The organism is Streptomyces mashuensis (assembly GCF_014654785.1).
In the GTDB taxonomy this organism is placed as follows: domain Bacteria; phylum Actinomycetota; class Actinomycetes; order Streptomycetales; family Streptomycetaceae; genus Streptomyces; species Streptomyces mashuensis.
The window spans coordinates 230687-682422 of the sequence record NZ_BNBD01000002.1 but is presented as its reverse complement, the minus strand read 5'-3'; the positions used below and the strand labels follow the sequence as shown (position 1 = coordinate 682422).

The window sequence follows — 451736 nt, the reverse complement described above, 5'->3', positions numbered from 1 at the left end:
CGACGACTACTTGGTGCCCCGCCTGTGCGCTCCCGAAGCGCCGCTGCTCGCGGTCGTCGGGGGGTCCACGGGGGCGGGCAAGTCCACCCTCGTCAACTCGCTCGTGGGCCGGAGGGTCACTGAGGCGGGGGTGCTGCGGCCGACAACTCGCACACCAGTCCTCGTCTGCCATCCGGATGATCATCACTGGTTCGCCGGGCCCCGGGTGCTGCCCCGTCTGCGCCGTGTGTGGGTGCCGACGCAGGAAGGGGCCGCCGGGGCGTACGAGGCGGAGGCCCTGGAGACGCGGGATGCGCGGGATGTACGGGAGGGGGACGAGGAGGGCGGGACGGAGGAGGAGCCCCTCGCCCTCCGGATCGAGACCGACCGGGCCCTGCCGCAGGGCCTCGCCCTGCTCGACGCCCCCGACATCGACTCGCTCGTCGCGCGCAACCGCGACCTCGCCGCCGCCCTGATCTGCGCGGCCGACATCTGGGTGCTGGTGACCACCGCCACCCGCTACGCCGACGCCGTGCCCTGGCACCTGCTGCGCACCGCCAAGGAGTACGACGTCACGCTGGTGACCGTGCTCGACCGGGTGCCCCACCAGGTGGCCGTCGAGGTGTCGCGGCAGTACGACGCGCTGCTCGCGGACGCCGGCCTGGGCGACGTGCCCCGGTTCACCATCCCCGAACTCCCCGAGTCCGCGGACGGCAACGGCCTGTTGCCCGCCACCGCCGTCGCCGGGCTGCGCGCCTGGCTGACACAGCGCGCCGAGGACCCCGCCGCCAGGACGGTTGCCACGGCGCGCACGGCGCGCGGCGTGCTCTCCTCGCTGGGCGCACGCCTCCCCGGCCTGGCGGGCGCGTCGGCACTGCAGCACGCCGCGGCCGTACGCACCTTGCAGCGCGTGGAGGACGCGTACGGGCGCGCGGCGGAGCGCGTACGGCGTGAAGTCGCCGCCGGCGAGGCGCTGGCCGGCGACGCGCTCACCCACTGGCGCGGCTACCCCCACGACAGCACCCCCGACGAGCTGCTCACCGCGCTCACCGGCTCCGTGATCGCCCTGCTGACCTGCGCCGCCGACGCCGCCGACGAGGAGATCGCGGCCGCCTGCGCCGGCGACCCGGCGGCCGGTGCGGCCCTCGCTCCGCGCGACCCCGACGGCGCCGGAGGGCGCATCGGGGTGGCCGTACGCCGGTGGCGGCGCTGCCTGGAGGAGATCGCCCAGGAGGAGGTACGCGCCGCCGAGCGCGACCGCGGCCCCGAGGCCGAGCGCACCGCCGCCCTGCTGGCCACCGCCCTGCTCGGCGGCGGCAAGGCGCCGCGGGCCGGCGAGGCCCTCGTCGAGGTCCTCGGCGCGCAGGGCGCGCTGCGGCTCCGCGACCGGGGCGGTGACCTGCTCGCCGACTGCCTGGAGCAGGTGCTCGACACCGAACGGGACCGTCGCACGGCACCCCTGGAGGCCCTGGAGATGACCCCCGGCCACCAGGTGGAGCTGATCGCGGCGCTGTCCGTACTGCAGAAGGAGAGGTGACAGCCATGCCGTCGGCACGAGACGTGGACCGCAGCTGGGGCGACGGGCTGATCGCCCGCCGGGTGCGCCCGGAGCGCGGCCCCGGCGCCATGACGCAGGAGGGGTTGCTCATGCCACCCATCGCCCGCCCCGCGACCACCCCCGCGCCCCGCGCCGCCACCGTGTCACCCGTAGGGCAGGAACTCCGCCCCCGTCTCGACGCGTTGCGCGAACTGGTGGGCCTCTCCCGGGCCCGCCTCGACCGCCGTACGCTCGCCGAGGCCGGCCGGGTCCTGGAGGAGGCCGCCGCCCGCCAGCGGTACTCGCTCGACCTGACCGTGGTGGCCATCGCCGGGGCCACCGGCAGCGGCAAGTCCACGCTGTTCAACGCCCTCGCGCGGGCGCAGCTGTCGGAGGCGGGCGTGCGCCGCCCCACCACCGCCATGCCGCTGTCCTGCGCCTGGACCGACCGCGCCGACGGCCTGCTGGACCGCCTGGGCATCCCCCCGCGCGCCCGCCGCCAGCCCGTACGCCCCTACGACCCGGCCCTGAACGGCCTGGTCCTCCTCGACCTGCCCGACCACGACTCGGCGGCGGCCGGCCACCGCGAGCAGGTCGACCGGCTGCTCGGCCTGGTCGACGCCGTGATCTGGGTCGTGGACCCGGAGAAGTACGCCGACGCGGTGCTGCACGAGCGCTACCTGCGCCCGCTCGCCGGCTACGCCGAGGTGACCTTCGTCGTGCTCAACCAGGTGGACCGGCTGTCCGTCGACGCCGCCGACCAGGTCCTGGACGACCTCCGGCGGCTGCTGGACGAGGACGGCCTCGCCCTCGGCGAGCACGGCGAACCGGGCGCCGCCGTGCTCGCCCTGTCCGGGCTGACCGGCGAGGGCGTGGACGAACTGCGCGAGGCGCTCGGCATGTTCGTCGCCCGGCGCAGCGCCGCCGAGCTGCGCCTGATGGCCGACGTCGACGGCGTCTCGTCGCGGCTGCGCCCGGCGTACGTGGCCGACGGCCGGCCGGGGCTCACGCAGCGGGCCCGGCAGGAGTTCGAGGACCGGCTGGCCGAGGCGGTGGGCGCGCAGGCCGCGGGCCTCGCGGCGGAACGGGCGTGGCGGCGCGAGGCCGAGCGGGCCTGCGGCACCGCCATGACGCGGATCCGGTGCTGGCGCGAGCAGCGGGCCGAGGACGGGGCCGAGGGCGACGGCGGCGACGACTACGAGGGGCTGCCCGCCGTGCCGCGGCGCACGGCGTCGCGGCCGCTGGTGGAACGGGCCGTGCGGGCGCTGGCGTACGAGGCGTCCGCCGGGCTGCCGGGCCCCTGGGCGCAGGCCGTCCGCGAGGCGGCGGCGCGGGGCGCGGAGGGGCTGGCGGAGTCGCTGGACGAGGTCGCGGCGGGGAGCAGGCGCACGGGCGCCGCGATCCGCGCGGTACGGCCGCGGTGGTGGGCGATGGTGGCGGCGGCGCAGGGCGTGCTGCTGGCAGTGCAACTGCTGGGGCTGGCGTGGCTGGTGGGGCTCTGTACGCGGGAGTTCGGCGGCCCGTGGTGGCTGCCGGGCGCGCTGCTGGCCGGCGGCGGTGCGGGCGGCCCGGTGCTGGCGTGGTGCGCGGGGCTGGCGGCACGGGCGCCGGCGCGGGGGTACGGGCTGGTGACCGAGCACCGGCTGCGCGGTGCGGCCGCGGGGTGCGGCCGGGCCCGGGTGCTGGAACCGGTGGCTGCGGAGCTGCTGCGGTACCGGGAGGTCCGGGCGCAGTACGTGATCGCGGCGGGTGAGGTGTAGGTGTAGGGGGCGAGGCGTGGGGGGCCTGGGAACCCGTGCGTGACATGTGTGACGCCTGCGGGTGACGCGGTTTTCCACCATCGCGGGGTTGTCCACAGGTCCCGGCGGCGGGTGGCGGACGCGGGCACGATGGGCGCACGGAGCCGGCCGGAGAAGGGGCCGGCGCGTGCGAGGGGGAGGTGTGCGACATGCACGAGACGCTGGTGACGGTCGTGGGGAACGTGGCCACGCGCCCGGAGTTCCGCGAGGCGGCGAACGGGACGGTGAGCTGCCGCTTCCGGCTCGCGGCGACGGTGCGCCGCTGGGACCGGCGGCGCGAGGAGTGGGCGGACGCCTACACGAGCTTCTACACGGTGTGGGCCTGGCGCGTGCTGGCCGCCAACGTGGTCGCGTCGGTGTCGGTGGGGGAACCGGTCGTCGTGCAGGGAAAGTTGCGGATTCAGGAGCAGGAGCGCGACGGCAGACGGTGGTTGTCGGCGGACATCGACGCGGTGTCGGTCGGCCACGACCTGGCCCGGGGGACGTCGGCGTTCCGGCGGGTGGTGCAGGCCCGGCCCCTGCGCGGGACCGGCGCGACGGGGCAGCCCGGGGATCCCGGGGACCTGGGGGAGAAGCATGCGGAATCCGCCGGTGCGGAACCGCAGGCGGAGGCCGCCGCACCCCTGTGACGGGTGGGGTCCGGGTTGGTGATTTATCGACAAACGCGGGCTGGGCGGGGCCATCTGATAACGATTCCGATTCGGATCGCGCTCTCGAACGGATGAGTGGATTCCGGGTCCTGGCCGCTCCTTAAGATCCCGTCCATGACAACGGGGGCTCCTGAGCTTTGAGTTGCCCGGCGGGGCGCGCCCTCCCGCGGTCCGGGGCGGACCGTGCGCCGGTGCACGCGCGTCCCCGCGTGAAAGGAAAACCATGAACGCTCTCATGAGGCGGGGCGCGGCCCGCCTTGCCGCGGCCTTCCTGGCCTCCGGCCTGGCCGCCGTCGGCCCGCTCGCCGCCGCGGCGCCGGCCGCCGCGGACGACGCGCCCCGGACCACCGGCGGGGTGACCGCCACGCTCGGCAGGATCACCCAGGGGGCACGCGCCGTCGTCAAGGACTCCGGCCGGGCCACGGACGTCCTGGCCGGCCTGTACGAGATGAAGGTCGACGACGGCGGCAACCTCCAGACGTACAGCGTCGACATCCGCACCAACGCCGTCGACGGCACGAAGTACAAGGAGGCCGACTGGGCCGAGTCCTCCCTGCACGCCAACCAGAACGCCGGGAAGATCCGCTGGATCCTGGAGAACTCCTACCCCCAGGTCAACGACCTCGCCAAGCTCGCGAAGGCGGCCGGCGCCGACAAGCTCGGCCCCAACACCGCCGCGGCCGGCACCCAGGTCGCCATCTGGCGCTACGCCGACGGCGTCACCGTCGACGCGGCCGACCCCGATGCCCAGAAGCTTGCCGACCACCTCTACAAGAACGCCGAGAACCTCGACGAGCCCAAGGCGTCCCTGCGGCTCGGCCCCCCGGCCGTCTCCGGCCGGCCCGGCCAGCGCATCGGCCCGGTCACCGTGCGCACCACCGCCGGCAGCGTCACCGTCACCCCCTCCGGGGACGCCGTGGGCAAGGGCATAAAGATCGTCGACAAGGACGGCAAGCCGGTCACCTCGACCACCGACGGCGGTCAGGTCTACTTCGACGTGCCGGCCGGCGCCGCCGACGGCACCGCCTCGCTCAAGGCCGGGGCCGCCACCAAGGTCCCGGTCGGCCGCGCCTTCATCGGCGTGGGCACGAAGACCCAGACACAGGTCCTCGCGGGCTCCAGCGAGGCCACCACCGGCGCGACGGCCACGGCCACCTGGGCGCAGAAGGGCGCGATACCGGCGGTCTCCGGGCGCAAGGACTGTGCCCGGGGCGGCATGGAGGTGACCACGGAGAACAAGGGCGACCAGCCCTTCGCCTTCGAGCTCGACGGCCGCAAGGACACCGTCGGGCCCGGCGCCTCCAAGGCGGTGCTGGTGACCGTCGCCGAGGACCACGCGTACAGGATCACCGTCACCGGGCCGCACGGCTTCGCCAAGACGTTCTCCGGCATCCTCGACTGCCGGACCGCCGGGATCGGCACCACCAGCGCCACCTCCGGCCCCCTGCCCTCCGCGAGCCCCTCGGGTGCTGCGGCCAGCCGCACGGCCGGCACCGCCGGGTCCGCGGGCCGGGCCGGCGCGTCCGCCGGCGGCGACCTGGCCGGCACGGGCAGCAGCAGCGCGACGCCGCTGATGGCGGGCGTCGCGGTGGTCCTGATGATCGCCGGCGGTACCGCGGTGTACCTCCTGCGCCGCAGGGAGGCGTGAATGCCCGGCGGCGCGGCACGGCGGAACGCGTTTCCGCCCAGGGCTTCCCGTACGGCAAGATGGGGTGTATCTGCCCTCACACGGCGGAGCCGCACATTGGCCCACCTCGATTGCCGGACGGTTTCTCTTGGCTGAGTACATCTACACCATGCGCAAGACGCGCAAGGCGCACGGCGACAAGGTCATCCTCGATGACGTGACGCTGAGCTTCCTGCCCGGTGCCAAGATCGGTGTGGTCGGCCCCAATGGTGCCGGTAAGTCCACCGTGCTCAAGATCATGGCCGGTCTGGAGCAGCCGTCCAACGGCGACGCCTTCCTCTCCCCGGGCTACAGCGTCGGCATCCTCATGCAGGAGCCGGAGCTCGACGAGACCAAGACGGTGCTGGAGAACGTCCAGGACGGCGTCGCGGAGATCAAGGGCAAGCTCGACCGGTTCAACGAGATCGCCGAGCTCATGGCCACCGACTACTCCGACGCGCTGCTGGAGGAGATGGGCAAGCTCCAGGAGGAGCTGGACCACGCCAACGCCTGGGACCTCGACGCCCAGCTGGAGCAGGCCATGGACGCGCTGGGCTGCCCGCCCGCCGACTGGCCGGTCGTCAACCTCTCCGGTGGTGAGAAGCGCCGCGTGGCCCTCTGCAAGCTGCTGCTGGAGGCCCCCGACCTGCTGCTCCTCGACGAGCCCACCAACCACCTCGACGCCGAGTCGGTCAACTGGCTGGAGCAGCACCTGGCCAAGTACGCCGGCACCGTCGTGGCGATCACCCACGACCGCTACTTCCTCGACAACGTCGCCGAGTGGATCCTCGAGCTCGACCGCGGCCGCGCCCACCCCTACGAGGGCAACTACTCCACCTACCTGGAGAACAAGGCCGCCCGTCTGAAGGTCGAGGGCCAGAAGGACGCGAAGCGCCAGAAGCGCCTCAAGGAAGAGCTGGAGTGGGTCCGCTCCAACGCCAAGGGCCGCCAGGCCAAGTCCAAGGCGCGTCTCGCCCGCTACGAGGAGATGGCGGCCGAGGCCGACAAGATGCGGAAGCTGGACTTCGAGGAGATCCAGATCCCGCCGGGCCCGCGTCTGGGCAACGTCGTCGTCGAGGTCAACAACCTCTCCAAGGCGTTCGGCGACAAGGTCCTCATCGACGACCTGTCCTTCACCCTGCCGCGCAACGGCATCGTCGGCGTGATCGGCCCGAACGGCGCCGGCAAGACCACGCTGTTCAAGATGATCCAGGGCCTGGAGAAGCCGGACTCGGGCGACATCAAGATCGGCGAGACGGTCAAGATCTCGTACGTCGACCAGAACCGCGCCAACATCGACCCCAAGAAGACGCTGTGGGCCGTCGTCTCCGACGAGCTGGACTACATCAACGTCGGCCAGGTCGAGATGCCCTCCCGCGCCTACGTGTCGGCGTTCGGCTTCAAGGGCCCGGACCAGCAGAAGCCGGCCGGCGTGCTCTCCGGCGGTGAGCGCAACCGCCTCAACCTGGCGCTCACCCTGAAGCAGGGCGGCAACCTGCTGCTCCTCGACGAGCCGACCAACGACCTCGACGTCGAGACCCTCTCCTCCCTGGAGAACGCGCTGCTGGACTTCCCCGGCTGCGCCGTGGTCGTCTCCCACGACCGCTGGTTCCTCGACCGCGTCGCCACGCACATCCTGGCGTACGAGGGCGACTCGAAGTGGTTCTGGTTCGAGGGCAACTTCGAGTCCTACGAGAAGAACAAGATCGAGCGCCTCGGCCCGGACGCGGCTCGTCCGCACCGCGCCTCGTACAAGAAGCTCACCCGGGGCTGAGCATGGCCCGGCACACTTACACCTGCCCCCTGCGCTGGTCGGACATGGACGCCTACGGCCATGTCAACAACGTGGTCTACCTGCGCTACCTCGAAGAGGCGCGGATCGACTTCGTCACCCGGCTGGCGCGGGAGGGCGGCGGCCACGGCCCGTTCTCGGCCGGCTCGGTCGTCGCCCGGCACGAGATCGACTACCTGCGCCCGCTGGTGCACCGGCCCGAGCCGGTGACCGTCGAGACCTGGGTCACCAGGATCGGCGGCGGCTCGGTGACCGTCTCGTGCGAGGTGAAGGACGAGGAGCACGTCTACGCCCGCGCCCGCACCGTCGTCGTCCCCTTCGACGTCACCGCGGGCCGCTCCCGGCGGATCACCGACGAGGAGCGCGAGATCCTCACCGGCTGGACCGACGAGGACACGCAGGACGAGAAGAAGCAGGCGGACGAGGGGGCCGTCGCCGCATGACCGTGCGGCTGCGCTTCGCCGACGCCGGGGAGGCGGCCGACCTGGCCGCCTTCCTGGCCCGGCTGATCCACTACGACCGGGCCGCCGTCGTCCGCGTACAGGCGGGCGGCGAGGTGCTCGGCGTGTTCGGGCGGCCGCCCTCCTTCGAGGTGCTGGCGGTCCGCACCGCCCGGCTGGCCGCCCCGGCCCGCCTGGACGCCACCGTCTCGGCCGGACAGCTGGCGGACGCGCTCGACGCCGCCGTCCGGGGCGCCGAGGAGCCGGAGGCCGTCCTCCCGCCGACCGTCACCGGCCCGCCGTGGGCCGGGGTGCTGCCGCCGCGCGGCGGCTGGGAGCGCGTCGAGGGGCTGCCGGACGTGGACGCGATGCGCGGGGCGCTGGCCGCCGCCGTCGCCGAGTTCCGTACGCGGGACGAGGCGCTGCCCGCGCAGCGCCGTACCCGCGCCGAGCGCGACCACATCGGCCGTGAGATCTGGTCCCGCACCCTGGGCGCCACCGGCCTGCCGCTGCGTGCCGTGCACGCCGCCCAGGCCCTGGGATTCCTGCCGGCCACCGGCGCGCGCAGCGAACTGCCCGCCCCCCGCAGGACCGGCACCACCGCCCTCGCGCCCGAGCCGCCGGTCCTCTTCCGGGCCGCCGGCTGGCTGCGGCTGCGCACCACTCACGGTTCGGTCGCCGTCCGCACCGGCGGCGGCCTGCGCGACCTGACCGTCACACCGACCCGCTGACCAGCGGGGCCGGCAACGCCACCCGGGGGTCAGACCTCCGGCGTATTGATCATGAATGCGGCGGCGTGCGTGAGGTACGCCCACATCTGCCGCTCGTGCTCGGGCGCCAGCCCCAGCTCGTCCACCGCGTCCCGCATGTGCCGCAGCCAGGCGTCGTGCGCCGCGCGGTCCACGGTGAACGGCGCGTGGCGCATGCGCAGCCGCGGGTGGCCGCGGGTCTCGCTGTAGGTGCGGGGGCCGCCCCAGTACTGGATCAGGAAGAGCACCAGGCGCTCCTCCGCCGGGCCGAGGTCCTCCTCCGGGTACATCGGCCGCAGCAGCGGGTCCTGGGCCACGCCCTCGTAGAAGCGGTGGACCAGGCGCCGGAACGTCTCCTCGCCGCCGACCTGCTCGTAGAAGGTCTGGTCCTGAAGCGTGCCGCGCGGAATCTCCATCACGTCTCCATGGTCTCAGACGCCACGGCGGAGGACCGCGGTCCTAGGACCCGGCCCCCGGCTCCGCGCACCCCGCTCTACGCCCGCCGCACCGTGATCGTCGTCCACGCCCCCACGTGCACCCGGTCCCCGTCCTGGAGGGGGACGGGTACGTACGGCTGGATCGGGTCCTCGGAGCCGTTGACCGTGGTGCCGTTCGTGGAGTCCTGGTCGACGACAGCCCAGCCGCCGTCCGGCTGCTGCACCAGCATCGCGTGCTGGTGCGAGACGCCGGGGTCCTCCGGCGGGCGGGACAGGTCGATGTCGGGCGACTCGCCCGTGCTGTGCCGACGCCGGCCGATGGTGACCTGCCGGCCGGCGAGCGGGAAGCGCAGCTCCGGCGAGTAGGCGGGCAGGTTGAGGCCGGCCGCCTCCGGGCCGCTGCGGTTCATCATCGACAGGAAGTACTCGCGGTCCGGCCCCACGACGGCCACCCAGCCGCCGGCGGCGGAGCCGGCCGGCGGCTGCCCGCCCTCGCCGGCCGTCCGGGCGCCCTGGTGTTCCCCGGTGCCCTGGTGCTCGTAGCCGGACCGCTCGTACGGGCCCTGGTGCTCGTACGGCTCGTACCCGTAGGGGCCGCCCGGCGCGGGCACCGGACCCGGAGGAGCCGGGGGAGCCGGCGGCGCGGGCGGGGGCGGGGTGAGCACCCAGTCGTCGTCGCCGAATCCCTGGGTCTCCGGCTCCAGCGGCTCGGCCGGGCGGTTGACCCGGGAGGGCCGCGAGCCCTGGTAGTCGAGGCCCGGCGGCGGGGTGTGCGTGGGCGGCGGGGGCGGCGGCGCGGACTGGAAGCCCTGGCCGCCGGGCGGCGGCGCGTAGGGGTTGGCCGTACGGGTCAGGAAGTTGTAGCGGCACTCCTCGCAGAACGGGGCCTGGGCCTCGCGGGGCGTGCGGCACTGCGGGCACAGCTCCGCCTGGACGGTCGCGTCACCGGTGGGCCAGCCGTAGCCGCCGGTGGTGCCCGGCGGGGCGGGGGGCGGCGGGGGAACGGCCGGCCCGGACGGCGCCACGGTTCCCGCCATCCGGTGGCCGCACACCTCGCACCAGTCCTCCGCCCCCGAAGGGTGGCCGTTAGGGCAGGTCGGCATGTCGGTCGATTCCCCCTCAGCTGTCACTTACCGGGCCGCTCCCCGGCACACGGGTCGCGCTTCCCGGCGCCCGCCTCACTTGCGGACGCGCACCGTCTTGGTCGAGCGGGTCTCGAGCGTCATCTCCGCCTCCTCCGAGACCTTCGCCTTGAGCCGCACAGTACCCTTCGCGGCGTCCACCACGTCCACCACCTTCGCCAGGAGTTTCGCGGTGTCCTCGTGGCCCGAGCGGCTGGCCAGCTGGACGGCCCGGCCGAGCTTGGCGGTGGCGCCGTCGACGTCCCCGGCCTTGCGCAGGTCCAGGCCCTGCTGGATGGCGTGGGCCAGCTCGGCCTGCCCGGTGTAGTGGGCCACCTGCGGGTTGAGGGCGGTGGACGCGGTGAGGTCGTCGGTCCACACCGCGCGGACCAGGCCCTGGGCGAGGACCTGCGGCGGGGCGCCGGCGGGCGCGGGCACCACCAGCGAGGCGCGGGCGGCCAGCATCTCCCGGCCCACCGGCGCGGCGGGCACCCGGACGCACACGTGGTAGTCGCGCGACTCGTCGCCCCACGCGCCGGTCGGGTAGTCGCCGGCGCGCGGCCCGGCCTCCTCGCGGCGGTCCGTCAGGTCCTCGACCGTGGGGGCGACCTGTTTGACGAAGGCGACCTCGGCGTCCTGCGGCGTCCACAGCCGCAGCGCGACGTCACCGACCTCCTTGCCCATGACGGTCTCCATGATCCGCGTGAAGTCCGCGGCCAGCCCCGCCGGGTCGGCGACGATGTCGGCCGTGCCCAGCAGGGCGGAGGCTATGCCCTTGACCTCCTTGACCTCCCAGTCGATGCCCACCCCGCGCGCGTCACAGGTGAAGCGGCCGGAGCAGGCGTCGAGGGTGGCGCGCAGGGCGTCCGGCTCCTCGTGCTCGTTGCGCCCGTCGGTGAGCAGGATGCCGTGGCGTATCGCGGCGCCGGAGCCGTCCAGCAGCCGGTCGGCCAGCCGCAGCCAGGTGCCGATGGCCGTGCCGCCGCCGGGGCTCAGCTTGCGCAGCGCCTCCTTGGCCTGACCGCGCGTCACGGCGTCGGCGACCGCGAGCCGTCCGCCGCCGGGGTACACCTCGCGGGCCTGGTGGGTGCCGGCCACCACGGCGAAGGACACGCCGTCGCGCAGCGCGTCGACGGCGGCGGCCGTGGCGTCGCGGGCGTTGCGCATCTTGGCCGGCGGGTAGTCCATCGAACCGGAGCAGTCCACCATGACGACGACCGCGGCCCGCCCGTCGGGCGCGGCCGCCGGCACGGCCGTGGCGTCGGGGGCCGCGGTCACCGTGACGATGGCGTTGACCTCCCGGCCCCCCTCCGGGAGATGAGGGTTCTGGTACACCTCGACCGAGAACCGGGGCAGCCCCGGTGCGGCGGCGTTGGCCATTGATCCGCTCCTTCGTCCGTGGCTCCGTGGCGCCGTGGCTCCCCGGCCACGGGCTCGCGTGCGCGTGCGGTGGTCGGACGGCCGCGCGCGGCGCCGGGCCACGGCACCCGCGGACGAACCCCCCGTCGGCACCGGTCCCGGTTCCCCCCGCCGGTGCCCTTCCGTCAGGCCGATCCTGCCCCTTCCGGCCGGGTGGGGAACGGCAGTACGGCCACTGTTACGTTGTCGTGGCCCCCGCCGTCCAGGGCGTGCGCCAGCAGACGGCGTGCGCACTCCAGCGGCCGGGACCGGGCGTCGGGCGGCACCACGGCGGCCATCTGCTCGGCCGACTCGGCGTAGTTCCACAGCCCGTCGGTGCACACGACGACCACGCCGGGCCGGTCCGGGTGGTACGACGCGGTGTGCGGCTCCACCTCGTAGGCGTCCGCGCCGAGCCAGCCGGTGATGGCGTGCGCGCGCTCGTCCGCGTACGCCTCGGCCTCCGACATCAGCCCCGCGGCGACCATCTGGGCGGCCCACGAGTCGTCCTCGGTCAGCCGCGCCGGCTGCGTGCCGCGGTCGTCGGGCACCCAGTACGCGCGGCTGTCGCCGACCCAGCCCACGGTCAGCAGGTCACCGGTGACCACGGCGCTGACGATGGTGCAGGCGGGCGCGTTCTCCTGCCGGTAGGGCGTGTGCTCCCGCGCCTCCGCGGCGGGCCCGGCCAGCGCGGCCACGGCCTCCGCGGCGCTGACGACGGCCCGGCGCGTGGCCTCGCGCGGGTCCGTGCCCCCGGCCAGGCCGGTGACGAGGGTGTCGCGCGCGGCCGCGCAGGCCGCCGCGGACGCCTCGTCGGGGCGCGCCGCGGACGACACGCCGTCGCTGACGACGGCGACGACGGCCGGGCTGCCGTCCGGCAGCGCGGCGGTGGACGTGGCGAAGGCGTCCTCGTTGCGGTGGTGGCGCAGGCCGCGGTCGCTGACCGCGGCGACGCCTGCCGACTCGTGCTCCATGTGATCCCGTTCGCGCGGTTGTGCGTGCCCGCAGTTCTCGCAGTACCCGTCGTTGTCGATCATGCCGGACCGGCACGCCGCGCACGGGGTGCCCGGGCCCGTGCCGTGCGCCGGCTGGCCGGGCACGGCGCCGCTCCGCGGCGCGGCGCGGTGGTCGTCCGCGCCCCGTGCCGGGGGCGTGCCCGCCCGGCGCGGGCCGCCGGCGGGCCGCGCGGCGCCGGGCGCGGACGGCACGGCCGACAGGTCCGTGCCGCACCCTCCGCAGAAGTTGTCGGCCGGTTCCAGCGGCTCGTGGCAGGCCGGGCACACCGTCAGCTGTGGGGGCAGTTGCGACATCGATCACACCCATGTCCTGGGGCGGTAACGGTTGGCCCGCTCCACCAGTTCGATCCGTTCCTCACCGCGCTGGGCCAGGCGGGCCAGCACGCGGTACGAGCGCTCCAGCCCGAACCGCAGGCCCCGCTCGTCCAGGCTGCTGCCGAGCAGCTCGGCGGGGCCGCCCCCCGCGGCCCCGCCCCCCGACAGCACCCAGTCCAGCGCGGAGCCGAGCACTTCCGTCGACAGGCGTTCGTACCGGACGTCGTCCAGGCCGAGCTCCGCCAGCCGTTCGACCTGCGCGGCGGCCGCCGCCAGGTCCGCGGGCAGCGCCGGGTCCGCCGGGCGGTCCCGCAACCGGGCCCGCACCGCCGCGACCCGGGCCGCCGTGCAGTGGACGGACGCCTCCGGCACCGACTCCAGCGCGGCCACCGCGCCCGCGCGGTCGCCGCCGGCCAGCCGCACCCGCGCCAGCGCGAAGGCCGCGCCGACGAAGCCGGGGTCGGTGGCCCACACGAGGTGGTAGTAGTCGGCGGCGTTGTCCAGCTGCCCGAGCACCTCGGCGCACATGCCCAGCGCCAGCTTGGGCGCGGGCTCGCCGGGGAACGCGTCGTAGACCGCGTCGAACGACAGCGCCGCCGTCCCGTGGTCGCCGCCGATCAGCGCGTGCACGCCGCGGTGCCACACCGTCCGCCAGTCCTCGGGCTGCACGGCCTCCAGCGCGGCGAGGACCTTGTCCGCCTCCTCGTCCTCGCCCAGGTGCAGCAGCGCCCGGACGCGGGCCAGCCGCAGCTCCGGCGAGTCGCCGGGCGCCGCCTGGAGCGCCGCGTACAGCTCGGCCGGCCGGGAGGCCAGCAGGCCGGCGAGGAAACCCGCGTTGGGGTCGCCCGGGTCGACCAGCGGCAACGGCAGGGCCAGCGCACAGGCCCGGACGTCCAGCGGCACCGTCGGTACGGCGACGGACGGGGTGACGGATGCGGACGGGGTGACGGGCGCGGATGTGGGGTCGGGGGCGGTGACCGCCGGGGCGTTGCGCCGCCGCCACCAGGGCTCCGGCAGCTGCCGTGCCCCCAGCCGCGAGACCTCGCCGCCCGCGCCCGTCGCGAACAGCGTGGTGTCCACCACCCGCGGCTCCGGCCCGAACAGCGTCGACAGCGCGGGCCGCGGCCGGCCCGTCTGCAGCGCCACGACCTCCCGCAGCACGCCCGTCAGCTGGTCCGCCATCTCGTGCGCGGAGGCGAACCGGCGCGAGGGCTCCGGGTCGGTGGCCCGTACGAGCAGCCGGTAGAACGACTCGTAGCGGCGGAAGACCTCGACGTGCTCCGGGTCGGGCAGGCTGTGCGCGAAGACGTTGGTGTAGCCCTGGAAGTCGAACGTGAGCACGGCCAGCGTGCGCGCCACCGTATAGAGGTCGGAGGCCACCGACGCGCCGCGCTCGGCCACTTCGGGCGCCTGGTAGCCCACCGTGCCGTAGATGGGGCTGTCCTGGTCGTCCATCCGCCGGACCGCGCCCATGTCGATGAGCTTCAGCTGGTCCTGCTGCTGGATGGCGTTGTCCACCTTGAAGTCGCAGTACAGCAGGTTGCGGCTGTGCAGGTGGGCCAGCGCCTCCAGGGCCTCGATGCCGTACGCGCACGCCTGTTCCACCGGCACCGGGTCGCGCCGCCCGTCGGGCCGCCGCCGCTCGTTGGCGATCTCCTTGAGCGACTTGCCGCCCACGTACTCCATGACGATGTAGCCGTCGAGGCTGCCCGTGCGCTGGTCCAGGTGCTCGACGAAGTTGTAGATGCGCACGATGTTGGCGTGCTCGATCTCGGCCAGGAAGCGCCGCTCGGCCACGGCGGCGGCCAGCGCGTCCTGGTCGCCCGTGTCGAGCAGGCCCTTGAGCACCACCCAGCGGTCGGAGACCGCCCGGTCGACGGCCAGGTAGATCCAGCCCAGCCCGCCGTGCGCCAGGCAGCCGGCCACCTCGTACTGGCCGTGCACCACGTCGCCCCGGCGCAGCTTGGGCACGAACGAGTACGGGTGGCCGCACTTGGTGCAGAAGCCCTCCGTGCGCCCCGGCCGGTCGCCGCGCGCCCGGCCCACCGGCGCGCCGCACTCGCCCCGGCTGCAGAACCGCTTGCGCTCGGGCACCTCCGGGTTCTCCAGCACCCGCTCCAGCGGCACGGGGCGCGGCACGCCCGGTACGGCCACCAGTCCCGCACCCAGCCGGCTGCGACCCGACGCACCGGGGCCCGAGCCCGTACGGCGGCTCTGCACCGACACCGACCGCGTGGGCACCCCTTCGGAGGCGCCCGACAGCGACCGCGACAGCCGGCCGGAAACGGACCGCCGGGACGACGACGACCGCGACGACGACCGCGACGACCGCTCCGAACCACCCGAACCGCCCGAACGCCCCGAGCCCGCCGACGCCGGCCCGGACCCGCCCGACCCACCTGCACGGCCCGAGCCCGCCGATCCCGACGAGCCCGCCGCGCCCCGCCCCGGGTGCGTCACGCCGGTGGGCGGCGAGCCCAGCACGCCGCCGGGCGCCACGACCGGCGCCAGGCCGCACGTGTCGCAGTACAGCTCGCCGCCGCCCACGTCCTCGTACGTGCCCGCGCAGTCCGGCCGCTGACAGCTGCTCCCCGTCATGCCTCCCCCTCGTGGTCCACGGGCACCGCCGCGCTCTGGCCCAGGCCCAGCCCCTGCGCCCGCTCCGGGCCGGCCTGCGCCGGCACCCGGCCGCCGGCCAGCGCCTCGGCCACCGCCTGCTGGTGGCGCAGCACCGCCTGTTCGGCGGCGACCAGGTCGCACGGTGCACTCCACAGCATGCGCCGCGCCAGGTCGTACCGCTCGACGACGCACGCGTCCTCGGCCACGCCGTGCCGCGCGGCCTTGGCCTTGTACGCGTCGAGACGGCCGCGCAGTTCGGCCCGGACGGCCAGCGGCGCGGTCACCGCCGTCAGCGACTCCCGGGCCCGCAGCAGCTCCTCCTCCGCGCGCTGCTCCAGCCCCTCCAGCAGGGGCGAGAGGCGGTGCCAGCGGGCGTTCCGGCGGTGGTCGGAGGCCACCGCCAGCTGCTCGTACAGGACCGTGGGCGGCCCCGACACGGCGGGCACCTCCGACGCGGCGATCTTCGACAGGACCTCCACGCGGGCCCGGCGGGCCTCGCCCAGGGTGCGGTCGGCGCGTGACAGCACGTCGCGGACGCGCATCAGCCGCTGTTCGGCGTCCTGCCGGACGTCGAGCACGGCCTCGACCTCGCGGCGCACCTCCTCCAGCGCGAGGGCCGCGCGGTCGTAGCGCACCGTGTCGGGGCGCCCGGTGCCGGGCGGCGCACCCGGCGGCGCCTCCGACCAGAACGCCAGGGGGTCGGCCACCACCTCGGCGCGCAGCGCCGCCAGTTCCGCCGTGATGCGGTCCAGGTCGTCACCGGCCGGGTGCTCGCCCGGGCGGACGCCCACCGAATGGGCCAGGGCGCGCACCCGGCGCAGCTCGGCCGCCAGCAGGTCGATGCGCGCGGGCAGCGCCGACCACACGGCGTCGGCGCTGACGACGACGGCCAGCGCCTGCGCGTACCACTCGTTCATGCGGTCGAGCAGCTCCTGGAGGCTCAGCCGCTCGCTGAGCCGCGGTGGGCCGCCCAGTACCGTGACGGCCGCGTGCGGCGGGCCGCCGGGCAGCGTGACGGCGCTGCCGCGCAGCAGGTCGGTCAGCTCGGACAGCTCGGCCGAGGTGGGCCAGCGCCGGCGGCCGCGCAGCTCACGCGCCGCCTGGAGGGCGTCGGTGTAGGCGTCGAAGCAGATCCACAGCTGGGTGACGAGCTGTTCGGTGACCGCCCACCGGCTCTTGGTGACACCGGTCAGCTCCGCGCCCTCCAGCAGGCGACGGCCGGCATGGTCCTGGAGGGCGAGCAGCGAGGACTCCACCGCCTCGTGCTCGGCGCCGAGCCTCGCCAGCGCACGGTCCACCTCCTCGCGGCTCAAGGCCGGCCCGGTGGGCCCCGCGACCGCCATGGATCCCCTCTCCCGCGCGCCGTTCCTGCCGCGCGCGCACGTCGGTGTCCTCGTCTGCCCCGTCAGTCCCGGTACTTCGGCTCCGGCGGTGCGGTGATGCCCTTCAGGTCGGCCGCCAGCCACTTGCGGTAGGCCAGCATCCATGGGCTCTCGCCGCCGCCCCGGCGGTAGTCCTCCAGGACCGCGTTGACCCGGCGTACCAGGTCTTCGTCCCGGAGGTTCATCGCCACGCCGTAGGACTCGGTGGTGAACGGTTTGCCGACCAGTCGCACGGACGGGTCCTGGGCCGCCTGCCCGGCGGCCAGGGCGCTGTCGGTGACCACCGCGTCGACCTGCCCCAGCTGGAGCCGCACCAGGCAGTCCAGCTGGTTGGGCACGGTGAGCACGGAGGCGCCGTGCGCCTCGCGCCGCAGCTCGCTCTCGCCCGTCGATCCCTTGGCCGTACAGACCTTCTTCCCCCTCAGGCTGTCGTCGAAAGCCGTCACCGGCGACCCCTTGGGCGCCAGCACCTGCTGCCCGGCCTCGAAGTAGGCCGTGGAGAAGGCGACTTGCCGGACGCGGTCGCAGTTGACGGTCATGGTGCGCACGACGATGTCCACCTTGCCCTTCTGGAGGGCGGGTATGCGCTGGTTGGTGGGGATCGCGAGAAAGGTCACCTTGTCGGGGTCGCCCAGGATGGCCTTGGCCACGGCCCGGACGAGGTCGATGTCGAAGCCGCTGAGCTCGCCCGTGGCCGGGTCGCGGTAGCCCCAGCGGTAGCTGTTCTGGTCGACGCCGGCGATGAGCCGGCCCCGCTCCTTCACGCGCCGCACGGCGGGCCCGTCGGCCGTCGACGGCCGCAGGCTCGCCTCCGGGTCGGTGCACGTCGCCGGCGCCCGTACGGCCGTGTCGCGCGCCCCCGGCGCGGTACGGGACGCGGCCACCGGCGCCGTGCGCCCGCCGCCCCCGCCGCCGTACGGCAGCAGGACGGCCACCGTCGCGGCGGCCACCGCGCAGCCCGTCACGACGGCCGCCCGGCGCCGCAGGCCCGTACGCCGCCCCGCAGCGCGCCCGGCACCCCGTTCCGTTCGTCCCACGGCTCGTCTCCCCCCGTCCCCGCCGCCCGGTCTCACCGGTACTCCGACAGCCGGCGGCCCACGCCCAGGACCGCCGCCGTGGCCCCCAGCAGGGCCAGCACGGCCGCACCGGCCGCCAGGCCCGTCAGCGCGCCGCGGCCGTCGTCCGCCGCCGTGCGGAACCGCTTCTGTTCCAGGACCAGCGCCTGCCGCAGCCCCGCGTCCACCCGGTCGAACATCTCGCCCGTGCTGTTCTTCTCCCCGATCACCTCGGGCAGCGCGCGGTCGTAGTAGCCGCTCTCGTCGGCCGCGCGGGCCGAGCGGTGCCGCCGCTGCCACTCGGTGACGTCCCGCAGCACCGCCTCGGTCCTCTCCCGGCCCGGCCCGCCCGTCAGCGACCGCGCCCGGCCCAGCAGCCCCTCGGTGTCCGTCTCGCCGTGCCGTTCGCCCACCACGACGCGGCCCGTGAGCCGCTGCATCTCGTCCTGGTAGCCCGCCTCGTAGGCGTCCTCGCCCTCGGCCGTCAGCACCGCGCCGCGCGCCACCAGCGTCAGGCTCTCGTCGCCGCGCGCCTGGAGCGAGGCGATCCGGGCCTCGTTGAGCACCTGGAGCGCCCGCGCGCCGTGGTCGCGCGAGGACGACAGGCCGGCGCTCGCCACACCGTGCCCGGCGGTCAGCCAGAGCAGCGTCACAGTGGCCGCGGCCGTGGCACCCACCAGGCCGTGGTTGAACACCCGGTGCGTCCGCAGGTACGTACGGCGCTGGGCCCAGCCGAGGGCGCCCAGCGCGGCGACGCCCGTGGCGAGGGCGGCCCACGGCCACGCCGTGGCGTCGTCGTAGTCGGACTCCAGCCGCAGGGTCTCCGCCACGTAGAGCGACTGCGCGGCGGGCAGCAGCTGCTCGCGCATCCGGTCGCTGGCGTAGCGCAGGTAGGCGCCGCCCAGCGGCAGGCCCTGCCGGCCGGCCGCGCGCGCCTGCTCGACCAGGCCGGTGTAGACGGGCAGTTGCTCGGTGAGCGTGGCGATCTGCCGGCCCGCGGGCGCGTCGGCGTCCGTACCGGCGGCCGCCTCGGCCAGCAGCCGGGCGGCCACGGATATGTCGTTCTCGTAGCGCTGCCGCACGGCGCGCGGCTCCCGGCCGCCCGCCAGGAAGCCGGTCGCGGCGGCGGTGTCCGCGTCGGCCAGCGAACGGTAGATGTCGGCGGCGTCGGCGCTCAGCGGCTGGCTGTGCGTCACGACGGCGTCGGCGGCGGCCGCCCGCGACGTGACCTGCCAGGCGGTGACCCCGCCGAAGGCGACCAGCAGCGCGGCCAGCGCCGCGCCGATCACCCGGAGCCTGCCCGGCTCGGTGGTGGCCGCGGCTCTCAGCCGGTCCAGCCCCTCCCGCCAGGCGGCGCGCCGCTCGCCCGGATCCGGCTGCGCTCGTGACACGTGACCTCCCCCATGGTCGCCGGCGGCACCCGCACCCCGCCGGCCCCGGCGGGCACACGGGCCCCGGCCAGCAGTATGGCCGCCGGGACCGGTGAGCACACCGGTCGTGCGCCGGTCCTGATGCTCGTGCCGCTCGTGCCGCTCGTGTCGTGACCAGGGCAGGCGCACGGTCGCGACGGGGTCGTCGTGCCGGGCTCCTGCTCCTGTTCACGCGCGGGACGGCTGTTCGGTTCCCGAGCATGCCACGGGGGCGGCGAGCCCGCCCGGCCCGCCGCCCCGGCTGTGGAGAAACGATTCCTCAGCGGTCGTACGTGTAGAACTTCGTGTGGTCGAGCAGGTCGGCCGGGGTGACGTCGTTCCACGGCCGCATCGTGTCGCGCAGGTCCACGACGTTCGCGGTGCCGCCGGTGGGCAGGTAGCCCGAGGACGGGTGCATGCGCTGCCAGTCGGCCCACAGCTTGTCGATGAAGCAGTGGTGCAGCCAGAAGACGGGGTCGTTGGGGGAGACGCCGGAGGACATCTGGCCGCCGATCCAGACGTGGACGCGGTTGTGCAGGTTGGCCCCGCGCCAGCCCTCCAGGTAGTTGCGGAAGCTGCCCTCGGAGGCGCTGTTCCAGGGCGCCGTGTCGTACGTCGTCATGGCCAGCACCGCGTCCACCTCGGCCCGCGTGGGCAGCTGGCGCACGGCGGCGCCCAGCTCGCGCTGGAGGTAGGGACGGTCGTCGACGGAGACGTTGATGTTCCACTTGCCCGTCGCGTAGGCGAACGGCCCGGTGGTGACCTGGGCGTCGCGGCTGCGGCCGGTGCCGCCGAGGAAGTCGGCGCCCCAGATCGAGGAGGTGGTGGTGCGGTCGGCGGTCCAGTCCCAGTAGGGGAGCGTCACCGAGGCGTCGATCTTCTGCAGTTCCTGTTCAAACTGTATGAGGAACCGGCGGTGCCAGGGGAGGAAGGAGGGCGAGCGGTGGCCGACGCGGTCGCTGTTGTCCCGGTCGCTCATGATGAACTCGTTGTGGGTGCGGACGAATTCGTCGTAGCGGCCGGAGCGCTTCAGCTCCAGCACGGCGTTGACGAAGTTGCGCTTCTCGGTGGCGGTCAGGGTCGCCTGGTTCTTGCGCACGGCCATGGTGGTGTCCTCTCGGGTCTCGGGGGTGTGGGCGGCCGGAATCAGGCGGTGGCGATCGGGACGAGCACGGCGCCCCGGAGCTTGTCGACGGCGGCGCGGGTGACCGCGAGCGGGTCCCCGTAGGTCTGGTAGTGGTTGACGACGCTGATCCAGGTGCCGTCGGCGTTCTGCATCAGGTGCAGGTCCTTGCCGTCGATCGTGACGGCGTACCCCCCGTGGTGGGCGGCGTGGCCGCCCTCGACGGGCCGGCCCGTGATGCGCCGGCCCTGGTAGACCTCGTCGAACGGCTGGAGGCCGGGGTCGCCGTGGCCGGTGTGGTCGCCGTGACCGGTGTGGTCCATGGCGGTGGCGGACTGCCCGCTCGCGGCGACGGCCGCGCCGGCCACCGCGAGGCCGGCGGCGGCCGCGGCGGAGCCTCTGAGCAGGGCACGGCGGGTCATGGTCCGGGACATACGGATCCCCCCTCGGGATGTGATCGGTCGGGAGCACGGCCGTCACCGGGGCACGCCAGCCCGCCGCCCCACGCCCCTTTTGGGGACGGTTACAGCGGTTGTTGGTCGTATTTCGTGATCAATCCGTGCGAGGCCGGATGCTTGCACGGGCCCGAGGGAGGGGAGAAATGGTTGGCCTGTATACGGACATTGGGTATATGAATGGTCAACCAGCGTGGATCCAGGAGTTACGGCAACATCCTGTTGTTGACACGGATGTCAGGAACCTGGCACGCCCACGGCCCGGCCCGGCGAAGGATTTACGGGTTGTGCGCCGCGCGCGTGACGATCCTCACGGGCGGAAGATGACCGGAACCCTCCGCACCGGGGGCGGATTCGGGCCACGCCGCGGCGACGTCCCCGGCCAAGATCGCGCCGCCGGAAAACCACGCGACACCGCCCCAAACCGGCTGTTAGTTTCACTGGCCATGGAACCACTGGGCGAAAACGCCATACGCGCCTCCTTCGTCAACTGCTCGAAGGGAGAGGCACGCAGGATCAGCATCCCCCGCGGGCTGGCCGACCTGCCGTGGGAGGACCTGGACTTCCTGGGCTGGCGCGACCCGGGCGCCCCCGACCGGGGCTACATCGTCGCGGAGCGGGCCGGCGAGCTGGTCGGCATCACGCTGCGCGTGCCGCAGGGCGGCCCGCGCAGCTTCACCAAGACGACGATGTGCTCGCTCTGCATGACCGGCCACCCGGGCTCGGGCGTGTCCCTGCTGGCCGCCCGCCGCGTCGGCGAGTCCGGCCGCGAGGGCAACACGGTGGGCGCCTACATCTGCGCCGATCTGGCCTGTCCGCTGTACGTGCGGGGGAAGAAGGTGCCGCTGATGTCGATGCGGTACAAGGAGTCGCTGTCGGTGGAGGAGCGCCTGGCCCGCATGACGGCCAACCTCGACGAGTTCCTCGACAAGGTGTTCCGCGCGGCCTGACCGGGCGCCTCCGTCACCGGCGCCCCCGTCACCGGCAGCTCCGTCACTTGCCCAGCGTGGCGCCCTGCGGCACCGGCGCCGCCGGCGGTATCGGCTGCGTGGCCTGGGCCTGCGGCGACGTGGGGTTGCTCAGCGCCGAGGGCGGGGCCACGGCCGCCGCCGGGTCGGCCGCCGCCGGTGCCCCGTCCTCCACGACGGCCGTCGGGGCGGCCACCCGGATGCCGGCCGCGTCCAGCGCCAGCTTGATCCGCCAGCGCAGCTCGCGCGCGACGGCCGCCGCCTCGCCCGGCATGGTCTTGGCCTGCACCCGCACCACGACCGAGTCCAGCGTCACCGCGTCCAGGCCCATGACCTCGACCGGCTCCCAGATCTTCTCCTTCCACCGGGCGTTCTCGGCCATGGCCGCACCCGCCGCGGAGATCACCGTGCGGGCCCGGTCGAGGTCCTCGTCGTAGCGGAGCGTGACGTCGACCTCGGCCATGGCCCAGCCCTGGCTGAGGTTGCCGATGCGCTTGACCTCGCCGTTCCGCACGTACCAGATGGCGCCGTTGGCCCCGCGCAGCTTCGTCACCCGCAGGCCGACCTCGATCACCGTGCCCTGGGCCACCCCGGCGTCGATCTCGTCGCCGACGCCGTACTGGTCCTCCAGGATCATGAAGACGCCGGAGAGGAAGTCGGTGACCAGGTTCCGCGCGCCGAAACCGATCGCCACGCCCGCCACACCGGCGCTGGCCAGCAGCGGGGCCAGGTTGATCTGGAGCACGGAGAGCACGGTCAGCGCCGCCGTGCCCATGATCAGGAACGAGGCGACGCTGCGCAGCACCGAGCCGATGGCCTCCGAGCGCTGCCGGCGCCGCTCGGCGTTGACGAGCAGGCTGCCCAGCGCGGTGCCGTCGACGGCCTGCGCGGTGCGGTTCATGCGCGCTATGAGCTTGGTGATGCCGCGGCGGATCAAGGAACGCATCGCCACCGCGATCACGATGATCAGAATGATGCGCAGCCCGTTCCCGAGCCAGACGGACCAGTTCTGCTCGACCCAGCCGGCGGCGTCGTTCGCCGTCCGCTGGGCCTCGTCCAGCGAGGCGGGGGTGTGGGGACGGGGCGTCGAGTCTGCGGCCAGGGCAGCGGACCAGAACACAGGCGGGAACCCTCCGGTGTGGGACATGCCGGGCACCCGGTGAGCGGCGCCGGCCGACTCACCACACTAACGGGGCACAGCGGGTCCCTAGCCGATGTGTTCGAGATGGGACAGGTCTTGCGCGTGCGGCGCCGGGATGTGCTCCAAAACACCTGGGGCCCGTTACCCGCTGATGGTGGCGCCGGTGCGGGTGGCCGGGCGACACTTGAGGAGATCGTCCCGGCGCGAGCCACGCGCCGCCGGCGTACAAGGAGGCACCCGTGCCGCACGTCCTGGTCCTCAACGCGTCGTACGAGCCGCTCGGCGTCGTACCGCTCCGCCGCGCGCTCATACTCGTCCTCAATGAGAAGGCCGTCAGCCTCGAGGACTCCGGCGCCTATCTGCACAGCGCGACCTGCACCATCCCCGCTCCCAGCGTCGTCCGGCTGAAGCGCTTCGTGCGGGTCCCCTTTCGGGGCCCCGTCCCGCTCACCCGCCGAGCGCTCTTCGCCCGCGACGGCGGGCGCTGCGCGTACTGCGGTGGCGTCGCAACCAGCGTCGACCACGTCGTCCCGCGCAGCCGCGGCGGCCAGCACTCCTGGGAGAACGTGGTGGCGGCCTGCCGCCGGTGCAACCACGTCAAGGCCGACCGGCACGTCTCGGAGCTGGGCTGGCGGCTGCGCCACCAGCCCGCGCCGCCCACGGGCCTGGCCTGGCGCATCATCGGCACGGGCCACCGGGACCCCCGGTGGTTGCCGTACCTCAAGGCGTACGGCGCCGAGGACGCGATGGCCCGGATCGACGGCGTTTCCGCCTGACGGTCCGGGCCCGGTGCTTTCCGGGGGCCCCGGCGACGGCGCGGGGCCCCCGGACCGCCCGTTCCCGGCTCACTTCACGGCGTACGCCTCCACCCCCCACAGGGAGTAGCCGAAGCGTGTGGCGCGCTTCTCGCCCTGGACGCGGACGAAGCGCGCGTCGGGAGCGTCCATGCGCAGGGTCTCCGTGCCGCCCCGCCCCGAGGTGACGGCGGTCGCGTCCCGCCAGGTGCGGCCGTCCGGCGAGGTCTGCACGCGGTAGCGGGCCGCGTGGGCGTCCTGCCAGTGCAGCACCACGCACCCCAGCCGCACGGGACGGCCCAGGTCGGCCTGCCACCAGGCGTCGTCGGCCGGCGGTGAGGACCAGCGGGTGCGGGGGTCGCCGTCCACCGCCGCCGAGGCGGGGAAGCGGCCCGACTCCTGGCCGGAGGCCGTGGCGCGGGCCCCGCGGGCGAGGTCGGGCCCGGCGGTCGGCGGGTACGTCCGCAGGGTGACCGTCCGCTCCTGCCCGGCCAGCCGCACCGGCACGCTGAACGTCCGCGCCCCGGCGCCCGCCGGCACGGACAGCTCGATCCGGGCCGTGGCCACTCCGCCACGGGCCACGGACACCTCGGAGGGCGCCTTGACGGTGACCCCCTGCGGGGCCTTGACCTCCAGTTTCTCCTTCACCGTGGCCGGCCGCCGGTTGATCATGCGGACCTCGACGACGGCGGGGGAGCCGCCGTCCTCGGCGTCCACGTCGCCGTGCGTGAGCTCGACGTCGGCCTCGGGCGTGTCCGCGAACCACGGGCTGAACTCGTGCACCGCCGGGGGAGGGGTGCCCTCGCCCCAGACCACGCGCAGTGCGTCGGCCTTCATGCCGTTGCCGGGCACCTGTGTCCAGCCGCTGTCCGAGAGCGGGCCGAGCGCCTGCCAGCCCCCCGCCGGGTCGTGCGCCTCCACCGTGCCGCGTGCGCCGGGCGCGGGCGCCGTGAGCAGCGTCACCACCGTCAGGGGGCGCGGCGCGGGCAGCCGCACGCCCAGCGGCTCGCCCGCCTGCGGGGTGACGGCGGTGGCCGGGTCGCCGTCGGTGGCGTTGCCCGCGGTGCGCACCGGCCGGTCGATGCCCGTCCAGCCGTTGGCCCGCGCCAGGGCCTGGTCGAGGAAGGGCGACAGCACGCCCTTGCCCACGGTGGCCCGGCCGGCCGTGATCTGCTCGCGCAGCTGCTGCACGCGCAGCTGGGCGCGCCAGGCCGCCGCGCCGTCGCCGCGCGCCTGGGCGGTGAGCATGTCCACCGCCAGCCCGCCCGCCTCGCCGTACCGGCCCAGCTGCTCCAGCCAGGGCCCGGCCTCGCCGCCCAGCAGCGGCGTCAGCCGCTGCGGCGCGTCGGCCATCGTGCGGAAGGCGGCCCGCAGCTTGCCCGCGGCCTCGTTCGCGCGGCCGGCGTCGGTGCCGGACAGCGCGTCCCAGAAGTCGTCCAGCAGCGGCCGGAGGTACGCCGCCTCCTCGCCGCCGAGCACCGAGGAGGCGTCGTTGCCGGCCAGCGCCCGCAGCGCCTCGCGGACGCCCGTGTCACCGTCCGCCAGGTCCTCCACGGCCGCCCGCCACGACTCCTCGGGCCGGTAGCCGCGCGGGTTCCACGCGTAGTCCGCCGCCGTGAACAGGGGGATGCGGGAGGCGGTGGGCTGCGCCGCGGCGTTGGCCAGCAGCGCCGCGGAGCCGATGGCCACGGCCGGTTCGCGCCCGGTGTACGGGCCGAGGAAGATACGGTCCTGCGCGAAGTCGTTGACGGGGTAGTTGTCCATGGTCACCAGCGGGTGGGCGAAGGCCGCCCGGGCGTCGGCCAGTTCGCCGCCCGTGATGGTCCGCGGCACCACGCCCACGCCCGTCCACGCCACCTCCACCCGCGGGTCCAGCGCGTCGGCCAGCGCGCGCCGGAAGGCCGTGCGCCCGTCCTGGAAGTACTCGGTGGGCAGCAGCGACAGCGGCGCCGCCTCCGGCCCCTTGCGGGCCAGGTGCTCGGCGAGCGCCCCCGCCACCTTGGCCTGGGCCTTCGCGGCGGCCTTCGGCCCGGAGCCGAACTTCTCCGCGTCCGCGTCGCAGTGCCACTCGCTGTAGCTGACGTCCTGGAACTGGAGCTGGAACGCCCGCACGCCCAGCGCCCACATGGCGTCGACCTTGCGCTGGAGGGCCTTGACGTCCGAGGCGGACGAGAAGCACATCGCCTGACCCGGCGCGACGGCCCAGCCCAGCGTGACGTGGTTGCGGCGGGCCCGCTCGGCCAGCTCGCGGAAGGCGGCCCGCTGCCCGGCGGGGTAGGGGTCGCGCCAGCGCGCCTGCCGGTACGGGTCGTCGCCCGGCGCGTACAGGTAGCGGTTCTGCTTGGTGCGGCCCAGGAAGTCCAGCTGGTCCAGGCGCTGCCGCAGCGACCAGGGCTGCCCGTAGAAGCCCTCGGTCAGCCCGCGCACGGACGTCGCCGGCCAGTCCCGGACCACCGCCCCGGCGAACGCCCGGCCGCCGTCGCGGTCCACCACCAGCTGGCGCAGCGTCTGCGCGGCGTGGAACAGCCCGTCGTCGCCGACGCCCGCCAGCGCCACCACCGGCCGGCCGTCGCGCTGCCCGGTGGCCAGCCGGTAGCCGCCGGCCGGCAGGTCGTCGCGGGCGGGTGCGCCCAGGGCGCGCAGGGCGTCCTCGGCCGCCTGCCCGCCCGCGTAGACGATGAGCCCACCGGGCGGCGGGGTGCCGCCGGGCTGGGCGTCGATCACCCGGCGGGCGCCCGCGCCGCGCAGGACGTCGCGGAGGGCCGCGAGGGCGTACGGGTCGGTGCCGGGGTCGGCCATCAGGGTGACCTCGTCGCCCACACGGGCGTACGCGCCCAGCGCGCGCGCCGTCTGCGGGCGCGGCCACACCGGCGGCAGGGCGTCGGCGCTGTCCCGGTCCGGGGAACCGGCGGGGCCCGCGGACGGTGTCGTGTCGCCCGGGCGGGGGTCGGCCAGCGCGTCCGTGGACCCGCCCAGCAGCCCGCCGAGCAGCGCGGCGGCCAGCACGGTGACTCCGGCGCGGCGGTGCCGGCCGGTGAAGGTGAAGGGGAAAGGCGAGCCGAACCGGCCGGTGCCCACGGCGCGCGCGGGCCGCCGCGCGCCCTCTGCCGGCTCCGGGGCGCCCGCCTCCCGTCCGCCGGGTCCGCCGGCGTGGCCGGGGCCGGAGCCCCCGCACCGCACGGAGTGCTCGCTTCCGTAGGAGTGGTCGCTGCCCGGGAACCGCACGGCCTTCTCCTCGTTCTCAATGTCACGTAAGTGTCACGCCCGCTGGGCGACGACCCCATCACCAGGTGCGGAGCGTGTCAACGCAGCTGACCGAACTGCCGGTAATGCCCGCCGTGGACGGCTGCGGAGCCGCACATCCTGCCGTGTGCGACGAGTCCCTGACGGAGCGTGAGGTGTCGCCGCCCCGTCCGCGTGGGTAGGGCTCCGGTGCCCCTCGCGGCGGTCTCCGGAGGTCCCGAATGGACAGAGCGCGCCTGGCCTCGCTGCACGGCGTCGACACCTCCTACGAGCCGGCGCCCGGCCACCGCGTGCCCGTGCCGGAGGACACCGTGGTGGCCGTCCTCGCCGCGCTCGGCGTCGACGCGTCCACGCCCCGCGCCGTACGGGCCGCCCTCGACGCCCACGAGCAGGCCGCCCGCGACCGGCTGCTGCCGCCCACCGTCGTCCTCCAGGAGGGCAGCGGCCGGGAGCTGACCGGCCTGCCCGCCGGCAGCACGGTCCTCGTCGACACCGAGGACGGCCGCACCCTGCCCTGGGCGGAGGCGCCCGCCCTGCCGCCGGGCGGCCACACCCTGCGCGCCCGCACGCCCGACGGCCGGACCGCCGCCGCGGCGCTGCTCGTCGCCCCCGCCCGGCTGCCCCGGCCGCCCGCGCGCGGCCACGGCTTCCTCGTCCAGCTCTACTCCCTGCTGTCCGCCCGCTCCTGGGGCATGGGCGACCTGGGGGACCTCGCCGAGCTCGCCGCCTGGTCCGGCCGCGCCTTCGGCACCGACTTCCTCCAGGTCAACCCCCTGCACGCGGCCGTGCCCGGCCCGCCCACGGACCCCTCGCCCTACCGCCCGTCGTCCCGCCGCTTCCCCGACCCGGTGCACCTGCGCGTCGAGGCCGTACCGGAGTACGCCCTCCTGACCGGCGCCGCCCGCGAGGAGGCCGCGTCCCTCGTGGCCCGTGCCGCGGCCCTGCGGGAGGGCGTACTGCGCGAGGGGGCGCTCATCGACCGGGACGCGGTGTGGGAGCTCAAGCGCCGCGCCCTGGAGCTGGTGCACGCCGTGCCGCCGGGCCCCGGCCGCGGTGCCGCCTTCGACGCCTTCGTCGCCGCCGGCGGCCGGGCCCTGGAGGACCACTGCACGTGGAACGCCCTCGCCGAGGTGCACGGCCCCGACTGGCGCAGCTGGCCCGCCGCGCTGAGGGACCCGCGGTCGGCGGCCACCGCGCGCGCCCGCGACGAGCTGGCGGACCGCGTCGGCTTCCACCGCCGGCTGGCCTGGCTCACCGACGAGCAGCTGGCCGCCGCCCAGCGCGCGGCCCGCGAGGCCGGGATGCGCGTGGGCCTCGTGCACGACCTGGCCGTCGGCGTGCACCCCTCCGGCGCCGACGCCTGGGCCGGGCAGGACGCGTTCGCCGCCGGCATGTCCGTCGGCGCGCCCCCCGACGCGTTCAGCCCGCACGGCCAGGACTGGGGCCTGCCGCCCTGGCGCCCCGACGCCCTGGCCGCCACCGGCTACGGCCCGTACCGCGAGCTGCTGCGCGGCGCGCTGCGGCACGCGGGCGCGCTGCGCGTGGACCACGTGATGGGTCTTTTCCGGCTGTGGTGGGTGCCACAGGGCGGCGAGCCCCGCGACGGCACGTACGTCCGCTACGACGCCGGGGCGATGCTGGCCGCGCTCGCCCTGGAGGCCCACCGCGCGGGCGCGGCCGTCATCGGCGAGGACCTGGGCACGGTCGGGCCGGGCGTGCGCGAGGCCCTGGCCGGGCGCGGGGTGCTGGGGACGTCGGTGCTGTGGTTCGAGCGCGACTACGAGAAGGACGGCGCGCCGCTGGAGCCTGCGCGCTGGCGCACGGACTGCCTGGCCACCGCCACCACCCACGACCTGCCCAGCACGGCGGCCCGCCTGACCGGCGACCACGTCGGGCTGCGGCACCGGCTGGGCCTGCTCACCCGCCCCCTGGAGGAGGAGCAGCAGGAGGACGCGGCGGACCGGGCGCAGTGGCTGGCGCTCTTCGGGCGGCTGGGGCTGCTGCCGGAGGGCCCGGACGACGAGGAGGCCGCGGTGAAGGCGGTGCACCGCTTCCTGCTGCGCACCCCCGCCCGCCTGGTCGGCGTGTGGCTGCCCGACACGGTGGGGGACCGCCGCCCGCAGAACGTGCCGGGCACCTGGGACCAGTACCCGAACTGGCGGCTGCCCGTCGCCGACGCCGCCGGGCGTCCGGTGTCCCTGGAGGAGCTGGCCGCCTCGCCGCGGCTGCACGCCCTGATGGAGGAGCTGCGCGGCCCGCTCGGCCGCCGGTAGAGCAGCCGGCGGAGCAGCCCGTGGAGCCGCAGGTGGCGGCGGGTGCGGGGGCGGGGGGACGCCCATAGGGCACCCCGGCCGCGCGGGCCCGGGAGGTGTCCGCTACGTTGAGGACGTGAGCAATAAGGTCAACAAGAACGCCGTGCGCGCCGGTGCCATCTCGGCCGGCACGATGCTGATGCTGCTGATGTCGTCCCCCGCGTTCGCGCTCACCCGCGACGACGGCGACGACCCGGGCCCCGGTCTGAGCGTCATCAACACGCTCGGCCTCTACGTGGCCGCCCCGATCGTCCTCTTCCTCGTCATCGCCGGCCTGGTCATGGTGATGGCCCGGCGCTCCGACAACCCGGCGACCCACGCCGAGAACACCCACTTCGCGCGCAGCGCACGCTGACGCGCAGGCGCCCCCGCCGCCGGGGGCGCGTGCCGAACGCCGAGGGCGCCCCGGACCGTGCCGGTCCGGGGCGCCCTCTTCGTATGCCGGGGCCCGTCAGGAGGTGGCGGCCGCGTCCGCCGCCTGCGCCTTGAGCGCGCGCTCCACGCCGGCGCGCGACTCCGTCACGAGCCGGCGCAGCGCCGCGTTCGGGCCGGCCGAGGCCAGCCAGGCGTCGGTGGCGTCCAGGGTGGCCTGCGAGACCTGGAGCGCCGGGTAGAGGCCGATGGCGATCTGCTGGGCGATCTCGTGGCTGCGCTTGCCCCACACGTCCTCGACGACCGCGAAGTACTTCTCGGCGTAGGGGGCGATCAGTTCGCGCTGGTCGGCCTGCTGGAAGCCGCCGATCACCGACTCCTGCACCGCGTTGGGCAGGTCGCCGGAGTCGATCACCGAGGCCCAGGCGCGGGCCTTGGCCTCGGCGGTGGGCAGGGCGGCGCGGGCGTACGCGGCGTGCTGCTCGCCGGCCGAGGTGCGGTCGCGCTCCAGCTCGGCGGCGATGGCCTGCTCGTCGGCCCGGCCGGTCGCGGCGAGCCGGATCAGCAGGTCCCAGCGCAGCTCGGTGTCGACGACCAGGCCCTCGACCGTGCTGCTGCCGTCGAGGAGGCCCGCGAGGAGGTCCAGCTGCTCGTCGGTGCGGGCGGCGGCGGCGAAGGCGCGGGCCCAGGCCAGCTGGTGGTCGCTGCCGGGCTCGGCCTTCCGCAGGTGGTCCAGGGCCGCCTCGGTCCAGCGGGCCAGGCCGGTCTCGCGCCAGGTGGGGGCGGCGTACAGCTCCAGCGCGGTCTTCACCTGCCGCTGGAGCGACTGCACGACGCCGATGTCCGACTCCTTGCCGATGCCCGAGAGCACCAGCTCCAGGTAGTCGCGGGTGGCCATCTCGCCGTCGCGGGTCATGTCCCAGGCGGAGGCCCAGCACAGGGCGCGCGGCAGGGACTCGGCGAAGTCGCCGAGGTGCTCGGTGACGGTGGCCAGCGACTCGGCGTCGAGGCGGACCTTGGCGTACGACAGGTCGTCGTCGTTGAGCAGCACGACGGCCGGGCGGGCGCGGCCGGTGAGCTGCGGCACCTCGGTCAGCTCGCCGTCGACGTCCAGCTCGATGCGGTCCGTGCGGACGAGCCTGCCGTCCTCCAGCTCGTACAGGCCGATGGCGATGCGGTGCGGGCGGAGCACCGGCTCGCCCTTGGCGCCGGCGGGCAGCGCGGGGGCCTCCTGCCGGACGGCGAAGGAGGTGATGACGCCCTCGGAGTCGGTGGTGATCCGCGGCCGCAGGACGTTGATGCCCGCCGTCTCCAGCCACTTGCGCGACCAGGTCTTCAGGTCGCGGCCGGAGGTCTCCTCCAGCGCCGACAGCAGGTCGGACAGGCGGGTGTTGCCGTAGGCGTGGCGCTTGAAGTACGCCTGCACGCCGCGGAAGAACTCGTCCATGCCGACGTAGGCGACGAGCTGCTTGAGGACGGAGGCGCCCTTGGCGTACGTGATGCCGTCGAAGTTGACGAGCACGTCGTCCAGGTCGCGGATCTCCGCCATGATCGGGTGGGTGGAGGGCAGCTGGTCCTGCCGGTAGGCCCAGGTCTTCATGGAGTTCGCGAACGTGGTCCACGCGTGCGGCCAGCGGCTGCCGGGGGCGTACGCCTGGCAGGCGATGGAGGTGTAGGTGGCGAACGACTCGTTCAGCCACAGGTCGTTCCACCACTCCATGGTGACCAGGTCGCCGAACCACATGTGGGCCAGCTCGTGCAGGATCGTCTCGGCGCGCACCTCGTAGGCGGCGTCGGTCACCTTGGAGCGGAACACGTACTGGTCGCGGATGGTGACCGCGCCCGCGTTCTCCATGGCGCCGGCGTTGAACTCCGGCACGAAGAGCTGGTCGTACTTGGCGAACGGGTAGGCCAGGTCGAACTTCTCCTGGAACCAGTCGAAGCCCTGCCGCGTGACCTCGAAGATCGCGTCCGCGTCGAGGAACTCGGCCAGCGAGGGACGGCAGTAGATGCCCAGCGGCACGACCTGCCCGTCCTTCTCGTAGCTGCTGTGCACGGCGTGGTACGGGCCGGCGATCAGCGCGGTGATGTAGGTGGAGATGCGCGGCGTCGGCTCGAAGCGCCAGACGTTGTCGGCGGGGCGCTCGGGGGTGGGCGAGTTGGAGATCACGGTCCAGCCCTCGGGGGCCTTCACGGTGAACCGGAAGGTGGCCTTCAGGTCCGGCTGCTCGAAGGAGGCGAAGACGCGGCGGGCGTCCGGCACCTCGAACTGCGTGTAGAGGTACGCCTGGCCGTCGACCGGGTCGACGAAGCGGTGCAGGCCCTCACCCGTGTTGGTGTACGCGCAGTCGGCGACGACCCGCAGCTCGTTCGCCCCGGCGGCCAGGCCCGGCAGCGCGATGCGGCTGTCCCGGAAGACCTCGGCCGGGTCCAGCGGCTTCCCGTTGAGGACGACCTCGTGCACCGCGGGGGCCACCAGGTCGATGAACGACTCCGCGCCCGCCTCGGTGGCCTCGAAGCGCACGGTGGTCTCCGACCGGTAGGTGCCCCCCTCCTGGGCGCCCGAGAGATCGAGGGCGATCTCGTAGGAGTCCACGCGGAGCAGCTTCGCGCGCTGCTGCGCCTCTTCGCGGGTCAGGTTCGTTCCGGGCACCAGGACATCTCCTCATGTGTGCGTTGCGGCGTTCCGGCCATCCTTCCACGCGGGGACCTACGCCGCCCGGACGGCGGCTCGGACTTTGGTCGGATCCCCGGGGGCGCAACGGCCCATGGACAGCAAGTGCTGATAGCGTCTACCTGCAAGTGGATTGCAATAAGCAGCGGAGGGCTCGGCATGGCCATCTACACACTTCCTGAACTCCCGTACGACTACTCGGCGCTGGCCCCGGTCATCAGCCCCGAAATCATCGAGCTGCACCACGACAAGCACCACGCCGCCTACGTCAAGGGCGCCAACGACACGCTCGAGCAGCTCGCCGAGGCCCGCGACAAGGACCAGTGGGGCGCCGTCAACGGCCTGGAGAAGAACCTCGCCTTCCACCTCTCCGGCCACATCCTGCACAGCATCTACTGGACGAACATGAGCGGCGAGGGCGGCGGCGAGCCGCTGGACAAGGACGGCGTGGGCGAGCTCGCCGACGCCATCGCCGAGTCCTTCGGCTCGTTCGCCAAGTTCAAGGCCCAGCTCACCAAGGCCGCGGCCACCACCCAGGGCTCCGGCTGGGGTGTCCTCGCCTACGAGCCGCTCAGCGGCCGCCTGATCGTCGAGCAGGTCTACGACCACCAGGGCAACGTCGGCCAGGGCTCGGTGCCCATCCTGGTCTTCGACGCCTGGGAGCACGCCTTCTACCTGCAGTACAAGAATCAGAAGGTCGACTTCATCGACGCCATGTGGGCGGTCGTCAACTGGCAGGACGTCGCCAAGCGCTACGCCGCCGCCAAGGACAAGGGCAACACCCTCCTGCTGGCCCCCTGAGCCGCAGCCGCCTCCCGCCGACGGCGGGACGGTGCGGGCGGGGCAACCGCAGACCGCCTGCTCGTGATCGTCTTCTCACCCTTCACGTGGCAGGCCCCCGAGAGGCCCTCGTGCGCCACTCCTGGCGCGGGGGGCCTCTCAGGCGTGCCCGAACGCCTCACCGGTGACGGCGAACTCCCGCGCCAGCCCCGTCTCGTGCAGCCGGGCGAACGGGGTGAACGGCACCCCCAGCTCCGAGCCGCCGCGGTCGAAGTTCCACGCCTTGTGCACCGCGAACCGGTAGTCCACGGCCGTACGCCCCCCGGCGTCCACCCGCACCGTCCCGGTCAGCCGGAACTCCGCGCCGCGCAGCGCCAGCCACCAGTCGGTGCTGACCGTGCGGTCGAGCAGCACGTCCCGCCAGCCGCTGTCGGCGGGGTACGCCGCCGGAACCGGCGGGCCGGCGCGCCAGCGGCGCAGCGCCTCGGCGCGCCACCGCTCCAGCTGGGCCTCGGCCGCCGCCCGTACGGCGGGCAGCGCCAGCAGCTCCCCGGCGTCCACCCGGACGGGCGCACCGCTGCCGGCCAGGTAGTGCCGCAGCATGCGGGGCGCCTGGCGCAGGCCCAGCAGGGACCACAGGGGCGGCAGAGCCCGGCAGACGGCGAACGTCAGCAGGTCGTAGGGGCGGACGGGCAGTTCCGCGTAGGAGGCGTTGACGCACGGCGGCTCCGCCTGCGCCCAGCCGCCGTCGCGGCCGATCGGCCGGGTGAGGTCCGTCTGGCCCATACCGGGACACTAAGGGACCTTCCTCGCGCCCGCCCAGCGCAACGGGGCCGAACGCGTCAGCGTCCGGCCCCGCCGCCCGTCCCGCACCCGCCGCCGTGGCTCAGTCGAAGACCGGGCCCTGCGTCCGGGTGCGCTTGATCTCGTAGAAGCCCGGCGTGGCGGCCACCAGCAGGGTGCCGTCCCACAGCCGCGCCGCGGCCTCGCCCTTGGGCGCCGGGGTCACGACGGGGCCGAAGAAGGCCACCTCCGAGCCGTCCGGGCCGGGCACGGCGATCACCGGGGTGCCGACGTCCTCGCCGACCTTCCCGATGCCCTCGGCGTGGGACTTGCGGAGCGCGGCGTCGTACGCGTCGGTGTCCGCGGCGTCGGCGAGGCGGGCGGGCAGGCCGGCCTCCTCCAGCGCGGCGACGAGCGTCTCCCGCTCCCGGGGCAGACCCTGGTTGTGGTACCGGGTGCCCAGCGCGGTGTAGAGGCGGCCCAGCGCCTCCTGGCCGAACTCCTCCTCGGCCGCGATGCACACCCGCACCGGGCCCCACGCCGTCTTCAGGAACTCCCGGTACTCCTCGGGAAGCTCGGGCCTGTTCTCGTTGAGCACGGCCAGGCTCATCACGTGCCACTGCACGTCGACCGGGCGCACCGTGCTCACCTCCTGCATCCAGCGGGAGGTCATCCACGCCCAGGGGCAGGCGGGGTCGAACCAGAAGTGGGCGGTCACTCTCTCGGCGGCCTCGGCCGCGGGCGGGGTGCTCACGGAAAAACTCCTCACTCGAACGTGGACAGTCAGCGATTCAACATCCACAGCCCCTGTCGTCATTCCTGCCGTTCGAAATACGGTGAGGCAGGAAAAGACCAGCAGATCCCCGCAGACCCCACGAAGATTCCCGCAGACCCCGCAGACCCCCGAGGACGAGGAGCCGCCGCCGTGCCCGCTGAGAACCTGACCCGCGAGGAGGCCCGTGAGCGGGCCCGCCTGCTGACCGTGGACGGCTACGAGGTGGCGCTCGACCTCCGGTCCGCGGTCGGTCCGGGCGACGGGACGCGCACCTTCCGCTCGCTCACCACGATCCGCTTCCGGTGCGCGGAGCCCGGCGCGGCCACCTTCGCCGACCTGGTCGCGTCGTCGGTCACCGCCGTCACGCTCAACGGCCGCGCCCTCGACCCGGCGGCCGTCTTCGACGGCGCCCGCATCGCCCTGGCGGATCTCGCCGCGGAGAACGAGCTGGTGGTGGACGCCCAGTGCGCCTACAGCCGGACCGGCGAGGGCCTGCACCGCTTCGCCGACCCCGAGGACGGCGAGATCTACCTCTACACCCAGTACGAGCCCGCGGACGCCCGCCGCGTCTTCGCCAACTTCGAGCAGCCCGACCTCAAGGCACCCTTCACCTTCGCCGTGACCGCCCCGGCCGGCTGGACGGTGCTCAGCAACGGCGAGCAGGACGGCGAGCCCGAGCCCGTCGACGCCACGGCCGCCACCTGGCGCTTCGTGCCCACCCGGCCCATCTCCACGTACATCACGGCCGTCGTCGCCGGCCCGTACCACGTGGTCCGCGACCACTACACCCGTGCGCTGCCCGACGGCGGCACGCTGGAGATCCCGCTCGGCGCCCTGTGCCGCAAGGGCCTCGCCCCGTACTTCGACGCGGACGACATCTTCGAGGTCACCAAGCAGGGCCTGGACTTCTTCCACGACCACTTCGACTACCCGTACCCCTTCGGCAAGTACGACCAGGCGTTCGTGCCGGAGTACAACATCGGGGCCATGGAGAACCCGGGCTGCGTGACCTTCCGCGAGGAGTTCGTCTTCCGCGGCAAGGTGACGCGCTCGTCCTACGAGCGCCGGGCCAACGTCATCCTGCACGAGATGGCGCACATGTGGTTCGGCGACCTGGTCACCATGGAGTGGTGGGACGACCTGTGGCTGAAGGAGTCGTTCGCCGACTTCATGGGCTCCTTCTCACAGGTCGAGGCGACCCGCTTCACCGACGCCTGGACCACCTTCGCCAACCAGCGGAAGGCCTGGGCCTACCGCGCCGACCAGCTGCCCTCCACCCACCCGGTCACCGCCGACATCCACGACCTGGAGGACGCCAAGCTCAACTTCGACGGCATCACCTACGCCAAGGGCGCCTCGGTCCTCAAGCAGCTCGTCGCCTACGCCGGCCGGGACGCGTTCCTCGAAGGCGCCCGGCGCTACTTCAAGCGCCACGCCTACGGCAACACCCGCCTCACCGACCTGCTGTCCGTGCTGGAGGAGACCTCCGGCCGCGACATGACCGCCTGGTCCCGGGCCTGGCTCCAGACGGCCGGCGTCAACGTGCTCACCCCGGTGGTCACCTGTGACGCGTCCGGCCGCGTCACCGAGCTCGCCGTCGTCCAGGAGGCCCCCGAGGAGCACAACCGGCTCCGCCCGCACCGCGTCGCCGTGGGCCTGTACCGGCGGCGCACCCCCGGCGCGCCGCTGGAGCGCTACGCCCGCGCCGAGGCCGACGTCACCGGGGTCCGCACGGTGGTGCGGGAGCTCGCCGGGGCGGAGCGGCCCGAGCTGGTCCTGGTCAACGACGAGGACCTCACCTACTGCAAGGTCCGCTTCGACGAGACCTCCCTGGACACCCTGCGGCAGCACCTGGGCGACATCACCGACCCCCTCGCCCGCGCCCTGTGCTGGTCGGCCCTGTGGAACCTCACCCGCGACGGCCTGCTGCCCGCCCGCGACTACCTGGAGCTGGTGCAGCGCTTCGCCGGCGCCGAGACCGACATCGGCGTCGTCCAGATGGTGCAGTCCTGCGCGAGCGGCGCCCTCGTCCACTACACGGCGCCCGGCCACCGCGAGGACGCCGAGCGGGACCTGGCCCGGGCCGCGCTGCGCGAGCTGCGGCAGGCCGAGCCGGGCAGCGACCACCAGCTCGCCTGGACCCGCTTCTTCGCCGGCCTGGCCGCCACGCAGCCCGACCTCCAGCTGCTGCACTCCCTGCTGGACGGCTCCGCCAAGATCGACGGACTGGACGTCGACCAGGAGCTGCGCTGGACCCTGCTGGGCGCGCTCGCCGCCCGCGGTGCGGCCGGTGAGCCCGAGCTCGCCGCCGAGCTGGCCCGGGACAACACCGCCTCCGGCCGGCGGCACCACGTGCGCTGCCTGGCGGCCCGGCCCGCCGCGCAGGTCAAGGAGGAGGCGTGGGCGTCGGTCGTGGAGTCCGACGCGCTGTCCAACGCCCTGGTGGAGGCCACCATCGCCGGCTTCGACCAGCCCTCGCAGCGCGAGCTGCTCGCGCCCTTCGCGCCGCGCTACTTCGCGGCGCTGGAGCGGATCTGGCAGGAGCGGTCCATCGAGATCGCCATGGCCGTCGTGCGCGGCATGTTCCCCATGCTCCAGGGCGACCGGCGCACGCTGGAGGCCACCGACGCCTGGCTGGCCGGCCATGCCGACGCGGCGCCCGCCCTCCGACGGCTGGTGCTGGAGGCGCGGGACGACCTGGCGCGTGCGCTGCGGGCCCAGGCGCGCGACGCCGGCGCGAGCCGGTAGCCCGCATCCGTACGCCCCTGCCTCCGGCCGGACCCCTCCGGGGAGCTTCGGCCGGAGGAGAGCGCAGGGTAACGGGCCGCGAGGAAGGCGGTACAGGACCGTGACGACCCAACGGGGTTGTCATCGAGCGTCGTCAGATCGCCGTCAAGGGGGTAACCCCGGTTAGGGGGCGGGGCCGGAGCGGGAATGGCCGGGTCATGAACCCCAACACCCCCCTCTCACCACGCCCCCTGTACCACCTCTCCGACGTGCGGCACCGGGTCATGACCATGCGTCAGCTGCGTGAGCACGGCGTCGCGGGGACCACCGTCGGCGAGCGCTGCCGCCCCGGCGGCCCCTGGCAGCGCCTGCTGCCCGGCGTCTACCTGCTGCACACCGGCCCGGCCACCAGCGAGGAACGGCTGCACGCGGCCCTGATGTACACCGTCCCCCGGGACCGGGTGCCCCGGCAGCCCGGCCCCGCCGACCCGCGCGGCACCGGGCCCGCCCCCTACGGGCAGGCCCTGGTCACCGGTGCCGCCGCGCTCGCGCTGTACCGCTTCACGTCCGTGCCCACCCTGCTGTCCCTCGACCACATCGACGTCCTGGTGCCCCGCACCCGCAGACTCCGCTCCACCGGCTTCGTCCGCCTGGTGCGCACCCACACCGTGCCCGCCGGCCGGCTGGTGACCGGCGTGCCGGTCGCCCCCGTCGCCCGTGCCGTCGCCGACACGGTCGAGCGGCTCACCGACCCCGTGGCCGTGCGGCGGGTGCTGGAGGAGGCCGTGCGCGGCGGCCACTGCGAGGCCGGCGCCCTCGTCAAGGAGCTGTCCCGCGCCGGGCTGCTGACCCGGCAGCCCGTGGTGGAGGCCGTCGAGGCCCTGGAGGCCGAGAGCCGCGCCGCCGCCGAGGACCGGCTCTACGCCATGGTTCGTGCGCACGCGCTGCCCGTACCGCTGTGGAACGTCGACCTGCGGCTGCCCGGCGGCCCGTACCTGGGCGGCGTCGACGCCTACTGGCCCGACCACGCCGTGGCCCTGGAGCTGGACACCCGGCCGCACCAGGACGACGACGCGATCTGGTCCGGGCCGTCGCGCAAGCGCGAGCACCTGGAGCGGCTGGGCATCACCGTCGTCCGCGTCACCCCGCGGAAGCTCCGCGACGAGGAGGCGCTGGAGCTCCAGGCCGCGGTCGTCCGCACCGCCCTCGTGGCGTCCGCCGACCGCGAACCCCCCGCCTACGTGGTGGTGCTGCCGCGCTGAGCGCCGGCGGGGCGGCCACCCGCCCCGCCACCGCCCGGCGCCACCGGCCGGTCGTTCAGCGCCGGTTGAGCAGCAGCTCGGTGTTCCGGTCCGTGGGCGTGCCGGAGAGCGTGGTGTCGTTGCCCGGCGCGTTGAAGGCCAGCTCGCGGTAGAGGGAGGCCAGCCCGGTCTGGGAGAGGTCGTGGAAGTCGGTCCGGTACGGCGCCGCCGACTCGATGAGCGTGGTGAACAGGGAGATCGTCCCGTCGTGGTTGTCGGTGATCTCGATGATGCGCGCCAGCTGCGGGTAGTCGATGTGCGAGGCGGTGGCGATCTCCCAGAAGGAGCCGCGCGGCCGGATCCGGTTGCGGTGGCTGTGCCCGTTGATCCAGGCCAGCACGTTGTTGTGGCGCTGGAGCAGCGCGAGGATCTCGTCGCCGCCGTGCCGCGCCTCTTGCGGTCGCGCCGGGTCGGGGGTGGTGTTGTTCATGCTCCAGCTGGGGTGGTGGCTGAAGACGAGGGCGTACTCGTCCTTGTGCTGCGCCAGCGTCCGGTCCAGCCAGTTCAGCTGGGCGGTGCCCAGGGAGCCCTGGTAGTGGCCGCCCGGGTCGGTGGAGTCGATGCTGATGCCGATGACCTTCTCCGCGACCCGGAAGGTGTAGTAGAGGTTGCCCGAGTCGAGGTTCTCGCGCGTGTAGCCGTGCCCGACGGGGCCGCGGCCGGTGAACCGCGGTTCCAGGTGCAGCGCGGCGTACTGACGCGGCGTCAGCGGCACCCGGCGCGGGTCCGGGGTGACCGTGCGCATCTCCCTGCGGTGCTTGTTCAGCATGTCCCTTATCCGGGCGCCCTTGGGGTCGGCGCCCGCCGTCTCGCCCTCCATCAGCCACTTGGCCTCGGCGGGCGGGATGTACTGGAGCTTGCGGCCGCCCACGCACACCTCGGCGATGAACGAGCCGGCCGCCGGGTAGCAGCCGCCGGAGAGCAGGTCGTGGTTGCCGAAGGTGGAGTACCAGGGGATGTTCAGGCCCGGGCTGGTCACCGTGCGGCAGGCGGCGGCCAGGTAGCCGTCGATGCGCGGGTAGCCCAGCTGTTTGTCCTGGTCGCGCAGGGCGCTGTCGGGGTGCCAGTAGAGCTTGAGGTTGCTGTTCTGGACACCCTCGTAGTGCTTGGGGTCGCCGGTCTGCGGGTTCATCCGGCCGCCGCTGAGGGCGGTGAGGAACCACTCGGCCTCGATCTTCGCGTTCTCGTCGCCGTTGTCGCCGGTGGTGACGACGAAACGGAACGGCGCGCCGGTCACCGGGCCGCGGCGCACCTTGTTGACCCGCTCGACCAGGGAGACCACGCCGGGCAGCGTCAGGGCCTCGTGCGGCCGCCAGGCGCCGGCCTCGCCGGAGCGGAAGAACTCGTAGCGCAGCGGGTGCTGGACGTCCGTCAGGTGCAGGTCGGTGAACTGGACGAAGGAGGCGAGCACGGTGCGGCGGTCCTCGCGGCCGGAGCGCCCCTCGGCCAGCTCGGACCGGACGACGCGGGGCCAGCCGGGCCCCGCGCCGAGCCGCCGGTAGCCGCCGGTGCCGCGGGGTGCGGCCACCGAGGCGAGGGTGGTGCCGGCGCCGGTGGGGGCCGCGGCCTCCGCGGCGCCCTCGGCCGTGGCGACGGCCTGCGGTGTGGGGTCGGCCGGGTTCGCGGCGGCCCGTCCGCCGCCCGGCCCGACCGCCAGGCCCAGCCCGGCGGCCGTGGTCACGGCGCCTGCGGCGGCCAGGAAGGAGCGGCGGTCGAGCTGCGGGTCTGCGGTTCTGCGGGATCTGCGGTGCATGGCGGTCTCCCCGAGTGCGGACGCGAAGGCAGGCGGTCGAGCGGGCGTGCGGGCTGTGGGCCCCGTCAGTGAGGATCGTTGGCAGCGACGGTGACCTGGGCGTGAACATGACCGCAACGGTCGCCGCCGATCACCTCACATCGATCTTGGCTACTGCGAACTGGCATACACCACTCGTCCCCTGGAGTGCTGACGCTCACTCAGTGTTCACCCGCGAGGGAACACTGCTGCCGACCATGGGCCGGCGCGTTGATCCGTTTGTCGTACATACATCTGAGCTGCGGGAATGCCCTGACCGGTTGATGACCGGTCGTCCCGCTTCCTCCCGCGCGCCGTATGGCGGGTTTACGCCACCCTTATCCTTCCGCCCCTCGCAACTCTCCCCGAACCGGGGTCACTTCCCGCAAAGTTCCTTGCACGCACGTTCACATCCCAGCAAGGAAGCACATGACCTCCATACCCGAGGCCGGCATACCCTCGGCCGGCTCCGGCGCGCCGCCGGCCCGTCCCGGCCGGGTGGCCCGTACGGTCCTCGCCGCCTCCCTCGTCACCGCGCTCACGGCCGCGGGCGCCGCGCCCGCCCTCGCCGACGGCCCCCGCCCCGCGCCCTCGCCCGGCACACCGGCCAACGGGCCGAAGGACAAGCTCGGTTCCCAGGACGCGGACCTGCTCGCCAAGGCCAAGGCCGAGGGCGACCGGACCGTCACGATGATGATCGCCACCGAGCCGGGCCGCACCGGCCAGGTCGCCGGCCGGCTCGGCGCCGTCGGCGGCGCCTCCGTGGGCCAGGCGTACGACCGGCTCGGCTACGTCCGCGTGACGGTGCCGACGGGCCGGGCCGACGCCGCCATCGACGCGGCGAAGAAGCTCGACGCGGTGCACGCCATCGACCTCAAGCAGGAGATCCCCCTCCCCGACCCCACGCCGCGCGCGGACCTCGGGCAGGGCCACCCCTCCCTCGCCCGCGGCCCCAAAGCCGGCGCCTGGCCGGCGCCGGACGCCCGGACGCCCGCGAAGAACCCGTACCAGCCGGCCTTCGAGACCGGCGCCGTCGGCTTCGTCGAGGACCACCCCAAGGCCGACGGCCGCGGCGTGACCATCGGCATCCTCGACTCCGGCGTCGACCTCGCCCACCCCGCGCTCCAGCGCACCACCACCGGCGAGCGGAAGATCACCGACTGGGTGACGGCCACCGACCCCGTCACCGACGGGGACGACACCTGGCTGCCGATGACCACCGACGTCACCGGCCCGGCCTTCACCTTCAACGGCCGCACCTACACCGCGCCCGGCGCCGGCGGCTCCTACCAGGTGGCCCTCTTCCGCGAGAGCGCCACCACCGGCGGCGACATGAAGGGCGACCTCAACCGGGACGGCGACACCACCGACTCCTGGGCCGTCCTCTACGACAAGGCCCGCGGCACCGTGCGCGTCGACCTCGACGACGACGGGAACTTCGGCAACGACGAGGAGATGAAGCCGTACAAGGACGGCTTCCAGGTCGGGTACTTCGGCAAGGACGACCCCAGCACGCCCATCGCCGAGCGCATCCCCTTCGTCGTGCAGATCCGCAAGGACGTGCCGATGGACGCCAAGGGCGCCGACTGGGCGGGCAAGAAGGCCGACTTCGTCAACATCGGCCTCATCGAGTCCGAGCACGGCACCCACGTCGCCGGCATCACCGCCGCCAACGGCCTCTTCGGCGGCCGGATGAACGGCGCCGCCCCCGGCGCCAAGCTCGTCTCCTCGCGCGCCTGCACCTGGTCCGGCGGCTGCACCAACGTGGCGCTCACCGAGGGCATGATCGACCTGGTGGTCAACCGCGGCGTCGACATCGTCAACATGTCGATCGGCGGCCTCCCGGCCCTCAACGACGGCAACAACGCCCGCGCCGAGCTCTACACCCGCCTGATCGACACCTACGGCGTCCAGCTCGTCATCTCCGCCGGCAACAGCGGCCCGGGCACCAACACGATCGGCGACCCGGCCCTGGCCGACAAGGTCATCAGCGTGGCCGCCTCCGTCTCCAAGGACACCTGGGCCGCCAACTACGGCTCCGAGGTGAAGACGCCGTACGCGATGATGCCCTTCTCCTCCCGCGGCCCGCGCGAGGACGGCGGCCTCACCCCGACGCTCACCGCCCCCGGCGCCTCGGTGAACACCATCCCCACCTGGGAGCCGGGCGCCCCGGTCGCCGAGGCCGGCTACCAGCTCCCGCCGGGCTACGGCATGCTCCAGGGCACCTCGATGGCCTCGCCGCAGGCCGCCGGCGCCTCCGCGCTGCTGATCTCGGCCGCCAAGCAGAAGCACATGAAGCTCACCCCGGCCGACCTGCGCACCGCGCTGACCAGCACCGCCCGCACCATCAAGGGCGCACAGGCGCACGAGCAGGGCGCGGGCCTCATCGACATCGACGAGGCGTGGGAGGCCCTGCGCGAGGGCGCCACCGCCCACGACTACACGGTCAAGGCGCCCGTCTCCACCGCGCTGTCCGGCCGCCTCAAGACCCCCGGCTTCGGCACCGGCCTGTACGACCGCGAGGGCGGCCTCAAGACCGGCGAGACCCAGACGTACGACGTCACGATCACCCGCACCTCCGGCCCCGACAGGCCCGTGTGGCACGAGCTGGGCTGGCGCACCAACGACGGCACGTTCGCGCTCGTCGGCGACGACGAGGTGAAGCTGCCGCTGAACAAGCCGGTCACCGTGAAGGTCAAGGCCAAGGCGAAGAGCGCCGGGGTGCACAGCGCGATCCTCACGGTCGACGACGAGCACACCGAGGGCATCGACAAGCAGATCATGACCACGGTCGTGGCCGCCGAGCCGCTCGCCGCGCCCTCCTACCGGCTGGAGAAGACCGCCAAGGCCACCCGTAACGCCACGACCTCGTACTTCGTGACCGTGCCCAAGGGCGCGACCTCGCTGGACGTGGCCATGAGCGGCCTGGCGGCGGGCAGCCAGACGCGGTTCGTCGCGATCAACCCGTACGGCGTCCCGGTCGACCCGACGTCCACGCCGAACTGCTACCCGAACTACCCCAACCCGGCCAACACCTGCCGCCCGGACCAGCGCTCGTACGCCAAGCCGCTGCCCGGCGTCTGGGAGATCGAGGTCGAGTCCCGCCGCACGTCACCGCTGCTGGACAACCCCTACACCCTGACGGTCACGGCCCAGGGCGTCACCGGCTGACACCTCCGCCGCAGCGCCCCGCCACAGCTCCGACCGAGGACCGGACGCACCGCGTCCGGTCCTCGGACAATGGATTGGACTTTTGGGGCGGGTGGCACCGCATGATGGGAACCGGACGGCCGGGTGGGTCGTCCCTGGCAGCAGTGACGTCACAGGAGTAGGGAGCCCCCCGTGCGGATCGGAATCGTCGGAGCCACCGGCCAGGTCGGCGGAGTCATGCGGAACATCCTCGCCGAGCGCGCCTTCCCGGTGAGCGAGCTCCGGCTGTTCGCCTCCGCTCGCTCCGCCGGCTCCACGCTGCCGTGGCAGGACACGGAGATCACCGTCGAGGACGCGGCCACCGCCGACTACTCCGGTCTGGACATCGTCCTCTTCTCGGCCGGCGGCGCCACCTCCCGGGCCCTCGCCGAGAAGGTCGCCGCGCAGGGCGCCGTGGTGATCGACAACTCCTCGGCCTGGCGCCGCGACCCCGAGGTGCCGCTGGTGGTCTCCGAGGTCAACCCGCACGCGATCAAGCAGCGGCCCAAGGGCATCATCGCCAACCCGAACTGCACCACCATGGCCGCCATGCCGGTGCTCATGCCGCTGCACCGGGAGGCCGGGCTCACCGCCCTGGTCGCCACCACCTACCAGGCCGTCTCCGGCTCCGGCCTGGCCGGCGTCGCCGAGCTGGACGGCCAGGTCCGCAAGGTGGCCGACCGCGCCGCGGGCCTCACCCACGACGGCGAGGCCGTGGAGTTCCCCGAGCCGGCCGTCTACAAGCGCCCCATCGCCTTCAACGTGCTGCCGCTGGCCGGCGCCGTCGTCGACGACGGCAGCTTCGAGACGGACGAGGAGCAGAAGCTCCGCCACGAGTCCCGCAAGATCCTCGGCATCCCCGGCCTCAAGGTCTCCGGCACCTGCGTCCGCGTCCCGGTCTTCTCCGGCCACTCCCTCCAGGTCAACGCCCGCTTCGAGCGCCCCCTCGGCGTCGAGCGCGCCTACGAGCTGCTGAAGGACGCCCCGGGCGTGGAGCTCTCGGAGATCCCCACCCCGCTGCAGGCCGCCGGCAAGGACGCCTCCTACGTGGGCCGCATCCGCGTGGACGAGACCGTGGAGAACGGCCTCGCGCTCTTCGTCTCCAACGACAACCTCCGCAAGGGCGCCGCCCTCAACGCCGTCCAGATCGCCGAGCTGGTCGCCGCGGAGCTGCGCGGCTGACGCGCCCCTTCGGGCAGGAACGGAAGGGCCCGGCGGTCACCGCCGGGCCCTTCGCCGTACCACCGTCGCTCAGCGGCGCGCGGCCGCCCGCTGGCGGACGTAGCCGATGACGGCCAGCCCGATCGTCAGGCCGGCGGTCGACCACAGCTGGATGCGGGTGTCCTCCTCGCGGAGCATCAGCGACAGGACGCCCACGATGCCCGCCAGGCCCGCCCACGTCAGGCCCGGGTACAGCCACATCCGCACCACGAGCTTCTCCGGCGTCTCGCGCTCCAGGCGGCGGCGCATCAGCAGCTGGGTGACGGCGATGAAGCCCCACACGACGAGGACCGCGGCGCCCGTCATGTACAGCAGCCACTTGAAGACCGAGTTCGGCCACCAGTAGCTGAGCAGCACCGCGAAGAAGCCGAAGGCCGAGGAGGCCACCACGGTCAGGCGGGGCACGCCGCCGTGCGTCTTCGCCAGGAAGCGGGGGCCCTCGCCGCGTTGCACGAGCGAGTACGCCATGCGGGAGGCGCCGTAGATGTTGGCGTTCATCGCCGACAGCAGGGCGACCAGGACGATCACGTTCATGATCTGGCCGGCGGCGGGGATGTCGAGGTGGTTCAGCACCGCCACGTAGGGGCCGTGGTCGAGGATCGACGTGTCGTTCCACGGGATGACGGTGACGACGACGAGCATCGAGCCGACGTAGAAGAGGGCGATGCGCCACATCGCGGTGCGGACGGCCTTGGCCACGCCCGTGACCGGGTGCTCGGACTCGGCGGCGGCGATGGTGACGGTCTCCAGGCCGCCGAAGGCGAAGACGGACGCCAGCAGTCCGACGACGAGGCCGTCGGTGCCGTGGGGCAGGAAGCCGCCGTGGCCGGTGAGGTTGTCGGCGCCGGGGGAGGCGGTGCCCGGCAGCAGGCCGAGGACGGCCGCGACGCCCAGCAGCAGGAAGACGACGATGGCGCCCACCTTCAGGGTGGCGAACCAGAACTCGAACTCGCCGAAGTTGCCCACCGCCGCCAGGTTCGTGCCGCAGAAGAGCGCCATGAACAGCAGCACCCACATCCACGACGGGGTGGAGGGGAACCAGGACACCATGATGTTGGCCGCGCCGATCGCCTCCACGGCGATGCCGACGCAGAGCTCGACCCAGAACATCCAGCCGACCGTGAAGCCGGCCCACGGGCCTATCGCCCGCTCGGCGTGCACGGAGAACGTGCCCGAGGCCGGGTTGGCCGCGGCCATCTCGCCCAGCATGCGCATCACGAGCATGACCAGCAGGCCGGAGAGGGCATAGGCGAGCACGATGCCCGGGCCGGCGGCGGCGATGCCGGCGCCGGAGCCCACGAAGAGGCCGGCGCCGATGACGCCGCCGAGGGCGATCATCGACAGATGGCGCTGTTTCAGGCCGTGCGAGAGGTCGCCCGGGCCGTGCGGCGTGGAGTCGCCCCCGGCCTCGCGCTGCGATGCCGAGGTCGCAGGTGTACCAGTCATGGTCGTCTGTCCCCGTGGGTGAGTGCGGTGAAGCCGAAAAGAACGCGCTGTGGAACCCTGTGCCGGAAAACGGCGCAGAAAGTTGCCTCAGTGTGGGGGTGATGTTCGCTCAGGACAACAGTTGTGACAGAGCTGTCCGATATTCAGACGCCACTGTCACGTTGAGTACCTGAAATATCGCCAGATACGAGGCTTTTTACGGGTTGATCAATGGCGAATCAATGGCGAATCAATCAGGACGTCGTGCCGCGCCGCTGCTTCAGCTCGCGCAGCAGGGCCACCACGATCACCGCACCGGTCGCCCCGGCGGACCACAGCAGCTGCGGCCGCGCCTCGGCGTCGGTGAGCATCAGCACCAGCACCCCGCCCATGGCGGCCAGCGCCGCCCAGGTCAGATAGGGGAAGCACCACATGCGCAGCGTCAGCCGCTCCGGCATCTCGCGCTCGATCCGGCGCCGCAGCCGCAGCTGCGAGGCGGCGATCAGGCCCCAGACGAACAGCAGCACCGACCCCACCGCGTTGAGCAGATAACGGAAGATCGAATCCGGCCATTCCAGGTTGAGGATCACCGAGGCGAAGCCGAATGCCACCGAGGCGAGCACGGCCCGGCGCGGCACCCCGCCGCCGGACACCTTCAGCAGGGCCCGCGGCGCCTCGCCGCGCTCGGCCAGCGAGAACACCATGCGCGAGGAGCCGTACAGGTTGGCGTTGAGCGCGGACAGCAGCGCCACGAACACGACCGCGTTCATGATCTGCCCGGCCGCCGGGACGCCGATGTGGTCCAGCACCGCCACGTACGGGCTCTGCCCCGGCTTCATCGCCGTCCACGGCAGCACGGTCACGATGACCAGCATCGAGCCCACGTAGAAGAAGAGGATGCGCCACACCGCGCTGCGCACGGCCCGGCCCACGGCGCGTGCCGGGTCGTCGGACTCGGCGGCCGCGATGGTGACGACCTCCAGGCCGCCGAAGGCGAAGACCACGGCCAGCACGCCGGAGATCACGCCGCTCCAGCCGTGCGGCAGGAAGCCGCCCTGGCCGGTCAGGTTGGACATGCCCACCGCGTCGGTGTCCGGCAGCAGCCCGAAGACCGCCAGCAGGCCGAGACCGAGGAAGAGGACGATCGCGCCCACCTTCAGGGCCGCGAACCAGAACTCGAACTCACCGAAGTTCTTCACCGCCGCGAGGTTCGCGGTCGTGAAGACCAGCATGAAAATCAGCACCCAGCCCCACTGCGGCACGCCGGGCACCCAGCCGTGCGCGATCTGGGCGGCGCCCGTCGCCTCCACGGCCAGCACGACCACCAGCAGGAACCAGTAGAGCCAGCCCACAGAGAACCCGGCCCAGCGGCCCAGCGCGCGCTCGGCGTGGACCGAGAACGCGCCCGAGGCCGGCATGGCCGCCGACAACTCGCCCAGCATCCGCATGACCAGCATGGCGAGCGCGCCCGCGATCAGGTACGAGACGATGATGCCCGGCCCGGCGACCGCGATCCCGGCGCCGGAGCCCACGAACAGGCCCGCACCGATCACGCCGCCCAGGCCCAGCATGGTCAGGTGACGCTGCTTGAGCCCCGTGGCCAGCGGTTCTTTCTCGCCGTCGGCAAGGGGCGCGGCGGCGGGCGATGCGTCGTGCATGGGGCTCGTTCCCTTGTGCTGGTGCGCCTGCCCCGGGGGAGCGGACGCGGGGGTGAGGACCAGATTCCCCCGGGCGGGCGGCAATGGCCAAGCCACATCGCCCCTGTCGTGACGAGCATCACGTTTCCGGTCGCAATTTCCGCAACGGTGTGCGTACGGCACACCACGGCTCCGCCCGCCGGGCGTGAATTCCGCCAAACCGGGGCCGTCCGGCTTGTCACAGCACTCCGGTGCCCCGTGGATCACCCTCGGCTAACGTCGGGCTGTCCCGTCCGTCCACACCTCGCGGAGTACCGATGGCCACCGCCACCGCCCACGTCACCCGTACAGGCACCGGTACGGTCCTTGCCGACCTGCTGCCCGCCTCGTCCGCCGGCCGCGCCCGGGCCCGCGACGCGGCCCTGGTCCTCGGCGGCGCCGCCCTGACCGGCCTGACCGCGCAGATCGCCGTGCCCGTGCCCGGCTCGCCCGTGCCCGTCAGCGGCCAGACCTTCGCCGCGCTTCTCGTCGGCACCGCCCTCGGCGCCCGCCGCGGCTTCCTCTCCCTGGCCCTGTACGCCGTCGCGGGCGTCGCCGGCATGCCGTGGTTCGCCGAGGCCCGCGCCGGCGCCGCCTTCCCCTCCTTCGGCTACGTCCTGGGCATGCTGCTGGCCGCCACGGTCGTCGGCGCCCTCGCCCGCCGCGGCGCGGACCGCTCGGCCCTGCGCACCGCCGGCAGCATGGCGCTGGGCACGGCCATCATCTACGCCGTCGGCGTCCCGTACCTCGCCCTGGCCGCGCACCTGTCGCTGAGCGAGGCGGTCTCGGCCGGCCTGGTGCCGTTCCTCATCGGTGACGCCCTCAAGGCCGCGCTGGCCATGGGCGCCCTGCCGGCGGCCTGGAAGCTCCTGGGCCGCCGCGGCTGAGCCGTACGAGCCGTAGGCGCACACGAACGAACGGGCCGGGCCCGCACCCCAGGAGATGGGGTGCGGGCCCGGCCCGTTGCCGTACGGCCGCTTACTGCTCGACGGGGGCGGCAGCGGCGGCGCCGGCGGCCTTCGCCTTGCGGCGCTTGTCCAGCACCAGGCCGATGGCCAGGACCACCGCTCCGACCAGCGTCGACAGCAGCACCTGCTCGCGGTTGTCGCCGCCGTCCACGACCATGTAGCCGAGCACGAAGAGGATCATGGCGATGGTGGCGAGCGTCAGGTAGGGGAAGAGCCACATGCGCACGCGCAGCTTCTCCGGCGCCTCGCGCAGGATGATCCCGCGCATCTTCAGCTGCGTGACGCAGATGGCCAGCCAGACGAAGAGGGCGACCGCGCCCGAGGAGTTCAGCAGGAACTTGAAGACCGTGTCGGGCCACATGTAGTTGAAGAACACCGACACGAAGCCGAAGATCACCGAACCGATGATGGCGGCCCGCGGCACACCGCTGGAGCTGACCTTCGCGAACGCCTTCGGCGCGTCACCGCGCTGGCCCAGCGAGAACGCCATGCGGGAGGCCGTGTAGAGGCCGGAGTTCAGGCAGGACAGCACCGCGGTCAGCACGATCACGTTCATGATCTGGCCGGCGTGCGGAATGCCGATCGAGTCGAGCGCCGCGACGTAGCTGCCCTTCTCCGCGATCTCCTTGGAGTCCCACGGCAGCAGGCTGACCACGACCAGGATCGAGCCCAGGTAGAAGACGCCGATGCGCCAGATGACGCTGTTGGTGGCCTGGGACACCGCGCGCTGCGGGTCCTCCGACTCACCGGCGGCCAGCGTGACGATCTCGCTGCCCATGAAGGAGAAGACCACCATCAGCACACCGGTGAGGATCGCGCCGGGGCCGTGCGGCAGGAAGCCGCCGTGCGAGGTGAGGAAGTCGAAGCCCGCACCCGGGTTGTCCGAGCCCGGCAGCACGCCGAACACGGCCAGGGCGCCCACGACGATGAACGCCGCGATGGCGACGACCTTGATGCCCGCGAACCAGAACTCGAACTCGCCGTACGAGCTGACCGAGGCCAGGTTGGTCGCCGTCAGCACGACCATGACGAGGAGCGCCCAGCCCCACTGCGGGATGGCCGGGACCCAGCCCTCCAGGATCTTGGCGCCGGCGGTCGCCTCGACCGCGAGCACCACGACCCAGAAGAACCAGTAGAGCCAGCCGATGGTGAAACCGGCCCAGCGGCCCAGCGCCCGGTCCGCGTAGGCCGAGAACGAGCCCGAGGTCGGGTTGGCGGCGGCCATCTCGCCCAGCATCCGCATCACGAAGACGACCATCGCGCCGACGAGTGCGTACGAGATGAGAATGCCCGGGCCGGCCGCGGCGATACCCGACGCGGAACCCACGAAGAGGCCGGCGCCGATGACACCACCGATGGCAATCATGGACAGGTGGCGGTTCTTGAGGCCGGCCTTGAGGCCGTCCCCGCCCACGCCGTGGGCGTGGCCGGGATCGCCGGACGTCGACGCCTTCGTCATGGTCGGCGGTGTCGCGCTCATGTGCACGTTCCTTCGGGTTGTTCCTTCGGTCCTCGGTTACCGGAGGTTTCTCGGGTCACGAGTCCAGGCATTAGAACTTTTCCGGACCGGCTTCCGGAAGAGCCGAATCCAATTCGTTGCATTCGCCCGGGACGCGTACCCACCCGGTGACGGAACGCACCCGCCGGTCGTGCCACACTCGGACGCATGCGCGTGTACCTCGGCTCCGACCATGCCGGCTACGAACTCAAGAACCACCTCGTCGAGTGGCTCAAGGCCCACGGCCACGAGCCCGTCGACTGCGGCCCCCACATCTACGACGCCCAGGACGACTACCCGCCGTTCTGCCTCCGCGCCGCGGAGCGGACCGCCGCGGACGAGGGCAGCCTCGGCATCGTCATCGGCGGCTCGGGCAACGGCGAGCAGATCGCCGCGAACAAGGTGAAGGGCGTCCGCTGCGCCCTCGCCTGGAGCGAGCAGACCGCGGCCCTCGGCCGTGAGCACAACAACGCCAACGTCGTCAGCGTCGGCGCCCGCATGCACACGCAGGACGAGGCGACGAAGTTCGTCGAGATCTTCCTCACCACGCCGTACTCGGGTGACGAGCGCCACACGCGCCGTATCGACATGCTGAGCGCGTACGAGGAGACGGGCGAGCTCCCGGCGATCCCGGCCCACCACCCGCAGCAGGACTGACGGGACCAGCCCCGTGCCCGCCCCGGCGACGCCCGGGGCGGGCTCTCGTCGTACGGAGGACGTCACCCCATGCCCGAAGGGCATACGATCCACCGCCTCGCCGCGGACCACCGCGCCCTCTTCGCGGGCGCCCCGGTGCGGGCCACCAGCCCCCAGGGCAAGTTCGCCGACGGCGCCGCCCTCGTGGACGGCCAGGTCCTGGAGGGCGCCGAAGCCCACGGCAAGCACCTCTTCCTCGGCTTCGCCGCGACCGGCTGGATCCACGTCCACCTCGGCCTCTTCGGCAAGTACACCCTCGGCGACGGCGCCGCCCCGCCGCCCACCGCGACCGTACGGCTGCGCCTGGCGACCCCGTCCGCGTACGCGGACCTGCGCGGCCCCACCGCCTGCGCCCTGATCACCGACGGCGAGAAGCAGGCGATACACGAGCGGCTCGGCCCCGACCCGCTGCGCGACGGCGACGACCCGGACCGCGCCTGGCGGCGCATCGCGCGCAGCCGCACCACGATCGCCGCGCTGCTGATGGACCAGAAGATCGTCGCGGGCGTCGGCAACGTCTACCGCGCCGAGGTCCTCTTCCGGCACGGCATCGACCCGTACCGCCCCGGCCGCGACCTGACGCAGCGTCAGTGGAACGCGATCTGGACCGACCTGGCGGCGCTCATGCGCGAGGGTGTGCGGAACAACCGGATCGACACCGTCCGGCCCGAGCACACGCCCGAGGCCATGGGCCGCCCGCCGCGCGTCGACGACCACGGCGGTGAGGTGTACGTCTACCGGCGCGCCGGGCAGCCCTGCCACATCTGCGGCGACGAGATCCGCACCGCCGGTCTCGCCGCCCGCAACCTCTTCTGGTGCCCCGGCTGTCAGAAGCCGTGAGGCAGCCACGGCGCCACCGCGCTGCCGAACGCCACCGACGCCTCCTCCAGCGCGCCCTCGCGCAGCTCGCGCACCCGGCCGGCGGCGGCGAGCCCGGCCAGTGACGTGCCGCCCAGGTAGGCGGCGGCCAGCTCCCGCACCGACAGGGCGAGGTCCGGCGCGTCCCGCGTGGGCGCGCAGACCGCCCCCTTGGCGTCACCGGTGAGCCGCCACCGGCCCGCGTTCCACGGGCAGAAGGCGTCCGTCACCTCCAGCACGACGTCGACCGGCGCCCGGTACCGCCGCGCCGCCAGCGCCGCGCCCACGTCGACCAGCCGCACGTGCAGATGGTCGGCCACGGCCGCGTGGCAGCGCCGGACGTCGGTGACCAGGTGCAGCAGCGGGTCGTCGACCGGCAGGTTCTCGGCCTCCACCCACGCCGTGAGGTCGAGGGCGAAGAGGTACCGCCACAGCTCGGCCCGCGCGGCCGGCGTCAGCGCCTCCAGGTCGCGCAGCACCACCGTGCCCCCGGGCCCGCCGGCCTCCCAGGCGGGCCGCACCGCGTACCGGGCATAGCCCACCACCGCACCGTCCGCCTCGGCGAGCACGCACTGCAACGGCGAGCCGCCCGCACGCTTCGCCGGCGGGTCGAGCAGCGGCACCGCGTCCCAGCCCGGCTGCCGGGCGAGCATGCCCGGCCGGGTGGTGACCCGGCGCGCGTACACCTCCTCGCACACGGCACGCGCCGCCCCGGGCTCCGACAAGCGCAGCCGCACCTCCTGTGAGGCGGAAGGGTCGTCCGTGGCCGGTGGTACGGCGATACGGGTCCGGGTCGTATCGATCCGCACCGACATCCGGTACGTTGCCACGGCGTACCCGAACCGCCCGTAGATGTCCGGTTCCGAGGCGGTCAGCACCGCCAGCGGCTCACCACCGGCCCGCAGGTCGTCGAGCTGGCGGCGCATCATCGACCGCAACACCCCGCGCCGCCGGTGCGTGGGGCGTACGCTGACCATGGTCACGCCCGCCGCGGGCACCAGCTCGCCGCCCGGCACGCACAGGCGGAACGAGAACGCTCCCGTCGTGCCCACCGCCTCGGCGCCGTCCCAGACGCCGACCGAACGGCCCGGCTCGGTGAGCTCGCGCCACAGCCCCCGCTCCTCCGGGGCCTCCGGCACCCCGCCGAAGGCCAGCTCGAGATTGTCGTACCAGCGGTCCCACTCGGCCTCGTGCAGTACGCGTAACTCCGTTGTCATAACTCATGACTAGCAACACATTCCCGTTCAAGCGAACGAATTTCACATATGGTTGCTCTCCGGGTGCCCGCACGGCGCCCTGACGGCAGCCGTGTCGGCGCGGCGAGAATCGACGCACCGCCGAATGGGTGGATAAGGTCCCGATGCAATGACTGGCGGTGCGGAGACCCCGACGGCCCGGATGCGCAAAGCACTGCACCGGGCCCGCACGAGCCTGCGCAAGTCCGGCGTCGACTACTTCCGCGGCGACGGCTCCGACTGGGTCGCCCTCACCGCCCTCCTGCTCTCCGTCCCGGCCCTCGCCCTCGGCACCGTCGCCCAGCCCGAATGGTGCGCCCCCGCCGCGCTCGTCCTGCCCATCGTCGCCGGCGGCCTCCTGCTGCGCCCCGCCAGCCTCCTCGGCCTCTACGCCGCCGCGGCCACCGCCCTCGTCGTGGAGTCCGCGATCCTCGGCCCCACCCGGTACGGCGCCGAACGCGTCACGCCCGGCACCATCCTCGTCGTCGCCGCCGTCGGCTTCTTCGGGCTGCTCATCGCCCAGTTCCGCAGCCGCGTCGGCGTGCCCTGGAGACGCGGCGGCACCATGCTCTTCGACCTCCGCGAACGCATCCGCGTCCAGAGCAAGCTGCCCAAACTGCCCCGCGGCTGGCACCGCGAGATGGCGCTCCGCCCTGCCGGCGGCCAGTCCTTCTCCGGCGACTTCGTCGTCGCCGCCCGCACCGGCGGCGGCCGCACCCTGGAGGTCGTCCTCACCGACGTCTCCGGCAAGGGCATGGACGCCGCCTCCCGTGCCCTGCTGCTCTCCGGCGCCTTCGGCGGCCTCCTCGGCTCGCTCCCGCCGCACGACTTCCTGCCCGCCGCCAACGGCTACCTGCTGCGCCAGGACTGGGACGAGGGCTTCGCCACCTCCGTCCACCTCGTCCTCGACCTGGACACCGGCGACTACGAACTGCTCTCCGCCGGCCACCTCCCCGCGCTCCAGCTCAGCGCCGGCACCGGCCGCTGGGAGGAGAAGGCCGCCGAGGGCCCGCTCCTCGGCGTCTACGACGGCGCCGCGTTCGACCCCGTCAAGGGCACGCTGCGCCCCGGCGACGTCCTCATGCTCTTCACCGACGGCCTGGTGGAGACCAGCGACCGCGACCTCACCGAGGGCATGGACCGCCTCACCGGCGAGGCCGACCGCTACGTCGCCTCCGGCTTCCACGGCGCCGCCTGGCACCTGATCGAGGCCGTCGCCAAGGATGTGAACGACGACCGGGCCCTGCTGCTGATCTGCCGGGACCAGTGCCCGTAGACGCCGTGGGCACAGAAGTGGGCACAGAAGGAGAGATGCCGATGAAGCCGTCGCTGGACGAGGTCGAGGCGCTGGCCCGCCGGGCCCACGCCGGGCAGACGGACAAGGCCGGCCGGCCCTACGCCGAGCACCTGGCGGCGGTCGCCGCCGGCGTGCGCGAGCGCGGCGGCAGCGACGAGCAGATCGCGGCGGCCTGGCTGCACGACGCCGTGGAGGACGGCGCCGTCACCGAGGAGTGGCTCGCCGCCGCCGAACTCCCGCAGCCCGTCAAGGACATGATGCTCGCGCTCACCAAGCGGCCGGGCGAGGTGCCGGAGGCGTACGCGGCCCGCATCCGGGCCACGCCCGGCGCCCTGACGGTCAAGGCCGCGGACCTCGCGCACAACGCCGACCCCGCCCGGCTGGCCCGGCTGGACGACGCCACCCGCGACCGGCTCACCCACAAGTACGCCCGCATGCGGGCGCTGCTGGGGCTGACGGGGCCGGCGCCGGCTCCTTGATCGATTGGCCTGACGGCAAGCAGGGCAGTCAGAATGATCAACCCGCCGCCGGGGTCCCCCGGCCGCGGGTTCGTTTTTGTTGCCTTTGCTCACCTATGTCGGGGGATCTCATGAGCACGTCCACGCCGCCTCCCCATGCCCAGTCGCCCTACGGCCAGCCCTCGCCGTACGGGCAGCCGCAGCCGCCGGCCTACGGGCAGCCGCAGCCGCCGCAGCAGCCGTACGGCCACCCGCAGCAGCCCTACGGGCAGGCCCCCCAGCCGGGTTACGGCCAGCCGGCCCCGGCCCCCGCGCCGGCCCCGGCCCCGTACGGGATGCCCCAGCAGGCCCCCCAGACCCCTCAGGCCCCGCAGCCGTACCCGGCCGCGCAGCAGCCCCCGTCCCCCTACGGGCAGCAGGCCCCGGGCCCGTACGCCCAGCAGGGGCAGGGCACCGGCTGCCGGTTCTGCGGCGCCTTCCCGGCGGCGAACGTGACGGTGCGCGGCCACCAGGGCATCCTGATCCTGATGCGGTTCCTGCACATGAAGGGCCCCTTCTGCCGGAACTGCGGCCTGTCGGTCTGGCGCGACATGACCGGCAAGACCCTGTGGCAGGGCTGGTGGAGCCCGCTCTCCCTGTTCCTCTTCACGCCCTTCACGCTGATCTGGAACCTGTTCATCCGGTTCAAGCTCGACAAGCTCCCCGCTGGCCCGGGGCAGCCCGGGCAGCAGCTCGACCCGGGCGTGCCGCTGCGCCGCCGGCCGGCCGCGCTGGCGGTGCTGATACCGATCGCGTACTTCTCCGTGCTCGTCTACCAGATCGCCACGCACTGACGCATGCACTGACGCACGCACTGACGCACGCGCTACCGCCGGAACAGCCAGTCGGCCCGTGGCTCGACCACGGGCCGGAACACCCGCCGGACCGGCGGGCTGCACAGCACGGTGATCATCGCGACCGCCAGCAGCGTGACCACGGCCCAGCCCACCGGCTCCTTGATCCACGCCGCCGCCTCGTACCAGTCCCACCAGCGCGACAGCTTGATCAGGAAGCCGTGCAGCAGGAACCCGTAGAGGGTGCCGCCGCCCAGCGCCGTGAACCACGTCCTCCGGCGCGGCACCCAGGCGAGGAAGCAGACGATCAGCACCGCCGCGCAGCCGGTCAGCGCGGCGGTGGCCACGGGCGCCGTCCACAGGGGCTGGTGCAGCGCCTGCACGCTGTAGTTGCGGAACAGCCACGCCTCGTCCAGGTGCGGCGCCAGCCCGTACGCCAGCGCCACCGCCCCGGCGAGGACGGGCACCGCCGCGATCCGCACCCACCGGCGGCGCACCAGCTCGAAGTGGTGCCGCTCCAGGTTCAGCCCGGCCACGAAGAACGGCAGGAACTGGAACACCCGCATCAGGTCGAAGTCGTCCCCGATGCTGGGGCACGTCATGGCCAGCGTCGCGAGGACGAGGGAGAGCGGCACCGGCCACCGCAGCGCCTGCCACACCGGCGTGGTCAGTCGCCAGACGAACAGCGCCGCCAGGAACCAGTTGAGGTACCAGGGGTTCAGCAGCGTCAGGGGCTCCGGCGGCTCGCCCTTCTCCGCCCAGTGCTGGAACCAGGTGTACGCCACCTCGAAGACCAGGTACGGCACCACGACGCCGCTGACCAGCCGCCGCACCTTCGCCGGGCTCAGGTCGAAGCCGCGGGAGAAGTAGCCGGAGACGAGGATGAACGCCGGCATGTGGAAGGCGTAGACGGTCATGTAGAGGGCCGTCATCACGCGACTGGTGTAGGTGAGCGGCTGCCAGGCGTGGCCCAGCGCGACCAGGACGAGCGCCAGGTACTTGGCGTTGTCGAAGAAGGGGTCGCGCGCCGCGGGCGCGGAGGGTGGAGCGGTGGCCTCCGCGGCCTTCCGCCGGGCGGCGGACGCGCCGGGGGCCGGTGTGGCGGTGGGGGACATTCGAGGCACCCTAGCGGCGGACGGATGGCCCGTAAATCCCGGTGCCCATGGTCACCTGGCCGCAAGACCTGCGACGAATCGTCACTGCACCCCCACAGAACGGAAGTTGATGGCACGATGGTGCAACGGTGGGGGGCGTGCGGACGCATGGCTCCCGGTTACGCGGCCAGGTGTTTCCGACCGAAGGTGTGATCAGCTGTGGCCATTTCACTGTCCGTGGTGCTGCTCCTCGCGATCATCCTCGTGGTGCTGATCCGCAACGGGAGCATCAAGGGAGGGCCCGCGATCGTCGCCATCCTCTTCGGCTTCTTCCTGGCCTCGACGGGCATGGCGCCCTCGATCCACCGGTTTCTCAACTCGCTCGCCGAGACCATAAACCACATCAAGGTCTGAGGGTCCGGGGCCGGGCCGCAAGGGGCCGGGAACGACGGAAGCCCCCGGCTCGGGGGCCGGGGGCTCGTCGTACGGAGCGGGCGACGGGAATCGAACCCGCGTAGCCAGTTTGGAAGACTGGGGCTCTACCATTGAGCTACGCCCGCGCGCGCCGCCGGACGCGCTGTCGCGTGGCGGCACGGAGTGCATCGTAGCGGGTCGGGGCCGCGACCCGCACGCCACCCGCCCCCTCCTTCTCCTTCACCCGTACGGACCTGCCGCGCCCGCCGCGAGAACGGCCAGCCGAAGGGTCCGCGGGCATGTACCCTACGTGTCGCACCGACGGGGTGTGGCGCAGCTTGGTAGCGCGTCCGCTTTGGGAGCGGAAGGTCGTCGGTTCGAATCCGGCCACCCCGACCAGCAAGATCACATTGTGGGGCTCATCCTGCTTGCGGTTACTATGCAAGCTGCGCGTCTGTGTCTCTCTACCTCGCGCGAATCCGCTGACGGCAGCCAGTGCTGATCAGCAGAAACCCAGAAGTCAGCCCCAAGGAGACCGAACCGTGAAGAGCGCCGTGGAGACCCTGAACCCGACTCGGGTTCGGCTCACTGTCGAGGTGCCCTTCGAGGAGCTCAAGGCCAGCCTCGACGCGGCGTACAAGAAGATCAACAGCCAGGTCACGGTGCCCGGCTTCCGCAAGGGCAAGATCCCGGCCCGAGTGATCGACCAGCGTTTCGGCCGCGGTGCGGTGCTGGAGGAGGCCGTCAACGACGCGCTCCCGAAGTTCTACACCGAGGCCGTCAACGAGGGCGAGCTCAACCCGCTGGGCCAGCCCGACGTGGACATCACGGAGCTGAAGGACGGCGAGCTGCTGGCCTTCACCGCCGAGGTCGACGTGCGCCCCGCGCTGGAGATCCCGGACTACGCCGGCATCGAGGTCACCGTCGACCCCGTCGTGGTGACCGACGAGGACGTCGAGAAGTCCGTCGAGCAGCTGCGTGAGCGCTTCGCCACCACCGCCCCCGTCGAGCGCGCCGCCGCCGAGGGCGACATCGTGACCGTCGACCTGGAGGCCAAGGTCGAGGGCGAGGTGCTGGAGGACGGCGTCGCCAACGACGTCGACTACACCATCGGCTCCGGCCAGCTGCTGGACGGCATCGACGAGGCCGTCACCGGCCTCGAGGCCGGTGCCTCCGCCACCTTCACCTCGCAGCTGAAGGGCGGCTCGGCCGAGGGCAAGGACGCCGAGATCTCGGTCACCGTCAAGGCCGTCAAGGCCCGTGAGCTGCCCGCCCTGGACGACGAGTTCGCCCAGCTGGCCAGCGAGTTCGACACCCTCGAGGAGCTCAAGGCCGACAGCCGTCAGCGCCTCGAGCGGATGAAGAAGTTCGACCAGGCCACCCAGGCCCAGGAGAAGGTCCTCGAGGAGCTCATCAAGCTCGTCGAGGTCCCGATGCCCGAGAAGCTGCTGCAGGACGAGGTCAACACCCGCAAGCACAACCTCGAGCACCACCAGCTGGGCCAGATCGGCCTGACCCTGGACAAGTACCTCGAGATGCAGGGCAAGACCGCCGAGGAGTTCGAGGCCGAGCTCAAGGAGCAGGCCGAGAAGGGCATCAAGACCCAGTTCATCCTCGACGAGATCGTCAACAAGGAGAAGGTCTCCGTCGGCCAGGACGAGCTGACCGAGCACCTGATGCGCCGCGCCCAGTCCTCGGGCATGGCCCCCGACCAGTTCGCGCAGGCCGTCGTCGAGCAGGGCCAGGTCCCGATGCTCGTCGGTGAGGTCGCCCGCGGCAAGGCCCTCGCCACGGTCGTCGAGGCCGCCACCGTCAAGGACACCGACGGCAACGTCGTGGACCTGGACGAGGAGGACGAGACCGAGGCCGCCGGCGAGACGGTCGAGGCCGCCGAGGCCGCCGCCGAGGAGAAGTAAGGTCCGGGGGCCGGTCCCCGGTCCCGGGAACGCGCAGGGCCCGGCCGCCCCGCTCCCGCCCCCGTGGCGGAGGCGGTGGCGGCCGGGCCTTCGGCATGTCCGGGGGCCCGGTGAACCTGCGCTCAGAGCGAACAGTTCCTGATGCGGGATGGCGGCTGCCGACCAGCGCGTTAGGGTCCGTAGATACGAGGGCAGGGGAAGACGTGGCAGCCCGCCGGCCGCAGCCGGACGGGCCCGCCCCAGGCCCTCTGGAGAAGACGCGGAGACGGCCCGTCGCCGTCAGAGACGAGCAGGTGGATACGTGACGAATCTGAGCCCTTCCGCCGCCGGTGAGATCGCCATCGGTGGTGGCCTCGGCGACCAGGTCTACAACCGGCTGCTCGGGGAGCGGATCATCTTCCTGGGTCAGCAGGTCGACGACGAGATCGCCAACAAGATCACCGCGCAGATGCTCCTTCTGGCCGCCGATCCGAACAAGGACATCTACCTCTACATCAACAGCCCCGGTGGCTCGGTCACGGCCGGCATGGCCGTCTACGACACCATGCAGTACATCCCCAACGACGTGGTCACCATCGGTATGGGCCTGGCCGCTTCCATGGGCCAGTTCCTGCTGACCGGCGGCACCCCCGGCAAGCGCTTCGCGCTGCCGAACACCGACATCCTCATGCACCAGGGCTCGGCGGGCCTGGGCGGCACCGCCTCCGACATCAAGATCCAGGCCGAGCAGCTGCTGCGCACGAAGAAGCGCATGGCCGAGATCACCGCGGAGCACACCGGCCAGACCGTGGAGACGATCATCCGCGACGGCGACCGTGACCGCTGGTTCACCGCGGAGGAGGCCAAGGAGTACGGGATCATCGACGAGATCATCACCCACGCCTCCGGCGTTCCGGGCGGTGGCGGCACCGGGGCCTGACGCCCCCGCGCCGGGTCCCGGGCGGCTCTCCGCCCGGACCGGCGCCGTACCGCCGACCAGCCGCATTACAGCCCACAGACCGCCATCAGGATGGTGAACACCCGCATGAACATCTCGTCCCCCCGAGGCCTCCACGCCGGCCCGCAGGCGCAGTACACCGGCATGCCGGCCGAGTCGCGCTACATCGTCCCGCGCTTCGTGGAGCGCACGTCGCAGGGCGTGCGCGAGTACGACCCGTACGCGAAGCTCTTCGAGGAGCGCGTGATCTTCCTCGGCGTGCAGATCGACGACGCGTCGGCCAACGACGTCATGGCGCAGCTGCTGTGCCTGGAGTCGATGGACCCCGACCGCGACATCTCGATCTACATCAACTCGCCGGGCGGCTCGTTCACCGCGCTGACGGCGATCTACGACACGATGCAGTTCGTGAAGCCGGACATCCAGACCGTCTGCATGGGCCAGGCCGCCTCGGCCGCCGCGGTGCTGCTGGCCGCCGGTACGCCCGGCAAGCGCATGGCGCTGCCGAACGCCCGCGTGCTGATCCACCAGCCGTCCACCCAGACGGGCCGCGAGCAGCTCTCCGACCTGGAGATCGCCGCGCAGGAGATCCTGCGGATGCGGACGCAGCTGGAGGAGATGCTGGCCAAGCACTCCACCCAGTCGATCGACAAGATCCGCGACGACATCGAGCGCGACAAGATCCTCACGGCCGAGGACGCGCTCGCGTACGGCCTCGTGGACCAGATCGTCTCGACGCGGAAGTCGTCCGTCGCCGTCTGAGCGGCCCTGGTGCCACCGGGCGCCACCGCCGCCGGGTCTCCCTTGGCCGAGTAGGGCCAAGGGGGGCCCGCACGGAGGGCCCGGCAAGGTACCGTCGATAGGCAAGCACCCGGGTCCGCAGAACAGGGCGGATCCCAGGCGAAGGGGAAGCACCTCGTGGCACGCATCGGTGACGGCGGCGACCTGCTCAAGTGCTCGTTCTGCGGCAAGAGCCAGAAGCAGGTGAAGAAGCTCATCGCGGGTCCTGGTGTGTACATCTGCGACGAGTGCATCGACCTCTGCAACGAGATCATCGAGGAGGAGCTCGCCGAGACCTCGGAGGTGCGCTGGGAGGAGCTTCCCAAGCCCCGCGAGATCTACGAGTTCCTCGAGGGCTACGTGGTCGGCCAGGAGGCCGCCAAGAAGGCGCTCTCGGTGGCGGTCTACAACCACTACAAGCGCGTCCAGGCCGGTGAGAACGGCGGCCACAACCGCGACGACGGCATCGAGCTGGCCAAGTCCAACATCCTGCTGCTGGGCCCCACGGGCTCGGGCAAGACGCTCCTCGCCCAGACCCTCGCCCGCATGCTGAACGTCCCGTTCGCGATCGCCGACGCCACGGCGCTGACCGAGGCCGGCTACGTCGGCGAGGACGTCGAGAACATCCTGCTGAAGCTGATCCAGGCCGCCGATTACGACGTGAAGAAGGCCGAGACCGGGATCATCTACATCGACGAGATCGACAAGGTCGCCCGAAAGAGCGAAAATCCGTCGATCACACGGGACGTCTCCGGCGAGGGCGTGCAGCAGGCCCTGCTGAAGATCCTGGAGGGCACCACGGCCTCCGTCCCGCCGCAGGGCGGCCGCAAGCACCCGCACCAGGAGTTCATCCAGATCGACACGACGAACGTCCTGTTCATCGTGGGCGGCGCCTTCTCCGGCCTGGAGAAGATCATCGAGTCGCGGGCGGGAGCGAAGGGCATCGGCTTCGGCGCCACGATCCGCTCGAAGCGCGAGATCGAGGCCAGCGACCAGTTCCAGGAGGTCATGCCCGAGGACCTGGTGAAGTTCGGCATGATCCCGGAGTTCATCGGCCGCCTCCCGGTCATCACGAGCGTCCACAACCTCGACCGCGAGGCCCTCCTCAAGATCCTCGTCGAGCCGCGCAACGCCCTGGTCAAGCAGTACCAGCGCCTCTTCGAACTCGACGGCGTGGAGCTGGACTTCGACCGCCCGGCGCTGGAGGCCATCGCCGACCAGGCGATCCTGCGCGGCACGGGTGCGCGTGGTCTGCGCGCCATCATGGAAGAGGTCCTGATGTCCGTGATGTACGAGGTCCCGTCCCGCAAGGACGTGGCCCGCGTCGTCATCACGGCGGACGTCGTCCAGTCCAACGTCAACCCGACCCTGGTCCCCCGGACCCGCGGCACGGGCCCGGGCGAACGCCACGAGAAGAGCGCGTAGCCCGCACCGCACGAACGAAAGGGGCGCCCTGCCGGAAGCCGGCGGGGCGCCCCTTCTGTATGACGTCGCGGCTCCTTCTCCTACTTCGGCAGCTCCACCCGTACCGCCGAGCGCACCTTGGCCGTGAGCGTGCCGGCCTCGTCCAGGGGGATGTCCTGGCCGATGACGGCCCGCGTCGTGTCGGTGACGATGACCGCGCCGACCGTGCTGCGGTCGGCCCAGAAGCAGATGGGCATCGTGACGCTGCGGCCGTGGAACTGCGTGGCGCCGCTGTACTTGGCCTGCTGGCACTTCATCACGCCGTGGTCGAAGCCCTGCGGGGTGACCTTCTGCGGGGTGCCGGTCATTTCGACCTTGCCGCCGCCCTCGGCGGTCTGCTTGCGCTTGTTCGCCGCGAAGAAGCCGTCCACGACGCGCTCGGGGTCCTTCACCTTGCCCCACGCGCCGCTGAACTGGAGGTACTTGCCCGTGGCGCCCTCGCCCGACTGGTAGTCGGCCCCGGTCGTCTGCGCGTTGCTCACGCCGAGCAGCCGCAGTTGCCGCATGTCGTCGCTGTCGAAGCCGCTGCCCGGGTCCTCGGTGTCCTTGGTGTAGCCGGGGGCGACGCTGTCGGGCGTGGTGAGTTTGTAGCGCTTGCCGTCGTCCGGGACGGAGCTGCCGCCGCCGGTGTTGAAGAGGATCAGCAGCCCGCCGGCGATCGCCCCCACGACCACCAGCGCACCGATCGCCAGCGCCACGGTCTTCCCCGCGCCGCCGCGCTGCGGCGGCACCGGCGGCGGGTACTGCCCGTACTGCTGCCCGTACGGGTAGGGCTGCGGCTGCGGTTGCGGCTGTCCCCAGGCCGCCTGCGGCGGCTGGGGGTAGCCGTAGCCCGCCTGGCCCGGGGCGCCCCCGTAGGGGCTCGGCTGCTGCGGCGGCACCGGCGGCCCGCCGTACGGCCCGGGCTGGGAGTGGCTCATGCGGTGGGTTCCCCCTGTTTCCTGATCGGTCGGCGTTGCTGTCACAACCCGGGCATGGTTGCATGCCACACCGACACGACCGGCGCCGGGCCGCGGGTCCCGGCTACTGCTCCTTGCGGACCTCGTTGCGGATCTTGACCGTGGCCTCGGAGAGCTCCTTGGCGGACATGACGTTGCCGGTCGGGCCGCCGGCGCCGCCGGTGAAGCCGCCGGAGGTCTTGCTCACGACGTGCTGGATGACGCCGATGGCGCTCTTGTCGCCCCAGATGCAGGACGAGACCTCGGCGGTGGACGACATGGTGCCGATGGAGTAGGTCGACTTCTGCGTCCGGCACTTCATCACCGCGCCGTCGAAGCCGCTCGGCGAGAAGTCGGTCCAGGGTGTGACGACCTCGACCTTCGCCTTCGTGTTGAGGGACTGCCGCTGCTTCTCGTCCTTCGCGATGACCGCGTCGACGGTCTTCTTGGGGTCGGCGACGGTGCCGTAGGCGCCGCCGACGCCCAGGGTCTGCTTCTCGGCGTTCGTGTAGCCGCCCGAGATGGAGGTGCCGTTCTCGATGCCCATCTCCTTCGCCTCCTGGGCGTCGGCGATGCTCTTGGGCTGGTTCTGCTGCCCGGCCGGGGTGGGCGCCTTGGTGAACTTGCCCTCCAGGAGCGTGTCCGGCAGCACGATCGTGTAGGGCTTCACCTCGCCCGACCCGCCCGTCGTGACCGAGTCGCTGCCGCCGTTCAGGAAGAACACCGCGCCGGCCACCACCGCGCCCACCGCCACGACCGCGGCCACCGTGATGCCGATCGCCTTGCCCTTGCCGCCGCCCTGCGGCGGGGGCGGCGGGTAGCCGCCCGGCATGCCCGGCTGCTGGGGGATGTTCGGGTTCCCGTACGGGCCCGGGGGCTGGGGGGCGCTCCAGCCGCCCTGCTGCGGGGGCGCCCCGTACGGGGCCTGGGGGGCCTGCGGCGGCTGGGGGGCACCGTAGGGGGCCTGCGGCTGCTGCGGGTAGCCGTATCCGGGCTGGCCGGGCGCCCCGCCCTGGCCGTAGGGGTTGGGCTGCTGGGGGTAGGACATCGGGTCTCTCTTCGGTGGACGCACGCGACGACAGGTATGCGCCATCTTTTCCGATGCCTTATTCCGTCATTACCTCGGGTCCGCAACGGTTCTGGAACAGAACCGTCCCACGGGCAACCCGCAACCCCCTTGTGTTCAGCTGGACCTGACGTCCGACCTGCCGTCGTTCACCACACGGACGTCCTTGCGCAGCAGCATCGTGCGGCGGGCGGCCTCGTCGAGGCCCAGGTCCTGGCCCTGCGAGATCAGCGAGGCGTCGAGGGCGAAGACGGTGCCCATGGTGGACTTGTCCGCCCAGATGCACAGCGGCATCCGGATCTTCGCGATCGCCGCGTTCGTCTTCCACGCCGTCATCTGGCACTTCATGACCGCCCCGGCCTCCAGCCCCTCCGGGGTCATGGTCTGCGGGGTGCCCTCCAGTTCGGGCTTGTCCTCGGGGTTCGTCTCCTTGGCGACGGCCGTTTCCATGCTCTTGAACATGCCGTCGACGAGGACCTCGGGGCTCTTGACGCTGTCGCCGTACGCGCCGCTGAAGCGCAGCAGCTTCTGGGTGCGCTTGTCCTCGGCGCCCGAGACGTAGCTGCCGGTGACGCTGACGGGGTTGCTCATGCCGAGCATCCGCAGTTCGAGCAGGCTCTTGGAGCCGAAGCCGCCGCCGTTGGCGCTGGTGTCCTTCTTGTACGTGCCGGCGACCGTGTCGGGCGCGGTGAGCTTGTACGTCTGGCCGCCGTCCGCCGAGGCGCTCGGGGAGGGCGAGCCGGAGGCGGAGGAGGCGCTGGGGGAGCCGGAGCCCTTGGCCCGGGGCTCGTCCTTGCCGCCGCCCTTCACCAGCACGAAGGCGCCGCCGACGATCGCGGCCACCAGCACCACGGCCCCGGCCGCCAGGGCGACGGCCTTGCCCTTGCCGCCGCCCCGCGGGGGTATCGGCGGCTGCGGGGGCCCGAACGGCTGCTGCTGCCCGTACCCGTACCCGTAAGGGCCCTGCGGGGGCTGCTGCGGGGGCAGGCCGGGGCCGGCCGCGTACGGGTTGGGCTGTGCCGGCCCGGACCCGTAGGGGGCGGCGGGCGGCTGCTGCGGGGGCTGCGGGGGCTGGGGCGGTACCCCGTAGGGGCCCGGCTGCTGCTGGCTCATGGTGGGCCATCCTTGCCGATCACCCTTGGGGGTGATGCGGCGGGGCGGCGTCAGGGGCGTCCCACGATCGGGGCACGCCCGGGGCACGGCGGGGCAAAACGGGTTCGTGAGCTGTCACCCCCGCCCCGTAGAATTCCGTCCGTGACCGAGAACACTCAGCAGACGCCAGACAGCACCCCAGAACTGCCGACCCAGTACGCGCCGGCCGAGGTAGAGGGGCCGCTGTACGAGCGCTGGGTAGAGCGGGGTTACTTCGAGGCCGACGCCAAGAGCGAGAAGCCCGCGTACACGATCGTCATCCCCCCGCCCAACGTCACCGGTTCCCTCCACCTCGGACACGCGTTCGAGCACACGCTGATCGACGCCCTCACCCGCCGCAAGCGCATGCAGGGCTACGAGACGCTGTGGCAGCCCGGCATGGACCATGCCGGCATCGCCACGCAGAACGTCGTCGAGCGCGAGCTGGCCAAGGAGGGCAAGTCCCGCCACGACCTCGGCCGCGAGGCGTTCGTCGAGCGCGTGTGGCAGTGGAAGGCCGAGTCCGGCGGCCAGATCTCCGGCCAGATGAAGCGCCTCGGCGACGGCGTCGCCTGGTCGCGCGAGCGCTTCACCATGGACGAGGGCCTCTCCCAGGCCGTCCAGACCATCTTCAAGAAGCTCTACGACGACGAGCTGATCTACCGCGCCGAGCGCATCATCAACTGGTGCCCGCGCTGCCTCACCGCCATCTCCGACATCGAGGTGGAGTACCAGGACGACGACGGCGAGCTCGTCTCCATCCGGTACGGCGAGGGCGACGCCTCCATCGTCGTGGCCACCACCCGCGCCGAGACGATGCTCGGCGACACCGCCGTGGCCGTCCACCCGGAGGACGAGCGCTACCAGCATCTCGTCGGCACCGAGATCGAGCTGCCGCTGACCGGCCGCCGCATCCCCGTCGTCGCCGACGAGCACGTCGACCCCGAGTTCGGCACCGGCGCCGTCAAGGTCACCCCGGCCCACGACCCGAACGACTTCGAGATCGGCCGCCGCCACGACCTGCCGTCGCTGACCGTCCTCGACGAGCACGGCGTCATCACCGTCCACGGCCCCTTCCTGGGCCTGGACCGCTTCGAGGCCCGGTCCGCGATCGTCGGCGCGCTGCGCGCCGAGGGCCGCATCGTCGCCGAGAAGCGCCCGTACACCCACTCCGTGGGTCACTGCTCGCGCTGCAAGACGACGCTGGAGCCGCGCCAGTCCATGCAGTGGTGGGTCAGGACCGGCCCGCTGGCGAAGGCCGCCGCCGACGCCGTCCGCGACGGCAAGGTCAAGATCCACCCGCAGGAGATGGAGAAGCGCTACTTCGACTGGGTGGACAACCTGCACGACTGGTGCATCTCGCGCCAGCTGTGGTGGGGCCACCGCATCCCCGTCTGGTACGGCCCGGACGGCGAGATGGTCTGCGTCGGCCCGGACGAGCAGCCGCCGTCCGGCGAGGGCTGGCACCAGGAGACCGACGTCCTCGACACCTGGTTCTCCTCCGGCCTGTGGCCGTTCTCCACGCTCGGCTGGCCCGAGCGGACCGAGAGCCTCGAGAAGTTCTACCCGAACTCCGTCCTCGTCACCGGCTACGACATCCTCTTCTTCTGGGTCGTCCGGATGATGATGTTCGGTCTGTACGCGATGGACGGCACCCCGCCGTTCCACACCATCGCCCTGCACGGCATGGTCCGCGACCAGTTCGGCAAGAAGATGTCGAAGTCCTTCGGCAATGCGGTCAACCCGCTGGACTGGATGGACACGTACGGCTCCGACGCCGTCCGCTTCACCCTGGCCCGCGGCGCCAACCCCGGCGTCGACGTGCCGATCGGCGAGGACTGGGTGCAGGGCTCCCGCAACTTCGCCAACAAGATCTGGAACGCGACCCGGTTCGCGCTGATGAACGGCGCCACGGTCGAGGGCGAGCTGCCGCCCGCCGAGAAGCTCTCGGCGACGGACCGCTGGATCCTCTCCCGCCTGAACTCGGTGGTCGCCGAGGTCGACGCGTACTACGACGACTACCAGTTCGCCAAGCTCAGCGACGCCCTCTTCCACTTCGCGTGGGACGAGGTCTTCGACTGGTACGTGGAGCTGTCCAAGACCACGTTCCAGGGCGGCGGCGAGCCGGCCGAGGTGTCGGCGCGCGTCCTCGGCGAGGTCCTGGACGTCACGCTCAAGCTGCTGCACCCGGTGGTCCCCTTCGTCACCGAGACGCTGTGGACCGCGCTCACGGGCAAGGAGTCGGTCGTCGTCGCCGACTGGCCGAAGGACAGTGGCTTCCGCGACGCCGAGGCCGAGCGGGAGATCGAGAACCTCCAGCAGGTCATCACCGAGGTCCGCCGGTTCCGCTCCGACCAGGGCCTCCAGCCCGGCCAGCGGGTCCCGGCCCGGCTCGACCTGTCCGGCACCCCGCTCGCGGCGCACGAGGGCGCGATCCGTCAGCTGCTGCGCCTCCAGCCGGCCGAGGAGGGCTTCCAGGCCACCGCGACCCTGCCGGTCGGCGGTGCCACGGTCGCCCTCGACCTCTCCGGCACGATCGACATCGAGGCCGAGCGCAAGCGTCTGACGAAGGCCCTGACGGCGGCCGAGAAGGACAAGGCGCAGTGCACGGCCAAGCTGGGGAACGAGGCGTTCCTGGCCAAGGCCGCCGAGGTCGCCGTGGAGAAGATCCGCACGCGGCTGGCGACGGCCGAGGCCGACATCGAGCGGCTCACCGCCCAGCTGGCCGCCCTGCCCGGCGGCAACTGACGCCGGCCGCCTCTCAGCGGAAAGCCCGTGGGCCCCGTCCTCCTCGGAGGACGGGGCCCACGGGCTTTCCCACAGGTGTGTCCGGGTGGTCATCCGCCGCCGACCGGCCGGCGCGCCTCCCAGGGCCGGGTCCGGCCCGGGTCCCACATCGGGCCCCACGGGCCCTCCACCGGCTCCTCCTCCACCCGGGCCGGCGGCTTGTGCCGGCCGCGCTCCCGCCGGTCGCGCACCGGCGCGAACAGCACGTACACCGCCGACACGACCACGAACCCCAGCCGGATCAGCCCGCGCGCCGACTCGTCCGGCACCAGGAAGACGCCGCCGTACAGCACGAGCAGCGCGATCCAGCTCCACCACGGCACCAGCCGCCGCTGCCCGCACACGTCCCACAGCAACGTGCCGAGCAGCACGGACGCCGTGTAGTACGTGTACACGCTCGGGTCGAGGACGATACGGGCGTCGGCGCCCAGCAGCACCACCGCCGCCCAGCGGCCGCGCCACACGGCGACCGTGCCCAGCGCCAGGCCCAGCGCGGCCTGCGCGGGCCGCGCCCAGTCCGGCGTCTGCGGGTCGTTGGCGCCCAGCCAGCGCAGCGCGGACGCCGGGTTGTTGGGGATGGTGAACTTCGCCGCCGCGAAGGAGTCCGGCGCCACGACGAAGAACGGCAGCCACGCCACCGCCACCAGCCCCACGCACCACAGCCCGGCGCGCAGCCAGCGCTCCTTCGGCAGCGCCAGCAGCAGCGGCAGGAAGGCGAGCGCGGTGGGCTTGGAGTTCAGGGCCATCGCCATGCAGATGCCGGTGGCCGCCGCGTTGCACCGCGTCAGGTAGTACACGGCGAGCGCGGTGAAGAACAGCGCGAGGACGTCGTCGAGGTGCGCGAAGCGCACCGACACCTCGATCCACATGGGGGTGAACGCCAGGCCGGCGACGAGGACGCGCTGCCGCAGCCGCTGGTGGTTGGTGCCGGTGCCCAGGAAGTGCCGCGCGGCGCTGCGCCCGGCCAGTACCAGGACCACCAGGCCCAGCAGCGACATCAGGGCCTCGGCGAGCACCTGCCCGACCTCGGCCGGGAAGGGGTTGAACAGGCCGGCCACCAGGAAGCTGACGGGGCCCATCTGCAGCTCGGGGTGGTGGGCGTAGAGGTTGAGCCCGCCCCCGGCGGACGACCCGTCGTAGATCAGCTCGCCGCCGGTGCGCAGGTAGTGCCAGGAGAACCCGCCGCTGGGCGCGACGACGACGAACCAGAGCACTGCCCACGCGGTGAGCAGCAGCAAATGCGTCCGATTGCTGAGTTGTGGTACGCGCACAACGCTCCCGTTCCGCCACCCGGAACCGCTCCGGGCAGAAATGTCACCGTCGGTCAGATGGCGGAAGCGGTGCGGAGGTTGTGCCTCCGGTCGTGTGTGTGACGGGGTTCACGCCTCGATGGCAACCGGGCCCGAGTCCACGCTCTCGGCGTTGCGCCGGGTCTTGGCCCAGCCGTTGCGGCCGCGCAGCATCCGGACGAAGCCGCGCGCGGACGCCGGGAAGAGGTGGTACGCGTACAGCCACAGCGCCACGCCCCACAGCAGGGCCGTGAGCAGCGAGCGGTCGGCGGCGAAGTCGCGGCGGTAGACCGGGCCCCACAGTATGAACGGGCCGATGGACAGCACCGCCAGGCCGAGCACCAGGGGCCACAGGGCCAGCATGCCACCGAACGCGGCGCCGAAGCCGTCCTCGGCGGCCGTCAGGCCGAGCAGCACGAACATCACGGCGCACAGCGCCAGCGTGACGAGGTGGGCGACCGGCTGGAGGAAGGTGTAGAGGGTCTCCAGCACGCCCTTGCCGCCGTAGTGGCGGGACGAGACGATGCGCGGCGCGTAGCGCACGCACTGCAGGTTGCCCTGCGCCCAGCGGGTGCGCTGGGTGAGGAAGCGGCGGCCGTGCGGCAGGCCCTCCTGGGAGACCCAGGTGTCGGCTATGTGGGATATCCGGTCGCCGGACAGGATCATGTGCAGGCCCAGCTCGTAGTCCTCCAGCAGCGCGCCGCGCTGCCAGGGGCGCCGCTCGGCGGCGGCGATGCGGTCGAGCGAGGCGAGCCGGGTGAACTGGCCGTTGCCGCCGAGGCCGACGGAGCCGGTGCGGCCGCGCAGCAGCTGCATGCCGGCGTTGGACACGGAGAACTCCATGTCCTGCATGCGCACCAGGAGCCGGGCGAAGGCGTTGCGCAGCCGGCCGGTGTCCTCGCCGAGGGGCCGCGGGTCGCCGGTGTTGCGCATGCGGACGCTGACCTGCACGCCACCGGTCTCGGGGTCGCCGAAGCCCTGCGGGCCGCTGACGCGGGCCAGGGCGTCGGGGGCGAGCTGGCCGTCCGCGTCGATGACGCACACGACGACGCGCTCCCGGTCGGTGTCCTTGGACAGGAACTGGTTCAGCTCGTCGTACGCGGCGTTGAGCGCGGCGCCCTTGCCCTGGCGGGCGTGCGGGCGGTGCCGGCGCACGAGGTGGACGCGCCGGTCCTCGTCGGCGAGGGCGGCGACGATGGCGCCGGTGCGGTCCTCGCTGTCGTCGTCGACGACCCACACGTGGGCGGCGGGGTGGTCGGCGCGCAGCCGGGCGACGGTGGTGCCGACGACGGCCTCCTCGTCACGGCAGGGGACGAAGAAGTGCCACTCGAAGGCGTCGGGGTTGCCGTTCTCCGCGACGGGACGGCGCGTGTAGGCGTGCCGGGCGCCGGCCCAGTAGAGCAGGAAGCAGAGGAGGAGGAAGAAGGGGAAGAGGAGGAGGAAGGGGTTCGAGAACACCAGAAATCAAGCCCGTGGTCGTTTGGGGGGAGAGAGAGGAAGGGCGGGGCCGGGGGAAGCCCGCTACGCCGCGGCGGCCAGTTCGGCGGGGGCGGCGACGGCCGTCAGGAGGGCGACGATCCGCTCCGACGCGCGCCCGTCCCCGAAGGGACTCGGCAGCGCCGCGAGACGGGCGAGGCCCGCCGGGCCCTCGGCGAGGCGCCGGCGCGCCGCAGCACCGATGGCGGGGCCGGGGACGACCAGCTCCGCGAAGTCCGCCATGGCCTCCGGCCGCTCCGTGGAGCGCCGCACCACGACCAGCGGCCGCCCCAGCACCGTGCACTCCTCCTGGATGCCGCCGGAGTCGGACACGAGCAGCGCCGCGTGCCGGGCCAGGCCCAGGAACTCGGCGTAGCCGAGCGGTGCGGTCACGGTCAGCGGCGCGAGCAGCGCCTCCAGGCCGGCCGCCTCGACGCGGGCCCGGGTGCGGGGGTGCAGCGGCAGCAGCACGGGGCGGTCCGGCGCGGCGAGGGCGCCGAGCTCGGTGAGGACGGCGCGGAGCGCGTCCGCGTCGTCGGTGTTCTCGGGGCGGTGCACGGTGGCCAGGACGTAGCCGTCGGCCACGAGCCCGTACCGCTCCAGCAGCGCGGCGCGCTCCGCGGCGCCCGGCAGCTGGCCGTGCACGGCCTCCACGACGGTGTTGCCGGTGACGGCGATGCGGGCGTCGGCGACGCCCTCGGCGAGGAGGCTGGCCCGGTTGTCCCCGGTGGCCGCGCACAGGACGTCGGCGATGCTGTCGATGAGGACGCGGTTGTGCTCCTCGGGCATGTTCCGGTCGTGGCTGCGCAGCCCGGCCTCGACGTGCAGCAGCGGGATGCCGCGCGCGTTGGCGGCGAGCGCGCCGGCCAGGGCGGCGTTGGTGTCGCCCTGCACGACGACGGCGCGCGGCGGCTCGGCGGCGAACAGCGCGTCGAGCTGGGCGAGGGCGGCGGAGACCTGGACGGCGCGGGGCCGGCCGCCGACGCCGGTGAGGAAGGTCGGCTCGGGCAGGCCCAGCTCGGTCAGGAAGCGCCCCGACAGCTCCTCGTCGTAGTGCTGCCCGGTGTGGATCAGGTGGGCGGCGGGGCCGAGCAGGCGCACCAGGTCGGTGAGCTTGACGAGCTCCGGGCGGGTGCCGAGGACGATCGCGACGCTGCGCGCGGGCAGGGACTGCACTGCGGGACTCCTGAGCTGGGACTGACGGCGGGGACGGCTCAGGAGCCTGGTCGGTGGTGGTTGCGGGCCCGGAGGGCGTTCGGTTGCCGGACGGTTGCGAACGGCCGGCCGGGGACGTTGGTCCTGCGGGGGTCAGGGACCTTGGTCCCCCGCGTCCGGGCCGTGCGGCCCGCCGCGGGCGTCCTCCGGGAGGCCCTCGGGGGGTTCCGCCCCTTCGGGCCGGTAGCGGTAGCCGAGGCCGCGGACGGCCTCCAGCGGGTCGGCGGCCTCGTCGCCGGCGGCCTGGCGCAGCTTGCGGCGCAGCCGCAGCACGGCGAACTTCACGCGTTCGCGGCCGGTGCCCTCGGGGTCGTCCCAGACGCGGTCCAGGAGCTGGTCGGTGGTGATCACGCGGCCGCGGTTGCGGACGAGGAGCTGGAGGAGGCGGTACTCGATGTCGCTGAGGCGCGCCTCGTGGCCCTGCCAGACGGCCGAGCGCCGCTCGGGGACCAGGCGCAGCCCGTCGCCGCCGTACGTCTCGCCGGCCCAGTGGGTGGGCGCGGTGCGGCGCAGCAGCGCCTCGACGCGGGCGAGGAGCTCGTCGTTGCCGAAGGGCTTGGGCAGGTAGTCGTCCGCGCCGGCGCGCAGGCCGCGTACGCGGTCGCTCTCGGCGCCGCGCGCGGTGAGCAGGAGGACGGGCAGGTCGCTGAGGTCCCGGGTGCGTTCGAGGACCTCCCAGCCGTCGAGGCCGGGCAGGCCGATGTCGAGGATCATCAGGGCGGGGCGTTCGGCGAACAGCAGCCGCAGGGCCTCGCGGCCGTCGGGGGCGTGCAGGGGCTCGTAGCCGGAGCGCGTGAGCAGGACCCGGAGGGCGAGGGTGAGGTCGGGGTCGTCCTCGGCCAGCAGGATGCGGAAACGGGTCATGGCCCGGCCCCTCCCTCCTGTGGTCCCTCCTGCAGTCCCTCCTGTGCTCCCTCCGGTCCCGCGACGGGCAGGCGGACCCGGAAGACCGCGCCCTCGCCCTCGCGGCCGCCGGCGGTCACGGTGCCGCCGTGCAGCTGGACGACGGTGCGGACGATGGCGAGGCCGAGCCCGGTGCCGGGGTGGGCGCCGGTGGCGTTGGGGGCGCGGACGAAGCCGGAGAAGATCTCGGTGCGGTACTGCTCGGGGATGCCGATGCCCGTGTCGGCGACCTCGATGTCCCAGTGGACGCCCACCGGCGCGGCCCGGACGGTGATGCGGCCGCCGGCCGGCGTGAACTTGGCGGCGTTCTCCAGCAGGTTGCCGAGGACGTGCTGGAGCCGGTGGCGGTCGCCGCGCAGGGGCGGGCCGGCGGGCGGGCAGTCGAGGACGGCGAACAGCCCGGCCCGCCCGATCTCGCCCATGTGGTCCATGAGCGCGTCCATGAGCATGCGCGGTACGTCCACGGGGCCGAACTCCAGCTCCGGGCCGACGGCCCGCATGCGGGTGGTGAGCAGCAGGTCGGAGATCACGCGCTGCATACGGGCGGCGTTGCGCCGGATGGCGTCGAGGAAGGAGCGCTGCTCGTCGGTGAGGGGGCCGAAGGCGGGGTCGGCGAGGAGCTCGCCGAAGCTGCTGATGGAGGTGAGGGGCGTGCGCAGCTCGTGCGAGGCGGCGGCGGTGAAGGCGTTGCGCTGCCGGGCGAGCTCGGTGAGGGCGACGTTGTCGCGCTCCAGGTCGTGCTCGCGCCGTTTGCGGTCGGTGATGTCGGCGAACAGCCACAGGGCGCCCAGGTAGGCGCCGGCGTGCCGCAGCGGCTCGACCTCGCGGCGCAGTACGCGGCCGTCGGTGAGGGGGATCTCGGCCACGCGGTGGACGTGCCGGCCGGCGGGCAGCTCGCCGGGGCCGGGGTGCGGGGGCGCACCGGTGGCGAAGGCGGCGCGGACGAGGGGGACGACGGGGCGCAGGGGGGCGCCGGGGGAGAGGTCGGCCCGGCCGTCGAGGGCGAACATGTCGACGAAGCGGCGGTTGACGGCGAGCACCCGGTCCTGCGGGCTCTGCACGAGCGCAGCGGACGGCAGCGCCTCCAGCACCGCCTGGAGCCGGTCGCGGTCCTCGGACGCCATGGCTCTCACCGCCGTCCCTTCCGGCCCGCGCGGGGAGGTCCGGCCCGCTGGGGGTTCCGGCCCGCTCGGGGGATCTTCCGGGATCTTCCGGTAAAACCGTATGCCAAAGCGGGGGAGCCCGCTCAGGGGCCGGGACCGCCCCGTACGGGTACGCTCCGGGTCGCCTCCGGGGACGCACTGCCTTCGGCCGCACCCCCGGTCCGTAGACTGGGGCCCGTGAGCGAGCGCCCCCTGAACGACGACAACAACGGCACCGAACCCGGCGAAGCCGGTGAAAACGACCTGTTCGAGGAGATCGTCGAAGCCGAGACCACCCGGGACCCCGACCTCGCCGTGATCGAGGCCGGCAGCCGCACCCTGCGCGCCCAGGCCGGGCCGCCGCAGGGCGACGGCGTCCCCGCGCGTCCGGAGGACCCGGAGGTGGATCGGGCGCTGCGCGAGGTCGAGGCCGAGCTGGCGAGCCGCTGGGGCGAGACCAAGCTGGACCCGTCGCTGGTGCGCATCGAGGCCCTGATGGACATCCTGGGCCAGCCGCAGCGCGCCTACCCGGCGATCCACATCACCGGCACCAACGGCAAGACCAGCACCGCCCGCATGATCGAGGCCCTGCTGGCCGCGTTCGACCTGCGCACCGGCCGCTACACCAGCCCGCACGTGCAGTCGGTGACCGAGCGCATCAGCCTGGACGGCGCCCCCATCGCCGCCGAGCGCTTCGTCGAGACGTACCGCGACATCGAGCCGTACGTCCGGATGGTCGACGAGCGCGAGGACTTCCGGCTGTCCTTCTTCGAGGTGCTCACCGGCATGGCCTTCGCGGCCTTCGCCGACGCGCCCGTGGACGTGGCGGTCGTCGAGGTCGGCATGGGCGGCACCTGGGACGCCACCAACGTCGTCGACGGCACCGTCGCCGTGGTCACCCCCATCTCGCTCGACCACACCGACCGGCTCGGCGGCACGCCCGGCGACATCGCCGGCGAGAAGTCCGGGATCATCAAGCCCGACGCCACGGTGGTCCTCGCCCAGCAGCCGGTCGACGCCGCGCAGGTGCTGCTCAAGCACGCCGTGGAGGTGGACGCCACCGTGGCCCGCGAGGGCATGGAGTTCGGCGTCGTCGGCCGCGAGGTCGCCGTCGGCGGCCAGCTGGTGACGCTGCGCGGCCTGGGCGGCGAGTACCCCGAGGTCTTCCTGCCGCTGTACGGCGCCCACCAGGCGCACAACGCGGCGGTGGCGCTCGCCGCGGTCGAGGCGTTCTTCGGCATCGGCGCGCAGCACGCCCGCCCGCTGGACATCGACACCGTGCGCCGGGCCTTCGCCTCCGTCACCTCCCCGGGCCGCCTGGAGGTCGTGCGCCGCAGCCCCACCGTGGTGCTGGACGCCGCGCACAACCCCGCCGGGGCGCAGGCCGCGGCCGAGGGCGTCACCGAGGCGTTCGGCTTCAGCCGCCTCATCGGTGTGGTGAGCGCGAGCGCCGACAAGGACGTGCGCGGCCTGCTGGAGGCGTTCGAGCCGATCTTCGCCGAGGTCGTGATCACCCAGAACTCCACCGGGCGCGCCATGGACGCCGACGAGCTGGCCGCGCTGGCCGTCGAGGTCTTCGGCGCCGAGCGGGTGCAGGTCGAGCCGCGCCTGGACGACGCCCTGGAGGCGGCGATCACCCTCGCCGAGGAGGAGGGCGAATTCGCCGGCGCCGGTGTCCTGGTGACGGGCTCGGTGTTCACGGTCGGCGAGGCCCGGCTGCTGCTCGGAAAGCGCCGCAACGGCTGAAAGGGCTGGTCCACGGATGAGAACGCTCTGCGCGAGCACCCTGATCGGTGAATTCTTCGTCATCGGGTTCGCCGGGCTGGTCGCCATGCAGACCTCCGGTCTGTCCACCGGCACGGTGTGGGCCGTCAGCGGCACCGCCATGGTGGTCAGCGTCCTGCTGTGCGGGATGCTGACCCGGCGCGGCGGCGTCCAGCTGGGCTGGGCGCTCCAGCTGGGCCTGATCGCCAGCGGCCTGGTGGTGCCGATGATGTTCATCCTCGGGGTGGTCTTCGCCGCCCTGTGGTGGGCCTCGGTGCACTTCGGCCGCAAGGTCGACGAGGCGAAGGCACGCTTCGCGGCCGAGGCCGGGCAGGGCGCGGCCTGACCCGCCCGGCCCCCGGGGCCCGGCCGGGGCCAGGTGTCCGGGCCGCCCGGGGTCCCTGTACCCTTCGGGCCACCGCATTCACCTGCCAGCCGCAAGGAGCCGCCGTATGAGCCAGCGCACCCTCGTCCTCCTCAAGCCGGACGCCGTTCAGCGCCATCTGATCGGCGAGATCATCGGCCGCATCGAGCGGAAGGCCGGCTGGACGATCAGCGCGCTGGAGCTGCGCACCCTGGACCGCGCGACGCTGGAGCAGCACTACGCCGAGCACGTCGGCCGCGACTTCTACGAGCCGCTGATGGGCTTCATGTCCTCCGGCCCCGTCGTCGCCCTGGTCGTCGAGGGCGAGCGCGTCATCGAGGGCGTCCGTGCGCTGGCCGGCCCCACCGACCCCATCGCCGCCGCCCCGGGCTCCATCCGGGGCGACTTCGGCACCATCACGCGCGAGAACCTCATCCATGCCTCGGACTCCCCGGAGTCCGCGGAGCGGGAAATCAAGATTTTCTTTCCCGGCCTCGCCTGAATCGCCATCAGGCGATCAGCCGAACATGCATTCTGCCGGGGCGGCCGATTTCCTTTCGGTCGCCCTTGGCATATGCGTGCCGAACGAGGGAACCTCTCACTCCGACACGACGTCACCATTACTGAGGGCAGCTCGTGTTCCGCCGACAATGGCGGGAGCAACACGGCGGAACCCTCGCACCGCGTTCGAGCGGGCGAGACTACGATGAAGCGTCCGCGCCCGCAGCGCACCACACCTGCCGACCTCGAGTAAGCGATCGCTCAAACTGGGAAGGCCAGACGTATCCTCATGGGGAACAACATGTCGTTCATCGGCCGTGACATGGCTGTCGACCTCGGGACTGCCAACACGCTGGTGTACGTCAGAGGCCGCGGGATCGTCCTCAACGAGCCGTCCGTCGTCGCGATCAATACGAACACGGGCGGGATCCTCGCCGTCGGTGCCGAGGCGAAGAAGATGATCGGCCGGACCCCGGGCAACATCGTCGCGGTGCGCCCGCTCAAGGACGGCGTGATCGCCGACTTCGAGATCACCGAGCGGATGCTCCGCTACTTCATCCTCAAAATCCACAAGCGGCGCTGGATGGCCCGTCCGCGCGTGGTCGTCTGCGTGCCCTCCGGCATCACCGGCGTCGAGCGCCGCGCCGTCATCGAGGCGTCCACCCAGGCCGGCGCCCGTCAGGTGCACATCATCGAGGAGCCCATGGCCGCGGCCATCGGCTCCGGCCTGCCCGTGCACGAGGCCACCGGCAACATGGTCGTCGACATCGGCGGCGGCACCACCGAGGTCGCCGTGATCTCGCTGGGCGGCATCGTCACGGCCCAGTCGATCCGCGTCGCCGGCGACGAGCTCGACAACGCGATCATCCAGCACATCAAGAAGGAGTACAGCCTCCTGCTGGGCGAGCGCACCGCCGAGCAAATCAAGATCACCATCGGGTCGGCGTACGACCTGGAGCAGGACGAGCACACCGAGATCCGCGGCCGCGACCTGGTCAGCGGCCTGCCCAAGACCGTGGTCATCTCGGCCGCCGAGGTCCGCAAGGCCATCGAGGAACCCGTCAACTCCATCGTCGACGCCGTCAAGACGACCCTGGACAAGTGCCCGCCCGAGCTCTCGGGTGACGTGATGGACCGCGGCATCGTTCTCACGGGCGGCGGTGCCTTGCTGCGCGGCCTCGACGAGCGGCTGCGCCGCGAGACGGGCATGCCGATCCACATCGCCGAGGACCCGCTGGACTCGGTGGCCCTCGGATCGGGCAAGTGCGTGGAGGAGTTCGAGGCCCTGCAGCAGGTCCTCGACGCCCAGCCACGCCGCTGAGTCCGGCCGCCACCGGGCGGTCACGGGGGGCCCGCACAAGCTGATATACAGGCAGAACGCTCCCGATGACCGTCCGGGCCCGCGGCCGGGTCGGTCCGACGAGAAGGGCACGCCGCCGCACGTGAGGGACACACGAGAGAGCCGGCTGCTGCTGGTGCTGCTGATCGCGATCGCGTTCGCGCTGATCACGGTCGACATCCGCGGCGGCGAGCAGTCCCCCCTCGACGGCGCGCGGCACGCCGCCGCCTCCGCGTTCGGCCCGGTGGAGAAGGGCGTGGCCGCCGCCGTCGACCCGGTCGCCGACGCCGTGGCCGCCGTCCGCGAGTCCGGCGAGCGCAGCACCCGCATCGCCGAGCTGGAGCGCGAGAACACCGCGCTGAAGCAGCGCCTCGGCAGCGACGACCGCAACCGCGGCCGGCTCAAGGAGCTGGACGCCATGCTCAAGACCGCCGGCCGCGGCCAGTACGGCATCAAGGGCGCGCAGGTCATCGCCATAGGAGCGGCCCAGGGCTTCTCCTGGACCGTCACCATCGACATCGGCAGCAACGACGGCGTCCGGCGCGACATGACCGTCCTCAACGGCGACGGCCTCGTCGGCCGCGTCACCACCGTCGCCCCGTCCACCTCCACCGTGCTGCTCGCCAGCGACCCCAAGTTCACCGTGGGCACGCGCATGGAGAAGACCGGCGAGCTCGGCTTCGCCAACGGCCAGGGCGACCGCTCGCTGCGCGTGGAGCTCCTCAACGGCAAGGCCGCCGTGCACGAGGGCGACCGCCTGGTCACCTTCGGCTCCAGCAAGGACAAGCCGTTCGTGCCCGGCGTCCCCGTCGGCGAGGTCACCCGGGTGGAGCCCGCCGGCGGCGGCCTCACCCGTACCCTCCAGGTCCGCCCGTTCGTCGGCTTCAGCAAGCTCGACATCGTCGGCGTCGTCGTGCAGGCCCCCCGTGAGGACCCGCGCGACACCGTGCTGCCGCCCAAACCCGAGGCCCCCAAGCCCGCCCCCACCGTGACCGTCACCGTCACCCCCGGCCCGAGTGTCAAGCCCGAGGACTGACCCATGCGCCTCAACCGGATCCTGCTGTCCACGGCGCTCGTGGTGGTGGCCCTGGTCCTCCAGGTCAGCGTGTTCGCCCGCCTCCACCTGCCCGGCGCCGTCCCCGACCTGCTGCTGCTCGTCGTCGTCGGCCTCTCCCTCGTCTACGGGCACACCGCCGGAGCCCTCATCGGCTTCGGCGCCGGCCTGCTCGCCGACCTGGCCCCGCCCGCCGACCACGCCACCGGGCGCTACGCGCTCGTGCTGTGCGTCGTCGGCTACCTCGTGGGCCTCGCCCGGCCCGAGACGGGCCGGGTCCGCTCGGCGACGCTGCCCATGCTCGCCGTCGTCGCCGCCGCGGTCGTCTCCACGCTGCTCTACGCGGGCGTGGGCTCCCTCGTGGGCGACACGGCCGCCCGGCACGTCGGCCTGACCGGCCTCGTCCTCACCGCGGCCCTGTACGACCTGCTGCTGGCGCCCTTCACCGTGCCGCTGATCATGGCCGTGGCGCGGCGCACGCTCGGGGAGACGATCACCGGCGACGGCACGCCCGTCGCCGCCGCGCCCGAGGGCCCGTACGCCCGCATGACGTCGGGCAGCTTCCGCGTCGGCCGCATGGGCCGGTCCCTGCGCATGGGCGGCAGCCCGTACGGCGGGTACGGCGGCGGGAAGGGGCGCAGGCAGCGGATCAAGGGGGGCAAGCGTCTGTGAGCGTCGCACGCGCGGCCGCCGGGCCGCAGACGGGCACGATGCCGGTACTGCTGCGCCGCGCGGGCGGAGAAGCGAACCAGGAGGAGCGGTGAGTGGTCTGCCCGGCGGGAGCCGGACCTCGCGGGTGACGATCCGGCTGATCGCCATTCAGATCCTGGTGTTCTCCCTGCTGCTGACGCTCTTCGGCCGTCTGTGGTACCTCCAGATCCGCAACGGCGACCAGTACACCGCCGAGGCCGCCAGCAACCACATCCAGCAGGTCGTCGCGCCCGCCACCCGCGGCTCCATCCTCGACGCCCGCGGCGTGCCGCTGGCCGACAACGAGACCCGCCTCGTCGTCTCCGCCAACCGCACCGACCTGATGCGGATGAAGGACAAGGGCCGGTCCGTCCTCAACCGCCTCGCCGGCGTCCTCAACCTCAAGCCCGAGGACGTCGCCGCCAAGGTCCGGCTGTGCGACGCCAAGACCCCCAAGCCCTGCTGGGCCGGTTCGCCGTACCAGCCCATCCCCATCACCGACGAGGCCACCACCCAGCAGGCGCTCCAGATCCGCGAGCGCGCCGAGGAGTTCCCCGGCATCACCGCCGAGCCCACCGCCGTGCGCCGCTACGCCCAGCCCGGCGGCGCCAACGCCGCCCAGGTCCTCGGCTACCTCTCGCCCGTCACCGACGACGAGATCACCAAGGCCAAGGACTCCGCGTCCCCGCTGATGCGCTCCGACCAGGTGGGCCGCTCCGGCCTGGAGCGGCAGTACGACGCCGAGCTGCGCGGCAAGGCCGGCGTCACCCGCTACGAGGTGGACAACCTCGGCCGCGTCATCGGCAAGGCCGACAGCGACAAGGCCGTCCCCGGCGCCAACATCGTCACCAGCATCGACGCCCGTGTGCAGGCCATAGCGGAACGGGAGCTGGACCAGGCGATGAAGGACGCCCGCAAGGAGATGGACCGCAACACCGGCACCAACTACAAGGCGGACTCCGGTGCCGTCGTGGTCATGGAGTCGAAGACCGGCCGCGTCGTGGCGATGGCCTCCAACCCCAGCTACGACCCCAACGTCTGGGTGGGCGGCATCTCCGCCAAGGACTACAAGGACCTCACCGGCAAGGACTCCGACTACCCGCTGCTCAACCGGGCCATCCAGGGCCAGGCCGCGCCCGGCTCCATCTTCAAGGTCATCTCCACCACGGCCGCCGTCCGCGCCGGCTACTCCTTCACCGACCACTACAACTGCGGCGCCTCGTACAGCATCGGCAACCAGGTCTTCAAGAACTTCGAGTCCAAGGGCTACGGCCCCATCGACCTCGGAAAGGCCCTGGAGGTCTCCTGCGACACCGTCTTCTACGACCTGGCCTACCGCCAGTGGCAGAAGGACGGCGGCAACAACCCCAAGCACCCCGCCGACTGGTTCTACAAGACCGCCCACGACTTCGGCCTCGGCAGGACCACCGGCATCGACCTGCCCAACGAGGTCCGCGGCCGCGTCCCCGACCGCGAGTGGAAGAAGCGCTACTGGGAGGCCAACAAGGACGCGTGGTGCAAGCAGGGCAACGACGACGACAGCTACGCCGGGAAGATCGCCAAGGAGAACTGCGAGTCCGGCATGCGGATGCGCGCCGGTGACTCGGTGAACTACTCCATCGGCCAGGGCGACACCCTCGTCACCCCCATCCAGATGGCCACCATCTACGCCGCCATCAGCAACGGCGGCACCCTCTACAACCCCACCGTCGGCAAGGCCGTCGTCAGCCCCGACGGCAAGCGCGTCCGCGAGATCAAGCCCACCTCCCACGGCCGGCTGCCGTTCGACCAGCGCACCCGCGACCAGATCGACGCGGCCCTCGCCGGCGTCGCCACCCAGGGCACCGCCGCCTGGCGGTTCGGCGGCTGGCCGCAGGACAAGGTGCCCATGCACGCCAAGACCGGTACCGCCGAGGTCTACGGCAAGCAGACCACCTCCTGGTTCGCCACCTACACCTCGGACTACACGATCGTGATGACGATCTCCCAGGGCGGCACCGGCTCCGGCGCCTCCGGCCCCGCCGTGCGCAAGATCTACGACGCGCTCTACGGCGTGGACGACAAGGGCGGCATCGACGAGAAGAAGGCGCTGCTCCCGCACCCCGAGACCGGCCTCCCGAAGATCGCCAAGGACGGCACCATCGAGGCGTCCCCCATCGCCTCGCCCAGCCCCTCCGGCTCGCCTTCGGGGTCCGCCTCGCCGTCCGGGTCGCCCGACGCCACCGAGCCCGCCCCGCCCCCGCCGGCCACCCGCAGGGAGGACGACACCCGGTGACCGCCACCGACGGCTACCCCGTCCGCCGCTTCAGCCCCGAACGCGGCGCCTGGGCCCGGCTGACCGCCCGCGACTCCGTCCTGCGCCGCCTGGACTGGGTGATGCTGCTCGCCGCGCTCGCCCTGTCCGCCATCGGCACGCTGCTCGTCTACTCCGCCACCCGCAACCGCACCGAGCTCAACCAGGGCGACCCCTACTACTTCCTGCTGCGCAACCTCCTCAACACCGGCATCGGCCTCGCCCTCGCCCTGGGCGCGGTCTGGGTGGGCCACCGGACGCTGCGCGGCGCCGTGCCCATCCTCTACGCGATCTCGGTGCTGTTCACCCTCGCCGTGCTCACCCCGCTCGGCGCCACCATCAACGGCGCCCGCTCGTGGATCCAGCTGGGCGGCGGCTTCTCCATCCAGCCCTCCGAATTCACCAAGATCACCATCACGCTGGGCATGGCCATACTGCTCGCCGGCAAGGTCGACGCCGGCGACCGGCACCACCCCGACCACCGCACCGTCGTCCAGGCGCTGGGCCTGGCCGCCCTGCCCATCGGCGTCATCCTGCTCATGCCCGACCTGGGCTCCGTGATGGTGCTGCTGGTCATCGTGCTGGCCGTCCTGCTGGCCTCGGGGGCCTCCAACCGGTGGGTCGCCGGGCTGGTCGGCGCCGGCGTCATGGGCTGCATCCTCGTCTGGCAGCTGGGCGTGCTCGACGCGTACCAGATCAACCGCTTCGCCGCGTTCGCCAACCCCGCCCTCGACCCGTCCGGCGTCGGCTACAACACCAACCAGGCCCGCATCGCCATCGGCTCCGGCGGCCTCCTCGGCTCCGGCCTCTTCCACGGCTCCCAGACCACCGGCCAGTTCGTGCCCGAACAGCAGACCGACTTCATCTTCACCGTGGCCGGCGAGGAACTGGGCTTCGTCGGCGCCGGCACCATCATCTTCCTGCTCGGCGTCGTCCTGTGGCGCGCCTGCCGCATCGCCCGCGAGAGCACCGAGCTCTACGGCACCGTCGTCGCCGCCGGCATCATCGCCTGGTTCGCCTTCCAGAGCTTCGAGAACATCGGCATGACGCTGGGCATCATGCCCGTCACCGGCCTGCCGCTGCCCTTCGTCTCCTACGGCGGGTCGTCGATGTTCGCGGCGTGGATGGCCGTCGGGCTGCTCCAGTCCATCAAGGCACAGCGCCCGGTCTCGGCCTAGCCGCCGCTTTTATCACCTGCCCCCGGGCGTGCCCGCGCACTAGGGTCGGCAGCATGGCGGACACCGTGCGCGAGATCGAGCGGAAGTACGAATACGCGGGGGACGCGGGCGCCGGTGGCGGCGCCGCCCGGCTCCCCGACCTCACCGGAGCCGCGGGCATCGCCTCCGTCACCGACGAGGGCATCGTCGAGCTCGACGCGGTCTACTACGACACCGCCGACCACCGCCTGGCCGCCGCCGGCATCACCCTGCGCCGCCGCACCGGCGGCTCCGACGCCGGCTGGCACCTCAAGCTCCCCGTCGCCCCCGGCGTACGCGACGAAATACGCGCCCCCCTCGGCGCCCGCGTGCCCCGCGCCCTCGCCTCCCTCGTCCGCGTCCACACCCGCGACGCCGCCCTCGTCCCCCTCATGCGGCTCCTCTCCCGCCGCGACGTCCGCCACCTCCTCGCAGCCGACGGCACCCTCCTGGCCGAAGCCAGCACCGACACCGTCACCGCCACCCGCCTCGACGTGCACGACCGCACCGCCGCCTGGACCGAGGCCGAGGTCGAGCTCGCCCCCGGCGCCGACCCCGCCTTCCTCGACGCCCTGGAACCCGCCCTCCTCGCCGCCGGGCTGCGCCCCTCCGACGCACCCAGCAAGCTCGCCCGCGCCCTGCGCACCACCGGCCTCGACACCGGCACCCCCGCCGGCCCCGCCCCCGCCCCGGCCCCCGGCGCCACCGCCGGCGAGCACGTCCTCGCCCACCTCCGCCGCCAGGCCGAGGCCCTCGCCGCCCACGACCCCGGCGCCCGCCGCGGCACCGAGGACGCCGTCCACCAGATGCGCGTCGCCACCCGCCGGCTGCGCAGCGCCTTCCGCACGTACGCCAAGGTTCTCGACCGCGCCGCCACCGACCCCCTCGCCCGCGAACTCCAGTGGCTCGCCACCGAACTGGGCGTCGAACGCGACCGCGAAGTCCTCACCGCACGCCTGCGCGAAGCCGTCGCCGCCCTGCCCCGCCCCCTCGTCCACGGCCCCGTACGCGCCCGGCTCCGCACCTCCGCCGGAACCGACCGGTCCAGGGCCCGCCGCCACGTCACCACCGTCCTCGACGGCAAGCGCTACCTCGCCCTCCTCGAATCCCTCGACGCCCTCCTCGCCGACCCGCCGCTGCGCCGCGCGGCCGGCCGCCCCGCCGGGGAGGTGCTGGGCAGGGCGGTGCTGCGCGACTGCGCCCGGCTGGCCGTACGCGTCGAACACGCCCTGGCCACGCCCCCCGGCCCGGCCCGGGACACCGCCCTGCACGACGCCCGCAAGGCGGCCAAGCGCGCCCGCTACGGCGCCGAGGCGGCCGTACCGGCCCTCGGCAAGCCCGCGAAACGCCTCGCCGCCCGGTTGAAGGAGGTCCAGACCGTGCTCGGCGACCACCAGGACGGAGTCCTGGCCCGCGACGCCCTCCGCCGCCTCGCGGCCCTGGCGGCCGCGGCGGGCGAGCCCACCTTCACGTACGGCGTCCTCTACGGCCGCGAGGAACAGCGCGCCGCGGAGGCCGAGCGGGCCCTGCCGGAGGCCTGGGCGAAGGTGTCCGCGGCGGCTCTGTGATCACCGTGCGGGGAGCCGTCCGAGTCGCGTTACCCTTGAGGGTCACCCCTGTCCGCTCATGAGAGACATCCGCCGTATGCCTGTCGAGTCGGTCTTCCCGCGCCTCGAAGCTCTCCTCCCGCACGTGCAGAAGCCCATCCAGTACGTCGGCGGCGAGCTGAACTCCACCGTCAAGGACTGGGACGCGTGCGACGTCCGCTGGGCCCTGATGTACCCGGACGCGTACGAGGTGGGCCTGCCCAACCAGGGCGTCATGATCCTCTACGAGGTCCTCAACGAGCAGGAGGGCGTCCTCGCCGAGCGCACGTACAGCGTGTGGCCGGACCTCGAGGAGCTGATGCGCAAGCACGGCGTGCCGCAGTTCACGGTCGACTCGCACCGCCCCGTCGGCGCCTTCGACCTGTTCGGCATGTCCTTCTCCACCGAGCTGGGCTACACCAACATGCTCGCGGCGCTGGAGCTGGGTGACATCCCCCTGGAGTCCAAGGACCGCACCGTCGACCACCCGATCGTGGTCGCCGGCGGGCACGCCGCGTTCAACCCCGAGCCGATCGCGGACTTCATCGACTGCGCCGTCGTCGGCGACGGCGAGCAGGCCGTCCTGGAGATGACCCGCATCGTCCGCGAGTGGAAGGCCGAGGGCCGCCCCGGCGGCCGTGACGAGGTGCTGCTGCGCCTCGCCCGCACCGGCGGCGTGTACGTGCCGCGCTTCTACGACGTGGAGTACCTGGCCGACGGCCGCATCGCCCGCGTCGTGCCGAACCGCTCCGGCGTGCCGTGGCGCGTGTCCAAGCACACCGTCATGGACCTCGACGAGTGGCCGTACCCCAAGCAGCCGCTGGTCCCGCTCGCCGAGACGGTGCACGAGCGCATGTCCGTGGAGATCTTCCGCGGCTGCACGCGCGGCTGCCGCTTCTGCCAGGCCGGCATGATCACCCGCCCGGTGCGCGAGCGCAGCATCACCGGCATCGGCGAGATGGTCGAGAAGGGCCTGAAGGCGACCGGCTTCGAGGAGGTCGGCCTGCTGTCGCTGTCCTCCGCCGACCACACCGAGATCGGTGACATCGCCAAGGGCCTGGCCGACCGGTACGAGGAGGACAAGATCGGTCTGTCCCTGCCCTCGACCCGTGTCGACGCGTTCAACATCGACCTGGCCAACGAGCTCACCCGCAACGGCCGCCGGTCCGGCCTGACGTTCGCCCCCGAGGGCGGCTCCGAGCGCATCCGCAAGGTCATCAACAAGATGGTCTCGGAGGAGGACCTCATCCGGACCGTCGCCACCGCCTACGGCAACGGCTGGCGCCAGGTGAAGCTGTACTTCATGTGCGGCCTGCCGACCGAGACCGACGACGACGTCCTCCAGATCGCCGACATGGCCACCAAGGTGATCCAGAAGGGCCGCGAGGTGTCGAAGTCCAACGACATCCGCTGCACCGTCTCCATCGGCGGCTTCGTGCCGAAGCCGCACACCCCCTTCCAGTGGGCGCCGCAGCTCTCCGCCGAGGAGACCGACGCCCGCCTGGAGAAGCTGCGCGACAAGATCCGCGGCGACAAGAAGTACGGCCGCTCCATCGGCTTCCGCTACCACGACGGCAAGCCCGGCATCGTCGAGGGCCTCCTCTCCCGCGGCGACCGCCGCATCGGCGCCGTCATCCGCGCCGTCTACGAGGACGGCGGCCGCTTCGACGGCTGGCGCGAGCACTTCAGCTACGACCGCTGGATGAAGTGCGCCGAGGAGACGCTCCCGCAGTTCGGCGTCGACGTCGCCTGGTACACCACGCGCGAGCGCACGTACGAGGAGGTCCTGCCCTGGGACCACCTGGACTCGGGCCTGGACAAGGACTGGCTCTGGGAGGACTGGCAGGACGCCCTCGACGAGACCGAGGTCGACGACTGCCGCTGGACGCCGTGCTTCGACTGCGGCGTGTGCCCGCAAATGGACACCAGCATCCAGATCGGCCCCACGGGCAAGAAGCTCCTGCCGCTGAGCGTCAAGAAGTAACTGCGGTGAGGCCCCGGCCGTCGTCCGCGACGGCCGGGGCCTCAGAGCTTCGCCCGGGGCGCGGGGCGAGTGGGAAAATTGTTCGAGCGGGCGTCCCGCCGGGTCGGCGGGGCCCTCGTGGCACGTACTCTAGGTAGCAGTACGACCGCATACTCACGAAGGAACCAGAACACTGGGCAAGCGACAGCCCGAAGGCCCGCCGCCCGCACCTGTGGTGCAGCGCATTCGACTGCGCTACACCAAGCGCGGCCGCCTCCGGTTCACCAGCCACCGCGACTTCCAGCGCGCCTTCGAGCGGGCGCTGCGCCGCGCCGAGGTGCCCATGGCGTACTCGGCGGGCTTCACCCCGCACCCGAAGGTGTCGTACGCCAATGCCGCGCCCACGGGCACGGGCAGTGAGGCCGAGTACCTGGAGATCCAGCTCGCCGAGCGGCGGGACGTGGACCGGCTGAGGGAGCTGCTCGACGAGTCGCTGCCCGCCGGGCTCGACGTCGTCGACGCGGTGGAGGCGTGCACCTCGTCGTTCGCCGACCGGCTGGAGGCTTCCGTGTGGGAGCTGCGGCTGGAGGGCGTCGACGTCGCGGAGGCGGAGAAGGCCGTGGCGGCCTTCCTGGCCGCCGAGACCGTCGAGGTGCAGCGGCTGACGAAGAACGGGATGCGCACCTTCGACGCGCGGGGTGCCGTGCGCCGACTCGAGGCGCTCCCGGCTCCGGCCGATAGGCCGGGCGACGGTGCCTGTGCGATACTGCGGCTGGTTGTTCGGCACGTGACACCTGCCGTGCGACCCGACGACGTCCTGTCCGGTCTCCGCGCCACGGCCGACCTGGCGCCGCCGGTCCCCGCTGCGGTGACCAGGCTGGCGCAGGGGCTGCTCGATGAGGAGACCGGCACGGTGACCGATCCGCTCGCGCCCGACCGCGACGGCGCCCCGGCCGCTTCAACCGCTGCCGCCGGGCCGACTGCCGCGCAGCAGGTGCCGGAAGGTTCCGGTTAAGGACGGCCGCCGACGCGCCGCCGTGCCACCTGGGAGCCACCCGGTCCGGCCGGCGCACTGACCAGGAGACTTTCGCCGGTGCCGAGCAGAGCATCGGACCCGGCGAGCGAGACGACAGCTCCCGTGCGGCGACCGCGCCCCGGACGGCGGTACCGCGCTACACGCGGACCGGCGGGCCGGACCACGGCGCGGCGCCCGGGAGCGTGACGGGAGAACCGCCCGCATGCTCGAACCCACTGAGCCCATCGAGGCCGGGGCCGCACAGGCCACCGCCAACGGGAACAACGCGGAGAACAGCCCCAGCGACACGCTGCCGCCGCGACGCCGCCGCCGTGCGGCGTCCCGCCCGGCGGGTCCGCCCGCCGCGGAGGCGGGCACCGCTGGTGCCGGCACCGAGGCCGCACCCGCGGCCTCCGACGCGCCCGAGACGCCGGAGCGTCCGCGCCGCCGCACCACCCGCAAGGCCACGGCCCCCGCCGCCACCGAATCCGGCGAGGCCGCCGAGGCCGCCGAGACCCCCGCGCGTCCGCGCCGCCGCGCCACGCGCAAGACGGCCGCCGCCCCGGAGACCGCCCCGGTCGCCGAGACCGCTGCCGAGTCCGTTGCCGAGGAGGCCCCGGCCGAGAAGCCGGCCCGGGCCCGCCGGACCACCCGTAAGGCCGTGGCCGAGGCCCCGGCTGAGGCCCCTGCCGAGGAGGCGGCCGAGGCCAAGCCCGCCGCCCGTACGCGTCGCCGTGCCGTTCGCGCCGTGACGTCCCCCGAGGCGGAGACGGCCGTCGAGGCCGCTGCCGAGTCCGTTGCCGAGGAGGCCCCGGCCGAGAAGCCGGCCCGCGCTCGCCGGACCACCCGTAAGGCCGTGGCCGAGGCCCCGGCTGAGGCCCCTGCCGAGGAGGCGGCCGAGGCCAAGCCCGCCGCCCGTACGCGTCGCCGTGCCGTTCGCGCCGTGACGTCCCCCGAGGCGGAGACCGCCGAGACGGCCGCCGAGACTGCTGCCGAGGAGACCCCGGCGGAGCCCGCCGCGGCTCCCGCCCGGGGCCGTCGCCGTGCCGTCCGTGGCGTGACGTCCCCGGAGGCCGCCGAGCCGGCCGAGGTCGTCGTGCCCGCCGTCGAGGCCGACGAGGAAGCCGGCGAGGAAGAGGCCGAGGAGGCCGCCGCCGAGGTCGTGGAGACCCCGGCGGAGCCCGCCGGCCCCGCGCGCCGCCGCCGTCGCGTCGTGCGCGAGGTGACGTCGCCCGGCGCCGAGCACCGGCCCGCCGAGATCGTCGTACCGGCCGCCGCCGAGCCCGCCCCCGCCGCCCCCGCTGCGGAGGCCGCCGAGGAGGCCCCGGCCGCCGCCCCCGCCCGTGCCCGCCGCCGCGCGGTGCGCGGTGTGACGTCGCCCGAGGCCCCGGCCGCCGCGCAGGAGGCCGCTGCCGAGTCCGCCGAGAAGCCGGCCGGCCGCCGTCGTCGCGTCGTCCGCGAGGTGGCCGCCCCGGTCGCCGAGCCCGCCGCCGAGGCCGTTGCCGAGCCGGTCGCCGCGGAGGAGACGGGTCGCCGTCGCCGTCGCGTCGTCCGCGAGGTCGCCGCCCCGGCCGCCCCCGTCGCCGAGGAAGCCGCCGCGCCCGTCGCCGAGGAGCCCGCCGAGAAGCCGGCCGGCCGTCGCCGTCGCCGTGCCGAGCGCGAGGTGACCGCCCCCACCGCCCCCGTGGCCGAGGCCGCCGCCGAGGAGCCCGCCGCCGAGGAGCCGGCTCGCCGCCGTCGCCGTCGCGAGGAGGAGCGTCCGCGCCGCCGCGTGGCCGAGCCCTCCGGTGAGGCGCAGGCCCAGCGCCGCGCGCCTGCCGCGCCGGCCGCCGTGTTCCAGGCGCCGGTGTTCACCGAGCCGATGTTCCAGACGCCGGAGACCGCTGCCGCGGCCGCCGCGGCTGCTGCCGCCGCCGTCGAGGAGGTCCGCGAGGAGCGCGAGGAGGAGCGTGCCGAGGCCGCCGAGCGGCCGGGCCGTCGTCGTCGCCGTCGCCGTGGCGAGCCCGCCGAGCCGGTGGTGACCGAGGCCGCCGCACCGGTGGAGGAGCCGGAGACCGCCGAGGCCGAGGAAGAGGCCGAGGAAGGCGCCGGCGAGGGCTACGCCGCCGAGGACGAGGAGCAGGGTGAGCGCCCGTCGCGCCGCCGTCGTCGTGGTGGCCGCCGTCGCCGCCGTGGCGAGACCGCCGAGGAGGCCGCCGAGGCCGAGGCGGAGGCCGAGGCCGAGTACGCCGAGGAGGCCGAGGAGGCCGCCGAAGAGGCGGAGGAGGGTGCCGAGGAGCGCGCCGAGGAGGCCGGCGGCACGTCCACCAGCCGTCGTCGCCGTCGCCGGCGCCGCCGCAGCGGTGAGGCCGCCGAGACCGAGCCGGGCGCGGACGAGCCGGAGCGCACGGTCGTGAAGGTCCGCGAGCCGCGCGCGTCCCGCCTGGAGGGCGGCACGGGCTTCGACGAGGTGCAGTCCATCAAGGGCTCCACCCGCATGGAGGCCAAGAAGCAGCGCCGCCGCGAGGGCCGCGAGCAGGGCCGCCGCCGGGTGCCGATCATCACCGAGGCGGAGTTCCTGGCGCGCCGCGAGGCCGTCGAGCGCGTGATGGTCGTCCGCCAGAACGGCGACCGCACCCAGATCGGCGTGCTGGAGGACAACGTCCTCGTCGAGCACTTCGTCAACAAGGAGCAGGCCACCAGCTACGTCGGCAACGTCTACCTGGGCAAGGTCCAGAACGTGCTGCCGTCGATGGAGGCCGCGTTCGTCGACATCGGCAAGGGCCGCAACGCCGTCCTGTACGCGGGCGAGGTCAACTTCGAGGCGCTCGGCATGGGCAACGGCCCGCGCCGCATCGAGACCGCGCTGAAGTCCGGCCAGTCCGTGCTCGTGCAGGTCACCAAGGACCCGATCGGCCACAAGGGCGCCCGCCTGACCAGCCAGGTCTCGCTGCCCGGCCGCTACCTGGTGTACGTGCCCGAGGGCTCGATGACCGGCATCAGCCGCAAGCTGCCCGACACCGAGCGCGCGCGCCTGAAGCAGATCCTCAAGCGGATCGTCCCCGAGGACGCGGGCGTCATCGTCCGTACCGCCGCGGAGGGCGCCAGCGAGGACGAGCTGCGCCGTGACGTGGAGCGCCTCCAGGCGCAGTGGGAGGAGATTCAGAAGAAGGCGAAGAGCGCCAACGCGCCGAGCCTGCTGTACGGCGAGCCGGACATGACCGTCCGGGTCGTGCGCGACATCTTCAACGAGGACTTCTCGAAGGTCATCGTCAGTGGTGACACGGCCTGGGAGACCGTCCACGGCTACGTGTCGCACGTCGCCCCGGACCTGGTGGACCGGCTCCAGCGGTGGACGTCGGACGTCGACGTGTTCGCCACGTACCGGATCGACGAGCAGCTGATGAAGGCGCTGGACCGCAAGGTCTGGCTGCCGAGCGGCGGCTCGCTGGTGATCGACCGGACCGAGGCGATGGTCGTCATCGACGTCAACACCGGCAAGTTCACCGGCCAGGGCGGCAACCTGGAGGAGACGGTCACCAGGAACAACCTGGAGGCGGCCGAGGAGATCGTGCGCCAGCTGCGGCTGCGCGACCTCGGCGGCATCATCGTGATCGACTTCATCGACATGGTGCTGGAGTCCAACCGGGACCTGGTGCTGCGGCGCCTGCTGGAGTGCCTGGGCCGGGACCGTACGAAGCACCAGGTCGCCGAGGTGACGTCGCTGGGCCTGGTCCAGATGACCCGCAAGCGGGTCGGCCAAGGCCTGCTGGAGTCGTTCTCCGAGCAGTGCGTGCACTGCAACGGCCGCGGCCTGATCGTCCACATGGACCAGCCGTCCGCCACGGGCGGCGGCGGTGGCGGCGGCAAGCGCGCCCGGAAGCGGGGCAAGGCGGCGGCCGAGGCCGCGCCGGAGCAGTCCGTGGTCGAGCCGGCCGTGGAGCCGTCCGTCGTCGTGGAGGCCGTCACCGAGGCGCCGGCGGAGGCCGAGCCCGTGACGGAGCCCGCCGAGGAGGAGTGGTTCGGCAGCCCGGCGGAGGCCGAGGCGGCCGCCAGGCGCGGCCGTACGCGGCGCCGGGCGACCCGTAAGGCCACGGCCCCGGCGGGTGCGCCGAAGGCCGCGGAGCCGGAGACGGCCCCCGAGCCGGAGCCGGTGGCCGTGCCGGAGCCCGTGGTGGAGGCCGCGCCGGAGCCGGAGGCCGCTCCCGAGCCGGTCGCCGAGCCCGAGGTGACGCCCGAGGCCGCCCCCGAGCCGGCTGCGCCGGCCCGTGCGCGCCGCCGTGTCACCCGCCGGGTGTCCGCCCCCGCGGGCTCGCCCGCGGACGCCGAGGCGGCCGTGGTGGTCGTCAGCGCCCCGGCCAGGGCCGAGGCGCCGGCGGAGGAGCCCGTGGTGGTGGCCGAGGCCGACGTCGAGGTCATGACGCCGGCGGAGGAGCCCGTCGTGGAGCCCGCCGTCGAGGGCGAGGCCGCCGAGGAGGCGGCCCCGGCCAAGAAGACGGCGCGCAAGACCGCCAAGAAGGCCGCCACCAAGACGGCGGCCAAGAAGGCCACCACGAAGAAGGCGGCGGCCAAGAAGACCGCGGCGAAGACGACCGCCAAGAAGGCCGCCACGGCTGGCACCGCAAAGAAGGCCGCCACGAAGAAGACGGCGGCCAAGAAGGCGGCGAAGAAGGCGGCCCCGGCCGCCGAGTCCTCCTCCGAGGACTGAGCGGCACCGCCCGCGACACGTAGCGCCGGGGCGGCCGTACGGATCGGGAACGACCCGTACGGCCGTCCCGGCGCCCCGGTGAAGGGCCCGGTTTGACCCCCTGGTCAAGGGCCCGTAACCTTGACGGTCGGCGTCTGTACGACGTCAACCGTCTGAGCAAACACCCCCCGGTTACGCCGGGGGAGGCCGCTCGTCCGTCCGGACAGTCATGGCCCTTCTGGGCCGTGCGAGCGGCTGGCGTCAGAGGTCCCGTTACTAGCGAGAGAGTGAGATCCGCGTGTACGCAGTTGTGCGTAGCGGCGGTCGTCAGCACAAGGTGGCTGTCGGCGACATCGTCGAGGTTGACAAGATTTCCGACGGCAAGGTGGGCGACCAGGTCGAGCTCTCGACGCTGCTCGTCGTCGACGGTGACGCGGTCACCAGCGACCCGTGGGTCCTGGCGGGCATCAAGGTCCAGGCCGAGATCGTGGACCACCACAAGGGTGCCAAGATCGACATCCTGAAGTACAAGAACAAGACCGGCTACCGCAAGCGGATCGGTCACCGCCAGCAGTACACGGCGCTGAAGATCACCGCCATCCCGTCGGCTGCCAAGTAACTTAGAGGGGACTGAGACTCCATGGCACACAAGAAGGGCGCATCGTCCACCCGGAACGGTCGCGACTCCAACGCTCAGCGGCTCGGCGTGAAGCGCTTCGGCGGTCAGGTCGTCAACGCCGGTGAGATCCTGGTCCGTCAGCGCGGCACCCACTTCCACCCGGGTGCCGGTGTCGGTCGCGGTGGCGACGACACCCTGTTCGCGCTGCAGGCCGGTGCGGTGCAGTTCGGCACCCACCGTGGCCGCAAGGTCGTCAACATCGTTCCGGTTGCCTGATCTGCGTTCCTGCTGATCATGGCGCTGTAGAGCGACAGCGACACACGAGGGCGGACCTCCCTTCCCTGCGGGGAAGCGGGGCCGCCCTCGCCGCGTTACACCACTGACAATTCCCCTCACCTCTGGAGGCACACCGCTATGACCACCTTCGTGGACCGCGTCGAGCTGCATGTCGCCGCGGGTAACGGAGGCCACGGCTGTGCCTCCGTCCACCGTGAGAAGTTCAAGCCGCTCGGCGGCCCGGACGGCGGCAACGGCGGCCGTGGCGGTGACGTGACCCTGGTCGTCGACCAGTCCGTCACCACCCTGCTCGAGTACCACCACAGCCCCCACCGCAAGGCCACCAACGGCAAGCCCGGCGAGGGCGGCCACCGCTCCGGCAAGGACGGCACGGACCTGGTGCTGCCCGTGCCGGACGGCACCGTGGTGCTGGACAAGCGGGGCAACGTCCTGGCCGACCTGGTCGGCGAGGGCACCACGTACGTCGCCGCGCAGGGCGGCCGCGGCGGTCTCGGCAACGCCGCGCTGGCCTCCGCGCGCCGCAAGGCGCCGGGCTTCGCGCTGCTGGGCGAGCCGGGGCAGACCCAGGACATCGTCCTGGAGCTCAAGACCGTCGCCGACGTGGCCCTGGTGGGCTACCCGTCGGCCGGCAAGTCCTCGCTGATCTCGGTGCTCTCCGCGGCCAAGCCGAAGATCGCCGACTACCCCTTCACCACCCTCGTGCCCAACCTGGGCGTGGTGACCGCCGGCGCGACCGTCTACACCATCGCCGACGTCCCCGGCCTCATCCCCGGCGCCAGCCAGGGCAAGGGCCTGGGCCTGGAGTTCCTGCGGCACGTCGAGCGCTGCTCGGTGCTGGTGCACGTGCTGGACACCGCCACGCTGGAGTCCGACCGCGACCCGGTGACCGACCTCGACGTCATCGAGGCCGAGCTGACGGAGTACGGCGGCCTGGAGAACCGGCCCCGCGTGGTCGTCCTCAACAAGGTCGACATCCCCGACGGCCAGGACCTGGCCGACATGATCCGTCCCGACCTGGAGGCGCGCGGCTACCGCGTCTTCGAGGTGTCGGCCGTCTCCCGGCACGGCCTGAAGGAGCTGTCCTTCGCGCTGGCCGAGATCGTCGCCGCGGCGCGCGCCGCGCGGCCGAAGGAGGAGGCCACCCGCATCGTCATCCGGCCCAAGGCCGTGGACGACGCCGGCTTCACCGTCACCCGCGAGGACGAGGGCTTCTACCGCGTCCGCGGTGAGAAGCCGGAGCGCTGGGTGCGCCAGACGGACTTCAACAACGACGAGGCCGTCGGCTACCTGGCGGACCGCCTCAACCGCCTCGGCGTCGAGGACGAGCTGATGAAGGCCGGTGCCCGGGCGGGCGACGGCGTGGCCATCGGCCCCGAGGACAACGCCGTGGTCTTCGACTGGGAGCCGTCGATGGCGGCCGGTGCGGAGATGCTGGGCCGCCGCGGTGAGGACCACCGCCTGGAGGCCCCGCGTCCGGCGGCCCAGCGCCGCCGCGACCGCGAGGCGGAGCGCGACGAGGCGTCGCGCGAGTACGAGGACTTCGACCCGTTCGCGTAAGCGGGCGGGGATGCCAAAGGGGCGGGGCCCGGGACGTACGTCCCGGGCCCCGCCCCTTTCCGTATCCGTACGGGTGATCCGTACCGGTGTCAGCCGCCCTGCGAGGCCGTCAGCGGTGCGTCGTCCGGCCCGGAGGCCGCGCTCGGCACCGCGGGGGTGTCCGCGGGGGTGTCCGTCGCCGCGGAGCCCAGGCGCGGGGCCGGGATCTCGGAGGCGCGGGCCTCCATCCGGGCGCGGCGCTCGTCCGCCTTGGCCGCCAGCGCCAGCGCGGCCGCGTTGAAGCGCACCAGCGACGGCGGGTCGGCCGGGCCCAGCAGCTGGACCTTCAGCTCGGCCCGTGCCTCCGCCAGCGCGTCCTGGCGCGGGTCGCGGACGGCGGCCAGCAGCTCCGTCACGCCCGCCGCCTCCGGCGTCAGGATGGTGGCCGCGGAGACGGTCGGGAAGTTCGCCCGGAACTCCTCCTCGCCCATGCCGCTGGTGTTGGCCACGGCGTACGGCTTCTCACTGGTCAGCCAGTCGGAGACCACGCTGGACACGTCGGAGATCAGCAGGTCGGACCGGTTGAAGCAGCTGAACAGCGCGGGCCGCGCGTCCGTGATGATCTGGTGCTCCCACTCGGGCAGCGACGCCCAGTAGGCGTCCTCCCAGGCCGTCGTCGCGGCCTCCACGGCCTCCGCGTTGCCCTTGTCCGGGGTGGACTGGAGCAGCATGCGCTCGATCTCGTCGGCGCTGTCGCGGAAGGTGCTGGTGGTGAGCCGGTCGAGCTCCACCGTGCGGCGGGCCAGCTCGGCGGCGGCCTCGGGGCCGGGGCGGGGGCCGGAGCGGCCCGTGTTGGCCTCGCGGATCATGGCCTGGATGCGCTCGTTGGCGCGGCCGGCGCGCGGGTCGACGGAGCCCGTCATGGGGTGCGGCTTGTAGAGCAGCCGGACGCCCGGGTCGGCGAGGAGGGCGCGGACGATGTTCTCGCCGGCGAGGATCACCGAGGTGTTGCCGGGGTTGCCGTCCCAGCCCTCCCACGTGGGGGCGTACAGCACCGTGGTGAAGGCGCCCGCGGGGGCGCCGGCGGACGGCCGGATCGGCGCCAGCTGGGGCCGGCCGACCTCGACGACGTCCTTGTCCTCGACGCCGATGTCGGCGAGCTGGTAGCGCTCGCGGGCGGCGGGGCCGGCGACCCAGATCTCGTCGTACGCCTTGGAGTACGGGTTGCAGCTGGAGAGCTTGTCGCTCTCGCCGTGGTTGATGAAGGCGTGCTTGATCGACGGCATGCGCAGCACCTGCGAGGTCTTGCCCGAGTTCGCGGGGTGCAGCATCAGCTTCAGCGAGGACTTCTCCAGGGCCATCAGGTGGTGGACCTTGGGGATGCAGATGACCGGCACGTCCGTGGCCTCGATCTTCTGCATCATGAACCGCTCGCGCAGCACGATCAGCGGGTTGCCGTCGAGCGCGGCCAGCGTGGAGAGCCACATGTTGGCCTGGTAGGCGGAGGTGGTGCCGCCGGAGAAGTACATGCCGACGGTGGGCCGGTAGTCGGCCAGCCAGGCGTCGAGCCAGGCCAGGGCCTGCTGCTCGGTGGCGACGCGCTTCTTCGGCAGCAGCCACGTGGCGAGGTGGACGGTGCCGGCGGCGGCCAGCAGCAGCGCGACGCCCGCGCCCGCGAGGGCCCAGACGGTCCGGTGCGTGCCCGCCGTCACCAGCAGGCCCGCCGTCGCGGGGACGGCGAAGCGCAGCAGCCGGCGGCCGTGCTGGCGGGCCAGCAGGCGCGGCGGGGCGGCGGTCAGGTGCAGCCCGGACGCGTCGATGTTCCGGGTGAGGAACGGCAGCGTACGGCTGCGGCGGACCAGGATCGCGACGGCCTGGCAGGCGAGGTGGGCGCCGTAGAACAGCACGAGGGCGGCGACGACCGGCGCGTAGCCGGTCAGGGAGCCGTCGCCGTTCAGCCGGACCAGCCCGATCACGACGAGCATGTCGCGCAGCAGCTGCCGCACCATGACGTCGAAGCGGATCTTGTTCAGGACGGCGACCAGGCCCGGGTCGCGGTGCTGCAGATAGAGGTCGAGCGCGAGGCCCGCCGCCGTGGCGGTGATGAGGGTCGGCACGTCGGGCAGGAGTGCGCCGACGAGCTGGGCGGCGAAGAACGCCAGCATGGCGAGCAGCGCCGCGAGCTGTACGGCTCGGCGGGGTGCTGTTCCGGCAGATGGCACTGGACGGGCTCCTGGCAGCAGGGCTGGGGGTCGGGGGACCGCCGTGTCGCACATCACGCCGGCCTTCGGGGGGACGTGGTGGACAACGGTCGACCACCGACCGTATGACGGCCGCTGGTCCGGGAGCAATCTTCCCTGACACCAACCGCCACAAAATAGGGACCAACGGCCACAATCGCCAGAGGGCGGAGGGGGTAGATTTGCGGACTCCGCTCCAGGTCCCCCGTGGCGGGGGTCCGGGAGCCCGTCGGTGATCGTACTGATCGTAGGGGTGTACGCAGGGTGACAGGGGCAGGGGAGCAGCGGGACGTCCGGTCCGAGGTGACGCAGGCGCGCCGGATCGTGGTCAAGGTGGGGTCGTCCTCCCTCACCACCACGGGCGGCGGTCTGGACGCCGACCGGGTTGACGCGCTGGTCGACACGCTGGCGAAGGTGGCGGGCGACAAGGAGGTCGTGCTCGTGTCGTCGGGCGCGATCGCCGCCGGCCTGGCGCCACTGGGCCTGCCCAGCCGTCCGCGCGACCTGGCCCGGCAGCAGGCGGCCGCCAGCGTCGGCCAGGGCCTGCTGGTGGCCCGCTACACGGCTTCGTTCGCCCGCTACGGCCGCCGGGTGGGCCAGGTGCTGCTGACGACGGACGACACGAGCCGGCGCGCGCACTACCGCAACGCCCGCCGGACGCTGGACCAGCTGCTGGCCATGGGCGCGGTGCCGGTGGTCAACGAGAACGACACGGTGGCCACGGACGAGATCCGCTTCGGCGACAACGACCGGCTGGCGGCCCTGGTCGCCCACCTGGTGCGGGCGGACCTGCTGGTGCTGCTCTCCGACGTGGACGGCCTCTACGACGGCGACCCCAGCATGCCGGGGACGTCCCGGATCGCCGAGGTCAGGGGCCCGGCGGACCTGGAGGGCGTGGCGATCGGCAGCGCCGGCAAGGCGGGCGTGGGCACGGGCGGCATGGTCACGAAGGTGGAGGCCGCGCGGATCGCGGCCGCCGCGGGCATCCCGGTGGTGCTGACGTCGGCGAGCGAGGCCGCGGACGCCCTGCGCGGCGGCGCGACGGGCACGTTCTTCCACCGCACCGGCCGCCGCTCGGCCGACCGGCTGCTGTGGCTGGCGCACGCCTCGACGCCGCGGGGCGCCCTGACCCTGGACGAGGGCGCGGTGCGGGCCGTGGTCGAGGGCACGGGTTCGCTGCTGCCGGCGGGCATCGCGGCGGTCGAGGGCGAGTTCAGCGCGGGCGACCCGGTGGAGCTGCGGGACCCGGAGGGCCGCGCCGTGGCGCGCGGGCTCGTCACGTACGACGCCGCGGAGATCCCGCCGCTGCTGGGCCGCTCGACCCGCGACCTGGCCCGTGACCTGGGCCCGCGGTACGAGCGCGAGGTGGTGCACCGGGACGATCTGGTGGTGCTCGCCCCGTAGCGCCCGTCCGGCGGTCCCGGCAGGCGCCGCGGTGCGGCCGGCCGTACCGGAGGCGGTGCCGGCCGCCCGGAGGCGGTAAGGACAGCCTTTCCAAGCGCCCTTTCCGTAAAACGGCCCCGCGGCCGCCCGCGGGCTGGTCAACTTTGATGCGTGGGCCGCCGCGACGCCACCGCGCGGACGTCCCGCAGCGGACCCAGCACGCACCACGGCTCCGCCGTCGCACGCGCGCGGAGCAGCGACCGACAGGAGGCCGCCGGTGAGACGAGGGCGCCCCGGGGCGCAGCCCCGGCCGGGGGGCACGTCCCCCGTCGTGCGGGCGGTGCCGGAGGAGCGGGCACTGGCCGGCCTCGGCCCGGCCGCCGCCGAGCGGGCCGGGCAGCCGGCCGGGGCGCGCGCACCGGAACCGGAGCCGCAGGGCGGCGAGGCGGCCCGGATGTGGCACGTCACACTCAGCGTCTCGGGCGCGGAGGCCCCGCTGGGCGAGGTCCGGCGGGCCCTGGAGCAACTGGCGCACGACCATCCCTTCCTCCTGACCAGCCGGTACGCGGGCGACCACGCGGAGATCCGGTACTGGGAGGAGGCCCGCGACCTGCACGACGCAGCCGCGGTCGCGCTGCGGCTGTGGGGCGAGCACCGCTCGTCGGCGCAGCTGCCGCCGTGGGAGATCGTCGGCCTGGAGGTCATCGACCGGGAGACGTACCAGCAGCGGGTCTCGCGGGGCCATGGCCCCGCACCGGCGTCGCCGGTGGGGGTGCACCCGTTCCAGTAGAGGGACCAGTAGAGGGATGGGGGCTGGGGGCTGGGGGCGGCGGTCCGGACCGGTCCGTCTTGGAGTGTGGAACGGCCGCGGTCCGGGCCCGGCACGGGGTTAGGCTGCGGCCATGAGCAGCAGCGAGTTCCCCTCCCCCCTGGCCGACCCCATGCCGCAGTCCCCGGTGCTGCGGGCCGCCTACCGGTCCCGTGCCGCGGCCGCCGACCTCGCTCCGCTGCCACGCTCGGTGAAGGACGAGGCGCTGCTGGCCGTCGCCGACGCGCTGGAGGTCCGTACCCGCGAGATCGTCGAGGCGAACGCGGAGGACGTGCGCGCGGCGCGCGAGGCCGGCACGAGCGAGAGTGTCGTGGACCGGCTCACCCTCACGCCCGAGCGCGTCCGGGCGATCGCCCGGGACGTGCGGGACGTGGCCGCCCTGCCCGACCCGGTGGGCGAGGTGGTGCGCGGCTCGACCCTGCCCAACGGCCTCGACCTGCGCCAGGTCCGCGTGCCCCTGGGTGTTGTCGGCATCGTCTACGAGGCCCGGCCCAACGTCACCGTGGACGCCGCCGCGCTGTGCCTGAAGTCGGGCAACGCCGTTCTGCTGCGCGGTTCCTCCTCCGCGTACGCCTCCAACACCGCGCTGGTGCGCGTGATCCGGGACGCGGTGGGCGGCGCCGGGCTGCCGGCGGACGCCGTGCAGCTGGTGCCGGGCGAAGGCCGGGAGTCGGTGCGCGAACTCATGCGCGCCCGCGGCCTGGTGGACGTGCTGATCCCGCGCGGCGGCGCCTCGCTGATCCGCACGGTGGTGCAGGAGTCGACCGTGCCGGTGATCGAGACGGGCACCGGCAACTGCCACGTGTACGTCGACGCGGACGCCGACCTCGACATGGCGGTGGAGATCCTCGTCAACTCCAAGGCGAGCCGGGTCAGCGTCTGCAACGCCGCCGAGACCCTGCTGGTGCACCAGGACATCGCCGAGGCGTTCCTGCCGCGCGCCCTGGCCGCGCTGGCTGAGGCCGGCGTGACGGTGCACGGCGACGAGCGCGTGGTCGAGCTCGGGAAGGGCTCCCCGGCGACGGTGGTGCCCGCGACGACGGAGGACTGGGAGACCGAGTACCTGTCGTACGACATCGCCGCGGCGGTGGTGGACGACCTGGACGCCGCGGTCCGGCACATCCGGCTGTGGACCTCGGGGCACACCGAGGCGATCGTCACCCGTTCGCAGTCCGCCGCGCGCCGCTTCACCCAGCTGGTGGACTCCACGACGGTCGCGGTGAACGCGTCCACGCGGTTCACCGACGGCGGCCAGTTCGGCTTCGGCGCCGAGATCGGCATCTCCACGCAGAAGCTGCACGCGCGCGGCCCGATGGGCCTGCCCGAGCTGACCTCGACGAAGTACATCCTCACCGGCGACGGGCACGTGCGCTAGCGGGCGGCCGTCCGTCCCGCCACCGGCGGCCCGGCGGCGGGACGGACGGCACCCGGGGCGGCGGACGCCTGCGCTGCCGGGTACCCCTAATTCCCGTACCGCCCGCGCGGATTGACCGGTTCGGGTCTACGCTGGACGGGTGCCGGACGACGTGGGGGGCCAGCCGTTCCCGGACGGCCAGGAGCCCGACAGCCACCGCCACGGAGACGCGGACGACGCGTTCGCCTCCGTGGTCTTCGACGAGGACTTCGTGCGGTCGGCCACGATCCACGAACCCTCCGCGGCGGAGCGGATGCTCGCCGCCGACCGGGCGCGGGCCGAGGCCGACGCCGCGCGGGCCCTCCCGGGCGGGGGCGCGGCCGACGACGACCCGTACGGGGACGGCTTCGGCGCCTCCCATCCGGTGCCGCCGCTGGACCTGCGGGCCCTGGCGCGGGACCTCGACCCGGACGACGCCTACGGCCCCTACGGGCGCTACGGGTCGGCGCGCGGCCCGTACCGCGGCCACGCCCGCTGGCACCGCCCGGTGGCCTGGGTGCTCGCCGTGGTCATGGGCATAGGCGTGGTGGCCCTGGCCTTCACCGCCGTCTACCGCGGCGCCTCCTCCGGCAAGAGCCAGAGCCCCGCGCCGCTGCCGGCGTCCACGGGCCTGGACGCCCCGGCGGGGGAGCGGCAGGGCCGGCCGTTGCCGTCCGTGTCCGCGGATTCCGAGCCTCCGGTGGCGTCCGCCGCGCCTCCCCACAGCTGAGGGGCGGGCACGCTTCGTGCCCTGATCATTCGAACGCCTGATTTCGATCGTTCGGCGTATTGTCCGGTGCGGTATTCCGACCGGGAATGACCGATCCCTCCGTTCCTGGCCACGCCCGCGGCAACCCGCCCGCCACCCGGGGATTTCCCCGGAACTTGTCGTGTACCAGGGCGTTTACCTGGCGCTCCGCAGACCTACTCTTGAGATATGAAGGGGCCTGGAGACCCGCCCGAGGGCACGCCCGAGGGTGCCCCGGGAGGTGGCGAGGAGGAGTACCGGTCCGTCGTCTTCGACGAATCGTTCGTCCGTGCTGCCCGCCTCCAGGAGTTCTCCGCCCGGGAACGCATGGACGACCACGCCCCCGCCGTCCGCACCCGCCACGCCTGGGCCCGCGTCAGCGCCTCCCGGCAGGTCCTCCTCCTGGTGATCCTCATCGCGCTGGCCTTCGGCACCGCCGTCTACATGGGCCTGCGCCACCCCTACAAGGACGCCCGCCCGCCCGCCGCCGAAGCGCTGCGCACCATGCTGGTGCCCCTGGCCCCGCACGACGCCGTGCCCGGCGCCGGAACGGCCCGCGACCTGTTCGACCACAGCCCCGCCGCCCAGTTCCGCGACGGCGTCGAGGGCATCAACCTGCCCGCCGCCCGCCGCACCCAGAACTTCTCCGAGAGCCTGGTGATGGCCGCCCTCGCCACCGCCAAGGAGTACACCGTCAAGTCCGCGCTCGACCCGCACGCCCTCACCGGCGGCGCCCAGCGCAACGTCCGCCTGCTCCTCGCGCCCTCGCAGCTCGACCAGTTCGACCGCAGCTTCGCCCACCCGGCCGACGACGGGCGGGACGCCGCCACCGGCTGGATCATCCGCTTCGACCCCGCCCAGGTGACCCTCGCCGACCGGCTGATCCGCACCCAGGGCACCTTCACCGTCACCGAGGCGTCCCCGGCCGCCCTGGAGGTCGTGGCCGACCACACCTTCGTCTACGCCCTGCGCGCCGCCAAGGGCCAGCCGCAGGACGTCTCCCTGTTCACCGTGCGGCGCACCGTGCACTTCCGGTTCGACCGCGACGACCTGCAGGAACACCACGTGCAGCTGCTGCAGAGCTCCGTGCAGGCCGGGCCCGCCTCCTGCTCGGCCGACGACGCCCTCTACCTGCGGCCACTGCTCGCGGGCCAGCGCGCGTCCGCCGACGGGCCCGCCGACACCGACCCGTACGCCTCCGGCACCGGCACCGGCGCCGAAGGGCCCTCGGCCGGCCTGTGCGGCACGCTCGCGCCCGGCGCCCAGCCGAGCCCGCCGGCGAAGCACTGACGGCCAGGGGGCCAGGGCCAGGGCCAGGGCCAGGGCCAGGGTCAGGGTCAGGGCAAGGGCCAGGGCCGGGGCCGCGTCAGGGCGCCTCCGGGCCGCCCTTCTCCTGCCCGCCGTCCCGGCCGCTGCTGCTGCCGCCGCTGCCGCCCTGCCCGCGCCCGGTGAACGTGTCGCGCAGCTTGCCGCCCAGGTCGCCGGCGCCGCCCGCAATGTCCCGCACCAGGCCCATCAGCGGGTCCTTGCCGGTCCGCACCGCGTCCGCGTAGTGCTGCGCCGACTCGCGGAAGGAGTCGGAGACGGAGGCGTCCTTGTCCTCCGACCGGTGGGGGTAGTGGCCGTCCATCAGCCGCTGGAAATCACGGCTCTCCGCCCACCGCTTCAGCTCCGCCGCCCGCACCGTGGCGAACGGGTGGCTGCGCGGCAGCATGTTCATGATCTTCAGTACGGAGTCGCGCAGGTCGCCGCCGCGCTCGTACTCCTCGGCCTGCTCCAGGAACGCGTCCACGTTCATCTCGTGCAGGTGGTTGCCGCCCGCCAGCTTCATCAGGCCGCGCAGCGACGCCTTGAGGTCCTGTTCCACGAGCAGCCCGGCCCGGTCCGCCGACAGCTCCGACTTGCGGAACCACTCGCGGAGCGCCGTCACGATCGCCGTCACCGCCAGGTTCCCCAGCGGAATCCAGGCGATCTTCACCGCGACGTTGGTGAGGAACAGCAGTATCGTGCGGTAGACGGCGTGCCCCGACAGGGCGTGGCCCACCTCGTGGCCCACGACCGCCCGCATCTCCTCCTCGTCGAGGAGCTCCACCAGGCCCGTGGTCACCACGATCACCGGCTCGTCCAGGCCCACGCACATCGCGTTCGGCTGCGGGTCCTGCGTCACGTACATCGCCGGCACCCGCGGCATGTCCAGCACATAACAGGCGTCGAGCAGCATCGCGTGCAGATGGGGGAACTGCCGCTCGCCCACCCGCACCGAGTCCGACAGGTACAGCAGGCGCAGGCTGCGCTCGGGCAGCAGCCCGCTCAGCGTCTTGAAGACCGTGTCGAAGCCGCTCAGCCGGCGCAGCGCCACCAGCGCCGAACGGTCCGCGGGGTGCTCGTAGGCCCGTGAGGAGATGCCGGGGAAACGCCGCCGGGCCCGGCCCGGCACCTGCTCCCCGCCGCCGCCCGCCCCGCCGTCGTACGTGCCGTCGCTCATCGAGACCCCCTCGTGGGCTCCGCCGGGCCGACCGGGCCCGCCCCCGTGCTGTCGGACCCCAGCGTAGGCCGTGGCACCGACACGGCTACCGTGGGGACATGGCCGTCATCGAGGGTTTTGATCGTTTCGCCGCCGCCCACGGCGTGCTCGCGCAGGCCGGCGAGGTGCTCGCCGTGTCCAAGGGCGACCAGGGCCCGGGCGCGCTGCTGCGCACCGTCCTGATCGTGGGCGTCGTGGGCGTCCCGCTCGTCGCCTGGTTCCTGCTGCGCGGCTACCGCAAGCAGTAGCCCCGGAGGCATCCGTGGCCCCGGAGGCACCCGTGGGCGCACGACCCGCGGAGTCGGCGTGAGCTCAGGCACCGCCCCCGCATACGATGTGGCAGAAGTCTCCAACCGATCTTTCCTCCGGCCGCCGCCGGGGGAATCCACTCCCGGATAGGTCCTGCCGACGTGATCTACGAAGCCCACAGCGCCCTCGTCCGCCTCGCCTCCGAGGGCGAGCACCACGTGGACGGCCACCCCAGCATCAGCCCCTACATGACCGGCGGCGCCGCGCTCGTCATCCTGCTGCTCCTGCTGTGGGTCACCACCCGCTTCAACCGGGACCGCTGACCCCACCGAGCCCCCCGGGCCCGGTGCACCACCGAGCCCAGTAGGGTCTGCACGCATGGAAGAGCAGACAGGGCCCGTGAAGCGGCGGCTCGGCGTGATGGGCGGGACCTTCGACCCCATCCACCACGGCCACCTGGTCGCCGCGAGCGAGGTGGCCTCGCAGTTCCACTTGGACGAGGTCGTCTTCGTACCCACCGGGCAGCCGTGGCAGAAGAGCCACAAGAAGGTCTCCCCGGCCGAGGACCGCTACCTGATGACGGTGATCGCCACCGCGTCCAACCCCCAGTTCTCCGTCAGCCGGATCGACATCGACCGCGGTGGCCCCACCTACACCACGGACACCCTCCGCGACCTGCGGGCCCTCAACGAGAACGCCGACCTGTTCTTCATCACCGGCGCCGACGCCCTCGCCCAGATCCTCACCTGGCGCGACACGGACGAGCTGTTCTCCCTCGCCCACTTCATCGGCGTGACCCGCCCCGGCCACATACTGGCCAACCCCGGACTGCCCGAGGACCGCGTCTCCTTCGTCGAGGTCCCGGCCCTCGCCATCTCCTCCTCCGACTGCCGCGCCCGGGTGGCGCAGGGCGAGCCCGTCTGGTACTTGGTGCCCGACGGTGTGGTGCGCTACATCGACAAGCGCAAGCTGTACCGTCACGACGGCTGACACCGACGGGCGGCCCGCCGCCCGACGCGCACCGAGGGGCATGGGTGAACGACCGAACGGACCCGTACGCGCACGACGTGCCCACGTCCACCGGGCAACCGCTCCCGGGGCCCCGCACCGCCCCTGATGCTGCCCCCGACGCCGCTCCCGGTGCCGCGTCTCCTCCGGACGCCGGCGGCACCGACGACGTCGGGGACGTCATCGACTGGCTGAAGTTCAGCGCCAGCCGCAGCGAGCGCCGCGGCGAACGCCGGCGCCGCGGCCGCCACCGCCTGATCGCCGCGGCCGCCGTCCTCGCCGTCGCCCTGGGGGGCGGCATCACCTGGTACGCCCTGTCGGGCGACGACGGCCCCGCCCCCGCCACGTCCCACGGCACGGGGCAGCGCGACGCCATCGTCGTCCACCTCCGGCCCACCCGGGGCACCGACAGCTCCACCGTCCTCCTCGTCGACGACGGCACCACACGGCGCGCCACCGCCGTGCTGCTCCCGGAGAACCTGGCGGTGGCCGGGGACGGCGGGACGCGGACGACGCTGGGCCGCTCCGTCGTGCAGGCCGGCACGGGGGCCACGCGGGACGCGCTGAACACCCTCCTCGGCGGCGGCATCACGGGCAGCTGGCGGCTGGACACCCCGTACCTGGAGAACCTGGTGGAGCTGGTCGGCGGCATCACCGTGGACGCCGACGCCACCGTCCCCGGCGAGGGGCCCGGCGACCCTGCGGCCGTCGTACGGGGGCCCGGCCGGTCGCTGGACGGGCGGGCGGCGGTCGCCTACGCCACGTACCGCGCGGCCGGGGAGGACGAGGACCGGCGGCTGGCCCGCTTCGGGCAGGTGCTGCACGCGGTCCTGTGCAAGGTCCCCGAGGACCCGGGTGCGGCGACGGGCACGGTGGAGGCCCTCGCCCAGATCCCCGACCCCTCGCTGCCGGAGGAGCGGCTGGGCGCCGCCCTGGCCCACCTGGCGGCCCGGGCCCGGCACGGCGCGTACGCCACCGTCGCCCTGCCCGTGCGCGCCGACGGCGGCCTGGGGGCGGGGGCCGCGGGGCGGGTGCACGAGGTGCTGGGCGGCACGGTGCACGAGGGCGGCGATACGGGGCGGTGAGAGGCGCCGGCGGTGCGATGGTCGTACCGGCCCGGGGGTGCGGTGGATAACCCGGGGAAGCCGGGCGGCGCGTCGTGAGACCCTTGAGGTGTACTGCCCCTCTTGACCGAAAGCATGGCTTGTGACCGCCACGGACCGCTCCATCGAGCTCATCCAGGCTGCCGCCCAGGCTGCCGCCGACAAGCTCGCCCACGATGTCATCGCGTACGACGTCAGCGACGTACTGTCGATCACGGACGCCTTCCTGCTGGCCTCCGCCCCCAACGACCGCCAGGTCAAGTCGATCGTCGACGAGATCGAGGAGCGGCTGCTGAAGGAGCTCGGCGCCAAGCCGGTCCGCCGCGAGGGCGACCGCGACGCCCGCTGGGTCCTGCTCGACTACGTCGACATCGTGGTGCACGTCCAGCACAGCGAGGAGCGCGTCTTCTACGCGCTGGAGCGGCTGTGGAAGGACTGCCCGGAGATCGCCCTGCCCGAGGACGCCGTGGCCACGCGCGGCAAGGGCGAGGAGTACGCCCGCAGCCAGGCCGGCGACGACCTGGACGGGGGCCTGAGCTGAACGGCGGCACCACGGGCCGCGGCCGCCGGATCGTCCTGTGGCGGCACGGCCAGACCTCCTGGAACGTCGAGCGGCGCTTCCAGGGCACCACGGACATCGACCTGACGGAGACCGGCGTGGCGCAGGCCCGCCGGGCCGCCCGTCTGCTGGCCGCCCTCAAGCCGCACGCCATCGTCGCCTCCGACCTGCGACGGGCCCGGGACACCGCCGCCGAGCTGGCGACCGTCACGGGCCTGAAGGTCACCACGCACCCCGCGCTGCGCGAGACGTACGCGGGTGAGTGGCAGGGCCTGACGCACGAGGAGATCGCCGGGCGCTTCGGCGAGCAGTACGCGGCGTGGAAGCGTGGCGAGCCGGTGCGGCGTGGCGGCGGCGAGCTGGAGACCGAGGTCGCCGACCGGGCCGCCCCGGTGGTGCTCGACCACGCCGGCAGGCTGCCGGACGGCGGCACGCTCGTGGTCGTCAGCCACGGCGGCACGATCCGTACGACGATCGGCCGGCTGCTGGGCCTGGAGTCCCGCTCGTGGGAGGCGCTGGGCGGCCTGACCAACTGCTGCTGGTCGGTGCTGGGCGAGGGCGCGCGCGGCTGGCGCCTGCTGGAGCACAACGCCGGGTCGCTGCCCGAGCCGGTGCTCGGCGACGACGACTGACGCCGGTGCCACCGGCCGATTTCACATCGGGGCAGGTCACAGGCTAAAGTTCATCTTGTTCGCGGCAAGCGCGGGGGAAACCCCGGAAGCCGGGAACAGCGGGGCTATAGCTCAGTTGGTAGAGCGCCTGCATGGCATGCAGGAGGTCAGGAGTTCAATTCTCCTTAGCTCCACCCCGAGATGATCCCGCCTCCCTCCTGGGAGGCGGGATCATTGCTGTTCAGGCACCCTCCCGTGGCAGAATCGGACGGCCGGGAGCGAAGGGCCGAAGAAGAGCCGAAGGGGAGGGGGTCGGGGCTGACCCATGGGTGCTCACAGCCGGAAGTGCGACTGGTGCGGCAGCGGCACGCCGATCGTCCGTGACATGGAGCCGCTCAACTCGGACTACCAGTACTGGTGCGTCGAATGCGCACGGGCGCTGATCATAAAAGGCGACCCCATCGAGACCTACCGGGAACTCGAGGGCGAACCGATCTACGGCCGGCTGCTCGACGAGCACTGCACGCTGAAGCGGTTCTACTCGTTCGTCGCCGCCTAGCCGCGCCGGCCACCGCCGCTTCGATCATCGATTTGGCGGAACGGGGGTGGGGCCGTGTAATGTACTCCGTGTCGCCCGGCGAACGGGCGGAACAACAGAACACGGGGCTATAGCTCAGTTGGTAGAGCGCCTGCATGGCATGCAGGAGGTCAGGAGTTCAATTCTCCTTAGCTCCACAGCGAGTGAGCGGGCCGTCCTCCGGGACGGCCCGCTCACTGCGTGTGCGGCGCCGTGACCGTATCCGTTCGTTCGGTGGCGGGGCGCTGCGGTAACCTGACCCCATGCGTGCCGTACGCCTCCTGCTTAGCGAGCCGCGCTGATCAGCACCGGCCGGTGACTCCGGCCGGAATCGGCGCGGCGTCCCCTCCTGTGCGAGGGGTTTTTTCATTTCCGGCCCCGGCCCCGGGACCCCGGGCGGGCCGGCATCGCGACCGCAGGCAGAGACGACGATCGATGGAGCTTGGAAGACGATGAGCGAGATCCCCACCGCCGCCGAGGTGGCTGCCCCGCACCGCTACACGGCCGCGCTGGCCGCGGACATCGAGGCGCGCTGGCAGGACTTCTGGGACGCGAACGGCACGTACGAGGCGCCCAACCCGAGCGGGGACCTGGCGGGCGACCCGGAGGCCGTGGCCCGCCCCAAGAAGTTCATCATGGACATGTTCCCGTACCCCTCGGGCGCGGGCCTGCACGTCGGTCACCCGCTGGGCTACATCGCCACCGACGTCTACGCCCGCTTCCACCGCATGACGGGCCACAACGTCCTGCACACCCTGGGCTTCGACGCCTTCGGCCTGCCCGCCGAGCAGTACGCCGTGCAGACCGGCACCCACCCCCGGGTGTCCACCGAGGCCAACATCGAGAACATGAAGGCGCAGCTGCGCCGCCTGGGCCTGGGCCACGACAAGCGCCGGTCGTTCGCCACGATCGACCCGGACTACTACAAGTGGACCCAGTGGATCTTCCTGCAGATCTTCAACTCCTGGTACGACGAGGAGGCCCGGAAGGCCCGCCCGATCGCCGAGCTGGTCGCCCAGTTCGAGAGCGGGGAGCGCGCGACGCCCGACGGCCGCCCCTGGGGTGAGCTGAGCGCCGTCGAGCGCGCCGACGTCCTGGGCGAGTACCGCCTGGCGTACGCGTCGGACGCGCCCGTCAACTGGTGCCCCGGCCTGGGCACGGTGCTGGCCAACGAGGAGGTCACCTCCGAGGGCCGCTCCGAGCGCGGCAACTTCCCCGTCTTCAAGTCCAAGCTGCGCCAGTGGAACATGCGCATCACCGCGTACGCGGACCGCCTGCTGGAGGACCTGGACGCGCTGGACTGGCCGGAGGCCATCAAGCTGCAGCAGCGCAACTGGATCGGCCGCAGCGAGGGCGCCCGCGTCGACTTCGTCATCGACGGCCGCCCCGACGCCCGGGCCACCGTCTTCACCACCCGGCACGACACGCTGTTCGGCGCCACCTACATGGTCCTGGCGCCCGAGCACCCCCTGGTGACCGCCGACGCCGCCGACGGCGGCATCGTCCCGGCCGCCTGGCCCGAGGGCACGCACGCCGACTGGACCGGCGGCCACACCACCCCGGCCGAGGCCGTCGCCGCGTACCGCAAGGAGGCCGCCGCCAAGTCCGACGTGGAGCGGCAGGCCGACGCCAAGGAGAAGACCGGCGTCTTCACCGGCGCGTACGCCGTCAACCCGGTCAGCGGCGAGAAGATCCCCGTCTTCGTCGCCGACTACGTCCTGATGGGCTACGGCACCGGCGCCATCATGGCCGTCCCCGCCCACGACGACCGCGACTTCGCCTTCGCGCGCGCCTTCGACCTGCCCATGCGCTGCGTCGTGCGCCCCTCGGACGACCGCGGCACCGACCCGTCCACCTGGGCCGACTCCTTCGACTCGTACGACGCGGAGATCATCAACTCGTCCGGCCCGGGCGTCTCCCTGGACGGCCTGCGCGTCCCCGAGGCCAAGACCCGCATGGCGCAGTGGCTGACGGAGCAGGGCATCGGCGAGGCCACCGTCAACTTCCGCCTCCGCGACTGGCTGTTCAGCCGGCAGCGCTACTGGGGCGAGCCCTTCCCGATCGTCTACGACGAGGACGGCGTCGCCCACGCGCTGCCCGAGTCGATGCTGCCGCTGGAGCTGCCGGACGTCGAGGACTACGCGCCGCGCACCTTCGACCCGGACGACGCCGACACCCAGCCGGAGACGCCGCTCTCGCGCAACGAGGAGTGGGTCGACGTCGAGCTGGACCTGGGCGACGGCCCGAAGCGGTACCGCCGCGAGACCAACACGATGCCCAACTGGGCCGGTTCGTGCTGGTACGAGCTGCGCTACCTGGACCCGCACAACACCGAGCAGCTCGTCGCGCCGGACGCCGAGCGCTACTGGATGGGCCCGCGCGAGGGCATGCCGCACGGCGGCGTCGACCTGTACGTCGGCGGCGCCGAGCACGCCGTACTGCACCTGCTGTACGCGCGCTTCTGGTCGAAGGTGCTGTTCGACCTGGGCCACATCTCGTCGGCCGAGCCGTTCCACAAGCTCTACAACCAGGGCATGATCCAGGCGTACGTCTACCGCGACAGCCGCGGCATCGCCGTGCCGGCCGCCGAGACCGAGGAGAGCGGCGGCACGTACACGTACCGCGGCGAGAAGGTCAGCCGGACGCTCGGCAAGATGGGCAAGTCCCTGAAGAACGCCGTCACGCCGGACGAGATCTGCGCCGAGTACGGCGCGGACACGCTGCGCCTGTACGAGATGGCGATGGGCCCGCTGGACGTCTCCCGCCCCTGGGACACGCGCGCCGTCGTCGGCCAGTACCGCCTGCTGCAGCGCCTGTGGCGCAACGTGGTGGACGAGAACACCGGCGAGACGACGGTCGTGGACACCGAGGCGGACGACGCGACGCTGCGGGTCCTGCACAAGGCGATCGACGGCATCGGGCAGGACCTGGCGAACCTGCGCTTCAACACCGCCATCGCCAAGGTGACGGAGCTCAACAACCACGTCACCAAGCTGCGCGAGGTGCCGCGGTCCGTCGCCGAGACGACGGTCCTGCTGATCGCGCCGCTGGCCCCGCACATCGCCGAGGAGCTGTGGCGCCGCCTGGGCCACACCGACTCGGTGGTGCACCACGCCTTCCCGGTGGCCGACCCGACGTACCTGGTGGACGAGGCCGTCACCTGCGTCGTCCAGATCAAGGGCAAGGTCAGGGCGCGCCTGGAGGTGCCGCCGTCGATCACGGACGCGGAGCTGGAGCGGACGGCGCTGGCCGACCCCGCGGTGGTGGCCGCGCTGGGCGGCGCGGAGGTCCGCAAGGTGATCGTGCGGGCGCCGAAGCTGGTGAACATCGTTCCGGCGTGATGGCGGCCCGGGCATGAGGGCTCTCTCGTATGAGCGCTCGTGTCTGAGGGCTCTCGCATAAGGGTTCTCCCTTACGGGGAGGTTGGGGGTTCCGATGGAACCCGCGGCCTCCCCGTTGCGTTTACGGTGGAGAGGTGGGACCGCCGGGAACGGCTGGGACGCCGGGCCGAGGACGCCGGGCTGGACGCTGAGGAGCGCGTACATGGAAATCGCGGCCGTGATCGTCGCCCTGGTCTTCGCGCTGGTCGTGGCACTGGCGGTGTTCGCGACGGTGAAGGCGGTGCGCGCGGTGCAGCGCGGCGTGGACCGCACGGTCACGCAGGCGCGCCGCACCGTGGAGGACACGCGGCTGAAGGCGAAGAAGTACACGCAGGGCGGTGCGGCGGGGGAGATCGCCGACCTGCGGCTGTCGCTGCGGACATCGATGCGGGCCACCCAGGAGGTGCTGCGGTCGGGCGTCGCCGAGGACGGGTCGCTGTCGGAGTCCCTGGCCCTCTTCGAGCGGCTGAGCGCGCACGGCCGCGAGCTCGACGAGGAGCTGCGGAAGCTGGAGACCGAGCCGGACCGGGAGCGGGTGGCGGCACGGTTGCCCGAGGTGCGGGAGCGCACGGAGCGTGTGACGCACTCGGCGAACGCGCTGCGCTGGGCGGCCCAGGACCGGGCCCGCCGGTTCGCCCACGACGACCTGACGGAGCTGAGCGAGCAGATCCGCATGGAGGCGGGCGCGCTGCGGCACTGGGAGCAGGAGGGGGAGCCGTCGGCGGAGGGACGGCCGGCTGCCGGTACCGGCACGGGCGGTACGGGCGCCCAGGACTCCGTGGCGGAGGAGGCGGGTGCGCGGCCGGCGCTGGACAAGGGCCCGGACCCGCGGTGGCAGACGCGGCACTCCTGGCAGCAGGCCAAGCGGCCGGAGAGCACGGCCTGAGCTGCCCCGGCGAGGGCGGTGACGCTGGGTGCGGGCTCGGGGCCGTACTGCCGCTCGGGCGGCCGGAGGGGTAACCTCCGGGGCATGTCCCGCCATGTCGCGATCATCACCGATTCCACGGCCTACCTGCCCCGGCAGGCGATGGAGCGGCACAGCATCACCGCCGTTCCGCTGACGGTCGTCCTGGGCGACGAGGCGCTGGAGGAGGGCACCGAGATCTCGGCCCGGTCGGTGGCCCAGGCGCTGCAGAAGCGCAAGCCGGTCACCACGTCACGCCCGGCACCCGAGGTCTTCGCCGCCGCCTACCGGCGCGCCGCCGAGGCAGGGGCGGAGGGGATCGTCTCGCTGCACCTGTCGGCCGAGTTCTCCGGCACGTACGACGCCGCGGTGCTCGCGGCGCGCGAAGCGCCGGTGCCGGTCAGAACGGTGGACACGGGCATGGTGGCGATGGCCCTCGGTTTCTGCGCCCTGGCCGCCGCCGAGACGGCACAGGCGGGCGGCACGCCGGACGAGGTGGTGGCCGCGGCCGAGAAGCGTGCTCAGGGCACGGCGGCCTACTTCTACGTCGACACCCTCGACTACCTGCGGCGCGGCGGCCGTATTGGTGCGGCGCAGGCGTTGCTCGGCTCGGCGCTGATGGTGAAGCCGCTGTTGCAGCTGGAGGGTGGCCGCATCGAGTTGCGGGAGAAGGTCCGCACGACGTCGCGGGCCATCGCCCGGCTGGAGGAGACGGCGGTGGAGCGGGCGGGCGCGGGCCCGGTGGACATCGCCGTGCACCACCTGGCGGCGCCCGAGCGCGCGGGGCTGCTCGCCGAGCGGTTGCGGGAAAGGGTGCCGCAGCTGGGGGAGTTGCACGTGAGCGAGGTGGGCGCGGTCATCGGCGCGCACACGGGACCGGGGCTGCTGGGCGTGGTGGTGTCGGCACGCTGACCCCTCTTCCGGGTGACGGAATGATCCGCAACGGCGGGGTTTTCCACAGGAATTGAGCCATCCGGACGGAACGCTTGCAAGCAGCGTACGGTCACGGACATGGCTTCTTCGTCACCCACCGTCACCACGGCTTCGCGGCCGGCGCCCGACATCGGCGCGCTGCGGGAGCGTACGGCGACTCCTCCCACCGCGCAGCGGCCGGCGGGGAGTTGGCGTGATGCGCTGACCGAGCGCCTGCCGGTGTGGGTGCGGGTGCGGTGCGGCATCGAGCTGCGGACGCTGGCGGCGCTGGCGGTGCTGCTCGTGGGGGTGCTCGCTCTGGCGGTGCACCACTTCTGGGCCGGCCGTCCGGAGGCGGTACGGCCGCCGCGGCGGGAGGTTCCGGAGGCCACGGCCGCGGCTGCTGTCCCCGCCCCGGCGCCGGTGCAGAGGAGCGCTTCGCCGAGTGCCGCCGTGGTCGTGGTGGACGTGGCGGGGAAGGTCCGCGATCCGGGGGTGCGGCGGCTGCCGGCGGGCTCGCGGGTGGCCGACGCCCTGGCGGCGGCGGGCGGCGCCCGCGAGGGCGCGGACATCAGCGGCCTCAACCGGGCCCGGGTCCTCGTGGACGGGGAACAGATCGTGGTGGGCGCGGCCGGGAGCCCACCGCCGGCACCGTCGGGGAGCAGTACGACGGCCGGGCCGGCAGGCCGGGGACAGGGGCCGCTGAGCCTCAACTCGGCCACGCTGGAGCAGTTGGACGCGCTGCCGGGTGTGGGGCCGGTCCTGGCCCAGCACATCCTGGACTACCGCACCCAGCACGGCGGTTTCCGCTCGGTCACCGACCTCCGCAAGGTGAACGGCATCGGTGCCCGCCGCTTCACGGACCTGAAGCCGCTGGTGCAGCCATGACCCCGACGACCACACGCCCTGGCACGGCACCAGAAGAAGCGGAGAGCGACCGGGAGCGCCCGGCCGACCTGCGGCTGCTGGGCCCGGCCCTCGCGGCGTGGGCGGCGACGGCGGCGGCCCTGGCGCTGCCGCCCGCGGTGGCGGGCTGGACGGCGGCGGGCCTGGCGCTGGGAGCGCTGGTCGCGGCGGTGAGGCTGTGGAAGGCGAGCAGGCGGGGCGGCGCCGGGGGACGCTGGGGGCGGCCGGGCGTGGCCGGGGCGGTGGCCGCGACGCTGCTGTGCGCTGCTGCCGGTGCGACGGGCGGGGCTCTGGCGGGCGCGGATTTACGGCGCGGGCCGGTGCCGGAGCTGGCCCGGCGGTCCGCGCATGCGACGGTCGAGCTGAGCCTCACCGGCGACCCACGCGCCACCCGGCCGCGGGTGCGGGGCTCGGTCCGCACCACACCGGCGGTGGTGGCGGACGCCGAGGTGACCCGTGTCCTCACGGACGGCGTCCGGACGGACGTCAGAACCCCCGTCCTGCTCGTCGCGCCGGCCTCCTGGCAGGGGCTCCTGCCCTCGACCCGGCTCCGCACGGAGGTGCGGCTCGCGCCGCCGCTCCACCGCGGCGACCGCATCGCCGCGGTGCTACGGACCAGGGACGCGCGGCCGCACGTCATCGAGGGCCCCACCGTCCTGCAGCGGGCCGCCGGCCGTCTGCGGGCGGGACTGCGGGAAGCCACGGACGGGCTGGCGCCCGACGCACGGGCGCTGCTGCCGGGCCTGGTGGTCGGCGACACCTCACGTGTCCCCCCGGACCTCGACGAGGCGTTCAAGGCCACGGACCTCACCCACCTCCTCGCCGTGTCGGGAGGAAATCTCACGATCATGATCGCGCTGCTCCTCGGGCCGGCGCACCTGGCGTCCCGGGCGGAACGGCGCGGCGTGGCGGCGCAGCTGGGGATTCCCCTGCGGCTGACCGCGCTGCTCGGGGGTGCGCTGACGGTGGGCTTCGTGGTGGTCTGCCGGCCCGACCCGAGTGTGCTGCGGGCCGCGGCGTGCGGCCTGATCACGTTGCTGGCGCTGGCCACGGGGCGCCGCCGGAGCCTGCTGCCGGCGCTCGCCGCGGCCGTTCTGCTGCTGGTGCTCCTCGATCCGTGGCTGACGCGGAGCTACGGCTTCGTGCTGTCCGTCCTGGCGACCGGGGCGCTGCTCACCCTGGCGCCGCGCTGGAGCGAGGCCCTGCGCCGGCGGGGGGTGCCGCCGAGGATCGCCGAGGCGCTGGCGGCAGCGGGGGCGGCGCAGGCGGTGTGCGCACCGGTGATCGCCGTGCTGGCGGCCCGCGTGAGCCTGGTGGGGGTGCCCTGCAATCTGCTGGCGGAGCCGGCGGTCGCGCCCGCCACAGTGCTGGGGTTCGCGGCGCTGGCCGCGGCGCCGGTGGCCATGCCGCTCGCGCGGGCCCTGGCGTGGCTCGCCGGGTGGCCGGCGCTGTGGACGGCGAAGGTCGCCCGGACGGGGGCGGGCCTGCCCGGAGCGGAACTCGACTGGCCGGGTGGTGTGCGGGGCGGCCTGCTGCTGGCGGTGTTCACGGCGACCGTGATCCTCGTCTGGCGCCGGCTGCCGGGACGGCGGTGGGCGTGCGCGGGCTGCGTGCTGCTCCTGGTCGTGGCCGTGGTGCGCCCGGCTCCACTGACCCGGGTGGTCACGGGCTGGCCGCCGCCGGACTGGAGGGTGGCTGCGTGCGATGTCGGGCAGGGCGACGCGTTGGTGCTGGCCGCCGGGCCGGGTACGGCTGTGGTCGTCGATGCGGGGCCGGAACCCCGGGCCGTGGACCGCTGTCTGCGGGAGCTGGGGGTGGAGCGGGTGCCGTTGGTGCTCCTGAGCCATTTCCACGCCGATCACGTGGACGGTCTGCCGGGTGTGCTGCGGGGCCGTGCGGTGGGAGCGGTGGAGACGTCGCCGTATCACGAGCCGCCGGGGCAGGCGGCGTTCGTCCGGCGCGTGGCGGGCCGCGCCGGGGTGCCGGTGGGTGATGCGGTGGCGGGGGAGCGGCGCCAGCTGGGCGATGTGTCCTGGGAGGTGCTGTGGCCGCCGCCGGTGGGGACGTCGGCGGCGGCGGAGGACGGCCCGAACGACGCCAGCGTCGCTCTGCTGGTCCGGGCCGGCGGGCTGAGCGTGCTGTTGCTGGGTGACCTGGAGCCGCCGGCGCAGCGGGAGTTGCGGGAGGCGCGACCGGACCTGACGCGGGTGGACGTCCTCAAGGTGGCGCACCACGGTTCGGCGTACCAGGACGCGGAGCTGCTGCGGGGTGCGGCGCCCCGGCTGGCGTTGATCTCGGTGGGTGCCGGTAACCCCTATGGGCATCCGGCGGCGCGGACGGTCGGGGCGCTGCGGGCGGGGGGTGCGGCGGTGCTGCGTACCGACACGGACGGACCGGTCGCGGTGACCGGTGCCGTCGTGGCGTTCACTCGGTCTCGAGCCAGCCGTCGTACTCCTCGGCCAGTTCGCGGAGCTCGCGGAGGTTCAGTTCGCCGTCCGGGTCCTCCACGACGACCAGCCACTGGGCGTCCTCGGCGTCGTCCTCGCCGGCCAGGGCCTCGCGGACCACCTGCGGGTCGTCGTCGAGGCCGAAGCGGCGGCCCGCTTCGTCGGCCACCTCGTCGGCGGTCTCCCGGTCGGGGAGGACGAGCAGGTGGCGTACGGAATCGGAGGAGTCACTGAACGCGGAAGAGTATGAAGAAGCGCTGATCACCCGCCCATTGTGCGGCATGGTTCCGCGGGCGTGCGGGCGGGTGTGTCCGGGGTGCGTGGGATGCTGGAGGCGATGCCCAAGAAGACTGCAACCGACGACCCGCTCGCCCCCGTCACGCTCGCGGTGGGCCAGGAGGACCTCCTGCTGGACCGTGCCGTGCAGGAGGTGGTGGCCGCGGCCCGCGCGGCGGACGCGGACACCGACGTACGGGATCTGACGCCCGACGCGCTCCAGCCCGGCACGCTGGCGGAGCTGACCAGCCCGTCGCTGTTCGCCGAGCGGAAGGTGGTGATCGTCCGCAATGCGCAGGACCTGTCCGCCGACACGATCAAGGACGTCAAGGGTTATCTGGGGGCGCCGGCCGAGGAGATCACGCTGGTTCTGCTGCATGCGGGCGGGGCCAAGGGCAAGGGTCTGCTGGATGCGGCGCGCAAGGCGGGGGCCCGGGAGGTGGCCTGCCCGAAGATGACGAAGCCGGCCGACCGGCTGACGTTCGTGCGGTCGGAGTTCCGGGCGGCGGGCCGGCAGGCGACGCCGGAGGCGTGCCAGGCCCTGGTGGATGCGATCGGCAGTGATCTGCGGGAGCTGGCGAGTGCGTGTGCGCAGCTGGTGGCCGATGTCGAGGGCATGGTCGACGAGGCGGTGGTCGCCCGGTACTACACGGGGCGTGCGGAGGCGTCCAGCTTCACGGTCGCGGACCGGGCGGTGGAGGGCCGGGCGGCGGAGGCGCTGGAGGCTCTGCGGTGGGCGATCGCCACGGGTGTGGCACCTGTGTTGATCACGAGTGCTCTGGCCCAGGGTGTGCGGTCGATCGGCAAGCTGGCGTCGGCGCCGCGGGGTGCGCGTCCGGCGGATCTGGCGCGGGAGCTGGGCATGCCGCCGTGGAAGATCGACCGGGTGCGGCAGCAGATGCGTGGCTGGACGCCGGACGGTGTGGCGGCTGCGCTGCGTGCGGTCGCGGAGGCGGACGCGGGCGTGAAGGGTGGCGGTGACGACCCGGAGTACGCCTTGGAGAAGGCCGTCGTCGCGGTGGCCCGCGCGGCCCGGGCCCGGTCCTGACCGGGGCCGCGGAAAGACTTGGCAGGCAGGGAGCGGGGGAGGGGCTCTCAGCCACAGGGCGGAAAACCGCCCGGCCGGGAGGAGGGAGGGCCCACGCCGCGGCCACGAACCCCCGCCCCACCCCCTCCCCACCCCCACAAAGCCCGAAGGCCCTGTGCCCGTCCTGGGGAGGGACGGGCGCAGGGCCTTCGGCGTTGTTCCTGTGGGCCTCGGAGAGGCCCGGTGCGCCGCACCCGCGTGGCGAACGCAGGCCGCGTGCGGCGCGTGGTGCGCGGGCGGAGCCGCGCCAGGGGTGCCGGGGCGGAGCGGTTGAGAGGGTCCGCTGGACCCGCTCCGGCGGGGTGGGGCATGAGGATCAGGCCCCGGGGTGGCCCCATACGAGGTACGGGGCCGAGGTCGAGACTCAGGCAGCCTTGAGGGAGGCGGCCTGCTTGGCCAGCGCCGACTTCTTGTTGGCGGCGGCGTTCTTGTGGATGACGCCCTTGCTGGCGGCCTTGTCCAGCTTCTTGCCGGCCAGGGCGACGGCGGCGGTGGCCTTCTCCACGTCGCCGGCGGCAATCGCCTCACGGGCCGAGCGGATGTAGGTCTTGACCTCGGACTTGACGGCCTTGTTGCGCAGGCGCGCCTTCTCGTTGGTCTTGATCCGCTTCATCTGGGACTTGATGTTCGCCACGAAAAAGCCTTTTCAGGTGCGTTGGATGTGAAACGGTGCCTGTGCGCGCAAGAGGGCACGCCAGGCACAGTGCACCAGGCTACCAGCACGCCCATCGGCCGCCCAAACCGGACCGTACCCGCTGCTCATGGGAGCATGGAGGGGCCGTATATCCCGACTCCCGTCGAGACTGGCCGGCAGCGGCCAGTGTCACCGAATGGATCCTGCGTGCCCGCGACCCCTACCAACGTGCCCGAGCCGAGCCGTACCGACCCGGCTCTGATCCGTAATTTCTGCATCATCGCGCACATCGACCACGGCAAGTCGACGCTCGCCGACCGGATGCTTCAGCTGACCGGCGTGGTCGACCAGCGGCAGATGCGCGCGCAGTACCTCGACCGGATGGACATCGAGCGCGAGCGCGGCATCACGATCAAGTCCCAGGCCGTCCGGCTGCCCTGGGCGCCGACCCAGGGCGAGGGTGCGGGCGCCACCCACATCCTCAACATGATCGACACGCCGGGCCACGTGGACTTCACCTACGAGGTGTCCCGCTCCCTCGCGGCGTGCGAGGGCTGCATCCTCCTGGTGGACGCCGCGCAGGGCATCGAGGCCCAGACCCTCGCCAACCTCTACCTGGCGATGGAGAACGACCTCACGATCATCCCGGTGCTCAACAAGATCGACCTGCCGGCCGCGCAGCCCGAGAAGTTCGCCGCGGAGCTGGCCAACCTGGTCGGCTGCGAGCCGGAGGACGTGCTGCGGGTCTCGGCGAAGACCGGTGTGGGCGTGGAGGAGCTGCTCGACCGCGTGGTCGCGACCGTCCCGGCCCCGGTCGGTGTCAAGGACGCCCCCGCCCGCGCGATGATCTTCGACTCGGTGTACGACGCCTACCGGGGCGTGGTCACGTACGTGAAGGTCGTCGACGGCACCCTCCGCAAGCGCGAGCGCATCAGGATGATGTCGACCGGCGCCGCCCACGAGCTGCTGGAGATCGGCACCAACTCGCCGGAGATGACCCCGGCCGACGGCCTGTCCGTCGGCGAGGTGGGCTACCTGATCACGGGTGTGAAGGACGTCCGCCAGTCGAAGGTGGGTGACACGATCACCCAGCTGCACGGCGGTGCCACCGAGGCCCTGGGCGGGTACAAGGACCCGAAGCCCATGGTGTTCTCCGGCCTCTACCCCCTCGACGGCTCGGACTACCCGGAGCTGCGCGAGGCCCTGGACAAGCTCCAGCTCAACGACGCCGCGCTGGTGTACGAGCCGGAGACGTCCGCCGCCCTCGGCTTCGGTTTCCGTGTCGGCTTCCTCGGCCTGCTGCACCTGGAGGTCATCCGGGAGCGCCTGGAGCGCGAGTTCGGCCTCGACCTGATCGCCACCGCCCCCAACGTGGTCTACCGCGTGATCATGGAGGACGGCACCGAGCACACGGTGACCAACCCCTCCGAGTTCCCCGTCGGCAAGATCGACGAGGTGTACGAGCCGGTGGTGCGGGCCACGATCCTGGCGCCCAGCGAGTTCATCGGCGCGATCATGGAGCTGTGCCAGACCCGCCGCGGTGTGCTGCTCGGCATGGACTACCTCTCCGAGGACCGCGTCGAGATCCGCTACACCCTGCCGCTCGCCGAGGTCGTCTTCGACTTCTTCGACCAGCTGAAGTCCAAGACCCGCGGCTACGCCTCGCTGGACTACGAGCCCACCGGCGAGCAGAACAGCGAGCTGGTCAAGGTCGACATCCTGCTGCACGGCGACAAGGTCGACGCGTTCTCCGCGATCACCCACAAGGACAAGGCCTACGCGTACGGTGTGCGCCTGGTCTCGCGCCTGAAGGAGCTCATCCCGCGGCAGAACTTCGAGGTGCCGGTGCAGGCCGCCATCGGCTCCCGTGTCATCGCCCGCGAGACGATCCGCGCCATCCGCAAGGACGTCCTCGCGAAGTGCTACGGCGGTGACATCTCCCGTAAGCGGAAGCTGCTGGAGAAGCAGAAGGAAGGCAAGAAGCGGATGAAGATGGTCGGCAACGTGGAGGTGCCGCAGGACGCCTTCATCGCCGTGCTGTCCAGCGAGTCCGACGGCGGGGACAAGGCCAAGAAGTAGTCCCGGCCCCCCTATGCGGAACGTGCCCGCCCTCTCCCGGGGGCGGGCACGTCGCTTGTCCACACCCGGACGGGTGGCCGCCGGAACCGGTGCCGGCGGCTGTTTGTCCACAGGCTCTTACGCAATGAGCCGGACGGCTCTACCCTGATCACTGCTTGAAGGTTACTGGCGAGTCACCAGCAGCGAAGCGCCCCCGGAGGATGCCGTGACGGACACGCAGGCTTTGATCGAGAACCGCCCGCCCTCCGTGGCGCACCTCTTCCTGGAGCGCATCGAGGCCACCCCCGACGCCGAGGCGTACCGCCGCCCCGTCCCGTCCGCCTCCGGGCAGGGCCCCGACGACTGGGAGTCGCTCACCTGGCGGCAGGCCGCCGACCGGGTCTTCGGCATCGCCGCCGGCCTCATCGACCTGGGCATACTTCCCGAGGAGCGGGTCGCCCTCGCCTCCAACACCCGGCTCGACTGGATCCTCTCCGACCTCGGCATCATGTGCGCCGGCGCGGCCAACACCCCCGTCTACCCGAGCACGAACGCCGAGGAGACGGCGTACATGCTCTCCGACGCCGGCTGCCGGGTGCTGATCGCCGAGGACGCCGCCCAGGTCGCCAAGGCCCGCCAGTGCCGCGCCGACCTGCCCGGCCTCGCGCACGTCGTGGTGATCGACCCGGCCGGTGCCGAGCCCGCCGAGGGCGACCCCGAGGGCTGGCTGCTCACCCTCGCCGAGCTGGAGAAGCGCGGCGCCGCCCACCTGGAGCAGCACCCGGAGGCCGTGCGCGAGCGCATCGCCGCCCTGCGCCCCGAGCAGCTGGCCACCCTCATCTACACCTCCGGCACCACCGGCCGTCCCAAGGGCGTCCGCCTGCGGCACGACGCCTGGGCGTACATGGGCCGCGCCATCCACGCCACCGGCCTGGTCGAGCCGCAGGACGTGCAGTACCTGTGGCTGCCCCTCGCGCACGTCTTCGGCAAGGTGCTCACGGCCGGCCAGATCAGCGTCGGGCACATCACCGCCGTCGACGGCCGCGTCGACAAGATCATAGAGAATCTGCCGGTGGTCCGGCCCACCTACATGGCCGCGGTGCCCCGCATCTTCGAGAAGGTCTACAACGGCGTCGCCACGAAGGCCCGCGAGGGCGGCCCCGCCAAGTACCGGATCTTCCGCTGGGCCGCCGAGGTGGCCCGTGCCTACGCCAAGACGTCCCAGGAGAACTTCCGCCGCACCGGCACCCGCTCCGTGCCGTTCGCCCTCGCCGCCCAGCACCGCATCGCCGACGTCCTCGTCTACGCCAAGATCCGCCAGGCGTTCGGCGGCCGGCTGCGCGCCTGCGTCTCCGGCGCCTCCGCCCTCGCCCCCGAGATCGGCTACTTCTTCTCCGGCGCCGGCATCCACATCCTGGAGGGTTACGGCCTCACGGAGACCAGCGCCGCCAACCTCGTCAACCCCGGCGAGGCCTACCGCACCGGCACCGTCGGCAAGCCCCTGCCCGGCACCGAGGTGCGCATCGCCGACGACGGCGAGATCCTGCTGCGCAGCCCCGGCGTCATGGAGGGCTACCACGGCCAGCCGGAGCGCACCGCCGAGGTTCTGGAGTCCGACGGCTGGTTCCACACCGGCGACATCGGCGAGCTCTCGCCCGACGGCTATCTGCGCATCACCGACCGGAAGAAGGACCTCATCAAGACGTCGGGCGGCAAGTACGTCGCCCCCGCCGAGATCGAGGGCCGCTTCAAGGCCCTGTGCCCCTACGTCTCCAACATCCTGGTGCACGGCGCCGACCGGAACTTCTGCTCCGCCCTCATCGCCCTCGACGGCCCGTCGCTCCTCGACTGGGCCAAGGAGCAGGGCATGGCCGGCAAGTCGTACGCCGAGGTGGTCGACGACCCGCGCACGGTCGAGATGGTCGAGGGCTATGTCCGCGACCTCAATGCCGGGCTGCAGCGCTGGCAGACCGTCAAGAAGTTCCGGCTGCTGCCCCGCGACCTCGATGTGGAGCACGGCGAGTTGACGCCCAGCCTCAAGCTCAAGCGGCCGGTCGTCGAGCGCCAGTACAAGGACCTCATCGAGGAGATGTACGAGGGCGCGCGCGAAGCGTGAGGTCCGGGCGGGCGGCCCGGCCCGTCCGCCCTCCTCCGGCCGCCCCGGCCGCACCCCCTCCCGGTGGTCCCCCGCCCCCGGCCGAACGGCAGTGCCCCCACCCTTAGAGGCTCACTTACGGGACTCCGCGCCCCTGAGCGCGAACCGTCTGTCACTCTGTCGGTGGTGAATGCCGCACCATGCCGTGAGCGGTCAGGAGCGTCACCGTGAGGACATCACCGTGAGGACACCACCGACGGACAGGGAGCACGGCGACGCCGCCGGCTCCCCGGGCCGGGGCTCCGCCGCGCCCGTACCCGTACCCGTACCCACCCCCGCACCCGACCCCACGCCCACGGCCCGCACCAGCCTGCCCGGCAACGCCCTGGCGCCCTCCGCCGCCCGCCGCTTCGTGCGGTCGGTCCTCACCGGCTGGAACACCCACGCCGTCACCACCGACGACGCCACCCTCCTCGTCAGCGAACTCGTCACCAACGCCGTGGTGCACGCCGGCACCTCCGTCGACCTGGAGTGCCGCCTCGACCCGGCCCGCGGCGGCAACCTCGTCGTGGAGGTCACCGACCACCACCCGGCCCGCCAGTTCCGGGCCCGCCCCCGCTGCCCGTCCGACGACCGTCCCGGCCCCCGCCCCACCGACCTCCGCGGCGACGCACCACCCGACGGCGCCCCCGACGGCACCCCCCACGGCGCCCACAGCGGGCAGGGCCTCCGTCTCGTCGCCGAGCTCGCCGAGACCTGGGGCACCGCCTACCGGCGCACCGACAAGACCGTCTGGTTCCACCTCCCCGCGCAGCCCGGCCCCCGCGACGCCGACACCCTCTGCGAGCACGCCCTGCTGCGCGACCTCGACGCCGCCGAGGCCCTCGCCCCCGGCGTCCCGCCCGTCCCCCTCCTCGCCACCGCCCGCCGCTCCGCCGAGCGCGGTCACCACCGCGCCCTGTCCTTCCTCGCCGAGGCGTCCGAGCTGCTCGCCGGCCAGTTCGACGAGGACACCGTCGCCGCCCTCGCCACCCAGCTCGCCGTCCCCCGCCTCGCCGACTGGTGCGCCGTCTGGCTCGACGACACCACCACCCCCGGCGCACCCCGCCCCGTGCCGCGCCTCTCCCACGTCTGGCACGCCCACGAAACCCTCGTCGAGCCCCTGCGCCACGCCCTCCTGCGCACCCCGCCCGCCCTGCCCGCCGCCGGCCGTGCCGTCCCGTGGCCGTACCCACCGGACACACCGGGCCCCGCCGCCCCACCGGGCCCCAGCAACAACGGCAACAAGGGCAGCAACGGCAAGCACGGCACCGCCCTCGCCTGCCGCCTCGTCGCCGGCGGCCGCGGCATCGGCACCCTCCTCCTCGGCCGCAGCGGCCCCGCCGCCCCCGTCATGGGCGGCGACGTCACCGCCCTCACCGAGGACTTCTCCCGCCGCGTCGCCCAGGCCCTCGCCTCCGCCCGCCAGTACACCCGGCAGGCCACCATCAGCCGCATCCTCCAGCGCGGCCTGCTGCCCCGCGGCGTCGCCCGCATCCCCGGCGTCGACCGCGCCGTCGTCTACGAACCCCGGGGCGACGCCTCCGCCGGCGGCGACTTCTACGACATCTTCGGCGCCGGCTCCGGCTCCGGCCGCTGGTGCTTCGCCCTCGGCGACGTCTGCGGCAGCGGCCCCGAGGCCGCCGTCACCACCGGCCACGTCCGCCCCTGGCTGCGCCTCCTCGCCAAGGAGGGCTACGGCGTCGCCGCCGTCCTCGACCGGCTCAACCGCATGCTCGCCGACGAGGCCGCCGAGGCCGAGCCCGGCACCGGCGGCCCCGGCTTCCTCTCCCTCCTCTACGGCGAGCTCGTCCCCGGCGACGACGGCGTCCGCTGCACCCTCGCCAGCGCCGGCCACCCCCTGCCGCTGCTCCTCCGGCCCGACGGCTCCGTACGGCCCGTCGCCGCGCCCCAGATGCTGCTCGGCGTCGTCGACCACGTCGGCTACGGCAGCGAGACCTTCACCCTCGCGCCCGGCGACACCCTGCTGTGCGTCACCGACGGCGTCACCGAGCGCAAGCACGGCAACCGGCTCTTCGACGACGGCGACGGCCTGGCCACCGCCCTCGCCGGCTGCGTCGGCCTCGGCGCCGAGGACGTCGCCCACCGCATCCGGCACGCCGTCCACGGCTTCGCGCCCGCCCCGCCCGACGACGACCTCGCCCTGCTGGTGCTGCACGCCACGTAGTCCGCCCCCGGATCCGTGCCGTCCGGCAGCGGCGCCGGGCAACGCCGCCGATGCCGGACAATGGACCCCATGCCTTCCGTACTGCCCGACGGCGAGCCCATGCCCGAGGACGGGTCCCTGCCCCGCCACGCCCTCGACGGCTCCGGGCAGCGGCCCCTCGCCTTCTACCTGCACGTCCCCTACTGCGCCACCCGCTGCGGGTACTGCGACTTCAACACCTACACCGCGAGCGAGCTGCGCGGTTCCGGCGGCGCCCTCGCCTCCCGCGACACCTACGCCGGCACCCTCACCGACGAGATCCGCCTCGCCCGCAAGGTGCTCGGCGACGACCCGCGGCAGGTGCAGACCGTGTTCGTCGGCGGCGGCACGCCCACGCTCCTGCCGGCCGCCGACCTGGGGCGGATGCTCGCCGCCGTCCGCGACGAGTTCGGCCTGGCCGACGACGCCGAGGTCACCACCGAGGCCAACCCCGACTCCGTGGACCCCCGCTACCTGGCGGAGCTGCGCGAGGCCGGCTTCAACCGCGTCTCCTTCGGCATGCAGAGCGCCCGGCAGCACGTCCTGAAGGTCCTCGACCGCACCCACACCCCCGGCCGCCCCGAGGCGTGCGTGGCCGAGGCCCGCGCCGCCGGCTTCGACCACGTCAACCTCGACCTGATCTACGGCACCCCGGGCGAGAGCGACGACGACTGGCGCGCCTCCCTCGACGCCGTCATCGGCGCCGGCCCGGACCACGTCTCCGCGTACGCGCTGATCGTCGAGGAGGGCACCCGGCTGGCCGGCCGCATCCGGCGCGGCGAGGTGCCCATGACCGACGACGACGTGCACGCCGACCGCTACCTGATCGCCGAGGAGAAGCTCGCCGCGGCCGGCTACACCTGGTACGAGGTGTCGAACTGGGCCACGGACGCCGCCGCCCGCTGCCGCCACAACGAGCTCTACTGGCGCGGCGCCGACTGGTGGGGCGCCGGCCCGGGGGCGCACAGCCACGTGGGGGGCGTGCGGTGGTGGAACGTGAAGCACCCGGCCGCCTACGCGCAGGCCCTGGCGGAGGGCCGGTCGCCGGGCGCGGGCCGCGAGGTCCTCTCGGCGGAGGACCGCCGCGTCGAGCGCATCCTGCTGGAACTGCGGCTGTCCGACGGCTGCCCGCTGGACCTCCTCCGCCCGGCCGGCGCCGAGGCGGCGGCCCGCGCCCTCGCGGACGGTCTGCTGCAGCCCGCCCCGTACGAGGAGGGGCGCGCGGTCCTCACCCTGCGCGGGCGCCTGCTGGCGGACGCGGTGGTGCGCGACCTGGTGGACTGACGCGACCTGGCGGACCGAGCGGCCCCGGCGGCTCGTGGGGACGGGGTCAGTCCTCCGGCGCCGTCACGAAGTCGATGAGCCGCTCCACCGAGCCCAGCAGCTCCGGCTCCAGGTCCTTGTACGACGACACGGCGCCCAGGATGCGCCGCCAGGCCGCCGCCGTGTCGTCCGGCCAGCCCAGCCCCCGGCACACGCCGCGCTTCCAGTCCTCGTCGCGCGGCACCCGCGGCCACCCCGCGATGCCCAGCGCCGCCGGCTTCACGGCCTCCCACACATCCACGTACGGGTGACCCACGACCAGCACGTGCCCGGACGACTCCCGGGCCACCTCCGCCGCGATCCGCGACTCCTTCGAACCCGGCACCAGATGGTCGACGAGCACCCCCAGACGGGCGTCCGGGCCCGGCCCGAAGGACCGCACGATCGAGGGAAGGTCGTCGACGCCCTCCAGGTACTCCACGACCACCCCCTCGATGCGCAGGTCGTCGCCCCAGACCCGTTCCACCAGCTCTGCGTCGTGGCGCCCCTCGACGTAGATGCGCCCCGCGCGCGCGATGCGCGCCCGGGCGCCCGGGACGGCGATCGAGCCGGAGGCGGTGAGGCGCAGCCCCGGGGGCGGCGCCCCGCCGGGGCGCGGGCGCACGAGCGTGACCACGCGCCCCTCCAGCAGGAAGCCACGCGGTTCCATGGGAAAGACCCGCTGCTTGCCGAAGCGGTCCTCCAGAGTCACCGTCGCGCCCTGGGCCGTCTTCTCGCAGCGGACGACCGCCCCGCAGAAGCCGGTCGCGACCTCCTCGACGACGAGGTCGGGCTCCGCCGGGACCTCGGGGGCGGGCGCGTTCCGCTTCCACGGAGGGGTGAGATCGGGGTCGTACTGCCGACTGCGCATGCGCGCCATTGTGGTCCATGATCGACACGGCCCGTGAGCGGCAGCCGCCGGCGCCCCCGGGCCGTCGCGCGCCCCCCGCAGCCGTCAGCCCCCCGCAGCCGTCAGCCCCCCGCGCCCCCGAACCGCGCCGCCAGCTGCTCCCGCTGCCCCCGTACGAACGCCGCGTCCACCACCGCCCCGTGCCCCGGCACGTACAGCGCGTCCTCGCCGCCCAGCTCCAGCAGCCGGTCCAGCGCCGCCGGCCAGGCATGCGGCAGGGCGTCCGGGCCGGCCTGCGGCTCGCCCGACTCCTCGACCAGGTCGCCGCAGAAGACCACGTCCGGCGCCCCCTCCGGGCCGCCGCCCGGCACCAGCACCGCCAGGTCGTGCGCGGTGTGGCCGGGGCCCACGTTGACCAGCAGCGCCCGCCGTCCGCCGCCCAGGTCGACCGCCACCTGCCCGGAGACGGCGTGCGACGGCAGCACGAGGCGCGCCAAGGCCTCGTCGGCCTCCGTGGCGTCCATGCCGTTGGCCACCGCGTCCCGGCGCAGCTCGTCGCGGTCGTGCTGCAGCAGGGCGGCGGCGCCCACGGCGGCGTACACGCGTGCGCCGGGGAACGCGGGGGTGCCCAGGACGTGGTCGAAGTGGGGGTGGGTGAGTGCGACATACGTCACGGGCAGCCCGAACATCCGCTCCACCGCCGTACGGATCGTCCCGCCCTCGTGGGGTGACGAACCGGTGTCCACGACGAGGACGCCGGTGGTGCCCGCGACCACGCCCACCGTCGCGTCCCAGCCCGGCAGCCTGCGGCGCGCCACCCCTGGTGCCGGGCGTTCCCAGCCGTCCGTGGTGTCCTCCTGACGGTCGTCCCGGCTGCCGTCGTGCGCATGCGTCTCCATGGGGCGACGCTAGTCGCCCGGCGGTACCGTTGCCTGCCCGTGACGGCCCGCCGCGGGGACGGCCCTTGCCCTGGCCGTGGTGCACGGCCGTACACTGGCTTGAGGGATCTGGCACTCGTGACCATTGAGTGCCAAGGGCGGGGCGCCTCCCCGGGCGCCCGGCGCGGTGATCCCCGTACGGAAGCCGACGGACGCCGTACGACGGTTGACGGTTGGACCACGGAACTGGAGGTGCGCGCAATGCTGAGCGAACGCAGGCTCGAGGTGTTGCGCGCCATCGTCCAGGACTATGTGGGCACCGAGGAGCCGGTGGGCTCCAAGGCCCTCACCGAGCGGCACAAGCTGGGGGTCTCCCCGGCCACCGTGCGCAACGACATGGCCGCGCTGGAGGACGAGGGCTTCATCGCCCAGCCGCACACCAGCGCGGGCCGTATCCCGACGGACAAGGGCTACCGCCTCTTCGTCGACCGGCTGGCCGAGGTCAAGCCCCTCTCGACGCCGGAGCGCCGCGCCATCCAGAACTTCCTGGACGGCGCCGTCGACCTGGACGACGTGGTGGCCCGCACGGTGCGGCTGCTGGCGCAGCTGACGCGGCAGGTCGCGGTGGTGCAGTACCCCTCGCTGCGGCGTTCGACGGTGCGTCATGTGGAGCTGCTCGCGCTGGCGCCCGCCCGCATCATGCTCGTGCTGATCACCAACACCGGGCGGGTGGAGCAGCGGGTGATCGACTGCCCGGCCCCGGTGGGCGAGCACAACCTCGCGGACCTGCGGGCCCGGCTGAACAGCCGGGTCGCCGGCCGGCGCTTCAAGGACGTGCCGGAGCTGGTGCAGGACCTGCCGGAGGCGTTCGAGCAGGAGGAGCGCGGAACCGTTTCCACGGTGCTGGCCACCCTGCTGGAGACGCTGGTGGAGGAGACCGAGGAGCGGCTGCTGATCGGCGGCACCGCCAATCTCACCCGTTTCGGTCATGACTTCCCGCTGACCATCCGGCCCGTGCTGGAGGCGCTGGAGGAGCAGGTGGTGCTGCTCAAGCTGCTGGGCGAGACCAAGGACTCGGAGATGACCGTCCGCATCGGTCACGAGAACGCCCACGAGGGACTGAACTCCACATCCGTCGTCGCCGTCGGCTACGGTTCGGGCGACGAGGCCGTCGCCAAACTCGGCGTGGTCGGACCGACCCGCATGGACTACCCCGGAACGATGGGAGCGGTACGCGCAGTGGCACGTTACGTCGGACAGATCCTGGCGGAGTCGTAAGTGGCCACGGACTACTACGCGGTCCTGGGCGTACGGCGCGATGCCTCGCAGGACGAGATCAAGAAGGCCTTCCGCCGACTCGCGCGCGAGCTGCACCCGGATGTGAACCCGGACCCGAAGACGCAGGAGCGGTTCAAGGAGATCAACGCCGCCTACGAGGTGCTCTCCGACCCGCAGAAGAAGCAGGTCTACGACCTCGGTGGCGACCCGCTGTCCTCGTCGGGCGGCGCGGGCGCGGGGGCCGGCGGCTTCGGTGCCGGCTTCGGCAACTTCTCCGACATCATGGACGCGTTCTTCGGCCAGGCCGCGCAGCGCGGCCCGCGGTCGCGCACGCGGCGCGGCCAGGACGCCATGATCCGGCTGGAGGTCAGCCTCACCGAGGCGGCGTTCGGCACGACCAAGGAGATCCAGGTCGACACGGCCGTCGTCTGCACCACGTGCAGCGGCGAGGGCGCGGCCCCCGGCACGTCCGCCCAGACGTGTGACATGTGCCGCGGCCGCGGCGAGGTGTCGCAGGTCACCCGGTCGTTCCTGGGCCAGGTCATGACGTCGCGCCCGTGCCCGCAGTGCCAGGGCTTCGGCACGGTCGTGCCGACCCCGTGCCCGGAGTGCGCCGGCGACGGCCGCGTGCGGGCCCGCCGCAACCTGACGGTGAAGATCCCGGCCGGTGTCGACAACGGCACGCGCATCCAGCTGGCGGGCGAGGGCGAGGTCGGCCCGGGCGGTGGCCCGGCGGGCGACCTGTACGTGGAGATCCACGAGACGAAGCACCCGATGTTCCAGCGCCGCGGTGACGACCTGCACTGCACGGTCACCATCCCGATGACCGCGGCCGCGCTCGGCACGAAGGTGCCGCTGGAGACGCTGGACGGCGTCGAGGAGATCGACATCCGGCCCGGCACCCAGTCCGGCCAGTCGATCCCGCTGCACCAGCGCGGTGTGACGCATCTGCGCGGCGGCGGCCGGGGCGACCTGGTCGTGCACGTGGAGGTGCAGACGCCCACGAAGCTGGACGCACAGCAGGAGGAGCTGCTGCGCCAGCTGGCGAAGATCCGGAACGAGGAGCGCCCGACGGGCGAGTTCAAGCCGGGTCAGCAGGGCCTGTTCTCGCGGCTGAAGGACGCGTTCAACGGCCGGTAGGCCCGCCCGCCGTTCTTCCGCGGAGCGGTGGCGGAGCGGGCGGCCGGCCGGTGGCCGGGTGGCCGGCCACCGGGGCCTTCCCGGTGCCGGTCCCTGTGACACGATGTGGTCATGAAGGTCCCGGCGGTGCCCGCAGCGCGAGCCATACCCTCCCTGATCCGTGCGCTCCGTCACCCGTTCGTGCAGGCGCCCATGGCCGGCGGCCCGTCCACGCCGGCGCTGGCCGCCGCCGTGAGCGAGGCGGGCGGCCTGGGGTTCCTGGCCGCCGGTTACCGTACGGCGGCGGCGCTGCGCGAGGACGTCGCGCAGCTGCGGGCGCTCACCGCGCGCCCCTTCGGCGTCAACCTGTTCCTGCCGCAGCCCGCTTCGTACGACCGTGCGGCGGTCGAGGCGTACGCGCGCCGGCTCGCGCCCGAGGCCGAGCGCCACGGCGTGCCGCTGGGCGACCCCGACGGCGCCGTCGACGACGCGTACGACGAGAAGCTGGCGGACCTGCTCGCCCACCCGGTGCCGGTCGTGTCGTTCACGTTCGGCTGCCCGTCGGCGGAGACGCTGGCGGCGCTGGCCGCGGCCGGCAGCCTGACCGTCGTCACCGTCACCTCCGCCGAGGAGGCGCGGGCGGCGCGCGCGGCGGGCGCGCACGCGGTGTGCGCGCAGGGCGTGGAGGCCGGCGGCCACCAGAGCACGCACCGGGACGGCGACACGTCGCACCTCGTGCCCCTGCTGACGCTGCTCGCCGAGGTGCGGCAGGCCGTGGACCTGCCGGTGATCGCGGCGGGCGGCCTGATGCGCGGCGAGCAGATCGCGGCGGTGCTGGCGGCGGGCGCGTGCGCGGCCCAGCTGGGCACGGCGTTCCTGGCCTGCCCCGAGTCCGGCGCCCACCCCTTCCACAAGCGGGCCCTGACCGACCCGCGGTACGAGGGCACGGAGCTGACCCGCGCCTTCTCCGGCCGCCCGGCCCGCGGCCTGGTCAACCGTTTCCTGCGCGAGCACGGCCCGGCCGCGCCGTCCGCGTACCCCCAGGTCCACCACCTGACGTCGGCGCTGCGCAAGGCGGCCGCGGCGGCGGGCGACGCGGGGGCGGTCAACCTGTGGGCCGGGCAGGGCCACCGGCTGGCGCGCGACCTGCCCGCGGGGGAGCTGGTCGGGGTGCTGGCGGCCGAACTGGACGCGGCACGGCCGTGGTTGCGAGTGCGAGAGAGCGAGCGAGAGTCATGACAGCGCCGGTCTTCCTGGTCGAGGAGGACGCCCTCACCGGCGTCTTCCCCGGCACCGTCTTCCCCCTGGACGGCCCGGAGGGCCGCCATGCGGTCTCCGTGCGCCGGCTGCGCGTCGGCGAGGAGATCGTCCTGACGGACGGTCACGGCAACGGCGCGCACGGCACGGTCGCCGCCGTGTCCGGCAAGGACCACCTGGAGGTGTCCGTCGACTCGGTCCGCTCGGAGCCCGAGCCGCAGCCGCACATCACGGTCGTCCAGGCCCTGCCCAAGGGCGACCGCGGCGAACTGGCCGTCGAGACGATGACGGAGACGGGCGTCGACGCGATCGTGCCGTGGGCGGCGTCGCGGTGCGTGACGCAGTGGAAGGGCGACCGCGGCCAGAAGTCGCTGGCGAAGTGGCGGGCGACGGCCCGCGAGGCGGGCAAGCAGTCGCGCCGCCTGCGCTTCCCGGAGGTCACGGACGCGATGACGACGAAGCAGGTGGCGGCGGTGCTGGCCGACGCGGAGTTCGCGGCGGTCCTGCACGAGGAGGGCAGCACGCCCCTGGCCACGGCCGGCCTGCCGGCGACGGGCCGCATCGTCCTGGTCGTGGGCCCCGAGGGCGGCGTCTCCCCGGAGGAGCTCGCCGCGTTCGCCGAGGCCGGCGCCCACCCGTACCGCCTGGGCCCCTCGGTCCTGCGCACCTCCACCGCCGGTACGGCCGCCACCGCGCTGCTGCTGGGGCGCACGGGGCGGTGGGGCTGAGGGAGGCCGGGCGCGCATGGCGGGGCTGCGGACGCGGGACTACGAGCAGCTGCTCGACTTCGTCGTGGCGGTGCTGGAGAACCCCGACCCGGAGGGCGGCTGGCAGCTGGTCACGGAGCAACTGCTGACGACGCTGGGCTGCGACTCGGCCACCTACTCCGACCTGGACCCCGCGGAGGGCACGGGCCGGGTGGAGGGCTGGGCGCCCGACCGCCTCAGCCCGTACGTCAACGGCCTCGTCCAGCGCCGCGTCCGCCAGCACCACCCGCTGATCGGCTACGTGGCGGCGGGCCGGAGTGCGCCGGTGGCCGTGGCCGACCTCTGCCCCGACCTCGACCGGGCCCCGTGGTACCGGGAGGCGTGCCGGGACTTCGGGATCACCCGGCAGCTGGGGGTGCCGGTGGGCGGCCGGCCGGGCCGGGTGCGCATGGTGCTGCTGGGCCGCGACGGCGAGTTCCGCGACGGCGACGTCACGCTGGCCGTACGCCTCCAGCCGCTGCTGACGGCGTTCGCCGGCCACGTCCACGAACTCCGCCGCCTCCGCGGCCCCGCCGCCCCCGCGGAGCACGGGCTGACGCCTCGTGAACTGACCGTCCTCGGCCTGATGGCGGAGGGCCTGACGGCGGAGGGCATCGCCCGCCGCCTGGCGATCTCCCGGCACACGGTCAACCGCCACGCGGAGAAGATCTACCGCAAGCTCGGCACGAACAACCGGGTCTCCACGGTGCTGCTGGCACGGCAGGCGGGGCTGGTGCGCTGAGCGCCGGGAGCGGAGTGGGAGCGGAGTGGGAAGTTCTTCCCATGGCGCGGTGTTGTCGGTACCGGGGATGATCGGCCCATCGGGCCGGAGCCCGGTGCCGGTCACGGGGGTGCGGGCACCGGGCTCCGCCGGGGGACCGTCTTTGACCCGTCTTTGACCCGTGTTTGGCCTTTTCCGACTGTCATCTGGCTGCCATAGGATCACTTCTTGCTCATGAGCGAGCAGGTGAGGGCACGTTGGCGCTGGGGAGGGGCCGATGGCGGACGGTCAGGGGCAGCAAGGCGGCGGAGCCGACAAGGTCCTGGACATCAAGACCGCGGACATCAAGGCCGCCGCGCCGGTCTTCCAGGAGCAGGGCAAGAAGCTGAGCGACGCCCTCACCAAACTCATCACCACTCTGGACGACCTCGGCAAGCCGTGGGGCAAGGACGACGCGGGCAAGGACTTCGAGGCCCTCTACAGCCCCAAACAGAAGCACATCGAGCAGAAGGCGGGCATCCTCGTGCTCGGCCTGGTCAGCATCCACGAGGCCCTGAACGACCTGTCGGACGGCCACGTCGACAACGAGCAGCTGATCAAGGGCATGTTCACCAAGCTGAAACCGGGTGAGGACCCCGGCCACGGCGGACACGGTGGCAACGGCGGCAAGGGCGGCAAGTGAGCGCCGCAGCAGAAGCCAAGAAGATCCTCCGCCACCTCGGCCTCCAGTGGCCGGACGGCGACCCGAAGAAGCTCCGCAAGGCGGCCAAGGCGTGGCGCACCTTCGCCACCAGCGTGGAAGAGGTCCGCGGCCCGGTCGACAAGGCCGCGCAGACCCTCATCCATCACAACAAGGGCGAAGCGATCGACGCGTTCGACGTCTTCTGGAGCCGCTACGTCGGCCGCGGGGACAAGGGCTGGCTCGTCGACCTGCCCAAGGCGGCCAAGGCGATGGCCGACGCACTGGACAACCTGGCCCACGCCATCGAGGACGCCGTCCACAAGCTCGAAGCCAGGATCGCCATCGACGCCGTCGTCATCGTGGCCGGAATCGGTCTCGCCGCGGCCACCTTCGGCGCCTCCACGCTGGCGTCCGCGGCCGCCGCCACCGCCATCATCGAGCTGGGCGCGAGCCTGGGCATCGGCATCTCCGCGCTCGTCGCCGAGACCATCGCGGCCACCTTCGTCATGGCCGCGTTCGGTGGCGTCGAGGCCGTCACGATCGACGCCGCCCTCGCCCAGCCGATGAAGATCGCCGCGGGGCTTCAGGACGGCTTCAGCCTCGACGAGATCAACGAGTCGGCGAAGAGCGGAATGATCGTCGGCGGGGCCTTCGGCGGCTACGGCCCGCTGCTCAACCGCGCCGGCGGCGCCCGCGGCGTCCCCGACGTCCTGCGGGGCATCCGCCCCAACCTCGTCGAACTGCCCTCCTCCGCCCGCCCCACCTCCTCCCTCAAGTGCGCCAAGGACCCCATCGACGTCGCCACCGGCGTCATGGTGCTGCCACAGACCGACCTGACGCTGCCCGGCGACCTGCCCCTGGTCCTGGAGCGCACGCACCTGTCCTCGTACCGGGCGGGCGGCTGGTTCGGGCCGAGCTGGGCCTCCACCCTCGACGAGCGCATCCAGCTCGACACCGAGGGCGTCGTCTTCGCCGCGGCCGACGGCATGCGGCTGGTGTACCCGGTGCCGAAACCGGGCGAACCGGTCCACCCCGTCAAGGGCCCGCGCTGGCCCCTGCAGTGGGACGGCCGGCCCGACGGCGCCATGACCGTCACCGATCCGGCCCGCGGCACCGTACGCACCTTCTCCGGACCGCTCCCCACCGACACGCCCGGCGCCGTCCAGCTCCCGCTCCAAACGGTGCACGACCGCAACGGCGCGCAGTTCGCCATCGAGCGCACGGCGCTCGGCGTCCCCACGGCCGTCACCCACTCGGGCGGCTACCACGTCGCGATCGACACCGAGGGCCCGCGCATCACCGCGCTGCGCCTGCTCGACGAGCCCCCGTCGCCGTACGAGCGGCAGGAGGCGCCCCTGGCCGGCACCACGCTCGTGCGCTACGGCTACGACGACGCCGGCCACCTCGCCGAGGTCGTCAACTCCAGTGGCAGGCCGCTCCGCTTCACCTACGACGCCGAAGGCCGCATCACCTCCTGGACCGACCGCAACGGCACGTCGTACGGCTACGTCTACGACGAGCACGGCCGCGTCGTCCGCACCGAGGGCAGCGAGGGCTTCCTCTCCGGCACGCTTGTGTACGACGACCACGACGACGCGTCGCGTACGACCACGGAGACGGACTCCCTCGGCCACCTCCGCACGTACCGCTCCAACGCCGGCGGCCGTGTCGTCGCGGAGACCGACCAGCTCGGCCACACCACGCTCACCGAGTGGGACGACCGGGGCGAGAACCCGCTCGCCGTGACCGACCCCCTCGGCCGCACCACGCGCTACACGTACGACGACGCCGGCCGGCTCGTCCGCGTCACGCTGCCGGACGGTACGACGGGAGAAGCGGCGTACGGCACGCACGGCCGCCCGCTCCGCGTCACCGAGCCGGGCGGCACCGTCTGGCAGCACACGTACGACGACCGAGGCAACCTGCTGACCACGACCGACCCGGCGGGCGCGGTCACGCGGTACGCGTACGACGAGCGCGGCCGTCTGATGGCGGTGACCGACGCCCTGGGCCACGTCACGGGCGTCCGGTGCGACGAGGCGGGCCTTCCGGTGCGGGTGACCGACCCGCTCGGCCACGCCACGACGGCCCGCCGGGACGCCTTCGGCCGCATCGTGGAGGTCACCGACCCGCTGGGGCACGTCACCCGCACGGAGTGGACCCCGGAGGGCCGGCCGAGCCGCCGCACGTACCCGGACGGCACGGCCGAGACCTGGACGTGGGACGGCGAGGGCAACCTGACCGCCCACACCGACCGGGCCGGCCACACCACCGCGTACACCCACACCCACTTCGACCTGCTCGCCTCCCGCACCGAACCGGACGGCGCGCGCTACACCTTCGCCTACGACACCGAGCTGCGCCTGACGGGCGTCACGAACCCGCAGGGCCTGACGTGGTCGTACGTCTACGACGAAGCGGGCCGCCTCACTGCCGAGACGGACTTCGACGGCCGCACGCTGACGTACGCGCACAACGCGGCGGGCGAGCTGGTGGAGCGGACGAACGGCGCGGGAGAAACGCTTCGCTTCGAGCGGGACGTGCTGGGCCGGGTGGTGGCACAGCGTGTCCCGGGCGACGAGGCCGCCACGACGACATACGCGTACGACGCGGCGGGCAGCCTGGCGCGCACCGCGAACGCGGCCGCGGAGGTGCTGTACGAACGAGACGCCCTGGGCCGCCCCCTGACGGAGACGGTCGCCGGCCGGACGACGTCGTACGCGTACGACGCCCTGGGCCGCGTCGTGCGCCGCCGTACGCCGTCGGGCCTGACGTCGGAGTGGACGTACGACGCGGCGGGCCGCGCGACGGAGCTGCGCAGCGAGGCGGGGACGCTGGCCTTCGCGTACGACGCGGCGGGGAGGGAGACGACACGGCGGCTGGGCGAGGGCGTGACGCTGACCCAGGCGTGGGACGCGTCGGACCGCCTGAAAACCCAGGTCGTCGCAGCTGCCGAAACGATCCTGCAGCACCGTGCGTACGCCTACCGCGAGGACGGCCACCTCACCGAGATCCGCGAACTGACGTCGGGAACGCGCCGCTTCACGCTGGACCCGGCGGGCCGCGCGACGGCGGTGAGCGCCCACGGCTGGACGGAGACGTACGCGTACGACACGACCGGCAACCTCACCCAGGTCACCGCACCGGCCCACGGCTCACCGGGCAGCCGCACGTTCGAGGGCACGCTGCTGCGCCGGGCGGGCCGCACGACGTACGAACACGACGCGCAGGGCCGCCTGGTCCGCAAGGTGCGGAAGCTGCTCAACGGCCAGAAGCGTGAGTGGACGTACGTGTGGGACGCGGAGGACCGTCTGAGGGAGGCGGTGACACCGGACGGCGAACGCTGGCAGTACGCGTACGACCCGTTGGGCCGCCGCGTGTCGAAACGCCGCGCATCGGACGGCGCGACGGTCTTCTTCACCTGGGACGGCACACGCCTGGCGGAACAATCGACCCCGGACGGCACGGCAACGACCTGGGACTACGCCCCGGGCACGCACCGCCCCCTGACCCAGACGGACCACCGCCCCCTGATCCGCGAGGCGGGCAAGTCCCTCATCGACCAACTGACGAAGGACGCGGCCCCGCGCTTCCACGCCATCGTCACCGACCTGGTCGGCACCCCCACGGAACTGATCACCCCGGACGGCACCCTCTCCTGGCAACACCGCACCACCCTCTGGGGCACCGACCTCCCATCCCCACCAGCCGGCGCCGTGGACTGCCCCCTCCGCTTCCCGGGCCAATACGCCGACCCGGAAACGGGCCTGCACTACAACTACTTCAGGTACTACGACCCGGAAACGGCGCGGTATCTGTCGCCAGACCCATTGGGGCTGGATCCGGCGCCGAACCCGGTTGGGTTTGTACGCAACCCGTATGACTGTTCGGATCCTCTGGGGCTCAGCCCTTGCGAGCCGGGTGAGATCCTCGGAGATACTTCCAGGCTGAACGGATGGATTCCGACGGAAGTTCCAGAGGAGTCTCAAGCGGTCCTCAGGGACATCCGAGAATTCGGTGTTGAAGCACAAGGAGCTGGGCCTCAACGGCAAGGACCGTCTCTTCCGCAGCCCTTTAGCAACACCGGCAAGAATGGTGCTTACCAGCTGCCGACACACGATAGCACTGGAAAGCCAATCACCTACCTCGAATGGGGTACGGTTCAGTCCGCAGGGAACCCGAAGTGGGGTGGTGAAAGAATCGTCACCGGGTCGGACGGTTCGGCGTATTATACGCCCACGCATTATCAGACCTATATAGTCATGGAGGCTCCTAAGAAGTGATCCATAATCAAGTGGATCTTTGGGGCTTGAATGGCCCGTTCTTCCACGTCCTTTCAAGCGCTGTCTCCCATCCCTTGGTCGAAGCGGTGCCACCGTCAGGAGTCAGTGTCGTGGCACGAATGGATGGCGAAAAGATGCTTACTTCCGATGGAGTGTTCGAGGAGTTCTGGGAAGGGTTTCGCTTCCCAGATTATTTCGGCTGGAACTGGAATGCTCTGCTTGACTGTTTGCGGGATCTGCACTGGAGGCCGGCCGATCGTTATCTGACCGTCATCTCCAACTCCGGTAGGTTGCTTTCGGGCGCCCCGGACGAAAGGGAGATCTTCTTCAAGACGTTGCATCGGGTCGCTATGGAATGGGCGAATCCTCATGGCAAGCCGGGTGGGAAGGGTGTGCCTTTCAATCTCCTTCTCTTCTGCGACTCCGAGGAGGTCGAGGGACTGCGTGGGGATGTCGAGCGGTGTATCACCGTCTGAGGGGTGATTTGCGTGTGGGCGAGGGCGGTGTCGAGTGAAGTTGGCGGAGCGTCGAGGCGGTCGTTCGCCATCAAGCTCTGCGTCTTGTGGTTGACGATGAGCGCATGATTCAACTGTTGGTGGCGGCGGAGCTGCCGGAGGGTTTCACCTATCCTCCTCAGTTCATTCGGGTGGTCGAGCTGGGACTGACCAATCTCGAGCCTTGGTGGATTTTGGATGGCGAGCAGCTGCGGGGGAGGGTGCGCGGCCTTCGTGAGCGCTACCCGAAGCGCAAGCTGGTTCCTTTTGCGCGGCGAGAGGACAATGACGACGTCGCCTGTTGGGACCTGGAACATGGGGATGTCGTGATCATCCATGATTTCGCCTCCGCCGGGTGGGAGCAGTCGCGGCGGTTCGCTCATTTCAACGACTGGCTTCGACGGGCGGTCGAAGATCTGATCGAGTTCGGTGATATGGAGGAGCGCGTCCAATGAGTGGTCAGGAGTTTGACGCTTTCAGCGTGACTTCTCGTGAGGAGCTGGCGCAGTACTTGCTCGACCGGGCGCGGAGCGTGGAGTCGGGAGAGCACCCCATGGAAAACGGGACGTCCGTCGACTATGTGAGAGCTGCAGGCTACTGGGTGCACGACATGAGTGGTTTTTTCGCCAACCAGGGTGAGGAGACGCCCAAGAATCCGGACTGGAAGACGATTGCCATGATCTTTGCTGCTGCGTTCGTCTACGAGTAGGTCGCTGTCCTTCCGGGGAGAGGGAGAGGCGATGTCGAGCAGCGAACTGCGGCGCAGGCTGACGTTGAAGGCGGAAGAAGCCAGAGTCGCGGATTTGACCGAAAAGCTGACGGGATTGTCCATTATTGGTTTCATCCCGAACGAAGTGCTTCCTGAGTGGGTGCCTCGGGTGTGGCAGTCGCTTCTGCAGATTGGGTCGGTGCCTGAAGCGAGACTTGCCGGGGGTGTGAAAGGTGAGCAGGTCGACGCCTGGTACTTGCGCTTCTTGGGGGATGCGGGTGTAAGGGATCAGTTTTATGTCCGCACCGGGATGGAGAACTTCCCTTGGGTATCCGTGCGGATCACTGGATCGCACTGGGTGACCTCCTTGAGAGAAGGCGTGGGAAATGACCTCTGCTTGGTCTCGGGTGACAGGCGGGTGATGGTCGTCTTCTTCGAGGAGGAGTGGGAGTATGTCGCGTTTCGTTCCGAATGTGGGTTGAATTCGAAAAGGGAGGATTGAAGTGCTGGCCGGCTGGGCGTGCTCATGGTTTGTGGCCGGGGTCCGGAAATGAAGCATTCCGAGCCAGAAGTTCTGGAAGCTCTGGACCTGGCATGGGATCCCGAGGCCGGGGTTCTCGGAAAGATGCGGGCCGGTGACTATGACGCGGCCTTGGCGGACGGCTACCTGGAACTGCTCGACAGGATCGAGATCGGTGAAGGGGAGCCGCTGCACCCCGATTTCGTGAAGCTCTTGTGGTTCGCTCCGCTCTTCTGCGAGTGGCAGATCGAGAGGTGCGCCGAAAGCGGAGGGGGCTTGGATCGGGAAGTGTCGAGCTTCTCGAACAGGGTGTGTGACCGCGTGATGGAGCTTTTGGGTGTTCCGTAGTCGGGGGAGTTGAATGAGTGACCGCTCATGAGTGATCATGACAGTGGCTGGCAGGGCAAGGTCGCCGCGAGTGGGCTGTCCCTGATGGGCGTGGGCGTGGACCTTCCGGTGGCGACGTTGGATGCGTGGCGGGTCGTCGCGGGTTTCGAGACGGAGCCTGCGGCAACGGTCGGACAGGATGTTGACGGGGCGCTCGGGCTGGTCGGTCAGGAATGGCTTCGGATTTCACGTGAGTTCCGCTTGTTCGGCGAAGACGGGAAGTTTTTTCTGAGCCTGGCCGGGCCGGGGGCTGGTGAGCTCGGCTGGCTGTTGATCGGATGGTCGGACGACGCCGATCTTGCATCGCATCTCGTCCATCAAGGCGGTCCCGAATTCGTTGCCATGTCGCTCGACTGCCGGCGCATCTGTGCGGTCACGACGGAGGAGTACGACTACTGGGCCGTCGCCGAGGAACTCCCAGCCGGAGGTCGGCGTGAGTGAGTTCCTCATGGTTGCCGTGCCCGGTGTGCTCGCGTATCTGCGGGAGGTCGTCGACGAGATGGTGCGGCTCTTCGGGATTTCGCGGGCCGAGGCCGTTGCTCGGGTCAATGACGTGTGGGGGCATCTGTCGTTCACCGAGTCGCCCGATCTCATCGAGCACGAGATGCCCGAGTACTGGGCCGAGCGGATCTATTACGCCGACTATCCGCCGACCACCGTTCAGCCCGCGCCGTCCCTCGATTCGGGTTGCTGGACGGTGGGTGGGACCTCCAGCTGAGCCGGGGTCGGGGTGGGGAGGGGGAAGCGGTTGCCGGTGCTGCGGTAGAGGAGGGGGAGGGACTGGAGGATGCCCGGGTAGAGGCAGTTCTTGCCGTCGATGATCAGGCGGGGGGCCTCCAGGCGGGGGGTGAGGGAGGCCCAGTCCGCCTCGATGATCTCCGGCCACTCCGTGAGGATCACCACCGCGTGTGCCCCGTCCGTCGCCGACGGCAGGTCGGGGGACGGTACGGCGCCCGGGAAGAGGCGGGTGACCGTTTCTGCGTCCACCTCCGGGTCCCACACGCGTACCTCCGCCACCTCCGTCATCAGGCCGGGGATCACCGTGCGGCTCGGCGCCGCCCGCAGGTCGTCGCTCCACGGTTCGTAGCGGACGCCGAGCACCGCGATGCGCGCCCGGCTCAGGGCCGTGCCCAGTTCGCGGCGCAGGGTTTCCGCCACCATCCCCGGCTGCCCCTCGTTCACCTCGCGCACCGCGTGCAGCAGCGGCAGGCGAATGCCCCGTGCCGCCGCCCAGTTCGCGAGCGCCGCCGTGTCCTTCGGCAGGCACGAGTCGCCGAAGCCCAGCCCCGGCTGCAGGAACGCGTGCCCGATCCGCGGATCGCTGCCCACCCCCTGCATGATCTGGTCCACGTGGAACTCCGGGCCCGCGCACAGCCGCGCGATCTCGTTCGCGAAACTGATCTTCGTGGCGAGGAAGGCGTTGCTCGCGTACTTCACCATCTCCGCGCTCGTCGGCGTCGTCACCACCCACGGGCAGCCCGTGTGGCCGTGGATCTGCCGCAGCAACGGCAGGTTGCGGCGGTCCGCGACCCCCACGACCACCCGCGACGGCGCCAGCCAGTCCTCCAGCGCGCTGCCCTGGTTGAGGAACTCCGGGTTGTACGCGTACCGGTCCCGCAGCCCCGGCGAACCGCGCAGCAGCATCTCGCTCGTGCCCGGCGGCACCGTCGACTTCAGGACGAGGAGCGGCGCCGGCACCAGCGCCGTGACCTGCTGCACCGCCGCCGTCACCTGCGACAGGTCCGCCGAACCGTCCGGGCCCGGCGGGGTGCCCACCGCCACCATCACCACGTCGAACGGTTCCTCCGCGTGCACCGGCGACACCGACCGCGCGAAGCGCAGCCGGCCCGTCGCCAGCGCGAGCGACAGCTCCTCCTGGAGCCCCGGTTCGAACACCGGCGCCCGGCCCTCCCGCAGCGCCGCCAGACGCTGCGCGTCCTGCTCCACGCCGGTGACCTGGTGACCGCCCTGCGCCAGTGCAACAGCGCCGGTCACGCCCACGTAGCCCTGCCCGATGACGGCTATTCGCATGGCAGTCATGGAAGCCCGGTACCTGGCGGTATGCCCTCCCGTGAGGACCGTCGCTGGGCCGGACGGGTGAGGTTAGCGCCCGTACGGCCCGGCCGGGTTGCGGGCGCTCCCCCGCAACCCCTCCATGCCCTGCATCCCCTACATCCCCTTCGCGCCGTCCGTCAGCTCGCGGATGATGTCCAGGTGGCCGTTGTGCCGCGCCGTCTCCTCGATCAGGTGCAGCACGATCCAGCGCAGCGCCGGCTGACGGCCGTCCTTCAGCACCTTCACCGTGCTCCGCGCCGTCTCGTCCAGGCCGTGCGCCGCCAGGATCTCGCGCGACCGCGCGCCCTGCGCCTCGTACTCCGCCACCAGCTTCTCCAGCGGCACGTCCTGCGCCAGCCGCATCTCGCGGTCCGGGTCCTCCGGCGACCAGGGCATCCGGTCCTCGCCGCCGAGGAACACCACCTCCAGCCAGAACGCCTCGACCCAGCGCAGGTGACCGATCAGTCCGCACGGCGTCATCAGCGGCGAGTCCGGCAGCAGCGGGCGGCGCGCGTCCTCCGCCGACAGGCCCTCGCACTTGGCGATCGCCGTCGCCCGCACGTAGTCGAGCATCGTCGCCAGCGAGGTCGGCTCGTCCCACGTGGGCGGCTTACTGGTACGCGTTGTCGTCGTCATGCCGTTCATGTTTCGTGGCAACTGCGTCTGCGTCCAGGGTTTTTCCGTCACGCAGGCGACCAGGGGCAGGTGTCAGATGCGGTCCGCCGCGATCAGCAGGTAGTGGAAGCTGCCCTCCTTGTACGCGGTGAGGAACGGCTCCTCGACCCCCGTCGCCACCGACGACTTCGCGCGCAGCTCCCAGTACGGGATGGTGGCGGCCGTCAGGTCCACCACGTTGATGGGCACGAGGCCGTTCGCCGCCATCGCCTTGAAGTACGCGCTGCGCGGGTGGATGTTGCACGTGTAGTGCTCGTCGATACGGCTGACCGCCTTCGACCGGCCGCCCGTCACGTCGTTGTAGCAGCCGGTGATGCACACGTACCGCCCGCCGTACGCGAGCTGGCGCGCGTGCTCGCCGAACAGCTCGAAGAGGTCGACGTACATCGTGGACTCGTTGTTCCAGATGCCCTGGAACGCCCCCGTCGGGAAGCCCGTGTCCAGCATGTTGCGGAAGTGGTAGCGGACCTTGTCGTCGACGCCCCGCTTCCGCGCCTGCCCGTTGGCGAACTCCACCTGCGCCTCCGAGATCGACACACCGTCGACCTCGCAGCCGAACCGCAGGTTGGCCATGATGCTCGTGCCGCCGCGGCCGCAGCCGGCGTCGAGGAGGCGGTGGCCCGGGGCGATCGGCCCGAGGTGGTCGAGGAGCACCTCGGCCTGCGCCGACTCCAGCCGGTGCATCTCCTCGATGATGCGCGCGTCCCGCGTGTCGGCGGGGCCCTCCAGGACGGCAGGGTCGTAGTCGCCGAGCCCGTAGTGGTGGTGGTAGAGGCCGTCGACGTCGCCGAGGCGCAGGTTCACCGGGTCCTTCTCGTCGTTCCAGTAGTCGGCCACGGCCTTCTGGTACGCGGTACGGAGGACGGGGGTGGGCCCGACGGGGGTGGAAGAGGGGGCGGAGGCCGTGGTCATGCGGGTGGTGCTCCTTGCAGTGGGGATACGGGTACGGGCGGTACGGGTACGGATGCGGCGGTGCAGATGCGGCTACGGCGGTACGGGTACGGGTGTGGGGCCGGGCGTCAGGAGCCCGGCGCCGCGTAGCGGGCGCTGCCGCGGTGCCATTCGCGGTTGCCGCCGAGCCACGCCCAGACCCCCGCGAGGAACCGGCGCAGCTCCGGCGAACCGGTCGCCGCCAGCGCCGCGGCCTCGCGCTCGAAGGTGTGCACCAGCTCGTCGTGGACGGCGGCGCTGCGCTCGACGGCCTCGCCGAGCGAACACCCCTCCTCCGCCGCGATCACGGTGGGGAGACTGAACTCGACGCCGCCGGAGTCCTGTTCTTTCGCCAGCGAGTACAGGTCGTTGACGAGCGTGGAGGCGGTCGCGGCCATGGTGACGGCGCGGCGTACGCGCGGGTCGTCGTACTCGGCGGGGCCGAGCCGGTAGCCGTCGACCACGTCGACCAGCGCGATGCAGGGCATGAAGCTGTTGATCTGCCGGTGGGCGAGGTACTCCCACACGGCCGGCATCCGCCCGGAGGTGCGCCACGACCCTTCCTGCCCGTAGCCGACGAACAGCACCGCGATCTCGTGGCGCAGCCGTGCCGTCTGCGTCGGGTCGGCGTACCGCGCCAGGTGCTCGAACGACGACCGCAGGGCGACCCGTACGGGATCGGCGCGCAGCCCCTGGGCGACCTCGGGGGCGTGGCGGGCCGGGGGGTGGGACGGGTCCGTCGCCGTATAGGCGAGGCCCAGGTGGGCACCGAGGAGGGCGGGGCCGGCGCCGGTGGTCTCGTCGTCGCAGTAGTAGTCGTCGGTGGCCCACTCCGCGAGCGCGCACCGGGCGGCGGCGAGGAGCCGTTCGGGGTCGTCGGTGCCGGGGTGGGCGAGCATCATCAGCCGCCCGAAGTCGGTCGCGCGGACCCGGTCGAGCCGGCCGGGGTAGATGCCGGTCTCGGCGGCCCAGTCCACCAGCCGGTCGTTGACCTCATGGGCGAGGGCCGGGTCGTCCCGTAGGTGGGGCGGGCAGTAGAGGTCGGGGACGGAATCGGGGGCGCCCTCGGGTACGGAGCCGGGCACGGACCCGGGTCCGGAACCGGGTACGGCATCGGGCTCCGCCCGGCGCGCGGTGATCCGTAGCGCGCTCGTACCGAGCCCCGTCGGGCCGGTGGGCAGCACGGAACGGGAGGAGAGCCGGGCGGACGGCGGTACGTACGCCGCCGCCGGGACCGGCGCCGTCCCCGGAGCACCCGGAAAGCCTGGAACACCCGGTACGCCCGGCACCCCCGGGCGGCCCGCCAGCACCGCCGCCGCCAGCCTCGCCACCTCGTGGCCGGCTGCGGGCGCGGACATGCGGGAAAGCAGTGACACCGGATCTCTCCGTTTCTCGCCGGTCTCGCGGTTCTCGGTGTTCTCGCCGTTCTCGCCGTTCTCGGTCGGCTTCAGCCGGCGTCGCCGGACGGCCGGAACACCTCGACGTCCTCCAGGACGCCCAGCGCGTCCGGCACCAGCACCGCCGCCGAGTAGTACGTGCTGACCAGGTAGGAGATGATCGCCTGGTCGTTGATGCCCATGAACCGCACGTTCAGGCCCGGCTCGTACTCGTCCGGGATGCCGGTCTGGCGCAGGCCGACGACACCCTGCTCCGCCTCGCCCGTCCGCATCGCGAGGATGGACGACGTGCCCTGCTCCGTGACCGGGATCTTTCCGCACGGGTAGATCGGGACGCCGCGCCAGGCCGGCACGCGGTGACCGTTGACGTCGGCCTCGCCGAAGGCGAGCCCGCGCTTGTTGCACTCGCGGCCGAACGCGGCGATCGCGCGCGGGTGCGCCAGGAACGCGCTGGTGCCGCGCCGCATGCTGAGCAGCTCGTCCATGTCGTCCGGCGTGGGCGGCCCGGAGTGGGTCGGGATGCGCTGCCCGTGGTCGGCGTTGTGCAGCAGCCCGAACTCGGGGTTGTTGACGAGCTCGTGCTCCTGGCGCTCGCGCAGCGCCTCGATGGTGAGCCGCAGCTGCTGTTCGAGCTGGTCCATCGGGTCGTTGTAGAGGTCGGCGACCCGGCTGTGCACCCGCAGGACCGTCTGTGCCACGCTCAGTTCGTACTCGCGCGGCCGCAGCTCGTAGTCCACGAACGTGCCCGGCAGCACGGGCTCCCCGGTGTGCCCGGAGGCGAGGGCGATGTCGGCCTCGCCGCGCTTGTTGCGCGGCCGCGACGCCTCTGCCCGGCGCCGGGCGACGTGCGCGCGGAGGCGCTCGCTGTGGGCGACGACCTCGTCGAACGCCGTGCGGGGAAGGACGAGGACGGTGCACGGGGTCAGTGCGCGCGCGGTGAAGCCCCAGGGACGGGGGCCACGGGCCTCCCTTTCCCGTACTCCTGCTTGTACGTCTTCTTCTTGTACGTCTTCTATGACGTCGCTGCCGATGATGCCGCCGTCGGTCACGACGCCCGTCCGGTGCGGCTCGCCGTACGTCCCCGGGCGGGTCTTCTCCACCTTGCCGCGGGCGACCAGGTACACGTGGTCGGCGGGCCGGCCCGCCTCCGCCACCACCTCGCCCGCCCGCAGCTCCCGCTGCTCGAAGCGGTCGGCGAGGGCGCGCAGCACGTCGTGGTCGTCGAAGCCGCGCAGCAGCGGCAGTTCGCCGAGCTCGGCCGGGACGACGCGTACGGTGGCGCCCTCCTGCACGAACGTCACCCGCCCGTCGCCGACGGTGTACACCAGGCGCCGGTTGACCCGGTACGCACCGCCCTTGACCTCCACCCAGGGCAGCAGGCGCAGCAGCCAGCGCGAGCTGATGCCCTGCATCTGCGGCACGGACTTGGTGGTGGTCGCCAGATTGCGCGCCGCCGCGATGCCCAGGCTGAGCTGTGCCCGCCCCGCGGACCGCTGATCGGACCGCTGATCGGGCTGATGCCACGAGGGCTGCGTCGACATCCGGGGCCTTTCTGGGGAGGGGAGGGGGAGGGAGAAGGAGAGGCTTCTCCGGCCGCGCCAGTGAAGCAGCGAAGATGATGTTGGTCGAGTACGGCCCGGTGGGCGTTGAGCGCATTCACGTCAATGTTTTCGGCCCGTTCGCCGCCTGGTGCGGCAACGGCGAGGCAGTCGCCCGTAGCACTGGTGCGCCGTTTCGTCCGGGGTTACGGATGGCGGGGAGATGGCGTGAAATCGCCGTAACGGCAGCTAGGCGGAGTGCAGTATGTACGTCTTCGTCTTCGCGTGCGACGTCTTGGCGTGCGGCGCCTTCGCGTACGGGTCCGCGGCCGTGGCCGTTGCCACCGACGTCGACGCTTCGTACGCGGCTGAGTCCGTCCACTCCGTGAAGACGATCGCGCGCTCGCCGTCCGTTGTCACGTGCAGGTGCTCGGCGAGCAGGCCGGGAGCTTGCGGAACCGGTTCTTCGTGCGCGTCGGGCCGGCCCATGGTGACGACGAGGACGCCCGCCGGGCTCTCCTCGTCGTGCACCAGGCTCCGCCGCAGCCGGGTCCGGTTGAGCCCCGGGCGTTCGATGCCCGGTACGCGGGTGTCGACCCGGCTGATCACCGACCCGCGGTACTCGCGCGCCCAGGCGAGGTGGTCCTCGTCGCTCGTCCACTGGGCGTAATGCAGTAGCCCGCTGCCCGCCGTGTCGACGAACATGTGCTGCGAGAGGCGTGCCGGCGGCGCCTCTCCCGCCGCCCATTCCTCCGCCACCGCGTCCGCGGCCGCCCGTGCCCGTTCGGTGGTGCCGGTGAGCCATTCGCTGATGAGGATGGTGCCCGCGGAGGGGTGGAGGAGCTCGTGAAGTCGCGTCATGGGCCCGATCCTTGAACGTCAAGCGGGGTCGAGGTCAAACGCCCGGCGGTCCGGCCACCCTGCCCGCACTCGCCGGCTGTCTCACGGAACGGATTCCTTACCCGCCATGCCTCATACCCGCCCCCGATGGACCACCCGACCCGAGACCGGCAGCGACGTGGCCGGCGTTCGGGCGGTCCACCTCGCCGCGTTCCCCACCCCGCTCGAAGCGGACCTGGTGGACGCGTTGCGGGCCGACCGTGCCTGGATCGACGGTCTCTCCGTCGTCGTCACCGATGCGGACGACGTGCCCGTCGGCCATGCGCTCCTCACCCGCTGCCACATCGACGCCACGCCGGCGCTGTGCCTCGCCCCCGTCGCCGTACGACCCGAACTGCAACGGAGCGGCGCCGGCTCGGCCGCCGTACGGGCGGTGCTGCGCGCGGCGCGGGACAAGGGCGAGCGGTACGTCGTCGTGCTCGGTCACCCCGCGTACTACCCGCGCTTCGGCTTCACCCGCGCCTCCGTCCACGGCATCGGCGTGACCTTCGACGTCCCGGACGAGGCCCTCATGGCCCTCGCCCTGGACGACGCGCACGCGCTGCCGAGCGGCACGATCCGTTACGCGGAGCCCTTCGGTGTCTGAGGCGTGACGTGAGTGGTGACCTGAGTGGTGACCTGAGTCGTCCGTTTATCCGTTGGCGAGTCATTCCGGGCATGAGGGACAATGCTCGTCGCTTCATTCGGATTCAGGAGATTCATGTCCAAGCGTCTTGCCCTGCTCGCTCTCTCCCTCACGGCTGCTGTCGTGGCCGGCGTCGCGGGGTGTGACTCGCCGGGCGGCGACGACCGCGCAGCTTCCGGTGCGGCCTCGGCGGCGCCATCGCCTTCCGCTTCCGTCGCTGCGCCCTCTCCCTCCGCTTCCGCTTCCGCGGAGGCGCAGCCGCTCAATGGTGTGCTGGGCGTCGTCTATCTCCGGACCGTGCGGAAGCAGTACCCCGAGCTGGACCACATCAGCGACGAGAAGCTCCTCGCGCACGGCAACGCCTTCTGCACGATTCGCGGTGCGGCGCTCGGCGACCAGTTCAAGAAGTCGATGGGGGAGCTCGGTACGACGCCGAAGCAGACCTCGGGCCTGCTCGGCGCGGCCCACGGCCTCTGCCGGAGCTGATGCGCAGGCCGGTGCGCAGGGTGATGCGTACGCCGGCGCGCACACCGATGCGTACGCCGATTCGCACCCGTGATCGATCGGTCCGCGCCGTTGTCGACTTGGCCGCATCTCGCTCTGGGCGGCGGTCGGGCGGGCCGTGATGGTGGGACGTGCGCCGGCAACCGACCGCCGGCGTACGTGGATCGTGCGAGAGAAGGGGAGTCCCCGCGCATGCCTCCGATTCCGGTCAAGCCCGGCATCTACAAGGTCCACGCCCACATCATCGGTCCGTCCGCCCTGATCACGGCCACGGAGCACGCCATCAAGTTCGGCGCCCCCGTGATCACCGACCGACTCAACCCGCTCCCGATCGAGCAGGAGTGGGTCATCGAGCCCGCCGAACCCGTGCCCGGCGCGCCGTACGTCATCCGGCTCGCCGCCCACGAGGAAGCGGGCCTCGTGATCCACGAGGACAAGCTGTACGTGAACAGCGTCCCGCGCGGTGAGTGGGCGAAGTTCACGTTCGAGCGCGTCATCGGCGGGGTCAAGATCCTGTCCGACAAGGGCCTCGCGCTGCGCGCCGGCCACCGCGGTGCGCAACTGGAGGTCGTACCGCCCAAGCCGGAGTTCCAGGAGACCTGGACGCTGGAGTACGTGCGCCCGTACGACGAGGAGTAGGCGCGGAGCGCAACAGCCGGAGGGACGGCCGGACCCGTGCGACGGGCCCGGCCGTCTCCCTTTCCCCACGTTACGGTTGCGGTATGACGTCGGCGCGCTCCCCGTTCCCCTCCCGCCCCCTGCGCGGGGTGCACGTGCTGCACCGGCGCATCAACTGCGCGCCGCACTTCGCGGAGATCACGGTGGATTTCGAGCCGGCGGAGGCGGGATTCGCCTTCGAGGTGGCCGGGGGAGTGGCGGAGGCAGCGGGGGCGGCGTACGAGCCCGCCGAGGACCTGCCCCGCTTCTTCGCCGCGGTCGCGTCGGGCATGGAGGAACGGCTGCGATCCACAGCGCAGGACCATATTCGGGTGGGCGCAGTCGCCACGCGGGCGGTGCTGCGGCACGTCAGGGCGGACGCGTTCGGCTCCCACGAGTTGGCGTTCAGGATCGCGGGCTACCTGGCTGCCACCAAGGCGCTGGAGCTCGAGCCGGACCTGGAGCCGTGACGGCTGTGAGCCATCTGCTTGGATTCGGCCATGACGGATTGGTCCGGTCTCAGTGACGCGTACGGCTCCGCGGAGGGTGTCCCCGCTCTCCTCGACCGGTTCGAGGCCGACCCCGGTGGTGCGTGGTCCGAGCTGATGGACCGGCTGTGCCCGGTGCTCGACACTGCCTTCTCGGCGAGCTTCGCGGCACTTCCCCGCCTTGCCCGCATGGCAGCCGGCCTGAGGCCGGTGGATCGGCGCTGGGCCCTGCTCGCGGCGGGCCCGATTGTCGCCTGCGCGCGTCGGACGGCCGAGGGCGTTGCCGCGTGCGAGGCTCAGGCGCCGCACATCGCCGAGCTTTCGCGGCTGACCGCAGAATGCCTCCGTCTGCCTCTGGAGACGGAGGACTACGTCAACCTGCTCCAGGCAGCCTGAGCCTTCGAGGGCGGGGAGGCCGCAGAGGCCGTGGACGTCTGGGGCGAGCACCTGGACGGCCTGGCGCAAGGCGAATGCGAGGTCGACTGTCCTTGCTGCGGGGTGGACCTGTTCCTCGTGTTGGGTTCGATGGGTGACGACGGCTTCTTCTCGTGCAGCGACGACTACGCGCTGGAGAAGCTGGAGAACGCCGAGGAGGCCGGCAAGGCGCCGCTGCGCCCCGCCGATCCCCTGCAGCTGGACGGCCACGGCAGGCGCCTCCACGACCGGGCCCTCGCCGACGGGCAGCCGGTGCTCGCCCACAGGCTGCTGCATCTCTTCGGCCAGGCGGTGTGCACGGATTGCGGAACGGGGTTCTCCGTCGTCGACCGCCTGGTCGCGAGTGCGTAGCCGGGGTGAGCGAGCACCGGTTCGTCACTCGCCGGGTGCCGCGACCAGTTTGCGGATCGTCATCGGCTCGGCGAGGACCTGTTCCAGCACCTCCTTCACGTGCCGGAAGTGTGCGGTGGCGAAGTGGTCGGTGAGGGCCTGCTCGTCCGTCCACTCCTCCACGACGGCCATGCGCGCGGGGTCGTTGGGGTCGGCGTACGGGCGGTAGGCGAGGCAGCCGGGCTCGTCCAGGGACGGCTCGATCATCGCTTCCAGGGCGGTGCGGAGCCTGTCCTCCTGGCCGGGTGCGGCCAGGCATTCAGCGACGACGGTGAGGGTCATGGCGACGTGCTCTCCTTGTGAGAGGGGACGGGGAGGGGGACGGGTCAGGGGCGGGCGGGGCCGGTGCCTGCGCCGGACTCCGTGATCGCCGTGGCGATATCGTCCAGGTCGGCGGGGGTCAGTTCCACCGAACCCGCACCGATCCAGCCGTCGACCTGCCCGGGCTTGCGGGCGCCGACGATGGCGCCGGTGATGCCGGGCCAGGCCAGCACCCAGGCGATGGCCACCTCGGCGACGGTGGCACCGTGCCGGTCGGCGACGGGACGCAGCGCGTCCGCCACGTGGAGGTTGGCGGTCAGGCCGGTGGTGAAGTCCCGGTGGGCGGTCCGCCAGTCGCCCGCCGGCAGGTTGGCGACGCGCTCGGCGGAGAAGGTGCCGGTGAGCAGCCCCGACTGGAGCGGCGAGTACGTGATCACACCCGTGCCGTGGGCGTGTGCCCAGGCGATCTCGTCCGCGGCGGAACGGTGGAGCGCCGAGAACGGCGGCTGGACGACGTCGACGTGGGCGATGCGTTCGGCGGCGGCCAGCTGCTCGGGGGAGTGGTTGGACAGGCCGATCGCCCGGACCTTGCCCTCGGCCTTCAGGTCGGCCATGACCTGCCAGTACTCCTCCAGCGGCGTGGCGTTCGGGGAGACGGCGCCGTTGCCGTCGCCGCCCACGTACTCCAGGGACTCGCCGGTGTCCGGCCAGTGCACCTGGTAGAGGTCGATGCGTTCGACGCCCAGGCGGCGGAGCGAGTCCTCGAGCTCGCGGCGCACGCTGGCCGGCTTCATGATCCGGCGGGGTGCGGCCTGCGGGTTCTCCGGGTCCCAGACCAGGCCGACCTTGGTGAAGAGGTACGGGCGGTCGGCCTCGGACAGGGGGGCGACGGCCTTGCCGATCAACTCCTCGGAGTGGCCGAGGCCGTAGACGGCGGCGGTGTCGATCCAGTTGACGCCCGAGTCGACCGCGTGGCGGATCGCGGCGACCGACTCGGCGTCGTCGTTGTCGCCCCAGCCGAAGAACCAGCCGCCTCCGGACACGGCCCAGGAGCCGAGGCCGACGCGGGTGATGTCCATGCCGGTGCTGCCGAGGGGGCGGGTGGGCAGGTGCGTGGTGGCCATGAGGATGCGTCTCTCCAGATCTTGCAGATCGCCCGGTCGGATTGTCCGACTGGACAAGGGGGGTTGTGGACGAGCGCCGGTCCGTTCCGGCGCTGCATGTCACTCTGGTCGCCGGGCGGTGGAACACCCAGTGGCAGCCGGTGCCTGGGCATGGCGTGACCAGGCTGGACAACCGACGGAGAGGAGCGCGATGCGGATACTTGGCCCATGACTTTGGACAGACGTGCAGAACTGGGCGAGTTCCTCCGGTCCCGCCGGGCCCGGTTACGGCCGGAGGAGCTGGGGCTGCCGGACTACGGCGGACGGCGGCGCGTCCCCGGGCTGCGGAGGGAGGAGCTGGCCCGGCTGGCCGGGGTGAGCGTGGACCACTACGTACGGCTGGAGCAGGGACGTACGCTGCACTTCTCCGAGGCGGTGCTGGACGCGGTCGCGCGCGCCCTGCGCCTGGACGCGGTGGAGCGCGAGCACCTGTACCGGCTGGCACGGCCGTGGCCGGAGGCGGACCGCGGCCGGGACGAGCAGCCGTCTTCACCGCCTTTGCAGCAGGTACGGCCGGGGCTGCGCCGGCTGCTGGACTCGGCGGCCGACGTACCGGCGTACATCGTCGGCCGGAACACCGACGTCCTGGCCTGGAACCGGCTCGCGGCGGCACTGATCACGGATTTCGGCGCGCTGCCGCCGTGCCGGCGGAACCTGGCCCGCCTGGTGTTCCTGGACGAGGGGATGCGCAGCCTGTACGCCGACTGGCGCGGCAAGGCGAGCGATGTGGCCGCGTATCTCCGGCTCGCTGCGGGTCGTCACCCGGACGACCCGCAGACGGCGGCCTTGATCGAAGAACTCACGCGGGAGAGTGCGGAATTCAGGGAGGTGTGGGCAGAGCACCAGCTCAAGGACAAGACGCACGGCCGGTACCTCTACCGGCACCCGGTGGTCGGCGAACTCGACCTCGGCTACGAGACGTTGCGGCTCCCCGACGACCCGGACCAGGCGCTGATCGCGCACACGGTGGAGGAGGGATCTTCGTCGCAGACCGCCCTGCGGCTCCTGGCGTCGTGGGCCCAGGAGAGCGCGCTGGGGGTTCCCCTAGGGGATGGGGCTCGGCGAATCCGCCTTGATCATGATCCGCAGTAGTGGGCTGGGGCCATAGCGTGACGGCACATCAGTTCATCAGTTCGTGCCGAGAGAAAAGGCCTGGGTGCCCCATGGGACTGTCCGGCAAGACCACCGTTGCCGCCGCGCTGCTCGCCACCACCGCCGTTCTGGCCCCGGCGGCGGTGGTGGTGCCGGCCGAGGCGGCCACGCCGAGTGCGAGTGCGGGCCTGGACGGCAGTGGCGGGCATGCCGCCGTGCAGCGGGCGCTGGACGCCGCGGTGGCGGCGGGCGTGCCCGGTGCCACCGTCGAGGTGCGGGAGGGGCGCAACGTGTGGCGCGGGACCAGTGGTGTCGCGGACCTGGGCAGCGGGCGGCAGGTGAAGGCCGGTGACCGTTTCCGCGCGGGCAGCGTGACGAAGAGCTTCGTCGCCACGGTGGTCCTCCAGCTGGTCGCGGAGGGGAAGGCCGGGCTCGACGACCCCATCGAGCGCCACCTGCCGGGCCTGATACCGGCCGGGAAGCACGGGGAGCGCGTCACGGTGCGGCAGCTGCTGCACCACACCAGCGGGCTGCCGGACTACCTGACCGAGGTACTGATCAAGGAGGATCGCGATGCGCTGAGGACTCTGCGGACCGCCCGGTACACACCGCGTGAGCTGGTGGCGAAGGCCGTCGATAAGGCCGTGAAGACGGGCTGGAACTTCGACCCCGACGAGCCGGGGAAGTGGGGGTACTCCAACACGAACTACGTCGTCCTGGGCCTGCTGGTGGAACGCCTCACCGGTCATGACCTCGGCGGGGAGATCACTCGGCGCATCATCCGCCCCCTGCACCTCAAGGACACGTCCTTCCCCACCTCGCCGCAGCTGCCCGGCGCGCACATGAACGGCTACGAATGGCTGGACGGCCCCACCGCCGCCCCGACGGACCTCACGGAGTACAGCCCCGCGGCCATCTGGGCCACCGGCACGCTGATCTCGACCACCCACGACCTGAACACGTTCTACCGCGGGCTGGCGGACGGCAAGCTGCTGCCGCCGCAGATGCTGCGGGAGATGCGCACGATGCGGGCGATGGACGGCGACCGGCCGGGCCGCTCCTACGGGCTGGGCCTGGAGAGCAACGCCAACTACTGCCCCCAGCAGGAGCCCGTGTGGGGGCACAGTGGCAGTGTCGCCGGGTACAACACGTACAGCTTCATGACGGCGGACGGCCGCCGGCAGGTCACCCTCGCGCTCAACCGCAACCTCACGAAGTCGACGGAGGCCGACACGGCGACCCGCGGGATCGTGAGCGCGGCGCTCTGCGGCTGAGGGTGCACATTCATGACTGCCATCGCTGAACGCCGTCTGGCTCTCCTCGGAGGTGGCTTCTCCACCGACGAGGACGACCTGTTGGACGGCTGGGTGCTCGGCCAGGTCGGCACCCCTCGGCCCAGGGTGTGCTTCGTCCCGACGGCCAGTGGTGACGCCCCTGCCTACATCGAGCAGTTTCTCGCGGCGTACGCGTCACGCTCCTGCGAGCCGAGCGTGTTGCAGCTGTTCCGGCGGAACCTGGATGACGACGCGCTGCGCACGTTCCTCCTTTCCCAGGACGTCATCTATGTGGGGGGAGGCAACACCGCGAACCTGCTGGCGGTGTGGCGCGCGCACGGCGTGGACCAGGTGCTGCGCGAAGCCTTCGACCGCGGGGTTCTGCTGTGCGGCATCAGCGCCGGGGCCAACTGCTGGGCGGAGGGTTCGCACACCGACTCGTTCGGCCCGCTCACTCACCTCGCCGACGGGCTGGGCCTGTTGCCGGGTTCGGTCTGCCCCCACTACGACGGTGAGCCGGGCCGTCGCGCGTCCTACCGGGCGGCGGTGGCTGCGGGCGCTCTCCCGGCCGGCTGGGCCGTGGAGGACGGCGTCGGTGCCCTCTTCACGGACGGCGTGCTGACGGAAGCGGTGACGCGTACGCCGGGGGCTGTTCTGTACCGGGTGGAGCCGGGAGGGGGCGGGAGCGGGGGTGGGGGAGTGGAGGAACGCGCGGTGCCGTGCCGTTTGCTCACCGGCTCCTCACGGCGGCCGGCTCCACAGGCGTAGGGCCTCGGCGGACGAGCGGAAGTCGGCGGCCAGGAGGAGTTTCCCTCTATTCTGCGCGTCGTGATCAACTCCTATGCGAATGCCGACGATGCCGAGGTCGCGATAGCCGCGGCGCGTGCCGGTGCGGATGTCGTGCGCGGTATGTACGGGCAGCGGCTCGGCCGTATCGACAAGGGTGCCGGTGACTTCGCCACCGACGCCGACGTGGAGGCCGAGAAGGCCATATTGGGCGTCATCCGTGCTGCCCGGCCCGATGACGCGGTCCTCGGCGAGGAAGGCGGGCAGCAGGGCGCGGCCGGTGCGGCGCGCCAGTGGTTGGTGGACCCCTTGTGCGGCACGCTGAACTACGCGGTGGGCAACATGCTGGTGGCCGTCAACGTGGCGTTGCGCAACGGTGCGGCGGCGGTGGCCGACCCGTTCAGCGGCGAGGTCTTCTTCACGGACGGCGAGTCCTCCTGGGTACGGCACGCCGGTGCCGACGCACGGCTGGTTCCCACGGCCGCCACCCGGTTGGTGGACGTCAACCTGGACCCGCCGTTCCCGAACGCACCCGGCTTCCGCGCCGTGGACCTGCTCGCCCACCCCGGGTTCGTCGAACGGTTCCGCCCGCGGGTGGTGTCCACGACGCTCGCGCTGGCCTGGGTCGCGGCCGGCAAGCGCGCCGCCTACGTCACCGATGGCGGCGACTTGTCGGGGAGCGTGCATTTTGCTGCCGGTGTGGCGCTGTGCCGGGCCGCCGGTTGCGTCGTCACGGGGATCGACGGTGGCCCGGTCGGCGAGTCGGGCCGTGGGCTGGTGGTGGCCGCCGACGCCGAGACCCACGGGCTGCTGATGTCGGCGATCACCCGGCCGGGCAGCGGCAGGTAGCAGGACGACCTCGGCGCCCACCAGCAGGGGCCGCGGCAGCGAGCCCTCCCTACTCGCTTCCGGCTCCTTGCAGGGTGGTGGTGGGCGAACCCGGGCGGGAGGCGGGGACAACGGCCGTCGGGGGGACGGAGCGGCGGGTGAGGTCGGGCAGGAGGGTGGCCAGGCCGGTCAGGGCCATGGTCGCGCCGAGCCACAGCGGGGCGCGCAGGCCCCACCTGTCGATCACGACGGCGCCGATGGAGGAGCCGAGGATGACGCCGAGGGTGATGAAGGACGAGTGAACCGTGTTGACCAGCGGGCCGGCGTTTCCGGTGCGCTGGACGCGGGTCACCATCGCCGGGTTCATGGTGACGCCCACCAGGCCGATGCCCATCATGCAGACGACGGCCGCCACGGGCACGTCGGCGAGGAGGGCGAAGCCCGCCAGGAAGACTGCGTTGAGGGCCAGACCGAGGGTGAGAACGGGGACCGTGTGGCGGTCGGCGAAGCGGCCGACGACGGTGTTGCCGACGACGGTGGCGGCGCCGTAGGCGATCAGCAGGACCGGGACGGTGCCGGCCGCGAAACCCGTGAGGCCGGTGAGGATCGGGTTGAAGTAGCTGAAGGCCGAGAACGTGGCACCAATGATCAGCGTGCTGGTGGACAGCACCAGCCACAGCCGGGGCTTCTTGAAGGCGCCGGCCTCCTGCCGGAACCCGCCGCCGCCCTCCGCGCGCTCGATGCGGGGCACGCCGAACAAGGTCGTCACGGCAGCGATCACGGTGATGGCGGTGATGGTCCAGAACGCCGCCCGCCAGCCGAACCGTTCGCCGACCAGGGTGGAGATCGGCAGTCCCAGCAGCGTGCCGAGCATGAGGCCGTTCATTGCGACCGCAATCGCGCGGCCCCGGACCTCCGGCCGGGTGATCTGTGCGCACAGCGAGATGCCCACGCCGAAGAACGCCTGGGAGGCGATGCCGGTGGTGATCCGCGCCACCATCATCGTGGCGTAGCCGGTCGCGGTGGCAGCCAGGACGTTGCCCGCCAGGAAGACGGCGAACAGCACCATGAGCGCCGTCCTCGGCGGAAGTTTCATGAGCGCCACGGTGAGGAACGGCCCGCCGGCCGACATGGCCACCGCGAACGCGGTGATGAGGTACCCGATCTGCGGCACGGTGGCATGCAGGCCGTCGGCCATCTGCGGCATCAGTCCGGCGACCACGAATTCGCTGGTCACCATGGCAAAGATGCCGAGTGCCAGGACGTATACGGCGCGGGGCACGGTTCTGTCTCCTCGGGGTTCACGCAAGCATTATGGATAGGTCAGTACAAAACTTGGGCATGGGTGAGCGCTGTCCGGGGCGGAGTGCGGATCAGTGGGTCAAGGCGTCGAGGGCGACTTCCGCGATCGACTCCAGCGCGGCCCGGTCGGCGCCGCCCTGGCTCGAGATGCGCATACCGCCGATGGCCGCGTTGATGAAGCGGGCCAGCGCATCGGCGTCCCGCCGGGACGTGACACTGCCGTCCCGGCGGCCCTCCTCGATCACCGCGCGCATCATCGCGAGTCTGCGGGCCAGGTCACGCTCCAGCATGGCCGCCGTCGCGCTGTCGCGGCCGGCCAGTTCGACCGTGGTGTTCACGGTCAGGCAGCCCAGGCTGCGGCCGCCCGCCCGGTGCTCGGTCTCCCCGTCGATGATGATCTCGAACAGGGTGCGGATGCGGTCGGCGGCACGGTGACGCGTGTCCTCCAGGACGGCCAGCTGGGTGGCGGTCGTGGTGTCGATGTAGTGCGCCAGCGCACGCTCGAACAGGTCGCGCTTGCTCTTGAACGTGTTGTAGATGCTGCTGCGCCCCAGCCCCGTCGCTGCGCACAGGTCCTGGGTGGACGTGGCCTCGTAGCCCTTCTCCCAGAACGTGCGCATCGCCGCGTCCAGGGCCCGTTCCTCGTCGAACATCCGCGGTCGGGCCATGGCGCGACCCTAGCCGTTTTGGATCGCGCGTTGCAATACCGGCAACTGCCTGGTGGAGCTGCGCTTCGGGCAGTGCGGGCCCCTGCCGGGTGGGCAGGGGCCCGCAGCCCCCGGTCCTACTTCAGGTGCCGGGCGAAGAACCGGGCCCCGGCGTCGAGTTCGAACTGCGGGACGCCGGTGTGGCCGCCCATGTTGGCGTGCAGCGTCTTCTCCTTCGAGCCGAAGGCGTCGAACAGGTTCAGCGACGCCTGCCGGTCGTTGCCTTCGTCGTCCCACTGCAGCAGGACCTGCAGCGGAACGGTGACCTGGCGGGCCTCCTCGAACATGGCCGCGGGCACGAGACTCCCCGCGAACAACACCGCGGCCACGATGCGGGGTTCGACCGCCGCCAGCCGGACGCCGATGGAGATCAGACCCCCCTCGTACCCGACCGGACCACCGATTCCGGGCAGCGACAGGAGGGCATCCAGAGCCGTCTGCCACTCCGGCACGGCCCTGTCCACCAGCGGGAGGACGAGGGCGTCGATGATCTCGGCGCCGACCGGCTCGCCGGCCTCCATCGCCCGGCGCAGCGCCGCGCGGGCCTCCTCGGCGGCGGCCCAACGGGGCCGTTCGCCGCTCCCCGGCAGCTCGATGGTGGCCGCGGCGAAGCCGTACTCCGCCGCGTAGTACCGGGCCCGGCCGGCCAGCCGGGGGTACGTTGTGCGCAGCCCGAGCGGAGGCGGGCTCATCAGGATCAGCGGCGCCGCCGCGGACGCGGAGTCCGGCGCGGACGCGGGCGTCCACAGGATGCCGGGGATCTCACCGAGGGTGAATTCACGCTCGACGACACCGTCGTCCAGACGCCGTTCAGAAGTGAAGTGCATGGTCGTTCCCTTTCGGAGCGCTTGTGAACCGGCGCTCCCGGACGACCTATCGCCCGACCGTGACCCCGGAGGGGAGCACCCACGTCGATACTGCGTTCACGGGTACCACCTCCTCGTTCTCTCGCACGGCCTGGCGGAAACCTAGCAGCACCCGCGCCGGTCCGCCAAACGGTTTTTGCGCGGGCTGCCCCCTGCGCGAGGGCCCCACGCACACCGGGAGCCGTGCTCCGGCGCACCGTTCACGGCGGCGCGCGCAACGGAATTGCCGCACAGGAATAGTGGAATGCGAACCTCACGCCGCGCGTTCAGGCCAAACTCCCGGCAGCCGCTTGCGTGGTGATGATGCCGGGCCGACAGTGGACACTTCACTCTTGGGCGGGGCATCGAAGGAGTGGTCCAGAATGCCGGGCGCCGGCGAACCCGTGGAATATCCTCTTCTCAAGGGCACCGATTTTCCGCCTGTTCCGCAGTACGTCACCCTAGGGCAGGACGGATACCTCTGGGTGACGACCGACAACAGCCGACTCGTCCAAGTGAACCGGGCAAGCCCTGCCAGTCAACTCCCGACCGGCAACGATGTCCCCATCCCCTCCGCCGGGATCGTTCCGGACCCCCGCGCGCTGCGAACCGACGGGAGGAAGTCCGTATGGATCGCCTCTCCCTCGTATGCGGAGTACCCGATCATCCAGTACGACATCGTGAATCAGAAGGTGCTCACGCAGTTCACTCTCGATTCCGAGCCGCTGCCGCAGACCCTCACGCGGCTCATGACCTATACGGAAACGCGTGATCCACGACCCGTGTGTATTCCTACCGGGTCATATTCGCCGAACCCGTGCACACCATGATCGGATACTGCGACTCGGAGGATGAATCCGGAATTCCCGGCAAATATCTCTTTCCCGACCCCGGGAGAACCCCATCTACGACACCTGGCTCTGGTCCGTGGCCGTCACCGCTCCCCCTGGGGCTGGAACGCCCGCCGACTGCACCTATTGGGCGACGGGCCAGGCCAGTTCAGGAGACTACCCGCGGAAAACGAACAGCCTGTACAGGTACACCCCGGCCATGGACGAGCAGCCTCAACCCATACCGCTCCCCTGGGGAAGCAGCCAGAAGCCGGTTCACGTCGTCGCCGGCCCCAATGGGGACGCGATATGGGTGGGCACCGAGAATCCCCCACAGATCTGCCGGTACGACACGGCCCTCCGCAGCTGGACGCAGCGGTACATCTCCAGCTGGGGCGCGCCTCGGCAAATGATGCTGGGCGCCGACGGAAATCTCTGGGTGGCGACCAGCAAGGGGATCTCACGCTTCCGCACGGACAAGAGCATCACCGAGCTGCCGGGCCCGTCCCTGCCGAACGGCGGTGACGCCCTGGGGCTGTGGGTGGACCAGCACGGCAAATGCGTCTGGTACACCAACCCGGCCAACGCGTCGATCGGGCAGTACCCGATTCCCGACGACCCCGAAAGTGCGCTGGGGGAAACCCGGTTCGTGTCCCAACTCGTGACCGAGACAGCGCCAGGTCAACTCACCGGGGTTTCGGGCGTGGTCCAGTACGTCAGCAAGGGCCTGCCCATCCCCGGCGTACCGCTCACGTGCCGTGTGCGCTCCGACGGTGGCACGACGTTCAGCGACGGCACGACCGAAACTCTCGTCACCACGGACGCCCGCGGCCAGGCCGCGCTTCCCGCGCTGCGGGGTGGCCGGGAGGAGGACAAGGTGGTGCTGGCCGTCGGCCTCGGGGACTCCGAGTCCCCCACCACGGTCTCCCTCCGCGTACGGAGTGAGTCCTAGCCGTCCCTCCGATCCGTCTCTTCGGCCGGCGTCCGGTCACTGCGCTCGGTGTGTGCGCGGGGAGGGGCCGGGTTCGGATGGCTACGCTGGATCGGCGCTGGAGGAGGTTGCGATCTGCATGGGTGACGGGCACGGGTCCGCGGGGTCCGAGCAGGAGGACCCGCTCGGAGCCGGATGGGAGAGTCACCGGCCCGCGGTCTTCGGTGTGGCGTACCGGCTGCTGGGGAGCGTGGCCGATGCCGAGGACGTGACCCAGGACGTGTGGTTGCGGGCGGCCGGAGCGGACCTGCAGGACATCGGTGACCTGCGGGCCTGGCTGGTGACGGTGGCGGCGCGGCGGTCGTACGACATCCTCAGGAGTGCCCGTGTCCGTCGGGAGAGCTATGTCGGACCGTGGCTGCCGGAGCCACTGCTGACGGGTCCCGACGCGTCGCAGCCCGTACTCGTCGACGAGTCCGTCAGCTCGGCGATGCTGCTGATCATGGAGGAGCTGAGCCCCCCGGAGCGGGTGGCTTTCGTCCTGCACGATGTCTTCGGGTTGGAGTTCGGCAGGATCGCCGAAGTGCTGGACGTCTCCGTACCGGGCGCCCGGCAGCTCGCTTCGAGGGCGCGACGGCGGGTGGCCAAGGCGAAGCAGTCCGTGCCGCAGGCGTCGAAAGCGGAGCGCGAACGCGTCCTCGAGGTCTTCCGCGCCGCGTACGAGGCCGGGGACCTGGCCGGCCTGGTCAGGCTCCTGCACCCGGACGCCGTCTTCGTCACCGACGGCGGCGGCAACGTCTCCGCGGCGCGCAAGCTCGTCCACGGCGGGGAGCGCATCGCCGAGATCATGGTGCGCGTGGGGCGCCAGTGGCATCCGGACCGTATCGACCTCGCCGAGGTCGGTGGCGAGCTCGCCCTGGTCTTCCACTGCGAAGGCCGGGTCCACTCCGTGGACACCGTCCAGATCGCCGACGGTCTGATCACCGCGTACCGCCGGGTCCTCAATCCCGACAAACTCACGCGCGTCTGAGCCGTCACACCTGCGGGGGCTGTCTCGTCTCCCTGATGACACAGCGCACGAGCGACGAATCGAAGGAACAATGAACGCCCCCCAGCGAGTCAACATCGGCAAGCAGCACCCGGCCGCGTACAAGGCCCTCATCGCCCTCTGGTCCGAGGTCGAAGGGGCCGCTGCCGCGGCGGGCCTCGACCCGCTCCTGGTCGAGCTGCTGAAGATCCGCGTCTCCCAGATCAACGGCTGCGCGTTCTGCTTGCGCATGCACACCCGCGACGCCCTGAAGAAGGGCGAGAACCCCGACCGCATCGCCGTCCTGCCCGGATGGCAGGAGACCGGCTACTTCTCCGAGCCCGAGCGCGCCGCCCTTCGTCTGACCGAGGCGGTGACACGCGTGTCCGACGGACACGTCAGCGACGCGGACTACGACGCCGCCGCGGCCGTACTCACCGCGGACCAGGTCTCCGCCATCGCCTGGATCGCCACCCTGATGAACGCGTTCAACCGTGTCGCGATCACCAGTCGGTACGCCGTGGAGGGCTGACCTCGACGTGACGCGGCGCCGGGTGCGCCCGTTGAGCCGCGGAGCGGCGGGTTTCGCTTCGGCGGTCGCCCCTGTGGCGTTCACTGTCGCGATGCCGGGTGGCGCCTACGGACGCGCAGCGGACGGCCCCCGGCGCCCGCCGCCGCCCTCCCCGCCCGGAGCCGCGAAGCGGCGTAGTTGCGCTGCGGGTGGTGTGCGTCTGCGGTGCCGGGTGCGCCCTGTTGAGCCGCGGAGCGGCGGGTTCTCTTCGGGTTCCCCCGTGGGGCGTTCGCCTGCGTGATGCGGGGTGGCGCCTACGGACGCGCAGCGGACGGCCCCCGGCGCCCGCCGCCGCCCTCCCCGCCCCGGAGCCGCGAAGCGGCGTAGTTGCGCTTCGGGGCCGGTACGACCGCGTTGCCGGCCGTCAGGGTGTGTCCGGCGGATCTTCGTCACGCGCTACCACGGCGCCCGTAGGGGCGCGGGGAACTGCGCGACAAGCCACGACGCGCCCGCAGCCGGTTCCGGGGTGGCGTGGCAGCTGCGGGCCGTCGGTGGCCGATCGCGCAGTTCCCCGCGCCCCTACGGGGCGCTGCATGATCCGCCGGACACGCCTAGCGCAGGCGGTTCGCCTTGATAGCGGTGAGGAGGGCGTGCAGGTGCTGCGGGGTGGTGGTAAGGACGACCCCGGGGTCGTCGCTCTCGCGGAGCTGGATTGCGCGGTGCGGGGCCTTGCGGAGATACATGCATGCGTCCCCATGGGCGCTGAACGACGATTTCTGCCAGCCAGTTGCGGCCAGATATATGCACGACGAGTCGTCCCCGCTGTACGACGACTTCTGCCAAGTGGTGGAGGTCACGGTGCTCCTCTAAGCTCTTGGGCGAGGCCGTGGATCAGCTTGCGTGACTCGCGTGGCCCCAGTGCGATTTCCTCTAGCCGGTCGAGAACGACGCGGTAGTTTTCCAGCCGCGCTTCCGCGTCCAGCAAGGCCGACCCGTGCTCTGTGTCGAGATGGATCGTGTCCAACTGCCTCACGGGCCCAGCAGCGTAGAGGATCGATTGGCCCGACCCGGGGAAGGAGCCGGCGTCGAAGGTGATCACTCGCACGGTGATGTGCTCGCGCTCCGACATTTCGAGGATGTGCCGGAGCTGATGGAGAGCGGTGCAGGGCCCTCCGAAGCGCATCCGTAGAGCTGCCTCGTGGATGATGGCTGTGAAAGGCGTCGGCCTGTCCCTGAAAAGGACTTCCTGCCGTTTGACCCTGTGCGATACGCGATGTTCGATTTCAGGCGGGGCGAGGCGCGGTACGGCCTGCCGGAACACCTCGCGTGCGTGCTCGGCTGTCTGCAACAAGCCGGGCAGGTGGGCAACGTAGGCGCCTCGCAGAACGACCGCATGGTGTTCAAGCTCTGCAAGATCGAGCAGATCGGGCGGCAAGATACCTCGGTACTCTTCCCACCAGCCCTTCTTGCGTTCACCCGCCATCCTGACGAGCGCGTTGATCAGCGTCTCGTCGCCACACGAGTAGTTGCGCGCCAAGGCCCGGATGCGGTCTTCGCTCACCCCGAAGCGGCTCGCTTCGATGTTGCTGATCTGTGCCTGGTTCGTGCCGAGGAGACGGCCCGCTTCCGTTGACGTCAGCCCCGCCCGTTCACGCATCTTCCGCAGCTCGGCCCCGAGCCTGAGCTGTCGGGCAGTCGGGCTGCTCCTGAGTGGCATCCTCGGGTCTCTCTCTGTTCGTGCGCTGTGCGAAGGGTCGTAACCCACACGAGTGGTGTGCGATATGAATTCATCCCGTACCGCTGAATAATTTCAGCGCGCGGCGCTACCGGATCGCCAACTCACCCACCTCCCACCGGACTTCCGGAGACTTCATGGCCACCGTATCGCCGTCCGAGCCCTGGTCCTACGTCCTCGAACTGCCGCGCGACCCCCGTGCCGTCGCCACCGCCCGCACCACCGTCCGCTCCGTCCTCCACGCCCACCACCTCGCCCCCCTCGCCGACACCGCCACCCTCCTCGCCTCCGAACTCCTCACCAACGCCTACCTGCACACCGCCGGCCCCTTCTCCCTCCACCTCCGCGGCCTCGACCGCGAGCGCGTGCGCGTCACCGTCCGCGACACCAGCCGCTTCGTCCCCGCCCCCTTCCGCGCCCGCGCCGCGGCCGGGCATCTCGCCGAGGCCGGCCGCGGCCTCGCCCTCGTCCGCGCCTACGCCCGCGACTGGGGTGCCGAGCCCGCCCCCCGTGGCACCCGCGGCAAGGCCCTCTGGTTCGAGCTCGTCACCGGCCACACCATCCCGCGCTCCCGCTACATCACCCCCGTCGGCTGCGCCGACTGCGTCAGTCTGGAGAACGCCCGGCGGGCTGCCGCCGCCGCGCCCGTCCCCGACCCGCAACGGCTCACCCTCGCCACCGTCGCCATCCGCAGCCACTTCCGGAACACCCACATCCTTCCGCAGCGGGTGCCCACCCCGTGACCCCGAAACGACCAGCACCGGCGGCATGCTCACCTCTCGCATGCCGCCGGTGCGGGGTCCCACAACATATGGGCCTCAGCCGCAGGCCACCCCGTTCCCGTCCAGGTCCAGCCCCAGCGGGTCCGCCCGCCCGTTCAGCCGCAGCCTTCCGTAACCGTGCTCCTTCAGCCACGTGCAGCGTGCCTCCGTCGTCGCCGCCACCGCCTTCGGGAACACCGTCGGCACGCACACATTCGCCTCGCCGTAGTGCCGGTCGCAGCCCGCGATCTGCGGGGACACCGGCTCATGACTGCGCTGCTGCCCCGGACCCTTCACCTCGCCCGTCATGTGCCGCGCGAAGCCATGCACCGCCGGTGCCGCCGCGGCCGCCAGCGCCTCCGGGCCGCCGAGGTGCACCCACGACGCCACCGACGGGACACCGTTCGCGTCCACCGCGAACAGCATGTACCAGCCCGGCGGCGCCAGGTTCGGGTTGCTCGTGACGTTCAGGTCGATCGTCGTGCCGTCCGTGCCCACCGTCATCGGCAGGTCGACGAACCGCTGGTTCGGGTCCGACGAGTGCGTCACCGCCGCCGGGCGGATCAGTTCCGCCTTCACCACCGGGCGGTCCACCGTGATCCGCTGCGTGCTCGCGTACTGCCAGCGGTTGTTCGCGACCGCCGTGATCTGCGGGCGCGCGCCCTTGTACAGATAAGGGGGCGTGTAGATCGAGACGTGGTCGTCGAACGTCCCGTTGCCCGGGTTGTCGCCCACCGCCATCACCCTCCCGTCCGGCAGCAGGAACGCCGACGAGTGGTACGTCCGCGGGACCGGGTCCGTCGCCAGACCGGCCTGGAACCCGTTCGTCGCCGGGTCGAAGAACGACGCCTCGAACACCGGGTCCGCCCGGTCGTGCAGCCCGCCGCCCGTCTCCAGCACCTTGCCGTCCGGCATCAGCACCGCCGACACGTACATCTTCCCCTGTGCGCCCGTCTCCGGCTTCGGTCCCTGGCCCTGGTCCACCGTGCCCTGCGGCAGCGGCGGGCCCGGCACGTACGCCGGGTTCGGCTGCTTCAGGTCGATCAGGTCCGTCAGGCGGCTCGCCTCCGGGTTGCTGTTGACGTTGCCGCCGCCCATCGTCAGAACCCGCTGGTCCTGCGCCGGCGGCAGCAGCACGCTCATCGACTGGTCGCGGTGGTCCTTGTCCTGGAGCCCCGGCACGTCGGTGATCCGGTTGGCGCCGTAGTCGTACACCGCCGCGCCGCCGCCCGGCGTGCCGTTGCCGAAGACGTGGCTGCCCGAGTAGAACAGCCGGCCGTCCTGCATCAGGATCATCGACGGGTACAGGCCCCAGTACGACCAGGTCTGGTTGACCTCCGTGCGCGGCAGCCACTTCTGCTGCGCCTGCGAGAACTTCTCGGCCGTGACGCTGCCCGTCGAGTCCTCCTTCAGGCCGCCGAAGCTGATCACGTCACCGTTGCCGAGGATCGTCGCCGACGGGTACCAGTGCCCCTCGTTCATGTCGTTCGTCTTCACGTACGACTCGGTCGCCGGGTCGAAGACGTAGCTGTCCTTGAAGCCCTCGTAGCCGTGGCTGCCGTCCGCCGCCGGGTACGCCTTGTTGCCACTCATGATGAGGACCCGGCCGTCCGACAGCTGGACGTGGCCCGCGCAGAACATGTCCACCGGCGTCGGGACCGTCTTCATCCCGCCGGTCCTCGGGTCGTACAGCGCCGACGTGAACGTCCCCGCCTTGAACAGCTCCGGGTCGTTGCCCGAGCCCGCCACCAGCAGCACCTTGCCGTTGTGCAGCACCACCGAGTGCATGCTGCGCACCGGGTTCCTGAACGGCATCACGGCCCACGTGCCCTTCGTGCACGCGTCCCCCGCCGTGCAGACCGCGCCGCCGCCCGGCTGTGTGGCGTCCTCCATGTCGTAGTCGTCCGTGACGACCGTGCCGACGCCGTACACCGACACACCCCAGGTGATCTGGTCGGTGCCGGGCGGCACCACGGGCGTACGGACCTCGGCGCGCGCGTACGCCGCGCTCACCGGCAGCGACTTCAGGTCGGTCCAGTACTGCCAGCCCGCCTTCACGTCGTGCCGGAAGACGGTGACGGACGCGTCCGGGGTCGTGCTCCGGTACCAGAGCGACAGGTCGTACTGGTGGGCCGGCGTGACGGCGGGGGCGCAGGAGGAGTCCTCCTTCATCAGCACCTTGCGGTCGCCGTCCACCCGGCGCGTCACCGAGACCGCCAGCGCGCGGCCGCCGCTGTGCGCCTGCGCCGCGTCGGTGGTGGAGACGGTGAAGTCGTTGTTGCCCCAACCCGACTTCTCCCAGCAGGTGGGGAGCGCATCGGCGGACCGTGCGGACTCGAAGCCCGGATTGACGACGAGGTTCGCGCCGGCCCGGGCAGGCCCGGGCGCCGCCAGCAGCAGCCCGGCGGATGCGCCGAAGGCCGCGAGCAGCGCGGCGGCGGCGCGGGTGCGTCTCGCGCGTCCGGCGCGTCCCGTGCGGCGGCGCGCGCCGGCCCGTCCGGGCCGGGGGGTGACGAGGGGTGTCACGGGGTGTCCCTGTCCCTTCTGTCGATGCGGCGGATCTCCACGCGGTCCTCGCCCTCCCCGAACGACACGACCGCCCGCGAGTGCTCCAGCGCCGCCCGGACCAGCGGCAGCGTCGCCGCGTCACGGCGCACCGTGGGGGAGGCGACGACGTAGTCGACGTCGCGCCAGCCGCGCGGCAGGGTCCTGGCCACCGCCGGGTCGAGGTCGGCCTTGTAGAACCAGATCGCGCCCGTGCCGGGGCGGTAGCCCGCGTGCACGAGGTCCAGCCACAGCGCGTCGTCGGTCAGCACCCGGGTGCGGGCGGGATCGGGGACGTGCGTACGGTCGCTCATCCAGGCGTGGGCCGCGCGGTACGGGGCGTTGGCGTCGGTGGTGAGGGCGGTGCGGTTCGCGTCGTACCAGTGGGGGACGACCAGCACCCCGGCCAGGGCGACGGCGGCGGTCACGCCGGACCCGACGACGACGCGTCTGCGACGGGTACGGCCCCCGCTCCCTTCCTCGCCCCGCACCACATGGCTGAGCGCATGCACCGATCCCGCCAGCGCCAGCGCCAGGAACGGCAGCGCCTGGATCACGTACATCGCCGGCAGGTAGCCCGACGGGCGCAGCGCCATCGCCGTCAGCAGGAGGACCGCCAGGGCCGGGCCCGCCGGCGGGCGGGCCGCGGCCGACCAGCGCCAAGCCGCCACCAGCAGCACCGCCGCGGCGAGGCCGCCGAGGGGCAGCACGCGGTCGTAGTACAGCCAGGAGCGCAGGGCCGCGTGCGCGCCCGAACCCTCGTCGAGGAGGAAGCCGGAGCCGGGGCGGCTCATCTGGTACGTGATGCCGTCCCACAGGGAGACGTGGCCGGGGCCCGGCACCAGCTCGTGGTTGAGGAGGGCGAACAGCGGATACGTCAGGCCCGTCAGGCCGCACGCCGTGACCGCGCCCGTGACGGCGAACTTCCGCGTCGCGCGGTGGCTGTGCTGCCACATCGTGACCAGCAGGGCCGGCAGCACGACGAGCATCGTCTCCTTCGTCAGCACCGCCACGGCCGCCGCGAGGCCCGCCCCGAAGTGGTGCCACAGGTGCCGGCGCGGCGAGGCGGCCAGGCAGAAGGCGAGCAGCACCCACATCACGGCGATGTTGTCGAGGAAGATCTCCCGCTGGAGGACCACCGAGAGGGGCGAGAGGCCGAACAGCCCCATGGCCAGGCCCGCCGCCCACGGCCGCAGCCCCAGCCGCCGCGCCAGGACGTAGAGCAGGACCGCGCTCGCCGCCGAGACCAGCAGCATCGCGCAGCGCATCGGGGCGACCGCCATCAGGCCGGGCGAGACCGCGGCCGGGAGCCATGTCACCAGCGCCATCTGGAGCCAGCCCAGCGGCGGGTGGTCGTACCAGTACGTGTAGTGGGCCAGGCCCCGGCCCTCCTGCACCGACCACGCCTGCGCCAGGTACGTGCCCTCGTCGTCGCTCAGCGCCGGGAACCCGGTGATGTTCCAGCCCTGCACCAGCAGGATCGCCGTCAGCAGCCCGCCGCACAGCAGCAGGTCGGGGCGGGAGTGGCGCAGTCGTGACGGGCCGGCGGAGGGGGCCGGGGAGGCGGGCGGTGCCGCCTCCGGAAGCGGCTGGGCGGTGGGGATGGTCGAGGTCACCGTGCCACCCCCTCACGGACGGGCTCCTGGGCCAGGTGGGCGCCGACGTGCCGGGTGAGCTCCCAGTCGCCCTGGCCGCGCTGTTCCCGCCACACGGCCCGGACGGCGGCGCCGGCGAGGAGCAGCTGGTAGAAGGGCCCGCCGGCGACGAGCTTGAGGTAGTGGACGAGGCGGACGCGCAGCCCGTACTGCGCGCCGAAGTCGTGCAGCCCGACGATCTCGAAGACGAACGTGACGAGCATCGTCACGGCGGGCAGGAAGGTGACGACGGCGATGCCGGCGGGCACGTCGAGGAAGAGCGCGACCGCGATGTTGAGGGGCACGATGATGCCGGTGAACGCCTGGAAGAAGGGCGTCATCAGGGTGTAGCGGGCCAGCATCCGCTGGGCGAGCGTGGGCAGTTGGCGCCAGTCGCGCTTGCGGTAGACCTGGAGGAAGCCCTGGTTCCAGCGGGTGCGCTGCTTGAGCAGGCACATCAGGGAGCCGGGGGTCTCCTCGCGGGTGACCATCTCGGAGTCGTAGGCGACGACGACGCGCTTGCCGCGGCTGGACAGCCGTACGCCCAGGTCGCAGTCCTCGGCGAGGCAGTGCGGGTCCCAGCCGCCGGCCTCGCGCAGCACGCCGGTGCGGACGAAGACGGTGTTGCCGCCGAGCGGGATGAAACCCTTGGCGGCGTGCAGGTGGAGGCGGCTGCGGAACCAGAAGAAGTACTCCAGGCAGTTGCGCAGGCTGTACCAGCTGGAGTGGAAGTTGATGAGCTGCACGCCGCCCTGCACCACGTCCGCGCCGGTCTCGCGGAAGGCGTGGTCGACGTGGCTGAGCAGCTCGGGGTGGACCTGGTCCTCGGCGTCGAAGACGCCGACGACGTCGCCCCGGCAGTGCGGGAGGGCGGTGTTGAGCGCCTTGGGCTTGTTCTTCTTCTCGTGCGTGTCCACGATCACACGGACCCGGCCGGGTGCCCGGGCGGCCACCCGCTCGGCGACCTCGGTGGTCCCGGGGTCGTCGTGCCCGACGACGACGAGGACCTCGTAGTCCGCGTGCGTGGACTCCAGTAATCGGGTGACGGTGTGTTCCAGGACGGCCTGTTCGTGCCGGGCGGGCACGAGCAGGGAGAACGAGAGGCTGCCCTTGTCGCGGGGCGGCGCGAAGCGCGTGGCGGCCAGTGTCTCCGGCGTGCGCCAGGCGTGCATCTGCCACCACAGTGTGAAGGCGGCCATCCAGAAGAGGGCGAGCGACACCACGCAGACGAACGCAGCTGTGAGCACGAGGTCCCCCCAAGTCCCGCTGATCCCCCCGGAGACGGGCGCGCGGCCACCCGGCCCCCCCGGTCTGTTCCGGCGCGCGCGTCTCCTCGACGGGGAGAGAGTAAGGGGAGAAGGTGAAACTTGGGTGCGGAACCGATAAAGCCTGTGTTTCCGCACGAACTCGGAGGCAGCGGAGCAGACTTGGCGCAGTCCAATCCCGGGGTGGTCAGGCGTCCGGATGCGTCGTCATGCGTCCTTATGCGTCCTTCCGTGCGCCCCCGGGCCGGTGGGACACTCCGGCCCATGGGTGCGTCGATGCGCGTACGTGGACTCCTGCCGGCGGGGGCGGCCGTGGTGGCCGTGGCGGCCCTGGCGGGGTGCGACACCGGCGGGCTGGACGCGGTGGCCGTGGCCGTGACCACCCAGCGGCAGGCGGCGAGGTCGCTGGGCGACCAGGGCGTGCGGGTGGCGTGGCTGAACTGCCGGGGAAAGGCCGAGAACGGCGGCCCGGACGGCACGGGCTCCGAGCGGCCGGTCACCGTGGTGGGCGTGGACTGCGAGGGCCGCACGGAGAGCGGCAAGAACATCATCGTCTTCGGCCGGGTCACGGGCATCACGGGCCGCGCCTGCGTGCGCGGGCTGCTGACGGCCAAGGTGGACGGCCGCACGGTGTTCAGCGTCAGCGTGCTGGGCGACTGCTCGGCGACGGGCGGCAGCACCGCAGGCGGCAGCACTGGAGGCGGCGGTACGCAGTCCCGGCCGCCGGCCCCGACCCCGCCGCCGACCGCCCGGCCCAGCGGCCACGCCCCGCACCCCGGCCCGTCGGCGAGCTGCCCGCCCGGCAAGGACCAGCACAAGGAAGACCCCCACCCCGTGGGCAAGTAGCCGGGCGCGTCGCCCGCGCCGCACGGACGGGCCGGTAACATCCCGACCGTACGAGCCGACGACCCGGGAGGAGCCCACCGGTGGCGGGAGAACCGCAGGCGGACTGCCTGTTCTGCAAGATCGTCTCGGGGGAGGTCCCCGCGACGGTCGTCAAGGAGACCGAGACGACCGTCGCGTTCCGTGACATCAACCCCCAGGCGCCCGTGCACTGCCTGGTCATCCCCAAGGTGCACCACCCCGACGCCGCCTCCCTCGCGGCCGCCGCGCCGGACATCGCGGCCGACGTGCTGCGCGAGGCCGGCGAGGTCGCCCTCCAGGAGAACGGCGACAAGGGCTACCGCATCGTGTTCAACACGGGCGCGGGCGCCGGCCAGACCGTGTTCCACGCGCACGCCCACGTCCTGGGCGGCCGCGGCTTCAACTGGCCTCCGGGTTAAGCCTTGTCCGCACGCGAACTGGTCGTCCTGGGCACCGCCAGCCAGGTGCCCACCCGGCACCGCAACCACAACGGCTACGTGCTGCTGTGGGACGGCGAGGGCCTGATGTTCGACCCCGGTGAGGGCACGCAGCGGCAGATGCTGCGTGCCGGGGTGGCGGCGCACGACCTGAACCGTATCTGTGTGACGCACTTCCACGGCGACCACTCCCTCGGCGTGGCCGGCGTGGTGCAGCGCATCAACCTCGACCGGGTGCCGCACCCCGTCACCGCGCACTACCCGGCGAGCGGCCGGCGCTTCTTCCAGCGGCTGCGGTACGCCACCGCGTACCGGGAGACGGTGCAGCTGACCGAGGAGCCGGTGGCCGGTACGGGCGCGGTGCTGGCGGACACGCCGTCGTACCGGCTGGAGGCGCGCCGGCTCTCGCACCCCGTCGAGTCGTACGGCTACCGGATCACCGAGCCCGACGGGCGGCGGATGCTGCCGGAGCTGCTGGCCGCGCACGGCATCACCGGGCCGGACGTGGGCCGGCTCCAGCGCGAGGGCGCGGTGCGGGGCGTACGGCTGGAGGACGTGAGCGAGGTGCGGCGCGGGCAGCGGTTCGCGTTCGTGATGGACACCCGGCTGTGCGAGGGCGTGCACGCCCTGGCCGAGGGGTGCGACATGCTCGTCATCGAGTCGACGTTCACCGACGAGGACGAGGACCTGGCCACCGAGCACGGCCACCTGACGGCCGGGCAGGCCGCGCGGGTGGCGGCCGCGGGCGGGGTGCGGCACCTGGTGCTCACGCACTTCTCGCAGCGCTACGCCGACCCGTCGGTCTTCGAGCAGCAGGCCCGGGCGGCGGGCTTCGACGGCGAGCTGACCGTCGCCCGGGACCTGATGCGCGTACCGCTGCCGAAGCGGCGCTGAGGGGCGCCGCGGAGCCGGTTCGCCGGGGTGCGGCCCGGGGGTGGGACGTCAGCCGGTCCAGTAGACCTGGCCGCACTTCTGCGGGCCGAGGTTGTTGTTCCAGTCACAGACCTGGATGTACACGTCCCACACGTTGTTCAGGCGCGCCGTGTACGTGCCGTTGGTCTTGACGCCCTTCATCTCCACGTGGCTCTCCACGGCGCCCCTGGCCGCCTGGTAGGTCAGGTAGAGGCGGGCCGCGTTGTGCAGCCTGTCGCCCGGGCACCTGTCCTTGACCGTGATGTGGAACCTCGTGTCGTAGAGCGGCTTGTGGGTGGTCGGCGAGTATTTGCCGTTCTGCTCGGCGAAATAGGTTCCGGAGGCGGTCGAGCACCCGGTGCCCGACCGGCCCTTCACGTCGCCGGGGCTGAGGGCCGTGGCGCTCGCCTGGCCCGCCGCCGTCACGAGGGCGGTGACGGCGACGGCCGTCGTGACGGCGGCGCGGCGGAATCCGTTCTTCATGGGTCCTCCCGTCGGAGTGGCTTCAGGCCGACGACGATGGCAGCGCGTTTCCGGCCGGTCCACGCCGTGTGCCGTCCGGGACGGTCCGGATGCGTCCGGCCTGGTCGGGGCGGGTGTCCGGGGTGGCCCGGACGCCCCGGCCGGTGGCGCAAAACCGGGATTGCGGGCTGATGCGCACCTGCCAGGATGAGCGCCATGGGCCGAGAGGGGGGACCGGACCCGGCGCGGGTGCGCGACGCGGCCGGGCTGGTGGCGCAGATGCGGGAGCTCCGTGACCGTTCCGGGCTCACCTACCGTCAGCTCCAGCGGCGCGCCGCCGAGCAGGGCATGGTGCTGCCCCGCAGCACGCTCTCGGACGCACTCGCCCGGGACGCGGTACCGCGTCCCGAGCTCGTCGAGGCCTTCGTGGTGGCGTGCGGTGACGGGGCGCGGCTGGGGGAGTGGCTGGAGGCCAGGCGGCGGGTCGCCGAGGAGGAGGCGCCGGCCGTGCCGGCGGTGGAGCCCCGGCGCCGCGCGTGGGTGCGGCGCCGGTACGTGTGGCCGGCGGTGGCCGTGGCCGTGCTGGGGCTCGCGTACGGGGTGTTCGTCGTGCTCCCCGACCGGCCGGACGGCGACGGCGAGCGGCATCCCCGGGTGGCCGCCACGATGCCGGCGGCGGGTCGCGGCGGGGCGTTCAGCCTCTTCGAGGCGAGGAGCGCGAAGGGCGCGACGGTCGCGAGCGTCGGCTACCGGTACTGGGACACCGGGGACGGGTGGTACGGCATCGAGTACGTGCTGCCGTACTCGCGGGACGACCGCGAGGCGTACGACGACGGGTGGGGCGGGCGGCTGCTCATGCACTACGAGGACCGGACCGGCCGGCACACGGCCGTCCTGGCCGGCAACCCCGACGGCGGGCAGCGGGCGGGCGCGGACGGCGTCCGGCACGGCATGCGGAACGTGTGGTTCGAGGTGTGCGACTTCGACGGCCGGCAGGCGCGCGGCTGCCAGCGCCTGCGCAAGGCCAGGAGCTGAGCAGCCGCCGCCCGCGGGGCCGGTTACGGCAGGTAGTACATGGGGTTCGGCAGCTTGTACGTGTGGTCGGCGTAGCCGCCCTGCAGGTCGCTGTACTGGTCGCCGAAGTTGGCGACGATGTCGTAGCCCTTGGACTCGATGTGCTTCCGGGTGCCCGACTTGTACTCGACGGTGGTGCAGGTCGCGCCGCAGGGGAGGTAGGCCGGCGGGTTCTTCTTGTTCTTGAGGAAGAAGTGCTCGGTGTCGGCGGCGGGCTTGTAGCCGGCGTTCTTCAGGTTGCGGACGCTCCAGTCGCGCTGGTGCTCGTCGCGGCCGGTGACGAAGAAGACCGTGATGCCCTTGGACTGGGCCCAGTTGACCAGCTGCGGCATGCCGAAGACGGGGGCCATGTCGGTGGACTTCAGGTAGGCGTCCTGCGACTCGGGCGTGAAGTGGAAGCCCTGCTGGAGCTCGTAGTTGTAGGTGAGCAGGGTGGTGTCGTCGACGTCGAGGACGATCGCCGGCTTCGCCTTGCCCTTGTGGTTCCTGACGGCCTTCTCGAGCTGGGCCTTGGCCTTCTTCTCGATGTCGGCGACCTGCTTGGCGTAGCTGCTGCGCGGCGAGGCGTAGTGCTGGCCCTTGGCGTCGACCGTGTCGCCGTAGTAGGCCTTGATCTTCTCCTCGACCTGGGTGAGGTTCGGGATCTCCTTGTCCGAGCGCGGCACCGAGTGGTCGGCGCTGGCGGCGCCCGCCGTGTAGAGGCCGGCCCCGACGGCGAGGGCGGCGGTGGCGGCGGCGATGCGCACGCGCGGGGACTTGAGGGAGAGGGACGACACGTTTTACTCCTCAGTAACAAGGGAACTGTCGCGAAACTAAGTGTTTGACCGGTCCTGGTCAAGGGGCAGGTCATGCGCCCTCTACGCGCGAAGAAGATCGTCCGGGGGCGTACCGTGGGAACGACAACCGGCGACACGAAGGGTGGGGCTTTCAGACATGGCGCAGGAAGTACGGGGAGTCGTCGCACCGGGGAAGAACCAGCCGGTGCGCGTGGAGACGATCGTCGTACCCGACCCGGGGCCGGGCGAGGCACTGGTGAAGGTCCAGGCGTGCGGCGTGTGCCACACGGACCTGCACTACAAGCAGGGCGGCATCAACGACGACTTCCCCTTCCTGCTCGGCCACGAGGCGGCCGGCGTGGTGGAGGCCGTGGGCGAGGGCGTCACCGAGATCGCGCCCGGCGACTTCGTGATCCTCAACTGGCGCGCGGTCTGCGGGCAGTGCCGGGCGTGCCTGCGGGGCCGTCCGCAGTACTGCTTCGCCACCCACAACGCGCGGCAGAAGATGACGCTGGCCGACGGCGGCCGGGAGCTCACGCCCGCCCTGGGCATCGGCGCCTTCGCGGAGAAGACGCTGGTCGCGGCCGGGCAGTGCACCAAGGTCGACCCGGCCGTGTCGCCGGCGGTGGCCGGGCTGCTGGGCTGCGGCGTGATGGCCGGCATCGGCGCGGCGATCAACACGGGCGGCGTCGGCCGCGGCGACTCGGTCGCGGTCATCGGCTGCGGCGGCGTCGGTGACGCGGCGATCGTGGGTGCCCGGCTGGCCGGTGCGGCGCGGATCATCGCCGTCGACATCGACGGCCGCAAGCTGGAGAAGGCCCGCGAGATGGGCGCCACGCACACGGTGAACTCCCGCGAGACCGACCCGGTGGCGGCCGTCCGCGAACTGACCGGCGGCTTCGGCGCGGACGTGGTCATCGAGGCGGTCGGCCGCCCCGAGACGTACGAGCAGGCGTTCTACGCCCGTGACCTGGCCGGCACCGTGGTGCTGGTGGGCGTGCCGACGCCGGAGATGAAGCTGGAGCTGCCGCTGCTGGACGTCTTCGGGCGGGGCGGCGCGCTGAAGTCCTCGTGGTACGGCGACTGCCTGCCGTCGCGGGACTTCCCGATGCTCGTGGACCTGCACCTTCAGGGGCGGATCGACCTGGGGGCGTTCGTCACCGAGACGATCGGTCTGGACGACGTCGAGAAGGCGTTCGCGCGCATGCACGAGGGCGACGTGCTGCGGTCGGTGGTGCTGCTGTAGCGGGAACCGCCGGCGGGCCGCAGGGGCGGCCCGCCGGCGTTCGCCGTCACCCTTCCGCCCGCTCCAGGATGCGTTCCGCCACCGCCGGGGAGTCCACCAGCGGGTGCAGGGCCAGCGCGCGCAGCGCCGCGTCCGCGTTGTTGCTCCGCGCCGCCTCGATCGTCGCCCTTTCCACCGCCTTGAGCTGGAGCATCAGCCCCAGCTGGTCCTCCCGGAGGGGGGCGCACGGCAGGGGGTGCGCGCCCTTGGAGTCGACCTGGCAGACCGTCTCCACCACCGCGTCCGGCTCCAGCGCCGGCACCGTCGTGCCGTTGCGCACGTTGAGGATGAGCCGGGCGCCCTCGTCGCCCGCGATGGCCCGCATCAGCGCCAGCGCCACGCGGTCGTAGCCGCCGCCCTCCAGGTCGCACGAGTCGCGTTCCCAGCCGCCGCTGGCCGCCCGGCTCTCGGCCATGTACGTCTCCTCGCGCCGCAGCCGCGTCCGCTGCCACAGCTCGTACGCCTCGCGCGGCGACGCCGTGCGCGCGGCCTCCGCGAAGAACGCGCCCTGCTGCCCGTCCAGGAACTCGCCGCGCGTCTGCCCGGCCTCGCGCACCGACCGCAGCGTCTCCCGGCGGAAGTAGTAGTAGTGCAGGTATTCGTTGGGCAGCGCCCCCAGCGCGCGCAGCCAGCGGGCGCCGAAGAGCTTGCCCTCCTCGAAGGAATTCAGCCGTTCGTCATCCGCCAGCAGCCCGGGCAACAGGTCGCGTTCGCCGTTCGTCAAGGACCGGAGCCAGCCGAGGTGGTTGAGCCCCACGTAGTCGTAGCCGACCTGGTCGGGGTCCACGCCGAGGGCGCGCGTGGCGCGCCGCACCAGCCCCACGGGTGAGTCGCAGATACCGATCACGTGGTCACCCAGGACGGCGGACATCGCCTCCGTCACCATGCCCGCCGGATTGGTGAAGTTGATGACCCACGCCTGCGGCGCCACCGCCGCCACCCGCCGGGCGATGTGCAGCGCCACGGGGATCGTCCGCAGCCCGTACAGCACCCCGCCGGCGCCCGTCGTCTCCTGCCCCAACACCCCCTCCGACAAGGGGATCCGCTCGTCGCGCACCCGGCCCGCGGTGCCGCCGACCCGGATCGCGGAGAACACGAAGTCCGCGCCGCGCAGGGCCTCGTCGAGGTCCGTCGTGGTCCACACGGCGGGCCCGCCGGGCACCGCCGCGGCCTGGGCCGCCAGCACGGATTCGATCACTCTGAGACGTCCGGGATCGGTGTCGTGCAGCACCAGTTCGTCGCACCGCCCCGCGGCCTGCCGCCGGGCGTCGTCCAGGAGGGCCCGGTGCACCAACGGCACCCGGAAACCGCCACCGCCGAGAATCGTCAGCCTCATGGCCGGAACGTACCGCAGCATCGGGCACACTGTCCGGACCCGCACCCGTGCATCCCCCCGAGAGGAGCGACGAGCGAGCATGGAGGTCCCCACGCCCCCGGCAGGAACAGGTGGCCCGGCCGATCCCGCCGGGGCCACCGCACCGGTCCTCGACCCGCTCGCGCACGTGCGTTCGGAGGCGGACCCGGCCACGGACGTCTACCTCACCGGCACCGTCTTCCTCGACATCATCTTCACCGGCCTCGACTCCGCCCCCGTGCGCGGCACCGAGTCCTGGGCGCGCGGCATGGGCTCCAGCCCCGGCGGCATCGCCAACATGGCCACCGCCCTCGCCCGGCTGGGCCTGCGCACCTCGCTCGCGGCGGCCTTCGGCGACGACAAGTACGGCGAGTACTGCTGGGAGGCCCTGGAACAGGGCGAGGGCATCGACCTGACGCCGTCGCGCGTCGTGCCCGGCTGGCACTCGCCGGTGACCGTCTCCATGGCGTACGAGGGCGAACGCACGATGGTCTCGCACGGCCACGAGGCCCCGCCGCCCGAGGAACCCGCCCCCGAGTGCCCGCCACCCGCGCGGGCCTGCGTGGCGCTGCTGGAGCCGGGCCGGCCGCAGGAGTGGATCGAACGGGCCGCGCGCCGCGGCAGCCGCGTCTTCGCCGACGTCGGCTGGGACGAGAGCGGCCGCTGGGACCCGGCGGACCTGGCCGTCCTGGAGCGGTGCGAGGCGTTCCTGCCCAACGCCGAGGAGGCCATGCGCTACACCCGCACCGACTGCCCGCGCGCCGCCGCCCGCGCCCTCGCGGACAAGGTGCCGCTGGCCGTGGTGACCATGGGGGAGCGGGGCGCGTACGCGGTGGACGGCCGCACCGGCGAGACCGCCGAGGTGCCCGCGATCACGGTGGAGGCCCTGGACCCCACCGGCGCCGGGGACGTCTTCGTGGCCGGCTTCGTCACCGGCGCCCTCGCCGGGTGGCCGCTGGCCGACCGGCTGGCCTTCGCCGGGCTGACCGCCGCCCTCTCCGTCCAGGAGTTCGGCGGGTCGCTGTCGGCGCCCGGCTGGGTGGAGATCGCCGCCTGGTGGCAGCACGTGCGCTCGTTCGACGACCAGTCCCCGGCCACGCTGCGCCGCTACGCCTTCCTCGACGGCGTGCTGCCCGCCGCCGCCCGGCCCTGGCCGCTGCGCCGGGCGCTGCCGACGCTGGGCTTCCGCCGGGCCTGACGGCGGGGGCGGGGGCGGCCGGTGGGCGTCCTGCGGGCGTCCGGAGGGGGGAAATACCTTTCCTGCCCGGCCGGGCGCCGTCGTACCCTGGAATTCCGAGGAACCCCGAGGCTACGGACACAGAAAGAGGGATGAGCAGGCCCGAGAGCCGGCCCATGACTCAGACACCCACACGACCGCAGGCGAGCACGAGCATCACCGTCCCGGCCAAGCACCCCATGGTGACGGTCCTGGGTTCCGGGGACTCGCTCCTGCGCGTGATCGAGAAGGCCTTTCCGCTCACGGACATCTTTGTCCGGGGCAACGAGATCAGCGCCACCGGGGACGAACGGGAAGTCGCCCTGCTGCAGCGTCTCTTCGCCGAGATGATGCTGGTGCTGCGGACGGGCGCACCGCTGACGGAGGACGCGGTCGAGCGCTCGATCGCGATGCTGAGGGACGAGGAGAGCGGCGTCGAGGCGCCGTCCGACGTCCTCACGCAGAACATCCTCTCCAGCCGCGGCCGCACCATCCGCCCCAAGACGCTCAACCAGAAGCGCTACGTCGACGCGATCGACAAGCACACGGTCGTCTTCGGTATCGGCCCCGCGGGCACCGGCAAGACCTACCTGGCCATGGCCAAGGCCGTCCAGGCCCTCCAGTCCAAGCAGGTCAACCGGATCATTCTGACCCGCCCCGCGGTCGAGGCCGGCGAGCGCCTGGGCTTCCTGCCCGGCACGCTCTACGAGAAGATCGACCCGTATCTGCGCCCGCTGTACGACGCCCTGCACGACATGCTCGACCCCGACTCCATCCCGCGCCTGATGGCCGCCGGGACGATCGAGGTCGCACCGCTGGCCTATATGCGGGGAAGAACGCTCAATGACGCGTTCATCATCCTCGACGAGGCGCAGAACACGAACCCCGAGCAGATGAAGATGTTCCTCACGCGGCTCGGCTTCGACTCCAAGATCGTGATCACGGGTGACATCACCCAGGTCGACCTGCCGGGCGGCACGAAGAGCGGCCTGCGCCAGGTGCGGGAGATCCTCGACGGCGTGCCGGACGTGCACTTCTCCATGCTCACCAGCCAGGACGTCGTCCGGCACAAGCTGGTCGGCCGTATTGTCGACGCGTACGAGAAGTACGACGCGAAGTACGACAGCCGCAACGGAAAGTAAAGCCCGGTACACGATGGCAATCGACGTCAACAACGAATCCGGTACGGACATCGACGAGCAGGCGATTCTCGACGTCGCCCGCTACGCCCTGGCCCGGATGCGCATCCACCCGCTCTCCGAACTCTCGGTCATCGTTGTCGACGCCGACGCCATGGAGCAGCTGCACATCCAGTGGATGGACCTGCCCGGTCCCACGGACGTGATGTCCTTCCCCATGGACGAGCTGCGCCCGCCGGCCAAGGACGACGACGAGCCGCCGCAGGGCCTCCTCGGCGACATCGTCCTCTGCCCCGAGGTGGCGAAGAAGCAGGGCGAGGAGGCGCCGACCCGGCACTCCATGGACGAGGAGCTCCAGCTGCTCACCGTCCACGGCGTGCTGCACCTCCTCGGCTACGACCACGAGGAGCCCGACGAGAAGGCCGAGATGTTCGGCCTCCAGGCGGCGATCGTCGACGGCTGGCGGGCCGAGCGCGGCCTCACAGGTCCCTCCCCGGCGCCCACGCTGACGTGACCGGCCGGCTGATCGCCGCCGCGGTCCTGCTGCTCGTCGTCGCGTGGCTGGCCGCCTGTGCCGAGGCCGGCCTCGCCCGGACCACCCGGTTCCGGGCCGAGGAGGCCGCCCGGCTCGGGCGGCGCGGCAGCGCGAAGCTGCTGGCCGTGGCCACCGACCCCACGCGGTACCTGAACGTGGCGCTGCTGGTCCGGGTCGCCTGCGAGATGGCGGCCGGCGTCTTCGTCACGTACGTCTGCCTGGAGGAGTTCGCGCGGACGTGGCAGGCGCTGACGGTGGCCGTCGCCGTGATGGTCCTCGTCTCGTACGTGGCCGTGGGCGTCTCGCCGCGCACCATCGGCCGCCAGCACCCGCTGGGCACGGCCACGGCCGCCGCGTACGTGCTGCTGCCGCTGGCCCGGATCATGGGCCCGGTGCCGCGGCTGCTGATCCTCCTGGGCAACGCCCTCACGCCCGGCAAGGGCTTCCGCATGGGGCCCTTCGCCTCGGAGGCGGAGCTGCGGGCCATGGTCGACCTCGCCGAGAAGGAGTCGCTGATCGAGGACGAGGAGCGCCGCATGGTGCACTCGGTCTTCGAGCTGGGCGACACCCTCGTGCGCGAGGTGATGGTGCCGCGCACGGACCTCGTGGTCATCGAGCGCGGCAAGACGATCCGGCAGGCACTGACGCTCGCCCTGCGCTCCGGCTTCTCGCGCATCCCCGTGACGGGGGAGAGCGAGGACGACATCGTGGGCGTGGTCTACCTGAAGGACCTGGTGCGCCGGACGCACATCAGCCGGGACGCGGAGTCGGAGCTGGTCTCCACGGCGATGCGGCCGGCGGTGTTCGTGCCCGACACGAAGAACGCGGGCGACCTGCTGCGCGAGATGCAGCAGCAGCGCAACCACTGCGCGGTCGTGATCGACGAGTACGGCGGCACGGCCGGCATCGTCACGATCGAGGACATCCTGGAGGAGATCGTCGGGGAGATCACCGACGAGTACGACCGGGAGCTGCCGCCCGTGGAGGAGCTGGGTGAGGGCCGCTTCCGGGTGACCGCCCGGCTGGACCTGGGCGACCTCGGCCAGCTGTACGGCCTGGAGGACCTGGACGACGAGGACGTCGAGACGGTCGGCGGCATGCTGGCGAAGTCCCTGGGCCGGGTGCCGATCGCCGGGGCGACGGCGGTGGTGCCGCTCGCCGAGCGCGGCACGGACCCGGCCCTGACGGCGCTGCGCCTGACGGCGGAGGCGGCGGCGGGCCGCCGGAACAAGATCGTCACGGTGCTGGTGGAGCCGGTGCGCGAAGCGGCCACCCCCGGCTGAGCCCTCCCGGGGGAATGCGGGTGCGGGACGGATTCCCCGTCCCCTTCCGGGGGAAATCCTGCGGAATGGCAGCTTTCGCAAACGTGGTGCGGGCGATGGCGCGGCCCCTGCTGGCCGCGCCGTTCGTCACCAGCGGCGTCCAGACCGTCGCCCGCCCCGAGACCGTCGCGCCGACGGCCGCGCCCGTGGCGCTGGCCATCGCCGAGTGGGTACCGGTCCTGCCGCGCGACGCGGCGGCCCTCGTACGGCTCAACGGCGCCCTGCACCTGGGGGCGGGCACGCTCCTGGGCGCGGGCGTCCTGCCCCGCGCCTCCGCCCTGGCGCTGGCGGCGAGCCTGGTCCCCACCACACTGGCCGGGCACGCGTTCTGGAAGGAGACCGACCCCGCCCGCCGCGCCCAGCACCGGGTGGCCTTCTACGGCAACCTCGCGGTGCTGGGCGGCCTCCTGGTCACCGCGACGGCGCCCCGCCGGCACGGCTGCTGCCCGTGGCGGCTGCGGCGGCTCCGGCGGGGCTGACGGCGGGGCCGAGGGCGGCCAGGCCGGCGCTTATGGTGGTGGCCGCACCATCAGCGACGAGGGGGAAGCCGTTGACCGCCGCGACGAAGTCACACCGGCGCCAGGAGCTGCGCGAGTTCCTGATGAGCCGCAGGGCGCGGGTCAGCCCGGCCGAGGCCGGGCTGCCCGACGGAGGGCCGCGCCGCCGCACGCCGGGGCTGCGCCGCGAGGAGGTCGCCGTTCTCGCGGGCGTCGGCGCCAGCTGGTACCAGTGGCTGGAGCAGGGCCGCGACATCACCGTCTCGCCGCAGGTCCTCGACGCGGTCGCCCGCGTGCTGCGGCTCAGCGGCGAGGAACGCCGCCACCTGTACGTGCTGGCCGGGCTCAACCCGCCGCTGCCGCGCCCGGTGGACGAGCCGGGGGAGCTGAGCGACGGCCTGCACCGGCTCATCGACGCATGGATGCCGCACCCGGCGCACATCATGGACGCCTACTGGAACAACATCGCCTACAACGACGCGGCGCGCCTGGTGCTGGCGTTCCGCCCGAGCCTGCGGCAGAACTGCCTCATCGACTTCTTCACCGACCCCGTCTACCGTGCCCGCGCCGGCAACTGGGAGGCGAACGCCCGCCGGGTCGTGGCGCAGTACCGGGCCGCCTGCACGGACCACTGCGAGGACGAGGGCTTCCAGCAGATCGTCGGCGAACTCTCCGAAAAGAGCCCGGAGTTCGCCGAGATGTGGGCGCGCGGCGACGTGCAGGCCGGCGGGCAGCTGGTGAAGGAGATCGACCATCCCGTCGCCGGCCGGCTGTACCTGGAGAGCACACCGCTGCGCGTCCCGTCCCGGCCGGACCTGACGATCGTGCTGCACAACCCCGTCGCCGGCACGGGCACGGCCGAGAAGGTGGCGTGGCTGACCTCCCCGGAGGGCCGCCGGGCGGCGATGGGGACGGTCTCCTCGGCGGTCTCCTCGGCCGCGAGCTGATCGTTATGCTCCTCGCATGACGGAGACGGACGTGACGGACCCCGAGGACCGCAAGCTCATCACCCTGGCCCGCACCACCCGGGCCCGCAACGGCGTCGCCGAGGGCGCGGCCGTACGGGACGAGACGGGCCGTACGTACGTTGCCGGGACCGTGGAGCTGGAGTCGCTGCGGCTGAGCGCGCTGCGCGCCGCCGTGGCGATGGCGGCGTCCAGCGGCGCGCGGTCGCTGGAGGCCGCGGCGGTGGTCTCCGAGGCCGGCGCCGTGCCGGACGAGGACCGCGCCGCCGTACGCGACCTGGGCGGCCCCGGCACGCCGGTGCTGCTCGCCGGGCCGGACGGCACCGTACGCGGGGCCCTCACCGCCGGCTGATCAAGGGCTGCGGAGCCGCTGGTCCGCCGCGCGCGGCGGATCGGGGACAATGTGGGGCATGGACAGTGCCTCCTCCGCCTCCCAGGCCCCTCACCGCGCGGGCTTCGCGTGCTTCGTCGGCCGCCCCAACGCGGGCAAGTCGACCCTGACCAACGCACTGGTGGGGACGAAGGTCGCCATCACCTCCAACCGGCCGCAGACCACCCGCCACACCGTGCGCGGCATCGTGCACCGCCCCGACGCCCAGCTCGTCCTGGTCGACACCCCGGGTCTGCACAAGCCGCGCACCCTGCTGGGCGAGCGGCTCAACGACGTGGTCCGCACCACGTGGGCCGAGGTCGACGTGATCGGCTTCTGCCTGCCCGCCGACCAGAAGATCGGCCCCGGCGACCGGTTCATCGCCGGTGAGCTGGCGGGCATCAAGAAGACCCCCAAGATCGCCATCGTCACCAAGACCGACCTGGTCGACTCCAAGACCCTCGCCGAGCAGCTGATCGCCATCCAGCAGCTGGGCGAGGAGCTGGGCATCCAGTGGGCGGAGATCGTCCCGGTCTCGGCCGTCGGCGACAAGCAGGTCGCCCTGCTGGCGGACCTGATCGCGCCGATGCTGCCGGAGAGCCCGCCGCTGTACCCCGAGGGCGACCTCACGGACGAGCCCGAGCAGGTCATGGTCGCCGAGCTGATCCGCGAGGCGGCGCTGGAGGGCGTGCGGGACGAACTGCCGCACTCCATCGCCGTCGTGGTGGAGGAGATGCTCCCCCGCGAGGACCGCCCCGCGGACAAGCCGCTGCTGGACATCCACGCCAACGTCTACATCGAGCGCCCCAGCCAGAAGGGCATCATCATCGGCCCCAAGGGCGCGCGCCTGAAGGAGGTCGGCATGAAGTCCCGCAAGCACATCGAGGCGCTGCTGGGCACGCCGGTCTACCTGGACCTGCATGTGAAGGTCGCGAAGGACTGGCAGCGGGACCCGAAGCAGCTGCGCAAGCTGGGCTTCTAGGCCGGCCGGAACCGCCGGCCGGAGGCCGGCGCAGCCGCCCGAAGCCAGCGAAGCGCCCGCGAGGGTGGCAGACAGAGTGGTCCCGAAGCAGCTGCGGAAGCTGGGCTTCTAGGGCAGATCGCCCTACGCCCCCTCCTTCAGTACCGTCCGGATCAGCTCCCGCTGTTCCGGTGTGAGGTGCGGGTCGGCGAGGTGCACCGAGCGGCCGTCCACCGTGATCTCGTAGTGGAAGCCGTCGGGCACCCCGCGTGGGTGCAGGGGCTCGCGGCCCGGCGCGAGGGCCTTGTGGGCCAGCGCCTCTAGGTGCGTGGCGTCGGGCCGGCCGCAGGTGTCCAGCTCGGCCCGGCGCTCGATCCCGGCGAAACCGCCCGTACGGATGATGACGATACGCATGTCGTCATGCCTACCCCGTACGGGCCGTTCCAGCGGTTCACGCCGCTCCGGTCACCCCCACCTGGCCCCACGCCTTGAGCACGGCCCGCACCTCGTCGCCCTCGCCGTACAGCGTGCGGGCGGTGGCGGCGGTCAGCCGGGCGAAGTCCGCGAACGACGCGTCGGAGGCCAGCTGCCCGCCGGTGAGCGTGGCGTACCAGATCTTGCCGGCCCGTTCCCACGCGTGCCCGCCCAGGGCCGTGGCCACGAGGTAGAAGGCGTGGTTGGGGATGCCGGAGTTGATGTGCACGCCGCCGTTGTCGCGGCTGGTGCGCACGTAGTCGTCCATGCTCGCCGGCTGCGGGTCCTTGCCGAGCACGTCGTCGTCGTACGCGGTGCCCGGGGCCTTCATGGAGCGCAGCGCCGTGCCGGTGACGTGCGGGCCGAGCAGTTCGTCGCCGATCAGCCAGTCGGCCTCGGCGGCGGTCTGCCCCAGCGCGTACTGCTTGATCAGCGAGCCGAAGACGTCGGCGAGCGACTCGTTGAGCGCGCCGGGCTGCCCGTAGTACTCCAGGTTGGCGGTGTACTGGACGACGCCGTGGGTGAGCTCGTGCCCGATGACGTCGACGGGCAGCGTGAAGTCGAGGAACAGGTCGTTGTCGCCGTCGCCGAAGACCATCCGCTCGCCGTCCCAGAAGGCGTTGCAGTAGCCCTGGCCGTAGTGGACGGTGGCGTTCAGCGGCAGCCCGGAGTCGTCGATCGAGCGCCGGCCGTACACCTTGAAGTAGAGGTCGAACGTGGCGCCCAGCCCGGCGTGGGCGCGGTTCACGGTGGCGTCCTGCGAGGGCGCGTCGCCCTCGCTGTGCACCTTGGTACCGGGCACGTGCTCGACGTGCCGGGCGTCGTAGACGGTGCGGTTCGGCGTGTCCGCGGGCGTGCCGCGGCCCGTGGCCATGGCGGCCGGGCGCAGCGTGGTGACGCGGCGGCGGGTGCGCAGCGCCCCGTCGTGCTCCAGGGTGCGGCGGGCCGGCTCGTGGAAGCGGGGCTCCTCGTGCTGGGCCAGCCGGTCGAGCAGGTGCGGCGGGACGATCGTGCAGAGGACGTGGGGGTCCGGGACGTGCGGGGTGCCGGTGGTGCTCTCCTCGGTGGGGTTCATGGCGGAAATGTGGCACCGGCCGTGCGGCTTGTCACCGGTCGTCGCGACGATTGACGAAATCGAGTGGTCGTCCTCCGAATCCTTGCGCGTCCCGCATGCTGAAACGCCCCGCCGTTTTCCGCACGCCTCGGTTAGTGTGCTGTACACCATGCGTGACGTGCTGCTTCTTCTTAGCTGCCGCGGCGAGGGTCTGTAGCCACGGGCCGACCCCCTCCCCGCGGAGTGCGGTGTTTGCCGGCAGCAGTCCCGGCAGCCCTGTCGGCCGTCCCCGCGGATCCCCTCAGGAGCCTTCGCCCGATGTCCGTGAATCCCGTGTCCGTAGGCCGCCCCACGCCCCTGACCAACGCGACCGTCACCCAGCGCCCCTCGGGGATGCCGGTCCACCGCTACCGCCCGTACGACGCCGTCGACCTGCCCGGCCGCACGTGGCCGGAGCAGCGCATCACCAAGGCCCCGCGCTGGCTGTCCACCGATCTGCGCGACGGCAACCAGGCGCTGATCGACCCCATGTCGCCGGCCCGCAAGCGGGAGATGTTCGACCTGCTGGTGCGCATGGGCTACAAGGAGATCGAGGTCGGTTTCCCCTCCTCCGGCGCCACCGACTTCCAGTTCGTGCGGTCGATCATCGAGGAGGGCGCGATCCCGGAGGACGTGACGATCTCCGTCCTCACCCAGGCCCGCGAGGAGCTGATCGAGCGCACGGTGGAGTCGCTGCGCGGCGCCCACCGGGCCACCGTGCACCTCTACAACGCCACCGCCCCGGTGTTCCGGCGCGTGGTCTTCCGCGGCTCGCGGGAGCAGGTGAAGCAGATCGCCGTGGACGGCACGCGGCTGGTGATGGAGTACGCCGAGAAGACCCTGGGCGACGAGACGGTCTTCGGCTACCAGTACAGCCCGGAGATCTTCACCGACACCGAACTGGACTTCGCGCTGGAGGTCTGCGAGGGCGTGATGGACGTCTGGCAGCCCGAGGCGGGCCGCGAGATCATCCTCAACCTGCCGGCCACGGTCGAGCGCTCCACGCCCTCCACACACGCCGACCGCTTCGAATGGATGTCGCGGAACCTCTCGCGCCGTGAGTTCGTGTGCCTGTCGGCGCACCCGCACAACGACCGCGGCACGGCCGTCGCCGCCGCCGAGCTGGCCGTGATGGCCGGTGCCGACCGGGTCGAGGGCTGCCTGTTCGGGCAGGGCGAGCGCACCGGCAACGTCGACCTGGTCACCCTGGGCATGAACCTCTTCTCCCAGGGCGTCGACCCGCAGATCGACTTCTCCGACATCGACGAGGTGCGGCGCACCGTCGAGTACTGCACGCAGATGGAGGTCCACCCGCGCCACCCCTACGCGGGCGACCTGGTCTACACCGCCTTCTCCGGCTCCCACCAGGACGCCATCAAGAAGGGCTTCGAGGCGCTGGAGCAGACGGCCGCGGACGCCGGCACGGGCGTGGCGGACGTCGTGTGGGAGGTTCCCTACCTGCCCATCGACCCGAAGGACGTGGGCCGCTCCTACGAGGCCGTGATCCGCGTCAACTCGCAGTCGGGCAAGGGCGGCGTCGCGTACGTGCTGAAGCACGAGCACAAGCTGGACCTGCCGCGCCGGATGCAGATCGAGTTCTCGAAGATCATCCAGGCGAAGACCGACGCCGAGGGCGGCGAGGTCACCCCGCAGGAGATCTGGTCGGTGTTCCAGGACGAGTACCTGCCCACCGCCGCCAACCCCTGGGGCCGCATCGCCCTGCGCGGCACGCACACCTCCACCACGCGCGAGGGCCGCGACGCGCTGACGGTCGAGGCCGTCCTGGACGGGCAGGACACGGTGCTGACGGGTGTCGGCAACGGCCCCATCTCGGCCTTCTTCGACGCCCTGGCCTCGGTGGGCGTGGACGCGCGGCTGCTGGACTACACCGAGCACACCATGAGCGAGGGCGCCTCCGCGCAGGCCGCCTCGTACATCGAGTGCGTGATCGACGGCAAGGTGCTGTGGGGCATCGGCATCGACGCCAATACAACGCGCGCGTCCATCAAGGCCGTCGTGTCGGCGGTGAACCGCGCGTACCGCGACTGACGAGGAGCCGCCGGGCCCGTGGCCCGGCGGCCCGCCCGTCAACCCGGCGCCCGGGAAAGCACCGCTTCCGGTGGACCCGGCCACGCGGCGTGACCCCGGGCGCACCGGGTGCGCACGGGGTACTGACGCCACATCAACGATGTGGCTAACATCACGTCAACGCGGCGACCGGGCCGTGGCGTTATGGAGGTGCCGCCGTGATGCACGCGCAAGGCCGACACAGCTCCGACCGGTGTGTGGTGGGCGTACGCACCGTGTGGCGCACCGTCGGGGACGGGGAGTTCTTCTGCCCCGGCTGCGGTGGTGACCGCAACTACCACCGCCGCACGGGCCGCCGTCGCCTCGTCGTGCTGGGCGTGCCGCTGCTGCCGCGCGGCCCGGTCGGGCCGGTGGTGGAGTGCACGGCCTGCCGGTCGCACTACGGCGTGGACGTGCTGGACCACCCCACGACCACCCGCTTCTCCGCGATGCTGCGCGACGCGGTGCACACCGTCGCCCTGGCGGTGCTCGCCGCGGGCGGCACCCAGGCCCGTACGGTGCGCCGGGCCGCGGTCGGCGCGGTGCGGGCCGCGGGCTTCGCCGACTGCAGCGAGGAACAGCTGGTCACGCTGATCGAGGCACTGGCCGCCGACACCGGCCGGTACGCCGCCCCGCCCCGCGAGGGCTTCGACCCCTGCGGCACGGCGCTGGCCATCGAACTGCACGAGGCGCTGGAGCCGCTGGCCCCGCACCTCGCCCCGGCGGGCCGGGAGCAGATCCTGCTCCAGGGCGCGCGGATCGCACTGGCGGACGGGCCGTACCGGCCGGCGGAGCGGGAGGTGCTGGCGACGGTGGGCCGCGCCCTGCTGCTGTGCCCGGAGGACACGGACCGGCTGCTGTCCGAGGCCCGCACCCCCTCGTAGCACCCCGGCCCGGTGCAGCCGGGGCACCCGTGGGCGTGCGGGACAATGGGTGCCATGACCCTCTTCCGCGACGACGGCATCGTGCTGCGCACCCAGAAGCTGGGCGAAGCGGACCGGATCATCACCCTGCTGACCCGTGGCCACGGCCGGGTGCGGGCCGTCGCCCGCGGAGTGCGGCGCACCAAGTCGAAGTTCGGCGCCCGCCTGGAGCCGTTCTCCCACGTCGACGTGCAGTTCTTCGCCCGCGGCAGCGAGCTCGTGGGGCGCAGCCTGCCGCTGTGCACCCAGAGCGAGACCATCGCCCCGTACGGCGGCGCCATCGTCACCGACTACGGCCGGTACACCGCCGGCACGGCGATGCTGGAGACCGCCGAGCGGTTCGCCGACCACGAGGGCGAGCCGGCCGTGCAGCAGTACCTGCTGCTCGTCGGCGGACTGCGCACCCTCGCCTCCGGCCAGTACCCCCCGCACCTGGTCCTGGACGCCTTCCTGCTGCGCTCCCTCGCCGTCAACGGCTACGCCCCCAGCTTCGGGGACTGCGCCCGCTGCGGAATGCCCGGTCCGAACCGGTTCTTCTCGGTGGCGGCCGGCGGCGTGGTGTGCGGGGAGTGCCGGGTGCCGGGCAGCGTCGTACCCTCCTCGGAGGCCATCGCGCTGCTGAGCGCGCTGCTGACCGGGGACTGGGCGACGGCGACCGCCTGCGAGGCGCGGTACGTGCGCGAGGGCAGCGGGCTCGTGGCGGCCTATCTGCAGTGGCACCTGGAGCGGGGCCTCCGTTCGCTCCGGTACGTCGAGAACTGAAACGGGGATCAAGGAGAAGTGGCACCCATGGCACGACGCGGGATTCTGGGCCGTTCCCGACGCGAGTACCGCACCCCCGAGCCGCACCCGTCGGGTGCGCGGCCGCCGAAGATCCCCGGTGAGCTGGTGCCCGGGCACGTGGCGATCGTCATGGACGGCAACGGCCGCTGGGCCAAGGAGCGCGGCCTGCCGCGCACCGAGGGCCACAAGGTGGGCGCCGAGCGGGTGCTCGACGTGCTCCAGGGCGCCATCGAGATGGGCGTCGAGGCCATCTCCCTGTACGCGTTCTCCACCGAGAACTGGCGGCGCTCCCCGGACGAGGTGCGCTTCCTGATGAACTTCAACCGGGACTTCATCCGCAAGACCCGCGACCAGCTGGACGCGCTGGGCATCCGGGTGCGCTGGGTGGGCCGCATGCCGAAGCTGTGGAAGTCGGTGGCCAAGGAGCTCCAGGTGGCCCAGGAGCAGACCAAGGACAACGACCGGCTGACGCTGTACTTCTGCATGAACTACGGCGGCCGGGCCGAGATCGCCGACGCCGCGCAGGCGCTGGCCGCCGACGTGCGCGCCGGGCGGCTGGACCCGTCGAAGGTCAACGAGAAGACCTTCGCCAAGTACCTGTACTACCCGGACATGCCCGACGTGGACCTGTTCCTGCGCCCGTCCGGCGAGCAGCGCACGTCCAACTACCTCATCTGGCAGAGCGCGTACGCCGAGATGGTCTTCCAGGACGTGCTGTGGCCCGACTTCGACCGCCGTGACCTGTGGCGGGCCTGCCTGGAGTACGCGCGGCGCGACCGCCGCTTCGGCGGGGCCACCCCGAACGAGGAACTGCTCGCGGAGGGCGGGGCGTGACGCCCTCCGCATGAAGGAAGGGCCCGGCAGCCACTGCCGGGCCCTTCCCGCACGTCCGGGTCAGCGCTTGGCGGCGCACTCCCCGCACGTGCCGAAGATCTCCACGGTGTGGGCGACGTCCACGAAGCCGTGCTCGGCGGCGATCGCGTCGGCCCACTTCTCCACGGCCGGGCCCTCGACCTCCACGGCCTTGCCGCAGACCCGGCAGACCAGGTGGTGGTGGTGCCCGCTGGAGCAGCGGCGGTAGACGGCCTCGCCCTCGCTGGTGCGCAGCACGTCCACCTCGCCGGCGTCGGCGAGCGACTGGAGGGTGCGGTAGACGGTCGTCAGACCGACCGACGCACCGCGGTGCTTGAGCAGATCGTGGAGCTCCTGAGCGCTGCGGAACTCGTCCACCTCGTCGAGCGCCGCCGCCACGGCGGCGCGCTGCTTGGTGGCCCGGCCGCGTACCGGGGGACCGGCGGTCGCCACAGTTGCCTCCTCAAGCTCGCCTGAACACCTGTCTCACGTGTACCGGCGTCAATTGTGCCAGGCGCGCGCCTCAGACCCGTACGTCGTCGGTCGCGGTTGAACGCCCCTTGCCGTCGAGGGTGCACTGTTCCTGTGCGGCGGCCCGGCCCGCGCGGCGCCGGGCCAGGGGCGTGGCCAGCGCGGTGAGGACGACGAACAGGCCGATGGCCATGAGCACGATCGTGGCGCCGGAGGGCACGTCGACGTAGTACGAGGCGGTGGTGCCGGAGACGGTGACGAGCACCCCGATGCCCACCGAGGCGGCGAACGTCGTGGCGAAGCTGCGGGTGATCTGCTGCGAGGCGGCGACGGGGATCACCATGAGGGCACTGACCAGCAGCAGGCCCACCACGCGCATGGCGACGGTGACGGTCACCGCGGCGGTGACGGCGATCAGCAGGTTCAGCAGCCGCACGGGCAGCCCGGTGACGCGGGCGAACTCCTCGTCCTGGCAGATGGCGAACAGCTGCCGGCGCAGGCCGACCGTGGTGACGATCACGAACGCGGCCAGCACGCAGATCGCCAGGATGTCCTCGCGCGAGACCGTGGTGATCGACCCGAAGAGGTAGGTGGACAGGGAGGCCGAGGAGCCTCGGTCGGACAGGCTCGTCAGCATCACGCCGCCGGCCATGCCGCCGTAGAACAGCAGCGCGAGCGCGATGTCGCCGCGGGTGCGCCCGTAGGAGCGGATCAGCTCCATCACGACCGCGCCGAGCACGCACACGACGGTGGCCACCCAGATCGGGCTGGCGTTGAGCAGGAAGCCGAGGCCGACGCCGGTCAGCGCGACGTGGCCGATGCCGTCGCCCATCAGCGCCTGGCGGCGCTGGACGAGGTAGATGCCGATGGCGGGCGCGGTGATGCCGACCAGGAGGGCGGCCAGCAGCGCCCGCTGCATGAAGGCGAGTTCGAGGATCTCCATCAGCTCAGCAGTCCCGTCCGGATCGGTTCCGCCGCCGGGTCGGCGTGCGGGTGTACGTGGTCGTGGCCGGGCAGCGCGTGCTGGCCCACGGCGCGCGGCGGGGCGCCGTCGTGGACCACACAGCCGTCGCGCAGCACCACGGCCCGGTCGATGAGCGGCTCCAGCGGGCCCAGCTCGTGCAGCACCAGCAGCACGCTGGCGCCGCGCTCCACCTGGTCGCGCAGCGCCTCCGCCAGCACTTCCTGGCTGGCCAGGTCGACGCCCGCCATGGGCTCGTCCATGATCAGCAACTCCGGTTCGCCGGCCAGCGCGCGGGCGATCAGCACCCGCTGGTGCTGGCCGCCGGAGAGGGCGGCCACCGGGTCGCCCGCGCGGTCGGCCATGCCCACCAGCTCCAGGGCGCGCACCACGGCCTCGCGGTCGGCCCGGCGGGCCGGGCCCAGCTTCGTCCGGGCCAGCCGGCCGGAGAGCACGACCTCGCGCACGGTGGCGGGCACGCCGCCGGCGGCCGTGGTGCGCTGCGGCACGTAGCCGACGCGCTTCCAGTCGCGGAAGCGGCGCCGCGGCGTGCCGAACAGCTCCAGCTCGCCGCCGGTGAGCGGCACCTGGCCGACGATGGCGCGGACGGCGGTGGACTTGCCCGAGCCGTTGGCGCCGAGCAGGGCCACGACCTCGCCGCGGCCCACGGTCAGGTCGATGCCGCGCAGGACGGGGCGCGACCCCAGCGAGGCCGTGGCCCCGCGCACCGCTATGACGGGCTGCTCCATGACTGCCTCCTGGTGCTCGTGGGGGTTGGCTCGGCGGTTCACTTGGTTCCCAGCGCCTTCTGGAGGGCGGTGAGGTTGGACTCCATGACCTCGAAGTAGTCGTGGCCGCGGGACTGCTCGCCGATGCCCTCCAGCGGGTCCAGCACGTCCGTCCTCAGGTGGAGGTCCTCGGCCAGGGTCCGGGCCGTGCGGGGGCTGGCGATGGTCTCGTAGAAGACCGTGCCGACGTGGTGCTCGCGGGCGATCTTCTGGAGGTCCTTCATCCGGGCCGCGGTGGGCTCGGCCTCGGGGTCGAGGCCGGCGATGGCCTCCTGCTCGAGGCCGTAGCGCTCGGCGAGGTAGCCGAAGGCGGCGTGCGTGGTGACGAAGGTGTCGGAGGCCCGGTTCTTCAGGCCCGCGGCGAACTTTGCGTTCAGCGCGTCGAGCTTCTTCACCAGCGCGGCGGTGTTCTTCTCGTAGTCGGCGCGGTGCTCCGGGTCGGCGCCGGCGAGGACCTTGGAGACGCCCTTGGCGGCCTGCGCGTACCGGACGGGGTCGAGCCAGATGTGGGGGTCGCGGCCGTTGCCGTGCTCGTCGCTGCTCTCCGCGCCGTGGTCGTGGCCGTGTTCGTCGTGGCCGTCGACCTCGGTGCCGTGCCGCTCCAGGTGCGTGAAGGACGCGGCGTCGGCGACGTGCTTGTTTCCGGACTGCTCGACGGCCTCGTCGACGGCGGGCTGGAGGCCCTTGAGGTAGACGATCGCGCCCGCGTCCGCGAGGGAGCCGGTCTGCTTCGGGGTGAGCTCCAGGTCGTGCGGCTCGGTGCCGGGCTTGGTCAGCCCCGTCACGGCGACGTGCTCGCCGCCGATCTGCTGCGCCAGGAACTCCATCGGGTAGAACGACGCGATGACCTGCAGCTTTCCGTCCTTCGTCCGGCCGTCGGAGCCGACGGCCGAGCAGGCGGAGAGCGTGGCCGCGCCGAGCGCCGTCACAAGGAGGACGGCGACGGTGGGTATTCGGCGGCGGGTGCGGTTCGCTCGTACGTTCATGACACTCATTTTCAACAAAAGTGGAAACGATTGTCAACAACAGGCCGTGCCGCCCCTCGCGCGAGGGCCGGGTCAAGCCAAGGCCAGAGCCGATTTGATGAGAGGGGGTGGAGCGCCGGTAACCTGAATCATTCGCTGTTCGTCGTCGCAATGAAGAGAGCACCGTGGCCGCCGACAAGATCGACACCATCGTCAGCCTGAGCAAGCGCCGTGGCTTCGTCTATCCGTGCAGTGAGATCTACGGCGGCCAGCGCGCCGCCTGGGATTACGGGCCGCTCGGCGTCGAGCTCAAGGAGAACATCAAGCGCCAGTGGTGGCGCTACATGGTCACCTCCCGCGAGGACGTCGTCGGCATCGACTCGTCGGTGATCCTGGCCTCCGAGGTGTGGGTCGCGTCCGGTCACGTGGCCACCTTCACCGACCCGCTGACCGAGTGCACCTCCTGCCACAAGCGCTTCCGCGCCGACCACCTGGAAGAGGCGTACGAGGCCAAGCACGGCCGCCTCCCCGAGAACGGCCTGGCCGACGTCAACTGCCCCAACTGCGGCAACAAGGGCCAGTTCACCGAGCCCAAGCAGTTCTCCGGCCTGCTCTCCACGCACCTCGGCCCCACCCAGGACACCGGCTCGGTCGCCTACCTGCGCCCCGAGACCGCCCAGGGCATCTTCACCAACTTCGCCCAGGTCCAGCAGACCTCCCGGAAGAAGCCGCCGTTCGGCATCGCCCAGATGGGCAAGTCCTTCCGCAACGAGATCACGCCCGGCAACTTCATCTTCCGCACCCGCGAGTTCGAGCAGATGGAGATGGAGTTCTTCGTCAAGCCGGGCGAGGACGAGCAGTGGCAGGAATACTGGATGGAGCAGCGCTGGAACTGGTACACCGGCCTGGGCCTCCGCGAGGAGAACATGCGGTGGTACGAGCACCCCAAGGAGAAGCTCTCCCACTACTCCAAGCGCACCGCTGACATCGAGTACCGCTTCCAGTTCGGCGGCAACGAGTGGGGCGAGCTCGAGGGCGTCGCCAACCGCACCGACTACGACCTCGGCGCCCACTCCAAGGCCTCCGGCCAGGACCTGTCGTACTTCGACCAGGAGGCCGGCGAGCGCTGGACCCCCTACGTCATCGAGCCCGCGGCCGGCGTCGGCCGCACGATGCTCGCCTTCCTCCTCGACGCCTACGTCGAGGACGAGGCCCCGAACGCCAAGGGCAAGCTGGAGAAGCGCACGGTGCTGCGCCTCGACCACCGCCTGGCCCCGGTGAAGGTCGCGGTCCTCCCGCTCTCCCGCAACCCGGAGCTGTCCCCGAAGGCGAAGGGCCTGGCCCAGGCGCTGCGGCAGAACTGGAACATCGAGTTCGACGACGCCGGTGCGATCGGCCGCCGCTACCGCCGCCAGGACGAGATCGGCACGCCGTTCTGCGTCACGGTGGACTTCGACACGCTCGAGGACAACGCGGTGACGGTGCGCGAGCGCGACACGATGAAGCAGGAGCGCGTCTCCCTCGACCAGATCGAGGGCTACCTGGCGTCCCGCCTGGTGGGCTGCTGACGCCTGTCCGTACCCGAGGCCCCCGGCCCCCGCTCAGCGGGAGCCGGGGGCCTCGGCGTTTCAGGTGCGTGGTGGCCCACCGGCAGTGCCTCGTCGGCCTGTTCCGGGTCACAAGCCGTGGCCCTAGGGCCTCAACCCGCGCAGTACCAGCTCGCACACCGCCTCGAACGCCGCGTCGATGCCCGGCGTCGACCACTCCGCCGCGTACCCCGGGTCGTGGAAGCGGCCCGTCGCGTCCCAGATCGCGCGTGCCGTCGACGGCGCGTCGCACGGGGCGAACTCGCCGCGGTCGACGCCCTCCGTCACGATGCCGGACAGCTGGCCGATCATCGTTTCCACGTGGCGGTCCACCGTCGTGCTGTTCTCGCCGGCCAGGACCATGTACGTGGCGAACAGCTCGGGGTCGTCGCCCGCCTTGCGGCGCTTCGACGCGAAGAGGGCCGCGAGCCAGGCGTGGAGGCGGGGGCCCGCCGGGCCCTCCGTGGCGGCGACCGCGGAGAGCTCCGCGTGCGACTGGTCGAGCCAGCGGTCCGTCACCGCTTCGCGCAGTGCGGCCTTGCTGCCGAAGTGGCGGTAGACGCTGCCGTGGCTGACGCCGAGCGCGCGGGCCACGTCGACGACCGTCGCCTTCGCGGGGCCGTAGCGGCGCAGCACCTCCTCGGTCGCTTCGAGGATGCGCTCGGGGGTCAGGGTCTCGGCGGGCATCGGCGGGGCGGGCCTTTCGGGTCGGGGGCGCCGTGTGGGTGACGCCCAGTACGGACCGTACCCGGTCGGCTCAGTGCTCGCTGTCGAGGTGTGCCATCTGCTCGGCCGGGTAGCGGTCGCCGGCCGCGGCGCCCGCCGGCACCGCCTCCTCGATCGCGGCGAGGTCGGCCGCGCCGAGGGTGACGTCCAGCGCGCCGAGCGCCTCGGCCAGCCGGTCGCGGCGGCGCGCGCCGACCAGCGGCACGATGTCCTCGCCGCGCGAGAGGACCCAGGCGATGGCGGTCTGCGCGACCGTCGCGCCGCGCTCGTCGGCGACCTTGCGCAGGGCGTCGACCAGGTCCAGGTTGCGCTGGAGGTTCTCGCCCTGGAAGCGGGGGCTGTGGCCGCGGAAGTCGTTCGCGGCCAGCTGCCGGTCCCGCGTGAAGTGGCCGCTGATCAGGCCGCGGGACAGCACGCCGTACGCGGTGACGCCGATGCCCAGCTCCCGGCAGGCCGGGAGGATGCGGTCCTCGATGCCGCGGGAGATCAGCGAGTACTCGATCTGCACGTCCGTGACGGGGGCGACGGCCGCCGCCCGCCGGATCGTGTCGGCGCCCACCTCGGACAGGCCGATGTGGCGGACGTGGCCGGCCTCGACGAGCTCGGCGATCGCGCCGACGGTCTCCTCGATGGGCACGTCCGGGTCGACGCGGGCGATCCGGTAGACGTCGATGTGGTCGACGCCCAGCCGCTGGAGCGAGTACGCGGCGAAGTTCTTCACGGCGGCGGGCCGGCCGTCGTAGCCGGACCAGTTGCCGTCCGGGTCGCGCAGGGCGCCGAACTTCACGCTGGTCAGGGCCTTCTCGCGGTGGGCGGCCGGCGCGGTGCGCAGGGCCTCGCCGATGAGCATCTCGTTGTGGCCCATGCCGTAGAAGTCGCCGGTGTCGAGCAAGGTGACGCCCGCGTCGAGGGCGGCGTGGATCGTGGCGACCGACTCCGCGCGGTCGGCGTCGCCGTAGAGGGCGGACATGCCCATGCAGCCGAGGCCGAGGGCGGAGACCTGGGGGCCGGTGGTGCCGAGGATGCGGTGCAGCACGGGGAACTCCTGGAGGGGACGGGTCCGGGCACGGTTGTGCCCGCCCCAGAAGAGTCGCACATGGAATGACAGATTTCAATATCTGTCATTCCATGGTCAGAGTCGCCGCGTCAGCGCCACCGTCACCACCGACGCCACCAGCTGCACCCCGAGCGTCACCGCCAGCGCCTCCCGCATCCCCGCCGCCGGCGCCAGCGACAGGAACAGCGAGCCGAGCGTGGCCACGCCCAGCGCCATGCACGCCTGCTGCGTCGTCACCATCACGCCCGTCCCCACACCCGCCTGGGCCACCGGCACGTCCGCCAGCACCAGCCGGATCGTCTGCGGCATCAGCAGGCCGTTGCCCAGGCCCTGCACGGCCAGGCCCGGCGCCAGGCCCAGCGGGCCCAGCCCCTTCCAGCCGGCCCAGAACATCGTCAGCACCCCGGCCAGCCCCACGCCCTGCACCACCGCGCCCGCGACCACCACGCGCCGGTGCCCGAACCGGGACACCAGCCGCGGACCGGCCAGCGACCCCGCGAAGAACGTCGCGCACATCGGCACCAGCGCCAGGCCCGCCGCCATCGGCCCCAGCCGCAGCCCCTCCTGGAGCGCCACCGCCAGGACGAACATGAAGCCGCCCCAGCCCAGCGAGAACGGCACCAGCACCGCCAGGCCCCGGCGCACCCCGCGCAGCCGCAGCAGCGACGGCGGCACCAGCGGCGTCCGGCCCGCCCGCTCCCCGGCGCGTTCCACCCGTACGAACGCCACCGTGGCCACCGGGAACACGGCCAGCAGCAGCCACGCCCACACCGGCCAGCCCGCCGCCCGGCCCTCGGTCAGCGGCACCAGCAGGGAGATCAGCGACAGCGACAGCAGCACCGTGCCCGGCCCGTCCACCCGCGTCGGCCGGTCCGACCGCGTCTCCGGCAGACAGCGCACCGCCAGCACCAGCGCCGCCACCGCCACCGGCGCGTTGATCAGGAAGATCGACCGCCAGCCCGTGCCCGCCACGTCCACGGACACCAGGACGCCGCCGAGCACCTGCCCCACCGCGCTCGACACCCCGGCCGTACCGCTGTACAGGCTGAGTGCCCGAGCGCGCTGCGGGCCCTCGGTCGTCGCCTGGATCGTCGCCAGCACCTGCGGCAGCATCAGCGCCGACGCCGCGCCCTGGGCCACGCGCGCCAGCACCAGCGTCCAGGCGTCCGGGGCCAGCCCGCACGCCACCGACGTCACACCGAACGCCGCCGTCCCCCACAGGAACAGCCGCCGCCGGCCCACCATGTCGCCCAGTCGCCCGCCGAGCACCAGCAGCACCGCGTACGCCACGCCGTACCCGCCGACCACCATCTCCAGCAGGGCCGGGCCGGCGTCGAGGTCACGGCCGATGGTCGGCAGCGCGACGTTGACGACGAAGAAGTCGAGGAACGGCAGGGCCGCCCCGGTCAGCAGGGTCGTCAGGCCCAGCGCACTCAGCACGGGGCCCGCGGCCGGGGCAGCAGAGGTGGGGGAGGGGAGGGAGGACGGGGCCGGCGCCCGGCCGGATATGGAGGGTGTCTCAGTCACGGTCCGACGATGGCGGACCCCGCAGCCTGGTACCAGATGCCTCTTATCCTGGTACCAGCGCTACCTGGCACCAGGCTGCGACGTCCCGCACCCTGGGGGTCACGACCGCGATGGCAATCGAGACCGCCGCAGTAGCGGCCGGTACGGCGGATGCGGTACGCCGCCGTGAACTGGCCGTCTTCCTCCGCTCCCGCCGCGAGCGCATCACCCCCGAGCAGGCCGGCCTGCCCCGGGGCCCCCGGCGCCGTACCCCCGGGCTGCGCCGCGAGGAGGTCGCCCAGCTCGCCGCGGTCGGGGTCACCTGGTACACGTGGCTGGAGCAGGCCCGCGACATCCAGGTGTCGGCGCAGGTCCTCGACGCCGTCGCGCGGGCGCTCCTGCTGGACCGCGGCGAACGCGCCCACCTCTTCGCCCTCGCGGGCACGGCCGACCCCCGCCCCGGCTCGGACAGCTCCTGCGTCACGGCGGGGCTGCGCGAGATGCTGGCGCAGCTGGAGCCCCTGCCCGCCTGTGTGCACAACGCCCGGTACGACATCCTCGCCCACAACCGCACCTACGGGCGCCTGATGGTCGACCTCGACGCGCTCCCGCCCGAGGACCGCAACTGCCTCTGGCTCCACTTCACCAACGCCGAGTGGCGGGCCGGCCACCTCAACGGCGCCGAGGCCCGGCGCGCCCTGGTCGCCAAGTTCCGGGCCTCGATGGCCGAGCACATCGCCGAGCCGGCCTGGAAGTGCCTGCTCAAGCGGCTGCTGGACGCGTCGCCGGAGTTCGCCGAGATCTGGGCGCGGCACGAGGTGGTCCCCGTCGACGACCGGAAGGACGCGATCCTCCAGCACCCCGTGGCCGGCCGGCTGAACCTCACGCACAACAGCCTGTGGACCGGCCCCGCCCCCGGCGCCCGCCTGGTCACCTTCACCCCCGCCGACCAGGACACCCGCGAGCGCCTGCACCGCCTGCACGCCTGGGCCCTGGCACAGGGGGCGCCCCAGGAGGCCGCGGCCGCCCCTGCCGTATGAGGAGACCTCCGCCGTATGAGGGACAATGGAGGGTCCGCCCCCGCGGCGGCCCCCACCCCCGACCGCCCCACTCCCCGACGCGAGGCAGCTCCTCCATGACGCTCCAGATCGGTCCCCACTCCGTGCAGCCGCCGGTGGTCCTGGCCCCGATGGCGGGCATCACCAACGCGCCCTTCCGCACGCTCTGCCGTGAGTTCTCCGGCGGCAAGGGACTGTTCGTCAGCGAGATGATCACCACCCGTGCGCTGGTCGAGCGGGACGCCAAGACCATGCGGCTGATCCACTTCGACGGCTCCGAGAAGCCGCGCTCGATCCAGCTGTACGGCGTCGACCCGGTGACCGTGGGCAAGGCCGTGCGGATGATCGTCGACGAGGATCTCGCCGACCACATCGACCTCAACTTCGGCTGCCCCGTCCCCAAGGTGACCCGCAAGGGCGGCGGCTCCGCCCTGCCCTACAAGCGGAACCTGCTGCGCTCGATCCTGCGCCAGGCCGTGGGGAACGCCGGTGCCCTGCCGGTGACCATGAAGATGCGCAAGGGCATCGACGACGACCACCTCACCTACCTGGACGCCGGGCGCATCGCCGTCGAGGAGGGCGTCACCGCGATCGCCCTGCACGGCCGCACCGCCGCCCAGCACTACGGCGGCACCGCCGACTGGGAGGCCATCGCCCGGCTGAAGGAGGCCGTGCCGGAGATCCCGGTGCTGGGCAACGGCGACATCTGGTCCGCGGCGGACGCGGTGCGGATGATGCGCGAGACCGGCTGCGACGGCGTGGTCGTCGGCCGCGGCTGCCTGGGCCGGCCCTGGCTCTTCGGCGACCTGGTCGCCGCCTTCGAGGAGGGCGGCGACGGTACGTACGCGCAGCCCACCCTCCGCGAGGTGGCCCGCGTGATGCTGCGCCACGCACAGCTGCTGGGGGAGTGGCTGGAGGACGAGGCGCGCGGCGTCATCGACTTCCGCAAGCACGTGGCCTGGTACACCAAGGGCTTCTCGGTCGGCTCCGAGCTCCGGAAGAAGCTCGCGGTGGCCTCGTCCCTGGAGGAGCTGGGCGCTCTTCTGAGCGAACTGGACTTGGACCAGCCCTGGCCCGCGCACGCCGACGGGCCCCGCGGCCGGACCTCCGGGCGCAACAAGGTGGTGCTCCCGGACGGCTGGCTGAACGACCCGTACGACTGCGCAATCGTGGGCGAAGAGGCTGAATTGGACACCTCGGGCGGGTGAGCCGGAGGCTTTCCGCAGGCTCCACGGCACCCGAACGGCGGCTGAACGGCGAGTGATTCTCGCCACGCCTGATAGGGGGTGTGCTCAGATGAGCGGCCGTCGAGGGCTTGCACCTCTCCAAGGGGTGGCACTGCGTGCCACCCCTTCTGCGTTCATCCTCCGATGGCGGACGGACGATTCTTTCGGCAGCGTGTAAGGGTGCGACGACCTTCGGTCATCTTGTATTCAAGAAGTGAAGGAGGTGGGTGAGGGGCTCATATGAGCGCTCAACTTTCGATCTGCTGGTGGAACGGCGTTCGCGCCCCCAGGTTGGCGGAGTAGAGCTCCTCAGAAGCCTTCGATCTGGGTACGCTCCCCGCCGTCAGGGCAGCCCTCCCCCCTCAGCGTCCCGGGAGGCCCCAGTGAGGAGTCGATTCCCGTGCCGGTATCCGAAGATCGCCAGAAGTTCGTCTACGACTTCACCGAGGGCAACAAGGACCTCAAGGACCTCCTCGGCGGAAAGGGTGCCAACCTCGCCGAGATGACCAACCTCGGTCTGCCCGTCCCTCCGGGCTTCACCATCACCACCGAGGCGTGCAAGGTCTACCTGGAGCGCGGCACGGAGCCCGAGTCACTGCGGGCGGAGGTCAGCGAGCACCTGGCGGCGCTCGAGGAGCGCATGGGCAAGCGGCTCGGCCAGGCGGACGACCCGCTGCTGGTCTCGGTCCGCTCGGGCGCGAAGTTCTCCATGCCCGGCATGATGGACACCGTCCTCAACATCGGCCTCTCGGACGCCTCCGTGGCCGGCCTCGCGGCCCAGGCCGGGGACGAGCGGTTCGCCTGGGACTCGTACCGCCGCCTCATCCAGATGTTCGGCAAGACGGTGCTGGGCGTGGACGGCGAGCTCTTCGAGGAGGCGCTGGAGGCGGCCAAGCACGCCAAGGGCGTGACCACGGACGTCGAGCTCGACGCCGCCGACCTGCGCGGCCTCGTAGAGGAGTTCAAGGGCATCGTCGCCAAGGAGACCGGCCGCGACTTCCCGCAGGAGCCCCGCGAGCAGATGGACCTCGCCGTCCGCGCGGTCTTCGACTCCTGGAACGGCGACCGCGCCAAGCTCTACCGCCGCCAGGAGCGCATCCCCGGCGACCTGGGCACGGCCGTCAACGTCTGCTCGATGGTCTTCGGCAACCTCGGCCCCGACTCGGGCACCGGCGTCGCGTTCACCCGCGACCCCGCCAGCGGCCACCAGGGCGTCTACGGCGACTACCTGCAGAACGCGCAGGGCGAGGACGTCGTGGCCGGCATCCGCAACACCGTGCCGCTCGCCGAGCTGGAGCGGCTGGACAAGGCCAGCTACGACCAGCTGATGCAGATCATGGAGACGCTCGAGACGCACTACAAGGACCTGTGCGACATCGAGTTCACCATCGAGCGCGGCAAGCTGTGGATGCTCCAGACCCGCGTCGGCAAGCGCACCGCCGGTGCCGCCTTCCGCATCGCCACCCAGCTGGTCGACCAGGGCCTGATCGACGAGGCCGAGGCGCTCCAGCGGGTCACCGGCGGCCAGCTGGCCCAGCTGATGTTCCCCCGCTTCGACGAGAAGGCCGAGGCCGAGCTGCTGGGCCGCGGCATTGCCGCCTCGCCGGGCGCCGCCGTCGGCCGGGCGGTCTTCGACTCGTACACCGCCGTCAAGTGGTCCCGCTCCGGCGAGAAGGTCATCCTGATCCGCCGCGAGACCAACCCCGACGACCTCGACGGGATGATCGCCGCGGAGGGCATCCTCACCTCGCGCGGCGGCAAGACCTCGCACGCCGCCGTGGTGGCCCGCGGCATGGGCAAGACCTGCGTCTGCGGCGCCGAGGAGCTGGAGGTCGACACCAAGCAGCGCCGGATGACCGTGCCGGGCGGCGTGGTGGTCCAGGAGGGCGACGTCGTCTCCATCGACGGCTCGTCCGGCAAGGTCTACCTGGGCGAGGTCCCGGTCGTGCCGTCCCCGGTGGTCGAGTACTTCGAGGGCCGGGTGGACCCGGCCGCGGAGGACGCGGACGACCTGGTCAAGGCCGTGCACCGGATGATGTCGTACGCCGACGGCACCCGCCGGCTCGAGGTGCGGGCCAACGCCGACAACGCCGAGGACGCCGCCCGCGCCCGCCGGTTCGGCGCCCGGGGCATCGGCCTGTGCCGCACGGAGCACATGTTCCTCGGCGAGCGGCGGGAACTGGTCGAGCGGCTGATTCTGGCCGACACCGACGCCGAGCGGGACGAGGCACTGGGTGCCCTGATGCCGCTCCAGAAGGCCGACTTCGTGGAGCTGTTCGAGGCGATGGACGGCCTGCCCGTCACCGTCCGGCTGCTCGACCCGCCGCTGCACGAGTTCCTGCCCGACATCACCGACCTGTCGGTGCGCGTCGCGCTGGCCGAGGCCCGGCAGGAGCCGCACGAGAACGAGCTGCGCCTGCTCCAGGCCGTGCACAAGCTGCACGAGCAGAACCCGATGCTGGGCCTGCGCGGCGTGCGCCTGGGCCTGGTCATCCCCGGCCTGTTCGCCATGCAGGTGCGGGCCATCGCCGAGGCCGCGGCCGAGCGCCGGACCGCCGGTGGCGACCCGCGCGCGGAGGTCATGATCCCGCTGGTGGGCACCGTCCAGGAGCTGGAGATAGTCCGCGAGGAGGCCGAGAAGGTCATCGCCGAGGTCGAGCGGGCCACCGGCACCGAGCTGCGGCTGGCGCTGGGCACGATGATCGAGCTGCCGCGGGCCGCGCTGACGGCCGGCCAGATCGCGGAGGCCGCCGAGTTCTTCTCCTTCGGCACCAACGACCTCACCCAGACCGTGTGGGGCTTCTCCCGCGACGACGTCGAGGCCAGCTTCTTCACCGCCTACCTGGAGAAGGGCATCTTCGGCGTCAGCCCGTTCGAGACGATCGACAAGGACGGCGTGGGCTCGCTGGTGCGCGCCGCGGCCGAGGCCGGCCGGGCCACCCGGCCCGACCTCAAGCTGGGCGTCTGCGGCGAGCACGGCGGCGACCCCGAGTCGGTGCACTTCTTCCACCACGTGGGCCTCGACTACGTGTCCTGCTCGCCCTTCCGCGTCCCGGTCGCCCGCCTGGAGGCGGGCCGTGCGGCGGCGCTGAACGGCACGTCGAGCGACAGCCGGTGACCACCGGCTGAACACCAGGCTCCGGACCCGCTGTTGGGATGACCTCGACCCTCACCCCCAAGGGCGGTCCGGCCCGGCAGGAGGGGTGGCTCCCGTAGGGGGCTGCCCCTCCTGTGCTTGCCCGCGGCCCGTAAGGGAGCGGTAACCGTGCCGTAACGGGCGGGCCGTGACCTTGCGGGCACGGCGAAGGGGCGGCGCCCGTGCGGGAGCGCCGCCCCTCTTTACTCCCCCACCGGGAGTTGTTGCCGCCCGCATCGGCTCGGGCGGCAACTCGCGTACTCAGCGGCCGCTTTTCCGCTCGCCACCCCCCACGGGAACGAGCGGCGGGCCCTGAGTGCGTGAATAGCATTTCGCTTCTGCGATGTTCGCCGCGAGTCCTTTCAACTGTGGCCAAAAGGACGTGGTAACACCTCGTATCGGTGTGCATACTCAGTGAGCGGGGGGAGGTTGCCGATGTCTGTTGTGGGGGTTTGGTGCTGCGTGTCCATTTCACTGGACTCGATCTGGCCCGGTTGCGCCTGGCCGGAGACCCGGACGTACTCTGGGAAACCGTATTGAGCCTGCACCGGCTCCGGGACAAACAAGGCGAGTCGATCTTCGGCGATTGGCGGTCGGAAACCCGTACTCGGTTGAATGGTGAAACGCGGCTGCTGGCACCTCTGGTTCCACCGCGTGGTTATTTCCCGGACTTCCTCACGCCGGCCGAAGGCTTACACGGACTGGCTCCCGGTATGGAGGCCCTGCGGGCCACGCCGGCCGAGCGGATCCACGAGGAACTGGGCCGGCTGCCCACCGTCCGCACGCTGCCCGCCTGGATACGATCGCTGGGCGACGGCGACGCCCGCGCCTTCACCAAGCTGATCGGGGCGCTGCACGCCTACCACGACGCCGCCATCGCCCCGTACTGGTCGCACATCCAGGCCCAGATCGAGGCGGACCGCGCGGTGCGCGGCCGGGCGCTGCTGGACGGCGGCGCGGACGCCCTGCTGTCGTCGCTGCCGCCCACCATGCGCTGGAACGCCCCGGTGCTGGAGGTCGACTACCCGGTCGACCGGGACCTGCACCTGGGGGGCCGCGGGCTGCTGCTCCAGCCGTCGTTCTTCTGCCGCCGCACCCCGGTGTCGCTGCAGAACGCGGACCTGACGCCGGTGCTCGTCTATCCGGCGCGCACGATGTCGGAGTCGGCGCCCGTGGTGCCGCAGGCGCCGCGGTCGCTGGGCAAGCTGGTGGGGCACACCCGCTCGGTGGTGCTCGGCTCGATAGGCGGCGGCTGCACCACGAGCGAACTGGCCCGCCGCGTCGGCGTGTCGGCGGCCTCGGCCAGCCAGCACGCCGGCGTGCTGCGCGAGGCCGGGCTCGTCCTGACGCTGCGCAACGGCAGCGCCGTGATGCACACGCTCACGCCGCTGGGCGCGGCGCTGCTGCGCGGCGGCCACCGGACGCCGCAGCCGCGCTCCAAGGCCCGCTCGGCGGTGCCGGAGCGGGCGCAGGGCGGTCACGTGCCGGGGCGGTCGACGCCGGCCGCCATGTGACGGCCGTGACGTATGGATGAGGGGGCCCGCCCGGGCCCCCTCATCCGTCCTCTCGTCCGTACGTGCTCAGCGGCCCGTCGGCGCCTCGATGCGGAACCGCAGCCGGCAGATCACCGCGTCGGTGTCGCGGCGCACCGCGTGGGCGACGACGGCGCCGCGCTGGTTCTGCAGCAGCCGCTGCCACAGGTGCGCCGGCTCCACCTCGGGGATGAGCACGGTGACGCGGTTGTCGGGGTGCCGGCCGGTGAGGTCGCGTACGCAGTCGACGAGGGGCCGGCCCAGGGAGCGGGAGGGCGTGGGCAGCTCCACGAGCTCCACGCCCGGGTTCCACAGCTCCCAGTCGCGGCGCAGCGACTCGGCCGCGCGCCGGCCCTCGGGGTCGGGGTGCGTGACGGTGACCGCCACCACCTCGTCGCCCAGGGACACGGCGGCTGTCAGGGCCTCGCTGGTGAGCCGGGACAGGGAGGAGACGGGAACGACGACCACGGAGTGGCAGCGGCGCGGCGGCTCGGGCACCCGGCCCAGTTCCAGCCGCTCGCCGATGCGGGCGTAGGCGCGGTGCACGGCCTCGAAGAGCAGGACCAGCAGGGGCAGGGCCACCACGACGAGCCAGGCGCCCTCGGTGAACTTGGTGGTGGTGACGACGATCGCGGAGACGCCGGTGAGGAGCGCGCCGAAGCCGTTGAGCGCGGCCTTGCCGCGCCAGCCGGCGGAACGTTCCTCCCGCCAGTGCCGGACCATACCGGCCTGGCAGACGGTGAAGCCCACGAACACCCCGATGGCGAAGAGCGGCACCAGGGTGTTGACGTCGCCGCCGGACAGGACGAGCAGCAGCGCGGAGACGGCGGCGAGCGCCAGCACGCCGTGCCGGTGGACCTGCCGGTCGGCCTTGAGGCCGAAGACGTGCGGGAGGTGGTTGTCGCGGGCCAGCAGGCCCATGAGCACCGGCAGCCCGCCGAACGAGGTGTTCGCGGCCAGCGCCAGCAGCACGACGGTGGCGAACTGCACGACGTAGAAGGCCCAGTTGTGGCCGAGCGAGGCGTCGGCGAGCTGGGCGAGGACCGTCACGCCCTCCACGGGCTGGAGGTGGAACCGGCCGATCAGCACCGACAGGCCCACGAGCATCACGCCCAGCAGCGCGCCCAGCGCCACCTCGGTGCGCTGGGCGCGGCGGGCGGCGGGGGCGCGGAAGGACGGGACGGCGTTGGCGACGGCCTCCACGCCGGTCAGCGCGGAGCAGCCGGCGGCGAACGCCTTGAGCAGCAGCAGGGCGCCGACGGTGGTGGCGCCGCCGGCGAGCGCGGAGGCGTGCCCGGCGGCGGCCTCGGTGCTCGCGGGCGCGTCGCGGAGGAGACCGACGACGATCAGGACGAGGACCGAGCCGACGAACACGGCGGTGGGCACGAGGAACGCCTTCGCCGAGTCGGCGATGCCGCGCAGGTTGACGCCCGTGACAAGGGCCAGCACGCCCAGGCAGATCCCCAGGCGGTGGTCGTAGAGGGACGGCACCGCGGAGGTGAGGGCCGCGACGCCGGCCGTGACGGAGACGGCGACGTTGAGGACGTAGTCGAGGACGAGGGAGGCCGCGGTGAACAGACTCGTCCGCCGGCCCAGGTGGCGCTTGGCGACGGCGTACGAGCCGCCGCCGTCCGGGAAGGCCGCGATGACCTGGCGGTACGAGGCCACGAGCACCGCGAGCAGCGCGGCGATGGCCAGCGTGACGGGGAGCGTGCAGCCCAGGCCGTGCGCCCCCGCCGCGGCCAGCACGAGCACGATCGACTCGGGGCCGTACGCCACCGACGCCATGGCGTCGAGGGACAGGGCCGCGAGCCCCTGGGTGGCGGTGAGCCGGTGCCGGTCGCCGGGGTGCGCGGCCCCGGTATCCGGCGGTTCTTCCCGGGTGCCGGTGGCGTGCTCCGTCGTGGCCGGGATGGACATCTTTTGTGGTACCTCCGTTGCGTCGGAGCGCTCAGCCTGCGCCCGCGCGGAGCGCGCGGCGCCGGGCCTTGGCGCCGTCTTGGCGGATGCGGGGGGAATCCGTACGCGTTCTTGACGCCGCGGCTCCTCCGGTCCGGGCCGGGCGTCAGCGGGGCGCAAGGATTCACCAAGGCGGCGTCAGCACGTCGTCAACAGCGGGGGCGGACCCGGCGGACCGGGCCTAGCTTCGGCCTCATGGGACGGCGACCGACACCGCGTCCGCGGGCACGCGGGCGGGTGGAACACGGCAGACCGCCCGGGAGGCGTTCTCCGGGCCGGGGCGTGCCGGCCTGGGACCGCACCTGGCGCCGGGAGGCCCGCGTGGCGTGGTGGTGCGGGCTGGCGCTCACCGGGGCCCTGGTCGCGGCCGACGTGGCCCGCGGCGGCCTCGACGGGCTGCGCGGCTGCTGCTGGGTGGTGCTCGGCGGCACCCTGGTCGCCGTCCTGCGTCCGGTGCGGATCACGGCGGGCGACAACTGGCTCGCGGCGCGCGGGCTGTTCCGCGAGCACCGGGTCCGCACCGACCTGCTCACCCAGGTCCGCCGCGCGGACGGCGTCGCACCGCGCCTCGTCCTGCGCGACGCCGGCGGCAACCGCGTGGAACTCGACCCCCGCGTCCTGGCCGCCAACCCCCTGCTGTGGCACTACGTGGAGACGGCCGCCCGCACCGCCCACCGCCGCGGCCTTTTACGCGAGGGTGCAGCCCCCCTGGCGGCCCTGACCGACCGCATCGACGGCGAGATCACCCGCCGGCTGCTGGAGTCGGCGGGCCTGGAGTGACGTCCTTGTTGTTCGCGGGGGGCTCAGGCGTAGGTCACGCCCGTGAGGCGCTCCGAGAGCGTCCACAGGCCCGCGCTCGCGCGGTCGTCGAGGGTCCAGGGCGCGCGGACGGAGCGTGTGGGGGAGCCGCGCCACAGCTGGACGCGGGGGCCGACGAAGTCGTCCGGGCGGACGCCGGCCGCGGTGGCCGCGTACAGCGAGGGCAGGGCACCGTCCTCGGGGCTCTGCGCCACCAGGCGGTTCAGCAGGCGGACGGCCTGCTCGGCCCACGCCCGGTCCTCCATGCGGGCCGCGGCGGTCTGGAGGTTGGTCGAGGCGTACCCCGGGTGGGCCGCCGCCGCGACGACCGGCGAGCCCTCGGCGGCCAGCCGGCGCGCCAGCTCGTGCGTGAAGAGCAGGTTGGCGCTCTTGGACCGCCCGTACGCGGCCCAGCGGCGGTAGCGGTGGTCCATCTGCGGGTCGCGCGGGTCCACGGTGCCCAGGAAGTGCAGCCCGCTGGACACGGTCACCACCCGCGCCCCGGGCCCCGCCGCCCGCAGCCGCGGCAGCAGCAGCCCGGTCAGCGCGAAGTGCCCCAGGTGGTTGGTGCCGAACTGCATCTCGAACCCGTCGACGGTGCGCCGGTGCGGCAGCGCCATGACGCCGGCGTTGTTGACGAGGAGGTCCACCCGCTCCTCGCGCAGCTCCGTGGCGAACGTCCGCACCGACGTCAGGTCCGCCAGGTCCAGCTCGGCCAACCGCACGTCACAACCGGGCGCCTGAGCGCGCATCAGCTCCTCGGCGGCCTTGCCGCGCGTGGTGTCCCGGCACGCGAGCACCACCCGCGCCCCGCGCCGCGCCAGCTCGCGCGCGGTCACGTACCCGATGCCGCTGTTCGCCCCGGTCACCACGGCGGTGCGCCCGCTCTGGTCCGGGATGTCACGCGTGGTCCAGCCCGTCATCTCCGTCGCCTCCGTGGCCTTCCGCGACTCGGCACGTCCTGCGGTCAGCGTATACGCGTGGGGCGGCGGGTGCCGGTGGTTGGTGGCGGAGGCCGGGCGGGCGGTCCGCGACGGCCGGGCGCCCAGGCCCTACGATCCCCCCGGTGAGCACCGACATATCGCTGACGACCCTGCTCCTGCTGTGCCTTGCCGCCGCGGGGGCGGGGTGGGTGGACGCCGTGGTGGGCGGCGGCGGGCTGGTGCAGTTGCCCGCGTTGCTCGTGGGGCTGCCGGGGGCGCCGCCCGTGCAGGTGCTGGGCACCAACAAGGCCGTGGCCATCTGCGGGACGGCCGCGGCGGCCGTCGCGTACGCCCGGCGGGCGCCCCTGGACCTGCGCACCGCGTTCCGGGTCGGGCTCGCCGCGCTCGGCGGTTCGCTGGCCGGGGCCTCGCTCGCGGCCGGGATCGACAGCGCCGTGCTGCGGCCGCTCATCATGGCCGTGCTGCTCGCCGTGCTCGCGTTCCTGCTGCTGCGGCCCTCCTTCGGGGTGACCGCGCGGGCCGGCGAGGTGCCGACCCGGCGGCGCGTGGCCGTCGCCGTACTCGTCGCGGGCCTGGGCATCGGCTTCTACGACGGCCTGATCGGGCCCGGCACCGGCACCTTCCTGGTGCTCGCGCTCGCCGGCATCCTGCACATGGACCTGGTGTCCGCCTCCGGCACCGCGAAGATCGTCAACGTCTGCACCAATGTGGGCGCCCTGGTCACCTTCACGCTCCAGGGCGCCGTGCTGTGGCAGGTGGCCGTCCCCATGGCGCTGTGCAACCTCACCGGCGGCGCGGTCGGCGCGCGGATGGCCCTGAAACGGGGCAGCGGGTTCGTGCGCGGCGTGCTCGTGGTCGTCGTGGTGGCCCTCGTGTGCAAGCTCGCCCTGGACCAGTGGGGCTGGTGAGGACATTGGGGGCGATCCGCGCGCCCCGGCCGCACGCAGGGCATGCCGGTACTCGGTGTCACGGAAGGTTGCGGCTAGCCTGTCGACTACCTTCCTGACGTGGTGGGGGTGCTTGTGCGTTTCTCCCGGTGGAGCCGGGCCCGCTGGGTCCGGGCCGTGCTCGCGGGGCTGTACGTGGTCGCGCTCGCGGCGGCCGTGCCCAAGGGGGCCGGCGGGCACGGGCGGGGCGGCAGCTGGTCCAGCGAGGAGGCCCGGCGGTTCTGGGGGCCGTCGCGCATGTCGGCCTCGCTCGACGACTCCGCCGACGGCGACCGGGGACCGGCCGGGACCGGCCCCGGCGAGGCCGATGCCGGCGCCGCCGACTCCGCCGACGCGGCCCGGCCGCTCAACGGCAGCGCCCAGCACTTCGACGGCGTGCCCTCGGTCGGCGTGATCTTCTACGTCGGCGAGGACATGCGGGACCACCACTGCACCGCCAGCGTCGTGCACAGCCCCAAGGGCAACCTGATCCTCACCGCCGGCCACTGCGGCATGGGCGACGACGCCGCCTTCGTCCCCGGCTACCGGAAGGGCGAGGGCAAGCAGCCGTACGGCGTCTGGGCCGTCGACCGCACCTTCGTCGACCCCCGCCGCCAGGACACCGGGCCCGGCTCCGACTACGACTTCGCCTTCGCCACGGTCAAGGCCGACGGCCGCGGCCGCCCGGTCGAGCGCGTCACCGGAGCCAACCGCCTCGCCCGCACCCCCGGCTGGGTCAACCGGGTCACCGTCATCGGCTACCCGGCCGCCGACAGCGACCCCGCCGACCAGGCCGTCCGCTGCACCGCCCTCACCAGCCGGCTGGAGGGTTTCCGGCAGCTGAGGATGCGCTGCAACGGCTTCTTCTCCGGCACCTCCGGCAGCCCCTGGCTGATCCACTTCGACGAGAAGACGAGGACGGGCGACGTCGTGGGGGTGCTCGGCGGCCTCAACGGCGGCGGCCCCGACGGCGAGGACAGCGACAAGATCTCGTACAGCCCGGTCAACGACGACGAGATCTTCAAGCTGTACCTCGACGCCATCAACGGCCGCGAGCCCAGGCGCGCCTGACCCCCGGAGGATCAGCCCGCCTCGGCCAGCGCCCGCTCCACGCCCGGCTCGTGCGGCCCCAGGAAGGTGGGCCCCGGCCGGACCGTCGCGTCGAAGGCCGCCTTGCCCGCCGCGAAGACCTCCCGGGCCCCGCCCGCGTACCAGGTGACGTCGTGCACGGCGGGCACGCCCACCCCGTACGCCTCGATGCCGGCCGCCCCGCACAGCGCCAGCGCCCGGCGTATGTGGAAGCCCTGGCTCACCAGCACCGCCTGCCGCACGCCGAACACCCGGCGCGCCCGCGCGCACGAATCCCACGTGTCGAAACCGGCGAAGTCGCTGACGATCCGGTCGCCGGGCACCCCGTGCTTCGTCAGATACGCCCGCATCGCATCCGGTTCGTCGTAGTCCGTACGGCTGTTGTCGCCCGTCACCAGCACCACGCGGACCTTGCCGGCCCGGTACAGCCGGGCCGCCGCGTCCAGCCGGTGCGCCAGGTACGGCGACGGCTCGCCGTCCCACAGCCCCGCGCCGAAGACGATCGCCACCGGCGCCGACGGCACGTCCTCCACCGTCCGCACCCGCGGCGACCCCGCCGCCCAGACCCACGTGGCCGGCAGCAACGCCAGCACACAGCCGGCCACCGCCGCCCACACCGCGCGCCGCCTGCCCCGCCGCGTCCGCGGCACCAGCCGCAGCAGCCGCGCCACGAACCGCCGCAGCCGTCCCGTCCCGCTCATCGGACCTCCCCGTTCACCGGTACAGGAACGCAGCCGGCCGCGGCGCGGTTCCCGGCCGGCGGCACCGGTCGCGCACGTCGCCGCTGTCACACCCCCGGGCTACCGTCGGGGGTATGAACGGCAGCAGCACGGACAGCGACAGCCCCGCACCCGGCACCGGCGAACGCCCCGGCACCGCCGGCTACGACCCCGCCGACCTGGAGCGATGGGCCCCCGAGCCCGACAAGCGGCCCGGCCGCACCGCCTTCCAGCGCGACCGGGCGCGCGTGCTGCACTCCGCCGCCCTGCGCCGCCTCGCCGGCAAGACCCAGGTCGTCACCCCCGGCACCAGTGCCCAGGCCTGGGACGCCAGCCCCCGCACCCGCCTGACCCACTCCCTGGAGTGCGCCCAGGTCGGCCGGGAGCTCGGCGCCGCCCTGGGCTGCGACCCCGACCTCGTCGAGACCGCCTGCCTCGCCCACGACCTCGGCCACCCGCCCTTCGGCCACAACGGCGAGGCCGCCCTCGACCAAGTCGCCCGCGACTGCGGCGGCTTCGAGGGCAACGCACAGTCGCTGCGCCTGCTCACCCGGCTCGAACCCAAGCGCTTCGTGGCCGACCCCGCCACCGGCGACCTCGTCAGCGTCGGCCTCAACCTCACCCGCGCCGCCCTCGACTCCGCGACCAAGTACCCCTGGCCGCGCGGCGGCCACCCCACCGACCCCGCCTCCCGCAAGTTCGGCGTCTACGCCGACGACCTGCCCGTCTTCCGCTGGGCCCGCGCGGGCGCCCCGGCCCACCGGCAGAGCTTCGAGGCCCAGGTCATGGACTGGTCCGACGACGTCGCGTACTCGGTGCACGACGTCGAGGACGGCCTGCACGCCGGCCACCTCGACCCCAACGTCCTCCTCGCCGGCCCCGAGCGCGACGAGGTCTTCGCCGTCGCCGCCCGCCGCTACGCCCCCGGCGCCGAGCCCGCCGAGCTCGCCGAGGCCCTCGACCGGCTGCTGGAGCAGGAGTGGTGGCCGCACGGCTACGACGGCTCCGTCGCCGCCCAGGCCCGCCTCAAGGACGCCACCAGCCAGCTCATCGGCCGCTTCTGCCTGGCCGCCGAGACCGCCACGCGCCAGGCGTACGGGCCCGGCCGGCTCACCCGCTACCACGCCGAGCTCGTCGTCCCCCGCGGCACCCGCCTGGAGTGCGCCGTGCTCAAGGCCGTCGCCGACCGGTACGTCATGCAGCGCCCGGACCAGGAGAAGCTGCGCGCCGAACAGCGCGTCGTCATCGCCGAACTGGGCGAGGCGCTCGTGGCCCGCGCCCCCGACGGCCTCGACCCGCAGTTCCGCTCGGTGTGGAACGAGGCCGCCGACGACGCCGGCCGCCTGCGCGCCGTCGTCGACCAGATCGCCGCCCTCACCGACAGCTCCGCCCGCACCCTCCACGCCCGGCTCACCACCCCCCACGGCACCCGCCGCGGCCCGCACGGCCCCACAGAGTGATCCGGGCGGCCCCAGGGGGTGTCCGATGGGTCGGCACACGCCCCCCGACGCCTGGCACGGCACCTCGCTGCGTTGTCGCATCACCCGAGTACGCCCAGTACGAGGGCGATGCTCCGCCTTGCGATGCACCGCACCAGACGCCGGGGGGGCGCGCACCGACCCATCGGACACCCCCTGGCGCCCGGCCATCCGTCCGGGGTACTCCCTCTACCGGCGGCACGCGCGGTGCGGGACCCTCGGCGGTGGCCGTTTTCCGACCGGCTTCCGACCGGCTTCCCGACCGGACCGACGACCCCGCGCACCGCGCGGCACTGAGGAGGCAGCAAGTGGTGGACGCACACCAGACGTTCGTCATCGTCGGAGGGGGCCTGGCCGGCGCCAAGGCCGCCGAGACACTCCGTCAGGAGGGCTTCACCGGGCGGGTGATCCTCATCTGTGACGAACGCGAGCACCCCTACGAGCGCCCACCGCTGTCCAAGGGGTACCTCACGGGCCGCGACGCCCGCGACAGCGTCTTCGTCCACAAGCCCGACTGGTACGCCAAGGCCGACGTCGAGCTGCACCTCGGCCAGCCCGCCGTCCACCTCGACCGGGCCGCCAGGACCGTCCGGCTGGGCGACGGCACCCTCGTCCACTACGACAAGCTGCTGCTGGCCACCGGCGCCGAGCCGCGCCGCCTCGACGTCCCCGGCACCGGCCTGGCCGGCGTCCACCACCTGCGCCGCCTCGCCCACGCCGAGCGGCTGCGCGGCGTGCTGTCCTCCCTCGGCCGGGACAACGGCCACCTCGTCATCGCCGGCGCCGGCTGGATCGGCCTGGAGGTCGCCGCCGCCGCCCGCGGCTACGGCGCCGAGGTCACCGTCGTCGAGCCCGAGCCCACCCCGCTGCACCCCGTCCTCGGCCCGGAGCTCGGCCAGCTCTTCGCCGACCTGCACAGCGAGCACGGCGTCCGCTTCCACTTCGGCGCCCGCCTCACCGAGATCACCGGCCACGACGGCATGGTCCTGGCCGTCCGCACCGACGACGGCGAGGAGCACCCCGCCCACGACGTGCTCGCCGCCGTCGGCGCCGCCCCCCGCACCGCGCTCGCCGAGGCCGCCGGCCTGGCCCTCGTCGACCGCGCCGACGGCGGGGGCATCGCCGTCGACGCCTCCCTGCGCACCTCCGACCCCGACATCTTCGCCGCGGGCGACGTCGCCGCCGCCGAGCACCCCTGGCTCCACACCCGCCTCCGCGTCGAGCACTGGGCCAACGCCCTGCACGCCGGCCCCGCCGCCGCCCGCGCCATGCTCGGCCAGGACGTCTCGTACGACCGCGTCCCGTACTTCTACTCCGACCAGTACGACGTCGGCCTGGAGTACTCCGGCTACGCGCCGCCCGGCTCGTACGACCAGGTGGTGTGCCGCGGCGACGTCGGCAAGCGCGAGTTCATCGCCTTCTGGCTGCGCGAGGGCCGGCTGCTGGCCGGAATGAACGTCAACGTGTGGGACGTCACCGGCCCCATCCAGCGCCTCATCCGCTCCGGCCGGCCCCTCGACCCCACGGCCCTCGCGGACCCCACCACACCTCTGGAGTCACTCCTGCCCCAGGACTAACGTGGGCCGCATGACGATCCGTACAGCGCTGGTGCCCGTGGCGGAGATCTTCGACCTGCGCCGGTCGGTGCTCCGCCCCGGCTTCCCGCCCGAGGACGCGGTCTTCCCCGAGGACGCCCTCCCGGACTCCTTCCATGTCGCGGCCTACGACGAGGACGGCGCCCTGACGGCCTGCGTGACGTTCTTCCCCGAGGCGTTCCCGGAGCGCACCGCGCCCATGGCGGACGCCCCCGCGTACCGCTTCCGCGGCATGGCCAGCGCCCCCGCCGTCCGCGGCCGGGGCCACGGCGCGGCCGTGCTCCGCGCCGGCCTGGACCGGGCCGCGGAGCAGGGCGCCCGCCTGGTGTGGTGCAACGGCCGCACCTCGGCCCGCGGCTTCTACGAGCGGCAGGGCTTCACGGCCGTCGGCGAGGAGTTCGACCTGCCGCCCATCGGCCCGCACCACGTCTTCGCGATCACGGTGGGCGGGGCCGGGGACGGCTCACCGTAGAATTCACGCGTGGCAGGCAGGATCAACGACGACGATGTGAAGGCGGTCCGGGACGCGGTCCCGATCGACGCCGTCGTCTCCGAGTACCTCCAGCTGCGCAACGCCGGCGGCGGCAACCTCAAGGGCCTGTGCCCCTTCCACGACGAGAAGTCGCCGTCCTTCCACGTCAGCCCCGCCAAGGGCCTCTACCACTGCTTCGGCTGCCAGCAGGGCGGGGACACCGTCGACTTCGTCATGAAGATCGAGCACCTGTCCTTCGCCGAGACCATCGAGCGGCTGGCGGCCCAGGCCGGCATCACCCTGCGCTACGAGGAGGGCGGCTACACGCCCGGCCGCCAGCAGGGCGAGCGGATCCGCCTGGTCGAGGCCCACAAGATCGCGGCCAAGTTCTACGCCGAGCAGCTGAACAGTGCCGAGGCGGAGATCGGCCGCGCCTTCCTGGCCGGCCGCGGCTTCGACCAGGCCGCCGCCGAGCACTTCGGCGTCGGCTACAGCCCCGCCGGCTGGGACCACCTCACCCGCTTCCTGCGCGGCAAGGGCTTCTCCGACAAGGAGCTGCTGGTCTCCGGCCTCGCCCAGGAGAGCCGCAACGGCCGGCCCATCGACCGCTTCCGCGGCCGCCTGATGTGGCCCATCCGCGACATCACCGGCGAGGTCATCGGCTTCGGCGCACGCAAGCTCCGCGACGACGACAACGGCCCCAAGTACCTCAACACACCCGAGACGCCGCTCTACCGCAAGTCGCAGGTCCTCTACGGCATCGAGCTCGCCAAGAAGGAGATCGCCCGCACCAACAAGGCCGTCGTCGTCGAGGGCTACACCGACGTCATGGCCTGCCACCTCGCGGGCGTCACCACCGCCATCGCCACCTGCGGCACCGCCTTCGCCGGCGAGCACATCAAGATCCTGCGGCGGCTGCTGATGGACAACGCCGCCTCCGAGGTCGTCTTCACCTTCGACGGCGACGCCGCCGGCCAGAAGGCCGCACTGCGCGCCTTCGAGGACGACCAGAAGTTCGCCGCCGAGACCTCCATCGCGATCACCCCCGGCGGCATGGACCCCTGCGAGCTGCGCCTCGCCGAGGGCGACGCGGCCGTACAGGCCCTCGTCGAGTCCCGCACCCCGCTGTTCGCCTTCGCCATCCGCCAGGTCGTCGCCCGGCACAACCTCGACACCGCCGAGGGCCGCGCCGCCGCCCTGGAGGCCGCCGCGCCCATCGTCGCCAACATCAAGAACAGCGCCATCCAGCACGAGTACGCCGTGCAGCTCGCCGGCATGCTCGGCATCCTCGACACCCAGTTCGTGGTGCGCCGCGTCGGCCAGCTGGCGCGCTGGGCCCGCGAGCGCGGCCAGCGCCCCGACACCCGTACGCCCCGCGCCCAGGGTGCCCAGCAGGCCGCCGCGCCGCAGCCGCAGGCCCCCCGCGGCCCCGCGCTGAACCTGCGCAGCCCCGCCGCGCTCACCGAGCGCGAGCTGCTCAAGCTCGCCCTCCAGTACCCCGAACTCGTCGCGCCCGCCTTCGACGCGTACGGCGAGGACGAGTTCACCGCGCCGCCCTACGCCGTCGTCCGGCGCTGCATCGAGCAGGCGGGCGGCGTCACCGGCGCCGACGACGGCTACCTCGCCCGCGTCCGCGACGCCGCGCCCGACGACACCGTGCGCGCACTGATCACGGAGCTCGCGGTGGAGGCCGTCCGCACCAAGAACGTGGACGAGACCTACGCGGGCGTGCAGCTGGTGCACGTCCGGCTGCGGGCCGTGGAGCGGCGCGTGAAGGACGTCCAGGCCGGCCTCGTACGGCTCGGCGACCGCCCCGACCCCGAGCACCTGGCGGCCGTGCAGAACGAGCTGTGGGTGCTGGAGCAGTACGGCCGAGCCCTGAAGGACCGCGGCGCCGCGGCGCTGTAGCGGGCGCAGGTCTCCAGCGGCCTGCGGGGCGGCTGGTGACGGGCGTGTGCAACCGGTCACCGGCCGGGCTCAGAAAGTGAGCGCACGCCCCTCGTGGCGGGCCCGCGTCGTGCCCCACACTGGTGGGCGGTGCCCGAGCCCTCGGAGCGCGGCGGTCCGGCCGAGCTGGCCCAGCGCCGGACCTCCCAGCCGTGCCGGGCGCGTCGTGCGGGTCGGCCCGGCCCGGGGTGACCGGCAGGCCGCCCGCCCCCGGTTCCCCGGCGCGGGTGTTCCGCCCCTAGCTCTGCCGCCACAGCAGCGATCACCCAGGAGGTCGCCCCCGTGCAGACCCGGACCCCGACCCTGCCGCAGGCCCTGGCCGACCCCCCGGCCCTGACCGTGCCCCTGCAGGCGCCGCCGCCCCCGGCCGAGACCCTGGCCCCGGCCGGCGACGCCGAGCGCGCCGGGGCCGCCGGCGGTCGGGCCGGCCGCGCCCCCGCCCCCGACGACGCCCCCGATGACGGCCCGGACGCGGCCGACACGGCGGCCGACGTCCCCGATACGGCCTCCGACACCGCCGACGACGCGTCCGACACCGCCTCCGAGACCGCCGCCGCTTCGGCCGCGCGGGCCGACACCGGCGGCCCCTCCTCCGACCTGTTCCGCCAGTACCTGCGCGAGATCGGGCGCATACCGCTGCTGTCGGCGGCCGAGGAGGTCGAGCTGGCCCGGCGCGTGGAGGCCGGCCTGTTCGCCGAGGAGAAGCTCGCCCGCACGCCCGACCTCGACACGCAGCTCGCCCTGGACCTCGACCGGCTGGTCGTCCTCGGTCGCATGGCCAAACGCCGCCTGATCGAGGCCAACCTGCGGCTCGTGGTCTCCGTCGCCAAGCGCTACATCGGGCGCGGCCTGACCATGCTCGACCTGGTGCAGGAAGGCAACCTGGGGCTCATCAGGGCGGTCGAGAAGTTCGACTACGCGCGCGGGTACAAGTTCTCCACCTACGCCACGTGGTGGATCCGCCAGGCCATGTCCCGGGCCCTGGCCGACCAGGCCCGCACGATCCGCGTCCCGGTGCACGTCGTCGAGCTGATCAACCGCGTGGTGCGGGTGCAGCGCCGGATGCTCCAGGAACGCGGCTACGAGCCCACCCCCGACGAGGTCGCCGCCCAGCTCGACCTGTCCGGGGAACGCGTCAGCGAGGTGCTGCGGCTCGCCCAGGAACCGGTGTCGCTGCACGCGCCCGTGGGCGAGGAGGACGACGTCGCGCTCGGCGACCTCATCGAGGACGGCGACGCGGCCTCACCCGTGGAGTCGGCGGCCTTCCTGCTGCTGCGCGAACACCTGGAGGCGGTGCTCTCCACGCTCGGCGAGCGCGAACGGAAGGTCGTGCAGCTGCGCTACGGGCTGGCCGACGGGCGGCCGCGCACGCTGGAGGAGATCGGCCGGATCTTCGGCGTGACGCGCGAGCGGATCCGGCAGATCGAGTCGAAGACCCTCAACAAGCTGCGCGACCACGCCTTCGCCGACCAGCTGCGCGGCTACCTCGACTGAGCCCCGTCGACCGAGCCCCGTCCCGGCGACGGCCCGGGGGTCAGCCGGCCGGTACGGACTGCGGCGTGCCCAGCGCCTCGCCGAGGGCGCCCGGGTGCTCCTGCTCCCGTACGACCGCGTACTGCTGGCGCACGGCGTGGGCCACCGGCAGGTCCTCGCCCGTGGGCTCGAAGATCTGGCTGGCCGCCGCCGGCCACATCGGCGGGTGCTGCGGCGAGAGCATGCCGTGCTGCACGCCGAGCGACCAGGCCGCCTGCCGGGCGGCGCCCAGGGCCGCGTAGTCCGCCGGCTGCGGCACGACGACCTGCGTGCCGAACAGCGAGGGCGCGATGGCCTGCACGGCCGGCAGCTCGGCCGCCGGGCCAAGCAGGAACACCCGGCGCACCTCGACGCCGCGGGCGCGCAGCACGTCCAGCGCGTCCGTCAGGCCGCACAGCATGCCCTCGAAGGCGGCGCGGGCCAGGTGCTCGCGCTTCATGCTCTCGCGGCGCAGCCCGGACAGCGTGCCGGCCGCCTGCGGCAGGTGCGGGGTCCGCTCGCCCTCCAGGTAGGGCAGCAGCACCATCCCGTACGCGCCGGGGGAGCTGAGCAGGGCGAGCTCGGACAGGCCGGCCAGGTCCGTGCCGAGCAGCTCGGCGGTGCCGCGCAGGACGCGGGCGGCGTTGCTGACCTGCACCACGGGCAGGTGGAGGCCGGTGGCGTCGGCGAAGGAGGTGATGGTGCCGGTGGTGTCGGCGAGGGCGCTGTGGTGCACGGCGAAGACGGAGCCGGAGGCGCCGAGGGAGATCACCGCGTCGCCCGGTCCCACGCCGAGGCCGAAGGCCGCCGCCATGGTCTCGCCCGTGCCGGCGGAGATCAGCAGCCCCTCGGGGGTGTGCCCGGCCGGCTCGGCGGGGCCCAGGACGTCCGGCAGGACGGCCTGGCGGCCCAGCGCCAGCTCCAGGAGGTCCGGGCGCCAGGACTCGGTGGCGGCCGACCAGAAGCCCGTGCCGGAGGCGTCACCGCGGTCGGTGGTCCGGCGCAGCGGGCGGCCCAGCAGCTGCCACACCAGCCAGTCGTGCGGCTGGAGGACGGCGGCGACGCGGGCCGCGGACTCGGGTTCGTTGCGGGCGAGCCAGCGCAGCTTGGTGAGGGCCTGCGCGGCCTGCGGCACTGCGCCCACGGCCTCGGCCCAGGCGGCCCGGCCGCCCAGGGCGTCGGTCAGCTCGGTGGCGGTGGGCTGCATCCGCTTGTCGTTGCCCAGCAGGGCCGGGCGGACCAGCACACCGCCCGCGTCCAGCGTCAGCAGACCGTGCTGCTGCGCGGACACCCCGATGGCCTGCACACCCTCCAGCAGCCCGCCGGTGGCCGCCTCGCCCAGCGAGATCAGCCACGCCTGCGGGTCACCCTCGGGAACAGCGGTGGGATGGGGCGCGTAGCCGTGCCGGAGCACGGTGCCCGTGTCGGTATCGCAGACGACGATCCGTGTGCTCTCCGAGGAACTGTCCAACCCCGCGACTATGCCCATGCGGTGATGATGCCAAACCCGGGAGGGTGCGCGGGTGCCAGGTCGGGTGTTGGCCAGGTGTTCGTCGGCCCGGTGGTCAGGTGTTGCTGGTGCCCCACTCGTCCTCGTCGCCGGACCGCTGCTCGCGGAGGCTGCGGATCCGCTGGTTCACCGAGCCGGGCAGCCGCTCGCCGGCCTTCTTGCAGGCCCGGTTCGCCAGGGCCCGGCCGTTGACGGCGGCGGCCTCGGCGGTGTTGCGGACCGCGGGGTTCTGCGCGATCCGCTGCGCGCCCTTGCGCAGTTCCTCGTACCGCTCGCGCCCGGCCCGCGCGCCGAGCACGTACCCGACCGCCATGCCGGTGATGAACGTCAGCCGGTAGCGCATGCGCACCGTCCTTCCGTCGGATCCGCTGTGCCGGGCCGCCTACCCGGCCCGGCCGAAGGTCACTCCCGGGGCCCGCCGGGGTACCGATTGGCGGAGCACCCCCCTGCTTGCGCTAATGTATGTGTCGCAGCGAGCGCACGCCGCCCGGGAGACCGGACGGAGGTACGTTCGAGGCAGACGCGCCGATCCCCTGTAGCTCAATTGGCAGAGCAGCCGGCTGTTAACCGGCAGGTTACTGGTTCGAGTCCAGTCGGGGGAGCGCGGTCCCTTGTAGCTCAATTGGCAGAGCAGCCGGCTGTTAACCGGCAGGTTACTGGTTCGAGTCCAGTCGGGGGAGCGGTGAGAGGGCCCCTTCGGGGGTCCTTTTTCGTTTGTGCCCGGCCGGAGGGGAACCGAACCGGCGTGATCGAAGTCCTCATGGTCGGACCGATCACACGATACGGCCCCCCTGGGGCAGCAGATCGTATGAGCGGCTATGCTGCGGCAGACGGCGCGCACAGATGTGCGCGACGCGCCGTGAACGGGGCGGTAGCTCAGCCGGTTAGAGCAGCGGACTCATAATCCGTCGGCCGTGGGTTCGAGTCCCACCCGCCCCACACGAGCGATTCCGGTGCAGAAACGATCTGACGTGCGTATCTGCATCCGGGCCTTTTCTTGCGATGCCCCGCCCGGCCGTGCCGGACGGGGCATCGGTGCATGCGGAGCCGGTCAGCCCTGCCGGGCGGCCTTGTCGTTCTTGTTGTCCTGCTCCTGCTTCTCCGGCTTCTCCTGCCTCTCCTGCTTCCTGTCGTTCTGCTTCTTCTTGTCCTGGCCGGGTCGGCCCTGGCCGTCCTGGCCGTGTCCGTGGCCCCAGTGCTGCTGGTGGTGGCGGTCATGGCCCCGTCCGTGGCCCTGCTCGTGGCCCTGCTCGTGGTGGTGACCGCGGGAGTGCGCGTGGCCGTGGCCGTGGCCGTGCGTGGCGGCGAGGGCCGTCGCGGCGCCGCCGCCCGCGCCGAGGACGGCCGTGGCGGTGGCGACGATGATCAGGCCTCTGCGGCCGGTGAGAGCCTGCCGGAAGCGCGATGCCATGGGTGAGCCTTTCGGGGAGACGATACGGGTGCCGCCCACCGTGCACCGGCGTTGCTGAAGCCCGGCTGAAGCCACCTGAAGCCCGTTTCAGGAAGCGTCTGCGAGGCTGAGGCCATGCGTCTGCTGATCGTGGAGGACGAGAAGCGCCTCGCCACGGCCCTGGCCAGGGGGCTGGGCGCCGAGGGCTTCGCCGTGGACGTCGCGCACGACGGCACCGAGGGCCTGCACCTCGCCACCACGAACGACTACGATCTGCTGATCCTCGACCTCATGCTGCCCGGCACGAACGGCTACCGGATCTGTGCGACGCTGCGCGCGGCCGGCGACGAGACGCCGGTGCTGATGCTGACCGCCAAGGACGGCGAGTACGACGAGGCCGAGGGCCTCGACACCGGGGCCGACGACTACCTCACCAAGCCGTTCTCGTACGTGGTGCTGCTCGCCCGCATCCGGGCCCTGCTGCGGCGCCGCACCCGCGGCGGCGCACCCGTGCTGCGCGTCGGCGACCTGACGCTCGAACCCTCCGCCCGCCGCTGTCTGCGCGGTACGGAGGAGGTGACGCTCACCGCGAAGGAGTTCGCGGTGCTGGAGTACCTGGCGGTACGGGCGGGTCAGGTGGTGTCGAAGGCGGACATCCTGGAGCACGTGTGGGACTTCGCCTACAACGGCGACCCCAACATCGTCGAGGTGTACATCAGCGCCCTGCGCCGCAAGATCGACGCGCCGTTCGGCCGCCGGTCCATCGCCACCGTGCGCGGCGCCGGGTACCGCCTGGCGGCCGGCCATGGCTGACCGCGCGCTCCGCGGGTGGGGGTCGGTACGGGCCCGTACGACGCTGGCGTCCACCGCGGTGGTGGCCGTGGTGCTGGTGCTGGTGGGGGCGGCCGTGCTGGCGGTGCTGCGGCACAACCTGGTCGACAGCGCGAGCCTTCAGGCCGAGGTGACCGCCCGCGAGGTGGCCGGCCAGGTGGCCACGGGCACGGACCCGGCCCGGCTCCGGCTGCCGGGCGGGCACGGGCGGCCCGTACAGGTGGTCTCCGCCGACCGGAAGGTGCTCGCCGCGAGCGAGGACCTGCGCGGCCGGCCCCCGGTGGCCGACTTCGCGCCGGCGCCTGGGCCGGGTCCCGCGCCTGGGCCTGGGCCGGTGCCGGGCCCCGTTCCCTGGCAGCCGGCCGGTTCCCCGGGCGTACCCGGTGGGCCGGCGGCGTCCGGTGGCCCTTCCCCGGCCGTCCCCGGTGGCCCGGGTGACATGACCGCGCCACCCGCGCGGGGCGCTGCCGCGGCGCGGGCCCGGTTCCGGGACGTCCGGCTGCCCGTGCACGACGCGGACGGCGACGGGGGCCGCAGCCGCGACTTCCGCCTGGCCGCCGTACTGGCCACCACCCCGGGAGGACGGACCGTGACCGTGTACGCGGGTGCCTCGCTCCACACCGCCCGGCGGGCCCTGGGCGGCGTACGGGACGCCATGCTCGTCGGGCTGCCGGCCCTCCTCGCCGTGGTGGCGGGGGTGACGTGGCTGGTGACGCGGCGCGCCCTGCGGCCGGTGGAGGCCATCCGGGCCGAGCTGGCCGAGATCACGGGCGGTGATCTCGACCGGCTCTCCCGGCGCGTGCCCGAGCCGTCCTCGCGCGACGAGGTGGCCCGCCTGGCGGCGACGACGAACGCGACGCTGGCCGCCCTGGAACGGTCCGTGGCGCGGCAGCGCGCCTTCATCGCGGACGCCTCGCACGAACTGCGCAGCCCCATCGCCAGTCTGCGGGCCCAGCTGGAAGTGGCCCGGGCCCATCCGGAGTTCCTGGAGCTGGACGGGCTGATCGAGGACACCGTACGGCTGGAGCACCTGGCGGCCGACCTGCTGCTGCTCGCCCGGCTGGACGCCGGGGAGCAGCCGCGCGCCGAGCGGGTGGACCTGGCCGGGCTCGTCCGCGACGAGCTGGCGCACCGCACCACCGACCGCGTGCCCGTCGCGGCGGACCTGCCCGGGCGGGCGGTGGTGGTCACCGGCAGCCGCAGCCGCCTGGCCCGGGTGCTGGGCAACCTGCTGGACAACGCGCAGCGGTACGCGCGGGAGACCGTACGCGTCACGCTGCGGCAGGACCGTCCCGCCGGACCGGTCGTGCTGGAGGTGTCGGACGACGGGCCGGGGGTGCCGGAGGCCGAGCGGGAACGGGTCTTCGAGCGGTTCATCCGGCTGGACGACGCCCGGAGCCGCGACGAGGGCGGTACGGGACTGGGTCTGGCCATCGTCCATGACGTCGTGCGCCGGCACGGGGGGCGCATCGCGGTGGGCGAGGCGCCCGGGGGCGGCGCCCGGTTCACGGTGACGCTGCCGGCGACGGGGGAGGAGAAGAGGGAGGACCCGGACGGCCCTGGGCGGGTGTCGGAACCGGGGGCTGCGGGGTAGGGGGCAGGGTGATCCGAGCCGTCCGGTCCCCCGGGCCGCGTCCTGTGGACCGGTTCCTGGGCGACCAGCTTCCTGTGGAGGAGATCCATGGCCACCAACCGCGTCGCGACCACCGTCTGGGAGGGCGAGCTCGTCAAGGGCAGCGGTGTCGTCAGCTTCCAGTCGTCCGGAATCGGCGACTTCCCCGTGTCCTGGCCCTCACGGGCCGAGCAGGCCAACGGGAAGACCAGCCCGGAGGAGCTCATCGCGGGCGCCCACTCGGCCTGCTTCTCCATGGCGCTTTCCCACGGCCTGACGGGCGCGGGCACGCCGCCCACCCGGCTGGAGACCAGCGCGGAGGTGACGTTCCAGCCCGGTGAGGGCATCACCGGCATCCACCTGACGGTGCGCGGTACGGTGCCGGGGCTGGACGAGGAGGGGTTCGCGGCGGCCGCCGAGGACGCCAAGAAGAACTGCCCGGTGAGCCAGGCCCTGACCGGTACGACGATCACGCTGGCCGCCGAACTGGCCTGAGCGGCGGTCCGGCTCTCCTCAGTCGTTCAGCGCGGCCTTCACCACGAGGCTCTCGGCCGGGCCGTGCCCGGCCGCCCGCTCGCCCGCGCAGGTGACCAGCTGCAGCTGCCGCTGCGCGGTGGCGGCGGGGCGGCGGGCCGAGAGGGCGCCGTGCGCGGTCCTCTCGGTGCCGGTCACGGTGAAGTGCAGGACCACGCCGTCGCCGCGCTCGATGTCGATCACGGTGCCCTCGTGCACCCGGTCCAGGTCGTGGAAAACGCCCCTGCCGTCGTGGCTGGGGCCGTGGCCGACGACGACCGCGGTGCCGGGGGTGCCGGGCCGGGCGCTGCCGGTGTACCAGCCGGCGGTCATGGCCTTCTCGGTGGGCGGGACGCCCACGGTGTCGTCGCGCTGGGCCCGCAGCCGGATGAGGGGGCTGTCGACGCCGAGCGACGGTATGCGGATGCGGGACGGCTCGTCGGGCCGCGCGGGGCCGCCGATGACCTTGCCCGTGCCGCCGCCGGGCGCACAGGCGGTGAGCACGCCGGCCAGCAGCCCGGCCACCACGACGACGCCCAGGACGCCCAGGACGCCCGCGCCGGGCCGGAGGGCCACGGCCGGGATCCGGCGGCGGGGGCGGGTACGGCGGGGACGGCCGGGACACGCGGGCATGGCCTCCACCGTAGGGAGGCGGCGCGGCCCGGCGCCTCGGCCGATCGGCCAGTATCGGTCCGCCGGGGTCCGCCGGAAGTCGGAGGCGGCGGCGCGCGGTGACGTACGCGTCGTACGCCGGGTGACGGGTGGGGCGGGGGCGCGCTTCGTTACGGACCGGTCGTTACGGAATCGGTCGTTACGCGATTCGGTCGTTACGGGACCGGGTCGACGAGGCGCTGGAAGAGGCCCCAGGTGAACTCCGCCACATGCTCGCGGGGCGTGCCGGAGGCGTCGGGCGCCGTGAAGGCGAGCCGCCAGCGGGTGGGTGCGGTGCCTTCCATGGGGCGTGCGGGGGCGAAGGCCCGCGCGACCTCGTCGACGGTGCACGACCAGGGGCGCAGTTCGGCCACCGTGCGCGGCTCGGCCGGCGGTGCGCCGGGCGCGCGCACCAGCCATTCGTTCCACACGGCGCCGCCGGGTGCGGAGAGCACCTCGAAGCGCAGGTCCGGCCAGAGGGGTATGCGCCAGGTGGCGGCCTCGAAGGTCAGGTCGCCGACGCGGCGTTCGCCGGTGGTCTCGGGCGGGCCCAGCACGGACCGGTAGCGGGCGCCGGCCCCGCGGGCGCGCGGCGAGCGCAGCATCGCCTGCCAGCGGCGGTTGGCCTCGCGCATCTCGGCGCGGCCGACGCCGAGTTCGCGCAGGGCGTCCTCGACGAGGCCGGGCTGGTGGTCGGCCATCCTGCGCAGCAGGACGAGCTGGAACTCCAGGGGCCCGAAGGTGTGGTCCGCGGCGGGCCGGTGGAGGGGAGCCGGTGTCATGGGGCCATCGTGGCGCATGTGTCCGTTGTCCGCGCAAGCTTCACCGGTCGTCGGCCGTGAGCTGGCCCGGAGGCCACCCACGGCGTGTCGTCGGCCGGTACGGTCTGGCCATGACGGAAATCGACCCCCGGCGCACCGCCCTCGTTCTCGTCGATCTCATGGAACGCCTCCTGGCGTTGCCGCTCGCACCCCGGACCGGGGACGAAGTGGCCGAGCGGGCGGCCGGGTTGGCGCGTGCCTTCCGCAAGGCGGGGGCGCCGGTGGTGGTCGTACGGGTGGAGCGTCCGGGGCCGGCGGAGCAGCCGCCGGGCAGCGGGCTGCGGGCCGGCATCGCCGAGCCGGGGGACGTGGAGGTGGTCAAGCGGACCATCGGCGCCTTCCACGGCACGGACCTCGACGCGCAGCTGCGGGCGCGGGGCGTGACCACGCTGGTCCTGGCCGGTGTCGCCACCAGCCTGGGGGTGGAGTCGACCGCGCGGGCGGCGGCCGATCACGGCTATGAGCTGCTGTTCGTCGAGGACGCGATGAGTGCGCTGACGGCCGAGGAGCACCGGGCGTCGGTGACGCTGGACATGCCGCGCCTGGGCCGGGTGGTGACGGCGGCCGAGCTGCGCCTCCCGGCGTAGGCGCCGCGCTTCGCGCGCGTAGGCGCGCGGGATACGGGTACTCGGGGGGCTACGGGTGCGTCTCCGCGCACGTCTACGGGTGCTCGGCGTGCTCCGCGTACTCGGGGTGCTCGGCCGGCGGGGCGGCGTCCAGGCCGAGCATGCGCTGGAGGAGGTAGCGCAGGAGCGTGCGCTCGGTGGTGGTGAGGCCGGCCAGCGGTTCGCGGGCGAAGTCCAGCGACTCGCGGAGGCGGGCGGAGGTCTGCCGGCCCTGCTCCGTGACGGCGGCGAGCTTGACGCGGCGGTCCTCGGGGGAGGGGCGGCGCTCGACGAGGCCGCGGCCCTCCAGGCGGTCGACGATGCCCGTGACGTTGGACGGCTCGCACTTGAGCTGCTGGGCGATGCGCCGCATGGGCAGGGGCTCGCGGGAGAGCAGGGCCAGGACGCGGGCCTGGGCGCCGGTGAGGGAGTGCTGTCCGGCGGCCTCCTCGTACTCCTCGTGGTAGCGCGCCACAACGGTGCCGAGGAGCTCGACCACCTCGACGGTGAGGGCGTCGGCGGTGGGCGCGCCGGGGGCGGGAGGCGTGGAAGTCATGGGAACAGGTTACAGAAAAAAAACTTGACATGCTGAAATATCGAGGCAATTATTGTTTCAGAACCTGAAGCTTTTGGAGGTCGCTCATGTCCGCCATCCCCGCCACGAGCCGTGAGTGGCACCTGGTCGCCCGCCCCCTGGGCTGGCCCAATCCCGAGGACTTCGCGCTGCGCGAGGTCGCCGTGACCGAGCCGGGTGAGGGTCAGATCCTCGTGCGGAACGTGCACATGTCCGTCGACCCGTACATGCGCGGCCGGATGGACGAGCGCGAGTCCTACATCCCGCCCTTCCGTCTCGACGCCCCCATGGAAGGCGGCGCGGTGGGCGAGGTCGTGGCCTCGCGTGCCGAGGGCTTCGCGCCCGGCGACCACGTGCTGCACGGCCTGGGCTGGCGCGAGTACGCACTGGTCGACGCCGCCCACGCCACCAAGGTCGACCCCGACCTGGCGCCCCTCTCGGCCTACCTGGGCGTGCTCGGCATGCCCGGCCTGACCGCCTACGCGGGCCTGCTGGAGGTCGCCTCCTTCAAGGAGGGCGACACCGTCTTCGTCTCCGGTGCCGCCGGTGCCGTCGGCAGCCTCGTCGGCCGCATCGCCAAGCTCAAGGGCGCCAAGCGCGTCATCGGCAGCGCCGGCTCCGCCGAGAAGGTCCGCTACCTGCTGGAGGAGGGCGGCTTCGACGCCGCCTTCAACTACAAGGACGGCCCGGTCCTCGAGCAGCTGCGCAAGGCCGCGCCCGAAGGCATCGACGTCTACTTCGAGAACGTGGGCGGCGAGCACCTGGAAGCCGCCATCTCCACCCTCAACGTGCACGGCCGCATCACCGTCTGCGGCCTCATCGCCCAGTACAACGCCACCGAGCCGACGCCCGGCCCGAGCAACCTGCCGCTGCTCATCGGCAAGCGGATCCGGATGCAGGGCATGATGGTCGGCGACCACGGTGCGCTGCAGCCGCAGTTCCTCCAGGAGGTCGGCGGCTGGATCCGCTCCGGCGAGCTCACCTACCGCGAGACCGTGGTGCACGGTGTCGACCACGCGGTCGACGCCTTCCTCGGCATGCTGCGCGGTGAGAACACCGGCAAGATGATCGTCACTCTCTGACGCCCCCTGCTTCCCCCTCTCATTCCACCGAGGAGACACGCATGTCCACGACCGGGATCCAGCCGGTAGAGGTCCTCTACACCGCCGTCGCCACCGCGGAGAACGGCCGCGACGGCCGCGTCGCCAGCGACGACGGCAAGCTCGACGTCGTCGTCAACCCGCCCAAGGAGCTGGGCGGCAGCGGCGCCGGCACCAACCCCGAGCAGCTCTTCGCCGCCGGCTTCAGCGCCTGCTTCCAGGGCGCGCTCGGTGTGGTGGCGCGTCAGGAGAAGGCCGACATCTCCGGCTCGACGGTCACCGCCCGCGTCGGTCTCGGCAAGACCCCGGAGGGCGGCTTCGGCCTCACCGTCGCCCTGACCGCCTCCATCCCGAACGTCGACCGGGAGACGGCCCGCGCGCTCGTGGAGAAGGCCCACCAGGTGTGCCCGTACTCCAACGCGACCCGCGGCAACATAGAGGTCACGGTCGACGTCGCCTGACACCCGCACGGAGCAGCTGTCACCAGCGGTTACGCTTCGCCGCATGCGAGATCTTGCACGGGGCGTGACATACCTTGGCCGGGGACAGCGCTGGGTGGGCCGGCACCGGCGGCAGTGGGGGTTCGGGCTGCTGCCCGGTCTGATCACCCTCGTCGGTTACGGGGCGGCGCTGGTCGCGCTCGTCCTGGGCGCGGACGACGCGGTGGCCTGGGCCACCCCGTTCGCCGACGACTGGGGTTCGCCCTGGCAGGGCCTGTTCCGGGGCGGGCTGACCGTCGTGTTCTTCGGCGGCTGCCTGCTCCTGGCCCTGGTGTCGTTCACGGCCGTGACGCTGCTCGTCGGGCAGCCCTTCTACGAGGCGCTGTCCGAGCGCGTGGACCGTACCGAGGGCGGGGAGGTCCCCGAGTCCGGGCTGCCGCTGTGGCGGGAGCTGTGGATCTCGGCACGGGAGAGCCTGGCGGTGGTCGTGCGGGTGGCGCTGTGGGGCGTGCTGTTCTTCGCCCTGGGCTTCGTGCCCGTCATCGGCCAGACCGTGGTCCCCGTGATCGGCTTCTGCGTCTCGGCGTTCTTCCTCACCGAGGAACTCACCGCCGTGGCCCTCCAGCGCCGCTCGGTGCCTCTCCGAGCCCGTCTCCGCCTCCTCCGCTCCCGCCCCCTCCTCACCCTGGGCTTCGGCGTCCCGCTGGCCCTGCTGTTCCTGATCCCGGTGGTCGCGGTCTTCCTCATGCCGGGCGCAGTGGCCGGTGCGACCCTGCTGGCCCGCGATCTGCTGGGGGAGACGGGCCCGGAGGGCGAGGCGGAGGGGGAGGGCGGGGAAGGACCGGACCCGTACGCCGCCGCCCGTGGTCCGGTCCCTCCCGCCTCCTACGAGAACGCCGCCCGGCCCTTCTAGCGATCCGGCGTTCTAGCGCTGCGGCGTGTTCTCCACGGCCACCGTCAGGACCGACCGTATCTGGGCGGTGATGGCCTCCCGGTTGCGGACGAATTCGGGGTCGGTCACCCGGCCCGTTGCGGGGTCGGTGTTGTCCCCGGCGAAGCGCAGGACCGGGGTGTGCAGGTGGCCGCCCGGGACGTGCAGGCCCACGGCGTCGCGGAGCAGGGTGGCGCGGTAGGCGATCTCGTTGGAGAGGTAGTCGCCCCCGCCGCCGGCGCGGGCCGTGGAGCCGGGGGTGGGGCCGTCCTCGCGGTCGACCGGGTCGGTGCCGCCGGCCGGGATCTCCGTGACGGCGGTGTTGTCGTGGACGGGGAACGGGCCGGTGGCCGCGGCCGTGATCGCGGCGTACGGCAGGCTGGTCGTCGTCCACTGCGGTTGCGGGTGCACGGTGGGCACGTCGCGCGGTACGGGCACGGTGCCGGTGCGGGAGAGGCCGGCGTTGTCCGGGGAGCCGCCGCGCCAGGCGCCGTTGGTGCGTTCGACGTCGAAGCGGCCGGGCCGGCCCTGGCTGATCGTGGTGAACAGGTCCACCCGCCGCGGGCCGGGCAGGAAGTGCGGCAGCAGCGTCCGCTCCACCGTGCCCTCGGCGAAGTCGGTCCAGCGCACGGGGAAGACCACCGCCTCCACGCGCGCCGGGCCCGAGGCCGTGGTGATCGTGGTGCCGTCCAGGGCGAGGGCCGCCGCGCCCGACGGGTTGGAGCGGCGGGCGTCGGAGTCGAGCTGGAACGGGTCGAAACCGGTGACCAGAACGCGCCGTACCCCCCGGCCCTCGGGCAGCTCCACCGAGTCCTGCCCGCGCGAGCCGCGCTCCACCACGGCGACCAGCGCGGCCCGGTCGCGTTCGGCCAGTCGGAACGAGGGCTGCCATGCCCGCAGCGCCCGGGTCATGCCCAGCCGGGCCCAGTACAGCGGCCGGTCGTCGTCCCGGCTCAGGTCGCCGCCCGCCGGGCCGCGGCCCTGGACGCGGTCCACCGCCCGCCGCCACAGCCGCCGCCCGTGGTCGGTGGCCACCTGCCGGGCCTCCGGCAGGGAACGGGCGCCCGCGAGCGCACGGGCGAAGGCGGGGGCGACCTCGTCGAAACCGCTGCGGCGGAGGATCTCCTGCGGCACGGGGCCGGTGAGCCGCTCCTCCTCCACGGTGGGGGCCGCGCCGGGCGCGGCCGCGGCGGACGCCGGGCCGCCCACCGTCAGCGGGGCGGAGGCGAGCAGCGCGGCGGCGAGCACACCGAGCCGTACCAGGGGTGAACGATGCATGGGTGTCATGAGGCGGAAGGAAACCACTGTGTCGTCCCATCCGGTAGGTCCCGTCCGGCCGAGCGGCCCCCTCCTCGCCAATTCCCCCTGATGGCCGTCGAATTCAGGCCACAATGACGCAATGAGCCTTCAGCAGATGCTCGCGGACCCGCTCATACCTACTCCCCGACGACTCCTCGCCGCCCCGCTGTTCGACCCCGGCACCGGTCAAGGCATGCGGCAGATGGCCGAGTTGTCGCTGGCCCTGCTCCTCTCCTCCCTCATCGGCCTGGAGCGCGAGCTCCAGCAGAAGAGCGCCGGACTGCGTACCCACACTCTCGTGGGGGTGGGCAGCGCCCTGTTCATGGAGGTGTCGATCCACGGCTTCGGTGCCCTGCCCGAGCTGTCCGCCTCCCGCCTGGACGGCTCCCGGGTGGCCGCCCAGATCGTCTCCGGCATCGGCTTCATCGGCGGCGGCCTGATCTTCGTGCGCCGCGACGCCGTACGCGGCCTGACGACGGCCGCCACCATCTGGCTGACCTGCGCGGTCGGCATGGCGTGCGGCGGCGGCCTGCCGCTGCTGGGCGGCGCCGCGACCCTCGTCCACTTCCTGGTCGTGCGGGGCTTCCCGGTGCTGACCCGCCGGCTGGCGCACGCGCCCGGCACCGAGCGCGTCGAGCTGCGGCTGTCGTACCGGACGCGGAGCGGCGTGCTGCGGCAGGTGCTGAAGCTGTGCACCGACCGCGGGTTCCGGGTCACCGACGTGAGCATCCGGGCCGAGGGCGAGGCCGGTGAGGGGCCCGGCGGGGCCCGGGGCAAGCTGAAGGCGGCCGGTGTGGTGCTGTCCCTGGAGGGCCGTGCCTCGGCGCACCCCCTGGTGGAGGAACTGACCAACTGGGAGGGCGTCCTCGCCGTCGGCCTGCGCACGTACGGCGACAGCACGGAGTGACCCGCGCGGGTGAACTCGCTTGGAGAACCGGCGCGTTCATCGGATACGGTGCGGGCAGGGCGTCGGCCGTCCGGGGCGAGGGTACGGTCGCCCGGCGCCCGTCGAGTCCCGGCCCCTCACCGCCATGAGGTCGCCGGGCACGCGGGCGGGGCCACCTGACAGGCCCCGCCCCACCCCTGCACCCGCCCCGTCCCCGTCAGGTCAGCGGCCGGTCCGCGGTGATGGTGCGGTACGCCAGGCCCGCCAGTTCGCCCTGGCCCTTGCGGCTGGGGTGGAACCAGTCCCACTGGCTCAGCTCCTGGCCCGTGAAGCCGTAGCCGTGCACCGCGTCGTCGTAGCGGCACAGCACGTCGCGCGCGCAGACCGCCTTGAGCGTGGCGTTGTACGCCCGTACCCGCTCGTCCACGGCGGCGCGGCGCTGCTCGGCCACCGGGTCGGAGGCGTCGGCGTCGCGCAGCATCGACGGGCAGATGGACGCCAGCCGCCACACCTGCTTGCCCAGGGAGTTCTTGCGGCCCTCGGCCCACAGGCGCTTGAGGTCGGGGATGCTCGCCACGTAGACCTGCGCGGTGGGCTGGGCCCGGCGCAGCACGGCGAGGGACTTCTCGAAGTCGGCGCGGAAGGAGTCGACGGCCGTCATGGCGGCGACGTCGGGCCGGCAGGCGTCGTTGGCGCCGACCAGGACCGTCACCAGCTGCGGCCGGTGGGTGACGGCCGCCCGCATCTGGTCGGGCAGGTCGGCCATCCGGGCGCCGGTCCGGGCGTAGTTCCAGCTGGTGGTCTCGGGGGAGGGCAGCAGCCGGCGGGCGAGGCTGTCGATCTGGGTGCCGGTGGCCCAGGAGACCTCCGGGCAGTCGGCGAGGACCGAGCAGGCGTCGAAGCCCCGGGTGATGGAGTCGCCCAGGGAGGCCAGGGACTGCGGGCGGGTGTTCCACGCGGGCCGGGGGCTGTGGCTCGGGCGCGCGGTGTCCTTCCCCCCGCCGTCGTCACACGCCGTGGCGCCGAAGGCGACCAGGGCGAGCGACACGGCTGCCGCGACGGCGCTCCGCAGCCGTCCCGGCCGCCGTCGCCACCTCGCCCGCGCCGTCTCCCGTCGCCCGTTGGTGCCCATCTCTTCCCCCATCCGGCCGGTGACAACTGTCCTGGACCGACGGTACGTCACCCTGTCGGACGCCCCGCGCGGTAGCTTTGCTCCAGGATGACCGGAAGGCTCCGGCATCTTTCGCTCCGCGGCGACACCACATCACAACACGTCACATCGTGTCTCTTTTCCGGAGAATCAATCCCGATGGTGTTTACTGTTGGTAACCTCGCGCGCCGATGCGGGAGTGGTCATTGGGGCAGTGTGTCCGCGTTGACGGCTGCGAGGCAGCTGAGGAAGGCGAACCTCGAACCGCGCAGGAGGTCCCGGTGACGACACGTGGCGTTCTGTATGTGCACTCCGCGCCGCGCGCACTGTGCCCGCACGTCGAGTGGGCGGTCACGGGCGTCCTCGGTGCGCGCGTCACCCTCGACTGGATCCGGCAGCCCGCCGCGCCCGGCACCTGGCGCACCGAGCTGTCCTGGCAGGGCCGGCCCGGCACCGCCTCCAAGCTCGCCTCCGCCCTCCGCGGCTGGCACCTGCTGCGCTTCGAGGTGACCGCCGAGCCCTGCGCCACCGCCGAGGGCGAGCGCTACAGCTCCACGCCCGGCCTCGGCATCTTCCACGCCGTCACCGGCATGCACGGCGACATCCTCGTCCCCGAGGACCGGCTGCGCGCCGCCCTCGCCCGCGCCCGCCGGGGCGAGACCGAGCTCCAGGCCGAGGTCGACAAACTGCTGGGCAAGCCCTGGGACGACGAGCTGGAGCCGTTCCGGCACGCCGGCGAGGGCGCCCCCGTGCGCTGGCTGCACCAGGTCGTCTGAGCGGACGACTTGAGCGGGAACGGGCCCGGCCCGGCCCCCTCGCGGGGGCCGGGCCGGGCCCGTACACACACGGAACGCGTCAGATCGTGCGCAGCGCCAGGACCACGTTGTGGCCGCCGAAGCCGAACGAATTGTTCAGCGCGGCGATGGTGCCCTCCGGCAGCGGGCGCGGCTCGTCGCGGACGATGTCCGCGTCGATGTCCTCGTCCAGCTCGTCGATGTTGATGGTCGGCGGGGCCAGGCGGTGCTTGAGCGCGAGCACGGTGACGACCGTCTCCACGCCGCCCGCGCCGCCCAGCAGGTGGCCGGTCATCGACTTGGTGGCCGACACCGCGACGTGGTCCAGGTCGTCGCCCAGGACCTTGCGCAGCGCCTTGATCTCGGCGGTGTCGCCCTGCGGCGTCGAGGTGGCGTGCGCGTTGACGTGCACGACCTCGCTCGGCTTGAGGTCGGTGTTGTCGAGCAGGTTCTGCAGCGCGGTGGCGATGCCACGGCCGGTCGGCTCGGGCTGCGCGATGTGGTGGCTGTCCGCGGACAGGCCCTGGCCCAGCACCTCGCAGTAGACCCGCGCGCCGCGCCGGGCGGCGTGCTCGGCCGACTCCAGGATCACCACGCCGGCGCCCTCGCCCAGCACGAAGCCGTCGCGCGCCTTGTCGTAGGGGCGGGAGGCCTTCTCCGGCTCGTCGTTGTTCTTCGACATCGCCATCATGCTGGCGAACGCCGCGACGGGCAGCGGGTGGATGGCCGCCTCGGTGCCGCCCGCGACCACGACGTCGGCGCGGCCGGTGCGGATCATCTCGACGGCGTAGCCGATCGCCTCGGCGCCCGATGCACAGGCGCTGACCGGGGTGTGCACGCCCGCCTGGGCGTTCACCTCCAGGCCGACGTTGGCGGAGGGGCTGTTGGGCATCAGCATGGGCACGGTGTGCGGGGAGACGCGCCGGGCGCCCTTCTCCTTCAGCACGTCGTACTGGTCGAGCAGGGTGTGCACGCCGCCGATGCCGGAGGCGATGACGGTGCCCAGCCGCTCGGGGGCGATGCTGGAGTCCTCGCCGGCCTTGGCGGTGTAGCCCGCGTCGGCCCACGCCTCACGCGCGGCGATCAGCGCCAGCTGGGCCGAACGGTCCAGCTTGCGGGCCAGCGGCCGGGGCAGGACGGACTCGGGGTCGACCGCCGCCGGGGCGGCGATACGGACCGGGAGCTCGGCGAACCGTTCTCCCTCAAGAGGCTTGACGCCGGACCGGCCGGCGAGGAGCCCTTCCCAGGTCGATGCGCTGTCGCCACCCAGCGGTGTGGTTGCGCCGATACCGGTGACGACCACGGTGCGATTGGTCGGATTCACAGGAATTCTGTCTCCACGAGTAGAGGTGCTGGAACCGCCACCGCTGGGGTGGCGACGAAACGCAGGTGATCAGCCCTGGTGCTTCAGGATGTAGTCGGTGGCGTCACCGACGGTCTTCAGGTTCTTGACGTCCTCGTCCGGGATCTTGACGTCGAAGCGCTCCTCGGCGGCCACGACGACCTCGACCATGGACAGGGAGTCGACGTCGAGGTCGTCGGTGAAGGACTTGTCGATCTTGACTTCCTCGACCGGGATGCCGGCGATCTCGTTGACGATCTCGGCGAGACCCTTGACGATCTCATCCTGGGTGTAGGCCATTGCGGCGCTCCTTCTGTTCCTTGTGCGGTGGATCTGATGAAAGGGAACTGCTCGGGGGCGAGGCCCGGGGGTCCGGTGGATCGCGGTGGATCCCGTGGATCTCGCCTAGGGGAGGGTAACGACCGTCGCGGCGTACACGAGACCCGCCCCGAAGCCGATGATGAGCGCGGTGTCACCGCTCTTGGCGGCGCCCGTCGCCAGCATCCGCTCCATGGCCAGCGGGATCGAGGCCGCGGAGGTGTTGCCGGTGGTCTCCACGTCGCGCGCGACCACGACGTTCTCGGGAAGCTTCAGCGTCTTCACCATCGAGTCGATGATCCGCATGTTCGCCTGGTGCGGGATGAAGACGTCCAGGTCCTCGGGGCTGACGCCGGCGGCGTCCAGCGCCTGCTGGGCCACCTTGGCCATCTCGAAGACGGCCCAGCGGAAGACCGTCTGGCCCTCCTGCCGGATGGCCGGGAACTTCAGCTCGCCGTCCTCGCTGACGGGCAGCTCGGCCACGTCGCCGACGCGGAAGCGGTCCCAGGCGACGGTCTGCGTGATGGTGTCGGCCTTGTCGCCCTCGGAGCCCCACACCGTGGGGCCCATGGCGGGCTCCGCCGAGGGGCCGACGACGACGGCGCCCGCGCCGTCACCGAAGAGGAACGCGGTCGACCGGTCGGTGACGTCGGTGAGGTCCGACAGCCGCTCCACGCCGACCACCAGCACGTACTCCGCGCTGCCCTCGCTGATCAGGCCCTTGGCGATCGTCAGGCCGTAGCCGAAGCCGGCGCAGGCGGCCGAGATGTCGAAGGCCGCGGCCTTCTCCGTGCCCAGCCGGTGGGCGATCTCCGTGGCGATGGAGGGGGTCTGCTTGAAGTGCGAGACGGTGGAGATGATCACCGCGCCGATCTGCTGCGCGGAGATGCCGGCATTGGCGATCGCCTTGCCGGCCGCCTCCAGCGACATCTCGGCCACGGTCTCCTCCGGGCCCGCCCAGTGCCGGGTGGCGATGCCGGAACGGGACCGGATCCACTCGTCGGACGAGTCGATGTGCTGGAGGATCTCCTCGTTGGGGACCACACGCGTCGGCCGGTAGCCACCGACGCCCAGGATGCGCGCGTACGGGGAACCCTTGCCGGGCTTGATCTTCGACATGCTGTTACGGGCTCCTATTCGGCCGCGGTCGCGACGGCGCCGCCGTGCTCGGCGATCAGGGTGCGGGCGGCCTCGAGGTCGTCCGGGGTCTTCAGCGCCAGGGTCTTCACACCCGGTAGGGCCCGCTTGGCGATGCCCGTCAGGGTGCCGCCGGGGGCCGCCTCGATCAGGGCCGTGACGCCCAGCTCCTGGAACGTCTCCATGCACAGGTCCCAGCGGACCGGGTTGGCCACCTGGCCCACCAGCCGGCGGACGACGTCCGTCCCGGAGGCCACCACGGCGCCGTCCTTGTTGGACACGTACCGGGTGTGCGGGTCGGCCGGGGCCAGCTCGGCCACGGCGGCCTCCAGCGCGGCGACGGCCGGTGCCATGTGCTCGGTGTGGAACGCGCCGGCCACCTTCAGCGGGACCACGCGCCGGGTGCCCTCGGGCTTGTCCTCGGCGAGCGCGGCCAGCTGCTCCATGGTGCCGGCGGCCACGATCTGGCCGGCGCCGTTGACGTTGGCCGGGGTCAGGCCCAGCTTCTCCAGGTGCGGCAGGACGACGTCCTGCTCGCCGCCGAGCAGCGCGGACATGCCGGTCTCGGTGACGGCCGCGGCCTCGGCCATGGCCAGGCCGCGCCGGCGCACCAGCTCCAGGGCGGCGCGCTCGGAGAGCACACCGGTGAACGCCGCGGCGGCCAGCTCGCCGACGCTGTGGCCGGCGGCGGCGCCGACGAGACGGGAGAAGTCCTCCGCGGCGGGGAACAGCTGCCCCGCGGAGACCAGCGCCGAGGCGACGAGCAGCGGCTGCGCGACGGCGGTGTCGCGGATCTCGTCGGCGTCGGCCTTCGTGCCGTAGTGGACCAGGTCCAGGTCGATGGCGGCCGACCACTCGCGCAGGCGGTCTTCAACGCCGGGGAGGTCGAGCCAGGGGGTCAGGAAGCCGGGCGTCTGAGCGCCCTGGCCGGGAGCGACGAGTACGAGCACCCTCACACTCTCTCTCGTGGACGGCTTCGCCCACCCGTGGGGACAGGGACGAAGAACCGTAGGGGGAATTGTGGATTTTCGACAAAAGACTACGGGGCCTCACTCCACGTCGGCCAGCCGTCCGAGGATCAGTGCAATGCGCAGCGTAAAGGCCGACCGGACATCGGAGGGCGACCAGCCGGTGACGTCCGTCACACGTCGCAGCCGGTATCGCACGGTGTTGGGGTGGACGAACAACATTCTGGCCGCACCCTCCAGACTGCTCGCCTGCTCCAGGTACACGCTCAGCGTCTCCAGCAGCGCGGAGCCCGCCTCCTCCAGCGGTCTGTAGATCTCCTCCACCAGCTGGTCGCGTGCGGTGAGATCACCGGCCATCGCCCGCTCCGGCAGCAGGTCGTCGGCGAGCACCGGACGGGGGGCGTCCGGCCAGGCCGCGCACGCCTTCAGGCCGGCCGCCGCGGCCTGTGCCGAGCGGGTGGCCGCGAGCAGGTCGGGGACGACCGGGCCGGCCACGACCGGGCCCGGCGCGAACGGGCCGATCAGCGCCTTCGCCGCCTGGAGCGGGTTGTCGCTGCCGCCGGCGATCACCACCAGGCGCTCGCCGAGCACCCCGGTGAGCACCTGGAGCTTGGCGTGCCGCGCGGCCCGGCGGATCGCCTCCACCGTCAGCTCGCTGTCGCCGTTGGGCGCGGTGCCCAGCACCACCGAGACGTGCGCCGGCGCGCTCCAGCCCAGCGCCGCCGCCCGGGACAGCGCGCCCTCGTCGGCCTCGCCCGACAGCACCGCGTTGACGACCAGCGACTCCAGCCGGGCGTCCCAGGCGCCGCGGGCCTCGGCGGCCTGCGCGTACACCTGGGCGGTGGCGAAGGCGATCTCCCGCGCGTAGACCAGCAGCGCCTCGCGCAGCGCCGACGCGTCACCGGGCGCGGCCACCTCGTCGATGGCCGACTCCATGACCTCGATGGTGGTGCGCACCATCTCCACGGTCTGCCGCAGCGTGATCGCCCGGGTCAGCTCGCGCGGCGCCGTGCCGAATACGTCCGTGCTGATGGCCTGCGGCGTCTCGGGATGCCGGAACCACTCGGTGAACGCGGCGATACCGGCCTGGGCGACCAGGCCGATCCAGGACCGGTTCTCCGGGGGCATCGCCCGGTACCACGGCAGCTGGGCGTCCATCCGGGCGATGGCCGCGGCGGCCAGCGTCCCGGAGGACTTCTCCAGGTTGCGCAGGGTCGCGCTGTGGGGATGCGGGGTGTCAGCTGGTTCAGGCACGGGGACAAGCCTGCCTTATTCGGGTGGCGTCCGGGGCCGCCGGGACCCCTGAGAAGTCCCCTACGGGGCTACGGTGGGCCGATGACCCAGCCGATGACCCATGTGCAGCGGGCCGCCGAGCGCTTCCGCGGCGGTGATCCGGACGCCGGCATCGAGACCCGGCACGCCTTCTCGTTCTCCGGCTTCTACGACCCCGACAACGTGCGGTTCGGGCCGCTGGCCGCATGCAACGAGGAGCGGCTGGCGGGCGGCGCGGGCTTCGCCGAGCACGTGCACCGGGACGTCGAGATCGTCACCTGGGTGGTCGAGGGGGAACTCACGCACGAGGACTCCACCGGTCACGTGGTCACCGTACGCCCCGGCGACCTCCAGCGCCTCAGTGCCGGCGCCGGCGTCCGGCACGCCGAGCGCAACGCCGGCAGCACGCCGCTGCGGTTCGTCCAGATGTGGCTGACCCCGTCCGAGTTCGGCGGCGATCCCTCGTACGAGGTGGTGCGCGGCATCGCCGACGGCACGCCGTACGCGCTGGCGCGCGCGGAGGCCGTGCTCCATGTCCGCCGGCTGCGCGCCGGGGAGCGCACGGCACTGCCGGACGCGCCGTGGCTGTACGTGCACGTGGTGCGGGGAGCCGTGCACCTCGCCGGCGAGGTGCTGCGGGAGGGGGACGCGGCGCGGGTCACGGACGCGGTGGGCACGGCGGCGGAGGCCGTCGGTCCCGCAGAGCTGCTCGCGTGGGAGATGCACGCCGAGCCCCACTTCGGCTGAGCGCGAGCGCGTGCCTGGGCAGCGCCCTAGGCAGCGCCCCCGGCGAGCTCCGTCAGCACGGCGTCCGTCAGGGGCGGCCAGGCTTCGATCGCCCACGGGCCGAACGCGCGGTCCGTGAGGGCGACGCAGGCCGCGCCCGCGGCCGGGTCCACCCACAGGAACGTGCCCGACTGGCCGAAGTGGCCGAAGGTGCGCGGCGAGGACGTGGCGCCCGTCCAGTGCGGGGCCTTGCCGTCGCGGATCTCGAAACCCAGCCCCCAGTCGTTGGGGCGCTGGTGGCCGTAGCCCGGCAGCACGCCGGTGAGCCCGGGGAAGGCCACCGTCGTCGCCTCCGCGACCGTGGCGGCCGCCAGCAGCCGCGGCCGCTGGAGCTCGGCGGCGAAGAGGGCCAGGTCGGCCACGGTCGACACGCCGTCCTTCGCGGGCGACCCCGGCAGGTCCGTCGACGTCATGCCGAGCGGCTCCAGCACAGCCTGCCGCAGGTACTCGGCGAAGGGGATGTCGGTCGCCTTGGCGATGTGGTCGCCCAGCGCGTCGAAGCCCGCGTTCGAGTAGAGGCGCCGCGTGCCCGGCGCGGCCATGGTCCGGGCCTCGTCGAAGGCCAGGCCGGAGGTGTGCGCCAGCAGATGGCGGACCGTGGATCCCTCCGGGCCGGCCGGCTCGTCCAGCTCGATCGCGCCCTCCTCGACGGCGACCAGAGCGGCGTAGGCGGCCAGCGGCTTGGTGACCGACGCCAGCGCGAAGCGCCGTCCGGTGTCGCCGTGGGTGCCGGCCACGGTCCCGTCGGCGCGCACGACGGCCGCGGCGGCGTGGTCCACCGGCCAGTTCTCGATGATCCGCAGGCTCTCCATGCCAGGGAGCCTAACCTCCTTCCGCACGCGTCCCGATACGCGCTTGCTTCGAGCGCACTCCAACTCCGTAGCGTGGGCGCAACGCCGAGAGATCGCGAGGGGGACAGCGGCATGACCGTGCTGGAGACCGTGTCGGGGACCGTGCTGGAGAGCGACCTGGTGCCGGCGGGTGTCTGCCTGCAGCTGGAGTCCCAGCGGAACCGCCGCCCGCGCGGCCGGGACCGCTACACGATCAGCGAGGTGGCCGAGTACACGGGCCTGACCGCACACACCCTGCGCTGGTACGAGCGGATCGGGCTGATGCCCCACGTCGACCGCTCGCACACCGGCCGCCGCTGCTACACCGACCGCGACCTGGACTGGCTGGACCTCGTCGCCCGGCTGCGCCTCACCGGGATGCCCGTGGCGGACATGGTCCGCTACGCCGGCCTGGTGCGCCAGGGCGAGGAGACCGTCGCCGAGCGGGAACGGCTGCTGAGCGCGCACCGGGAGACCGTGCGCCGCCGCATCGCCGAGCTCAACGCCACGCTCGAGGTGCTGGACTACAAGATCGAACGCTATGCGGACACCCGGCGCCGGGCGTCCGGAAGGGACTGACGGGCCATCATGAGCACCGACCGCACCACCCTCCCCACCACCGTCCTCGGTACCGGCGGCCCCGCCGTCGGCATCCAGGGCCTGGGTTGCATGGGCATGTCCGTCGCCTACGGGCCGACCGACGAGGCCGAGGCCCGCGCCACCCTGGAGCACGCCCTGGAACAGGGCGTGACCCTCTACGACACGGCCGAGCTGTACGGCGAGGGGGAGAACGAGAAATTCATCGCCCCGTTCGTCCGGGCACACCGCGACGAGGTCGTGGTGGCCACCAAGTTCGGCATCATCCTCGACAACGACGACCCGCTGAAGCGCACCATCAGCAACGAGCCCGGCTACATCCGCCGTGCGATCGAGGGCAGCCTGCGCCGCCTGGGCGTGGAGCGCATCGACCTCTACTACATGCACCGGCGCGACGTGAACGTCCCCATCGAGGAGACCGTGGGCGTCATGGCCGAGCTGGTGGCCGAGGGCAAGGTGGCCCACCTGGGCCTGAGCGAGGTCACCGGGCCCGAGCTGCGCGCCGCGCACGCCGTGCACCCCATTGCGGCCGTGCAGTCGGAGTGGTCGCTGTTCAGCCGTGACATCGAGGCGGGCGTGGTGCCGGCCGCGCGGGACCTGGGCGTCGCGCTCGTGCCGTACTCGCCGCTCGGGCGTGGCTTCCTGACGGGGTCGTTCACCGACGCCGAGAAGGAGCTGACGAAGGAGGACTACCGCCGGGTGCAGCCCCGCTTCACGGGCGAGAACGCGGCGGCCAACGCGGCGCTCCTGGAGCCGGTGCGGCGGATCGCCGAGGCCCGCGGGGCCACCCTGGCGCAGGTGGCGCTGGCCTGGGTGCAGCAGCGCGCCGCCGTGCACGGCCTGGCGGTCGTCCCGATCCCCGGCACCCGCAAGCGGTCCCGGCTGGACGAGAACGTGGGCGCGACGCGCATCGAGCTCACGGAGGAGGAGCTGGCGGCGCTGGAGCCGATCGCGGGGAAGGTGGCAGGCGACCGGTACGCCGACATGTCCTTCGCCTCCGCCGGCCGCGAGTGATCAACCTGCGGGACGGGGCCTAGAGTTCGGCCAGCAGTTCGGCCTTCTTGGCGCTGAACTCGTCGTCCGTGAGCAGCCCCGCCTCGTGCAGCTCGCCGAGGTGCCGGATGCGGTCGGCGATGCCGCCGGGGTCGGGGCGGGCCGCGGGGACGCGTGCGGTGACGGCGGGCGTGGCGGCCCGCTGCCGTACGGCCTCCAGGACGGCCGCGGCGAACGGCAGCGACTCGTGGACGAGGCCGTAGCCGCGGCCGAAGACCACCGCGGCCGGGTCCTGGTCGGCGCCGGCGGCCGGCCCGCCGCCGCGGCCGCGCCGCAGCAGCCGCAGGTGGCCGCCGGGGGAGTCGGGGGAACGCCAGTGGACGCCGGAGAGTTCCTCGACGGCGAACCGCTGGTCGCCCGCCTTCCACTTGGCCGTGGAGGCGCCGGTCCAGAACCAGCGGAAGGCGACGGTGCTGCCGTCGAACGACGCCTTGCCGTCGTACGCCTTGAACGAGGACGGCGGCGTGGGGGCGGCGACGAGGTAGTGCGGGGCGGGTCCGGCGCCGTGCGGGGTGAGTTCGGCGCGTATCCGCTCGGCGTAGTACTCGGCGAGGGTGTCCCGCTCGGCGGGCAGGACCAGCCGGTACGGGTCGCAGCCCTCCTTCAGCTGGCCGTCGGCCGCGTCCATGAGCGGGTCGGCGCCGGGTCTGGGCACGGCCCGCAGCACCACCGTGCCGTGCCTGCCGGGCAGTTGCTCGACGCCGGCGAGGGCCTCGTAGGGGACGCGCCGCCGGCCGAGCGCCTGGAGCAGCTTCGGCGTGCGGATCCCCCGTTCGTAGCGGATGAGCACGGAGTCCGTGTCGAACTCCCAGACGGCGTGGTAACCGGCCAGCACATCACCCATGCCGCTCATCGTAAGCGGCACCCGCGCGCCCGTCCCCCCTCGCGCCGCTACGCGCGTCAAGCCGCCGGGGGCGCGTCCGCCGGAGGCAGTCCGTCCAGGCAGTCGCCCGCGTCCCGTGCGCACCGCAGGGACGCGACCGTTCCGACGCCGATCTCCGCGAAGTTGTCGAGGCTGGTGGTGCCGGGGGCGAAGTAGCCGGCGTGGCCCTGGGCGCCGTCGGCCGACAGGACGCGGGCGCCGAAGTCCTTGGAGACCGGGTCGGCGCCGTGGCCGAGCCCGCCGACCTCCAGGTGCGGGACGCCCTGGATCCAGTCGTCCGGGTCGCGCATCGCCCATATGCGGGCGCCGGTGCCCAGCTCGGAGGCGTGGTCGGCGCGCATGCCGGGGCTGCCGGCGACGGCCACGTCGGTCACGCGCGGGGACAGCTCGCGGGCGGCGACGCCGCACACCACCGAGCCGTAGCTGTGGCAGAACAGGGAGACGGGGGCGGTGCCCGGCAGGGCGCGGACGAGCTTGCGCAGCCGCAGCGCGCCCTCGGTGGCGAGCCTGCCGGTGGCGGCGCCCATGCCGACGCCGACCGGCGAGGTGTAGTCGGCCCAGGCGATGACGGCCGTCCTGGTGCCGGGGGCGGCCTTCCGCTCGGCGGCGTAGAGGGAGCGGGCCATGCCGACGGGGGCGCTGTAGGCGCGCTGGGACTTCTCGAACGTGAGCAGGTTGGTGTCGACGCCGGGGACGATCACCGAGACGCGGTCGGCGGTGTCGAGGTCGCCGATGACCTCGGCGACGCGTCCGGAGCCCTGCGGGTCGAAGGAGAGGATCTGCCGGCCGTCGCCGAGCAGGGAGTCGAACCGGTGCATCCGGCGGCTCGCCTCGTAGCGGCCGGCGGCCGTGAGCGAGCCGTCGTGGGTGCGGCGCTCCTCGGTGCTGCGGGCGGCCTCCAGCGCGAGGTGGTTGGCCCGGTAGCGCAGGGCGACGGGCGCTCCGGCGAGGTTGCCGACGACGAGCGGGTACCGGCGGGCGAGCGTGTCGCGCTGGCCGCCGGTGAGGGAGGCGAAGAAGCGGGCGAGGGCGGCCGGTTCCTCCTGTGCGGAGGGGAGCGGCCGTCCGCCTATGGAGCCGTGCAGCCACGCCGTGAGGGCCGCCGTCTTGGCGTCGGCGGCCGGCCGGTGGCCCCGGACCGCCGTCCATCCCGTGGTGGCGAGCATGACGAACACCACGGTCAGCGCGAGGAGTGCGCGCCAGACCGTGGTCGCGTTCGTCCAGGGGATCGACGAGATCGAGGGGGGAGTGCCGAGCTCCGGAAAGGAAGTCACCGGGCACCACACTAAGAGAAATCCCCTTGTGTTCGTAAAGCCAGTGACGGATCTCACGTTTGAATCGACGGTAAGCGACGCCAAGCGACAGTAATCATCGCGAATCATCGCGGCAATCGTCGTGTTTCGATCAAGTCCCGTTCAGGAACGCCAGTTCTCCGCCAGGGCGGGCCCGATCTGGTCGAGGTAGGCGGCGGTCTGCCGGCGGAACTCCTCCATGTCCTGCTCCATGAGCAGGCCCCAGCGCTTGCCCGTCTCCCGCATCACGCCGCTGAACGCGGCCACCAGGATGCGCGGCCGCGGGTCCTCCGGCGGCAGCCCCTCGCGGCGGGCGATCACCTCGGTGAGCCGGTCCTCCAGCTCCGCCGTGCGCCGCAGGTGCGCCGCGATCAGCTGGGGCGTGGTCTGGATCATCTGGTACGTGCGCAGGTGCAGTTCGAGCGGCACGACGGAGGCGATGGCCTCCTCGATGGTGTCCCAGGACGACATCACGGCCGTACGCAGCGCGGTCAGCGGCGACTCGGCGGCCGGGCGTTCGCACACGGCCTCGAAGAAGTGGGTCTCCACCATCTGCTGGACGGCGAGCGCGACGTCCTCCTTCCCGGCGAAGTAGCGGAAGAAGGTCCGCTGCGAGACGTCGGCCGCACAGGCGATCTCGTCGACCGTCGTGCCCTCGTACCCCCGCTCGGCGAACAGCTCCAGGGCCGAGCGGATGAGGGCGTCGCGGGTGCGCTGCTTCTTGCGCTCGCGCAGCCCGGGGCGCAGGGCGGCGGAGGGGGCGGACGGTGGCTCGGTCTCGTCCTGTGTCGCGTGCATGACGGGCCTCTTTCGCTGTGTTTGCGCTGCTCAGCCTAGCTGTGGGAAAGACGACAGATCGCGACGGTTGAAAGCGGTGGTCACTTGTCAGCGACTGACACTACGCTCGGTCCATGACGCCTCAGACCACCGTCGCCGATGCGGCAGCACGCGAACTCGTGCCCCGGAAAGGACTGCGGGGCCATCCCTGGCTGACCCTCGTCTCCGTCGCCATAGGCGTGATGATGGTCGCGCTGGACGGCACGATCGTCGCCATCGCCAACCCCGCCATCCAGAAGGACCTGGGCGCCTCCCTCGCGGACGTCCAGTGGATCACCAACGCCTACCTCCTCGCCCTCGCCGTGGCCCTCATCACCGCCGGCAAGCTCGGCGACCGTTTCGGCCACCGCCTGATCTTCCTTATCGGTACCACCGGTTTCGCGCTCTCCTCCGGACTCATCGCCCTCTCCGGCAGCGTGTCGGCGGTCGTCGGCTTCCGCGTGCTCCAGGGCCTGTGCGGCGCGCTGCTGATGCCGGCCGCGCTCGGCCTGCTGCGCGCCACCTTCCCGGCCGAGAAGCTCAACATGGCCATCGGCCTGTGGGGCATGGTCATCGGCGCCTCCACGGCCGGCGGCCCCATCGTCGGCGGCCTGCTCGTCGAACACGTCAACTGGCAGTCGGTCTTCTTCATCAACGTGCCGGTCGGGGTGCTCGCCCTCGTCCTGGGCGTGGTCATCCTCAAGGACCACCGCGCGGAGAACGCGCCGCGCTCGTTCGACATCCTGGGCATCCTGCTGCTGTCCGCCGCGATGTTCTGCCTCATCTGGGCGCTGATCAAGGTCAACGCGTGGTCCTGGGGCGACAGCCGGACGCTGGTCTTCCTCGCCGTCGCCGCGGTGTGCTTCGCCGGCTTCGCGGTCTGGCAGTACTTCTTCCGCGAGCCGCTGCTGCCGCTGCGCCTCTTCCGGTCCGTGCCGCTGTCGGCCGGTACGGTCCTGATGCTGCTGATGGCCTTCGCCTTCATGGGCGGCGTGTTCTTCGTGACGTTCTACCTCCAGAACGTGCACGGCATGAGCCCGGTCGACAGCGGCCTGCACCTGCTGCCGCTCACCGGCATGATGATCGTCGCCGCGCCGGCGGCCGGCGCCGCCATCACCCGGGTCGGCCCGCGGATACCGCTCGTCGCCGGCATGCTGTGCACCGCCGCCGCCTGCTTCGGCATGTCCACCCTCGAACCCGGCACCGGCACGGTGCGGATGTCGGTGTGGTTCGCGCTGCTGGGCCTCGGCCTCTCGCCGGTCATGGTCGGCGCCACCGACGTCATCGTCGGCAACGCGCCGCTGGAGCACGCCGGCGTCGCGGGCGGCCTCCAGCAGGCCGCCATGCAGGTCGGCGGCTCGCTCGGCACGGCCGTCCTGGGCGCCGTCGTGGCCTCCCGGGTCGACCACCTGCTGCCCGAGAACTGGTCGGCGGCCGGGCTGCCGCCCGTCCCGCCGGACAAGGCGGCCCAGGTCTCGGACCTCGTCGCGTTCGGCGTGGCACCCGTGCCACCGGGCACGCCGCCGGACGTCGCCGGGCGGATAGCCGGCGTCGCCCACGACACGTTCGTCTCGGGCATGAACACGGCCTTCAGCGTCGCCGGCTGGGTGGCGCTGGGTGCCGCGGTCGTCGCCCTCCTCACCAAACGCGGCGCCAACGCGGGGGCGGCGCCGGGGGCGGGGCACATCTGACCGTCGCTTGAAGATCGCGGAAGACGGCCTCCGGGATCTCCCCCAGGGGGTTTCTCCGGGTGGCTTCCCCTATCAGGGCCTGGCTTGCCGGGCCCTCTTGGCAGTGGTGATCGGGGCGCACAAGACTCGTCCGCAGCGCACACCGCCGGATCAAGGGGAGTGATCGAGATGCGTGCATTCCGTACGGCCGTACCCGCCGTGGCCCTCGCCGCCGCACTGACCGCCGTGACCGCCGGGGCCGCGGGGGCGGCGCCGACGGCCCCCGCAGCCCAGGACCGGCCCGCCGGCGACGGCCGGCTGGGCCCCTGCGCCGCGGGACAGCTGTGCCTGTGGCCCAAACCCGGCTTCCAGGGCAACCGGCGGGTCAGCGAGCTCGCCGGCATCCAGATCGAGAGCTGCACCACGCTGCCGCAGGGCACCAGCGCCGCGTCCTTCGCCAACCGCATGGGCCGGCCCGTGACGCTCTACCAGAGCGCCACCTGCGCCGAGACCGGCGAGTTCGCCACGTACCCCTCGGGCACATGGGTGCCGGAGGCGGCGTACCCGGTACGGGCGTACAAGGTCTGGGAGAGCTGAACGCCTGAGCCCCCCGGCCGGGGTGGCCGGGGGGCTCAGGCGTCAAACGGCGTGGGCGATCAGGCGTCGCCGCCGGCGGCGCCCGGGTCGGCCGCCGCCACGTCCAGCAGCTGGTAGCGGTCGATGGCCTGCTTCAGCGCCGACCGGTCGACCTTGCCCTCCTTGGCGAGCTCGGTGAGCACCGCGAGGACGATCGACTGGGCGTCGATGTGGAAGAAGCGACGGGCCGCACCACGGGTGTCGGCGAAGCCGAAGCCGTCCGCGCCCAGCGAGGTGTACGTGCCGGGCACCCAGCGCGCGATCTGGTCCGGAACGGCACGCATCCAGTCGGACACGGCCACCTTCGGGCCCTCGGTGGCGGCGAGCTTGGTCGTCACGTACGGGACGCGCTGCTCCTCCTCCGGGTGGAGCAGGTTGTGCTCCTCCACGGCGACGGCGTCGCGGCGCAGCTCGTTCCAGGAGGTCGCCGACCAGACGTCCGCCTTGACGTTCCACTCGTCGGCCAGGATGCGCTGGGCCTCCAGGGCCCACGGCACGGCCACGCCGGAGGCGAGGATCTGCGCGGGGATCGCGCCCTTCTCGCCCTCCTTGAACCGGTACAGACCCTTGAGGATGCCGTCGGCGTCCACGTTCTCCGGCTCGGCCGGGTGCTGGATCGGCTCGTTGTAGACGGTGAGGTAGTAGAAGATGTCTTCGTTTTCCTCGGGGGTCCCGCCGTACATACGGCGCAGACCGTCCTGGACGATGTGCGCGATCTCGAAGCCGAACGCCGGGTCGTACGCGACGACGGCCGGGTTGGTCGAGGCCAGCAGGTGCGAGTGGCCGTCGGCGTGCTGGAGGCCCTCACCGGTCAGCGTGGTGCGGCCGGCGGTGGCACCGAGGACGAAGCCGCGGGCCAGCTGGTCGGCCATCTGCCAGAACTGGTCGCCGGTGCGCTGGAACCCGAACATCGAGTAGAAGACGTACACCGGGATCAGCGGCTCGCCGTGCGTGGCGTAGGCCGAGCCCGCGGCGATCAGCGAGGCGGTGCAGCCGGCCTCGGAGATGCCGTCGTGCAGCATCTGGCCGTTCGGGGACTCCTTGTACGCGAGCAGCAGCTCGCGGTCCACGGCCTCGTACTGCTGGCCCAGCGGGTTGTAGATCTTCGCCGAGGGGAACAGCGAGTCCATGCCGAAGGTGCGGTACTCGTCCGGGGCGATCGGCACGAAGCGCTTGCCGATCTCCTTGTCCCGCATCAGGTCCTTCAGCAGGCGGACGAAGGCCATGGTGGTGGCGATCGCCTGCTGGCCGGAGCCCTTCTTGATCGGGGCGTAGACCTTGTCGCCGGGCAGGTTCAGCGGCTTGGAGCGGTCCACACGGGTGGGCACGTAGCCGCCGAGCGCCTTGCGGCGGTCGTGCATGTACTGGATCTCCTCCGAGTCCCGGCCCGGGTGGTAGTACGGCGGCAGGCCGGACTCCAGCTCCTTGTCCGAGATCGGGATGTGGAGGCGGTCGCGGAAGCGCTTGAGGTCCTCGACCGTGAGCTTCTTCATCTGGTGGGTCGCGTTGCGGCCCTCGAAGTTCGGGCCGAGCGTCCAGCCCTTGACCGTCTGCGCCAGGATCACGGTCGGCTGGCCCTTATGGGCCTTGGCCGCCGCGTAGGCCGCGTAGATCTTCTTGTGGTCGTGACCGCCACGGCCCAGGTGCAGGATCTGGTCGTCGGTCATGTGCTCGACCATCTTGCGGAGACGGTGGTCGTCGCCGAAGAAGTGCTCACGGATGTACGCACCGGTCTCGGTGGCGTACGTCTGGAACTGGCCGTCGGGGGTGCTGTTGAGCTTGTTGACCAGGATGCCGTCGCGGTCCTGGGCCAGCAGCGGGTCCCAGGAGCGGTCCCACACCAGCTTGATCACGTTCCAGCCGGCGCCGCGGAACTGCGACTCCAGCTCCTGCATGATCTTGCCGTTGCCGCGCACCGGGCCGTCGAGGCGCTGCAGGTTGCAGTTGACGACGAAGGTCAGGTTGTCCAGGCCCTCGCGGGCGGCCAGGGACAGCTGGCCGAGCGACTCCGGCTCGTCCATCTCGCCGTCGCCCAGGAACGCCCAAACGTGGGACTTGGAGGTGTCGGCGATGCCGCGCGCCTCCATGTAGCGGTTCATCCGGGCCTGGTAGATCGCGCCCAGCGGGCCGAGGCCCATGGAGACGGTCGGGAACTCCCAGAAGTCCGGCATGAGCCGCGGGTGCGGGTAGCTGGACAGGCCGTACGGGGCCTTCGACTTCTCCTGGCGGAACGCGTCGAGCTGCTGCTCGGACAGGCGGTCCAGGAGGAAGGCGCGGGCGTAGACACCCGGCGAGGCGTGGCCCTGGAAGAAGATCTGGTCGCCGCCGTCGCCGCCGTCCTTGCCGCGGAAGAAGTGGTTGAAGCCCACGTCGTACAGCGAGGCGGAGGAGGCGAAGGTGGCGATGTGGCCGCCGACGCCGATCCCCGGGCGCTGGGCGCGGGACACCATCACGGCCGCGTTCCACCGGGTCGCGTTGAGGATCTTGCGCTCGATCTCCTCGTTACCGGGGAAGAACGGCTCGTCCTTGGTCGCGATGGTGTTCACGTAGTCCGTGCTGCGCATCTCGGGCACGGCGACGCGCTTCTCGCGCGCCCGCTCGATCAGGCGAAGCATGAGGTAGCGGGCACGTTCCCGGCCTCGCTCATCGACGGCTGCGTCGAGCGAGTCGAGCCACTCCTGGGTCTCTTCGGGATCGAAGTCCGGGACCTGGCTGGGAAGGCCGCCAATGATGATCGGGTTGCGATCGGATCCGGAAGCCACGCTGTTCCTTCGTCGTTCGGTCGTGCACAGGCACGCGGTCAATGTCTTGCTCTAAGTCGCGCCGGCTCCCATCGTGGACCTCGGCGGCGGAAACGTCATCTCTACTGGGCGGTAACCACCACTTTCAGAGACGAAGCGTCTGTTGTTGGTCGCCCGGGGCGGCCAAATCGCAACCATACGCCCCCAAAGGGGGGTGTCGGCGTACGGCCGTTCGGCCGTGACGTCCGTAATCGCACGGAGTAACTTCACCCGGCGGGTCCGGGCCTGTGGCGCGAATCACTCGGGCCTGCGGCCTCATGGTTGGAGTTGCCATGAGACGTCCACGTCCGTCAACGTTTCGGCGGTCTGGTTGGCCGGGTACTTGCGCGATCCGTCCGGCACGTGTGGACTACGCCCATTGCCTCGCGTGCGCGGGGCCCACTTCACACTTTCTCGAAGAATGACAGGAGGCAATCCGTGAGCGCGACCGCGGACCACGCGGAGGAGCGGACCGGCCTTGCCCAGAGGCTGGGGTTCCAGCCGGATCAGGTGGTCCAGGAGCTCGGTTTCGATGACGACACCGAGCAGGATCTGCGTGAGGCCATCGAGGTGCTCACCGGCACCGAGCTCGTCGACGAGGACTACGAGGACGTCGCCGACGCCGTCCTGCTGTGGTTCCGCGACGAGGACGGTGACCTCACAGACGAGCTGGTCGACGCCATCGGTCTGCTCGAGGACGACGGCATGATCTGTCTCCTCACGCCCAAGACGGGCCGCCCCGGTCACATCGAGCCCAGCGACGTCCAGGACGCCGCCAAGACGGCCGGCCTGAACGCCAGCAAGAGCATCACCGTCGGCGACTGGAGCGCCAGCCGCCTGGTCACGCCGAAGGGTGCCAAGCAGGCCCGTCGCTGACCGACACCGCGAGCTCCCGTACGCGCCCCCGGCGATCGTCCGATCGCCGGGGGCGCGTCGTTCCGCGTCGTTTCCGCGGTGGTTCCCGCGGCGGGTTCCGCGTCGTTCCGGGGGCTGCGCCCGGGCCGCTGCCCGCCCCCGCCGCGTGCCGGGCGGGGCGGCGGTGACACACTGGGCGGGCCGACAGGTCCCGTCACCAGAGAGGTGTTACCCATGGCGATCGCCGTAGGCGAAAAGGCCCCGGACTTCGCGCTGAAGAACCAGCACGGCGAGACGGTTCGCCTCGCCGACTTCCGTGGCGAGAAGAACGTCGTCCTGCTCTTCTACCCCTTCGCCTTCACCGGCGTGTGCACCGGCGAGCTGTGCGCCCTGCGCGACGAGCTGCCGAAGTTCGTCAACGACGACGTGCAGCTGCTGGCCGTCTCCAACGACGCCCCGTTCTCCCTGCGCGTCTTCGCCGAGCAGGAGGGCCTGGAGTACCCGCTGCTGTCCGACTTCTGGCCGCACGGCGACGTCAGCCGCGCCTACGGCGTCTTCGACGAGGAGAAGGGCTGCGCGGTGCGCGGCACCTTCATCATCGACAAGGAGGGTGTCGTCCGCTGGACGATCGTCAACGGGCTGCCCGACGCGCGTGACCTGAACGAGTACACCCAGGCGCTCGCCGCCCTCTGAGCGGCCCGGCCGGTGTCCCGCCGGAGCGGCTCTGTGCAAGAGCCTGCGATCGGCGGGAACCGGTCACTAGGATCCACACGTTGATCCGATGGCATCGCACAACAGGGGGCGCGGCTGACGCCTGGCCCCTCGAACCTATGGAGGACTCGTGGGAGTCAGTCTCAGCAAGGGCGGCAACGTCTCCCTGACCAAGGCGGCCCCGAACCTGACCGCGGTCGTCGTCGGTCTCGGCTGGGACGCCCGTACCACCACCGGTACGGACTTCGACCTGGACGCCAGCGCCCTGCTCTGCAACGACCAGGGCAAGGTCGCCAACGATCAGAACTTCGTCTTCTTCAACAACCTCAAGAGCCCCGACGGCTCCGTCGAGCACACCGGTGACAACCTCACCGGTGAGGGCGAGGGCGACGACGAGCAGATCAAGGTGAACCTCGCCGGTGTCCCGGCCGATGTCGCCAAGATCGTGTTCCCGGTCTCCATCTACGAGGCCGAGACCCGCCAGCAGAGCTTCGGCCAGGTGCGCAACGCCTACATCCGCGTGGTCAACCAGGCCGACAACACCGAGCTGGCCCGTTACGACCTGAGCGAGGACGCCTCCACCGAGACCGCCATGGTCTTCGGCGAGCTCTACCGCCACGGTGCCGAGTGGAAGTTCCGGGCCATCGGCCAGGGCTACGCCTCGGGCCTGCGCGGCATCGCCCAGGACTTCGGCGTCAACGTCTGAGGCACCTGAGAGTTCCGTCGCGGCGCCGCACTTCCCTCCGGGGAGTGCGGCGCCGACGCGCACCGTGCGCCGCGGCGCACCACCGTCATCCCGGGGAGGAAGCAACAACATGGGTGTCACGCTCGCCAAGGGAGGCAATGTCTCCCTCTCCAAGGCCGCTCCCAACCTGACCGCGGTCACCGTCGGTCTCGGCTGGGACGCGCGCTCCACCACCGGCGCCCCCTTCGACTTGGACGCCAGCGCGCTGCTGTGCGCCGCGGGGCGGGTGCTGGGCGACGAGTACTTCGTCTTCTACAACAACCTCAAGAGTCCCGAGGGTTCGGTGGAGCACACCGGTGACAACCTCACCGGTGAGGGCGAGGGCGACGACGAGACGATCCTGGTGGACCTCACCCGGGTCCCCGCCACCTGCGACAAGATCGTCTTCCCGGTCTCCATCCACGAGGCCGACCTGCGGGGGCAGAGCTTCGGCCAGGTGCGCAACGCCTACATCCGTGTGGTCAACCAGGCCGACGGCAGTGAACTGGCGCGCTACGACCTGAGCGAGGACGCCTCCAGCGAGACGGCGATGATCTTCGGTGAGGTCTACCGCTACAACGGCGAATGGAAGTTCCGGGCCGTGGGCCAGGGGTACGCGTCCGGGCTCCGCGGCATCGCCCTAGACTTCGGGGTCAACGTTTCGTAAAGCCGCGTGCGCGCGGCCCTCCCGAACTGCGAAGGATTGGGTAGCCAGTGCTCCTGAAAACCTTTGGTTGGTCGTTCGCCGTCACGGCGGCCGGACTGGCCTTGGCCGGCTTTCTGTGGGGGTGGCAGGGGCTGGCGATCGTCGCGATCCTCTCCGTCCTCGAGATCTCGGTCTCGTTCGACAACGCCGTCATCAACGCGGGCATCCTGCGCAAGCTGAACCCGTTCTGGCAGCGGATCTTCCTCACGGTGGGCATCCTCATCGCCGTCTTCGGCATGCGGCTGGTCTTCCCCGTCGTGATCGTGGCGATCACCGCGAAGCTGGGGCCGATCGAGGCCGTCCGCGTCGCGATCGAGGACCACGACCGCTACGAGCAGCTGGTCACCAGTGCGCACCCCGCCATCGCCGCCTACGGCGGCATGTTCCTGCTCATGATCTTCCTCGACTTCATCTTCGAGGACCGGGAGATCAAGTGGCTGGACTGGCTGGAGAAGCCGCTGGCGAAGCTCGGCAAGCTGGAGACCCTCTCCACGGTGGTCTCCCTCGTCGTCCTGCTGATCGCCGCCACCACCGTGGCCACGGCCGTCCCCGTGCACGACGGCGGCGGCACGATCGACAAGGCCGCGACGGTGCTGCTGGCCGGCATCGCCGGACTGGTGACGTACCTCGTCGTGGGCGGCATCTCGGACTTCTTCGAGAACCGGCTGGAGGAGGCCGAGGAGGACGCGGAGGACGAGGCGGAGCAGGCCGCGGCGGCGTCCGGCGGCAAGGGCGGCGCCTCCGTCGTCGGCCTGGCCGGCAAGGCCGCGTTCTTCATGTTCCTTTACCTGGAGGTCATCGACGCCTCGTTCTCCTTCGACGGCGTCATCGGTGCCTTCGCCATCACCAACGACATCTTCATGATGGCGCTGGGCCTCGGCATCGGTGCGATGTACATCCGGTCGCTGACGGTCTTCCTCGTCCGCAAGGGGACCCTGGACGACTACGTCTACCTGGAGCACGGCGCGCACTACGCGATCGGCGCGCTGGCCGTGATCCTTCTGCTCAGCATCAAGTACGAGATCAACGAGGTGATCACCGGCCTGATCGGCGTGGTGCTCATCGGCCTGTCCTACCTCTCCTCCGTGGTGCGCAACCGCAAGCAGGCGGCCAGGACCGAGACGTCCGAGGTGGCCTCCGGGGTGTGACCCCGGCACATTTGAGGAACGCTCTCACCGGGGCGGTCGTGTGGATCATCCTCACGGCCGCCCCGGTGGCATGTGCGGTCCAGGGTGGGGGTAGTCCGGCGATGACGGTCTGGGAGAAGCTCTTCGGCAACTGGGGTGGTGCGGCGGCCCGCCAGTTCGACATGGCGACCAGCGCGAGCGGAGCGGTGGAGCTCACCCGCCGCAGGCCGACGTTCTCGCTGACCAAGCAGGGGGCCATCACCGGCAACCTGCGCGTCAACCTCTCCTGGCGGATGCGGACGTCGGACTTCGACGACGGCCCCGCCTCCGGTTCGCTGCGGGAGGGACTGCGCCACCCGCTGCGGAAGTTCACGCCCCAGGTCGTACAGGCGCAGGGCCCGGCCATGGTCAACGTGGACCTCGACCTCGCCTGTATGTACGAGCTCCAGGACGGTTCCAAGGGCGTAGTGCAGCCGCTCGGCAACATACTGGGCAGCATCAACTCCCCGCCGTACGTCCAGCTGAGCGGCGACGACCGGTTCGGCTCGGGGTCGGGCGAGACGATCTACATCAACATGGACCACCGGGACGAGTTCAAGCGCCTGCTGATCTTCGTCTACATCTATGACGGGACCCCGGCCTTCGACCGTACCCACGCGATGGTGACCCTCTACCCGGGCAACGGCCCCCGACTGGAGGTCGCCCTCACGGAACGCGCGCCGGAGGCCCGGTCCTGTGCGGTCCTGCTCATCGAGAACATCAAGGGCGACATGATCGTCCGCCGTGAACTCAAGTACGTCTACGGCTTCCAGGCCGAGTTGGACCGCCTCTACGGGTGGGGCCTCCAGTGGGGCCGGGGCTACAAGTCGAAGGTCTGATCCCCGGCCAGGGCGGCCAGCCGCGTGGGATCGGTGAGGATGTCGAGGGCCGTGATGCGGCCCTCGCGAATGGTGAAGGACATGACCGACAGCGGCCGGCCCCCGGCGAACGACACCACGCCCGGCGAGCCGTTGACCAGCACGAGGCGCGCCTCCGCGGCGAAGCGGGCGAAGGCGATCGCCTGGGACGCCACGTCGGAGGCCCCCCGCTGCAGCACCCCGGGCAGCAGCGTGCCGCCGTCGGAGCGCGCGACCACGGCCGGGTCGAGGACGGCCAGCAGCGCCTCGAAGTCGCCGCCGCGGGCGGCGGCCAGGAAGGCGTCCACGACGTCGCGCTTGCGTGAGAGATCGGTGTCGGCGGCCGGGACGGCGCCCCGGACCCGGCGGCGGGCACGGCTGGCGAGCTGCCGCGTGGACACCGTGGTCCGGCCGAGGACGGGCGCGATGTCGTCGAAGGGCACGTCGAACATGTCGTGCAGGACGAACGCGAGCCGCTCGGCGGGGCTCAGCGTCTCCAGCACGATCATCAGGGCGATGCCGACCGAGTCCGCGACGAGGACCTCCTGCTCGGGGTCCACCGTGGTCAGCGGGGTGATCACCGGGTCGGGCAGCCGGACCGTCCCGTCCTGCTCCGGCAGCGGCTCCTCGCGCCGCGAGGCCCGCGAGCGCAGCATGTCCAGACAGATCCGGCCGACCACGGTGGTGAGCCAGCCCCCGAGGTTCTTCACCTCGCTCACATCGGTGCGACCGAGCCGGAACCACGCCTCCTGAACGGCGTCCTCCGCCTCGGCGAGCGACCCCAGCATCCGGTACGCCACCGCCCGCAACCCCGCCCGCTCCGCCTCGAAGCGCCCGGCCAGCAGCTCTGCCCCGTCCACCCGTCACACCCCCGCGTCGGAAACCCGGTAACCCCGGTACAGAAAACCCCCCGGTCCGCAGGGACCGGGGGGCTCCAGGAGTGGGCACAACAGGATTCGAACCTGTGACATCTGCTTTGTAAGAGCAGCGCTCTACCGCTGAGCTATGCGCCCTGGCACGAACAGACAGCCTACATGCCACCACCCCCGGCGCCGCAAACCGTTTGGGGCCCGCGCAGGGGGTCCCACCTGGGCACCTGGGGTTAACCCCACCATCGGGCGGGAGCGAGCCGTATTCCGGGTGGGGGTGGTGGATTCCTACGATCGCGGAGTCGCCCGATGTCGTTCCCGAACGGAGATCCCCATGGTCCTGCGCGCACGCCGCGTCGTCCGGCTGTCCGCCCTTCTCGCGGGGGTGGTGGTGGCCGGCAGCGGACTCACCGGGTGCGGGGCCAGCCCCGACGACGCGGCACCCGAGGACCGGACGTTCACCGTGCCCGGGAAGCACCTGACCGTCGACAGCGACAACTCGGAGCTGGAGATCGTGGCCGCCGCGGCCGACGAGCGGCAGGTCAAGGTCACCCGCTGGTTCGACGGATGGGCGGTGGGCGGGTCGGCCGGCGCGAGCTGGGACGTGAGCGGCGACACCCTCACGCTGCGGATGCACTGCACCGGCCTCACCGTGAACTGTGCCGCCAAGCACCGCGTCGAGGTGCCGCGCGGCCTCTCCGTCACCGTCAAGGACGACAACGGGGCCGTCACCGCCCGCGGCATCGGCACCGACCTGACGGTCAGCAGCAAGAACGGCCCCGTGACCGTGCGCGACGCCGGCGGAGCCCTGCGGCTGAGCACCAAGAACGGGTCCATCGACGCCCGCACGGCCGGTTCCCGCAGCATCAGCGCCACCAGCCGCAACGGCGACATATCCCTGGCGGCCGGGCGCGTCCCCGACCGGATCGAGGCCACGAACGACAACGGCGCCGTCCGCATCGACGTCCCCCGTACCCCGTACAAGGTCGACGCCTCCTCCCGCCACGGTTCGGTCGACATCGGCGTGCCCCGGGACGACGCCGCCGCCCGCACGCTCACCGCCCGGAGCCGCAACGGCAGCGTCGAAGTGCGCCCCCACGGCTGACCCTGCCGCCCGGCCGGATGGGAGAATGACACCCGGCCTGCGGCGATCCACGGGAGAGGCAAGTGAGGGCGACCTTCGCACGTACGGTGACGGCTCCGGCCCGCGAGGCGCTCGCGCTCGCCCTCCTGCCGCTCCCGCTCCTGCCCCTCCTCGTCACCGCCTTCGCCGGCGGCGGCACGCGCCGCTGGGGACGCTTCCGCGGCGAGGACCGGCGGGCCCGCGCCCAGGAGGCCAAGGACGCGGCCGCCACCGCCTTCTACGAGCTCGACACCGCCCAGCGCGACCTGCGCATCTCCATCGAGACGATCACCGCCGCCGACCCCTCGCCCGAGGCGCGCCGGGCCGCCGCCGACTTCGCCGCCTTCGGGCAGCGCATAGACGAGGCCTCCGCCGGCTATATCGACGCCGTCGACCGCTTCGACCTCGACCGCGACGACCTCGAACCCGCCACCGCCGACCGGGCCCGCACCGAGCTCGGCCGGGCCCGCGACGAGCTGCTGCGCGTCAAGGGCGACCTCGACCGCTTCGCCCAGGGCCTCGCCCCGCTGCTCGCCCGCGCCGAGGACCGGCTCGCCCAGGTCGCCCCCGCCGCCGAGCGGGCCCGGCAGGCGCTGCGCGCCGCCGCCGACGCCCTGGAGACCGTCCGCGCCGCCGGGCTGCGCTCCGACGCCCTCGCCGCCCGCCTCGCCGCGCTCGGCCCCGAGCTGACCAGGCTCAACGAGGGCGCCGGACAGCACGGCGTCCGCGAGACCGTCGAGCGCGCCGAACGCCTCGCCCGCGACGCCGAGGCCCTGCGCAGCGAGGCCGCCCAGCTGCCCGAGAAGGCCGCCGGCATCGACAAGCGGCTCGTCTCGCTGCGCACCCGCGCCCAGGCCCTGGCCACCCGCGCGGCCGGTGTCGCCCCCGTCCTCAGTGAGCTGCGCCGCCGCTACAGCGCCGCCTGCTGGCAGGACCTGCAGAACGTGCCCGAGGAGGCGGAACGCGCCGTCGCCCAGGCCGAGGAGCGGCTGGCCGAGGCCGCGGCGGCCCGCCGCGAGGAGCGCTGGGCGGACGCCACGGCGCTGCTCGCCACCGTGCGGGCGCTGCTCGGCACCAGCGACGAGGCCGTCTCCGCCGCCGGCGAGCGGCTGCGGCGGCTGGACGAGGTGGCGGCCGGCCACGAGCAGGAGGTCGAGCGGACCCGCTTCGCCCTGCGCGACGCCCAGCGGCTGGCCATGGCGGGCCGCAGCACCCCCGATCCCCGCCACGCCCGTCCCCTCGACGACGCGGTCGGGCGCCTGGAGCGGGCGGTCGCCGGCCTGGAGGGCCGTCACCCCGACTGGTGGCACTTCCTGACCGAGACGGAGGCGGTGCGGCGGACCGCGGCCCGCGTCGTCGAGCAGATCCGCGAGGAGCGCGGCGCCGGCCGGGGATGACCGGGGATGAGGGGACGAGAGGGGACGGGGGCCGCCGGGCCGTGGCTATCCTGCCCGTATGCCTCGCTACGAATACCGCTGCAAAGCGTGTGGTGACACCTTCGAGCTGAACCGGCCCATGGCGGAGTCGGGCGCGCCCGCCGTCTGCCCGGACGGGCACACCGACACCGTGAAGCTGCTGTCCACCGTCGCCGTCACCGGAACTGCCGGTTCCGCCGCGCCCGCTTCGCGTGCGGGCGGAGGCGCAGGCGGGGCCGGCGGGTGCTGCGGAGGCGGCTGCTGCGGCTGACCGCGGCCCCCGCGCTGGTCAGCCCTTCTTGCGGGCCAGCGTCACGCCGTCCGCGATGGTCAGCATCACCGACTCCATCCGCTCGTCGGCCGCCGCGTGCTCGTTGAACCGTCTGATGTCCGCGCCCCGCCCGCTGGTGGCGGAGGTGTCGAGGACCTCGCCGAACATGAAGACGTTGTCGACGACGATCAGGCCGCCGGGCCGCAGCCGCGGCACCAGCTCCTCCCAGTAGTCGACGTACCCGTCCTTGTTCGCGTCGAGGAACGCCAGATCGATGTGCGGCTCGGCGGGCATGGCCCGCAGCGACTCCAGTGCGGGCCCTATGCGCAGCTCCACCCTGTCCGCCACACCGGCCTTGGCCCACGCCTCCCGGGCGTGGGCCGTCCACTCCTCCGACACGTCGAGCGCGATCAGCCGCCCGTCCTCGGGCAGCGCCTGCGCCATCGACAGCGAGGACATGCCGGTGAACGTGCCGACCTCCACGATGTGCCGGGCGCCGGTGAGGCGGACCAGGAACGCCAGCAAGGGCCCCTGCGTCTGGGCGATCTGCATGACGGCGTCGTCGGGGAACAGGGCGCGGGTGGTCTCCACCAGCCCCTGCTGCACGGGGTCCGGCTGCGGGTTGTGGGCGAGGACGTACGCGTACAGCTCGGGGGTGACCGGGGTGTTCTCGAACGCGGGCACGTGACCTCCCAGGAGGGTGTGGGACGAGATCCGCGCCCGAGCCTACGGTGCCGAGCCCGTCACCACGAGACCTTCACCGGCGGCTCCTCCCCGTGCCCCGCCGTCCGCGCCGCTCGCGGCGGACAGCTCCGCCGTGAACGCCCGCAGGATCTCCTCGCCCGCCGCGACGCCGCGCGTGCGCAACGCAGTGACGTGCGGCGCGGTCCAGCCCTCGTCGGCCAGTTCGCCGTGGCCCGGCCGCCAGGCCCGGTCGGCGGCGAGCAGCAGGTCGGCGTCCAGCAGCGAGTCGCCGGCGGCCAGGACGCGGCCGGCGCCCATGCGCCGTACGACCTCGGCCACCGCCGCGCTCTTGGTGAGCGGCGCCGGTACGGCGTACACCTTGCGGCCCTGGAGCGACACCGTCCAGCCGTGCCCGGCCGCCCAGCCGGCCAGGTCCGTCACCCACTGCCGCGGCAGCCGGTCGCGGTCCACGACCAGGTACGCGAACAGCCCCGCCGCGGTGCGTTCCTTGAGGAGCCAGGCGGGATCGGCGGTACGGACGAGGCGCTCGCGCACCTCCGCCAGCGGGGCGCACTCGGCGGCCAGCGCGCCGGCCACGTGCGCCCGCCACTCGGGGTCCGGCGTACCGCGCACCAGCAGTTCGCCGCCGTTGGCGCAGATCGCGTACTCGGGCGGCGGGCCGGGCAGCTGCACGCGCGCGTACTGCTCGGGCGTGCGCGTGGTGACGGGCACGAAGGCGCCCGCCGCGGACAGCTCCGCCAGCAGGGCCGCCGCGGCCTCCGTCAGGTACGACAGGGGGCGCTGCTCGTACACCTCCACGCACAGCAGGCGCGGCGCCTGCTCGTCCGGGCCGGTCAGGGCGAGCGCGGCGGTGGAGTAGATGAGCGTGCGGTCCAGGTCGCTGGCGACCAGCACGGGGGCCGGGGCGGGGGCCGGGGTCCGGGAGGTCACCGGGCCTGCACCGCCTTGCCGTCGGCGCCGGTGGCCCCGCGCGTGTAGCGCGGGTGGATCAGGCCGACGCAGCTGTAGGGCAGCCCGTCGGCCTCCTCCACCGGCACGCCGCGCTGCTCGGCCAGCAGCCGTACGTGGTCCAGGTCGGTGCCCGCGCCGGGCCGGGCCAGGACCTTCCACGGCACGCGGCGCAGCAGGACGCGTGTGGTCTCGCCGACGCCGGGCTTGACCAGGTTGACGTCGTCGATGCCGTACGCGGCGCTGATCCGCTCCACGGCGGCCCACCCCTCCCACGTGGGCGTGCGGTCGGCGGCGGCCGTCTCCTTGGCGGCGCGGGCCACGGCGTCGCCGATGCCGGGGAAGTGGTCGCAGACGGTCTCGACGAAGGAGCGGCTGACGTCGGCGGCCGCCAGCTCCCGGTAGAACTTCGCGCCGTGGAAGTCGTGCGGGCCGACCAGGTCGTCCCGCAGGACGGTGCGTGAGATCAGGCCGGACACCGTGGAGTTGAGGCAGGCGGAGGGGATGAGGAAGTCGTCGCGCGTGCCGTAGGTGTCCACGCAGTGGCCGGGGTCGGCGAGAACGGCCGGGCGCGGGTCGAAGCCGGGGAACTCCCGGAGGGCCTCGGCGAGTTCACGGGTGATGGCGCCCTTGCCCGTCCAGCCGTCGACGAACACGACGTCGGCCGGGTCGTGGTGGGCGGCGATCCAGCGCAGGGCGTTGGCGTCGATGCCGCGGCCGCGCACGATGGAGACGGCGTAGTGCGGCAGGTCCAGGCCGTGCGCGTGCCGCGCCCAGCGGCGCATCAGGATGCCGACGGGCGTGCCGGCACGGGCCAGGGAGACCAGCACCGGGCGGGGGGAGCGCTCGGCGAGCACGGTCTCGGTGACCACGCCGGCCGCTTCCGCGACACGGCCGGCCGACGCCTCCAGCGCCGCCCGGTACAGCGCCTGGTAGGCGGGGCTCGGCTGGTACTCGACGGGCAGCGACTCCGCGTAGTGCGCGCCGCCGCTCTGCACGGCCTCCTCGCGCTCCTCGGTGGGCGCCTCCAGCGCCACGCCGGACAGGTCCTGGAGCAGCCAGCCGACGTCCTCCGGCGCGTAGGAGGAGAAGGCGGGGCCGCGCAGCGGCTCGGGCAGGGCGGCGGCCATGGGCGGGGCGACCTCGGGGGCGTGGGAGGGAACGGACGGGACGTAGGAAGGCAGGGTGACCAGCAGGACCTGGCCGGTGTGGCCGGCGAGGGCGTCCAGCAGGCCGCCGGGGGCGTGCAGGGCCGGGGTGTCGCCGACGGAGTCGGTGACGGCGACGACGGCGTCGAAGCCGCCGCCCGCCACGTTGTACGCGTAGCGCTCACCGGTGGTTTCGCCGGGCGGGGTGTCGTGCGCGGGGAACACCAGGCGGGAACGGATCGCGTAGCCCGGGTCGTCGACCGGGAGGACGGGGGAGCGGGTGGTGGTCGAGAACAGCACCTCGGCCGTGGTCCGCTGCGCCAGGGCCTCCGCCAGCCGCAGCGGCGCGTACATCAGCTCCTCGGTGCCGAGGACGAGTACGCGCGCGGCACCGGCCGGGAGGGCGTCCCGCAGCCGGCCGGCCATTCCCGGAAGGGCGGCCTCCAGCGTGGCGCGGTGGGCCGGTGTGAAGCCGTGCCGGCCGCCGTCGGGCAGCCCGGCGGGCCAGTCCAGGCCGACCCGGGTGATCCGTCCGCCCCCGGTCACCTTCGTGTGGCGGTCCGGGCCGCCGTGGGCCTCGACCAGCGCGCGCCCGCGCTCAAGGACGTCCGCCGGGAGGCGGACGGTACCCGTGGCCAGCGCGACGACGTCGACGCGCGCCCCCAGCTCCGCCGCGAACTCCCGCAGCCGCTCCCGGTCGGCCGCGTCGCGCAGGTCGACCAGGGCCACCACCACGTACCGTTCGCGGGGGAAGCGGGCGTGCAGCGCCGCGATCGTGTTGCGGACCGTGCGGCCCGTCGAGAACTCGTCGTCGACCAGCACGAGCGGGCCGCCGCCGGCGAGGAGGGCGGGATCCTCCGGCAGCAGCAGGTGCGACGTGGCGTGGCTGTGCTCCTCCTCGAAGCCGCCGACCGGGCGGCTGTCCGGCACCGCGCGCCGCGTGGAGTGCAGGTAGGGGACGGGGCCCAGGCCGTCGGCGACGGCATGGCCGAGCGCCGTGGCGGTCTCCGCGTAGCCGAGGACGACGGCACGGTCCGCCTCCCGCCCGCCCAGCAGCTCCCGCACCCGGCGGCCGAGGCCGGCGCCGGACCCGTACACCACCGAGGGGCGCTGCGGGACGTGCTTGCCGAGGACGTTGGACACCAGCAGGTGGGCCCGCTTGGGGTTGCGCCGCAGGGCGAGGCCCAGGAGCTCCTTCAGGGCGGGGTCGCCGGCGGGCTCGACGCCCAGCCGGTCCGCCACCCACTGCCCGGACCAGACGGCCGGCCGTTCCTCCACAGGGCTCTCCATGTTCGTGATGTTCGTGTGGGCGGCGTTCGTGTGGGCGTTCGCCTGTGTGTTCGCGTGTGCGTTCGTGTTCATGCGTCCGCTTCCCCGTCCCGCAGCCCCGCCGCCAGCAGCTCGACGAAGCTCACGTCCTCGCGCGCGACGCCGAACACCTCGGCGCGGAGCATGGTGCGCTCGGCCCATGCGCGGTGCGGCTTCACCTCGTTCATCTTGTTGGTGTACGCGGAGCGCAGCACGCCGCCCCCGCCGCTCTCCGGCCGCAGGATGTCCTCGGCGTCGCTGAACTCCTCGTGGCTGACGACGGACAGGGCGTGGACGGGGGCCACATGGGTGGGATGGATGCAGGTCTTGCCCTGGAGGCCGTTGGCCCGGTCGAGCTGGATCTCGCGCAGCAGGCCGTCCATGTCGTGCTCGATCAGCGCGGTGCGCAGGGCCTCGGCCGGGCCGGCGAAGGGGCTGCGGCGCAGCTGTGGCTTGAACATGCGCTCCGGCTGCGGGAAGTACTCCCAGACCGGGCCGGTGACGGTGAAGCCGCTGCCGTCGGCGCGCCCCAGCACGTTGACGACGTCGCCGATGACGGAGGCGACGAGATGGACGTCGTACGCGGTCATGTCGGGCGCGCGGCGCAGGCCGTAGGCCGAGCAGAAGTCGGTGACGCCCAGGCGCAGGGCGAGGACGCGGTCGCGGTACTTCTCGACGGCGCGCGCTATGCCCGTCAGGGTGTCGGTGCGCGTCTCCAGGTGGAGCAGCTCGGGGGACTCCAGGACGGGCATGGCGAACAGCCGCTGCCCGTGCTCGGCTTCGGCGGCGGCCAGCGCCTCCAGGAACGGCAGGCCGCGGTCCTCGGTGAACTTGGGCAGGACGAAGCCGGAGAGCAGACGGGCGGCGGGGCCGAGGCGGGCGGTGAGCCGGGGGATCTGGCCGGGCTCGCGGACCCGGACGAAGAGCAGCGGCAGCGCCGGTGCCGCGCCGTCCGTGGCGAGCTCCGTCAGCTGGCGCACCAGGTTGTCCTCGGCGGCGGGCACCTCCGCGTCGGCGATGGAGTCCTCCAGGCACAGCACCATGGAGACCACGCCGCGCCGGGCCTGCTTGACGACGTCCCGGGCGAGGGCGGGGCGCGTGGCGGGGCAGTAGAGGGTGGCGCCGAGGGCGACGGAGAGCGTACGGGCGGGGGAGCCGGCGTGGAACTCGCCCGGCTCGCGGTGGAACAGCCTGCGCCGCACCGCCGGCGGAAGGTGTCCGAAATGCCTCATAGCTCTCCCCAGTCCCGCGGCCTGAACACTCCCCTCCGGTCGCTGCCGGCGCCGGTTCCGAGGTGGAGTCCAGGTCGGTTTCCGGCCGTACCGGCGGGAGGTGGCCGCCTATCGTACGTCCGGGGGTGGGTCAAGAGTTCCCCAAGGAGATGAAAAACCCATGACCTGCACAGATTGTTCGGGTAAAGGTGCGGGCGGCCGAAGGGTCGCACGGTCGCGGCCCGGGGAACCCCCCTGCGTTGTTCCCCGGCCACGGGGGAGGGCAGGATTGCGGACATGACGCACGCGATGCTGAAGGGGTCGAACATCCCGCTCGAGGCCCCCGCCGTGCGGGCCGTCCTGCGCTGGACCCCCGGCCCGGGCGTCCCGGACGTGGACGCCTCCGCCCTCCTGCTGGGCGACGACGGCCGCGTGCGCTCGGACGAGGACTTCGTCTTCTACAACCAGCCCCGCCACCCCTCCGGCCTGGTCCGGCACCTGCGCAAGAAGCGGCTGGTGGAGGGGGCCACGGACTCCCTGGAGGCGGACCTCACCGCGCTGGAGGCGGCGGTGGCCCGTGTGGTGCTGGCGGCCTCCGCCGACGGCGGCGCGTTCGGCCAGGTCAAGGACCTGTGCCTGCTGGTGTACGACGCCCGGGACGAGGTGGGCGCGGCGGACAGCGTGCCCATCGCCCGGTTCGACGTGCGGCCGGAAACGGGCGACGAGACCGCGATGCTGTGCGGCGAGCTCTACCGGCGCGGGGACGGCTGGAAGTTCCGCGCGCTGGGACAGGGCTACGCCTCGGGGCTGCTGGGCCTCGCCACGGAGTTCGGCATCACGGTGGAGGAGGACGGCGGCGAGGGCGACGCCGACGAGGGTGCGGAGGGGGCCCGGGACGCGGACGGGACGGTTCCGCCGGCCGGGGCCGCCGGCCGTGCCGCGGACGAGATGTCCGGGCCGGCCAGCCCGCCCGTGAGCGCGCCGGCCGGCTACCCGCCGCCGCCCAGCGTGCCGCCGGTCGTCCCGGCACAGCCGGCCTACGGTTACCCGCACTACGCGCCGCCGCCGCCGGCGGGCCGGCCCGCGTACGGGTACCCGCAGCAGCACACGTCACCGCACTCGCCGCAGCCGTCGTACGGCTATCCGCAGCAGCAGCCCCCGCTGCCGGACCCGGGCTTCAGCCTGCCGCTCCAGGGACCGCAGTTCCTGCCGCAGCGGACGGGGCACGCGGGCGGCTGAAGGCGGGGCCGGTGCCGGGGCCGGGGCAGGGGGCGGCGGGGCCGGGCGGGGTGGTTCAGGACACCGCCTCGTAGAGGCTGAACCCGGCCAGCGCCAGCATCACCAGGGCCGCCACCTTGGTGATCAGCTTCAGGGGGACGACGCGAAGGAGCGTGCGGCCGCCCACGATGCCGAGGCCGGCCACCGCCCACAGGGCTGCCACCGCGCCGAGGCCGACGGAGAGCGGGTCGTCGTAGCGGGCGGCGAGGTTGGCCGTCATGATCTGCGTGAGGTCGCCGAACTCGGCGACGAGGATCAGCATGAAGCCCGCGCCCGAGACCTTCCAGAACGACTGGTCGGCCGGGCGGGGCGCCTCGTCCTCGTCGTCGTCCTTCTTCCACAGCAGCATGGCCGCGCCGGCCAGGAAGAGCACGCCGACGACGGCCTGCACCAGGCGGTGGGGCAGCAGCGTCAGGACGCTGCCCGCGGCGATGGCCAGGGCGACGTGGACGGCGAAGGCCGCGGCGACGCCGGCGAAGACGTAGGAGGCGCGGTAGCGCGTGCCGAGCATGAGGCCGGCCAGGGCGGTCTTGTCGGGCAGCTCGGCCAGGAAGATCACGCCGAAGACGAGCGCGGCGACGGTGATGCTGAACACAGGGACGGATTCCTCTGTCGGTGGGGCCACCGCACCGACGGGACCAGCGGAATGCGGGGTCGCTTCGGCACGGCAGCGTCGTGGACACTGCGGCCGAAGGTCTCGCTGGCCGGCCGGGCCGCCTGACGCGGTCTCCGTACGGCCTCCGGGCGCCGGCTGAGCGTGCTCAGCAGTATGTCGACGGTCCGGCGAAGAGCTACTCCCCTTCTGCTCCCCCCAGGGTACGGGACCGGTGCAGCAGACCGCGCGCCACGAGCTCCAGCACCACCGCCACGGCGACCGCCTGCACCGCCATCAGCGCGACCAGCACGAACAGCTGCACCACGCCCGCCTGCACCGGGGACGCGCCACCCAGCAGCATGCCCACGAAGGCGCCCGGGAGTGTGACGAGTCCCACAGTCCGCGTCTGGTCCAGGCCGGGCAGCAGGGCGTCGGCGGCGGCCGGCCGGGCGATCTCCAGCCGGGCGTCGCGGGGCAGCAGGCCCAGCGCCAGCGCCGCGTCGACCTCGCCGTGCCGGGTGCGCAGCTCGTCCAGGGCGCGCCGCCCGGCGAGCACGGTGGCCGTGAGCGCGCCGCCGATGAGGATGCCGGTCACCGGGATCAGGGCGACGCCCTTGAGCGGCACCAGCCCCGTCAGCAGCAGTGCGGCCACCACCGGCAGCACCCCCGCCGCGACCGGCGCGGCCGCCCACCACCACGTGCGGTTGTCCGTCACGCGCCGGCCGGCCGTGCGGACGGCCACGGCGAACATCACGAGGAGGAAGCACAGCAGCGCCGGGACGGCCCGGACCACCCACCCGATCAGGAGGGAGACGACGGCCAGCTGTACCGCCGCGCGCAGCCCGGCGAAGGCGATCGCGCGGGCGTAGCCGCGCTCCCGTACGTCCGCCAGGCGGGCCACGGCGGCGACGGTCACGGCGAGCGCGAGCAGGAGGGCGAGGACCACGCCCAGGGTGGTGTTCGCGGGCAGCAGGGCGTCGGCGGCGAGCACGCGGCCACCCTACGGCCCGGCGGGGCGGCTGAGCTGGCGCGGCGTCAGTTCCCGCGCCCAACAGGAGGGATGGCCTCCGCTACCCGGCGCATTTCACGTCCGCGAACCCTTGCCTTGACATGGCCGCGTCGCCATCCTGTCACCTGACGACCACCCCCCGGACATCCGTCGTCGCGATCCTGACCGCGTTTCGCCTTTCTTGCTCTCTTCTGCTCTTCCTCGCTCACGCGGTCGTTCCCGTCCTTCCCTCACCCTCAAGGGAGTTCCCATGCCCGGACTGCGCGCCTCCTCCGCCACGCCCGGCGTCTACGCGCGTCGTAGCGTCCTCACCGGTGCGCGCCGCACCGCCGTCGCCGCCGCCTCGCTCGCGGCCCTGACCGGCGTGCTGGTGCTCGACGGCCCCGCCGCCCAGGCCGCGCCGCCCACCCCGCCGGACGCCGCCACCGCCCGCGCCGAGCTGGCGAAGCTGACCGTGCAGCCCGAGGGCTCGATGGACGGCTACAGCCGCGCCAAGTTCCCGCACTGGTCGACCCAGTACGGGCAGTGCAACACCCGTGAGGTCGTGCTCAAGCGCGACGGCGAGAACGTCGAGCAGGACGACCGCTGCGCCGCCGTCTCGGGCACCTGGTACTCCCCGTACGACGGTGCCACCTGGACCGACGCCCAGGACATCGACATCGACCACATCGTCCCGTTGGCCCAGGCGTGGCGCTCGGGCGCCAGCTCGTGGACCACGGCGCAGCGCCAGGCGTTCGCCAACGACCTCAAGCGTCCGCAGCTGATCGCCGTCACCGACCGGGTCAACCAGGAAAAGGGCGACAAGGACCCCGCGCAGTGGCTGCCGCCGCTGAAGTCGTACCGCTGTACGTACGCGCAGATGTGGGTCTCGGTGAAGTACGACTACAAGCTGACCGTCGACTCCGCCGAAAAGGCCGCTCTGACGGGCATCCTCAACGGCTGCTGAGAGCCGCACGCGGACGGCAGCCGGCCGGCCCCGGCTTCGCTGGGGCCGGCCGGGAATGTTGCGGCTTCATGAACCAAAGAACTTGAAGTTGCAACTACTGATTAGGTACGCCTAACCTGTCCCCCTCGTCGTTTGCCGTCCCCAGTACGAGGAGTTTCCCCATGCCGCCCACGCCTTCCCTGAGCGCGCGCCTGGACGCCGCCCGGCCGTACGTCCTGTCCCTGTTCCGCATCGTGATCGGCCTGCTCTTCGCCTGCCACGGCGCCGCCTCGCTCTTCGGCGTCCTCGGCGGCGCGGCCGGCACGCACGGCGGCACGATCTCCGCGGGCACCTGGCCGGGCTGGTACGCCGCGGTGATCCAGCTCGTCGGCGGTGTGCTCGTCCTGCTCGGGGTGGGCACGCGCAGTGCGGCGTTCATCGCCTCCGGCTCCATGGCCTACGCCTACTTCGACGTCCACCAGAGCATGGCGCTGTGGCCGATACAGAACGGTGGCGAGCCCTCCGCCCTGTACGCCTGGGCCTTCCTGCTGCTCGTCTTCACCGGCCCCGGCCCGCTGGCGCTCGACCGCCTCTTCGCGCGCGCTAAGCGCGACTGAGTAACGCCCGTCACGGGCGTGATGCGAACAACATTGCGCACCCTGCGCTCCTTCCCCAGCAGTCTCAGGCGTACGCTGTACGGTTGTGAAGGCCGCCCCTGCCGCTCCCTGCGACGTCGCGGCGGGGGAACGGACCGGGAGAACAGGACGTGCTGGAGCTGTTGGGGGCGTTGGCCGAAACGCCGTGGATATACGTGATCGTCGGTCTGTCCGTACTCCTGGACGTCTTCCTGCCCGTCCTGCCCAGCGGAGTGCTGGTGATCGCCGCGGCCACCGCCGCCGCGGGCTCCGCCGCCGGTGCGGTGGGCGGGGCGGCCGTCCGGGGGCACGCGGGCTTCTCCGACATGCTCGGCCTCGTGATGTGCGCCGCGACCGCCTCGGTGCTCGGCGACATGGTGGCCTACCGCCTCGCCTGGCGCGGCGGTGACCGCTTCGACCGCGCCATCGCCCGGTCCCGCCGCCTCACCGCGGCCCAGGAACGCCTGGGCACCGCGCTGCTGCGCGGCGGCGGCCCGCTGGTGGTCGTGGCCCGCTTCGCGCCCGCGGGGCGGTCGGTGGTGAGCCTGGGCGCGGGCGTGATGCACCGCCGCGTCGCCGAGTTCCTGCCGTGGTCCGCACTGGCCGGGCTGGCCTGGGCCGCGTACAGCGTGAGCCTCGGCTACTTCGGCGGCCAGTGGCTGGGCGCGAGCTGGCTGAGCACCGCCGTCTCGGTGCTGGCGCTCTTCGCGGCCGGCTCGCTCGCGGTCTTCCTCATGCGCCGGCCGCAGGAGGCGGAGGCTCAGGCCCAGTGAACGGGACGGCGGCCCGGTTCCCTTCCGGGAGGAAAGGGAACCGGGCCGCCGCGTTCGTTCGCGTTCGTTCAGCAGACCGTGTGCTTCAGCCGACTCGTGTGTCTCAGCGCACCTTGGCGAAGACGTCGCGGTCGAGGGACTTCAGCCCGTTCGCCCACAGCTGGTTGACCCGGCTGCGCTCGGTGGAGTTCGGGTACGGGTTGGTGCACGACGGGCCGGGGCCGCCACCGGACATCAGCTCGCTGCACGGGCCGGAGTAGTGGTCCGGGAGGCCGAGGACGTGCCCGGTCTCGTGCGCGGTGACGCGGGTGGAGTCGTACTGCTCGTTCTGCGCGTAGTCGAGGAAGACGTAGCCGCGGCCGTGCCCGTCGGTGCTGGCGTACGAGCCGCGGGAGTCGTTGCCCTCGTAGTATCTGAAGTCCGCGTTGCTGCCGGAGCGCAGCTGGACGTTGCGCACGGAGCTGTTCCAGATCCGCGCGCTGTTGGCTATCTCCGTCGCGAAGCTCGGCGCCTGGCTGGCGTCGTAGACGACGGTGACGGTCGCGAGGCCCGGCGAGGCCGCCTTCTTGGCCTGCGCGGACTTCATCACCGCCTCGAAGAACGCCTTGTTGTTGGCCTCCTCGGTCGCGGAACCGGCGTACGCGGCCCGGCTGGCCACGGTCGACGGCGCGGACTGCGAGTGGGGTGCCCTGGCGTCCGCCGTCGTGGCGGCGGAGGCGGGGACGGCGGTGAGCGTGGCCGCCAGCCCGAGACCGAGGGCAGCCGAGAGCACCATGGTGGAGGGTTTCATGTGGGGGACTCCGAATTCCGTGCCGGGAGCCCTCACGGCGGCGCGCGGTGGGTCGCGCCACCCGGGCTCGCCGGGCGAACTTGTGTTCCCCCAGAGTCTCTGACGAGTTATCAATGGTGCGGATGATGCCAGTTGGCCATAGCGCCATCCAATCGCCTATCCTCCGCCACCTCTTGGCCACCGTTGGGCCACAGTGGTGCCCTGCTGATCCCTTACGCCCCCGGGCGGGGGCCGGAACCGCCGGTCAGAGGCGGTGGGCCGGTGGGCAACGGCCACGCGGCGGCGCGGCGACGGCCGAACATGTGCCTGGTGTGACGGACGAGGCCGCCGTTATGCTCCCCCTCGTGGAGCTCGAGGTCAGGCACCTCCGCGCACTTTGCGCCATCGCGGACACCGGCAGCGTGCGCAAAGCGGCGCTGCGCCTGGGCATGACCCAGCCCTCCCTCACCACGCAACTCCGCCGCATCGAGGCCACGCTCGGTGGCACCCTCTTCACCCGAGGCCAGAACGGCAGCCGCCCCACGCCCCTCGGCCACTCCGTCCTCTCCCGCGCCAGACCGATCATCGCGGAGATGACCGCCCTCGTCTCGGCCGCCCGCGAGGCCGCCCTCGGCGCCGGCGGGCTGCGCCTGCGCATCGGCAGCATCGGCAGTCACGCCGTGACGGGCTGGCTGCGGCGTATCCACCGGCGCCTGCCGGAGACGGACACGACCATCCACATAGAGGTCTCCTCCAACACGCTGCTCCAGCTGCTGGCGACCAACCAGCTCGACGTCGCCTTCGTCCACGAGACGGCGGGCTTCCCCCTGGCCGTCCCCGAGGGCGTCGAACGCCGCGTCCTCATCGGCCGCGAGCCCCGCTTCGTGGCCCTGGCCGCCGGTCACCCCGCGACGGCCCGCTCCCTCGTCCCCCTCTCCGCCCTCGCCTCCGACGCCTGGATCGTCGACCCCACCGCCGACGACGAGGCCACCGCCCTGCGTGCCGCCTTCACCGCCGCCGGGGTCGACCCCCGGCTGGTGCACGTCCGCGACAACACCACCGCCGCGGAGCTCGTCGCCTCCGGCGAGGCCGTCCGCCTCAGCCAGCCCATCGCCGACCCGGCCCCCGGCACGGTCGTACGCCCCCTCGACGGGGACCCCCTCACCTGCCAGCTCGCACTGGCGTCCCGCTCGGGCTCCTTACCGCTGCGCGACCTGGACGCGCTCTTCACCGACCTCATGGACGCATACGTGGACGTGGCCGCCGCCAACCCCGTCTACCGGTCCTGGCTGGACCGCAACGGCAGCCCGCTGCTGCCGTCAGTGGGCAGTCACTGAGCGCCCGGCGGGGGAGGGCAGCGCCGTCGCCGCCCGCTCTCCGAGCGGAGCGAGCACCAGCAGGAGCAGCAGACCGGCCACCGGCATCAGGTCCAGGCCGAGCGCGGCGGGCAGGGCTATCGCCACCACGACCGCGAGGGGCCGCCAGGCTGCTATGCGGCGCAGTGCGGCGAGCTGCACGACCAGTATGAGCAGCCCGATGTGGAAGAGCAGCGGCCCGACCGTGTAGAAGGCGGGCTTGACTCCGGCGACGCTCTGGACGTCGCCGAACAGCTCGTCCATCCCGACGCGGTCCGCGGCGCAGGCCCCGACCACGAGGTCGATGCCCGCCTGCACGGCGGCCGCCACCATGCCCAGCAGCCCGAGCGCGGTCCCGGCCCCGGCCACGGCCCGGCGGACCGTGCCGCCGCCACCGCCGTCGCCGCGGCCCTCCAGAGCCAGACGGCGCAGACCGAGGAAGACGGGGGCGAACATCAGCAGCCCGCCGAGCAGCGCCAGGTGCCCGAGCGTCCAGTCGGGGCCGGGGCCGTGCTCGCTGTCGACGAGCCGTATGAGTCCGTACCCCGCGAGGCACAGGGGAGCCGCCACGAAGGCCGACTGCTTCCAGGTCGTTTCCGTCATGCTTCGATCATTCCGTCGGGGAGGGGTGCGGGGCGTCAGGGAAGACCCTGAGACGTCCCTGATCCGGCCCTGACGGTCGCCCGCATACCCTGCCCTGATGACCGGACAGACCGTCACCCGGACCACGCCGTGGAACCACAACGTCCACTACCACCCGCTCATCCTCGACGCCGTCCCGGACGGGTGCGGCAGAGCGCTCGACCTCGGCTGCGGGGACGGGCTGCTGGCCCGGCGGCTGGCGGAACGGGCACGCGAGGTGACCGGAGTGGACCGTTCCGAGGACATGATCCGCCAGGCCCGCCGGGCGGCGGCGGACGCGCACGTCCCCCATCTCACCTTCCTCCAAGCGGACTTCCTCCGTCCGCCGCTGCCGGAGGCCCTGGCCGAGGGCACGTTCGACTTCGTCAGCGCGGTCGCGGTCGTCCACCACGGTGACTTCGCCACCGCCGTACAGTCGATGAAGCGGCTCCTGGCCCCCGGCGGCCGCCTGGTGATCGTCGGCCTGGCCCGGCCCCGCACCCCCTACGACTGGCTGACCAGCGCGGCCGGCGTCCCCGCCGCACGATGGCTCGCACGCCGCCACGGCGGCGTCACGGACCCGCCGGGCATGCCGGTCGAGGACCCCCGAACCACCTGGACCGAGGTACGCCGCACCTCCCGCGCCCTCCTCCCCGGCCGCCGCTTCCGGCGACACCTGCTGTGGCGGTACTCGGTGGTGTGGGAACGCCCTCGCCCGCTTGCGCGGTGAACGTGCGATTCCGCGACGACGGCAGGATGAGGTAGAGCTTCCTCAGGTCGGTCCTGGTCCGCTGCCCAGGGCGCGACGGCCCGCGCGATCACCCGCCTCCGCTGCTACGCGCCTGACCGGCGCCGGTCGACCTCGCGTACGCGGCGCGGCCATCCGGCGTGCCCGGGGCCGGCGCCGACGGCTCTGCCGGTCGGCCCGCCGGGCTGCGTCCTGCCGGGCAGGTCGAGCGCGAAGGCGAGCGCCCGGTAGTCCGCGACGCGCCGCGTGCCGCAACGCCGGCAGACACCGACCCCGTCGCCGGTCACCGCCCAGGCGGGGCGGGGGTGGGCACAGCGCACCCGTCCGCCCGGCGGCATCGCGGGAGCGGGCGCCCATGCCGCCCCCATCAGTGCGCCGCCCGCAGGTGCCGCCCCATGGCGGTGGCCATCGCCTCGGCCATGCGCCGGTTGCCCTGGCGGATGGCTTCGTAGCGCTTGGCTTTGATCTCCCGGCACCCGGCGCAGGCGGAGTTGGACGATGGTTGGCCTCTTGCGCAGAAGCGGCTGCGACAGGGGCGTCCGGGTGGTTCACCTGGAGCCCCCTCGTTCTGCGGCAAGCTCGGCAGCGCCGGGCGCCTTTACGCTGTCAAGGGAAGAGAGGGGATCACCCCATGGCCAACCACGGCACCGGCCGGCTGCCCAAGTACCGGCAGATCGCCGCTGAGCTGCGCGACGCGATCCAGGCCGGCGTGTACGGCCCGGGGGACCGGTTGCCGGGCGAGAACGAGTTGATGGCCGAACACGGCGTGGCCCGGATGACCGCCCGGCAGGCGCTCGGCGTGCTGCAGAGCGAGGGCGTTGTCGAAGCCCGTAAGGGGGCGGGCGTGTTCGTGCGGTCGTTCCGGCCCGTCCGGCGGCGGGGTGTACAGCGGCTCGCCGAGGACGTGTGGGGTGCTGGGCGTTCCGTCTGGTCCGCCGACGTCGAGAGCCGGGACCTGGTCGTGGACGGGGTACGCGTCACGGAGGAAGCGGCGCCGGGGCCGGTGGCCGGCGTCCTGGGCCTGGAAGAGACCGAGACCGTGTGCGTGAGGCGCCGGCGGTTCGTGCTGGACGGCAAGACGGTGATGCTGTCGAGCTCCTACCTGCCTGCGGCCCTCGTGGCGGGCACCGCAATCACCACTCCGGACAGCGGCCCCGGCGGTACGTACGCGCGCCTCGCGGAACTGGGCTGCAAACCGGTGCACTTCCGTGAGGAGATCCGCTGCCGCATGCCCTCCGCAGAGGAGGCCGAGCGCTTGCAGTTGTCGCCGGGGACGCCCGTCATCGACATCTGCCGCACGGCGTTCGCGGAAAGCGGTCGCGCCGTGGAGGTGAACGAGATGACGCTGGACTCGGCGTCCTATGCGCTCGAGTACGACTTCGGGGCGTAGGCGTAGGCACTAGCCTCGGCACGCTGCCGGTGCAGCGACAATAGGGGGGGCGGTCGGTATGAGCGAAGCGCTGCACTCGGTCTCCGTGGCGGGCGCTGTGGTGCGCGGTGACGGACGGGTGCTGGTCATCCAGCGGGCCGACAACGGGCGTTGGGAGCTTCCCGGTGGCGTGTTGGAGGCTGCGGAGGCGCCGGAGGAGGGGGCGCGGCGCGAGGTGTTGGAGGAGACCGGCATCTTGGTGAGCGTCGAGCGGCTCACCGGTGTCTACAAGAACATGACGCGGGCGATCGTGGCCCTGGTGTTCCGTTGCCGCCCCGTGGGCGGCGTGGAACGAGTCTCCGACGAGTCGGCGGCCGTCGCCTGGATGACGCCGCAGGAAGTGGTCTCCTCGATGGACGAGGCCTATGCCGTGCGCCTCCTCGACGCGATCCGTGGCGGCGGGCCGCACGTACGGGCCCACGACGGCCAGCGGTTGATCGCCGCATCGCCGCCTCCTGACTGTGCGCGTCAGGTGACCGACCGGGCGGTAGATCTGCCGGGAGCCGCCCTCCGGGCCGAGTTCCGCGGCCTCCGACGGGGTGAAGCCCTGGCGTTCGTAGAAGGCGCGGGCGCCGCTGGTGGTGGCGGCTGGGTGGTCGGGGCCGAAGGTGACCACCTCCAGGGTGGCCGGGGGCTGCACGTAGCGGCGGGTTGCTTCTGCCATCAGGGACCGGCCGACGCCCCTTCCCCGTTCCTCCTCCGACACGACGAGCCAGTGGACGTGGTACGTCGGCGGCTTCGCGCCGAACAGCAGGCCGCCGACCACGCCCCCGCCCTTCCCCATGGCGACGAGCGCCGTCGACCTGCCGATGTGCTTCTCCAGGGCGCGGTGGAAGCCCGGGTCCTCGACCATCGGGCCGAACCAGTGCTCGACCTGGGCGGCCAGGCCGAGGAGGCCGGGTATGTCCTGGTCCCGTGCGGTTCTAACAGTCATCCGGCCGTCAGCCCCGTCACCGTACGGGCCGTGGCGTCCGCTGCCGCGTCGTCCGTCCGTACCGCCACCGCCAGCAGGCGGCCGTCCTTTCCGCGGGTCAGGGCCAGCGACCAGGTGCCCTTGTCCGTCGACGACGTCAGGGTGCCCGCGTTCAGGACGGATGCGAGTTGTTCGGCGGTGTGGGGGGTGACGGCCTGGCGGCCCGTCGACGTGGCCGGCGGGGGCTTCTCGACGCTGCCGTCCGCGTGCACCACGCGGTCGACCAGCCGCGGGCCCACTTGGCGGCCGCCGTTGCCGACGACCGCCATCACCCTGGCCATCTGCAGCGGCGTGGCGGTCGCCCCCTCCGGCCCGTACGTGCTCTTGGCCACCGGCACCGGCACCCGCAGCCCGGCCTCCTCGAAGCCGAACGCCTCCGCCGTCGTCCGTACCGCCTCCCGGCCCACCTCCGCCTCCATCACCGCGAAGACCTCGTCGCAGCCCTGCGCCAGTGCCTGCCGTACGGAAACGTGCTCGCACGCCCCCTCGCCCCCGTGTGCCGGCGCGTCCACCGACGCGTACACGCCCTTCTCCAGCGCCGCTGCGACCACTACCACCCGGAAGGCGCCGCCCGCCGGGCGGCCTGCCGCAGTGCGCGGTTGAGCGTGGGGTTGTCCTGGGAGGCCGTCAGTTCCTTCCATGCCGCCGCGTCCGCGCTGCCGTTGCCGCTGATGGACGACGGGTCGTACGACGGCGTGCTCACCAGCGCCCGTATGCGGCCCGTCTCCGCGTCCAGGGCCACCGCGGCGCCCTTGCGGCCTCGTAGCCCCTCCGTGGCGGCCCGTTGCATGGCCGGGTCGACCGTCGTCTCCACTGACCCCTGTGCGTCCCGGTAGAGGCTCTCCAGGCCCGCCGAGCCGAACGCCATCGACCGGTAGCCCGTCACCGCCGCGTACAGCTCCCCGTCCGTGTACGTCCGCCGGTAGGGGACCTTCGCGTTCCCCGACGGCTCCGAACCCGTCACCGGGCGGCCCGCCACCAGGATGCGTACCAGGCCCTCCCCGCCCCCGGCCGCGGGCTTCTCAGGGGGCGATGCCGCCTTGCCCGACCCGCCGCAGCCCGTCGTGGTCGCCGTGAACAACGTCATGAGGGCCGCCGTGGCCAGCACGGCCCGGCGTCGGCTTGTCGAAGGCATGATCAATATCGTACGGACACGCCGTGCCTCTCCCCCCGGCCCCCACTACCGTGGAACGTGAGGCGCGTGAGGGCCCTGATGACGTCTAGACGACCAGGGAGTGACCGTCATGACGGCCGTTACCCGTGACGAAGCGCCCGTCGTGTTCACCGGCGAGGGTGTCGAGGTGCGGACGCAGGAGATGGGCGGGGGAATGACCGTGCTGTACATGCGCGCGGACCAGGGCATGGACCTCGGGCCCGCCCTCAAGGGGCTGCCCGACGACCTGTGCCAGTGCCCCCACTGGGGTTTTCTGACCAAGGGCCGCATCAAGCTGACGACCAAGGACGGAGAGGAGACGTACGAGGCGGGGCAGGTGTTCTACTGGGGGCCCGGGCACTCGCCGCAGGCGCTGGAGGACAGCGAGTTCTTCGACTTCTCGCCCACCGAGCAGCTGACCGGCACCCTCGACCACGTCACCGCGCAGGCGCAGCAGGAATAGCCGGCAGGCCGGCAGGAACGGTCAGCTGATCTTCAGCACGATCCGACCGTCGGGGCCCGCCTCGACCGCTACCGCCGTCAGGTCCGGTACGGCCACGTCCGGGCCGTGGGCGGCCGCGCGCGGGCCCACGCCCACCACGCGCATGCCCGCCGCGCGGCCGGCCGCGATGCCGGCCTCCGAGTCCTCGAAGACCACGCAGTCGGCCGGGGCGAAGCCCAGCTCGGCGGCGGCCTTGAGGAAGCCCTCGGGGTCGGGCTTGCTCGCGCTCACGGACTCGGCCGTGATCCGCAGCTCCGGCAGCGGCAGGCCCGCGGCCTCCATGCGGGTGCGGGACAGGGTGCGGTCCGCCGAGGTGACCAGGGCGTGCGGGAGGCCGGCGAGCGCCGCCAGGAAGGCGGGGGCGCCGGGGACGGGGACGACGCCGTCGACGTCGGCCGTCTCCTCGGCCAGCATGCGGCGGTTGTCCTCGTGGTTGAGCTCCATCGGGCGGTCCGGCAGCAGCAGGGCCATCGTGGCGTAGCCCTGGCGGCCGTGGACGACCTCCATGACCGCGTCCCCGTCCAGGCCCTGCGCGGCGGCCCAGCGGCGCCAGCAGCGTTCGACGACGGCGTCGGAGTTGACGATCGTGCCGTCCATGTCCAGGAGCAGGGCGCGGGCGGTGAGCGTGGCGGCGGCTGCGGCGGTGGCTGTCATCTGCGGACTCCCGGGGCTTCCGGATAAACCGGGCAAAAAAGACAAGCGGCTCCACCCGCCGGTCAGGGAGTGCGGGCGGAGCCACTTTGTTTCTCAAAGATACAAAACGGACCCGCCGCCGCGCCAGCGGCCCTGGTCGGCAGCCTCACGCGCCCGGTCGGTGCAGGTCCGCGCAGCCTTACGCGGCCGGTCGGCGTACTCCGACGGGCCGGGATCGCCCACTCGGCCCACCATGGAAGCGAACCGAACCGGCGGAAGGCACCACCCCGCACCCCGAGGAGACCCCCGAGGAGCTCCCATGGCCCAGGACACCCCGGGCCCGGCGGCGGCCGCGGACGGCCCCGCGCCCTCCCACGGCCCCGGCAACGGCACCGGCCCCGGCAACGGCCAAGGCCCCGGCGCGGAGCAGGGCAGGAGCAGCGCCGTGGGCGTGGCGATCGGCGCGCTGCTGCTCGGCATGCTGCTGGCCGCGCTCGACCAGACCATCGTCTCCACCGCCCTGCCCACCATCGTCAGCGACCTGGGCGGCCTGGAGCACCTCTCCTGGGTCGTCACCGCCTACATGCTCGCCTCGACCGCCGCCACCCCGCTGTGGGGCAAGCTCGGCGACCAGTACGGGCGGAAGAAGCTCTTCCAGACCGCCATCGTGATCTTCCTCGTCGGGTCGGCGCTGTGCGGCCTGTCCCGGAACATGCCCGAGCTCATCGGCTTCCGCGCCCTCCAGGGCCTGGGCGGCGGCGGGCTCATGGTGCTGTCCATGGCGATCGTCGGCGACATCGTGCCGCCCCGGGAGCGCGGCCGCTACCAGGGGCTCTTCGGCGCCGTCTTCGGCGGCACGAGCGTGCTGGGCCCGCTGCTCGGCGGCCTCTTCGTGGACCACCTCAGCTGGCGCTGGGTGTTCTACGTCAACCTGCCCGTCGGCGTCGTCGCCCTGGCCGTCATCGCGGCCGTCCTGCACATCCCCGTCCGCCGCACCCCGCACCGCATCGACTACCTGGGCACCGCCCTCATCGCCGCCGTCGCCGTGTGCCTCGTGCTGATGACCTCGCTCGGCGGCACCAGCTACCCCTGGTCGTCATGGCAGATCATCGGGCTGGGCGTGCTCGGCGTGCTGCTGGTGGTCCCGTTCCTCCGGGTCGAGCGGCGGGCCGCCGAGCCCGTGCTGCCCCTGGGGCTGTTCCGCATCCGTACGTTCGCGCTGTGCTCGGTCATCGGTTTCGTGATCGGCTTCGCGATGTTCGGGTCGATGACGTACCTGCCGACCTTCCTCCAGGTGGTGCAGGGCGTCTCGCCGACGCTGTCCGGTGTGCACATGCTGCCGATGGTCGCCGGCATGCTGATCGCGTCCACCGGCTCCGGGCAGATCGTCAGCCGCACCGGCCACTACCGCGTCTTCCCCATCGCCGGCACCGCCGTCACCACCATCGGCCTGCTGCTGCTCCACCAGCTGGCCCCGGGCACCTCCACGGCCGTGATGAGCGTGTACTTCTTCGTCTTCGGCCTCGGCCTCGGCCTGGTCATGCAGGTGCTCGTGCTCATCGTCCAGAACTCCGTCGGCTACGAGAACCTCGGCGTGGCCACCTCCGGCGCGACCTTCTTCCGCTCCATCGGCGCCTCGTTCGGCGTCTCCGTCTTCGGCACGATCTTCACCAACAAGCTGGGCCCCCGCATCACCGACGCCCTCGCCGGCGTCACCCTGCCGCCCGGCGTCACGCCGTCCGCGCTCCAGGCCGACCCGCGGGCCGTCGGCCGCCTCCCGGCCGCCCAGCGCTCCGCCGTCCTCGACGCCTACTCGACGTCCATCACCGACGTCTTCCTCTACGCCGTCCCGCCCACGCTCCTCGCCTTCGCCCTGGCGTGGCTGCTGAAGGAGGAGCCGCTGCGCGGCAGCGTCACCGCCCCGGACGCCAGCGAGGTCGTCTCCAGCAACCCCGTCGAACGCTCCTCCCGCGACGAGGCCGCCCGCGCGCTGTCACTCCTGGGCAGCCGCGAGGGCCGGAGACGCGTCTACGAGAAGATCACCCTGCGCGCCGGGCTCGACCTGCACCCGGCGGCCGGCTGGATGCTGCTGCGCATCAAACGCGACGGGCACGCCGAGCCGGCCCTGCTCGCCGAACGCGCGGACATCCCCGTCCGGGTGATCACCGACGCGGTGGTCCAGCTGGAGACGCGCGGCCTTGTCGACCGCGAGGGGGTGCGGCTCACGCTCACCGCTCCCGGGCGCGAACAGGCCGACCGGCTCTTCCGGGCCCGGGAGGAGATGCTCGCCGAGCTCCTGGGCGACTGGTGGACGGCCCGCGAACGCCCGCACGACCTGGAGCAGCTCGTGCGGGAGCTCAGCACCGAGCTGTGCGGCTCGGACGCCGAACAGCCGCGCGACGACCACGGCCAGGGCCCCCGCCCCAACCACCGGCTGCACTGACGGCCACCCCGTCAGAGCTCCTTGGCGAGGAAGACCTCGGCGTACGGGTCGTCGATGCGGTACGGCGGTACGTCCGTGTAGCCGTGCCGCGTGTACAGGGCGCGGGCCTCCACCAGGTCGCGGCGCGTGTTCAGCAGCAGGCGCCGTACGCCCCACGCGCGGGCCACGTCCTCCGCGGCACTCAGCAGCCGTGGTGCGCCGCCCAGGCCGCGCATCTCCGGCAGCACGAACATCCGCGTCAGCTCGGCCGTGCCGGCGTCCCCCGGCCCCTCTGGTCCCTCCGGCCCCTCCAGGCGCCGCAGCCCCACGCATCCGGCGTCCCGGCCGCCGTAACGGGCCACCAGGAGGACACCCTGCGGCGGGCGCAGGCCGCCGGGGCCGCTGTCGTCCGCGCACATCTCGTCCCAGTGCCGCGCCATCTCCTCGTCCGTCACGGCACGCGCGTGGTGCAGCCGGTACCAGCGGTCGGCGACGTCGTGCAGGTAGGCGCGGAGGAGCTCCACGGCGCCCGGCGAGTCGAGGGGCCGCGGCTCGACGGTCCACGCGCGGGTGGAGGCGGGAACCGGATCAGCGGCCGGGGCGGGGCGCGTGGCGTCAGGCATGCGCCGCATCGTCGCACAGGGCGCCGTGTCACGCCCCCGAGTTATCAGGCGCACCCTTTCGCACCCCTTTGAGCCTCCTTTCCCACCCCCGGAGCGTTGAATTCCAGGCACCTGTGCCCGTGTGGGACGTTGTCCCGGTAAAGGGCCAAATGCCTGAGAGAGAACAGAGGGAACAGAGGGAGTAGAGGGCGTAGAGGGTGGCGGATGCAGAGCGGGGCGGGCTGGGGAGCCCGCCGAGGGCGGCCTCGCGGACCGGCATGGCCCTGGGAGCGCTGTGGCTCCTGGCGGGCCTGCTCGCGGTGCGCCAGGCGGCGGCCGTGTTCCGGCCGCCGCCCGGGGGGCACTTCCCCGGCCTCGGCCGGTGGATCGGCCGGAACGGCGTCCCGCACGTCAGCGGCCCGCTCTACGGCCTCTACGGCACCGACGGCTTCACCGGCACGCCCTTCGCCGGCCTCGTCCTCAAACCCCTCACCCGTGCCGCCGAGCAGAGCCTCGGCCTCGTCTGGACCCTCGGCACCCTGCTGCTCGTCGTCGCCGTCGCCCTGCTGGCCGCCCGCGCCCTGCCCGCCCCGGCGAGCCGCCGCGGCGCGCTGCTCGCCGCCCCCGTGGCCGTCATCCTGACGGTGCTCTCCCTCCCCGTACGCAACACCTTCCACCTGGGCCAGACCAGCATCATCCCGGTGCTGCTCGTCCTCCTCGGCTGCTGCCCGCCCCGCTGCGCCGCCGGCGGCGGACGCGCCACCGGCGTCCTCGTCGGCGTCGCCGCAGCCCTTCAGCCCGCCGTCCTCCTCTTCGTCCCGCTGCTGTGGCTCACGGACCGCCGCCGCGCCGCCGCCGGCACCGGCGTGACGTTCGCCGGGTGCACCGCCCTCGCCTGGCTCCTCCTCCCCGCCGACTCCTGGACGTACTGGGTCCATCACATCGCCGGCGCCGGCCTGGGCGACGGCCCCGGCGGGCTCGCCAACCAGTCCCTGCACGGCCTGCTGCTCCGCATCGGCCTGCGCGGACCGCTGGAGCTCGCCCTCTACGCGGCGCTGGCCGGCACCGTCGCCGTCCTCGGCCTGCGCCGCGCCGCCCACTACGCCCGCGACGGGCAGCCGCTCCTCGCGATCGCCCTCACCGGCTGCGTGGCCGTCGCCGTCTCGCCCACCGCCTGGCAGCACCAGCAGCTGTGGATCCTGCTCGCCGTGGCGGGCCGGGTCGGCCGCCGCCGCGCCGACCGGCTGGTGTGGCCGGTGCTCGTCGTGCTCGCCATGACGCTGCCCAGCACCGTCCTCGTACCGCCCAACCCCGTCTTCGGGCCCCTGGGGCAGAACGCCCCGTTGCTGGCGGCGCTGGCCGCCGCCGTCGCCGTACCGTTCCTGACGCGTACGTCGCCCCTGTGGGACCGGCCGGTCCCCACACCGGTGGCCGAGCCGCGGCACGCGCGCGTGCCCGGGCTGCCGCTGCTGCGCTTCTTCAAGCCCGCCCTCAACCGCCCCAACGTCCTGCTGGAGCTGATGCTGATACGGGTCGGCTACTGGTTCTACTCCTACATCCGCGCCAGCGCGCCCGAGTCGCGCGGCCGGGCGGAGGCCCACGGCCGGCAGATCCTCGGCCTGGAGGAGCTCCTCCACATGGACGTGGAGCACCGCTTCAACCACGTCGTGGCCGGCATGGGGTGGCTGAAGGCCAGCATGAACTACTACTACGGCACCTTCCACTTCCTGGTGCCGATGTCCCTGCTGGCCTGCCTCTACTGGCGCCGCCCCGCCACCTACCGCTGGGCGCGCACCGGACTGGCCTTCGCCACGCTCATCGCGCTCGCCGGCTTCTGGCTCTACCCGCTGGCGCCGCCCCGGCTGATGCCGGGCCTCGGCTTCGTCGACACGGTGAACGGGCCGCAGGACCTGTCGAAGCCCGGCTTCGGCGCGCTGACGGAGCTGGCGAACCAGTACGCGGCCATGCCGTCGCTGCACATCGGCTGGTCACTGTGGTGCGGCGTGGTCGTCGCCACGGTGGCGCCCAGGGCGTGGACGCGGTGGCTCGGCATGCTCTACCCGCTGCTGACCCTCTCGGTCATCGTCGGGACGGCGAACCACTACATCCTGGACGCGGTGGGCGGCGCGCTGGTGGTGGCGGGCGGCTTCGGCCTGCAGTACGTGCTGATGGGGCCGGGGCGCGTGGCCCCGGCCGGCATCCCGGGCGCCCGGCGCGGCGACGCCGAGCCGGCGGCGGAGCGCGAGCCGGTACGGGCGGGAGGGTGAGGGGGAACGGGGGCCGGGCGCCCCCGCCCCCGTTCCTGCACCGCGCCGTCGGCCCGTCAGCTCGTCAGCTTGGGTCGACTCGTCAGCTCGTCACGACGATCTGCGACGCCGGGTCCGCCACGTCCGTGATGTCGTACACCGCGTCGAACACCGACGTCGTGGCGCTCGTCGGGCAGCCGAAGCCGCCCTCCACCCGCACCGGGACCTCGGCGCCCGTGACCGTCAGCTGGGACGGCGCGCCGTTGGTGAACGCGGCGGGGAACGTGGCGGAGGCGGCCGGCGCGGCCGTGACCGTACAGTTCGCCAGGCCCGTCGTCTTCAGCACCAGGCCGCCGGGCGGCAGCGTCAGGGACGCCACGTTGGGCGAGCCGTACTGCATCGCCACCTTCCAGGTGCCGGTGGTCACGATGCTGACGTCCACGGCGGGCAGGCTGGCCGAGCAGTCGCTGTAGGTGGGGGCGTTGAGGGGGCTCTCCACCGGGCCGGACGCGTTGTGGTTGCCCGGGGCCTCCGGTATGTGGTTGTTGGCGCCGCCCGACGGTGCCGGCACGGAGCTGGAGACGTTGCAGGTGATGGTCACCGAGCCGGCTCTGAACGTGGCCGTGCCGTTGAGCGTGGCCGCGAAGGCGTGACCGGCGGGCTGGACGGTGGTGGAGCCGGCCTCGTCGGCGGTACGGCCGGTGGAGGCGGTCCGGGCGGTCGCGGTGCCGGTGCCCGCGGCGGCCAGGGTGAGCGCCAGGGTGGTCAGGGCGAGCGTGCGCGTGCGGAACGCCATCAGGACTCCTGGGGGGAGGAGGGGGACGATGCCTGCTGTTGGGGTTGGGGCCGGGGGGACGGGGACCAGGCGAAGATCATCGCGCCGCCGACCGTGCCCACGATCGTGCCGAAGAGGAAGCCGCCCAGGTTGGTCATCACCAGGGCCGCGGTGGCGACGAGGACGGTGAGGATGCCGGCCAGGGTGCGGTAATGAGGGGCGAACCAGGCCGACAGGCCCATCACGATCATGACGAGGCCCAGCAGCACCCCGGGGACGCCCGCGATGCCCTGTTCGAGCATCACCTTCAGCGGCGCGAGCGGGAGGGCGCAGATCTCGGCACCGGCGACGACGGCGGCGAGCCCGCCCCAGAAAGGGCGCCCGCGGCGCCAGCGCCGCCACGCCCGTCGTGCGTCAGAAACACTCATGCTTGCCGAGCTTGACGTCCATGCTCAGGCCGGAGAGCTTGAACTTCCCGGCATTGGTCGCCCATGCGACCTGCTGGACGTTGTCGATCGTGATCTTCCTGGCCTGCTGCCCGAAGGCGTCCTGGAGGCCCTGGGCCGAGGTGGGGCCCTTGTTCAGGGTCGAGGCGTCGCGGCCGATCTCGACGTCCTCGAAGAGCGCGTCACCGGCCATGTGGGTGGCGTCGAGGAACAGGTTCTCGGCCTCGACGGGCTTGTCGCCCTTGCCGGCGGTGAGGTTGAGGGTGATGTCGCCGACCAGCGGCAGGGTGGTGACCACCGACTGGCACAGGTTGTGGATCGTGGCGTTCTTGATGGCGGTCACCGCGACCGGCAGCAGCTGGTTGCGCTTGTTCTTGTCGAAGCCGCCGTACTGGGCGAAGCCGATGCCCTCCAAGTGGCCGGCCCCGACCTTGAACTGCTGGCCCGAGACGGCGAACGACGCGGCCAGCGCGCCCTGCGCGAGCGCGACGGCCAGCGCGGCGGTGGCGGCGAAGCCGGGCACGGCCAGGGCGGCGAACTTCCGCCACCTGACACGGCCCTGTACGGCCTCTCCGGCCCGTGCATCCTGTGCATCCGGTGTGGGCGTTCCCGGTCTGTCCGGGCTTCCGTGGGCGTCCTTCATTCCCTTGTGTCCCCTCGGCGAGCGGTGGGCGGGCGTGGACGAGCGTGGGCATCGGCCGGCGCGGTCCGCGCCGTCCCGGAAGGTGTACCCGAGAGTAAGAGGGGCCGGGAGCGGGGGCAAGGGAAGGTACAGACCCATTCCCGGGAAACTTGTCCACTCAACTTATCGCCGTATAAAGGGAGTTGGGGTGGACCGCCCGTCCTACTCGTACGTCACCCGCATTTCCTTGATGCCGTTCAGCCACGCCGAGCGCAGCCGGCGCGGTTCGCCCGCCAGCCGGATGCCCGGCAGCGTGTCGGCGATCGCGGTGAAGATGAGCTCGATCTCCAGGGCGGCGAGCGACCGGCCCAGGCAGAAGTGCGGGCCGCCCCCGCCGAAGCCCAGGTGCGGGTTGGGGTCGCGGGTGATGTCGAAGCTGCCGGGGGAGTCGAAGACCTCGGAGTCGTGGTTGGCGGAGGCGTAGAACAGGCCGACGCGCTGGCCCTCGCGGACGGGGACGCCGCCCAGCGCGGTGTCGCGCGTGGCCGTGCGCTGGAAGCAGACCACGGGGGTGGCCCAGCGCACGATCTCCTCGGCCGCCGTCCCGGGCCGCTCGCGCTTGAAGAGCTCCCACTGCCCGGGGTGGGTGAGGAAGGCGTGCATGCCGTGGGTGATGGCGTTGCGCGTGGTCTCGTTGCCGGCGACGGCCAGCAGCAGCACGAAGAGCCCGAACTCGTCGGAGCGCAGGTTGCCCTCGCCCTCGGCGGCCACCAGGCGGCTGACGATGTCGCGGGCGGGCCGCGCGGCGCGGGCGGCGGCCAGGTCCATGGCGTATGCGATGAGCTCGGCCGCCGCCTGCGTGCCGCTCTCCTCGGTGACGGCCAGCTCCGGGTCGTCGTAGCCGATCATGCGGTTGGACCAGTCGAAGATCCGCGCGCGGTCGCGCTGCGGTACGCCGATGAGCTCGGCGATGGCCTGGAGCGGCAGCTCGCGCGCGATGTCGGTGACGAAGTCGCCGCTGCCGCGCTCGCGCGCCGCCGCCACGATGGCGGTGGCCCGCTCGCGCAGCGCCGCCTCCAGGGCCCGTATCGCGCGCGGGGTGAAGCCGCGCTGGACGATGCCGCGGACGCGGGTGTGCTCGGGCGCGTCCATGTTGAGCATCATCAGGCGCTGGGCGTCGATGTTCTCCGGCCGGATGGAGGGGTGGAAGCGGATGACGGCGGTGTTGCGGGCGGAGGAGAAGTCCTCGGGTCTGGTGGAGGCGTCGCGGACGTCGGCGTGCCGCGTCACCGCCCAGTAGCCCTCGTCGTCGAAGCCGGCGAGGCCGCGCGGCTGCGGGATCCAGGCGACCGGGGCGGTCCGCCGCAACCGGGCGAACTCCGGCAGCGGCAGGCGGCGTTCCTGGAGGCCCGGGTCGGTGAAGTCGAAGCCGTCGGGCAGCGCGGGGCAGGGGGTCATGGCCGCCACCCTCTTCTCCGATGTTCTGACGGTTCGTCAGAACCTGTCGTTCGAACGTAGTGAGGGCCCGCGCGGGCGGCAAGGGACGCGACGCCGTCTGTTGCGGCGGCGCGGGGTGCGCGACCCTTGCCTCGCGGGGGTGACGGTCGTAAGACTGCGAGCGAACCGGACGGAACGAGAACACGTTCCTTGCGAGACCCGTTCCTGTGAGAACCCGTTCCCTGTCGGTGGCCGTGCGCGGAGGCGCGCCGCCGGCACACCCAGTGGCCGTGGGCGCCGGGACGCCCTGCGGACGCGAGGAGAGGACGAGCCATGGCCGCGGAACCCGTCATCGTCGAAGCCGTACGCACTCCCATCGGCAAGCGCGGGGGCGCGCTCGCCAACCTCCACCCCGCCTACCTGCTGGGCGAGACCTACCGGGAGGTCCTCGCCCGGACCGGCATCCAGCCGGACTGCGTGGAGCAGATCGTCGGCGGCACCGTCACCCACGCCGGCGAGCAGTCGATGAACCCCGTCCGCACCGCCTGGCTCACCATGGGCCTGCCGTACGAGACGGCGGCCACGACCGTGGACTGCCAGTGCGGCTCGTCCCAGCAGGCCAACCACCTGGTCGCCAACATGATCGCGTGCGGCGTCATCGACGTGGGCATCGGCTGCGGCGTGGAGGCCATGTCCCGCGTCCCGCTGGGCAGCGGCTCCAAGCACGGGCCCGGGCGGCCCTTCCCCGACGAGTGGAACGTCGACCTGCCCAACCAGTTCGAGGCCGCGGAGCGCATCGCGCGCCGCCGCGGCCTCACGCGCGAGCGCGTCGACGCGCTCGGCCTGCTCTCGCAGCAGCGCGCCGCCCGCGCCTGGGCCGAGGAGCGCTTCAAGCGCGAGACGTTCGCGGTGCAGGTGCCCACCACCGAGGACGAACAGCTCGCCGGGCAGGGCATGTGGCGTCTCGTCGACCGCGACGAGGGGCTGCGCGACACCAGCATGGAGGCGCTGGCCGGGCTCAAACCCGTCATGCCGACCGCCGTGCACACGGCGGGCAACTCCTCGCAGGTATCCGACGGGGCGGCCGTCCTGATGTGGGCGTCCAAGCGCATGGCCCGCGCGCTGAGACTGCGCCCGCGCGCCCGTATCGTCGCGCAGGCGCTGGTCGGCACGGACCCGCACTTCCACCTGGACGGGCCGGTGGACGCCACGCGGGCGGTGCTGGGGCGGGCCGGCATGTCGCTCGGCGACATCGACATCGTCGAGATCAACGAGGCGTTCGCGTCGGTGGTGCTGTCGTGGGCGCAGGTCTTCGACGAGGACCTGGAGAAGATCAACGTCAATGGCGGCGCGATCGCGCTCGGCCACCCGGTCGGCGCCACGGGCGCCCGGCTGCTGACCACGGCACTGCACGAGCTGGAGCGCAGGGACGGGGAGTTCGCGCTCATCACGATGTGCGCGGGCGGGGCGCTGGCGACGGGGACGATCATCCAGCGGCTGTGAGAGCCGCGGGGGAGGTGCGGCAGGATCGTTCCTGCAATGCCCCCGACCCACCCGGTGAACGACGTGAAGCGAGAAGAGCACGTGCCAGCCCGAACCGTCCTGATCCTGCAACACGTCGAGGTCGAGAAGCCCGGTCTGATTCTGGAGGCCCTGACCGGGCACGGCCTCGACGTCGACATCCGCCACCTGGGCGCGCCGGGGGCCCTCCCGGCCGCCGCCGGCCTGGCGGGCCTCGTGGTCATGGGCGGGCCCATGAACGCCGACGAGACCGACGTCCACCCCGGCCTGAAGCTGGAGCGCGACCTGCTGGCCGAGGCGGTCCGGCACGGCGTGCCCGTCCTCGGCATCTGCCTCGGCGCGCAGCTGCTGGCCCGCGCGCTGGGGCTGGAGGTCGCGGACCGGGCCCGCACCGGGCGGGACACCGAGCTCGGCTGGGCTCCGCTGCTGGACACCGACCCCGCCGACCCGGTCGTCGGCCCGCTGGCCGGCGTGCCGGGGGTGCTGCACTGGCACGGCGACCGGATCGTGCCGGCCGCGGACACGGCGGTGCTGGCGCGGACGGAGACCACGCCCTGCCAGGCGTTCCGGGCCGGGCCGGCGGCGTGGGGCCTCCAGTTCCACCTGGAGGTGACGCCGGAGCTGCTGGACGAGTGGCTCGCCGAGCCGTCGTTCGCCGCCGAGGCGGAGGAGGCGCTCGGCGCCGGCGCCCTCGACCGGCTGCGCGCGGACGCGCGGGCCGCCGCCCCGGCGCTGCGCAACGCCGCCGCACGCGGGCTGGGGCACTTCCGCGACCTCGTCCTCGACCGGGCAGGGCTGCCCCGGCCGGCGGGCGGCGCGTGGGTCCGCCCGGCCACCGGCGCGGACGCGACCCGGCTGACGGAACTGGTGCGCACGTCGGCCGCCTACGCGGGCGCGTACGCGCCGATGGTGGAGAGGTACGAGGTCACGCCCGGGTACGTCGCGCAGCACGAGGTCCACGTGGCCGTCGCCGAGGACGGCCGGGTGCTGGGCTTCTACGGGCTGGTCACCGACCCGCCGGAGCTGGACCTCATGTTCGTGGCCGACGACGCGCAGGGGCTCGGCATCGGCCGGCTGCTGGCGGGCCACATGAAGGAGCGGGCGCGGGCGGTGGGCCTCACCGAGGTGCGGGTCGTGTCGCACCCGCCGTCCGAGGGCTTCTACCGCAGCATGGGCGCGCGGCGCGTGGGCACGGTCCCGCCGCCCTCGCCGGAGATCACCTGGGAGCGTCCGGAGCTGGTGATCCCGCTGTAGGAGGTCGTGGATCGCTGAACGTCACGGGCGCGGCGAACGCCGCGCGCCGCGTGGCCCGGCGCAGTGCCTTGAGCACCGCCGGGCCGAGGACGACGGTCCCGGCGACCGTCACCGCGGCGCGCGGCAGGTCCCAGCCGAGGGACGTCGCCAGGCAGTACGCCACGAACCGGGCGAGGTTGTCGGCGACGGGGGCGCCCGGCACGTAGGAGACGCCGGAGACGAGGGAGCCGATGTAGGGCCAGCCCTGGAGGTTCATGACGGTTCCGTACGCGACGGACGCGACGGCGCCGTACGCGGCGAGCATCAGCACCTCGCGGCGGCCCCGCAGCCGGTCCGGGGCGGGCAGCAGGCCCGCGCCCATGGACACCCAGCCCATGGCCAGCATCTGGAACGGCAGCCAGGGGCCCACACCACCGGTGAGCAGCGCGGACGCGAACATCGCCACGCTGCCCAGGACGAACCCGAACCCGGGGCCCAGGACCCGGCCCGACAGCACCATCAGGAAGAACATCGGCTCGATGCCGGCCGTTCCCGCGCCCAGCGGCCGCAGCGCGGCACCGGCGGCCGCCAGGACGCCCAGCATGGCGACGGCCTTCGCCTCCAGCCCCGTGTCGGCGACGGTCGCCACGGCGACGGCGAGCAGCAGCGGCAGCAGCGCGGCGAACAACCAGGGCGCGTCCTGCGAATGCGCCAGGCCGGCCCCCGGCGCCGCCAGCAACGGCCACGCGAAGGCGGCGACGCCGACGGCGCTGACGAGCAGAAGGGCCACGACGGCCCGCGGCCCGAGGCGTACGGCACGGGCCTGGGGGGTGGGGCTCTTCTCCCGGCTCGTGCTCATACCGCGCCACCTCCCCCCAGGGCCTCGCCCACCTGCGTGACCGTCAGCCAGTGCTGCGGGGCCAGGATCTTCGCCACCTGGGGGGCGAAGGCCGGGGACGACACCACGATGTCCGCCGTGGGGCCGTCGGCCACGATCTCGCCCTCCGCGACGACGACGACGCGGTGCGCCAGTTCCGCCGCCAGTTCCACGTCGTGCGTGGCGAGGACGATCGCGTGGCCGGCCGTGGCCAGGCCGCGCAGGTGGTCCACGAGGCGGGCCTTGGCCGCGTAGTCCAGGCCGCGGGTCGGCTCGTCGAGGAGCAGCAGCGGGGGGCGGGCCGTGAGGACCACCGCCAGGGCGAGGGCCAGGCGCTGGCCCTCCGACAGGTCGCGCGGGTGCGTGCCGTCGGCCACCTCCGGCAGCAGGGCCGTGACCAGGCCACGGCAGGTGCCGGGCGCGGCCTGCGCGTCGCGGTCGGCCGCCGCGCACTCCGCGGCCACCGTGTCCTCGCACAGCAGGTCGCGTGGTTCCTGCGGCACCAGGCCCACGTACCGCAGCAGGTCGCGCGGCGCCGTCCGGTGCGGTACGGCACCGCCGACGCGCACCGTGCCGCGCTGCGGTTCGTGCAGCCCGGCCAGTGTGCGCAGCAGCGTGGACTTGCCGGCGCCGTTGCGGCCCATGAGGGCGACCGTCTCGCCCGCCCGTACCGTCAGCCCCACCTCGCGCAGCGCGGGCACGGCGCCGCGCCGTACGGCCAGGCCCGTCACCTCCGCGGCGGGCGCCGGGCCGCTCTCCACGGGCGCCGGCCGCCACGCGCGGCGCAGCAGCGACGCCCGGCGCGGCCGCGGTACGGGTGCCGTGGCCGGCGCGGCGGCACCGGCCACGGGCGGGGCCAGGGGCGCCAGCCGTTCGCGCAGGGGCTCCGCGCGGCGGCGGGCGTCGCGCACGGTCAGCGGCAGCGGCGACCACCCGGCGAGCCGGCCCAGTTCGACGACCGGGGGCCGCACCGGCGACACCTCCATGACCTGCGCCGGTTCGCCCGCCACGGCGGCCCGGCCCGGCCCCGGCAGGAGGACGACCCGGTCCGCGTACTGCACCACCCGCTCCAGCCGGTGCTCGGCGAGCAGCACGGTCGTGCCCAGGTCGTGGACCAGGCGCTGCAACACCGCCAGCACCTCCTCCGCCGCACCCGGGTCGAGCGCGGACGTCGGCTCGTCGAGGACGAGCACCTTGGGGTGCGTGGTGAGCACGGAACCGATGGCGACGCGCTGCTGCTGGCCGCCCGACAGCTCGGCGAGCGGCCGGTCCCGCAGCGGGGCCAGCCCCAGCAGGTCGAGGGTCTCCTCGACACGGCGGCGCATGGTGGCGGGCGGCACGCCCAGGGACTCCATGCCGTAGGCGAGTTCGTCCTCGACCGTGTCGGTGACGAAGTGGGCCAGCGGGTCCTGGCCCACGGTGCCGACCACGTCGGCCAGTTCGCGCGGCTTGTGCGTACGGGTGTCGCGGCCGGCGACGGTGACGCGGCCGTGCAGGGTGCCGCCCGTGAAGTGCGGTACGAGGCCGCTGACCGCGCCCAGCAGCGTGGACTTGCCGGCGCCGGACGGGCCGACGAGCAGGCACAGCTCGCCCTCGGGCACGGTGAGGTCGACGCCGCTCAGCGCGGGCGCGGCGGCGCCCTCGTAGTGCACCGACACCTGGTCGAAGCGGATCACGACGTCTCCTCGGGTGCGGGGCGGGTGCGGGGTCCGGGGCCGGGGCGGCCGGCGGGGGTGCCGGCGCGGCGCCGCGGCGGGGAGGACGGCTCCGGCGTGGTGGCATCCGTACCGGCGGTGGGCTTTCTGCCGGTGGCCGGGCGGGACTCCGTCACCGCCGGCAGCAGGCCGCACAGCACCGCCGCGGCCGGCCACAGCGGCAGCGACGGCGACGTCAGCGGCACCGCCGGGGGATGCAGGGCGGCCGCGTCGCCGCTCCCCGCCCAGATCATCAGGGCCGCCACCGCCACGCCCGACCCCGACACCAGCCACGCCCGCGGGCCGAAGCGGTCGGGCCGGTACCGGGTGCGGACGCTGCGCCGGCCGCCCAGCCGCAGCCCGGCCAGGGCCGCGGCCAGCCCCGCCACCAGCAGCGGCGTGCCGTACCCCGCGCCCGCGTCGCCCAGCAGCCCGTAGGTACCGGCGCACACGCCGAGCAGCCCGCCCAGCGTGAGCGCGCTCGTGAGCCGGCGCACGGCGGGCCGCACCGGCGCGGTACGCCCGTAGCCGCGCGCGTCCATGGCCGCGGCCAGCGCAACGGAACGTTCCAGCGCACCCTCCAGCACCGGCAGCCCCACCTTCAGCAGGGCCTTCGCGCCCCGGTCGGGCCGGCCGCGCAGCCGGCGCGCCGCCCGCAGCCGCCGTACGTCCGCGACCAGATGCGGCGCGAACGTCATCGCGACCACGACGGCCACCCCCACCTCGTACAGCGCGCCCGGCAGCGACTTCAGCAGCCGCGCCGGGCTCGCCAGGGCGTTGGCGGCACCCACGCAGGCCAGCAGGGCGGCCAGCTTCATGCCGTCGTACAGCGCGAACACCAGGCCCTCGGCCGTGACCCGGCCGCCGAGGCGCACGCCCCGCGCCCAGTCGGGCAGCGGCACCTCGGGCAGGGTGAACACCGTGTGCGTACCGGGGATGGGGGAGCCCAGCACGACCGCGAAGACCAGCCGGACGACGATCACCGCCAGCCCGAGCCGGAGGAACGCCCCGTACGCCCGCGACCAGGGCGCGGAGGTGCGGCAGACGGCGACGACGTAACCGGCGACGCCGACGAGCAGGGCGAGCAGCAGCGGATTGGTGGTGCGCGAGGCGGCGGCCGCGAGGCCCAGCGCCCACACCCACCACGCGCCCGCGTGCAGCGCGGAGGCCCGGTCGCTCATGCGGCGGTCATCCGCGCCGGCGGCGCCGCGCCTGCCAGAGGCCGGCCCCGGCGAGCACGGCGACGACGGCGATACCGGTGATCAGGCCGGCGGAGGGGCCGGAGTCCTTCTTCGCCTGCGCATCATGTGAGTCGTGCGAGGACTGCGGGGCGTGTGTGGCACCCGAACCGGCCGCCACGTCCACCTTCTCCCCGCACCCCGTCCTCGGGTAGCCCGCGATGCCGCACAGCAGCGCGTTCGAGTCGTAGCGCAGCGGCTTGGCGACCGCGGCCAGTGCTTCCGCGGCCGTCGCGTCGCCGGCGACCGCCGCGCACGCCGTGCGGGCCTCGGGCGGGGTCTCGCCGTGGGCGGCGTCGGCGGGGGTGCCGAAGTCGAGCACGACGGCGACGCGCTTGTGGCCGTCCTCCTCGGGGGTGCCGCCGCACACGGCGGCGACGTCGGGGGTGGCCCGGGGCCGGGGTGCGTTCGCCGAGTCCTGGCTGACGGCGAACCGGAAGCCGACGGCCGAGCCGTCGGCGGGGCGGTACGTGCCGGGGCCCTCGGTGGCGTACGACCAGGCCGTGCCGGAGCCCGTCCAGAACGACCAGTACCGGTAGCCCTGCGCCTGGGCCCCCGCCTGGGCCGCCGCCCGGGCCCGCGCCTGTGCGGACGCCGGTGCCGCCGCCGGGCCGGCGACGAGGGCGGCCAGTGCGGCGAGCGCGGCCACGAGCAGGACCGCCAGCGCCGCGCCCGGCGTGGCGAGGCGGCCCGTCCGTATGGCGCGGGCGGTCGTCACTGCTGCTTCTTCCGGCGGCCGCTGATCAGGAAGCCGGCGCCCACGCTGGCGACGAAGAAGGCGCCGACGATCCACAGGGTGCCGGAGCCGCCCTTGTCGTCCTTGTCCTTCTTCTCCTTCTCCGTCTGCTCGTCCTTCTTCTGCCCGGCGGCCTCCGGCTTGGGGCCGGTCTCGTTCAGCTGCTGGACGAGGTCGGCGCCGCCGAAGGAGCGCGGGTCGGCACCGGCGGCGTGTGCAGCGAGCACGAGCTTGGCGAGGCGGCCGGGGTTGCCCTTGGCCCAGGCGGCGGCGCCGTTGCCGCTGTCCTGGAGCCACTTCAGCGGCAGGTCGGCGGCCTTGAGGTGGCCGCCCGCGGCGAGGGCGAGGGCGGCATCGGCGGTGGTGCCGAAGTCGGGGGCGTCACCGGCGCCCGGCATGGCGGACTTCAGGTGGCCCTGGCCGTCCTCCAGCTTCTTGGCCAGCTGCGCGGCGGCGGCCTCGGCGGCCGCGGGCGCGTCCTTGGCCTTGCCGCTCTCGTCGCCGGCGCACTCCGGGGCGCGTACGGGCCGGTCGGAGCCCTTGGCGGCGGGCGCGACGAGGTAGCCCTTGCCGAGCACGCCCAGCGCGCCGCCGGCGGTGGCCAGGTCGTTGGGGGCGAAGCCGCCGCGCTCGGCCTCCGGCTTGTCGCAGCCGTTCTGCAGGCCGATGAGCGCGTCGTAGGGCGTCCTGCCGCTCTTGGCAGCGGCCTTGGCGGGGTCCTGCCCGGCGGCGGCGAAGGCGCCCACGGCGGCGGCGGTGGAGTTGGCGTCGCTGGGGGAGCCGGGGGTCATGCCCCAGCCGCCGTCGTCGTTCTGGTGCGCCTTGAGCCAGTCCAGGCCCTTGGTCACGACGGGGGCGCGGCCGCCGACGGCGGCGAGGGCCTGCACGGCCGCGCCGGTGGCGTCGGTGAACTCGCCGGCCTTGGGGTCGCAGGCGGTACGGGTGTCGGCGCGGTACGCGGCGAAACCGCCGTCGGCGCACTGCTGGCCGGCCAGCCAGTCCACGGCCTGCGGGGCGGGCGTGACGCCGGTGGCGTCCTGCGCCATGAGGGCCAGCGACTGGCGGAAGACGCCGTCGTACTGCGGGTCACCCGTGCCGTACAGCCCCGGGGCGGCCGGGGACGGCGAGCCGTCGGCGAAGGCGGCGGGGGCCGCGGCGGCGCCGATGACGACGGCCGAGGCCAGGGCCGCGGCCGCGCGGCGCGCGAGGACGGCGGTGTTGGGGGCCATGGGTGGGTGCCTCTCGACGGTTCGGGACGGGTCCACGCCGCGCCGCCGGCGGGGTGCCGCGGTCGCTTTTGGTGGGGGCTGAACACTTTATCCGCCCGGTCGCCGGCACTCGAAAGGCGGCGGCTCGCTCCTGCTCCAGGGGTGCTGCCGACGGCGGCAGGCACAGGCGCACGTGTCGTGTGCATGTCGGACGAGTCCGCCTCCCGTGGGTCGCGCGCATTGCCCCTGCCCGCGCCCGCTGCTATCCCTGCCCCAGAACCCTGACGGACCGTCAGCCCGCGCGGCGCCCCGCCGCGCGCCGCGTCCCCCGGAGGCCGCCGCCATGACCGGAACCGCCGAGCACCCGCACCCCCATCCCCACCTCAGCCCCCGCCACCACACCCGGCTCTTCGTCGGCGGCGTCTTCACCGAGCCCGCCGAATCCGCCGCTCCGGGCCGGTCCGCCGAGTCCGCCGGACCGGCCCGGAGCGGCGGCGGGGACGTCATCGAGGTCGTCTCGCCCCACTCCGAGACCGTCATCGGCCGTGTCCCGCACGCCTCGCCCGCCGACGTCGACCGGGCCGTCACCGCCGCCCGCACCGCCTTCGACTCCGGCGTCTGGGCCGGGCTGCCGCTCGACGAGCGCATCGCCGTCGTCACGCGCATCAAGGACGGCCTCGCCGCCCGGCACGAGGAGCTCGCCGCGCTGATCTCCGCGCAGAACGGCTCCCCGTACAGCTGGAGCGTCCTCGCGCAGGCCCTCGGCGCCGTCATGGTGTGGGACAGCGCCATCGCCGTCGCCCGCGCCTTCCCGCACGAGGAGGCACGCACCGGTGTGCTCGGGCCGCTGCTCGTGCGGCGCGAGCCGGTCGGCGTGGTGGCGGCCGTCGTGCCGTGGAACGTGCCGCAGTTCACGGCGGCCGCCAAGCTCGCGCCCGCGCTGCTCGCCGGCTGCTCGGTGATCCTCAAGCCCGCGCCCGAGACGCCCCTGGACGCGTACGTCCTCGCCGAGGTCGCCGCCGGGGCGGGGCTGCCCGAGGGGGTGCTGTCCGTGCTGCCCGCGGGGGCGGGCACCGCGGAGTACCTGGTCGGGCACCCCGGCGTCGACAAGGTCTCGTTCACCGGCTCGGTCGCCGCCGGCAAGCGCGTCATGGAGGTCGCCGCCCGCCACCTGTCGCGCGTCACCCTCGAACTGGGCGGCAAGTCCGCCGCCATCGTGCTGCCCGACGCCGACCTCGACGCGGCGGTCGCCGGCATCGTGCCCAGCGCGTGGATGAACAACGGGCAGGCGTGCGTCGCCCAGACCCGCGTCCTGGCGCCGCGCTCGCACTACGACGAGATCGCCGACCGCCTCGCCGCCGCGGCCGCCGCGCTCGTCACCGGCGACCCGCTGGACCCGGCGACCCAGGTCGGCCCGCTCGTCACCCGCCGGCAGCGGGACCGGTCGCTGGACTACATCGCGCTCGGCGTGCACGAGGGCGCCAAGGTGCTCGCCGGCGGCGGCCGGCCCGCCGCCCCGGACACCGGCTGGTACGTCGAGCCGACGCTGCTCGGCGACGTCGACAACGGCATGCGCGTCGCGCGCGAGGAGATCTTCGGCCCGGTGGTGTGCCTGCTGCCGTACGACGACGAGGAGCAGGCCGTACGCATCGCCGACGACTCCGACTACGGGCTGTCCGGCAGCGTGTGGACCGGCGACCTCGAACGCGGCCTCGCCGTGGCGCGCCGGGTGCGCACCGGCACGTACTGCGTGAACACCTTCTCGCTCGACATGTACGGGCCGTTCGGCGGCTGCAAGGACTCCGGCATGGGGCGCGAGTTCGGGCCCGAGGGGTACGCCGAGTACCTGGAGCAGAAGACGATCCACCTGCCGGCGGGCACCGTCCCGGCGGACCACGTGACGCCGTCGTGAGCGGAGCCGGGCGCCGGCGGCTCGCCGCCGGCCCGAACCAGGACCACGCCTGACCACATCTGACCGAATCGGATCGCACTGGATCGCGCCGGACCGCACTGTTCGCACTTAGGTACGGACCAGGGCGGAATCACCCCTTCCTACTCATGCGTTCCGCACGGGATGTTCGTGACAGACGAGACTGGCCCGGCCCTGTGCCGAGTGGAAATCTCGTCACGTCACAACGAGGGGGGTGGCAGATGGAAAAGCGGTACGAGGTCTACTGCCTGGCCGACCGGCACTTCTACGAGCTGCCGGATCGCGCGGACGACACGGACGGCACCGGCGGCACCGGCGCCCTGTTCCCCACCGCCCGCCGCCCCGTACCCGACGGCTGGAAGGCCCGCCGCTCCGGCGACTGGCTGAACCTCGTACCGGTCGACGGCACCGGCTCCCCGCGGGCCGGGCAGCCCGCCCAGGGCTGGAAGATCCACGTCTCGGCCACCGCGGACACCGCCGACAAGACCGCGTCCGACGTCTGGGACTACTGCGTCCCGCGCGGCATCCCGTTCAAGTTCGTGCCCGCGCCCCATCTGCTGCACCTGCGCGACAGCAAGTACGCGCCACGCGACGGCAGCGGCAAGTTCGTCACCGTCTACCCGGCCGGCGAGGAGCAGCTGCACACCGTCCTCACCGAGCTGCACGCGATACTCGGCGGCCGGCCCGGCCCCGGCATCCTCACCGACCTGCGCTGGCACGAGGGCCCGCTGCACGTGCGCTACGGCGCCTTCGCGCCCCGCTACTGCACCGACGCGCGCGGCGCGCTCGTGCCCGCCGTCGAGGACCCCTCCGGCCGGCTCGTGCCCGACCTGCGCGACCCGGTGTTCGGGCTCCCCGAGTGGGTGACGCTGCCGGCGTTCCTCGAACCGCACCTGGCCGCGCGCAACAGCACCACCGTCGCCGACCTGCCGTACCGCATCGAGAAGGCCCTGCACTTCTCCAACGGCGGCGGCGTCTACCGCGGCACCGACACCCGTGACGGCCGGGCGGTCGTCCTCAAGGAGGGCCGCCCGTACGCCGGGCTCGCCGCGGACGGCGCCGACGCCGTCACCCGGCTGGAGCGCGAGAAAGCCGCCCTCGACCGGCTCGCCGGGACCGGTGCCGCACCCGCGGTCCGCGACTGGTTCACCGTCGGCGACCACCGCTTCCTCGTCATGGACTTCGTCGAGGGCCGGCCGCTGAACTCCTTCTTCGCCGAACGCCACCCCCTGCTGGCCGCCGACCCCGACGCCGGGGCCGTCGCCGGGTACACGGCGTGGGCGCTGCGCATCCACCGGGCCGTCGAGGAGGCCGTCGCCGCCGTCCACGAGCGCGGCCTGGTCTTCAACGACCTGCACATGTTCAACATCATGGTCGCTCCCGACGAACGCTCCGTCACCCTCATCGACTTCGAGGCCGCGGCCGACGCCGCCCGGCAGGGCCGCCAGGTCGTCGCCCACCCCGGCTTCGTCGCCCCGCCCGACCGCACCGGCACGGACGTCGACCGCTACGCGCTGGCGTGCCTGCGGCTGGCCCTGTTCCTGCCGCTGACCACGATGTTCGTCATCGACCGGGGAACGGTGGCGCGGCTCGCCACGACCATCGCGGCGCACTTCCCGGACGTCCCGCGGGAGTTCCTCGACGAGGCGGTGGAGGAGATCACGCGCGGCGCGGCGACGGCGCCACGATCCTCGCGGCAAGCGGAAGCAGCCTCTTCCGGTCCGGGGGACCGGCCCGCTTTCGACCCCGCGGACTGGCCCGCGGCGCGCGACGCCATGGTCCGTGCGGTGCTGGCCTCGGCCACGCCCGGCCGGGACGACCGGCTCTTCCCGGGCGACATCGCCCAGTTCACCGAGGGCGGCGGGCTGGGGCTCGCGCACGGCGCGGCCGGCGTGCTGTACGCGCTCGCCGAGGCGGGCGCCGGGCGGTACGAGCAGGGCGAGCAGTGGCTGCTGGACCACACGCGGCCCGCGCCGGCCGGCACGCCGCTCGGCCTGTACGACGGGCTCGCCGGCATCGCGTACGCCCTGCACCACCTCGGCCACACGGAGCGCGCCCTCGACCTCACGGATGTGCTGCTCGGCGAGAACTGGCAGCGCCTCCCGTCCGGCCTGCACGGCGGCCTGCCGGGCGTCGGGCTGCTGCTGGACCACCTCGCCGCGGCCACGGGCGACACGGGCCTCCGCGACCGCGCCCACGAGGCGGCGCGGCTGCTCGCCGACCGGCTCGCCGCGGGGCAGCACCGCCGCGCGGGGCTGATGCACGGCGCAACGGGCTCGGCGCTGCTGTTCCTGCGCCTCTACGAGCGGACGGGCGACCGTGCCCTCCTCGACCTGTCGGCGGCAGCGCTCCGCGCCGACCTGGCGCAGTGCGTGCGGACGCCGTCCGGCTCGCTCGACGTCGACGAGGGCTGGCGCACCATGCCGTATCTGGGTGACGGCAGCGTCGGCATCGGCGCGGTGCTGGACGACCACCTGGCCCACCACGCGGACGGCGGGCCCGAGGACCTGCGGGAGGCCCGGCAGGGCATCCTGGCCGCCGCCCGCTCGCGCTTCTACGTGCAGCCGGGGCTGTTCCAGGGGCGCGCCGGCATGGTGTGGCACCTCGCCCGTACGACGGCGCCCGGCGCCACGCCGGACGACCTGGCCGCACAGACCGGGGCGATGTCCTGGTACGCCGTCCCGTACGGCGGCGGCACCGCCTTCCCCGGCCACCAGATGATGCGGCTCTCCATGGACCTCGCCACCGGGACGGCCGGCTGCCTGCTGGCCCTCGGTGCCGCCCACGGCGACGGGCCCCCGGCCCGGCTGCCGTTCCTCCAGACCCGGCGCCACGACGTCGTGACGCCGTAGCCAACACCACACGTTGTTGTTGGCGCATTCCGTCCCCGAGAAAGGACAGCACCATGGCACTTCTCGACCTGCAGAGCATGGAGTCCGAGGACCTGGCGCACGGCGGTGGCCACGGCGGCGGCAGCAACGCCAGCCTCCTGCTCTGCTGGAGCACGGCCAGCGTCGCCCTGTGTCTGTGACCCACGGCTGACCGCCTGACCGGCACGCGGGTGGGCCCCACCGGGGGCCCACCCGCCCCGCTGCTTCCCTCCCGCCAAGGGGACGCCACGATGCCCCGAACGCCCCCGGAGCCCGCTGCTCCGGCCGACTCCTTCACCGGCGGCGCTCCCGCCGCGCCCCGTGCCGCCGACCGGCTCCTCCTCGGTGCCCTGCGGCACAGCGCCGGACGAGGGCTCGCCCTTGCTCTCGTCGCCGCCGCCAGTACGGGCGCCGCCCTGGCCCTGCCCGCCGTGCTCGGGCACACCCTCGATCTGCTCCTCGGGCGGCACGGCACCGGTGCCGGCCCCTGGGTCGCCCTATGCGCGGGGCTCGTCTGCCTGGCCGCCGTGTTCGACGCCGTGGACGAGCTGCTCAGCGCCACCACCACCGCCCGTTCCACCGCCTGGTTGCGGCACCGCGCCCTGCGGCACGTCCTCGCCGCCGGGCCCCGTCTCGGTGACCGGTTCGCGCCCGGCGACCTGGTCGCCCGGCTCGTCGGCGGCACCGAACGGGCCGGTGCCGCGCCCGCCGGGCTCGCCGGTACCGTCGCCGCCGTCGCCGGGCCCGTCGGCGGCATCGTCGCCCTGGGGCTCGTCGACCCCTGGCTCGCCGCCGTCTTCCTCGCCGGCGCGCCCCTGCTCGTCCTCCTCCTGCGCGCCTTCGCCCGCGCCTCCTCCGACAGCCTCACCGCCTACCAGCGCCTCCAGGGCGACATCGCCGGACGGCTCCTCGAAGCGCTCGGCGGCGCACGCACCATCGCCGCCGCCGGCACCGCCGGCCGCGAACGCGCCCGCATCCTCGCGCCCCTGCCCGCACTCTCCCGCCACGGCCACCGCGTGTGGCAGGTGCAGGGACGGTCCACCGCCCAGGCCGCCACCCTCGTACCGCTGCTCCAGATCGCCGTCCTCGCCGTCGGCGGGCTGCGGCTCGCCCAGCACCACCTCACCGTCGGCGACCTGCTCGCCGCCTCCCGCTACGCCGTCCTCGCCACCGGCGTCGGGGTGCTCGTCGGCCAGCTGGGCACCCTCGTGCACAGCCGCACCGCCGCCCGCCGCCTCGCCGACGTCACCACGGTGCCGCCCGTGCGGTACGGCACCCGCACCCTGCCCCCCGACGGCCCCGGCACCCTCGAACTCCACGGCGTCACCGTCACCCTCGACGGGCGGCCCGTTCTGTGCGACGTCTCCCTCCGCGTGCCCGGTGGCACCACGCTCGCCGTCGTCGGCCGCTCCGGCAGCGGCAAGTCCCTCCTCGCCGCCGTCGCCGGCCGCCTCACCGACCCCGACACCGGCGACGTCACCCTCGACGGCGTACCGCTGCGCGACCTCACCCACGACGCACTGCGCCGCGCGGTCGGCCACGCCTTCGCCCGCCCCGCCCTGCTCGGCGGCACCATCGCCGGCACGCTCGCCCTCGGCGTGGACGCGCCCCCGCCCGCAGCCCTCACCGCGGCCGCCCGTGCCGCCCGTGCCGACGACTTCGTACTCCGCCTTCCCGCCGGCTACGCCACGCCGTGCGCCGACGCGCCCCTCTCCGGCGGCGAGCGCCAGCGGCTCGGCCTGGCCCGCGCCTTCGCCCACGCCGGGCGGCTGCTCGTCCTCGACGACGCGACGTCCAGCCTCGACTCGGTCACCGAACACCACGTGCGCCAGGCCCTCGTACGGGACGTCGCCGCCCGCACCCGCCTGATCGTCGCCCACCGCGCGACGACCGCGGCCGCCGCGGACCGCGTGGCCTGGCTGGAGGACGGCCGCGTCCGGGCCGTCGGCACCCACGAACGGCTGTGGCGCCACCACCCCGGCTACCGCGCGGTCTTCGCCGGATGAACGGGTGGCACTCCGGGTGGCGCTTCCTGGCGCGGCGGCGCGCCGCCGTGGCCCGCCTCGCCGGCTGGTCGGTGGTCGAGACGGCCCACACCTTCGCCGTCGGCTACGCACCGGCGCGCGCCCTGGACGCCGGGTTCCTCGCGGACCGCCCGGCGGTGGGCCTGTTGTGGCTCGCGGTCGCGGCGCTGGCCGTGGTCGTGGGCGCGTACGGCACGGGGCGCACGTACGGCGGCGTGGCGGCGCTCACCGAGCCGTTGCGCGACGCGCTGGTACGGCGCGTGGTGGACCGCGCGCTCCGTACCCCGGAGGGGAACGGCGCGGCGCTGTCCCGGCTCACGCACCAGGTGGAGATCGCCCGCGACACGTTCGCGGGCCTGGTGATGGTCAGCCGCTCGTTCGTCTTCACCGCCGTGGGCGCGCTGACGGGCCTCTTCCTGCTGGCGCCGGTGCTGCTGCTGTTCGTGGTGCCGCCGTTGCTGCTGGGCCTGGGGCTCTTCGTGGCGGCGCTGCGGCCGCTGGCACGCCGCCAGGAGGCGTACCTCGCGGCGGACGAGGCGCTGGCCCTGTCGCTGGGGGAGGTGTGCGAGGGGCTGCGCGACGTCACGGCGGCCGGCGCGGAACGCGCGGTGGCGCACGACGCGGGCGCCCGCGTGGACGAGGCCCGGCGCGCCGCCACGGCCCTCGCCCGCTGGACGGTGGCCCGCGCCACGGCCCTGGCCGTCGCGGGCCGTCTCCCGATGGTCCCGCTCCTCGCGGCGACGCCATGGCTGCTGGCGCACGACGTCACCCCGGGCGCCCTGGTGGGCGCCCTGACGTACCTCACCCAGTCCCTCCTCCCGGCCCTCCACCAGCTCGTCCACGGCCTGGCCACGAGCGGCTCCCGCCTCACCGTGGTCCTCCGCCGCCTGACGGGCACCGGTTCGCCCTCCCACCGCGGAAAGGGGGCGTACGGACGGCGGCGCCCCCGCACCGGTGGCGGCCGCCACCGCCGCCCCAGGAAGCCGGCACCCCCGCCGACAGCCGCGCCGGCGCCCCCGCCGACAGCCGCGCCGGCGCCCTCCCCGCTCCCCGCCCCGCCGCCCGCCGGCCACGACACCGCCCAGGTCGCCCCCGCCGTCGCGTTCCATGACGTCACCTTCGGCTACGGCCTCCACGCCGAGCCCGTCGTCCACGGGCTGGACCTCGTGCTCCCCGCCGGCGCCCGGCTCGTCGTCGTGGGCCCCAGCGGCGTGGGTAAGTCGACCGTGGCGGGGCTGCTGGCCGGGGTGCTCGTGCCGTGGAGCGGGAGCGTACGCGTCGCGGGGCTGCCCGCCACGGCGCAGGGGCGGGAGGCGCGGCGCGTGGTCGTGCCGCAGGAGGCGTACGTCTTCTCCGGCACCGTCGGCGAGAACCTGCGCTACCTGTGCGGCGACACCCCTGGCGACGCCGCCGTACTGGACGCCGCCCGCACCATAGGGGCCGGGCCTCTCCTCAAGAGGCTCGGCGGTCTGGCCGCGCCCCTCGACCCCGCGCGGCTCTCCGCCGGCGAGCGGCAACTGATCGCGCTCACGCGCGCGTACCTGGCGCCCGCCCCCCTCGCCGTGCTCGACGAGGCCGCCTGCCACCTCGACCCGGCGGCCGAGGCGCGCGCCGAGCGCGCCTTCGCGGCGCGGCCCGGCGGCACGCTCGTCGTCGTCGCCCACCGCACCGGGTCCGCCCGGCGCGCCGACCGCGTCCTGCTCATGGACGGCCCCCGCACCGCCCTCGGCACGCACGACGAGCTGATGCGGCGGTCGGCGCTCTACCGTGCCCTCATGGGAGACGGGGGGGCCGGACGGCGGTTCCTCAGACCCACCCGGCCCCCCGCGATATGCGGATTGCGTCGACCCGGTTCCGCGCCCCGGTCTTGCGGGTGATCGAGGCCATGTAGTTGCGCACCGTCCCGTTCGACAGGTGCAGGCAGCGCGCGATCTCACCGACGGAGGCCCCCTCGGCGGCCAGTGACAGCACGCTCAGCTCCCGCCGCGTCAGCGGGATCTCCGCCGCCTGGAGGAAGCCGAAGCCGAGCGACTCGTCGATGTAGCGCTCACCTTTGGCCACATGCCGTATGCCCTCGACGAGCCGGTCCGGTGAAGCGTTTTTGCTCAAGTACCCCAAGGCCCCCATCTCGTAGGCGCGGCGCAGGGGCCCCGGCCGCCCGACGGACGCCAGGGCCAGCAGTGCGCCGCCCTCCTCTCCCTCCCCCCTCCCGGCGCCCAGCCCCCAGGCTCCCACCGCACCACACCCTTCGCCCGCCTCCGGCCCGTCCATGTCGACCACGGAGACGTCGGGCCGCACCGCCCGCGCGGCCGCGGCGGCGCCCGTCCAGGACGCCGCCGACACCTCCAGGTCGGGTTCTCTCCCGAGGAAGGCGGCCAGCGCCGTGCGCAGCAGATTGGTGTCGTGTACCAGAAGAACCCGTGTCACGTTCTGCCTCTCCCGCTCCCTGTCACGAACCACTCGGGCACGTCCCATCGCGGTACGTCGATAAATACATACCGGCGTGACGACGTGCCCCGGGTGCAGTTACCCGCGACCCGGGGGGCGTAAGGGCGTGGCCACGGGTCGGGCGAGCGCGGGCGCACGGGGCCGCGCCCGGTCTCGTACGACCGGCTCACCGTCCCGTACGACGGGCTCACAGGGGGAGCTGCCGGCCCGGGGTCAGGCAGCCGGGCGCGCGATGAGCCGGCACGCCGTCTCGACGTCCGCGCGCACCTGCGCGATCGACGCCCGCCCCGACAGCCACGTGACGAGCGCCGAGTGCCAGGTGTGCTCGATGACGCGTACGGCGGCGAGCTGCTCGGCGGTGGCCGGGCCGGGCAGGCCCATCGCGTCGACGATGATCGCGGTCGTCAGCCGGGACACGGCCGCCACCTCGGCGTTCACCGAGCGGTCGGCGAAGATGAGCGCGCGCACCATCGCGTCGGCGAGGTGGGGTTCGCGCTGCATCGCGCGGAAGGCCCGCATCAGGGTCCGGACGACCCGGGCCGCGGGGTCGTCCTCGGTGGGCGGGCGGCGGCGCAGCGTCTCGTGCAGCCGCTCCAGCTGGTCGTGCATGGTGGCCACCAGCAGGTGCACCTTGGAGGGGAAGTAGCGGTAGAGCGTGCCCAGGGCGACGCTCGACGCCTCGGCGACCTCGCGCATCTGCACCGCGTCGAAGCCGCCGCGGCCGGCCAGCCCGGTGGCGGCCTCGATGATGCGACGGCGCCGCGCCTGCTGACGCTCCGTCAGCTGCGGGTGGTGCGTGGCGGAGGGCGCGGTGGGGGGCGCGGACAACGCCGGGGCCGGCTTGGATTCCGTGGTCATATGTCCCACTCCATGGCATTCGTCCGGGCCTGCCGATGGGGCCCGGACGGCACAGCATGGCAGGGCGCGGGCCGTGGCGCGAATCACCCGGTCCGGCCCTTTCGCCTGCCCGACATCCCGGTAGATTCAAGCTTCTGACGACCCAGTCTGAAACTTGTTCTACATTCGCGCGACCCGTTACGCTCCGGCGGAACAGCCAGCGAGAAGGAGGCCGGAGTGACCGCGGAGGCCACGGAGGCATCGCTCACGCGGAAGGCGGCCACCCCGGCCGGCCCCGGCCCCGATTCCGGCCCCGCGCCCGCGGCAGGTCCCGCGTCCGGCCCCGCCGGCGAGCGCCCCCTGCGCATCGCCCTCCTCACCTACAAGGGCAATCCTTTCTGCGGCGGCCAGGGCGTCTACGTCCGCCACCTCTCCCGCGAACTCGCCCGCCTCGGCCACACCGTCGAGGTCATCGGCTCCCAGCCGTACCCCGTGCTCGACGAGCAGGACGGCGTCACCCTCACCGAGCTGCCCAGCCTCGACCTCTACCGCCAGCCGGACCCCTTCCGCACCCCGGCCCGCGACGAGTACCGCGACTGGATCGACGCCCTCGAGGTCGGCACGATGTGGACCGGCGGCTTCCCCGAGCCGCTGACGTTCTCCCTGCGCGCCCGCCGCCACCTCGCGGCCCGCCGCGGACAGTTCGACGTCGTCCACGACAACCAGACCCTCGGCTACGGCCTCCTCGGCGGCCCCGGCACGCTCGGCGCCCCGCTGGTCACCACCATCCACCACCCCATCACCGTCGACCGGCAGCTGGAGCTGGACGCCGCCGCCGACTGGAAGCGGCGCGCCTCCGTACGCCGCTGGTACGCCTTCACGCGCATGCAGAAGCGCGTCGCCCGCCGCCTGCCCAGCGTGCTCACCGTCTCCGGCTCCTCCCGCCAGGAGATCGTCACGCACCTCGGCGTGCACCCCGGGCGCGTGCACGTGGTGCCGATCGGCGCCGACACCGAGCTGTTCTCGCCCGACCCCTCCGTCGCCGAGATCCCCGGCCGCATCGTCACCACCTCCAGCGCCGACGTCCCGCTGAAGGGCCTGGTCCACCTCGTCGAGGCCCTCGCCGTCCTGCGCGCCCACCACCCCGCCGCCCACCTCGTCGTCGTCGGCAAGCGGCCCGAGACCGGGCCGGTGGCCAAGGCGATCCGGCGCTGCGGCCTGGAGGACGCCGTCGAGTTCGTCAAGGGCATCACCGACGCCGAACTCGTCGACCTGGTGCGCTCGGCGCAGATCGCCTGCGTGCCGTCGCTGTACGAGGGCTTCTCGCTGCCCGCCGCCGAGGCCATGGCCACGGGTACGCCGCTCGTGGCCACCACCGGCGGCGCCATCCCCGAGGTCGCCGGGCCCGACGGCGAGACCTGTCTGGCCGTGCCGCCCGGCGACGCCGGCGCCCTGGCCTCCGCGCTGGGCCGGCTGCTGGCCGACGAGGGGCTGCGCCGCCGCCTCGGCACCGCCGGGCGCGAACGCGTCCTCGCCCGCTTCACCTGGCGGCAGGCCGCCATCGGCACCGCCGAGCACTACCGCGAGGCCGTGGACCGGGCGCGCGCCGCCCGCCGCACCGGCCCCCGCAGATGACCCCGCTGTTTCCCTAGTAGTTCCCCTCGTACCTCCCTTGCTCCTTCCGCCGGACGAAAGCAAACAGCCGTGCTGACCGTCGATTTCTCCCGCTTCCCGCTCGCCCCCGGCGACCGCGTGCTCGACCTGGGCTGCGGCGCGGGCCGGCACGCCTTCGAGTGCTACCGGCGCGGCGCGCACGTCGTGGCCCTCGACCGCAACGGCGAGGAGATCCGCGAGGTCGCCAAGTGGTTCGCCGCCATGAAGGAGGCCGGCGAGGCCCCCGCCGGCGCCACCGCCACCGCGATGGAGGGCGACGCGCTCGCCCTGCCCTTCCCCGACGAGACCTTCGACGTCGTCATCATCTCCGAGGTGATGGAGCACATCCCCGACGACAAGGGCGTCCTCGCCGAGATGGTGCGCGTACTGCGCCCCGGCGGCCGCATCGCCGTCACCGTGCCCCGCTACGGGCCCGAGAAGATCTGCTGGGCGCTCAGCGACGCGTACCACGAGGTCGAGGGCGGCCACATCCGCATCTACAAGGCCGACGAACTGCTCGGCCGCATGCGCGAGGCCGGCCTGGAGCCGTACGGCACCCACCACGCCCACGGCCTGCACAGCCCCTACTGGTGGCTGAAGTGCGCCTTCGGGGTCGACAACGACAAGGCCCTGCCGGTCCGCGCGTACCACAAGCTGCTGGTCTGGGACATCATGAAGAAGCCGGCCGCCACCCGGCTCGCCGAGCGCGCCCTCAACCCCGTCATCGGCAAGAGCTTCGTCGCGTACGCCACGAAGCCCCGGCGCGAGGGACGGGCGGCCGCCGCATGACGATGTCGTCCTCCAGGCCCGGCAGCCCCGGCCCGGGCCGCACCGAACGCCTCGTGCTGCCCGGTGTCCTCACCGCCGCGCAGGCGGCCCGCACCGTCGCCGGCATCGCCGCCGCCCAGCGGCCCGACGGCGCCATACCGTGGTTCCGCGGCCACCACCTCGACCCGTGGGACCACGTCGAGGCCGCCATGGCCCTGGACGCGGCCGGCGAGCACGCCCGCGCCGAGGCCGCCTACCGCTGGCTCGCCGAGCACCAGAACGGCGACGGCTCCTGGTACGCCGCGTACGCCGACGGCGCCGCCGACGAGCCCACCGACCGGTCCCGCGAGACCAACTTCGTTGCGTACGTCGCCGTCGGCGTCTGGCACCACTACCTGTCCACCGGCGACGACGCGTTCCTCGACCGCATGTGGCCGACCGTCTTCGCCGCCGTCGAGTTCGTGCTGCGGCTCCAGCAGCCCGGCGGGCAGATCGGCTGGAAGCGCGAGGACGACGGCACCGACCGCACCGAGGCGCTGCTGACCGGCTGCTCGTCCGTCCACCACGCGCTGCGCTGCGCGCTGGCCATCGCCGAGCACCGCGAGGAGCCGCAGCCCGACTGGGAGCTGGCGCTGGGGCTGCTGGGGCACGCGATACGCCACCACCCGGAGCGGTTCTCGGACAAGAACCGTTACTCCATGGACTGGTACTACCCGGTGCTCGGCGGCGCCGTCACCGGCGCGGCCGCGAAGGAGCGCATCGAGGAGCGCTGGGACGAGTTCGTGGTGCCGGGCCTGGGCGTGCGCTGCGTCGTGCCGAACCCGTGGGTGACCGGCGGCGAGAGCTGCGAACTGGCCCTGACGCTGTGGGCGATGGGCGAGTCGGACCGGGCCGTGGACATCCTGCGCTGGATCGGCCACCTGCGGGCCGAGGACGGCATGTACTGGACCGGCTACGTCTACGACGACGAGGCGATCTGGCCCGAGGAGCGCACGACGTGGACGGCGGGGGCGCTGCTGCTCGCGGTGGCCGCGCTCGGCGGCGACGAGGCGACGACGGCGGTGTTCGGCGGCGAGCGGCTGCCGGTGGGACTGGACCCGGAGGGCTGCTGCGGGTGAGACCCGCATCGCCATCCGGGTGATCCCCGACAAACCCCTGAACACCGGGATTTTCCGTGGGCGTTGTCAGTGCCCGGGCCTACAGTGAGGCCATGACCCGATTCAGCCACGAGCGCTACTGCGACGAGATCCTCCACCAGTCCGACGAGCTGCGCGCCGCCGTGCGCGGCGCGGACCTCACCGCCACCGTTCCCACGTGTCCCGACTGGACCCTGACCCAGCTCGCCCTGCACGTCAGCAGTGCCCACCGCGGCATCTCCGAGATCGTGCGCAGGCGGATCACGGAGTTCACGCCGCCCAGCGGTGCGGAGGACGCCGCCGCGAGCACGGAACCCTTCGACCCCGAGCGGCTGGACGCCTGGCTGGCCGAGGGCGCGCAGATGGTCGTGGACGTGCTGCGCGAGGCCGGCCCGGACGCCCATGTGTGGACGTTCGGCCCGGAGCAGAAGTCGTCCTTCTGGGCGCGCCGCATGACGCACGAGACGGTGATGCACCGCGCCGACGCGGCGCTCGCCGCGGGCGTGGAGTTCACCGTCGCGCCGGACGTGGCGGCCGACTGCCTGGACGAATGGCTGGAGATCGTCTCCTCGCCGATGGCGCAGGCGTACCGGCCCGAGCTGAAGGAGCTGCTGGGCGCGGGCCGCACGCTGCACCTGCACGCCACGGACACGCCCGCCGAGCTGAACGCCGAGTGGTTCATCGACGCCACGGGCGAGACGGTGGAGTTCCGGCGGGCGCACGAGAAGGCGGCCGTCGCGGTCCGCGGGCCCCTGACCGATCTGCTGCTGCTGTTCTACCGGCGGCTGCCGGCGGACACGGCGGGTGTCGAGGTCATAGGCGACCGGGCGGTGCTGGACCACTGGCTGGAGCACGCCCGCTTCTGACGGTCGATTCTGACAGTCGCTCCTGCCGGTACGGGTCAGTTGAGGTCTGCGAGCAGCCGTAGCGTGGCGGGGTCCGGGGCGGTGACCAGCAGGTCGGTGACGGGCCCCGCGCGCCACAGCTCCAGGCGTGCGGCGATGCGGGCGCGGGGGCCGACGAGCGAGATCTCGTCGGCGAACGCGTCGGGCACGGCCGCCACGGCGTCCTCCCTCCGGCCGGCGAGGAAGAGCTCCTGGACGCGGCGGGCCTCCCGGGAGTAGCCCATGCGGGCCATCAGGTCGGCGTGGAAGTTGCGGGTGCGGTGACCCATGCCGCCGACGTAGTGGGCGAGCATGGCCTTGACCGGGCGCAGCCCCTCCGCCACGTTCCGGCACAGCCGGGCCCGGGCCAGGGGGGCCACGAGGAAGCCGTCGGGCGCTTCGGCCAGGGCCTCGGCGTAGAGAGCGGTGCGGTGCGGGGACCAGTAGAGCGGTAGCCAGCCGTCGGCGATGCGGACGGTCTGGGCGATGTTGCGGGGGCCCTCGGCGCCCAGCAGGACGGGCAGCCCGGGCCGGAGGGGGTGGGTGACGGACCGCAGGGGACGGCCGAGGCCGGTGGCGTCCGGCCCGTCGTACGGCAGCGGGTGGAAGCGGCCCTCCAGCGTCACCGGCGCTTCCCGGCGCAGCACCTGCCGGACCACGTCGACGTACTCGCGGGTGGCGGTCAGCGGGCTGGAGGGGAAGGGGCGGCCGTACCAGCCCTCCACCACCTGGGGGCCCGACAGGCCGAGCCCCAGCAGCATCCGGCCGCCGGAGAGGTGGTCCAGGGTGAGGGCGTGCATGGCGGTGGCGGTGGGGGAGCGGGCCGCCATCTGGGCGACGGCGGTGCCCAGGCGGATGCGGCGGGTGTGGGCGGCGAGCCAGGCCAGCGGGGTGAAGGCGTCCGAGCCCCAGGCCTCGGCGGTCCACACGGAGTGGTAGCCCAGGCGTTCGGCCTCCTGGGCGAGGGAGAGGTGGTGCTGGTGGCCGGGGTGCCGGCCCCAGTAGCCGAGGGCGAGACCGAGCCGCACGACGAAACCCCACCTTCTGACGAGCCGTCAGGTCGGGACTTGGGGGACGCGGGGACTGTAGACGACGGCGGCCCGCCGGGGAAGAACCCCGGCGGGCCGTCAGGAAGGGAGGAGAAGGGATCAGCCGCGCTGGATGCCCGTGGTGTCCTGGAGCACACCGCGACGGCCGTCCTGCGTCTGGGCGACGAGGGCCGGACCGCGCTGGTCCACGGCGAGGTACCAGGTGCCGGGCGCGAGCTCGGCGATCGGGGTCGGGGAACCGTCCTCCGGGTACAGCGGCCGGTTGACCGGCACGGCGAACCAGAACGGGGCGAAGTCGCCGCCGGACGGCTGCTGGGCACCGCCCGCGGCGGGCTGCTGCTGGCCGCCCTGCGAGGCGTCGGCGCCGGGCTGCGGCTGCTGCACCTGCGTCGGCTGGCCGGCCGCCGGGCCCTGCGCCGGGCCGGCCTGGGCACCGTACGGCTGCGGGGCCGGGGCGCCGTAGGGCGACTGGCCGGGCTGCATGCCGCCGGGGCCCGGGTAGCCGTAGCCCTGGCCCGGGGCCATGCCGTACGGCGCCGGGGCCGGCTGCGGGGCGCCGACCAGCGCCGCCTTGAGGGCGGGGGTGCGCGGCGTCAGCACGATGGTCGCGGCGAGCACGAGGTTGGCGATGAGGCCGAGGATCTGGCCGACGCCGGGGGAGACGCGCTCGGAGTCCGGGCCACCGAAGATCGTCCACAGCGACGACCAGGCGGCGAACACGCCGATGGCCATGGCCCACTGCTCCAGCGAGAGACCGGCCACCTTGCGGCCCTCGGGCTGGAAGCGGGCGACAACGACGAGAGCCGCGGCGGCGATTCCCGCGAGGAAGATCGACGGCAGCACGGGGAAGAGTTCCGGCTTCCAGCCGTTGGGCGCCTTGGGGCAGACCGGCGCCTGACCGCAGTCATAGGAATAGAAGCCGAGGAACGAGGCGATGAACAGCAACACCGCTGCTCCGATCACCACGCCGTCGCCTCGAGTGAGGGAGCGGATGTTCACCTGAAATCCTTTGTCAGTGCTGTCGGTATTCGTCGTCGTTCATCCGGCGGCGGGAGCGGGCCGGCCGGCCTGTCCTGGTCGCCGGGGCGCGAGGGCGCGGGGGTGGCGGTCACCCATCGTACGGGGAAGCACCCGCGCGTTCCGCCCTGGGCGCCCTCTTCGTATCACCCTCGTGACACGCCCGTGGCCTGCTGGTACTTACCGCGGGACGGCCCCTTCCGTCCAGCGCATTACCCACGCAGGAAGTCGGTGATGCCGTCCGCGATCCCTTGCGCCGCCTTCTCGCGCCATGCCGCGTCCGTGAGCAACGCGGCGTCCTGCGGGTCGCGCATATTGCCGCATTCGATGAAAACCTTGGGAATCGTCGACAGATTGAGCCCGCCGAGGTCACTGCGGGTGTCCAGACCGGTACCGCCGCCGATGTAATTCGAGGGCGCGCTGCCGGTGACGCGGACGAAGTTGCCGGCGATGCGGGCGCCGAGCTCCTTCGACGGGCCCACGATGGCGGAGGTGTCCGCCCGCCCGGCGTGCACGGCGGCGGGGAGGATGACGTGGAAGCCGCGGTGGCCCACGTCCGAGCCGTCGGCGTGGATGGAGACGGCGGCGTCGCCGTGCGCCTTGTTGCCGATGTCGGCGCGCTCCGTCACGCACGGCCCGTACGGCCGGTCGCCGTCGTGGGTGAGGACGACGCGGGCGCCGCGCGACTGCAGGACGGCGCGCAGCCGGTGGGCCACGTCGAGGCTGAAGGTGGCCTCGGCGTAGCCGGAGTTCGTCTCGGTGCCGGTGGTGTCGCATTCCTTGCGGCCGGTGCCGATGTCGACCTGACGGTTGATCTCGGCGGCGTGCTCGTTGTTGTGCGTGTTGTGACCGGGGTCGACGACGACCACCTTGCCCTTGAGGGGCCCGTCGGCGGCCGGCTCCACGGCGGGCGTGTCCGCGGCCGTGCTCGGGGCCGTGCTTGGGGCCGGGGCCGCGGTGCTGGGGGCCGGGGGTGCGCTCGGAGAGGGCGGCGCGGCCTCACTCGCCTTCGGCGACGGCGAGGCGGTGGCTGCCGCCGGGCGGGCGGGCGCTGCCTGTTCGGCCGGATCGGCCGAACAGGCGGCCGATCCGGCCGTCAGGAACAGGGCGGCCGCCCCGGCGGCTATGAGCCGGGGCACACGGGTGCTGCTGCCGGTGGGGGACACCCCGTGATGCTAGCGCCGGGCCTCAGACGCCGTGACCGGTACGGCGGAGTACGCGCAGGGAGCGCGTCACCGAGATTTCGGTGAACGCGCCGGACGCGAGGGCCCGGCGGTACACGCGGTACGGGGCCTGGCCGCCGTCGGCCGGGTCGGGGAAGACGTCGTGGACGACGAGCAGCCCGCCGGGGGCCACGTGCGGCGCCCACCCCTCGTAGTCGGCGGTGGCGTGCTCGTCGGTGTGCCCGCCGTCGATGAACACGAGCCCCAGCGGCGCGTTCCACAACGCCGCCACCTGCGGCGACCGGCCGACGACGGCCACGACGTGCTCCTCCAGCCCGGCGGCGTGCAGCGTGCGGCGGAACGCGGGCAGCGTGTCCATGCGGCCCACCTCGGGATCCACCAGCGACGCGTCGTGGTACTCCCACCCGGGCTGCTGCTCCTCGCTGCCACGATGGTGGTCGACGGTCACCACCACACCCCCGGCCTCCCGCGCGGCCCCCGCAAGCAGAATCGTGGACCGCCCGCAGTACGTCCCGACCTCCAGCAACGGCAACCCGGTGGCGGCGGCCTCCTCGGCGGCCTCGTAGAGGGCCAGGCCCTCGTCGACGGGCATGAACCCCTTCGCCGCCTCGAAGGCGGCGAGTATCCCGGGCTTGGGCGGCATGACGGATGTCCCTCCTGGAACGGTGCCTGGAACTGGCCGGCCCCATGCTGCCCCATCACCCGAACGAGCGAGCGGGTGGGTACTTTCCATTTTGGAAAGTCGGTGCCATGCTGGAAAACGCCCGGGGTTCGGGCCGACTTGGGGAGGGGTGTCATGGGGGAACCGGCCGAGGCCGTCGCGTCGTTGGAGGGCGCGGTGCGGATGGAGCGGGCCGTGCGGACGCGCAGCCAGTGGTACGCCATGTATCTGTGGCTGTTCGCCGCCTGGCAGCTGCTGCTCATTCCGATGCTGGTGCTGTGGCGGGGACACGTGCCGGTCGCGGTGAGCATGGCGGGCAACGCCGTGATCGTCGCGGCGCTGTCGCTGTACGCAGCACGTCAGCCCGTCGTACCGCGGCGCATGACCGTGCGGCACCTTTCCGCCATCGGCGGGTGGACGCTCGTCTATGGGCTCACGTTGGTGCTGGCCTTCATAGGCCCCTTCAAGGAGCCGGGCGTCCTTTTTACCGGCGTGGCCGCCATCTGCTGCGCCCTGCCGCCGGCCCTGGTCGCCCTCAACGTTGCGCGGAGCGGTGCGTGACGGGGGAGAAGGCGCACCCGCGGCACCGGCTTGCGCCGTTGCTCGGCTCGCCGGTGCGGCTGTCGGTCGTGGCCGCACTGGCCGCGGCCGACCGAGCCGAGTTCGGGTACGTCCGCGACCTGGTCGAGGTCAGCGACTCGGTGCTGTCCAAGCAGGTGGCCGCCCTGGAGGAGGCCGGCTGGGTCACCGTCGAGAAGGGGCGCGTCGGCCGGCGGCCGCGGACCTGGCTCGCCCTCACCGGCGAGGGGCGCGCCGCCTATGGGCGCCACCTCGACGCGCTGCGCGACATCGCCGGGCCCCTCCGCTGACCGGACGCCGGTTCCGGCGTTCCCTCACAACCACCCGTTCTGGCGCGCAGCGCGGACCGCTTCCATGCGGTTGCGGGTCTGGGTCTTGCCGATGGCTGCCGAGAGGTAGTTGCGGACCGTGGCGGGGGAGAGGTGGACGCGGGTGGCGATGTCGGCGACCGTGGCGCCGTCGACGGCGGCTGCGAGGACGTCGCGTTCGCGTTGGGTCAGCGGGTTGGGGCCCGCGCTCAGGGCGGCCGCGGCGAGGGCCGGGTCGATGACGCGTTCGCCCGCCAGGACGCGGCGGACCGCTGCCGCCAGGTCCTCCACGGGGCCGTCCTTCACCAGGAAGCCGGAGGCCCCGGCCTCCATCGCGCGGCGCAGGTAGCCGGGCCGGCCGAACGTGGTGAGGATCAGCACCCGGCAGTCCGGGAGCTGCTTGCGCAGATCCGCGGCGGCGTCCAGGCCGCTGCGGCCCGGCAGTTCGATGTCGAGCAGCGCCACGTCCGGGCGGACCTCGGCGGCCGTCCGTACGATCTCGTCGCCGTTGCCCACTTGGGCGACGACCTCGATGTCCTCCTCCAGGCCCAGGAGCAGCGCCAGCGCGCCCCGCATCATGCCCTGGTCCTCGGCCAGCAAAAGCCGGATGACGCCGCTCACGCCGCCCGCCCTTCTTCCTCGTCGTCCACCGGGAGTTCCGCCACGAGCCGGAAACCGCGCCGCCCGTCCGGGCCCGACGTCAGGGAGCCGCCTGCCGCCGCCAGCCGTTCGGCCAGGCCCTTCAGCCCCGTACCACCGGGTGCGTCCGTCTCCGGCTCCGAGCCTACGCCGCGCCCGTCGTCCGTGATCTCCAGATGGACGCGGTCGGTCAGGCCGCGCACTTCGATGACGCAGCGTTCGGCGCCGCTGTGCCGCACCACGTTCGTCACCCCCTCGCGCACCACCCATCCCAGCAGCGCCGCCGTCTGGGGCGGCAGCGGCGGGCCGGACTGGCGGATGTCGACGGCGATGCCCGATGCGTCCAGCAGTGAACGCGACCGTTCCAGTTCGGTGGTGAGGCTGCCCTCGCGGTAGCCCGTCACCGCCTCCCGTATTTCCGTCAGCGCCTGGCGGCCCACCGCCTCGATGTCCGCGGCCTGCCCCAGCGCCGCGTCCAGGTTGCGCGGCGCCAGACGGCGCACCGCCTCCGCCTTCACCACGATGACGGACATCGTGTGCCCCAGCAGGTCGTGCAGGTCGCGCGAGAACCGCAGCCGTTCCCGTTCCACCGCCGCGTGCGCCAGCTGCTCGCGTGTCGCGCGCAGCGTCGCCACCGTCTCCACGAGGTTGAGGACCGCGGCCGCCACCATGCCCGACAGGCCCGTCCCCCAGGCGATGGTCACCGAGTCCTGCGGGGTGTCGTGGAGGTTCGACAGCATGCCCACGGAGGTGCCCAGCAAGCCCAGCACCAGCGCCAGCTGCCGGCGTCGCCGGCGCAGCACCACGCCGGCCGCCAGCGACAGCAGCGGGAAGCACAGCAGCCAGTCGCCGCCGTACCCCACCCCCAGCCCGTACGTCACTGCCGCCAGCCCCGCCAGGGGCAGCATTGGTTGCCGCGTGTGCAGCCGCTCTTCGTCCAGCCCCCACGTCACCGTGAGGAAGTACAGGCCGAGGAAGGCCACCAGGCCCGCGCCGCCCAGCCAGGGCAGCGGCACCTTCCCCTGGCACAGGGCCACCACGTCCGCGATCAGGATGGACGGCCACGGCAGGAACGTCCGGACCGTCACCGGGGTCAGCGGTGTCATCTCCTCGATGTCCGCCGTCCCGTCCCCCGCGCTGCTGCCGCCCTTGCGTCCCCTCATGTCCCCGACCTTACGGACACCCCCTCCCACCTGCGGAGAGGGAAATGTCCCCGGTGGGCAGTGACATTTGTCCCGGCGCCCACCCCGTCGCCCACCGCTCGCGCGTGCGTCTTCCCACGCCCCACCCGATCGGCTATACAGAAAGGCCCGGTAACTGGAACGCGTTCTCGTAAGGAGACACGCAGCGTCATGCCCATCGACCCCGCCCGGGCCACCGCCGCCGCACCGCGCACGGACCGCCTCGCCTGGGACCACAAGGACGTCATCCTCTACCACCTGGGCATCGGCGCCGGCGTCCCCGCCACCGACCCCGGCGAACTGCGCTACGTGCTGGAGAGCCGGCTGCACGTCCTGCCGTCGTTCGCCACCGTCGCCGGCGGGTCCATGGCCATGGCCGGCGGCCTGGCCACCCCCGGCATCGACGTCGACCTGTCCGCCGTCCTCCACGGCGGGCAGACCGTCACCCTCCACCGCCCCCTGCCCGTCACGTCCGCCCCCGGCACCACCCGCACCTCACGCGTGGCCGCCGTGTACGACAAGGGCAAGGCCGCCGTCATCGCCCTGCGCGCCGACGTCGCGGACGACGACGGACCGCTGTGGAGCAGCGTCAGCGACATCTACGTCAAGGGCGAGGGCGGCTTCGGCGGCGACCGCGGCCCCTCCGCCGCCCGCCTCGACGTGCCCGCGACCCCGCCCGACGCGACTGCCGACCGTGCAATCCGCCCCGACCAGGCCCTGCTCTACCGCCTGTCCGGCGACTGGAACCCGCTGCACGCCGACCCCGACTTCGCCAAGGTCGCCGGCTTCGACCGGCCCATCCTGCACGGCCTGTGCTCGTACGGCATCGTGCTCAAGGCCGTCGTGGACACACTGCTGGACGGCGACGTCACGCGCGTCCGCTCGTACACCACCCGCTTCACCGGCGTCGTCTTCCCCGGCGAGACGCTGCGCATCCGGATGTGGCACGGAACGCCCGGCACTGAACGCGGCCCCGGCCGCATCCAGGTGACCGCCACGGCCGTCGAGCGCGACGACGCCCCGGTGCTGGCCGACACCGTCGTCACCGTCGCCGAACCCATCTGAAAGCCGCCCACCTGAAAGCGCCATCTGAAAGCCGCCCGCCCGGAAGGAGCCCCCATGCGCGCCGCCGTACAGCACCGGAAAGGCGGGGACCGGCTGGAGGTCCTCGACGACGTCGAGGCCGTCGGCTTCGGCCCCGGCAAGGTACGGATCCGTATCCGCGCCGCGGGCCTGTGCCACTCGGACCTGTCGGCGATGTCCGGCGTCCTGCCGCAGCACGTGCCGTTCGTCCCCGGCCACGAGGGCGCGGGCGAGGTCCTGGACGTCGGTGACGGCGTCACGCACGTCCGGCCCGGCGACCGGGTCCTCGTCCGCTGGCTGCCCGGGTGCGGGGTCTGTGCGCCGTGCAAGCGCGGCGAGAGCCGTTTCTGCCTCGCCGGGCTCATCGCCGGCGCCGAGCCCAACTTCCGCCGCGGCGACACCGACCTGCACGGCTTCGCCGGCACCGGCACCTTCGCCGAGGAGCTGGTCGTGGGCGCCGACTGCGCCCACCCCATCCCCGACGACCTGCCCTACGAGATCGCCTCGCTCATCGCGTGCGGCGTGACGACGGGCATCGGCGCCGTGCTCAACACGGCCCGCGTCGAGCCGGGTTCGTCGGTCGCCGTCATCGGCTGCGGTGGCGTCGGCGTCAGCGTCGTGCAGGGCGCGCGGGTGGCCGGCGCGGCGCAGATCGTCGCCGTCGACCCCGTGGAGTCCCGGCGCGAGGCCGCCCTGCGGCTCGGCGCGACCGAGGCGGTCGCCCCGGAGGGCCTCACCGACGCGGTCTCCCGCGCCACCGGCGGCGAGGGCTTCGACTACGTCTTCGAGGTGGTCGGCAAGTCCGCCACGGCCCGCACCGCGTACGACGCCACCCGGCGCGGCGGCACGCTGTGCGTGGTGGGCGCGGGCTCGGTGGAGGACCACTTCCGGCTGAGCATGTTCGAGCTGTTCTTCCACGAGAAGAAGATCCTTCCGTCGCTGTACGGCGGCGGGGACGTGGGCCGTTCGTACGAGCGCGTGATCGCGCTGTGGCGGGCCGGCCGGGTGGACCTGGAGGGCCTGATCACCCATCGGGTGCCGCTCGCCCGCGTCAACGACGCGATCGAGCAGATGCGCACCGGCGAGGCCCTCCGTACGTGGATCACGCTGTGACCCCGTCCCTGGACGGCCGGGTCGCGGTGGTGACGGGCGCCGGCCGGGGCCTCGGTCGCGCCGAGGCGCTGGAGCTGGCCTGCCACGGTGCCGCGGTCGTCGTCAACGACTACGGCGTCCCGGCGCGGGACGGCAGCGGCGCGCCGTCGCCCGGCCCCGCCGAGGAGGTGGCCGCGGAGATACGGGCGGCGGGCGGCCGGGCCGTCGCCCACTGCGGCGACGTCGCAGACCTCGCCCAGGCACGCGAGCTGGTGCGGCTGGCCGTCGGCACGTTCGGCGCGCTGGACGTGTTGGTGAACAACGCGGGCATCCTCCGCGACCGCATGGTCTTCTCCATGTCGGAGGAGGAGTGGGACGCGGTCGTCCGCGTGCACCTGAAGGGTCACTTCGCGACGGTGCGGTACGCGGCGGAGTACTGGCGGACGCGGGCCAAGGCCGACCCGGCGGCCGCGTACGGGCGGCTCGTCACCACGTCCTCGGAGGCGTTCCTCGCCGGCTCGCCCGGCCAGCCGAACTACGCGGCGGCCAAGGGCGGCATCGTGGGGCTGACCATGTCGTGCGCGCACGCGCTGCGGAAGTACGGCGTGACGGCCAACGTCATCTGCCCCCGGGCCCGCACCCGGATGACCGAGGACGTCTTCGCCCCGGCGGACCGCGCGGACCGCCCGTCCGGCGACGGCCTCCCGTCCGGCAACGAGCGCCCGGCCGGCGACGGCCTTCCGGCTCACGACGACCTTCCGGCCGGCGACGACCATCCGGCCGGCGACGGCCTCCCGGCCTACGACGACCTCGCCCCCGAGCACGTGTCACCGCTGGTGGCATACCTGGCGGGGCCGGGGGCCGGGGGCGTGACGGGTCAGGTGTTCGTGGTGCACGGCGGGATGGTGGCGGTGCTGGAACGCCCGCGCGTGGCGGCGAAGTTCGACGCGAAGGGCGACCGCTTCACGGTCGCCGAACTGGACGACGCCCTCGGCTCCTACTTCGCGGCACGGCCGGAGGGTTTCGCCGCGCCGGAGGTCCTCCGGCTGCGGCGAGGCGAATGAGGCCGGTTAACCCCGGCCGGGGGTCAGTTCCCCTCCGTACGGCGGTGCTTGCCGTGCACGGGGCCCTGCTTCTCGTCCCCCGAGGCATGGCCCCGGTGCTTACCGGTACCTGCCGGCGCCTGCTCGGTCGTGTTCGTTCGGGCGTCGGACATGCGAAAAAGTCACTCCGTCAGATCGTGGCTCCGCTTGGGCGGCCACCGAGTCTAACGACGCCGTGATCATGAAGCCACTCCCGCCGTCCGCGCGCACGGCGCCTGCTGCAACGGCACCGGCCGCGGCACCGGCACCTCCACGGCCCCGACGACCTCCCCGGTCACGACCTTCGCAGGCACCGCCTCCGCCGACGCCACAGCCGTCGCCGCTGCCTCCTCCTCATCCGGCCGCAGCCGCGCCAGCCCGCACGGCACCGTCGCCGTCACGAACGGCAGCCGCAGCTCCCCGTCCGCCGTCCACAGCCCCGCCCCCGGCAGCCAGCCGGCCGGGCCCTGGAACTGCCGCAGCCGCTTCCGCGCCGCCCGCCACACCCCGACCCAGCTGCTGCCGCCCGCCTCGATGCGGAAGGCGACCGCGCAGTCCTCGGGCGCCAGCCCCTGGCCCGGCTGCGCCGCGAAGGGCGTGACCGTCGCGTCGGGCACCCGCAGGCACTCGGGGAATCGCACGGGGCGGGCCGAGCCGAGCACGCCCCAGCCCACCCGGTCGGTGCCGGGTGCGTCGGACCGTACGAGGAGCAGGCCGCTGTCGGGCTCGGCCAGCAGCAGCCGGTCGTTGCTCTTCTCCGTGATCTGGAGGAGCGGGCTGGTCTCGCCGCCCCGGCCGAGGTCGACGACGACGGCCTTGGTCAGCCCGTCCAGCTCCCGGTCCAGCGCCAGCAGCCGTCCCTGCCGGTCCAGCCAGGCGCCGCCCTCGCACCGGCCGGGGATCGTGGAGAGCAGCTCGGGGCCGTTGCCGCCGCCGTGGACGCGCCACAGCGTGGTGTGGCGCTCGCCCTCCACCAGCGCGTACGCGGAGGTGCCGTCCGGCGCGGGCGGCAGCAGGGTCAGCCGGGGGCACTCGATGGCGCCGAGCGCCATCTCGCCCGTGCCGGGCCCGGCGGGGTAGAGCAGGGAGAGCGCGAACCGCTCGGCCACACGACGGCGGATCAGCACCCGCCCGTCGCTGAGCGGCAGCAGCTGGCTGTCGGGCTCCTCCGGCTGGCTGGCGGGCAGCGACACCGCGTAGGGCTCGGGGCCGTCGAGCGTCCAGCGCTCCGGGAACCAGCCGTCCGTCCCGCGGCCGAGCGCGAGCCACGCCGCGTAGGAACCGTCCACGGTCACCGTGAAGGCCGACCGTCGCATCTCCGTCGGCGGCGCACCGGGGGACGTGGTGAGAGGGGTGCTCTGGGTGCCGTGGGGAGCACAGACCGTCATGAGAAACGTCACCTCCGGCACAGAACGTAGTTATCGTGCTGCCCGGCCGACCGTCCGACGTTCCGCGCTTCACGCGTATGGGTGGCGGTTTCCGGGTTTAGCTGAGAGACGGCGCGTAAGTGTGCTGTTTCGCCGCAGGCCACATGAGTCGGCCGGACCTAAACGGCGGACGGGTGGCTGACCTGGCCCTCTTGACGGGTACGGCGGAACGGTAGCCTTTGCCCGTGCCCGCACTGTCTGAAGTCATCGCCGCTCTGGAGACCCTCTGGCCCCCGCAGCGGGCCGAGCAGTGGGACGCCGTCGGTACGGTCTGCGGCGACCCCGCCGCCCCCGTCACCCGCGTGCTGTTCGCCGTCGACCCCGTCCAGGAGGTCGTCGACGAGGCCGTGACCCTGGGCGCCGACCTGATCGTCGCCCACCACCCGCTCTACCTGCGCGGTACGACGACGGTCTCGGCCGGCACCTTCAAGGGCCGCGTCGTGCACACCCTCATCAAGAACGACATCGCCCTGCACGTCGCGCACACCAACGCCGACAGCGCCGACCCCGGCGTCTCCGACGCCCTCGCCGGCGCCCTCGGCCTGCGCGTCACCGGCCCCCTCGTGCCCGACCCCACCGACCCCTCCGGCCGCCGCGGCCTCGGCCGCGTCTGCGAGCTCGACCCGCCCCTCACGCTCGCCGAGTTCGCCGACCGCGCCGCCCGGCACCTGCCCGCCACCGCCCAGGGCATCCGCGTCGCCGGCGACCCCGGCCGCACCCTCCGCACCGTCGCCGTCTGCGGCGGCTCCGGCGACTCCCTCTTCGACCAGGTACGGGCCGCCGGCGTCGACGCGTACGTCACCGCCGACCTGCGCCACCACCCCGCCTCCGAGGCCCAGCAGCACAGTCCCCTCGCCCTGGTCGACGCCGCCCACTGGGCCACCGAGTGGCCCTGGACCGAGCAGGCCGCCGCCCAGCTCGACGAGATCTCCGACCGCCACGGCTGGGGCCTGCGCACGCACGTCTCGCGCCTGGTCACCGACCCGTGGACCGGCCGCTTCGGCCGCGAGGCCGCGCCCGAGGCCCCCACCGGCGCCTGACCCGGCCGGAAGCCGCCCCCGTGGCCTCTCCACGGCCTGTCCGCCGACCGTGTGAATCTTCAGCACCCCGGCCCCGGGCGGTAGGGTGACCACGGTGACCGCCCCCGCGGCGTCCGCCACCCGCCACCACCGAAACCAGGAGCCTCCACTGAACGCCGCGCCCGCCGACCAGATCCGCCTCCTCGACCTCCAGGCCCTGGACGTGCGTCTCACCCAGCTCGCGCACAAGCGCAAGAGCCTGCCCGAGCACGCCGAGATCCAGACCCTGGAAGGCGACCTCGCCCAGCACCGCGACCTCCTCGTCGCCGCCCAGACCGAGGAGAGCGACACCGCGCGCGAGCAGACCAAGGCCGAACAGGACGTCGACCAGGTCCGCCAGCGCGCCGCCCGCGACCAGCAGCGCCTCGACTCCGGCGCCGGCCTGTCGCCCAAGGACCTGGAGAACCTCCAGCACGAGATCGCCTCCCTCGCCAAGCGCCAGGGTGACCTCGAGGACGTCGTGCTGGAGATCATGGAGCGCCGCGAGGCCGCGCAGGAGCGCGTCCGGGAGCTGACCGGCCGGGTCGCGTCCGTCCAGGCGAAGATCGACGACGCCACCGCGCGCCGCGACGCCGCCATCGCCGGCATCGACGCCGAGGTCGCCACCGTCACCAAGGAGCGCGAGGTCGTCGCCGCCTCCGTCCCCGCCGACCTCCTCAAGCTGTACGACAAGCTCCGCACCCAGCAGGGCGGCGTCGGCGCGGCCCGCCTCTACCAGCGCCGCTGCGAGGGCTGCCAGCTGGAGCTCAACATCACCGAGCTCAACGAGGTGCGGTCCGCCGCCGCCGACGCCGTCGTGCGCTGCGAGAACTGCCGCCGCATCCTCGTCCGCACCCCCGAGTCCGGCCTCTAGGCGGCCCCCGCCATGGCGCACCGCTTCATCGTCGAGGCCGACGGCGGCTCCCGGGGCAACCCCGGCCCCGCCGGCTACGGCGCCGTCGTCCTCGACGCGGCCACCGGCGAAGCCCTCGCCGAGGCCGCCGAGTACATCGGCCGGGCCACGAACAACGTCGCCGAGTACAAGGGCCTCATCGCCGGCCTGGAGGCCGCCCGCGACCTCGACCCCGACGCCACCGTCCGGGTCCGCATGGACTCCAAGCTCGTCGTCGAGCAGATGTCCGGCCGCTGGAAGATCAAGCACCCGGACATGAAGCCCCTGGCCGCCCACGCCCAGACGATCTTCCCGCCCGGCCGCGTCACCTACGAGTGGATCCCGCGCGAGAAGAACAAGCACGCCGACCGCCTCGCCAACGAGGCCATGGACGCCGGCAAGGCCGGCCGCCAGTGGGAGCCCGGCCGCTCCGCCGCCGGCCTCGCCGCCTCCGCCGCCGCGAGCGCCGCCCTCACCGCCGCCCCCTCCGCCACGCGCCTCCCCGCCGTGGCCGAACCGGCCGAGGAGGAGCCCCGCCCCGCCCCCGTCGGCTGGGCCGCCCCCGCCGACCTCGGCACCCCCACCACGTTCGTCCTGCTCCGCCACGGCGAGACCGCCCTCACACCCGAGAAGCGGTTCTCCGGCAGCGGCGGCAGCGACCCCGAGCTCTCCGCGGCCGGCCGCCGCCAGGCCGAATCCGTCGCCGCCGCCCTCGCCGCCCGCGGCACCGTCCAGGCCGTCGTCAGCTCCCCCCTGCGCCGCTGCCGCGAGACCGCCGAAGCCGCGGCCCGCCGCCTCGGCCTGGAGGTCCGCATCGACGAGGGCCTGCGCGAAGCCGACTTCGGCGCCTGGGAGGGCCTCACCTTCACCGAGGTCCGCGAGCGCTACCCCGACGACCTCGACGCCTGGCTCTCCTCCACCAAGGCCGCCCCCACCGGCGGCGGCGAGAGCTTCGCCGCCGTGGCCCGGCGCGTCTCCCTCTCCCGCGACAAGCTCCTCGCCCGGTACGCCGGCCGCACGGTCCTCGTCGTCACCCACGTGACGCCCGTCAAGACCCTCGTACGGCTCGCCCTCGGCGCCCCGCCCGAGTCCCTGTTCCGCATGGAACTCGCCGCGGCCTCGCTCTCCGCCGTCTCCTACTACTCCGACGGCAACGCGTCCCTGCGGCTGCTCAACGACACGTCCCACCTGCGGTAGACATCGCAGGCCGGGCACTCCCACACGTCCGGTGCCCCCAGTGCCGGCGGCGTCATCTCGGCGTCGCACTGCGGGCACCGCAGCGTGATCGGCTCCACGTGCCCGCAGGTCCCGCACACCCACAGCGGCCCCTCGCAGTCGTGCTGCCGCCACGCGGTCCGCCGACAGCGCGCGCAACCGGTCGTCACGATCCCCGCCCCGCGGCTCATGACCGGCGGTTCCGGGGTGCTGTCGGCGTATTCGATGATCTGTGCCCTGATCCGGTCGTCGGTGGTGTTGGCCATCCGGAGCAGGTGCGCGACGCGCGTACGCGCTTCATCAACGAAATCGTTCATGGCGGCAGCAGGTTAGCGCGCGCCGCCGGTCACCCGCGGTCAGGCGCGGTCAGTGTGCCGCCCGAAGGTGACGCCCCATCGCCACGGCCATCGCCCGCGCCGTCGGCGTGTCCTTCTCCCGCAACGCCTGCGCCCGCCGCCGTTTGATCGCCTGGCACTCCTCGCACCGCGTCGTCAGCAACCGCCGCAACCCGGCGATGATCTGCTGCGCCACGTCCACGCGGAGCGGCGGGAACTCCACGTACCCGTTGCCGCTCATCGGCTCGCCGGCCGTGATGTGCAGTGCCCAGCCGTGTTCACGGCAGACCGCCTGGAGTTCGTGCGCCGTCTGCGCGGAGATCCGGCGCAGGTCCGCGTCGGAGGGTGCGGGGGTGGGGGGTGAGGGGATAGCGACCATCGGTTTCCTCGGAGATTCGTCGGGCCGAATCACACCCGTGTGGGTGATCCAACTACCGTTTACGAGGACAGAGTTCCGCACCCGCGCCTACGCTCACAACGCTTTGCACGTGCCATGGGCAAGCTGTCACGGCTGGGGGCGGATGGACGTGAAACGACGCAACGGTGCGAACGGTTCGGCGGACGGCGGGGCCGCGACGACGGCGGCGGTGTTCGGAGAGGTGCTCCGGCACCACCGCGAGTGCGCGGGACTGACGCAGGAGGACTTGGCGGCGAAGATCCCCTGCGACCGGACGCTGGTCACGCGGGTGGAGGCGGGGAAGCGGGTGCCGCAGGAGCGGTTTGTCGCGGTATGCGACCAGCTGCTCGGTACGGGGGACATGTTCACCACCCTCTGGCGGCGGATCGACTGGTATCCGCACACGACCCATCCGGATTGGCTCAAACGGTGGGTCGAGATGGAAGCGAACGCGGAGGCTCTTCGTGCGTACGAGACCGATGTGATGCCGGGGCTGTTGCAGACCGAGGAATATGCGCGCGCACTCATGTCGCAGTTCTTCTCGGGCCGCGAACTGGACGACCGAGTAGCGGCTCGAATGAGCCGGCAGCAAGGCTTCATGAAGGTGGATGGGCCACTCCTGGTCGTGGTGCTGGACGAGAGCGCCATCCGGAACGTCGTCGGCGGCGGCGACGTAATGCGCGACCAGTGTGAGCAGCTGCTGTTGGCCGGCCAGCGGCCGAATATGCGCGTTCAAGTGGCGCCGTTCAACCTGCCGCTGATCAAACCCAAGACCGCGATGTCGCTGATCACCCTGGCGGACGGAGAGCAGTGGTTGTACTCGGAATCGCTGGAGGCCGGGCATTTCATCAACGATCCGGCGCTTATCGCGCGTTACACCAGGATCTATGATGTGCTCCGAGCTGACTGCCTCTCAGCATCCGACTCTGCTGCCTTCATCGGCGATGCAATGGAAGGGTATGGGCGCAATGGTGATATGGCGCAAGAGCACCTACAGCGGGAACGACGCTGGGAACTGTCTGGAAGTCGGGTGGACGAAAAGCAGCTACAGCGGAACCCACGGCGGGGACTGCGTGGAAATCGCCCCCGATATCCCCGCATTCGTCCCCGTGAGGGACAGTAAAAGCGCCCCCCACGGCCCCGCCGTCGTCTTCCCCGCCGCCGCGTGGAGCGCATTCGTCACGGGCGTGAAGGGCGGCGTGCTCTAGTCCTGGCGCTGCACCAGGTCCTCGTCCACCTTCGCCCGGCGTACCACCTGTTCGCCGGGCCCGCCCATCCGTTGCTGCAACGCACGCCCCTCGACATCCTCGAAGTGCTGCCGACGCGCAGACGGCTGCTCGCTCTTGATCAGCCACATCTGCAACGCCACGGCCAGGATGACCAATACGGCCGTCCACACCATCCACACCGGCGACCACTTCGCCGTCAGCACGCTCGTCGCGATGTTCACCGCCGCGGCGAGTACCACCGTCCCGCCGGCCGCCAGCATGCGTTTTCCGGTCAGTGTCATCCCAACTCCCCCTGTGCGCTACGTAACATGACAGGGCCAAGGTTCTACCACGGGGGACGCACGTGGCCAGTAGAAGGCGACAACAGGTCAGCAGGACCACGGTCGGGGGCGACCTGGTCATGGTCATGGACGGCCGGGCCGTCACACGTACCGACAGGGCGGCGCGGCGGCTGCGCCGCGACCTCCTCGTGCGCCTCAACGACGAGGTGGCGCGGCGGCGGTTGGAGAATCCGCAGCCGATTCCCGTGCGGTGGTCGCGGACCGGGCGGCCCGTGCAGTCGCCGGACGACGTGCTGGGGACGGCGGGGCTCGGCAAGGACGGGGACGTCGAGGACGTACCGGCGTTCCTGAAGAGCCTGCCGAAGCGGCAGCTGGTGGTGCTGGGGGCGCCGGGTTCGGGGAAGAGCGTGTGCGCGCTGCTGCTCGCGCGCGAGCTGCTGGACTCGTGGCAGCCGGAGGAACCCGTACCCGTGCTGCTGTCGTTGTCGTCGTGGCGGCCGTCCGTGCCGTTACGTACGTGGCTGGTGCGGCACATCAGGCAGTTGAGCCCGGGGCTGGGGCGAGGGCGGTTGTTCCGCAGGGATGTGGCGCGGCGGCTGTTCGACGAGAGGCGGGTGATGCCGGTTCTGGACGGCCTGGACGAGTTGCCGGAGCCGTTGCACCGGCGGGCGGTCGAGGCGATCGAGGCGCTGGGGGCGAAGCGCGTTCCCTTGTTGCTGACGTGCCGGGCCACCGAGTACGAGAAGGTGGGGGACTACCTGACCAAGGCCGCCGTGGTGGAGCTGGAGCCCGTCGCGACGGGGGACGCGGTCACGTATTTGCGGGGGGCGTCCGCGGACCGGGGCGAGCGCTGGGGCACGGTCTTCGCCGCGCTGCGGAAGCGGCCGCGGTCGCCGCTGGGCCGGACGCTGTCCACCCCGCTGATGCTGCACATGGCGGCGACGGCGTACCGGGCCGGGTCGACGGACCCCGGGGAGCTGCTGCGGGGCGAGGAGTTCCGTACGCGGGCGGGGATCGAGGCGCACCTGCTGGCGCGGTACCTGCCGACGCTGTACGCGGAGTCGTCGGAGACGGCGTACGGGGCCGACGAGGCTCAGCGGTATCTGGCGTTCGTGGCGCGGCGGATGCATGGGGACGGGACGTCGGACTTCGCGTGGTGGCAGGTGAGTTCGGGGGTCGCCGGGCTGCTGGTGGGGGTGGCGTACGGCGCCGTGTGGGGCTGGTTCTTCTACCTGCTGTTCGGCACGCTCGTCGGGGTGATGGCGGGGGTGATCGCCGGCGGGTGCGGGATCTGGGCGTACGCCATGGTGAGGGGCGAGCGGCGGCAGGTGTACATCGCCAAGGACGCGCTGCACGGGCCGCGGGCGCTGCTGTTCCGGTACGCGGGGGTGGGCGTGCTGGCGATGCTGGTCACGGCGGCGCTGGCGGGTGGGGGGATGAGCTGGTGGCTGCGGGCCACGTTCCACCTCCCGGTGCCCGAGGTGATGCCGTACGCGCTGCTGATGGGCGCGGGGATGGGGCTGGCGGCGCTGCTGGGGTCGGCGTGGGGCTCGTTCCAGGTGTCGCGGACGTGGCTGTGGATGACGGGGAGGCTGCCGTGGCGGCTGATGAAGTTCCTCGACGATGCGCACCACGTGGGGGTGCTGCGGCAGACGGGGGCGGTCTACCAGTTCCAGCATGTGCGGCTGCAGGAGCAGCTGAGCGGTGAGGCGGGGGAGCCGGGGCCTTCCGAATGGTCGCGGCGCAAGGCGATCTCGGTCCTGGACGTGGAGTGGCCGTGGCGTTCGAAGTGGCTGCTGCCGCTGGTGCCGACGGCGGCGCAGTTCGGCTTCGCGCTGGGCGGACTGACGGTGGTCGCCATGATCAATTACCTGGCAACCAGCAGTGTGACGCTGCTGTACCGCTCGGGCGCGAAGCCGGCCGAGAGCGCTCTCGTGTACTGCACGGGCGGGGGCGGGAACCCGGCGCAGGACCAGTCGTGCACGTCCATCCCGGTCCTCACCTGGACGGTGCGGGGGCGGCCGGCCGAGGCGGCGGTCCTGCGGGCGGCGAAGAGCGACGTGTCGGCGTCGGTGGCCGGTGTCGGCGGGTCGCTGAAGGCGGAGGGCTGCGCGAAGGCGGTGGTCCGGGCCGAGTGGAGCGTCGGGGGGCGGGTGCTGCGGTCCGTGGTGCTCAAGAACGGCGAGGACCTGTCGGAGGAGCGCATGAGGGTGCCGCACGCGGTGCCGTACGAGGGGGAACCGGTGTCGCTCGCGCTGCGGCGGGTCGACGGGGAGACGTGCGACGTGAAGGTCGCGTGGACCAACCCGGGGCTGGTGACGGACATCTACCGGCACGCGAGGGCACGGTTCGGGGAGCCGGCCCAGGGGTGAAAACGCCCGGTGGGCCCCCTCGCGGGGGCCCACCGGGCGACTGTGGAGCTAAGGAGAATTGAACTCCTGACCTCCTGCATGCCATGCAGGCGCTCTACCAACTGAGCTATAGCCCCGTGTGCTGTTGTGTGCCGCTCCGGCCCGGTTCCCGTGCCCGGCGACACGCACACGTTACACGGTTACGGTCCTCGTTCGCCAATCCGAATGGGGGAGGGGCGGGGGCGGGGGCCAGGGTGCTCAGAGCTCCGTGACGACGACGTCCAGGGCCCAGGGGCGGCCGGGCTTGGCGGGGGCGCCGCCTTCGACGACGTACCCGAGGTCGCGCAGGGCGGTGACGAGCCCGGCGGGGCCGGTGGGGGCGGCGCCCGCCGTCAGCAGATCGCGGACGATGCGGCCCTTGGTGGCCTTGTTGAAGTGGCTGACGACGGAGCGCTTCTCGACGCCGTCGACGGTGCGGGAGTGGAGCACGCGGACGGTGGCGGTGCGGCCGGCGAGCTCGCCCTTGGGCTTCCAGGCGGTGGCGTACGCGGCGGAGCGCAGGTCGAGGACGAGACCGTCGCCGGCGGCCTCGGGCAGGACGGCGGCGAGGGGCTCGCGCCAATAGGCGCCGAGGGCGCCGAGACCGGGCAGCTTGACGCCCATCGAGCAGCGGTAGGAGGGGATGGCGTCGGAGGGGCGGACGGCGCCCCACAGGCCGGAGAAGATCAGCAACGAGCGGTCGGCGGCGCGGCGGGCGGCGGGGGCGAGGGTCGCCAGGCCGAGGGCGTCGTAGAGGACACCGGTGTAGATCTCGGCGGCGGGCCGCGTCAGGGCGGTGCGCAGGGCGGCGTTCTTGGCGATCTCGCCGCGGAGGCCGGGGCTGAGGCCGAGGACGTCGGCGGCCTTGTCGGTGTCGCCCTCGCACAGGGCGACGAGCTCGGAGAGGACGGCCTCGCGGGCGGTGCGCAGGCCCGGCAGGGAGAGGGCGGCGGTGTCGAGCGCGGGCCCCGTGCCCCCGGCGGCCTTCCCCTCGGACGGCGGCAACAGCACGAGCACGGCGGGTCTCCTCAATGGGTGGTGCGACGGTCCAGGGGCACCCTAACGCCCGTCCGCACTGCTCATCGTGCTGCGGCCGGGAGCCGCGCCTAGGCTCGGTGGCATGCCCCGGCGCCCGATACGTGTGACGGACACGGAGCGCACTCCGCTGCTGTCGGCCCTGCGGGAGCTGCGCGAGCGGACGCACGTACGGGTGGCGTTCCCGGAGGAGGCGCTGCGGGAGGCGGAGCACGCGGCGCGGCACCCGCGGATGCCGGCGTACGACGCGACGGACCTGCCGCTGTTCACGATCGACCCGCCGGGGTCGCTCGACCTGGACCAGGCGGTTTTCCTGGCGCGGCGGGAGGCGGGGGGCTACCGGGTGCACTACGCGATCGCGGACGTGGCGGCGTTCGTGACACCGGGCGGGGCGCTGGACGCGGAGGCGCACGCGCGGGTGGTGACGTTGTACTACCCGGACCTGCGGGTGCCGCTGCACCCGCCCGTGATCAGCGAGGACGCGGGCAGCCTGCGGCCGGACCGGGACCGGCCGGCGGTGCTGTGGCGGCTGGACCTGGACGGGGACGGGCGAGTGGTGGAGGCGGACGTGCGCCGGGCGGTGGTACGGAGCCGGGCGCGGCTGCACTACGCGGGGGTGCAGCGGGCGATCGACGCGGGGACGGCGGAGGAGCCGCTGTCGCTGTTGCGGGAGGTGGGGATGCGGCGGGAGGAACTGGAACGGGACCGGGGCGGGATCTCGCTGAACGTGCCCGAGCAGGAGGTGGTGCGGCGGGACGGGAGATACGTGCCGGTGTACCGGTCGCCGCTGCCGGTGGAGGGGTGGAACGCGCAGATCTCACTGATGACGGGCATGGCGGGGGCGGAGCTGATGCTGCGGGCGGGCACGGGGGTGCTGCGGACGCTGCCGGCGGCGCCGGAGGGGGCGGTGGAGCGGCTGCGGCGGGTGGCGCGGGCGCTGGGGGTGGTGTGGCCGGCGGCGATGCCGTACGGGGTGCTGGTCAGGGCGCTGGACCCGGGCGACCCGCAGCACGCGGCGTTCCTGCAGGAGTGCACGGCGCTGCTGCGGGGGGCGGGGTACGTGGCGTTCGACGCGGACCGCCCGGGGGCGCTGCCGCGCCCGGCGGAGACGGACCACGCGGCGCTGGCGGCGCCGTACACGCACTGCACGGCGCCGCTGCGGCGCCTGGTGGACCGGTACGCGAGCGAACTGTGCCTGGCGGCGGCGGCCGGGGCGCCGGTACCGGAGTGGGTACGGGCGGCGCTGGAGGGGCTGCCGGGGGAGATGGTGCGGGGCGCGCGGCGGGCGGGGGAGGCGGAGCGGGAGTGCGTGGACCTGGTGGAGGCGGCGCTGCTGCGGGACCGGGTGGGGGAGGTGTTCGACGCGTACGTGGTGGACGTGGCGGAGACACGCCCGACGGCGGGCACGGCCCACCTGTACAGCCCGGCGGTGGTGGGCCACGTGGAGGGCCCGGCGGACGGCCCGCCGCTGCCGCTGGGGCGCCGGATGCGGGTGCGGCTGGTGCGCGCGGACCCGGGCCGGGAGAAGGTCGGGTTCGTCCCGGCGTGAGCGCCCGGTACCATGGTCGACACGGCGGACGAGCCGGCCGGGCGGTCGCGTGGGGGTCTCAGGACCCTCCCGAGGAACGTCCGGGCTCCACAGGGCAGGGTGGTGGGTAACGCCCACCCGGGGTGACCCGCGGGACAGTGCCACAGAAAACAGACCGCCGGGGGCCTCACGGCCCTCGGTAAGGGTGAAACGGTGGTGTAAGAGACCACCAGCGTCCGGGGTGACCCGGACGGCTAGGTAAACCCCACCCGGAGCAAGGTCAAGAGGGGCCACCGCTTGCGGCGGCCCTGCGCGGACGACCGAGGGCTGCCCGCCCGAGTCTGCGGGTAGACCGCACGAGCCGGCCGGCAACGGCCGGCCTAGATGGATGACCGCCTCCCCCGGCGCCGCAAGGCACCAGGGAGACAGAACCCGGCGTACAGGCCGACTCGTCCGCCACCTAGGGCCTCTGATCAGCGAAAGTGCTGGTCAGAGGCTCTTTTTTGTAGATCGGGGAGCTTGGCGAGACCCCGTTCCGCACCGGTCCAAACGGGACCGCGCGGCTACGTACGTAGCCATGAAAGTAGCCACGAAAGATCCGGTCCGGGGCTGGCCCGGAGACGGCCGTGACAGGTCCCGGACCAGCGGAGATGGTCGATGCCCTGGGGCATCCGGGTGGGTGGTCACCATGCCTCGGCGGGCAGTGAAGCCGCTTCCGCCTTGTACCTCTCCAATAGCCCGGGTTGGTACGGAGCATGGGTAGGCGGCCTTCGGGGCGCTACCGTGGCCCCGTCGTGCCGGCGCTCCCTCGGGGCGTCGCTTCTGCCAGTAGGTGGGGAGTCTCGTGAGCCGCCACATCCACACCGCCGACGACGTAGCGCCTGGCACGATCACGCTGTGCGTGCAGGACGGCCGCCGGTGGGCCCATACGCCGGTAAGCGCCTACCTGTGGGAGCACGCTGGCGAAGAGATGCGGGCGGGACTGCGTGATGTCGCCCGTCGCCCCCTCCGGGGCGCCAGCCGCCCCGTGGTCGTCGTCCGCCGGGAGGACGTCGAGGGGGCCGATGCCTGCGGGGCGAACGGTGGCGGAGCCAGGGGATGAGAATGCAGCAGCGGGGCTGAGGCCGACCTTCGGCCTCAGCCCCGCTGGGGGTCCACCCTTTGCCGCTGTTCACGCGAGGGGACAGCGTGGAGGGCGTCAGGCAGCGATGCCTACGCGAGAGGGGGAGGGTGCCGGCCGCGCTGTCACGCTGGCGGCCACTGCCCCGTGCGTGTCGGCGTGGTCCTTCAGGAGGTGGCTGTACGTGCGCCGCAGCTCCTCGACGGTGTCGCCGACCCAGGCGGCCACGGTGTGCTCAGGGATTCCGTTCTGGAGGCACCTGGAGATGAAGGTGTGCCGGAGGTCGTGGAAGGTGGGAAGGTCGCCGTCCTCGTCCTTGATGCCCAGCTTCCGCAGGGTGGGCTTCCACAGGTCGTCGTTGAAGTGGTTCCGGTTGAGAAGGCCGCCGCGCGGTGTCCAGAAGAGTGGACGGGCCGGGCCGCGCTTGCAGTCGTCGATCTTCTTCTTGTGCTCCCACAGGACGGTCTCTGTGGCCTGCGGCGGGAAGCGCTCCATGTACTCCCCCAGGGCGTCCTGGAGGTACGGAGGTACTGGCACGTCCTTCGTGTTGAGGCGCGGGCTGGTCTTGAGACGGTCTACGAGCGTGGGCCTGTGGCGGGTCTCCTTCGTCCTGAGCACCTGCCGGCGGACGGTGAGGAGCTTGCCGTCCGAGGCGAGGACGTCGTCGCACACGGCGAACGCCTCTGCCTGTCGGGCGCCGCAGCCAAAGCCGATCATCGGGATGGGGCGGTAGAGCTCGGGGAACTCGTCGTAGATCGCCCAGCATTCGTCCGGGGTGAAGACGTACGACTTCGACGGCCCTACGTAGGGTCCTTCGACTTCGTAGGTGGGGTTGACGGTGATCTTCCCGTTCTGCAGCGCGTCCTTCATGATCATCTGGAAGACCTTCCAGTGACCCTCCGCGGTGGAGTTGGCGATGTCCTTGTTGGCCTCCATCTCCTGCACCCAGGCTTCGACCTGTGCCTTCTTGATGCTGCGCAGGCGCTGGCTTCCCCAGCGTGGATTGAGGTGCTTGCGGATGGCTATCTCATACTGCTCGAGGCTGGTGTCCTTGACTCGGCGCCTGCCGTACCAGTCGGCGGCCCATTGCCGGAAGGTCAGGTTCACTTCGACGGGTTCCGGGGCCACGCCGGGGGTAGTGCTGTCCAGAATTGCCTGAGCCTGGGCCTGGGTCAGACCGATCGAGTCGGGAATGGTGGCCCGCGTGCGGTTGCCTTCGCTGGTCGTGAGGTTGTAGTACCAGCTGTGCTTACATCCGCCCTTTTTGGGCCTGTTTTGATCGGGGCAGTCGCACCGCTTCTTGACAGTGGGCTTGCGTGCCACGGGACGCCTCTCGCGATCTCGTTCGTTCTTGGGTGATGCCCTGGCCAGGGGGTTGGACTGTACGTAGGGCGGGGCGCGGCAGGTCAAGCCGCTGAGCGGGAGGCGGGGCGGTCGGTGATGCGCCTGTTAATCGAGGTAGTAGCGCCTGCCTCGCTTATTCGAATTCACTCCGTGCGGGCATCGACCCATGCCTCAAAATCGCGCTCTCGTACACGCAGGATCCTGTCGCTGATGCGCACGATGGGGATGTCCCAATTCTTGTAGTTGTCGAGCACGGTGCGCTTTGGAACTTCCATTCGCTCGGCGATCGTCTCGAAACTCAGCAATGCATTGGAGCCACCGCGAGGCATAGCTGTCCTTGTCCATTCGTGCGTGTCCCCCGGCGGCCCGAACCGGCCGGATGGAGCCGGTTGCGTTCAGTCCGGCACTGACACGTACGTGGATCAGCGAAATCTGTTACACCCGGGAGATGCCCAAGGTGTCTGCCGGCGGACTGGTCGCTACCGCTTGGGCGTGACGGGGCGGCGCGGGGCGGGGTAGATCCGCCTGACTTGCTGGGCGGCCCCCTTCCCGCGGGTGCACAGGACGCCGCGGCGGCGGCCCACGCGTACGACGCTGGTGGCAGCGGCCTCGTCGATGTCAGCGCGCTGGGCGGCTGCGCTGATGGAGATCCACTCCTCGAACGGGAGGAGCATCAAGGTTCGGTCGGTGGTGCTGATGCATGCGGGCATGGCCACGGGTCCTCTCGCTTCGGGTCTGTGTCCGCCGGGTTGCTCTCCCGGCGCGTGCCCGCACCATATATCACAGCGAGCGTCGCAGGGCGTCGCTAGCCTGTTCGGCGCATTCCGTATGTGTCCGGTTATGCTGCCTCCGCGTCGCTACGGAATGTGATCTTCCTCTTGTGAGGAGAACGTGAAGGCAGCCCGAGGGCGGCGCTGTAGCGGACCAGCGCAGCACAACGCTCTAGGGGGGACAACACGCCGTGGCTGACATCTTGGAAGCCCTGGTCACACGCGCCGCAGCAGGCGGGGCGGACGGGGCCGACGCCATCTCGGCGTTGTACGACGAGCTCAGCGACACCGTCTACCACTGGGTGCGGTTCTACATCCGCGACGGTCACGTTGCGGAGGACCTGAGCCAAGAGGTCTGGCTGAAGGTCTCCCAAAACGTCAGCAAGTACCGGCCAGGCACGAGCTTCCTTGCCTGGCTGCGCACGATCACGAAGAACACTGCGCTGGACTACCTGCGGTCCGTGCAGCGGCGTCCCTCGGAAGTGCTGTACGCCGACCACCTGGAACTGGACCGGCCACGCGTCGGCCAGAGCCCGGAGGAGTACGCGGAGAACCGTGCGCTGGCCCAAGCCGTTACCGCTCACCTGCATAAACTGAGACCCCAGCAGCAGCAGGTCCTGATCCTGCGGTTCTTCGACGGGGAAAGCCCTGGGCGCACCGCGGAGATCATGGGGAAGACGGATGGTGCTGTTCGTACCCTGACGGTGCGGTCACTGCGCAAGCTCGCTGAGGTCATGCCGGCCGGGGAGTCGTCTTCCCAACTGATCGAGGAGCTGCTGACAGCGGCAGTGGGCAGAAACAGATACGTCGGTACACGGGTTGAGACACGAGAGGCGAGGGCGCATGTCGCGACGAGCTGACCAGAGCGAGCGCCTTGAGCGGGCGCTGGACGGCGGGCCCATCCCTCACGACGAGGAGACCCGCCGGATGCTGGCGGCCGCGGGCGCCTTGCGTCCCGGTTACCGACGCAGTCCTGCGCGCGTGCGGGCCACTAAGGAGGCGATGCTCCGCGCGTACGAGCACGCCCAGAACCCCCTGAAGACCCGCGATGACGCCGGGACCGACGATGGTTTGGACGAGCCGGAGATCCATCGCGAGGAGATGGACCTGCCCGGAGGCGGGCACCTGGTCCTCACTGACATCGAGGCCATCACTCCGGAGCGTGCCGAGAAGACGGCCGCCCGCATCGCGCGCATCTTGCAGAGCAGTGAAGAAAGAGACCGGCTGAGTTGAGCAGCGCCATATCCGGCTGCCCGAGTGTGGAAGGGCGGCCGTGACCCCCTCCGTGCCGCGCATCAAAATCCACGTCCTTGCTCCGGACGCGCACGACGATGATGTTCCGCTCACAGATGTGGGCGTGGTCAACATGGACGGCGAGCGCCACCTGTTCCTGAGCCCGCAGTCGTTCTACTCGGCTGTGCGGCAGGTCAGCGCCGCCATGCCGGACCTGCCCTTGGAACAGGTCGAGCGCTTGGTGCGTGATCACTGTGAGTTCAAGGACTTCGACGAGCTGCTGGGACCTACCGAGCCTGCTCCGCCTGTTGACCTGCCGCCGCACACGGAGGAACCGGCTGCGCCGGCAGGCCCGAGGGGGCGTGCGAAGAAGTGGGTTATCGCTGCGGCGTTGTTGCCGGCTCTTGCCGGGTCTTGGGCGCTTGGGCACGTCACGGGCGCCAACTCGGCATCGACTGCCGCGAGCGCCCAGGACGGGGGCACCGCGCGCAGCAAGGCGGCCAAGGACAACCGCAACCTGGGGCCGGAGCCGTTCACAGCTCCCGACTTCAAGGACTTCTCCCTTGCGGGAAAGATCAGTTGCAGCCCCATCGACGACCTGGAAGCGGAGTGCACTGACTCCGACGGGATGGTGATGGCGACCAAGGCCGCGACGGGACCGGATTCCACCATCTTTACGTTCTCGTACGGCAAGGAACGCCTTGGCCTGCGCATCTTCGGGACAGCTGAATATGCGAAGACGTGGGCGATGCAGGACGCCTCCCGGGAGCTGTACCCCAACATGGTTCTCTCAGGTCGGTACGTGCTGTGGGGTACCGACGAGGAGCGGCTGAAGGACTACGAGGGGGAACTGCTGGCTGCGGCCAAGAAGTCTGCGGGTGCAGCCCATCAGGCGACTTCGATGGGTCACGCTGAGCCGTTGCCGCCTCGCCTTGCCGCTCTCACCCTGGGCACTCTGGGGCTCGACGAGCAGGACGTGCACACGATTCTCTACGCCCCACAGGACGCTACGGTCGACGCGCCAGTTTTACTGGCGGCACGGGCCGTCTTGGGCGTGCCTGACGCGTCGCCTTCCGTCGTGAAGCCGGGCGAGCAGGACATCGTGGCGCTCGCCGCAGGGCTTGAGCCACCACCCGCGACCGGGCCGGACACACGTGCGTCCACAGCCAGTTCGGGCACCGACCCGGGGTCGGGGACGAACTCGACAGGTAGCTCGTCCGGGGAGCCGACGGAGACTGCGCCCGCCACGGTCCCTGATCCGTCACCGGACCAGAAGCCAGTGGAGAGCGAGCAAACGCAGAAGCCCGAGGAGCCCAAGCCCGAGCCGACGCCGGAGCCAACGCCCCAGCCCGAGCCGGAGCCGACGCCCCAGTCCAAGGCCGAGCCGACGCCTCAGCCCGAGCCGACGCCGGTCGAGCCGGAGGGTCCCTCGACGACGCCCGTCGAACCCGCCCCGGCCGAACCGGCCCCGCCGGTCACTGAAACGCCGGCACCGCCGTCGGAGCCAGGCCCCGACCAGACACAGCCGCCCACCGGCGGCGCTGCCCAGGAGCCGCCTACCTCCAGCGGGCAGGCATCCTCGAACGGCGAAGACGGCGAGCTGCTGGCGCTCCCGCAAGCCTGGATCGCCCCGGCCGCGTAGCACAACGCGCCGCGCAGGAGACCACCTGCGCGGCGCGTTCCCGTTTCGGGACACACTCAGAAGGGCGGCTCCGTCGCCCACTGATCGTCGGCCATGGGGCGGCCTGCTGGAGTGGCGGCCGGACGCTGCCCACCGGTCCTGGTCACCTTCGCGGTCGCATTCTTCAGACTCACGCCGACCTCTTCGACGTCGAGTTCGTACACGGTGCGCTTGACGCCCTCGCGGTCCTCGTAGGAGCGCTGCTTGAGACGGCCCTGGACGATGACGCGGGTGCCGCGCGTCAAGGACTCGGCGACGTTCTCCGCCGCCTGCCGCCACACGGCGCAGGTCAGGAACAGGCTTTCGCCGTCCTTCCACTCGTTGGTCTGCCGGTCGAAGGTGCGGGGAGTGGACGCGATGCGGAACTTTGCGACCGCGGCGCCGGAGGGCGTGAAGCGCAGTTCGGGGTCGTCGACCAGGTTGCCGACGACCGTGATGACGGTCTCGCCTGCCACGGGAGCGGGCCTTTCGGAATGGGGTCGGCCCGTCGAGGGGCGGGCCGACCGGTGGGTAGGGGTCAGGAGAAGAGCAGGCGCCAGGTCAGGGGACCAGGGAGCCCGTCGGCGTCGCCGCGCAGCTCCGCTCGGCTGAGCTGGAAGTCGCGGAGGTTCAGCCGGTCGGCCTCCGTCCACTTCGGGCCGGGGCCGGAGGTGTAGTGCTTACCGAAGCCCTTCTTCACGAGCTGCTTGCCGAGCAGGGTGATGTACGAGTTGTTCTTGCCCGGCCCGAAGTAGGAGGTGCCGGGGAACGGCGGCGCGGGCTGGGGCTTGGTGTTGGTGGTGCTCGAGTCGGAACCGGAGCTGCCGTTGACCTTGGCCTTGGCCAGGGTGACGAGCTTGGCGAAGTTGATGTTGCCGGGGTCGCCGTGGTCGTTCTCCGGGACATGGGCGTGGCCGCACCAGCCCTGGAAGTTGTTCCACTCGGCGAAGGACATCCGGGCGTCGGTGTCGCCGTAGGAGGACGGGTAGGGCAGCCACGTCGCCGGGCCGGTCAGCGGGATGTTGTTGTTCTTGTACTGCCAGGCCATGAACGCCGCGAGGTCCTGCAGGGCCCAGTCGGGGGCGTCCGGCCAGTAGACGTAGTCCTCACCCGCCGTCTCACCGTCCCAGCTGGTCTCGTTCTCCGGGTCGCAGGTGCCCACCAGCTCGATCTGGATGCAGTTGAGCGTGTTGGTCTCCACGCCGCCGGCACGGTTGACCAGGGCGCGGGCGGAGGAGTCGAAGGGGTAGTGCTGGTAGAACTCCAGCCGCTTCTTTCCGAAGTTCGGCACGGCGGTGATGTTCGGCGCCTCGGCGCCCTGGTCGTACGAGGGCAGGACGCTGCACTCGGTCGTGTGGATGACGCCGCAGTTGGGCTTGATCTCGCTGCCCTCGTAGCGGGACGAGTAGTCGTACGCGCGGCTGGCGCCGGGGTAGTACAGGACGGTCACGGTGGTGCTTCCTCCAGTGCTTAGTGAGCAGGGAGGGAGCACCGTGATGGGTGGTGCGGGTTAGTGTCGCGTGCTGTCCGTGGGGCCGCCGTTGTCCGGCCGATACGCCGGGATTCCGCGGGGCGGTTGCCGCTCCGATGCGCGTGCACCTGGGCGCAGCCCCGTCCGAGGGGGCGACGGACCGGTGAGGGGGCCCACCGGGTCCGTGCTCGTCTTGGTGGTCAGTGGCCGCGCAGTTGCGCGGCGTACGTCTCCGCCTCGGCCGCGAGGTCGGGCACGAGCTTGAGGTGCTCGAGGAGTGCGGCGATGCGCTCGCCGTGGGGCGGGGGGAGTATTACGGTGCCGTCGGGGGCCTTGATCGGGCGCGTGGCCGTGGTGGCGGCCGGCGCGCTGGTGGTCGACGGTGCCGTGGCGGTGAAGACCATGTTGCCGCCTTGGATGACGGCGCCGGTCACGGTGCCGCCGGTGATGCTGTTGACAACGCCCACTGCTGGTTCCTTCCGGATGAGTGATCGTTTTGCCCGGGGAGCGTATCGCTAGTGATCAACAGGGCGTTGGGCCGGGCTGGCCGGAGCGCAGGGCCTACCCGTCGACGACCTCGGCGTCTAGGACGCTGCCGTCCTCCAGTTCGGGCGGCTCGGGGTACTGCACCGCGAAGAGGCTCTTGTTCAGCCGCTCTGCGATCGCTGTGAGGTCGACGCCGGATTCCTCGTCGGGTGCGCCGGCGTCGATGCCGGTGATCTCGACGGCGATCGCAGCGTCCTTGCCGTAGTGGTGGCGGTGCTGCCGCTCCAGGTACCAGGCGTCGGCGCGCCAGTCCGGGGCCGTGCGGTCCTCGGTGACTTCCTCGACGATCTGCCCGGTTTCGGGGTCGCGAAATTTTCTCGTCGTGACCTTGGTGACGATCCCGCCGTCGGCGACCCGGCGGATGTTGGCCATGGCGCGGGCGCCGGCCATGGCGCGGGCGGTGCGGACCTTCTCGAACAGCTCAACGTAGGGGTCCTCGTCCCGGTTCGGGGCCTGCCCGTCTTCGCGTGCGGCGACTTCGGCGCGGCCGCGGGCCATCCACCGGTGGTAGGTGGCGCTTGAGATGCCGGCCGCCTCGGCGGCGAGTTCGACGGCGATGCCGGTGCGGGACGCGGCGATGATGCGGCTCTCGACTTCTTCGGACAGCAGAGTGGGGCGCCCGGCGCCGGAGCGGCGGGGTTTGCGGCGGTTGGACATGGGGCGGATCCTCAGCGTCCGGGCGTGAACGCGTGGCCGCAGGCCGGGCAGGTGGTCAGGCGCGTGCGTCCCTCGTCGTCCGCGCTGAGGTTCTCGCCGCCCAGGCCGTCAGCGCCGTCGTCCGGGAGGTGCAGCAAGGCTGCCTGGTCCTCGTTGACTGCGCCGGGCAGCGTTTCGGGGTCGACCTGGCGCAGCAGCTTGTCCAGCTCGTCCTCGGAGATGGCGAGCGAGTCATACAGCTCGGCGTCTTGGGTCACGATGTCTTCGAGGTAGGCGGCGAGCGAGCGCGGTCGCCAGCCGCCGTCGGCGCCGATCTTGTTGAGCTTGATGTTCAGCGCCTTGGCCTCGGCGTCGGAACGGGAGGCCCAGCCGCGCTGGACGGGGACGAGCCAGCCGCCGTCGTTGTCCAGGAGGAGCCCAGCGGGGAGCCGTTCGCCGCGGGTCTGCATTTCGATCAGGGCTTCGCGGCGGCCGTGGCCGCCCAGGATGGTTTGGGTGCGTTCGTCGGCGATGGGCTGGTCGACGAAGCCGTGCGTGCGGATGCTCTCGATGATCCGCTCGACTTCGTGTTTCTTCGGATTGCCGGGTGCGGGGGTGAGGTCGGTGAGCGGCACGTAGGTGGTGTAGCGGGGTGCGGGCACGGTCTCGGTCACGGCTGTCCTTCTGGTTCGTGGTGCCGGCGGTGGGCGCGGTCTGCGAGCCCGCGGACTTCAACCGCGGCGCCCCGTCTCGCAAGCGGGGCATGCCGTCATGGCCGGGCCGCGCCCGCCGCCGGGCCGGTGCCGCCTTCGTTCCGGATGGGGCGGTACCGGAGCTCGCCCGCCCCTGGCGACGTCACCAGGGGCGGGCGAGCTGCGGCGAAGGTAGGCGGCGCATGTTGCTTGTGTCGCGTGTTCCGGCCGGTAGGGCGGTGTAGCTGGGGGCGGCTGTCGGCGAGTTCGGCAGAGGGGTGGCACACACGGCGACGCGGCCTGTAGTATTTGCCGTGGCTGGGAGAGCAACTCAGCCATCCGGGCCTTGGTGTCACAGATTTCGCCAGTCGACGTACCTACTGGCGGCACCCTCTGCACTCCGCCCGGGACAGACCCGAAAAGCCCTGGGCCGCGCCTTGGGTGAGAAAGGACCCACATGTCGTACGACGACGTCAAGCAGACGCCGGAGCCTGCCCTGTCCCTGGGCGACGCCGCGCTCCTCTCGGTCTTCGCCAAGCTGTTCAAGGACCACGTCGTGCCCGCGATCGACGAGAAGATCGCCGCCGTGAAGGGTCCACTCCTTGCCGCTTACGACGACCCCGAGAGCAGCACCAAGTCCGTTGACGCCAAGGTCAACGGGGTCGCCGTCGCCACACACACGGTGGCCATCTCCAAGGACAAGTACGTCGTTGGCGACGAGGATGTGTTCAACGAGTTCGCAGAGGAGAAGGGTGAGGCGGAGGCCATCATCCAGGCCCGCCCCGCCTTCCGCGACGCGATGATCAAGCGTGCGGCATACGACAAGGCAACGGGTGAAATTGTCGACAAGCTGACCGGCGAAGTGATCCCCGGCCTGACGCGCATCCCCGGCGGCAAGCCGACCGGTTCCGTATCCCTCCGCTGGAAGGACGGCGGGCAGGAAGCCGTGATGGAGGCGTTCCACGAGGGACAGCTTGACGGCCTGTTGCGCGGTGTGCCGATGCTCCCCGCCGCGCCCGGCCGCGACGCCCAGCACTAACGCGCACACGGTCGAACGACCGCCCGGCCGCCCCGCTGCGGCGGCCGGGCCCTTCCCTCAAAGGACCCTGCCTTGTCCACCCACACCCACATCGCCCCGGCGCTTGCCGAAGGCATATCCGACCGCGCGTTCCGCCTGTACTGCTACCTCGTCCTGGAGAGCGACGGCGGGTGGGTCACCGTGCAGGACGCCGCCGACGCGTGCAACCTGACCAACCACCAGGCCCGCGAACCCCTCTCTGAACTCCGCAAGGAGGGCATGGCCGAATCCCGGCGCGTGTACGAGATGGGTTCCCATGGCCGCAAGACGTGGCACACCTACTTCCGGCTGTCGCAGGAGACGGTGAGTGGGGCAGCAGCGTGACCAACCGCAGCGCGGTGCGCCACAACCGCCGCCCCCTCTTCGTCGCGGTCGAGTCCGCGACGGCCCGTGACCTTCGTATCAGCTACCGTGCGCTTGGCCTGCTCACGTACTGCCTTGATCAGGCCGACAGTTGGAACGTCCGCTCCGAACAGCTCGCACGCGGCGAGGGACGCGAAGGGCGGGACGCCGTCCGTAAAGCACTCCACGAACTGGCCGCGCACGGCTACTACCGCCTCGAGCGGCGCCGCTTCCTCGACGGCAAGACGGCCATGGGCGCCGCGGTCAGCATGTATCCCGTCGAACAGTGGGCGAAGGACTACATCACCTTCGGCAAAAAGCTGGATGTGCCGGTCGTCGAGCAGGAGGACGGGTCGTTTCGCGTTCGCTACCCCGACAACAGCCTTGGCTCGGACGGCTTCGCGGCCGACCCGGATGCCAGGCCGGACGACATCCCCGCTGAGGACGCCCCGGAGATGGAGGAACTGGAGGAGCCCGAGGAGCCGGAGCCGCAGCCGAAGAAGAAGCCGCGCCCCGTCCCGCCGGCCGCCGCTCGCGCCGCCGCGAAGAAGGCCAAGCCGTCCAGCGCCCCGGAGAGGCCGGACGAGACGGCCGGGGAGGCGAAGGTGAAGACGCCCGCCCAGGAAGTCGCCACCTGGTACTACGACCACGCCACCCAGCACCTTGGCCCGTACGCGGGCAAGCAGAAGTCCGGGTGGTACTTCGCCCTCGTCAAGCTCAGCCAGCAGGCCCTGGACGCCGACTACACGAAGAAGCAGGTGGCCAAGGCGTTCCAGCGCACCGGGGTGCACTTCCCTACGGCCCACCAGTTCCAGCGCGCGCTGAGCGACGAGCGGAACAACAAGCCGATGCCCGCCCAGTACGGCGGCCGCCCCACCCTCTACAGCGATGCCGCGACCTGGGGGACGAACGACACGTGCGGACCACCCCCTCCGGCCGCCCCCGACGACGGCGCCACATTCGGCATCGTCCCCGCCTGATGCGAAAGGAGAACGAGCGGTGAGCACCATGGCCGCCGAACGCTTCATCCCCGAACGCGAGCCGAAGCGGCTGTTCGAGATCACGGAGCGCACACTTGCGGCGCTCCGTCGCGGCGGGGCGGACCTCTCGCAGCTCGGCGTGCCCGCGCCGCCCGAGGACAGCGAGACCGAGCTGTGGGAGGACGTCTCTGTCCCCCAGGCCCGTGCCCGCACTCTCGCCTGGCGGAACAGCATGGCAGCGGCGGACCACGACGACTACTTGAAATGGCGGTTCGCCGACCTGGACGACACTCAGCGCCCCAAGGCGCTGAGTGACTGGCTCGGCTCGGTCGTCGAGGCGAAGAGGCAGAAGGCCCGCCCCAGCACGATGCACTTCATCGTGTCGGGGAACATCGGCTCGGGGAAGACCACCGCCGTGGCGGCGCTCGGCAACGAGGCCAGCGACCGGGGCCTGCTCGTGCGGTTCGTCCAGCACTCCACGTACCTCACCTGGCGCCGCCCGGACGGCGGCCCCGACGGTATGAGCCGGTACGAGATCCGAAGGCGTCACGTCGAGGACCCGGACCTGCTCATCCTGGACGAGCTGTGCGGCGAGATGGACGGCGTGCAGACGGAGTTCGTCCGCCGGGAGACCACCGACCTGGTCGGCTCCCGCCTCGCCTCGGGCAGGCCGACGGTGTTCTCGACCAACCTGCGGCGCGATGGCATCAAGGCCGTCCTCGGCGAGCGACTGCTGTCGCGCATCGAGGACCGGGCGTACCTGGCGAAGGTCGTCGGCCCGGATCGCCGCATGCCCCACAAGCCGCTGGACTGGTAAACGGCAAGCCCCAACGGCCGGTGACAAGGCGTACGCGATCAAGGGCAGCGCACGCGCGGGCGGAGGTTATATCGTTTGGGCAACCCGAGGGCCGACGAGCATAGGTCCCCCGGGGAAGACCCGAACGAAAGAGACCTGTCTTGCCCAAGTTGCCCACCATACGCGCCATTACCCAGGGTGAGCGGGAGCTGCGAGATTGGCACCGCAACCTCCGTATCGGAGCCGCGGCCGCCGGCTTTGGAATGATGCTCGCCTCCCTCTACCAACTCCACTGGGCAGGAACGCTCATCGGCTTCCCCACCTTCGCGGCTGGCGCGATGGCCGGTTCTCTCGAACTCCTCCTCGCTTTCAACGCCGGAGCCGTCACCTCGATACGCAAGCGCACGGAGCGGGGCGCGGAGGGCGGCTACTACTGGTCGTTGTGGTGCATCTTCGCCTTCCTGCTGTGCATCTCGATCGCCGCGAATGTCGGCCACGCCATGGTCGCGCTGTCCGAATGGTTCAGCGTCGGCGGTGCCCCGACCGTGATGGCGGAGCACCGCGTGTACGTGTACGCGGTCGGCTGCGCCGTCGCCGCGATGGTGCCGCTCGGCGGCAGTTTCGGGCTGCACATCTCCGGGTTTGTCCGTGCGCGCGGAGCGGGTTCCGACTGGGTCGACGAGGACGGTACCGGCGCGCTGCTCGACACCGCGGCGCCCGTACCTGCGGCGCCGCGGAAGACGCCGGCAGTGCCGCGCCCCACGGCGAAGGTGCCCGCCGAGAAGCCCAAGCCCCCCGCACCCGACCAGCCGGCCGAGGCCCCGCCGGAGGAGCCGAAGGACGAGGTAGCGGAGGAGATCGAGCAGGAGCCGGATCCCGCTCCCGAGATCGAGCTGGTCAAGGTGCTGTCCGAGGAGGAGCTGTACGCCATCTACAAGGCGGCCAGGGATGCCGATGAGCACCACCGCTTCGGCCCGCGCGGGGACTTGAATCCCACCCAGCTCGGCCGCCGTCTCGGACAGAGCCCGCAGAACGGCCGGAAGAACGTCGGCCCCCGTTTTGACTCCCGCTACCGCGCGGAGAAGCAAGAGGAGCGCGGCGACGGCGTGGACCTGGACGGTCTTGAAGCCGGTAGTGAGGCTGCTCAGGCATCCTGACGTACCGCACCTGCACGACTTCGCGGCGGGCGCACCCGATCCAGGGCGCCCGCCGCTGGCACGATCGGATCTTTATGACCTCCGAGAACCTGGCCCGTCTCGCAGCCGCCCGCGCGCACCGCGACCTGTCCGACCTGGCCCGGCAGGGTGTGGGCGTCATCAGCTCCGGCGCAGGGGCATGTGAGCGGATCGAGGCAGCGCGACGGCTGCGGGTGATGGTCAACGAACTCCTCTACCTGGTCGTACTCGGCGAGGCCCTGGGCGGCGAGCCGTGGGAGGAGATCACGCGCGCCCTGTGCCGTCGGGACGTCGAGACCGTCCGGGCCGAGTACGACGAGGCAGTGGCTCAGTGGGAGGCGGCGCCGGCCACGGCGCTCCACGGAGCCAAAGGCGACGCGCAGGACTTGGACGACTGGTACCGGCGACATCGGGAAGACGCTGACCCACCCGCAGAGAATCCGGCCTCTGACCTGCTGCAAACGGATTGATTCTCCGCCCAGACCCGCTAAAATAATACAGCGCGCGTCAGGGCGAGAGGCTAAGACCCTTCGCGCCGCAACATCCGGGAGAGCAACCCGGAAGACCCGAAGCGAAAGGCCCCGTTCCGTGGCTGGAATCACCGCGCCCCAGCGCACCCGCAAGAGCCGGAAGCCCACCGGAAAGCCGAATCCGCCGATCATCCTGCTCACCGGCCCGGAGAAGACCGGCAAGAGCTACGAGGCAGCGCGCGGCTCCGGCTCCGACCTCATCGGCATGACGTACTGGATCGAGATCGGCGGCAGCGAGGGAACCGCCGACTACTACGGCCGCGTTCCGGGCGCCGACTACGAGATCGTCCCGCACGACGGCTCCTACCAGGACATCCTCGACGCGATCCGCTGGGTGAACCACCAGCCCCGCGTCGATGGCAAGCCGAACATGCTGGTCATCGACTCCATGACCTCACTGTGGGACATGCTCAGCGACGAGATCGCCATGTATGCCCGCAACCGCGCGATCCGCAAGGCGGAGCGCAACCGCTCCCGCGTGCCCACCCTCGACGACCCTGTCGTCATCGACTCGGACCTGTGGAACCGGGCCAAGGACCGGTGGGGCGAGGTCTTGTGGCTCCTGCGCCGCCACCAGGGCCCCTGCCTGCTGCTCGCCCGCACGGAGATCGTCACGGCGTTCGAGAACGACAAGCCGACCCGCAACACGACCCGGAAGGTGAAGGCGGAGAAGAACCTTCCCGCTGCCGTCGACGCGATCGTGGACCTTCACGCCATCGGTGAAGCCTGGCTTACCGGCGTGCGGACCCTCCACATGGAGATCCAGCCCGGCGAGACCCAGCGGTTCCACGACTTCACCATCGACGGGCTGCTGCGCCGCCTTGGCCTGCAAGACGCCGCCGAGTCCCGCTCCGCCTCCGAACTGCGCCCCGACGCCGATTTGCAGGAGCACAGCCAGCAGACTCAGCAGCCCGCCCCGCGTCCGGAGCACGCCCGGCCCGCCCCGGCCCTGACCGGCGAGCAGGCAGCCAAGCTGATCCGCGACGCCCTGATGCACCCCACCGACCCCGAAAACGCCCTGCGCGAGCTGCGCGAGTATCACGGTCGCCGCACGCTCACGGCAGTCAAGACGGACACCGCGTGGGGGGTGATGAGCGCCGACGAACTGATCACCAAGTCGCTGGACCACCTCAAGGCGAAGGCCGAACAGGCACAGGCTGGCATGGAGGACGGCGAGCAGCCCGGCGGCCAGCAGGACGCGACCGGGCGCGCGGCCGACGAGGAGAACGAGCTGACGGACCCGGACGAGCCCGAGCCCGTCAACGAAGGAACGCCGCCGCCCCCGGACCCGGACGAGGAGCCGCCCACGCCTGAGCGGCCCGAGGAGACGAGCGAAGCCGAGGAGCCGCAGGACCTCCCCCGGCCCCGCCCGGCCCAGGTGAACAGGGCCAACAAGGTCATGGCGGTACTGCTCACCGAGGCGGAGATCCAGGCCCGCATCATGGGCATGACGATGCGGGAACACCTGGAGCCGATCTCAACCCCCGACCAGGGTGCGCCGCCGCCGATGACGAAGCTGCGCACGTACATCATCGAGCACCGCCCCACGGTGATCGGCCTCCTGGAAGAGCGCGGCGAACGGGACATCGCCAACGCCTACCGGCTTGCAGGCAAGCCGGAGCTGAAGATCGCCGAAATGTTCGCGACGCTCTACACCGACCTCGCCACCGTCGGGTGACGTGAGCTGACGCGCTACGGGCGCGCCTCGCCTCGCTCCGACCGGGGTGGGCGCGCTCCGCGCATGACGCCACGCCACCTGCCGAAGGCGCGCCTGCACCCCTCCAGTCATCGCGCGGGCGCGCCTTGCTGTGTCCAGGGCGCGCGCCACCTGACTCCATAGGCGCGCCACACCGCAACCGCACCGCGCTCGCGGGTGGCTGTGGTGGCGCGTCCCCGCGCCACCAGGGAGTAGCGCGCTTGCGCCGCCACGCGCGCAGGGTGGCGCGCCCGCCCGACTCGGCGCGCCAGCAAAGGCGCGCCGGCACTCCGGTGGCGCGCCACCCCGGGCGCGCTCCGCGCTGGAAAGCGCGCGCTACTGAGTGGCGCGCCATGGGCTGACCTGCGGATTCTCCTCGCGCGCCATGTCGGGGCGCGCCTGGTCCGCTTGCGGCTGGGGCCGGGTGGCGCGTGCGTGGCCCGGCCCGGAAGGTCACGCGCTACGGGCCGGAGGGGCGCGTCGCGACGGCGCGGGCGCGCGGGCATGAAGAAGGGCGCGCCCAGATCGGGCGCGCCCTGGGGCGCAAGTGCGTCGTCAGTTCGCAGAGCGCGCCTGCGGTCGGCGCTCGGCGCGCCGCTGTCGTAGTACGTCCTCGCGCGCCTGCCGCGCATCGTTGCGCACCGCGGTGCGCAACCGGGAGAACTCCTCCGGGTACCTCTCGGCGAGGAGCCGCATCGCCTGGAGACGGTAGTTCGGCGCGGTCGGCATCCGTCCCCACCGCGCCGCCATGTAGTTCAGGGTGTACTGGAGGAAGCGGAGCTCGGCCTCCAGCCGCGAGCGGAGCTGCGTGACGCGTGCCTGGTGTGCCTTGCGGGACTCGCCTTCCAGCTCTGGCAGGAAGTCCTCCGGGTTCCGCATCATCTGCACAGCGAGAGCCTGCGTCCGCGGAGCCACCTCTGGCGAGCGGAACGCCAGGCCCTGGACGTAGTTGCGGCCGGACCGCGAGCTGCCGGCGGCCTCTCGGACGAACGCCGACCACTCCTCGGCGAACGCCTCGTCGTCGAGTTGCGCCAGGTACTCGGCCTCGTCTGCGGCCAGGTCCTCCACCGCGGCCAGGACGGGTTGCCGCGCGTCCTGGAGCTGCTGCCGGAAGTCACGGATGCGGGCCTGGTGATCCCGCTTGGACTCGCCGTCCCGGCGCGCGACCACCGTCTTGAACTCGCGGGCGGCGCGGTCGGCTGCGGCGAGCGTACGGCTGGCCAGGTCCTGGGAACGGAACGCCTCCGCCTGTGCCTCGCGCGTGGTGGCCTCGTCAGTGCCGCCTTGTACGTACGTGATCCACGCCTCGAAGAACGCCTGGTGAGACATCTCCTTCAGGCGCTCGACCTCTGCCGTGATCTTCTCAGCAGGCGGCTGCGCATCGGCCATCCCCGCGGTTCCTCCTGGTCGCTGCTCAAGCTGTGGTGCCGCACGCGGCGGCCGGCATGTAGTAGGCGATGGCCGCCTCACGACCGAACCCACTCCGTGTGCCGGGTCATCGCAGGAGCAACCACTCTCCGGCCCTGGACGCTCTACACGCGTGCAGTGGTCTCGGGCTGTGTGTCTGCTGGCCAGACCCAGGAGGAAAAGGAAGACCCAAACTCCCTGGCACCAGCAGCAACCCTCAACGCAGTGGGTTCGGCGGCGAGGCGGCCACCTTGATTCGGATGATACCCGCCGGCGTCCCGGCGGGTTACCGGACGCGGTGCTACTCGGCCTGTCCTGCGGGCTTCGGGCTGGTAACCGTCTCGATCATCGGGGCGACCTTGCTCGGCTTCCACAGCAGGTCGTACGTGGTCTGGGAGGCGGCAAGGACGGCGGTGAGGGTAGCGAAGGTAAGGGTGCCGTGCTGGAACTGTGCCCAGCCACCGGACGCCGCCACGGTGACGACGCCCGCGACCAGGGCGAGGACGACGGCGACCGCCTTCTTCACCTCCGCCGACCAGGCCGGGCGCTGGACGATCGCGGTGAGCAGCGGCAGGAGGGCACCGACCTGGGCGCCGGTGGTGATGGAGTCGAGAGTCGACATAGGGGTTCTGCCCTTCCGATGAGGTGACGTGGAGGGCAGAGCGTGCGGGTACCAGCGGGCTTGTGTCGTGTGCTGGGTTACGAGGGATCCCGTTGCTCGATATCGGCGACGATCTCAGCGGGCGGCTCGGGCACGGGGCGATGGAGAGCGTCGCGGATCAGATCGCGTAGGTCGTGGATGTATTCGACCGCAGCCGCCTTCCAGCGGCGCCATTGCCGCTGCTCCTCCTGCAGGTGCTCGACGCGGCGCTCGAGGTCGCTGTACTTCGCTTCCAGGGACGCCATTCGCTCTTGGGTCTGGTTGGCGGCCGCGCGCTGTTGTTCAAGGAGGCTGGTGAACCCGTCGGTGACTGTCTTGATCGCGGCCACGTGCGAGTCGCTGTCGTTCTTGCGCTTGGTCTGCCGGTACACCAACCACGCGCCCCCCAAGGCGCCGACCATCCCGAATAGTGGGGCAAGGATCGGCGCCAGTGAGACGAGCGCTTTCACTGGCGGCCCCTTGGTTGATCGGTCGGTAGGTGCGCGGGAGCCGGGACCCCAAGGCCCACGGCTCCCCGCGGGCCGTACGGTGCACGCCTGCGAGTTCTTGTGTCTCGTGCTGGCGGAGCGTTGCCGGTGTCACGGCGTCGGGGCGACACCGGCGGTCAGGTTCCAGGCGTCACGGACGGCGGTGAGGATCTGCTCGTCGGTGACGGCAGCCTGGGCGCTGTCCGGCTCGCCGGGTATGTGGCCGGCGGCTGCGGCGGCGGAGACGACGGGGTCGGAGGCGATGACAGGGGTCAGGCCGGGGCTGGTGAAGTCGTTGGGGGTGAGGACGGTGCGGGCGAGGGAGACCCGCAGCGGGTGGCCGGGGGTCTGCGGGTCTTCGGCCAGTACCTCCCGGGCGACGCGGGAGAAGGCCATGCGGACCCTCTGGCTGAAGGTCGGGTTGGCCAGGAGTTCGTGTTCGTGGAGGAGGGACAGCACCGACATGAGTGGAGCTCCTTTCATCGCAGTGATCACTTGGTGTAGGTGAGGCGGAGCTGGGGGAAGTTGGTGGCGTCGTAGCCCCGGGCGATGCCGTAGTAGGCCGAGGACGAGTTGTTCGGGTCCAGCGCGATGCCGCGGAACCATCCGGGATCGAAGATGCTGGTGATGTCGATCCATTTGCCTTCGTTGCGGGCAAAGCTGACGGTGAGCGATTTCGAGTCGCAGGAGAAGGTGCCGGGGCGGGAGCCGTGGCTGTGTGTCTTGAGGACCGCCCTGCCGCCGGCATTGTCGTACCAATGCTCGAAGTAGACGTACGCCTCGGCCTTGATCAGCTTGGCGCCGCTCAGGTCGGAGGCCACGCTCGAGGGGAAGCCGATCAGCGCGGCCTGCATGCCGTTGGTCGACGAGTAGTAGCCCTGGATCGCCTTGCTTCCGTAGTACGAGTTGTACGCGTTGCGGTTGGCGTAGCTCCCGGACCACGAGGCGTCGTAGGTGCGGACGTACTTCTGTTGCGGGGGTGCGCTCGTCCCTCCGCCGGTGTTGTACACGCCGGTCACCGGCACCGCGGGCCCGACGTCCTCGACGTACATGAGGCCGGGGTAGACGTCGCCACTCTTGAGGGACACCGACTGTCCGCTCGGCCCGTACATGTTGACGAAGGTCGTCAGCAGCCTGTGCTGCCCGGCGCCGAAGTCGGCTCCAGAGCGGACGGTCTCCAGTCGCACGCGCATCCAGTCGGATGTCGTGAGCTGGTGGATCGCCGACTGGATCTGGGGCGAGGAGATGCGTGGGGTGCTCGTTCCGCCGTCGCGGAGGAAGAGCTGCAGTTCCCCTCCCGGCGCGCTCGCGTCGGCGTAGACGTCCAGGACGACGCGGTACATGCGCGTGGGGTCGGCGGTGAAGGCGAGTTCGACGTACCCCAGTTCGCTGCCGCTTGTCGTGACAGCGGTGTACATCACCGCCAGGGCGACGATGCCGCGGGGAGCAGCATCGAGCAGCGAGGTGATGGGGTCGCCGCCGACGGTCAGGTGGCCAGCGACGGACAAGTCCTGGAAGCCCCCGTTTCCGTGCTGGTCGATGGTGGCGACCGGCACCCCGTCGGCTCGTAGGGTCACATAGTTGGGGCGTCCGGTGACCAGGGATACTGTCTCTTGGCCGTCGCCGTCGTAGAGGAGCAGGCCGAGCGGGGAGAGCTCGGCGCGGCCGCCGGCGGGGCCGGAAGAGAGGACAGGGCGGGCCTCGGCGTTGTCGTAGGCCACGGTGCCGGCCGTCGAGTCGACGGTGGACAGCATGATGCGGACTCGGACAGTGTTGGCCGGGGCCGCATCGGGTGCTACGCCCTGGATGCGCTGCCAGGAGCCGCGGATTACCTTGCCGTCGCCGGTGGTGACGGTGCTGACCCCGAGTGCAGTGCCTGCTGCGTCTTCCCACCGGGCGGAGATGCTCACCCGTGTCCCGGCCCAGTCGCTGGAGGCGAGGTAGTCCGTGGCCAGGAACATCTTCTGACCAGGCACTGCGGGGGCCACCGCGAGGGTGTGCGTGCGGGTGGTGGCCGTCGCTGCGGCGGCGTTGACCTGGATGGCTCGGGGGGTGTTGTTGCCGGGGGTGACGGTCGTCCACGACGTCTGGTCGAGGAGGCGTTGGTCGGTGACGGCGCCTTCGAAGGACGGATCGGCAATCAGGTTGCCGTCGGTGCCGAGCGACAGCTTGTCGGCGGATATCGCGCCGGCCTTGATGTGGCTCGCGGTGACCGCCCCCGCTTCGATCTTGGTGGCGGTAACCGAGTTGGCGGCCAGCTTGTCGGCGGTCACCGCCAGGGCGTCGAGCTTGTCCGCGGTCACCGCGAGGGAAGCGATCTTCTCCGCGGTGACGGCGAGGGCGACGAGCTTGTCGGTGGTGACGGCACCGGCGAGGATCTTCTCCGCAGTGATCGCCCCGGCGGCGACCGCGTTGGCGGTAACGGCGCCCGCGGTGAGCTCCGCGGCGGTCACGGAACCGGCCTGCAGCTCGCGCGCGCTGATCGCGTCGGCGGCGACCTTGCCAGCGGTCACCGCGTCGGTGGCGAGCGCTGCGGTGATGACGCTGCCGGCGACGAGATTCGTGGAGTCGACGAGGCCGGTCTTCAGGGCCTCGATCGTGACCATGTCGACCTGCATGACGCTGGTCAACGGGTTGCCGTCCAGGCCGTTGTAGTTCAGCCACAGGTATGGGGCAATGAAGCGCACGTCGGCGTGTACCAGGCCCGCCGAGCGGGGGTCGTTGTTCGGTCCGGCCGAGCCGTTTGCGCCCGCCGCTGCCCGGTCCTTCAGGTACCCGACAACGGTCACCCAGCCGTCGGTGGTGGTGATCGGGGTGCTGGATGCGGCCGCGTAGTAGTGGGCGTTCGGGCTGTTGGCGCCGTTGCGGTTGACCAGCGTCACCTTGTCCGCGCCGATACCGAGGACGCCGACGTAGAACGAGTCCGATCCTCCGGTGGGAGCGGTGAGCCGGATGCGGGCGCTGATGCGGTAGAGGGTGCCGGGCTCGTAGGGGGTGAGGGTGGTGCCGCGGAGCTGGACGAACCCCTGGGCCTGGCCCACGGCCTGGCCGGTCGGGGCGCTGGTGACGCTGGTGAGGTGACTCCAGACGGCCCCAGTGCCCTTGGAGAGGGGCTGCCACGTCGCGGGGTCGCCCATCGCGTCGACGTAGCGCTGGGCGGCGGAGTCCGAGAGCGCTCCGCCCAGGGCGTTGAGGGTGACGGCGCCGTCGGCAATCTTGCCGACGGTGACCGCGGCCTTGGCCAGCTTGTCCTCGAGGACCGCTCCGGTCGCGAGTGCAGCGGAGCCGACTGCTCCTAGCGCGATCTTTGCCTGGGTGACGGCGTTCTGGGCGAGCTTGACCTCGGTGACGATGCCGTCGACCAGGTCCTGGGGGACGGCTTGCCGGGGTAGCCCCTGGACGGCGGTGGACGACCGGCCGACGACGGCCGCGGTGTTCTGCCCGACGAGGCGGACCCACACCGGGGCGTAGCCCTCGATGGCGATGGTGGCCGTACCGCCGAGCGGAGCGGTGATCGTGGCGACCTGTGTGTTGACGGTCGGCGTGAAGTCCGGGGCCGGGCCGACGTGGACCTGGATGAGCGAGAAGTCCGTGGGCGTTCGGTAGGAGTCGTCCCACTGCCCGTCCCAGCCGACGAGGAGGCCGGCGAGCACCGGCTGGACGGTCGGCGGTGTGGGTGTCGGCGGCGGGCTGGTGTTGACGGGGACGAGGGCGACGCCGCCGTCCGGCTGGACGCCGACCGATCCCTTGAGGGTGCCCTTGGTGTCGTAGATGTCCATGGTGCCGCCCTCGATGCTGGTGTGGGCGGCCTGCGTGGAGCGTTCGAGGGCCTGGAGGCGGCGGTCGTAGTCGGCCAGCAGCGCCGCGAAGCGCCGGGCGTCGGACTGCGTGTCCAGGAAGTTGACCATGGCTGGGATGCTGTGTGGCCGCGGTGGTTTGTGTCGCGCGCTGTAGTCAGTAGTGGAAGGCGTCGGAGCGCTTCAGCGTGAGGACCACGGCTCCGTCGGCGCTGATCTCGTCGGCGACGATCCGGTGCCACACGTCGACGTCGCCGATCCATGGGACGTTGACCTGGACGCGTATGTCGTCGCCGAGCTGCCAGGCGCCCAGGGGTGCATTCGGGTGGTCGACGATCTGGATGGCGGGGATCTGCAGGGCCTGTGTGCGGCCAGCGAGTTCCTGTTCGCCGCGGGTGCGCAGCGCGGTGTCCGTGGCGAGCGTCTTGTCGGTGACGGTGGCGACGCGGCGCAGCCGTCCGTCGTAGCGGTGCACCTGGGCGCGGTTCATCTTGCGGCCTTCGCCCTTGCCCAGGACCACGATTTCGTTGGCGTAGTCGTCGCCCATGCCCTCGGGCTTGGCGATGGCGATGATGTTCTCGCCGTCGGCGAATCTGAGGTCGCTCCGCTTCCGGCCGAGCCGGGGGTTGCCGAGCCGGATGCGGTGCTCGATCGCGTTGCCGCCGCTGGCCCAGGCGTGTGTCTCGATCCAGTCGAAGGGCGTGGTGCGGGCGAGTGTGTCGAGCGACTGTCCGCAGTCGGGGTTGTCCCACCAGGCCAGCTCCCAGGGGCTGGAGCCGTCCTCCGCGCCGAGGAGCTCGCCGAGCCGGTGGGTGTCGATCTTCAGGCCGATGTCGCCGTATGGCCGACTCTGGATGTGGGACCAGATGTTGCGGAAGGCGTCGAATGCGTCGATGCGCGGGCCTCCGTAGGGCTTCGGCGGTGGCGGCACTCGCTGCTTGCCCTTCTCGCCGTCGATCCACCCGTCGTAATTTTTGTCCTTCCCGGCGTAGGGGTCCGGCGGCGTGATGAGGGCTCCTGAGACCATGTAGTCCTCGTACGGGATGCCCTGGGCGTAGCTGCTGAGGCCCTCGCAGCTGATGCTGGCCTTCGGCCCGTCGAACGTGGTCTTGGTGACCAGGCCGCCCCAGCGGATCACGCCGTCGATTTCCAGGTAAACCTTCGTGTCCCACTCCCGGATCATCGGCTTGCCATCCGCGCCGATCATCCGCGCGTATTCGGGATCGATGGTGCCGGCCATCGAGCCGGGACCGCTGAGGGTGCGCTTGGGGTTGGAGGACAGCGTGAAGGGGACCTCCCAGTCGAGGATCGTCTCGGGCAGCGCGCGCTGGGCGATGAAGCGCCAGCCGCTGGGCATCAGCGTTCCTCCGCGGTCGGGGCTTCGGTGAAGTCGATGTCGCAGATGATCGACGTCGAGCCGTCCACGGAGACGTCGCCCGTTTCGCTGCGGTGCATGTACGTCTGGAGGAAGAGGGGCTGCACTGTGCCGCGCATGGAGGCGGGGATGCCGAAGGAGTCGGCGATCACGACGGTGCAGCGGCGGATCATTCTGCCCTGGTCGTCGTTGATATCGGTGTCCTGGCCGAGGATGCCTCCGAAGCTGTGCTGCATTGAGGCGTAGACGTTGGCGTTGGTCATCCGGAAGCCGGCCAGCGTGGTAATGATCTTGACCTGGCTGGCCCACGGCGGAACGGCGATGTTCCACCGAGCCATTCCTGGCCAGTTGTGCCACTGGTTGTCGGAGTAGCCGAGCGTGCTCAGGTCGTCGGGGAAGGTGGTGTACAGGCGCCGGTCCCGGCGGGGGCTCACCATTTCGCGCAGGTCCGTGATCATGGCCTGGGTGATCGTGGAGGTGTTCGGCGGGATGTCGATGCGCGCGAGGGGTATGGCGGAGTCTCCGGAGCGGATCTGCCGGGCGCTCGTCGTCGTCTTCGGTACGCCGCTGATGACCCTGGTGAAGACGTACGGGCCGACCTTCGGGTCCGACGGGTTGGGCCAGGTCTCCCCGTAGGAGTAGGGGTTCTCCACCCGCGCCACGATCAGGTCGGAGCGGGCCGCGACGCCGGTGGCGGCGATGGGGACCTGTTCGGCGACGGGCAGGCGGGCCGCATACGACTGGTAGGCCGAGCCGGGCGCCCGGTTCGTGACTGCGCACGCCCCGGGCAGGACCTGCACGGCGGCCGCCGGCGTGGACAGTGCCCTGACCTGGAGGTCACCGGAGCCGACTATGCCCTCGGCGCCGCCGAAGGCCGCGTAGGCCAGGAGCCTCGCCACCTCCGAGGAGTGCTCCGCTCCGCCTTCGGTGAACCACGGGACGCCGTCCCACGTCATCGCTACTCCCTCTGTTGTGCGCATCGAGCGGAGGGACTGTCGGGGGCGCGCGGCCATAACGTCGCGCCCTGAGCTGCGGGCGCGGGCGGCTTGCACAATTGGGCAAGAATGATCTTGGTCCGGCTACAGGTGTGAGTAGGCGTCGCGCCAGGCCACCGTCATGTATGCGGTTCCGGTTGCGTCGGTCCCGCGCAGCACGAAGTCCTGCCGGCCCACGGGCAGCCGCAGGTCCTCCAGGCGGGGCGAGCCGCGGTACAGCAGCCCGGCCACGCTCGCGTTGCCGTTGCGCAATACCGTCCGCGCCCACGGCCGTGGGTCGATGACCACGTGCTCGCCCACGTCGAGCGTCAGGTCGAGGTTCACCTTCCACCAGTCGACGACTTCGCAGGCGGGTTGGGTGATGGGCCCGTAGATCGTGATGACGGGCCAGGTGGGCTTGGTGCCGCCGACGATCCGGTCACCCTGCACCACCCCCTTGCTCCGGCCGGTCATCGTCAGCGGCGTGGTCAGCGGGCCCACGAGGCCGGGGTGCGGCGGAGGCTGGATGTCGATGCGGGCGACCTGCTCGACCTCGTCGTACGCGGTGTCGTCCTGGCATACGAAGGTGCACGCCACCGGCGTGTAACCCTGCCGTGTCAGCTTCGACGCGGCGGGCGCCCACTTGCGAGGACGGCCGTAGAAGCGGCGAGCGCGGCCGCCCTGCACGGTGGACAGCACCGCCGGCGTGGCGAACCGCAGGCGCAATGCCTCGGCATCCCACACCTGGCCCATCACTGACAGCCGGTCGAGGTTCGCCCCGTGACGACCGTGCTGCGTGGGGGCGTCGTCGACCGCATCGACGCCGACCTCGAACGTGATCGTGGCGGCGGACTTCCAGTCCTGGCCGAAGCGGACGCCGTCGGCGCGCGGCATGGGGGTGTCCCCGGTGTCGATGTCGCCGTACGTGATCTCGAAAGCGTCGGTCAGGTAGTAGCCGGTTCGGATAGTGCCGAACGTGAATGCGGCGCCGGGGTGGACCCCATTGGAGCTGTACGACAGCTTCCACTCGCCCTCAGCCAGCGACATGTGCGCCTCCCATCCGTATGCGGCGCAGCTCGAACATCGCGTCGTTCAGGGCCTCTCCTGGGTTCATGGGGCGGCCGGTCATTGTGAGGTTGAGGTCCCCGCCGATGAGGGCGGGGCTGGCCGCCTGCGGGACGGAAGCCCGCGGCGCGGCGGTGCGGGTGCCGCGGTTGATGGCGACCGCGCCGCCGGCGTACTGGCGAAGGGCTCCGTTCGCCCACGTGACGACACCGCCGAACTGCCGCACGACCTCTTCGACGATCTGCTTGGACCGGGTCCGTTTGGCGGAGCTGAGGGGGATGTAGGCTTCACCGCCGGTCTCCGGTTCGGCCCACAGGCGCCACTCGCCAGGCCGTGCGATCTGTGCGACGTGCCGCTCGGTCCCGGCGGCGAACGCCTGGATGCGGCTGGTGGCGCGGCGGATGCCGCCGTTGGCGAACCGCAGGATTCCGCCGTTCGCGTGCTCGGAGACGTAGGGCTTTCCCGATGTCGTGTACTCGACGGTGACGGTGACCGTCTTGCCGGTCAGGCCGTTGATCTTGTTCTGGATCGCCTGGACCTGCTGGAGCGGCGTCGAGTTCGGCGCCGTGATCTCGATCTGCTTGCCCTTGAGTTCCTTGACCTTGTAGCCGAGATCCCTGATCGCCTGCTGCGCCGTCGCGGTCGGCGCCTCCATCTTCAAGGTCTTGCCCGGGGGCAGGCCCGCCACCTGGTTGCGGATCGACGTGAGGTCGCCGGTCGCCTGCTGGACGATCGCGTTGACCGTCACGTCCTTCCGGTTCGGGGCGTTGGCAATGTCCTGGGCCAGGGCGGCGACGCTCAGGCGCGCGCCATCGGTCGGCGCGGTGATCGTCACCTGCTTGCCGCCCGGCAGCACCTGCACCTGGAAGCCGAGCGCTTGCAGCTGCGCCCGTGCCTCCGCCGTGGGCGCGGTCACGGTGATCGACTTGCCGGCGCCGAGGCCCTCGAGTTGACCGCGAAGTCCGAGGACTTCGGCGGTGGCCTGCGGGATGCCCTGGGTGGTCATCAGCGTGGTGACGGTTTCCGGGATGAACCCCATCTGGTCCGCGAGCGCCTTGGCCTGCTGTTCGGGAATGCCCATGTCCATGGCGAGCTGGATCGCCTTCGCGCGGGCCCGTTCCATGGCCTCTTGGCCCTTGTTCATGGCCTCGGACATGGGCATCAGACCCTGCTCGGAGGCTTCCTGGGCACGGGTGGCGACTCCGAGCATCGCGTCGCGCAGTTCGGTGAGCTGGCTGTTGAGGCTCTGGCCGTTGCGGGTCGAGGTGTTCACCAGTCCGTCGTTGTCGACGAGGGCCTGGCCCCAGCCCTGGGCCCGGTCGATGTTGCCCTTCATCGTGTCGTCGATCTGCAACATCACGCTGTTGAGCTGGGCTGTTGCGTCGTGGAACGACTGCTGGTTGCCGTTGAGGGCGTTGAGGGCTCGGCGCAGGGCGTCCACCCGCTCGTCCGCGCTCTTGGTCTTGTCGCTGAATCCCTGCACGGCGGCCTGGAGTCGGCTGTACGCGGAGGTGCCGGTGCTGGCCGATCCGTTGACTGCTTCGTTCAGCTCCTTCGCTCTGGACTTCGACTTGTCCAGTTCACCGCTCATGTCCCTCAGGGCGTCGGCGGCGGCCTTGTACTTCTCGCCCTGGGGCGTCATTTTCAGGACGTCGGCCTTGGGTCCCATCGAGACGTAGTGCTCGGTCTCCTTCGCGAGGCCGCGCAGCTTCTTTTCCAGCCCCTCGATGGAGCCCCCTTGGTCGAGGTAGGCATCCGTGACCTGCTTGAGGGTGACGTCCGCACTGCGGAGGACGTCGACGAGCTTGCCCTTGCCGCTGGAGAGCTTGACGTCCTGGAGGTACTGCGCCGCCTGGGCCCTGACGTTCGCGTCGATCTGCCCGTTCGAGTCGGCGAGGGCCTGGGCCAGGGAGTTGATGCGTTCCTCGTGCGCGGCAGCTGCGCGGGCTGCGGCCTCCTGTTTCGCGGCGAGCAGGCCGAGCCCGATCGTGACGCCGGCGATGGCGATGCCGAGGGGGCCGCCGAGCGCGGACACCATGCCGCCCACGGCGCTTGACGCCACCCGGTTCGCGGCTCCGATGCCGCGCAGGGTTCCGGACAGTCGACCGCCGTCGGCGGCTGCCCCGCGATAGGCGGTGCGCATCTGGTTCCAGATGGAGACCTGCTGTCCGGCAACGGCAGTGCCGTTGCGCAGGACGCCCACCGTGGTGTTCATGGACTGACCTGCGGCCATGATCGACGTGCCGAAGCCGCGCAGCATGCTCGTGACTCCGCTGATCACCTTGAGGGCGAGCATGGTGCCGAGGAGGGCGGCCAGCGCGGTGTTCGCTCCGGGGACCGCGCTCATCAGCGCGTTGAAGACGTGCAGCAAGCCGTTGAAGGCGGCCAGGAGAACCCCGAGGCCGCTGCCGGCGGCGGAGAGGTTTCCGATTGCGGTGGCCAGGTTGGAGACCAGGCTGATCAGCGCGGGACCGATCGAGTGGCCGATCGAGTTGAAGAAGGTCCCCAGGGCGGGCATCAGCTCCGTCCTGATCTGCCGGATCAGATCGGTGACACTGTTGTCCTTCGCGGCCCGGCCCAGGCCACGAAAAAAGTCGCCGACGAGGCGGTTCAACTCGGTGAACGTCGGGGCGGCGTCGGCGAAGAGCTCCTTCATCGACGTCTGGCCCTTGGCCGAGTTCGCCCACCGCTTGAAGCGGATCATGGTGCCCTCGAACCCGTCGAGCAAGGCGTTGCCGCTGTCCTGCGCGGCCCTACCTACACCACCGAGGCCCTTGACCAGATCCCACGTGGAACGGCCGAACTGGGCGGCCTTGTCCCCGGCGTGATCAAGGAACTTAGCCAAAGAGCCGGTCTCTCGTCCGGCCTGGATGGAGGCGCGCGACCACTGCGTGAAACGTTCGACGCCGCCGCTGACTCGCTCGACGAAAGGGCCGGAGGCCACCAGGAAATCGAGACTCGCGTGGCCGAGGTTCGCGAGACCATCGGTCATGTGCCCGATGGCGGTGCTGTTGGTGGATGCGATCTTCTTGAAGTCCCGGCGGAACGGGCCGGACTGCATGAACTGTGCCCCGCGCTTGGCCAGGTTGCCCATCTGGCCTGCGACGCCGCCAAGCGAGTCCTCCAGTAGGGGCAGCGTCGCGGAGGACAGCGGCTTGATCTCGCCCTCGACCTGCGAGAAGAAACGTTCCTGCACGGACTGGCGCATCTTGCGCCATGCGCCGCTCAGGCTCGCGACCGTCGTCACGGTCTTGCGGGCCGAGGCCGAGAGCCCGTCGAGGGACTGGGCAAGGGCCAGCTGCTGGGCCTTGGTCTGCTGGGCGCCGGAGGCGGCCTGCTGCTGCGCCTTGAGCGTCTGCTTCAGTGCCTCGCCGAACCCGCCGAAAGCCACCTTCGTGCCGATCGCGGCGGTGCCGGCCGCGACGATCAGACCGGGTATCGCGCCAAGGACGCCGACGGCGGGCGCGGCGGCGGAGACGAGCGCGGTCAGCCCTGCGCCGTACTGGGTGAGCGCCGCGACGGCAGGTTGTGCCACGGCGAGCAGGGAGCCGATGCCGAGCATCCGCATCGACCTGCGGCCATGCGGCATCTGCATCCGCACCGGCACGTTGACCGGGGTGCGGTCGGCCTCCCCCTGCGCGCCGCGGATCAGGTCGCGGATGCCGGAGAGCAGACCCCCGCGGCTATTGCCGTCGGAGTCACCGTCGGGCCGGACCGGGACGCGGACGTCCGTACTGGCGAGGCGCCGCGCGATGTTGTCCAGCTCGGCACGGAGCCGCTGGTCGTCGACCTTGATCTTGACCTTGGCGCTGACGCCCTTCGATGCCTCCTTGACGGCGGTTTCGAGCTTCTTGCGCAGGCCCTTGGAGTCGACCTTGACTTTGACCTTGACGGCCAGGCCCTCGGCGGCCGCCTCGACCTTCGTGCGCAGTTCGCGTGCGAACCCGGCGAGGTCGGCGACGACCGGCACGTCAAGACGGCCAGCCTGAAGGCCCTCAGCCACTGCGGACCATTCCTCTCTGCATCGCGGCCGCGAGCATCTGCTGGTGCCCCGTGAACTTGGGGGCGGGCTGCGGCTGCGCGCCGGACCGCCGGGGGGCGGCGTCGGCGGGGTTGAACGGGCGAGGGATGGACGTTGGTTCGTCACGTCGCCGGTCGGCGGCCAGGATGCTGACCTCTTCGATCAGCTGCGCCAGGAGCTCTGTCTCCTTGGTCCACCCGTTGATCTGGGCGGACTGGACGCGGGAGTCCTCGGGGAGGCCGTCGATCAGGACGATCAGACGCCTCAGTCCGAGGAAGCCGGGCTCTCCGGGCTGTCGCCAGATGCCTCGGGCGTCGAGCCCGTGGAATCGGCTGAGGTCGGACTCGACGTCTCCCCAGCGCTCTCGGAGGAGCCGACCAGTCCGAAGGACTTTCCCAGGTCAACGCCGTAGACCTTGACGAGGCCCATGGTGAGGCGGACGTACGTGGGGAGGGAGGGGCCCAGTTCCTCGAACCGCTTGTACTCCTCCTTGCCCAGGAGGATGCGGTGAACCTCGTAGATCGCCTCGACGAACCGGCGCGGCAGGTGAGGGCGCTTGAAGATGAGGTCGATGACGACGGACGCGGTCGGGTTCTCGCTGGCTTCGACGACGTCGCGCAGGAGGCCGACGAGGTCGAGGTCGTCGGAGAGCAGTGGGTCGAGCGTCTTGGCCGGCAGTTCGGCCGGGTAGATGAACTGCTCCTCGCGGAACTTGACCGGTATGCCGTGGGGGTAGCGGACCTCGCGGCGCTCGGCGGCGTCGAGGTCGATGACGAAGGACATGAAGTGCTGGCCTCTCGTGTGTGCGGGCTGAGTCGCGGGGTGCGGCAGCGCGCGGACACTGGCAAGCCGGTGGGGCTTGCGTCGCGCGCTGCCGCGGCGAGAGGTCAGGCAGCCGCCGGGGGTGCGGCCGGGGCGGGCGCGAAGCTCGGATCGTTGGTGATGACGTACCAGGCGTCGGAGTCATCGCCGCCCTGAACGGCCAGGCGGAGGGGCAGGACCGCTTCCTTCGTCTTGGCGAGTTCGGTGTTCACGCCCTCCATCTGCATGGAGCGCGGGACCATGTAGCGGTAGTTCTTGCCGCCGTCGATCACCTCGATGCACGCGGCGATCTCGGTTCGCGAGCCGATCCTTGGAGGCGTGAACTTGTAGTGCTTCTTGTTGTCGGCGGCTGTGACTGTGTCGATCTGGCCACCGCCGTACACGGCCCGGAAGTTCTCGCCGGACCACTGCTGGAGATCGACCTCGATGGTCGACGCGTCCTGGGTCTGGAAGGTTCGGGTCGGGTACGAGGACTGGGCGCTGCGGACAGTTTCGAAGTTCGGTTCGTTGTTGAACTTCAAACTGTCCTCGGTGGTGAGGCCGACGGCGCGCCAGCCCGCGGGCATCGCGACGGTGGCGTCGGCCGGCGCGGCCGTGCCGACTACAGCGAGCCACACGCGGGTGAGCGAGGGGATGACGATTTCGTTGTTGTTGGCGGTCTCGCCTGCCATGACGTGCTGCTCCCTGGGGGTCCGGTGATCGGGCCCCGGAACCTTGGGGAGAGCAGGGGGCTAACGTCGCGTGCTGGCTGAGCAGCTCCAATTGGCAAGATCGTCCGCGTGCGGGTCGAGCCGTCCGTATGCTCCGATCATGGCCACTACTGCGGAAGACTTCGTGCAGAACCACGGCAAGCTGCTGACCGGTGCGCTGATGACCTTGAAGCTCCGGCTGATCGCTGACGGAGACCGGAGTGCACAGGTGCGGCAGAGCACAGCGGGGCAGTTGGAGGAGATAGAGGAGGCTTTGAGGGGGCTGAACCAGCTCGGCGTGAATTAGCCGCTTTGGCTGAAGCTATGGGGCCTCCCACAGGGTCCGAGCGACATACTCGGTTCCTGTGCGCGTGCGAGGGCGGCTCGCGCAGTGCCAGCCCCCGCGGGGCGGTCGCTGCGCGATGATCCGCCACCCGGCACCTCGAAGACTCGCTCCGGACTCTCCATCCTGGCTGTACGTGATCAGACGGGAGTAACCGAGAGCCTGTGCCGCGCGCCAGCAGGCTCCGTAGAGCATGCTGTTGGCGTTGCGGACGCCGTCCGTCGCCGTGCGGGTCACCTCCAGGGTTTCGCCATCGTCGAGGTGGCGGGCGACGGGGCGGCCGACGATCGCGACGGCCCGTAGGACGCCGTGCTGATCAGCAGCCCCGACAGTGAACACCGCGCCGGGTGGTGGCCGGTGATGCCGGTGCCACTCGGCGACGAACTCCTTCGCCTGCTTCTGCCGCAGGGGCACGAGGTGCAGGCGCACCCTCTCGTCGTAGGTGTCCACGGCCGGGCCCTCGCCTACGGGTGCAGGGTGACCAGCAGGCCGAAGAGCCATCGCGGCTGCCCGTCGACAAGCGGGGACCACAGGAGTGTGCCGGAGGGCCGAACACCGCTGATGACGGGCTGGCCGGGCGCGTGCGGGCTGTCGGGCAGTTCGGCGGCGGCGGCCGCGCAGACGAGGATGATCCGCCGCAGTTCGGCCTGCCCCGGCCAGCCGCCGGGGTCGCCGTATACCTCCAGGGTCACCTCGGGCTCCGTCGCCCACGTCAGCGTGCGCATGTCCCCGCCGGGCCCGTGGGTGACACGCAGATGCGGCCACGGCGCCTCGGAGATCCCGGACACGCGGCCGGGGCCGCCCAGGGCCTCGGCCACACGCGGGTGCTTTTGCAGCCAGGTAATAAGTGCCGAGACCGGGTCGGCGTGAGCGAGTTCGTACGTCGCAGCCATCAGGTACGGGAGACGTAGCCCTGCCGACGCAGGCGGCGGGCGTAGTCGGAGGGCACGCGGATCTTGGCGCCCGGCAGGTAGCTGGTGCCCTCGATATTGAGGTGGTGCGACAGGGTGATGGTCTCCATCCCCGCGCCGAAGGCGGAGGTGACGTGGACGGTGTTGACCTCGTCGGCCGGGGCCTCCGGCGCGGCGGTCTTGGTGAGGTTCTTCGTAGTCATGCCGTGCACTGTGAGCGGCGGAAGGTGCTTGCGTCGCGGGCTCCCGCGACAGGGAACGACTACAAGGTCACCTTCTCTCTGACGGTCTCAGCGTCGCGCCGCCACGGTCGCTGCGGCGCGGGCCATGAAGTGGGTGCCGTCGGCGATCAGGTTGCCGGGGTAGACGGTGCCCACTTCGGCCTCGACGACCATCGGGGCGCGCGCGGTGACGGTCACGGTGACCTTCTTGCCCGTGATGACCGGCTGCCCGGTGCTGATGTTCCGGGCGATGCCGTCGGGGTCGATCGCCGTTGCGCACCGGCAGTTCTTCAGGTTCGCGACGGCGCGGGAAGAGCGGTCGCGGGGCTCGGTCATGTACGTGTTCGAGCCCACGCCCCTGTGTTTGCGGTCCCAGTCCATGCTGTTGATCGTGAAACGCAGGTTGCCGGGCACGACTTGGCCCTGCGCCTGGATATGGGTGGGCCGGACCTTGTCGTCGGCCATCGTGACCCACCGCTTCGTGGGCGGGGCGAGGCGCTTGGCTTCGACTTCGACCTGGTGGGCGATGCGCTGGACGTGGGGGGCGATCATGCGCGCCAGCAGCGTTTCCAGCGCGGGATTCACGGTGAACTTCGCCATGTCACGGCACTTCCGGCGGGTTGCGGGTGGCGGTCACCTGGACGTAGTCGGCGGCCGGGCAACCGGGCACCCGGTGGTCGCGGGCGGTGGTAACGGTCCACGACATGCCGGTCTCGTCGCCGACGATGTCGCCGGGCTCCACGGGCCAGGAGGCTGGGTCCAGGCGCAGGGACCATGTGCCGTCCGGCTGCTCCAGCGCGGAGCCGGGCCAGGTCCCGCGCCGCTCGGACCGTTGGGTCGGGTCCGGCGGCACCGGGACGCCGTTCGCGTCTCTGGCCCACGGGTGCTTGAGCGCGTACAGGGTCAGCTGCCGGTTCGCGAGGACGACGGCCATCGACTCAGCCCCTCCCTCTGATCAGCGCCAGCGCCGGCGGCTGGACGAGTACGGCCACGGCGCCCGCGGCGGCCGGGACAGCGGCTCGAACACCAGGCGTCGCAGCCTGCTGAGGCTGTCGATCGTGGGCAAGGCGCCAGCCTGCCCTGCGGCCGGCGCGGCGTCGTAGGAGATGGACTGTCCTTCGGCGCTCACCGAGGACACCCGGCGTCCCGCTCCTGCGCCCTGGTCCTGGCGCTGCCGGATCGACTCGGCGGCGTGTGCGACCACGTACCGCACCACCGACTCCTCCTGGGCGCCGTTCAGGCCGACGAGGAGGTCAACGTCGTACGTGCCGTCGGAGTTGGGCCGGCAGGAGACCACTTCGGCGATGTCGTCGAGGTGGACCGGCCAGGCGTCGATGTCGTCGAGCGCGTCCGTCCAGCGCGGTGTGACGCCGCGCAACGTCGTCGCGCGCGGCACCAGGGACGGCCGGTTGAGGTACGCGGCGACGTCCGCCTGCGCGTTGCGGATCTCCTCCTCGTACCTGCTGCGCTGCGGGGAGGTGAGGGGCAGCGGGACGCCGAGAGCATCCGCGACGGCTTCGGGAGACCCGACCAGGCCCTGGCCCAAGGGGAGGTCGAGGCGTACAGACGTATCCCGGACGGACTGCCCGCTCGAGTTGGGGGTGAAGGTGACCGCACCCCAGTAGCGGCCTGGTGGAACGGTGAGCACGTCGAAGCGGTATACCCCGGCCCGGAGGTGAACGGCGGGGGCCGCCGAGGCGACCACGGGTCCGTTGCGTTCGGGCGTGGTGTACAGGTCGAGGCGGGTCACCTCACCGCCGGCGGGGGCCGGGTCGTAGTGCGCCCCGGCCCACATGGGCGTGTAGTCGTAGACCGACACCCCTCGCTCCTTACTGGTCGCTGCCGGTGCGCGCGGCCTGCGCGTCGAGGCGTTCGCGGATGCGGGCGGCGATGCCCTCGGAGACGACGGCGCCCTTGGGCTGGAGGAGTCGGGTGACGGGGTTGTGGTGCGGTCCGAGGAAGGTGCGTTCGACCAGACGCACGGTGCACTGGAGGGTCGAGCCGAACGGGGTGAGCGGCACGAATACAGCGTCGGGGTTCACGGGCGGCTGGCCGGTGGCGTCGTCGAGGATGACGTCCGACAGGTTCTCCTCGTCGGGGATGACCTCGGTCGGGGTGACGTACGGGCTCGGCGCCGGGGGCTCTGGGGCCTCGTCGACGTGCGGCGGCTCGAGCGGAGCGACGTCCGGCACGGCGGGGGCCGAGTCAGTCTCGGGGGTGGCTGCCTGGGCAGGAGCCTCCTCGGGAGCCGTCTTGGCGGTCTTGCGGGTGCGGGCGGTGGTGGTCATGGGTGGCTCCTCAAGCGGTGTCAGTCCGAACGCGCGCACCCTGCACAGGGGACTTGGTTTGTGTCGCGCGGTGCGGGGAGCCGAGAAGGGGCCCCGCTTGATACGGGACCCCTGTGGCTCCGTCAGCTTCCGGCCGTGGTCTCGTAGGTGAAGCCCTCGGCCTTGGAGACGGCACCGCTGTCGTCGGCGAGTTCCACGGGCACTGCTCCGGCCGCGCCGGGCGGCGTCCTCACGGTCAGTTCGGTGGCCGAGCGGATGTGAAGATCCGTGCCGGCGGCGCCGCCGAGGGTCACTGCGGAGACGCCGTCGAGGTCGGCGCCCTTGATCGTGATGGTGGTGCCGCCCGCAGCTGGGCCCTTGGCGGGGCTGATGCTGTCAATCGATGCCGAGGTGAACAGGCGGCCAACGGCGGAGCGCGCGACGATCGTCCCGGCCGGGTACAGCAGGAAGCGCTTGGAGCCCTCGGGCTGCCCGTCCCCGCGCCCGTACGGCTCGGAAACGTAGACGTCTTCGGTGATCCGAACAGGCGGATCGTCGAGCGCGGCCGCGGGGAACGCTGCCTTCGTGATGCGGGTGCCGTCCTGGCGATACAGACCCATGGTGTCCTTCCTCCGGATGCGGTGGTCGAGGGAGGATGCGCGCCGGTAGTCGCTTGGGTCGCGTGCTACGGGAAAGGCACGGTGCTCGCGTTACAGCAGCCGGAGGTGGTCCCAGCCGTCCGGGCCGACGCTGAAGACGAGCAGGCCGGTGGAGGAGACCTCCCCGCTGCGGGCGGTGTACCAGTCCGACCCGTTGTCGAGCGTCGGTGCTTGAATGTGCAGCCGCCCGGCGCCGAGCTGCGTGGCCCGGAAGTGATGGAAGTGCCCGGTGATCAAAATGGCGGCGTCGGCGATGGCCTGTCGCCCGAAGCTCTGCGACCGCCACCAGTCGCTGGCCTTCTCCGGCCGGGCGTACTGGTGGCCGTGCGCCAGACCCACCGTGGTGCCGGCGACGTTGAGGCTCACCGTCTCCCGCCACCGTTCCGGCACTACGAAGGACACATGGCCGTAGGAGTCGGGGTTATGGGCGTACGCGTCAGCGATCTGGCTCATGACCTCGATGCCCCAGTCGTCGCTGGGCGGCCCGACGGCTTCGCGGCCACGGCGCACGCGGCCGTGGTTGGAGCCGCAGGTCGCCGCGACAACGCGGTCGAACCGCCCGGCGAGACGGTCCAGGCCCTCGAAGGTGATCCGGCGGTGAACGCGGATCATCTCGGTCATGGTCAGGTCGTTGGTGTACGCCTGCTGCGCGGTGTTCTCGTAGTTCTCGACGCAGTCCCCGGCGTCCATCCAGTACGCGGCTGTGGGGCCCTGGCCGATGGCCTTCAGGCCCCGTATGTGGTCGTCGAGCCGGTCGAACCGCTCGGCGACGCGACCGATCAGCTCCGGGGTACCGCCGGCTCTGCCCACCTTGCCGGCCTGCGCGTCGGCGTACACGACGACGAGGGCGCGCTCTGCGGTGTCGGCGGCCGCGCGGGGCTTGCGGCGGCGGCGCATCGCGTCGCGGACCAGGGTGTCGACGTCGCCCGCGGACAGCCAGGCAGGTGTGGCGGGTTCGACGATGTAGCGGCAGCGCCAGACTGCCCGGGTGACCGCGTCCTCGCCCTGGGCGTCGCGGTGCCAGGCAGCAGGGTCGTGGCGAGCCTCGACGAGACGTACCTTCCAGCCGTCGGGGATGGCGAGCCCGAGGTCTTCGACACGGGTGCGCCAGTCGGCTTCGCTGTTCGGGGGCTGCTCGTCGGCGGGGGCGGTGACGACCATAGTGCCGCCCGGCTCGTAGCAGACTCCGGCCTCCCAGCCGCGGGGTGCCGATGCGGGCGTCCGCAGGACCTCGCTCGGCTGCGACTGCGCGGCAGGGGCGGGCTGGAGCAGCGCTTCCAGGTCGTTCGTCAGGGTCATCGCGTGCACCGGCATCCGTTGGCCTCGCCGCGGCGGCGGTGCCGCGCGACGGTGTAGGCGGTGATCGAGCGGCCGTGCTGGTTGAGCACTTCGGCGATGGCCGTGGAGGAGACCGTACGGGTGCTGAGGATGCGGCGCAGCGTCGCTGCGGTCTCCTCGTCGACCGACGTCAACACGGCCCCGACGCTGCACGGCGGGCCCTTGCGGGCGGCCGGCACTTCGGTCAGCGCGTCCAGGTCGGCGGCGAGACCGACGGGTTCCTTGTCCGTCACCGGCATTCCTCCGTGTCAGGTCGTGCAGAAGAGGGGTGGAGGGGAGGCGCCGGGCCGGGGACGGTGGGCGGCGCCTCCCCTCATCGGGGTCAGCCGGTGGTGGGCTGGGTCCAGGTGCCGATCACAAAGCTCTCGGGGCGCGGGACCTCCAGGGCCACCCGCTCGTCGGCCCGGAAGGTGATCAGGCCCTTCTCGAAGTTGTCCGCGTTCTCCGAGGAGACGGTCACCGAGACGGATTCCCTGTCGTGGAGCTGGGCGCCGAGTCCGAACGCGCCGACGAGGAAGTTGTCGTCGGCCATCGCCGTCGTTTCGACGACGTCCAGGCGCCAGACTCGCTTGGTCGCGCCAACGGCGATCTGCAGGGCGACGCGGAAGGCTCCGGTCTTGTCCTCCTCAACCTCGACGTGCTCCCACATCGTGGGCGACAGGACGATGCCGGTCGGGTCGTACTCGGCGAGCAGCGCCTTGGTGATGCTGCGCCGGATCTGGACGCTGTACTGGTCGGTGTTCAGGCCCTTGTACTGCTGGACGCCGGGGGTGTTGAAGATGCCGGTGAGGGACTGGCCGTCGCCCACGGAGTGCAGGAGGTCCCAGTCCTCCTGGTACTTCACGCCTTCGATCATCCTCGAATTAATGAAGGTCTTGAGCCGGGGTTCGTCCGACAGGATGTTCTTGTGTGCATCGAGCAGGTGCGCGATCTCGCTGACCGGGTACATCACCGGGACGAGCGAGAGCTTCGAGCGGGGCGCCCGGCCCCACGTGTCGGTGTCGGCACCGGTCGCCGGGCTGACGCCGTCGGAGCCGTAACGTTCCTTCACCTGCTTGGCGTTGTTCGTCCAGCCGGTCTCGCGCGCGCCGTAGAGCACGGCCTGCTTGGTGCTGCTCTTGGGGAACAGGTCCCGGATGTGGAACTTCCGGTACTCGCGCTCGGCGATCCCCAGGTTCTGCGCGGAGCCGAGGGTCTGGTGCGTGACCGTGCCGGCGGACAGACTGAAGATCGACTTGCCCTCCATCTCCGCGCGGACGTACGGACGGTCGCGGAACCCGGCCTGGGCGGCGTTCTTGTAGGCGTCGCTCTCGACGAACAGGTCACCGAGGCTCTTGCCCTCCATCGTGCTCAGCGGCTTCTGGCCGTAGTGCTGGCCGGCCGCGGGTATGGAGTCGGGCGCGGCGAGGTACTGCTTGACCTCGCCCATGCCCTCAGCGTCGGCGATGAGCTGCTTGAGCTCCATCGCCTGGGCGGACACCTTCTTGAAGGCGTTGGCCTGCTCGGTGCTGACAACGAAGCCACCGTTGTCCTCCACCTTGAACGTCTGCGAGATCCGCTCGGCTTCGGCGGACTTCTCGGCGAGCTGAGCCTTGAGGTTCCTGACCAGGCTCTTGCTCTCGAGGACGGCGGTGCTCACGGGGTGCTCTCTCCTGATGCTGGGTGCGGTTGACGTGCGTCGCTCGCCCGGCCAGCACCGGGACGACCCGACAACGCGGGGCATTTGAGAGAGCGGGGGTGGTTAACGTCGCGTGCTGCCGTTCCTTGCATGTTGAAGGAAGGCAGCACACGGGCTTTGACCTGCTGTTTTGTTGTTCTCGGTGGCGTGGTGAGCCACAGGAGTGGTCGGTCGGAGTGCCGACGCGGTGATAAGGCTGAGTCGCGGCGGCTAGCCCTGGATCGCGGCGAGTTGCGCCTTTACTTCTGCAGGGTCGAGGCGCACGGTGTCCTCGTCGTCTTCGCCGTCCTCCGGGTCCTCGTCGGTGCCGCCGTCGAGGCCGGGCGTGGAGTCGTGGGGCTCGTCGTACGGGTCGTCGTCCCACAGGTCGATGCCGCTGCCTGCCATCGGGGACGGCGCGGCCACAGGCTGCTCCTGATCGGGCTGGTCATCGGGGTTGATGTCGAGGCCCTTGGAGGAGAGGGCGGCGAGGAGTTCACCGACGGTAGCGCGCACTGGCTCGAGTTGCTCGGCGCCGTCGGCGGCCTGGATGCGAGCGGTGGCGTCCGCGAGGGCGCGCATGGTCGGCCGGACGACCCTGCTGTCTGTGGTCTCGCTGCTGTCGGCCGCGCGTGCCGGCCCCTGGTCGGGAATGACTACGGTGGTCAGCTCGACGGGTTGCGGGGCCCCGAGGGATATCTCGGGGCCGACGCTGTCGTAGGGCACGGCGTAGTTGACGACACCGCCGTCCTGGTGGACGGAGACGATCGCGCGGTCCGGGTAGGTTGCCTCGATGCACGTCCAGGTGCCGTCCTCGGTGGCGAGCAGGCGGCGGACTGCTGCGCCGACGCGGTCTCGGATCTCCTCGTACGAGGCGGGCAGCGGCTGAATCGGCGACACGGTGGCTCCAGAGGTGATGCGGGACTTGGCTTCGAGGACGGCGGTGCGAGCGCTCTTGCTCTCGGCGGCATGGGTGGCCGGGTAGGCGCCGGTGGCGTCGTGGTGGCGCAAGTTGCAGTAGCCCTTGGCCTTGTCAGGACTCATGTGCCGTCCGGCGATCGTCACGCAGCGGTCGAAGTCTCCGGCCGTGCCCCAGGCGATCTGTGCAGCCCCTTCGCCGCGCACGTACCAGTGGCGAAGTTGCTCGGCGTCACCACGGTTCTTGTCGAGGCCGCCTGCCGCCTTGGCTTCGAGCACTGCGGCGCGGGCGGTCTTCGCCTCGATGCTGGCCCGTAGATCAGTCGTGCTCACCCGTGCAGGTTCGGTATCCGCAGTGGGTTCACTCGCGGCCGGGCCGGTGAGGCGAACGGGGGTGGAGTCCGGTCCGCGCACGACGTGCACCGTGTCGAAGGCGACGGGGATCGGCGGCACGGCCGTCAGGTTTTCGGGCAGGTCGTAGCCCAAGGTGACGTGCGGCGTGAAGCCGTGGGTCGTCTGCAGGGCCGCGGACAGCGGCGAGAGGGCCAGTGCTCGTACGACACGTTCGCGAAGCTCGGCCAGGCCAGGCACGTCGACCGGTACGAAGGCCGGCTCTCCGTCTCCGGAGTCGGGGAAGCGGCCGATGCCTCCGATCGTCCCGGAGAGCGGGGCGGCGCCGTCGAGCGCGGCCGCGACGATGCCGGCGAGGTCGTCCGGGTGGCCAGGGATCTTGTCGGCGTCACCGAGGTAGGCCAGAGTGATGTGCAGATCGCGCGCGGCGGTGCCCTGCGGGTGGGCGATCCTGCTGGCGGTGTTCGCGGGCAGGTAGAGCGCCACCATGGCTCCCCGGCCTGCCTGGGATTCGGCGGCCTTGACGTCGATGTGGCCGGTGGAAGCGGTGGCCTTGTGCTCCAGCTCGACCGTGCCAGGGTCCGCCTTCACTTCCAAGCTTCGGGTCATTGGGTGCGCGCCGTGCAGCACCGGGGAGACCTCGTAAAGATCGAGCTTGTGGATCACGCGGACGCCGTCGGAGCGCTTCGTCGCGCCGCTCGGCGGAACGCGGTAGCCGATGGAGAACTGGGCTTCGCCGTGGTCGTGCCACTGCCGGACCTGCTCGTACACGTCGCGGCCCTTCGACGTGCGCAAGTTGAACTGGATGGTCGCGACGAGTGCCCCGGCACCGGCGGGCCAGCTCGGGATTTCGGCGAAGCGAGGATCACCGGGCTGCCATTCGGCAATCTCGAGGACGACGCCGATGGGATCCTTCCACTCGTGGTGCCAGACAGTTTTGACGGGTCTGGTCGCCAGGGTGTGGGCGAACGCGCCGGGGACGATCAGGTCCGCGACTTCGTCGACGACGCCAGTGACGGCGAAGATCGCCCTGCAGATGCCCTTGCGGGGCACAGGGGCTCGGGGCGTGGGGGCGGTCGGCACGGCGAGGAACCTCCGGCGGGTGGACTGTTGGCCGCCGGGGACCGTGCCGTGCTCGCCTGTTTACTGTCCTGCGCTGACCCGGTCCTGGGGGATCTTCGCCTCGGCGGCCGTGCGCGCCGCGATCCAGCCCTTTGTCCAATAGCGGGCGCCGAACTGCTGCGCTTGGTCGGCGCTGTAAGGGTCGTAGGGGCAGGCGTCGGAGGGATCTCCCGTCGCGAACGCGATCTTGCCCTCGTTGAGGAGCGCCAAATACCGCTGGCGGTTCAGCTCCACTGGTTCTGCTCCTTCTGCTTCGGCGGGAACAGAGAGTCCTGCCCGCCGTGTTCGGCCGCTGCATCCCCGCTGCCGTCGTTGGCTTGGCTGTGGGTGCGGGTCATCTGGGCATCGTCGACGTCGATGGCCCAGATGTCCGGGTCCGTATACCGCCATACCTGGCCGGTGGCGTCGCGCACCCAGCCTGTCAGTGTGCCGTCTGGGGCCTGGTCCAGCCACGCCTCTTCACCGTCGGTGCCCTTGTAGGCGGCGAAGGCGTCGGCCGGGTCGGTCTCGTCGCCGTCGTCGTACATGTCACCGGACCACGGCCGCGCGTCGTCCTCCGGGACGGGTGCCGGGTCGGCGGCGTCGTCCCTCGGCGTCTCGGCACCCTCGGTGGCGGCGGCTCCCTCGTCTGAGGCCGCCTCGTTGGGCATCTCGTCGTCGGTGGGCTCAGGGGCCGGTGCCTCTTCGCTGGAGACGGCGGCGGGCTTCTTGCTCGGGCGGGCGTCGTCCGTCGGCGTGTCGACGTCGGCACCGTCAGTGGCCGCGGTGTCCTTGTCCTGGTCTTCGTCGTCGTCCCCGAACGGCTTGCCGCCCTTCGGGAGCGCCTTGATGGCGATTCCGTATCTGGTCACGGCGCGCAGAGTGGGGAGGCTGACCGGTTAGTGTCCTGTGCTGCCCGCCTCGCGACTCTCGATGACCTCGGTGTACCGGCGGATGACGGCGAGAACGGTGTCCTCGTCGTCCCCGGACACCGTCCGCAGCGGCCCCGTCGGCGTCAGCAGGATCGGCTCGCCCGCATGCAGCGCGACGAGCGCCGCCGCGCGGGTGGAGCCGACCACCGGCTGTGCCGCGTCTCCGGTGATCTGCACCTGGTAGGCGGAGCCGTCGTCGAACCGGCCAGTGACGGTGTGCGGCATGGGCTTCTCCTTCATCGTGTGGCGAGCAGGCCGAGGAGGAACGCCCTCAAGTCGTCGTCCTCGTACCAGTCGCCGGTGAACATGGCCTGCAGCGATCGGGCGAAGCTGTCACCCGTGGCCGTCTGCGTCTGCTGCTGGGCCAGGAGCCTTCCGAGGGCGGTGTGGTCGAGCGTGCGGGCGCCGGGGCGGCCGGTGTGCGTGCGCGTGTACCAGAAGGCGCGCTGCGCGGCGTCGAGGTCCGGCACGTGCCCGGCGAGATGCTGCCCCAGGGCGTGCGCGGCCGTGCCCAGGCCAGCGTCGCCGAGGTCGGCGACTGTGACACGACGCGTATCGGGTTCGTACCGGCCTGCCTCACCTGTGACGGCGGTGAGCTGGCGCCCGTCCGGGGTGGCGAGCCAGTCCCTGGGGATGAGGCGCTGCACGTCGCGCACGGCCCGCTCGGCGTCCGGGGTGGTGTCCAGGCCGAACACGACGCCCGCGGCGCCCTGGGGGCCGAGGTCACGGACATTGGCCAGGGCCACCGCAACGGCGCCGGGCACCGCCGCGGCGTATCGCGTCCGCAGCTCCTCCCATTCGCGGCGGGCGGCCGCGGCTTCCATGCGCGCGGCAGCGATCTCCACGTCCACGGCCGGGTCCTGGACGATGTTGCTGCTGCGCGCGGCCTGGAGGTTGAGCAGACGTCGCTCGGTGGCGGCCACGTAGTCGTCTGCGTGGCGGAGGGTGCCGTGCGGGTCGCCGCCGAAGTCGTCGCCGAGCGCATCGGCGAGATGGCGGGTCACGTCCTGGTCGACGTCCGTGCCGGCCGCCCGCAGCACGGCCATGTGCCGCAGCGCGCTGAGGCCCGGTCCGCCGTCGGAGGCGCGGTCCGGCACCCACCGCGTCTCGGCGGTGCGGCCGGGGAGCCTGCCCGCGGCGAGCTGCGCCCACGTCGTCGGCCGCCACCAGGAGACGCGACGGGGCGCGTGCCCGAAGCGGCCCTGCTCGGGCAGCAGGCCCGCCCACTGGGACACCCGTGCGGCCAGCGACTCGCCCTCAATGTCCGGGAGGTCGAGTGCGGCGTGCAGACGCGCCAGGCGGCGGGACTCAGGCCAGTTACTCACGCGCCCCACCAGCCGGCGCAGGAACGCCTTGAGGCGGGAAAGTCGCTCACGGCTGTTGCGCCACAGCTCGGCGATCTTCTCGGCGGCGGTCTTCACCAGCTCGATGAGGCGACGGCCCATGCGCCCCAGCAGAGCGATGACGCGTGCGAGGAAGCCGGGCTGCCGGGCACTGTCCGGGGCCATGACGGCGGCGCGGCCGGCGATCTGCCGGGCGGCGGCCTGTCGGGTTCCGTCGAGCTGCGCCGTGAGGAGCCGCGTCAGTGCCTCGGTGTCGGCCGGGTCGACCCCGGCCTCTTCGAGCTGCCTCAGAAGCGCGGTCACCGCGTCGTCGACGTGCGTGGTGGCGTCGGCGAGCCCGTCACTGTTCGGGACGTTGCGTGGGCGCGACGGGGACGGGGCGTTGAACTGGTCCGGGATAAGCCGCAGCAGGCCAGCCGCGCGCTGCGCCAGGTCCTCGTTGGGCTCGCCGGGGAGGGGTTCGAGGTCGTTGATCGTACGGAGCGCGGCACGGACGGTCCGCTCGTGCGCCTTCGTGCGGGCCCGGTGGAGGGCCTGCTGTACGGCGGCACGGTCGCGGCCGGTGATGCCCGCAGCGTCCAGGGCGGCGTTGGCGTCCTGGCGGGCGGCATTGCGGGCCTCTTGCAGGGCATCGGGGGTCAGACGCTGCGCGATCTGCTCGCGCAGGGCGTGGATGTCGCCGGGCGGCTCGGTCCCGGCAACGGCCTCGTCGATGATGCGTATGGCCACCGTTCGGCTGTGGTCGGCGACGATCTGGCGCCGCACCGCGGCGATCGGCGGGTTGGGGTCGCGCGGCGCCGGGGCGGGAGCCGGGTCCGGGGTGTCGCTGCCGGTGGTGTCCGGGGCGGGCTCGGGGAGCTGCCACACAGGCATGGCGGCGTGGACGATGCGTCGCTTCCACTGCCGGTTCTCGTCCTCCAAGAGCAGGCTGCGCACCCCGCCGGGGCCTTCCTCCACGTCGATGACGCGGTAGATGTGGATCTCGTCGCCGCGGCGCTGGTCGGGCATGGCGATGATGTCGCCTTCGCTGATCTGCGCGGCGTTGGACGGACGGGGGCGGTCGAGTCCTTCGGGCGCCGTCCGGCCGGCAGCGCGGTCGAGGTGGTCGGCGGCGCGCAGTGCGGCCCGCCCCTCTGCGGTCGTCGGGTCCGCGTTCGCCCGGAGTTGGGCCGCGAGGGCGGTGGCCTGCTCCGGCGTGACGGGGAGGTCGGCGCCGAGCCGGGCGGCGGCTTGCTGGGCGTCGGGGTTGTCCTCGGGGCTGCTGCCGTTGTCGGCGATGGCGTCGCGGTCGGCCGGGGTGAGGTCGGGGTCGACCGTGGGGCCGTCGACGGGATCGAGCGAGGGCAGCGGCTCGTGGACGGTGAGTTCGTCGTCGGCGGCCGGCGCATCGTCCGGGCCGAGGTCCGGTGCGGCGCCGTTCGGGCCTTCGGCCTTGTGGACGACGGCCGTGACGTCCATGTCGATGGCGCCGAGCTCGCCCGTCGTGGTGTCGACGTAGTCGAGGGTGACGCGGTCGCCGTCGCGGTTGGTGTCCAGGATCTCCACGGTGGTTGGAGCGCCGTCGAGGTCGAGCACGACGACGTCGCCCTTGTTGATCTCGTCGGCGGTCGATTCGCTGATGCCGGTGACGGGTGCGGTTTCGGGGGTGTCGTCGCGGACTTCCCCGACGACGCGAAGGTCCGCGGCGTGGCGGGTGGTGGTGCCCTCCGCGGTGGCGACCGTGATGCTGTCGCCGTTGGCCTCGTCGACCGGTCCGAGGAGTGCGCCGTTCTCGTCGGAGACGACGTGGCCAGGACGGATCCGCTGGCCGGTGGGGGTCCAGCCGGCGGGGCGCCGGTCCTCGGTGTCGTCGACCGCGAGAGAGGCCGGCGCGGCTGCGTTGTCGGTGTCGCCGTCGGCCCACCGCACGGAGACAGTGGTGTCGGTGACGCCGGTGACCGTGCCTTCGCGGTCACCGCTGCCGGTGACGTGGCTGCCGGGGAACAGGCCGATGCCGCGGATGTCGGTGGCGATGGCGTCGGGCAGGTCACCGCTGACGACGTCGTCCTGGGCGCCGCTCGCCGGGGCGCCGGGTGCATGGGCTTCCGGGGCCTCGGCATGGGCGGCGCTGGCGTTGAGCGGCGTGTAGACGGTGCCGCGGCTGCCGGTCCGGCCATCGGGGCTCTCGCCGATCGTCGTACGCCACATGTCCTCGGTGCGTCCCCGGCGGGTCACGGTGACGCGCTCCGGGGCATCAAGGACGTACCCGGCACGGGTCACGGCGCGGCCACGGCGGGTCGTGCCGTCGATGCGGGCCATGTCGCCGGGCTGGAGCTGATCGGCACTGGCCCAGTGCGCGGGCTGTCCGCCGATGGGCTCGGGGGCCGAACGGTGCTCGGGCTCGTTCGTGTCCTCGGCGGTGCGGTCGGACGCCTGGGTCGACTCCGGCGCGGGCCGGGGCTCGCGGGCTGGGCCGACGGCTGAGGTCGGCGTTTCGTCGGTGCCGGTGCGCTTGGTCTCCGAATCGTCACTGCCGTTTGCTTCGGGGGCGCTCGCGGCGTCCGGGGCGCTGTCGCCGCGCGGAGTCTCGGGCACGTCCGGGACGCTGTCGTCGCGCCGAGTTTCTGGCACGTCTGCGGGGCTGTCGTCGCGCCGGGTTTCAGGCACGTCCGGTGCGGCGTCCGCCGGGCGCGGCTGGCCTACTGCACTCAGGCGCAGGGCGGCGGTACCGCCGGGGGCGGGGGTGGCTACGTCGTCGTTGGACGGCTCCTCCGAGCCGCCGGGGGCTGCGGCGGTCACCGCCGGGGTTGCTCCGTCCGGCTCGTCGCCGGGCCCGTCCGGGGCCCGGTTCTCGGCGTCCTCGGCGAGTCCCTCGCGCAGGCGCTCCGCCCACACGGATCGCTGCTCCAGGTCCTGGAGGCCCTCACGGTCCTGCTGACTGCCTTGGGTGGCGGACAAGGTGTCGCGCAGCCACTGGAACTCGTCGCGGGCCTGCGCCAGGTCCTTCGCCAGGTTTCCGTTGGGCGACTGCTGCGAACGGAAGGACTCGACGAGCTGCACGAGCCGGTCGTACCGCTCCTTGACCGCCGGGTCGCTGCTGAGGCTGCCGGGGAGGTCTGGCAGCTCCGGCGTGTGGCCTGCGAGGTGCGCCTTGACCGTGTTCCAGGTGTCCTCGTTGGGGTTCGTGGCGTCGGCGGGGTTTCGCTCGGCGCGTACCACCAGGTTGGCCACGGCCAACTCTCGGGTGGCGGATCGGCTGTTGTGGTCGTGGTTGATCGTCAGCAGCGGCGTTGCGTCCCACATTTGCTGGCGGTCGGGCGAGTTGGGGTTCGCGTTGCGCACGGTGCCGATGCGGCGGCCGTTCATCCAGACGTCGAACGTGCCGGTGCTGGCAGCAGCCGGGCGGAGTTCGGCGCGCTCGGCGAGGGCACGCACCTGGTCGGTGCCGCCGAAGCGGCGGTTCGCGTCCTCCTCGGACTCCGGGGTGAGGGTGAACGACGGCAGGTCAATGCCGTCGGTGCCAGGTCCGGCGAGGCTGTCCGCCCCAGGAGTGGCCGTGTCATTCGCGGCCGCGGCGCGGCGCTGCTCCTTCTCGTACTTCTCGCGGTCGACCCTCTCGTCCGCGCGGCGGCGCTGCTTGTACTGGTTGTAGGTGAGGCGCCCTCCGTTGTTGTCGAACCACTCGATCAGTTCTTCGCTGGCGTAGTCCCGCCACCGGCCGAACTGGGACAGGGAACCGCCGGAGAACAGGTCGCGCTCGCTGACTGGCGGGAGGCTGCGGCTCGTGCTGCTGAAGAAGTAGCCGTTGGTGGCGTCGATCGCGGCGGAGTAGCGCGCCTCGTCGACGTCCTGGAATTCATGCTGCAGGCGCTCCTCACGGGTCTGCGGGCGCCGGGTGACATCGGCATTCCCGAAGCCCAGCGCGGCGTCCATGGCTTCGCCGCGGCGTCGAACTTCTTCGGCGTCGGCTGCTGGCGTGGTCGGGATGGCGTCCCGCACTCGTTGGTCGGTGTCGTCGCGCCGGTCCATCTCCTTGGCGACGCGCGTCTGGTCGGCCTCGGAAAGGCCCCGCCCCCATGCTGCGGCGAGGTCGTCGTCGCTCAGGTCGGTCAGGTCCTCCGGGAGGGCGGCGACGGGCTTGGGCTGCGGGGTGTCGTTGTTCTGCTCGTCGCCGTCCTGGAACAGGTCACGCATCGTGCGCAGAGCATCGGGCAGCGTGCGGCCCTGATGGTCGCGCCACTGGTCGATGGCGCCCGGGGTGAGCGGCTGGTGCCAGTTGATCGGCTGCCCGTTCGCGTCGGTGGTGATCTCGAAGAGGTCGGCGAGGTCACGGGCGTCGTCGGCGGTGCGTGCCGTGAGTGTGATCTTGCCGAAGCGGCCGCCGTTGCGGGCCTGCGCGAAGTGCCAACGCCGCATCCCCTCGGGGGCGGTGTCATCGGTCCAGGTGACCAGCCCGCCGTTGGAAGAGAGGGTGAGCGTCGGGTTGTCGGCGAGCTGTGCGAGGAATGCCCGCCGTTCGGGGGTGTTCTCGTCAGCGGTCAGCTGGTCGCCGCGGCGCCACGCGTCGCGGAGGTCGGCCACGTTGCGCGGCGGCGTACGGTCGGGCGCCACGCTGTCGCGGTGGGTGCCGTCGCTGTCCGTTCCGTCGCTGCCGGCCGCCGGGATGCGAGGAGGGTGCGGCAGGCTGAGTTGGGGCAGCCCCGGGCCGCCCGCACCGCCGAAGCCTCCTCCGCCGGCGCCGCCGCCCTCACGGCCAAGGCGACGGCGACGGCGCGAGCCGTCGAATTCGTCGTCCTGCGCATCGGGCTTGTCGGCGTCCGTGTCGTTGGTGTCCGGGTCATGTGCAGCGTCCGGCGTTTGCGGGCCGCCAGAACCTGCGGGGGCTGCGTCCGGCGCTGCGCCGTCCGCGTTGCGGTCGCTGTGACGCGGATCGTCGCTGCGCCGCTCCTCGCCCTGGGGCTGCTCGCCGCCGTCCCCCGGCTGCCTGTCGTCCTGCTGGCCGAGCTCCGGGGTTTCGTCGCGCTCGGTGTCGTCGTCATGAAGGCGCGCGGGGGCGTCACCGTTGCCGAGGTCCGGCGTCGACTGTTCGTCTCGGCCGTTGTCGAGCTCCTCGTCCGGGTGCCGCAGCCGGAGCTCGGCGTCGCGGTTGTAGAACCGCTCCTCGCCGTCGCTGGTGACGATCCGGACGCGGCCCCGGCTGGTACGTCGCGGCGGCTCAGCGACCGTGTGCGTACGACCGTCCGCGTCGGTGTACCGGACTCCTTCCTCCAGGTCCTCGGGGTTGCGCATCTGCACCGGGCGGAGGCGGCTCGTGTCACGTCCCTCGTGGTCAGCGAACATGTCCGGGGTACCGAAGAGATCGTCAGGCTGGTCGAGCGGATTGTTCGGGTCGGCGGCGACGGGGCCCTGCGCCTCCGGCTCGTCGACGTCGAAGAGGCTGCCATCCGGCTCGGCGGCCGCTGGCTTCTTCGGCTCCGGCTTCGGCGTACGCCCGGCGCGGCGGTCCTTCTCCGCTTCCAGCACGGCCATGCGGGTACGGTCGGCGCCGATCAGCTCGCCGTCGACCATCTCCCGCTCCATGAGGGCCACGATCTCGTCGGCGATCTCCCGATCGGTCATGGCAGACGGTGCCTTGGTGCCCTCAGGGCGGATGGCGTCAAGCTGCTGGGCGACCTCGTCGCGGTCGAGGGTGACCGTGTCGTCGGTGACCGTGGGGGCGTCCGGGGCGTCTTCTGCCTCGTCGGTCGGAGCGTCCGGCTGGACCACCCCATCGCTCCGGGACGGTGCCGGCTGCTCTGTGTCGCCATCCTCCGGGTTCTCGTCACCGGGAGCAGCGGACGTCACCGGTAGGTCGCGGCCGCCGTCGCCGCCATCTGCAGCGCCCGCTGCGCTGTCCGGCGCGTCGGCGTGCTCCTCGCTGGTGTCGTCGCTACGGAGCTGACGGAGGGCCTGGGAGACCTCCTCGGTGGAGAGCCGCACCTGGTCCTGCTCCGGCTCCCGCTCCTCCGGCACCTTCGGCTTCTCGGCGCGCTCGGGCTCGGGGAACTTGCGGTCGAAGTCTTCGAGCGTGAGCACCGCGGCGCCGACGGCAGCCTGGAGCGGGATGCGGGCCTGATTCCGATCCTCGACAATCCGGCGACGCTGGGCCTTGGTCAGCCTCTTCTCGAGTTCCCCCTCGTCGATCTCGGGCACCCTGTCGAGATCTGCTATCCGGCCGACGATGTCGTCCAGCAGGTTCGCGCGAGCCCGCGCGTGCTCGATCTGCGGAGTGAAATCCGCAGCGGCCTGCGCCGACTGCAAGAGGGCTATCTGTTCGTCGAGTTCCGGCAGCCGGGCGCGGTCAGCCTCTTGGAGGGCGGACGCCTTCTCCAGCGCGTTGGTCAGCCGGGTGATCATGCCCGACCCGGCGCCCCGCTTCTTCAGGTCATCCGGCCCACGCTCGAAGTCCGAGCGTGCCAGGTCAGGGAAGCCGACGTGTGCGATGAGTTTGCCGTCCGCGCGCCGTTCGGTCCGCACGGCGACGTCGAGGCCACCGAACTGGCCCAGCACCTTCCAGGGGCCTATGCCGTCGCGGTCGTGCTCCAGAAGCTGGGTGGTGACCTGCCGGTGCAGGGCTGCCGCAGCGTCGGCGCGCTCCGTGTACGGCAGGCCGTCGAGGTTCATGGCGAAGGTGCCGCGGACGTCGCGGATACGGGGCAGGGCTTCCTCACGGCGGGCGATGCCGTCGCGGGTGTCGGCGAGTTCCTGCTTCAGGTCGGCCAGGGCCTCCTGGCGGCGGACGCGCTCGGCAGCCTCATTGTGCTGGTCGATCTCCAGGTCACGCAGGAGACGGCGGGCCTTCATGAGCTGGCTCATGTAGGGGTTGCCGCCGATCTCGGCTTCCATCGTCTCGTAGTCGGGGTAGTCGACGTCCAGCTCGGTGACGGTGTCGCGCGTGTCACTGTCGGCCATCTCCGGGCGCTGGATGTCGACCAGACCCTCGGCCTTGGATGCCACGAACCCGGCCTTCCAGCCGTCGAGGCTGCCCTTGGTGGCGAAGATGTCGATGTCGACTACGGGGTTCTGGTTGCCGTAGCGGATGGCGCGGCCGTTGCGCTGCTCCATCTGCGCGGCGCCCCAGTCGAGGTCGACGTGGGTCAGCGACACCATGCGGTTCTGGGCGTTCATGCCGGTGCCGGCAACGCTGCTGGAGCCGATGAGTACGGCTATCTCACCGTCGCGGGCGCGGCGGAACAGCTCGGCCAGTTCCTCGGGCTTGCCCGTCTTCTTGTGGTCCTGGACGAACGCGATCTTCTCTTCGGGGATGCCGCCCGCGACCATGAGCCGCTTGAGTTCGGCGTACGCGTCGAAGGAGCCGCGGTTGTTGCCGCCCGGTACGCCCTCGTTCAGGAAGATCATCTGGAGGGCGCCGGGGGTCGGGTGGTCCTCGGTGCTGCCGTAGTACGTCTTGTAGACGCGGTCCTTGTGCTGGTGGTAGCGCTCGACATGCCGGGCGGCGACGGCGGCGAGCTTGTTGCCGGCGGGTGCCTTGGGGTCGACGAGCCGCGGGTCCAGCGCGACGGACGTGCCCTCGTTGGAGACGGCGAGCATGTTGTCTTGCGACCGGTCGACGTCGCCGTTGTGGATCGCGCGTCCGCGGGCGACGAGCTGCTTCAGTCGGGCTGTCTGGTCCTTGGTCGGATCGACCATGACCAGGTTGGGGCCGCCGTTCGCGATCTTCGGGCGGGGGATGCCGACGTCGTCAGCGCGCTTGGTGTCCGCGACCAAGCCCCACATGGTCTTCATGGCGCGGCGGTTGTGGAACTCGGAGAAGCGCTCCACAACGCGCAGGCCGGACCCATCGGGGGCGTTTTCGACACGGAGGGTCTTGCGGCCGAAGGTCGCGGCCCACAGGTCCGGGGCGCCTGCCTTGTAGGAGTCCAGGACCCACGGGGCGGCCAAGGCGAGCATCGTGAACTGCTCGGTGATGCTGTTGGACAGGGGCGTGCCGGTGGCCAGGGTGACGGTGGCGCGGCCGGCACGGCGGCGGTGCAGGTCGGTGAGCTTCTGGTGCAGGTCGATGCCGCGGATGGAGGCGGGGTCACCGCCGCCCTCGCGGGAGCGGAAGCCGACGCCCTTGTACCGGTGGGCCTCGTCGACGACGGCGTAGTCGTACCCGAGGTCGTCCCAGTACGTCTGGCCGGGCGTCCGCATCGGCGCTGCGTTCTTGCTGATCTTGTTCTGGACCGTCGCGATGCGCTGCTCGATCTTGGCGACGATGAACGGGTGATCTGGGTTGGTCGCGTCCTCGTACTGCCGGTCGAGCTGTTCCCGCAGAGCTTGCAGCTCCCGGAACTCGTACTCCTCCTGCGCCTCGGGGCTCATCTTGATCGAGCCGAAGGCGGGTTCGGTGAAGATGACGAGGTCCGGCTTGTTGGCGCGCAGCCACTCCAGGGTGCTGTCGCGGCGCCCGTCGGCCAGGTCCCCGCTGGTGATCAGGTGGATCTCGGCGTTGGGGTAGAGGAACCGCGCCTCGTCGTACCACTGCTGGGCGAGGTGGTCGGGGACGACGGCGTACGGCTTCTCGATCTGCCCGGACGCCTTGAGGGCTTGGGTGCCCATGACGAGCGTGCTGGTCTTGCCCAGGCCGACTTCATGGGCGAGGATCACCGAGCGCTCGAACTGCATGCGGGCGGCGCCGGAGCGCTGCCAGGCGTGCGGGGTGCGGTCCGGGGTGAAGCCGTCCAGGGACGGGCTCATGCCGTCGTACGAACGGACGACATGCCCGTTCATGATCTTGTTGTAGGAGTCGGTCAGCCGTGTGAGCCGGTCGGCGTTGGCCGTCGCGTACTTCGCGAACTCCGACCGCATCTGGTCGGCCTTCTGCCGGACCAGCCGTGACGTTTCTTCGTCGACGTCCCGGCGCTTGTCGTCGCGGTAGATCGTCAGCGAGCCGTGGCCGAGGATGGCGCGGGCGATCTCGACCGCGTTCTTGCCCTTGGTGCCCTTTTCCTCGTCGGCCGCGACGCCGTGCAGGACGTTGTTGGCCTTGGGGACCTGGCCGGTGTAGAGCATCCAGCCGTAGCGGTCGTCATGCGCGACGCGCAGCGTCTTGTCGCCCAGGTACTCGCGCAGGAACCCTTGCAGTAGCTCGGGCGGCGTCCAGTGCGCACCCATCTCCGGCGTGAACTCGCCGATGGTGCGGTCGGGTGGCTGGACCGCTTCGAGCGCGGAGACGTTGACGGCGAACGCCGGGTCCTTCTCGGCGGCTCGGCGTGCGGCTTCGAGCTTGTCGCGGACGGGGCCGGACAGGTAGGCGCCGGCCAGCTCCAGGCGGCCGGTGGTCGGGTCGGTGAAGACCTCGTTGCCCAGCGCCCGGAGGGCGTCCTGGGGGTCCATGTTCAGCAGGCGGGCGATCTCGCCGAGGTCGACTTCGCCGGTCGCGGCCACGACCGCGGACAGAGCGGTCTTCGGGTCGTCGGTCCGGTCGAGCGGCTGCCGGCGCGCGGCGGCGCGCTCATCGAAGACGCGGGAGAGGATCGGCTCCTGCTTGTCCGCGTCCCACCGTTCCAGGGCGAGGACCGAACCGGCGTCCGGGTCGGAGCGGAAATAGCCAAACGCGGTCGGTGTCCGCTCCTCCGTCCCGTCCGGCCGCGTGCCGGTCTTCATGCTGCGGAACTGACCGGGCTTGGACAGGGGCCCGTGCTGCTCGACGTACGCGGTGTGAAGGCCGCGGAGCTGGGCGCGCAGCTTCTCGGCGCGCTCGTCCTCCGCGTTCTTGCGGTCCAGCACACGCAGCTCGGCAGCGACGTCGCGCAGCTCCATCAGGGCGCGGAGCTGGTCCTCGCGGCCGTCGGACGGCTCGACGACGACGGGGTTCCCGCCGTTGACGTGCTGGTAGAGCTTGCCGTCGTCGCCCTCGTAGAGACGGCCGGTCCAGTCGTTGGCGTGCTTCTCCCGCGCGGTCTGCAGGAGCACGGGCGGCCGGTTGTCGCCGTCGGGGTGCGGCTTGTAACCGTTGCCGTCGGCCTTCGCCTTGGTCGCGATGTCCTTCAACGCGTCCCGGAGCTGGTCGGCGGCCTTGGCCGGGTTGCCCTTGACGGTCAGGCGCGGCCCGAATGGAGACGACTCGGTGGTCAGGTCGCCGAGGATGTGTTCGGGATGCTCGGTGAAGTACGAGTTGACGTGCTCGCGGACGTCCCCGACCTTCCGCTCGGGCGCATTCAGCCACGAGGTGTCGCCCGGGTCGTCACCGTCGGCGCGGCGCCGCAGCACCAGGACGTCGGTGACGACGCTGGTCCCGGCGTCGTTGAAGACACCGGACGGCAGGCGGACAGCGCCGATGAGGTCGCCGTACTTGGCGATCTGCTTGCGAGCCTTGTCGCCCTTGGAGTCGAGGGTGTGCCGGGAGGTGATGAGCAGGGTGATTCCACCCGGCCTCGTCAGTGCGAGTTCCTTGGTGATGAACCCGTTGTGCAGGGACTCCGCCGGGTACCGCTTGTCGCCGAAAGGCACCGAGGCGAAGGGGACGTTGCCGATGCTCGCGTCGAACGTGCCGGGGTGGGCGTCGGTCTCGGCGAAGTTCTCGTTCAGGACGTTGGCGTCCGGGTAGATCGCTTTCGCGATCCGCGCCGTGGTCGGGTCCAGCTCGATGCCAGTGAGGCGGGCGCCTTCCGGGGAGACGCCGAAGAATGTGCCGGAGCCGGAGCCGGCCTCGAGGACGTCACCGCGCTCGAACCCCAGTGCTTTGAGGCCGTCCCACATCGCCTCGGCGATGGGCTGCGGCGTGTAGTGCATCGACAGCGTGCCGCGCCGGGCCTGCTGCCATTCCAGCGGCGTCAGCTCGTCGGAGAGCATGGTGCGCAGGTCGCGGTACTCCGCCCAGCGGGCGTGGTCCTGCGCGAACTTGCCGTACCGTGCGCCGCCCTGCTGGTAGCGGGGTTCCTTCTCGTTCGGCTCCGAGGCGAACATGATCGGAACCGCGCCCCACCCGCTCCAGCGGGCAAGGGTGACCTTCTCCTTCTCGGTGGCCGGGCGGTTCTCCCGCTCGAGCCGCTTCAGGACCCGGATGGCCTCGACGTTCGCGGCGGCACGCTGGATCGGTCCCTTGGTGGCGGCGTCGGCCGGGTTTGGCCGGAAGCGCGGCGCTACATGTCGTACACCGCGTCCTGCATCGCCAGCAGATCCCGCATCTCCGGACTGAGTGCCGGCAGCTCCTCGGTCTCCGGCTCCGGCTCCGGCAGCAGCTCCCGCAGAACCATCGCGGTCGCGTCCGCCCTGATCTGCCTGATCTGACCCGCCCGGCTCTCGTACTCCGTCGCCGCCAGCACGGTCGCCTCCAGCGCCTCCTCGGCCGCCAGAATCGCCGTCTCGATCTCCCTGCCCTTGTTCAGGAAGAACGTCTCCGCGTCGTCCATCGCTGCCAGCTCCCGCGGACGGTACTTCGTCCAGTGGTCCCTGGCCGTCTGGCTGTAGATGCTCACCGTCAGCCCCTTCATCCGTTCCGAGAGCCGCGCGCAGGGCTGCCTGCTGCGCCTCGATCTCCTCGCGGGAGATGACCTTGCGGTCGTCGTCCCCGCCATCCTTGCGTACTGCGGTGCGCTGTCCGTCGATCCCGTGCAGCGCAGCGTTGATGGAGGCCAGCCGGGTGCGGGCCTTCGACCGATCCGACGAGTCCAGTTCCCGGTCGCTGGACCGGAGCATCATCTCGCGAGACAGATCCTCGGTGACCCGGTGGAACTCTGCGAGCAGGCCCTCGGGCACGTCGATGTTCGCGCCCTTGCCGATCTTCCCGGTGATCGGGTTGGTGTTGTCGGACCAGCCGTAGCCGTGTCCCTTGAACAGACCGTAGAGGGTCTGGCGTTCCTTGCTCGCTGCCGGGAAGGAGTCGGCCCGGCGGGAGGACTGGTACAGCTCGAAGAACATCTTCGGCACCCACACGCGGCGCACGGGGCCATACAGGCGCACCGGCTCGCTCGCGGGGTCGGTGTCGTAGCTGTCGACGATCGCGGCCAGAGCCTCGGGCATGCTCGGGAAGGCGCCCAGGGTGCTGCCGTGGCGCTGGCGCTGTGCGTTCCACCCGGCCTTGTGGCCGCCCGCGTACGGGGAGTCGTGCTCGTGGTAGCTGATCTGGCCGTAGTCGTTGCCGTCGACCCGGACGGAGATACCGTACGAGCTGGTGAGCGGGTCTTCTCGGGCCTCCGCACGGTTGACCTTCTGCTCACGGCCCTCGGCGCCGCGGCGGTTCTGTTCTTCGAAGAGGGCCTTCAGTCGCTCCTCCAGGGCCTCCCGCTCCCGGCCGGTGGTGAGGTTCCGCTTCTTGTGGAGGTCGCGGAACGCCTGGTCCAGGTCCGCGTCGTTGAGCCCGGCAGGGTCGGGGCCGTTGCGGTAGACGTCGGCCTTTCGGTTCTGCCGTTCCTCGTACACCGCGTGCCGGCGGGCCGCCAGGATCTCGTTCTGTTCCGCGCCCAGGCGTCGCATGCGGGCGGGCAGGCTCAGGAACTCCTTCTCCAGGGCGTCGTCTTCGAGGTCTTGGACCGGCGGACGCTGCTGGATGGCGTGGAGACGGCGAGCCTGCTGCTCGGTCTCGGCATCTGCCAGACGCTCGGTTACCTGGTTCCACAGGTCCCGCTCGGGGGCGAGGTCTTCTTCTTCGTGGATCGTCCCCGACGGCTTGTGGGCTCGTTCCCGGGACTGCAGCTCCTTGATGCGGGTGGCAAGGTCTTCGTCGCTCAGATCCTGGGGGCGCTCCGCCTGGTTGACGCGCTCGGTGGTCCGGCGGCGACGATCGGCGTACAGGGCCTGCTCGTCCTCATTGAGCCGGTCGCCGCGGCGAGGGCCGTAGGTGCCGCGGTCCCGCTCGGAGCGGTTGATGGCCTCGGTGAGGTCTTCGTCGCTCATCGCGGCCGCGCGGTCCTGTGCGCTCGGCTTGGGGGGCTGGGGCTCGTCGTGGTTGTTCTCGTCGGCCTGGTCGATGCGGCGCCGCTCGAGCTCGGCTTCGACCTTCTGCAGGGCGGCGCGGGCTCGCTGCTTGCGGGCCGGGGTGGTCGCGACCTCGGCGTGGACCTTGAGGTTGTCGCGGTGCTGGCGCAGGTCCGCCTCGGGCATCGCCCGGAGCTCCTTAGCGTCCTCGTCCAGCTGCGCGGTATCCGGAGCGCCGGCGTTGTTGCGGTCCTCGTCGGTGACGCGGACGTTGCGGCCTTGCCGGACGAAAGCGGCGAGGATGTCGGCGGCCTTGCGGTCGCGAGTCTCCGGCTTCCACTGGGTGCCCGTGATGCGGGCCTTCTGGACCGGGGACCAGGCCAGCTTTCCGGCGGCGCCGACTGCCCGGTCATCGCGAGCGTCGTTCTTGATGGTGCCGCGCACGGCCAGGACCCGCTTGCCCTTGTGGGTGGTCCACGCCAGGTGCACGTGGTCGGCCTGGTCCGGGTTAGTGGTGGCCAAGTGGTGGCGGGCGATGATCTGGTCGGCGATGTTCGCGTTGCTGCCGATGGGCACGTAGACGCCATCGACCATGGCGTGACGGTCGCTGTAACTGCCGACGACGGAGGCGATACGGGCCCCGTCCGGGCCGTACACGGTGACCGGCCCGGGGTTCCAGGAAGTCGCCCAGTACCCGGGCACGCCTTCGACCGGCTCGGCCTCCTTGGGTACGCCTACCGGCCGACCGTCGGTCTCGGGCTCCGAGCCCTCCTCCAGCTGCTGGACTACGGCAGGCTCGGGAGCCGACGCCGGCTCCTCGGCCGACGTGCTCCTCTCCTGCTCGCTCTCCGCGGAGTCCGCCCGCACGTGCTCCGGGGTCTCGGGCTTGTCGGTGACCTCGGGCTTTGTTGTCGACTGCGTGGGCGCGTCCGCCTTCGGCGCCTGGCCGTCGTCGTCACCGAAGGGGCGACGGCGCAGCGTCTCAGCAAGCCGGTCGGTCGCGATGCTGTGCTTCGGCGGGTGGTCCTGGTCCCACAGGGCGCGGGCAGCCGTCCACTCCTGCTGGTAGTCGCGGCCCTTCGCGGAGCGCCAGGTCCGCCGGTACTCGGCGAACTTGGGGTCGGAGAAGTCGAGCGGCGCCCCGTCCTTGTCCTTGAGCGCGCCGACGATGTGCTCGGCGAAGCCCTTGGCGTCGCCCTGCCGGTCGAACCACCATGGCATCTGCTGCCCCGTACCAGTGGCGTGCAGGTACCAGTCGCCTTCAATCCGGCGAGCGACGAACTGGCCGCCGCCCACGAGCTTGAGGCGCTGCTCCTTCACCAGGGCATCGAGGTCCCGGGCCGCGCGCCGGTCCTGCTCGCTGCCGGAGGCGCGCAGGGCATCAGCCCGCTGGGACCAGTTAGCGCGGACCTGCTGGAGCGTGGTGAACCGTCCACGAGCCTGGGCACGCTGCTGGCTGGCAACCGGGGCCTTCGGGGCGTTGTCGTTCTCCCAGGAGGCGTGGAAGTCCCGTACGGCCCGGCGGATGGCCTGCTCTGCGTCCTCACCCTTCGTGGAGCGCCACGTCAGGAGCCATTCGGCGATCTTGGGGTCGGAGAAATCGATCGGCTCGTTGAACTCGCCCGGCATGATGTGCCCATTGCGGACGTGCTCATTGATGTAATCGGCCGCCGCTTCAGCTTCCTCGCGGGTGGCGAAGTCGCCGACGCCGAGGTAGCCGCCGGTGCCGGTGGAGGTGAGGTACCAGCGGCCGGTGGCGTCGTCCCGGGTGGTGACTAGGCCGCCAGACGGGGTGACCTGTAGATCCTCGTCACCAGCCAAGCGGCGCAGCGCCGGCGCGTTGGCGCCGGGCTGCTGGGCCAGGTCGAGGAAGTGGCGGCGTACGGCGGCGGTGTCCTCGAATCGGGCTCCGGCGCGGGCCTTGCGGTTGGGCAGCGCGGCGGTGTCGACGTCGTGGTGCCCGTCCTCGGGCTCGTCCTGATCGTCGCCTGCGGGGCTGTCGCCGGCATCGCCTCCGATGGGGTTGCCCTCGTCGTCGGCGTCGTGCGGTTCATCGGGGGTGTCCGGGTCTCCGTGGTCGTCGCGGGAGAGACCCAGGCCACGCCGCTCGTCCTGATCGCGGCGAGCGTCCTCTGCCTCGACCTTCTTCTGGTTCGAGGTGGGGGCGCTGCCGTCGGGGCGCGCAACCATCGTGATCCAGCGGGCGCTGGTGCTGTGGCGTCGCCCGGTGTAGGTCCCGTCGGCCGCGCGGTCCTGGACGAGCACGCGGTCATGCGGGAGGGCACGAACGACGCGGGCGAGCTTGCCTGACCACAACCTCGCGACGCCGCCGGTCTCGATGAACCTGCCCTTCGAGTCCCTGGGGTGCAGGGCAGCGTTCCACGGCCGACGTACGGACTTGGCCTCAAGGGTGCGACTCAGGTCGGCCGGGGAAGTGCGATTCACCATGGCGCGGACCATGCACATCGCACTCGGTTAGCGTCGCGTGCTGATGGACGGCGGCTCAGGGAGACCAGATGGCTGGCTAGGTCAGGAGGTCTCCCGGGAGCTGGGGCCAGTGCGGTATCGGAGGCGGCAGCGGCAGTTGAGGGTGAGACCAGCGGGCGCGAACGGGTCCCCGGGGTAACGCAGGGTGGAGCCGTGGACGGTGTAAGGGATACCGACGGGCAGGGTGGTGCCGTTCAGCTCCATGTGGGCGGGCCGGACTCGGGTGTCTCCGCGGGTGACCCAGGTGCGCAGCACCGTGGGCCCCGCACCTTCGGCGGCGGCATCGGCCGCACCGTTGACGGTCGCGACGGCGCAGGACTCGGCGAGCAGGGCGATGAACTTCGCGGAGCGCGCGCGATAGAACGCGGCCACCGTGTCGGTGAGGTCGTGGAGGATGACGGGCTCGCTTTGTGCTGTGTCGAGGGCCTCGGCCAAGTCGGAGAGCAGTGCCGCGAGCGCACGCCCGGCCATGGTCGAGGCGGCGAGCCCGGCGGCGGCCGCGCTCGGCAGCACGGTGACTGCGCCCCTCATGCTCCTACTCAGGGCCGCCGCGGTGGTCACTGCGGTCTGCTGGAGGATGGGGGCCAGAGTGCTGGCCGTCTCCTCTTCCCACCGTGCCGCGCCGACAACGCGCGCTCCGTCGATCGGACCGTCACCCTGGCGTACGTCGGTGTCGCCGTCCGGCTCCCAGTACCGGGTGTGCTTACGGAACTTGGGTGCATGCAGACGGGCAGTGATTACGCCCTCTTGCCGGGCAAGCAACGCGGTGAGTGCCGCGGTGATGGCGGCGGCGGCCGTATCGAAGTCGCTGTCGGTGACCTCGAATCCGTCATCCTCTCGGGGCAGCTCCTTGTGCTCGATGCGACTGCGCGCGGCGTCGACGTCCGTTGCAGCAGCCCCGTGGGCTGTTGGCGGCTCCAGGGTGGTGCGCGCGGCCGTGACGTCGTCGGCGGCGTCACCGGGCAAGGCGAGAGGAACGTTGCTGCGGGCCTGGTCGACGGCGGCTGCGGCTGTGTCCGCGGCCACCGGATCGCTGGCGGTGCCGCGGGCGGCTGCGACGTCTGCGGCGGCGGTTGCCTGCAGGGCCTGGCCTCGGGCCTCGGCGACCGCGTCGGCGGCTGACCCGCCGGCAGGGCCGGAGGGGGCGATGGCGGGCGGCGGGCCGCCGGCGCCGGGTAGGCCGGGCACGCCTCCCGCCGCCGGGTCCTGGCCGACGCCGAGCGCGGCCGCATCCTGCTCGTTGGCTGGGACGGGCGCCTTCTGCGGACTGATCCACAGGGCTCGGGTGTGGGGGACATTAAAGGGGCGCCGTCCGGCGATCTCACGGTACTCATCGACCGTGATCAGCCCGGCGTTCCACTCCTGCCTAGCTTCCTCCCTCCGCTGGCGGCGGGGGAACTCGAGCGCCTCGACGGTGGAGGTGTTGAAGCGGAGCGACCACCCGTCATCGAGGTCTAGGTCGAAGGCGGACGCAAGCAGTGCGAGGTGAGGGAGTTCAGTGTGCTGCCAGAAATTCCACTCTTCCCGATCGGCGTTCGCATACGTGCGCTCGCTCGCATTGCCGACGATGCTCTCCGGGACGCCGAACGCGCTCAGGATCTCGTCCTTCGCCGTCTTGGCCAGCGCCTCGTAATTCATGTCGCGCGGACGGGTACTGGTGTCCACGTAATTAAGCCCGCCCGGCCCGCTGCCGACGACGACAGTTTCGCCAGCGTTCTGGGCGCCCGGGGCGAGACGCTGCTGAATCCGGTCGATCTCGCGCTGGTCCAGACCGTCAACGTCGATCCCGACGATTCCTGACGGACGCGCGTCATTGTCGATGAAGGCGATGTTGTACGTCCGGGCTTTCACATCCAGGTCGACAGACAGGCCAGCGGCCTCCAGCGGCGTGACGCCGCAGTAAGGATCGGTCGGATGCGGGTCACGTAGCCAGACGACGCGGCTGGGGTCCAATTCCCGGACCCGTCCGTCGTATGTCGTGAATTCGAAGTGGGAGACGTAGTCGCCGCGACTGTCGGGTATCGGCTCGACCCGGTTGGGCGGCAGCAGGTCGAGGCGGGTGACGGTGCCGCCGCGGCTGCGAGTGATCTCGACGAATGCGCCCTTCTTCGACAAAAGGAGCTGCGCGGAGAGTCGCTTCTTGAAGACGGTGGCCCGCTCCAGCGGGTTGGCCTGGACGTTCAGGACGTGCAGGAGCGGGTGGTCGGTGAGCGTTTCCGCGAACTGCCGCTCGTCACCACCACGTCCGATCTCGACGGTGAGCGCGCCGGGGTGCTTGGAGATCGCCTCGACGGACTTGAAGGTCCAGATACTCCGCTCGTATCCCTCCTGGATGACGCGGTCGAGGTCCCAGCCCGCGGCGCGGTTCTCGGTGCCCCACACGGTCGTGGTGCCCGCATAGGTCATGGAGACGTACGAGTTGCCGATCGGCCCGGCCGACTTCTCTTCCAGCCGAACCGGCGAGCGCGGAACGAGGAGACGGCGGAGACCGGGCAGGAACTGGCGCTGTGGCATTAGGCCCCCTCACTGGCCAGCCACACGCCTGCCGCGGCGAGGGCTGTGCCGACTTCGACCCAGCCGAGGAGCGGGAAGTACACGAGGGCGCAGCCGACGGCGGCTGCCGCCGTGATGGCACTGATGGTGCAGGTGACGGCGCGGGAGACCCTGGTCCTCGGAGGCGCCAGGAAGCGGAAGGCCGCGAAGGTGCCTGCAGCCGCCACGCTGCTGCTCAGCACCGGGTGCATGGCGCCCAGGGCAACGAGCACGACGAGGATGCCGACGGCGGCGAGGAGCAGTCCGGCGACTTCGCGGGCGAGGCTTCGCGGCGAGGGTGTCTCAGGCGGTGTACTCACGGCGCGCACGATGGGGGCCGCGTGGCGTTAGTGTCGCGTGCTCACTTTGGGAGGGCGATCGGGAGAGGGAGCGCATAGTCAGCGGGGCCGGGTGACTCCGGCCATGTATGCGCTGATGCCGCGCCGCTGGACCTTCTCGCGGGGGATGATCTTGGTCCCCGTCGGGGGCGGCGGGAGCTTGCGCTTCTTGCGCGTCGACTGGTCCCCGCCGATCAGGTGTCTGTTGTCCACCTTCTCTGCGCAGTCCTCGCCCTTGACCTCGTCGTACGGGCGTCGGCAGCCCTTGCAGTACACCTCCAGGGCGTCGACGCGCTGGCCAGCGGTTGCCTTGAAGGAACCCCGGAAGTCGGCGATGCTCGCGATGCGCTGCTCGACCTGGATCTCAGCGGCAACCACCCAGGTGTGCGACAGGTCCTGTGGCGGTACGGCGGGCGCAGCGGGAGGCGCGGGCGGCGCTGCCTTCGTCTCCACCTTCATCACCGGAGCCTGTGAGGCCAGGGCGGGCTTTGACGGGAACAGGGGTTCCTGCCAGAAGGCCCGGCCCGATGCCGGTGAGAGGGGAGCAGTAGCAGTCGTCACCCATTCCTCCGCGCCGTGTCGCTGGTCGGGGTTGACACAAGCGCCACCCCCTTTCATTGCGCGGAACGTCACTGACCCTGGATCTGTTACACCTCGCCCCCAGGTGACAGGCGACCTGACCGGAAATCCAAGCTCGTTCTCGTCTAATTGGGTAAGCGCCCGGTTGTCCCTCTCATCTGCTACTGGTGCTGAGGAAGTTCCAGGCGCGTTCGTCGAGCTCGGTTGCGGAGCGTAGGCCGCGGGCGCGGAAGCGGGCGATGTCGCGACGGATGTTCTCGACAGCCTTGCGGGTGCGGACGGAGGCGACGCCGTCCATGTGGTCCAGGGCTCGGCCCCAGGTGGCGCAGGCTTGTTCGATGCTGCCCTGGGCGGCCTCGAGTTCGGCCTGCGCGACGAGGTCGAGGGCGATGATGCGGGCGTAGGTGCCCGGCGGGCGGGTGGCGGCGGCGCGGGCGTACTGCTGGGCGGCGTTGTGCGGGTCGCCGAGGGTGGCGAAGACCTTGGCGGTCCGGCTACGGACGGTGGCCTCGTGCGGTCCCCAGAACAGGGCCCAGAACGGTGCCGGGTCCCCTTGGCCCGCCTCCAGGCGAGCGTGGGCGTGTTCGACGGCGCGGACGGCCTGCTGCCGCTGTCCGGTTTTCGCCAGGGCGTGGGCGCAGGTGATGTGGAAGAGGGCTTCGGTTGCGGGGTCGACGCGGCCCTTGACGAGGTCGAGACCGGTTTCGGCGAGGGCCAGGCAGTGCTCGGCGCGGTGGATCTTCATGCCTTGCTGGGACATGGTGCGCATGACGAAGCCGTCGTGGCCCGGGACACCGGATTCGACGGCAAGGGCGTAGGACTGGAGGTAGTAGCGCTGGGCGAGGCCCTGCTCGCCGGCGTCGTAGCTCTTCCAGCCGGCCAGGTGGACACCGGAGGCGGCGGCGGAGAGCATCTGGCGGCGGGCGTCGTCGGTGCGGAAGCGGCCCCGGCACAGGGTGGCGACGTCGGACATGAGGTACTGGACGAGGGCGGAGCGTCCGTGCTGGCCGCCGTGGAGTTCGTCCATGGCGGTGAAGACGCGGATCATGTCGCGGACCGCGGCGACTTCGGCGTCGCCGACGATGGCACCGCTGCGGGCGGCGGCGGTGCGATCGGCTACCTCGTGGACGTAGCTCAGGGGAAGAGCAGCGGCGGCCACGGAGTAGGCGCTGGTGGCGAGGAAGCGTCGGCGGTTCACGTCTGCCTTCCCGATCTGGGCCAAGGTCTCGACCGGGTCGGGACCGATGGACAGTCCGATGCTGTCATCATCAGCTACGCCTTGGGAAAGGCCCACCTGGTCCACGGTGATAAGGCGTCCGAGTAATCGGGACAGGGCTTCCGCGAGGTACCGGGGGGTGTCGCCTGCCGGGCGTGCGCCGGAGGCCCAGTGTTCGACGGTGGAGCGGTTAGTGCGTAACCTCTCGCCGGCCTCGGCTGCGACGAGGCGGACGGCGTGGGCGACGGTTTCGTACGGCAGCCCTTTCTCATCGATGAGGGCCTTGAGCTGCATGTTCGGCGTGCGCTTGGTCATGGCCAGCCTCGATATACGCGATATACGTCTCCGCCAGCCCCACACAGTACCGCCCGTGCCCTGGCGGGAGTTGACTGTTGGCGGCGCCCCGAAAGGCAGTCCTTCCGGGCTGCATGAAGGAGGACAGCCGGGCGCGGTTTCCCACGCCGCGCCCGGCCGCACCCTTGGGACGGAATGGCGCGGGTGTGGCAACTGGGGCAGGTGAGGTTTTCCGGTTTCGTTGGCAAACCTCCACCTCTGGCGTGCCGGGCCCGGTGGTGACGATGCTGGTCGGTCTCGGCGGCCCGGAACGCGTTCGCCGACCAGGTGACCTGTGCCCTTCCACGGTGCGCCCCCTCTTTCCGCTGACGTACTCAACCTGCGTGGAGGACGACCATGCCCGCTCTCGCATCGCCCGCGCGTCCGGTGGCGGCAGACGTGTTCGCCTATGCGGCCGGCCAGATCCGCTCGGCGGCCGCCGAACTCGCCCCCGGCGCAGTCGTGTGCCTGGGCGCCCGTACCGCCTCGGTGACCACCTACGTCCGCCGGGTCCGTATCGGGGACGAGGAGCTGTTCGCGAAGCTGTCGTTCCTCGGCGTCTCGCTCGTGTCGCTCTTGCGTGGCACGTGCGGCGACTGGGGTGCCGTGCGGGCGCGGCAGTCCGCGTACGTCGCCACGCCGGGGTCGTTGCTGGAGCGTGAGGCCGCGCAGCTGTGGCTCCTGCGCCGCGAGTCCGCCTTACGTGTCCCCGCTGTCGTCCACCACGGGCAGGGGGTGCTGTTCACCGAGGCCGTCACCGGGCCGACCCTGGAGGAGCTGATAGTCCAGCAGCCTGCGCTGACGGCGGAGCTGCTGGGCAAGGTGATGGGCGAGCTGGACGAGGGCCTGTCCCGGCCCGGTGTGGTGCGCGGGCTGGAGCGGATCGCGATCGGTGAGCGGGCTATCGACGCGGTCTTCGCCCGCAAGTTCAACGGGCTGTCGGGCCCGGTGTACATGCGGCTGGCCGGGGACGTCGCCGAGGACATCGCCGCGGTGGTGGCCCGGCTGCGGCGTCTTCGGTTCGCCGAGCCCAGCGACGGCGTCATGCACGTCACCTTCGGGGACCTCAAGCCGGAGCACGTCTTTTTCCCGGACGGCCCCAGTGGCCGGCCCGTCTTCCTCGACCCGGGGCTCGCCCGGGGCCGTGCCGGCACGGACGAGGCCAAGCTCCTCTCCCGCGTGCTCCTGCTCCTGCTGGTCTCCGCGCCGCCGTACGGCACAGCCCGCGGGGTCGCAGACGGCATCGCGGAGTTCGTGGCGACCCGCACGCTCGGCATGGAGCGTGGCGCCCGCCAGGCGTGGCTGCGGCAGCTGGGGCTGCTGTGGCTGATGGACACCACGAACATCCTCACCACCTACGTGACGGCGCCGCCGGGGCTGATGCTGCCCGACCTCGGCGACTCAACGCGGCGCTCGGCCGGCGGTGTGCTGCGGGTGCTGGACCGGGTGACCTCCTTGCTGGAGGCCGGTACGGAGCCGGGCACGATGTGGCGGCTCGCGCTCGCCGAGGTCGTCAGCGAGGCCGTCCGGTGACCGGCCGCAAGGTGACCATCGGCGTGGTCGGGGCCGGGGCGGTCGGCCAGACCGTGGCGATGCTGCTCACGGCCACCGACTGGTGTGCCCGCGTCCTAATCTCCTCCCGCACCGGGGACTCGGCGGCGGCGCTGGTCGCTGATCTGGAGGACCTGCAGCAGGTCAGCGGCTCGCCCGTCAGGACGCACGCGGTCGAGGTCGCGGACATGGGGGTCTGCCACGCGATCGTGCTCGCCCCGCGCGCCGCCTTCACCAACCGCCACGAGCGCGACGTGCGCATGGGCGGGCTCGCCGCGAACGCCCCCGTCATCCACACCCTGGCCCGGGACCTCGGCGGCTACGACGGCACCGTGATCGTGGTCACCAACCCCGTCGACGTGCTCACTCGGCTGTTCGCCGAGACCTCCGGCTGCCGCCGCACCTACGGCGTCGGCTCCCACACCGACAGCGCCCGCTACCGGCTCCTGCTCGCCGAGCACCTGGGCGTCCCCGTGGACGTCGTCGACGGCCGGGTGATCGGCGAGCACGGCGACCAGGCGGTGATCTGTGCTTCCACCACCCGTGTCGCCGGAATGCCTGCGCGCGTGCCGGTGCACGCCCTGCATGCCGCCCTCACCGACCGCCCCCAGCGCATCACCGCTGGCCTGGGCCGGGCCCGCGCCGGATGCGCCGGGGCCGTGCTCGCCGCGCTTCAGCACACCCTTGGCCTGGCCGATGGACTCATCGAACTGTCCGTCAACCATGAGGGGACTTGGTTGGGAATCCCGTTGCACTTCACCGCCGGGCAGCCCAGCGTGTGCCTCCCGCCGCTATCGCCGGGCGAGGCCCGCGCGCTGGCCGCCGCACGCGCCAAGGTGCGCTCCGCCTACGACAGCCTCCCCGCTCACCTCACCGAAGGAGTACCAACCTGATGACCCATGCGACGCGTATCAGCGCCGACCACCACGCGGTGATTGTCACCAGCAACGCAGGCTTCGTCACCGACTGGATGCTGCGCTACTTCGGCCCCTGGTGGCACGCCACCAGCACCACCGACGCCGACCAGGCCGAGCGGACCGTCCGGGCCGACATCGACCCCGAGACGGCCGAGATGCTGACCCGCAGCGTTCTCGACGCCCCGCACGAGAAGGCCGAGTACGCCCGCGCCCCCATGGTCCACACCCGCACCCCGGAGGGCGCCGTACGGGCCGCGCAGCCCGACCAGCAGCTCGCCTACGAGGCCCGCCCGGACGGCACCGTACGGATCGTCGGCGCCGACGAGGTCGCCGTAGCGCTCGCCGCCGCCCGGCTCGCACGCGAGAGCGTGCGCGGGCAGCTCCTCACCGACGGCTGGGTCATTCTCCACGCTTCGGCGGTCACCCGCGGCAACGGCGCTGTCCTGCTGACGCTCGGAAACAAGGGCGCCGGGAAGACCACCGTCGCGCTCACCCTCGCCCGGCAGGGCTTGGGGCTGTTGGCGAACGACCGTGTCTTCGTGCGCGCCGCCGTCGACGGCACCGTCAGCGTCCTGCCGTGGCCCTCCGCGGCCGCCGTCGGCCTTGGCCTCCTCAACGCGCTCGGCTTGTACGACGAGGTCCGCGCCCGGTTCATGGCCGGCGACCGGCTCCACCCGACCCAGGACCAGCGTGTCACCGATGCTCTCCTGGCCGGCAAGCGCACCCCGCAGTGGGAGAACGGCCGGGAGCTGAAGCTGCAGTTCTTCCCCGACCAGCTCGCCACGATGCTCCAGCTCACCCTCACCACCCGGGGCCCGGCCGAGCGCTTCCTGTTCCCGCAGATCACCCCCAACGCGGAGCCCGAGCTGCTGGACGACAAGCGGATGCTGCGGGAGGAGGACTTCTTCACCGCCGCGTCCGAGGACCGCTACCCCGACGTCTTCGGGCTGCTCCCGGACAACGGCGGGGCTGGGCTGCGCACCGCGTTCGGCATGCTTACCGGCCTGCCCCGCACCGCATTCCGCCTAAGCCACGACGCGGCCGCGAACACCGACTTCCTCAAGGCCCTCACCGCGGAGGAGTGACGACCGGCCCAGACCGTCAGGCTCGTCACCTCCTCCTCAGTGCCCAGACTCCTCGCCCCGGTACGGGCGGCTCCCGCCGGGGCGAGGCAGTGTCGCGCACGATCCGACGTGCTCCGCTCCACTTCGATCGAGGGAGAAAAGGACATGACTGATCTCGGTATGCCGGCGATTCCGGCTAGCAGGAGCCAGCTGGTCACCCCGGGCTTGGCCTTCTCCAACTGGGGCCACCACTTCACCGCCGAACAGAACCTGGACCTCAAGGCGGCGGTCAAGGCCGCGCGGGCGCCGCTCTCGGTGATTGTCCAGGTCACCAAGCGCTGCAACTTCGGCTGCTCGTTCTGCTCGGAGACCCTCCAGATCCCCGACCCCACACTGAAGGAGCTGGAGCTGATGCGGCTCCACCTGGCGGGGGTGCCGCGCATCTTCCTCTCTGGAGGGGAGCCGCTGATGCGGAAGGACTTCGGCGAAATCGTCGACATGTATTACGAGGACCACATTCTGGCCGTGCCGACGAATGCCACCCACGGTCTCCAGCACGCCAAGGGCATCGCGGGCAAGATCGCCTTCGCCAACATCGGCCTGGAAGGTCCTCGCACCACCACCACCCGCGTACGCGGCAACTACGACCAGATCATGGCTGGCGTCCACGCCCTGAAGGACGCCGGCATCCCCCTGTCGCTGTCCGCCGTCGTCTACCGCTCCACGCTCTCCGCCCTGCCGTTCACCTGCCAGATCGCCGACGTCCTCGAGGCGGGCAAGGTCAAGCTGATCATGCCGCTGCGCAAGGGCAACGCCCTGGATCTGGACGAGAACGAGTTCATCTCCGACACCGAGGCCGCCGAGACCTTCGCGCGGCTGTCGGAGCTGCGGACGATCCACGGATGGCGGCCCGCGCTCCGGATGACGACGTGGACGCCGGAGAATGAGGGCCACATGATCGTGATCGAGCCGAACGGCGTCGCACGGGCCTGGCCGGTCTACGACGCCCCGGACCTGTGGGAGCGGCTCGGCAACGTCCTCGAGGAGCCCATCGAGGCGATCTGGGAGCGGTATCGGTTCAAGGAGAACCACTTCGCCAAGTACCTCGGGCGCTCGATCCGCACGACCACCCACACCGAAGCGGGGCGCTGACGGTGCGGGAGCTGTCGAACCTGAGCTGGTCCGACACCCCGTACGGTGCGGACAAACGCCCGTTTCCCAAGCAGGTGCAGCTGCTGACCGGGATGGCCATGCAGTGGGCCGACGAGGCGGGCGAGCCGGTCCCGGTGAGCGCGGCGGCGGTGTTCGTGCCGGTCAAGCGTACGCAGGCCACGGCGGTGGAGCCGGGCACGCTGCATTTCGGCTTCCACGTCGCCGTCGCCGAAACGGCGGAGGACACCCCTGGCCTCGTGAGCCTCGCCGATCGCATCCTCGTCCAGGCCCGGCGCGAGGCCGCCGGCCTCGCCTGGCATTCCTTCCCCGATGACCTGCACGTCACCCTGACCGTCGCCGCCGGGCGGCTGCCCGGGTTCACGGCCGTTGGCGAGGCGTGGAAGGACCGCACGGTCCGCGAACGCGGCACCGCGCCCCTGGTGGACACCGCGAGCGACCTCGGTCGGTACAACCTGCCCACGCAGGCCGCGAACGCCGAGGGCATCGACCTCGGCGCCAACCTCGCCGCCTTCCAGGACGTCTCGGTCGTCCAGGCCGCGCACGACGACCTCGCCGCCATCAGCGAGGCGCGCGAGCTGCTGGTACAGCAGCTCGCGGCCGGCATCCTCGGCCAGGCCCTTGCCACCGCCCTCCTCGGCGGCAAGGCGATGAACCGGCTCACCTGGTCCGCACCGTTCCGCCTGAGCGAAGCCCTGGCGCTGGAGGCGTGGCATGTCCTGCCGCAGGTTTACGGGCCCGATTCCGGCACCGTCAAGGTCATGAACCAGTAGCGTCCCTAAGGCGGTCGGGCGGCCAGCCGGGTCGGCCCGACCGCCGACCCACGGAGATTCCCGCGTGATCATCAGCAGCAACCTCACCCGTCCCACCCGGCCGCCGCGCAAGCCCTCGGGGACCGTCCGCATCGCCTCTCTCGACGTGGAGTGGACGAAGAACTACCGCGTTAAGAACGGCAATCGCCCCTTTTGCTACTCCCTCGTCTGGCTGGACCTCCCCACCACCGGCACGTCCGTCGACCTCAGCAAGCTCCCGTTCGGCTACACCAGCACCTACGTCGAGGACACCAGCGAGACAGCGGCCCTCGTCCGTTGTGCAGCCGACACCGTGTGCACGGCTGTCGACAGCGCCGACATCATCACCGGTCACCAGCTGTGCTCCGACCTTGCCGTACTTCAGGCCAATGCCGAGCAACTCCACGAACCCCTGGTGGCAGCCCGCGGAGCATGGAAGCAGCGCCGCACACCGGGCGAGGACGGCGCGCGCTACCTGGACACACGGTTCGACGCCGGACACCTACTGACCGGCGCGTCCCGGCGACTGGTGGACGTGTGCACCGAGCTCGGCCTGGACGTCACCCAGCCCGAACTGCGCGGCACCTCCATGACCGCTCTGCATCGCCGCTGGCTGGAGCACGCCGATCCGACCGCGCGGGAGAAGATCAGCGTCCTCAACGTCCGCCACTCCCTGTCCACCGCCTACGTCGCCGCCCGCACAGCCGGACTCGGTCACTGGGAGCCCCGCGGCGGACTCAACGTCAACCAGACCCTCGCCGACCACGCCGCCGACGCCTGGGACTGGCTCACCTCACCGACCTTCACCGACCTCTTGGGGGAACAACCGTGCCCATCCGCGACTGCGCGGTCTTAGCCGTCGAAGGCACCCAGGCCGCCGGCAAGACCACCTTCGTGCACGCGCTGACCGCCCACTACCGCGAGCAGGGCGTGAACGTTGCCTGCACCGGCGAGCCTGCCCGCACCAGCCCCTTCATGGAAGCGATCGTCCTACACGGCCAGGGCACCTTCGACCTGGCGGCCGAGCTCGACCTGTTCGCTCTCCAGCTCACCACCACGCTCCGCGCCGCCCGCAACCACCGGCTACTGATCACCGACAAGACGCCCGCCAACGTCCTCGCCCTCGCCCGCCTCGTCCTCGACCCCGCCGACCCCGGCACCGCAGCAGTCTTGGACGCGATGGAGAGCATGTGTCGGGCCTGGATGCCCCAGGCGTACGACCTGGTCATCTACTGCCGCGACCGCTTCGACCAGCAAGCCGGCGGCGACCGCTTCCGCACCAAGGTCCTCGGCCTCCAGGACGACGCAGACCACGCCGTTCTCGCCGCCTGCCAGGACTCCGGCGTCCGCCTCGCCGAGCTCCCCACCGGCCTGGACACCGCCGGGCGTGTCCGGTGGACCGCCGAACAGGTTGAACGACGGGGACTCGCCGCCTGACGCAACTGCGGCCGCTAGGGTCCCGACCGTACAGATCGCCGCTGGGAGGGTCCTATGCCGCACACCACCGTCATCGACGCCATGGTCATCCTGAAGCGCGACGGCCACATCCTGCTCGCCGAACGCGCCGGCACCGGGTACGCCGACGGCCTGCTCAACCTCCCTTCCGGCAAGGTCGACCCCGGCGAGAACGTCCTCGACGCCGCCGTCCGCGAAGCCCGCGAAGAAGTCGGCGTCCGCATCGTTGCCGCCGCCCTCCGCCCCGTGCACGTCATGCACTACCGCAACCCGCAAGGGCATCCCCGCATCGGCTGGTTCTTCGCCACCACCCAGTGGGACGGCCAGCCGACCAACGCCGAGCCTCACAAATGCGCGGGTATTTCCTGGCACCGCCCCGACCAGCTCCCAGGGAACACTGTCCCGTACAACGCCCTCGGGATCGCCCACTACCTCAAAGGTGAGCCGTTCTCCGTTCACGGTTGGTAGACCGCACCAGCGGGCGGCCGGTGAAGGCGACGAGGGACACCTTCGCCAGCCGTGGTCGTGGTGGCCACGCACCGGCTGGGACACCCTCGGCTACCAGCCGGCCGACAACGCCGACCAGCACCCCGGCCCCCTCACCGACCGCTTACGCTGCCGGAGCAAAGACAGCGTTGTCGGGCATTCGGTCACGAAACGCGTCGGGGATGGTGCCCATAAGCCAGATCCGGTGCGACACGCGCACGGCGCCCGTCGGATCGTCCAACAGCACGTAGCGGCACACCTCCGCACCGGCGTAGCCGATCTCGGGCGGGAAGCCTTGTTCGTCGGTCCACGTCAGGTAATGACGGCCGTCGATTCTCAAGGCGCGGCGGCCGTCGGGGTCCTGGTCACCGAGCATCATGTAGCCCAGGCACGTCAGCCAGAAGTCACAGGAACTGCACACCCGGTACGCCGCCATCCGCGCGCCGACCCCGCGAATCTGCCGGTCGGTCCCCTTGTTCGGGCACAGCTTGCACTGGAACACCTTGTACCGCTCCGGAGGCCGCGCCCTCCTCATCGGCTGGTGGTGGCGGACCTACGCCGGATGTGCTTGCACCTCATACCTCGTTCCACGTCCTGGAGCGAAGGTTTGCGGGATGCGCCGCAGGTGATGCACTCGCTCGGCCAGGGCCTGGAGCGGGCACCGGGGAACGGCACCTTCGGCTTGTAGCCCGCCGCGAGCATCGTTTCCTCGGCCGGGCCCTGTTCGGCGGTCTGCGGGCTCGGCGTCGGGGGCGGGGCTGGTGCCTGCCACGGCGCGAAAACGGGCGGGGGCGTCGCGTAAGAGGTGTGCCCCCCGAACAACACTCCAAGACTGACCCATCGCTTCGGCTGTATCGGTACGGTCATGGCATATTCCTGTCTCGTACGGCGTGGATCAGTGGGCCACGGAGAGAGCCAGCGTCGTGCGGCCTGGTCGGTGAGGGACGGGTTCGCAGGATGATGTGGTCGTAGGCGCACGCCTGGATCAGAGGTGAGGCGTCGGGCCTGGCGGGTCAATGGGACGCTCGTCGATCAGGCGTCTCGCCCTTCAGAAGGGGTGATGGCCTGCTGGTGACGGCGCGTGCGCGCCTGTTCCCGGCTGACCTCCCCGACAGCGCGGAGCAGCGCGTTGACGAGGCGGGCGATGTTCTGTGCCCGGCGTCCGGCCGCCTGCGGTGTGCGGTATGGGGGTGGGAGGTGAAGACGTCGGGACGCTTCGCCGAGGGTGGCCTGAGCGTTGTGCCTGGCGTCCGAGTCGGCGGGGACCTTGAGGCACTGGGCACGGAGGTCATTGGCGACGATCCGCCCGTAGTCGGTCAACTGCTCGATCATGCACAGTGCGCTGTCGAGGGCTGGAAGGGCGGGGCCATTCAGATTCCAGGCGAGCACCATGTCGACGTGCGCTCGAATCTCGGCCTTGCCGGGGACGGCGGCGGTCAGCGAAGCCATGCGATCACCTCGTCCGCGGTGAGTCTCTGGAACTGCCACGCGCGGGTGATCAGGTGGGATCGGTTGCGGGCCTGGAGACTCGTGAGGAGGTTGCGGCCGTCTGCGCGGACGACCGCGACCGGCCGGTCCAGCTCCGTGGCCATCTGTGCGGGCGCCATGCCCCGTGCGATGAGCGGGACGAGGTCCTGCTGTTCGCGCGGCAGAAACAGCGTCTTGGGGTCTCGGAGCGGCGGTCGGTCTATGGCTTCGAGGGCGTAACCGACGGCGACGGCGGAGGCGGTCTCGCTTACGCCGTGCAGTTTGCTCTTCGCCAGCTTCAGATAGCCCGCAGCCGTGCCCTCACGGATCTTGAGTCCGAGAGCGACTTGCGAGAGAGCGTTGCCGGTGGCCAGGCCCTGGAGGATCTGCCGCTCTCGGCGCGCGAGGACGACCTTCAAGACGGTCGTGGTGGTCACTGTCTAGCTCCTCGGCGTACATCGGAGATCTGCTGGCACAGCACGGCGAACCGCTGTTCCTCGGCGGCCGCAAGGCGGTGTATGACGGGCGCCGGTCGCCGCCGAAGCCACGTTCGGTGCAGGACCGCGAGGGCGAATGCGCCGAGGAGGGAAGGCGAGGCGGCGGGGGTTCCGCCCGGCACTGGGGTGCTTCGGCCTCCGGGAGGGGTGTAGAGAGCCGCGTGCTGCCAGCGCCGGGCGGGGGTCGGGCCCGGGTGGGGACGGTGCCCGACGTCTGTGAGGGGAGCGCGCGTCATTCGGCGTCGTCTCCCATGAGGTCCAGGACGGCAAGGATCGCCAGGGCGTACCGGCGCAGGTAGGACAGCGCGTCCTCGGGGGCCGGCTGCTCGTCCCGCAGGGCAAGCAGGTGGCGCAGTTCCTCGGTGGGGTACATCGAGACGCGGTGCGGGACGACCTGCATGAGCTGGCGGGTCGCCCGGCGGAACCGGTCGGCGATCCGCGCGGCGTCCCCTTTGCTGAGTGGTGCGACCTTGGGGGGCCGTTGCCGGGGGACGGGGAAGCCGAAGCGGATCAAGAAGGCGTCGAGCTTACGTACGGGGGCGGCAGGGCCGGGCCGGTCGCCGATGGCTTCCTCGAGAGTGTCGATCAGGTCATCACCGATCCCCTCGTCGGCCAGGGAACGGGACAGGAGGTGGGCGATCCTGAGCTTGACCTCGTCCTCGGGCGTGACCGGCCGGTTCAGCAGCTCGGCGGCGGTCGCTTCGTCGACGGCGACCATTACGATCTCCCGGCAGGGACGGAGAAGGTCGCCCATGTGGTCCGGCCGTCCTCGCTGGCGCCCCAGCCACGGGCGAGTACGTGGACGAGGAACAGACCGCGGCCGCTCACGTCGTCGTCCGCAGCTGCTTGCAGCCGGGCAGGGGCCGGGTTGTCGTCGGTGACCTCGACGTGCAGCTCGTTGCAGGTGTGCCGGATGCGCAGCCTCACGGCGCCGTGGCCGTGCTGGATCGCGTTCGTGGCCAGTTCCGAGACGACGACCACCACGTCACGGGCCAGTTGGATGGGCACGGCCCAGTGCCGCATGAACGCCATGGTGATGCGCCGCATGTGGGCTACGCGTACGGGGTCCGGAGCGATGGCTACTTCGAAGGCGTGCGGCGTCTGCGGCCGAAGCGTTGCGGGGGCCGGGGCGACGGCTGTGGCAGGGCTCATCAAGGGGCCTCCCAGGTGTGCGGGGTGGAGGAGCGTGCGACATGCAGTGCTGTTGCGTCGTGCGGCACTGCCCACTCGCTGCTCCGTAGCGTGGCTCCGGCGTGCCCTGTGCCGGGGGCCAGGGTCCTCACGTACGTGCAGCCTGGATCTCGGGGACGACCACGGCGATGAACCCGAAGTGCAGCGCGAACCAGTCGACTTCCTGCCGGTACTCGTCGACCTGGGGACTGATAACGGGGTGGGTGACCACCACGACCCCGTCCGCGTACCCGGCCCGGATCTGCTGCCGCACCAGGCACCAGCCGGGTCGTGTCACGGGGTCGGTCGGCCCCTGGTGGTCCGTGTAGGACTGCCCTACGCCCACTTGCCAGGACTGGCGCACTGCGTAGGCCGCAGCCGCGTTCAGGGAGTGCCGCGGCTCCTGCCCGCCGACGGAGAGCGCGTACAGGCACACCCGTGGCATGCGGCCCTTGGCGTGGAGCCGTGCGACGATCCGCTCGAGGTTCTCGCGCCGCGCGGCCGCGAGCGGCCCGTACGGGTCGGCCGAGACACGGATCTTGTCGGGGTCTAGCCCGGCCTCGTCGACGCGTTCCCAGTCCATCCAGGTTTGAGTCCTGCGGGCGGTGCACTGGTGCATTGCTGGCCTCGGCTTCGTCGGTGGGCGATGAGGAGCGGCTGCCCGCAACGGGGGCGCGGGCAGTCGCCCATCCGGCCGGGAAGCTCCGGCCCGAACGACCAGCGGGGGCGTTGTCTACGACGACCATCACCCTCTCCCCGCGGTCTTCTCCGGGACGAAGGTCCCCGCGGAGCCGCGGGTCGTGCAGTGCACGGGCCCCTTATGGGTCGTGGTCATGGACTCAACCGTTCCGCGAGTCGGGGACCTCTGCCAGGGGAAATAGGAGGGGGAAATCTCTGTCAAGGGGGAAACCACAGGGGGAAGTTGGGGCCATGATTGGAATCCGCCCGAGGACGAGGTCACACTCATGGCAACAGACGAGTTCGCTGAGCTGCTCCTTCGACTGCGCAGGGACGCCAAGCGCACGCAGGAGGAGCAAGCAGACGCGATCAACGCTGTCTCCGGCCGGGAGACCATGACCCGGCGTGAGATCAACCGGTACGAGCACGGCGAGAACATTCCGACCAACCACACGCTTACGCACATCGCAGTGGCATGCGGCTTACCCCCTGAGTGCCTGCACCGGGAGGCCGCGGCCGCTCGTGCTCGGCGCAGGGAGGCTCGTCACGGAAAGGAGGGGCAGGAGGACGTGAAACGCCGCACACTGCTCGGGGGTGCCGTCGTCGGCGCGGTCGCTGCTGCCGAGCCATGGGACCGTCTCGCGCACGCCCTGAGTAGGGGCAGGAAGATCGACTCGGCTGCAGTCGCTGCCCTCGTCGATCGTGCCGGTGCCCTTCACGTGCGTGAGGGGAACCTGACAGCGCTTGAACTTCAGGGTGAGGTCGAAGGCCACCTCGACGCGATCACGTCGGCGCTGCCGCGGGCTGGTGAGCACGAACGGACCCTGACGATCGCCGCCGGCGAGACGGCAGCACTAGCGGGGTGGGTAGCGTGGGACCTGGGGGACCTCGAGCGGGCGAACGCGTACTACGAAGTCACCATGGAGTGCGCGAAAGAAGCTGGTCATCCGCCCTTGAGGGCTTTGGCTCTCGCTTACGCCAGCTATGGAGCGGACACCCCACAGAAGGGCGGAGACCTGCTCCTGAAAGCCGCGAGGTACGCGCGTGGGCCGGGCAATGCGGCCGCCGCCGCCTGGATCCACGGCCGACTAGCGGAAGAGGCCGCGAACATCGGCGACGAGACAAATGCCCTTCGCGCCTTGGACCGTGCACGCTTCGCCTACGACTTCGCTGATCACACCACCGAGCAGGCGTGGGTGCGCTTCATGACACCCTACCGGATGGATTCCCTCGCCCTGTCGGTCTACGGACAACTCGGCCGGCAGGAACTCGCCGAAACCGCCGACCACGCGATGGGGCGGCTGGGTAGAGAACTACCAGAAGCCGGCGTTGTTGTTCTGGGTGACTTGGCGGGCGCTCTGCTCCGCGGCGGAGATATCGATCAAGGCGTCTATGTGTCACGCCGGTTCGCTGCAGCCGCCGAAGCCCGTCCCACCACCATGGGCAAAGTTCGCGCCCAGGCCATCGCTTCACAGCTTCCGCACCAGGAGCGCGAACTCGCCCTGCACTTGCAGCAGTGCGCCGCGTGAGACGTTACTCAGCAGGCTGCGGCGCTGACTCCTCAACCACCCATGCCAGGTAGGCTTCCGAGCCGCCAGTCACGGGGAGAGTGATCCACTCAGGAACCTCGTAACTGTGCTCCCCGGCGACCCACGCTTCAAGTTCCGGAAGCCGGTCCGTGGTCGTCTTGTACGAGATGCGCCATTCCTGGGCGGTCTCGATGGCACCCTTCCACCGGTACACCGCCGTGAACGGCTGATCGATGTGGGCACAGGCCGCCAGTCGGCTCTCGACCGCGCCGCGCGCCAGCGCCTTCGCCTGGTCCTCATTGTCGATGGTCGTCTGCGCAATCACAATCTCGCTCGGCATGCGGCGCCCTCTCCTGGTCGGTGAACTACGACCCTACCCAGCCGGAGGCAACTCCTCGAAGGCCGCCGGCTACGCCAATAGCCGCCAAGACGGCGTGCCTGTCGCGTCAGAGCGCCATCACCCCGAGGGGCACCGGGCTGCACCCAACGTCTATACGACAAAGCTGCTTACCGCTGCACTTTGAGACGTATGGCGCCCCGGCCGGTGGGCACAGCGGGGCGCCTGTGGCTGGTGCATTTGACGGTTTAGTCATCAAACTTCCGGCCCTGGTGACCACGGCTGCCGCGCCGCGATGCTAAGCCGCACCCCGCCGAGATAGTCCAATTCTCCACATGTGGCGCGCACATGGAAGGAGTGGCAGGGTCCGGTGCCGGCTGGCGCAGCAGGCAGCAGCACCCGAACGACACCCCAGAAAACCTCAAGAGACAGGAAGTTCCACATGTTCATCGACATCCCGAGCGAACTTGAAACCGCTCTGATCGGTCTTCCTCTCCCGACGTGGAAGCTGGACAGCTCGTTCCTGACGCAGGCCACCATGGAGCGGTACCGAACCGAGCTGACGGCCACCCCGCGGTTTAAGGAGACCGCCGCGACGCTGCGCCACGCGCTGACCGGGGAGGTCGGCGGCTACGCCGTGCTGCGCTTGGGGAACCTCGCCAAGGCCCTGGGAACCGATCGGTTCCTGCGGCTGGCGACAGCCTTCGCGGCCGAGGTCGCTGTCCCCTTCTCGCCCTTCCCGCGGTGGCCCCTGTGGAAGGACATCGGGGTCAAGATCGACAAGGATCCCGGCAAGTCCAGCGGCATCGGGTACAACGCGTTCCACATGGACCTGGTGAACGCGACCCGGCCCCCGGACTACACCACGCTCCTGTGCGTCCGCCCCGACCCGCTCGGCGGCGGCCCCAGCATCCTCTCCGACGCCCACGCGGCGGTGGCGCGGCTGTCGGAGAACAGCCGCGCCCTCCTGGCCGAGACGGCCTACCACTACGGGACCTTCTTCGATCTGCACGGTGTCGGCGAGGAGTACAAGCCGTTCCCGATCCTGGACGGCTCCGAGCTGGAGGGGTTCGTCCGGTTCACCGCCAAGATGCTGGAGAGGTCCCAGCTCAGCCAGGCGCACGCCGACGCCGCCAGGGAGCTCGCCGAGGAGCTCATCCGGGGGCAGGTCTCCTTCATGCTCCAGCCCGGGGACTACCTCATCGTGAACCAGCGCCGCTTCCTGCACGGCCGCGAGGCGCTCCACAGCGGTCAGGAGACCGTCCCGGTCACCGACAGGCGCCTGCTTCTCCAGTTATTCCTGCGCGCATCGGTCGGCGTCGGCTCGGCTGCGTAGCCGACCGATGGCACCGGTCACCCGCCGAGTCCAACCTCCGGGTCGAGCCCCCGAGCAGGCGGCGCGGCCACGGGGCGAGGTCCGGTCGGGCACCCCCGGAAACAGTCGCGCGCGGGGAGCCCCGCGCGCGTGCGGGGAGCTAGATGCGCGAGTTGCGCAGCGACTGCCACACAGCGCCGGCCAGCGCCCGCGTCGCTCGCGGAACCGACAGATGCTCGTGCTCGCGGTACAGCTCCCAGTTGTATTGCACGAGCGAGAGCTTGTTGGAGGACAGCGATCCCGCCTGGTGGGCCCTGTACACCGCGAGCGGCTCTGCCAGGCCCCGGGCGTCAGCGCCGTCCCGCATGATCGACAGCCAGAGGGCGTAGTCCTGCCTTTTACGCATTTCCGGCATCAGCCTCGTGCCCAGGACATTGCGGTCGTACATGGCGGTGAGAGCACCGATGTGATCTCGGACGAGCATCGCGCGGTAGTCCACATGCTCCCGCGCACGGACCACCCGCCCGTTCGGGACCCAGTCGGTGCTCTCGCCGTCGTAGTCGGCGTCCATCTTGAAGTACGAGGTGAACGTCAAAGGCGCAGTGCCCTGGGCAGCGAAGGCGAGCTGCTTCTCGGTCTTCTCCGGAAGCCACATGTCGTCGCTGTCGAGAAAGGCAATGTAGTCCCCGCGGGCCCGCTCGATCGCGAGATTACGGGCCCGGCCCGCACCGCCCTGTTCGGGTGCCGACTGCGGCAGGACGCGCTCGTCCTGCTCGGCGAACTCACGGAGCAGATCCATGGAGCCATCGGAGGACCGATCGTCGGTGACCAGCAGCTCCAGGTCGCTGTGGGTCTGCGTGAGCACCGACCGGACGGCCGCGCCGAGCGTGGCTGCCGAGTTATACACGGGCATCACGACAGACACCAGAGGCACAGCACTTCTCCTTGCCAGACCAGGACGAGGGTCCATTCAAGCACCGCAATCGAGTAGGAGCTGCCATGCAGATCGTTGTCGCAGGTCAGGGCTACGTCGGGCTTCCACTGGCTGTACGCGCCGCAGAGGTGGGTCACCGTGTCGTCGGCTACGACGTGGACCCGCACCGCGTCCAGCAGCTCGCCGCCGGCCAGTCCCACGTCGAGGACGTGACCTCCTCGCGGCTCCGCGCGGTGCTGGACATCGGGGCCTACTCCGCGACCGCTGACGCTGCCGCGCTGGCCGGCTTCGACATCGCGGTGATCACCGTGCCGACCCCGCTACGGGACGGCGTACCCGACCTGACCTACATCGAGTCCTGCGCCCGGACCCTGGGTGAGCACCTCCGCCCCGGCGCGACCGTGGTCCTGGAGTCCACGACCTATCCCGGCACCACCGAGGAGCTGCTGCTGCCGATCCTGGAGAAGACGTCGGGGCTCAAGGGCGGGGTGGACTTCCTGGCCGGGTTCAGTCCCGAGCGCATCGCCCCGGGGAACAAGAGGTGGTCGTTCGAGGGGACGCCCAAGGTGGTGTCCGGCATCGACGCCACATCACTCGATGCGATCAAAGGCTTCTATGACGGTATCTTCCAGACCACGGTGCCGGTGTCCGGGCCCAAGGTCGCCGAGCTGGCCAAGCTGATCGAGAACACGTTCCGGCTCGTCAACATCTCCATGATCAACGAGCTGGCGACGCTGACCGACCGCCTCGGCGTGAACATCTGGGAGGCGATCGACGCCGCCGCGACCAAGCCCTTCGGATTCACGCGGTTCACCCCGGGGCCGGGAGTGGGCGGGCACTGCCTGCCCGTCGACCCGTTGTTCCTCTCGTGGAAGATCCGGGAAGACCTCGGCGTCCCCTTCCGGTTCGTGGAACTCGCCGACGACGTGAACCGCCACATGCCCGACTACGTCGTCCGGCGTGTCGTGGAAGCACTCGACAAGCGCGGCATGACCATCACCGGATCCCGGATCCTGCTGCTCGGCCTGACCTACAAATACAACGCCACCGACCTCCGCAATTCACCTTCAGCACGTGTCGCCGAACTCCTGATGGACCTCGGCGCCGAGGTCCGCGGCGCAGACCCCAACATCCCGGACGGCGCCGGCACCGAGCTGGCCGTGCGCCGAGTGGACGCGACCCCGGAGGAGGTCGCGGCCTCTGACGCCGTGGTGCTCCTCATGGACCACACACGATTCGACCTCGCGATGATCCAGGAAAACGCGACCTGGGTTCTCGACTGCCGAAACCGCATGTCCGGAGCGAACGTCGAGGTCCTCTAGCCTCTCGCGATTCCTCCTGACCGGCTGCCGATCCTCCACCCCTCGGGAGTTCTCTTGCACGACGAATGGGAACACGCCCACACGGACTACACCGTGCCCGCGCGGCGCCGTATTCCTGCCTCGCTGGCCGACAGCGAGGGCGACTGGCGCCACTACCTGGAACACTCCACCCCCAACGGATGGCTGATGCAGCACAGCGCCATGACCGAAGCGCTCGTCAGCGGAAAGCCGATGTACCTGCTGCACACCACCAAAGACATCGACGCCATCCGCACCAGCCGGCAGTTGCACGTCTCCACCGGATGCCTGGTCGGAGCCCTATACTGCTCGCCTCTCGCCAGTCAGCGCGAAGGACTGCGCCCCCACAACCTCGGCGCCTACTTGATGCGGACGAAGCCCTCCACCACGCCCCTGGTCGTCGAGGTCACCCCGGACGCCCCGATCCGGCCCAAGGGCGTCGACTACCTGCATCTCGGCGCCATCCACCTGCGCACCTACCTGCGCTACCAGAGCTTCCTCACCCCGGCCGAGAACGACCAGCTCGACCGCGCCGTGCTGACCGGGCTGCACGCCGCGGCCGCGTTCCTCGACCTCGCTCTGCGCAACGCCGCCGGCCACGCCACTCCGGCACCCGAGTTCATCGACCAGCTATCCGACGCCGTGACCCACGTGCCGTTCCTTGGTTACCTGTACTTTGAGGTGCTGTCCGAATACCTGATGCTCCATTCCACTACTCCAGAGACCAAGACCTTCGCCCAGGCGGGAGAGCTGAACAACTGGCTCTACAAGCGGCTCGCTTTCGCCGCCGTGGACGGCATGGACCAGTTGTTTGACCTGGCCCGTTTCAGCCCGCGCCATCACCGGCTCGTCCAGCTCATCGAAGGCATGGAACCTGTTCTCGGCCCGGGAGTCGCCGAGTACGTCCGGCGACGGCTGTCCCACCTGTTCGCCCGGACTGCGCTGCACCCGTCCGAGGATGCGGCATCGGTCACCTTCCAGGGCGCTGACCTCAGTACGATCCAGACAGCAGCGCCTGGACTGCTCGGCCAGATGGTCTTCCGCGAGATCCGGTACTTGGCCCGCTATCGGCAGCTGTACCACTGCTTCGAGAAATCCAAGGCGCTGGAGGCGTGGGACTACTGGAACAGTGAGGGGATACCAACTCCCTTCAATGGCATCCTCCCCAAGGGAGAGATTGGAATAAATCCCGTTTATCCCCGATCATCAGTCAGGGTGTGGACGGCAGAACAGGACAGTGAAGGCTATTTACATCCGGCCGAGGAGGTCACTGCCGTCTTCATGCCGCACCTGGCGTCGTGGTGGGCGCCTCCCCGTCAGTGCGAGATCTAGAACGCCACGGAAGATTCACGAGTCGAGTTCGCCCTGCGGGCCCGATCTCCGATTCTGACCCACCGGTTATCGATGAATTGAGTTTCCTCATGACCGCTAAGCTCCTGAATATCTTGACCGGCATTAACCGCACCTCCGGCCCTTCGTCCGGGAGTATGATCCTCGTCAGCGATCTCTACGGCGCGATGCCCGAAACCCATACGACCTTCCTGGGTAGGGCGCCGGTCGATCACGCGTGGAAGGCTGCGTTTGATCAGCTGATCAACCTCTCCACGATCAAACGACCTCAAGGCCCGGACTTCGACCCCTACGTCGACGAGCTGACGCGTGAGGTCGGTGCGCTCATCGAGAAGGTGCAGCCGAATGTCATTCACGCCCAGTACCTCGGGTTCGCTCTCAGCCTGGCCTTCACCCGAACTGCTGGCAGCATTCCGATCATCGCCATCGCCCACGGCCCCGACGTGATGGCGGCCGAGCGCAGCGCATCGGAACGCGAGGTCATGAATGAAGTTGCTGCCGCGAGCGCCGCGATCGTGACTCCGACCTCGGTCCTCGCCGACCACATCGATCATCTCACCGGACGCCGATTCACCGATCGACTCACCGTCATCCCATGGGGTATCCCTTTGAGCGATGTCCGGGTACGCAATCAACCACCTACTGGAACCGGACCCCTGTCTCTGGTGCATGCCGGCCGTCTCGACGACAACAAATCCACGATCACTGCCGTCAAAGCCCTCGCTTTAACCGATCAGCCGCACAACTTGACTGTGATCGGCAAAGGAATCCTACGCGAGCATCTGGAGCAGCGGACTATCGAACTCGGGCTGCGGGACCGGGTTCAGTTTGATCCGTTCCTTCCCCGCGCCGAACTGTGGCGCCGCCTGCCGAGCTTCGACGCCTTCATCTTCACGACCAGGGGCCTTGAGGCTTTCGGGCTCGTCCTCATTGAGGCCCAAGCCCACGGACTTCCGGTTATTTACTCGGACCTTCCCGGTGCGAGGGAGATCCTCGGGAGCACTGCCGCGCCCTACACTCCTGGCGACCCGCGCTCGCTGGCCGTGGCCCTAGACGAGATGGGCCGGGACTTCCACCGGCGCAAGGCCCTGACCAAGGCGGCTCTCAATAACGCGCGCCGATACGACATCGCTTCCACCGGTCGCCAGCTTCGCGAACTGACGCTCCGCATTACCTGCTAACCCCTCAAGCAAGCCGTGGTGCTGCCGATTTCCGGAAGGATACCCAAAGGCACCGTCATGGATGAGCGGTCAGTCCCTCAGCATCTCGTCGCGCACCTGGAGCCAGTCCAGGGACGAACGATCCCCTCCTCCAGGGAGAGCTGCGCGAAGGCGCGAGTACGCGGCCCCCGATCAGCTGGCGCACGATCGTCCGGCTGACGTGCGCTGGCGGGCCCCCGGTCTTCTGGCCGTCTCCGGGGCACGTCCGTCAGCGTTGTGCTGGATGTCCTGCCGCGGCAGTGGCAGGACGAAGCTGTTCACGGGAGGGAAGAGAGCCAGTGAGTGAGAAGGGGCAGAGCTACCTGCTCGGGGCGGACGTGTTCATCCAACACACCGATGGCCGCGTGCTGCTGGTCCACCACGCGAAGACGGATCACTGGGTGTTGCCCGGCGGTGGCGCGGACGAGGGCGAGACGCCCCGCAGTGCGCGGTACGCGAGGCTCTGGAGGAAACCGGGTTGACCGGCACACCCGGGCGCTTGATGGTCGTGCAGCACCTCTCGCCGGATCGGATGTGGGGATACACGCGGATCAGGGAGCCTTTCGAGATCTTCGTGTTCGCCTTCGACGTCGAACCGGAGCGGTATACGGACATTCGGGTACCGGACGGGGAACTGCTGGACTGGGGCTGGTTCACGCTGGGCGAGGGCGTGAAGCGGATGGACGTCACGAACGCGGCGCTGCTGACCGCCGCGTTCCGGGTCGCGGGCGGGGAGCTGCCGTGCGCGTACCTGGAAGACGACCAGCTCCTGTAACGGCGGCGGGCCTGCGGGTTTTCCGGTTCGATCGTCAAATCCCGGACCCTGGCGGCGGGTCGGTTAGAGCGCGGAGACTACGGCCATGCCACCACAGCGGCGGCAGTCCCACGAGGTGAAGGAGCCCGTGATGACCGAGGAGACGCAGGAGCCGAAGACCCAGGATGGCGACGCGGTGGAGACCGCCGAGGAGAGCAGCGAGGAGTCGCAGAGCGAGTAGCCACAGCAGGGGCGACGACGACCGCTGACGGATAGCTCACCACCTCCTGCAGCGTCCCCGTCGTCCTGGTGCCTCCTCAAGAGCCGGCGCAGGTGCGTTTCCCTACCTGCGCCGGCGCTGTGTATAGGCCGTGCTGCGGGGCTGATGGTCAGCTCTCGGCGTCGCCTGCACCGGGTGCACTCCGAAGGGGCGGCGGGTTTGACGGTTGGATCGGAAAACCGAACCCCCTACCGATCACGGACCGTGCCCGGAAGGATGCACAGCGTCTCATTCGCGTGACGGCGTCAACGGGAGGAGTCGCTATGGCCGTTGCCGCTGCTGGCCACTCGGTCGCATGAGAACCGGCAGCCACCCGACATGAGTGCTCCTGACCCCTGGCCGATCTCACCTGACAGGCCAGGGGTCTGCCGTTGCGCGCCCGCCCCTCGCCCTGGAGGTGCCGTTGAAGGTCCGAAAACCCCGTACGCCGCAGCATCCGATCTCCGAGAGCGAGAAGCTTCTCTTCAGCGGCACCCTGCGCCACGACAAGGCATGGGCTATCTACGAGGACCCGCTGACGCGGATGTCGTTCTGGGCCATGGCCAAGCAGTTCCCCTCGATGCTCCGGATGATCGCGCGCATCGCCTGGCGTGAGGATCGCCGGGCGCTCGCGCTGCTCCTGGCCGCGCAGCTGGCCTCCGGCGCGATGACCGCTTTCCTGCTCGTGGCCACCAACCAGGTCCTCGTCCATCTGTTCGCCGACGGTCCGACCCCCGAGAAGCTGAAGGAAGCACTGCCGTCGCTCCTGCTGGCCGGGGCCTCCTCGGCCGCAGATGTGCTCCTGGGCTGCCTGATCGTGAAGGTCGAGGGACATCTCTATCCCCGGATCGAACTGTCCTGCGCGACGACGTACTACGGCATGCTCGCCCGCGTCGAGCTGGCGGCCATGGAGGACAAGGACATCCAGCGCCAGCTCACCCTGGGCCGGTACGGCACCGACTCCGTCCGGCAGATGCTCGACAGCTCCGTGTGGGTCACCAGCGGCCTGATGAGCCTGGGCGCGGCCGCTGTCGTCCTCGCCGCACTCCACCCGCTCCTCGTCCTCGCGCTGCTTCTGATCGCCGCACCGCGCTGGTGGGGCGCCGTCGTCGTCATGCGCCGCGCCTACGCCTCCCGGCACGTGTGGAACGACCACCGCCGTGCCGTGGACCAGATCATCTACCCCCTCACCCGGGCCGAGGTCACCCCGGAACTGCGGGTGCACGGCGCCGGTCGGCTCTTGCTGCGCGCCCAGAAGGACATGGGGGAGACCGCGGCCCGGGAGAAGTCCCGCTTGGCCGGTGCGGAGGCCGGCACCGAGATCGTGGCGGCCGCCATGTCCGGCACGGCGCGCATCGTCGCCTATGGCGTGCTGTGGTGGCTCCTGGTCGCCGGCGGCCTGCCGCTCGCCGCGGCCGGAACGGCCGTCCTCGCCATCCGCTCGGCCACCGGCTACCTCAACCAGGTCGTCCACCAGCTCAACCGCATGTGCGAGGAGTCGCTGTACCTCGCCGACATGAACAACGCCGTCAAGCTTGGCGCGCAGCACGCCATCCCCACCGACGGGACCACCGTGGAAGGCCCGGGGGTCGAAGTCGTCCTCGAGGACGTCTCGTTCCGCTACCCGAACGCGGAGCGGTACGCGCTGCGCGAGGTGTCTCTGACTATCCCGCAGGGCAAGGTTGTCGCCCTCGTCGGCGAGAACGGATCCGGGAAGTCCACGCTCGCCGGGCTCGTGGCCGGCCTGTACCTGCCCACGCACGGCACGATCACCTACAACGGCGTCGACGTGCGCGACGCGGATCGCGAGTCGGTCTTCGACAAGGTCGCGATGCTGTCCCAGACCGTCGCCAGTTGGCCGATGACGGTCGGGGCTAACATCCACATCGGCGACGGGGACCGGCCGATGCACCGTGACGCGGTCGTCGCGGCGGCCGAGCGTGCGGACGTCCACACAGTGATCGAGGAGCTGCCCCACCAGTACGACTCGATCGCGGTAAAGGGATTCGAACGCGGCGTGCGGCTCTCGGGGGGTCAGTGGCAGCGCGTCGGGTCCGCGAGGGTGCTGTACCGGCAAAGGCACCTGGTCATCGTGGACGAGCCGACCGCCGCGCTCGACGCTCGCGCCGAGGTGGAGACGTTCGAGTCGCTTCGGTCGCTGACGGACGACGGCGTCACCACCGTCGTGCTCATCACACACCGGCTCGCGGCCACCGCTTTCGCGGACGTGATCTACGTCCTCCACGAGGGCCGGCTGCTGGAGTCCGGCTCCCACCGGGAGCTGATGGCCCACAAGGACGGGCACTACCGGGAGCTGTACGAGTTGCAGGCGTCCCAGTACGACACCGCCGCCGAGCCGGGCGCGAAGGTGCCGACCCAGAAGACGTGACGACGAGGGGAGGGGACAGCGTGGCGAAGCGGCAGATGCCCATGCCAGTGGAGGAGTACATCAAGACATTGCCGCCGCTCACTGGCTGTGCGGGAGTGCTGTTCACCGACACGAATGACCGGCCGCTGATGCTGCACTCGATCTACGAGGGGTATTCCTGGCAGCTGCCCGGCGGGATGGTCGACCACGGCGAGGACCTGCGCTCGGCAGCACTGCGGGAGGCCCAGGAGGAGACAGGGCTCCGGGTGAGCAGCCCGATGAACCTGCTTCTGCTGGAGTTCTGGCACCCGATCCCCAACTGGCCAGGCGCGCGCGTCATGGCCGTCTTCGACGGCGGAGTGCTGTCGGCGCACGACCTGGCGAACGTCAAGCTCGCCCCGGACGAGCACGACACGTTCGCCTGCCGGACCTGGGACGAATGGATCGACCTGGCGACGCCCGCCCATCGGCGGATGCTTCTGGCCCTGCGCGAGGCGCGCCGTACCGGCGTGCCCGGATACCTCGTCTTCGATGCTCCTGCCGGCGCGTGAGCGTCATCGGACAAGGCGAGGCGCTGGTGTTTCTGCCGCAGTCGGCAGCGGCAGAACCCAAGACCACAACGAGGAGGAAGGGGACAAAGGTGAGCGAGTGGTTGCCGCTCAACGAGTACGTAGGGACGTTGCCGAAGGCCGCGATGTTCGCGGGGCTGTACTTCACCGACACGGCGGGGCGGCCGTTCCAGATGCTCTCGGCACGCCGCGAGGACGTGTGGCAGTTCCCCGGTGGGGATACCGACCACGGCGAGACGCCCTTCGAGACGGCCGTCCGGGAATGCCGCGAGGAAACCGGGCGGGACTTCACCGGCCAGCCGCGTCTACTGGCCACGATCTACATGCCGGTCGGGCTGTGGCCGGTGCCGAAGACCGGCTTCATCTTCGACGGGGGAACCCTGAGCCCGAAGGACCTGAAGTCCATCCGCCTCGATCCGCACGAGCACTCGCGATGGGAGGTGCGAGACCTGGACGAGTGGGCTGACGTTCTCAATCCCTCGACGTGGGGACGGCTCGCCGCGGTGGACCGGGCACGCCGTACGGGGCACGCCGTCTACCTCGAGCACGAGGAGGTGCCCCAGTGACGGCCCGAGAGACCCGTCAGCGCTTCGGCGCAGGAGCCTGGGGCGTCGTCCAGCAGGACGACGGCCGGGTGCTCCTGCTGCATCACCGGCGTTCTGGGTTGTGGACACTTCCGGGCGGCCGGGTCGAGCCCGGCGAGACGCTCAAGGAGGCGGCGGTCCGCGAGCTGCAGGAGGAGACGGGGCTGCGCGGCACAGCGGGACGGCTCTTGGTCGTCCGGCAGGCTCGGGCCGGCACCTATTTCGGCCCGATGCAGCGCCCGCACGACTCCCACCACTTCGTATTCGCCATGCACGTCACCCCCGAGCAGTTCGGCCACATCCAGCCGCAGGAGAGTGAGGTGCTGGACTACCGGTGGTGGGCACGGGACCGGGCAGTCGCCGAGATCGGCGAAGGGCCCTCGTCGCTCCTGACCGCTGCCGTCGGCGTACTCAACGGTCAGATTGAGGGCTGCGCCTACCTGGAGGACGACGAGCTGAAGTGACCCTCGGGGCCAGCGGGACCCACCCCGAGGCACACGCGTCGGCGCAGGCCGCAGAGATCGTGGCCTGCGCCGACGCCGTGCTTCACGGGCCGCCACGGATCACGAGGAAAGGTTCCCGCTCGTCTCGGCGACGGCGGTTACGAACGAGGACCAGGCCGCGCGCGAGACGACGATCGGTGTCCGGCTGGTGTCCTTGGAGTCCCGAACGTACATCCCACCGGCGGGCGGTTGCACTGGCACTTGGAGGCACTGTCCGCCGTTCTGGCTGTGGCTGCTGCTGCGCCACTGCATTATGGACAGGTCAGGTCGGCTGCTAGACATGGATATAGTTCCTCAATTGCCTTGCTGATTAGCTCTCTTGTCGCGTCAGGCTGGAGAGCGCGAGAACGGATGTGATCATAGAGGTACATGAGGTCAGAGACCTCGGTGCGTCCACTGATGAACGTTCCGAAGCTGTTTCCTGTGTCCCTCCATGCGCGAACCCGATCGTTTGGGCCTTCCCAGATGATCACAGTTCCCACGTCTGGGCAGCCGATGGATTCCGCAAACGGCAGGATGCGAAGCTCTACGTTCGGCTCGCGCGACCGTTCGATCAAGTGCTGGAGCTGCTCGCGCATGATTCTTGTGTCGCCGGTCTTGACATGCAGGGCTGACTCCCACAGAACGCACCTGAAGAGCGGCGCGTCCGGCCTTCTGAGAATCGCGCGCATCTCGGCTCGGTAGACGAGCTTGTCCTCGAGTTGGCCCCCGAAGTACGCGAGACCAGCTTCGAGGCCGATCCGTGTGTGTTCCTCGGTCTCAAGCATCGCAGGAACGTAGTTCCCGATGTGATAGGTCACCTCCGCGTGCGACTGGGAGGTCAGGAAGCTGCGAACCCGCGTGGAGTCCGGGTTGTCGTCGAGTTCGTCGCGCTGCTTCCAGAGCCGGCCGCGCGCGTCTAGAGCGCTGTCGAGGCTCCGCACGGTGTCGCGGGAAGGCACGTAGTCGCCAGTCTCGATCTTGGAGATGAGGCTGTTCGACATCGCGGCCTCGCGCCCGAGCCTGGCTTGGCTCCAGCCCTTGGCGAGTCGGAGCTCCCGGAGTAACGCCCCGAACTTCGCGGCCCTTGACCTGGCGGGGTCAAGTCGCTTTGGGGCTGGCATGGTTGCACCCCCCATTTGATAGTTGATCTGTCAAACCGCTGGTGGGGTCGATCGTAGGCCCACGGTGGGATGCTCAAGGGCGGAACCGGAAACCTGGCTCCGGACGATGCGGCTCCGTGTTCTACCCCCTGCCGTGATGCCCTCCTAGCGGCGCGCCACACATGCGCCGGCCAGGTGTTTCTCGCCACCCTTAGAACTGTCCGGTTCCGGCCGATGAACCAGGTACCTACCGGGCGAAGGAGAAGCGATGACGGCGACCGCTCCCGGTGCGACGGTGACCGACAAGGAAGCGATCCAGCGACTTATCAACGCTGCTCACCGCATGTACGGCGGCCCCCTGCCCCCGTACCAGGAGGTGCAGGCGGCCCAGGGCGACCTGCTCGCGGTCATAGCCAAGCTCCTGGCGGTCGTCGAGGCCCGTGCCAGTCACCGTCAGGACGGCATGGCGGCCCGTACCTGCGAGACGGCGCGCCGAGACATGGCGGCCGGCCTTGGCCCCGGCCTGAAGTCGGCGGTCGCTGCGGTGAACCGCCTCGCGGTCGACACCGCCGACCTCCTGCACTACCTGCCCCGAGCACCCCGGAAGTGAAGCTCCTCCGGTGCTTCTGCGGCCTCCCCAGGTGGGTCATCGAAGCCGTCCTCGGTGCCGCGCTGATCTTCGGTGCCGAGCTCGTGGTGCTCGCTCTCGTGTGGCCGGAAGCGATCCGTTCGATTCTGGAAGTTCTCCTGAAAGGCTTACATCTGCAATGAGCGTTGACGTCATTCGGATCGCGACCCGCTCCTCCCCGATGGCCCTCGCCCAGGCCCGCCATGTCCAGCAGCTGATCCGGGACCTCAACCCCGAGGTGAAGTCCGAGCTGATGCCGCACACCACGACCGCCGACCGGTGGAAGGGCGATCTGTCCAAGCTCGGCGGGAAGGGCGGCTTCGTCGCCGGTGTCTCCGCCCTGGTGGAGAGCGGCGAGGCCGACATCGCGGTGCACTGCGTCAAGGACGTCCCCGGTGACGTGCCCCAGATCGAGGCGCTGACGTGGACGGCGTTCCTGCCCCGCGACGACGTACGGGACTGTGTCCTCTTCCCCGAGCACTCCGACCACACCAGCCTCGACACGTTGCCCAAGGGCGCCACCGTCGCCACCTCGGCCGTGCGCCGCAAGGCCCAGCTGCTCCGCGACCGCCCGGACCTGAAGGTCGTGCCGATGAGGGGCCTGGTGCACCACCGCATCAACAGCCTCGACCATGCCGTGGACTACGACGCCCTGGTCCTGTCGTACGCCGGCCTCGCTCGCGTTGGCCTGCAGAACCGCGCGGCGCAGATCCTCGAGCCCGAGCGGATGCTCCCGGCGGTCGGCGCCGGCGTGCTGGGCATCGAGGCCCGGTGTGATCGGACGAATGTACGGGCCTTGGTCGGGCGGCTGGCGCACGCGCGTACCACGGCTGAGGTGACGGCCGAGCGGGCGATGCTCGCGAAGCTGCGCGGCCACTGCAACTCCCCGGTCGCTGGGTACTGCACCACCGGTTCGGACGGTCAGCTCTCGCTGAGGGGCATGGTGTTCTCCCCGGACGGCACCCAGTTCGCGCACGCCCACATGTGGGGCGGGGCGAAGAACGAGCCGAACCAGCTCGGTGTCCTCGTCTTCGCCGAGCTCATGCGGCAGGGTGCTCGCCGCATCATCGACTCGATCCCCCACTGACCGCACCGTCCCGCCGCGGCGGCGAGCAAGAGCTGGTCGCGGGTCGCGCGTGCCGACATCTCATTCCGCGCACCCCGCGACCTCCCATCACCACTCATGAAGCAAACCCGTAGCGTCGCCGTCCTCCAGGTCCTGCGCTGGACGGCGTGACAGGCGGCCGCGGGGCGCGGAAACCACTGGTCACGGCACGCCGCGCCCCGCGGTCTTCAGGTGTTCCTTTCCCATGCTCACGACACGATGGGGTGATCTTGTGTCCGAAAGAGGATCGGTGGTGCTTGTGGTGGGTGAGGACGTCGGCAAGTCCTGCGAGGAGCCGCCCTTCGGGGCCCGACGCGTCTTCATCGGCCAGGCCGACGGGTTGCCGAGCTTGAAGTTGTGCGGAGTGTGGCTGACGCGCACCCGGGACGCTGCGCATGCCTTAGAGGGGATCCGCCGGGTCGGCACCCGGTTACGCCGCTGATCAACGGAGCACCTAGAGCCGAAGGGAAGTGTGGGACGGAACTACGCGCACGTGGTTCATGTCGAACCGATCGAGAAGCTGGCGAGTTCCGTACATCCGCTCCGCATGGTGCTGCCCAGGGCCGACAATCACCTCAGTAACAGCATCGGGGAGAAACGCGACCTGAATATAGGGCGTGACGCCTACCGGGCTGACCCGGAATTCCACATCATCCCGCATCTCTTCGCGTGGGATCATCAGACGCCACTCACGCTCTTCCCTGAATGCCGGATTCTTGATCATTGTGAGTGCTCGCAGATAGTCGCCCATCAGGCTGAGATCCGGGCGCAGATGCGACGGAAAGAATTCCGTAGGGTTAAATTTGGCAGCCTCGTTAAATCCGTAGTAGATCTCATGGAACTCCCCCTTCTCGCGTTGCATGGCAATGTTTCGCAATGCCTTCGCTTTAAAGCCAATCGAATATCCGCCCACGCCACCGTAACCCCGCCACTGGCTCAATAGGTCACCATTTTGGCAGAAGCAGGAGACGTAGACGTGAAGTGGCGAGTTCCGGGAGGGGCCCCGCATCTGCCCTAGGCCCTCGATGATGACATCGAGGGCCTCCAGGAGGCTGTCCCAGTCGTCTGCGCCTGCGTCCACGTGGCATCCCCAATTTTCCCGCCGCTCTTCCCGGGCGGCGAGCTCATGGGCAATTTTTTCATCGTCTATGTACCCGGCTACCAGCTGTTCGCGTAGGCTAACTGCGCTCCGTTCCTGTTTGAGGGCGCTCAGCAATCCCTCGCCAGCATAGGTCAATTCTTGGGCGTCGTTCAAGAACTCGACATCGGTAGCCCACAGAAGGTGATTAGAAATGATTCCCCGTAGGCCATCCGCAGGCGTGTAATGGTAAACGACCTTCGATTCGCTGGCGGCACTACGGCTCGGCTCAATTTCACCCCGCGTAACGATTCCCTCGATCTCGTCAAGCCAGTCGGGGAAGATTTCTGTCATCGGATCAGTCATGGCGGATGCTCCCGGGTGGTCGATCGCGCCCATTCCGGGACGTTCGTTTCGAGGGTTCAATCGAATCACTCGTTAAACATAATTCTTGCGCCTGTCTCCCGTGCGCGCCACTCGCGCCGGGCGATATTGACGACAGTCATGGCTGTCGCACGCTCGGTGGCCCAACTTTCCATGGTGCACCGTCAATCTTCGATGGCATAGGGCAATTGCTGGTCTCGGCGATCGCACGCAACACCAGCAGCCGCGACATCGCCGGGGCGTCCCCTCAGTCATCCCCGCCAGTCGCCGAGGAAATCCCTATCGCGCACTGCCGTACCGCACGGTCAGGGCGGCAGCGCGCGACCGTAGCGGCCGCAGCGGCGATGGTGTCCGCCCCGAACGTCACCGAAGGGAGTGCCTGTGGAGGTCCGCACGCGGGAGCGGGAGTTCGTGGCGCTTACAGCCCGGCTGGTGGCGGGCCGCGCCAGCGCTGCCGCGACGCCCAAGAAGAAGCGGTGCGGGCGGAAGGCCGTCCCGCTCGAGTCGGTCTCCGTCCCGGAGCCGCCGGACCTCAGCACATCCGTATCCGCGCTGCCGGGCGCCGGGCGGTCCTGGACGCTGCTCATGCCATACGGCGAGCTGTTGACCAGCAACCAGCGCCTTCACCACATGGCCGAGTACCGCGTGCGCAAGCGGCTTCGCCAGGAGGCGGCGCTGACGGCGCGGGCGCACCGACTGCCGCGTCTGGAACGCGCCGCGGTGTACTACGTACTGCACCCGAGGCCCATCAAGCGGAAGCGAGATCCGGGGAACTGGGCGCCGACTGCGAAGGCGTATGTGGACGGCCTTGTCGACGCCGGGCTCGTCCCGGACGACAACTCGGACTACCTGGTCGGCCCGTATCCGGAGATGGGCCGGCCGGTAACGACCGGCGGTGCGCGCATCTCCCTTGTCGTGGTCGAACTCGCTCCGGTGAGTATCTGACCTGGGGCGATTCGAGGGGTGTAACAAAATCGCGGCCGGCGCGTACCTAGACGCGGGGCTCTGCTTGGGAGTCCTTGGTACGTCTAAATTTCTATACAGGAGATGCCCCTCCGATGAGCGCTGCTATTGCCGTGAAGGCTCCCAGCTACCCCGCACCTAGGACGCTTCGGGAGCTGGACGGCTTGCTGTCGAATTCCGGTGGCCCGAGCGCCCACATCATCGTCCTGCCCCCTCAGCTGGCCGCCCGGCTTCTTCGCCGCAACACCAAGAACCGCAATCTGAGGACTGCGGTGGTCGAGGACTACGTGCGCGACATCCAGGCGGGCACGTGGCCGCTCAACGGCGAGGCCATCAAGCTCGACGTGCAAGGCAACGTTCTCGACGGCCAGCATCGCCTGCACGCCATCGTGAAGGCCGAGGAGCCGGTCACCACCTTCATCGTCGGCGGACTGCCCCCAGAGGCGCAGACGACGATGGACTCCGGTCTGCGGCGCACGACGGCAGACGCCTTGTCCCTTGCGGATGAAACCAATGCCATCACGGTCGCTGCCATTCTCCGCAAGGTCTGGACGTGGCAGCAGGGCGACCGCAGGTTCACGCGCCGTATCAGCCCCACCACCACGGAGTCCCGGGCCCTCCTGGAGAAGCACCCCGAGATCCGGCGCTCCGCCGAAATCGCCATGCGCACTCGGGCGGCGTTCCCGCACATTCCCCAGTCGGCACTGGGCACTGCGCATTTCCTCTTTAACGCCATCGACCCTGACGAGTGCGCCTGGTTCTTCCAGCGTTTGGGGGACGGTGTCGAACTGTCCAGTGGCCATCCGATACTCGCGCTTCGTTCCCGGGTCACGTCCGAACGTGCCAAGGAAGGCCGGATCGCGTGGGAGCGTCACCTGTCCTACCTGGTGTCCGCCTGGAATGCCGTGCGTGAGAACCGGCCGTTGACTCGGCTGGTCGTCCGCCCTGACGCCCCCGTGCCAAGCCCGAAGTAGCCCTCAACATAGGAGATGCCCCTCCCATGAGCACTACCTTTGCCGACGGCTTGGACACCTCGGTCGTGGACTGGGAACCGGTGTATATACGCCTCCAGCCCCAAGCGGCCGAAGCGCTGGCTCTCGCCGCCGGGTTCCCCGTCTTCCCTCCCCCTATGCCCCTCACCTCCGTCGCGGTCCGCAGCGAGGTACCGTGCCCGGCCTGTGGCGGCGGCCGCGTGCTGCGGTTCTGGCGTGTGGAACGGCGGGCGCTCATTGCCGGGTCGAGGTGCCGGCGGCGGCACGTGTTCGTAATGGCGCCGCCGCTGCCGTCCCCGTGGGTGGAGGGCGAGGCGTGACCGCGCTGGCCGTAGAGATGCCCACCCCGCTGTGGGCTGGACGCGCCATCGTGCGGGCGGCAGGCCGAATGGCACTGCACGTGGCCGTCGAGGGCGCCCAGGTGCCCTCCGCCGCAATGTTCACCGTGCCCGTGGAGTGCCGCCCGGACGCCGAGTCCGCGCCGGGCGTACGGCCGTGGGCCGGACCCGTCGACGAGGGACGGCTGTGCGCGCCATGCCTGCGAGCACTGCGAGGAGAGCCCGAGGCGGAACTGGCTTCGGCTGGTGCCTGCAAGCACGGTCCCGACCGCTCCGGCCCTGGACCGGCGAGGACACTCCCGGGGGAAAATGCCGATCTCCCGGCGTACGACGAACCGGGCCTGCCGGCCGAGCACGACGGGCGGCCGATCCGATGGTCCGAGTGGGGCGAAGCACCGAAGCCGTCTCATGCATGCGGTTGGTGCGGGGATCCCGGGCCGGGCGCGATGGCGGGCGGCCGTCAGGGCAACCCGTTGGCGAAGGACGACCCGCTACGCTGGTTCGTCGCCTACCGCTGCTCGTACTGCCAGGAGACGCGCGTCTACCAGCAGACCGGAGCAGCCGACCTGAAGCCGATCGCCCACTTCAAGCCCAGGTCCCCGAAGGGAGTCCGCGCATGAGCGCCACCGCCGAGCCGTCCGCGAAGCTGCTCGGGGAGGTAGCGCTGATCGCGTGCGGCCGCCGAGAGGGCAAGACCCGATCGTGCCCGTCATGCGAGCGCAAGGCCCCGGCCCTGCTGAGCATCGCCCGCACCGGAGCCCTGGACGCCCTCGCAGCCGCCATATGCGGCGACAACAGGAGCGCCTGCCGAGACTGCCACGCGAAGGCCGAGACGATCATCGGCGAAAAGGTGAGAACGCTGTGCGCCGGCTGAGCGGAGAGATCGGTCCGCGATCTGGGCGGGCCCGCTTCATGGGGGAGCTACTGCCGCTGGAGGGCTGGACCAATGTCGAGCTGCACTGTCACCTCGACGAGGTCAGGCCCTCCGACCGGCACCCGGACCTCGCGCAGGTTCTGCTGTCGGTGCCACCACCCGAGGAGCCCGGCTGCGTCGACCAGCGGGTGGAAGCCCTTGCCGACTACATCAGCCGCACCGTGGAGCTGGGCGCCGGCATTGAGGAACTCGAGCCTTGCGGCCGGGCTGAGTCGTACCGGTACCTCGCGGAGGCCCTGGTCCCATGGCTCGCCGCTGCCCCTCGCCGAGAGCTGAGGGACGCGTGGGACCGCGGCTACGAGGCGGGCCGTCGGCACGCTGACCATGGAGCTGAACCAAGCCGCGATTCCGGCGCGCTCTCGCGGTGAGCACGCGAGGGCAGTAAGTCGGGTTACCCGGCCGCCTGACCCGGCCGTGGAAGGGCCGTCGTGGACCTCGTGTCCCGGCGGCCCTTCTGCGTTCTCCAGGCGTATGCCGGGCCACGGGCGGGTTCAGGGCGCGCTTGGGTCCGAGGCGCACAGCGGGCAGGCCGCCTTGTACTCGTCAAGGTCCACGCAGACGACGCAGTCCTGATCGCCTTCTCCGGCCAGCGGTGCACCGCCCAGATCGAGTCCGCACAGCGCTTGGTTCGGATCACAACAGTAGGTGTGGCTGATCATGCCGCTGGCCGGCATAGCCGTAGTGGGGGCCGCAGCCGGGGCTTCGCCGCGGGCGCGCGCGACGACAGTTCGAGTGGCGTGCTCAAGGGCTGCGAGGAACGGATCCGTCATGAGTACGGAGGGTAGCTGGGCCTTGCCAGATCGCTGCCCGAAGGGCCGGGCCGCCTCCATACTGGCGTCATGACGGAACAGCCGGAGCTCATGACGGTGGAGCAGGCCCGTGCGCTGGTGAACGCCGCGCTCGCGGACGACGAGCTCGACCTTGCAGTGCCCCTCGGGCTCTCCCTCGCGCTTCGTGAGGGCCTGCCCAGCAGGGTGCTCTCCGCGCTGTCGCGCGGGGACTATCACCCGGCGGTCGACGACGTTCCGGGGAGCCTGACCTACCGTGACGGCGACCAGGTCCGCGTCGTCACGCTCTCGCCCCAGTCGGAACTCTTGCTCTCCGCGTACCTCTCATCCTGACCTACCAGAGGGGCCACGTCTCAAGATCGTTCGACAAGCGGCGCCAGCCCGAGGGGAACGGCGATTCCGTGGAAAACCGATACTCGCCTTCGGCCAGGTCCTGCTGCTGGTCCTGCGGATCGCATCCGCACGAGTTGCTGTGGTGACTCCAGCACAACGGCTCAGCGTCCGGCTCCGGATAGTCCAGGTCGCGCCCGGTGTCCTCGGCTCCCTCTACGTCGCTGAACACTTCGCTCGCCACGGGCTCCCCCTCCGCTCCTTGGTCACGCGGTCCCAGGCGGCATTGGAGTCGCCACCAGACGAGTGTGCCCCGCCAGTACCTGCCCCGTCCGGCTAACGCGTTGCATCCTTCTCCTGCGCCCGGCAGGCCGGGCAGACCGGCTGGGACTGCTGGCCGTACCGGACGGTGAGACCGCGGCAGCGCACGCACGGCCCGACCTGCCGCGGCTCGCACCCCAGGACGATCGCAGCCGACGCCCGGTCCGTTGTCGGGTCCAGACGTCTCGGTGTGTCGTCCACGCTTACGAATCTACTCATGGCACAGGCGTCTTTCAGTTAAGGAGGCCGCGGCGGCGCGGCTTGTGAAGGGGCTCCGGCTCATACAGGGCCAAGAGCACGGCTTCGGCCCGGTCCGGCGACTTCATGCCGCGCGACTTCATGGCCTTCTTCGACTCGATCTGGGTGTAGCCGCTGGTCGTCGACAGCAGCTTCGGGGTGGAGAGCTGCGCGGCGGCCTTCTTGTCGACATAGAGACGCAATCGTCCGCGACCGGAGGACGGGTCCGGCTGGAGGAGGCTCCTGGTCGCCAGCCACATCTCGTCCCGTTTGCGCCACGGTCGCATGACGGCGCCGGGGTCGTCCTGGCTCGGAGACTCCGACACCATCACGCCGACGATCTGCGCCCGGTGCCGGCCGGTCTCCGCCCACCGCTCCAACATGCTGACCACTCCGTGGCCGATGCCGTTCTGGTCGACCTTGACGCGCACGGGGTGCGGTGAGTTCAGGGCATCGGCGAGGCGCTGCGCAGCATGGATCTCCTCGAGCACTACCTCGGCGACGGACACCTGGTTGTCATTCGCGGCGCCGGCGGACGCATGCCGGAACTCCAGCGCGTCACCGACGGCGCGGTACACCGTGAATTCATCTCCGCCGTCGGCGGCCACGTCGACGCCAAGACGGACCCAGGCGCCTTCACGGACGGTGTGCTGCGCGGTCTCGCCCTCCAGCCCGAGGTCACACAGCCGGTGCCAGCCGTCTGCGGTGGGGTCCTCGTACGCCATGGCGGCCTCGACCCAGCTCGGCGGGATGACGATGCCGCCGCCGCCCTTGGGGAACCGGGCAAAGACCTTGGCGATCACGTACGGGTGGTCTTCGCCGTAGGACCTGATCGTCCGGTCCACCCAGTCCTGGTCGGGCATGTGGTCGGCGAGGGAGTGCCGCTCGACGCCTTCGGGGCAGTCGGTGCAGTACGGGGCGAGCTCGCCGGTGATCGCTGGGGAGTCGAGCGAGGAGATCGGGATGGTGATGGTGGTCGGCTCGCTCGGGTCGTCGCCCTCGATGCAAAGCTCCTCGAACCAGCTGGCCGGATCGTCCATCGCGGGGTTGCCGATGGCGAGCATCGCCGCGTGCCCGCCGGTCAGCAAGTTGTTGGTGCCGTGGCCGATCATCGGGGCGATACCGCCCGCCTCGTCGACGATGAGCAGCAGGTGAGGCATGTGGATCCCCTGCATCGCCGCCTCATCATTTGCCGGGGCGGAGAAGCCGTACGCGGCCACGAAGTCGTTGCCGTACGGGTCGGGCATCTTGTACTGAACGGTGTCGCAGGCGCCGGGCAGGCCGGCACGGGGGACGACTTTGCGGATGTGCGGCCACAGCTGCCGTTGCACCTGCCGGAAGCGGGTCGCGGTGGTGATGCACAGCGCGGTACCGACGGGGTAGACGTTGGTGAACCAGACGGCGGCGCGGGCGGCGAGGTGGGTCTTGCCGACGCCGAAGCCGGCGGGGACCGCGACTCTTTTGTGATCGACGATGGCGTCGAGGACTTGGCGCTGCTTGCTCCACAGCGATTCGCCGAGGACGTCTTCGACGAAGCCGGAGGGCGTGTCCCGCCACAGGCCGTAGAAGGAGCCGGTGGCGCGCTCGACTTCCCGCATGACATGGGGCCGCTCGCGGGCGGTCAGGCGGCTCTTGAAGGCGTTGCGGCGTTCCGTGGGCGGCAGTCGCAGCAGGATGTCGGCGACGTTGGCCGCGTCGCGGGAGACGACGCCGGGGCGGGCGTGCTGCAGCTTCGATGCCGGGGGGACCACGCGGGTGCGTGTCGGCTGCTCAGGCTGCGGGCGGGACATGGCCTGGAAGGTGCCGCCCGTGCCGGGTTTGTGTCGCGGGCTGGCCGGGCGCCCATGCCCTGACGCCCGGCCAGCCCGCCGTTCCGGCGCGCTGTGTGACGAGACTGAATCGCGCGCCGGGGTCCGGCTCGAGGCCCGCGCAGCCGGGGGTGAGGGGAGCCGCGCGGGCCTCAGCACTCAGTAGTACGCCGGGAGCGTCGATCCTGTTACACCCGGCTCAACGACCTTCTCCTGCGGTCGGCGGCGCGCCGTCGGGGCTGGTCCTACGCGGGTTCGCTGGACAGCGTGATTCCAGCTAGACCGGGGGCCTCGGCGGTGATCTTCAAAGGGCCCTTCACGAGCATCTGCGGGGTCTCGACGTCGTCCTTGTCGATGACCAGGGTGGCCGGGAGCGTGACCGTGCCACGCTGCGGGTCCTTCAGGACCAGCTCGCACTGCACGCCCCGGCCGTCGTGCTGCCACTCTGCCTTGATCGTCACCATCATGCCGGGACCCTAGTGTGTAACTCGGACGAGCCCTAGAGGACGAACCTGGCTTTCCGGGTGGCCGCGGACCGGCGGTCACCCAGGAGCTGTCACTTCGTCGGCGGCGGGCAGACGGCTGGCCAGGACGGCCATGAGCACCGCGTGCTCCTCGTTCGCGCGGCGCACCGCTTCCTGGATGATCACGGCTTCTGTGACGGCGACGGCCCGCTCCTCGGGATCAAGCTGGTACCAGGGGGTGAGCTGCGCGCCGCCAGCGGCCAAGACCTCGCGGCGGGTCTCGTAGTAGTGGCGGGCCAGAGGGACAGTGTCGGGCATGGTCGTCATACCGGGGGGAACGTCGCTTCTGCCGAATCTGTGACAGTGGCGCCGTCCGCTTGGAGTACGTCGTGGAACCGCTTTCGTCGAAGGGGCCGGTTGCTGACCGCCAGATGCCGACGGTGCCTGAGCGAAGCGAAGGCACCGTAACTACTTGATGGTCTTGCTTGATGTTCTTACTAAAGGCGCCTGATCTGCCGGGACCCGGTCCACCGGGACCCGGACCACCGGAAGCCGGGTTCTCCGGCGCCGGATTTTCAGGCCCCGGTCAATCACCGAGGACTGAAAACCCGGCCCCGGTGGAGCTTCGGGGCCGGGCCAGAGGGTCGGAGGCTCAGTGGCCGCGGCGCTTTGCCGCCTTGTTCTTCACGTCCCGCACGTACTTCGGAGTGGTGTTGCCGAGCTTGGCGATGCGGTCCGTCGACCAGCCGTACGGGTCTTCGGTGAGCGCGAGCGCGGCGTCCTGCAGGAACGGCATCGCGGCCTTCCTGCGGGCCGCGGCGACCGCCACCGTCGCAGCGAGGGCCGGCAGCCGGTCGCTGGCCTCGTCGGAGTCGAGGCGCGGCACGCCGGCCTTCTGCGCGGCCGCGATGCGCTCCTCGGCGGTCATGCGGGCGTTGAGGTCGCCCCCGGGGTTGATCGTCGCCTTCTTGTCGCCGTGCAGGGCGAAGCGGCGCATCTCGGAGTACGCGTTGGGGAGGATGCCGAGGACCTTGTCCAGGCCGCGGACGCCGTCGTAGAACCACAGCGACAGAGCGGCCTGGTTACGCTCCTCAGTGTGGGCGGCAATCTCGAGGTCGGCCTGCTGCACGATCTCGCAGGCCCTCTTGAACCGGTCGTCGGGGCGGGCGATCTTGCCCAGCTCCTCCTTGACCTGGCTCGTGGCCTCGGCGCGCAGCGTCTTGTGGTCGGGAACCGTGAGCTTGTGGTGCGCAGCGGGCATGACTGGCCTCCGTCGGGTAGGGCACCGGGCTGGTGCCGGCGAAGGCTGGGGCAACCCCATGCCGAACGAACCCACAAATAGTACAGCGGAGGGCGTAGGATTGTCATGGCGTGACCCGCGCACCCCTCCTGAGCAGGGCAAACCCCAACCGGCCGAAAAGGATCACCGGCCCCCCGACGTCGACGTGCGTACCTGGATCACGGGAATGCGGAGCGTCAGTGAGGGCGATCCGGCCGACTGCCATGCGCGGGACGGCGCTGCGCCGCAGAACGCCGAGCCCGACCAGTCGCCTCACAGCCACCACATCAGCCGCCGCAGACCGCGACGAGATCGCGGCAGCGGCTGGAACTCCTCGCTCTCCTTCGCCCAGGGGTCACCCCTCCGCGCCTTGTACTCGGCACGGGAGTAGAGGGGGAACACGGCCCAGGTGCGGCGACCGACCGTGAGGGCGGGCCCGCAGGCGCCGTACGGCCGCTCGTCGCGGTGGTAGGTGTAGCCGACCGCGAACCAGATGCCGGGCGTCTTCGTGGTCCAGGTGCCGGCCGTCCACCGGCCGAAGTCGATGAACCCTGCGGCCCCGCGCTTCATCGGGCCGCTCCCACGACCGCGGTGCGCACGCCGTCCGGGGTGAGCCGGTACACCCGCCCGTCCGCGTAGCGGACCTCTACCTTGTCGGGGAGCTGCGGGCGCCTGACTTTCCACCCGGCCTCGTACGAGGGCTTCGGGTTGTCCTCAAACCAGCCGTTGCACACCTCGCAAGCCAGCAGCAGGTTGTGCGCCTGGTTGATCCACACCTCGCGCGCGCCACCCATGCCTCTGTTGACCCGGTGGTGGATCGTCAGCCGGTGCAGGGAGCCGCAGCGGACGCAGCACCCGCCGTCGCGTTGGAAGACGAGGTCGCGGACTGTGTCCGTGGGGCCGGTGCGTCGTCGGGCCACGATCGGGCCTCCGTCCTGCCCGGCCGCCGGACCGCGGGCGCGGTCCTGGATGAAGCAGCGGGGCGAGCGACGGGAGAGTGGACGGTGGCCGCACCTTACGTCGCGTTCTCCGGCGGGCCCCACCCGGCGGCGACACACGCCGGGCAGCGCTGTGCGAAGTGCTCGGCGAGCGCCTGGTTGTGCCGGCGCGTCTCGCACCCCAGCAGGAGGGTGAACCGCGGCACCGACAGCTCGATTCCGAGCACGAGGGGTGGCAGGTCCGGGCAGTAATGCAGGTAGCTCAACCCGTTGCTCAGCACGAGGGCGTGCAGGACGCGCTTCCACAGGCCCGGCGGCCGTTTACCGGCGGGCCCGTAGTAAGCCTCTCGGGTCTGCCGGATGACGGAGACGTACAACCTGACCGGGAAGCTGCTCATGCTCCAGGTGCGGACCTTGATGCCGTCGCTGTTCGTCGGGATCTGGGAGAGCACGGAGACGTCGGGCGCCCATCGGAAGCGGTGAAGGCTCATGGGGGCGGACCGTACGAAACGGCCTGGTCAGTGTCGCGTCGCGTCGGCGTCGTGCTCATCGAGGGCGCGCTCCAGGGCGTCGAGGATCGCCACGGCGTCCGGGATGGTGGCGAAGGAGATGACGACCTGGCCGTGACCGATCTTGCCGAGGGTGAACTCGAACTGCGCGGCCGACCCCTCGCACTCATAGACGTACGTGCCGGGCGGCGCCTCGCACAGCGGCCCGTCGGCGTAGTCGAGGTACGGGAGCCGGATCCCATCAACGGCGCGCGCGATCACCTCGTTGGGGACCCGGTCGAACTCGACGTTGGCGCGCCCCTCGTCGTCGAGGCAGACCCTCCCGCCGCCGAGCCCGGCCTCCTCGTACTCCAGGCGGATGTCGTTGCAGCCGACGTACCGCGGACGGTCGCCGAGCCGGGGGAAGGCGGCCTTCAGCGCGGCGACGGCCGCGGCCTGCGTCTGGTGCCAGTGCTGCTCCCAGGCATCGATGGCCTGAAGGACGGCGGGCTGCATGTGGTGCTCCGTTCATCACCGGGCACGGCCACAGAAACGTGCCGGGCAGGTAGTGCAGCGGGGCAGCATCCCGGCCAGCAGGGCCTACCGTCGCGGCGACCTGCGTGAGGGCGTCAGGAGGGCGCCCAAGGCGTACGCCGCTCGGACACCGCTATGACCTCATGCCGGTAGCTGGCCCGCCACTTGATGGTGATGACAGGGCGGTCCGACTCCTCGTCGGCGACGGCGACGACTGCTTTGGCCAAGGCGAAGGGCACGACGCCTTCCACCTCGGCCCTCTCGACGCTCATCGTGCCGACGGGGACGTACGCGCCCTTGGCCACGGTCGTCGTGATCTGCCAGTGCTCCTCGCCCTGCTCGATGGTCTGTATCCACAGGAACTTCAAGGTCACGAGCAGTGTGCCGTCGGAGAACGCGAAGGTGCCTGACCTGCGGTCGTACGACCCCAGGCAGTCACCCGGTCGACGCGCCGGCGCGACCGGTACAGGTGCTGGCTTACTCGGTACGGGGAAGGCGTGCCCGCACGCCGTGAACCTCACGGTGCGGCCGCTCCTCTTCCACCGGCCTGTCCGGGCGCAGAGCGGGCAAGGCTGCGCGTACAGCTCGTCGAGTTCGGCATCCGTCACGAAGTCATCGGGGTCACTCAATTCGCGCTGCTGTGCTGCGATATGGCCGCGTTGTAACGCTTCCCACTTCGGCCATGTCAGGGCAGAGGAGACGGTGTCGGCGGAGGCGAAGTCGTTCATGAGGGCATCTTGCCCAGCCCGCCGCCCGTGAGCACAGTCGCGCCGCCACCACATGCCCCGCAGCATCTCAACCAGCGTCAACAGCCTGCTGTGCCCGGTACTGGGCGATGAGGAGCGCGAAGGTATCGCTAGTGAAGCCGTCGGCTTCCTCGAGCGCCGCCGCGGGCAGCAGGTCGCCGGAGTCATAGCCGAGTGCCGGCCGCCCGGCCACGTGGGCGCACAGAGCGTCGAGGCGGTCGAGGAGCGCGGCGCGGCGTGCCTGGTCTTCGTCAAGGGAGCGCAGCCACCTCCACCGGCCGCGGACGTCGGCGGGGCGTGGTGGCAGGGCACGGCGAATCTCGTCGGCCCGTTCGGTGAGAGCGTTCCACACCGGCACGACGAGGTTCTGGCCGTCGCGCGGCTGCACGCCCCTGGTGGTCGTGGTCATGAAAGCGATGGTCGCAGCGGGTACTGACAGCGGGCCCACACAGCATCGCGGCTCGGGGGGCAAACGGCGGCGACGGCCCCAGAGTCCCGCTCGTCGAAACTGAGGGAAGCCGCTGACACGATGGCCATGGGCCCGTAGGTTGGCGGTATGGCTGACATGCGGGATCTGTGGTGGGCAGCGGGGCGGATGGCGTTCAGCGTCGCGGAGAACGACGACTGGCGGAACTCTCGGTGGAGCGAGGCCCTACGCCGCTCGGCAACGCTTCTGGAGCCCGTCTGGCCCAAGGCGTACAGCAGTGGCCCGTTCAGCCAGGCCCTGCCCACCATCGCCCTGCTCCTCTACTCGCAGCAGCTCAGCGACGAGCCGGAGCACGTGCCGGTGGAGGAGATCACCGAAGCGCTCGCTCGGCGAAGGGACGCCGAGGACGAGCCGTCCCTCGAGGACGTCATCCGGGACGGGCTCGTCAAACGCCACCACGACCTCAGGGACGACTCGCAGCTGTCCGTGCTGTTCCGCTGGCTGACCGAGTACCGCCCGCCGTTGACGCACTCCTCGGACGGGTTCGAGCTCAGTTCAGCGGACCAATGGCCCGGCGGCACGCTGATGGGCGCTGCAGCGGCATGGGCAACCCACGCCTTCAACTACCACTACCTGGGGCGCAGCAGCGCGTGACCCCCGTCAGACGGCCTGCGTGAGGCGGCTCAGGTCGTAGTCGGCGCTCACGGCAGCATGGTCCGACAGCTCCTTGTCCACCGGCTCCATGTGCACCTGGTAGCTGACCTGCGCAACAGCCATGTCAGGGCTCTCCAAGATGAGGTCCTGGCGTCGCGGTACGTCGCCATTACCGAATGCGGCCGTCGCTGCCGTGTCCTGACCGAAGGGGGCACTGGCGTCGGCGAAACCGGCGCGGGCGAGCAACTCCACCGCCTCGCGGTCGGATACCTCCTGTTGGCCGGGAGACCGCAAATGTCCGTTGAGCAGGTGAGGTGGAAGACAGGTCCAGTCCGGTTCGGCGTACCCGGCCCCGATGGAGTTGATGTCGCCGACGACCAGAGCCCGGCGTCCGGGAGCGGCCAGCACTTCCAGCGGGGCGACCTCGCGTGCCCGGTTTCGCGGGTCGAAGGGGTCGAGATGGAGGTTACGCAGCTCTACCTGACCGTCGACACCCGGCAGGAGCAGGTTCGCCCAGCCCATCACATGGTGGAAGCGATCCCGGTCGGCCCCCTGCGCAGCGACCCTGATGCGGCTGCTGAGCATGATCACGCTATGGAAGCGATGCCCGCTGGTCGTCTCATTGGCGTAGGCGAGGAACGCGGACCCCATTTCGAGCGCATTGAGGGTCTGGTACATACGCCTGTTGCCGAGCAGGTCCCAGAAATTGCACTCCTGTAAGGCCAGAATGTCGGGCTGCAGACCCTTGAGAAATGCGATCTGTCCGTCCCAGCGATTGCCGGCACCGAGCCCGAAGTCGTCGTGCCCACCGAACAGGGTGTTGAACGTGACGACCTTGATGACGGTCATGCCCTTCCATCCCTCCCAGTCCTGCCGCAGTCTGTCAGCCGCGGCAGGCGGGCGGTGGTGAAACGGCCAAAGCTCGAGAATCGTCAGCAGGTTACGACGAAGAGCCCACTGGCCCCGGCGGTTGCGCCCGTGTCGTCGGGAGGAGTGGACGGCTGCGAGGTCGCCCCACCGGAACTCTCGTCTCCCTCCCCGGTCTGGCACTCGAGGTCGTACATCAAGCAACTCCGCTCCGGGGCCAGGCCTCGCGTCGGCTCGTCGGTGGGAGGCCACGAGGTCGGCGGGCGGGACGGCGCAGGGTCGGGCGCGGTGCTGCTGCCGAAGACTGCGACGGATGCGATCACGACGCCAACGATGATGAGGACGGCGCCGACGACGAGGCCGACGGCACGGCGAGAGAGCGCGGGTACGGTCATTGGGCTTCCTTCCGGAGTGGAGAGACGGAAGGACGGACAGTGAACGCCGGGCCGGGCTTGTGTCGCTCGGTGTTAGAACGAGCACACATGGCAAGCCACGGTCGAGATGATGCGGTCTGCGATCAGTTCCCTGCACCGCGCGTCGTGACCAATGCGTCATGGCTTCCGAATGCCGCCAGGAGTGGCCGTGCGAGCCGCGGTTGCGCCACGATGCTGCGATGGACGAAGAGCCATTGGAGGACTGGGCGCGGCGACGCGAGGAGCGCCGGGCCCGGTCGAGGGGGAAGCTGCGGGCGGTGCCGCTGACGTCAGGCCCGCACCGTGGTGCGCACATCGAGCCGACCGCGCCGAGGGTGATCCAGGAGTGGAGCGGCAGCGAGTGGGTGACGGTAGGCGTCGTGCCGGACCTGGCGGCCGCGAAGGCCGTCTTGTACCCGCGGCAGCCTGTCGAGGAGCGCCCGGCCGAGTGGGACCGGCCCGCGATGGGCAAGGGGCGGGGCCGCCACCGGCGGCCCTCTGCGGCAGAGGACCGGGATCGCTGACCTCCGGCTTGATCGTTGTCGCGGGGCGGATGGTCCGGTAGACAAGGGGGGATGCCGCTGGGCGTCGTGGAGGGAGGGGCACCGATGCTGGGATGGCTGAGATCGAGGAGCACCCGGGCGGAGCGCGGGCTGGCATGGCGCACGCAGTACGTCCTGGCGACTCGAGCGCCCGCGGTGACCACGACGAGGGACGACCCGGCTTCTGCGGTTGGTGAGGGCGTGTTCGACAGCGAAGCCGTCCACGCGTCCTTGATGGATCTGATCGGCGGGCTCGCGCCGCAACGGCCGCTGAGGGCAACGGCGGAGGAGGCGCTGGCCGCCGTCTCCGCGTTGTTCGTCTTCCGCCTGTCCTGGCTGGCCTACTGCAACGAGGCGTTCGACCTCGATCCCGAGGCCACGGACAGCCACAGCGAGATGTGCCGGCGGTGGGTCAAGGGCGAGGTCGTGCGTGCCTGGCCGTACTTCGCCCACGCCGAGACCGCACTCGCCACCGTGACGAAGAAGATCACGAACCTGCAAGAGGAACTGGTCGACTTCTGCGGCCACGACATCACGGCGCTGGACCGGCGAGCCGCATGATGCGGTACGCCGAGGCGCCCAGGGAGTTCTCCGGCCCCGGCCTCTGCCTGTTCCGCTCGACACGCTCGCCGAGTATCCGCAGGCAGGTGATCAGCCGCCCGAGGCCGCCGCGGCCAGGAGCAGCGCGGCGACGCTGCCAGCCTCAGTGATGCGACCAGCACGAACAGCGTCCACAGCCTCACTCAGCTTCCACCAGTGCACGGTCATGCCGATTTCGGTGTCGTCTCGGTGGATCGTGCCGGGCCGCAGGTCAGTGGCGAGGAAGAGGTGCGTCGTCGCGATCGTCGCGGCGGGCAGCAGGTGGATCATGCCGAGCGGACGCAGGGTGCCAGCGACGAGCCCCGTCTCCTCCTCCAGCTCGCGCAATGCCGCCTCCTGCGGCTCCTGGCCGCCCCTGCCGCCTCCTGGAAGGTGAAGGACGCGGCGCTGATGGAGGTAGAAGTCGTCCTCGACCAAGACGACTCGACCGTGGTCGTCGAGGGCCACGACGCGGACCGCACTGTTGACCGTGATGTGCTCGTACGTGCCGCTGCTGCCGTCCGGCCGGATCACCGAGTCGCGGGTCAGCGTGATGAAGGGGCCGCGATGCACTACCTCGCTCGCCGTTCGTGTCCACCCCATGGGCAATCCTCCCCGAGCCGCTGCCGACGGTCGTCGAGGCCACGCTAAAGGCCCACGGACCACCCCACGTGCCGCTAGCCCGAATTCATGTCGCCCGCGTGCGGCGGGGACCGCGGCCCGGCCTCCGCTGGGAAGGCCGGGCGCGCGGTGGAGGTCAGACCGCTAGGTCGTACTCGTCGCCCCATAGGTCTTCGTAGTGGTAGAGGCCGGTGAGGTAGTCGCGGACCCGTGGCTCCCAGTCGATGCCGTGGAGTATGGCGAGGACGTACGCGGCAACGGCGGGACAGACGACGTCTCCGGCCTGTTGGAACTGGCTGGAGCGGGAGCCTTGCCATGGGTAGGCGGCTTGGAAGGAGACGAGGGTTCCGGCCTCGGCGGGAGTCAGGCGCAGCCCGTCCCGTTCGCGGACCCAGGTGCGGGTCTTGCCGGTGAGGCACCAGGACGGCTTGTCGGCGGAGAAGCAGTTGCCGCCCTTGGCGCGGCCGGTGGCCGGGTCGACGGGCCGGTTGCCTCGGGTGTTGATCCGCTCACCCTCGTCCCATCCGAGGGCTTCGGCCATCGTCGTGACCGGCAGAGCCTGGGCGGGTGGGGTGATGTCCACCCACTTGTGCCGGGTGGCGATCATGAACGTCCGCTTCCGGCGGGAGGCGACACCGAGGTCTGCTGCCTCCAGGACGGCCCAAGAGGTACGGAACCAGTCGGCGCAGCCGAACTCGATCGAGAGTTCTTCCAGGACTCGCTCAGGCAGGTTGCTGGACTGCTCCATGGCCATCCAGGCGATCGGTGCGCCTGCTGCCTGGAGGCCGAGCGGCCAGATCGCTACCTCGGCCATCAGGCCGATGCGGGGGTCGGTGAGACCGTGCAGCGTGGCGCGGACCTCGTTCCAGGTGGCACCGGAGCGCGGGGCGTAGCCCTCGTGGTACCCGAGGTCGGCGCACAGCGGACACTCGTCTTCGAGGTCGGGATACAGCTCGTCGCAGCACACCTCGTCGAGACGGATGAACCCGGCGGCCTCGCCAACGTAGGAGATGGTCTCGCACAGGATGTCGAGGTTGGTTCCCAGCAATCCGGCACGCTTACCTGACGTCGAGAAGCTGGGGCACGGAGGGCTGATGATGACGCCGTGCGTGCAGCGCAGTGCCGGGTGCTCGGGGTCGAGCTTGGTGATGTCGGCGCAGATGCGGACGTGGCCGGCTGCGCGGGCGGTCGCGCACGCGTCCTCGTCCATGTCGACGCCGACGACGTCGAAGCGGGTGACGCCGAGGACCGTCTTCAACCCTTCGCCCCAACCGCCCGGACCGGCGCACAGCTCAACTACTCGTTCCGGCTCGCCCTCTTCCCAGGGGAGGAGCCAGCGGCCGGGCCAGGGCGCGGCGATCTCGTCGAGCTCGGCCATGACGTGCGCCGGGATCGGGGCGCCGACGGCTTTGTAGGAGAGGGCGGTGGTGACGACGCTCTGTTGGACTGCGGTCAGCTCGCTCACGGGGCGGTCTCTTTCGCTTCGGGTCTTGCTGGCGGTTGCTCTCCACCAACTCCATAAATACTACAGCACGAGTCATCATGGTTGTATTTGTGCAGCCCAATGCCATGCATGTGACGCGCGTTGTCGCATCCGGCTTTCGCCTGCCGGAGCGTGCAAGGCCGCGCCCCGACCCACGCGAGGGCCAGGACGCGGCCAAGCCCAGGCGCTACGCCCCACCGTCTCCGAGCGCACGGTCGAGCAGCAGGCTCACAGCGCCCGCCGCCTGCGCGGGGACCACCCCGTTACCCAGCGCCGCGAACTGCGCCGCACGAGGAAGGCCGGGCACTGCGGTAACCCAGCCCGGAACCAACCCCATCATCCATTCCACGAACGGGGCAGCGAGGCGACCGCGGTCGTCGACCGCCGGAGGAGCAGCCCGGCCAAGGCGCCTTTCCCATCGGGCGATGGTCGGGGCATACCGCCCCCACACGGCTTCACCAGGGGCTGGCGAGCGGGTGCCTCCCGGGAACGCGGCGAGCGGCATGGCGAGCTGGCCGCCTCCGCCAGCCTTCGAACGGCACACCGGGGCCTCGCCGTAGTGAGCGGCGCCCGGCACCAGGTGCTCAACCTCGTCCGCGAGGGTCGGCCCGTGACCGCCCTCGCGTCTCTTGTCAGGATGCTGTGACCCCCCGTTCACCGCGAGCTGCGCCGTGGGGGTTTTAAGCAGCGGGGCTGAGGGGCACTCGCCGGCAGGCTCGGCCGGGGCCGTGTGCTGCCGGACTGGCGGCCGACCGGCCGCGCGTACCGTCGCCGCGCGTCGGTAGGTCACACCTGGTCCAACCGCCCTATGCCGACGGCCAGGCGAGGACGAACACGCGCTCGCGGCGGTGCGGGGCTCCGGCGTCCGATGCGCGGTGCACTTTCCACTCCGCATCGAACCCGATGGCGGCCAGATCTCCGAGTACGGCACCGAGACCTCGAAGAGGCCCGGTTCGCTGCTGGACATCCACTGGCCCATCTCCTCGTCCCATGCTGCGAGTGGCCGGTGCGGAGAGAAGACCTCGGACATTTTCGATCACTACCAATTTCGGGTGGAGGGTGCGGATGGCGTGGGCTACGTGAGCCCAGATGCCGGAGCGGGTGCCGGGCGCGATACCTGCGAGCTGTCCGGCGAGGCTGACGTCCGTGCAGGGGAATCCGGCCGTGAGGATGTCGACGGGCGGGACGGTGCTCCAGTCGACGCAGGTGATGTCGCCGTAGTTCGGAATGTGCGGCCAGTGGTGGGCGAGGATGCGAGCGGCATGCTGGCCGGGATCGTCGGGGTCGTACTGGCAGTGCCACAGGACCTCTCCTCCGAGCAGGTCCTGTACCGCGAGGTCCAGGCCCCCGTATCCGCTGCACAGCGAGCCGATACGGGGGTTGGGCGGGATGCGAAGACGGGCGGCGCGCTCGGGGGCGCGGAGGGTCAAAAGGACTCCTTCCCGGAGAGGAGCAGCCCGGGTCGACCAGGCCACGAGGAGCCGGAAGGCTGCCGGCCAGCGGCGTCTTCTGTCCGCCGGGAACGCCACTGCCGGGCGTGAGGTCAGTCACGCCCGGCAGCAGACGGGGCAGGTAGGGTCGTGCTGGGTCAGCTGGCGAGGCGCGCAGCGAGGTGGACCAAGTGGTCGACGCCGACGCCGTGCAGCTCGGCGACCACGGGCGTGGTGTCGCGGATGCGGGCGGCCGGGTCGGCGGGCGGACACACATAGCCGAACGGCCCCGTCGCCGCGCCGAAGGTGAGTTCGCCGTCGTCGAGCTGGTCGACAGGCGTGTACTGCACCAGGTGGGCGGCCACGCGACGGCCCAGGCGGGTGCGCACATCGCGCAGTGGGAACCGGGACGTCTCGGCAGCGCGCTCCGGCAGGAACAGCGGCAGCACCTGCTCGACGTCGGCGACCGGCCCGCTGACTGACAGGTCACACGCCGGGTTCGCGCCGATGAGCGTCACCGCGTACCGCACGCCCTGGCTGCTCCACTCCACGAGGTCGCTGTTCGGGTGGCTGCCGGTGCGGTTGACCGTCGCCGGGCCGTGGGCCCGCACCGCGCTGCCGATCAAGTTCAGGTGCCGCAGTCGGGCGCGCCGGGCGTCAGCGGGCCGGTCGGCATACGCGAGGGCAGCGACGTCATCCATGCGCGGCAGGACGAGCCGCAGGGTCTCGCGTACCACGGGCCCCGGCGCTATTCGGTCGAGGATGAGGTCCGGCTCGTACGGCTCGCGGTCATCGAGCTGCCACGCGATCTCGGTGCGCCACGGGTGTTCGGCGAGGATGAGCGCGCCGGGCCGCCCGGCCTGGGTGAGGCGCGCGGCGGGGCGGGTCGTCCACCAGGCCGCGTACGGGGCAACCGTCCAGGCGTTCCCGTCGCGGTGCGGCAGGCGCTCGGCGACGCGGTGGGCGAGTGCCGGCGCGGCGGTCACGGGGGCGGTGGCAGTGGCCATCAGGTGGTTCCTTCGGGTCTTCCGGCGTTGCTCTCGCCGGGGAGTGGACCGGCAGGAGGCGGCTTGCGTCGCCCCCTGCCGGAACGGGGGCTACTTCTGGAGGGCGCGGTCGAAGCACGCGTTGACACCGGGCGCGGTGCAGCCGGGCGGGCACGGCGACGGCGACAGCCGGTCGAGGAGCGTGCGGACGTCGTTGGTGCCCTCGGCCGTGCTCTGGACGACGCCGTGGTCCGAGGGGTACGTGATGGCGGCGCGCAACACCTTGCCCGAGCGGGCCCCGATGACGACGTGTCCCTTCACCCCGTGCGGGCCGCGCGCGGCCAGGTGCAGCAGGTGCTTGGCCTTGCCGGTCTTCCAGGTCAGACGCAGTTCCTTGGCGGCGGCCAGGTCGGCAATGCCGTGCGTGTACGCGGTCAGCCCGTGCGGGGCGACCGGCTTCGACGCGGTGAAGGTGCTCAGCCCCACGCGCGCGCCGTCCAGGGTGAGGGTCAACGTGTTGTGCCCGTCGCGCTGCGCCCGGATCAGGTCGGAGTGCAGGCAGGCGCCGGTCTCCGGTTCGTACAGCGGGATCGCGTCGATGAGGCGGGAGTCGCCGCCGAGGATGCCGGAGGCGTCGTCGCCGCACGGCCCGTACCCCTCGGCGTACGCGTCGCGCGGGGCGCCCTTGTGTGTGGAATTCCCGGTCAGGTAGGTGCCGCTGCTGTCCCGGAGCCACCACAGGGCGGCGTGCACGGTCTCGTCGGTCTCGTGCTGGTCGGCGGTGGCGCGCAGCGTGTGGCGCGGGGCGAGCGCCGAGTGCATGGCGATGTCTATGACCTCGTTGAGGGCGAAGTTGAGCGTGGTCACGGGGCGTTGGCCTTTCGGGTCGAGATCTGTCCCGGTTGTTCTCCGGGCGGTGAGGCGGGGCGCGCGGGGAAGGGGGGCGCGCCCCGCCGGGGTGGCTAGAGCCAGGAGCGGACGACGCGCGGGCTCTCCGAGTAGCACTCGGTGGCCACCGTGTAGAAGTCGGCGTCCGGGTCGTCGAGGAGGGTGAGCGCGGCGTTCACGACGAGGTTGTCCAGGTCGTCGGCGTAGGCGCGTCCGGTGTGCTCGGCGGCCAGATCGATGCCGCTGTTCACGGCCTGGGAGACCTGCTCGCGGGTGTATTGCGGCGCATCGTCGTCGGGGGCGTCGGCGGGTGCCTCCCGGTGGTGCTGGTTCTCCACTTCGTCCCATCGTGCGGACGGCGTGTCGAGGAGCGTCATGACGGCGGTGACGGCCCACGCGAAACGGTCGGCGTAGCTGGATACGTGCGCCTCGTCGGCTGCCATGGTCGCGCCGTGGTTGATGGCTGTGCGGACCTGGGCGCGGGAGTACAGGTTGGCCGGGGCAGAGTCGGCGGCCTGGGGGTGGCTGGTGGTGGAGGAGTCGAGGATGGTCACGGGGGTGTCCCTTTCGGTTCGGGTCTGTGCCGGCCCGGTTGCTCTCCGGGTCGTGGGCCCCGGCCGGTGGCCGGGGCGGGGTTCGAGCGGGCGGTCAGTCGGCGTCGCGGATGCCGCGCACGGCGTCGGCAACGCGAGCGGCGACGGTGGGCAGGCCGAAGGCGGAGCTCACGTCCGTCAAGTACGTGCGGTTGTTGTCGCGCAGGTTCGCCCAGATGTACAGGTCGCCGTCCTCGTCGACGGCGAGCTGGAAGTAAGCGCCCGGCTCGTCCTGGTGCTCGATGCAGGCGCCGACGCCCCACGAGGAGGACTCGGCGTGCCAGTCGGGGCCGAGGAGCTGCACGGCGGCGCGGCCGATGTCGGAGACGCTGAACGGGTACTCCGTGCCTGGGGCGGGGTGGTAGCGACCGTGGTCGTCGTACGGGAGGGAGGTGGCGTACGCGCGCTCGAACGTCTCAATCGCGGCCCGCGCGGTCTGGCGGGCGGTGCGGGTGAGGGCGCGGCGGCCCCGGCGGGTCGTGGCGGCGGTGTGGACGTCGGCGATTGCACTGTCGAGCTGGGGGACGACTGTGGCCCAGATGGTGATCTGGGTGCGGGCGGAGGCGTAGGCGAGCATCCGGTCGAGTCGGGCGGCCAGCGCGGTGGCGGCGTCGCGGCGGCGGGGGAAGGTGGCGTACACGCCGTAGGCGGCGCGGGCGGCGGGGGTGAGCGGTGTGAGGCTGGTGTTCATCGGGTGGTGCCTTTCGGGTCTGGGCCGGTTGCTCTCCGGCCGGGTGGGTGCGCCGGTGCGGCGCACCCGGTGGTGCGGAGTGGTCAGTTCGCGGCGTCGCCCTCCGCGTCCGGTGCCGGGGTGATGGTCGGCTGGTTGCAGGGGCGGGCGTTGTCGACGCGGACTTCCCCGGCGAGCTTCATCAGGTCGCGCTGGAGGGCGAGGGCGCTGGGGAGCCAGGCGTCCGTGGCGGGCTCGCTGGTGGCCTGCGAGAGCTGTTCGTGAACGAGGGTGAGGCGGTGACGAAGGTCGGTCTCCTGCTGGGCGAGCGTGGGGGAAACGGGGTTCAGCGGCGCAGGCATCGGCAGTGCGGCGCAGGTGAGCGGGGCGTCTATGTAGTCCGTGAAGTTCGCGGGGAACCGGGTGTCCGGGTGGAGTCGTGCGATTTCGCGTGCGTCGCTCAGCGCCTGGGCGGCGTCCGTGAAGCACGCGTTCGTGGTGCTGCCGGGCGTGTACCGCTCGAACGCCTCGGCTGCCCGGTCCAGGTGGGAGGCGATGAAGCGGAGCGCGGTGATGGTGGCGGGCGGGGCGAAGCGGTCGCGGGCGACGTGGGCGATGATGCGGGCGCGCAGGGCGGCGGCCTCGGCGGGGGTGAGCGTGTTGCGCGGGGCGACGGCGTTCATGGTGGGTGTCTCCTGGGTTGTGGAGCCGGGGCGCGGAGTGTGCCGCCCCGGCGAGGGTCTGTGTCCGTCAGGCAGCGGCGAGGACGGCGCGGATGGCCTTGTACTCGGCCTTGCGCGGCTTGTAGGTCGCGACGATCTGGGCGACCTGTTCGACGGTGTAGCGGTAGACGGTCACGACGCGGCGGGCGCGGCCGTTGAGAGTACGGCGGATGCGGGCGGCTCGACCCCGAATGCCTGCCTTGCGGGCTTGGGCACGAAGTGCGTCGGCGGCCCCGGCCACGACGTCGAGCGAGGCGCCGGTGGCGATGATGTGGGTGGCCAGTGAGCGGGGCCCGGTGCGGACGCGGCGGGCGGCAGTGGCGGCGGCGCGGCGTGCGCGGGACTCGGCGCGGTTGGCGCGGGTGCGGTCGCGAAGGAGGGCGGCGGTACGGCGGGAGTTCGCGGACACGGGGGTCCCCTTTTCGGTTCGGGTCTGTGTCGGCGGTTGCTCTCCGCCAACAAGAAAAATACTACAGCACGCGTCGCAATGGGTCTAGTCCCGGATCGTGAACGATCCGCAAATGGGTAGGCCGCAAGCGAACTTTGGTCACGTTCTCGACCGCGACGGTGCTGCGCCCCAGGGATTCGGCAACGCGCGCTGCACTTGAACCGGCTGGCTAGAACAGGGCGTCGGCCTGGGGCTTCTCGGCCTGAGTCCGGCGGGGCGCGACCCTGCGCACGGGCGCCTCGTCGCCAAACAGGGCGGCGGTGCCGTACGTGTCCGGGGTGGCCGGCACCGGGGCCCCGATCCGTGCGGCCCGCTCGTCGACCAGGGCGAGTGGGGCCGACTCGTCGAAGTCGCCGCGTCCCATCCCCCTCCAGTCCGTCACCGGTTTCCCTCCGTCCGCTGCGTGGCGTTCAGGTCGATGACGGTCACGCGCCCGGCCTCGTCGGTGACCTCAAGCTCCGGCGGCCACCCGTCGGTGGCGTAGCTCTTGAGCTGTTCGTAGGCGAGCCGTGCAGCCTCCTGCGGACTGGACGCCTCGAAGTCGGCAGACCACATCACGCCGTACGTACGCACGGGGGGCCTGGCGGCTTCCTCGGCAGCTGCGACGACGTCGGCAGGGATCACGGCCACGGGCAGGTTGCGCAGCTCGATGGCGCACGGCTCGTCGCCCTCGTCACCCTCACCACGCTCGGAGGGGGCCAGGCACACGAACCGCCACCCGACATCGGCAACGCGGCCGTGGTCGCCAAGCGTCCACGTGTCGACGTCCTCGCACTCCTCACACCCCTCGCACGGGCAGTCCCGCAACGCGTGCGGGTCGGCGGAGTACGGGGTGGGGACGTGTTCCGCTTGGCGGGCGCCGCTCTCGTCAGAGAAGGCGGCGAGCACGAGGTCACCAGCCTTCACCTCATGGGCGTGGACAGCCACGGCCTGGTCGAGGGTGAGTCCGTACGGCAGGGGCGGGTGGTCGGGATCGATCGGCCGGTCGGTGAGGTGAAGGGTTTCGGAACCGAGGGCAAGTGTGCGCATGACGGGTCCTTCTGGTCGGGCGGGGAATTGGCAGGCGGGCCGGGGCGCAGCGGCGCGGCTGCGCCCCGGCGGCGGATGGTCAGTGGTGGGTGCCGCAGATGCGATTGCCCATGGTGTGGCAGTCCCAGCCGCTCTCGCCTTCGTCGATCCGGCCGTCGCGGTTGTCGTCGCCGAGGGCGTCCGCGCGGCCGTCGGTGAAGCCGTCGTTGAACGCGGTCACGATCTCGTCCTGGGTGGGCTTGGCGTCCGGGTCTGTGCCGGTGCAGGAGCCGAAGAGGCCGGGGTTGCCCCGCCATTCGACGCCGATGGAGCAGCCAGAGGTGCCGAAGGTGGCTCCAGCGTTCTGCCCGTCGTAGGTGTGGCCGAAGGTGGCGAGGGCGCCGAGGGTGGCGGTGGCCAGTCCGGTGGCGAGGAGCGCGGCGGGGCGGGGCCGGAGGGTGGACAGGCGCAGTCTGCGCATGACGAAGTCCTTTTCGGTTCGGGTCTGTTGGCCCGGTTGCTCTCCGGGCCGGTGGTGCGATGAGAACGCTACGCACTCCGAATGAAAAAGTACAGCGCACGTCATGACTGGCGATCCGGGGTGCCTTATGTGGGGTGTGAAGTGGGGGCGTCCGGCGGGGTTCCCAACGAGATGATGCGTGCTGTACTATTTAGGTGTTGGCGGGAAGCGACGCCAACGGCCCGGAGAGCAACCGGGCCAACAGACCCGAACCGAAAAGGAACTTCCCAATCGTGTTGTCAAGCTGCTCCCGTGACGGGGGGTGAAGAGTGAAAGCACTCTCCGTCTCGGATCATCGCCCACAGAACGTTGAGGCGCCTGCGCGCGAGGGCCAGCAGTGCCCGCTTGTGTCCCTTGCCCTCGCTCCGCTTCCGGTCGTAGTACGCCTTCGAGGCGGGACAGCACCGCAGGCTGACCATCGCGGACAGGTACATGGTTCTCAGCAGCCCGCGGTGGTAGCGCCGGGGCCTGCGCATGTTGCCGCTGACGCGGCCGGAGTCGCGGGGTCTGGGTGCCAGGCCGGCGAAGCCGGCCAAGCGGTCGGAGCTGCCGAAGGCGTCCATGTCGCCGCCGGTCGCGGCGATGAACTCCGCCGCGAGTTTGGTTCCCATACCGGGCAGGCTGCGGATCACCTCGGCATGCGGGTGCTCGCGAAACTTGGCCTCGATCAGGGTGTCGAGCTCAGCGATCTCCTCGTCGAGGGCCATCACTCCCTTCGCGAGGCGGACCACCATGGCGGCGGCCAGTTCCTCGCCAGGGAGCACGGTGTGCTGAGCCCGGGCGGCCTCCACCGCACTCTTCGCCAGTGTGGCGGCGCCCCGGACCTTGCGGTTCCTCAGCCACGTCTCGATCCGGCTCGCGCCCGCACGGCGGATCGCCGCCGGGGTCTGGAAGCCGGTCAGCAGCATCACCGGACCGTGGTTCGTCAGCTCCAGGGACCGTTCCAGCGCAGGGAAGATCTCCAGGAGTTGGGCACGGAGCCGGTTGATCTGGCGGGTGCGGTCGAAGATCAGGTCCAGGCGGCGGGTGGTCAGCGTGCGCAGGTCGACGGCGATCTCGTCGCCGGGTCGCAGCAGGCCGAGGTCGTGGCGGACGCGGGCCTGGTCGGCGATGACGAAGGCGTCCTTCGCGTCTGTCTTGCCCTCGCCGCGGTAGGTAGCCGAAGCGCGGTGAATTGCCAGGCCGGTGAGATAGGCGACCGGCTGGCCATGGCTGACCAGCAGGCCGATCAGCAGCGCGGCACCACCATGGTTGAGGTCTACCGCCCACAGCGCGTCCCGGGATATCTCCAAGACGTCGCCGATGAGCGCGAGGAGCTCGGTCTCGTCGTTCTGGACCCGGCGGGACAGCAGACGCTTGCCCTCCGCGTCGATCACCACCGCGTGGTGATGCGTCTTGCCGATGTCTACCCCGGCCCAGATCTCAGGCACGGTCACCTCCGCCAGCTCGTCGTAGATCGATCCCGCAGACGACCTCGCCGGCGTTGTCCTACAGCAGCGATCGGAGTCGCATCTCCCAATTGGCGGTCGAGTCGTCGCGGGGCTCCGGGCGGCCAAGTTCCTTGAGCCATCGAACGGTCTCCGCCATGCCAGCCATACCCAGAGCCCCTGGGCCCTCCGATCTTACGAATGACCAGAGTCAGACCCACACCTGAAAGGTAGGACACCCATGCCCGTCACCCTGGCCAAGACCCTCCGCTCCTTCACCGTCCTCATGCAGGACGGCACCGTGCGCGCCGTACTCCTCACCCCCGCCACCCAGGAAGACCGCGATCTCCTCTACTTCGACGCGTACTGGGGCGACTGCCTCGACCTGCGCGAGGTGACAGCCATCGACGGCTTCGACGCCCACACCAAGGCCGTCGCCATCCACGACCGCGAAACGGCGATCGAGGACTACACGTACCGCCTCGGCGTGGAGTACGGCGCAGCCTGCGCGGTCTACCGGAGCCTGCGCACCTGGGCCGACGCCATGGGCACCGAAGGCCGCGCCCGCTGGATCGGCCACCCGATCCTGGCCCGCCTCCCGCTCACCGCGTTCGTCCTCACCGAGGTCATGCGCGAGCACCACGAGCTCACCACCGCCTGACCGGCAAGCGCCGCCCGCCCTCCCCGGCGGGCGGTGCGCCCTGCCCCCGTACCGGAACACCGGTGCCGGCGCCGGGCGCACCGCCCCGACTCACCGCAACCACGAGGAGCACCACCATGACCACGAAGACCTTCACCATCAGCCCTCGCTTCGACATGGACCAGCACATCCTGGGCTGGGGTGAGGGATGGGTGGAGCACATGCGCCTCATCGGCGGCCGCCTCTACTACTTCACGCGCGGCTTCACGGCCGAGGGATACACCACGAACCGCGCCTGCATCCGCGAGCCGAGCACCGAGTGGGGCGTCCTGCCGTCCTGGCGTCTCGTCCACGAGTTCAACCTCGCCTGACCGCGACTCCTGCCACACCCACCCCACCCGCCTCGAACACGCAAAACAGCGTGAACCAAGACGCTCTTACGCGTGCGCGCGCATAGAGGGCTCTCAAAACTCGCGAAATCCCGTCCGCTCTCCCCTGAAAGGGTCTTTCCGGATGACCACTTCCACGATCACGACCGAGCTGACCCCGGCGCAGATCACCGTCACGCTCGACCAGTGGGACCGGCCGGTCGTAGTGCTGCCCGACGATGTCGCCGCGCGGCTGGCCGTCTCCTCCCGTACGGACGTGAAGGACTACGGCTACTGCCACTTCGAGTCCCGCCGCTTCGGCGTCGACACCTTCGAGACGCACGCCATCCGGGCGATGTTCGAAGCCGTTCTTGCCGCGCACCCCGACGAGCGGGGTCTTGGCCAGTACGAGCGGTTCGGCACGGGCTACTTCTACGGCTGGATCGTCGGCGCCTCCGGCTGGGACACGGCCGCGCGCACCTGGAACGAATACGAGACCACCAAGCACCTGCACGTGGACGGCATCCACCTTCATCACGACGGGCGTAGCCACTTCGGCTCCTAGCCCGCTCCACGGCGCCCGTCGTCGGCACGGGCGCCCCTTCCTCCTCTTGCTCTCCTCCTGAAAGGGCTCTTTCGCCATGCCTGTCTCGCTCGACAAGACCGTCCGCACGTTCACCGTCCTCCACCAGCGGGGGGGGGGAGGTCTTCCACGTCGTCCCTGCGCGCGCCATGCTCCAGCCGGACGGCTCGCTGGGCCCGTACGCCGAGGCATGGCAGGACATGTTCGCCCGCGGCCTGAAATCGACGACAGTTGAGGCCGTTGACCGGTGGGCGGCCGTACGCGCGGCGGCCGACGAGATCGGTCCGTACATCACCGAGCGGGAGTGGCTGCTGGGCCACATCGACACCTTCGCGCGCTGCAACCGGTCGGCCGACCCGCAGCTGCCCACCCGTGAACGCGCCCTCGTCATCGACGTCGTGCTGGAGTCCCCGTTCACGCCCGTGATCGACCCCACCGGCCCGGTGATCGCGTGGGACGGCGCGTCGGCCGAGGAGCGCCGTGTGTGGCTCGCCGAGCAGGCGACGGGCGTTCTCCTGCGCTGGTACCGCCACATCCGGCAGATCCACCGCT

Annotated in this window: 420 protein-coding genes, 9 tRNA genes, 1 other RNA gene and 5 pseudogenes (2 of these 435 running past the window's edge); 235 read left to right on the top strand and 200 right to left on the bottom strand. The window is 72.0% G+C overall.

Features of this window, described 5'->3' with window-relative positions; translation table 11 throughout:
• The 7 genes from IE305_RS08320 to IE305_RS08290 all read left to right on the top strand — a co-directional run.
• Window positions 1–1516, top strand: the 3' portion of a protein-coding gene (locus tag IE305_RS08320; protein ID WP_190128996.1) for a dynamin family protein. 131 nt of this gene lie to the left of the window's left edge; the window shows 1516 of its 1647 coding nt (coding positions 132–1647); its start codon lies beyond the left edge, outside the window; the stop codon is at window positions 1514–1516.
• A 5-nt stretch (window positions 1517–1521) separates the two neighbouring features.
• On the top strand, window positions 1522–3276 hold the full coding sequence (locus IE305_RS08315) for a GTPase (protein ID WP_190128780.1): 1755 nt from the start codon (window positions 1522–1524) through the stop codon (window positions 3274–3276).
• 188 nt (window positions 3277–3464) lie between these two features.
• On the top strand, window positions 3465–3944 hold the full coding sequence (locus IE305_RS08310) for a single-stranded DNA-binding protein (protein ID WP_190128779.1): 480 nt from the start codon (window positions 3465–3467) through the stop codon (window positions 3942–3944).
• 244 nt (window positions 3945–4188) lie between these two features.
• The gene (locus IE305_RS08305) at window positions 4189–5613 is read left to right on the top strand and encodes a thioester domain-containing protein (protein WP_190128778.1); all 1425 of its coding nucleotides are present in this window, start codon (window positions 4189–4191) and stop codon (window positions 5611–5613) included.
• A gap of 127 nt (window positions 5614–5740) precedes the next feature.
• Window positions 5741–7405, top strand: a complete 1665-nt coding sequence (gene ettA / locus IE305_RS08300) for an energy-dependent translational throttle protein EttA (RefSeq protein ID WP_190128777.1) — start codon at window positions 5741–5743, stop codon at window positions 7403–7405.
• A 2-nt stretch (window positions 7406–7407) separates the two neighbouring features.
• Window positions 7408–7866 (top strand): acyl-CoA thioesterase, encoded by a 459-nt coding sequence (locus tag IE305_RS08295; protein WP_190128776.1) that lies wholly within the window; start codon window positions 7408–7410, stop codon window positions 7864–7866.
• The gene (locus tag IE305_RS08290; RefSeq protein WP_190128775.1) at window positions 7863–8594 is read left to right on the top strand and encodes a DUF8010 domain-containing protein; all 732 of its coding nucleotides are present in this window, start codon (window positions 7863–7865) and stop codon (window positions 8592–8594) included. The genes IE305_RS08295 and IE305_RS08290 overlap by 4 nt, the downstream gene beginning before the upstream one ends.
• Before the next feature lie 29 nt (window positions 8595–8623).
• Here the strand turns inward: IE305_RS08290 and IE305_RS08285 are convergent, their stop codons facing one another.
• The 5 genes from IE305_RS08285 to IE305_RS08265 all read right to left on the bottom strand — a co-directional run bounded on the left by IE305_RS08285 (window position 8624) and on the right by IE305_RS08265 (window position 15125).
• Window positions 8624–9028, bottom strand: a complete 405-nt coding sequence (locus IE305_RS08285; protein ID WP_190128995.1) for a globin — start codon at window positions 9026–9028, stop codon at window positions 8624–8626.
• A gap of 77 nt (window positions 9029–9105) precedes the next feature.
• Complete coding sequence (locus tag IE305_RS08280; RefSeq protein ID WP_190128774.1) at window positions 9106–10152, bottom strand: FHA domain-containing protein; 1047 nt, start codon at window positions 10150–10152, stop codon at window positions 9106–9108.
• A 75-nt stretch (window positions 10153–10227) separates the two neighbouring features.
• A complete protein-coding gene (locus tag IE305_RS08275) occupies window positions 10228–11550 on the bottom strand; it encodes a vWA domain-containing protein (RefSeq protein ID WP_190128773.1) in 1323 nt (440 codons plus the stop codon).
• Between the two features lie 164 nt (window positions 11551–11714).
• On the bottom strand, window positions 11715–12878 hold the full coding sequence (locus IE305_RS08270; RefSeq protein ID WP_190128772.1) for a protein phosphatase 2C domain-containing protein: 1164 nt from the start codon (window positions 12876–12878) through the stop codon (window positions 11715–11717).
• A 3-nt stretch (window positions 12879–12881) separates the two neighbouring features.
• Complete coding sequence (locus IE305_RS08265; protein WP_444546158.1) at window positions 12882–15125, bottom strand: serine/threonine-protein kinase; 2244 nt, start codon at window positions 15123–15125, stop codon at window positions 12882–12884.
• Between the two features lie 7 nt (window positions 15126–15132).
• On the opposite strand from IE305_RS08265, the gene IE305_RS33885 reads away from it, so the two are divergent.
• Entirely contained in the window at window positions 15133–15480 is a 348-nt protein-coding gene (locus tag IE305_RS33885; protein WP_444546157.1) for a hypothetical protein, read from the top strand.
• 13 nt (window positions 15481–15493) lie between these two features.
• Here the strand turns inward: IE305_RS33885 and IE305_RS08260 are convergent, their stop codons facing one another.
• The 3 genes from IE305_RS08260 to IE305_RS08250 form a co-directional block, all read right to left on the bottom strand.
• The gene (locus tag IE305_RS08260) at window positions 15494–16861 is read right to left on the bottom strand and encodes a hypothetical protein (RefSeq protein WP_190128770.1); all 1368 of its coding nucleotides are present in this window, start codon (window positions 16859–16861) and stop codon (window positions 15494–15496) included.
• 62 nt (window positions 16862–16923) lie between these two features.
• Complete coding sequence (locus tag IE305_RS08255; RefSeq protein WP_373311537.1) at window positions 16924–17937, bottom strand: glutamate ABC transporter substrate-binding protein; 1014 nt, start codon at window positions 17935–17937, stop codon at window positions 16924–16926.
• 32 nt (window positions 17938–17969) lie between these two features.
• On the bottom strand, window positions 17970–19346 hold the full coding sequence (locus tag IE305_RS08250) for a GlnX family signal transduction membrane protein (protein WP_190128769.1): 1377 nt from the start codon (window positions 19344–19346) through the stop codon (window positions 17970–17972).
• Between IE305_RS08250 and IE305_RS08245 the strand changes: the two genes are divergently transcribed.
• Window positions 19347–19499: a hypothetical protein gene (locus IE305_RS08245; protein WP_190128768.1), complete on the top strand. Its 153-nt coding sequence runs from the start codon at window positions 19347–19349 to the stop codon at window positions 19497–19499. It abuts the gene before it with no gap.
• A gap of 145 nt (window positions 19500–19644) precedes the next feature.
• Here IE305_RS08245 and melC2 read toward each other — a convergent pair whose 3' ends face one another.
• On the bottom strand, window positions 19645–20469 hold the full coding sequence (gene melC2 / locus IE305_RS08240) for a tyrosinase MelC2 (RefSeq protein ID WP_190128767.1): 825 nt from the start codon (window positions 20467–20469) through the stop codon (window positions 19645–19647).
• A gap of 41 nt (window positions 20470–20510) precedes the next feature.
• Complete coding sequence (gene melC1 / locus IE305_RS08235) at window positions 20511–20921, bottom strand: apotyrosinase chaperone MelC1 (RefSeq protein ID WP_190128766.1); 411 nt, start codon at window positions 20919–20921, stop codon at window positions 20511–20513.
• Between the two features lie 467 nt (window positions 20922–21388).
• Here melC1 and IE305_RS08230 point away from each other — a divergent pair, with 467 nt between their 5' ends.
• Entirely contained in the window at window positions 21389–21892 is a 504-nt protein-coding gene (locus tag IE305_RS08230) for an FBP domain-containing protein (protein ID WP_190128765.1), read from the top strand.
• Between the two features lie 43 nt (window positions 21893–21935).
• Here IE305_RS08230 and IE305_RS08225 read toward each other — a convergent pair whose 3' ends face one another.
• On the bottom strand, window positions 21936–23030 hold the full coding sequence (locus tag IE305_RS08225; protein ID WP_190128993.1) for a mechanosensitive ion channel family protein: 1095 nt from the start codon (window positions 23028–23030) through the stop codon (window positions 21936–21938).
• Between the two features lie 260 nt (window positions 23031–23290).
• On the opposite strand from IE305_RS08225, the gene IE305_RS08220 reads away from it, so the two are divergent.
• Window positions 23291–23827, top strand: a complete 537-nt coding sequence (locus IE305_RS08220) for an HNH endonuclease (RefSeq protein WP_190128764.1) — start codon at window positions 23291–23293, stop codon at window positions 23825–23827.
• 69 nt (window positions 23828–23896) lie between these two features.
• Here the strand turns inward: IE305_RS08220 and IE305_RS08215 are convergent, their stop codons facing one another.
• Window positions 23897–26848, bottom strand: coding sequence for a glycoside hydrolase family 84 protein (locus IE305_RS08215; RefSeq protein WP_229890743.1), 2952 nt, complete (start codon window positions 26846–26848; stop codon window positions 23897–23899).
• Window positions 26849–27309: 461 nt separating this feature from the next.
• Here IE305_RS08215 and malQ point away from each other — a divergent pair, with 461 nt between their 5' ends.
• Window positions 27310–29361 (top strand): 4-alpha-glucanotransferase, encoded by a 2052-nt coding sequence (gene malQ / locus IE305_RS08210; RefSeq protein ID WP_190128763.1) that lies wholly within the window; start codon window positions 27310–27312, stop codon window positions 29359–29361.
• A 115-nt stretch (window positions 29362–29476) separates the two neighbouring features.
• A complete protein-coding gene (locus IE305_RS08205; protein ID WP_190128762.1) occupies window positions 29477–29755 on the top strand; it encodes a hypothetical protein in 279 nt (92 codons plus the stop codon).
• A 96-nt stretch (window positions 29756–29851) separates the two neighbouring features.
• Here IE305_RS08205 and pepN (IE305_RS08200) read toward each other — a convergent pair whose 3' ends face one another.
• Complete coding sequence (gene pepN, locus IE305_RS08200) at window positions 29852–32425, bottom strand: aminopeptidase N (protein WP_190128761.1); 2574 nt, start codon at window positions 32423–32425, stop codon at window positions 29852–29854.
• A 180-nt stretch (window positions 32426–32605) separates the two neighbouring features.
• Between pepN (IE305_RS08200) and IE305_RS08195 the strand changes: the two genes are divergently transcribed.
• A complete protein-coding gene (locus IE305_RS08195; protein ID WP_190128760.1) occupies window positions 32606–33247 on the top strand; it encodes a superoxide dismutase in 642 nt (213 codons plus the stop codon).
• A gap of 138 nt (window positions 33248–33385) precedes the next feature.
• On the opposite strand, the gene IE305_RS08190 is transcribed toward IE305_RS08195, so the two are convergent.
• Window positions 33386–34012: a hypothetical protein gene (locus IE305_RS08190; protein ID WP_190128759.1), complete on the bottom strand. Its 627-nt coding sequence runs from the start codon at window positions 34010–34012 to the stop codon at window positions 33386–33388.
• Between the two features lie 100 nt (window positions 34013–34112).
• A complete protein-coding gene (locus IE305_RS08185; protein WP_268255880.1) occupies window positions 34113–34763 on the bottom strand; it encodes a mycothiol-dependent nitroreductase Rv2466c family protein in 651 nt (216 codons plus the stop codon).
• A gap of 171 nt (window positions 34764–34934) precedes the next feature.
• Here IE305_RS08185 and pepN (IE305_RS08180) point away from each other — a divergent pair, with 171 nt between their 5' ends.
• Both pepN (IE305_RS08180) and IE305_RS08175 read left to right on the top strand, forming a co-directional pair.
• Entirely contained in the window at window positions 34935–37532 is a 2598-nt protein-coding gene (pepN, locus tag IE305_RS08180) for an aminopeptidase N (protein ID WP_190128757.1), read from the top strand.
• A gap of 197 nt (window positions 37533–37729) precedes the next feature.
• Window positions 37730–38773, top strand: a complete 1044-nt coding sequence (locus IE305_RS08175) for a putative endonuclease domain-containing protein (RefSeq protein ID WP_190128756.1) — start codon at window positions 37730–37732, stop codon at window positions 38771–38773.
• A 55-nt stretch (window positions 38774–38828) separates the two neighbouring features.
• Here IE305_RS08175 and IE305_RS08170 read toward each other — a convergent pair whose 3' ends face one another.
• Entirely contained in the window at window positions 38829–40565 is a 1737-nt protein-coding gene (locus IE305_RS08170) for a TIGR03767 family metallophosphoesterase (RefSeq protein ID WP_190128755.1), read from the bottom strand.
• Between the two features lie 447 nt (window positions 40566–41012).
• Here IE305_RS08170 and IE305_RS08165 point away from each other — a divergent pair.
• Window positions 41013–43742, top strand: a pseudogene (locus IE305_RS08165) (S8 family serine peptidase); the annotation flags it as partial.
• Between the two features lie 183 nt (window positions 43743–43925).
• A complete protein-coding gene (locus tag IE305_RS08160; protein WP_190128754.1) occupies window positions 43926–44954 on the top strand; it encodes an aspartate-semialdehyde dehydrogenase in 1029 nt (342 codons plus the stop codon).
• A 69-nt stretch (window positions 44955–45023) separates the two neighbouring features.
• On the opposite strand, the gene IE305_RS08155 is transcribed toward IE305_RS08160, so the two are convergent.
• Entirely contained in the window at window positions 45024–46439 is a 1416-nt protein-coding gene (locus tag IE305_RS08155; protein ID WP_190128753.1) for an amino acid permease, read from the bottom strand.
• A 233-nt stretch (window positions 46440–46672) separates the two neighbouring features.
• The gene (locus tag IE305_RS08150; RefSeq protein WP_190128752.1) at window positions 46673–48076 is read right to left on the bottom strand and encodes an amino acid permease; all 1404 of its coding nucleotides are present in this window, start codon (window positions 48074–48076) and stop codon (window positions 46673–46675) included.
• Window positions 48077–48372: 296 nt separating this feature from the next.
• On the opposite strand from IE305_RS08150, the gene IE305_RS08145 reads away from it, so the two are divergent.
• Complete coding sequence (locus IE305_RS08145; protein WP_190128751.1) at window positions 48373–48981, top strand: biotin transporter BioY; 609 nt, start codon at window positions 48373–48375, stop codon at window positions 48979–48981.
• 91 nt (window positions 48982–49072) lie between these two features.
• Here the strand turns inward: IE305_RS08145 and IE305_RS08140 are convergent, their stop codons facing one another.
• Complete coding sequence (locus IE305_RS08140) at window positions 49073–50542, bottom strand: amino acid permease (RefSeq protein WP_190128750.1); 1470 nt, start codon at window positions 50540–50542, stop codon at window positions 49073–49075.
• Between the two features lie 186 nt (window positions 50543–50728).
• Between IE305_RS08140 and IE305_RS08135 the strand changes: the two genes are divergently transcribed.
• Both IE305_RS08135 and IE305_RS08130 read left to right on the top strand, forming a co-directional pair.
• On the top strand, window positions 50729–51217 hold the full coding sequence (locus IE305_RS08135) for a ribose-5-phosphate isomerase (protein ID WP_190128749.1): 489 nt from the start codon (window positions 50729–50731) through the stop codon (window positions 51215–51217).
• Between the two features lie 69 nt (window positions 51218–51286).
• Window positions 51287–52096, top strand: coding sequence for an Fpg/Nei family DNA glycosylase (locus IE305_RS08130; protein WP_190128748.1), 810 nt, complete (start codon window positions 51287–51289; stop codon window positions 52094–52096).
• Here IE305_RS08130 and IE305_RS08125 read toward each other — a convergent pair.
• Window positions 52084–53331, bottom strand: a complete 1248-nt coding sequence (locus tag IE305_RS08125; RefSeq protein WP_190128747.1) for a GNAT family N-acetyltransferase — start codon at window positions 53329–53331, stop codon at window positions 52084–52086. The two genes, IE305_RS08130 and IE305_RS08125, sit on opposite strands and share 13 nt — an antisense overlap.
• A 148-nt stretch (window positions 53332–53479) precedes the next feature.
• Here IE305_RS08125 and IE305_RS08120 point away from each other — a divergent pair, with 148 nt between their 5' ends.
• From IE305_RS08120 to IE305_RS32880, 3 genes are all read left to right on the top strand, one after another.
• Window positions 53480–54625 carry a PP2C family protein-serine/threonine phosphatase gene (locus IE305_RS08120; RefSeq protein ID WP_190128746.1) on the top strand — a complete coding sequence of 382 codons (1146 nt, stop codon included), beginning with the start codon at window positions 53480–53482 and terminating at the stop codon, window positions 54623–54625.
• A gap of 35 nt (window positions 54626–54660) precedes the next feature.
• Window positions 54661–55125, top strand: coding sequence for an HD domain-containing protein (locus IE305_RS08115; RefSeq protein ID WP_190128745.1), 465 nt, complete (start codon window positions 54661–54663; stop codon window positions 55123–55125).
• Window positions 55126–55235: 110 nt separating this feature from the next.
• A complete protein-coding gene (locus IE305_RS32880; protein WP_229890687.1) occupies window positions 55236–55937 on the top strand; it encodes a hypothetical protein in 702 nt (233 codons plus the stop codon).
• Between the two features lie 32 nt (window positions 55938–55969).
• On the opposite strand, the gene IE305_RS08105 is transcribed toward IE305_RS32880, so the two are convergent.
• Window positions 55970–57052 carry an acyltransferase family protein gene (locus IE305_RS08105; RefSeq protein ID WP_190128744.1) on the bottom strand — a complete coding sequence of 361 codons (1083 nt, stop codon included), beginning with the start codon at window positions 57050–57052 and terminating at the stop codon, window positions 55970–55972.
• A gap of 198 nt (window positions 57053–57250) precedes the next feature.
• Here IE305_RS08105 and IE305_RS08100 point away from each other — a divergent pair, with 198 nt between their 5' ends.
• Complete coding sequence (locus tag IE305_RS08100) at window positions 57251–57445, top strand: hypothetical protein (protein WP_190128743.1); 195 nt, start codon at window positions 57251–57253, stop codon at window positions 57443–57445.
• A 75-nt stretch (window positions 57446–57520) separates the two neighbouring features.
• Here the strand turns inward: IE305_RS08100 and IE305_RS08095 are convergent.
• Window positions 57521–57591: transfer RNA gene (locus IE305_RS08095), tRNA-Gly, on the bottom strand.
• A 176-nt stretch (window positions 57592–57767) separates the two neighbouring features.
• Between IE305_RS08095 and IE305_RS08090 the strand changes: the two genes are divergently transcribed.
• The 5 genes from IE305_RS08090 to clpX all read left to right on the top strand — a co-directional run bounded on the left by IE305_RS08090 (window position 57768) and on the right by clpX (window position 62503).
• Window positions 57768–57844: transfer RNA gene (locus IE305_RS08090), tRNA-Pro, on the top strand.
• Between the two features lie 143 nt (window positions 57845–57987).
• Window positions 57988–59361 carry a trigger factor gene (gene tig / locus IE305_RS08085; protein ID WP_190128742.1) on the top strand — a complete coding sequence of 458 codons (1374 nt, stop codon included), beginning with the start codon at window positions 57988–57990 and terminating at the stop codon, window positions 59359–59361.
• A 301-nt stretch (window positions 59362–59662) separates the two neighbouring features.
• On the top strand, window positions 59663–60280 hold the full coding sequence (locus IE305_RS08080) for an ATP-dependent Clp protease proteolytic subunit (RefSeq protein WP_190128741.1): 618 nt from the start codon (window positions 59663–59665) through the stop codon (window positions 60278–60280).
• 90 nt (window positions 60281–60370) lie between these two features.
• Window positions 60371–61060, top strand: a complete 690-nt coding sequence (locus tag IE305_RS08075) for an ATP-dependent Clp protease proteolytic subunit (protein WP_308440230.1) — start codon at window positions 60371–60373, stop codon at window positions 61058–61060.
• Between the two features lie 156 nt (window positions 61061–61216).
• Complete coding sequence (gene clpX, locus IE305_RS08070; RefSeq protein ID WP_190128740.1) at window positions 61217–62503, top strand: ATP-dependent Clp protease ATP-binding subunit ClpX; 1287 nt, start codon at window positions 61217–61219, stop codon at window positions 62501–62503.
• An 80-nt stretch (window positions 62504–62583) separates the two neighbouring features.
• On the opposite strand, the gene IE305_RS08065 is transcribed toward clpX, so the two are convergent.
• From IE305_RS08065 to IE305_RS08055, 3 genes are all read right to left on the bottom strand, one after another.
• On the bottom strand, window positions 62584–63462 hold the full coding sequence (locus IE305_RS08065; protein WP_190128739.1) for a hypothetical protein: 879 nt from the start codon (window positions 63460–63462) through the stop codon (window positions 62584–62586).
• A gap of 103 nt (window positions 63463–63565) precedes the next feature.
• On the bottom strand, window positions 63566–64528 hold the full coding sequence (locus IE305_RS08060; protein ID WP_190128738.1) for a hypothetical protein: 963 nt from the start codon (window positions 64526–64528) through the stop codon (window positions 63566–63568).
• Between the two features lie 135 nt (window positions 64529–64663).
• Window positions 64664–65659, bottom strand: coding sequence for a hypothetical protein (locus IE305_RS08055; protein ID WP_190128737.1), 996 nt, complete (start codon window positions 65657–65659; stop codon window positions 64664–64666).
• Window positions 65660–65800: 141 nt separating this feature from the next.
• Here IE305_RS08055 and IE305_RS08050 point away from each other — a divergent pair, with 141 nt between their 5' ends.
• Entirely contained in the window at window positions 65801–68425 is a 2625-nt protein-coding gene (locus tag IE305_RS08050; RefSeq protein ID WP_190128736.1) for a valine--tRNA ligase, read from the top strand.
• Between the two features lie 89 nt (window positions 68426–68514).
• Here the strand turns inward: IE305_RS08050 and IE305_RS08045 are convergent, their stop codons facing one another.
• The 5 genes from IE305_RS08045 to IE305_RS08025 all read right to left on the bottom strand — a co-directional run bounded on the left by IE305_RS08045 (window position 68515) and on the right by IE305_RS08025 (window position 74471).
• Window positions 68515–69735 carry a hypothetical protein gene (locus IE305_RS08045; protein ID WP_190128735.1) on the bottom strand — a complete coding sequence of 407 codons (1221 nt, stop codon included), beginning with the start codon at window positions 69733–69735 and terminating at the stop codon, window positions 68515–68517.
• Between the two features lie 108 nt (window positions 69736–69843).
• Complete coding sequence (locus IE305_RS08040; RefSeq protein ID WP_190128734.1) at window positions 69844–71211, bottom strand: XrtP-associated glycosyltransferase; 1368 nt, start codon at window positions 71209–71211, stop codon at window positions 69844–69846.
• Window positions 71212–71274: 63 nt separating this feature from the next.
• Entirely contained in the window at window positions 71275–72405 is a 1131-nt protein-coding gene (gene wecB / locus IE305_RS08035; RefSeq protein WP_190128733.1) for a non-hydrolyzing UDP-N-acetylglucosamine 2-epimerase, read from the bottom strand.
• Window positions 72406–72537: 132 nt separating this feature from the next.
• Complete coding sequence (locus IE305_RS08030) at window positions 72538–73308, bottom strand: response regulator transcription factor (protein ID WP_190128732.1); 771 nt, start codon at window positions 73306–73308, stop codon at window positions 72538–72540.
• On the bottom strand, window positions 73305–74471 hold the full coding sequence (locus IE305_RS08025; protein ID WP_190128731.1) for a PAS domain-containing sensor histidine kinase: 1167 nt from the start codon (window positions 74469–74471) through the stop codon (window positions 73305–73307). Before IE305_RS08025 ends, IE305_RS08030 begins: the two co-directional genes overlap by 4 nt.
• A 216-nt stretch (window positions 74472–74687) precedes the next feature.
• On the opposite strand from IE305_RS08025, the gene folC reads away from it, so the two are divergent.
• The 15 genes from folC to obgE all read left to right on the top strand — a co-directional run bounded on the left by folC (window position 74688) and on the right by obgE (window position 95393).
• A complete protein-coding gene (folC, locus tag IE305_RS08020; RefSeq protein WP_190128730.1) occupies window positions 74688–76235 on the top strand; it encodes a bifunctional tetrahydrofolate synthase/dihydrofolate synthase in 1548 nt (515 codons plus the stop codon).
• A 16-nt stretch (window positions 76236–76251) separates the two neighbouring features.
• Window positions 76252–76599, top strand: a complete 348-nt coding sequence (locus tag IE305_RS08015; RefSeq protein ID WP_190128729.1) for a DUF4233 domain-containing protein — start codon at window positions 76252–76254, stop codon at window positions 76597–76599.
• A 106-nt stretch (window positions 76600–76705) separates the two neighbouring features.
• Complete coding sequence (gene ndk / locus IE305_RS08010; protein ID WP_190128728.1) at window positions 76706–77119, top strand: nucleoside-diphosphate kinase; 414 nt, start codon at window positions 76706–76708, stop codon at window positions 77117–77119.
• Between the two features lie 300 nt (window positions 77120–77419).
• Window positions 77420–78439 carry a rod shape-determining protein gene (locus IE305_RS08005; RefSeq protein WP_004950903.1) on the top strand — a complete coding sequence of 340 codons (1020 nt, stop codon included), beginning with the start codon at window positions 77420–77422 and terminating at the stop codon, window positions 78437–78439.
• 121 nt (window positions 78440–78560) lie between these two features.
• Window positions 78561–79493 (top strand): rod shape-determining protein MreC, encoded by a 933-nt coding sequence (gene mreC / locus IE305_RS08000; protein WP_190128727.1) that lies wholly within the window; start codon window positions 78561–78563, stop codon window positions 79491–79493.
• Window positions 79494–79496: 3 nt separating this feature from the next.
• Window positions 79497–80183: a rod shape-determining protein MreD gene (gene mreD, locus IE305_RS07995; RefSeq protein WP_190128726.1), complete on the top strand. Its 687-nt coding sequence runs from the start codon at window positions 79497–79499 to the stop codon at window positions 80181–80183.
• Between the two features lie 88 nt (window positions 80184–80271).
• Complete coding sequence (mrdA, locus tag IE305_RS07990) at window positions 80272–82476, top strand: penicillin-binding protein 2 (protein ID WP_190128725.1); 2205 nt, start codon at window positions 80272–80274, stop codon at window positions 82474–82476.
• Window positions 82473–83672, top strand: a complete 1200-nt coding sequence (gene rodA / locus IE305_RS07985; protein WP_190128724.1) for a rod shape-determining protein RodA — start codon at window positions 82473–82475, stop codon at window positions 83670–83672. Before mrdA ends, rodA begins: the two co-directional genes overlap by 4 nt.
• Window positions 83673–83725: 53 nt before the next feature.
• Complete coding sequence (locus IE305_RS07980; protein WP_190128723.1) at window positions 83726–85258, top strand: CYTH and CHAD domain-containing protein; 1533 nt, start codon at window positions 83726–83728, stop codon at window positions 85256–85258.
• Window positions 85259–85334: 76 nt separating this feature from the next.
• Window positions 85335–87260 (top strand): TIGR03960 family B12-binding radical SAM protein, encoded by a 1926-nt coding sequence (locus IE305_RS07975; protein ID WP_190128722.1) that lies wholly within the window; start codon window positions 85335–85337, stop codon window positions 87258–87260.
• Between the two features lie 214 nt (window positions 87261–87474).
• Window positions 87475–88254: a TIGR03936 family radical SAM-associated protein gene (locus IE305_RS07970; RefSeq protein WP_190128721.1), complete on the top strand. Its 780-nt coding sequence runs from the start codon at window positions 87475–87477 to the stop codon at window positions 88252–88254.
• A 223-nt stretch (window positions 88255–88477) separates the two neighbouring features.
• Window positions 88478–92941, top strand: a complete 4464-nt coding sequence (locus IE305_RS07965; RefSeq protein ID WP_190128720.1) for an Rne/Rng family ribonuclease — start codon at window positions 88478–88480, stop codon at window positions 92939–92941.
• Window positions 92942–93218: 277 nt separating this feature from the next.
• Window positions 93219–93539 (top strand): 50S ribosomal protein L21, encoded by a 321-nt coding sequence (rplU, locus tag IE305_RS07960; protein ID WP_190128719.1) that lies wholly within the window; start codon window positions 93219–93221, stop codon window positions 93537–93539.
• A 21-nt stretch (window positions 93540–93560) separates the two neighbouring features.
• Window positions 93561–93815 (top strand): 50S ribosomal protein L27, encoded by a 255-nt coding sequence (rpmA, locus tag IE305_RS07955; RefSeq protein ID WP_110628143.1) that lies wholly within the window; start codon window positions 93561–93563, stop codon window positions 93813–93815.
• 138 nt (window positions 93816–93953) lie between these two features.
• A complete protein-coding gene (gene obgE, locus IE305_RS07950; protein WP_190128718.1) occupies window positions 93954–95393 on the top strand; it encodes a GTPase ObgE in 1440 nt (479 codons plus the stop codon).
• Window positions 95394–95482: 89 nt separating this feature from the next.
• Here the strand turns inward: obgE and IE305_RS07945 are convergent, their stop codons facing one another.
• Window positions 95483–97594 carry a CDP-glycerol glycerophosphotransferase family protein gene (locus IE305_RS07945; protein ID WP_190128717.1) on the bottom strand — a complete coding sequence of 704 codons (2112 nt, stop codon included), beginning with the start codon at window positions 97592–97594 and terminating at the stop codon, window positions 95483–95485.
• Window positions 97595–97915: 321 nt separating this feature from the next.
• Here IE305_RS07945 and proB point away from each other — a divergent pair, with 321 nt between their 5' ends.
• The 5 genes from proB (at window position 97916) to IE305_RS07920 (ending at window position 103255) form a co-directional block, all read left to right on the top strand.
• Window positions 97916–99016, top strand: a complete 1101-nt coding sequence (gene proB / locus IE305_RS07940; RefSeq protein ID WP_190128990.1) for a glutamate 5-kinase — start codon at window positions 97916–97918, stop codon at window positions 99014–99016.
• Window positions 99017–99272: 256 nt separating this feature from the next.
• Window positions 99273–99785 carry a DUF8830 family protein gene (locus IE305_RS07935; RefSeq protein ID WP_190128716.1) on the top strand — a complete coding sequence of 171 codons (513 nt, stop codon included), beginning with the start codon at window positions 99273–99275 and terminating at the stop codon, window positions 99783–99785.
• A 112-nt stretch (window positions 99786–99897) separates the two neighbouring features.
• Window positions 99898–101199: a glutamate-5-semialdehyde dehydrogenase gene (locus IE305_RS07930; RefSeq protein ID WP_229890686.1), complete on the top strand. Its 1302-nt coding sequence runs from the start codon at window positions 99898–99900 to the stop codon at window positions 101197–101199.
• A gap of 139 nt (window positions 101200–101338) precedes the next feature.
• Window positions 101339–101947: an SCO2584 family spore wall biosynthesis protein gene (locus tag IE305_RS07925; RefSeq protein ID WP_190128715.1), complete on the top strand. Its 609-nt coding sequence runs from the start codon at window positions 101339–101341 to the stop codon at window positions 101945–101947.
• 207 nt (window positions 101948–102154) lie between these two features.
• The gene (locus tag IE305_RS07920) at window positions 102155–103255 is read left to right on the top strand and encodes an SCO2583 family membrane protein (protein WP_190128714.1); all 1101 of its coding nucleotides are present in this window, start codon (window positions 102155–102157) and stop codon (window positions 103253–103255) included.
• A gap of 76 nt (window positions 103256–103331) precedes the next feature.
• On the opposite strand, the gene IE305_RS07915 is transcribed toward IE305_RS07920, so the two are convergent.
• A complete protein-coding gene (locus tag IE305_RS07915; RefSeq protein ID WP_190128713.1) occupies window positions 103332–104450 on the bottom strand; it encodes a M48 family metallopeptidase in 1119 nt (372 codons plus the stop codon).
• Window positions 104451–104548: 98 nt separating this feature from the next.
• Here IE305_RS07915 and IE305_RS07910 point away from each other — a divergent pair, with 98 nt between their 5' ends.
• The 14 genes and pseudogenes from IE305_RS07910 to IE305_RS07845 all read left to right on the top strand — a co-directional run.
• The gene (locus IE305_RS07910) at window positions 104549–104737 is read left to right on the top strand and encodes a hypothetical protein (RefSeq protein WP_190129018.1); all 189 of its coding nucleotides are present in this window, start codon (window positions 104549–104551) and stop codon (window positions 104735–104737) included.
• A gap of 162 nt (window positions 104738–104899) precedes the next feature.
• Window positions 104900–105061, top strand: a complete 162-nt coding sequence (locus tag IE305_RS07905) for a hypothetical protein (RefSeq protein ID WP_190129017.1) — start codon at window positions 104900–104902, stop codon at window positions 105059–105061.
• A 55-nt stretch (window positions 105062–105116) separates the two neighbouring features.
• Window positions 105117–105728, top strand: coding sequence for a nicotinate-nucleotide adenylyltransferase (nadD, locus tag IE305_RS07900; RefSeq protein ID WP_190128712.1), 612 nt, complete (start codon window positions 105117–105119; stop codon window positions 105726–105728).
• 44 nt (window positions 105729–105772) lie between these two features.
• Window positions 105773–106831, top strand: coding sequence for an LCP family glycopolymer transferase (locus tag IE305_RS07895; RefSeq protein WP_229890685.1), 1059 nt, complete (start codon window positions 105773–105775; stop codon window positions 106829–106831).
• A 121-nt stretch (window positions 106832–106952) separates the two neighbouring features.
• The gene (gene rsfS, locus IE305_RS07890; RefSeq protein ID WP_190128711.1) at window positions 106953–107390 is read left to right on the top strand and encodes a ribosome silencing factor; all 438 of its coding nucleotides are present in this window, start codon (window positions 106953–106955) and stop codon (window positions 107388–107390) included.
• Complete coding sequence (locus tag IE305_RS07885; protein ID WP_190128987.1) at window positions 107387–108040, top strand: histidine phosphatase family protein; 654 nt, start codon at window positions 107387–107389, stop codon at window positions 108038–108040. The genes rsfS and IE305_RS07885 overlap by 4 nt, the downstream gene beginning before the upstream one ends.
• A 100-nt stretch (window positions 108041–108140) precedes the next feature.
• Window positions 108141–108213, top strand: a tRNA-Ala gene (locus IE305_RS07880).
• Between the two features lie 131 nt (window positions 108214–108344).
• Window positions 108345–108578, top strand: a complete 234-nt coding sequence (locus IE305_RS07875) for a hypothetical protein (RefSeq protein WP_190128710.1) — start codon at window positions 108345–108347, stop codon at window positions 108576–108578.
• A 103-nt stretch (window positions 108579–108681) separates the two neighbouring features.
• A tRNA-Ala gene (locus IE305_RS07870) sits at window positions 108682–108754 on the top strand.
• Window positions 108755–109048: 294 nt separating this feature from the next.
• Complete coding sequence (locus tag IE305_RS07865) at window positions 109049–111937, top strand: leucine--tRNA ligase (protein WP_190128709.1); 2889 nt, start codon at window positions 109049–109051, stop codon at window positions 111935–111937.
• A 202-nt stretch (window positions 111938–112139) separates the two neighbouring features.
• Window positions 112140–112862 carry a hypothetical protein gene (locus IE305_RS07860; RefSeq protein WP_190128708.1) on the top strand — a complete coding sequence of 241 codons (723 nt, stop codon included), beginning with the start codon at window positions 112140–112142 and terminating at the stop codon, window positions 112860–112862.
• Between the two features lie 84 nt (window positions 112863–112946).
• On the top strand, window positions 112947–113792 hold the full coding sequence (locus IE305_RS07855) for a DegV family protein (protein WP_190128707.1): 846 nt from the start codon (window positions 112947–112949) through the stop codon (window positions 113790–113792).
• Between the two features lie 99 nt (window positions 113793–113891).
• Complete coding sequence (locus IE305_RS07850) at window positions 113892–114680, top strand: ComEA family DNA-binding protein (protein WP_190128706.1); 789 nt, start codon at window positions 113892–113894, stop codon at window positions 114678–114680.
• Window positions 114677–117112: pseudogene (locus IE305_RS07845) on the top strand (ComEC/Rec2 family competence protein); the annotation flags it as partial. The gene IE305_RS07850 and the pseudogene IE305_RS07845, both read left to right, overlap by 4 nt.
• Window positions 117113–117122: 10 nt before the next feature.
• On the opposite strand, the gene IE305_RS33660 reads toward IE305_RS07845, so the two are convergent.
• Window positions 117123–117428 (bottom strand): hypothetical protein, encoded by a 306-nt coding sequence (locus tag IE305_RS33660; protein WP_373311535.1) that lies wholly within the window; start codon window positions 117426–117428, stop codon window positions 117123–117125.
• Between the two features lie 54 nt (window positions 117429–117482).
• On the opposite strand from IE305_RS33660, the gene holA reads away from it, so the two are divergent.
• Entirely contained in the window at window positions 117483–118469 is a 987-nt protein-coding gene (gene holA / locus IE305_RS07840; RefSeq protein WP_190128705.1) for a DNA polymerase III subunit delta, read from the top strand.
• Between the two features lie 403 nt (window positions 118470–118872).
• Here the strand turns inward: holA and rpsT are convergent, their stop codons facing one another.
• Window positions 118873–119142, bottom strand: coding sequence for a 30S ribosomal protein S20 (gene rpsT / locus IE305_RS07835; RefSeq protein WP_190128704.1), 270 nt, complete (start codon window positions 119140–119142; stop codon window positions 118873–118875).
• 207 nt (window positions 119143–119349) lie between these two features.
• On the opposite strand from rpsT, the gene lepA reads away from it, so the two are divergent.
• The 4 genes from lepA (at window position 119350) to hemW (ending at window position 126824) form a co-directional block, all read left to right on the top strand.
• Window positions 119350–121221 (top strand): translation elongation factor 4, encoded by a 1872-nt coding sequence (lepA, locus tag IE305_RS07830; RefSeq protein ID WP_190128703.1) that lies wholly within the window; start codon window positions 119350–119352, stop codon window positions 121219–121221.
• Window positions 121222–121426: 205 nt separating this feature from the next.
• The gene (locus IE305_RS07825; RefSeq protein WP_190128702.1) at window positions 121427–123316 is read left to right on the top strand and encodes an AMP-dependent synthetase/ligase; all 1890 of its coding nucleotides are present in this window, start codon (window positions 121427–121429) and stop codon (window positions 123314–123316) included.
• A gap of 169 nt (window positions 123317–123485) precedes the next feature.
• Window positions 123486–125522, top strand: coding sequence for a SpoIIE family protein phosphatase (locus IE305_RS07820; RefSeq protein ID WP_190128701.1), 2037 nt, complete (start codon window positions 123486–123488; stop codon window positions 125520–125522).
• A 69-nt stretch (window positions 125523–125591) separates the two neighbouring features.
• Window positions 125592–126824: a radical SAM family heme chaperone HemW gene (gene hemW / locus IE305_RS07815; RefSeq protein WP_190128700.1), complete on the top strand. Its 1233-nt coding sequence runs from the start codon at window positions 125592–125594 to the stop codon at window positions 126822–126824.
• Between the two features lie 46 nt (window positions 126825–126870).
• On the opposite strand, the gene IE305_RS07810 is transcribed toward hemW, so the two are convergent.
• The gene (locus IE305_RS07810; RefSeq protein WP_190128699.1) at window positions 126871–127713 is read right to left on the bottom strand and encodes a DUF3097 domain-containing protein; all 843 of its coding nucleotides are present in this window, start codon (window positions 127711–127713) and stop codon (window positions 126871–126873) included.
• 101 nt (window positions 127714–127814) lie between these two features.
• On the bottom strand, window positions 127815–128591 hold the full coding sequence (locus IE305_RS07805; protein WP_190128698.1) for an MBL fold metallo-hydrolase: 777 nt from the start codon (window positions 128589–128591) through the stop codon (window positions 127815–127817).
• A 240-nt stretch (window positions 128592–128831) separates the two neighbouring features.
• On the opposite strand from IE305_RS07805, the gene hrcA reads away from it, so the two are divergent.
• From hrcA to IE305_RS07735, 14 genes are all read left to right on the top strand, one after another.
• A complete protein-coding gene (gene hrcA / locus IE305_RS07800) occupies window positions 128832–129848 on the top strand; it encodes a heat-inducible transcriptional repressor HrcA (protein ID WP_190128697.1) in 1017 nt (338 codons plus the stop codon).
• Window positions 129849–130988, top strand: coding sequence for a molecular chaperone DnaJ (dnaJ, locus tag IE305_RS07795; protein WP_190128696.1), 1140 nt, complete (start codon window positions 129849–129851; stop codon window positions 130986–130988).
• Window positions 130989–131099: 111 nt separating this feature from the next.
• Window positions 131100–132206, top strand: a complete 1107-nt coding sequence (locus IE305_RS07790) for a nitronate monooxygenase (RefSeq protein WP_190128695.1) — start codon at window positions 131100–131102, stop codon at window positions 132204–132206.
• On the top strand, window positions 132203–132952 hold the full coding sequence (locus IE305_RS07785) for a 16S rRNA (uracil(1498)-N(3))-methyltransferase (protein WP_190128694.1): 750 nt from the start codon (window positions 132203–132205) through the stop codon (window positions 132950–132952). Before IE305_RS07790 ends, IE305_RS07785 begins: the two co-directional genes overlap by 4 nt.
• 16 nt (window positions 132953–132968) lie before the next feature.
• On the top strand, window positions 132969–133712 hold the full coding sequence (locus IE305_RS07780) for a helix-turn-helix transcriptional regulator (protein ID WP_190128693.1): 744 nt from the start codon (window positions 132969–132971) through the stop codon (window positions 133710–133712).
• A gap of 256 nt (window positions 133713–133968) precedes the next feature.
• Window positions 133969–134373: a hypothetical protein gene (locus IE305_RS07775; RefSeq protein ID WP_190128692.1), complete on the top strand. Its 405-nt coding sequence runs from the start codon at window positions 133969–133971 to the stop codon at window positions 134371–134373.
• On the top strand, window positions 134370–138656 hold the full coding sequence (locus tag IE305_RS07770) for a DUF6531 domain-containing protein (RefSeq protein ID WP_190128691.1): 4287 nt from the start codon (window positions 134370–134372) through the stop codon (window positions 138654–138656). The genes IE305_RS07775 and IE305_RS07770 overlap by 4 nt, the downstream gene beginning before the upstream one ends.
• 119 nt (window positions 138657–138775) lie before the next feature.
• Window positions 138776–139132, top strand: coding sequence for a barstar family protein (locus IE305_RS07765; RefSeq protein ID WP_229890739.1), 357 nt, complete (start codon window positions 138776–138778; stop codon window positions 139130–139132).
• A 104-nt stretch (window positions 139133–139236) separates the two neighbouring features.
• Window positions 139237–139605, top strand: coding sequence for a hypothetical protein (locus IE305_RS07760; protein ID WP_190128690.1), 369 nt, complete (start codon window positions 139237–139239; stop codon window positions 139603–139605).
• Complete coding sequence (locus IE305_RS07755) at window positions 139602–139859, top strand: DUF7660 family protein (protein WP_190128689.1); 258 nt, start codon at window positions 139602–139604, stop codon at window positions 139857–139859. Before IE305_RS07760 ends, IE305_RS07755 begins: the two co-directional genes overlap by 4 nt.
• A gap of 31 nt (window positions 139860–139890) precedes the next feature.
• Window positions 139891–140361 (top strand): hypothetical protein, encoded by a 471-nt coding sequence (locus IE305_RS07750; protein ID WP_190128688.1) that lies wholly within the window; start codon window positions 139891–139893, stop codon window positions 140359–140361.
• Window positions 140362–140409: 48 nt separating this feature from the next.
• The gene (locus IE305_RS07745) at window positions 140410–140727 is read left to right on the top strand and encodes a hypothetical protein (protein WP_190128687.1); all 318 of its coding nucleotides are present in this window, start codon (window positions 140410–140412) and stop codon (window positions 140725–140727) included.
• 27 nt (window positions 140728–140754) lie between these two features.
• Window positions 140755–141207, top strand: coding sequence for a hypothetical protein (locus tag IE305_RS07740; RefSeq protein ID WP_190128686.1), 453 nt, complete (start codon window positions 140755–140757; stop codon window positions 141205–141207).
• Complete coding sequence (locus tag IE305_RS07735; protein ID WP_190128685.1) at window positions 141200–141484, top strand: hypothetical protein; 285 nt, start codon at window positions 141200–141202, stop codon at window positions 141482–141484. The genes IE305_RS07740 and IE305_RS07735 overlap by 8 nt, the downstream gene beginning before the upstream one ends.
• On the opposite strand, the gene IE305_RS07730 is transcribed toward IE305_RS07735, so the two are convergent.
• The 6 genes from IE305_RS07730 to IE305_RS07705 form a co-directional block, all read right to left on the bottom strand.
• Complete coding sequence (locus tag IE305_RS07730) at window positions 141427–142806, bottom strand: UDP-glucose dehydrogenase family protein (protein ID WP_229890682.1); 1380 nt, start codon at window positions 142804–142806, stop codon at window positions 141427–141429. The genes IE305_RS07735 and IE305_RS07730 overlap by 58 nt on opposite strands.
• A 129-nt stretch (window positions 142807–142935) precedes the next feature.
• Entirely contained in the window at window positions 142936–143457 is a 522-nt protein-coding gene (locus tag IE305_RS07725; RefSeq protein WP_190128684.1) for a DinB family protein, read from the bottom strand.
• 72 nt (window positions 143458–143529) lie between these two features.
• Complete coding sequence (locus IE305_RS07720; RefSeq protein ID WP_190128683.1) at window positions 143530–144408, bottom strand: geranyl diphosphate 2-C-methyltransferase; 879 nt, start codon at window positions 144406–144408, stop codon at window positions 143530–143532.
• 107 nt (window positions 144409–144515) lie between these two features.
• A complete protein-coding gene (locus tag IE305_RS07715) occupies window positions 144516–145784 on the bottom strand; it encodes a family 2 encapsulin nanocompartment cargo protein terpene cyclase (protein WP_229890681.1) in 1269 nt (422 codons plus the stop codon).
• An 89-nt stretch (window positions 145785–145873) separates the two neighbouring features.
• Window positions 145874–147364 carry a family 2B encapsulin nanocompartment shell protein gene (locus IE305_RS07710; RefSeq protein WP_190128681.1) on the bottom strand — a complete coding sequence of 497 codons (1491 nt, stop codon included), beginning with the start codon at window positions 147362–147364 and terminating at the stop codon, window positions 145874–145876.
• A 246-nt stretch (window positions 147365–147610) separates the two neighbouring features.
• Window positions 147611–148222 carry a hypothetical protein gene (locus IE305_RS07705; protein WP_190128680.1) on the bottom strand — a complete coding sequence of 204 codons (612 nt, stop codon included), beginning with the start codon at window positions 148220–148222 and terminating at the stop codon, window positions 147611–147613.
• 106 nt (window positions 148223–148328) lie between these two features.
• Here IE305_RS07705 and IE305_RS07700 point away from each other — a divergent pair, with 106 nt between their 5' ends.
• The 6 genes from IE305_RS07700 (at window position 148329) to IE305_RS07675 (ending at window position 151321) form a co-directional block, all read left to right on the top strand.
• Window positions 148329–148847: a GNAT family N-acetyltransferase gene (locus tag IE305_RS07700; protein WP_190128679.1), complete on the top strand. Its 519-nt coding sequence runs from the start codon at window positions 148329–148331 to the stop codon at window positions 148845–148847.
• A gap of 336 nt (window positions 148848–149183) precedes the next feature.
• Window positions 149184–149372: a hypothetical protein gene (locus tag IE305_RS07695; RefSeq protein ID WP_190128678.1), complete on the top strand. Its 189-nt coding sequence runs from the start codon at window positions 149184–149186 to the stop codon at window positions 149370–149372.
• Between the two features lie 210 nt (window positions 149373–149582).
• The gene (locus tag IE305_RS07690) at window positions 149583–150029 is read left to right on the top strand and encodes a hypothetical protein (RefSeq protein ID WP_190128677.1); all 447 of its coding nucleotides are present in this window, start codon (window positions 149583–149585) and stop codon (window positions 150027–150029) included.
• Window positions 150030–150112: 83 nt separating this feature from the next.
• Window positions 150113–150517 carry a hypothetical protein gene (locus IE305_RS07685; protein WP_190128676.1) on the top strand — a complete coding sequence of 135 codons (405 nt, stop codon included), beginning with the start codon at window positions 150113–150115 and terminating at the stop codon, window positions 150515–150517.
• 30 nt (window positions 150518–150547) lie between these two features.
• Entirely contained in the window at window positions 150548–150931 is a 384-nt protein-coding gene (locus tag IE305_RS07680; protein ID WP_190128675.1) for a hypothetical protein, read from the top strand.
• Window positions 150932–150961: 30 nt separating this feature from the next.
• Window positions 150962–151321: a hypothetical protein gene (locus IE305_RS07675; protein WP_190128674.1), complete on the top strand. Its 360-nt coding sequence runs from the start codon at window positions 150962–150964 to the stop codon at window positions 151319–151321.
• A 24-nt stretch (window positions 151322–151345) separates the two neighbouring features.
• Here IE305_RS07675 and IE305_RS07670 read toward each other — a convergent pair whose 3' ends face one another.
• Together IE305_RS07670 and IE305_RS07665 are read right to left on the bottom strand one after the other, a co-directional pair.
• Window positions 151346–151642: a putative quinol monooxygenase gene (locus tag IE305_RS07670; RefSeq protein WP_190128673.1), complete on the bottom strand. Its 297-nt coding sequence runs from the start codon at window positions 151640–151642 to the stop codon at window positions 151346–151348.
• Window positions 151643–151686: 44 nt separating this feature from the next.
• Window positions 151687–152745 (bottom strand): aldo/keto reductase, encoded by a 1059-nt coding sequence (locus tag IE305_RS07665; RefSeq protein WP_190128672.1) that lies wholly within the window; start codon window positions 152743–152745, stop codon window positions 151687–151689.
• 207 nt (window positions 152746–152952) lie between these two features.
• Between IE305_RS07665 and IE305_RS07660 the strand changes: the two genes are divergently transcribed.
• From IE305_RS07660 to IE305_RS07645, 4 genes are all read left to right on the top strand, one after another.
• Entirely contained in the window at window positions 152953–153876 is a 924-nt protein-coding gene (locus IE305_RS07660; RefSeq protein WP_190128671.1) for a helix-turn-helix transcriptional regulator, read from the top strand.
• 71 nt (window positions 153877–153947) lie between these two features.
• Window positions 153948–155150, top strand: a complete 1203-nt coding sequence (locus tag IE305_RS07655) for a serine hydrolase domain-containing protein (RefSeq protein WP_190128670.1) — start codon at window positions 153948–153950, stop codon at window positions 155148–155150.
• A gap of 12 nt (window positions 155151–155162) precedes the next feature.
• Window positions 155163–155918: a Type 1 glutamine amidotransferase-like domain-containing protein gene (locus tag IE305_RS07650; protein ID WP_190128669.1), complete on the top strand. Its 756-nt coding sequence runs from the start codon at window positions 155163–155165 to the stop codon at window positions 155916–155918.
• A 60-nt stretch (window positions 155919–155978) separates the two neighbouring features.
• Complete coding sequence (locus IE305_RS07645) at window positions 155979–156785, top strand: inositol monophosphatase family protein (protein WP_190128668.1); 807 nt, start codon at window positions 155979–155981, stop codon at window positions 156783–156785.
• Window positions 156786–156834: 49 nt separating this feature from the next.
• Here IE305_RS07645 and IE305_RS07640 read toward each other — a convergent pair whose 3' ends face one another.
• The 3 genes from IE305_RS07640 to IE305_RS07630 form a co-directional block, all read right to left on the bottom strand.
• On the bottom strand, window positions 156835–158046 hold the full coding sequence (locus IE305_RS07640) for an MFS transporter (RefSeq protein WP_190128667.1): 1212 nt from the start codon (window positions 158044–158046) through the stop codon (window positions 156835–156837).
• A gap of 91 nt (window positions 158047–158137) precedes the next feature.
• Window positions 158138–158734 (bottom strand): TetR/AcrR family transcriptional regulator, encoded by a 597-nt coding sequence (locus tag IE305_RS07635; RefSeq protein ID WP_190128666.1) that lies wholly within the window; start codon window positions 158732–158734, stop codon window positions 158138–158140.
• A gap of 116 nt (window positions 158735–158850) precedes the next feature.
• Window positions 158851–159600 carry a dienelactone hydrolase family protein gene (locus IE305_RS07630; RefSeq protein ID WP_190128665.1) on the bottom strand — a complete coding sequence of 250 codons (750 nt, stop codon included), beginning with the start codon at window positions 159598–159600 and terminating at the stop codon, window positions 158851–158853.
• Between the two features lie 401 nt (window positions 159601–160001).
• Here IE305_RS07630 and IE305_RS07625 point away from each other — a divergent pair, with 401 nt between their 5' ends.
• The 4 genes from IE305_RS07625 to IE305_RS07610 all read left to right on the top strand — a co-directional run bounded on the left by IE305_RS07625 (window position 160002) and on the right by IE305_RS07610 (window position 162938).
• Window positions 160002–160448: a hypothetical protein gene (locus IE305_RS07625; protein ID WP_190128664.1), complete on the top strand. Its 447-nt coding sequence runs from the start codon at window positions 160002–160004 to the stop codon at window positions 160446–160448.
• 220 nt (window positions 160449–160668) lie between these two features.
• Window positions 160669–161400 carry a hypothetical protein gene (locus IE305_RS07620; protein ID WP_190128663.1) on the top strand — a complete coding sequence of 244 codons (732 nt, stop codon included), beginning with the start codon at window positions 160669–160671 and terminating at the stop codon, window positions 161398–161400.
• A gap of 118 nt (window positions 161401–161518) precedes the next feature.
• The gene (sigJ, locus tag IE305_RS07615; RefSeq protein ID WP_190128662.1) at window positions 161519–162409 is read left to right on the top strand and encodes an RNA polymerase sigma factor SigJ; all 891 of its coding nucleotides are present in this window, start codon (window positions 161519–161521) and stop codon (window positions 162407–162409) included.
• Between the two features lie 70 nt (window positions 162410–162479).
• Window positions 162480–162938: a carboxymuconolactone decarboxylase family protein gene (locus IE305_RS07610; protein WP_190128661.1), complete on the top strand. Its 459-nt coding sequence runs from the start codon at window positions 162480–162482 to the stop codon at window positions 162936–162938.
• A 590-nt stretch (window positions 162939–163528) separates the two neighbouring features.
• On the opposite strand, the gene IE305_RS33435 is transcribed toward IE305_RS07610, so the two are convergent.
• Both IE305_RS33435 and IE305_RS07600 read right to left on the bottom strand, forming a co-directional pair.
• The gene (locus IE305_RS33435; protein ID WP_268255877.1) at window positions 163529–163774 is read right to left on the bottom strand and encodes a DUF397 domain-containing protein; all 246 of its coding nucleotides are present in this window, start codon (window positions 163772–163774) and stop codon (window positions 163529–163531) included.
• A complete protein-coding gene (locus tag IE305_RS07600) occupies window positions 163771–164634 on the bottom strand; it encodes a helix-turn-helix domain-containing protein (RefSeq protein WP_190128660.1) in 864 nt (287 codons plus the stop codon). The genes IE305_RS33435 and IE305_RS07600 overlap by 4 nt, the downstream gene beginning before the upstream one ends.
• A 155-nt stretch (window positions 164635–164789) precedes the next feature.
• On the opposite strand from IE305_RS07600, the gene IE305_RS07595 reads away from it, so the two are divergent.
• Entirely contained in the window at window positions 164790–165395 is a 606-nt protein-coding gene (locus IE305_RS07595; RefSeq protein WP_190128659.1) for an ATP-binding protein, read from the top strand.
• A 75-nt stretch (window positions 165396–165470) separates the two neighbouring features.
• Here IE305_RS07595 and IE305_RS07590 read toward each other — a convergent pair whose 3' ends face one another.
• From IE305_RS07590 to IE305_RS07580, 3 genes are all read right to left on the bottom strand, one after another.
• Entirely contained in the window at window positions 165471–167843 is a 2373-nt protein-coding gene (locus IE305_RS07590; RefSeq protein WP_190128983.1) for a galactose oxidase early set domain-containing protein, read from the bottom strand.
• Between the two features lie 92 nt (window positions 167844–167935).
• On the bottom strand, window positions 167936–169573 hold the full coding sequence (locus IE305_RS07585) for an ArnT family glycosyltransferase (RefSeq protein ID WP_190128658.1): 1638 nt from the start codon (window positions 169571–169573) through the stop codon (window positions 167936–167938).
• Window positions 169570–170790 carry a glycosyltransferase gene (locus IE305_RS07580; RefSeq protein ID WP_373311546.1) on the bottom strand — a complete coding sequence of 407 codons (1221 nt, stop codon included), beginning with the start codon at window positions 170788–170790 and terminating at the stop codon, window positions 169570–169572. The genes IE305_RS07585 and IE305_RS07580 overlap by 4 nt, the downstream gene beginning before the upstream one ends.
• A gap of 330 nt (window positions 170791–171120) precedes the next feature.
• Here IE305_RS07580 and IE305_RS07575 point away from each other — a divergent pair, with 330 nt between their 5' ends.
• The 3 genes from IE305_RS07575 to IE305_RS07565 all read left to right on the top strand — a co-directional run bounded on the left by IE305_RS07575 (window position 171121) and on the right by IE305_RS07565 (window position 173051).
• The gene (locus tag IE305_RS07575; RefSeq protein WP_190128656.1) at window positions 171121–171702 is read left to right on the top strand and encodes a hypothetical protein; all 582 of its coding nucleotides are present in this window, start codon (window positions 171121–171123) and stop codon (window positions 171700–171702) included.
• 80 nt (window positions 171703–171782) lie between these two features.
• On the top strand, window positions 171783–172139 hold the full coding sequence (locus IE305_RS07570; RefSeq protein ID WP_190128655.1) for a histidine triad nucleotide-binding protein: 357 nt from the start codon (window positions 171783–171785) through the stop codon (window positions 172137–172139).
• A gap of 3 nt (window positions 172140–172142) precedes the next feature.
• Window positions 172143–173051, top strand: a complete 909-nt coding sequence (locus IE305_RS07565; protein ID WP_190128654.1) for a ribonuclease Z — start codon at window positions 172143–172145, stop codon at window positions 173049–173051.
• 48 nt (window positions 173052–173099) lie between these two features.
• Here the strand turns inward: IE305_RS07565 and IE305_RS07560 are convergent, their stop codons facing one another.
• On the bottom strand, window positions 173100–173552 hold the full coding sequence (locus IE305_RS07560) for a hypothetical protein (RefSeq protein WP_190128653.1): 453 nt from the start codon (window positions 173550–173552) through the stop codon (window positions 173100–173102).
• A gap of 195 nt (window positions 173553–173747) precedes the next feature.
• Here IE305_RS07560 and IE305_RS07555 point away from each other — a divergent pair, with 195 nt between their 5' ends.
• Complete coding sequence (locus tag IE305_RS07555; RefSeq protein WP_190128652.1) at window positions 173748–174566, top strand: helix-turn-helix domain-containing protein; 819 nt, start codon at window positions 173748–173750, stop codon at window positions 174564–174566.
• A 23-nt stretch (window positions 174567–174589) separates the two neighbouring features.
• On the opposite strand, the gene IE305_RS07550 is transcribed toward IE305_RS07555, so the two are convergent.
• A complete protein-coding gene (locus tag IE305_RS07550) occupies window positions 174590–175381 on the bottom strand; it encodes an HAD family acid phosphatase (RefSeq protein WP_190128651.1) in 792 nt (263 codons plus the stop codon).
• Window positions 175382–175538: 157 nt separating this feature from the next.
• Between IE305_RS07550 and IE305_RS07545 the strand changes: the two genes are divergently transcribed.
• Window positions 175539–176627, top strand: a complete 1089-nt coding sequence (locus IE305_RS07545; RefSeq protein WP_190128650.1) for an S-(hydroxymethyl)mycothiol dehydrogenase — start codon at window positions 175539–175541, stop codon at window positions 176625–176627.
• 46 nt (window positions 176628–176673) lie between these two features.
• On the opposite strand, the gene IE305_RS07540 is transcribed toward IE305_RS07545, so the two are convergent.
• Window positions 176674–178002, bottom strand: a complete 1329-nt coding sequence (locus IE305_RS07540) for a 6-phospho-beta-glucosidase (protein WP_190128649.1) — start codon at window positions 178000–178002, stop codon at window positions 176674–176676.
• A 79-nt stretch (window positions 178003–178081) separates the two neighbouring features.
• On the opposite strand from IE305_RS07540, the gene IE305_RS07535 reads away from it, so the two are divergent.
• From IE305_RS07535 to era, 8 genes are all read left to right on the top strand, one after another.
• A complete protein-coding gene (locus tag IE305_RS07535; protein WP_190128648.1) occupies window positions 178082–179218 on the top strand; it encodes a carbohydrate kinase family protein in 1137 nt (378 codons plus the stop codon).
• Between the two features lie 155 nt (window positions 179219–179373).
• The gene (locus IE305_RS07530; RefSeq protein WP_190128647.1) at window positions 179374–180378 is read left to right on the top strand and encodes a PhoH family protein; all 1005 of its coding nucleotides are present in this window, start codon (window positions 179374–179376) and stop codon (window positions 180376–180378) included.
• 13 nt (window positions 180379–180391) lie between these two features.
• Window positions 180392–180889: an rRNA maturation RNase YbeY gene (gene ybeY, locus IE305_RS07525; RefSeq protein WP_190128646.1), complete on the top strand. Its 498-nt coding sequence runs from the start codon at window positions 180392–180394 to the stop codon at window positions 180887–180889.
• Window positions 180886–182193: a hemolysin family protein gene (locus IE305_RS07520; protein WP_190128645.1), complete on the top strand. Its 1308-nt coding sequence runs from the start codon at window positions 180886–180888 to the stop codon at window positions 182191–182193. Before ybeY ends, IE305_RS07520 begins: the two co-directional genes overlap by 4 nt.
• Window positions 182194–182258: 65 nt before the next feature.
• Window positions 182259–182711: a DoxX family membrane protein gene (locus IE305_RS07515; protein ID WP_190128644.1), complete on the top strand. Its 453-nt coding sequence runs from the start codon at window positions 182259–182261 to the stop codon at window positions 182709–182711.
• 32 nt (window positions 182712–182743) lie between these two features.
• On the top strand, window positions 182744–183676 hold the full coding sequence (locus IE305_RS07510) for a helix-turn-helix transcriptional regulator (RefSeq protein WP_190128643.1): 933 nt from the start codon (window positions 182744–182746) through the stop codon (window positions 183674–183676).
• 16 nt (window positions 183677–183692) lie between these two features.
• Window positions 183693–184046 carry a cytidine deaminase-like protein gene (locus IE305_RS07505; RefSeq protein WP_190128642.1) on the top strand — a complete coding sequence of 118 codons (354 nt, stop codon included), beginning with the start codon at window positions 183693–183695 and terminating at the stop codon, window positions 184044–184046.
• 58 nt (window positions 184047–184104) lie between these two features.
• Window positions 184105–185046 carry a GTPase Era gene (gene era / locus IE305_RS07500; protein ID WP_190128641.1) on the top strand — a complete coding sequence of 314 codons (942 nt, stop codon included), beginning with the start codon at window positions 184105–184107 and terminating at the stop codon, window positions 185044–185046.
• 123 nt (window positions 185047–185169) lie between these two features.
• Here era and IE305_RS07495 read toward each other — a convergent pair whose 3' ends face one another.
• Both IE305_RS07495 and IE305_RS07490 read right to left on the bottom strand, forming a co-directional pair.
• Window positions 185170–185439, bottom strand: coding sequence for a protealysin inhibitor emfourin (locus tag IE305_RS07495; protein WP_190128640.1), 270 nt, complete (start codon window positions 185437–185439; stop codon window positions 185170–185172).
• A 37-nt stretch (window positions 185440–185476) separates the two neighbouring features.
• A complete protein-coding gene (locus IE305_RS07490) occupies window positions 185477–186574 on the bottom strand; it encodes a M4 family metallopeptidase (RefSeq protein ID WP_190128639.1) in 1098 nt (365 codons plus the stop codon).
• A 297-nt stretch (window positions 186575–186871) separates the two neighbouring features.
• On the opposite strand from IE305_RS07490, the gene leuA reads away from it, so the two are divergent.
• The 4 genes from leuA (at window position 186872) to IE305_RS07470 (ending at window position 191199) form a co-directional block, all read left to right on the top strand.
• Window positions 186872–188641 carry a 2-isopropylmalate synthase gene (leuA, locus tag IE305_RS07485; RefSeq protein ID WP_190128638.1) on the top strand — a complete coding sequence of 590 codons (1770 nt, stop codon included), beginning with the start codon at window positions 186872–186874 and terminating at the stop codon, window positions 188639–188641.
• A 200-nt stretch (window positions 188642–188841) separates the two neighbouring features.
• On the top strand, window positions 188842–189543 hold the full coding sequence (locus IE305_RS07480; RefSeq protein ID WP_190128982.1) for a tellurite resistance TerB family protein: 702 nt from the start codon (window positions 188842–188844) through the stop codon (window positions 189541–189543).
• Window positions 189544–189597: 54 nt separating this feature from the next.
• Complete coding sequence (recO, locus tag IE305_RS07475; RefSeq protein WP_190128637.1) at window positions 189598–190344, top strand: DNA repair protein RecO; 747 nt, start codon at window positions 189598–189600, stop codon at window positions 190342–190344.
• Window positions 190345–190371: 27 nt separating this feature from the next.
• Window positions 190372–191199 carry an isoprenyl transferase gene (locus IE305_RS07470; protein ID WP_190128636.1) on the top strand — a complete coding sequence of 276 codons (828 nt, stop codon included), beginning with the start codon at window positions 190372–190374 and terminating at the stop codon, window positions 191197–191199.
• A 60-nt stretch (window positions 191200–191259) separates the two neighbouring features.
• On the opposite strand, the gene IE305_RS07465 is transcribed toward IE305_RS07470, so the two are convergent.
• The 4 genes from IE305_RS07465 to IE305_RS07450 form a co-directional block, all read right to left on the bottom strand.
• Window positions 191260–191670 carry a Fur family transcriptional regulator gene (locus tag IE305_RS07465; protein WP_190128635.1) on the bottom strand — a complete coding sequence of 137 codons (411 nt, stop codon included), beginning with the start codon at window positions 191668–191670 and terminating at the stop codon, window positions 191260–191262.
• 70 nt (window positions 191671–191740) lie between these two features.
• The gene (locus IE305_RS07460; RefSeq protein ID WP_190128634.1) at window positions 191741–192631 is read right to left on the bottom strand and encodes a metal ABC transporter permease; all 891 of its coding nucleotides are present in this window, start codon (window positions 192629–192631) and stop codon (window positions 191741–191743) included.
• Window positions 192631–193398, bottom strand: coding sequence for a metal ABC transporter ATP-binding protein (locus tag IE305_RS07455; protein ID WP_190128633.1), 768 nt, complete (start codon window positions 193396–193398; stop codon window positions 192631–192633). The genes IE305_RS07460 and IE305_RS07455 overlap by 1 nt, the downstream gene beginning before the upstream one ends.
• 38 nt (window positions 193399–193436) lie before the next feature.
• Entirely contained in the window at window positions 193437–194423 is a 987-nt protein-coding gene (locus tag IE305_RS07450) for a metal ABC transporter substrate-binding protein (protein ID WP_190128632.1), read from the bottom strand.
• Between the two features lie 164 nt (window positions 194424–194587).
• On the opposite strand from IE305_RS07450, the gene IE305_RS07445 reads away from it, so the two are divergent.
• A complete protein-coding gene (locus IE305_RS07445; protein WP_190128631.1) occupies window positions 194588–195970 on the top strand; it encodes a glycine--tRNA ligase in 1383 nt (460 codons plus the stop codon).
• A 123-nt stretch (window positions 195971–196093) separates the two neighbouring features.
• On the opposite strand, the gene IE305_RS07440 is transcribed toward IE305_RS07445, so the two are convergent.
• The 3 genes from IE305_RS07440 to IE305_RS07430 all read right to left on the bottom strand — a co-directional run bounded on the left by IE305_RS07440 (window position 196094) and on the right by IE305_RS07430 (window position 199298).
• Window positions 196094–196675 (bottom strand): TetR/AcrR family transcriptional regulator, encoded by a 582-nt coding sequence (locus IE305_RS07440; RefSeq protein ID WP_190128630.1) that lies wholly within the window; start codon window positions 196673–196675, stop codon window positions 196094–196096.
• Window positions 196676–196745: 70 nt separating this feature from the next.
• A complete protein-coding gene (locus IE305_RS07435) occupies window positions 196746–197750 on the bottom strand; it encodes an aldo/keto reductase (RefSeq protein WP_190128629.1) in 1005 nt (334 codons plus the stop codon).
• A 96-nt stretch (window positions 197751–197846) separates the two neighbouring features.
• Window positions 197847–199298, bottom strand: coding sequence for an MFS transporter (locus IE305_RS07430; RefSeq protein ID WP_190128628.1), 1452 nt, complete (start codon window positions 199296–199298; stop codon window positions 197847–197849).
• A gap of 110 nt (window positions 199299–199408) precedes the next feature.
• Here IE305_RS07430 and IE305_RS07425 point away from each other — a divergent pair, with 110 nt between their 5' ends.
• The 4 genes from IE305_RS07425 (at window position 199409) to IE305_RS07410 (ending at window position 206211) form a co-directional block, all read left to right on the top strand.
• Window positions 199409–200317 carry a helix-turn-helix transcriptional regulator gene (locus IE305_RS07425; RefSeq protein WP_190128627.1) on the top strand — a complete coding sequence of 303 codons (909 nt, stop codon included), beginning with the start codon at window positions 199409–199411 and terminating at the stop codon, window positions 200315–200317.
• A gap of 95 nt (window positions 200318–200412) precedes the next feature.
• Entirely contained in the window at window positions 200413–201543 is a 1131-nt protein-coding gene (gene dusB, locus IE305_RS07420) for a tRNA dihydrouridine synthase DusB (RefSeq protein ID WP_190128626.1), read from the top strand.
• Window positions 201544–201961: 418 nt separating this feature from the next.
• The gene (gene ppdK, locus IE305_RS07415; RefSeq protein ID WP_190128625.1) at window positions 201962–204679 is read left to right on the top strand and encodes a pyruvate, phosphate dikinase; all 2718 of its coding nucleotides are present in this window, start codon (window positions 201962–201964) and stop codon (window positions 204677–204679) included.
• Window positions 204680–205152: 473 nt separating this feature from the next.
• Entirely contained in the window at window positions 205153–206211 is a 1059-nt protein-coding gene (locus IE305_RS07410) for a helix-turn-helix domain-containing protein (RefSeq protein WP_190128624.1), read from the top strand.
• 66 nt (window positions 206212–206277) lie between these two features.
• Here IE305_RS07410 and IE305_RS07405 read toward each other — a convergent pair whose 3' ends face one another.
• Complete coding sequence (locus IE305_RS07405) at window positions 206278–208149, bottom strand: APC family permease (RefSeq protein WP_190128623.1); 1872 nt, start codon at window positions 208147–208149, stop codon at window positions 206278–206280.
• A 321-nt stretch (window positions 208150–208470) separates the two neighbouring features.
• Between IE305_RS07405 and IE305_RS07400 the strand changes: the two genes are divergently transcribed.
• Window positions 208471–208968 (top strand): hypothetical protein, encoded by a 498-nt coding sequence (locus IE305_RS07400; protein WP_229890679.1) that lies wholly within the window; start codon window positions 208471–208473, stop codon window positions 208966–208968.
• Between the two features lie 23 nt (window positions 208969–208991).
• Here IE305_RS07400 and IE305_RS07395 read toward each other — a convergent pair whose 3' ends face one another.
• Window positions 208992–209909 (bottom strand): oxidoreductase, encoded by a 918-nt coding sequence (locus IE305_RS07395; RefSeq protein WP_190128622.1) that lies wholly within the window; start codon window positions 209907–209909, stop codon window positions 208992–208994.
• 143 nt (window positions 209910–210052) lie between these two features.
• Between IE305_RS07395 and IE305_RS07390 the strand changes: the two genes are divergently transcribed.
• Both IE305_RS07390 and IE305_RS07385 read left to right on the top strand, forming a co-directional pair.
• On the top strand, window positions 210053–210838 hold the full coding sequence (locus tag IE305_RS07390) for a sulfite exporter TauE/SafE family protein (protein WP_190128621.1): 786 nt from the start codon (window positions 210053–210055) through the stop codon (window positions 210836–210838).
• 99 nt (window positions 210839–210937) lie between these two features.
• Window positions 210938–211927, top strand: a complete 990-nt coding sequence (locus IE305_RS07385) for a trypsin-like serine peptidase (protein WP_229890678.1) — start codon at window positions 210938–210940, stop codon at window positions 211925–211927.
• A gap of 11 nt (window positions 211928–211938) precedes the next feature.
• On the opposite strand, the gene IE305_RS07380 is transcribed toward IE305_RS07385, so the two are convergent.
• Window positions 211939–212646 (bottom strand): SanA/YdcF family protein, encoded by a 708-nt coding sequence (locus IE305_RS07380; RefSeq protein WP_190128620.1) that lies wholly within the window; start codon window positions 212644–212646, stop codon window positions 211939–211941.
• 113 nt (window positions 212647–212759) lie between these two features.
• Here IE305_RS07380 and IE305_RS07375 point away from each other — a divergent pair, with 113 nt between their 5' ends.
• The 5 genes from IE305_RS07375 (at window position 212760) to IE305_RS07355 (ending at window position 219650) form a co-directional block, all read left to right on the top strand.
• On the top strand, window positions 212760–214124 hold the full coding sequence (locus IE305_RS07375; RefSeq protein WP_190128619.1) for a deoxyguanosinetriphosphate triphosphohydrolase: 1365 nt from the start codon (window positions 212760–212762) through the stop codon (window positions 214122–214124).
• Between the two features lie 326 nt (window positions 214125–214450).
• The gene (locus tag IE305_RS07370; RefSeq protein WP_190128618.1) at window positions 214451–215719 is read left to right on the top strand and encodes an NAD(P)/FAD-dependent oxidoreductase; all 1269 of its coding nucleotides are present in this window, start codon (window positions 214451–214453) and stop codon (window positions 215717–215719) included.
• Window positions 215720–215729: 10 nt separating this feature from the next.
• Entirely contained in the window at window positions 215730–216209 is a 480-nt protein-coding gene (locus IE305_RS07365) for a GNAT family N-acetyltransferase (protein ID WP_190128617.1), read from the top strand.
• 9 nt (window positions 216210–216218) lie between these two features.
• Entirely contained in the window at window positions 216219–218117 is a 1899-nt protein-coding gene (gene dnaG / locus IE305_RS07360) for a DNA primase (RefSeq protein ID WP_190128616.1), read from the top strand.
• Between the two features lie 321 nt (window positions 218118–218438).
• Window positions 218439–219650, top strand: a complete 1212-nt coding sequence (locus IE305_RS07355; RefSeq protein WP_190128615.1) for an RNA polymerase sigma factor — start codon at window positions 218439–218441, stop codon at window positions 219648–219650.
• 40 nt (window positions 219651–219690) lie between these two features.
• On the opposite strand, the gene IE305_RS07350 is transcribed toward IE305_RS07355, so the two are convergent.
• Together IE305_RS07350 and IE305_RS07345 are read right to left on the bottom strand one after the other, a co-directional pair.
• Window positions 219691–221157, bottom strand: coding sequence for an FGGY family carbohydrate kinase (locus IE305_RS07350; protein ID WP_190128614.1), 1467 nt, complete (start codon window positions 221155–221157; stop codon window positions 219691–219693).
• 76 nt (window positions 221158–221233) lie between these two features.
• Complete coding sequence (locus IE305_RS07345) at window positions 221234–221521, bottom strand: YtxH domain-containing protein (protein ID WP_190128613.1); 288 nt, start codon at window positions 221519–221521, stop codon at window positions 221234–221236.
• Window positions 221522–221707: 186 nt separating this feature from the next.
• On the opposite strand from IE305_RS07345, the gene IE305_RS07340 reads away from it, so the two are divergent.
• From IE305_RS07340 to IE305_RS07330, 3 genes are all read left to right on the top strand, one after another.
• Window positions 221708–221780: transfer RNA gene (locus tag IE305_RS07340), tRNA-Asn, on the top strand.
• A gap of 5 nt (window positions 221781–221785) precedes the next feature.
• A tRNA-Asn gene (locus tag IE305_RS07335) sits at window positions 221786–221858 on the top strand.
• A 185-nt stretch (window positions 221859–222043) separates the two neighbouring features.
• Window positions 222044–222117 (top strand) — tRNA-Ile (locus tag IE305_RS07330).
• Between the two features lie 112 nt (window positions 222118–222229).
• Here the strand turns inward: IE305_RS07330 and IE305_RS07325 are convergent.
• A complete protein-coding gene (locus IE305_RS07325; RefSeq protein WP_190128612.1) occupies window positions 222230–222589 on the bottom strand; it encodes a hypothetical protein in 360 nt (119 codons plus the stop codon).
• Between the two features lie 114 nt (window positions 222590–222703).
• Here IE305_RS07325 and IE305_RS07320 point away from each other — a divergent pair, with 114 nt between their 5' ends.
• From IE305_RS07320 to IE305_RS07310, 3 genes are all read left to right on the top strand, one after another.
• Window positions 222704–223381: a response regulator gene (locus IE305_RS07320; protein WP_190128611.1), complete on the top strand. Its 678-nt coding sequence runs from the start codon at window positions 222704–222706 to the stop codon at window positions 223379–223381.
• A complete protein-coding gene (locus IE305_RS07315; RefSeq protein ID WP_190128610.1) occupies window positions 223374–224993 on the top strand; it encodes a sensor histidine kinase in 1620 nt (539 codons plus the stop codon). Before IE305_RS07320 ends, IE305_RS07315 begins: the two co-directional genes overlap by 8 nt.
• A gap of 87 nt (window positions 224994–225080) precedes the next feature.
• Window positions 225081–225506, top strand: coding sequence for an OsmC family protein (locus IE305_RS07310; protein WP_190128609.1), 426 nt, complete (start codon window positions 225081–225083; stop codon window positions 225504–225506).
• 18 nt (window positions 225507–225524) lie between these two features.
• Here the strand turns inward: IE305_RS07310 and IE305_RS07305 are convergent, their stop codons facing one another.
• Together IE305_RS07305 and IE305_RS07300 are read right to left on the bottom strand one after the other, a co-directional pair.
• Window positions 225525–226157: a class F sortase gene (locus IE305_RS07305; protein WP_190128608.1), complete on the bottom strand. Its 633-nt coding sequence runs from the start codon at window positions 226155–226157 to the stop codon at window positions 225525–225527.
• A 194-nt stretch (window positions 226158–226351) separates the two neighbouring features.
• A complete protein-coding gene (locus IE305_RS07300) occupies window positions 226352–226957 on the bottom strand; it encodes a hypothetical protein (RefSeq protein ID WP_190128607.1) in 606 nt (201 codons plus the stop codon).
• A 110-nt stretch (window positions 226958–227067) separates the two neighbouring features.
• Between IE305_RS07300 and IE305_RS07295 the strand changes: the two genes are divergently transcribed.
• Window positions 227068–227583 (top strand): isochorismatase family protein, encoded by a 516-nt coding sequence (locus tag IE305_RS07295; RefSeq protein ID WP_190128606.1) that lies wholly within the window; start codon window positions 227068–227070, stop codon window positions 227581–227583.
• A gap of 73 nt (window positions 227584–227656) precedes the next feature.
• Here the strand turns inward: IE305_RS07295 and IE305_RS07290 are convergent, their stop codons facing one another.
• Entirely contained in the window at window positions 227657–228157 is a 501-nt protein-coding gene (locus IE305_RS07290; protein WP_190128605.1) for a MarR family winged helix-turn-helix transcriptional regulator, read from the bottom strand.
• 86 nt (window positions 228158–228243) lie between these two features.
• Here IE305_RS07290 and IE305_RS07285 point away from each other — a divergent pair, with 86 nt between their 5' ends.
• Genes IE305_RS07285 through IE305_RS07275 form a run of 3 tightly spaced genes read left to right on the top strand, consistent with a single transcriptional unit; the run spans window position 228244 to window position 230628 of the window.
• Window positions 228244–229257, top strand: a complete 1014-nt coding sequence (locus IE305_RS07285) for an NADP-dependent oxidoreductase (protein ID WP_190128604.1) — start codon at window positions 228244–228246, stop codon at window positions 229255–229257.
• Between the two features lie 41 nt (window positions 229258–229298).
• A complete protein-coding gene (locus IE305_RS07280) occupies window positions 229299–229736 on the top strand; it encodes an organic hydroperoxide resistance protein (protein WP_190128603.1) in 438 nt (145 codons plus the stop codon).
• 43 nt (window positions 229737–229779) lie between these two features.
• The gene (locus IE305_RS07275) at window positions 229780–230628 is read left to right on the top strand and encodes an EI24 domain-containing protein (RefSeq protein ID WP_190128602.1); all 849 of its coding nucleotides are present in this window, start codon (window positions 229780–229782) and stop codon (window positions 230626–230628) included.
• A 12-nt stretch (window positions 230629–230640) separates the two neighbouring features.
• On the opposite strand, the gene IE305_RS07270 is transcribed toward IE305_RS07275, so the two are convergent.
• A complete protein-coding gene (locus tag IE305_RS07270; protein ID WP_190128601.1) occupies window positions 230641–231924 on the bottom strand; it encodes a PA0049 family protein in 1284 nt (427 codons plus the stop codon).
• Window positions 231925–232045: 121 nt separating this feature from the next.
• Here IE305_RS07270 and IE305_RS07265 point away from each other — a divergent pair, with 121 nt between their 5' ends.
• Window positions 232046–232852 (top strand): MgtC/SapB family protein, encoded by an 807-nt coding sequence (locus tag IE305_RS07265; protein ID WP_229890677.1) that lies wholly within the window; start codon window positions 232046–232048, stop codon window positions 232850–232852.
• A gap of 196 nt (window positions 232853–233048) precedes the next feature.
• Here IE305_RS07265 and IE305_RS07260 read toward each other — a convergent pair whose 3' ends face one another.
• Window positions 233049–233963, bottom strand: coding sequence for an SGNH/GDSL hydrolase family protein (locus tag IE305_RS07260; protein ID WP_229890676.1), 915 nt, complete (start codon window positions 233961–233963; stop codon window positions 233049–233051).
• A gap of 299 nt (window positions 233964–234262) precedes the next feature.
• On the opposite strand from IE305_RS07260, the gene IE305_RS07255 reads away from it, so the two are divergent.
• A complete protein-coding gene (locus IE305_RS07255) occupies window positions 234263–234757 on the top strand; it encodes a DUF3145 domain-containing protein (RefSeq protein ID WP_190128599.1) in 495 nt (164 codons plus the stop codon).
• 79 nt (window positions 234758–234836) lie between these two features.
• Here the strand turns inward: IE305_RS07255 and fabF are convergent, their stop codons facing one another.
• The 5 genes from fabF to IE305_RS07230 all read right to left on the bottom strand — a co-directional run bounded on the left by fabF (window position 234837) and on the right by IE305_RS07230 (window position 239794).
• Complete coding sequence (gene fabF / locus IE305_RS07250; RefSeq protein WP_190128598.1) at window positions 234837–236099, bottom strand: beta-ketoacyl-ACP synthase II; 1263 nt, start codon at window positions 236097–236099, stop codon at window positions 234837–234839.
• A gap of 69 nt (window positions 236100–236168) precedes the next feature.
• Window positions 236169–236417 (bottom strand): acyl carrier protein, encoded by a 249-nt coding sequence (locus IE305_RS07245; RefSeq protein ID WP_190128597.1) that lies wholly within the window; start codon window positions 236415–236417, stop codon window positions 236169–236171.
• Between the two features lie 105 nt (window positions 236418–236522).
• Complete coding sequence (locus IE305_RS07240; protein WP_190128596.1) at window positions 236523–237554, bottom strand: ketoacyl-ACP synthase III; 1032 nt, start codon at window positions 237552–237554, stop codon at window positions 236523–236525.
• A 14-nt stretch (window positions 237555–237568) separates the two neighbouring features.
• On the bottom strand, window positions 237569–238522 hold the full coding sequence (locus IE305_RS07235; protein WP_190128595.1) for an ACP S-malonyltransferase: 954 nt from the start codon (window positions 238520–238522) through the stop codon (window positions 237569–237571).
• A gap of 99 nt (window positions 238523–238621) precedes the next feature.
• Complete coding sequence (locus tag IE305_RS07230; RefSeq protein ID WP_190128594.1) at window positions 238622–239794, bottom strand: PucR family transcriptional regulator; 1173 nt, start codon at window positions 239792–239794, stop codon at window positions 238622–238624.
• A 93-nt stretch (window positions 239795–239887) separates the two neighbouring features.
• Between IE305_RS07230 and IE305_RS07225 the strand changes: the two genes are divergently transcribed.
• Window positions 239888–240559, top strand: coding sequence for a pirin family protein (locus IE305_RS07225; RefSeq protein WP_190128978.1), 672 nt, complete (start codon window positions 239888–239890; stop codon window positions 240557–240559).
• Window positions 240560–240585: 26 nt separating this feature from the next.
• Here the strand turns inward: IE305_RS07225 and IE305_RS07220 are convergent, their stop codons facing one another.
• On the bottom strand, window positions 240586–241410 hold the full coding sequence (locus tag IE305_RS07220; protein WP_190128593.1) for a serine hydrolase domain-containing protein: 825 nt from the start codon (window positions 241408–241410) through the stop codon (window positions 240586–240588).
• A 111-nt stretch (window positions 241411–241521) separates the two neighbouring features.
• Between IE305_RS07220 and IE305_RS07215 the strand changes: the two genes are divergently transcribed.
• Both IE305_RS07215 and IE305_RS07210 read left to right on the top strand, forming a co-directional pair.
• Window positions 241522–242007 carry a MerR family transcriptional regulator gene (locus IE305_RS07215; protein ID WP_190128592.1) on the top strand — a complete coding sequence of 162 codons (486 nt, stop codon included), beginning with the start codon at window positions 241522–241524 and terminating at the stop codon, window positions 242005–242007.
• A gap of 9 nt (window positions 242008–242016) precedes the next feature.
• Window positions 242017–243039: an aldo/keto reductase gene (locus IE305_RS07210; protein ID WP_190128591.1), complete on the top strand. Its 1023-nt coding sequence runs from the start codon at window positions 242017–242019 to the stop codon at window positions 243037–243039.
• 19 nt (window positions 243040–243058) lie between these two features.
• Here IE305_RS07210 and IE305_RS07205 read toward each other — a convergent pair whose 3' ends face one another.
• From IE305_RS07205 to IE305_RS07195, 3 genes are all read right to left on the bottom strand, one after another.
• Window positions 243059–243922 (bottom strand): DUF4429 domain-containing protein, encoded by an 864-nt coding sequence (locus tag IE305_RS07205; RefSeq protein WP_190128590.1) that lies wholly within the window; start codon window positions 243920–243922, stop codon window positions 243059–243061.
• A gap of 56 nt (window positions 243923–243978) precedes the next feature.
• On the bottom strand, window positions 243979–245235 hold the full coding sequence (locus tag IE305_RS07200; RefSeq protein ID WP_373311532.1) for an alpha/beta hydrolase: 1257 nt from the start codon (window positions 245233–245235) through the stop codon (window positions 243979–243981).
• 141 nt (window positions 245236–245376) lie between these two features.
• Entirely contained in the window at window positions 245377–246051 is a 675-nt protein-coding gene (locus tag IE305_RS07195; protein ID WP_190128588.1) for a TetR/AcrR family transcriptional regulator, read from the bottom strand.
• Between the two features lie 113 nt (window positions 246052–246164).
• Between IE305_RS07195 and IE305_RS07190 the strand changes: the two genes are divergently transcribed.
• A complete protein-coding gene (locus IE305_RS07190) occupies window positions 246165–247760 on the top strand; it encodes an MFS transporter (RefSeq protein WP_190128587.1) in 1596 nt (531 codons plus the stop codon).
• 168 nt (window positions 247761–247928) lie between these two features.
• Window positions 247929–248336 carry a peptidase inhibitor family I36 protein gene (locus tag IE305_RS07185; protein ID WP_190128586.1) on the top strand — a complete coding sequence of 136 codons (408 nt, stop codon included), beginning with the start codon at window positions 247929–247931 and terminating at the stop codon, window positions 248334–248336.
• Between the two features lie 59 nt (window positions 248337–248395).
• Here IE305_RS07185 and aceE read toward each other — a convergent pair whose 3' ends face one another.
• On the bottom strand, window positions 248396–251137 hold the full coding sequence (gene aceE, locus IE305_RS07180) for a pyruvate dehydrogenase (acetyl-transferring), homodimeric type (protein WP_190128585.1): 2742 nt from the start codon (window positions 251135–251137) through the stop codon (window positions 248396–248398).
• Window positions 251138–251593: 456 nt separating this feature from the next.
• On the opposite strand from aceE, the gene IE305_RS07175 reads away from it, so the two are divergent.
• The 6 genes from IE305_RS07175 (at window position 251594) to IE305_RS07150 (ending at window position 256156) form a co-directional block, all read left to right on the top strand.
• The gene (locus IE305_RS07175) at window positions 251594–252031 is read left to right on the top strand and encodes a DUF3052 domain-containing protein (RefSeq protein WP_190128584.1); all 438 of its coding nucleotides are present in this window, start codon (window positions 251594–251596) and stop codon (window positions 252029–252031) included.
• A 213-nt stretch (window positions 252032–252244) separates the two neighbouring features.
• Entirely contained in the window at window positions 252245–252703 is a 459-nt protein-coding gene (locus tag IE305_RS07170) for a peroxiredoxin (protein ID WP_190128583.1), read from the top strand.
• A 148-nt stretch (window positions 252704–252851) separates the two neighbouring features.
• Window positions 252852–253427, top strand: coding sequence for a TerD family protein (locus tag IE305_RS07165; protein WP_190128582.1), 576 nt, complete (start codon window positions 252852–252854; stop codon window positions 253425–253427).
• 109 nt (window positions 253428–253536) lie between these two features.
• Window positions 253537–254112 carry a TerD family protein gene (locus tag IE305_RS07160; protein WP_190128581.1) on the top strand — a complete coding sequence of 192 codons (576 nt, stop codon included), beginning with the start codon at window positions 253537–253539 and terminating at the stop codon, window positions 254110–254112.
• Between the two features lie 47 nt (window positions 254113–254159).
• The gene (locus tag IE305_RS07155; RefSeq protein ID WP_190128580.1) at window positions 254160–255299 is read left to right on the top strand and encodes a DUF475 domain-containing protein; all 1140 of its coding nucleotides are present in this window, start codon (window positions 254160–254162) and stop codon (window positions 255297–255299) included.
• A gap of 101 nt (window positions 255300–255400) precedes the next feature.
• The gene (locus IE305_RS07150; protein ID WP_190128579.1) at window positions 255401–256156 is read left to right on the top strand and encodes a TerD family protein; all 756 of its coding nucleotides are present in this window, start codon (window positions 255401–255403) and stop codon (window positions 256154–256156) included.
• Here the strand turns inward: IE305_RS07150 and IE305_RS07145 are convergent.
• Both IE305_RS07145 and IE305_RS07140 read right to left on the bottom strand, forming a co-directional pair.
• Window positions 256138–257034 carry a sigma-70 family RNA polymerase sigma factor gene (locus tag IE305_RS07145; RefSeq protein WP_190128578.1) on the bottom strand — a complete coding sequence of 299 codons (897 nt, stop codon included), beginning with the start codon at window positions 257032–257034 and terminating at the stop codon, window positions 256138–256140. The genes IE305_RS07150 and IE305_RS07145 overlap by 19 nt on opposite strands.
• 81 nt (window positions 257035–257115) lie before the next feature.
• A tRNA-Val gene (locus tag IE305_RS07140) sits at window positions 257116–257187 on the bottom strand.
• Window positions 257188–257377: 190 nt separating this feature from the next.
• On the opposite strand from IE305_RS07140, the gene IE305_RS07135 reads away from it, so the two are divergent.
• The 3 genes from IE305_RS07135 to IE305_RS07125 all read left to right on the top strand — a co-directional run bounded on the left by IE305_RS07135 (window position 257378) and on the right by IE305_RS07125 (window position 259852).
• Window positions 257378–258148: a DUF4097 family beta strand repeat-containing protein gene (locus IE305_RS07135; RefSeq protein ID WP_190128577.1), complete on the top strand. Its 771-nt coding sequence runs from the start codon at window positions 257378–257380 to the stop codon at window positions 258146–258148.
• A 62-nt stretch (window positions 258149–258210) separates the two neighbouring features.
• A complete protein-coding gene (locus tag IE305_RS07130) occupies window positions 258211–259563 on the top strand; it encodes a coiled-coil domain-containing protein (protein ID WP_229890675.1) in 1353 nt (450 codons plus the stop codon).
• Window positions 259564–259621: 58 nt separating this feature from the next.
• Window positions 259622–259852, top strand: coding sequence for an FmdB family zinc ribbon protein (locus IE305_RS07125; RefSeq protein ID WP_190128576.1), 231 nt, complete (start codon window positions 259622–259624; stop codon window positions 259850–259852).
• A gap of 18 nt (window positions 259853–259870) precedes the next feature.
• Here IE305_RS07125 and IE305_RS07120 read toward each other — a convergent pair whose 3' ends face one another.
• The 4 genes from IE305_RS07120 to IE305_RS07105 all read right to left on the bottom strand — a co-directional run bounded on the left by IE305_RS07120 (window position 259871) and on the right by IE305_RS07105 (window position 265193).
• Complete coding sequence (locus IE305_RS07120) at window positions 259871–260536, bottom strand: O-methyltransferase (RefSeq protein WP_190128575.1); 666 nt, start codon at window positions 260534–260536, stop codon at window positions 259871–259873.
• Between the two features lie 42 nt (window positions 260537–260578).
• Window positions 260579–261487 (bottom strand): HAD family hydrolase, encoded by a 909-nt coding sequence (locus IE305_RS07115; RefSeq protein WP_229890674.1) that lies wholly within the window; start codon window positions 261485–261487, stop codon window positions 260579–260581.
• The gene (locus tag IE305_RS07110; protein WP_190128976.1) at window positions 261484–263943 is read right to left on the bottom strand and encodes a phosphoribosyltransferase; all 2460 of its coding nucleotides are present in this window, start codon (window positions 263941–263943) and stop codon (window positions 261484–261486) included. Before IE305_RS07110 ends, IE305_RS07115 begins: the two co-directional genes overlap by 4 nt.
• A gap of 68 nt (window positions 263944–264011) precedes the next feature.
• Window positions 264012–265193 (bottom strand): HpcH/HpaI aldolase/citrate lyase family protein, encoded by a 1182-nt coding sequence (locus IE305_RS07105; RefSeq protein WP_190128574.1) that lies wholly within the window; start codon window positions 265191–265193, stop codon window positions 264012–264014.
• A gap of 276 nt (window positions 265194–265469) precedes the next feature.
• Here IE305_RS07105 and IE305_RS07100 point away from each other — a divergent pair, with 276 nt between their 5' ends.
• Window positions 265470–266411, top strand: coding sequence for a TerD family protein (locus IE305_RS07100; protein WP_190128573.1), 942 nt, complete (start codon window positions 265470–265472; stop codon window positions 266409–266411).
• A gap of 55 nt (window positions 266412–266466) precedes the next feature.
• On the opposite strand, the gene IE305_RS07095 is transcribed toward IE305_RS07100, so the two are convergent.
• Both IE305_RS07095 and IE305_RS07090 read right to left on the bottom strand, forming a co-directional pair.
• Window positions 266467–267045 carry a TMEM165/GDT1 family protein gene (locus IE305_RS07095; protein ID WP_190128572.1) on the bottom strand — a complete coding sequence of 193 codons (579 nt, stop codon included), beginning with the start codon at window positions 267043–267045 and terminating at the stop codon, window positions 266467–266469.
• Between the two features lie 196 nt (window positions 267046–267241).
• Window positions 267242–268036: an ABC transporter permease gene (locus tag IE305_RS07090; RefSeq protein WP_229890673.1), complete on the bottom strand. Its 795-nt coding sequence runs from the start codon at window positions 268034–268036 to the stop codon at window positions 267242–267244.
• Window positions 268037–268304: 268 nt separating this feature from the next.
• Here IE305_RS07090 and IE305_RS07085 point away from each other — a divergent pair, with 268 nt between their 5' ends.
• From IE305_RS07085 to IE305_RS07075, 3 genes are all read left to right on the top strand, one after another.
• Window positions 268305–269000 (top strand): HNH endonuclease family protein, encoded by a 696-nt coding sequence (locus IE305_RS07085; protein WP_190128571.1) that lies wholly within the window; start codon window positions 268305–268307, stop codon window positions 268998–269000.
• A 161-nt stretch (window positions 269001–269161) separates the two neighbouring features.
• Window positions 269162–269596 carry a DoxX family protein gene (locus tag IE305_RS07080; RefSeq protein WP_229890672.1) on the top strand — a complete coding sequence of 145 codons (435 nt, stop codon included), beginning with the start codon at window positions 269162–269164 and terminating at the stop codon, window positions 269594–269596.
• Window positions 269597–269745: 149 nt separating this feature from the next.
• A complete protein-coding gene (locus IE305_RS07075) occupies window positions 269746–270387 on the top strand; it encodes a DedA family protein (RefSeq protein WP_190128570.1) in 642 nt (213 codons plus the stop codon).
• A gap of 103 nt (window positions 270388–270490) precedes the next feature.
• Here the strand turns inward: IE305_RS07075 and snpA are convergent, their stop codons facing one another.
• Window positions 270491–271177 (bottom strand): snapalysin, encoded by a 687-nt coding sequence (snpA, locus tag IE305_RS07070; protein WP_190128569.1) that lies wholly within the window; start codon window positions 271175–271177, stop codon window positions 270491–270493.
• Between the two features lie 332 nt (window positions 271178–271509).
• Between snpA and IE305_RS07065 the strand changes: the two genes are divergently transcribed.
• The gene (locus IE305_RS07065; protein ID WP_190128568.1) at window positions 271510–272493 is read left to right on the top strand and encodes a LysR family transcriptional regulator; all 984 of its coding nucleotides are present in this window, start codon (window positions 271510–271512) and stop codon (window positions 272491–272493) included.
• Here the strand turns inward: IE305_RS07065 and IE305_RS07060 are convergent.
• A complete protein-coding gene (locus IE305_RS07060) occupies window positions 272476–273114 on the bottom strand; it encodes a hypothetical protein (protein ID WP_190128567.1) in 639 nt (212 codons plus the stop codon). The genes IE305_RS07065 and IE305_RS07060 overlap by 18 nt on opposite strands.
• Before the next feature lie 97 nt (window positions 273115–273211).
• Here IE305_RS07060 and IE305_RS07055 point away from each other — a divergent pair, with 97 nt between their 5' ends.
• Entirely contained in the window at window positions 273212–273862 is a 651-nt protein-coding gene (locus IE305_RS07055) for a class I SAM-dependent methyltransferase (protein ID WP_190128566.1), read from the top strand.
• Window positions 273863–273966: 104 nt separating this feature from the next.
• On the opposite strand, the gene IE305_RS07050 is transcribed toward IE305_RS07055, so the two are convergent.
• Window positions 273967–274218, bottom strand: a complete 252-nt coding sequence (locus tag IE305_RS07050; protein ID WP_190128565.1) for a DUF6255 family natural product biosynthesis protein — start codon at window positions 274216–274218, stop codon at window positions 273967–273969.
• 293 nt (window positions 274219–274511) lie between these two features.
• On the opposite strand from IE305_RS07050, the gene IE305_RS07045 reads away from it, so the two are divergent.
• Both IE305_RS07045 and IE305_RS07040 read left to right on the top strand, forming a co-directional pair.
• A complete protein-coding gene (locus tag IE305_RS07045) occupies window positions 274512–275270 on the top strand; it encodes a GntR family transcriptional regulator (protein ID WP_190128564.1) in 759 nt (252 codons plus the stop codon).
• A 58-nt stretch (window positions 275271–275328) separates the two neighbouring features.
• Window positions 275329–275754: pseudogene (locus IE305_RS07040) on the top strand (NUDIX domain-containing protein); the annotation flags it as partial.
• Window positions 275755–275787: 33 nt separating this feature from the next.
• Here the strand turns inward: IE305_RS07040 and IE305_RS07035 are convergent.
• The 3 genes and pseudogenes from IE305_RS07035 to IE305_RS33430 all read right to left on the bottom strand — a co-directional run.
• Window positions 275788–276243: pseudogene (locus IE305_RS07035) on the bottom strand (GNAT family N-acetyltransferase); the annotation flags it as partial.
• A complete protein-coding gene (locus tag IE305_RS07030) occupies window positions 276240–276839 on the bottom strand; it encodes a penicillin-binding transpeptidase domain-containing protein (protein WP_190128563.1) in 600 nt (199 codons plus the stop codon). The pseudogene IE305_RS07035 and the gene IE305_RS07030, both read right to left, overlap by 4 nt.
• A complete protein-coding gene (locus IE305_RS33430) occupies window positions 276833–277417 on the bottom strand; it encodes a penicillin-binding transpeptidase domain-containing protein (protein WP_190128562.1) in 585 nt (194 codons plus the stop codon). The genes IE305_RS07030 and IE305_RS33430 overlap by 7 nt, the downstream gene beginning before the upstream one ends.
• Before the next feature lie 109 nt (window positions 277418–277526).
• Here IE305_RS33430 and IE305_RS07020 point away from each other — a divergent pair, with 109 nt between their 5' ends.
• On the top strand, window positions 277527–277898 hold the full coding sequence (locus IE305_RS07020) for a cupin domain-containing protein (RefSeq protein WP_190128561.1): 372 nt from the start codon (window positions 277527–277529) through the stop codon (window positions 277896–277898).
• A gap of 21 nt (window positions 277899–277919) precedes the next feature.
• Here the strand turns inward: IE305_RS07020 and IE305_RS07015 are convergent, their stop codons facing one another.
• Window positions 277920–278591 carry an HAD-IA family hydrolase gene (locus IE305_RS07015; protein WP_190128560.1) on the bottom strand — a complete coding sequence of 224 codons (672 nt, stop codon included), beginning with the start codon at window positions 278589–278591 and terminating at the stop codon, window positions 277920–277922.
• 298 nt (window positions 278592–278889) lie between these two features.
• Between IE305_RS07015 and IE305_RS07010 the strand changes: the two genes are divergently transcribed.
• Entirely contained in the window at window positions 278890–281013 is a 2124-nt protein-coding gene (locus IE305_RS07010; RefSeq protein WP_190128559.1) for an MFS transporter, read from the top strand.
• A gap of 11 nt (window positions 281014–281024) precedes the next feature.
• On the opposite strand, the gene IE305_RS07005 is transcribed toward IE305_RS07010, so the two are convergent.
• The gene (locus IE305_RS07005; RefSeq protein WP_190128558.1) at window positions 281025–281615 is read right to left on the bottom strand and encodes a GNAT family N-acetyltransferase; all 591 of its coding nucleotides are present in this window, start codon (window positions 281613–281615) and stop codon (window positions 281025–281027) included.
• A 257-nt stretch (window positions 281616–281872) separates the two neighbouring features.
• On the opposite strand from IE305_RS07005, the gene IE305_RS07000 reads away from it, so the two are divergent.
• On the top strand, window positions 281873–283861 hold the full coding sequence (locus IE305_RS07000) for a bifunctional glycosyltransferase 87/phosphatase PAP2 family protein (RefSeq protein WP_190128557.1): 1989 nt from the start codon (window positions 281873–281875) through the stop codon (window positions 283859–283861).
• Window positions 283862–283943: 82 nt separating this feature from the next.
• On the opposite strand, the gene IE305_RS06995 is transcribed toward IE305_RS07000, so the two are convergent.
• From IE305_RS06995 to IE305_RS06980, 4 genes are all read right to left on the bottom strand, one after another.
• Window positions 283944–284636, bottom strand: coding sequence for a hypothetical protein (locus IE305_RS06995; RefSeq protein WP_190128556.1), 693 nt, complete (start codon window positions 284634–284636; stop codon window positions 283944–283946).
• Window positions 284636–285043, bottom strand: coding sequence for a DUF6114 domain-containing protein (locus IE305_RS06990; RefSeq protein ID WP_190128555.1), 408 nt, complete (start codon window positions 285041–285043; stop codon window positions 284636–284638). The genes IE305_RS06995 and IE305_RS06990 overlap by 1 nt, the downstream gene beginning before the upstream one ends.
• Window positions 285030–285704: a DUF6230 family protein gene (locus tag IE305_RS06985; RefSeq protein WP_190128554.1), complete on the bottom strand. Its 675-nt coding sequence runs from the start codon at window positions 285702–285704 to the stop codon at window positions 285030–285032. The genes IE305_RS06990 and IE305_RS06985 overlap by 14 nt, the downstream gene beginning before the upstream one ends.
• Before the next feature lie 201 nt (window positions 285705–285905).
• Window positions 285906–287141, bottom strand: a complete 1236-nt coding sequence (locus IE305_RS06980) for a cytochrome P450 (protein WP_190128553.1) — start codon at window positions 287139–287141, stop codon at window positions 285906–285908.
• 312 nt (window positions 287142–287453) lie between these two features.
• On the opposite strand from IE305_RS06980, the gene IE305_RS06975 reads away from it, so the two are divergent.
• Both IE305_RS06975 and IE305_RS33655 read left to right on the top strand, forming a co-directional pair.
• Complete coding sequence (locus IE305_RS06975; RefSeq protein ID WP_190128552.1) at window positions 287454–288623, top strand: steroid 3-ketoacyl-CoA thiolase; 1170 nt, start codon at window positions 287454–287456, stop codon at window positions 288621–288623.
• An 81-nt stretch (window positions 288624–288704) separates the two neighbouring features.
• Entirely contained in the window at window positions 288705–289895 is a 1191-nt protein-coding gene (locus IE305_RS33655) for a GNAT family N-acetyltransferase (RefSeq protein ID WP_190128551.1), read from the top strand.
• On the opposite strand, the gene IE305_RS06965 is transcribed toward IE305_RS33655, so the two are convergent.
• From IE305_RS06965 to IE305_RS06945, 5 genes are read right to left on the bottom strand one after another with little or no spacing between them, the layout of a single operon-like run.
• A complete protein-coding gene (locus IE305_RS06965; protein WP_190128550.1) occupies window positions 289858–290733 on the bottom strand; it encodes an ECF transporter S component in 876 nt (291 codons plus the stop codon). The genes IE305_RS33655 and IE305_RS06965 overlap by 38 nt on opposite strands.
• Complete coding sequence (locus tag IE305_RS06960; protein WP_190128549.1) at window positions 290730–292427, bottom strand: ABC transporter ATP-binding protein; 1698 nt, start codon at window positions 292425–292427, stop codon at window positions 290730–290732. The genes IE305_RS06965 and IE305_RS06960 overlap by 4 nt, the downstream gene beginning before the upstream one ends.
• Complete coding sequence (locus tag IE305_RS06955) at window positions 292424–293626, bottom strand: energy-coupling factor transporter transmembrane component T (RefSeq protein ID WP_190128548.1); 1203 nt, start codon at window positions 293624–293626, stop codon at window positions 292424–292426. Before IE305_RS06955 ends, IE305_RS06960 begins: the two co-directional genes overlap by 4 nt.
• Before the next feature lie 7 nt (window positions 293627–293633).
• On the bottom strand, window positions 293634–294401 hold the full coding sequence (locus IE305_RS06950) for an SCO2322 family protein (RefSeq protein ID WP_229890671.1): 768 nt from the start codon (window positions 294399–294401) through the stop codon (window positions 293634–293636).
• Entirely contained in the window at window positions 294398–295648 is a 1251-nt protein-coding gene (locus IE305_RS06945) for an SCO2321 family membrane protein (protein WP_190128547.1), read from the bottom strand. Before IE305_RS06945 ends, IE305_RS06950 begins: the two co-directional genes overlap by 4 nt.
• A 322-nt stretch (window positions 295649–295970) precedes the next feature.
• Between IE305_RS06945 and IE305_RS06940 the strand changes: the two genes are divergently transcribed.
• From IE305_RS06940 to IE305_RS06920, 5 genes are all read left to right on the top strand, one after another.
• Window positions 295971–297539 carry an aldehyde dehydrogenase gene (locus IE305_RS06940; RefSeq protein ID WP_190128546.1) on the top strand — a complete coding sequence of 523 codons (1569 nt, stop codon included), beginning with the start codon at window positions 295971–295973 and terminating at the stop codon, window positions 297537–297539.
• 239 nt (window positions 297540–297778) lie between these two features.
• Window positions 297779–300409, top strand: coding sequence for a class III lanthionine synthetase LanKC (lanKC, locus tag IE305_RS06935; RefSeq protein ID WP_190128545.1), 2631 nt, complete (start codon window positions 297779–297781; stop codon window positions 300407–300409).
• 53 nt (window positions 300410–300462) lie between these two features.
• Window positions 300463–300588 (top strand): SapB/AmfS family lanthipeptide, encoded by a 126-nt coding sequence (locus IE305_RS06930; protein ID WP_190128544.1) that lies wholly within the window; start codon window positions 300463–300465, stop codon window positions 300586–300588.
• A 90-nt stretch (window positions 300589–300678) separates the two neighbouring features.
• Window positions 300679–302433: an ABC transporter ATP-binding protein gene (locus tag IE305_RS06925; protein WP_190128543.1), complete on the top strand. Its 1755-nt coding sequence runs from the start codon at window positions 300679–300681 to the stop codon at window positions 302431–302433.
• Complete coding sequence (locus IE305_RS06920; RefSeq protein ID WP_190128542.1) at window positions 302430–304328, top strand: ATP-binding cassette domain-containing protein; 1899 nt, start codon at window positions 302430–302432, stop codon at window positions 304326–304328. Before IE305_RS06925 ends, IE305_RS06920 begins: the two co-directional genes overlap by 4 nt.
• On the opposite strand, the gene IE305_RS06915 is transcribed toward IE305_RS06920, so the two are convergent.
• Both IE305_RS06915 and IE305_RS06910 read right to left on the bottom strand, forming a co-directional pair.
• Window positions 304258–304878 (bottom strand): response regulator transcription factor, encoded by a 621-nt coding sequence (locus IE305_RS06915; RefSeq protein ID WP_308440229.1) that lies wholly within the window; start codon window positions 304876–304878, stop codon window positions 304258–304260. The two genes, IE305_RS06920 and IE305_RS06915, sit on opposite strands and share 71 nt — an antisense overlap.
• Before the next feature lie 234 nt (window positions 304879–305112).
• Window positions 305113–305757, bottom strand: a complete 645-nt coding sequence (locus IE305_RS06910) for a TetR family transcriptional regulator (protein ID WP_190128540.1) — start codon at window positions 305755–305757, stop codon at window positions 305113–305115.
• Between the two features lie 216 nt (window positions 305758–305973).
• On the opposite strand from IE305_RS06910, the gene IE305_RS06905 reads away from it, so the two are divergent.
• The 4 genes from IE305_RS06905 (at window position 305974) to IE305_RS06890 (ending at window position 310159) form a co-directional block, all read left to right on the top strand.
• A complete protein-coding gene (locus tag IE305_RS06905; RefSeq protein ID WP_190128539.1) occupies window positions 305974–307371 on the top strand; it encodes a glycosyltransferase family 4 protein in 1398 nt (465 codons plus the stop codon).
• Between the two features lie 69 nt (window positions 307372–307440).
• Window positions 307441–308178, top strand: coding sequence for a class I SAM-dependent methyltransferase (locus IE305_RS06900; RefSeq protein WP_190128538.1), 738 nt, complete (start codon window positions 307441–307443; stop codon window positions 308176–308178).
• Window positions 308175–309275 (top strand): prenyltransferase/squalene oxidase repeat-containing protein, encoded by a 1101-nt coding sequence (locus IE305_RS06895; protein ID WP_373311531.1) that lies wholly within the window; start codon window positions 308175–308177, stop codon window positions 309273–309275. The genes IE305_RS06900 and IE305_RS06895 overlap by 4 nt, the downstream gene beginning before the upstream one ends.
• 92 nt (window positions 309276–309367) lie before the next feature.
• Window positions 309368–310159: a maleylpyruvate isomerase family mycothiol-dependent enzyme gene (locus IE305_RS06890; protein ID WP_190128537.1), complete on the top strand. Its 792-nt coding sequence runs from the start codon at window positions 309368–309370 to the stop codon at window positions 310157–310159.
• A 35-nt stretch (window positions 310160–310194) separates the two neighbouring features.
• Here IE305_RS06890 and IE305_RS06885 read toward each other — a convergent pair whose 3' ends face one another.
• The 4 genes from IE305_RS06885 to IE305_RS06870 all read right to left on the bottom strand — a co-directional run bounded on the left by IE305_RS06885 (window position 310195) and on the right by IE305_RS06870 (window position 314070).
• On the bottom strand, window positions 310195–311205 hold the full coding sequence (locus tag IE305_RS06885; RefSeq protein WP_190128536.1) for an LLM class F420-dependent oxidoreductase: 1011 nt from the start codon (window positions 311203–311205) through the stop codon (window positions 310195–310197).
• A 120-nt stretch (window positions 311206–311325) separates the two neighbouring features.
• Window positions 311326–312225: a DUF5336 domain-containing protein gene (locus IE305_RS06880; protein ID WP_190128535.1), complete on the bottom strand. Its 900-nt coding sequence runs from the start codon at window positions 312223–312225 to the stop codon at window positions 311326–311328.
• Between the two features lie 230 nt (window positions 312226–312455).
• On the bottom strand, window positions 312456–313409 hold the full coding sequence (locus tag IE305_RS06875; protein ID WP_229890670.1) for an N-acetylmuramoyl-L-alanine amidase: 954 nt from the start codon (window positions 313407–313409) through the stop codon (window positions 312456–312458).
• 22 nt (window positions 313410–313431) lie between these two features.
• A complete protein-coding gene (locus tag IE305_RS06870) occupies window positions 313432–314070 on the bottom strand; it encodes a class I SAM-dependent methyltransferase (RefSeq protein ID WP_190128534.1) in 639 nt (212 codons plus the stop codon).
• A 153-nt stretch (window positions 314071–314223) separates the two neighbouring features.
• Here IE305_RS06870 and IE305_RS32865 point away from each other — a divergent pair, with 153 nt between their 5' ends.
• Both IE305_RS32865 and IE305_RS32860 read left to right on the top strand, forming a co-directional pair.
• Window positions 314224–314649, top strand: a complete 426-nt coding sequence (locus tag IE305_RS32865; RefSeq protein WP_229890669.1) for a hypothetical protein — start codon at window positions 314224–314226, stop codon at window positions 314647–314649.
• Window positions 314646–314957 (top strand): transcriptional regulator, encoded by a 312-nt coding sequence (locus tag IE305_RS32860; RefSeq protein ID WP_229890668.1) that lies wholly within the window; start codon window positions 314646–314648, stop codon window positions 314955–314957. Before IE305_RS32865 ends, IE305_RS32860 begins: the two co-directional genes overlap by 4 nt.
• Before the next feature lie 24 nt (window positions 314958–314981).
• On the opposite strand, the gene IE305_RS06860 is transcribed toward IE305_RS32860, so the two are convergent.
• On the bottom strand, window positions 314982–315554 hold the full coding sequence (locus IE305_RS06860; protein WP_229890727.1) for a response regulator transcription factor: 573 nt from the start codon (window positions 315552–315554) through the stop codon (window positions 314982–314984).
• Window positions 315555–315592: 38 nt separating this feature from the next.
• Complete coding sequence (locus tag IE305_RS06855; protein ID WP_229890667.1) at window positions 315593–316777, bottom strand: sensor histidine kinase; 1185 nt, start codon at window positions 316775–316777, stop codon at window positions 315593–315595.
• A 189-nt stretch (window positions 316778–316966) separates the two neighbouring features.
• Here IE305_RS06855 and IE305_RS06850 point away from each other — a divergent pair, with 189 nt between their 5' ends.
• Genes IE305_RS06850 through IE305_RS06840 form a run of 3 tightly spaced genes read left to right on the top strand, consistent with a single transcriptional unit; the run spans window position 316967 to window position 320034 of the window.
• Window positions 316967–317860, top strand: coding sequence for a MaoC/PaaZ C-terminal domain-containing protein (locus IE305_RS06850; protein ID WP_190128531.1), 894 nt, complete (start codon window positions 316967–316969; stop codon window positions 317858–317860).
• A gap of 54 nt (window positions 317861–317914) precedes the next feature.
• Entirely contained in the window at window positions 317915–318991 is a 1077-nt protein-coding gene (locus IE305_RS06845; RefSeq protein ID WP_190128530.1) for a zinc-binding dehydrogenase, read from the top strand.
• Window positions 318988–320034 carry an SDR family NAD(P)-dependent oxidoreductase gene (locus IE305_RS06840; RefSeq protein ID WP_190128529.1) on the top strand — a complete coding sequence of 349 codons (1047 nt, stop codon included), beginning with the start codon at window positions 318988–318990 and terminating at the stop codon, window positions 320032–320034. The genes IE305_RS06845 and IE305_RS06840 overlap by 4 nt, the downstream gene beginning before the upstream one ends.
• Window positions 320035–320252: 218 nt before the next feature.
• On the opposite strand, the gene IE305_RS06835 is transcribed toward IE305_RS06840, so the two are convergent.
• Window positions 320253–321440, bottom strand: coding sequence for a hypothetical protein (locus tag IE305_RS06835; RefSeq protein WP_373311530.1), 1188 nt, complete (start codon window positions 321438–321440; stop codon window positions 320253–320255).
• Between the two features lie 224 nt (window positions 321441–321664).
• Between IE305_RS06835 and IE305_RS06830 the strand changes: the two genes are divergently transcribed.
• From IE305_RS06830 to IE305_RS06820, 3 genes are all read left to right on the top strand, one after another.
• A complete protein-coding gene (locus IE305_RS06830) occupies window positions 321665–322519 on the top strand; it encodes a Nif3-like dinuclear metal center hexameric protein (protein WP_190128528.1) in 855 nt (284 codons plus the stop codon).
• Window positions 322520–322667: 148 nt separating this feature from the next.
• Complete coding sequence (locus IE305_RS06825) at window positions 322668–323411, top strand: zinc ribbon domain-containing protein (RefSeq protein ID WP_190128968.1); 744 nt, start codon at window positions 322668–322670, stop codon at window positions 323409–323411.
• A 12-nt stretch (window positions 323412–323423) separates the two neighbouring features.
• Entirely contained in the window at window positions 323424–324626 is a 1203-nt protein-coding gene (locus IE305_RS06820) for a bifunctional RNase H/acid phosphatase (protein ID WP_190128527.1), read from the top strand.
• Here the strand turns inward: IE305_RS06820 and IE305_RS32855 are convergent.
• Together IE305_RS32855 and IE305_RS06810 are read right to left on the bottom strand one after the other, a co-directional pair.
• Window positions 324569–324961, bottom strand: a complete 393-nt coding sequence (locus IE305_RS32855; protein WP_229890666.1) for a hypothetical protein — start codon at window positions 324959–324961, stop codon at window positions 324569–324571. The two genes, IE305_RS06820 and IE305_RS32855, sit on opposite strands and share 58 nt — an antisense overlap.
• A 49-nt stretch (window positions 324962–325010) precedes the next feature.
• On the bottom strand, window positions 325011–325358 hold the full coding sequence (locus tag IE305_RS06810; protein WP_190128526.1) for a hypothetical protein: 348 nt from the start codon (window positions 325356–325358) through the stop codon (window positions 325011–325013).
• A 148-nt stretch (window positions 325359–325506) separates the two neighbouring features.
• Between IE305_RS06810 and IE305_RS06805 the strand changes: the two genes are divergently transcribed.
• Together IE305_RS06805 and IE305_RS32850 are read left to right on the top strand one after the other, a co-directional pair.
• Complete coding sequence (locus IE305_RS06805; protein ID WP_229890665.1) at window positions 325507–326499, top strand: helix-turn-helix domain-containing protein; 993 nt, start codon at window positions 325507–325509, stop codon at window positions 326497–326499.
• Window positions 326450–326584 (top strand): DUF397 domain-containing protein, encoded by a 135-nt coding sequence (locus IE305_RS32850; RefSeq protein ID WP_229890664.1) that lies wholly within the window; start codon window positions 326450–326452, stop codon window positions 326582–326584. Before IE305_RS06805 ends, IE305_RS32850 begins: the two co-directional genes overlap by 50 nt.
• On the opposite strand, the gene IE305_RS06795 is transcribed toward IE305_RS32850, so the two are convergent.
• Window positions 326581–326886 carry a hypothetical protein gene (locus IE305_RS06795; protein WP_190128524.1) on the bottom strand — a complete coding sequence of 102 codons (306 nt, stop codon included), beginning with the start codon at window positions 326884–326886 and terminating at the stop codon, window positions 326581–326583. The two genes, IE305_RS32850 and IE305_RS06795, sit on opposite strands and share 4 nt — an antisense overlap.
• A gap of 62 nt (window positions 326887–326948) precedes the next feature.
• On the opposite strand from IE305_RS06795, the gene IE305_RS06790 reads away from it, so the two are divergent.
• Entirely contained in the window at window positions 326949–329258 is a 2310-nt protein-coding gene (locus IE305_RS06790; protein WP_190128523.1) for an NACHT domain-containing protein, read from the top strand.
• Window positions 329259–329301: 43 nt separating this feature from the next.
• On the opposite strand, the gene IE305_RS06785 is transcribed toward IE305_RS06790, so the two are convergent.
• Together IE305_RS06785 and yaaA are read right to left on the bottom strand one after the other, a co-directional pair.
• Window positions 329302–329374, bottom strand: a tRNA-Ala gene (locus IE305_RS06785).
• A gap of 121 nt (window positions 329375–329495) precedes the next feature.
• The gene (yaaA, locus tag IE305_RS06780; protein ID WP_190128522.1) at window positions 329496–330293 is read right to left on the bottom strand and encodes a peroxide stress protein YaaA; all 798 of its coding nucleotides are present in this window, start codon (window positions 330291–330293) and stop codon (window positions 329496–329498) included.
• Between the two features lie 103 nt (window positions 330294–330396).
• Between yaaA and IE305_RS06775 the strand changes: the two genes are divergently transcribed.
• Window positions 330397–331860, top strand: a complete 1464-nt coding sequence (locus IE305_RS06775) for an RNB domain-containing ribonuclease (RefSeq protein WP_190128521.1) — start codon at window positions 330397–330399, stop codon at window positions 331858–331860.
• A 29-nt stretch (window positions 331861–331889) separates the two neighbouring features.
• Window positions 331890–332295: RNase P RNA component class A (gene rnpB / locus IE305_RS06770), an RNA gene on the top strand.
• Window positions 332296–333037: 742 nt separating this feature from the next.
• On the opposite strand, the gene IE305_RS06765 is transcribed toward rnpB, so the two are convergent.
• The 3 genes from IE305_RS06765 to IE305_RS06755 all read right to left on the bottom strand — a co-directional run bounded on the left by IE305_RS06765 (window position 333038) and on the right by IE305_RS06755 (window position 335013).
• Window positions 333038–334282 carry a tyrosine-type recombinase/integrase gene (locus IE305_RS06765; RefSeq protein ID WP_190128520.1) on the bottom strand — a complete coding sequence of 415 codons (1245 nt, stop codon included), beginning with the start codon at window positions 334280–334282 and terminating at the stop codon, window positions 333038–333040.
• Window positions 334283–334446: 164 nt separating this feature from the next.
• The gene (locus IE305_RS06760) at window positions 334447–334632 is read right to left on the bottom strand and encodes a DNA-binding protein (RefSeq protein ID WP_190128519.1); all 186 of its coding nucleotides are present in this window, start codon (window positions 334630–334632) and stop codon (window positions 334447–334449) included.
• A gap of 150 nt (window positions 334633–334782) precedes the next feature.
• Window positions 334783–335013 carry a hypothetical protein gene (locus tag IE305_RS06755; protein WP_190128518.1) on the bottom strand — a complete coding sequence of 77 codons (231 nt, stop codon included), beginning with the start codon at window positions 335011–335013 and terminating at the stop codon, window positions 334783–334785.
• 251 nt (window positions 335014–335264) lie between these two features.
• On the opposite strand from IE305_RS06755, the gene IE305_RS06750 reads away from it, so the two are divergent.
• From IE305_RS06750 to IE305_RS06740, 3 genes are read left to right on the top strand one after another with little or no spacing between them, the layout of a single operon-like run.
• A complete protein-coding gene (locus IE305_RS06750) occupies window positions 335265–335933 on the top strand; it encodes an RNA polymerase sigma factor (protein WP_190128517.1) in 669 nt (222 codons plus the stop codon).
• Window positions 335917–336306 carry a hypothetical protein gene (locus tag IE305_RS06745; RefSeq protein ID WP_190128516.1) on the top strand — a complete coding sequence of 130 codons (390 nt, stop codon included), beginning with the start codon at window positions 335917–335919 and terminating at the stop codon, window positions 336304–336306. Before IE305_RS06750 ends, IE305_RS06745 begins: the two co-directional genes overlap by 17 nt.
• A 40-nt stretch (window positions 336307–336346) precedes the next feature.
• Window positions 336347–337948: a hypothetical protein gene (locus tag IE305_RS06740; protein WP_190128515.1), complete on the top strand. Its 1602-nt coding sequence runs from the start codon at window positions 336347–336349 to the stop codon at window positions 337946–337948.
• A gap of 134 nt (window positions 337949–338082) precedes the next feature.
• Here the strand turns inward: IE305_RS06740 and IE305_RS06735 are convergent.
• From IE305_RS06735 to IE305_RS06715, 5 genes and pseudogenes are all read right to left on the bottom strand, one after another.
• Window positions 338083–338442, bottom strand: a pseudogene (locus IE305_RS06735) (single-stranded DNA-binding protein); the annotation flags it as partial.
• 62 nt (window positions 338443–338504) lie between these two features.
• Window positions 338505–339416: a peptidoglycan-binding protein gene (locus IE305_RS06730; protein WP_190128514.1), complete on the bottom strand. Its 912-nt coding sequence runs from the start codon at window positions 339414–339416 to the stop codon at window positions 338505–338507.
• Window positions 339417–339637: 221 nt separating this feature from the next.
• On the bottom strand, window positions 339638–339904 hold the full coding sequence (locus IE305_RS06725) for a hypothetical protein (protein ID WP_190128513.1): 267 nt from the start codon (window positions 339902–339904) through the stop codon (window positions 339638–339640).
• Window positions 339905–339998: 94 nt separating this feature from the next.
• On the bottom strand, window positions 339999–340640 hold the full coding sequence (locus IE305_RS06720; protein WP_190128512.1) for a hypothetical protein: 642 nt from the start codon (window positions 340638–340640) through the stop codon (window positions 339999–340001).
• Between the two features lie 11 nt (window positions 340641–340651).
• Window positions 340652–341293, bottom strand: a complete 642-nt coding sequence (locus IE305_RS06715) for a ParB N-terminal domain-containing protein (RefSeq protein ID WP_190128511.1) — start codon at window positions 341291–341293, stop codon at window positions 340652–340654.
• Window positions 341294–341768: 475 nt separating this feature from the next.
• Between IE305_RS06715 and IE305_RS06710 the strand changes: the two genes are divergently transcribed.
• From IE305_RS06710 to IE305_RS06680, 7 genes are all read left to right on the top strand, one after another.
• Window positions 341769–342350, top strand: coding sequence for a hypothetical protein (locus IE305_RS06710; protein WP_190128510.1), 582 nt, complete (start codon window positions 341769–341771; stop codon window positions 342348–342350).
• Between the two features lie 72 nt (window positions 342351–342422).
• Complete coding sequence (locus tag IE305_RS06705; protein WP_190128509.1) at window positions 342423–342713, top strand: helix-turn-helix domain-containing protein; 291 nt, start codon at window positions 342423–342425, stop codon at window positions 342711–342713.
• Window positions 342710–343711: a hypothetical protein gene (locus tag IE305_RS06700; protein WP_190128508.1), complete on the top strand. Its 1002-nt coding sequence runs from the start codon at window positions 342710–342712 to the stop codon at window positions 343709–343711. The genes IE305_RS06705 and IE305_RS06700 overlap by 4 nt, the downstream gene beginning before the upstream one ends.
• A gap of 19 nt (window positions 343712–343730) precedes the next feature.
• A complete protein-coding gene (locus tag IE305_RS06695) occupies window positions 343731–344528 on the top strand; it encodes a P-loop NTPase family protein (protein ID WP_190128507.1) in 798 nt (265 codons plus the stop codon).
• A gap of 140 nt (window positions 344529–344668) precedes the next feature.
• Window positions 344669–345664, top strand: coding sequence for a hypothetical protein (locus IE305_RS06690; protein WP_190128506.1), 996 nt, complete (start codon window positions 344669–344671; stop codon window positions 345662–345664).
• Between the two features lie 74 nt (window positions 345665–345738).
• Window positions 345739–346152: a hypothetical protein gene (locus IE305_RS06685; protein ID WP_190128505.1), complete on the top strand. Its 414-nt coding sequence runs from the start codon at window positions 345739–345741 to the stop codon at window positions 346150–346152.
• A 118-nt stretch (window positions 346153–346270) separates the two neighbouring features.
• Window positions 346271–347890, top strand: coding sequence for a DEAD/DEAH box helicase family protein (locus IE305_RS06680; RefSeq protein WP_190128504.1), 1620 nt, complete (start codon window positions 346271–346273; stop codon window positions 347888–347890).
• Window positions 347891–348463: 573 nt separating this feature from the next.
• On the opposite strand, the gene IE305_RS06675 is transcribed toward IE305_RS06680, so the two are convergent.
• The 11 genes from IE305_RS06675 to IE305_RS06625 form a co-directional block, all read right to left on the bottom strand.
• Window positions 348464–349297, bottom strand: coding sequence for a hypothetical protein (locus IE305_RS06675; protein ID WP_190128503.1), 834 nt, complete (start codon window positions 349295–349297; stop codon window positions 348464–348466).
• A gap of 319 nt (window positions 349298–349616) precedes the next feature.
• Window positions 349617–349937 (bottom strand): hypothetical protein, encoded by a 321-nt coding sequence (locus tag IE305_RS06670; protein WP_190128502.1) that lies wholly within the window; start codon window positions 349935–349937, stop codon window positions 349617–349619.
• A gap of 77 nt (window positions 349938–350014) precedes the next feature.
• Window positions 350015–350425: a hypothetical protein gene (locus IE305_RS06665; RefSeq protein ID WP_190128501.1), complete on the bottom strand. Its 411-nt coding sequence runs from the start codon at window positions 350423–350425 to the stop codon at window positions 350015–350017.
• Window positions 350426–350554: 129 nt separating this feature from the next.
• Window positions 350555–350908, bottom strand: coding sequence for a hypothetical protein (locus IE305_RS06660; RefSeq protein WP_190128500.1), 354 nt, complete (start codon window positions 350906–350908; stop codon window positions 350555–350557).
• Between the two features lie 26 nt (window positions 350909–350934).
• Window positions 350935–354351 (bottom strand): hypothetical protein, encoded by a 3417-nt coding sequence (locus IE305_RS06655; RefSeq protein ID WP_190128499.1) that lies wholly within the window; start codon window positions 354349–354351, stop codon window positions 350935–350937.
• A 46-nt stretch (window positions 354352–354397) separates the two neighbouring features.
• Entirely contained in the window at window positions 354398–355597 is a 1200-nt protein-coding gene (locus tag IE305_RS06650) for a hypothetical protein (RefSeq protein ID WP_190128498.1), read from the bottom strand.
• A complete protein-coding gene (locus IE305_RS06645; protein ID WP_190128497.1) occupies window positions 355597–356571 on the bottom strand; it encodes a hypothetical protein in 975 nt (324 codons plus the stop codon). Before IE305_RS06645 ends, IE305_RS06650 begins: the two co-directional genes overlap by 1 nt.
• A 123-nt stretch (window positions 356572–356694) precedes the next feature.
• Window positions 356695–357636: a hypothetical protein gene (locus IE305_RS06640; protein WP_190128496.1), complete on the bottom strand. Its 942-nt coding sequence runs from the start codon at window positions 357634–357636 to the stop codon at window positions 356695–356697.
• On the bottom strand, window positions 357623–361657 hold the full coding sequence (locus tag IE305_RS06635; protein ID WP_190128495.1) for a coiled-coil domain-containing protein: 4035 nt from the start codon (window positions 361655–361657) through the stop codon (window positions 357623–357625). Before IE305_RS06635 ends, IE305_RS06640 begins: the two co-directional genes overlap by 14 nt.
• Window positions 361658–361939: 282 nt before the next feature.
• Entirely contained in the window at window positions 361940–362458 is a 519-nt protein-coding gene (locus IE305_RS06630) for a hypothetical protein (protein WP_190128494.1), read from the bottom strand.
• 104 nt (window positions 362459–362562) lie between these two features.
• Window positions 362563–363168 (bottom strand): phage tail tube protein, encoded by a 606-nt coding sequence (locus IE305_RS06625; RefSeq protein WP_190128493.1) that lies wholly within the window; start codon window positions 363166–363168, stop codon window positions 362563–362565.
• 139 nt (window positions 363169–363307) lie between these two features.
• Between IE305_RS06625 and IE305_RS06620 the strand changes: the two genes are divergently transcribed.
• On the top strand, window positions 363308–363493 hold the full coding sequence (locus IE305_RS06620; RefSeq protein WP_190128492.1) for a hypothetical protein: 186 nt from the start codon (window positions 363308–363310) through the stop codon (window positions 363491–363493).
• Between the two features lie 15 nt (window positions 363494–363508).
• Here the strand turns inward: IE305_RS06620 and IE305_RS06615 are convergent, their stop codons facing one another.
• The 20 genes from IE305_RS06615 to IE305_RS06520 all read right to left on the bottom strand — a co-directional run bounded on the left by IE305_RS06615 (window position 363509) and on the right by IE305_RS06520 (window position 395573).
• Window positions 363509–363979, bottom strand: a complete 471-nt coding sequence (locus tag IE305_RS06615; RefSeq protein WP_229890663.1) for an XF1762 family protein — start codon at window positions 363977–363979, stop codon at window positions 363509–363511.
• 14 nt (window positions 363980–363993) lie between these two features.
• Window positions 363994–364422 carry a hypothetical protein gene (locus IE305_RS06610; RefSeq protein ID WP_190128491.1) on the bottom strand — a complete coding sequence of 143 codons (429 nt, stop codon included), beginning with the start codon at window positions 364420–364422 and terminating at the stop codon, window positions 363994–363996.
• Window positions 364422–364643 carry a hypothetical protein gene (locus IE305_RS06605; RefSeq protein ID WP_190128490.1) on the bottom strand — a complete coding sequence of 74 codons (222 nt, stop codon included), beginning with the start codon at window positions 364641–364643 and terminating at the stop codon, window positions 364422–364424. The genes IE305_RS06610 and IE305_RS06605 overlap by 1 nt, the downstream gene beginning before the upstream one ends.
• 87 nt (window positions 364644–364730) lie before the next feature.
• Window positions 364731–365261: a hypothetical protein gene (locus IE305_RS06600; RefSeq protein WP_190128489.1), complete on the bottom strand. Its 531-nt coding sequence runs from the start codon at window positions 365259–365261 to the stop codon at window positions 364731–364733.
• Between the two features lies 1 nt (window position 365262).
• Window positions 365263–365595, bottom strand: a complete 333-nt coding sequence (locus IE305_RS06595) for a hypothetical protein (protein WP_190128488.1) — start codon at window positions 365593–365595, stop codon at window positions 365263–365265.
• A 21-nt stretch (window positions 365596–365616) separates the two neighbouring features.
• Window positions 365617–366480 carry a hypothetical protein gene (locus tag IE305_RS06590; protein WP_190128487.1) on the bottom strand — a complete coding sequence of 288 codons (864 nt, stop codon included), beginning with the start codon at window positions 366478–366480 and terminating at the stop codon, window positions 365617–365619.
• A gap of 10 nt (window positions 366481–366490) precedes the next feature.
• Window positions 366491–366949 carry a hypothetical protein gene (locus IE305_RS06585; protein WP_190128486.1) on the bottom strand — a complete coding sequence of 153 codons (459 nt, stop codon included), beginning with the start codon at window positions 366947–366949 and terminating at the stop codon, window positions 366491–366493.
• Window positions 366950–367071: 122 nt separating this feature from the next.
• Window positions 367072–367548 carry an IPT/TIG domain-containing protein gene (locus tag IE305_RS06580; RefSeq protein ID WP_190128485.1) on the bottom strand — a complete coding sequence of 159 codons (477 nt, stop codon included), beginning with the start codon at window positions 367546–367548 and terminating at the stop codon, window positions 367072–367074.
• Between the two features lie 90 nt (window positions 367549–367638).
• Window positions 367639–368886: a hypothetical protein gene (locus tag IE305_RS06575; RefSeq protein ID WP_229890662.1), complete on the bottom strand. Its 1248-nt coding sequence runs from the start codon at window positions 368884–368886 to the stop codon at window positions 367639–367641.
• The gene (locus IE305_RS06570) at window positions 368883–369164 is read right to left on the bottom strand and encodes a hypothetical protein (protein WP_229890661.1); all 282 of its coding nucleotides are present in this window, start codon (window positions 369162–369164) and stop codon (window positions 368883–368885) included. Before IE305_RS06570 ends, IE305_RS06575 begins: the two co-directional genes overlap by 4 nt.
• A gap of 83 nt (window positions 369165–369247) precedes the next feature.
• Window positions 369248–370564, bottom strand: coding sequence for a phage major capsid protein (locus IE305_RS06565; RefSeq protein WP_190128482.1), 1317 nt, complete (start codon window positions 370562–370564; stop codon window positions 369248–369250).
• 249 nt (window positions 370565–370813) lie between these two features.
• On the bottom strand, window positions 370814–372934 hold the full coding sequence (locus tag IE305_RS06560; protein WP_190128481.1) for a 2'-5' RNA ligase family protein: 2121 nt from the start codon (window positions 372932–372934) through the stop codon (window positions 370814–370816).
• 60 nt (window positions 372935–372994) lie between these two features.
• Entirely contained in the window at window positions 372995–373207 is a 213-nt protein-coding gene (locus tag IE305_RS06555; RefSeq protein ID WP_190128480.1) for a hypothetical protein, read from the bottom strand.
• The gene (locus IE305_RS06550; protein ID WP_190128479.1) at window positions 373198–373824 is read right to left on the bottom strand and encodes a hypothetical protein; all 627 of its coding nucleotides are present in this window, start codon (window positions 373822–373824) and stop codon (window positions 373198–373200) included. The genes IE305_RS06555 and IE305_RS06550 overlap by 10 nt, the downstream gene beginning before the upstream one ends.
• A 27-nt stretch (window positions 373825–373851) precedes the next feature.
• The gene (locus IE305_RS06545) at window positions 373852–374109 is read right to left on the bottom strand and encodes a hypothetical protein (protein ID WP_190128478.1); all 258 of its coding nucleotides are present in this window, start codon (window positions 374107–374109) and stop codon (window positions 373852–373854) included.
• Between the two features lie 11 nt (window positions 374110–374120).
• The gene (locus tag IE305_RS06540; protein ID WP_190128477.1) at window positions 374121–390554 is read right to left on the bottom strand and encodes a helicase-like domain-containing protein; all 16434 of its coding nucleotides are present in this window, start codon (window positions 390552–390554) and stop codon (window positions 374121–374123) included.
• An 81-nt stretch (window positions 390555–390635) separates the two neighbouring features.
• Window positions 390636–393107, bottom strand: a complete 2472-nt coding sequence (locus tag IE305_RS06535; protein ID WP_190128476.1) for a phage portal protein — start codon at window positions 393105–393107, stop codon at window positions 390636–390638.
• Window positions 393107–393445, bottom strand: coding sequence for a hypothetical protein (locus IE305_RS06530; protein WP_190128475.1), 339 nt, complete (start codon window positions 393443–393445; stop codon window positions 393107–393109). The genes IE305_RS06535 and IE305_RS06530 overlap by 1 nt, the downstream gene beginning before the upstream one ends.
• 78 nt (window positions 393446–393523) lie before the next feature.
• Complete coding sequence (locus IE305_RS06525) at window positions 393524–393922, bottom strand: hypothetical protein (RefSeq protein WP_229890660.1); 399 nt, start codon at window positions 393920–393922, stop codon at window positions 393524–393526.
• Window positions 393923–394196: 274 nt separating this feature from the next.
• Window positions 394197–395573 carry an NsdA family TPR-like regulatory protein gene (locus IE305_RS06520; RefSeq protein ID WP_190128474.1) on the bottom strand — a complete coding sequence of 459 codons (1377 nt, stop codon included), beginning with the start codon at window positions 395571–395573 and terminating at the stop codon, window positions 394197–394199.
• Window positions 395574–395948: 375 nt separating this feature from the next.
• On the opposite strand from IE305_RS06520, the gene IE305_RS06515 reads away from it, so the two are divergent.
• The 8 genes from IE305_RS06515 (at window position 395949) to IE305_RS06485 (ending at window position 403007) form a co-directional block, all read left to right on the top strand.
• Complete coding sequence (locus IE305_RS06515; protein WP_190128473.1) at window positions 395949–397124, top strand: hypothetical protein; 1176 nt, start codon at window positions 395949–395951, stop codon at window positions 397122–397124.
• Window positions 397121–398035 (top strand): lactate/malate family dehydrogenase, encoded by a 915-nt coding sequence (locus tag IE305_RS06510; RefSeq protein ID WP_190128472.1) that lies wholly within the window; start codon window positions 397121–397123, stop codon window positions 398033–398035. The genes IE305_RS06515 and IE305_RS06510 overlap by 4 nt, the downstream gene beginning before the upstream one ends.
• Window positions 398035–399144: a phosphoenolpyruvate carboxykinase (ATP) gene (locus IE305_RS06505; protein ID WP_190128471.1), complete on the top strand. Its 1110-nt coding sequence runs from the start codon at window positions 398035–398037 to the stop codon at window positions 399142–399144. The genes IE305_RS06510 and IE305_RS06505 overlap by 1 nt, the downstream gene beginning before the upstream one ends.
• A gap of 144 nt (window positions 399145–399288) precedes the next feature.
• Window positions 399289–400275 carry a radical SAM protein gene (locus tag IE305_RS06500; protein ID WP_190128470.1) on the top strand — a complete coding sequence of 329 codons (987 nt, stop codon included), beginning with the start codon at window positions 399289–399291 and terminating at the stop codon, window positions 400273–400275.
• A 2-nt stretch (window positions 400276–400277) separates the two neighbouring features.
• Window positions 400278–401066 (top strand): hypothetical protein, encoded by a 789-nt coding sequence (locus IE305_RS06495; RefSeq protein ID WP_190128469.1) that lies wholly within the window; start codon window positions 400278–400280, stop codon window positions 401064–401066.
• Window positions 401067–401130: 64 nt separating this feature from the next.
• Window positions 401131–401940: a hypothetical protein gene (locus tag IE305_RS32845; protein WP_229890659.1), complete on the top strand. Its 810-nt coding sequence runs from the start codon at window positions 401131–401133 to the stop codon at window positions 401938–401940.
• A complete protein-coding gene (locus tag IE305_RS32840; protein WP_229890658.1) occupies window positions 401913–402521 on the top strand; it encodes an AAA family ATPase in 609 nt (202 codons plus the stop codon). Before IE305_RS32845 ends, IE305_RS32840 begins: the two co-directional genes overlap by 28 nt.
• 54 nt (window positions 402522–402575) lie before the next feature.
• Window positions 402576–403007, top strand: coding sequence for an NUDIX hydrolase (locus tag IE305_RS06485; protein ID WP_190128467.1), 432 nt, complete (start codon window positions 402576–402578; stop codon window positions 403005–403007).
• Between the two features lie 142 nt (window positions 403008–403149).
• On the opposite strand, the gene IE305_RS06480 is transcribed toward IE305_RS06485, so the two are convergent.
• From IE305_RS06480 to IE305_RS06455, 6 genes are all read right to left on the bottom strand, one after another.
• The gene (locus IE305_RS06480) at window positions 403150–403527 is read right to left on the bottom strand and encodes a hypothetical protein (RefSeq protein ID WP_190128466.1); all 378 of its coding nucleotides are present in this window, start codon (window positions 403525–403527) and stop codon (window positions 403150–403152) included.
• A gap of 530 nt (window positions 403528–404057) precedes the next feature.
• Window positions 404058–404474, bottom strand: a complete 417-nt coding sequence (locus IE305_RS06475) for a DUF6415 family natural product biosynthesis protein (protein ID WP_229890657.1) — start codon at window positions 404472–404474, stop codon at window positions 404058–404060.
• A complete protein-coding gene (locus IE305_RS06470; protein WP_190128465.1) occupies window positions 404462–404929 on the bottom strand; it encodes a LuxR C-terminal-related transcriptional regulator in 468 nt (155 codons plus the stop codon). The genes IE305_RS06475 and IE305_RS06470 overlap by 13 nt, the downstream gene beginning before the upstream one ends.
• Window positions 404930–405221: 292 nt before the next feature.
• A complete protein-coding gene (locus IE305_RS06465) occupies window positions 405222–405707 on the bottom strand; it encodes a hypothetical protein (protein WP_190128464.1) in 486 nt (161 codons plus the stop codon).
• Entirely contained in the window at window positions 405707–406141 is a 435-nt protein-coding gene (locus IE305_RS06460; RefSeq protein ID WP_190128463.1) for an ATP-binding protein, read from the bottom strand. The genes IE305_RS06465 and IE305_RS06460 overlap by 1 nt, the downstream gene beginning before the upstream one ends.
• 127 nt (window positions 406142–406268) lie before the next feature.
• Entirely contained in the window at window positions 406269–406742 is a 474-nt protein-coding gene (locus tag IE305_RS06455) for a hypothetical protein (RefSeq protein ID WP_229890656.1), read from the bottom strand.
• 382 nt (window positions 406743–407124) lie between these two features.
• On the opposite strand from IE305_RS06455, the gene IE305_RS06450 reads away from it, so the two are divergent.
• Window positions 407125–408366, top strand: coding sequence for a helix-turn-helix domain-containing protein (locus IE305_RS06450; RefSeq protein ID WP_190128461.1), 1242 nt, complete (start codon window positions 407125–407127; stop codon window positions 408364–408366).
• Between the two features lie 4 nt (window positions 408367–408370).
• Here IE305_RS06450 and cutA read toward each other — a convergent pair whose 3' ends face one another.
• Window positions 408371–408706 carry a divalent-cation tolerance protein CutA gene (gene cutA / locus IE305_RS06445; protein ID WP_190128460.1) on the bottom strand — a complete coding sequence of 112 codons (336 nt, stop codon included), beginning with the start codon at window positions 408704–408706 and terminating at the stop codon, window positions 408371–408373.
• A 439-nt stretch (window positions 408707–409145) separates the two neighbouring features.
• Between cutA and IE305_RS06440 the strand changes: the two genes are divergently transcribed.
• Entirely contained in the window at window positions 409146–410039 is an 894-nt protein-coding gene (locus IE305_RS06440) for a TauD/TfdA family dioxygenase (protein ID WP_190128459.1), read from the top strand.
• Between the two features lie 139 nt (window positions 410040–410178).
• Here IE305_RS06440 and IE305_RS06435 read toward each other — a convergent pair whose 3' ends face one another.
• Window positions 410179–410952, bottom strand: a complete 774-nt coding sequence (locus tag IE305_RS06435) for a glycosyltransferase family 2 protein (protein WP_190128458.1) — start codon at window positions 410950–410952, stop codon at window positions 410179–410181.
• Window positions 410953–411017: 65 nt separating this feature from the next.
• Here IE305_RS06435 and IE305_RS06430 point away from each other — a divergent pair, with 65 nt between their 5' ends.
• The 9 genes from IE305_RS06430 (at window position 411018) to IE305_RS06395 (ending at window position 419839) form a co-directional block, all read left to right on the top strand.
• Window positions 411018–412274 carry a nucleotide sugar dehydrogenase gene (locus IE305_RS06430; RefSeq protein WP_190128457.1) on the top strand — a complete coding sequence of 419 codons (1257 nt, stop codon included), beginning with the start codon at window positions 411018–411020 and terminating at the stop codon, window positions 412272–412274.
• Window positions 412275–412328: 54 nt separating this feature from the next.
• Entirely contained in the window at window positions 412329–413624 is a 1296-nt protein-coding gene (locus tag IE305_RS06425) for a hypothetical protein (protein ID WP_190128456.1), read from the top strand.
• 89 nt (window positions 413625–413713) lie between these two features.
• Entirely contained in the window at window positions 413714–414823 is a 1110-nt protein-coding gene (locus IE305_RS06420) for a glycosyltransferase family 4 protein (protein WP_190128455.1), read from the top strand.
• A gap of 278 nt (window positions 414824–415101) precedes the next feature.
• On the top strand, window positions 415102–415323 hold the full coding sequence (locus IE305_RS33730) for an NUDIX domain-containing protein (protein ID WP_373311529.1): 222 nt from the start codon (window positions 415102–415104) through the stop codon (window positions 415321–415323).
• On the top strand, window positions 415239–415616 hold the full coding sequence (locus IE305_RS32835; protein WP_268255890.1) for an NUDIX domain-containing protein: 378 nt from the start codon (window positions 415239–415241) through the stop codon (window positions 415614–415616). The genes IE305_RS33730 and IE305_RS32835 overlap by 85 nt, the downstream gene beginning before the upstream one ends.
• A 656-nt stretch (window positions 415617–416272) precedes the next feature.
• A complete protein-coding gene (locus tag IE305_RS06410; protein WP_373311528.1) occupies window positions 416273–418243 on the top strand; it encodes an ABC transporter ATP-binding protein in 1971 nt (656 codons plus the stop codon).
• Between the two features lie 20 nt (window positions 418244–418263).
• The gene (locus IE305_RS06405) at window positions 418264–418773 is read left to right on the top strand and encodes an NUDIX domain-containing protein (RefSeq protein ID WP_190128454.1); all 510 of its coding nucleotides are present in this window, start codon (window positions 418264–418266) and stop codon (window positions 418771–418773) included.
• Window positions 418770–419357 carry an NUDIX domain-containing protein gene (locus IE305_RS06400; RefSeq protein WP_229890651.1) on the top strand — a complete coding sequence of 196 codons (588 nt, stop codon included), beginning with the start codon at window positions 418770–418772 and terminating at the stop codon, window positions 419355–419357. The genes IE305_RS06405 and IE305_RS06400 overlap by 4 nt, the downstream gene beginning before the upstream one ends.
• The gene (locus tag IE305_RS06395; RefSeq protein ID WP_190128453.1) at window positions 419354–419839 is read left to right on the top strand and encodes an NUDIX hydrolase; all 486 of its coding nucleotides are present in this window, start codon (window positions 419354–419356) and stop codon (window positions 419837–419839) included. The genes IE305_RS06400 and IE305_RS06395 overlap by 4 nt, the downstream gene beginning before the upstream one ends.
• A 99-nt stretch (window positions 419840–419938) precedes the next feature.
• On the opposite strand, the gene IE305_RS06390 is transcribed toward IE305_RS06395, so the two are convergent.
• Window positions 419939–420130: a DUF397 domain-containing protein gene (locus IE305_RS06390; RefSeq protein WP_229890649.1), complete on the bottom strand. Its 192-nt coding sequence runs from the start codon at window positions 420128–420130 to the stop codon at window positions 419939–419941.
• A complete protein-coding gene (locus IE305_RS06385; RefSeq protein WP_190128451.1) occupies window positions 420130–420981 on the bottom strand; it encodes a helix-turn-helix domain-containing protein in 852 nt (283 codons plus the stop codon). The genes IE305_RS06390 and IE305_RS06385 overlap by 1 nt, the downstream gene beginning before the upstream one ends.
• A gap of 247 nt (window positions 420982–421228) precedes the next feature.
• Between IE305_RS06385 and IE305_RS06380 the strand changes: the two genes are divergently transcribed.
• Entirely contained in the window at window positions 421229–421570 is a 342-nt protein-coding gene (locus IE305_RS06380) for a DUF6415 family natural product biosynthesis protein (RefSeq protein WP_190128450.1), read from the top strand.
• Between the two features lie 157 nt (window positions 421571–421727).
• Complete coding sequence (gene hemC / locus IE305_RS06375) at window positions 421728–422675, top strand: hydroxymethylbilane synthase (RefSeq protein WP_190128449.1); 948 nt, start codon at window positions 421728–421730, stop codon at window positions 422673–422675.
• A gap of 472 nt (window positions 422676–423147) precedes the next feature.
• Here hemC and IE305_RS06370 read toward each other — a convergent pair whose 3' ends face one another.
• The gene (locus IE305_RS06370) at window positions 423148–424170 is read right to left on the bottom strand and encodes a DUF2971 domain-containing protein (RefSeq protein ID WP_190128448.1); all 1023 of its coding nucleotides are present in this window, start codon (window positions 424168–424170) and stop codon (window positions 423148–423150) included.
• A 366-nt stretch (window positions 424171–424536) separates the two neighbouring features.
• Here IE305_RS06370 and IE305_RS06365 point away from each other — a divergent pair, with 366 nt between their 5' ends.
• From IE305_RS06365 to IE305_RS06345, 5 genes are all read left to right on the top strand, one after another.
• Complete coding sequence (locus IE305_RS06365) at window positions 424537–425100, top strand: hypothetical protein (RefSeq protein WP_190128447.1); 564 nt, start codon at window positions 424537–424539, stop codon at window positions 425098–425100.
• 113 nt (window positions 425101–425213) lie between these two features.
• Window positions 425214–426092, top strand: a complete 879-nt coding sequence (locus IE305_RS06360; protein ID WP_190128446.1) for a hypothetical protein — start codon at window positions 425214–425216, stop codon at window positions 426090–426092.
• Between the two features lie 829 nt (window positions 426093–426921).
• The gene (locus IE305_RS06355; RefSeq protein WP_190128445.1) at window positions 426922–427068 is read left to right on the top strand and encodes a hypothetical protein; all 147 of its coding nucleotides are present in this window, start codon (window positions 426922–426924) and stop codon (window positions 427066–427068) included.
• Window positions 427065–427322, top strand: a complete 258-nt coding sequence (locus tag IE305_RS06350; RefSeq protein WP_190128444.1) for a hypothetical protein — start codon at window positions 427065–427067, stop codon at window positions 427320–427322. The genes IE305_RS06355 and IE305_RS06350 overlap by 4 nt, the downstream gene beginning before the upstream one ends.
• Window positions 427310–427750, top strand: a complete 441-nt coding sequence (locus tag IE305_RS06345) for a hypothetical protein (RefSeq protein ID WP_190128443.1) — start codon at window positions 427310–427312, stop codon at window positions 427748–427750. Before IE305_RS06350 ends, IE305_RS06345 begins: the two co-directional genes overlap by 13 nt.
• A gap of 123 nt (window positions 427751–427873) precedes the next feature.
• Here IE305_RS06345 and IE305_RS06340 read toward each other — a convergent pair whose 3' ends face one another.
• Window positions 427874–428152, bottom strand: a complete 279-nt coding sequence (locus IE305_RS06340) for a hypothetical protein (protein WP_190128442.1) — start codon at window positions 428150–428152, stop codon at window positions 427874–427876.
• A gap of 69 nt (window positions 428153–428221) precedes the next feature.
• Here IE305_RS06340 and IE305_RS06335 point away from each other — a divergent pair, with 69 nt between their 5' ends.
• On the top strand, window positions 428222–428503 hold the full coding sequence (locus IE305_RS06335) for a site-specific integrase (RefSeq protein ID WP_190128441.1): 282 nt from the start codon (window positions 428222–428224) through the stop codon (window positions 428501–428503).
• Between the two features lies 1 nt (window position 428504).
• Here IE305_RS06335 and IE305_RS06330 read toward each other — a convergent pair whose 3' ends face one another.
• The 11 genes from IE305_RS06330 to IE305_RS06280 all read right to left on the bottom strand — a co-directional run bounded on the left by IE305_RS06330 (window position 428505) and on the right by IE305_RS06280 (window position 435724).
• Complete coding sequence (locus tag IE305_RS06330; RefSeq protein ID WP_190128440.1) at window positions 428505–428744, bottom strand: hypothetical protein; 240 nt, start codon at window positions 428742–428744, stop codon at window positions 428505–428507.
• Between the two features lie 310 nt (window positions 428745–429054).
• Window positions 429055–430809, bottom strand: coding sequence for a hypothetical protein (locus IE305_RS06325; RefSeq protein ID WP_373311527.1), 1755 nt, complete (start codon window positions 430807–430809; stop codon window positions 429055–429057).
• 302 nt (window positions 430810–431111) lie between these two features.
• Window positions 431112–431333 (bottom strand): hypothetical protein, encoded by a 222-nt coding sequence (locus IE305_RS06320; RefSeq protein WP_190128438.1) that lies wholly within the window; start codon window positions 431331–431333, stop codon window positions 431112–431114.
• Between the two features lie 75 nt (window positions 431334–431408).
• Window positions 431409–431648: a hypothetical protein gene (locus tag IE305_RS06315; RefSeq protein ID WP_190128437.1), complete on the bottom strand. Its 240-nt coding sequence runs from the start codon at window positions 431646–431648 to the stop codon at window positions 431409–431411.
• A gap of 334 nt (window positions 431649–431982) precedes the next feature.
• Window positions 431983–432591 carry a hypothetical protein gene (locus IE305_RS06310; RefSeq protein ID WP_190128436.1) on the bottom strand — a complete coding sequence of 203 codons (609 nt, stop codon included), beginning with the start codon at window positions 432589–432591 and terminating at the stop codon, window positions 431983–431985.
• 291 nt (window positions 432592–432882) lie between these two features.
• Window positions 432883–433179, bottom strand: a complete 297-nt coding sequence (locus tag IE305_RS06305) for a hypothetical protein (RefSeq protein WP_190128435.1) — start codon at window positions 433177–433179, stop codon at window positions 432883–432885.
• Window positions 433176–433529, bottom strand: a complete 354-nt coding sequence (locus IE305_RS06300; RefSeq protein WP_190128434.1) for an HNH endonuclease — start codon at window positions 433527–433529, stop codon at window positions 433176–433178. Before IE305_RS06300 ends, IE305_RS06305 begins: the two co-directional genes overlap by 4 nt.
• 95 nt (window positions 433530–433624) lie before the next feature.
• Window positions 433625–434038 (bottom strand): hypothetical protein, encoded by a 414-nt coding sequence (locus IE305_RS06295; protein ID WP_190128433.1) that lies wholly within the window; start codon window positions 434036–434038, stop codon window positions 433625–433627.
• Between the two features lie 27 nt (window positions 434039–434065).
• Window positions 434066–434551, bottom strand: coding sequence for a hypothetical protein (locus IE305_RS06290; protein ID WP_190128432.1), 486 nt, complete (start codon window positions 434549–434551; stop codon window positions 434066–434068).
• Between the two features lie 113 nt (window positions 434552–434664).
• The gene (locus IE305_RS06285) at window positions 434665–435297 is read right to left on the bottom strand and encodes a hypothetical protein (protein WP_190128431.1); all 633 of its coding nucleotides are present in this window, start codon (window positions 435295–435297) and stop codon (window positions 434665–434667) included.
• Between the two features lie 67 nt (window positions 435298–435364).
• Window positions 435365–435724, bottom strand: a complete 360-nt coding sequence (locus IE305_RS06280) for a hypothetical protein (protein WP_229890647.1) — start codon at window positions 435722–435724, stop codon at window positions 435365–435367.
• Window positions 435725–435871: 147 nt separating this feature from the next.
• Here IE305_RS06280 and IE305_RS06275 point away from each other — a divergent pair, with 147 nt between their 5' ends.
• Window positions 435872–436396 carry a hypothetical protein gene (locus IE305_RS06275; RefSeq protein ID WP_190128430.1) on the top strand — a complete coding sequence of 175 codons (525 nt, stop codon included), beginning with the start codon at window positions 435872–435874 and terminating at the stop codon, window positions 436394–436396.
• Window positions 436397–436402: 6 nt separating this feature from the next.
• Here the strand turns inward: IE305_RS06275 and IE305_RS06270 are convergent, their stop codons facing one another.
• Window positions 436403–437245 carry an endonuclease/exonuclease/phosphatase family protein gene (locus IE305_RS06270; RefSeq protein WP_190128429.1) on the bottom strand — a complete coding sequence of 281 codons (843 nt, stop codon included), beginning with the start codon at window positions 437243–437245 and terminating at the stop codon, window positions 436403–436405.
• Window positions 437246–437876: 631 nt separating this feature from the next.
• On the opposite strand from IE305_RS06270, the gene IE305_RS06265 reads away from it, so the two are divergent.
• Together IE305_RS06265 and IE305_RS06260 are read left to right on the top strand one after the other, a co-directional pair.
• Window positions 437877–438200: a DUF6087 family protein gene (locus tag IE305_RS06265; protein ID WP_229890645.1), complete on the top strand. Its 324-nt coding sequence runs from the start codon at window positions 437877–437879 to the stop codon at window positions 438198–438200.
• A gap of 219 nt (window positions 438201–438419) precedes the next feature.
• Window positions 438420–438779 carry a hypothetical protein gene (locus IE305_RS06260; RefSeq protein WP_190128428.1) on the top strand — a complete coding sequence of 120 codons (360 nt, stop codon included), beginning with the start codon at window positions 438420–438422 and terminating at the stop codon, window positions 438777–438779.
• Window positions 438780–438869: 90 nt separating this feature from the next.
• Here IE305_RS06260 and IE305_RS06255 read toward each other — a convergent pair whose 3' ends face one another.
• The 13 genes from IE305_RS06255 to IE305_RS06195 all read right to left on the bottom strand — a co-directional run bounded on the left by IE305_RS06255 (window position 438870) and on the right by IE305_RS06195 (window position 449596).
• Window positions 438870–439400, bottom strand: a complete 531-nt coding sequence (locus IE305_RS06255) for an NUDIX domain-containing protein (RefSeq protein WP_190128427.1) — start codon at window positions 439398–439400, stop codon at window positions 438870–438872.
• Between the two features lie 154 nt (window positions 439401–439554).
• Complete coding sequence (locus IE305_RS06250) at window positions 439555–440883, bottom strand: DNA cytosine methyltransferase (RefSeq protein WP_190128426.1); 1329 nt, start codon at window positions 440881–440883, stop codon at window positions 439555–439557.
• Window positions 440884–441707: 824 nt separating this feature from the next.
• Entirely contained in the window at window positions 441708–442331 is a 624-nt protein-coding gene (locus tag IE305_RS06245) for a DNA cytosine methyltransferase (RefSeq protein WP_229890643.1), read from the bottom strand.
• A 158-nt stretch (window positions 442332–442489) separates the two neighbouring features.
• Window positions 442490–443338 (bottom strand): hypothetical protein, encoded by an 849-nt coding sequence (locus IE305_RS06240; RefSeq protein WP_190128425.1) that lies wholly within the window; start codon window positions 443336–443338, stop codon window positions 442490–442492.
• A 90-nt stretch (window positions 443339–443428) separates the two neighbouring features.
• Window positions 443429–444184, bottom strand: coding sequence for a hypothetical protein (locus IE305_RS06235; protein ID WP_190128424.1), 756 nt, complete (start codon window positions 444182–444184; stop codon window positions 443429–443431).
• Between the two features lie 95 nt (window positions 444185–444279).
• Window positions 444280–444759 carry a hypothetical protein gene (locus IE305_RS06230; RefSeq protein ID WP_190128423.1) on the bottom strand — a complete coding sequence of 160 codons (480 nt, stop codon included), beginning with the start codon at window positions 444757–444759 and terminating at the stop codon, window positions 444280–444282.
• 94 nt (window positions 444760–444853) lie between these two features.
• On the bottom strand, window positions 444854–445489 hold the full coding sequence (locus IE305_RS06225) for a hypothetical protein (protein ID WP_190128422.1): 636 nt from the start codon (window positions 445487–445489) through the stop codon (window positions 444854–444856).
• Window positions 445490–445572: 83 nt separating this feature from the next.
• Window positions 445573–446151: a hypothetical protein gene (locus IE305_RS06220; RefSeq protein ID WP_190128421.1), complete on the bottom strand. Its 579-nt coding sequence runs from the start codon at window positions 446149–446151 to the stop codon at window positions 445573–445575.
• A 67-nt stretch (window positions 446152–446218) separates the two neighbouring features.
• A complete protein-coding gene (locus IE305_RS06215; protein ID WP_190128420.1) occupies window positions 446219–446599 on the bottom strand; it encodes a hypothetical protein in 381 nt (126 codons plus the stop codon).
• Window positions 446600–446807: 208 nt separating this feature from the next.
• Entirely contained in the window at window positions 446808–447020 is a 213-nt protein-coding gene (locus IE305_RS06210) for a hypothetical protein (RefSeq protein ID WP_229890641.1), read from the bottom strand.
• Window positions 447017–447667 (bottom strand): hypothetical protein, encoded by a 651-nt coding sequence (locus IE305_RS06205; protein WP_190128419.1) that lies wholly within the window; start codon window positions 447665–447667, stop codon window positions 447017–447019. The genes IE305_RS06210 and IE305_RS06205 overlap by 4 nt, the downstream gene beginning before the upstream one ends.
• A 79-nt stretch (window positions 447668–447746) precedes the next feature.
• The gene (locus tag IE305_RS06200; RefSeq protein ID WP_190128418.1) at window positions 447747–448127 is read right to left on the bottom strand and encodes a hypothetical protein; all 381 of its coding nucleotides are present in this window, start codon (window positions 448125–448127) and stop codon (window positions 447747–447749) included.
• A gap of 278 nt (window positions 448128–448405) precedes the next feature.
• Complete coding sequence (locus IE305_RS06195; RefSeq protein ID WP_373311545.1) at window positions 448406–449596, bottom strand: IS110 family RNA-guided transposase; 1191 nt, start codon at window positions 449594–449596, stop codon at window positions 448406–448408.
• Between the two features lie 238 nt (window positions 449597–449834).
• On the opposite strand from IE305_RS06195, the gene IE305_RS06190 reads away from it, so the two are divergent.
• The 4 genes from IE305_RS06190 to IE305_RS06175 form a co-directional block, all read left to right on the top strand.
• Entirely contained in the window at window positions 449835–450254 is a 420-nt protein-coding gene (locus IE305_RS06190) for a hypothetical protein (RefSeq protein WP_190128416.1), read from the top strand.
• A gap of 116 nt (window positions 450255–450370) precedes the next feature.
• Window positions 450371–450604 carry a hypothetical protein gene (locus tag IE305_RS06185; RefSeq protein WP_190128415.1) on the top strand — a complete coding sequence of 78 codons (234 nt, stop codon included), beginning with the start codon at window positions 450371–450373 and terminating at the stop codon, window positions 450602–450604.
• Window positions 450605–450746: 142 nt separating this feature from the next.
• Window positions 450747–451166, top strand: a complete 420-nt coding sequence (locus IE305_RS06180; protein ID WP_190128414.1) for a hypothetical protein — start codon at window positions 450747–450749, stop codon at window positions 451164–451166.
• A 167-nt stretch (window positions 451167–451333) separates the two neighbouring features.
• Window positions 451334–451736 carry the 5' portion of a hypothetical protein gene (locus IE305_RS06175; protein ID WP_190128413.1) on the top strand. It continues 2 nt past the right edge of the window, so 403 of the gene's 405 nt are visible here — the first part of the coding sequence; it begins with the start codon at window positions 451334–451336; its stop codon straddles the right edge of the window (only 1 of its three bases is visible, at window position 451736).

What these genes read in the sequence shown, in the direction of transcription:
- IE305_RS08025 (WP_190128731.1), bottom strand. Translation starts at nt 74,471, where the DNA reads ATGGCGTCCGAGGACCGCGACCGGCTCCAGGCGGTGCTGGAGGCGCTG.
- IE305_RS07005 (WP_190128558.1), bottom strand. Translation starts at nt 281,615, where the DNA reads ATGCCTGACGCCACGCGCCCCGCCCCGGCCGCTGATCCGGTTCCCGCC.
- IE305_RS06870 (WP_190128534.1), bottom strand. Translation starts at nt 314,070, where the DNA reads ATGCCGCCCAAGCCCGGGATACTCGCCGCCTTCGAGGCGGCGAAGGGG.
- IE305_RS07170 (WP_190128583.1), top strand. Translation starts at nt 252,245, where the DNA reads ATGGCGATCGCCGTAGGCGAAAAGGCCCCGGACTTCGCGCTGAAGAAC.
- IE305_RS07915 (WP_190128713.1), bottom strand. Translation starts at nt 104,450, where the DNA reads ATGAGCGACGGCACGTACGACGGCGGGGCGGGCGGCGGCGGGGAGCAG.
- IE305_RS08155 (WP_190128753.1), bottom strand. Translation starts at nt 46,439, where the DNA reads ATGACTGGTACACCTGCGACCTCGGCATCGCAGCGCGAGGCCGGGGGC.
- IE305_RS07135 (WP_190128577.1), top strand. Translation starts at nt 257,378, where the DNA reads ATGGTCCTGCGCGCACGCCGCGTCGTCCGGCTGTCCGCCCTTCTCGCG.
- IE305_RS07750 (WP_190128688.1), top strand. Translation starts at nt 139,891, where the DNA reads ATGTCGAGCAGCGAACTGCGGCGCAGGCTGACGTTGAAGGCGGAAGAA.
- melC1 (WP_190128766.1), bottom strand. Translation starts at nt 20,921, where the DNA reads ATGTCCCGGACCATGACCCGCCGTGCCCTGCTCAGAGGCTCCGCCGCG.
- IE305_RS07810 (WP_190128699.1), bottom strand. Translation starts at nt 127,713, where the DNA reads ATGCGCAGTCGGCAGTACGACCCCGATCTCACCCCTCCGTGGAAGCGG.
- IE305_RS06570 (WP_229890661.1), bottom strand. Translation starts at nt 369,164, where the DNA reads ATGCCGGTGACGGACAAGGAACCCGTCGGTCTCGCCGCCGACCTGGAC.
- IE305_RS06850 (WP_190128531.1), top strand. Translation starts at nt 316,967, where the DNA reads ATGCCCATCGACCCCGCCCGGGCCACCGCCGCCGCACCGCGCACGGAC.
- IE305_RS07855 (WP_190128707.1), top strand. Translation starts at nt 112,947, where the DNA reads ATGTCCCGCCATGTCGCGATCATCACCGATTCCACGGCCTACCTGCCC.
- IE305_RS08105 (WP_190128744.1), bottom strand. Translation starts at nt 57,052, where the DNA reads ATGTCCCCCACCGCCACACCGGCCCCCGGCGCGTCCGCCGCCCGGCGG.
- IE305_RS06945 (WP_190128547.1), bottom strand. Translation starts at nt 295,648, where the DNA reads ATGGCCCCCAACACCGCCGTCCTCGCGCGCCGCGCGGCCGCGGCCCTG.
- holA (WP_190128705.1), top strand. Translation starts at nt 117,483, where the DNA reads ATGCCCAAGAAGACTGCAACCGACGACCCGCTCGCCCCCGTCACGCTC.
- IE305_RS07635 (WP_190128666.1), bottom strand. Translation starts at nt 158,734, where the DNA reads ATGGCCCGACCGCGGATGTTCGACGAGGAACGGGCCCTGGACGCGGCG.
- IE305_RS06500 (WP_190128470.1), top strand. Translation starts at nt 399,289, where the DNA reads ATGACTGATCTCGGTATGCCGGCGATTCCGGCTAGCAGGAGCCAGCTG.
- IE305_RS06895 (WP_373311531.1), top strand. Translation starts at nt 308,175, where the DNA reads ATGACGATGTCGTCCTCCAGGCCCGGCAGCCCCGGCCCGGGCCGCACC.
- IE305_RS06465 (WP_190128464.1), bottom strand. Translation starts at nt 405,707, where the DNA reads ATGGTCGCCGTCGACGAAGCGACCGCCGCCGAGCTGCTGAACCGGCCG.
- IE305_RS06820 (WP_190128527.1), top strand. Translation starts at nt 323,424, where the DNA reads ATGGCGCACCGCTTCATCGTCGAGGCCGACGGCGGCTCCCGGGGCAAC.
- IE305_RS07820 (WP_190128701.1), top strand. Translation starts at nt 123,486, where the DNA reads ATGCCGCACCATGCCGTGAGCGGTCAGGAGCGTCACCGTGAGGACATC.
- IE305_RS06575 (WP_229890662.1), bottom strand. Translation starts at nt 368,886, where the DNA reads ATGACCCTGACGAACGACCTGGAAGCGCTGCTCCAGCCCGCCCCTGCC.
- IE305_RS07655 (WP_190128670.1), top strand. Translation starts at nt 153,948, where the DNA reads ATGGGACTGTCCGGCAAGACCACCGTTGCCGCCGCGCTGCTCGCCACC.
- dusB (WP_190128626.1), top strand. Translation starts at nt 200,413, where the DNA reads ATGACGCTCCAGATCGGTCCCCACTCCGTGCAGCCGCCGGTGGTCCTG.
- IE305_RS07195 (WP_190128588.1), bottom strand. Translation starts at nt 246,051, where the DNA reads ATGCACGCGACACAGGACGAGACCGAGCCACCGTCCGCCCCCTCCGCC.
- IE305_RS07450 (WP_190128632.1), bottom strand. Translation starts at nt 194,423, where the DNA reads ATGAACGTACGAGCGAACCGCACCCGCCGCCGAATACCCACCGTCGCC.
- IE305_RS07320 (WP_190128611.1), top strand. Translation starts at nt 222,704, where the DNA reads ATGCGTCTGCTGATCGTGGAGGACGAGAAGCGCCTCGCCACGGCCCTG.
- snpA (WP_190128569.1), bottom strand. Translation starts at nt 271,177, where the DNA reads ATGAAACCCTCCACCATGGTGCTCTCGGCTGCCCTCGGTCTCGGGCTG.
- recO (WP_190128637.1), top strand. Translation starts at nt 189,598, where the DNA reads ATGACCCTCTTCCGCGACGACGGCATCGTGCTGCGCACCCAGAAGCTG.
- IE305_RS06505 (WP_190128471.1), top strand. Translation starts at nt 398,035, where the DNA reads ATGACCCATGCGACGCGTATCAGCGCCGACCACCACGCGGTGATTGTC.
- IE305_RS08005 (WP_004950903.1), top strand. Translation starts at nt 77,420, where the DNA reads ATGTCGTTCATCGGCCGTGACATGGCTGTCGACCTCGGGACTGCCAAC.
- IE305_RS07580 (WP_373311546.1), bottom strand. Translation starts at nt 170,790, where the DNA reads ATGGCCGCCTTCACACTGTGGTGGCAGATGCACGCCTGGCGCACGCCG.
- IE305_RS07395 (WP_190128622.1), bottom strand. Translation starts at nt 209,909, where the DNA reads ATGACGGGCTGGACCACGCGTGACATCCCGGACCAGAGCGGGCGCACC.
- IE305_RS07205 (WP_190128590.1), bottom strand. Translation starts at nt 243,922, where the DNA reads ATGGGTGATGTGCTGGCCGGTTACCACGCCGTCTGGGAGTTCGACACG.
- IE305_RS08145 (WP_190128751.1), top strand. Translation starts at nt 48,373, where the DNA reads ATGGCCACCGCCACCGCCCACGTCACCCGTACAGGCACCGGTACGGTC.
- IE305_RS08295 (WP_190128776.1), top strand. Translation starts at nt 7,408, where the DNA reads ATGGCCCGGCACACTTACACCTGCCCCCTGCGCTGGTCGGACATGGAC.
- IE305_RS06540 (WP_190128477.1), bottom strand. Translation starts at nt 390,554, where the DNA reads ATGGTGAATCGCACTTCCCCGGCCGACCTGAGTCGCACCCTTGAGGCC.
- IE305_RS06775 (WP_190128521.1), top strand. Translation starts at nt 330,397, where the DNA reads ATGCCCCGGCGCCCGATACGTGTGACGGACACGGAGCGCACTCCGCTG.
- IE305_RS06760 (WP_190128519.1), bottom strand. Translation starts at nt 334,632, where the DNA reads ATGCCTCGCGGTGGCTCCAATGCATTGCTGAGTTTCGAGACGATCGCC.
- IE305_RS07300 (WP_190128607.1), bottom strand. Translation starts at nt 226,957, where the DNA reads ATGACACCGGCTCCCCTCCACCGGCCCGCCGCGGACCACACCTTCGGG.
- nadD (WP_190128712.1), top strand. Translation starts at nt 105,117, where the DNA reads ATGGAAGAGCAGACAGGGCCCGTGAAGCGGCGGCTCGGCGTGATGGGC.
- IE305_RS07185 (WP_190128586.1), top strand. Translation starts at nt 247,929, where the DNA reads ATGCGTGCATTCCGTACGGCCGTACCCGCCGTGGCCCTCGCCGCCGCA.
- IE305_RS07665 (WP_190128672.1), bottom strand. Translation starts at nt 152,745, where the DNA reads ATGGCCACCACGCACCTGCCCACCCGCCCCCTCGGCAGCACCGGCATG.
- IE305_RS07290 (WP_190128605.1), bottom strand. Translation starts at nt 228,157, where the DNA reads ATGACTTCCACGCCTCCCGCCCCCGGCGCGCCCACCGCCGACGCCCTC.
- leuA (WP_190128638.1), top strand. Translation starts at nt 186,872, where the DNA reads ATGTCCGTGAATCCCGTGTCCGTAGGCCGCCCCACGCCCCTGACCAAC.
- IE305_RS06380 (WP_190128450.1), top strand. Translation starts at nt 421,229, where the DNA reads ATGACGGCGACCGCTCCCGGTGCGACGGTGACCGACAAGGAAGCGATC.
- IE305_RS08065 (WP_190128739.1), bottom strand. Translation starts at nt 63,462, where the DNA reads ATGAGCCACTCCCAGCCCGGGCCGTACGGCGGGCCGCCGGTGCCGCCG.
- IE305_RS07280 (WP_190128603.1), top strand. Translation starts at nt 229,299, where the DNA reads ATGTCCACGACCGGGATCCAGCCGGTAGAGGTCCTCTACACCGCCGTC.
- IE305_RS06940 (WP_190128546.1), top strand. Translation starts at nt 295,971, where the DNA reads ATGACCGGAACCGCCGAGCACCCGCACCCCCATCCCCACCTCAGCCCC.
- IE305_RS07725 (WP_190128684.1), bottom strand. Translation starts at nt 143,457, where the DNA reads ATGACGACGACAACGCGTACCAGTAAGCCGCCCACGTGGGACGAGCCG.
- IE305_RS06685 (WP_190128505.1), top strand. Translation starts at nt 345,739, where the DNA reads ATGACCTCCGAGAACCTGGCCCGTCTCGCAGCCGCCCGCGCGCACCGC.
- IE305_RS33430 (WP_190128562.1), bottom strand. Translation starts at nt 277,417, where the DNA reads ATGCCTTCGACAAGCCGACGCCGGGCCGTGCTGGCCACGGCGGCCCTC.
- malQ (WP_190128763.1), top strand. Translation starts at nt 27,310, where the DNA reads ATGGACAGAGCGCGCCTGGCCTCGCTGCACGGCGTCGACACCTCCTAC.
- IE305_RS07730 (WP_229890682.1), bottom strand. Translation starts at nt 142,806, where the DNA reads ATGACTGCCATGCGAATAGCCGTCATCGGGCAGGGCTACGTGGGCGTG.
- IE305_RS07405 (WP_190128623.1), bottom strand. Translation starts at nt 208,149, where the DNA reads ATGTCCATCCCGGCCACGACGGAGCACGCCACCGGCACCCGGGAAGAA.
- IE305_RS08170 (WP_190128755.1), bottom strand. Translation starts at nt 40,565, where the DNA reads ATGCACCGCAGATCCCGCAGAACCGCAGACCCGCAGCTCGACCGCCGC.
- IE305_RS06515 (WP_190128473.1), top strand. Translation starts at nt 395,949, where the DNA reads ATGCCCGCTCTCGCATCGCCCGCGCGTCCGGTGGCGGCAGACGTGTTC.
- IE305_RS06420 (WP_190128455.1), top strand. Translation starts at nt 413,714, where the DNA reads ATGACCGCTAAGCTCCTGAATATCTTGACCGGCATTAACCGCACCTCC.
- IE305_RS07720 (WP_190128683.1), bottom strand. Translation starts at nt 144,408, where the DNA reads ATGACCACGGCCTCCGCCCCCTCTTCCACCCCCGTCGGGCCCACCCCC.
- IE305_RS07575 (WP_190128656.1), top strand. Translation starts at nt 171,121, where the DNA reads ATGGGTGCGTCGATGCGCGTACGTGGACTCCTGCCGGCGGGGGCGGCC.
- lanKC (WP_190128545.1), top strand. Translation starts at nt 297,779, where the DNA reads ATGGAAAAGCGGTACGAGGTCTACTGCCTGGCCGACCGGCACTTCTAC.
- IE305_RS06655 (WP_190128499.1), bottom strand. Translation starts at nt 354,351, where the DNA reads ATGGTCAACTTCCTGGACACGCAGTCCGACGCCCGGCGCTTCGCGGCG.
- IE305_RS06625 (WP_190128493.1), bottom strand. Translation starts at nt 363,168, where the DNA reads ATGGCAGGCGAGACCGCCAACAACAACGAAATCGTCATCCCCTCGCTC.
- IE305_RS07365 (WP_190128617.1), top strand. Translation starts at nt 215,730, where the DNA reads ATGACGATCCGTACAGCGCTGGTGCCCGTGGCGGAGATCTTCGACCTG.
- IE305_RS08175 (WP_190128756.1), top strand. Translation starts at nt 37,730, where the DNA reads ATGAACCCCAACACCCCCCTCTCACCACGCCCCCTGTACCACCTCTCC.
- IE305_RS07150 (WP_190128579.1), top strand. Translation starts at nt 255,401, where the DNA reads ATGACGGTCTGGGAGAAGCTCTTCGGCAACTGGGGTGGTGCGGCGGCC.
- IE305_RS07980 (WP_190128723.1), top strand. Translation starts at nt 83,726, where the DNA reads ATGGCGGACACCGTGCGCGAGATCGAGCGGAAGTACGAATACGCGGGG.
- IE305_RS08055 (WP_190128737.1), bottom strand. Translation starts at nt 65,659, where the DNA reads ATGAGCCAGCAGCAGCCGGGCCCCTACGGGGTACCGCCCCAGCCCCCG.
- hemW (WP_190128700.1), top strand. Translation starts at nt 125,592, where the DNA reads ATGCCTTCCGTACTGCCCGACGGCGAGCCCATGCCCGAGGACGGGTCC.
- IE305_RS07270 (WP_190128601.1), bottom strand. Translation starts at nt 231,924, where the DNA reads ATGCATCGTTCACCCCTGGTACGGCTCGGTGTGCTCGCCGCCGCGCTG.
- IE305_RS06755 (WP_190128518.1), bottom strand. Translation starts at nt 335,013, where the DNA reads ATGCCCGCATGCATCAGCACCACCGACCGAACCTTGATGCTCCTCCCG.
- IE305_RS06605 (WP_190128490.1), bottom strand. Translation starts at nt 364,643, where the DNA reads ATGACTACGAAGAACCTCACCAAGACCGCCGCGCCGGAGGCCCCGGCC.
- IE305_RS06240 (WP_190128425.1), bottom strand. Translation starts at nt 443,338, where the DNA reads ATGGCCACTGCCACCGCCCCCGTGACCGCCGCGCCGGCACTCGCCCAC.
- IE305_RS07440 (WP_190128630.1), bottom strand. Translation starts at nt 196,675, where the DNA reads ATGCCCGCCGAGACCCTGACCCCCGAGCGCATCCTCGAAGCGACCGAG.
- IE305_RS06255 (WP_190128427.1), bottom strand. Translation starts at nt 439,400, where the DNA reads ATGGGGTGGACACGAACGGCGAGCGAGGTAGTGCATCGCGGCCCCTTC.
- IE305_RS07850 (WP_190128706.1), top strand. Translation starts at nt 113,892, where the DNA reads ATGGCTTCTTCGTCACCCACCGTCACCACGGCTTCGCGGCCGGCGCCC.
- IE305_RS07540 (WP_190128649.1), bottom strand. Translation starts at nt 178,002, where the DNA reads ATGAGGCTGACGATTCTCGGCGGTGGCGGTTTCCGGGTGCCGTTGGTG.
- IE305_RS07490 (WP_190128639.1), bottom strand. Translation starts at nt 186,574, where the DNA reads ATGAACCCCACCGAGGAGAGCACCACCGGCACCCCGCACGTCCCGGAC.
- IE305_RS08190 (WP_190128759.1), bottom strand. Translation starts at nt 34,012, where the DNA reads ATGGGCCAGACGGACCTCACCCGGCCGATCGGCCGCGACGGCGGCTGG.
- IE305_RS07190 (WP_190128587.1), top strand. Translation starts at nt 246,165, where the DNA reads ATGACGCCTCAGACCACCGTCGCCGATGCGGCAGCACGCGAACTCGTG.
- IE305_RS07265 (WP_229890677.1), top strand. Translation starts at nt 232,046, where the DNA reads ATGAGCCTTCAGCAGATGCTCGCGGACCCGCTCATACCTACTCCCCGA.
- IE305_RS07775 (WP_190128692.1), top strand. Translation starts at nt 133,969, where the DNA reads ATGGCGGACGGTCAGGGGCAGCAAGGCGGCGGAGCCGACAAGGTCCTG.
- IE305_RS32855 (WP_229890666.1), bottom strand. Translation starts at nt 324,961, where the DNA reads ATGAACGATTTCGTTGATGAAGCGCGTACGCGCGTCGCGCACCTGCTC.
- IE305_RS06525 (WP_229890660.1), bottom strand. Translation starts at nt 393,922, where the DNA reads ATGAAGGTGGAGACGAAGGCAGCGCCGCCCGCGCCTCCCGCTGCGCCC.
- IE305_RS07305 (WP_190128608.1), bottom strand. Translation starts at nt 226,157, where the DNA reads ATGCCCGCGTGTCCCGGCCGTCCCCGCCGTACCCGCCCCCGCCGCCGG.
- IE305_RS08280 (WP_190128774.1), bottom strand. Translation starts at nt 10,152, where the DNA reads ATGCCGACCTGCCCTAACGGCCACCCTTCGGGGGCGGAGGACTGGTGC.
- IE305_RS07045 (WP_190128564.1), top strand. Translation starts at nt 274,512, where the DNA reads ATGGCCAACCACGGCACCGGCCGGCTGCCCAAGTACCGGCAGATCGCC.
- IE305_RS06340 (WP_190128442.1), bottom strand. Translation starts at nt 428,152, where the DNA reads ATGACGGATCCGTTCCTCGCAGCCCTTGAGCACGCCACTCGAACTGTC.
- IE305_RS07875 (WP_190128710.1), top strand. Translation starts at nt 108,345, where the DNA reads ATGGGTGCTCACAGCCGGAAGTGCGACTGGTGCGGCAGCGGCACGCCG.
- IE305_RS32880 (WP_229890687.1), top strand. Translation starts at nt 55,236, where the DNA reads ATGAGCACGTCCACGCCGCCTCCCCATGCCCAGTCGCCCTACGGCCAG.
- IE305_RS07220 (WP_190128593.1), bottom strand. Translation starts at nt 241,410, where the DNA reads ATGGAGAGCCTGCGGATCATCGAGAACTGGCCGGTGGACCACGCCGCC.
- hrcA (WP_190128697.1), top strand. Translation starts at nt 128,832, where the DNA reads ATGCTGAGCGAACGCAGGCTCGAGGTGTTGCGCGCCATCGTCCAGGAC.
- IE305_RS08135 (WP_190128749.1), top strand. Translation starts at nt 50,729, where the DNA reads ATGCGCGTGTACCTCGGCTCCGACCATGCCGGCTACGAACTCAAGAAC.
- IE305_RS06660 (WP_190128500.1), bottom strand. Translation starts at nt 350,908, where the DNA reads ATGTCGGTGCTGTCCCTCCTCCACGAACACGAACTCCTGGCCAACCCG.
- IE305_RS07460 (WP_190128634.1), bottom strand. Translation starts at nt 192,631, where the DNA reads ATGGAGATCCTCGAACTCGCCTTCATGCAGCGGGCGCTGCTGGCCGCC.
- IE305_RS07215 (WP_190128592.1), top strand. Translation starts at nt 241,522, where the DNA reads ATGACCGTGCTGGAGACCGTGTCGGGGACCGTGCTGGAGAGCGACCTG.
- rpmA (WP_110628143.1), top strand. Translation starts at nt 93,561, where the DNA reads ATGGCACACAAGAAGGGCGCATCGTCCACCCGGAACGGTCGCGACTCC.
- IE305_RS08075 (WP_308440230.1), top strand. Translation starts at nt 60,371, where the DNA reads ATGGTGAACACCCGCATGAACATCTCGTCCCCCCGAGGCCTCCACGCC.
- IE305_RS08120 (WP_190128746.1), top strand. Translation starts at nt 53,480, where the DNA reads ATGACTGGCGGTGCGGAGACCCCGACGGCCCGGATGCGCAAAGCACTG.
- IE305_RS07650 (WP_190128669.1), top strand. Translation starts at nt 155,163, where the DNA reads ATGACTGCCATCGCTGAACGCCGTCTGGCTCTCCTCGGAGGTGGCTTC.
- ybeY (WP_190128646.1), top strand. Translation starts at nt 180,392, where the DNA reads ATGGCAATCGACGTCAACAACGAATCCGGTACGGACATCGACGAGCAG.
- IE305_RS06320 (WP_190128438.1), bottom strand. Translation starts at nt 431,333, where the DNA reads ATGATGGTGACGATCAAGGCAGAGTGGCAGCACGACGGCCGGGGCGTG.
- IE305_RS07555 (WP_190128652.1), top strand. Translation starts at nt 173,748, where the DNA reads ATGGGCCGAGAGGGGGGACCGGACCCGGCGCGGGTGCGCGACGCGGCC.
- IE305_RS06810 (WP_190128526.1), bottom strand. Translation starts at nt 325,358, where the DNA reads ATGGTCGCTATCCCCTCACCCCCCACCCCCGCACCCTCCGACGCGGAC.
- IE305_RS06795 (WP_190128524.1), bottom strand. Translation starts at nt 326,886, where the DNA reads ATGACACTGACCGGAAAACGCATGCTGGCGGCCGGCGGGACGGTGGTA.
- IE305_RS07455 (WP_190128633.1), bottom strand. Translation starts at nt 193,398, where the DNA reads ATGGAGCAGCCCGTCATAGCGGTGCGCGGGGCCACGGCCTCGCTGGGG.
- IE305_RS06350 (WP_190128444.1), top strand. Translation starts at nt 427,065, where the DNA reads ATGAGCGCCACCGCCGAGCCGTCCGCGAAGCTGCTCGGGGAGGTAGCG.
- IE305_RS06370 (WP_190128448.1), bottom strand. Translation starts at nt 424,170, where the DNA reads ATGGGCGCGATCGACCACCCGGGAGCATCCGCCATGACTGATCCGATG.
- IE305_RS06645 (WP_190128497.1), bottom strand. Translation starts at nt 356,571, where the DNA reads ATGACGTGGGACGGCGTCCCGTGGTTCACCGAAGGCGGAGCGGAGCAC.
- IE305_RS06920 (WP_190128542.1), top strand. Translation starts at nt 302,430, where the DNA reads ATGAACGGGTGGCACTCCGGGTGGCGCTTCCTGGCGCGGCGGCGCGCC.
- IE305_RS07715 (WP_229890681.1), bottom strand. Translation starts at nt 145,784, where the DNA reads ATGTCCGCGCCCGCAGCCGGCCACGAGGTGGCGAGGCTGGCGGCGGCG.
- IE305_RS06545 (WP_190128478.1), bottom strand. Translation starts at nt 374,109, where the DNA reads ATGCCGCACACCGTCACTGGCCGGTTCGACGACGGCTCCGCCTACCAG.
- IE305_RS07610 (WP_190128661.1), top strand. Translation starts at nt 162,480, where the DNA reads ATGAACGCCCCCCAGCGAGTCAACATCGGCAAGCAGCACCCGGCCGCG.
- IE305_RS08290 (WP_190128775.1), top strand. Translation starts at nt 7,863, where the DNA reads ATGACCGTGCGGCTGCGCTTCGCCGACGCCGGGGAGGCGGCCGACCTG.
- IE305_RS08285 (WP_190128995.1), bottom strand. Translation starts at nt 9,028, where the DNA reads ATGGAGATTCCGCGCGGCACGCTTCAGGACCAGACCTTCTACGAGCAG.
- IE305_RS07780 (WP_190128693.1), top strand. Translation starts at nt 132,969, where the DNA reads ATGGCGGGGCTGCGGACGCGGGACTACGAGCAGCTGCTCGACTTCGTC.
- mreD (WP_190128726.1), top strand. Translation starts at nt 79,497, where the DNA reads ATGCGCCTCAACCGGATCCTGCTGTCCACGGCGCTCGTGGTGGTGGCC.
- IE305_RS07670 (WP_190128673.1), bottom strand. Translation starts at nt 151,642, where the DNA reads ATGACCCTCACCGTCGTCGCTGAATGCCTGGCCGCACCCGGCCAGGAG.
- obgE (WP_190128718.1), top strand. Translation starts at nt 93,954, where the DNA reads ATGACCACCTTCGTGGACCGCGTCGAGCTGCATGTCGCCGCGGGTAAC.
- IE305_RS07085 (WP_190128571.1), top strand. Translation starts at nt 268,305, where the DNA reads ATGCCCGGACTGCGCGCCTCCTCCGCCACGCCCGGCGTCTACGCGCGT.
- IE305_RS06360 (WP_190128446.1), top strand. Translation starts at nt 425,214, where the DNA reads ATGAGCGCTGCTATTGCCGTGAAGGCTCCCAGCTACCCCGCACCTAGG.
- IE305_RS07125 (WP_190128576.1), top strand. Translation starts at nt 259,622, where the DNA reads ATGCCTCGCTACGAATACCGCTGCAAAGCGTGTGGTGACACCTTCGAG.
- IE305_RS07210 (WP_190128591.1), top strand. Translation starts at nt 242,017, where the DNA reads ATGAGCACCGACCGCACCACCCTCCCCACCACCGTCCTCGGTACCGGC.
- IE305_RS06200 (WP_190128418.1), bottom strand. Translation starts at nt 448,127, where the DNA reads ATGCGCAGACTGCGCCTGTCCACCCTCCGGCCCCGCCCCGCCGCGCTC.
- IE305_RS06205 (WP_190128419.1), bottom strand. Translation starts at nt 447,667, where the DNA reads ATGCGCACACTTGCCCTCGGTTCCGAAACCCTTCACCTCACCGACCGG.
- IE305_RS07910 (WP_190129018.1), top strand. Translation starts at nt 104,549, where the DNA reads ATGGCCGTCATCGAGGGTTTTGATCGTTTCGCCGCCGCCCACGGCGTG.
- IE305_RS06485 (WP_190128467.1), top strand. Translation starts at nt 402,576, where the DNA reads ATGCCGCACACCACCGTCATCGACGCCATGGTCATCCTGAAGCGCGAC.
- IE305_RS07110 (WP_190128976.1), bottom strand. Translation starts at nt 263,943, where the DNA reads ATGGAGAGCCCTGTGGAGGAACGGCCGGCCGTCTGGTCCGGGCAGTGG.
- IE305_RS06430 (WP_190128457.1), top strand. Translation starts at nt 411,018, where the DNA reads ATGCAGATCGTTGTCGCAGGTCAGGGCTACGTCGGGCTTCCACTGGCT.
- IE305_RS07975 (WP_190128722.1), top strand. Translation starts at nt 85,335, where the DNA reads ATGCCTGTCGAGTCGGTCTTCCCGCGCCTCGAAGCTCTCCTCCCGCAC.
- melC2 (WP_190128767.1), bottom strand. Translation starts at nt 20,469, where the DNA reads ATGGCCGTGCGCAAGAACCAGGCGACCCTGACCGCCACCGAGAAGCGC.
- IE305_RS06220 (WP_190128421.1), bottom strand. Translation starts at nt 446,151, where the DNA reads ATGAACGCCGTCGCCCCGCGCAACACGCTCACCCCCGCCGAGGCCGCC.
- IE305_RS06310 (WP_190128436.1), bottom strand. Translation starts at nt 432,591, where the DNA reads ATGCCCGCTGCGCACCACAAGCTCACGGTTCCCGACCACAAGACGCTG.
- IE305_RS08270 (WP_190128772.1), bottom strand. Translation starts at nt 12,878, where the DNA reads ATGTCGCAACTGCCCCCACAGCTGACGGTGTGCCCGGCCTGCCACGAG.
- IE305_RS07015 (WP_190128560.1), bottom strand. Translation starts at nt 278,591, where the DNA reads ATGACAGCCACCGCCGCAGCCGCCGCCACGCTCACCGCCCGCGCCCTG.
- IE305_RS07920 (WP_190128714.1), top strand. Translation starts at nt 102,155, where the DNA reads ATGAAGGGGCCTGGAGACCCGCCCGAGGGCACGCCCGAGGGTGCCCCG.
- IE305_RS07595 (WP_190128659.1), top strand. Translation starts at nt 164,790, where the DNA reads ATGGCCACCGTATCGCCGTCCGAGCCCTGGTCCTACGTCCTCGAACTG.
- IE305_RS07060 (WP_190128567.1), bottom strand. Translation starts at nt 273,114, where the DNA reads ATGACGGAAACGACCTGGAAGCAGTCGGCCTTCGTGGCGGCTCCCCTG.
- IE305_RS06995 (WP_190128556.1), bottom strand. Translation starts at nt 284,636, where the DNA reads ATGGCGTTCCGCACGCGCACGCTCGCCCTGACCACCCTGGCGCTCACC.
- IE305_RS06890 (WP_190128537.1), top strand. Translation starts at nt 309,368, where the DNA reads ATGACCCGATTCAGCCACGAGCGCTACTGCGACGAGATCCTCCACCAG.
- IE305_RS06595 (WP_190128488.1), bottom strand. Translation starts at nt 365,595, where the DNA reads ATGGCCGTCGTCCTCGCGAACCGGCAGCTGACCCTGTACGCGCTCAAG.
- IE305_RS07560 (WP_190128653.1), bottom strand. Translation starts at nt 173,552, where the DNA reads ATGAAGAACGGATTCCGCCGCGCCGCCGTCACGACGGCCGTCGCCGTC.
- IE305_RS06270 (WP_190128429.1), bottom strand. Translation starts at nt 437,245, where the DNA reads ATGACCGTCATCAAGGTCGTCACGTTCAACACCCTGTTCGGTGGGCAC.
- IE305_RS07225 (WP_190128978.1), top strand. Translation starts at nt 239,888, where the DNA reads ATGACCCATGTGCAGCGGGCCGCCGAGCGCTTCCGCGGCGGTGATCCG.
- IE305_RS08305 (WP_190128778.1), top strand. Translation starts at nt 4,189, where the DNA reads ATGAACGCTCTCATGAGGCGGGGCGCGGCCCGCCTTGCCGCGGCCTTC.
- IE305_RS08260 (WP_190128770.1), bottom strand. Translation starts at nt 16,861, where the DNA reads ATGGCGGTCGCGGGGCCCACCGGGCCGGCCTTGAGCCGCGAGGAGGTG.
- IE305_RS07860 (WP_190128708.1), top strand. Translation starts at nt 112,140, where the DNA reads ATGGAAATCGCGGCCGTGATCGTCGCCCTGGTCTTCGCGCTGGTCGTG.
- IE305_RS08125 (WP_190128747.1), bottom strand. Translation starts at nt 53,331, where the DNA reads ATGACAACGGAGTTACGCGTACTGCACGAGGCCGAGTGGGACCGCTGG.
- IE305_RS07425 (WP_190128627.1), top strand. Translation starts at nt 199,409, where the DNA reads ATGGCAATCGAGACCGCCGCAGTAGCGGCCGGTACGGCGGATGCGGTA.
- IE305_RS08230 (WP_190128765.1), top strand. Translation starts at nt 21,389, where the DNA reads ATGGAACCACTGGGCGAAAACGCCATACGCGCCTCCTTCGTCAACTGC.
- sigJ (WP_190128662.1), top strand. Translation starts at nt 161,519, where the DNA reads ATGGGTGACGGGCACGGGTCCGCGGGGTCCGAGCAGGAGGACCCGCTC.
- IE305_RS06225 (WP_190128422.1), bottom strand. Translation starts at nt 445,489, where the DNA reads ATGAACACCAGCCTCACACCGCTCACCCCCGCCGCCCGCGCCGCCTAC.
- IE305_RS06265 (WP_229890645.1), top strand. Translation starts at nt 437,877, where the DNA reads ATGGACGAAGAGCCATTGGAGGACTGGGCGCGGCGACGCGAGGAGCGC.
- IE305_RS06295 (WP_190128433.1), bottom strand. Translation starts at nt 434,038, where the DNA reads ATGAGCCTTCACCGCTTCCGATGGGCGCCCGACGTCTCCGTGCTCTCC.
- IE305_RS07620 (WP_190128663.1), top strand. Translation starts at nt 160,669, where the DNA reads ATGGACGAGCAGCCTCAACCCATACCGCTCCCCTGGGGAAGCAGCCAG.
- IE305_RS07530 (WP_190128647.1), top strand. Translation starts at nt 179,374, where the DNA reads ATGACTCAGACACCCACACGACCGCAGGCGAGCACGAGCATCACCGTC.
- IE305_RS06630 (WP_190128494.1), bottom strand. Translation starts at nt 362,458, where the DNA reads ATGTCCTTCGTCATCGACCTCGACGCCGCCGAGCGCCGCGAGGTCCGC.
- IE305_RS07745 (WP_190128687.1), top strand. Translation starts at nt 140,410, where the DNA reads ATGAAGCATTCCGAGCCAGAAGTTCTGGAAGCTCTGGACCTGGCATGG.
- IE305_RS07690 (WP_190128677.1), top strand. Translation starts at nt 149,583, where the DNA reads ATGCCTCCGATTCCGGTCAAGCCCGGCATCTACAAGGTCCACGCCCAC.
- IE305_RS06185 (WP_190128415.1), top strand. Translation starts at nt 450,371, where the DNA reads ATGACCACGAAGACCTTCACCATCAGCCCTCGCTTCGACATGGACCAG.
- IE305_RS07000 (WP_190128557.1), top strand. Translation starts at nt 281,873, where the DNA reads ATGGCCCTGGGAGCGCTGTGGCTCCTGGCGGGCCTGCTCGCGGTGCGC.
- IE305_RS32865 (WP_229890669.1), top strand. Translation starts at nt 314,224, where the DNA reads ATGGGGGAACCGGCCGAGGCCGTCGCGTCGTTGGAGGGCGCGGTGCGG.
- IE305_RS06475 (WP_229890657.1), bottom strand. Translation starts at nt 404,474, where the DNA reads ATGGCTTCGCTGACCGCCGCCGTCCCCGGCAAGGCCGAGATTCGAGCG.
- IE305_RS07865 (WP_190128709.1), top strand. Translation starts at nt 109,049, where the DNA reads ATGAGCGAGATCCCCACCGCCGCCGAGGTGGCTGCCCCGCACCGCTAC.
- IE305_RS33660 (WP_373311535.1), bottom strand. Translation starts at nt 117,428, where the DNA reads ATGCCGCACAATGGGCGGGTGATCAGCGCTTCTTCATACTCTTCCGCG.
- cutA (WP_190128460.1), bottom strand. Translation starts at nt 408,706, where the DNA reads ATGCCGAGCGAGATTGTGATTGCGCAGACGACCATCGACAATGAGGAC.
- IE305_RS07480 (WP_190128982.1), top strand. Translation starts at nt 188,842, where the DNA reads ATGCACGCGCAAGGCCGACACAGCTCCGACCGGTGTGTGGTGGGCGTA.
- IE305_RS08275 (WP_190128773.1), bottom strand. Translation starts at nt 11,550, where the DNA reads ATGGCCAACGCCGCCGCACCGGGGCTGCCCCGGTTCTCGGTCGAGGTG.
- IE305_RS07380 (WP_190128620.1), bottom strand. Translation starts at nt 212,646, where the DNA reads ATGAGCGGGACGGGACGGCTGCGGCGGTTCGTGGCGCGGCTGCTGCGG.
- IE305_RS06290 (WP_190128432.1), bottom strand. Translation starts at nt 434,551, where the DNA reads ATGCAGCCCGCCGTCCTTCAGGCCATCGATGCCTGGGAGCAGCACTGG.
- IE305_RS06335 (WP_190128441.1), top strand. Translation starts at nt 428,222, where the DNA reads ATGACGGAACAGCCGGAGCTCATGACGGTGGAGCAGGCCCGTGCGCTG.
- IE305_RS07790 (WP_190128695.1), top strand. Translation starts at nt 131,100, where the DNA reads ATGAAGGTCCCGGCGGTGCCCGCAGCGCGAGCCATACCCTCCCTGATC.
- IE305_RS06460 (WP_190128463.1), bottom strand. Translation starts at nt 406,141, where the DNA reads ATGAGCCCTGCCACAGCCGTCGCCCCGGCCCCCGCAACGCTTCGGCCG.
- IE305_RS07345 (WP_190128613.1), bottom strand. Translation starts at nt 221,521, where the DNA reads ATGCGCTACCGGCTGACGTTCATCACCGGCATGGCGGTCGGGTACGTG.
- IE305_RS06450 (WP_190128461.1), top strand. Translation starts at nt 407,125, where the DNA reads ATGGCAACAGACGAGTTCGCTGAGCTGCTCCTTCGACTGCGCAGGGAC.
- IE305_RS07245 (WP_190128597.1), bottom strand. Translation starts at nt 236,417, where the DNA reads ATGGCCTACACCCAGGATGAGATCGTCAAGGGTCTCGCCGAGATCGTC.
- IE305_RS07965 (WP_190128720.1), top strand. Translation starts at nt 88,478, where the DNA reads ATGCTCGAACCCACTGAGCCCATCGAGGCCGGGGCCGCACAGGCCACC.
- IE305_RS08140 (WP_190128750.1), bottom strand. Translation starts at nt 50,542, where the DNA reads ATGAGCGCGACACCGCCGACCATGACGAAGGCGTCGACGTCCGGCGAT.
- IE305_RS06305 (WP_190128435.1), bottom strand. Translation starts at nt 433,179, where the DNA reads ATGAAGCGCGGGGCCGCAGGGTTCATCGACTTCGGCCGGTGGACGGCC.
- IE305_RS06720 (WP_190128512.1), bottom strand. Translation starts at nt 340,640, where the DNA reads ATGTCCAACCGCCGCAAACCCCGCCGCTCCGGCGCCGGGCGCCCCACT.
- IE305_RS07055 (WP_190128566.1), top strand. Translation starts at nt 273,212, where the DNA reads ATGACCGGACAGACCGTCACCCGGACCACGCCGTGGAACCACAACGTC.
- IE305_RS06955 (WP_190128548.1), bottom strand. Translation starts at nt 293,626, where the DNA reads ATGAGCGACCGGGCCTCCGCGCTGCACGCGGGCGCGTGGTGGGTGTGG.
- IE305_RS06835 (WP_373311530.1), bottom strand. Translation starts at nt 321,440, where the DNA reads ATGACGGTCTGTGCTCCCCACGGCACCCAGAGCACCCCTCTCACCACG.
- IE305_RS06280 (WP_229890647.1), bottom strand. Translation starts at nt 435,724, where the DNA reads ATGACCACGACCACCAGGGGCGTGCAGCCGCGCGACGGCCAGAACCTC.
- IE305_RS07930 (WP_229890686.1), top strand. Translation starts at nt 99,898, where the DNA reads ATGAGCAGCAGCGAGTTCCCCTCCCCCCTGGCCGACCCCATGCCGCAG.
- IE305_RS07625 (WP_190128664.1), top strand. Translation starts at nt 160,002, where the DNA reads ATGCCGGGCGCCGGCGAACCCGTGGAATATCCTCTTCTCAAGGGCACC.
- IE305_RS06180 (WP_190128414.1), top strand. Translation starts at nt 450,747, where the DNA reads ATGACCACTTCCACGATCACGACCGAGCTGACCCCGGCGCAGATCACC.
- IE305_RS07105 (WP_190128574.1), bottom strand. Translation starts at nt 265,193, where the DNA reads ATGAGGCATTTCGGACACCTTCCGCCGGCGGTGCGGCGCAGGCTGTTC.
- IE305_RS06640 (WP_190128496.1), bottom strand. Translation starts at nt 357,636, where the DNA reads ATGTCGCTGGCTGAGGGCGAGTGGAAGCTGTCGTACAGCTCCAATGGG.
- IE305_RS07285 (WP_190128604.1), top strand. Translation starts at nt 228,244, where the DNA reads ATGTCCGCCATCCCCGCCACGAGCCGTGAGTGGCACCTGGTCGCCCGC.
- IE305_RS08115 (WP_190128745.1), top strand. Translation starts at nt 54,661, where the DNA reads ATGCCGATGAAGCCGTCGCTGGACGAGGTCGAGGCGCTGGCCCGCCGG.
- IE305_RS06585 (WP_190128486.1), bottom strand. Translation starts at nt 366,949, where the DNA reads ATGACCACCACCGCCCGCACCCGCAAGACCGCCAAGACGGCTCCCGAG.
- IE305_RS07495 (WP_190128640.1), bottom strand. Translation starts at nt 185,439, where the DNA reads ATGCGTATCGTCATCATCCGTACGGGCGGTTTCGCCGGGATCGAGCGC.
- IE305_RS07020 (WP_190128561.1), top strand. Translation starts at nt 277,527, where the DNA reads ATGACGGCCGTTACCCGTGACGAAGCGCCCGTCGTGTTCACCGGCGAG.
- IE305_RS07515 (WP_190128644.1), top strand. Translation starts at nt 182,259, where the DNA reads ATGGCAGCTTTCGCAAACGTGGTGCGGGCGATGGCGCGGCCCCTGCTG.
- IE305_RS07010 (WP_190128559.1), top strand. Translation starts at nt 278,890, where the DNA reads ATGGCCCAGGACACCCCGGGCCCGGCGGCGGCCGCGGACGGCCCCGCG.
- IE305_RS06925 (WP_190128543.1), top strand. Translation starts at nt 300,679, where the DNA reads ATGCCCCGAACGCCCCCGGAGCCCGCTGCTCCGGCCGACTCCTTCACC.
- IE305_RS06930 (WP_190128544.1), top strand. Translation starts at nt 300,463, where the DNA reads ATGGCACTTCTCGACCTGCAGAGCATGGAGTCCGAGGACCTGGCGCAC.
- IE305_RS07315 (WP_190128610.1), top strand. Translation starts at nt 223,374, where the DNA reads ATGGCTGACCGCGCGCTCCGCGGGTGGGGGTCGGTACGGGCCCGTACG.
- IE305_RS07685 (WP_190128676.1), top strand. Translation starts at nt 150,113, where the DNA reads ATGACGTCGGCGCGCTCCCCGTTCCCCTCCCGCCCCCTGCGCGGGGTG.
- IE305_RS06520 (WP_190128474.1), bottom strand. Translation starts at nt 395,573, where the DNA reads ATGACCAAGCGCACGCCGAACATGCAGCTCAAGGCCCTCATCGATGAG.
- IE305_RS07705 (WP_190128680.1), bottom strand. Translation starts at nt 148,222, where the DNA reads ATGACGCGACTTCACGAGCTCCTCCACCCCTCCGCGGGCACCATCCTC.
- IE305_RS08315 (WP_190128780.1), top strand. Translation starts at nt 1,522, where the DNA reads ATGCCGTCGGCACGAGACGTGGACCGCAGCTGGGGCGACGGGCTGATC.
- IE305_RS06670 (WP_190128502.1), bottom strand. Translation starts at nt 349,937, where the DNA reads ATGTCGACTCTCGACTCCATCACCACCGGCGCCCAGGTCGGTGCCCTC.
- IE305_RS07545 (WP_190128650.1), top strand. Translation starts at nt 175,539, where the DNA reads ATGGCGCAGGAAGTACGGGGAGTCGTCGCACCGGGGAAGAACCAGCCG.
- IE305_RS06675 (WP_190128503.1), bottom strand. Translation starts at nt 349,297, where the DNA reads ATGGCCGATGCGCAGCCGCCTGCTGAGAAGATCACGGCAGAGGTCGAG.
- IE305_RS07805 (WP_190128698.1), bottom strand. Translation starts at nt 128,591, where the DNA reads ATGGAGACGCATGCGCACGACGGCAGCCGGGACGACCGTCAGGAGGAC.
- IE305_RS07710 (WP_190128681.1), bottom strand. Translation starts at nt 147,364, where the DNA reads ATGTCGACGCAGCCCTCGTGGCATCAGCCCGATCAGCGGTCCGATCAG.
- IE305_RS07260 (WP_229890676.1), bottom strand. Translation starts at nt 233,963, where the DNA reads ATGGGCACCAACGGGCGACGGGAGACGGCGCGGGCGAGGTGGCGACGG.
- IE305_RS06985 (WP_190128554.1), bottom strand. Translation starts at nt 285,704, where the DNA reads ATGAAGGACGCCCACGGAAGCCCGGACAGACCGGGAACGCCCACACCG.
- IE305_RS06990 (WP_190128555.1), bottom strand. Translation starts at nt 285,043, where the DNA reads ATGAGTGTTTCTGACGCACGACGGGCGTGGCGGCGCTGGCGCCGCGGG.
- IE305_RS07755 (WP_190128689.1), top strand. Translation starts at nt 139,602, where the DNA reads ATGAGTGGTCAGGAGTTTGACGCTTTCAGCGTGACTTCTCGTGAGGAG.
- IE305_RS06710 (WP_190128510.1), top strand. Translation starts at nt 341,769, where the DNA reads ATGTCGTACGACGACGTCAAGCAGACGCCGGAGCCTGCCCTGTCCCTG.
- IE305_RS07295 (WP_190128606.1), top strand. Translation starts at nt 227,068, where the DNA reads ATGACGGAAATCGACCCCCGGCGCACCGCCCTCGTTCTCGTCGATCTC.
- IE305_RS06910 (WP_190128540.1), bottom strand. Translation starts at nt 305,757, where the DNA reads ATGACCACGGAATCCAAGCCGGCCCCGGCGTTGTCCGCGCCCCCCACC.
- IE305_RS07785 (WP_190128694.1), top strand. Translation starts at nt 132,203, where the DNA reads ATGACAGCGCCGGTCTTCCTGGTCGAGGAGGACGCCCTCACCGGCGTC.
- IE305_RS06975 (WP_190128552.1), top strand. Translation starts at nt 287,454, where the DNA reads ATGGCCGCGGAACCCGTCATCGTCGAAGCCGTACGCACTCCCATCGGC.
- IE305_RS06190 (WP_190128416.1), top strand. Translation starts at nt 449,835, where the DNA reads ATGCCCGTCACCCTGGCCAAGACCCTCCGCTCCTTCACCGTCCTCATG.
- IE305_RS06745 (WP_190128516.1), top strand. Translation starts at nt 335,917, where the DNA reads ATGTCGCGACGAGCTGACCAGAGCGAGCGCCTTGAGCGGGCGCTGGAC.
- IE305_RS06275 (WP_190128430.1), top strand. Translation starts at nt 435,872, where the DNA reads ATGGCTGACATGCGGGATCTGTGGTGGGCAGCGGGGCGGATGGCGTTC.
- IE305_RS07535 (WP_190128648.1), top strand. Translation starts at nt 178,082, where the DNA reads ATGGAGGTCCCCACGCCCCCGGCAGGAACAGGTGGCCCGGCCGATCCC.
- IE305_RS06855 (WP_229890667.1), bottom strand. Translation starts at nt 316,777, where the DNA reads ATGAGGGGACGCAAGGGCGGCAGCAGCGCGGGGGACGGGACGGCGGAC.
- IE305_RS06315 (WP_190128437.1), bottom strand. Translation starts at nt 431,648, where the DNA reads ATGCCCGACACTGTCCCTCTGGCCCGCCACTACTACGAGACCCGCCGC.
- IE305_RS07275 (WP_190128602.1), top strand. Translation starts at nt 229,780, where the DNA reads ATGCGAGATCTTGCACGGGGCGTGACATACCTTGGCCGGGGACAGCGC.
- IE305_RS07760 (WP_190128690.1), top strand. Translation starts at nt 139,237, where the DNA reads ATGATTCAACTGTTGGTGGCGGCGGAGCTGCCGGAGGGTTTCACCTAT.
- IE305_RS06845 (WP_190128530.1), top strand. Translation starts at nt 317,915, where the DNA reads ATGCGCGCCGCCGTACAGCACCGGAAAGGCGGGGACCGGCTGGAGGTC.
- era (WP_190128641.1), top strand. Translation starts at nt 184,105, where the DNA reads ATGGACAGTGCCTCCTCCGCCTCCCAGGCCCCTCACCGCGCGGGCTTC.
- IE305_RS07325 (WP_190128612.1), bottom strand. Translation starts at nt 222,589, where the DNA reads ATGGCATCGCGCTTCCGGCAGGCTCTCACCGGCCGCAGAGGCCTGATC.
- ndk (WP_190128728.1), top strand. Translation starts at nt 76,706, where the DNA reads ATGAGCCAGCGCACCCTCGTCCTCCTCAAGCCGGACGCCGTTCAGCGC.
- IE305_RS07510 (WP_190128643.1), top strand. Translation starts at nt 182,744, where the DNA reads ATGGTGGTGGCCGCACCATCAGCGACGAGGGGGAAGCCGTTGACCGCC.
- IE305_RS06600 (WP_190128489.1), bottom strand. Translation starts at nt 365,261, where the DNA reads ATGGCGAAGTTCACCGTGAATCCCGCGCTGGAAACGCTGCTGGCGCGC.
- IE305_RS07660 (WP_190128671.1), top strand. Translation starts at nt 152,953, where the DNA reads ATGACTTTGGACAGACGTGCAGAACTGGGCGAGTTCCTCCGGTCCCGC.
- IE305_RS06650 (WP_190128498.1), bottom strand. Translation starts at nt 355,597, where the DNA reads ATGCCCAGCGGCTGGCGCTTCATCGCCCAGCGCGCGCTGCCCGAGACG.
- IE305_RS07680 (WP_190128675.1), top strand. Translation starts at nt 150,548, where the DNA reads ATGACGGATTGGTCCGGTCTCAGTGACGCGTACGGCTCCGCGGAGGGT.
- IE305_RS07160 (WP_190128581.1), top strand. Translation starts at nt 253,537, where the DNA reads ATGGGTGTCACGCTCGCCAAGGGAGGCAATGTCTCCCTCTCCAAGGCC.
- IE305_RS06390 (WP_229890649.1), bottom strand. Translation starts at nt 420,130, where the DNA reads ATGCAGTGGCGCAGCAGCAGCCACAGCCAGAACGGCGGACAGTGCCTC.
- IE305_RS08030 (WP_190128732.1), bottom strand. Translation starts at nt 73,308, where the DNA reads ATGACCCGTTTCCGCATCCTGCTGGCCGAGGACGACCCCGACCTCACC.
- IE305_RS07240 (WP_190128596.1), bottom strand. Translation starts at nt 237,554, where the DNA reads ATGTCGAAGATCAAGCCCGGCAAGGGTTCCCCGTACGCGCGCATCCTG.
- IE305_RS07375 (WP_190128619.1), top strand. Translation starts at nt 212,760, where the DNA reads ATGAACGGCAGCAGCACGGACAGCGACAGCCCCGCACCCGGCACCGGC.
- IE305_RS07050 (WP_190128565.1), bottom strand. Translation starts at nt 274,218, where the DNA reads ATGCCGCCGGGCGGACGGGTGCGCTGTGCCCACCCCCGCCCCGCCTGG.
- IE305_RS06440 (WP_190128459.1), top strand. Translation starts at nt 409,146, where the DNA reads ATGTTCATCGACATCCCGAGCGAACTTGAAACCGCTCTGATCGGTCTT.
- IE305_RS07310 (WP_190128609.1), top strand. Translation starts at nt 225,081, where the DNA reads ATGGCCACCAACCGCGTCGCGACCACCGTCTGGGAGGGCGAGCTCGTC.
- IE305_RS07065 (WP_190128568.1), top strand. Translation starts at nt 271,510, where the DNA reads ATGCTCCCCCTCGTGGAGCTCGAGGTCAGGCACCTCCGCGCACTTTGC.
- IE305_RS06860 (WP_229890727.1), bottom strand. Translation starts at nt 315,554, where the DNA reads ATGATGCGGGGCGCGCTGGCGCTGCTCCTGGGCCTGGAGGAGGACATC.
- IE305_RS08310 (WP_190128779.1), top strand. Translation starts at nt 3,465, where the DNA reads ATGCACGAGACGCTGGTGACGGTCGTGGGGAACGTGGCCACGCGCCCG.
- IE305_RS06285 (WP_190128431.1), bottom strand. Translation starts at nt 435,297, where the DNA reads ATGAACGACTTCGCCTCCGCCGACACCGTCTCCTCTGCCCTGACATGG.
- IE305_RS07600 (WP_190128660.1), bottom strand. Translation starts at nt 164,634, where the DNA reads ATGCCACTCAGGAGCAGCCCGACTGCCCGACAGCTCAGGCTCGGGGCC.
- IE305_RS06580 (WP_190128485.1), bottom strand. Translation starts at nt 367,548, where the DNA reads ATGGGTCTGTATCGCCAGGACGGCACCCGCATCACGAAGGCAGCGTTC.
- IE305_RS07740 (WP_190128686.1), top strand. Translation starts at nt 140,755, where the DNA reads ATGAGTGATCATGACAGTGGCTGGCAGGGCAAGGTCGCCGCGAGTGGG.
- IE305_RS07765 (WP_229890739.1), top strand. Translation starts at nt 138,776, where the DNA reads ATGGATGGCGAAAAGATGCTTACTTCCGATGGAGTGTTCGAGGAGTTC.
- IE305_RS08015 (WP_190128729.1), top strand. Translation starts at nt 76,252, where the DNA reads ATGAGAACGCTCTGCGCGAGCACCCTGATCGGTGAATTCTTCGTCATC.
- IE305_RS07505 (WP_190128642.1), top strand. Translation starts at nt 183,693, where the DNA reads ATGACGGAGACGGACGTGACGGACCCCGAGGACCGCAAGCTCATCACC.
- IE305_RS07470 (WP_190128636.1), top strand. Translation starts at nt 190,372, where the DNA reads ATGGCACGACGCGGGATTCTGGGCCGTTCCCGACGCGAGTACCGCACC.
- IE305_RS06535 (WP_190128476.1), bottom strand. Translation starts at nt 393,107, where the DNA reads ATGCCACAGCGCCAGTTCCTGCCCGGTCTCCGCCGTCTCCTCGTTCCG.
- IE305_RS07630 (WP_190128665.1), bottom strand. Translation starts at nt 159,600, where the DNA reads ATGCACTTCACTTCTGAACGGCGTCTGGACGACGGTGTCGTCGAGCGT.
- IE305_RS08150 (WP_190128752.1), bottom strand. Translation starts at nt 48,076, where the DNA reads ATGCACGACGCATCGCCCGCCGCCGCGCCCCTTGCCGACGGCGAGAAA.
- IE305_RS07350 (WP_190128614.1), bottom strand. Translation starts at nt 221,157, where the DNA reads ATGGGCATAGTCGCGGGGTTGGACAGTTCCTCGGAGAGCACACGGATC.
- IE305_RS08130 (WP_190128748.1), top strand. Translation starts at nt 51,287, where the DNA reads ATGCCCGAAGGGCATACGATCCACCGCCTCGCCGCGGACCACCGCGCC.
- IE305_RS06620 (WP_190128492.1), top strand. Translation starts at nt 363,308, where the DNA reads ATGGCCACTACTGCGGAAGACTTCGTGCAGAACCACGGCAAGCTGCTG.
- IE305_RS08195 (WP_190128760.1), top strand. Translation starts at nt 32,606, where the DNA reads ATGGCCATCTACACACTTCCTGAACTCCCGTACGACTACTCGGCGCTG.
- IE305_RS06385 (WP_190128451.1), bottom strand. Translation starts at nt 420,981, where the DNA reads ATGCCAGCCCCAAAGCGACTTGACCCCGCCAGGTCAAGGGCCGCGAAG.
- IE305_RS06980 (WP_190128553.1), bottom strand. Translation starts at nt 287,141, where the DNA reads ATGACCCCCTGCCCCGCGCTGCCCGACGGCTTCGACTTCACCGACCCG.
- hemC (WP_190128449.1), top strand. Translation starts at nt 421,728, where the DNA reads ATGAGCGTTGACGTCATTCGGATCGCGACCCGCTCCTCCCCGATGGCC.
- IE305_RS06455 (WP_229890656.1), bottom strand. Translation starts at nt 406,742, where the DNA reads ATGGACTGGGAACGCGTCGACGAGGCCGGGCTAGACCCCGACAAGATC.
- IE305_RS07080 (WP_229890672.1), top strand. Translation starts at nt 269,162, where the DNA reads ATGCCGCCCACGCCTTCCCTGAGCGCGCGCCTGGACGCCGCCCGGCCG.
- IE305_RS06965 (WP_190128550.1), bottom strand. Translation starts at nt 290,733, where the DNA reads ATGAGCACGAGCCGGGAGAAGAGCCCCACCCCCCAGGCCCGTGCCGTA.
- IE305_RS08060 (WP_190128738.1), bottom strand. Translation starts at nt 64,528, where the DNA reads ATGTCCTACCCCCAGCAGCCCAACCCCTACGGCCAGGGCGGGGCGCCC.
- IE305_RS06610 (WP_190128491.1), bottom strand. Translation starts at nt 364,422, where the DNA reads ATGGCTGCGACGTACGAACTCGCTCACGCCGACCCGGTCTCGGCACTT.
- IE305_RS07100 (WP_190128573.1), top strand. Translation starts at nt 265,470, where the DNA reads ATGACGCACGCGATGCTGAAGGGGTCGAACATCCCGCTCGAGGCCCCC.
- IE305_RS07700 (WP_190128679.1), top strand. Translation starts at nt 148,329, where the DNA reads ATGCCTCATACCCGCCCCCGATGGACCACCCGACCCGAGACCGGCAGC.